The 456030-nt window shown below is 67.5% G+C and carries 424 protein-coding genes, 2 tRNA genes and 5 pseudogenes (1 of these 431 only partly in view); 213 read left to right on the top strand and 218 right to left on the bottom strand.

The features are described from left to right. Window positions 1-108: the start of a mechanosensitive ion channel domain-containing protein gene (locus B2G71_RS02110; protein WP_206049250.1), read on the bottom strand. 1167 nt of this gene lie to the left of the window's left edge; the window shows 108 of its 1275 coding nt (coding positions 1-108); its start codon is at window positions 106-108; the stop codon falls past the left edge of the window. Between the two features lie 159 nt (window positions 109-267). Here B2G71_RS02110 and otsB point away from each other — a divergent pair, with 159 nt between their 5' ends. From otsB to B2G71_RS24725, 7 genes are all read left to right on the top strand, one after another. Continuing rightward, window positions 268-1050 carry a trehalose-phosphatase gene (gene otsB / locus B2G71_RS02105; RefSeq protein WP_098104094.1) on the top strand — a complete coding sequence of 261 codons (783 nt, stop codon included), beginning with the start codon at window positions 268-270 and terminating at the stop codon, window positions 1048-1050. Continuing rightward, window positions 1050-2846, top strand: a complete 1797-nt coding sequence (locus B2G71_RS02100) for a glycoside hydrolase family 15 protein (protein WP_098104093.1) — start codon at window positions 1050-1052, stop codon at window positions 2844-2846. The genes otsB and B2G71_RS02100 overlap by 1 nt, the downstream gene beginning before the upstream one ends. 86 nt (window positions 2847-2932) lie before the next feature. After that, window positions 2933-4342 carry an alpha,alpha-trehalose-phosphate synthase (UDP-forming) gene (gene otsA, locus B2G71_RS02095; RefSeq protein WP_098104092.1) on the top strand — a complete coding sequence of 470 codons (1410 nt, stop codon included), beginning with the start codon at window positions 2933-2935 and terminating at the stop codon, window positions 4340-4342. Between the two features lie 173 nt (window positions 4343-4515). Further along, a complete protein-coding gene (locus B2G71_RS02090) occupies window positions 4516-4773 on the top strand; it encodes a hypothetical protein (RefSeq protein ID WP_098104091.1) in 258 nt (85 codons plus the stop codon). 77 nt (window positions 4774-4850) lie between these two features. After that, window positions 4851-5531, top strand: coding sequence for a peptidylprolyl isomerase (locus B2G71_RS02085; RefSeq protein ID WP_098104407.1), 681 nt, complete (start codon window positions 4851-4853; stop codon window positions 5529-5531). Between the two features lie 120 nt (window positions 5532-5651). After that, window positions 5652-6470 carry an alpha/beta hydrolase gene (locus tag B2G71_RS02080; RefSeq protein ID WP_240529962.1) on the top strand — a complete coding sequence of 273 codons (819 nt, stop codon included), beginning with the start codon at window positions 5652-5654 and terminating at the stop codon, window positions 6468-6470. A 58-nt stretch (window positions 6471-6528) separates the two neighbouring features. After that, window positions 6529-6657 carry a hypothetical protein gene (locus tag B2G71_RS24725; RefSeq protein WP_276306898.1) on the top strand — a complete coding sequence of 43 codons (129 nt, stop codon included), beginning with the start codon at window positions 6529-6531 and terminating at the stop codon, window positions 6655-6657. A gap of 131 nt (window positions 6658-6788) precedes the next feature. Here B2G71_RS24725 and B2G71_RS02075 read toward each other — a convergent pair whose 3' ends face one another. Together B2G71_RS02075 and B2G71_RS02070 are read right to left on the bottom strand one after the other, a co-directional pair. Next, window positions 6789-7568 (bottom strand): PspA/IM30 family protein, encoded by a 780-nt coding sequence (locus B2G71_RS02075; RefSeq protein ID WP_098104090.1) that lies wholly within the window; start codon window positions 7566-7568, stop codon window positions 6789-6791. Next, a complete protein-coding gene (locus B2G71_RS02070) occupies window positions 7565-8035 on the bottom strand; it encodes a DUF2170 family protein (protein ID WP_098104089.1) in 471 nt (156 codons plus the stop codon). Before B2G71_RS02070 ends, B2G71_RS02075 begins: the two co-directional genes overlap by 4 nt. 114 nt (window positions 8036-8149) lie before the next feature. Between B2G71_RS02070 and B2G71_RS02065 the strand changes: the two genes are divergently transcribed. The 5 genes from B2G71_RS02065 to B2G71_RS02045 are packed head-to-tail and all read left to right on the top strand — an operon-like array spanning window position 8150 to window position 12080. Beyond that, a complete protein-coding gene (locus B2G71_RS02065; RefSeq protein ID WP_098104088.1) occupies window positions 8150-9205 on the top strand; it encodes a potassium channel family protein in 1056 nt (351 codons plus the stop codon). Further along, the gene (locus tag B2G71_RS02060) at window positions 9202-9861 is read left to right on the top strand and encodes a DUF2491 family protein (protein WP_206049248.1); all 660 of its coding nucleotides are present in this window, start codon (window positions 9202-9204) and stop codon (window positions 9859-9861) included. Before B2G71_RS02065 ends, B2G71_RS02060 begins: the two co-directional genes overlap by 4 nt. Before the next feature lie 22 nt (window positions 9862-9883). Next, a complete protein-coding gene (locus B2G71_RS02055; RefSeq protein WP_098104087.1) occupies window positions 9884-10285 on the top strand; it encodes a DUF350 domain-containing protein in 402 nt (133 codons plus the stop codon). A gap of 13 nt (window positions 10286-10298) precedes the next feature. Next, window positions 10299-10907 carry a DUF1190 domain-containing protein gene (locus B2G71_RS02050; protein WP_098104086.1) on the top strand — a complete coding sequence of 203 codons (609 nt, stop codon included), beginning with the start codon at window positions 10299-10301 and terminating at the stop codon, window positions 10905-10907. 21 nt (window positions 10908-10928) lie between these two features. Continuing rightward, window positions 10929-12080 (top strand): glutathionylspermidine synthase family protein, encoded by a 1152-nt coding sequence (locus B2G71_RS02045; protein ID WP_098104085.1) that lies wholly within the window; start codon window positions 10929-10931, stop codon window positions 12078-12080. Window positions 12081-12138: 58 nt separating this feature from the next. On the opposite strand, the gene B2G71_RS02040 is transcribed toward B2G71_RS02045, so the two are convergent. Beyond that, window positions 12139-13623, bottom strand: a complete 1485-nt coding sequence (locus tag B2G71_RS02040) for an AMP-binding protein (RefSeq protein ID WP_098104084.1) — start codon at window positions 13621-13623, stop codon at window positions 12139-12141. Between the two features lie 80 nt (window positions 13624-13703). After that, a complete protein-coding gene (locus tag B2G71_RS02035) occupies window positions 13704-14594 on the bottom strand; it encodes an oxygenase MpaB family protein (protein WP_141521465.1) in 891 nt (296 codons plus the stop codon). Window positions 14595-14671: 77 nt separating this feature from the next. Here B2G71_RS02035 and B2G71_RS02030 point away from each other — a divergent pair, with 77 nt between their 5' ends. The 5 genes from B2G71_RS02030 (at window position 14672) to pnp (ending at window position 19759) form a co-directional block, all read left to right on the top strand. Further along, window positions 14672-15256: a thymidine kinase gene (locus B2G71_RS02030; RefSeq protein WP_098104082.1), complete on the top strand. Its 585-nt coding sequence runs from the start codon at window positions 14672-14674 to the stop codon at window positions 15254-15256. A 52-nt stretch (window positions 15257-15308) separates the two neighbouring features. Continuing rightward, on the top strand, window positions 15309-15995 hold the full coding sequence (locus B2G71_RS02025) for a site-2 protease family protein (RefSeq protein ID WP_098104081.1): 687 nt from the start codon (window positions 15309-15311) through the stop codon (window positions 15993-15995). A gap of 4 nt (window positions 15996-15999) precedes the next feature. Next, window positions 16000-16920 (top strand): tRNA pseudouridine(55) synthase TruB, encoded by a 921-nt coding sequence (truB, locus tag B2G71_RS02020; RefSeq protein WP_098104080.1) that lies wholly within the window; start codon window positions 16000-16002, stop codon window positions 16918-16920. Between the two features lie 7 nt (window positions 16921-16927). Continuing rightward, entirely contained in the window at window positions 16928-17197 is a 270-nt protein-coding gene (rpsO, locus tag B2G71_RS02015; protein ID WP_098104079.1) for a 30S ribosomal protein S15, read from the top strand. Window positions 17198-17461: 264 nt separating this feature from the next. Next, window positions 17462-19759 (top strand): polyribonucleotide nucleotidyltransferase, encoded by a 2298-nt coding sequence (pnp, locus tag B2G71_RS02010; protein ID WP_098104078.1) that lies wholly within the window; start codon window positions 17462-17464, stop codon window positions 19757-19759. Between the two features lie 110 nt (window positions 19760-19869). Here pnp and B2G71_RS02005 read toward each other — a convergent pair whose 3' ends face one another. The 14 genes from B2G71_RS02005 to pspF all read right to left on the bottom strand — a co-directional run bounded on the left by B2G71_RS02005 (window position 19870) and on the right by pspF (window position 33029). Beyond that, window positions 19870-21537: a GMC family oxidoreductase gene (locus tag B2G71_RS02005; protein ID WP_098104077.1), complete on the bottom strand. Its 1668-nt coding sequence runs from the start codon at window positions 21535-21537 to the stop codon at window positions 19870-19872. 358 nt (window positions 21538-21895) lie between these two features. Next, entirely contained in the window at window positions 21896-22297 is a 402-nt protein-coding gene (rbfA, locus tag B2G71_RS02000) for a 30S ribosome-binding factor RbfA (RefSeq protein ID WP_098104076.1), read from the bottom strand. Between the two features lie 620 nt (window positions 22298-22917). Then, window positions 22918-23337 (bottom strand): DUF1697 domain-containing protein, encoded by a 420-nt coding sequence (locus B2G71_RS01995; RefSeq protein ID WP_346426923.1) that lies wholly within the window; start codon window positions 23335-23337, stop codon window positions 22918-22920. A gap of 10 nt (window positions 23338-23347) precedes the next feature. Then, window positions 23348-23824, bottom strand: coding sequence for a hypothetical protein (locus tag B2G71_RS01990; RefSeq protein ID WP_141521464.1), 477 nt, complete (start codon window positions 23822-23824; stop codon window positions 23348-23350). A gap of 85 nt (window positions 23825-23909) precedes the next feature. Next, window positions 23910-26528 (bottom strand): translation initiation factor IF-2, encoded by a 2619-nt coding sequence (gene infB, locus B2G71_RS01985; protein WP_098104074.1) that lies wholly within the window; start codon window positions 26526-26528, stop codon window positions 23910-23912. A gap of 23 nt (window positions 26529-26551) precedes the next feature. Beyond that, window positions 26552-27283 (bottom strand): DUF448 domain-containing protein, encoded by a 732-nt coding sequence (locus tag B2G71_RS01980; protein WP_098104073.1) that lies wholly within the window; start codon window positions 27281-27283, stop codon window positions 26552-26554. Next, complete coding sequence (gene nusA / locus B2G71_RS01975) at window positions 27264-28922, bottom strand: transcription termination factor NusA (protein ID WP_098104072.1); 1659 nt, start codon at window positions 28920-28922, stop codon at window positions 27264-27266. The genes B2G71_RS01980 and nusA overlap by 20 nt, the downstream gene beginning before the upstream one ends. Window positions 28923-28924: 2 nt before the next feature. Further along, complete coding sequence (rimP, locus tag B2G71_RS01970) at window positions 28925-29485, bottom strand: ribosome maturation protein RimP (RefSeq protein WP_098104071.1); 561 nt, start codon at window positions 29483-29485, stop codon at window positions 28925-28927. Window positions 29486-29703: 218 nt separating this feature from the next. Beyond that, the gene (locus tag B2G71_RS01965; RefSeq protein ID WP_098104070.1) at window positions 29704-30093 is read right to left on the bottom strand and encodes a hypothetical protein; all 390 of its coding nucleotides are present in this window, start codon (window positions 30091-30093) and stop codon (window positions 29704-29706) included. Window position 30094: 1 nt separating this feature from the next. Next, window positions 30095-30454: a JAB domain-containing protein gene (locus tag B2G71_RS23985; RefSeq protein WP_276306900.1), complete on the bottom strand. Its 360-nt coding sequence runs from the start codon at window positions 30452-30454 to the stop codon at window positions 30095-30097. Window positions 30455-30459: 5 nt separating this feature from the next. Next, window positions 30460-30972, bottom strand: a complete 513-nt coding sequence (locus tag B2G71_RS23980) for a hypothetical protein (RefSeq protein WP_168176216.1) — start codon at window positions 30970-30972, stop codon at window positions 30460-30462. Between the two features lie 20 nt (window positions 30973-30992). Beyond that, window positions 30993-31313 carry a hypothetical protein gene (locus tag B2G71_RS01955; protein ID WP_240529961.1) on the bottom strand — a complete coding sequence of 107 codons (321 nt, stop codon included), beginning with the start codon at window positions 31311-31313 and terminating at the stop codon, window positions 30993-30995. A gap of 65 nt (window positions 31314-31378) precedes the next feature. Continuing rightward, complete coding sequence (locus B2G71_RS01950; protein WP_098104404.1) at window positions 31379-31855, bottom strand: helix-turn-helix transcriptional regulator; 477 nt, start codon at window positions 31853-31855, stop codon at window positions 31379-31381. A gap of 127 nt (window positions 31856-31982) precedes the next feature. Then, window positions 31983-33029 carry a phage shock protein operon transcriptional activator gene (pspF, locus tag B2G71_RS01945; protein WP_098104068.1) on the bottom strand — a complete coding sequence of 349 codons (1047 nt, stop codon included), beginning with the start codon at window positions 33027-33029 and terminating at the stop codon, window positions 31983-31985. Window positions 33030-33194: 165 nt separating this feature from the next. Between pspF and B2G71_RS01940 the strand changes: the two genes are divergently transcribed. From B2G71_RS01940 to B2G71_RS01910, 7 genes are all read left to right on the top strand, one after another. After that, window positions 33195-33374 carry a hypothetical protein gene (locus tag B2G71_RS01940; protein WP_098104067.1) on the top strand — a complete coding sequence of 60 codons (180 nt, stop codon included), beginning with the start codon at window positions 33195-33197 and terminating at the stop codon, window positions 33372-33374. Further along, the gene (pspA, locus tag B2G71_RS01935; protein ID WP_098104066.1) at window positions 33371-34270 is read left to right on the top strand and encodes a phage shock protein PspA; all 900 of its coding nucleotides are present in this window, start codon (window positions 33371-33373) and stop codon (window positions 34268-34270) included. The genes B2G71_RS01940 and pspA overlap by 4 nt, the downstream gene beginning before the upstream one ends. Window positions 34271-34377: 107 nt before the next feature. Continuing rightward, window positions 34378-34752 carry a PspC domain-containing protein gene (locus tag B2G71_RS01930; RefSeq protein WP_098104065.1) on the top strand — a complete coding sequence of 125 codons (375 nt, stop codon included), beginning with the start codon at window positions 34378-34380 and terminating at the stop codon, window positions 34750-34752. A 33-nt stretch (window positions 34753-34785) separates the two neighbouring features. Next, entirely contained in the window at window positions 34786-35073 is a 288-nt protein-coding gene (locus B2G71_RS01925) for a hypothetical protein (RefSeq protein WP_098104064.1), read from the top strand. A gap of 29 nt (window positions 35074-35102) precedes the next feature. Then, a complete protein-coding gene (locus B2G71_RS01920) occupies window positions 35103-35414 on the top strand; it encodes a hypothetical protein (protein ID WP_206049246.1) in 312 nt (103 codons plus the stop codon). A 10-nt stretch (window positions 35415-35424) separates the two neighbouring features. After that, window positions 35425-35745 carry a hypothetical protein gene (locus B2G71_RS01915; protein WP_098104062.1) on the top strand — a complete coding sequence of 107 codons (321 nt, stop codon included), beginning with the start codon at window positions 35425-35427 and terminating at the stop codon, window positions 35743-35745. Between the two features lies 1 nt (window position 35746). After that, the gene (locus tag B2G71_RS01910) at window positions 35747-35980 is read left to right on the top strand and encodes a hypothetical protein (RefSeq protein ID WP_098104061.1); all 234 of its coding nucleotides are present in this window, start codon (window positions 35747-35749) and stop codon (window positions 35978-35980) included. Between the two features lie 100 nt (window positions 35981-36080). Here the strand turns inward: B2G71_RS01910 and B2G71_RS01905 are convergent, their stop codons facing one another. Both B2G71_RS01905 and B2G71_RS01900 read right to left on the bottom strand, forming a co-directional pair. Continuing rightward, window positions 36081-36407: a hypothetical protein gene (locus B2G71_RS01905; RefSeq protein ID WP_098104060.1), complete on the bottom strand. Its 327-nt coding sequence runs from the start codon at window positions 36405-36407 to the stop codon at window positions 36081-36083. Between the two features lie 101 nt (window positions 36408-36508). Beyond that, on the bottom strand, window positions 36509-38566 hold the full coding sequence (locus B2G71_RS01900) for an NAD(+) synthase (RefSeq protein WP_098104403.1): 2058 nt from the start codon (window positions 38564-38566) through the stop codon (window positions 36509-36511). 94 nt (window positions 38567-38660) lie between these two features. Here B2G71_RS01900 and B2G71_RS01895 point away from each other — a divergent pair, with 94 nt between their 5' ends. Together B2G71_RS01895 and B2G71_RS01890 are read left to right on the top strand one after the other, a co-directional pair. Further along, window positions 38661-39071, top strand: coding sequence for a SufE family protein (locus tag B2G71_RS01895; protein ID WP_098104059.1), 411 nt, complete (start codon window positions 38661-38663; stop codon window positions 39069-39071). Beyond that, window positions 39058-39417 carry a YbaN family protein gene (locus B2G71_RS01890; RefSeq protein ID WP_098104058.1) on the top strand — a complete coding sequence of 120 codons (360 nt, stop codon included), beginning with the start codon at window positions 39058-39060 and terminating at the stop codon, window positions 39415-39417. The genes B2G71_RS01895 and B2G71_RS01890 overlap by 14 nt, the downstream gene beginning before the upstream one ends. Window positions 39418-39447: 30 nt before the next feature. Here the strand turns inward: B2G71_RS01890 and B2G71_RS01885 are convergent, their stop codons facing one another. Together B2G71_RS01885 and B2G71_RS01880 are read right to left on the bottom strand one after the other, a co-directional pair. Beyond that, window positions 39448-39966: a sterol desaturase family protein gene (locus tag B2G71_RS01885; protein WP_098104057.1), complete on the bottom strand. Its 519-nt coding sequence runs from the start codon at window positions 39964-39966 to the stop codon at window positions 39448-39450. Window positions 39967-40118: 152 nt separating this feature from the next. Then, complete coding sequence (locus B2G71_RS01880) at window positions 40119-40973, bottom strand: sterol desaturase family protein (protein ID WP_098104056.1); 855 nt, start codon at window positions 40971-40973, stop codon at window positions 40119-40121. Window positions 40974-41254: 281 nt separating this feature from the next. Here B2G71_RS01880 and B2G71_RS01875 point away from each other — a divergent pair, with 281 nt between their 5' ends. The 11 genes from B2G71_RS01875 to B2G71_RS01830 all read left to right on the top strand — a co-directional run bounded on the left by B2G71_RS01875 (window position 41255) and on the right by B2G71_RS01830 (window position 49300). Beyond that, window positions 41255-41644, top strand: a complete 390-nt coding sequence (locus B2G71_RS01875) for a hypothetical protein (RefSeq protein ID WP_098104055.1) — start codon at window positions 41255-41257, stop codon at window positions 41642-41644. 74 nt (window positions 41645-41718) lie between these two features. Continuing rightward, complete coding sequence (leuC, locus tag B2G71_RS01870) at window positions 41719-43149, top strand: 3-isopropylmalate dehydratase large subunit (protein WP_098104054.1); 1431 nt, start codon at window positions 41719-41721, stop codon at window positions 43147-43149. A 90-nt stretch (window positions 43150-43239) separates the two neighbouring features. Next, on the top strand, window positions 43240-43413 hold the full coding sequence (locus B2G71_RS23975; RefSeq protein ID WP_168176215.1) for a hypothetical protein: 174 nt from the start codon (window positions 43240-43242) through the stop codon (window positions 43411-43413). Further along, window positions 43413-44030 carry a 3-isopropylmalate dehydratase small subunit gene (gene leuD, locus B2G71_RS01865; protein WP_098104053.1) on the top strand — a complete coding sequence of 206 codons (618 nt, stop codon included), beginning with the start codon at window positions 43413-43415 and terminating at the stop codon, window positions 44028-44030. The genes B2G71_RS23975 and leuD overlap by 1 nt, the downstream gene beginning before the upstream one ends. Before the next feature lie 51 nt (window positions 44031-44081). Then, a complete protein-coding gene (locus B2G71_RS01860) occupies window positions 44082-44405 on the top strand; it encodes a DUF1476 domain-containing protein (protein WP_098104052.1) in 324 nt (107 codons plus the stop codon). Between the two features lie 12 nt (window positions 44406-44417). Then, entirely contained in the window at window positions 44418-44651 is a 234-nt protein-coding gene (locus B2G71_RS01855) for a BolA family transcriptional regulator (protein ID WP_098104051.1), read from the top strand. Window positions 44652-44709: 58 nt separating this feature from the next. After that, window positions 44710-45039 (top strand): Grx4 family monothiol glutaredoxin, encoded by a 330-nt coding sequence (gene grxD, locus B2G71_RS01850; protein WP_098104050.1) that lies wholly within the window; start codon window positions 44710-44712, stop codon window positions 45037-45039. A gap of 232 nt (window positions 45040-45271) precedes the next feature. Then, window positions 45272-46180, top strand: coding sequence for a site-specific integrase (locus tag B2G71_RS01845; protein ID WP_098104049.1), 909 nt, complete (start codon window positions 45272-45274; stop codon window positions 46178-46180). A 4-nt stretch (window positions 46181-46184) separates the two neighbouring features. Continuing rightward, window positions 46185-47378 carry an IS91 family transposase gene (locus tag B2G71_RS01840; protein WP_098104048.1) on the top strand — a complete coding sequence of 398 codons (1194 nt, stop codon included), beginning with the start codon at window positions 46185-46187 and terminating at the stop codon, window positions 47376-47378. A gap of 316 nt (window positions 47379-47694) precedes the next feature. After that, window positions 47695-48066, top strand: coding sequence for a hypothetical protein (locus tag B2G71_RS01835; RefSeq protein ID WP_141521462.1), 372 nt, complete (start codon window positions 47695-47697; stop codon window positions 48064-48066). A 442-nt stretch (window positions 48067-48508) separates the two neighbouring features. Then, window positions 48509-49300 (top strand): NUDIX domain-containing protein, encoded by a 792-nt coding sequence (locus B2G71_RS01830; RefSeq protein ID WP_098104046.1) that lies wholly within the window; start codon window positions 48509-48511, stop codon window positions 49298-49300. Between the two features lie 30 nt (window positions 49301-49330). Here B2G71_RS01830 and B2G71_RS01825 read toward each other — a convergent pair whose 3' ends face one another. Beyond that, complete coding sequence (locus B2G71_RS01825; RefSeq protein ID WP_240529960.1) at window positions 49331-49678, bottom strand: PilZ domain-containing protein; 348 nt, start codon at window positions 49676-49678, stop codon at window positions 49331-49333. A gap of 49 nt (window positions 49679-49727) precedes the next feature. Beyond that, on the bottom strand, window positions 49728-51794 hold the full coding sequence (locus B2G71_RS01820; protein WP_098104044.1) for a TonB-dependent receptor: 2067 nt from the start codon (window positions 51792-51794) through the stop codon (window positions 49728-49730). A 92-nt stretch (window positions 51795-51886) separates the two neighbouring features. Here B2G71_RS01820 and B2G71_RS01815 point away from each other — a divergent pair, with 92 nt between their 5' ends. From B2G71_RS01815 to B2G71_RS01805, 3 genes and pseudogenes are all read left to right on the top strand, one after another. Continuing rightward, on the top strand, window positions 51887-52435 hold the full coding sequence (locus B2G71_RS01815) for a hypothetical protein (RefSeq protein WP_240529959.1): 549 nt from the start codon (window positions 51887-51889) through the stop codon (window positions 52433-52435). Beyond that, window positions 52321-53400, top strand: a pseudogene (locus tag B2G71_RS24415) (cytochrome c peroxidase). Before B2G71_RS01815 ends, B2G71_RS24415 begins: the two are co-directional and overlap by 115 nt. Before the next feature lie 115 nt (window positions 53401-53515). Next, window positions 53516-53890, top strand: coding sequence for a LysR family transcriptional regulator (locus tag B2G71_RS01805; RefSeq protein ID WP_098104042.1), 375 nt, complete (start codon window positions 53516-53518; stop codon window positions 53888-53890). Here B2G71_RS01805 and fdhD read toward each other — a convergent pair. The 3 genes from fdhD to B2G71_RS01790 form a co-directional block, all read right to left on the bottom strand. Further along, on the bottom strand, window positions 53887-54630 hold the full coding sequence (gene fdhD / locus B2G71_RS01800; RefSeq protein WP_240529991.1) for a formate dehydrogenase accessory sulfurtransferase FdhD: 744 nt from the start codon (window positions 54628-54630) through the stop codon (window positions 53887-53889). The genes B2G71_RS01805 and fdhD overlap by 4 nt on opposite strands. Before the next feature lie 26 nt (window positions 54631-54656). Then, entirely contained in the window at window positions 54657-56951 is a 2295-nt protein-coding gene (locus tag B2G71_RS01795) for an FdhF/YdeP family oxidoreductase (RefSeq protein WP_098104040.1), read from the bottom strand. A 76-nt stretch (window positions 56952-57027) separates the two neighbouring features. Continuing rightward, the gene (locus B2G71_RS01790; RefSeq protein ID WP_098104039.1) at window positions 57028-58014 is read right to left on the bottom strand and encodes a bile acid:sodium symporter family protein; all 987 of its coding nucleotides are present in this window, start codon (window positions 58012-58014) and stop codon (window positions 57028-57030) included. A gap of 290 nt (window positions 58015-58304) precedes the next feature. On the opposite strand from B2G71_RS01790, the gene B2G71_RS01785 reads away from it, so the two are divergent. The 12 genes from B2G71_RS01785 (at window position 58305) to B2G71_RS01730 (ending at window position 72736) form a co-directional block, all read left to right on the top strand. Continuing rightward, window positions 58305-58937 carry a TetR/AcrR family transcriptional regulator gene (locus B2G71_RS01785; RefSeq protein ID WP_098104038.1) on the top strand — a complete coding sequence of 211 codons (633 nt, stop codon included), beginning with the start codon at window positions 58305-58307 and terminating at the stop codon, window positions 58935-58937. Between the two features lie 422 nt (window positions 58938-59359). Further along, on the top strand, window positions 59360-59773 hold the full coding sequence (locus B2G71_RS01780) for a hypothetical protein (protein WP_098104037.1): 414 nt from the start codon (window positions 59360-59362) through the stop codon (window positions 59771-59773). A gap of 32 nt (window positions 59774-59805) precedes the next feature. Next, window positions 59806-61044 carry an efflux RND transporter periplasmic adaptor subunit gene (locus tag B2G71_RS01775; RefSeq protein WP_098104036.1) on the top strand — a complete coding sequence of 413 codons (1239 nt, stop codon included), beginning with the start codon at window positions 59806-59808 and terminating at the stop codon, window positions 61042-61044. 42 nt (window positions 61045-61086) lie between these two features. Continuing rightward, window positions 61087-64281 carry a multidrug efflux RND transporter permease subunit gene (locus B2G71_RS01770; RefSeq protein WP_098104035.1) on the top strand — a complete coding sequence of 1065 codons (3195 nt, stop codon included), beginning with the start codon at window positions 61087-61089 and terminating at the stop codon, window positions 64279-64281. Window positions 64282-64292: 11 nt separating this feature from the next. Then, the gene (locus B2G71_RS01765; protein ID WP_098104402.1) at window positions 64293-65708 is read left to right on the top strand and encodes a TolC family protein; all 1416 of its coding nucleotides are present in this window, start codon (window positions 64293-64295) and stop codon (window positions 65706-65708) included. 131 nt (window positions 65709-65839) lie between these two features. Next, window positions 65840-66523: a Fe2+-dependent dioxygenase gene (locus B2G71_RS01760; RefSeq protein WP_098104034.1), complete on the top strand. Its 684-nt coding sequence runs from the start codon at window positions 65840-65842 to the stop codon at window positions 66521-66523. A gap of 87 nt (window positions 66524-66610) precedes the next feature. Next, window positions 66611-68800, top strand: a complete 2190-nt coding sequence (locus B2G71_RS01755) for a TonB-dependent siderophore receptor (protein WP_098104033.1) — start codon at window positions 66611-66613, stop codon at window positions 68798-68800. A gap of 181 nt (window positions 68801-68981) precedes the next feature. Continuing rightward, complete coding sequence (locus tag B2G71_RS24290; protein WP_098104032.1) at window positions 68982-69647, top strand: energy transducer TonB; 666 nt, start codon at window positions 68982-68984, stop codon at window positions 69645-69647. A gap of 44 nt (window positions 69648-69691) precedes the next feature. Further along, a complete protein-coding gene (locus B2G71_RS01745) occupies window positions 69692-70369 on the top strand; it encodes a PepSY-associated TM helix domain-containing protein (RefSeq protein WP_240529958.1) in 678 nt (225 codons plus the stop codon). Between the two features lie 8 nt (window positions 70370-70377). After that, complete coding sequence (locus B2G71_RS01740) at window positions 70378-70884, top strand: DUF2271 domain-containing protein (RefSeq protein WP_098104030.1); 507 nt, start codon at window positions 70378-70380, stop codon at window positions 70882-70884. A gap of 11 nt (window positions 70885-70895) precedes the next feature. Continuing rightward, a complete protein-coding gene (locus B2G71_RS01735) occupies window positions 70896-71723 on the top strand; it encodes a DUF4198 domain-containing protein (protein WP_240529957.1) in 828 nt (275 codons plus the stop codon). A 113-nt stretch (window positions 71724-71836) separates the two neighbouring features. Beyond that, window positions 71837-72736, top strand: a complete 900-nt coding sequence (locus B2G71_RS01730; protein WP_098104029.1) for an FAD:protein FMN transferase — start codon at window positions 71837-71839, stop codon at window positions 72734-72736. 112 nt (window positions 72737-72848) lie between these two features. Here B2G71_RS01730 and B2G71_RS01725 read toward each other — a convergent pair whose 3' ends face one another. From B2G71_RS01725 to B2G71_RS01710, 4 genes are read right to left on the bottom strand one after another with little or no spacing between them, the layout of a single operon-like run. Beyond that, on the bottom strand, window positions 72849-73568 hold the full coding sequence (locus B2G71_RS01725; protein ID WP_098104028.1) for an RES family NAD+ phosphorylase: 720 nt from the start codon (window positions 73566-73568) through the stop codon (window positions 72849-72851). After that, entirely contained in the window at window positions 73565-73990 is a 426-nt protein-coding gene (locus tag B2G71_RS01720) for an MbcA/ParS/Xre antitoxin family protein (protein WP_098104027.1), read from the bottom strand. The genes B2G71_RS01725 and B2G71_RS01720 overlap by 4 nt, the downstream gene beginning before the upstream one ends. A gap of 44 nt (window positions 73991-74034) precedes the next feature. Continuing rightward, window positions 74035-75225 (bottom strand): serine hydrolase domain-containing protein, encoded by a 1191-nt coding sequence (locus B2G71_RS01715; protein ID WP_240529956.1) that lies wholly within the window; start codon window positions 75223-75225, stop codon window positions 74035-74037. Next, the gene (locus B2G71_RS01710; RefSeq protein WP_098104025.1) at window positions 75218-76111 is read right to left on the bottom strand and encodes an N-acetylmuramic acid 6-phosphate etherase; all 894 of its coding nucleotides are present in this window, start codon (window positions 76109-76111) and stop codon (window positions 75218-75220) included. The genes B2G71_RS01715 and B2G71_RS01710 overlap by 8 nt, the downstream gene beginning before the upstream one ends. A gap of 74 nt (window positions 76112-76185) precedes the next feature. Here B2G71_RS01710 and B2G71_RS01705 point away from each other — a divergent pair, with 74 nt between their 5' ends. The 8 genes and pseudogenes from B2G71_RS01705 to B2G71_RS01670 all read left to right on the top strand — a co-directional run bounded on the left by B2G71_RS01705 (window position 76186) and on the right by B2G71_RS01670 (window position 85004). Continuing rightward, a complete protein-coding gene (locus tag B2G71_RS01705) occupies window positions 76186-77253 on the top strand; it encodes an SIS domain-containing protein (protein ID WP_240529955.1) in 1068 nt (355 codons plus the stop codon). Then, complete coding sequence (nagA, locus tag B2G71_RS01700) at window positions 77250-78395, top strand: N-acetylglucosamine-6-phosphate deacetylase (RefSeq protein WP_098104024.1); 1146 nt, start codon at window positions 77250-77252, stop codon at window positions 78393-78395. The genes B2G71_RS01705 and nagA overlap by 4 nt, the downstream gene beginning before the upstream one ends. 79 nt (window positions 78396-78474) lie before the next feature. After that, a pseudogene (locus tag B2G71_RS01695) lies at window positions 78475-78803 on the top strand (GIY-YIG nuclease family protein). 414 nt (window positions 78804-79217) lie between these two features. Then, window positions 79218-80129 (top strand): LysR substrate-binding domain-containing protein, encoded by a 912-nt coding sequence (locus B2G71_RS01690; protein ID WP_098104023.1) that lies wholly within the window; start codon window positions 79218-79220, stop codon window positions 80127-80129. 57 nt (window positions 80130-80186) lie between these two features. Beyond that, window positions 80187-81221, top strand: coding sequence for an N-acetyltransferase DgcN (dgcN, locus tag B2G71_RS01685; protein WP_098104022.1), 1035 nt, complete (start codon window positions 80187-80189; stop codon window positions 81219-81221). Next, on the top strand, window positions 81179-82162 hold the full coding sequence (gene dgcA, locus B2G71_RS01680; RefSeq protein WP_098104021.1) for an N-acetyl-D-Glu racemase DgcA: 984 nt from the start codon (window positions 81179-81181) through the stop codon (window positions 82160-82162). The genes dgcN and dgcA overlap by 43 nt, the downstream gene beginning before the upstream one ends. 29 nt (window positions 82163-82191) lie before the next feature. Further along, window positions 82192-83757: an amidohydrolase family protein gene (locus B2G71_RS01675; RefSeq protein WP_240529954.1), complete on the top strand. Its 1566-nt coding sequence runs from the start codon at window positions 82192-82194 to the stop codon at window positions 83755-83757. Then, window positions 83748-85004: a dicarboxylate/amino acid:cation symporter gene (locus B2G71_RS01670; protein WP_346426922.1), complete on the top strand. Its 1257-nt coding sequence runs from the start codon at window positions 83748-83750 to the stop codon at window positions 85002-85004. Before B2G71_RS01675 ends, B2G71_RS01670 begins: the two co-directional genes overlap by 10 nt. A 10-nt stretch (window positions 85005-85014) precedes the next feature. Here B2G71_RS01670 and B2G71_RS01665 read toward each other — a convergent pair whose 3' ends face one another. Continuing rightward, entirely contained in the window at window positions 85015-86865 is a 1851-nt protein-coding gene (locus B2G71_RS01665) for an amidohydrolase family protein (RefSeq protein WP_168176214.1), read from the bottom strand. Next, window positions 86862-88904 (bottom strand): prolyl oligopeptidase family serine peptidase, encoded by a 2043-nt coding sequence (locus tag B2G71_RS01660; RefSeq protein ID WP_098104020.1) that lies wholly within the window; start codon window positions 88902-88904, stop codon window positions 86862-86864. The genes B2G71_RS01665 and B2G71_RS01660 overlap by 4 nt, the downstream gene beginning before the upstream one ends. Window positions 88905-89042: 138 nt before the next feature. On the opposite strand from B2G71_RS01660, the gene dacB reads away from it, so the two are divergent. Beyond that, entirely contained in the window at window positions 89043-90521 is a 1479-nt protein-coding gene (gene dacB / locus B2G71_RS01655; RefSeq protein WP_098104019.1) for a D-alanyl-D-alanine carboxypeptidase/D-alanyl-D-alanine-endopeptidase, read from the top strand. A gap of 9 nt (window positions 90522-90530) precedes the next feature. Here dacB and B2G71_RS01650 read toward each other — a convergent pair whose 3' ends face one another. Together B2G71_RS01650 and B2G71_RS01645 are read right to left on the bottom strand one after the other, a co-directional pair. After that, window positions 90531-91550, bottom strand: coding sequence for a serine hydrolase (locus B2G71_RS01650; RefSeq protein ID WP_098104018.1), 1020 nt, complete (start codon window positions 91548-91550; stop codon window positions 90531-90533). After that, entirely contained in the window at window positions 91547-93091 is a 1545-nt protein-coding gene (locus B2G71_RS01645) for a permease (RefSeq protein WP_240529953.1), read from the bottom strand. The genes B2G71_RS01650 and B2G71_RS01645 overlap by 4 nt, the downstream gene beginning before the upstream one ends. A 211-nt stretch (window positions 93092-93302) precedes the next feature. Between B2G71_RS01645 and B2G71_RS01640 the strand changes: the two genes are divergently transcribed. Both B2G71_RS01640 and B2G71_RS01635 read left to right on the top strand, forming a co-directional pair. Then, complete coding sequence (locus B2G71_RS01640) at window positions 93303-96248, top strand: TonB-dependent receptor (protein ID WP_098104017.1); 2946 nt, start codon at window positions 93303-93305, stop codon at window positions 96246-96248. 60 nt (window positions 96249-96308) lie between these two features. Continuing rightward, on the top strand, window positions 96309-97175 hold the full coding sequence (locus B2G71_RS01635; protein WP_206049272.1) for a BadF/BadG/BcrA/BcrD ATPase family protein: 867 nt from the start codon (window positions 96309-96311) through the stop codon (window positions 97173-97175). A 26-nt stretch (window positions 97176-97201) separates the two neighbouring features. On the opposite strand, the gene B2G71_RS01630 is transcribed toward B2G71_RS01635, so the two are convergent. The 10 genes from B2G71_RS01630 to B2G71_RS01585 form a co-directional block, all read right to left on the bottom strand. Next, window positions 97202-98266: a phosphotransferase gene (locus tag B2G71_RS01630; protein WP_098104015.1), complete on the bottom strand. Its 1065-nt coding sequence runs from the start codon at window positions 98264-98266 to the stop codon at window positions 97202-97204. Then, window positions 98263-99477 carry an acyl-CoA dehydrogenase family protein gene (locus B2G71_RS01625; protein ID WP_240529952.1) on the bottom strand — a complete coding sequence of 405 codons (1215 nt, stop codon included), beginning with the start codon at window positions 99475-99477 and terminating at the stop codon, window positions 98263-98265. The genes B2G71_RS01630 and B2G71_RS01625 overlap by 4 nt, the downstream gene beginning before the upstream one ends. Further along, a complete protein-coding gene (locus tag B2G71_RS01620; RefSeq protein ID WP_098104014.1) occupies window positions 99474-100007 on the bottom strand; it encodes a VOC family protein in 534 nt (177 codons plus the stop codon). The genes B2G71_RS01625 and B2G71_RS01620 overlap by 4 nt, the downstream gene beginning before the upstream one ends. Then, the gene (locus tag B2G71_RS01615; protein ID WP_098104013.1) at window positions 100004-101440 is read right to left on the bottom strand and encodes a 2-oxo acid dehydrogenase subunit E2; all 1437 of its coding nucleotides are present in this window, start codon (window positions 101438-101440) and stop codon (window positions 100004-100006) included. Before B2G71_RS01615 ends, B2G71_RS01620 begins: the two co-directional genes overlap by 4 nt. 19 nt (window positions 101441-101459) lie before the next feature. After that, complete coding sequence (locus B2G71_RS01610) at window positions 101460-102470, bottom strand: alpha-ketoacid dehydrogenase subunit beta (RefSeq protein ID WP_098104012.1); 1011 nt, start codon at window positions 102468-102470, stop codon at window positions 101460-101462. A gap of 17 nt (window positions 102471-102487) precedes the next feature. Then, window positions 102488-103477 (bottom strand): thiamine pyrophosphate-dependent dehydrogenase E1 component subunit alpha, encoded by a 990-nt coding sequence (locus tag B2G71_RS01605; RefSeq protein WP_098104011.1) that lies wholly within the window; start codon window positions 103475-103477, stop codon window positions 102488-102490. A 49-nt stretch (window positions 103478-103526) separates the two neighbouring features. Further along, entirely contained in the window at window positions 103527-104735 is a 1209-nt protein-coding gene (locus tag B2G71_RS01600; protein WP_098104010.1) for an acyl-CoA dehydrogenase family protein, read from the bottom strand. Next, on the bottom strand, window positions 104736-105896 hold the full coding sequence (locus B2G71_RS01595) for a thiolase family protein (protein WP_098104009.1): 1161 nt from the start codon (window positions 105894-105896) through the stop codon (window positions 104736-104738). Next, window positions 105893-106288: an OB-fold domain-containing protein gene (locus tag B2G71_RS01590; RefSeq protein ID WP_098104008.1), complete on the bottom strand. Its 396-nt coding sequence runs from the start codon at window positions 106286-106288 to the stop codon at window positions 105893-105895. Before B2G71_RS01590 ends, B2G71_RS01595 begins: the two co-directional genes overlap by 4 nt. Window positions 106289-106480: 192 nt before the next feature. Beyond that, a complete protein-coding gene (locus tag B2G71_RS01585; protein WP_098104007.1) occupies window positions 106481-107248 on the bottom strand; it encodes a helix-turn-helix transcriptional regulator in 768 nt (255 codons plus the stop codon). Window positions 107249-107426: 178 nt separating this feature from the next. On the opposite strand from B2G71_RS01585, the gene B2G71_RS01580 reads away from it, so the two are divergent. Continuing rightward, complete coding sequence (locus tag B2G71_RS01580) at window positions 107427-108515, top strand: acyl-CoA dehydrogenase family protein (protein ID WP_240529951.1); 1089 nt, start codon at window positions 107427-107429, stop codon at window positions 108513-108515. A gap of 48 nt (window positions 108516-108563) precedes the next feature. Here B2G71_RS01580 and B2G71_RS01575 read toward each other — a convergent pair whose 3' ends face one another. Together B2G71_RS01575 and B2G71_RS01570 are read right to left on the bottom strand one after the other, a co-directional pair. Then, window positions 108564-109364 carry a ThuA domain-containing protein gene (locus tag B2G71_RS01575; protein WP_098104005.1) on the bottom strand — a complete coding sequence of 267 codons (801 nt, stop codon included), beginning with the start codon at window positions 109362-109364 and terminating at the stop codon, window positions 108564-108566. Next, the gene (locus tag B2G71_RS01570; RefSeq protein ID WP_098104004.1) at window positions 109361-110803 is read right to left on the bottom strand and encodes an aromatic ring-hydroxylating dioxygenase subunit alpha; all 1443 of its coding nucleotides are present in this window, start codon (window positions 110801-110803) and stop codon (window positions 109361-109363) included. Before B2G71_RS01570 ends, B2G71_RS01575 begins: the two co-directional genes overlap by 4 nt. 161 nt (window positions 110804-110964) lie before the next feature. Between B2G71_RS01570 and B2G71_RS01565 the strand changes: the two genes are divergently transcribed. From B2G71_RS01565 to B2G71_RS01555, 3 genes are read left to right on the top strand one after another with little or no spacing between them, the layout of a single operon-like run. Continuing rightward, window positions 110965-111741, top strand: coding sequence for an SDR family NAD(P)-dependent oxidoreductase (locus B2G71_RS01565; RefSeq protein WP_098104003.1), 777 nt, complete (start codon window positions 110965-110967; stop codon window positions 111739-111741). Beyond that, window positions 111738-112571, top strand: a complete 834-nt coding sequence (locus B2G71_RS01560) for a glucose 1-dehydrogenase (protein WP_098104002.1) — start codon at window positions 111738-111740, stop codon at window positions 112569-112571. Before B2G71_RS01565 ends, B2G71_RS01560 begins: the two co-directional genes overlap by 4 nt. A gap of 19 nt (window positions 112572-112590) precedes the next feature. Continuing rightward, window positions 112591-113370: an SDR family oxidoreductase gene (locus B2G71_RS01555; protein ID WP_098104001.1), complete on the top strand. Its 780-nt coding sequence runs from the start codon at window positions 112591-112593 to the stop codon at window positions 113368-113370. A gap of 7 nt (window positions 113371-113377) precedes the next feature. Here B2G71_RS01555 and B2G71_RS01550 read toward each other — a convergent pair whose 3' ends face one another. The 4 genes from B2G71_RS01550 to B2G71_RS01535 are packed head-to-tail and all read right to left on the bottom strand — an operon-like array spanning window position 113378 to window position 116255. Next, the gene (locus tag B2G71_RS01550; RefSeq protein WP_098104000.1) at window positions 113378-113797 is read right to left on the bottom strand and encodes a nuclear transport factor 2 family protein; all 420 of its coding nucleotides are present in this window, start codon (window positions 113795-113797) and stop codon (window positions 113378-113380) included. Window positions 113798-113813: 16 nt separating this feature from the next. Further along, on the bottom strand, window positions 113814-114362 hold the full coding sequence (locus B2G71_RS01545; protein WP_240529950.1) for a VOC family protein: 549 nt from the start codon (window positions 114360-114362) through the stop codon (window positions 113814-113816). A 7-nt stretch (window positions 114363-114369) separates the two neighbouring features. Next, window positions 114370-115692, bottom strand: a complete 1323-nt coding sequence (locus B2G71_RS01540) for an aromatic ring-hydroxylating dioxygenase subunit alpha (RefSeq protein WP_098103999.1) — start codon at window positions 115690-115692, stop codon at window positions 114370-114372. Next, on the bottom strand, window positions 115689-116255 hold the full coding sequence (locus tag B2G71_RS01535; RefSeq protein WP_098103998.1) for a nuclear transport factor 2 family protein: 567 nt from the start codon (window positions 116253-116255) through the stop codon (window positions 115689-115691). Before B2G71_RS01535 ends, B2G71_RS01540 begins: the two co-directional genes overlap by 4 nt. A gap of 291 nt (window positions 116256-116546) precedes the next feature. Between B2G71_RS01535 and B2G71_RS01530 the strand changes: the two genes are divergently transcribed. Both B2G71_RS01530 and B2G71_RS01525 read left to right on the top strand, forming a co-directional pair. Beyond that, complete coding sequence (locus B2G71_RS01530) at window positions 116547-117191, top strand: TetR/AcrR family transcriptional regulator (RefSeq protein ID WP_240529949.1); 645 nt, start codon at window positions 116547-116549, stop codon at window positions 117189-117191. Between the two features lie 114 nt (window positions 117192-117305). Beyond that, window positions 117306-117731, top strand: a complete 426-nt coding sequence (locus B2G71_RS01525) for a nuclear transport factor 2 family protein (protein ID WP_098103996.1) — start codon at window positions 117306-117308, stop codon at window positions 117729-117731. Window positions 117732-117762: 31 nt separating this feature from the next. On the opposite strand, the gene B2G71_RS01520 is transcribed toward B2G71_RS01525, so the two are convergent. Then, on the bottom strand, window positions 117763-118716 hold the full coding sequence (locus tag B2G71_RS01520) for a hypothetical protein (protein WP_098103995.1): 954 nt from the start codon (window positions 118714-118716) through the stop codon (window positions 117763-117765). 488 nt (window positions 118717-119204) lie between these two features. Beyond that, on the bottom strand, window positions 119205-120029 hold the full coding sequence (locus tag B2G71_RS01515; RefSeq protein WP_098103994.1) for a flagellin: 825 nt from the start codon (window positions 120027-120029) through the stop codon (window positions 119205-119207). Window positions 120030-120288: 259 nt separating this feature from the next. On the opposite strand from B2G71_RS01515, the gene B2G71_RS01510 reads away from it, so the two are divergent. The 19 genes from B2G71_RS01510 to B2G71_RS01420 all read left to right on the top strand — a co-directional run bounded on the left by B2G71_RS01510 (window position 120289) and on the right by B2G71_RS01420 (window position 136523). Continuing rightward, complete coding sequence (locus B2G71_RS01510) at window positions 120289-121557, top strand: sigma 54-interacting transcriptional regulator (RefSeq protein ID WP_098103993.1); 1269 nt, start codon at window positions 120289-120291, stop codon at window positions 121555-121557. Then, the gene (fliE, locus tag B2G71_RS01505; RefSeq protein WP_098103992.1) at window positions 121557-121946 is read left to right on the top strand and encodes a flagellar hook-basal body complex protein FliE; all 390 of its coding nucleotides are present in this window, start codon (window positions 121557-121559) and stop codon (window positions 121944-121946) included. The genes B2G71_RS01510 and fliE overlap by 1 nt, the downstream gene beginning before the upstream one ends. Before the next feature lie 3 nt (window positions 121947-121949). Beyond that, window positions 121950-123713, top strand: coding sequence for a flagellar basal-body MS-ring/collar protein FliF (gene fliF, locus B2G71_RS01500; RefSeq protein WP_098103991.1), 1764 nt, complete (start codon window positions 121950-121952; stop codon window positions 123711-123713). A 5-nt stretch (window positions 123714-123718) separates the two neighbouring features. Then, window positions 123719-124717, top strand: coding sequence for a FliG C-terminal domain-containing protein (locus B2G71_RS01495; RefSeq protein ID WP_240529990.1), 999 nt, complete (start codon window positions 123719-123721; stop codon window positions 124715-124717). Further along, window positions 124710-125396, top strand: coding sequence for a FliH/SctL family protein (locus B2G71_RS01490; protein WP_240529948.1), 687 nt, complete (start codon window positions 124710-124712; stop codon window positions 125394-125396). Before B2G71_RS01495 ends, B2G71_RS01490 begins: the two co-directional genes overlap by 8 nt. Before the next feature lie 5 nt (window positions 125397-125401). Then, window positions 125402-126721, top strand: a complete 1320-nt coding sequence (locus B2G71_RS01485; RefSeq protein WP_098103989.1) for a FliI/YscN family ATPase — start codon at window positions 125402-125404, stop codon at window positions 126719-126721. Further along, complete coding sequence (locus B2G71_RS01480; RefSeq protein ID WP_098103988.1) at window positions 126718-127134, top strand: hypothetical protein; 417 nt, start codon at window positions 126718-126720, stop codon at window positions 127132-127134. Before B2G71_RS01485 ends, B2G71_RS01480 begins: the two co-directional genes overlap by 4 nt. 212 nt (window positions 127135-127346) lie before the next feature. Beyond that, window positions 127347-128768, top strand: coding sequence for a hypothetical protein (locus B2G71_RS01475; protein WP_141521460.1), 1422 nt, complete (start codon window positions 127347-127349; stop codon window positions 128766-128768). Window positions 128769-128791: 23 nt separating this feature from the next. After that, window positions 128792-129370, top strand: coding sequence for a flagellar basal body-associated FliL family protein (locus tag B2G71_RS01470; protein ID WP_098103986.1), 579 nt, complete (start codon window positions 128792-128794; stop codon window positions 129368-129370). A gap of 203 nt (window positions 129371-129573) precedes the next feature. After that, complete coding sequence (locus tag B2G71_RS01465) at window positions 129574-130281, top strand: flagellar motor switch protein FliM (protein WP_240529947.1); 708 nt, start codon at window positions 129574-129576, stop codon at window positions 130279-130281. A gap of 13 nt (window positions 130282-130294) precedes the next feature. Next, window positions 130295-130663, top strand: a complete 369-nt coding sequence (fliN, locus tag B2G71_RS01460; protein ID WP_098103985.1) for a flagellar motor switch protein FliN — start codon at window positions 130295-130297, stop codon at window positions 130661-130663. A gap of 7 nt (window positions 130664-130670) precedes the next feature. Continuing rightward, window positions 130671-130943 carry a flagellar biosynthetic protein FliO gene (locus B2G71_RS01455; protein WP_098103984.1) on the top strand — a complete coding sequence of 91 codons (273 nt, stop codon included), beginning with the start codon at window positions 130671-130673 and terminating at the stop codon, window positions 130941-130943. Continuing rightward, window positions 130940-131728 (top strand): flagellar type III secretion system pore protein FliP, encoded by a 789-nt coding sequence (gene fliP, locus B2G71_RS01450; protein WP_098103983.1) that lies wholly within the window; start codon window positions 130940-130942, stop codon window positions 131726-131728. Before B2G71_RS01455 ends, fliP begins: the two co-directional genes overlap by 4 nt. Window positions 131729-131733: 5 nt before the next feature. Beyond that, on the top strand, window positions 131734-132006 hold the full coding sequence (locus B2G71_RS01445; RefSeq protein WP_098103982.1) for a flagellar biosynthetic protein FliQ: 273 nt from the start codon (window positions 131734-131736) through the stop codon (window positions 132004-132006). Next, a complete protein-coding gene (gene fliR, locus B2G71_RS01440) occupies window positions 132003-132785 on the top strand; it encodes a flagellar biosynthetic protein FliR (RefSeq protein WP_098103981.1) in 783 nt (260 codons plus the stop codon). Before B2G71_RS01445 ends, fliR begins: the two co-directional genes overlap by 4 nt. Further along, complete coding sequence (locus tag B2G71_RS01435) at window positions 132782-133915, top strand: flagellar type III secretion system protein FlhB (RefSeq protein WP_098103980.1); 1134 nt, start codon at window positions 132782-132784, stop codon at window positions 133913-133915. The genes fliR and B2G71_RS01435 overlap by 4 nt, the downstream gene beginning before the upstream one ends. A 41-nt stretch (window positions 133916-133956) precedes the next feature. After that, window positions 133957-135384 (top strand): flagellar filament capping protein FliD, encoded by a 1428-nt coding sequence (fliD, locus tag B2G71_RS01430; protein ID WP_098103979.1) that lies wholly within the window; start codon window positions 133957-133959, stop codon window positions 135382-135384. Window position 135385: 1 nt separating this feature from the next. After that, the gene (locus B2G71_RS01425; protein WP_098103978.1) at window positions 135386-135757 is read left to right on the top strand and encodes a flagellar protein FliS; all 372 of its coding nucleotides are present in this window, start codon (window positions 135386-135388) and stop codon (window positions 135755-135757) included. 163 nt (window positions 135758-135920) lie between these two features. After that, on the top strand, window positions 135921-136523 hold the full coding sequence (locus B2G71_RS01420; protein WP_098103977.1) for a LuxR C-terminal-related transcriptional regulator: 603 nt from the start codon (window positions 135921-135923) through the stop codon (window positions 136521-136523). 311 nt (window positions 136524-136834) lie between these two features. On the opposite strand, the gene B2G71_RS01415 is transcribed toward B2G71_RS01420, so the two are convergent. Next, window positions 136835-137272, bottom strand: a complete 438-nt coding sequence (locus tag B2G71_RS01415) for a hypothetical protein (protein WP_098103976.1) — start codon at window positions 137270-137272, stop codon at window positions 136835-136837. Window positions 137273-137491: 219 nt separating this feature from the next. Between B2G71_RS01415 and B2G71_RS01410 the strand changes: the two genes are divergently transcribed. Further along, the gene (locus B2G71_RS01410; protein ID WP_168176213.1) at window positions 137492-138070 is read left to right on the top strand and encodes a TetR/AcrR family transcriptional regulator; all 579 of its coding nucleotides are present in this window, start codon (window positions 137492-137494) and stop codon (window positions 138068-138070) included. A gap of 41 nt (window positions 138071-138111) precedes the next feature. On the opposite strand, the gene B2G71_RS01405 is transcribed toward B2G71_RS01410, so the two are convergent. After that, window positions 138112-139767 carry a hypothetical protein gene (locus B2G71_RS01405; protein WP_168176212.1) on the bottom strand — a complete coding sequence of 552 codons (1656 nt, stop codon included), beginning with the start codon at window positions 139765-139767 and terminating at the stop codon, window positions 138112-138114. Window positions 139768-140396: 629 nt separating this feature from the next. Between B2G71_RS01405 and B2G71_RS01400 the strand changes: the two genes are divergently transcribed. After that, window positions 140397-141470 (top strand): aldo/keto reductase, encoded by a 1074-nt coding sequence (locus B2G71_RS01400; protein ID WP_098104392.1) that lies wholly within the window; start codon window positions 140397-140399, stop codon window positions 141468-141470. A 262-nt stretch (window positions 141471-141732) separates the two neighbouring features. Then, window positions 141733-142470: a Crp/Fnr family transcriptional regulator gene (locus tag B2G71_RS01395; RefSeq protein ID WP_098103973.1), complete on the top strand. Its 738-nt coding sequence runs from the start codon at window positions 141733-141735 to the stop codon at window positions 142468-142470. A gap of 388 nt (window positions 142471-142858) precedes the next feature. Here B2G71_RS01395 and B2G71_RS01390 read toward each other — a convergent pair whose 3' ends face one another. The 4 genes from B2G71_RS01390 to B2G71_RS01375 form a co-directional block, all read right to left on the bottom strand. Then, on the bottom strand, window positions 142859-143668 hold the full coding sequence (locus tag B2G71_RS01390; protein WP_098103972.1) for an SDR family oxidoreductase: 810 nt from the start codon (window positions 143666-143668) through the stop codon (window positions 142859-142861). Window positions 143669-143694: 26 nt separating this feature from the next. After that, window positions 143695-144447, bottom strand: coding sequence for an SDR family NAD(P)-dependent oxidoreductase (locus B2G71_RS01385; protein WP_098103971.1), 753 nt, complete (start codon window positions 144445-144447; stop codon window positions 143695-143697). 273 nt (window positions 144448-144720) lie between these two features. Then, window positions 144721-145764 (bottom strand): tyrosine-protein phosphatase, encoded by a 1044-nt coding sequence (locus B2G71_RS01380; protein WP_098104391.1) that lies wholly within the window; start codon window positions 145762-145764, stop codon window positions 144721-144723. An 89-nt stretch (window positions 145765-145853) separates the two neighbouring features. Then, window positions 145854-147347, bottom strand: coding sequence for a sulfotransferase (locus B2G71_RS01375; protein WP_141521459.1), 1494 nt, complete (start codon window positions 147345-147347; stop codon window positions 145854-145856). Window positions 147348-147536: 189 nt separating this feature from the next. Here B2G71_RS01375 and B2G71_RS01370 point away from each other — a divergent pair, with 189 nt between their 5' ends. From B2G71_RS01370 to B2G71_RS01350, 5 genes are all read left to right on the top strand, one after another. Continuing rightward, a complete protein-coding gene (locus B2G71_RS01370; protein WP_098103969.1) occupies window positions 147537-149966 on the top strand; it encodes a TonB-dependent receptor in 2430 nt (809 codons plus the stop codon). A 163-nt stretch (window positions 149967-150129) separates the two neighbouring features. Beyond that, window positions 150130-150495, top strand: a complete 366-nt coding sequence (locus tag B2G71_RS01365) for a PilZ domain-containing protein (protein ID WP_098103968.1) — start codon at window positions 150130-150132, stop codon at window positions 150493-150495. 203 nt (window positions 150496-150698) lie between these two features. Continuing rightward, complete coding sequence (locus B2G71_RS01360; protein ID WP_141521458.1) at window positions 150699-151172, top strand: sigma factor-like helix-turn-helix DNA-binding protein; 474 nt, start codon at window positions 150699-150701, stop codon at window positions 151170-151172. 38 nt (window positions 151173-151210) lie between these two features. Then, complete coding sequence (locus B2G71_RS01355) at window positions 151211-151594, top strand: hypothetical protein (RefSeq protein ID WP_098103966.1); 384 nt, start codon at window positions 151211-151213, stop codon at window positions 151592-151594. Between the two features lie 34 nt (window positions 151595-151628). After that, window positions 151629-152093 (top strand): hypothetical protein, encoded by a 465-nt coding sequence (locus tag B2G71_RS01350; RefSeq protein WP_098103965.1) that lies wholly within the window; start codon window positions 151629-151631, stop codon window positions 152091-152093. Between the two features lie 268 nt (window positions 152094-152361). Here B2G71_RS01350 and B2G71_RS01345 read toward each other — a convergent pair. Continuing rightward, a tRNA-Arg gene (locus B2G71_RS01345) sits at window positions 152362-152438 on the bottom strand. 138 nt (window positions 152439-152576) lie between these two features. Here B2G71_RS01345 and B2G71_RS01340 point away from each other — a divergent pair. Then, window positions 152577-153365, top strand: a complete 789-nt coding sequence (locus tag B2G71_RS01340; RefSeq protein ID WP_098103964.1) for a queuosine precursor transporter — start codon at window positions 152577-152579, stop codon at window positions 153363-153365. Window positions 153366-153384: 19 nt separating this feature from the next. Further along, complete coding sequence (recF, locus tag B2G71_RS01335) at window positions 153385-154479, top strand: DNA replication/repair protein RecF (protein WP_098103963.1); 1095 nt, start codon at window positions 153385-153387, stop codon at window positions 154477-154479. A gap of 63 nt (window positions 154480-154542) precedes the next feature. On the opposite strand, the gene B2G71_RS01330 is transcribed toward recF, so the two are convergent. After that, window positions 154543-155283, bottom strand: a complete 741-nt coding sequence (locus B2G71_RS01330; RefSeq protein ID WP_098103962.1) for an arylesterase — start codon at window positions 155281-155283, stop codon at window positions 154543-154545. Window positions 155284-155323: 40 nt separating this feature from the next. Here B2G71_RS01330 and B2G71_RS01325 point away from each other — a divergent pair, with 40 nt between their 5' ends. Further along, window positions 155324-156067 carry an ABC transporter ATP-binding protein gene (locus tag B2G71_RS01325; protein WP_098103961.1) on the top strand — a complete coding sequence of 248 codons (744 nt, stop codon included), beginning with the start codon at window positions 155324-155326 and terminating at the stop codon, window positions 156065-156067. After that, window positions 156064-158601, top strand: coding sequence for an FtsX-like permease family protein (locus tag B2G71_RS01320; protein WP_098103960.1), 2538 nt, complete (start codon window positions 156064-156066; stop codon window positions 158599-158601). Before B2G71_RS01325 ends, B2G71_RS01320 begins: the two co-directional genes overlap by 4 nt. Window positions 158602-158654: 53 nt before the next feature. Here the strand turns inward: B2G71_RS01320 and B2G71_RS01315 are convergent, their stop codons facing one another. The 4 genes from B2G71_RS01315 to B2G71_RS01300 all read right to left on the bottom strand — a co-directional run bounded on the left by B2G71_RS01315 (window position 158655) and on the right by B2G71_RS01300 (window position 160633). Next, entirely contained in the window at window positions 158655-159224 is a 570-nt protein-coding gene (locus tag B2G71_RS01315; protein WP_168176211.1) for a hypothetical protein, read from the bottom strand. 25 nt (window positions 159225-159249) lie between these two features. Next, window positions 159250-159480, bottom strand: coding sequence for a hypothetical protein (locus B2G71_RS23965; protein ID WP_098103958.1), 231 nt, complete (start codon window positions 159478-159480; stop codon window positions 159250-159252). Window positions 159481-159637: 157 nt separating this feature from the next. Further along, entirely contained in the window at window positions 159638-160120 is a 483-nt protein-coding gene (locus B2G71_RS01305; RefSeq protein WP_098104390.1) for an RDD family protein, read from the bottom strand. Window positions 160121-160219: 99 nt separating this feature from the next. Continuing rightward, window positions 160220-160633 carry a DUF805 domain-containing protein gene (locus tag B2G71_RS01300; RefSeq protein WP_098103957.1) on the bottom strand — a complete coding sequence of 138 codons (414 nt, stop codon included), beginning with the start codon at window positions 160631-160633 and terminating at the stop codon, window positions 160220-160222. A 239-nt stretch (window positions 160634-160872) separates the two neighbouring features. Between B2G71_RS01300 and typA the strand changes: the two genes are divergently transcribed. The 4 genes from typA to glnA all read left to right on the top strand — a co-directional run bounded on the left by typA (window position 160873) and on the right by glnA (window position 165597). Next, on the top strand, window positions 160873-162705 hold the full coding sequence (typA, locus tag B2G71_RS01295; protein ID WP_098103956.1) for a translational GTPase TypA: 1833 nt from the start codon (window positions 160873-160875) through the stop codon (window positions 162703-162705). A 119-nt stretch (window positions 162706-162824) separates the two neighbouring features. Further along, a complete protein-coding gene (locus B2G71_RS01290; protein ID WP_098103955.1) occupies window positions 162825-163469 on the top strand; it encodes a YitT family protein in 645 nt (214 codons plus the stop codon). A 254-nt stretch (window positions 163470-163723) separates the two neighbouring features. Next, window positions 163724-164062 (top strand): P-II family nitrogen regulator, encoded by a 339-nt coding sequence (locus tag B2G71_RS01285; RefSeq protein ID WP_098103954.1) that lies wholly within the window; start codon window positions 163724-163726, stop codon window positions 164060-164062. A gap of 125 nt (window positions 164063-164187) precedes the next feature. Next, complete coding sequence (gene glnA / locus B2G71_RS01280) at window positions 164188-165597, top strand: type I glutamate--ammonia ligase (RefSeq protein ID WP_098103953.1); 1410 nt, start codon at window positions 164188-164190, stop codon at window positions 165595-165597. A gap of 313 nt (window positions 165598-165910) precedes the next feature. Here the strand turns inward: glnA and B2G71_RS01275 are convergent, their stop codons facing one another. Further along, window positions 165911-166768 carry an arginyltransferase gene (locus B2G71_RS01275; RefSeq protein WP_098103952.1) on the bottom strand — a complete coding sequence of 286 codons (858 nt, stop codon included), beginning with the start codon at window positions 166766-166768 and terminating at the stop codon, window positions 165911-165913. A gap of 308 nt (window positions 166769-167076) precedes the next feature. Continuing rightward, window positions 167077-168330, bottom strand: coding sequence for a threonine ammonia-lyase (locus B2G71_RS01270; RefSeq protein WP_098103951.1), 1254 nt, complete (start codon window positions 168328-168330; stop codon window positions 167077-167079). Window positions 168331-168433: 103 nt separating this feature from the next. Here B2G71_RS01270 and B2G71_RS01265 point away from each other — a divergent pair, with 103 nt between their 5' ends. Beyond that, window positions 168434-169330 (top strand): NAD(P)-dependent oxidoreductase, encoded by an 897-nt coding sequence (locus tag B2G71_RS01265; RefSeq protein WP_098103950.1) that lies wholly within the window; start codon window positions 168434-168436, stop codon window positions 169328-169330. Next, complete coding sequence (locus tag B2G71_RS01260; RefSeq protein WP_098103949.1) at window positions 169327-171060, top strand: amidohydrolase; 1734 nt, start codon at window positions 169327-169329, stop codon at window positions 171058-171060. Before B2G71_RS01265 ends, B2G71_RS01260 begins: the two co-directional genes overlap by 4 nt. A 95-nt stretch (window positions 171061-171155) precedes the next feature. Here B2G71_RS01260 and B2G71_RS01255 read toward each other — a convergent pair whose 3' ends face one another. The 5 genes from B2G71_RS01255 to B2G71_RS01235 form a co-directional block, all read right to left on the bottom strand. Continuing rightward, window positions 171156-172142, bottom strand: a complete 987-nt coding sequence (locus B2G71_RS01255; protein ID WP_098103948.1) for an AraC family transcriptional regulator — start codon at window positions 172140-172142, stop codon at window positions 171156-171158. A gap of 123 nt (window positions 172143-172265) precedes the next feature. Next, window positions 172266-174038 (bottom strand): NAD(P)/FAD-dependent oxidoreductase, encoded by a 1773-nt coding sequence (locus B2G71_RS01250; protein WP_098103947.1) that lies wholly within the window; start codon window positions 174036-174038, stop codon window positions 172266-172268. After that, a complete protein-coding gene (locus B2G71_RS01245) occupies window positions 174035-176077 on the bottom strand; it encodes a PQQ-dependent dehydrogenase, methanol/ethanol family (protein ID WP_276306897.1) in 2043 nt (680 codons plus the stop codon). The genes B2G71_RS01250 and B2G71_RS01245 overlap by 4 nt, the downstream gene beginning before the upstream one ends. A 104-nt stretch (window positions 176078-176181) precedes the next feature. Then, window positions 176182-176475: a putative quinol monooxygenase gene (locus tag B2G71_RS01240; protein ID WP_098103945.1), complete on the bottom strand. Its 294-nt coding sequence runs from the start codon at window positions 176473-176475 to the stop codon at window positions 176182-176184. After that, entirely contained in the window at window positions 176475-178817 is a 2343-nt protein-coding gene (locus tag B2G71_RS01235) for a TonB-dependent receptor (protein WP_098103944.1), read from the bottom strand. The genes B2G71_RS01240 and B2G71_RS01235 overlap by 1 nt, the downstream gene beginning before the upstream one ends. Window positions 178818-179185: 368 nt before the next feature. On the opposite strand from B2G71_RS01235, the gene B2G71_RS01230 reads away from it, so the two are divergent. Continuing rightward, the gene (locus B2G71_RS01230; RefSeq protein ID WP_098103943.1) at window positions 179186-181648 is read left to right on the top strand and encodes a PhoX family phosphatase; all 2463 of its coding nucleotides are present in this window, start codon (window positions 179186-179188) and stop codon (window positions 181646-181648) included. 78 nt (window positions 181649-181726) lie between these two features. Here B2G71_RS01230 and B2G71_RS01225 read toward each other — a convergent pair whose 3' ends face one another. From B2G71_RS01225 to B2G71_RS01205, 5 genes are all read right to left on the bottom strand, one after another. Further along, window positions 181727-182647, bottom strand: a complete 921-nt coding sequence (locus B2G71_RS01225) for an SDR family NAD(P)-dependent oxidoreductase (protein WP_098103942.1) — start codon at window positions 182645-182647, stop codon at window positions 181727-181729. A 60-nt stretch (window positions 182648-182707) separates the two neighbouring features. After that, window positions 182708-183922: a CaiB/BaiF CoA-transferase family protein gene (locus B2G71_RS01220; protein ID WP_098103941.1), complete on the bottom strand. Its 1215-nt coding sequence runs from the start codon at window positions 183920-183922 to the stop codon at window positions 182708-182710. A 5-nt stretch (window positions 183923-183927) separates the two neighbouring features. Further along, on the bottom strand, window positions 183928-184947 hold the full coding sequence (locus B2G71_RS01215; RefSeq protein ID WP_098103940.1) for an alpha/beta hydrolase: 1020 nt from the start codon (window positions 184945-184947) through the stop codon (window positions 183928-183930). 77 nt (window positions 184948-185024) lie between these two features. Then, window positions 185025-186167: a MaoC family dehydratase N-terminal domain-containing protein gene (locus B2G71_RS01210; RefSeq protein ID WP_098103939.1), complete on the bottom strand. Its 1143-nt coding sequence runs from the start codon at window positions 186165-186167 to the stop codon at window positions 185025-185027. 127 nt (window positions 186168-186294) lie between these two features. Then, window positions 186295-187884, bottom strand: coding sequence for an acyl-CoA synthetase (locus B2G71_RS01205; protein ID WP_098103938.1), 1590 nt, complete (start codon window positions 187882-187884; stop codon window positions 186295-186297). Between the two features lie 146 nt (window positions 187885-188030). Here B2G71_RS01205 and B2G71_RS01200 point away from each other — a divergent pair, with 146 nt between their 5' ends. Continuing rightward, window positions 188031-188810, top strand: a complete 780-nt coding sequence (locus tag B2G71_RS01200; RefSeq protein ID WP_098103937.1) for an IclR family transcriptional regulator C-terminal domain-containing protein — start codon at window positions 188031-188033, stop codon at window positions 188808-188810. A 7-nt stretch (window positions 188811-188817) separates the two neighbouring features. On the opposite strand, the gene B2G71_RS01195 is transcribed toward B2G71_RS01200, so the two are convergent. The 5 genes from B2G71_RS01195 to B2G71_RS01180 form a co-directional block, all read right to left on the bottom strand. Next, window positions 188818-189336 carry an SgcJ/EcaC family oxidoreductase gene (locus B2G71_RS01195; protein WP_098103936.1) on the bottom strand — a complete coding sequence of 173 codons (519 nt, stop codon included), beginning with the start codon at window positions 189334-189336 and terminating at the stop codon, window positions 188818-188820. Window positions 189337-189404: 68 nt separating this feature from the next. Next, window positions 189405-189857: a MaoC family dehydratase gene (locus B2G71_RS01190; RefSeq protein WP_098103935.1), complete on the bottom strand. Its 453-nt coding sequence runs from the start codon at window positions 189855-189857 to the stop codon at window positions 189405-189407. Continuing rightward, window positions 189857-191695: an acetyl/propionyl/methylcrotonyl-CoA carboxylase subunit alpha gene (locus B2G71_RS01185; protein ID WP_098103934.1), complete on the bottom strand. Its 1839-nt coding sequence runs from the start codon at window positions 191693-191695 to the stop codon at window positions 189857-189859. Before B2G71_RS01185 ends, B2G71_RS01190 begins: the two co-directional genes overlap by 1 nt. Continuing rightward, window positions 191692-192087 (bottom strand): hypothetical protein, encoded by a 396-nt coding sequence (locus tag B2G71_RS23610; RefSeq protein ID WP_141521457.1) that lies wholly within the window; start codon window positions 192085-192087, stop codon window positions 191692-191694. The genes B2G71_RS01185 and B2G71_RS23610 overlap by 4 nt, the downstream gene beginning before the upstream one ends. Window positions 192088-192089: 2 nt before the next feature. Then, window positions 192090-193691, bottom strand: coding sequence for a carboxyl transferase domain-containing protein (locus B2G71_RS01180; RefSeq protein WP_098103933.1), 1602 nt, complete (start codon window positions 193689-193691; stop codon window positions 192090-192092). Window positions 193692-193787: 96 nt separating this feature from the next. Here B2G71_RS01180 and B2G71_RS01175 point away from each other — a divergent pair, with 96 nt between their 5' ends. Further along, a complete protein-coding gene (locus B2G71_RS01175) occupies window positions 193788-194660 on the top strand; it encodes a LysR substrate-binding domain-containing protein (RefSeq protein WP_098103932.1) in 873 nt (290 codons plus the stop codon). Between the two features lie 32 nt (window positions 194661-194692). Further along, entirely contained in the window at window positions 194693-195454 is a 762-nt protein-coding gene (locus tag B2G71_RS01170; RefSeq protein WP_098103931.1) for an SDR family oxidoreductase, read from the top strand. Window positions 195455-195507: 53 nt separating this feature from the next. On the opposite strand, the gene B2G71_RS01165 is transcribed toward B2G71_RS01170, so the two are convergent. The 7 genes from B2G71_RS01165 to B2G71_RS01135 form a co-directional block, all read right to left on the bottom strand. Further along, complete coding sequence (locus tag B2G71_RS01165) at window positions 195508-196512, bottom strand: LLM class flavin-dependent oxidoreductase (RefSeq protein ID WP_098103930.1); 1005 nt, start codon at window positions 196510-196512, stop codon at window positions 195508-195510. Then, a complete protein-coding gene (locus B2G71_RS01160; RefSeq protein WP_098103929.1) occupies window positions 196509-197000 on the bottom strand; it encodes a nuclear transport factor 2 family protein in 492 nt (163 codons plus the stop codon). The genes B2G71_RS01165 and B2G71_RS01160 overlap by 4 nt, the downstream gene beginning before the upstream one ends. Continuing rightward, on the bottom strand, window positions 196997-197530 hold the full coding sequence (locus B2G71_RS01155; RefSeq protein ID WP_240529945.1) for a nuclear transport factor 2 family protein: 534 nt from the start codon (window positions 197528-197530) through the stop codon (window positions 196997-196999). Before B2G71_RS01155 ends, B2G71_RS01160 begins: the two co-directional genes overlap by 4 nt. Window positions 197531-197718: 188 nt before the next feature. Beyond that, window positions 197719-201195, bottom strand: coding sequence for an indolepyruvate ferredoxin oxidoreductase family protein (locus B2G71_RS01150; protein WP_098103928.1), 3477 nt, complete (start codon window positions 201193-201195; stop codon window positions 197719-197721). Between the two features lie 142 nt (window positions 201196-201337). Further along, window positions 201338-202111, bottom strand: coding sequence for a sulfite exporter TauE/SafE family protein (locus B2G71_RS01145; protein ID WP_098103927.1), 774 nt, complete (start codon window positions 202109-202111; stop codon window positions 201338-201340). 18 nt (window positions 202112-202129) lie between these two features. Beyond that, on the bottom strand, window positions 202130-203065 hold the full coding sequence (locus B2G71_RS01140; protein WP_098103926.1) for an MBL fold metallo-hydrolase: 936 nt from the start codon (window positions 203063-203065) through the stop codon (window positions 202130-202132). A 188-nt stretch (window positions 203066-203253) separates the two neighbouring features. Next, a complete protein-coding gene (locus tag B2G71_RS01135) occupies window positions 203254-203877 on the bottom strand; it encodes a spermidine synthase (RefSeq protein WP_098104388.1) in 624 nt (207 codons plus the stop codon). 421 nt (window positions 203878-204298) lie between these two features. On the opposite strand from B2G71_RS01135, the gene B2G71_RS01130 reads away from it, so the two are divergent. From B2G71_RS01130 to B2G71_RS01105, 6 genes are all read left to right on the top strand, one after another. Continuing rightward, the gene (locus B2G71_RS01130; protein WP_206049238.1) at window positions 204299-205582 is read left to right on the top strand and encodes a class I SAM-dependent methyltransferase; all 1284 of its coding nucleotides are present in this window, start codon (window positions 204299-204301) and stop codon (window positions 205580-205582) included. A gap of 64 nt (window positions 205583-205646) precedes the next feature. After that, window positions 205647-206639 (top strand): GDP-mannose 4,6-dehydratase, encoded by a 993-nt coding sequence (gene gmd, locus B2G71_RS01125; protein WP_098103925.1) that lies wholly within the window; start codon window positions 205647-205649, stop codon window positions 206637-206639. Window positions 206640-206694: 55 nt separating this feature from the next. Next, window positions 206695-207702, top strand: coding sequence for a GDP-mannose 4,6-dehydratase (locus B2G71_RS01120; protein ID WP_098103924.1), 1008 nt, complete (start codon window positions 206695-206697; stop codon window positions 207700-207702). Next, window positions 207699-208196: a tetratricopeptide repeat protein gene (locus tag B2G71_RS01115; protein ID WP_098103923.1), complete on the top strand. Its 498-nt coding sequence runs from the start codon at window positions 207699-207701 to the stop codon at window positions 208194-208196. The genes B2G71_RS01120 and B2G71_RS01115 overlap by 4 nt, the downstream gene beginning before the upstream one ends. A 1-nt stretch (window position 208197) precedes the next feature. Next, window positions 208198-210567: a glycosyltransferase gene (locus B2G71_RS01110; protein WP_098103922.1), complete on the top strand. Its 2370-nt coding sequence runs from the start codon at window positions 208198-208200 to the stop codon at window positions 210565-210567. Further along, complete coding sequence (locus tag B2G71_RS01105) at window positions 210560-212203, top strand: glycosyltransferase (RefSeq protein ID WP_098103921.1); 1644 nt, start codon at window positions 210560-210562, stop codon at window positions 212201-212203. Before B2G71_RS01110 ends, B2G71_RS01105 begins: the two co-directional genes overlap by 8 nt. A 28-nt stretch (window positions 212204-212231) precedes the next feature. Here the strand turns inward: B2G71_RS01105 and B2G71_RS01100 are convergent, their stop codons facing one another. From B2G71_RS01100 to B2G71_RS01090, 3 genes are all read right to left on the bottom strand, one after another. Then, window positions 212232-213575 (bottom strand): glycosyltransferase, encoded by a 1344-nt coding sequence (locus tag B2G71_RS01100; protein ID WP_098103920.1) that lies wholly within the window; start codon window positions 213573-213575, stop codon window positions 212232-212234. After that, window positions 213565-214800: a glycosyltransferase family 2 protein gene (locus B2G71_RS01095; protein WP_206049236.1), complete on the bottom strand. Its 1236-nt coding sequence runs from the start codon at window positions 214798-214800 to the stop codon at window positions 213565-213567. The genes B2G71_RS01100 and B2G71_RS01095 overlap by 11 nt, the downstream gene beginning before the upstream one ends. Window positions 214801-214935: 135 nt before the next feature. After that, entirely contained in the window at window positions 214936-216630 is a 1695-nt protein-coding gene (locus tag B2G71_RS01090) for a hypothetical protein (RefSeq protein ID WP_098103919.1), read from the bottom strand. A gap of 175 nt (window positions 216631-216805) precedes the next feature. Here B2G71_RS01090 and B2G71_RS01085 point away from each other — a divergent pair, with 175 nt between their 5' ends. Beyond that, on the top strand, window positions 216806-217918 hold the full coding sequence (locus B2G71_RS01085) for a glycosyltransferase (RefSeq protein ID WP_098103918.1): 1113 nt from the start codon (window positions 216806-216808) through the stop codon (window positions 217916-217918). Window positions 217919-217930: 12 nt separating this feature from the next. Here B2G71_RS01085 and B2G71_RS01080 read toward each other — a convergent pair whose 3' ends face one another. The 8 genes from B2G71_RS01080 to B2G71_RS01045 all read right to left on the bottom strand — a co-directional run bounded on the left by B2G71_RS01080 (window position 217931) and on the right by B2G71_RS01045 (window position 232370). Next, the gene (locus B2G71_RS01080; protein ID WP_098103917.1) at window positions 217931-219790 is read right to left on the bottom strand and encodes a ShlB/FhaC/HecB family hemolysin secretion/activation protein; all 1860 of its coding nucleotides are present in this window, start codon (window positions 219788-219790) and stop codon (window positions 217931-217933) included. Continuing rightward, window positions 219787-224214, bottom strand: coding sequence for a filamentous hemagglutinin N-terminal domain-containing protein (locus B2G71_RS01075; RefSeq protein ID WP_168176210.1), 4428 nt, complete (start codon window positions 224212-224214; stop codon window positions 219787-219789). Before B2G71_RS01075 ends, B2G71_RS01080 begins: the two co-directional genes overlap by 4 nt. Continuing rightward, the gene (locus B2G71_RS01070) at window positions 224214-226601 is read right to left on the bottom strand and encodes a CHAT domain-containing protein (protein ID WP_098103915.1); all 2388 of its coding nucleotides are present in this window, start codon (window positions 226599-226601) and stop codon (window positions 224214-224216) included. Before B2G71_RS01070 ends, B2G71_RS01075 begins: the two co-directional genes overlap by 1 nt. Window positions 226602-226912: 311 nt before the next feature. After that, window positions 226913-227404 (bottom strand): META domain-containing protein, encoded by a 492-nt coding sequence (locus B2G71_RS01065; protein ID WP_168176209.1) that lies wholly within the window; start codon window positions 227402-227404, stop codon window positions 226913-226915. 61 nt (window positions 227405-227465) lie between these two features. Then, window positions 227466-230273: a xanthine dehydrogenase family protein molybdopterin-binding subunit gene (locus B2G71_RS01060; RefSeq protein WP_098103913.1), complete on the bottom strand. Its 2808-nt coding sequence runs from the start codon at window positions 230271-230273 to the stop codon at window positions 227466-227468. Continuing rightward, window positions 230270-230785 carry a (2Fe-2S)-binding protein gene (locus B2G71_RS01055; RefSeq protein ID WP_098103912.1) on the bottom strand — a complete coding sequence of 172 codons (516 nt, stop codon included), beginning with the start codon at window positions 230783-230785 and terminating at the stop codon, window positions 230270-230272. The genes B2G71_RS01060 and B2G71_RS01055 overlap by 4 nt, the downstream gene beginning before the upstream one ends. After that, a complete protein-coding gene (locus tag B2G71_RS01050; protein WP_098103911.1) occupies window positions 230782-231651 on the bottom strand; it encodes a xanthine dehydrogenase family protein subunit M in 870 nt (289 codons plus the stop codon). Before B2G71_RS01050 ends, B2G71_RS01055 begins: the two co-directional genes overlap by 4 nt. Further along, window positions 231648-232370 (bottom strand): carbon monoxide dehydrogenase subunit G, encoded by a 723-nt coding sequence (locus tag B2G71_RS01045; RefSeq protein ID WP_240529944.1) that lies wholly within the window; start codon window positions 232368-232370, stop codon window positions 231648-231650. The genes B2G71_RS01050 and B2G71_RS01045 overlap by 4 nt, the downstream gene beginning before the upstream one ends. Before the next feature lie 279 nt (window positions 232371-232649). On the opposite strand from B2G71_RS01045, the gene B2G71_RS01040 reads away from it, so the two are divergent. Continuing rightward, entirely contained in the window at window positions 232650-233354 is a 705-nt protein-coding gene (locus B2G71_RS01040) for a Crp/Fnr family transcriptional regulator (protein ID WP_240529943.1), read from the top strand. A gap of 3 nt (window positions 233355-233357) precedes the next feature. Here B2G71_RS01040 and ligD read toward each other — a convergent pair whose 3' ends face one another. The 6 genes from ligD to lptB form a co-directional block, all read right to left on the bottom strand. Continuing rightward, on the bottom strand, window positions 233358-235910 hold the full coding sequence (gene ligD, locus B2G71_RS01035) for a DNA ligase D (protein WP_098103908.1): 2553 nt from the start codon (window positions 235908-235910) through the stop codon (window positions 233358-233360). Next, the gene (locus tag B2G71_RS01030) at window positions 235907-236392 is read right to left on the bottom strand and encodes an MgtC/SapB family protein (RefSeq protein WP_098103907.1); all 486 of its coding nucleotides are present in this window, start codon (window positions 236390-236392) and stop codon (window positions 235907-235909) included. Before B2G71_RS01030 ends, ligD begins: the two co-directional genes overlap by 4 nt. A 3-nt stretch (window positions 236393-236395) precedes the next feature. Further along, window positions 236396-237316, bottom strand: coding sequence for a Ku protein (locus B2G71_RS01025; protein ID WP_098103906.1), 921 nt, complete (start codon window positions 237314-237316; stop codon window positions 236396-236398). Between the two features lie 370 nt (window positions 237317-237686). Beyond that, on the bottom strand, window positions 237687-238361 hold the full coding sequence (locus B2G71_RS01020; protein WP_168176208.1) for an energy transducer TonB: 675 nt from the start codon (window positions 238359-238361) through the stop codon (window positions 237687-237689). Between the two features lie 160 nt (window positions 238362-238521). Further along, window positions 238522-240024, bottom strand: coding sequence for an RNA polymerase factor sigma-54 (gene rpoN, locus B2G71_RS01015; RefSeq protein WP_098103904.1), 1503 nt, complete (start codon window positions 240022-240024; stop codon window positions 238522-238524). 32 nt (window positions 240025-240056) lie between these two features. Then, window positions 240057-240857 (bottom strand): LPS export ABC transporter ATP-binding protein, encoded by an 801-nt coding sequence (gene lptB / locus B2G71_RS01010; protein ID WP_098103903.1) that lies wholly within the window; start codon window positions 240855-240857, stop codon window positions 240057-240059. A 285-nt stretch (window positions 240858-241142) separates the two neighbouring features. On the opposite strand from lptB, the gene B2G71_RS01005 reads away from it, so the two are divergent. The 3 genes from B2G71_RS01005 to B2G71_RS00995 all read left to right on the top strand — a co-directional run bounded on the left by B2G71_RS01005 (window position 241143) and on the right by B2G71_RS00995 (window position 243428). Further along, on the top strand, window positions 241143-241451 hold the full coding sequence (locus B2G71_RS01005; RefSeq protein ID WP_240529942.1) for a hypothetical protein: 309 nt from the start codon (window positions 241143-241145) through the stop codon (window positions 241449-241451). A 135-nt stretch (window positions 241452-241586) separates the two neighbouring features. Continuing rightward, entirely contained in the window at window positions 241587-242933 is a 1347-nt protein-coding gene (locus B2G71_RS01000; RefSeq protein WP_098103902.1) for a TldD/PmbA family protein, read from the top strand. A gap of 57 nt (window positions 242934-242990) precedes the next feature. Then, window positions 242991-243428 carry a hypothetical protein gene (locus tag B2G71_RS00995; RefSeq protein WP_141521455.1) on the top strand — a complete coding sequence of 146 codons (438 nt, stop codon included), beginning with the start codon at window positions 242991-242993 and terminating at the stop codon, window positions 243426-243428. A 21-nt stretch (window positions 243429-243449) separates the two neighbouring features. Here the strand turns inward: B2G71_RS00995 and ppa are convergent, their stop codons facing one another. Continuing rightward, window positions 243450-243989 (bottom strand): inorganic diphosphatase, encoded by a 540-nt coding sequence (gene ppa / locus B2G71_RS00990; RefSeq protein ID WP_098103900.1) that lies wholly within the window; start codon window positions 243987-243989, stop codon window positions 243450-243452. An 86-nt stretch (window positions 243990-244075) separates the two neighbouring features. Beyond that, on the bottom strand, window positions 244076-245992 hold the full coding sequence (locus tag B2G71_RS00985; RefSeq protein WP_098103899.1) for a M61 family metallopeptidase: 1917 nt from the start codon (window positions 245990-245992) through the stop codon (window positions 244076-244078). Between the two features lie 98 nt (window positions 245993-246090). On the opposite strand from B2G71_RS00985, the gene hisS reads away from it, so the two are divergent. The 6 genes from hisS to metK all read left to right on the top strand — a co-directional run bounded on the left by hisS (window position 246091) and on the right by metK (window position 253318). Continuing rightward, the gene (gene hisS, locus B2G71_RS00980) at window positions 246091-247338 is read left to right on the top strand and encodes a histidine--tRNA ligase (protein ID WP_240529941.1); all 1248 of its coding nucleotides are present in this window, start codon (window positions 246091-246093) and stop codon (window positions 247336-247338) included. Then, complete coding sequence (gene prfA / locus B2G71_RS00975) at window positions 247338-248408, top strand: peptide chain release factor 1 (protein ID WP_098103897.1); 1071 nt, start codon at window positions 247338-247340, stop codon at window positions 248406-248408. Before hisS ends, prfA begins: the two co-directional genes overlap by 1 nt. Continuing rightward, window positions 248401-249243: a peptide chain release factor N(5)-glutamine methyltransferase gene (gene prmC / locus B2G71_RS00970; protein WP_098103896.1), complete on the top strand. Its 843-nt coding sequence runs from the start codon at window positions 248401-248403 to the stop codon at window positions 249241-249243. Before prfA ends, prmC begins: the two co-directional genes overlap by 8 nt. Window positions 249244-249463: 220 nt before the next feature. Continuing rightward, window positions 249464-250279, top strand: a complete 816-nt coding sequence (locus B2G71_RS00965) for a DUF4167 domain-containing protein (RefSeq protein WP_346426921.1) — start codon at window positions 249464-249466, stop codon at window positions 250277-250279. Between the two features lie 88 nt (window positions 250280-250367). Beyond that, window positions 250368-252020: an apolipoprotein N-acyltransferase gene (gene lnt / locus B2G71_RS00960; RefSeq protein WP_098103894.1), complete on the top strand. Its 1653-nt coding sequence runs from the start codon at window positions 250368-250370 to the stop codon at window positions 252018-252020. 47 nt (window positions 252021-252067) lie between these two features. Further along, window positions 252068-253318 (top strand): methionine adenosyltransferase, encoded by a 1251-nt coding sequence (gene metK / locus B2G71_RS00955; protein ID WP_098103893.1) that lies wholly within the window; start codon window positions 252068-252070, stop codon window positions 253316-253318. Window positions 253319-253396: 78 nt separating this feature from the next. Here the strand turns inward: metK and B2G71_RS00950 are convergent, their stop codons facing one another. The 3 genes from B2G71_RS00950 to B2G71_RS00940 all read right to left on the bottom strand — a co-directional run bounded on the left by B2G71_RS00950 (window position 253397) and on the right by B2G71_RS00940 (window position 255404). Then, on the bottom strand, window positions 253397-253942 hold the full coding sequence (locus B2G71_RS00950; RefSeq protein ID WP_098103892.1) for a glutathione peroxidase: 546 nt from the start codon (window positions 253940-253942) through the stop codon (window positions 253397-253399). A gap of 107 nt (window positions 253943-254049) precedes the next feature. Next, the gene (locus tag B2G71_RS00945) at window positions 254050-254685 is read right to left on the bottom strand and encodes a CoA transferase subunit B (RefSeq protein ID WP_098103891.1); all 636 of its coding nucleotides are present in this window, start codon (window positions 254683-254685) and stop codon (window positions 254050-254052) included. Then, entirely contained in the window at window positions 254685-255404 is a 720-nt protein-coding gene (locus B2G71_RS00940) for a CoA transferase subunit A (protein WP_098103890.1), read from the bottom strand. The genes B2G71_RS00945 and B2G71_RS00940 overlap by 1 nt, the downstream gene beginning before the upstream one ends. A gap of 161 nt (window positions 255405-255565) precedes the next feature. On the opposite strand from B2G71_RS00940, the gene B2G71_RS00935 reads away from it, so the two are divergent. The 3 genes from B2G71_RS00935 to B2G71_RS00925 all read left to right on the top strand — a co-directional run bounded on the left by B2G71_RS00935 (window position 255566) and on the right by B2G71_RS00925 (window position 260891). Next, on the top strand, window positions 255566-256348 hold the full coding sequence (locus tag B2G71_RS00935) for a universal stress protein (RefSeq protein WP_098103889.1): 783 nt from the start codon (window positions 255566-255568) through the stop codon (window positions 256346-256348). A 461-nt stretch (window positions 256349-256809) separates the two neighbouring features. Continuing rightward, a complete protein-coding gene (locus tag B2G71_RS00930) occupies window positions 256810-259125 on the top strand; it encodes a CDC48 family AAA ATPase (RefSeq protein WP_098103888.1) in 2316 nt (771 codons plus the stop codon). Window positions 259126-259313: 188 nt separating this feature from the next. Next, complete coding sequence (locus B2G71_RS00925; protein ID WP_098103887.1) at window positions 259314-260891, top strand: ABC-F family ATP-binding cassette domain-containing protein; 1578 nt, start codon at window positions 259314-259316, stop codon at window positions 260889-260891. Between the two features lie 33 nt (window positions 260892-260924). Here the strand turns inward: B2G71_RS00925 and B2G71_RS00920 are convergent, their stop codons facing one another. Continuing rightward, entirely contained in the window at window positions 260925-262067 is a 1143-nt protein-coding gene (locus B2G71_RS00920) for a mechanosensitive ion channel domain-containing protein (RefSeq protein ID WP_098103886.1), read from the bottom strand. Window positions 262068-262133: 66 nt separating this feature from the next. Beyond that, a complete protein-coding gene (polA, locus tag B2G71_RS00915) occupies window positions 262134-264989 on the bottom strand; it encodes a DNA polymerase I (RefSeq protein WP_098103885.1) in 2856 nt (951 codons plus the stop codon). Between the two features lie 139 nt (window positions 264990-265128). Between polA and B2G71_RS00910 the strand changes: the two genes are divergently transcribed. Further along, the gene (locus tag B2G71_RS00910; RefSeq protein WP_240529999.1) at window positions 265129-265587 is read left to right on the top strand and encodes a hypothetical protein; all 459 of its coding nucleotides are present in this window, start codon (window positions 265129-265131) and stop codon (window positions 265585-265587) included. Window positions 265588-265696: 109 nt separating this feature from the next. Next, entirely contained in the window at window positions 265697-266059 is a 363-nt protein-coding gene (locus B2G71_RS00905; protein WP_098103884.1) for a nuclear transport factor 2 family protein, read from the top strand. Window positions 266060-266155: 96 nt separating this feature from the next. On the opposite strand, the gene B2G71_RS00900 is transcribed toward B2G71_RS00905, so the two are convergent. The 4 genes from B2G71_RS00900 to B2G71_RS00885 all read right to left on the bottom strand — a co-directional run bounded on the left by B2G71_RS00900 (window position 266156) and on the right by B2G71_RS00885 (window position 271169). Then, window positions 266156-267154 carry a serine hydrolase gene (locus tag B2G71_RS00900; RefSeq protein ID WP_098104383.1) on the bottom strand — a complete coding sequence of 333 codons (999 nt, stop codon included), beginning with the start codon at window positions 267152-267154 and terminating at the stop codon, window positions 266156-266158. A 373-nt stretch (window positions 267155-267527) separates the two neighbouring features. After that, the gene (groL, locus tag B2G71_RS00895; protein WP_098103883.1) at window positions 267528-269180 is read right to left on the bottom strand and encodes a chaperonin GroEL; all 1653 of its coding nucleotides are present in this window, start codon (window positions 269178-269180) and stop codon (window positions 267528-267530) included. Window positions 269181-269248: 68 nt separating this feature from the next. After that, window positions 269249-269554, bottom strand: a complete 306-nt coding sequence (gene groES / locus B2G71_RS00890) for a co-chaperone GroES (RefSeq protein ID WP_098103882.1) — start codon at window positions 269552-269554, stop codon at window positions 269249-269251. 187 nt (window positions 269555-269741) lie between these two features. After that, complete coding sequence (locus B2G71_RS00885; protein ID WP_098103881.1) at window positions 269742-271169, bottom strand: MATE family efflux transporter; 1428 nt, start codon at window positions 271167-271169, stop codon at window positions 269742-269744. A gap of 187 nt (window positions 271170-271356) precedes the next feature. Between B2G71_RS00885 and B2G71_RS00880 the strand changes: the two genes are divergently transcribed. Continuing rightward, window positions 271357-271923, top strand: coding sequence for a c-type cytochrome (locus B2G71_RS00880; protein ID WP_098103880.1), 567 nt, complete (start codon window positions 271357-271359; stop codon window positions 271921-271923). Beyond that, the gene (locus B2G71_RS00875) at window positions 271920-272348 is read left to right on the top strand and encodes a nuclear transport factor 2 family protein (protein WP_098103879.1); all 429 of its coding nucleotides are present in this window, start codon (window positions 271920-271922) and stop codon (window positions 272346-272348) included. Before B2G71_RS00880 ends, B2G71_RS00875 begins: the two co-directional genes overlap by 4 nt. Here B2G71_RS00875 and B2G71_RS00870 read toward each other — a convergent pair. From B2G71_RS00870 to B2G71_RS23960, 11 genes are all read right to left on the bottom strand, one after another. Continuing rightward, complete coding sequence (locus tag B2G71_RS00870; RefSeq protein WP_098103878.1) at window positions 272320-272790, bottom strand: CYTH domain-containing protein; 471 nt, start codon at window positions 272788-272790, stop codon at window positions 272320-272322. The two genes, B2G71_RS00875 and B2G71_RS00870, sit on opposite strands and share 29 nt — an antisense overlap. Before the next feature lie 6 nt (window positions 272791-272796). Continuing rightward, window positions 272797-273702: a CHAD domain-containing protein gene (locus tag B2G71_RS00865; RefSeq protein WP_098103877.1), complete on the bottom strand. Its 906-nt coding sequence runs from the start codon at window positions 273700-273702 to the stop codon at window positions 272797-272799. Window positions 273703-273775: 73 nt separating this feature from the next. Further along, window positions 273776-274546, bottom strand: a complete 771-nt coding sequence (locus tag B2G71_RS00860; protein ID WP_098103876.1) for a MerR family transcriptional regulator — start codon at window positions 274544-274546, stop codon at window positions 273776-273778. 128 nt (window positions 274547-274674) lie between these two features. Beyond that, a complete protein-coding gene (locus B2G71_RS00855; RefSeq protein ID WP_098103875.1) occupies window positions 274675-275262 on the bottom strand; it encodes a hypothetical protein in 588 nt (195 codons plus the stop codon). 68 nt (window positions 275263-275330) lie between these two features. After that, window positions 275331-276293, bottom strand: a complete 963-nt coding sequence (locus tag B2G71_RS00850; protein ID WP_098103874.1) for a bifunctional helix-turn-helix transcriptional regulator/GNAT family N-acetyltransferase — start codon at window positions 276291-276293, stop codon at window positions 275331-275333. Window positions 276294-276423: 130 nt separating this feature from the next. Next, the gene (rplL, locus tag B2G71_RS00845; protein WP_098103873.1) at window positions 276424-276804 is read right to left on the bottom strand and encodes a 50S ribosomal protein L7/L12; all 381 of its coding nucleotides are present in this window, start codon (window positions 276802-276804) and stop codon (window positions 276424-276426) included. A gap of 66 nt (window positions 276805-276870) precedes the next feature. Beyond that, the gene (gene rplJ / locus B2G71_RS00840; RefSeq protein WP_098103872.1) at window positions 276871-277386 is read right to left on the bottom strand and encodes a 50S ribosomal protein L10; all 516 of its coding nucleotides are present in this window, start codon (window positions 277384-277386) and stop codon (window positions 276871-276873) included. Window positions 277387-277677: 291 nt separating this feature from the next. Then, window positions 277678-278091, bottom strand: coding sequence for a hypothetical protein (locus B2G71_RS00835; protein WP_141521454.1), 414 nt, complete (start codon window positions 278089-278091; stop codon window positions 277678-277680). Beyond that, a complete protein-coding gene (locus B2G71_RS00830) occupies window positions 278088-278345 on the bottom strand; it encodes a helix-turn-helix transcriptional regulator (protein ID WP_098103870.1) in 258 nt (85 codons plus the stop codon). Before B2G71_RS00830 ends, B2G71_RS00835 begins: the two co-directional genes overlap by 4 nt. Continuing rightward, window positions 278345-278896, bottom strand: coding sequence for a DUF2975 domain-containing protein (locus tag B2G71_RS00825; protein ID WP_098103869.1), 552 nt, complete (start codon window positions 278894-278896; stop codon window positions 278345-278347). Before B2G71_RS00825 ends, B2G71_RS00830 begins: the two co-directional genes overlap by 1 nt. Window positions 278897-278921: 25 nt before the next feature. Beyond that, entirely contained in the window at window positions 278922-279083 is a 162-nt protein-coding gene (locus B2G71_RS23960; protein WP_168176207.1) for a hypothetical protein, read from the bottom strand. A gap of 282 nt (window positions 279084-279365) precedes the next feature. On the opposite strand from B2G71_RS23960, the gene B2G71_RS00820 reads away from it, so the two are divergent. Beyond that, complete coding sequence (locus B2G71_RS00820) at window positions 279366-280142, top strand: SDR family oxidoreductase (protein ID WP_098103868.1); 777 nt, start codon at window positions 279366-279368, stop codon at window positions 280140-280142. A gap of 121 nt (window positions 280143-280263) precedes the next feature. Here B2G71_RS00820 and B2G71_RS00815 read toward each other — a convergent pair whose 3' ends face one another. Continuing rightward, window positions 280264-281442, bottom strand: coding sequence for a hypothetical protein (locus B2G71_RS00815; RefSeq protein WP_098103867.1), 1179 nt, complete (start codon window positions 281440-281442; stop codon window positions 280264-280266). Between the two features lie 616 nt (window positions 281443-282058). Here B2G71_RS00815 and rpoB point away from each other — a divergent pair. Together rpoB and rpoC are read left to right on the top strand one after the other, a co-directional pair. Next, window positions 282059-286219 (top strand): DNA-directed RNA polymerase subunit beta, encoded by a 4161-nt coding sequence (rpoB, locus tag B2G71_RS00810; protein WP_098103866.1) that lies wholly within the window; start codon window positions 282059-282061, stop codon window positions 286217-286219. 77 nt (window positions 286220-286296) lie between these two features. Further along, window positions 286297-290583: a DNA-directed RNA polymerase subunit beta' gene (rpoC, locus tag B2G71_RS00805; protein ID WP_098103865.1), complete on the top strand. Its 4287-nt coding sequence runs from the start codon at window positions 286297-286299 to the stop codon at window positions 290581-290583. A gap of 118 nt (window positions 290584-290701) precedes the next feature. Here rpoC and B2G71_RS00800 read toward each other — a convergent pair whose 3' ends face one another. The 3 genes from B2G71_RS00800 to B2G71_RS00790 form a co-directional block, all read right to left on the bottom strand. Next, complete coding sequence (locus B2G71_RS00800; protein ID WP_098104382.1) at window positions 290702-291352, bottom strand: glutathione S-transferase family protein; 651 nt, start codon at window positions 291350-291352, stop codon at window positions 290702-290704. Between the two features lie 189 nt (window positions 291353-291541). Further along, window positions 291542-291751 (bottom strand): hypothetical protein, encoded by a 210-nt coding sequence (locus tag B2G71_RS00795; RefSeq protein ID WP_141521453.1) that lies wholly within the window; start codon window positions 291749-291751, stop codon window positions 291542-291544. Window positions 291752-291880: 129 nt separating this feature from the next. Next, a complete protein-coding gene (locus B2G71_RS00790; RefSeq protein WP_098103863.1) occupies window positions 291881-292846 on the bottom strand; it encodes a glutaminase in 966 nt (321 codons plus the stop codon). 68 nt (window positions 292847-292914) lie between these two features. Between B2G71_RS00790 and B2G71_RS00785 the strand changes: the two genes are divergently transcribed. Further along, a complete protein-coding gene (locus B2G71_RS00785) occupies window positions 292915-293445 on the top strand; it encodes a hypothetical protein (RefSeq protein ID WP_206049234.1) in 531 nt (176 codons plus the stop codon). On the opposite strand, the gene B2G71_RS00780 is transcribed toward B2G71_RS00785, so the two are convergent. Then, window positions 293363-294367 carry a hypothetical protein gene (locus B2G71_RS00780; RefSeq protein WP_098103862.1) on the bottom strand — a complete coding sequence of 335 codons (1005 nt, stop codon included), beginning with the start codon at window positions 294365-294367 and terminating at the stop codon, window positions 293363-293365. The two genes, B2G71_RS00785 and B2G71_RS00780, sit on opposite strands and share 83 nt — an antisense overlap. Before the next feature lie 95 nt (window positions 294368-294462). Here B2G71_RS00780 and B2G71_RS00775 point away from each other — a divergent pair, with 95 nt between their 5' ends. Then, entirely contained in the window at window positions 294463-294675 is a 213-nt protein-coding gene (locus B2G71_RS00775; protein ID WP_141521452.1) for a hypothetical protein, read from the top strand. 135 nt (window positions 294676-294810) lie between these two features. On the opposite strand, the gene B2G71_RS00770 is transcribed toward B2G71_RS00775, so the two are convergent. After that, window positions 294811-296250, bottom strand: a complete 1440-nt coding sequence (locus B2G71_RS00770) for a L,D-transpeptidase family protein (RefSeq protein ID WP_098104381.1) — start codon at window positions 296248-296250, stop codon at window positions 294811-294813. A 161-nt stretch (window positions 296251-296411) separates the two neighbouring features. Between B2G71_RS00770 and B2G71_RS00765 the strand changes: the two genes are divergently transcribed. The 3 genes from B2G71_RS00765 to B2G71_RS23955 all read left to right on the top strand — a co-directional run bounded on the left by B2G71_RS00765 (window position 296412) and on the right by B2G71_RS23955 (window position 301035). Further along, window positions 296412-297293, top strand: coding sequence for a DMT family transporter (locus tag B2G71_RS00765; protein WP_098103860.1), 882 nt, complete (start codon window positions 296412-296414; stop codon window positions 297291-297293). A gap of 166 nt (window positions 297294-297459) precedes the next feature. Further along, window positions 297460-300132, top strand: coding sequence for an aconitate hydratase AcnA (acnA, locus tag B2G71_RS00760; RefSeq protein ID WP_098103859.1), 2673 nt, complete (start codon window positions 297460-297462; stop codon window positions 300130-300132). Window positions 300133-300465: 333 nt separating this feature from the next. Further along, complete coding sequence (locus B2G71_RS23955) at window positions 300466-301035, top strand: hypothetical protein (RefSeq protein ID WP_168176206.1); 570 nt, start codon at window positions 300466-300468, stop codon at window positions 301033-301035. 495 nt (window positions 301036-301530) lie between these two features. On the opposite strand, the gene ruvB is transcribed toward B2G71_RS23955, so the two are convergent. From ruvB to B2G71_RS00720, 8 genes are all read right to left on the bottom strand, one after another. Further along, the gene (gene ruvB / locus B2G71_RS00750) at window positions 301531-302574 is read right to left on the bottom strand and encodes a Holliday junction branch migration DNA helicase RuvB (protein WP_098103857.1); all 1044 of its coding nucleotides are present in this window, start codon (window positions 302572-302574) and stop codon (window positions 301531-301533) included. Continuing rightward, window positions 302571-303089, bottom strand: coding sequence for a hypothetical protein (locus tag B2G71_RS23605; RefSeq protein WP_141521451.1), 519 nt, complete (start codon window positions 303087-303089; stop codon window positions 302571-302573). The genes ruvB and B2G71_RS23605 overlap by 4 nt, the downstream gene beginning before the upstream one ends. Next, a complete protein-coding gene (gene ruvA, locus B2G71_RS00745; RefSeq protein ID WP_098103856.1) occupies window positions 303086-303697 on the bottom strand; it encodes a Holliday junction branch migration protein RuvA in 612 nt (203 codons plus the stop codon). The genes B2G71_RS23605 and ruvA overlap by 4 nt, the downstream gene beginning before the upstream one ends. A gap of 154 nt (window positions 303698-303851) precedes the next feature. After that, the gene (locus B2G71_RS00740; RefSeq protein ID WP_098103855.1) at window positions 303852-304193 is read right to left on the bottom strand and encodes a hypothetical protein; all 342 of its coding nucleotides are present in this window, start codon (window positions 304191-304193) and stop codon (window positions 303852-303854) included. A gap of 81 nt (window positions 304194-304274) precedes the next feature. Then, window positions 304275-304745 (bottom strand): crossover junction endodeoxyribonuclease RuvC, encoded by a 471-nt coding sequence (gene ruvC / locus B2G71_RS00735; RefSeq protein WP_098103854.1) that lies wholly within the window; start codon window positions 304743-304745, stop codon window positions 304275-304277. A 157-nt stretch (window positions 304746-304902) separates the two neighbouring features. Then, window positions 304903-305646, bottom strand: coding sequence for a YebC/PmpR family DNA-binding transcriptional regulator (locus B2G71_RS00730; protein ID WP_098103853.1), 744 nt, complete (start codon window positions 305644-305646; stop codon window positions 304903-304905). A 60-nt stretch (window positions 305647-305706) separates the two neighbouring features. Continuing rightward, window positions 305707-306198, bottom strand: a complete 492-nt coding sequence (locus tag B2G71_RS00725) for an arsinothricin resistance N-acetyltransferase ArsN1 family B (RefSeq protein WP_098103852.1) — start codon at window positions 306196-306198, stop codon at window positions 305707-305709. Continuing rightward, window positions 306195-306512, bottom strand: a complete 318-nt coding sequence (locus B2G71_RS00720; RefSeq protein ID WP_098103851.1) for a heavy metal-binding domain-containing protein — start codon at window positions 306510-306512, stop codon at window positions 306195-306197. Before B2G71_RS00720 ends, B2G71_RS00725 begins: the two co-directional genes overlap by 4 nt. Window positions 306513-306600: 88 nt before the next feature. Here B2G71_RS00720 and B2G71_RS00715 point away from each other — a divergent pair, with 88 nt between their 5' ends. Next, complete coding sequence (locus tag B2G71_RS00715) at window positions 306601-307299, top strand: CPBP family glutamic-type intramembrane protease (protein ID WP_098103850.1); 699 nt, start codon at window positions 306601-306603, stop codon at window positions 307297-307299. 14 nt (window positions 307300-307313) lie between these two features. On the opposite strand, the gene B2G71_RS00710 is transcribed toward B2G71_RS00715, so the two are convergent. Together B2G71_RS00710 and B2G71_RS00705 are read right to left on the bottom strand one after the other, a co-directional pair. Further along, on the bottom strand, window positions 307314-307556 hold the full coding sequence (locus B2G71_RS00710) for a DUF2312 domain-containing protein (RefSeq protein ID WP_098103849.1): 243 nt from the start codon (window positions 307554-307556) through the stop codon (window positions 307314-307316). A gap of 174 nt (window positions 307557-307730) precedes the next feature. Further along, complete coding sequence (locus B2G71_RS00705; RefSeq protein WP_098103848.1) at window positions 307731-308042, bottom strand: DUF1244 domain-containing protein; 312 nt, start codon at window positions 308040-308042, stop codon at window positions 307731-307733. A gap of 76 nt (window positions 308043-308118) precedes the next feature. Between B2G71_RS00705 and pyk the strand changes: the two genes are divergently transcribed. After that, entirely contained in the window at window positions 308119-309603 is a 1485-nt protein-coding gene (gene pyk / locus B2G71_RS00700) for a pyruvate kinase (RefSeq protein WP_098103847.1), read from the top strand. Between the two features lie 33 nt (window positions 309604-309636). Here pyk and B2G71_RS00695 read toward each other — a convergent pair whose 3' ends face one another. Beyond that, the gene (locus B2G71_RS00695; RefSeq protein ID WP_098103846.1) at window positions 309637-310299 is read right to left on the bottom strand and encodes a YggS family pyridoxal phosphate-dependent enzyme; all 663 of its coding nucleotides are present in this window, start codon (window positions 310297-310299) and stop codon (window positions 309637-309639) included. Here B2G71_RS00695 and B2G71_RS00690 point away from each other — a divergent pair. Beyond that, the gene (locus B2G71_RS00690) at window positions 310298-310873 is read left to right on the top strand and encodes a thiamine phosphate synthase (RefSeq protein WP_098103845.1); all 576 of its coding nucleotides are present in this window, start codon (window positions 310298-310300) and stop codon (window positions 310871-310873) included. The two genes, B2G71_RS00695 and B2G71_RS00690, sit on opposite strands and share 2 nt — an antisense overlap. 83 nt (window positions 310874-310956) lie before the next feature. Beyond that, window positions 310957-313344 carry a DNA translocase FtsK gene (locus B2G71_RS00685; RefSeq protein ID WP_098103844.1) on the top strand — a complete coding sequence of 796 codons (2388 nt, stop codon included), beginning with the start codon at window positions 310957-310959 and terminating at the stop codon, window positions 313342-313344. Between the two features lie 14 nt (window positions 313345-313358). Here the strand turns inward: B2G71_RS00685 and B2G71_RS00680 are convergent, their stop codons facing one another. After that, on the bottom strand, window positions 313359-314933 hold the full coding sequence (locus B2G71_RS00680; protein ID WP_098103843.1) for an EAL domain-containing protein: 1575 nt from the start codon (window positions 314931-314933) through the stop codon (window positions 313359-313361). 191 nt (window positions 314934-315124) lie between these two features. Between B2G71_RS00680 and B2G71_RS00675 the strand changes: the two genes are divergently transcribed. Next, window positions 315125-316882: a cation:proton antiporter gene (locus B2G71_RS00675; protein ID WP_098103842.1), complete on the top strand. Its 1758-nt coding sequence runs from the start codon at window positions 315125-315127 to the stop codon at window positions 316880-316882. Between the two features lie 9 nt (window positions 316883-316891). On the opposite strand, the gene B2G71_RS00670 is transcribed toward B2G71_RS00675, so the two are convergent. Next, complete coding sequence (locus B2G71_RS00670) at window positions 316892-317350, bottom strand: Lrp/AsnC family transcriptional regulator (RefSeq protein ID WP_098103841.1); 459 nt, start codon at window positions 317348-317350, stop codon at window positions 316892-316894. Window positions 317351-317488: 138 nt separating this feature from the next. Between B2G71_RS00670 and ald the strand changes: the two genes are divergently transcribed. Together ald and B2G71_RS00660 are read left to right on the top strand one after the other, a co-directional pair. After that, window positions 317489-318604 carry an alanine dehydrogenase gene (ald, locus tag B2G71_RS00665; protein WP_098103840.1) on the top strand — a complete coding sequence of 372 codons (1116 nt, stop codon included), beginning with the start codon at window positions 317489-317491 and terminating at the stop codon, window positions 318602-318604. A 56-nt stretch (window positions 318605-318660) separates the two neighbouring features. Further along, entirely contained in the window at window positions 318661-320358 is a 1698-nt protein-coding gene (locus B2G71_RS00660; RefSeq protein ID WP_098103839.1) for a diguanylate cyclase, read from the top strand. A gap of 6 nt (window positions 320359-320364) precedes the next feature. Here the strand turns inward: B2G71_RS00660 and B2G71_RS00655 are convergent, their stop codons facing one another. Further along, window positions 320365-320763, bottom strand: coding sequence for an acyl-CoA thioesterase (locus tag B2G71_RS00655; protein ID WP_141521450.1), 399 nt, complete (start codon window positions 320761-320763; stop codon window positions 320365-320367). A 7-nt stretch (window positions 320764-320770) separates the two neighbouring features. After that, window positions 320771-322882 (bottom strand): S9 family peptidase, encoded by a 2112-nt coding sequence (locus B2G71_RS00650; RefSeq protein ID WP_098103838.1) that lies wholly within the window; start codon window positions 322880-322882, stop codon window positions 320771-320773. Window positions 322883-322941: 59 nt separating this feature from the next. Between B2G71_RS00650 and B2G71_RS00645 the strand changes: the two genes are divergently transcribed. From B2G71_RS00645 to B2G71_RS00625, 5 genes are all read left to right on the top strand, one after another. After that, a complete protein-coding gene (locus B2G71_RS00645) occupies window positions 322942-324762 on the top strand; it encodes an aminopeptidase P family protein (protein WP_098103837.1) in 1821 nt (606 codons plus the stop codon). A 141-nt stretch (window positions 324763-324903) separates the two neighbouring features. After that, window positions 324904-325305, top strand: coding sequence for a cupin (locus tag B2G71_RS00640; RefSeq protein WP_098104379.1), 402 nt, complete (start codon window positions 324904-324906; stop codon window positions 325303-325305). 201 nt (window positions 325306-325506) lie between these two features. Next, window positions 325507-326100: an EF-hand domain-containing protein gene (locus B2G71_RS00635; RefSeq protein WP_098103836.1), complete on the top strand. Its 594-nt coding sequence runs from the start codon at window positions 325507-325509 to the stop codon at window positions 326098-326100. A gap of 24 nt (window positions 326101-326124) precedes the next feature. Continuing rightward, a complete protein-coding gene (locus B2G71_RS00630) occupies window positions 326125-326856 on the top strand; it encodes a response regulator (protein ID WP_098103835.1) in 732 nt (243 codons plus the stop codon). Beyond that, the gene (locus B2G71_RS00625; protein ID WP_240529939.1) at window positions 326856-328274 is read left to right on the top strand and encodes an ATP-binding protein; all 1419 of its coding nucleotides are present in this window, start codon (window positions 326856-326858) and stop codon (window positions 328272-328274) included. The genes B2G71_RS00630 and B2G71_RS00625 overlap by 1 nt, the downstream gene beginning before the upstream one ends. Here B2G71_RS00625 and B2G71_RS00620 read toward each other — a convergent pair. Next, window positions 328267-330933, bottom strand: coding sequence for a M1 family metallopeptidase (locus tag B2G71_RS00620; RefSeq protein ID WP_098103834.1), 2667 nt, complete (start codon window positions 330931-330933; stop codon window positions 328267-328269). The genes B2G71_RS00625 and B2G71_RS00620 overlap by 8 nt on opposite strands. A gap of 3 nt (window positions 330934-330936) precedes the next feature. Next, window positions 330937-332535 (bottom strand): helicase HerA-like domain-containing protein, encoded by a 1599-nt coding sequence (locus tag B2G71_RS00615; RefSeq protein WP_098103833.1) that lies wholly within the window; start codon window positions 332533-332535, stop codon window positions 330937-330939. 124 nt (window positions 332536-332659) lie between these two features. On the opposite strand from B2G71_RS00615, the gene pabB reads away from it, so the two are divergent. Genes pabB through arfB form a run of 4 tightly spaced genes read left to right on the top strand, consistent with a single transcriptional unit; the run spans window position 332660 to window position 336681 of the window. Next, window positions 332660-334465, top strand: coding sequence for an aminodeoxychorismate synthase component I (gene pabB, locus B2G71_RS00610; RefSeq protein WP_098104377.1), 1806 nt, complete (start codon window positions 332660-332662; stop codon window positions 334463-334465). Further along, window positions 334462-335628 (top strand): pyridoxal phosphate-dependent aminotransferase, encoded by a 1167-nt coding sequence (locus tag B2G71_RS00605; RefSeq protein ID WP_098103832.1) that lies wholly within the window; start codon window positions 334462-334464, stop codon window positions 335626-335628. The genes pabB and B2G71_RS00605 overlap by 4 nt, the downstream gene beginning before the upstream one ends. Then, entirely contained in the window at window positions 335625-336281 is a 657-nt protein-coding gene (locus B2G71_RS00600) for an RNA pseudouridine synthase (RefSeq protein ID WP_098103831.1), read from the top strand. The genes B2G71_RS00605 and B2G71_RS00600 overlap by 4 nt, the downstream gene beginning before the upstream one ends. Further along, window positions 336274-336681: an alternative ribosome rescue aminoacyl-tRNA hydrolase ArfB gene (arfB, locus tag B2G71_RS00595; RefSeq protein WP_098103830.1), complete on the top strand. Its 408-nt coding sequence runs from the start codon at window positions 336274-336276 to the stop codon at window positions 336679-336681. The genes B2G71_RS00600 and arfB overlap by 8 nt, the downstream gene beginning before the upstream one ends. 18 nt (window positions 336682-336699) lie before the next feature. On the opposite strand, the gene B2G71_RS00590 is transcribed toward arfB, so the two are convergent. The 5 genes from B2G71_RS00590 to dksA form a co-directional block, all read right to left on the bottom strand. Beyond that, on the bottom strand, window positions 336700-336930 hold the full coding sequence (locus B2G71_RS00590) for a hypothetical protein (protein ID WP_168176199.1): 231 nt from the start codon (window positions 336928-336930) through the stop codon (window positions 336700-336702). Between the two features lie 40 nt (window positions 336931-336970). Next, window positions 336971-337360, bottom strand: coding sequence for a DUF4112 domain-containing protein (locus B2G71_RS00585; RefSeq protein ID WP_098103828.1), 390 nt, complete (start codon window positions 337358-337360; stop codon window positions 336971-336973). A gap of 76 nt (window positions 337361-337436) precedes the next feature. After that, the gene (locus tag B2G71_RS00580; RefSeq protein ID WP_098103827.1) at window positions 337437-338987 is read right to left on the bottom strand and encodes an ABC transporter substrate-binding protein; all 1551 of its coding nucleotides are present in this window, start codon (window positions 338985-338987) and stop codon (window positions 337437-337439) included. Window positions 338988-339053: 66 nt separating this feature from the next. Beyond that, on the bottom strand, window positions 339054-339419 hold the full coding sequence (locus B2G71_RS00575; protein ID WP_098103826.1) for a PilZ domain-containing protein: 366 nt from the start codon (window positions 339417-339419) through the stop codon (window positions 339054-339056). Between the two features lie 138 nt (window positions 339420-339557). Beyond that, entirely contained in the window at window positions 339558-340016 is a 459-nt protein-coding gene (dksA, locus tag B2G71_RS00570) for an RNA polymerase-binding protein DksA (RefSeq protein WP_098103825.1), read from the bottom strand. 288 nt (window positions 340017-340304) lie between these two features. Here dksA and B2G71_RS00565 point away from each other — a divergent pair, with 288 nt between their 5' ends. After that, entirely contained in the window at window positions 340305-340631 is a 327-nt protein-coding gene (locus B2G71_RS00565) for a sel1 repeat family protein (protein WP_098103824.1), read from the top strand. A 12-nt stretch (window positions 340632-340643) separates the two neighbouring features. Here the strand turns inward: B2G71_RS00565 and B2G71_RS00560 are convergent, their stop codons facing one another. Genes B2G71_RS00560 through B2G71_RS00540 form a run of 5 tightly spaced genes read right to left on the bottom strand, consistent with a single transcriptional unit; the run spans window position 340644 to window position 343875 of the window. Further along, window positions 340644-341783, bottom strand: coding sequence for a GNAT family N-acetyltransferase (locus tag B2G71_RS00560; protein ID WP_240529938.1), 1140 nt, complete (start codon window positions 341781-341783; stop codon window positions 340644-340646). Continuing rightward, on the bottom strand, window positions 341780-342493 hold the full coding sequence (locus B2G71_RS00555; protein ID WP_240529937.1) for a glycerophosphodiester phosphodiesterase family protein: 714 nt from the start codon (window positions 342491-342493) through the stop codon (window positions 341780-341782). Before B2G71_RS00555 ends, B2G71_RS00560 begins: the two co-directional genes overlap by 4 nt. Before the next feature lie 43 nt (window positions 342494-342536). Continuing rightward, window positions 342537-343001 carry a RidA family protein gene (locus tag B2G71_RS00550; protein ID WP_098103821.1) on the bottom strand — a complete coding sequence of 155 codons (465 nt, stop codon included), beginning with the start codon at window positions 342999-343001 and terminating at the stop codon, window positions 342537-342539. Continuing rightward, complete coding sequence (locus tag B2G71_RS00545) at window positions 342998-343645, bottom strand: hypothetical protein (protein WP_098103820.1); 648 nt, start codon at window positions 343643-343645, stop codon at window positions 342998-343000. Before B2G71_RS00545 ends, B2G71_RS00550 begins: the two co-directional genes overlap by 4 nt. Beyond that, complete coding sequence (locus tag B2G71_RS00540; protein WP_098104376.1) at window positions 343642-343875, bottom strand: DUF3572 family protein; 234 nt, start codon at window positions 343873-343875, stop codon at window positions 343642-343644. Before B2G71_RS00540 ends, B2G71_RS00545 begins: the two co-directional genes overlap by 4 nt. A gap of 103 nt (window positions 343876-343978) precedes the next feature. Here B2G71_RS00540 and B2G71_RS00535 point away from each other — a divergent pair, with 103 nt between their 5' ends. The 4 genes from B2G71_RS00535 (at window position 343979) to B2G71_RS00520 (ending at window position 346960) form a co-directional block, all read left to right on the top strand. Continuing rightward, window positions 343979-344353 (top strand): response regulator, encoded by a 375-nt coding sequence (locus tag B2G71_RS00535; protein ID WP_098104375.1) that lies wholly within the window; start codon window positions 343979-343981, stop codon window positions 344351-344353. 76 nt (window positions 344354-344429) lie between these two features. Next, window positions 344430-344669, top strand: coding sequence for an acyl carrier protein (locus B2G71_RS00530; RefSeq protein WP_098104374.1), 240 nt, complete (start codon window positions 344430-344432; stop codon window positions 344667-344669). A 10-nt stretch (window positions 344670-344679) separates the two neighbouring features. Next, window positions 344680-345930, top strand: a complete 1251-nt coding sequence (locus B2G71_RS00525) for an aminotransferase class I/II-fold pyridoxal phosphate-dependent enzyme (RefSeq protein WP_098103819.1) — start codon at window positions 344680-344682, stop codon at window positions 345928-345930. A 130-nt stretch (window positions 345931-346060) separates the two neighbouring features. After that, window positions 346061-346960 carry a sulfotransferase domain-containing protein gene (locus B2G71_RS00520; protein WP_098103818.1) on the top strand — a complete coding sequence of 300 codons (900 nt, stop codon included), beginning with the start codon at window positions 346061-346063 and terminating at the stop codon, window positions 346958-346960. 16 nt (window positions 346961-346976) lie between these two features. Here the strand turns inward: B2G71_RS00520 and B2G71_RS00515 are convergent, their stop codons facing one another. The 5 genes from B2G71_RS00515 to B2G71_RS00495 form a co-directional block, all read right to left on the bottom strand. Next, a complete protein-coding gene (locus B2G71_RS00515) occupies window positions 346977-347261 on the bottom strand; it encodes an usg protein (protein WP_098103817.1) in 285 nt (94 codons plus the stop codon). Window positions 347262-347378: 117 nt separating this feature from the next. Beyond that, on the bottom strand, window positions 347379-347918 hold the full coding sequence (locus B2G71_RS00510) for a nuclear transport factor 2 family protein (protein ID WP_168176205.1): 540 nt from the start codon (window positions 347916-347918) through the stop codon (window positions 347379-347381). Between the two features lie 5 nt (window positions 347919-347923). After that, window positions 347924-348790 (bottom strand): alpha/beta hydrolase, encoded by an 867-nt coding sequence (locus B2G71_RS00505; RefSeq protein ID WP_240529935.1) that lies wholly within the window; start codon window positions 348788-348790, stop codon window positions 347924-347926. A 37-nt stretch (window positions 348791-348827) separates the two neighbouring features. Then, complete coding sequence (locus B2G71_RS00500) at window positions 348828-349787, bottom strand: TauD/TfdA family dioxygenase (RefSeq protein ID WP_098103814.1); 960 nt, start codon at window positions 349785-349787, stop codon at window positions 348828-348830. A 75-nt stretch (window positions 349788-349862) separates the two neighbouring features. Then, on the bottom strand, window positions 349863-350501 hold the full coding sequence (locus B2G71_RS00495) for a YqaA family protein (RefSeq protein ID WP_098103813.1): 639 nt from the start codon (window positions 350499-350501) through the stop codon (window positions 349863-349865). A 206-nt stretch (window positions 350502-350707) separates the two neighbouring features. Here B2G71_RS00495 and B2G71_RS00490 point away from each other — a divergent pair, with 206 nt between their 5' ends. The 19 genes from B2G71_RS00490 (at window position 350708) to B2G71_RS00400 (ending at window position 366022) form a co-directional block, all read left to right on the top strand. Then, a complete protein-coding gene (locus tag B2G71_RS00490; RefSeq protein WP_240529934.1) occupies window positions 350708-351184 on the top strand; it encodes a hypothetical protein in 477 nt (158 codons plus the stop codon). Beyond that, entirely contained in the window at window positions 351171-352496 is a 1326-nt protein-coding gene (locus B2G71_RS00485; protein ID WP_098103811.1) for a terminase family protein, read from the top strand. Before B2G71_RS00490 ends, B2G71_RS00485 begins: the two co-directional genes overlap by 14 nt. 24 nt (window positions 352497-352520) lie before the next feature. After that, window positions 352521-353684, top strand: coding sequence for a phage portal protein (locus B2G71_RS00480; RefSeq protein ID WP_098103810.1), 1164 nt, complete (start codon window positions 352521-352523; stop codon window positions 353682-353684). Next, on the top strand, window positions 353681-353989 hold the full coding sequence (locus tag B2G71_RS00475) for a DUF6127 family protein (protein ID WP_098103809.1): 309 nt from the start codon (window positions 353681-353683) through the stop codon (window positions 353987-353989). Before B2G71_RS00480 ends, B2G71_RS00475 begins: the two co-directional genes overlap by 4 nt. Then, entirely contained in the window at window positions 353986-354390 is a 405-nt protein-coding gene (locus B2G71_RS00470) for an HK97 family phage prohead protease (protein WP_098103808.1), read from the top strand. The genes B2G71_RS00475 and B2G71_RS00470 overlap by 4 nt, the downstream gene beginning before the upstream one ends. 165 nt (window positions 354391-354555) lie before the next feature. Continuing rightward, window positions 354556-355695, top strand: a complete 1140-nt coding sequence (locus B2G71_RS00465) for a phage major capsid protein (RefSeq protein WP_098103807.1) — start codon at window positions 354556-354558, stop codon at window positions 355693-355695. A gap of 130 nt (window positions 355696-355825) precedes the next feature. Next, a complete protein-coding gene (locus B2G71_RS00460; RefSeq protein ID WP_098104373.1) occupies window positions 355826-356374 on the top strand; it encodes a hypothetical protein in 549 nt (182 codons plus the stop codon). Continuing rightward, the gene (locus B2G71_RS23950; protein WP_168176204.1) at window positions 356371-356541 is read left to right on the top strand and encodes a hypothetical protein; all 171 of its coding nucleotides are present in this window, start codon (window positions 356371-356373) and stop codon (window positions 356539-356541) included. The genes B2G71_RS00460 and B2G71_RS23950 overlap by 4 nt, the downstream gene beginning before the upstream one ends. A 4-nt stretch (window positions 356542-356545) precedes the next feature. Next, on the top strand, window positions 356546-356938 hold the full coding sequence (locus B2G71_RS00450; RefSeq protein ID WP_098103805.1) for a DUF3168 domain-containing protein: 393 nt from the start codon (window positions 356546-356548) through the stop codon (window positions 356936-356938). Window positions 356939-356963: 25 nt separating this feature from the next. Beyond that, window positions 356964-357371 (top strand): phage major tail protein, TP901-1 family, encoded by a 408-nt coding sequence (locus tag B2G71_RS00445; RefSeq protein ID WP_098103804.1) that lies wholly within the window; start codon window positions 356964-356966, stop codon window positions 357369-357371. After that, window positions 357368-357694, top strand: a complete 327-nt coding sequence (locus tag B2G71_RS00440) for a gene transfer agent family protein (protein ID WP_240529933.1) — start codon at window positions 357368-357370, stop codon at window positions 357692-357694. The genes B2G71_RS00445 and B2G71_RS00440 overlap by 4 nt, the downstream gene beginning before the upstream one ends. Then, a complete protein-coding gene (locus B2G71_RS00435; RefSeq protein ID WP_206049227.1) occupies window positions 357691-357903 on the top strand; it encodes a phage tail assembly chaperone in 213 nt (70 codons plus the stop codon). Before B2G71_RS00440 ends, B2G71_RS00435 begins: the two co-directional genes overlap by 4 nt. Continuing rightward, the gene (locus tag B2G71_RS00430; RefSeq protein ID WP_098103803.1) at window positions 357893-358453 is read left to right on the top strand and encodes a tail tape measure protein; all 561 of its coding nucleotides are present in this window, start codon (window positions 357893-357895) and stop codon (window positions 358451-358453) included. Before B2G71_RS00435 ends, B2G71_RS00430 begins: the two co-directional genes overlap by 11 nt. A gap of 14 nt (window positions 358454-358467) precedes the next feature. Continuing rightward, window positions 358468-360804, top strand: coding sequence for a DUF2460 domain-containing protein (locus B2G71_RS00425; RefSeq protein ID WP_098103802.1), 2337 nt, complete (start codon window positions 358468-358470; stop codon window positions 360802-360804). After that, window positions 360801-361622, top strand: coding sequence for a DUF2163 domain-containing protein (locus tag B2G71_RS00420; protein ID WP_098103801.1), 822 nt, complete (start codon window positions 360801-360803; stop codon window positions 361620-361622). Before B2G71_RS00425 ends, B2G71_RS00420 begins: the two co-directional genes overlap by 4 nt. Next, the gene (locus B2G71_RS00415; RefSeq protein ID WP_206049225.1) at window positions 361619-362017 is read left to right on the top strand and encodes a hypothetical protein; all 399 of its coding nucleotides are present in this window, start codon (window positions 361619-361621) and stop codon (window positions 362015-362017) included. The genes B2G71_RS00420 and B2G71_RS00415 overlap by 4 nt, the downstream gene beginning before the upstream one ends. 26 nt (window positions 362018-362043) lie before the next feature. After that, window positions 362044-364239: a phage tail protein gene (locus tag B2G71_RS00410; protein ID WP_098103800.1), complete on the top strand. Its 2196-nt coding sequence runs from the start codon at window positions 362044-362046 to the stop codon at window positions 364237-364239. A gap of 18 nt (window positions 364240-364257) precedes the next feature. After that, window positions 364258-364716 (top strand): DUF2793 domain-containing protein, encoded by a 459-nt coding sequence (locus B2G71_RS00405; RefSeq protein WP_206049222.1) that lies wholly within the window; start codon window positions 364258-364260, stop codon window positions 364714-364716. A gap of 190 nt (window positions 364717-364906) precedes the next feature. Further along, complete coding sequence (locus tag B2G71_RS00400; RefSeq protein ID WP_098103799.1) at window positions 364907-366022, top strand: OmpA family protein; 1116 nt, start codon at window positions 364907-364909, stop codon at window positions 366020-366022. A 106-nt stretch (window positions 366023-366128) separates the two neighbouring features. Here B2G71_RS00400 and queC read toward each other — a convergent pair whose 3' ends face one another. From queC to B2G71_RS24720, 6 genes are all read right to left on the bottom strand, one after another. After that, window positions 366129-366827 carry a 7-cyano-7-deazaguanine synthase QueC gene (queC, locus tag B2G71_RS00395; RefSeq protein ID WP_098103798.1) on the bottom strand — a complete coding sequence of 233 codons (699 nt, stop codon included), beginning with the start codon at window positions 366825-366827 and terminating at the stop codon, window positions 366129-366131. A gap of 39 nt (window positions 366828-366866) precedes the next feature. Further along, window positions 366867-367280, bottom strand: a complete 414-nt coding sequence (locus B2G71_RS00390; protein ID WP_168176203.1) for a hypothetical protein — start codon at window positions 367278-367280, stop codon at window positions 366867-366869. 108 nt (window positions 367281-367388) lie between these two features. Next, window positions 367389-368297, bottom strand: a complete 909-nt coding sequence (locus tag B2G71_RS00385; protein ID WP_098103797.1) for an Hsp33 family molecular chaperone HslO — start codon at window positions 368295-368297, stop codon at window positions 367389-367391. Beyond that, a complete protein-coding gene (gene argF / locus B2G71_RS00380; RefSeq protein WP_098103796.1) occupies window positions 368294-369220 on the bottom strand; it encodes an ornithine carbamoyltransferase in 927 nt (308 codons plus the stop codon). Before argF ends, B2G71_RS00385 begins: the two co-directional genes overlap by 4 nt. Then, on the bottom strand, window positions 369217-370407 hold the full coding sequence (locus tag B2G71_RS00375) for an aspartate aminotransferase family protein (protein WP_098103795.1): 1191 nt from the start codon (window positions 370405-370407) through the stop codon (window positions 369217-369219). Before B2G71_RS00375 ends, argF begins: the two co-directional genes overlap by 4 nt. A 136-nt stretch (window positions 370408-370543) precedes the next feature. Then, window positions 370544-371290: a cold-shock protein gene (locus tag B2G71_RS24720; protein WP_098103794.1), complete on the bottom strand. Its 747-nt coding sequence runs from the start codon at window positions 371288-371290 to the stop codon at window positions 370544-370546. 286 nt (window positions 371291-371576) lie between these two features. Here B2G71_RS24720 and B2G71_RS00365 point away from each other — a divergent pair, with 286 nt between their 5' ends. Further along, entirely contained in the window at window positions 371577-372008 is a 432-nt protein-coding gene (locus B2G71_RS00365) for a TIGR01244 family sulfur transferase (protein ID WP_098103793.1), read from the top strand. A 184-nt stretch (window positions 372009-372192) separates the two neighbouring features. On the opposite strand, the gene B2G71_RS00360 is transcribed toward B2G71_RS00365, so the two are convergent. The 6 genes from B2G71_RS00360 to B2G71_RS00335 form a co-directional block, all read right to left on the bottom strand. Beyond that, entirely contained in the window at window positions 372193-373530 is a 1338-nt protein-coding gene (locus tag B2G71_RS00360) for an ammonium transporter (RefSeq protein WP_098104367.1), read from the bottom strand. A gap of 17 nt (window positions 373531-373547) precedes the next feature. Then, window positions 373548-373886 carry a P-II family nitrogen regulator gene (locus B2G71_RS00355; protein WP_098103792.1) on the bottom strand — a complete coding sequence of 113 codons (339 nt, stop codon included), beginning with the start codon at window positions 373884-373886 and terminating at the stop codon, window positions 373548-373550. 152 nt (window positions 373887-374038) lie between these two features. Beyond that, entirely contained in the window at window positions 374039-374743 is a 705-nt protein-coding gene (locus tag B2G71_RS00350; RefSeq protein ID WP_098103791.1) for an endonuclease/exonuclease/phosphatase family protein, read from the bottom strand. Between the two features lie 40 nt (window positions 374744-374783). After that, a complete protein-coding gene (locus B2G71_RS00345; protein ID WP_098103790.1) occupies window positions 374784-376307 on the bottom strand; it encodes a peptide chain release factor 3 in 1524 nt (507 codons plus the stop codon). 131 nt (window positions 376308-376438) lie between these two features. Beyond that, window positions 376439-376903, bottom strand: a complete 465-nt coding sequence (locus tag B2G71_RS00340) for an MAPEG family protein (RefSeq protein ID WP_240529932.1) — start codon at window positions 376901-376903, stop codon at window positions 376439-376441. A 200-nt stretch (window positions 376904-377103) separates the two neighbouring features. Continuing rightward, the gene (locus tag B2G71_RS00335; RefSeq protein WP_098103789.1) at window positions 377104-377340 is read right to left on the bottom strand and encodes a hypothetical protein; all 237 of its coding nucleotides are present in this window, start codon (window positions 377338-377340) and stop codon (window positions 377104-377106) included. Window positions 377341-377471: 131 nt separating this feature from the next. Between B2G71_RS00335 and B2G71_RS00330 the strand changes: the two genes are divergently transcribed. From B2G71_RS00330 to B2G71_RS00300, 8 genes are all read left to right on the top strand, one after another. Beyond that, complete coding sequence (locus tag B2G71_RS00330) at window positions 377472-377807, top strand: hypothetical protein (RefSeq protein WP_098103788.1); 336 nt, start codon at window positions 377472-377474, stop codon at window positions 377805-377807. Window positions 377808-378182: 375 nt separating this feature from the next. Further along, window positions 378183-378449: a translation initiation factor IF-1 gene (infA, locus tag B2G71_RS00325; protein ID WP_098103787.1), complete on the top strand. Its 267-nt coding sequence runs from the start codon at window positions 378183-378185 to the stop codon at window positions 378447-378449. Between the two features lie 44 nt (window positions 378450-378493). Continuing rightward, window positions 378494-378646 (top strand): hypothetical protein, encoded by a 153-nt coding sequence (locus B2G71_RS23945; protein WP_168176202.1) that lies wholly within the window; start codon window positions 378494-378496, stop codon window positions 378644-378646. 270 nt (window positions 378647-378916) lie between these two features. After that, on the top strand, window positions 378917-381454 hold the full coding sequence (gene gyrB, locus B2G71_RS00320; protein ID WP_098103786.1) for a DNA topoisomerase (ATP-hydrolyzing) subunit B: 2538 nt from the start codon (window positions 378917-378919) through the stop codon (window positions 381452-381454). A gap of 10 nt (window positions 381455-381464) precedes the next feature. After that, window positions 381465-382985 (top strand): hypothetical protein, encoded by a 1521-nt coding sequence (locus tag B2G71_RS00315; protein ID WP_141521449.1) that lies wholly within the window; start codon window positions 381465-381467, stop codon window positions 382983-382985. Window positions 382986-383123: 138 nt separating this feature from the next. Then, window positions 383124-383525, top strand: coding sequence for a metallopeptidase family protein (locus B2G71_RS00310; RefSeq protein ID WP_098103784.1), 402 nt, complete (start codon window positions 383124-383126; stop codon window positions 383523-383525). 66 nt (window positions 383526-383591) lie between these two features. Then, window positions 383592-384257: a hypothetical protein gene (locus tag B2G71_RS00305; RefSeq protein ID WP_098103783.1), complete on the top strand. Its 666-nt coding sequence runs from the start codon at window positions 383592-383594 to the stop codon at window positions 384255-384257. 85 nt (window positions 384258-384342) lie between these two features. Next, the gene (locus B2G71_RS00300; RefSeq protein ID WP_098103782.1) at window positions 384343-386082 is read left to right on the top strand and encodes a bifunctional metallophosphatase/5'-nucleotidase; all 1740 of its coding nucleotides are present in this window, start codon (window positions 384343-384345) and stop codon (window positions 386080-386082) included. Window positions 386083-386103: 21 nt separating this feature from the next. On the opposite strand, the gene B2G71_RS00295 is transcribed toward B2G71_RS00300, so the two are convergent. The 4 genes from B2G71_RS00295 to gluQRS form a co-directional block, all read right to left on the bottom strand. Next, window positions 386104-386973: a 3-hydroxyacyl-CoA dehydrogenase NAD-binding domain-containing protein gene (locus B2G71_RS00295; RefSeq protein ID WP_098103781.1), complete on the bottom strand. Its 870-nt coding sequence runs from the start codon at window positions 386971-386973 to the stop codon at window positions 386104-386106. Window positions 386974-387037: 64 nt separating this feature from the next. After that, the gene (locus tag B2G71_RS00290) at window positions 387038-387610 is read right to left on the bottom strand and encodes a cob(I)yrinic acid a,c-diamide adenosyltransferase (RefSeq protein WP_098103780.1); all 573 of its coding nucleotides are present in this window, start codon (window positions 387608-387610) and stop codon (window positions 387038-387040) included. Between the two features lie 19 nt (window positions 387611-387629). Beyond that, window positions 387630-387860, bottom strand: coding sequence for an HIG1 domain-containing protein (locus tag B2G71_RS00285; RefSeq protein WP_098103779.1), 231 nt, complete (start codon window positions 387858-387860; stop codon window positions 387630-387632). A gap of 4 nt (window positions 387861-387864) precedes the next feature. Further along, the gene (gene gluQRS / locus B2G71_RS00280) at window positions 387865-388713 is read right to left on the bottom strand and encodes a tRNA glutamyl-Q(34) synthetase GluQRS (RefSeq protein ID WP_098103778.1); all 849 of its coding nucleotides are present in this window, start codon (window positions 388711-388713) and stop codon (window positions 387865-387867) included. Between the two features lie 174 nt (window positions 388714-388887). On the opposite strand from gluQRS, the gene B2G71_RS00275 reads away from it, so the two are divergent. The 3 genes from B2G71_RS00275 to B2G71_RS00265 all read left to right on the top strand — a co-directional run bounded on the left by B2G71_RS00275 (window position 388888) and on the right by B2G71_RS00265 (window position 392320). After that, a complete protein-coding gene (locus B2G71_RS00275; protein ID WP_098104365.1) occupies window positions 388888-389496 on the top strand; it encodes an HNH endonuclease in 609 nt (202 codons plus the stop codon). A 198-nt stretch (window positions 389497-389694) separates the two neighbouring features. After that, window positions 389695-390900, top strand: a complete 1206-nt coding sequence (locus B2G71_RS23940; protein WP_098103777.1) for a transferrin-binding protein-like solute binding protein — start codon at window positions 389695-389697, stop codon at window positions 390898-390900. A gap of 1 nt (window position 390901) precedes the next feature. Next, window positions 390902-392320: a porin family protein gene (locus B2G71_RS00265; RefSeq protein ID WP_098103776.1), complete on the top strand. Its 1419-nt coding sequence runs from the start codon at window positions 390902-390904 to the stop codon at window positions 392318-392320. Window positions 392321-392344: 24 nt separating this feature from the next. Here B2G71_RS00265 and B2G71_RS00260 read toward each other — a convergent pair whose 3' ends face one another. Further along, the gene (locus tag B2G71_RS00260) at window positions 392345-393457 is read right to left on the bottom strand and encodes a helix-turn-helix transcriptional regulator (RefSeq protein WP_098103775.1); all 1113 of its coding nucleotides are present in this window, start codon (window positions 393455-393457) and stop codon (window positions 392345-392347) included. A gap of 110 nt (window positions 393458-393567) precedes the next feature. On the opposite strand from B2G71_RS00260, the gene B2G71_RS00255 reads away from it, so the two are divergent. The 4 genes from B2G71_RS00255 to B2G71_RS00240 are packed head-to-tail and all read left to right on the top strand — an operon-like array spanning window position 393568 to window position 397903. Continuing rightward, entirely contained in the window at window positions 393568-394689 is a 1122-nt protein-coding gene (locus B2G71_RS00255; protein WP_098103774.1) for an LLM class flavin-dependent oxidoreductase, read from the top strand. A 2-nt stretch (window positions 394690-394691) separates the two neighbouring features. After that, on the top strand, window positions 394692-395858 hold the full coding sequence (locus B2G71_RS00250; RefSeq protein WP_098103773.1) for a sulfotransferase: 1167 nt from the start codon (window positions 394692-394694) through the stop codon (window positions 395856-395858). Next, window positions 395858-396667, top strand: a complete 810-nt coding sequence (locus tag B2G71_RS00245) for a TIM barrel protein (RefSeq protein WP_098103772.1) — start codon at window positions 395858-395860, stop codon at window positions 396665-396667. The genes B2G71_RS00250 and B2G71_RS00245 overlap by 1 nt, the downstream gene beginning before the upstream one ends. Before the next feature lie 3 nt (window positions 396668-396670). After that, entirely contained in the window at window positions 396671-397903 is a 1233-nt protein-coding gene (locus tag B2G71_RS00240; RefSeq protein WP_098103771.1) for a hypothetical protein, read from the top strand. Window positions 397904-398224: 321 nt separating this feature from the next. On the opposite strand, the gene B2G71_RS24715 is transcribed toward B2G71_RS00240, so the two are convergent. Next, entirely contained in the window at window positions 398225-398353 is a 129-nt protein-coding gene (locus tag B2G71_RS24715; RefSeq protein WP_276306893.1) for a hypothetical protein, read from the bottom strand. 132 nt (window positions 398354-398485) lie between these two features. Here B2G71_RS24715 and B2G71_RS00235 point away from each other — a divergent pair. Beyond that, window positions 398486-398561 (top strand) — tRNA-Thr (locus tag B2G71_RS00235). Window positions 398562-398926: 365 nt separating this feature from the next. On the opposite strand, the pseudogene B2G71_RS00230 reads toward B2G71_RS00235, so the two are convergent. After that, window positions 398927-399040, bottom strand: a pseudogene (locus B2G71_RS00230) (transposase); the annotation flags it as partial. Window positions 399041-399104: 64 nt separating this feature from the next. On the opposite strand from B2G71_RS00230, the pseudogene B2G71_RS24400 reads away from it, so the two are divergent. After that, window positions 399105-399361: pseudogene (locus B2G71_RS24400) on the top strand (strawberry notch C-terminal domain-containing protein); the annotation flags it as partial. A gap of 401 nt (window positions 399362-399762) precedes the next feature. On the opposite strand, the gene astD reads toward B2G71_RS24400, so the two are convergent. The 5 genes from astD to B2G71_RS00200 are packed head-to-tail and all read right to left on the bottom strand — an operon-like array spanning window position 399763 to window position 405829. Then, window positions 399763-401169, bottom strand: a complete 1407-nt coding sequence (gene astD, locus B2G71_RS00220) for a succinylglutamate-semialdehyde dehydrogenase (RefSeq protein WP_098103770.1) — start codon at window positions 401167-401169, stop codon at window positions 399763-399765. Between the two features lie 5 nt (window positions 401170-401174). Further along, window positions 401175-402179, bottom strand: a complete 1005-nt coding sequence (locus tag B2G71_RS00215) for an arginine N-succinyltransferase (RefSeq protein ID WP_098103769.1) — start codon at window positions 402177-402179, stop codon at window positions 401175-401177. Further along, window positions 402179-403375 carry an aspartate aminotransferase family protein gene (locus B2G71_RS00210; RefSeq protein ID WP_098103768.1) on the bottom strand — a complete coding sequence of 399 codons (1197 nt, stop codon included), beginning with the start codon at window positions 403373-403375 and terminating at the stop codon, window positions 402179-402181. Before B2G71_RS00210 ends, B2G71_RS00215 begins: the two co-directional genes overlap by 1 nt. Before the next feature lie 4 nt (window positions 403376-403379). Next, on the bottom strand, window positions 403380-404807 hold the full coding sequence (locus B2G71_RS00205) for an FAD-binding oxidoreductase (RefSeq protein WP_098103767.1): 1428 nt from the start codon (window positions 404805-404807) through the stop codon (window positions 403380-403382). After that, window positions 404804-405829 carry a DUF1338 family protein gene (locus tag B2G71_RS00200; protein ID WP_098103766.1) on the bottom strand — a complete coding sequence of 342 codons (1026 nt, stop codon included), beginning with the start codon at window positions 405827-405829 and terminating at the stop codon, window positions 404804-404806. Before B2G71_RS00200 ends, B2G71_RS00205 begins: the two co-directional genes overlap by 4 nt. A 95-nt stretch (window positions 405830-405924) precedes the next feature. Between B2G71_RS00200 and B2G71_RS00195 the strand changes: the two genes are divergently transcribed. Beyond that, the gene (locus B2G71_RS00195) at window positions 405925-406821 is read left to right on the top strand and encodes a LysR substrate-binding domain-containing protein (RefSeq protein ID WP_098103765.1); all 897 of its coding nucleotides are present in this window, start codon (window positions 405925-405927) and stop codon (window positions 406819-406821) included. Here B2G71_RS00195 and B2G71_RS00190 read toward each other — a convergent pair. From B2G71_RS00190 to B2G71_RS00170, 5 genes are all read right to left on the bottom strand, one after another. Next, complete coding sequence (locus B2G71_RS00190; protein WP_098103764.1) at window positions 406818-407633, bottom strand: creatininase family protein; 816 nt, start codon at window positions 407631-407633, stop codon at window positions 406818-406820. The two genes, B2G71_RS00195 and B2G71_RS00190, sit on opposite strands and share 4 nt — an antisense overlap. A 14-nt stretch (window positions 407634-407647) precedes the next feature. Continuing rightward, window positions 407648-408985: an MFS transporter gene (locus B2G71_RS00185; protein ID WP_141521448.1), complete on the bottom strand. Its 1338-nt coding sequence runs from the start codon at window positions 408983-408985 to the stop codon at window positions 407648-407650. Then, on the bottom strand, window positions 408972-409793 hold the full coding sequence (locus B2G71_RS00180; RefSeq protein WP_206049220.1) for a carbon-nitrogen hydrolase family protein: 822 nt from the start codon (window positions 409791-409793) through the stop codon (window positions 408972-408974). Before B2G71_RS00180 ends, B2G71_RS00185 begins: the two co-directional genes overlap by 14 nt. 150 nt (window positions 409794-409943) lie before the next feature. Next, on the bottom strand, window positions 409944-412283 hold the full coding sequence (locus B2G71_RS00175) for a TonB-dependent receptor (protein ID WP_098103762.1): 2340 nt from the start codon (window positions 412281-412283) through the stop codon (window positions 409944-409946). A 418-nt stretch (window positions 412284-412701) separates the two neighbouring features. After that, a complete protein-coding gene (locus B2G71_RS00170) occupies window positions 412702-413625 on the bottom strand; it encodes a polysaccharide deacetylase (RefSeq protein WP_240529931.1) in 924 nt (307 codons plus the stop codon). A gap of 115 nt (window positions 413626-413740) precedes the next feature. Between B2G71_RS00170 and B2G71_RS00165 the strand changes: the two genes are divergently transcribed. From B2G71_RS00165 to B2G71_RS00155, 3 genes are read left to right on the top strand one after another with little or no spacing between them, the layout of a single operon-like run. Beyond that, complete coding sequence (locus tag B2G71_RS00165) at window positions 413741-414514, top strand: SDR family oxidoreductase (protein ID WP_098104362.1); 774 nt, start codon at window positions 413741-413743, stop codon at window positions 414512-414514. Continuing rightward, the gene (locus tag B2G71_RS00160) at window positions 414504-415217 is read left to right on the top strand and encodes an SDR family oxidoreductase (RefSeq protein ID WP_098103761.1); all 714 of its coding nucleotides are present in this window, start codon (window positions 414504-414506) and stop codon (window positions 415215-415217) included. The genes B2G71_RS00165 and B2G71_RS00160 overlap by 11 nt, the downstream gene beginning before the upstream one ends. 3 nt (window positions 415218-415220) lie before the next feature. Further along, window positions 415221-417536, top strand: coding sequence for a penicillin acylase family protein (locus tag B2G71_RS00155; RefSeq protein WP_098103760.1), 2316 nt, complete (start codon window positions 415221-415223; stop codon window positions 417534-417536). Here the strand turns inward: B2G71_RS00155 and B2G71_RS00150 are convergent. Further along, window positions 417516-418229, bottom strand: a complete 714-nt coding sequence (locus tag B2G71_RS00150) for a 4-hydroxy-4-methyl-2-oxoglutarate aldolase (RefSeq protein WP_098104361.1) — start codon at window positions 418227-418229, stop codon at window positions 417516-417518. The two genes, B2G71_RS00155 and B2G71_RS00150, sit on opposite strands and share 21 nt — an antisense overlap. A gap of 409 nt (window positions 418230-418638) precedes the next feature. Here B2G71_RS00150 and B2G71_RS00145 point away from each other — a divergent pair, with 409 nt between their 5' ends. From B2G71_RS00145 to B2G71_RS00130, 4 genes are all read left to right on the top strand, one after another. Then, the gene (locus tag B2G71_RS00145; protein WP_098103759.1) at window positions 418639-419493 is read left to right on the top strand and encodes an N-formylglutamate amidohydrolase; all 855 of its coding nucleotides are present in this window, start codon (window positions 418639-418641) and stop codon (window positions 419491-419493) included. A gap of 113 nt (window positions 419494-419606) precedes the next feature. Further along, a complete protein-coding gene (locus B2G71_RS00140; RefSeq protein ID WP_098103758.1) occupies window positions 419607-420461 on the top strand; it encodes a MurR/RpiR family transcriptional regulator in 855 nt (284 codons plus the stop codon). Between the two features lie 141 nt (window positions 420462-420602). Further along, a complete protein-coding gene (locus B2G71_RS00135) occupies window positions 420603-421916 on the top strand; it encodes a glutamine synthetase family protein (RefSeq protein ID WP_098103757.1) in 1314 nt (437 codons plus the stop codon). Between the two features lie 25 nt (window positions 421917-421941). Further along, the gene (locus B2G71_RS00130; RefSeq protein WP_098103756.1) at window positions 421942-422613 is read left to right on the top strand and encodes an isochorismatase family cysteine hydrolase; all 672 of its coding nucleotides are present in this window, start codon (window positions 421942-421944) and stop codon (window positions 422611-422613) included. Between the two features lie 47 nt (window positions 422614-422660). On the opposite strand, the gene B2G71_RS00125 is transcribed toward B2G71_RS00130, so the two are convergent. The 3 genes from B2G71_RS00125 to B2G71_RS00115 all read right to left on the bottom strand — a co-directional run bounded on the left by B2G71_RS00125 (window position 422661) and on the right by B2G71_RS00115 (window position 427403). Beyond that, a complete protein-coding gene (locus tag B2G71_RS00125; RefSeq protein WP_098103755.1) occupies window positions 422661-423764 on the bottom strand; it encodes a hypothetical protein in 1104 nt (367 codons plus the stop codon). Window positions 423765-423870: 106 nt separating this feature from the next. Then, window positions 423871-424857, bottom strand: a complete 987-nt coding sequence (locus B2G71_RS00120) for an alpha/beta hydrolase (protein ID WP_098103754.1) — start codon at window positions 424855-424857, stop codon at window positions 423871-423873. Between the two features lie 71 nt (window positions 424858-424928). Continuing rightward, window positions 424929-427403, bottom strand: coding sequence for a TonB-dependent receptor (locus B2G71_RS00115; protein ID WP_168176201.1), 2475 nt, complete (start codon window positions 427401-427403; stop codon window positions 424929-424931). A 577-nt stretch (window positions 427404-427980) separates the two neighbouring features. On the opposite strand from B2G71_RS00115, the gene B2G71_RS00110 reads away from it, so the two are divergent. Further along, window positions 427981-428910: a LysR family transcriptional regulator gene (locus B2G71_RS00110; protein ID WP_098103752.1), complete on the top strand. Its 930-nt coding sequence runs from the start codon at window positions 427981-427983 to the stop codon at window positions 428908-428910. A gap of 52 nt (window positions 428911-428962) precedes the next feature. Here B2G71_RS00110 and B2G71_RS00105 read toward each other — a convergent pair whose 3' ends face one another. The 8 genes from B2G71_RS00105 to B2G71_RS00070 all read right to left on the bottom strand — a co-directional run bounded on the left by B2G71_RS00105 (window position 428963) and on the right by B2G71_RS00070 (window position 441057). Further along, window positions 428963-430591: an aspartate aminotransferase family protein gene (locus B2G71_RS00105; protein ID WP_206049218.1), complete on the bottom strand. Its 1629-nt coding sequence runs from the start codon at window positions 430589-430591 to the stop codon at window positions 428963-428965. Window positions 430592-430629: 38 nt separating this feature from the next. Continuing rightward, the gene (locus tag B2G71_RS00100) at window positions 430630-431817 is read right to left on the bottom strand and encodes a membrane dipeptidase (protein ID WP_098103750.1); all 1188 of its coding nucleotides are present in this window, start codon (window positions 431815-431817) and stop codon (window positions 430630-430632) included. Next, the gene (locus tag B2G71_RS00095; RefSeq protein WP_098103749.1) at window positions 431814-433406 is read right to left on the bottom strand and encodes a serine hydrolase; all 1593 of its coding nucleotides are present in this window, start codon (window positions 433404-433406) and stop codon (window positions 431814-431816) included. Before B2G71_RS00095 ends, B2G71_RS00100 begins: the two co-directional genes overlap by 4 nt. Next, window positions 433403-434530, bottom strand: a complete 1128-nt coding sequence (locus B2G71_RS00090) for a hypothetical protein (RefSeq protein ID WP_098103748.1) — start codon at window positions 434528-434530, stop codon at window positions 433403-433405. Before B2G71_RS00090 ends, B2G71_RS00095 begins: the two co-directional genes overlap by 4 nt. Continuing rightward, window positions 434527-435576 (bottom strand): DUF1611 domain-containing protein, encoded by a 1050-nt coding sequence (locus B2G71_RS00085; RefSeq protein WP_098103747.1) that lies wholly within the window; start codon window positions 435574-435576, stop codon window positions 434527-434529. The genes B2G71_RS00090 and B2G71_RS00085 overlap by 4 nt, the downstream gene beginning before the upstream one ends. A gap of 12 nt (window positions 435577-435588) precedes the next feature. Further along, window positions 435589-437790, bottom strand: coding sequence for a TonB-dependent receptor (locus B2G71_RS00080; RefSeq protein ID WP_168176200.1), 2202 nt, complete (start codon window positions 437788-437790; stop codon window positions 435589-435591). A 275-nt stretch (window positions 437791-438065) separates the two neighbouring features. Continuing rightward, a complete protein-coding gene (locus B2G71_RS00075; RefSeq protein ID WP_098103745.1) occupies window positions 438066-439067 on the bottom strand; it encodes a dipeptide epimerase in 1002 nt (333 codons plus the stop codon). 10 nt (window positions 439068-439077) lie between these two features. After that, window positions 439078-441057 carry a serine hydrolase domain-containing protein gene (locus B2G71_RS00070; RefSeq protein WP_098103744.1) on the bottom strand — a complete coding sequence of 660 codons (1980 nt, stop codon included), beginning with the start codon at window positions 441055-441057 and terminating at the stop codon, window positions 439078-439080. Between the two features lie 144 nt (window positions 441058-441201). Here B2G71_RS00070 and B2G71_RS00065 point away from each other — a divergent pair, with 144 nt between their 5' ends. The 3 genes from B2G71_RS00065 (at window position 441202) to B2G71_RS00055 (ending at window position 444039) form a co-directional block, all read left to right on the top strand. After that, window positions 441202-441831: an XRE family transcriptional regulator gene (locus tag B2G71_RS00065; protein ID WP_098103743.1), complete on the top strand. Its 630-nt coding sequence runs from the start codon at window positions 441202-441204 to the stop codon at window positions 441829-441831. 343 nt (window positions 441832-442174) lie between these two features. Next, window positions 442175-442780, top strand: coding sequence for an NAD(P)H-dependent oxidoreductase (locus tag B2G71_RS00060; protein ID WP_098103742.1), 606 nt, complete (start codon window positions 442175-442177; stop codon window positions 442778-442780). After that, window positions 442777-444039: an FAD-binding oxidoreductase gene (locus B2G71_RS00055; protein ID WP_098103741.1), complete on the top strand. Its 1263-nt coding sequence runs from the start codon at window positions 442777-442779 to the stop codon at window positions 444037-444039. The genes B2G71_RS00060 and B2G71_RS00055 overlap by 4 nt, the downstream gene beginning before the upstream one ends. Window positions 444040-444210: 171 nt before the next feature. Here the strand turns inward: B2G71_RS00055 and B2G71_RS00050 are convergent, their stop codons facing one another. The 3 genes and pseudogenes from B2G71_RS00050 to B2G71_RS24785 all read right to left on the bottom strand — a co-directional run. After that, complete coding sequence (locus B2G71_RS00050) at window positions 444211-445197, bottom strand: aldo/keto reductase (protein ID WP_098104360.1); 987 nt, start codon at window positions 445195-445197, stop codon at window positions 444211-444213. Window positions 445198-445277: 80 nt separating this feature from the next. Beyond that, the gene (locus B2G71_RS24790) at window positions 445278-445775 is read right to left on the bottom strand and encodes a hypothetical protein (RefSeq protein ID WP_346426925.1); all 498 of its coding nucleotides are present in this window, start codon (window positions 445773-445775) and stop codon (window positions 445278-445280) included. 100 nt (window positions 445776-445875) lie between these two features. Continuing rightward, window positions 445876-446214, bottom strand: a pseudogene (locus B2G71_RS24785) (SDR family NAD(P)-dependent oxidoreductase); the annotation flags it as partial. A 171-nt stretch (window positions 446215-446385) separates the two neighbouring features. On the opposite strand from B2G71_RS24785, the gene B2G71_RS00040 reads away from it, so the two are divergent. Next, entirely contained in the window at window positions 446386-447273 is an 888-nt protein-coding gene (locus B2G71_RS00040) for an AraC family transcriptional regulator (protein WP_098103740.1), read from the top strand. Window positions 447274-447325: 52 nt separating this feature from the next. Here B2G71_RS00040 and B2G71_RS00035 read toward each other — a convergent pair whose 3' ends face one another. The 7 genes from B2G71_RS00035 to B2G71_RS00005 all read right to left on the bottom strand — a co-directional run. Continuing rightward, on the bottom strand, window positions 447326-448558 hold the full coding sequence (locus B2G71_RS00035; RefSeq protein WP_098103739.1) for a TolC family protein: 1233 nt from the start codon (window positions 448556-448558) through the stop codon (window positions 447326-447328). After that, window positions 448555-448854 (bottom strand): DUF3240 family protein, encoded by a 300-nt coding sequence (locus B2G71_RS00030; protein WP_098103738.1) that lies wholly within the window; start codon window positions 448852-448854, stop codon window positions 448555-448557. The genes B2G71_RS00035 and B2G71_RS00030 overlap by 4 nt, the downstream gene beginning before the upstream one ends. Beyond that, window positions 448847-451930, bottom strand: a complete 3084-nt coding sequence (locus tag B2G71_RS00025) for a CusA/CzcA family heavy metal efflux RND transporter (RefSeq protein ID WP_098103737.1) — start codon at window positions 451928-451930, stop codon at window positions 448847-448849. Before B2G71_RS00025 ends, B2G71_RS00030 begins: the two co-directional genes overlap by 8 nt. Before the next feature lie 4 nt (window positions 451931-451934). After that, window positions 451935-452897 (bottom strand): efflux RND transporter periplasmic adaptor subunit, encoded by a 963-nt coding sequence (locus B2G71_RS00020; RefSeq protein WP_240529929.1) that lies wholly within the window; start codon window positions 452895-452897, stop codon window positions 451935-451937. Between the two features lie 205 nt (window positions 452898-453102). After that, window positions 453103-454119, bottom strand: a complete 1017-nt coding sequence (locus B2G71_RS00015) for a HAMP domain-containing sensor histidine kinase (protein WP_346426920.1) — start codon at window positions 454117-454119, stop codon at window positions 453103-453105. After that, complete coding sequence (locus B2G71_RS00010) at window positions 454119-454793, bottom strand: response regulator transcription factor (protein ID WP_098103734.1); 675 nt, start codon at window positions 454791-454793, stop codon at window positions 454119-454121. The genes B2G71_RS00015 and B2G71_RS00010 overlap by 1 nt, the downstream gene beginning before the upstream one ends. Window positions 454794-455056: 263 nt before the next feature. Continuing rightward, the coding region (locus B2G71_RS00005; protein ID WP_206049216.1) for an NAD(P)-dependent alcohol dehydrogenase at window positions 455057-456030 on the bottom strand (974 nt) is incomplete at its 5' end.

Below are 456030 nucleotides of genomic sequence, written 5' to 3'. Positions count from 1 at the left end.
CTTGGCCAGCCAGTTCGTCAGCCAGGCAAAAAGCAGCAAGCCGGCCAGGCCCGCCAGCGCCTCCGCCCAGGGATGCGCGGCCAGAAAATTGCCTATGGTGTCGAACACCGCGATCGGATCCTCCTCGTGCCTCGGTCGCGCGGGCTACATGCCGTCCGAACCCGGCCAAGGCAACCGGGTGCCTCGCTCGCCCGGCAAGGCCGCTCAGGCGCGAGCAGGAATTACGGGGTGGTTTCGCACCTGCGAATAGTGCAAGAGTGACCGCTCATGACAATTGACAGCGACGATTGCGAGACCTTGGCCCCGCACCTCCTGCCCGATCCCGCCCCCATCGCGAGCCGTGACGGCACCTCACTGTTTCTCGATTTCGACGGCACGCTCGTCGAGATCGCCGACCATCCCGACCGGATCGCCGTCGCGCCCGGGCTCGGCGCGATGCTCGAAGCGCTGTCGGAAAAGCTCGCCGGTCGCCTTGCGATCGTCAGCGGTCGCGCGCTCGCCGATCTCGATCGCCACCTCGGCCCGATCGCGGTCGCCATGGCCGGATCGCACGGCGGCGAATTCCGCGAGGCCGGTTCGTCGGTCGTCTCCGCGCTTGCCGAACCGCTGCCCGAACGCGTGCTGGCAGACCTGCGCGCGCTGGCCGAGGCGCAGGGCGGCCTGCTGGTCGAGGCCAAGCCGTTCAGCGCCGCGATCCACTATCGCAGCGATATCTCGGTGCGCGACGCGGTGCTCGACACGGCCGAGCGGATCGCGCGCACCGAGGGGCTCGGCCTCAAGCACGGCAAGATGGTGGTCGAACTGGTCATGCCCGGCTCGGACAAGGGCGCCGCGGTCGAGCGCTTCATGACGCTGGCCGAATTCGCCGGCACGCGGCCGATCTTCGCGGGCGACGACGTGACCGACGAGGACGCCTTCCGCGCGGTCATGCCCTTCGGCGGCGGCGGCGTTCTGGTCGGCCCGATGCGCGAGACGACCGCCGTCTGGCGTCTGGCCGACGTGGCCGCCGTCCACCGCTGGCTCAACGCCGCGCTTGAGGAAACGCCCTGATGAGTTCGCTGGAGTTGTGGCCGATCGGCAATTGCCAGGTGAGCGGACTGATCGACGACACTGGCTCGCTCGTCTGGGGCTGCGTCCCGCGCGTGGACGGCGACCCGACCTTCTGCGCGCTTCTGCGCGGCGAAGCGGGGCACGAACTGGGCACCTGGCGATTCGAGCTGGACGACCAGGTCTCGGCCACCCAGGAATACGTCCGCAACACGCCGATCCTGCGCACGCGGCTGGAGGACGGCTACGGCGGCAAGGTCGACGTCTTCAGCTTCTGCCCGCGCTTCGAGCGTTCGGGACGCATGTTCCGCCCGGTGTCCTACATCCGCATCGTGCGGCCCGTCTGCGGCTCGCCGCGGCTCAAGGTCCTGCTGACGCCGATGAACGGCTACGGCACCGCGCAGGCGCCGATCACGCACGGCACCAACCACATCCGCTATCTCAACGACCGCTCGGCGATGCGGCTGACCACCGACGCGCCGGTGGGCTATATCCTCGACGAGCGCCACTTCCGTGTCGAGAACCCGCTGCACTTCTACCTCGGCCCCGACGAACCGTTCTCGGGCAACGTCGGTCGCGAGGTCGAGACGATGCTCGAGCGGACCGAGAGCTACTGGCGCCACTGGGTGCGCGGCCTGGCGACGCCGATGGACTGGCAGGATGCGGTGATCCGCGCCGCGATCACGCTCAAGCTGTGCCAGCACGAGGAAACCGGCGCGATCGTCGCGGCGCTCACCACCTCGATCCCCGAACACGCGGTGAAGGACGGTGAGACCGGGCGCAACTGGGACTACCGCTACTGCTGGATCCGTGACGCCTATTACACGGTCCAGGCGCTCAACCGGCTGGGCGCGCTCGACGTGCTCGAGAAATACCTGTCGTACCTGCGCAACCTCGTCGACGACGCCGATGCGGGCGTGATCCAACCGCTCTACGCAGTGAGCGGCGCCAAGGAGATCATCGAGTGGGAGGCCGAGTGCCTGCCCGGCTACCGCAGCATGGGCCCGGTGCGCATCGGCAATGCCGCCTACTACCAGCTCCAGAACGACTGCTACGGCCAGATCATCATCCCGAACATCCAGGCCTTTTCCGACAAGCGCCTGCTGCGCATGGCCAACGAAGACGATTTCACCAGCCTCGAGAAGGTCGGCGAGATGGCCTGGAAGCTGCATGACCAACCAGATGCCGGTCTGTGGGAACTGCGCACCCGCGCCGCGGTGCACACTTATTCCAGCGTGATGTGCTGGGCCGCCTGCGACCGCCTCGCCAATGCCGCCGAACGTCTTGGCCTGACCGATCGGCAGACACTGTGGCGCCAGCGCGCCGATGCGATCTCCAGGAACATCGAAGAGGGCGCCTGGGATGCGGAAGGCGGCCACTACGCCGCCAGCTTCGGCGGCAGGGAACTCGACGCGAGCCTGCTGCAGATGGTCGAACTGCGTTACGTCAAACCCGACGATCCGCGTTTCCAGGCGACGCTTCAGGCAGTCGAGAAGGTCTTGCGGCGCGGCGAACACATGCTGCGCTATGCCAACGAAGACGACTTCGGCCTGCCCGAGACCGCGTTCAACATCTGCACGTTCTGGCTGATCGAGGCGCTGCACCTCGATGGACGCGACGAAGAAGCCAAGACGCTGTTCGAGGCGATGCTCGCCCATCGCACCAAGTCCGGCTTGCTGTCCGAAGACATGGACTTCGAAACCGGCGAGCTGTGGGGGAACTTTCCCCAGACCTATTCGCTTGTAGGAATAATAAACTGCGCCGGTCTCTTGTCGCGATCCTGGAGAGACTGGCGCTAGGTGCGTCCGGGCGCGGTCGACCCGTGGACGCTGCGGGCGAGGGCGGATCGCTTGCGAGGCGCACGTTCGCCGGCAGGGGAAATACGATGAGCAGATTGATTGTCATCTCGAACCGCGTTTCGGTTCCCAATCCCATGGGCGCGAAAGGCGCGCAGGGCGGACTGGCGGTCGCGCTCTCGGCGGCGCTGCGAGAATACGGCGGTATCTGGTTCGGCTGGTCGGGACAGGAGACCGACGAATTCACCGGCCATCTCGACGTCCAGCGCAACGCCGGCGTCACCACCGCGACGATCGATCTCGAAGCGCAGGACGTCGACGAATACTACAACGGTTATGCCAACCGGACGCTCTGGCCGCTGTTCCACTACCGCATCGACCTGACCGAGTACGACCGCAACTTTGGCGAGGGATACGAACGCGTGAACGCGCGCTTCGCCGACAACGTCGCCCCGCTGATCGAGCAGGACGACCTCGTGTGGATTCACGACTACCATCTGCTTCCGCTGGCTTCGCTGCTGCGGCAGAAGGGTCTGAAGAACCAGATCGGGCTGTTCCTCCACACGCCCTGGCCGCCGGCGCGGCTGCTGGTTACGCTGCCGTTCCACGAGCGGCTCGTGACCTCGATGCTCGCTTGCGACGTGATCGGGTTCCAGACCGAGGAGTGGCTCGAAAGCTTCCTCCACTACGTGCGCAAGGAACTCGAACTCCCGGTCTCGGACGACGGCTCGATCGAGTACGAGGGGCGCACCGTCTACGCCAGGGCCTTCCCGATCGGCATCGACTACGACGATTTCGTCGAGGGCGCGAACAGCCCCGAGGCGACGGCCGCCTACGAGAAGCTGCGCAAGTCCACCCGTGGGCGCAAGGTTCTGATCGGCGTCGACCGGCTCGACTATTCGAAGGGCCTGGGCGAACGGCTCGACAGCTTCGGGCGCTTTCTGACGGTCAATCCCGACATGGCCAAGGACGTGGTCATGCTCCAGATCGCGCCGCCTTCGCGTGGCGACGTGGCCAGCTACCAGCAGATCCGCGAGGACCTCGAGCGCAAGGCCGGTCATATCAACGGCGCGCATGCCGATGTCGCCTGGGTGCCGATCCGCTACGTCAACCGCGGCTATCCCCGCACCGAGCTTGCCGGCTTCTACCGCGCCGCCGACATCGGGCTGGTGACCCCTCTGCGCGACGGCATGAACCTGGTTGCCAAGGAATACGTCGCGGCCCAGAATCCCGACGATCCGGGGGTTCTTATCCTCTCACGCTTCGCCGGCGCCGCGCTCCAGCTTTCCGATGCGCTGCTGGTCAATCCGATGAGCGCGGACGAAGTGAGCGAGACGATCAAGCACGCGATCGACATGCCGCTGGCCGAGCGCAAGGAGCGCCACGCGGCGCTGCTGGCCTCGGTGCGCGACGAGCACGTCGGCAAGTGGACCGACGATTTCATCGCCGTGCTCGCCAATCCGGTCAGCGAGGATGCCGCGCCGCTCGAAGCGGAGTGAGGGTCACGCGGGGAACGCATCGACTGTCACAAATCCTTAGCCGTACGGAAACCCTATTAACATGAGTGGCGTATATGGAGTAACGCGGTGACGGGCCAAGGGCCTTCACCGGCCGGGAACGGCGAAAAAGAGCTATAACAGAAGGCCGAAGGGCGCAGGACGGAATCGAATCAATGCCCATCTACGGTGAATGCGTCGGCGCGTCCGCATCGGCGGCGGCCATGATCTCCCAACTTGGCGGCAGCAGTTGCGAGCTCTGGCTCGAAAGCGCCTCGGCGAATCTCGATCACGATTTCGCGCTGTGGATCGGCGCCATGGGCCCCTTTGCCGCGACCTGCATCAGCCGCGACTGCGACGGCCACTGCTCGGCGACCTTCAAGGAGCCGATCGACGATCGCATCGTCGAGCATTTCCGCGCCGAAGCCTGCTGATCGCCGCGCGGCAAAGCGGACAAGGCGTTCGCTTTGCCCTCTGGCGCTCACCGGCTCGCTTGCGCCAAGATGGCGCGATGATGAAACGATTCGCGCTTGTCGCTCCGCTGCTGCTAGCCGCGGCGCCGCCCGCCTCCAATTCTCCCGCTGCGCCTGACGCCGCATCGGCCGCCGCAGATGTCTACGTCGCGATCGAGACCACCGCCGGCACGATCACCCTCGACCTTGAGGAAACCCGCGCGCCGCTCACCACGGCGAACTTTCTCAAGTATGTCGATGCCGAGCGGTTCGACGGCACCGCGTTCTACCGCTCGATGCACCTCGACTGGGGCGAGCAGCCCAACGGCCTGATCCAGGGCGGGATCGCCGGAACCCCGACCCGCGCCTTCCCCCCGGTCGCGCATGAGCCGACCAGCGAGACCGGCGTGCTGCACAAGGCCGGCACGATCTCGCTCGCCCGCTTCGCGCCGGGCACCGGCACCGGCGATTTCAGCATCATGGTCTCGGACATGCCCGGCCTCGACGCCGATCCCGAGAGCGACGATCCGGAGACTCGCGCGGGCTTTGCCGCCTTCGGCCATGTCGTCGAAGGCATGGACGTGGTCCGCGCCATCTGGGACGCACCGCTCTCGGCCACCAAGGGCGAAGGCGCACTGAAGGGCCAGATGATCGAAAACCCGGTCAAGATCGTCTCGGCGCGGCGGGTCGAGGCGCCGGAGCCGGCCCCCGCCCGGAACGAGATGCCGGAAGCGCCCTAGAAGGGAGGACCTGTCTCCCCGGGTCAAGCCCGATCGCACGACTTCCGTCACCACGCCATATACCGAGGTTCAAGCACCATCCCTGCCAGGTCGGCACTGCCAAACAAGAGGAATTCCGGCTTGTCGCGCTTCCGGTTCATCGTGTCTCTGGTCTTGACGGTCGGCATTGCCGGGTCGGCCTGTGGTCAGGCGAGCAAGACTGACAGTTCGGATGCCAGGATCGAGGTTCCGAAAGTGGAACGCGAAGGCGTGTGGCAACCTGCCGCCGACGGGACGCAAGTGCCGCTCTGGCCCGCGAACGTCGCGCTCGCGAAACCCGACACCGGTGATCGACCGGAGGCGACCGGCAACGGCTCGCAGACCGTCGGAGGAAGGCAGTGGCACTGGGCCGGCTATGTCACCCGCCCGACGATGACGATCTATCGGCCCGGGGGACGAAACACGGGCGCTGCCATGCTGGTCCTGCCAGGCGGTGGCTTCACCGTCGTGGCCATGGATCTGGAAGGCACCGAAATCTGCGATTGGGTGGTCCGGCAGGGCATGACCTGCGCTGTCCTCAAGTATCGCGCACCGCAAGCCTGGCCAAAGCAGAACGGGCACAGCCGGCGACCGGAAGTGCTTCTTGCGTTGGAGGATGCACAGCGGGCGATGGGGTTGCTGAGGCACCGCGCTTCGACCTACGGCATCGATCCGCACAAGATCGGCGTGATCGGGTTTTCCGCCGGGGGGTATCTCGTGGCGAACATGAGCAACACGGAGGAGCGGACCTATCCGCTTGCCGACGCCGCCGACCGCGAGTCCACGCGGCCCGACTTCGCGGTGATCGTCTACACGGCCCGCCTCCTGGACCCGGACGCGGAGAGGAACAACCTGGTGCTCGCTCCGTGGGCGAAGATCAGCCCGAAGGCACCGCGCACTCTCATCATTCACGCGATGTGACGGAGTCGACGATATCCGGCACCCGCTCGCCTATGCGCTGGCCCTGAACGATGCGGGCGTGCCGGTCGACATGCGTGTCTATGCGAAGGGTGGGCATGCCTTCGGCATGCGTCCGACAGGCGATCCGGTCACGACGCAATGGCCCAGACAAGTCGAGCAATGGCTGCACGACATCGGCGTGCTGTGAACCCGGTACAGACGCCGGCGGAAGCATGAAACCGCAAGGCTGAGCGCCAGCGCTCCGCGAGCCCCGTCGTTCCCGGACCGGCAGGCACCATCGGCTGCCGCCCCGCGCCGGAGGCGAAGCCGGTCTCCCGCCTATTCCTTCGGCAGCGCCGTCTTCGAGCTGCTCAGTTCGGCGAGGATGTCGTCGGCCGGGCTCTTGCCCGGCGAGGGCAGCGCGGCGCTTGACTTCGAGGGACCGGCGATCTCGGCGAGGATCGAATCGGCGCTGCTGGTGCGGCCGCCGATGCCCGCCTCGAGAAGCTGGCGGTCGAGATCGGCGCCCGATTCCATCGCCGCCATTTCCTCGCCCGCCTCGAGCCGCGCGGCCATCTGCTCCTGGCGATCCTTGATCCGGTCAAGCGAGCCCATCGCGCTGCCGAGCCGCGAGTTGACCCCCGCGTGGCTGGACGCGATCGACTTCTGCGCCTTCTGCAGCGATTCGGTCGCCTTCACGCTCTCGACCTCGCGCTTCATCGCGGCGATGCGCTGCTCGGTCTCCTTCACCGTGCGCAGCATGATCGCCTGCTTCTGCTGCATCTGCGCGAGATCGGCCTCGTCGCGCTGCAGTTCGGCGCGGCTCGTCGCGACCCGCTCGGCCACGGCTCGCGCCAGGTCCTCGCGGCCCGCGTCCATCGCCCCGCGCGCGTTCTCGATGTCGCGCGCTTCCTTGGCCTTGGTCGCTTCGACGCGCTTTTCGATCCGCTTGGCGGTGGCCATCATCCCCGCAAGGTCGCCGCGCGCCTTGCGCAGCGCGTTTTCGGCATCGCGCAGTTCCTGATCGAGGATGCGCATCGCCTGGCTGTCGACGATCGCCTCGCCCGCCTCATTCGCGCCGCCGCGCACGGCGGTGAACAGCTTGCCCCACACGCTCATGCCGCTTCTCCCATCTTCGCGGCATCGCCGCCCGCAGCGATCCACTCGCCGACCCATTCGGCCGCATCGACCGCGTTCGCCGCGAGCACGGCGACTTCCTCGATCAGCACATGCGCCTCCGACAGCGACGAGAGCGAGCCGAACAGCTCGTACCATTCCTCGCTGCCGACGGTGGTGATGCCGAAGGTCGAGAGCGGGATCAGCTTGTGCACCGCGAGCAGCGTACGTTCGAACGCCTCGCGATTGGGAATCTCGGAGGCCGCGACGATATTCACGCCGCACAGGATCTGCTCGCCGGTCGCGACCATCAGCACATCGAGATCGCCGCGCTCCTTGAGCGTGATTCGCAGAACGTCACCCTCGATGGCGACATCGACGTCGCCCAGTTCCTCGGGATCGGAGGCGAAGAGTTCGGTCAGCTCCGCGAGCCCCCAGCCGCCCGTGGGGACGGGCCATTCCTCGGTCATTGTCGCTTGTCTCCCGCGGCCTTCACCGCTGCCCTTGCTGCCCATGCCGGGCCTTGTATAACCGCCCGTGGTTTTAGCCGCCCGTCACGGGCAGGCAAGGGGGCAAAGGGTTACGTGCCGATCTTTCGCGGCATCTGGCAACGCGTCTACACCGCGATCGCGACGCTCTCTTGGAGTGTGCTGACGATAGGCTTCGTCGGCCATGCACTGGTGAGCTGGCTGCTGCTCGACCTGGCGGGCGAGAGCGACCTCACCCGAGACGCGGTGACCTTTGCCTATTACTATATGACCACCGCGACGACGGTCGGCTACGGCGACTTGTCGCCGGGCGGACAGATGGGCAGGCTGGCGGACATCGTCTGGGTCTTGCCCGGCTCGATCGCGCTCTTTACCTCGGTGCTCGGAAAGGCAATCTCCGACATCGGCGGATACTGGAGGAAGCGGTTGCAGGGCATGGGCGACTTTTCGGAACGGCAGGGGCACACGCTCGTCGTCGGCTGGCAGGGCGCGCGCACTCGCGGCATGATCGAGGAGCTGGGTATCGAGCACAATCGCGGCGAGCGCATCGTGCTGGTCGCGAGCGGGCTCGCCGAGAACCCGATGCCCGATGTCATCGATTTCGTTCAGGCCGAGGAATTGTCCTACCTCGACGGCTACGCGCGCGCCGGGGCGGCGCGGGCCGCCTCGGTGATCGTGCGCGGCGATCATGACGACGAGACACTGGCGGCCACGCTCGCGGTGCGCGGCGCCGCGCCGCAGGCGCACATCGTCGCCTACTTCCAGAACGACAGCGCGGCTGACCTGATCCGGCGGCAGTTTCCCGAGATCGAGGTGATCACCTCGATCGCATCGGACATGCTGGTGCGCGCGGCGCGCGATCCCGGGTCCTCGCGCCTCGCCAACCTGATGTTCTCGAGCCGCAATCCCGACACCGCCTATTCGATGAAGGTTCCCCAGGGCACCGCCGCGATGCGCTATTTCGCGCTGTTCTGCGCGCTCAAGCAATATCACGACCTGACACTGGTCGGCATCGCGCGCGCCGACGGGGCCGACCTCAACTGCGCGCCGGACGAGCAAATCACCGGCGGCGACACGATCTTCTACATCGCCGACGCGCGCTGCGGCCCCGATTCCATCGCATGGGCGCGGCTGGCGGGAGAACCGGCATGATCCGTTCATGGTTCGGCGGCAGGAAACAGGACGCCCTGCCCGAGGAGCTGGGCCCGCTCGGCTGCGCGATCGGCGGCGCGCTGGTGATCGACACGCTCGGGCTCGAAGCCGCGCTCGCGGCGGGCGATCCGGCGATGGGCGCGCCCGAGGGCGGCAACTTCGTCGTCGTCGCGGTCGGCACCGCGCGGCTTGACGGCAATTCGCAGCTCACCCGCTACTACGACGACGAGGACCGCATCGTTCAGGTGATCGCCCCGCCGGGCGGCGGCTTCGAAGCGATCCAGGACGTCAGCATCTATCGGCCGTGGGACTCGGTGGTCCCCGCCAGCCGTTCGGAGTGGGAGCGCTGGATCGGCCACCGCGGCCTGGTCGGCGCGCCCGAATACGACGCCGACGGTTTGCTCTATTCGCGCTACTGGGGCGCGGGCGACGACCATGCCGACCTCGTCGAGTTCGTCGAGACGGTCTCCGACGGCGAGAGCAGCCGCGAGATCCAGCAGAAGTGCATGCTCTATGCGCGCCGCATCGGCTCTGTCGAGGAGATGCTGCTGCTCAACATCGAGCAGGACCTGGCCCACGCCGCACGCCGCGAAGGCGCCTCGATCGAATTCCTGATAGGATACGGCCTCGGCGCGGCCGACGTGCAACGCGTCTGAGACACCAAGGAGGGGTGAAGCGATGAACGGATACGTGGCCGGACTGCCGGCATTCCTGGCCTATTTCGGCAGCGGCGTGGTTATCCTCGTGGCCTTCGCGCTGATCTATTCGCTGGTGACGCCACAAAAGGAATTCCGCCTGATCGCCGAGGGCAACGTCGCCGCGACGACCGCCTATGTCGGCGCGCTCGTCGGCTTCAGCCTGCCGCTCGCCTCGGCGGCGGCCAACTCGGTGGCGATCGTCGACTTCGTGATCTGGGCGGTGATCGGCGCGGTGCTGCAGTTGATCGCCTTCGGCGTCGCCGCGATGGTGCAGAAGGGCCTGTCGAAGCGGATCGAGAGCGGCGAGATGGCGGCCGGCGTCTGGGCGGGCGGCGTCGCGCTCGTCACAGGCATGCTCAATGCCGCCTGCATGACCTATTGAGCGGGAGACTCGCATGAGCAACGCGAATCAAGGCGAGCGCAAGGCGCGCCGCTTCACCTCCGGCAAGCGCCAGAAGCTGGTGCTCGGCGGCATCGCGGCGGCGAGCGTCTCGCTGTCGGGCTGTTCCAGCAGCGAACCGGAATTCAGCGACGCGCGCTTCACCTCGGTGGCCGAATGCACCAAGGCAGGCTTCCCCGAGGATCTGTGCTCGCAGTCCTACACCGCTGCGATGGACGCGCAGCGCGAGAACGCGCCCAAGTTCGACACGCTGGCCGCCTGCCAGCAGGAATGGGGCGCGAACAACTGCACTCCGACCTATAACGCCAGCACCGGCGGCAACGTGTTCATGCCGCTGCTCGCCGGGTTCATGGTCGGACGGCTGATGCAGCGCGACTACTGGAACAACGGCTACGTCAACTACTACGGCGGCGGCTATTCCGGGACGCCGATCTACCGCAACCGCTCTGGCGGCACGGTCACCGTCGACCGGGGGTCGACGGGCGTCGCCAGAACAACGCCGGTCAACGTCAACACCAAGGCGGTCGCGTCGAGGGGCTTCGGCGGCATGGGCATGAGCCGCAGCGGCGGCGGTCGCAGCGGCGGCTTCAGCTTCGGCGGCTGAGCGCGCGGAGCACCGGCCCGCATGGACCGCATAACCCTGCCCGAGCGTCCCGACTGGCGCGAGAAGGCCCGCGCGGTCGGCTTCGGCTTCCACGAGATGTACGGCGAACCCTATTGGGTCGACGATGCCGCCTACACCTTCTCGCTCGCGGAGATCGAGGATGAGATCGAGGCGCCATCCGAAGCGCTTCACGAGCTGTGCATGGACCTCGTCGCCGAAGTCGCCGAGAGCCCCGCCCTGCTCTCGCGCATGGCGATCCCCGAGGCGCGCCACGCGTTGATCCGCGATTCCTGGCACGCGGGCGACCGCCATCTCTACGGCCGCTTCGACCTCGCCTACGACGGCCTCGGCCATGCCAAGCTGCTCGAATACAACGCCGATACGCCCACCTCGATCTTCGAGGCGGCGTTCTTCCAGTACAACTGGATGGTCGACCAGACCGAGCTCGGCGCGCTGCCGGAGGGATGCGACCAGTTCAACATGCTTCAGGAAAGTCTCGTCGAGGCCTTCGCCACCTTCCCGCCCGACCGCATCCTGCACTTCTCGTGCTGGATGGCGAACGACGAGGACCGGGGCACCTGCACCTACCTGATGGACTGCGCCGTGCAGGCCGGGCACGAAGTCGACATGCTCGACATCCAGGCGATCGGCGTCGATGCGCAAGGCCGCTTCGTCGACACGCACGAGCGCACGATCGACCGTTGCTTCAAGCTCTATCCCTGGGAAGACATGCTGCGCGAACCCTTCGCGCAGTACCTCAGACCCGGTGTCTTCATCGAGCCCGCTTGGAAATCCGTGCTGTCGAACAAGGCGATCCTGCCGCTGCTATGGGAACGCCACGAGGGCCATCCCAACCTGCTGCCCGCCTACTTCGCCAACGACCCGCGCGCCGAACGGCTCGCGGACGCGGTGATCAAGCCCGTGTTCTCGCGCGAGGGCGAGAACGTCGTGCTGCGCCGCCGGGGCGAGACCGTCGAGGAAAGCGAGGGCGACTACGGCGATGAGCCACGCGTCGCGCAGGCCTATGCCCCGCTGTTCGCGCGCGCCGGTATGCACGCCGTGCTCGGAAGCTGGATGATCGGCGACCGCGCCGCCGGGCTCGGCATGCGCGAGGACGGCTCGCGCATCACCCGCAACCTCTCGCGCTTCGTGCCCCACGTGATCGTGCCCTGACGAGCGCGGGCCAGTGACCGATGGCGCGACGGTCATGGGCAAGGCGGCAGGCGGCCCCTCAGCCTTCGGAGAAGAGCCCCGCGAACCGCTCGCGCAGCAGCTTCTTCTGGATCTTGCCCATGGTGTTGCGTGGCAGTTCGTCGAGCGTGAGGATAGTCTTGGGAACCTTGAAGGCAGCAAGATCGCGGCGCAGGTCCGCGCGCACCGCTTCGGCGTCGAAGGCCCCGGCGGGCTGGACCACCGCGACCACCGCCTCGCCGAAGTCGGGATGCGGCACGCCGATCACCGCCGCCTCGGCGACGTCGGCGCGATCGTCGAGCAGCGCCTCGACTTCGGCCGGATAGACGTTGAGGCCTCCCGAGATGATCAGGTCCTTCTCGCGCCCGACGAGCTGGATCGAGCCGTCCACGTCGATGAAGCCCATGTCGCCGGTGATGAAATAGCCGTCGGAGCGAAACTCGCTCGCGGTCTTCTCGGGCATCCGCCAGTATCCGGCGAAGACGTTGGGGCCCCTCACCTCGACGATGCCGACCTCGCCCTGCGGGAGGACCTTGCCCGTCCCGGACTCGGCGATGCGCACCTCCACGCCCGGAAGCGGCGGACCGACGAAGCCCGCGCGCCGCTCCCCCTCGTAGGGGTTCGAAGTAATCATGCCGGTTTCGGTCATGCCGTAGCGCTCGAGCACGCGGTGCCCGGTGCGCTGCTCGAAGGCGCGGTGAATGTCGGCCGAGAGCGGCGCCGAGCCCGAAACGAACAGCCGCATGTTCGACGCGGCCTCGCGAGTGAGACCGGGCTCGCCGAGCAGGCGGATATAGAACGTCGGCACGCCCATCAGGACGGTCGCTTCGGGCATGTGGGCGAGCACGGTCTCGGCATCGAACCGGGGCAGGAAGACCAGGCTCGCGCCCGAGAACAGCACGCAGTGCATCGCCACGAACAGGCCGTGGACGTGAAAGATCGGCAGCGCGTGGATCAGCCGGTCGTCCTCGGTGAAGCGCCACAGGTCGACCAGACTCTCGCCGTTCGAAACGAGGTTGGCATTGGTCAGCATTGCCCCCTTGGGCTTGCCGGTGGTGCCCGATGTGTAGAGGATCGCGGCAATGTCGTCGGGTTCGCGCGGCACCGGCGCGGCGGCGGCTTCGGGCAGGTCGGCGAAGAGCTGGTCGAGCGTGCGGATCGCGACGCCCTCGCCGCCGATCCGGGCGAAGAGATCCAGGCTTTCCGGGCGGCAGACCGCGAGCACCGGCGTCGCATCGCTCACGAAATAGGCAAGCTCGGCCTCGGTATAGTCGACGTTGAGCGGGAGGTAGACCGCGCCGAGGCGCACCACCGCGAAATAGAGCAGCAGCGTCTCGACCGACTTGCCGGTCTGCACCAGCACGCGCTCGCCCGGCGCGACGCCGAGTTCGGCCAGCCGCGTCGCCAGCCGCGCCGACTGCTCCTCGATCTCGCCATAGGTCCAGTGGCGCGCGCCGTCCTCGATGAAGACCTTGTCCGGCCAGGCGGCGAAGGTTCGGGCGAAGCGGGTATGAAGATCGCGCACGCGGCTGTTCTCCCAGATTGTCGGTGCGCGTCCGGGGTGGCGAGTACGGCGCGTGATTGCAAGGCCGGCCAGACCGAGACTCAGGCGGCGGGCTTCGCCTCGGACCCGGAATCGCCTTGGTGCGTACCCAGTTCGCCCACCGTCCAGCCGTCGGGGTAGGCGATCGCGACGAGCCGCTGCATGTCGTCGGGAGCGCCGTCGGGAACGGGATCGCGCCGTCCCATCGCGCGCAGCATGGCGTGCGCCGCCCAGCGCTCGGGCGCGGTGCGCGCGCGGTAGCCGCAGGCGACGAGCACGCGCGGCTCGAGCTGCCCCAGGAGCAGAACGCGGGCGCCAGGGCGCATCCAGCGGGGAAACAGACCGAGGAAGAAGCCCAGCGTCGCATCGGCGAGCCGCCTGTTCTGCGGTTCGAAGCGCGCCTGATCGTCGAGATAGCCGGCCCAGAACGCCTGCATCTGTGCGGTCGTTTCGGGCAGGCCGCGCCGCGACCCATAGGCGCGTGACTGCAGATCGTAATAGTTGCGCAAGGCCCGACGCTCGTGATCGGTGACATCGCGCCAGCCGAAGCGCTCGGAAAGTTCGAGCCCGCACAGCGCCTCGTCGCAGCCGACCGCGACGAAATCGTCCTCATGGATGTCGTAGCGCCGGTGCATCGCGTTGACCCGCTTGGCCGCATCGCGGCCCGGCCCCGGCGTGAAGCCATGCTCCATCACCTCGCGCGAGAGCAGGATCGTATCGATGATCCGCTTGGCGATGCGGTTTTCGATCTCGCCGGTTTGTGCGAGCACTCGCGAGATGCGCGGGCTGGCGAAAGTCATCATGAAGCCGTTGAAGCCCTGCGGCAGCATCACCGAGCGGAAATCGGCATAGAACAGTCCGATGATCTCGCGCGCGTCGGCGTCCGGATCGAGCGAGAGAATGCGGTCGCGCCGCGCATAGGGGTCAGACACGCCAAGCCAGGTCTTCGTCATCGCCCCTCTCCAGCGGCCGGCCTTGCGCCGGTTCGGCTTGCTCCCCGGCCCCGCTCCCGCCAAGACTGCGATACACGATGGCCAAGCTCTATTTCTATTATGCCAGCATGAACGCGGGCAAGTCGACCACGCTCTTGCAGGCGGACTTCAACTATCGCGAGCGCGGCATGGCGACGATGCTGTGGACGGCCGCGATCGACGGACGCGCCGAGAGTCATGCGATCAAGAGCCGCATCGGCCTGGGCGCCGATGCCCATCGCTACGATGCCGGGACCGACTTGTGGGACGCGGTGAGCCGGCGGCACGCGGACGAGCCGCTCGCCTGCGTGCTGATCGACGAGGCGCAGTTCCTCTCGTCCGGGCAGGTCTGGCAATGCGCCCGGCTCGCCGACGAGGCCGAGATCCCGGTGTTGTGCTATGGCCTGCGGACCGACTTTCGCGGCGCGCTGTTTCCCGGCTCGGCCACGCTGCTCGGCATCGCCGATTCGCTGGTGGAGCTCAAGGCCGTGTGCCACTGCGGCCGCAAGGCGACGATGAACTTGCGCGTCGACGCCGGCGGCGGCGCGGTGATCGAGGGCGCACAGACCGAAATCGGCGGGAACGAGCGCTATGTCGCCTTGTGCCGGAAGCATTTTCGCGAGGCGCTGGGCGACCCGCACTAGCCGTCCGCCGCGAACGCTGGCGCAACCTGCGGCCCGTGCCTATCTACGCGCCATGTCCGATACCGTGGTCCTGGCCCTCATCCTCATCCCCTGCCTGATCGTCGCCATCGTCTTTCACGAGGTGGCGCATGGCTGGGTCGCGAACCTGCTCGGCGATCCGACCGCCAAGGAGATGCGGCGGCTCAGCCTCAATCCGCTGCGCCATGTCGATCCCATCGGTACGGTGATCCTGCCCGGCGTGCTCGCGCTCTCGGGCGCACCCGTGTTCGGCTGGGCCAAGCCGGTGCCGGTGGTGCAGCGGCGGCTCAACAATCCGCGCTACGGGATGATGGCGGTCGCGGCCGCCGGGCCGGGCACGAACATCGTGCTCGCGACGATCGGGGCGATCCTGTTCGGCCTGTTCCTCGGCACGCTCACCGCGCCGCCGCAGGGCACCACCGAAATCGTCTTCGCGGCGTTCAACTATTTCATCGTCATCAACCTGTTCCTCGCGCTGTTCAACCTCCTGCCGATACCGCCGTTCGACGGCTCGCATATTGTCGAGGGACTGCTTCCGCCCGATCTTGCACGCTCCTACGCCAAGCTGCGCCCCTTCGGCTTTCCGCTGCTGTTCCTGGTGCTGCTGGTGATCCCCTGGCTGTTCCCGGGGCTCGGCATCGTCGAAAACGTGGTGGTGCCGCCGGTCGAGTGGGCGCGCGAGAAGTTCATGATGCTCGCCGTATTCGTCGCGGGCGGCTGAGGCGATGCCCCACGGCTGGATCATCCTCGACAAGCCGGTCGGGCTCGGCTCGACCCAGGCGGTCGCCGCGGTGAAGCGCAACTTGCGCGAGGCGGGATACGGCAAGAAGGCGAAAGTCGGCCACGGCGGCACGCTCGACCCGCTGGCGAGCGGTATCCTGCCGATCGCGATCGGCGAGGCGACCAAGCTCACCGGGCGGATGCTCGATGCCAGCAAGGCTTACGCATTCACGGTGCGGTTCGGCGAGCAGACCGACACGCTCGATGCCGAGGGCGCGGTGATCGAGACCAGCGACGTGCGCCCGACGCTCGCCGATATCGAAGCGGTCCTGCCGCGCTTCACCGGTCCGGTCGAGCAGGTGCCTCCCGCCTATTCGGCGCTCAAGGTCGACGGCCAGCGCGCCTATGACCTGGCACGCGCGGGCGAAGATGTGGCGTTGAAGACGAGAGCGGTGACGATCCACGCCCTCACGCTTCGTCCGGACGAAGCCGGCAGCAGCACCCCCCTCGAAGCGGCCACGCTCCTGGCGGATGTCAGCAAGGGCACCTATATCCGAAGTCTGGCGCGCGACATCGCGCATGCGCTGGGCACCTGCGGCACGGTAACGATGCTGCGCCGGACCCGCGCCGGTCCGTTCGACCTATCCCACGCGATTTCGCTGGACAAATTGAACGAAGTCGGTAAAGGCGCGCCGCTTGAACAGGTACTCTTGCCGCTGGAGGCGGGGCTGGACGACATCCCGGCCCTCGATCTCGACCCGGAGCAGGCAAGGGCGGTCCGCCAGGGCCGCGTTCTGACCGGGATGCCCCACGACGACGGGCTCCATTTCGCGCGATACGGCAAGGTTCCGGTAGCGCTCGTGGAAATTGCGGGCGGCGACGCCCGCGTCGTCAGGGGGTTCAATCTTTCCGATGTCGCGGAGTGAATGAACTATGTCGGTTACCGCCGAGAAGAAGCAGGAAATCATCCAGGACAACGCCCGTGGCAACACGGACACCGGGTCCCCCGAAGTGCAGGTCGCGATCCTCACCGAGCGTATCGTCAACCTCACCGAGCACTTCAAGACGCACCACAAGGACAACCACTCGCGCCGCGGCCTGCTGGCCATGGTCAACAAGCGCCGCTCGCTGCTCGACTATCTCAAGAAGAAGGATGTCGAGCGCTACAACGCACTGATCCAGAAGCTGGGTCTGCGCAAGTAACGCGAAGTGCTTCGGCCCGCCCAACGGCGGGCCGTTTCGCATTCGCGCCGTCCCGAACTTGTTTCGGGACCCGCCGGGCTTCAAAACCCGGCATTCGAATGGAGCCTCGCACAGCCGCGGGGCGGCAAGTGAAAAAGGGGTCAGGGATCGCAATTCGGCGGTCCGCGCCTCGGGGCGAGACGAAATGCCCCACACCGGACCGGGACGGTACACCCGGCAGTAAACCCCGCCGGCAATAGGGCCCGCGGGTTGAGGATAATCTACATGTTCGACGTGAAAACCGTATCGATGGAGTGGGGCGGGAAAACCCTCACTCTGGAGACCGGCCGTATTGCCCGTCAGGCCGACGGCGCCGTGCTGGCCACTTATGGCGAAACCGTGGTGCTGTGCGCCGTGACCGCCGCCAAGAGCGTGAAGGAAGGTCAGGACTTCTTCCCGCTGACCGTTCACTACCAGGAGAAGTTCTCCTCGGCCGGCCGCATCCCCGGCGGCTTCTTCAAGCGCGAACGCGGCGCGACCGAGAAGGAGACGCTCACCAGCCGTCTCATCGACCGCCCCGTGCGCCCGCTGTTCCCCGAAGGCTTCTACAACGAGATCAACTGCATCGCGCAGGTTCTCTCCTATGACGGCGAGACCGAGCCCGACATCGTCGCGATGATCGCCGCCTCGGCCGCGCTCACCATTTCGGGCGTGCCGTTCATGGGCCCGATCGGCGCCTGCCGCGTCGGCTTCGTCGACGGCGAGTACGTGCTCAATCCGAAGCAGGAAACCGCGCTTGCGGATGGCCGCCTCGACCTCGTCGTCGCCGCCACCGGCGAAGCGGTGATGATGGTCGAATCCGAAGCCAAGGAACTGAACGAGGAAGAAATGCTCGGCGCCGTCATGTTCGCGCATGACGAGTGCAAGCAGGTCGTCGACCTCATCATCGACCTTGCCGAAAAGGCCGCCAAGGAGCCCTGGGAAATCAGCGTGTCGGACGACACCGCCGACATCAAGGCCAGGCTCAAGGACGCCATTGGCGCCGATGTCGCCGCCGCCTACAAGCTGACCGACAAGTCGGAGCGCTCGAACGCGCTCAACGCGGCGCGCGCCAAGGCCAAGGAGGCCTTCGCCGACGCCGAGCCGCAGACCCAGATGGTCGCGATCAAGACCATGAAGAAGGTCGAGGCCGAGATCGTTCGGGGCGCCATCCTCAAGGACGGCCAGCGCATCGACGGCCGCAAGCTCGATCAGGTCCGCCCGATCGAAGCGATGGTCGGCTTCCTGCCCCGCACCCACGGTTCGGCGCTGTTCACGCGCGGCGAGACGCAGACGATCTGCACCACCACGCTGGGCACCAAGGATTCCGAGCAGATGATCGACGGCCTCGAGGGCCTGTCGTACTCGGCGTTCATGCTGCACTACAACTTCCCGCCCTACTCGGTCGGCGAAGTGGGCCGCTTCGGCGCGCCGGGCCGACGCGAGGTTGGCCACGGCAAGCTGGCGTGGCGCGCGCTGCACCCGGTGCTGCCCACCAAGGAAGACTTCCCCTACACCATCCGCGTGCTTTCGGACGTGACCGAGTCGAACGGCTCCTCGTCGATGGCGACGGTGTGCGGCGGCTGTCTGTCGATGATGGACGCGGGCGTTCCGATCGAGCGTCCGGTCTCGGGCATCGCCATGGGCCTGATCCTCGAAGGTGACGAGTTCGCCGTGCTTTCCGACATCCTGGGCGACGAGGACCACCTCGGCGACATGGACTTCAAGGTCGCGGGCACCGAGAACGGCATCACCACGATGCAGATGGACATCAAGATCGCCGGCATCACCAAGGAGATCATGGGCAAGGCGCTCGAGCAGGCCAAGGCCGGCCGCGCGCATATCCTGGGCGAAATGACCAAGGCGCTGGGTTCTGCCCGCACCGAGCTTTCGGCCCACGCTCCGCGCATCGAGACGATCCAGATCGACAAGTCGAAGATCCGCGACGTCATCGGCACCGGCGGCAAGGTCATCCGCGAGATCGTCGCCGAGACCGGCGCCAAGGTCGACATCGACGACGAGGGGATCATCAAGATCTCGTCTTCGGACCTCGATCAGATCGAGGCCGCGAAGAACTGGATCCTCGGCATTGTCGAGGAACCCGAAGTCGGCAAGGTCTACACCGGCAAGGTCGTCAACATCGTCGACTTCGGTGCTTTCGTGAACTTCATGGGCGGCAAGGACGGTCTCGTCCACGTCTCCGAGATGAAGAACGAGCGCGTCGAAAAGCCCACCGACGTCGTCTCCGAAGGCCAGGAAGTGAAGGTCAAGGTGCTCGAGATCGACAACCGCGGCAAGGTCCGCCTGTCGATGCGCGTCGTCGACCAGGAAACCGGCGAGGAACTCGAAGACACCCGCCCGCCGCGCGAACCGCGCGGTGATCGCGGCGGCGACCGCGGCGGACGCGGCGGCGGTCGGGATCGCGGCGGACGCGGCGGTGGCCGTGGCGGTCGTGATCGGGGCCCGCGCGGCGACCGTGGCGGCGACGACAACGGCGGTGGCGGCAATCCCGACCACATGCCGGCGTTCCTCAAGGAGGACTGATCCTCCGACGGAGCATCGGCGCCGAAACGAAAAAGCCGCGCGAGGATGCCTCGCGCGGCTTTTTTCATGTTTTCGTATCCGGCCTCTGTACTGGCCCAGACGGCGCGGCATCAGGCGTCGCAGGTCGCCGGTTCGGTCACGCGTCGGCGGACATCGGCGGGGTCGGACGCCCGCGCGGACGAAGTGACAGTCCCGCGCGCCTCGTCGATGATCCGGTCGGCCGTGCGCATGGCCAGCGCGATGATCGTGAGCGTGGGGTTGGCCCATCCCGAGGTCGGAAACAGCGAACTGCCCGCCACGTAGAGATTGTGCAGACCGTGCACCCGTGTCTGCGCGTCGGTAACGCCGTGGCGCGGATCGTCGGACATGCGGGTCGTGCCCATGTGATGATAGCCGCCCAGCGCGTGCGTGCTGATCAGCGGATCGGTGACCCACTGCCTGTCGGGATCGGAAAGCCACCCGGCGGGCTGCACGTCGCCAAGTCCGAGACGCCGCGTCTCGTCGCCTAGGACATCGACAAGGCCCCGGACGCTGTCGACGTCGAGCGCATTGGTCCGCCAGTCGAGCTTCACGCGCGGCACGCCCTGGCTGTCGAGTTCGTCCGAAAGGGTGACGCGGCTGTCCGGGTTGGGAGACTGTTCCGCGCGCACCAGCAGCGCCACATCGAGCTTGCCCATCCGGTTCAGCAACCATGGCCGCAAGGGATCGGCGATACCCTGCAACGCGTTCACGCCGCCCTTGGCCGCTCTCCACATACGCCGCCCCGAAACGGTGGGCTCGGCTTTGTGACGGATCATCTGATAGGCCGCCATCAGCGCGGGCTGGCGCGCGTCCGCCGGGCGTCGCCCCGCGACGGTCAGCGACGTGTTCAGCAGCCCGCGTCTCGCCTGCATCGGCTCGGCAAGAGCGATCGTCGCGGCCGCGAAGGTGCCGCCCGCCTTGCGCTTCTTGAAGGCGTTGAGCCAGAACCACGCGGATTTGCCGACGATCCGGCCGCCGCGCGCGTGCGGGTGCTCCATGAAGAACCGCCCGACCAAATCGTGCCGGTTTCCGAGCCCTGCCGGACTTGCGCGGCGCGAGGCGAGCAAGAGGCGCGGATTCTCGATCCCGCCGGCGGCCAGAACGTAGTGGCGCGCCCGCACCTCGACATCGCAGCCTCGCCCGCTTCGGACCGCCAGCCTCTCAACCCCGCGCTGCGCCTCGTCGGGGATGATCTCGCGTACCGTGGCGTGAGTGAGGATCGTGCAGCGGGGATGCTCGACCAGATCCCGGCTGCGCGCGAAGGAAAAGCGATCCGCCTTGCCGTCGAAACTCCAGATCGGCGTGGTCAGCGCCCGCTTGTCGAACTGGGGCAGGACCGAAGCCATCTCGGCTTGCGAAGGCCCTGTCTCCGGCAGATCGAGCGCGGCGCGCGCCTGCTTGTAGTAGGGCCTGAGATCGCCGGCGGTGATCGGCCATCCCGAATGCGGCACCCAGGGGCGGCGGATGAAGTCGATCGGGTCGAGTTCCACGGCGCGACCGCCCCAGATGGCGGTCGTTCCGCCGAAGAACCGCAACCGCGAATCCTCCAGTTCGTAGTAGTTTTGGCCGATGTTGTATCCGCGATTGAGTTCGGCGGTCGCCTTCTCGAAGTCCAGCCCTCCGCTCTCAAGGAGCACGACCGTGAGCCCGCCCGCCAGGAGTCGGCGAGCAAGCGTAATCCCGGCCGCTCCGGCTCCGATAATGGCGACGTCACCGTGGATGCGCGCCGGCGCGCTGTTGTTCAGGTCAATATGCATGAGCGCTCTCAGTCGTCATGAGCACTATCTCCATTCGGTCCCGCCGTGGCCGGCGAGACATTCCATAAATGAACGCAGCGCACGCGGCGTTCCCGCAACCGCCGCGACCGGGACAGTCGGCCCGTGTCGCGTCGCCGCGTCGGCGCAAGCCCGAACGGCGGGCCCGATCAGGCTTGGGGTTGCGCTACCAATTTAGGAATTGCCGCGAGCGGAAACGACCCATCACCTGCCATGGGTTGTAATTCCGCGAGCAAATACGGGTGACGCCGCCTCGACGAAGCCGCACGAAAAATCGACGAAGCCTCCGTCGTCGCGGCATGCCCGGAAGACCCGTCCTTCTCGCCGGGACCGACCGCTCTCAGTCCTCGCCTTCGCCCAGATCGCGCTTCACGCGCGGATCGGAAAGCAGGCGCTCGATCCGGTCGGCCTCCTCGAAGCTTTCGTCGGCCCGAAACCTGAGCTTGGCGGCGAACTTGAGCCCCAATCGCTTGGCCACCTCCCGCTGCAGGTAGGCGGTGTTCTGGCGCAGCGCGGTGAGCACCTCGTCCTGATGCGCGCCAAGCAGCGGTTTCACGTAGACCGTCGCCTGCCTGAGGTCGGGCGTCATGCGCACCTCGGTGACCGACACCGAATGCGCGCTCAGCGTGTCATCGTGAACCTGCTGGCGCGTGAGGATTTCCGACAGAACGTGGCGCACCCGTTCCCCCACCTTGAGCAGGCGGACCGAGTGCTGTTCGGGCGTGTATTGCTGTCGTGGCATCGTTCGATCCCATGTGGTCCGGCTGCGACAATTTGCAACATTTGATTGTGCGAGAAAGGGCTGGACATCGGCCGAGAATATATGCATAGATTGCATAGTAGTTCTGCATCGAAAGGAACAAGCCCCCCTTCGCCGAAGCGGCGAACGTGAACCGAGACACGAAAATTGCCGGAATGACGGGGCGGAGTACCTACCCCCCCTTGCTCCATTCGCCCCGTTCCGGCGCATTGCGCGGGCCAGTGCCAGGGCCCGGCCGCCATCAGACCAAGAACATGCCCCGGCGGCTCCCCTCCAGCCAGTGACCCCTGAAGGCTGGAGGGGCGCAATGCTTCTTCTTGCACGAGATAGGATCGGACCTCCCCAAGGCTCCGGTCCTGCGGCATCGGCCCGATCAGCGACCCGGCCCGTTCCTGCGGTTACAGTCCCCCTGGCTGGACCCGACAGGCGGGTATGGGCCGATGCCGCGTTTTCACCGTGCGGGGCGCGCCTGCTCCTTTGCGTCAGTCTTCCATCTTCGCCAGGATTCGCTCGAGCGAGCGCATGTTGCGTGCCGTCCCGCGGCAGCCCAGCCGCCGCGCCACGAACGCGGCCGTGAGCTTGCTCCTGGCGACTCCGTCCACTTAGTCGACGTGAAGCACACGCGCGCCCGCCGCGAGGCGTTCGCGGCCGCGCCCGGCCTGATCGGCGATCAGCGCCTCGAACCGCACCGCGCTCGGCTGGCACTCGAGGAAATAGGTGTGAACCAACTTGTCCTCGCCCTCGCCGCGAAACGGGTTATCCTCGATCGCGGCCCTGACCTCGGCTGCGGTTCGAACCGTGGCGAAGGTCTCGATGCCGAATCGATCCGCGATGATCCGCGCGATTTGCGCCTCGAGCTTGTCCTCGGTGGCTCCGGCATGGTCGAACAGCAGATTGCCGCTGGCGACGACCGTGGCGACGTGCGCGAAACCCTCGGCCTCCATCGCCGCTACCAGATCGGCCATCGCGAGCCGGTTGCCTCCGACATTGATCGAGCCGAGAAAGGCGACGTAACGCGTCATCGCCGGCACCTCATCGCCGGGCCTGCCGGCGGCAGTACTTGGCGCTCACCCGCGGATCGAGCCGGGCCAGTTCGGCGTTGTAGGCATGCACCCAGACCTCCTGCGCCCTGCCGCACTCGGTCAGGTCCGAAACGCCCGACGCGGCGCGCTCGCCTCGCGGTGCAAGGGCGAAGGACCGGTCGAACGGAAATGGCCGGTTGTCGGTGAAAGCGCCGCCCGCCGCGCAGCCGGAAATGCCCAGGGCGACCGCCGCGCCGGGAGCGACGGGGCGCGAGACGAAGAACGGCCGATCCTCGCCGCGCGCAAGGTCTTCGCGGGCGGCGCGGGCGGGATCGCGCGCGTCCACCGCGTCAAGGCAGGCCGCGATCCCCTGTGCCTCGCGATCCGCACGCGACCAGCTTGCCGACGACCAGACGAGCCCAACCGCCAGCAGCACCACGAAGATGCTAACGGCGATCATGGCGGGCAATGTGCGGGACGGGTTCATGGTTGCTGGCGATCATGCCACGCAAACGAAAGCGGCGGCAAGCCGAAGCCTGCCGCCACTTGTCCGCCAGCGATGAAACGCAGCGTTACCCGATCGTGCGTTCGCGCTCGGAGACCTCGAACACCTCGAGCTGGTCGCCCGCGCGGATGTCGTTGGTGTCGGCAAGCACGACGCCGCACTCGAGACCCGTACGCACTTCGTCGACGTCGTCCTTGAAGCGGCGCAACGAAGCGATCGTCGTCGCCGAAACGATGACGTCGTTGCGGGTAAGACGTGCGTGAAGGCCCTTGCGGATCGCGCCTTCGACCACGAGCAGACCCGCGGCCTTGTCCTTCTTGCCCGCCGGGAAGACCTGCTTGACCTCGGCACGGCCGACGACGGTCTCGACCCGCTCGGGGCCCCAGATGCCCGCCATCTGCTTGGCGATTTCCTCGGTCAGCTCGTAGATCACGTCGTAGTAGAGCATCGGCGTCTTGGTCTGCTCGATCTGCTGACGCGCCTTGGCGTTGGGACGCACGTTGAAGCCCACGATCGGCGCGTTCGAGGCCGAAGCCAGCGTCACGTCGGTCTCGGTGATCGCGCCCACGCCCGAGTGCAGGATGCGCACCTTGATCTCGTCGTTCGAGAGATTGTGCAGGGCATTGTTGATCGCCTCGATCGAGCCCTGGACGTCGGCCTTGATGACAACCGGGTACTCGATGACGTTCTGCTTGTCGGCAAGCGCCGAGAACATCGTGTCGAGGCTGGCCGGCGCCATTGCGGTGCGCTTGGCGGTCGCCTGCTCCTGACGATACTCGGAGACCTCGCGCGCGCGCTGCTCGTTCTCGACGACCGAGAGCAGGTCGCCCGCCATCGGCACGCCGCCCAGGCCCAGAACCTCGACCGGCATTGCCGGCCCGGCTTCCTTGACCTGGCGCCCCTTGTCGTCGTTCATCGCGCGCACGCGCCCGCTTTGCGTACCGACGACGAAGACGTCGCCGCGCTTGAGCGTGCCGCGCGTTACCAGCACGGTCGCGACCGGACCCTTGCCCTTGTCGAGCTTGGCCTCGATCACGGTCGCCTCGGCGTCGCGGTCGGGATTGGCCTTGAGTTCAAGGAACTCGGCCTGGAGCAGGATCTTCTCGATCAGCTCGTCGAGGCCCTTGCCGGTCTTGGCCGACACCTCGACGTCCTGGACGTCGCCCGACAGCTCCTCGACGATCACTTCGTGCTCGAGCAGGCGCTCGCGCACCTTCTTGACGTTCGCCTCGGGCTTGTCGACCTTGTTGATCGCCACGATCATCGGCACGCCCGCCGCCTTGGTGTGGTTAATCGCCTCGACCGTCTGCGGCATGATGCCGTCGTCGGCGGCCACCACCAGCACAACGATGTCGGTGACGTTGGCGCCGCGCGCGCGCATCGCGGTGAACGCGGCGTGGCCCGGCGTGTCGAGGAAGGTGACGAGGTCGCCGCCCTTGGTCTTGATCTGGTAGGCGCCCATGTGCTGGGTGATGCCGCCCGCCTCGCCGCGCACGACGTCGGTGCCGCGCAGCGCGTCGAGCAGGCTGGTCTTGCCGTGATCGACGTGGCCCATGATCGTAACCACCGGCGGACGCGGCTTGAGCGTCTCGTCCGCGTCGACATCACCCGAGGTGTCGATGTCGATGTCGCTCTCGGACACACGCGTGATGTTGTGGCCGAATTCCTCGACCAGCAGCTCGGCGGTATCCTGGTCGATCGTCTGGTTGACGGTAACCATCATGCCCAGGTTGAACAGCGCCTTCACCAGATCCGCGCCCTTCTCGGCCATGCGGTTTGCGAGTTCCTGGACGGTGATCGCCTCGGGCACGACCACGTCGCGCACCTGCTTCTCGCGCGGCTGCGAGCGGCCCGTGAAGTGCGCCCGCCGCTCCTTCTCGCGCGCACGCTTGAGCGCCGCGAGCGAACGTGCGCGCGCGCCTTCGTCGTCGTTGAGCGCACGCGTGACGGTAAGCTTGCCGTCGCGGCGGCGATCGCCGCCCTTGCGGTCGGCACCGCGGTTCGCGGAGGCCTTCTTGCCGCCGTCGGCGGGCTTCTTCGCCGTGACCGGCTCGGCCTTCTTGGGCTCGGGTCGGGCGACCGGCGTGAAGCGGCGCGGCGCGGGCGCCTCGGCATCATCGGCGGGCGCCGCCTCGGCGGCGGGCGAAGCCGGAGCGGGCGCTTCGGCGGGAGCCGGAGCGGGCGTGCCTGTAGCGGCCTCGGCGGCCTGCTTCTCGGCCGCGGCGGCGGCCTGCTCGGCCTTGGCGGCCTCTTCCTCGGCCCTGCGGTTCTCTTCGGCGCGGCGCTTTTCTTCCTCGAGCTCGCGCGCCTTAGCCTCATCCTCGCGGCGACGCGCTTCCTCGGTCAGGCGCAGGCGCTCTTCCTCGGCCTCGCGCTGCAGGCGGGCGACACGCTCCTGAGGCGTCTCGCCCGAGGGCGCGGCCTTCTTGGGCGCAGGCTTCTTCGGCGCGGGAGCCGGCGGCGGCGCGGACTTCTTCGCCTCGGGCGCGGGTTTCTCGGCCGCGGGCGCGGCCTCGGACGCGGCCTCGGCGCCGGGCTTGCCGATCAGCTTGCGGCGCTTGACCTCGACCACGACCTTGTTGGTCCGGCCGTGGCTGAAGGTCTGCTTGACCTCTCCCGCTTCCACCGAACGCTTAAGCCCAAGCGGCTTGCGGCCCAGGGTCGGTTTATTGTCGGTCTCGCTCATATGTCTCGTTCAGCCCTTCAATCTCAATTCGTCGTCGCGGACACGGCGGCAAGCGCCGGTTCGCCATCATCAAATTCGGCGGCCGGATCGGCCACCCCTTGGAATCGCAAGAGGCGCTGGAGCGACCGCTCGACCCTTTGGGCCGCCCTGCGGTCCGTCAGCGCCAGGTGGACGACGTTGTCGCGGCCCAATGCCACAGACAAAGCCGCCCGGTCCAGAGGCAAGACAGCGCCGCGAAGTCCGCTGCCCTCCGCATCGGTGCCGACCCGCCACGCCTGATCCAACTTGCGCGATCCGTCCTCGCCCGCATCAGCGGCATGGGCGAGCCAGGCGACGCGGCCCATCCGGGCCTGATCGGCGATCCGGTCGGAGCCCATCAGCAGATGGCCCGACTTCAGTTCGAGCCCGAGACGATCGGTCAGCGCCTTTCGCAGCGCCTGCTCGATACGGTCCGGCAAGTCGGCTGGTATGGTGAGCGGCGCACCTTTGTACGCGCGCGCCAATGCTCCCTTGAATTTGCCCTTCGCGAGCGCTTTTTCAAGGTCTTCGCGCGAAACCGCGAGCCAGGCGCCGCGGCCCGGCGCCTTGGCGTGGATGTCGGGCAGGACTTCGCAGGTCCCGTCCGGCATCTCCGGCGAGATCGCGAGCCGCACGAGATCCTCGCGCGCAGCGCTCCGGCCGGAGAGGATGCAGGTCCTCTCCGCGCCGCTTCCAGTGCTGTCGGAGCCTACTTGCTCATTGCGAGGATTCCGCATCGGCGGCCTCCTCGGTTTCGGCCGGGGTCTCGGCGCCCGTATCGGCTTCGGGAGCGGGCTCCTCGTCCTCGAACCAGTGCGCGCGAGCGGCCATGATGATCTCGTTGCCCTGCTCTTCGGTGAGACCGTACTCACCGAGCACGCCGCCCTTGTCCTCGTCGCGCGGACGGCGGCTCACGGTGCCGTCGCGGCGACGCTGCTCGGTGCGCTTCTTGGCGATGAGTTCGTCGGTGGCGAGGTCGGCGAGATCGTCGAGCGTCTTGATGCCGCCCTTGCCGAGCGTGACCAGCATCGCCTCGGTGAGATGCGGCAGCTCGGCCAGCGCATCCTCGACGCCGAGTTCGCGGCGTTGCTGGCGGCAGGCTTCCTCGCGGCGTTCGAGCGCTTCGTGCGCGCGGCTCTGCAGCTCTTCGGCAAGCTCCTCGTCGAAGCCCTCGATCGTGGCGAGCTCGGCCATGTCGACGTAGGCGACTTCCTCGAGCTCGGTGAAGCCCTCGGCGACAAGAAGCTGCGAGAGCGTTTCGTCGACGTCGAGCTCGTCCTCGAACATCTTCGAGCGCTCGGCGAATTCGCGCTGGCGCTTCTCGCTCGATTCCTGCTCGGTCATGATGTCGATCTGCGAGCCGGTAAGCTGGCTGGCGAGGCGCACGTTCTGGCCGCGACGACCGATCGCGAGGCTGAGCTGGTCGTCGGGCACGACCACCTCGATGCGATTCTCTTCCTCGTCGATGACGACCCGGCTGACGGTCGCGGGCTGGAGCGCGTTGACGACGAAGGTCGCGGTGTCCTCGCTCCAGGGGATGATGTCGATCTTCTCGCCCTGCAGTTCCTGCACGACCGCCTGGACACGGCTGCCCTTCATGCCGACGCAAGCGCCAACCGGGTCGATCGAGTGGTCGTGGCTGATCACGCCGATCTTGGCGCGCGAGCCGGGATCGCGGGCGGCGGCCTTGATCTCGATGATGCCATCGTAGATCTCGGGCACTTCCTGCGCGAAGAGCTTCTTCATGAACTCGGGGTGCGCGCGGGACAGAAAGATCTGCGGGCCGCGGTTCTGACGCTCGACCTTGAGGATGATCGCGCGCACGCGCTCGCCGACGCGGGCCGCCTCGCGCGGGATCTGCTGGTCGCGGCGGATCACGCCCTCGGCACGGCCGAGGTTGACGATCACGTGGCCGAACTCGACCGACTTGATCACGCCGGTGATGATCTCGCCGGCGCGGTCCTTGAATTCCTCGTACTGACGCTCACGCTCGGCATCGCGGACCTTCTGGAAGATCACCTGCTTGGCCGACTGCGCGTCGATGCGGCCGAGGTCGACCGGCGGCAGCGGATCGACGATGAAATCGCCGATATTGGCGCCCGGCTGAAGCTTCTCGGCCTGCTTGAGATCGACCTGCTTGAAGTAGTCCTCGACTTCCTCGACCACCTCGACGACGCGCCACAGGCGCAGGTCGCCGGTGCGCGGATCGAGCTTGGCGCGGATATCGTTCTCGGCGCCGTAGCGGTTGCGCGCCGACTTCTGGATCGCCTCTTCCATCGCCTCGATGACGATCGACTTGTCGATCATCTTCTCGGTCGCGACCGAGTTCGCGATCGCGAGCAGCTCGGCGCGGTTGGCGGAAATCGCACTGGCCATCGTTAGTCTTCCTGTTCCTCGAGGACGTCCTCGGCCCCCGTCATGTCAATGGGCTTGGTTGCGGCGATCAGCCGGTCGGTGAGGACCAGGCTGGCGGAATGAAGGTCCGAAAGCGGGAAGGTGACGCGGCCCGACTTGCGGTCCTCGATCGTCACCACGTCGCCCTCGATGCCGACGAGGTCGCCGCGCAACTGCTTGCGGTTGCCCTCGACCGGATTGACGAGATTGATCCTGGCTTCGTGCCCCGCCCAGTCGGCGAAGTCCTTCGCGCGAGTCAGCGGACGATCGATCCCCGGCGAGGAAACCTCGAGCCGGTAAGCGCCGTCGACGAGCACTTCGCCCGCTTCCTCGAGCGCGTCGAGCCGGTCGGAAATGCGGTGCGAGAGCTGGACGCAATCTTCGATCACGAGCTGGCCGGTCTCGGGCCGTTCGGCCATGACCTGCAGCGCGCGCTCGTCGTCGCCCGCCTCGCTCTTGCCGAAGACCTTCACGCGCACGAGCTCGAAGCCGAGCGCTTTCGCCTCGGGCTCGATCACTTGTGTCAGACGCGCGATATCGACCAAACCAATCTCCAGTTCCCTTGCCGACGGCGTCGCTTCGATACGCGGTTTCGGGCCGGCCCCACAGGGCGCCAGCACCTGACGTTGTTGCGACAATGTCGGGATGGAGCGCTAGATAGTCTCCCGCAGAGCGAAAGGCAAGCGAAACCCGGCGAGCCGCCGCGTTTTCCCCGCCCCGAACGCCGCGCCCTCATGATCGGGGGCGCGCGATCCGCGCCCGGTCAGCGCGCCCCCAGCGCGGCCGCCTGGGCCTCGTCGCGCGCCATGGTCGCGAAGTAGCGGCGAAAGCGCTTGCGCCCTTCCGCGCTCAGTTCGAGGCGCACTCCGCCTTCCTCCTGCGCGGGCAGGAGCACCGCGAGCCCCGCGCAGACCACCGGATCGAGCGCCTCGCGCAAGGCTCCCCGCTCGGGCACGAGCGGCAAGGCGTCGCGCCTGCGGCCAAGCCTTGCAAGAAATGCCTCGACCAGCAGTTCCCACGCCTCGCCGTCGAGACTCGCGCCGACGATCTCGCGGCGGCGCCGCGCCGATTTGCGCGCGGCCATCGCCAGATCGAACATGGCCCCGTCTCCGGCGGCCAAGCCGCCGCCGTTGGATTGCAGGGACGATCCCATATCATTTGTCTCCCGTATGTCGTGGCCGCGCGCGCAGCGCTCCGAGACGCCGCATGCTCACCGCATCGCGACCGGCGACGATCAGATGATCGCCCACCTCGAAGCCGACCGCCCCCGAAACGGCGACGATGGCGCGCGTGGCGCCGATATCCTGCGAACTGGGCAGCGCCCGGCCCGATGGGTGGTTGTGAACCAGAAGATAGCCGCGCGCGCGGGTGGCAAAGCCGCGCTCGACGAGCGCACGATGGCAACCGGCGAAAGCCCCGCCAAGGACGTTGAAAAGAACCTGGGTGCCGCAGCAGCGTCCTTGCCCGTCGTAGCAGATCTGAACGAGGATCTCGGTCGTCATCGGTCCGAGCAGGTCGACTAACGCCGCGACGTGGTCGAATTCGATCTGCCGGACCTGCCGCCTCTCGCGGGCCAGGTCTGCCAGGAAGGCACCGAGCCGCGCCTTGCGCGCCTCAGCCAGTTCACCAGCGTTCCGATCAGCAGGACCACGATCACCAGAAACGTCGGCGCGCTCTTCATCACCGCGTAGACCATCGGCTCGACGTCGATCTCGAAGTGCCGCGCGAAGTGGGCGCTTAAGCTTATGAGTTGAAGGGCTGCCGCCCATAGGGGCCAGATCCTCATGGCATGCACGGCGATCGCGGCGAAGCCCAGGAAGCCCACGCCATCAACCACGACCGAGACCATGTCGACCGCGATGTAGACCCGTGGAATGAACAGGATGCTCCCGAGCTGCAGGCAATCCATCGCCATGACGACGGCGGCACCACAGCGCTCGGGCGCGTCCCCCTTCCAGACCGCGAGTATCACGGAGAGGACGAGCAGAACGTGAAATGTCAGGATCTTGGTAGATCCCAGTTCGAATTCCACGCGCCCTCCTCTCTTCGTGATCAGGCCGCGCTGGTCACGTCTTCGGGACCGTAGAAGGCCTGTTGCGGACAGTTGGTGGGGATATCCTTCGTCCCCGCCAGGATCTTCGCGAGGTCGGCATGGACCCGGACGATGTCCGAGCGCGCTTCGACCAGGTTCTGCTGCATCGAGGCGATCCGCGCGATCGGGCGCTGGCCTTCGAGCATCGAGCGATCGTCGCTGACGCGCGCTCGCGAGATCTGGGCCATCAGGTCCGCCGCCTGGGCGAGGAGTTCGTCGAGGCCGGTTTCGACCGACTTGAGCTTGCGGACCACCCGCAGGGTCGAGATTTCAGATTCCATGTTCCGGTGTCTCCGGTTCGAAGCGGCGCGGTGCGCCGGTTGGTACACGAAGGCCTCGCTTGAAATCACATCAGCTCGTTCAGCGCATTGGCGATGGCCAGCGACGACACGATCGTCAGGACCAGCACCAGCGCCAGCAGGAGAATCGCCGTAACGCGACCCAGCCGACCGAACCGTGCATCGAGTGCCTCCAGGCCCGTCGGCCGATCACCCCAGCTTCCGTCGCGCAGGATCGGCGCGACATCGGAAAGCGTGAAGACCGGATCGACCGTCAGGTCCTGCCCGAACGGTTCCCCGAGTTCGTCGTCGGCGTTGAGACGTGAAAGTCCACATGGGGATTGTCCACATATCTCCAGCGCGGCGGCATAGACCCGCGCGGTCTGCTTGCGATCGCGCGTGCCCCATTTCTCGCGCACGCCTGCGATGCGCTGATCGACGGTATTGGGCGCGATCGCGAGCTCGCGCGCGATTTCCTTGGTGGTGCGATGGAGCAGAAGAAGATCGAGAACCTCGACCTGCTTGGCAGAAAGCCTTTCGATCATGTCATGCGCGATTAAGGGATCGAAAACGGGATCCGGTCTCATGTCAGCTCACAAATGCTGGGCCTGCTCGATTTCCACGGCCATGGTTGACCGGATATTTACCCCGTTCGCCATCGCGACGCCAGCTTCATGAAGGTGACACCGGCTCATCCAGAAGCGCGTGCTTCTTCAGACAATGACGCAGTTGGTCGTAGGTGAGGCCGAGTGCCTTGGCGGCGCGGCGCTGGTTCCAGCGATGGCGCGTCATCGCCTCCGACACGAGCGTGCGTTCGTAAGCCTCGACCGCGGCGCGCAGGTCGCGGCAGGGTTCGGTCGTCGCGGGCGAGGGATCGCGGCCTTCGGCCTCGTCCGGTCCGGCCGATTCGGCGGCACCGGCGGGCGGCGCCCCGGCATGCGGCTGCCAGGGGCTCTCGAACGGATCGAACACGACCTGTGCGATGGGATGGTAGGGATCGTCCCAGCGATAGACCGCGCGTTCGACGGCATTGCGCAATTCGCGCACGTTGCCCGGCCACGGATAGGCCTCGAGCGCGTCCATCGCCTCGCCGGTGAAACCCGGCCACTCGGTCCAGCCCAGTTCGGACGCCATGCGCCGCCCGTAGAAGTCGACGAGTTCGGACACGTCGCCTTCACGCGCGCGCAACGGCGGCAGCGTCACGACCTCGAAGCTCAGCCGGTCGAGCAGGTCGGCGCGGAAGCGACCTTGCTCGACCATCGCGGGCAAGTCGGCATTGGTCGCGCCAACGATGCGCACGTCGACCGAGATCGGCCGCGAGTTGCCGATGCGCGTGACTTCGCCGTACTCGACCGCGCGCAGCAGCCGTTCCTGCGCCGCCATCGACAGCGTCCCGATCTCGTCGAGAAACAGCGTGCCACGGTCGGCTTCCTCGAACCGCCCCGCGCGCGCGCGCGCGGCGCCGGTGAAGGCGCCCGCCTCGTGCCCGAACAGTTCGGCCTCGATCAGCGTTTCGGGCAGCGCCGCGCAATTGACGGTGACGAGCGCCTCGCCCCAGCGCGGGGACAAGCGATGGAGCCGCTGGGCGATCAGCTCCTTGCCCGTGCCGCGCTCGCCGATGACCAGCACCGGCCGCCCCATCGGCGCCGCATGGCTGGCCCGCTCGACCGCATCGAGGAAGGCGGTCGACTGGCCGATGAACTGAACGTCACGATCCATTCCCATCTATTAGTGAATTTCACCAAGATTTGGCAATTCCTATCGGCCCTGCATTGAAAGCTATCTTGCGAAACCGAGTAGCTTCGGGCTTTTCGCGGTTTGGCACACCCCTTGCTGAGTAGTTCGCACAAGCCAACGCAATCGCAAGCCAAGGGGAAATTCGCCATGTCACTTCGCAAGGACAGCATGTTCAGGACCAGCAATCTGCTCAGGAGCAAGCTCGACTGCGCGATCTTCGCGAGCCTGCTCGCGATGGGCGGTCTCAACCTTCTGGTCATGTCGGACCAGCTCGGCGCGCCCAAGGCCTATGCCGCCACGCCGTGTGAAAAGGTCCAGCTCGCATGAGCAGGCTCGACGCAGAGATCGAAGTTCTGCAAAGGGAACAGGTTCCCTTTGCCGGAGCGGCGACGGGCGATGCGGATCACGCCAACGACGATACGGTCCGTCCGGCTTCGTATCCGCGCTTCGCCGGTTCGGCCCGGTCCCGCTTTGGCTACAACGGCCCCACCTATACAAAAGGAACACCGAGGATGGGTATCTTCTCCCGCACGCGCGACATCATCGCCGCCAACTTCAACGACATGCTCGACAAGGCGGAAGACCCCGCGAAGATGATCCGCCTGATCATCCTCGAGATGGAAGAGACGCTCGTCGAGGTCCGCACCAGCAGCGCGCGCACCATCGCCGACCAGAAGGAGATGCGCCGCCACGTGACGCGCCTGCGCAAGCTCCAGGAAGACTGGGAGGAGAAGGCCGAACTCGCGCTCAGCAAGGGCCGCGAGGATCTCGCTCGCGCCGCGCTGCTCGAGAAGAAGAAGGCCGGCGACATGGCCGACCAGCTCGGCGAAGAGATCTCCGTGCTCGACGACGCGCTGCGCGCCTACGAGCAGGACATCGAGAAGCTGCAGAGCCGCCTGCGCGAGGCCCGCGCCCGCCAGAACTCGATCGCCGCGCGGCTGCAAAGCGCGGAGAACCGCGTCAAGCTGCGCTCGCTGCTTTCGAGCGAGCGGGTCGACGATGCAATGGTCCGGTTCGATCAGCTCGAACGCCGGGTCGACTACGCCGAAGGCCGCGCGGAGGCGATGAGCATGGGCGACGACCGCCGGCAGCCGACGCTGTCCGAGGAAATCGACGCGCTCGCCGCGGGCGACAAGATCGAGGACGATCTCGCCAAGCTCAAGCGGAAGATGGCCGGGCAGACCCCTGCTTCGGACGAAACCCCCAAGCCGGCCGCCGACTGAGCGCCGCCCGGCAGGCCGCGCAGCGCCCCGTGCGCGGTCAGCCGGAATGGGTTATATTCGCGGGGCAGGACGCGCGAGGAGCGCGTGAAGAGGGAAGGGAAACACACGTGGCACGCGGACAATTTTATCTCGACAAGGCCAATTCCAAGCTTTCGGGCGTCTGCTCGGGCATCGCCGACTACACCGGAGTCGACGCGGTCTGGGTGCGCGTGGCGGCAGTGCTGCTGACGATCTTCGTCTCGTTCATCACCATCCCGATCTATATCGCGACGGCCATGATCGCCGACAAGAAGCCCAGCTACCTCTACTCGGAAGCCGAGGAAGAGCGCCTGCTGCGCAAGATGCGCCGACGCAACGGCCGCAGCGCGACCTATTCCGACCTGTCGGACATCGACCGCCGGGTGAGCGACGTCGAGCGCTATTACGCGGCCAACACGAGCAGCAACTCGCGGCTCGCCGCCGAGATCGACAGCCTGCGCTGATCGGGCGAACGGGACTCTGCGAGGAACAAGACGATGCAAAACATTCTAGCCCTGCTCATCCCGCTCGCGCCCTTCCTGATGGTCTCGTTCATCGTGTGGACGAAACACCAGCGCAAGATGGCCGAACTGGGCGTGCAGCAGACCGCCGAAAAGGCCGCGCAATATGCCGCGAGCAACGCCGAACTCGAAGAGCGCATTCGCGTGCTCGAACGGATCGTGACCGACGGCAGCTATGACGTCGCGCTGCAGATCGAAGCGCTCAAGGACCAGAAGAAGGTCGAGGAACTGCGCGAGTCGGCGCGCGACCGCAAGATCAACTGAGGAACATCGAGACAATGGCCCTGGATGCTATGACAATCGACGCCCTGGCCCCCGCCGTGATCGTGGGCAGCGTGGTCTTCACCGCCGGGTGGATCTTCAACAACTGGCTGCGGATGCGCCACGGCTATCCGCTGGAAAACTCCTGGGGCAAATCGGTCTACCCGTCCTCCGACAAGGAAGCCCAGGCGCGGATCGGGCTGATAACCCAGGAGAACGCGCAATTGCGAGCCGAGGTCAGCGCGATGCGCGAGCGGCTCGAGACGGTCGAGCGAATCGTCACCGATCGCGGTTTCAACGTCGCACGCGAAATCGAAGCGCTGCGCACCGAGCGCGCCAACTAGGAGACGGGACATGAGTTTGGGAGGCCCCTACCTCGTCCTCGCCATCATCGCGCTGTGCTACGGCGGCTGGCTGATCAACAACTACATCCGCGCCCGCCACGGTTACGCGCTCGAGGACGAGTGGGGCGGCAAGACCGAACGCATCGAACGATCCGATCAGGCGCTCGCCGAACTGCGCGAGGAGAACAAGGCGCTGCGCAAGCGGCTCGACGCGATCGAGCAGCGCGCCGCCGCGCTCGAGACCATCGTCACCGACAGCGGCTATACCGTCGCCCGCGAGATCGACGCCTTGGGCGCAAAGCAGCCCGCCGGACAGGAGGCCGCGCAGTAACATGGGATTCTGGGACGCCCTCGTCGTCATCTTCCTGATCGCGGCCGTCGTGTGGCTGCGTGCGCAGAAGTACCGCAAGGTTGGCGGAAAAGCGCCATCGTCGATCGCCCGCGAACCGGAAATCGACCGCGAAGTGGAGGAGTTGCGCAAGCGGATCGCGGTGCTCGAACGCATCGCCACCGACGATCGCAACGAAGCCGAACTGGCGCGCAAGATCGAGTCGCTGCGCGACTAGGAGGCGAATGTCCGGCCTGCCGGCCCGGGTCGGGACGGCGCAAGACTACCCCCGCTCGCGCCGATCGCATGGAGCCGGGCCGCAGAGCCCGTCCGGCGTGTCAGTTGCCGTTGGCCTTGGCCATCGCGTCGTTGGTCTTCTCGAAGTTGCCGACGGCATCCTTGCCCAGCGCGATCGGATTGAGATCCTTGTCGCCCAGGAAATTCTCTGCCGCGTATTCGCCGGCCGTGTTCGCGTAGCTGCCGATCTTGGCGGTCAGCGATTCGCCCTCATGATGCGCCGACGCCTGAACCGGCGCGTCCTTCGACCAGGGGCTGGACGGCCCCTCGTCTTCCTGCCCGTTACCCGACAAGGCATATGCCCCGAGGCCAATGACAGCGATCATGAGCACCTTGTGGCGCACGACCAACTGGGCGATCTTGAACATCAGCAGTCTCCCTGTTGCAGTGCCGATTAGGTACCTCGACGGGGTAACGAACCTGTTAACTGCCAAATTTTACGGCATTTGCCGGTCGGATGCGCTGCGGATCAGGGCAGTCCGCGCGCCAGTTCGTCCAGCCATACGGCCGCGCTGGCATCGCTCGGCGCACGCCAGTCGCCGCGCGGACTGAGCGCGCCGCCGGAGGACACTTTCGGACCATTGGGTATCGCCGAACGCTTGAACTGGCTGAACGCGAAGAAGCGCCGCAGGAACTTTTCGAGCCATTGGGCGATGGTGTCGAGCGGATAGGCGTTCTTCAGCTCTTCCGGAAAGCCTTCGGGCCAGGCCCCCTCGCTCGCGTCGCGCCAGGCGTGCCACGCGAGGAAGGCGACTTTCGAGGGGCGCTGCCCGAAGCGCATGACGTGATGCAGGAAGAAGTCGTTAAGCTCGTAAGGCCCGATCATGTCCTCGGTCGACTGGATCGCCCCGTCGTCGCCCGCGGGCACCAGTTCGGGCGAGATCTCGGTGCCCAGGATCGCGAGCAGGACCGCGTCGGTTTCCGCATCGAACTGCGCGGTCGTGGTCGTCCAGCGGATGAGGTACTGGATCAGCGTCTTGGGCACGCCCGCGTTGACCGCGTAGTGGCTCATCTGGTCGCCGACACCGTACGTGCACCAGCCGAGCGCGAGTTCGGACAAGTCGCCGGTGCCGATCACGAAGCCGTTGTGCCGACCGGCAAGACGGAACAGGTAGTCGGTCCTCAGGCCCGCCTGCACGTTCTCGAACGTGGTATCGTAGACATTCTCCCCGCCGGCGTAGGGATGACCGATGTCCTCGAGCATCTTCGTGGCGGCGGGCCGGATGTCGATTTCCTCGGCCGCGATGCCGAGCGCCTCCATCAGCTTCCACGCGTTCGACTTGGTGTGCTCGCTCGTCGCGAAGCCGGGCATGGTATAGCCGCGGATCGTGGCGCGCGGCAGGCCGAGCCGGTCGCAGCACTTGGCCGCGACGATCAGCGCGTGAGTCGAATCGAGCCCGCCCGACACGCCGATCACCAGCGACTTCGCCTGCGTCGCCTCGAGCCGCCGCATCAGCCCGTCGACCTGGATGTTGAACGCCTCGTAGCAGTCGGCATCGAGCCGTTCGCGCCGGTTGGGCACGAAGGGAAAGCGGCGGACCGGGCGCGCAAGGCCGATGTCGTGGCAGGCCGGGCGATGCGTGAAGGCCACGGTGCGGAAGCGCGCCTCGGGCCGCCCCGCCCCGATCGCGGCGTCGTTGAAGGTGGGCAAGCGCAGGCGGTCGTTGACGATCCGCTCGCAATCGACATCGGCGAAGCAGAGCTGCGGGTCGAGCGAGAAGCGCTCGCTTTCGGCGAGCAGGTCGCCCAGTTCGTAGATCATCCCCTGCCCGTCCCAGGCGAGGTCTGTGGTGCTCTCGCCATGTCCGCTCGCGGCGTAGACATAGGCCGCCGCCGCGCGCGCCGACTGCGAGCGGCACAAGAGGTGGCGCTCGTCCGACTTGCCGATGACGATGTTCGAGGCCGAAAGGTTGCACAGCACCGTCGCCCCCGCGAGCGCGCCCAGGCTGGAAGGCGGCGTCACCGCCCACACGTCCTCGCAAATCTCGGCGAAGAAGCGGAAATGCCTGAGCTGGCGCGAGGCGAAGAGCAGGTCGGTGCCGAAAGGGACGTCCTCGCCGTTGATCGCGATCGATTGCCCGGCGATCCCCAGCCCCGGCGCGAACCAGCGTTTCTCGTAGAACTCGCGGTAGTTGGGCAGGTAGGACTTGGGCACCGCGCCGAGCAGAACGCCGTTCGCGATGACCACCGCGCAATTGTAGAGCCGCCCCTGATGATGCAGCGCCGCGCCGACCAGCAGCACCGGGCTCAGGCTCTCGCTCGCCGCGGCGATGTCGCCGAGCGCCGCCTCGACCGCCTCGATCATCGCCGCCTGCAAGTGCAGGTCGTCGATCGCGTAGCCCGAAAGGCACAGTTCGGGCAGGACCAGCAGATCGACCTGCGCGGCGTGCGCGCGCCGCGCCTCGGCAAGGATCGCATCCCGATTGTGCGCCACGTCCGCGGGCCGCACATGCGGAGTGGAGGTGGCGACGCGCACGAAGCCGTGGCGGTGCATCGAATAGAACGGGTGGTCGCTGGGTCTGCTCATCACGGGTCCGATTCCCTACAGGATGGAAACGCCATGGCAATTCCCCTTGCCCGCTGCACTTGCCTGGCGCGGCCGCGCGCCTACATGCTCAGCCATGCGCAGCCTGGACGATATCCGCGAAGAGTACGAATTTCTGGACGGCGACGAACGCTACCGTCTGCTGATCGAGCTGGGACGCGAACTCGATCCGATGCCCGACGCGCTCAAGACCGACGCCACCAAGGTGCGCGGCTGTTCGGCCAGCGTCTGGGTCTATCCCACCAATGCCGACGACGGCACGCTGCACTTCCTGGCCGACAGCAATGCCGCGATCACCAAGGGGATCGTCGCGCTGGTGCTTTCGGCGGTGCAGGACCGGCCCGCCGGCGAAGTCGCCGCGACCGACATCGCCGCCAGGCTCGAGCCCTTCGATCTGAGAAACCAGCTCTCTTCGAACAGGACTCAGGGCGTGCCCAACATGATCGCGCTGATCCGCGAGACCGCGGCGCGATATGCGACACCTTAGCCGCCACGGCTGGCACGCGCTCGGCTGGTTCTTCGTCGCGCTCGGCGTTATCGGCGCCTTCCTGCCGATCATGCCGACGGTCGTGTTCCTGCTCCTTGCCGCATGGTGCTTTTCCAAGAGCCATCCGCATCTCGCCGAGCGGCTCTATGCCCATCCCAGATACGGTCACCATTTGCGCCATTGGCGCGACCGACGCGCGATCAGCCGCAAGGGCAAGGTCTCCGCGATCGCGGCGATGAGCGTGAGCGTGCCCTTCACCGCGCTGGTCCTCGGCCCGCTTTTCGCGCTGATCCCGCTGGCGGTTCTGGCGACGGTGGGCCCGTGGATCTGGACGAGGGCGGAGTAGCGGCCGGGCGACCGGCCGGCGCCGCGCCGCCTAGTCCTCGACCGCCTCGCGCAGCACCGCGACGCCCGCCTGGCGCTGCGCGCGCAACTCGCGCTTGAGCGCGGCGGGATCGCGCGCGACGACGAAGCCGAAGCTGACGCCGCCCTCCTTGCCGATCGTCGCATGGTGGAGCTTGTGCGCCTGGACCAGCCGCTTGGCGTAGCCGCGCTTGGGTACCCACTTGAAATAGCGCTGGTGGACCAGACCGTCGTGGATAAGCGTATAGATCACGCCGTAAACGAGGATGCCGAGGCCGATCCAGGTCGCGGGCGCCCAAGCGCCCTCGCCCATGACGAGCGGCGAGCCCAGCGCGAACATCGAGATGCTCATCGCCGCGCCGACGAGCGCATAGAGATCGTTCTTTTCCAGGATCTTGTCATGCGGTTCGTGGTGGTCGCGGTGCCAGCCCCAGCCGAACCCGTGCATGACGTACTTGTGGCTCGACCAGGCGACGAACTCCATCGCGGCGGCGGTGGCAAGCACGATCAGCAGGGCTGAGATCACGGACATGGCTTGCCCTTACTCGCTTGACGCCCGCTTGTCAGCGGCGTCCTTCGCGGCCCTGCCCGACGCGTCGGGACAATCGATCAGCGAGCCGCGGGCATCCATCCGTCGAGCAAGTCGCGCGAGCGCCGCCCCCTGGCGCTCGCGCGAGCATCCGATCAGACCGCCGCGCTCGCGCTGTCAGTATCGGCTGCCTCGGCTTTCGCCTTTTCGCGCAGCGCGGCGCGGCGGGCGTTGAGGCGATCGAGCGCGGGATAGCTGTTACCCATGTCGAGCGTTCCGAACAGCCAGTCGTAGAGCAGCGTGATCGTGGCGAAATTTCCTCCGGTGAACTTCGCGTGGTGATAGTGATGCGCGACCGACATCGTGTTCAGGTACTTGAACGGGAAACGGTCGGCGCTCCAGCGGTCGTGGTTGTGCAGGTTGATCTGGTTGAACGCGACCCAGGTGACGACCAGCGTCACGACGTGGAACTTGCCCATGATCGCCGCGAGCACCGCGATCGAGACCGCATAGAGCCCGAGGCCGATCGCGACCTCCAGCGGGTGGATATAGCTCGAATCGCCGCGGCAGGGGTTGTGCTGACGGTGGTGCACCGCGTGCATCCACATCAGCGGCCCGCCGCCGATCAGCCCGCCGTCGTGAAACAGGAAGCGGTGCGTCAGGTAATAGAAGAAGTCGTAGAACATGAGGATGACGAAGCAGTCGAGCAGCACTTGCCACCAGGGCTGCGGATCGATCGTCAGGCAGAACGGCAGGATGCCGCCGAAGATCACCGCAATGAAGACGATCCCCCACTTGCGGTTCCACGCCTGATTCTTCGCGTAATTGGGCTTCGCCATCTTTTCCGCGTAAACCTGGGCATTGGTATTGCCCGCCGCACGGATCGTCGGGACGGCGCGCGCCAGCAGCTTGAGCAGGCCGACGGTCGCAAGAATGCCCAGCCCCGCCGCGAGCGAGAGCTGCCATTCGTAGTTGGCCATTACCCAGTCCGAGAAAGTCGAGATCGTCATCGCAATCCAGTCCTCACCATGTTTTGGCCTGGCACCCCGGCGAATCACAGCGGGCCAGACGGTCCCCAGTTTGTAGCGGGAACAGTGTTCTCACGCAAGATTCCCCGGTGCCGCGCCGCGTTTCTTGCCACGAAGCCGCCCGGGCGAAGGTTCGAGCTGCGACACATTCGTACAATCGAGTGCCGATTTGCGACCGGTCGTATCTCTGTTGTTCATTTTAAGCGGTATATTTCTGAATATGCGGACCGAGACAGCCGCCACAGTAAAAAAGGAATGCCGCCATGAAGACTTTCGCCAGCATCACCCGGATCGCCGCTCCCGCCCTGCTCGCCGCGCTCGGTGTCGCCGCGTCGAGCCCGGTCTTCGCGCACGACGCCTATTCCGCGCAGCGCCATGACGCCCGTCACGTGACGCCCGGCCGCGCCGGTTCGGTCCGCTCGGACATCTATGCGCTCGACCGCAGGATCGATCTCGCCGCGCAGCATCGCACGATCTCCTCGCGCGAAGCACGCGGCCTGAGGAACCAGTCGGCGCAGATCAAGCAGCTCTATGCCCGATACGCCCGCAACGGCCTGACCGCTTACGAAACGCGCGCGCTCAAGGCTCGCATCGATCGCCTCGAAGTGGCGCTGCGCGCCGAACGCCGGGATCACGACCGCCGCCGCGGCTGAGGTGATCCCGCTGCCATCGCCCCCGCGCGTCCCGCTTGAATTGCGGGGCGCGCGGGCCTAATCGCGCTGGCACCATGACCACAAAGCCGCGCACGCTCTACCAGAAGATCTGGGACGCCCACGTTGTCGACACACGCGATGACGGCACCAGCCTCATCTACATAGACCGCCATCTCGTCCATGAGGTGACGAGCCCGCAGGCCTTCGAGGGCCTTCGCGCGGCCGGACGCACGGTGCGCCGCCCCGACCTTACGATTGCGGTTCCCGACCATAATCTGCCGACCACCGCGCGCAAGGACGCGGCGGGCAACGTGCTGCCGATCGACGATCCCGAAAGCGCCAACCAGCTCGCGACGCTGAAGGCCAACGCGCCCGAGTTCGGCATCCGCTACATCGACGCGACCGACCGCGAACAGGGCATCGTCCACGTCGTCGGTCCCGAACAGGGCTTCTCGCTGCCCGGCGCGACGATCGTTTGCGGCGACTCGCACACCGCCTGCCATGGCGGCATCGGCGCGCTCGCCTTCGGAATCGGCACCACCGAGGTCGAACACGTGCTGGCGACGCAGACACTGCTGCTCAAGCAGTCGAAGACGATGGAAGTGCGCGTCGAGGGCAAGCTGGGCGCGGGCGTCACGCCCAAGGACGTGATTCTCCACGTGATCGGCGTGATCGGCACCGCCGGCGGCACCGGCCATGTCATCGAGTATCGCGGCAACGTCTTCGAGGAGATGAGCGTCGAGGGCCGGCTGACGGTGTGCAACATGTCGATCGAGGGCGGCGCGCGCGCGGGCCTGATCGCGCCCGACGAGACCACCTTCGCCTACCTGAAGGGCCGTCCCTATTCGCCCACCGGCGCGGACTGGGACAAGGCCGTCGCCTGGTGGAAGGGCCTCGCGGCCGATCCGGGCGCGACGTACGACAAGTCGGTCTCGATCCGTGCCGAGGACATCCAGCCCACCGTCACCTGGGGCACCAGCCCCGAGGACACCTCCGCGATCGGCGGCGTGGTCCCCGCGCCCGAATCCTTCGCCGATGCGTCCAAGCGTGACGCGGTGACCCACAGCCTCGACTACATGGGGCTCACGCCGGGCACAAAGCTGACCGACGTCGAAGTGCAGAACGTCTTCATCGGATCGTGCACCAACAGCCGCATCGAGGACATCCGCGCCGCGGCCGAAGTGCTCAAGGGCCGCAAGAAGGCCGACAACGTCAAGTGGGCGATCGTCGTGCCCGGCTCGGGCCTCGTCAAGGAACAGGCCGAGGCCGAGGGGCTCGACAGGATAATCATCGAGGCCGGGCTCGAATGGCGCGAGCCGGGCTGCTCGGCGTGCCTCGCGATGAACCCCGACAAGGTCCCGCCGGGCGAGCGCTGCGCCTCGACCAGCAACCGCAACTTCACCGGCCGCCAGGGTCCGGGCAGCCGCACGCACCTGATGAGCCCCGCCATGGCCGCCGCCGCCGCGGTCACGGGCAAGCTCACCGACGTGCGCGAGCTGGTGTAATGGAAATGCGGCGGCGCAAAGGCATTCTGAGCCTGCGATACCGCGCATCGAGGCTTGCGTCGCACGGGCGACCGACGCATAGGCGCTGCCATGGCTGATGACTCCGAGAAGACCGACATCGTAACCCGCGCGGCCGTCGCGGCCGGCGCCGCGATTGGTTCCGCCGCGATCGCGGCCGCGCTCCTCTACGTCCGGAAGCGGCGCGACAAGGACAAGCCGACCGCGCCGCCGCCGCATCCGGAAGACGCCCCCGAGACCGACTGATGCAGCCGGTCAATGCCATTGCCGGCCGTGCGATCCCGTTCGGTCGCAAGAACGTCGACACCGACGTCATCATCCCCGCGCACTGGCTCAAGACGGTCACGCGCGAAGGGCTGGGCAAAGGTGCGTTCGAGACGGTCAAGAAAGAGCCGGGCAACGTCTTCACCGATCCCGAGTACGCAGGCGCGCCGATCCTGATCGCGGGCGACAACTTCGGCTGCGGATCGAGCCGCGAACATGCCGCCTGGGCACTGCTCGACATGGGCGTGACTTGCGTGATCGCGCCGAGCTTTTCGGACATCTTCTCGGGCAATGCCTTCAAGAACGGCATCCTCACCGTGGCCCTGCCGCAAGAGGCGATCGATCGCCTCATGGAAGTGGCCGGGACCGATCCGATCGACGTCGATCTCGAGAGCCAGACGGTGACGACCCGGTTTCAGGATCGATTTGCATTCGACATCGACCCGTTTCGCAAGCATTGTCTGCTCGAGGGCCTCGACGAGGTCGGACTGACGCTGGCGCAGGGCGACGCCATCGCGGGCTACGAGGCGAAAGCAAGGGACACGCTCCCGTTCCTCGCGCGCACGCCCGCGACGGCGGCATGGCGCGAAATTCGTTGAACGCGGCGGATCGCCGCCCTATCGCGATCCACGACACGTTGAGGGAAACCGATGACCACTTTCAATGACCGCGATCGCGGCGAGGAAGCCAAGTACGCGCACGACGAAGAGATGATGTTCCGCATCCAGGCGCGCCGCAATCGTCTGCTGGGCGAATGGGCCGCGGGCGAGATGAAGCTCTCGCCGGCCGAGGCTGACGCCTACGCCAAGGCCGTCGTCCAGGCCGACTTCGAGGAAGCGGGCGACGAGGACGTCATCCGCAAGCTGCTGGGCGATCTCACCTCCGCCGGCGTCGATATCGACGAGGCCCGCGTGCGCTCCGCGCTCGAGGAAAAGCAGGTCGAAGCGCGCCGCCAGCTCATGGGCGAGGCCTGAGGCGGCGCTGTCATGGCAATGCCGGCAAAGGAAATCGCGGATCTGATCCGCGCCGCGCTTCCCGACGCGGTCGTGACGATGACCGACCTCGCGGGCGACAACGACCACTGGAAGGCGCACGTGATCTCGTCCGCCTTCGTCGGCAAGTCGCGCGTGGCCCAGCACAAGATGGTCTACGATGCGCTCGGCGAGCGGATGGGCGGCGAACTCCACGCCTTGCAACTGACGACCGCGGTTCCCAACTGACCTGCAGCAGTTCTCAATCCGGCAATCGCCGGAACCCGCGTTCAGAGGTTTTTCGCACATGACCGACGTCAACCAGCGCATCGGCGAAATTGTAAACGGAAACGACATCGTGCTTTTCATGAAGGGCACGCCGCTGTTTCCCCAATGCGGTTTCTCCAGTCGCGCCATCGCCATTCTCGAGCACCTGGGCGTCGCCTACGAGAGCGTCGACGTGTTGCAGGACCAGGACATCCGGCAGGGCATCAAGGCCTTTTCGGAATGGCCGACGATCCCGCAACTCTATGTAAAAGGCGAATTCGTCGGCGGCAGCGACATCATGATGGAGATGTTCGAGGCCGGCGAACTGCAGCAGCTCATGACCGACCAGGGCGTCGCCCGCGCGGACTGAAGCGCGCACTTTCCGGGCCGCTTGGACAAAATCCAGCTTGCGTTCCCGTGACCGCTTTTCAGAACTTCGAACCGGAAGCGGACCTTCCGGACACGACAACGAGTACGAACCCGCTAGCGCGGTAACGGCGCCTAGATCTGATGTTGCGATGATCATGCGAGTTCAGCGCTTCGGTTGAGCAAGGCCCGGTACGGGCAGACGCTTCGGACTCCTTCAACCGAGGAGTCGAACGATGACCAATACCACTTCCCACGATACCACCCCGTCGCTGCGCGAGCGCTTCGTCGAAGACATGAACCTGCATCGGCTGTCGCGGGCGACACAGCGCAACTACCTGCGCGACGTGTCGCGGTTCGCAGGCTGGCTGGGCCGCCCGCCCGACCAGGCTACGGATGAGGATCTGCGGCGCTACCAGATCGAGCAGCGCGAGACGGGCCTCGGGGCGCCGGCGATGAACACGGCCGTCTCGGCGTTGCGGTTCTTCTACACGCGCACGCTCGACCGGCAGGACCTGACCCGCAAGCTCCATCGGGTGAAGCATCCCCGCGCACTACCCACGGTGCTCAGCCGCGAGGAGGTAACGCGGCTGCTGGACGCGACGACCAGCATCAAGCACCAGGCGATCCTCTCGGTCGCCTACGGAGCCGGCCTTCGCGCGTCAGAGGTTACCAGGCTCAAGGTCCGTGACATCGACAGCGAGCGCATGCTGCTGCGGGTTGAGTGTGGCAAGGGCGGCAGGCACCGCAACGCCATGCTGGCGCAGGATCTGCTGGTGCTCCTGCGCGAGTGGTGGAAGATCGGCCGCCAGTTAGGCGTGATGCACCCTGACGGTTGGCTGTTCCCGGGCCAGCACTACCTCAAGCCGATCTGCTACCGGCAGGTCCACCGCATCGCCGCCGAAGCCGCGCGTATGGCGGGCATCACCAAGCGGGTCGGACCGCACACGCTGCGCCATAGCTTCGCCACCCATCTGCTCGAAGACGGCGTCGACGTGCGGATCATCCAGGTCCTGCTCGGCCACGCCCAACTGACCACCACGACGCTCTACACGCGGGTCGCGACCCGCACGGTGCGCAACGTGGTCAGCCCGCTCGACCGGCTCGGCATGCTCCCGGGGGCGCAGGCGGCACCCGACGGCTGAGGCGGTGCGCACCTCGCTTGAGGTCGCCGACATCTTCCGCGCTGCTGGTCCTGGCTACCGGGCCGCCCATGCCGGGCACCTGAGCCTCATGCAGCTCAAGGTGATGACGGCGATCGAGAACTGCCGCACCGCTGCGTTGGGCGGTCACGTCGAGTCCTGCCAGGACTGCGGGCACTGGCGGATCGCCTACAACTCCTGCCGAAACCGGCACTGCCCTAAGTGCCAGGGCGCGGCGGCGCGCACCTGGCTGGCCGAGCGGGAGGCCGATCTGCTCCCGGTCGGCTACTTCCACGTCGTGTTCACGGTGCCTGCCGAGGTCGCCGACATCGCCTGGCAGAACAAGGCGGCGGTCTATGATCTGCTGTTCCGGGCGGCGTCGGAGACGATGCTGACCATCGCCGCCGATCCCAAGCACCTCGGCGCGCGGATCGGGATCACGGCCGTGCTCCACACCTGGGGCTCAGCGATGACGCACCATCCGCACGTGCATATGATCGTACCGGGCGGTGGCATCGCATCCGACGGTGCGCGCTGGATATCGTCGCGGCTGGCGTTCTTCCTGCCGGTGCGCGTGCTCGGCGCGCTGTTCCGCCGGATCTTCATCACCCGCCTGATCCAGCTGCACGACGACGGCCGGCTCACGTTCCTCGGCGGGGCGGCGCACTTGGCCGAGCGACGCGCGTTCCTCCGGCACCTGGCCCCAGTCCGGAAGAAGCGCTGGGTGGTCTACGCCAAGCCGCCGTTCGCCGGGCCGCAGGCCGTCCTCGCCTATCTATCCCGCTATACGCACCGGGTCGCCATATCGAACCGCCGGCTGATCGCGTTCGACAACCACGGCGTTACGTTCGGCTACAAGGACTATCGTCGCGATGGGCCCGAGCGCCAGCGCGTCATGACGCTCGCCGCCGACGAGTTTATCCGGCGGTTCCTGCTCCACGTCCTGCCGCGCGGCTTCCATCGCATCCGGCACTATGGCCTGCTTGCTGCCTCCAGCCGCAAGGCCAATATCGGGCTCGCGCGAAGGCTGCTGAACTTCGCGCCGGAGCCCGATGAGCCCAGCGCCGACGACCCACTCGATCAGCGCCCGCCATGCCCATGCTGCGGCGGGCATATGGTCGTCATCGAGACCTTCGAACGCTGGCAACAGCCGAGGGCTCCGCCTGAGAAGCTAGTCCTCATCCGGAAGATCGCGCCATGACCCGGCATGGCCTGCGCTACCACTATCCCGCGATGTTCGTGCGGCCAGGGCGAAGCCTGCCTCACACGCGCGCGCCAGCAGCAACTGCCCATCAAAACATGCGCCTGCACCTCGATCGACCATCAGGATCTGGCCTCTCGCTGGCCCGCAGCAAACCGAACGACCCCGCCAAGCTGGTAACTATCCGATCGCCAAGCTGAGCCGGAATCCCAAAACCCCATAGACATCGCTTGCGTCTCCGCGGGTCGTACACGTCCGGGTTTAGTACGCCTGCCGGCGCCCGAAACCCTTCGACATTGCGGACATAAAGCGCAACATGCACAATCAAGGTATGAGCCGGAAGAAACCGAGGTCGCCCCAAGAGAAGAAGGCGCTGAGTTACCTCAACGACCGACGCAACACATATGGCGAGAACGACAAGGCATCGCGCAAAGCTATTCCCGCTCGGAAAGCAGGCGAAAACCGGAAGGTTCGCCGCAAGGCCCGCCAGTCCGTGGGAGTGATTGACCTAGTGGATGAGGTGACGGCGGACGTGGTCGAAAGCTCGCTCCGGCACGACTTGGAGCGCGTGGGAGGCTGGAAGAAGTCTCCAGACGCTCCGCTTTCCGAATTTATCGAACTACAGGCGCGCCATCGCTCGTGGCGTGTTTTGCCGCCCAACCGAACGTCGTCCCAAGAGCGTCACTGAGGGTCCGCTTACCACGACTTTCCTTCCGTTGAGACTACCTTCAGGACCCACCGATAGCAGACGCTCGTTCAGCCAGGAACTTGGTCAGCGGAATAGGTATATACCCTTATAAATCGGTTGAAGCTTGTTGCACCCGGCGCAGTCGCGCTGGCGTGGGCTTCGGCGGCCTGCCGCTCGTTCCGGATTTTGTAGGGAAAACCTCGGGGAGGCGGGGCCGGGAGACTAGACCGGCCCCGCCTCTTTCGAGACTGCATTTGGGGGTACGAGACCAGCATTGCATGCTCCGTGCCAGTTTACCAGATCGCCGCAAAATGGCGATTCCGCGCAGAGCCGTCCGGGCGCATCCGCAAAGAGTTGTAAACCCTGCCGACAAACCCGGCCTGTCGACGATACGGGCGACTCCGCCCTTGCCTTGGCGGGGCCTGCGCGCAAGAGCGATGGCATGAGTGTCTATCCTCCCGACGGTCCCATGCCCGCCAACGGCCCCAAGGTCGTCCCGGCCGCGACCGTCGTCGTGTTCCGCAAGGCGGCCGCGGCCGGCCCGCCCGAATTGCTGATGGTGCAGCGCGCTAAGGAACTGCGCTTCGCAGGCGGCGCCGCCGTCTTTCCCGGCGGACGCGTCGATCCCGAGGATCGCGCGCTGGCCGCCAGGCTCATGCCCGCAGAGGAGCCGGAAATCGGCGCCGGACGCATTGCCGCCATTCGCGAGACGCTTGAGGAAACCGGCCTCATGATCGCCACTCGCGATCGGGTCACCGCGGATCAGGCCGCAGCGGGGCGCGCCATGCTCGAACGCGAAGGCGCCCTCGCCCCCGTGCTCGAACGGTTCGGCTGGCAGCTCGATCCCTTCCGGCTGCAGTTCTACGCGCATTGGTGCCCGCCGCGCGACCGGGCCTTCGACACGCGCTTCTTCGTCACCGATCTCGGCACCGGCGCGGTCGATGTGGCGGTCGACGCGACCGAGAACACGCGCCTGTTCTGGGCAAGCGCGAGCCGCGCGCTCGAACTTGCCGACACTGGCGAGATCAGCGTGATTTTCCCGACCCGGCGCAATCTCGAGCGGCTGGCGCAGTACTCCTGCTATGCCGACGCGCTCGCCGATATCGCCCGCCACCCTGTGCGCCGCATCCACGCCAGTCCGGCCGAGCGTGACGGCGAAGCGTGGCTGATGATTCCGGAAGGCCACGGCTATCCGGTTCGCGGCCAGTCGCTCGCTTCGGCGAAACGCGGGTAGCGGAAGAAGGCCGGCGGCGCCGCACCCTGTTCAGACGTTGTTGAAACGTATCGCCGCCTGCACCGCATGGCGCTGTGCGAGGTGTTCGAGCACCGGGGCATAGATCGGGTGATCGAACTGAACCCCCGCCTTGTCGCCCGCGATCCAGCGCACGATTCCGGTCAGCCCTTCTAGGCCCTCGGGACGGATGACGACGCGCGTGCCAACGCGGAAGAACAGGCTATTGGTGCGCACGCAGCAACCGTTGACCGAGATGTCCGAGATCAGCCCGGCGTCGCGCAGCCCGTTCTGCGTACGGCATTGCGCCGTCATCTCGACGGGCTTGCGATCCGCTTCGCGTGTGATGAACAGGCGTTCCATGGCGCGGGATTGTGCCATGCGAAAGGTTAACCGACCGTTAGGCCTCGCCCACCGCCCCCATTGAAGCTCAGGTCTTCACCCGCAGGCTGAAGAAAAGCGTGCGGCCCGGTTCGGGGTAGCCGTCCACCGTCGCGTAGTTCGCGTCGAACAGGTTGCGCCCGCCAATGCCGAACGTCACCCAGTCGGTGACATCGAAATCGGCGCGCAGGTTGGCGAGAACGTGACCGCCGATCTTGTAATAGCGGGTCCCGGCCGTGTTGACCGTCCAGCGGCTGGAGGCGGCCTCGACGTTGGGGATCAGGTGAAAGGCAGCGATCGGCGACCATTTCGCCCAGATGAAGCCAGAATGCTCGGGCACGCCGGTCGGCCGGAACGCGTCGTTCGAGGGATCATCGAGGCTGCGATGGACCCAAGCGTAATTACCGCCCACGCTCAGGCTGCGGGACACATCGGCGGTGAAGGAGAGTTCCGCGCCGTAGTAGTCTCCGTTGCCCAGATTGCGACTCTGCGAGACCGCGTTGTCGGTGCAGGCCCCCCTCGCGTCGCAAGTCGTGTAGAGGAACGGAAACGAGATGATTGCGTCGCTCAACCGCGCATACCAGCCCGACGCTTCGACGCGCAGGCGACCGAAGTCGCGGGCCGCGCCGAGTTCGAACTGCGTGGCGCGCTCGGCATTGAGACCGGGGTTCGAGACGGCGCCGCCAAAGCGCGTGCTGAACCGCTCGAAGATCGTGGGGAACCGCGCGCGCGACGAGATCGAGGCCCGCAGCGTGGTCGCGGGGTCGGGCGTCCAGACGAGTTGGCCCAGCGCATTGAACGCCCCGCCGTTGCGGCGCTCGAATTCGATGAAGGCACCCTCGGTGAAGTCTTCGGCGCGGCGTAGCTGCCGCCAGTCGTAGCTTGCGCCCGCGATGAATTGGAGCGCGGGGGTCAGCGTCAGGGCGTTCTCGATCGCAGCGCTGAACGTTTCCTCGATGTCGGTCTGCCAGGGCTCGACGAAGTTCGTCGGCGCATAACTTTCCTGGTACTCGCGGTGGCGGTCGTTGCGATAGTGCATGGCGATGCTCAGCCGCTCGGCGCTCGTCGGCCGCAGGTCGAGCTGCGCCGAGCCCCCGTAGGCGCGGTCGCTGTAGGCGCTGGTGAACGCATAGGGGCGCGTCTGCGTGGTGAGCGACTTGTCATCATAGCTGACCAGCGCGTTCTCGAACGTGTTGTAGTAGGCGCGCAGCTTGAGGTCGGCGATCGGCGCGATCCGCGTGGTCGAGAGGAAATAGACGTTCTGCAGGTCCCACCAGGGCCAGGTCCAATAGCGCAGTCCGCTCGTATCGCTGACGTGGATCGGCGCCAGCTTCTCACCCTCCTGCTTTACGACGCTGATCGCATATTCGTCGGTGGCATTGGGCGTGAAGCCGATCTTGGCGCTCGCGCGCCAGTCCTCGGTGCGGCTGAGGTCGCGTTCGCCGCGATCCTCGTTGGCGGTCGCGTCGAAGCGGTTCGAGAGGTCCCAGTGATCGGTGAAATTGCGCGCGAAGCTCGCCTGCGCGTACCAATTCTCGTGCCGTGTGCCGAGCGAGGCGAAGGCGGTATAGCCCGCGTAGTCGACGTCGTTGTCGAGGTTGAGGCTCACCCGCGCCTCGGCGTCGAGCGCCTTGGTGGGCTTGCGCGTCACCAGGTTGATCGCGCCGCCCATGGCACCCGGGCCGTCGAGCACCGAAGCATAGCCCTTGGCCACCTGAATCTCGGCGATGTCGGGCGTGAGAAAGCGACCATAATCGAGCCGTCCGTCGGCGGGCAGGTAGACGCGGATACCGTCGATCGAGAGCGGCACCTGATAGCGGTCGAAGCCCCGCACGAAGATCAGCCGCTCGTTGCGCGCATTGCCCGATGTGCCTGCGGTGACGCCCGGAATGAGCCGGGCAGCATCGTCGAGCGAGTCCCGCCCGAACTCGTAGATCGCCTCGGCGTCGACCGTATTGCTCGCAAGATCGGGCTCGGCTTGCCGCGTTGCAACAACGACGATCCGGCCAAGTTCGAACCGGCCCGTCTCGTCCCCGGCGGCATCGGCGGCCCATGCGGGGCAGCTTGCCAGCGACGCGGACAAAGCGACTGCGGCCGCGGAAACGCGGTAATTCATGCTTTCCCTCCATGAACTCGAGTGCCGGAATGGCCTGGCATCTATCTATATTTCACGGTATATAGATCAGGGTTCAACAGGAGGCGCAAGCCATGATTCGACTGGCCACGATGTTTTTGTTCGCACTCGCAGCAGGGACGCCCGCTCTCGCCGAACCGGCCGCGCCCGCTTCGCCTTCCATGCAGCCCGATGCCGCCTGCCCGGCGAGTCCCGCCGCGCTGTCTGGCGAGTTCGCCGGATGGTCGCGGAAGCATGCGCCCGTCACGGCGGCCGTTTCCCGGGCCGCCGCCGATACAGCCAGCCTCGTGCCGGGCACGGCCTATGCCGCAACCTTACGGCGGACGCCCGCCGTCACCTATGCGCTGCGCCCCGCCAGGCCGGGCGGCTCGGTCAGCTTCGGCGGACTGTTCGCCTTCACCGTGGCAGAGCCGGGAACCTATCGCGTCGCGCAGGACGGTCGCGCCTGGGTCGACGTGATCGAGGACGGCGCTTTCGTCGCTTCCAGCGCGCACGGCCATGGCCCCGAATGCTCGGGCATCGCCAAGATCGTCGACTACGACCTGCGATCCGGTCCACACCTGCTGCAAGTCTCCGCGGCGGGCGAGCGCGAGATGACGCTGCTCATCAGCCGCGCGCCGTGAGGCCGCTGCTGGCGCTGGCGCTGGCCTTCGCGGCCTTAGGCATCACCGCCGCAACGCGGGACGCCCAGCGCCGGGCCATCGCCCCCGAACAAGTTGCCGCCGCGCGGATCGAACTCGGCCGCCGTCTGTTCCACGACGCCGATCTCTCGATCAACGGCACGCTCTCGTGCGCGTCGTGCCATGGTCCGGCGCAGGGTTTCGTCGACAATGTGCGGACGCATCCGGGTGCGCACGGCGAGCCTGGCCTGCGCAACGTGCCGAGCCTGCTCAACGTCGCCGCGCTGGCACCGCTCACCTAGGCGAACCGCGACCTCTCGACGCTCGAGGCGCAGGCGATGGTGCCGATGACCGGACGCGACCCGATCGAGATGGGCATGGACGGCGCCGAGCCCGAACTGATCCGCCGGCTTTCGGCGAGCCCGTGCTACCGCGCGCTGTTCGATGCCGCCTTCCCGGGGCGGAGTGATTCGCCGATCGGCTTCGCCACGGTGAGCCGCGCGCTGGCCGCATTCGAGCGCACCATCGTCAGCTATGACAGCGCCTGGGACCGTGCCCACGCCGGAGAGGCCCCGCTTTCCGCAGCCGCCGCGCGCGGCGAGGCGCTGTTCGCCGGCGGCGCGGGATGCGCATCTTGCCACGCCGGACGCGATTTCACCGACCGCGCCTTTCACCGCCTGCCCGGCTGGAGCGCCGATGCCGAGGATCAGGGGCTCGCACGCGAGACGGGCCGCGCCGCCGATGCCGGGCTGTTCCGCACGCCGCCGCTGCGCAACGTCGCCGCGACCGCGCCCTACCTGCACGACGGCAGCGCGGCCACTTTCGACGAGGTTCTCGCCTATCACGGCGCCGCCCTCGCCCCGCCGGACCGGCGCGCGATCGCGGCCTTCCTCGCCAGCCTGAGCGATACGAGCCTCGACGACGATCCGCGTTTCGCGCTCCCCGATCCGGAATGCCCCGTGCCCTGAATTGCTCCGAAATCGCCCGATGAGGTGATACCCGATACTGGCAAGCCGGGTCCAAACCGCATACCAACTCCTTTGCGCGCGCGCCGCGACCGCGCGCCAAAAGGAAGGTTGGAGGATGACCAGACCCACCGGGCCCTGCAAGATCAAGGTCCAGATCTACTGCGGCGAGGAGATCGCCATGGGCCCGGGCAAGGCCGACCTACTCGAAGCGATCGAGCGCGAGGGATCGATTTCGGGGGCCGGGCGCGCGCTGGGGATGAGCTATCGGCGGACCTGGCTGCTGGTCGATGCCATGAACCGCTGCTGGGACATGCCGCTGGTGGAAACGGCGATGGGCGGCAAGGGCGGGGCGCGCGTCACCGAATTCGGACGCGGCATCCTGCAATGGTATCGCGCGCTGCAAGGCGATCTCAAGACCGCGAGCGCGGGCGAGCCGCTGGCTGCGCTCACGTCCGCGCTGCGCGACGCGCCGCTTCCGAGCCAGCACTAGGCACGCAGGAGGCTGTCACTCCGGGCCAGCACATAGAGAGGCAGGTTGGCTTGACGCGCGCGGTCGAGCGCCAGCGTGGTCGGCGCCGAGATCGTGACCATCGCCGGACAGCCGGACAGCGCGGCTTTCTCGACCAGCTCGAACGAGCACCGCGACGAGAGCAGCGCGAAGCCGCCGTCCCAGCCGAGCCCCTGCCGCAGCATCGCGCCGATCAGCTTGTCGAAGGCATTGTGCCGGCCGACATCCTCGCGCACGAGCCGGATGGCGCCGTCCGCCGCGCAGAGCGCCGCCGCGTGGACCGCGCCGGTCTCACGGTTGAGCGGCTGGTGCTCGCGCAGCGTGGCGAGAGCGGCGAAGATTGCGCCTTCCTCGGGCCGCGCGGCATCGGGCAGGCGCGGCAGGGGGCGCATCGCCTGTTCGAGGTTCTCGATCCCGCAAAGCCCGCACGAGGATTCGGACGTGCGATGGCGAACGCGGTCATGGATGCGCGCGGCCGCCTCGTCCTCCAGCCCGATCCGCACGATCACGCCCTGCTCGGCATGGTGGATGGCGACGTATTCGACTTGCCCGGCGGTCTCGATCAGGCGCTCGCTTCGCGCGAAGCCGTAGGCGAGATCCTCCAGGTCGTCGGCGCTGGCCATGAGCACGGCATAGCCGATGCCGTTCAGCTCGATCGCGACCGGGACCTCCCGCGCGATCGCGCGCGCCTGCGCGTGCGCCTTGCCCGTGGCCTCGATCAGGTCGAAGGTGTGGAGGTCGGAAGCGCTCACCGGGAGGCGGGCCGCAGCGTGACGTGGACGGACTTGTAAGACGGCGTGCCGCTCAGTTCGTCGTGATCGTCGAGCGGGACGAGGCAATTGGCCTCGGGATAGTAGGCCGCCAGCGATCCGCGCGCGATGGCATGGGCGACGAGGGTGAAGCCCTCAAGCACCCGGCCGGGACCCGCGTCGACATCCACCTTGTCGCCATGACGCAGGCCGAGATCGGCCAGATCCTCGGCATTGGCGAAGATCACGTCGCGGCGCCCCGAAATCCCGCGATAGCGGTCGTTCATGCCGTAGATCGTGGTGTTGTACTGATCATGGCTGCGCACGGTCGTGAGGATCAGCGTCCCGGCATCGCCCGTGGCGCCGCTCAGCGGATGGGCGATGAAATGCGCCTTGCCCGAAGGCGTGTTCCATTGCCGCTGCGACGCGCCGACGGTGAGGCGGAAGCCGCCCTTGCGGCGCGCGCGGACATTGAAGTCGCGAAAGTCGGGAAACACCGCCTCGATCGCATCGCGGATGCGGTCGTAGTCGGCGACGAGCCAGTCCCAGTCGATCGGCGTGTCGGGCAGCGCCGCCCTGGCCATGCCCGCGACGATCGCCGGCTCGGACCTGAGATCGTCCGCGGCGGGCTTGAGCGAGCCGCGCGAGGCGTGGACCATCGACATCGAATCCTCGACCGTGACCCACTGTTCCCCCTCGGCCTGGACGTCGCGTTCGGTCCGTCCGAGGCAGGGCAGGACGATCGTCTCTTTCGCGAGCAGCAGGCAGGTGCGGTTGAACTTGGTCAGGACGTTGACCGAGAGATCGAGCCCGCGAAAGGCCTCGAAGCAGGCCTCCGGATCGGGCATCGCCATCGCGAGATTGCCGCCCAGCGAGATGCACGCGCGCGAACGCTTCTCGCGCATCGCGACGAGCGCCTCGACCGCGGCATGGCCATGCGCGCGCGGGCTGGTGATGCCGAAGCGCTCGTCGAGCCGCGCCAGCATCGCCTCGCCCGGAATCTCGGTGATGCCGACGGTGCGGTCGCCCTGCACATTCGAATGGCCGCGAAGCGGGCAGATGCCCGCGCCGGGCTTGCCGATGTTACCGCGCAGCAGCAGCAGGTTGGCGATCTGCTGCACGTTCTGGGTGCCGTTGGCATGCTGGGTGATGCCCATGCCATAGCACACGATCACATTTTGCGCGCTCCAGTAGGTGCGCGCCATGCTCTCGATCGCCGCGCGCTCGAGGCCGGAGCGGCGCACGATCTCGTCCCAGGCGATCGCCTCGACATCGGCGCGCAGCTCGTCGATCCCGAGCGTATGCTCGGCGATGAACGCGCGGTCGAGCAGGCCCTCGCCGCCGCTGGCGAGGTCGGCCGCGTCGGCCTCGAACAGCGCCTTCATGATGCCCTTGAGCATCGCGCTGTCGCCGCCGACGCGGACCTGATGATAGGCCGAGGCGAGCTGGGTGGCGCGCGGCGAGAGCATTTCGGCGGGATGCTGCGGCGACTTGAACCGCTCCAGCCCGCGCTCCTTCATCGGATTGGCGACGACGATCGGCGTGCCGCGCCTCGCCGCCGCCGCCAGCGTATCGAGCATCCGGGGATGGTTGGTTCCCGGATTGTGGCCGATGCAGAAGATCGCGTCGCACGCGTCGAAATCGTCCAGCGTCACCGTGCCCTTGCCGATGCCGATCGACTGGGGCAGGCCGACGCTCGTCGCCTCGTGGCACATGTTCGAGCAGTCGGGGAAATTGTTCGTGCCATAGGCACGCGCCATGAGCTGGTAGAGGAACGCCGCCTCGTTGGAGGCGCGGCCCGAGCAATAGAACTCGCACTTGTTGGGATCGTCGAGCGCGCGCAGGCCCGCGCCGATCCGCGCGAACGCCTCGTCCCACGAAACCGCGACGAAGCGGTCGCTCGCCTCGTCATAGCGCAGCGGATGGGTGAGCCGGCCCGCGTCCTCGAGCGCATGGTCGCTCCACTCCCACAGCTCGGCGACGGAATGGCGGGCGAAGAAATCGGGGTCGGCGCGCTTGGCCGTGGCCTCCCAGGTCACCGCCTTGGCGCCGTTCTCGCAGAACTCGAACGAGGAGGTGTGCTTGGGATCCGGCCAGGCGCAGCCGGGACAGTCGAAGCCCGTCGGCTGGTTCACCTTGAGCAGCGCGCGCGTATCGGTGGACGCGCCCATCTGGTCGCGCACCGCGAGCGCCACGGCCTTGAGCGCGCCCCAGCCGCCCGCCGGTCCGTCGTAGGACTCGACCCCCGCGATATCGGGTTGCGTCGCGGATTGCTGGTCGTGGGACTCGTCCATCTCTGCTCTCGTGGCTTTGCGGAGCGAATTTAAGCGGTTATTTCCTCCGCACAACCGCGAGAGCCCGGCAAGGACGCTAGGTCGTCGCCTCCGCCTCGACGGCCGATCGCGCCGCGTAGCGGTTTGCCAGCACGGTGCAGACCATGAGCTGGATCTGGTGAAAGAGCATCAGCGGCAGGACCAGCAGCCCCAGTTGCGGGCCGGAAACGAGCACCGTCGCCATCGGCAGGCCGCTCGCGAGCGACTTCTTGGACCCGCAGAACTGCAGCACGATCACGTCTTCAATGGGAAGCCGCATGACCTTTTCCGCGACCATGCGGGTCAGCACGAGGACCACGGCCAGCAGCGCGCCGAGAATCGCGACAAGCAGGGCGAGGTCGGCGATGTCGACGTTCGACCAGATATGATCCGCCATCCCATTGGAGAATGCGACGTAGATGATCAGCAGGATCGAACCCCTGTCGGCGAGGCCGAGCACGCGCTTGTTCGCCTGAATCCAGCTCCCGATAACGGGCCGCAGCATCTGCCCTACCAGAAACGGCGCGAGAAGTTGCAGCGCGATGTCGCGAAAGACGTCGAAGGAAACCGCGACGCCGCTGATGTTGAGCAGCCAGCCCGCGAGGATCGGACTCACGAACACGCCCAGGATGTTCGAGGCCGAGGCCGCGCAGAGCGCCGCCGGCACATTGCCGCGCGCGATCGAAGTGAAGGCGATCGACGACTGCACCGTCGAGGGCATCAGGCACAGGAAGAGGATTCCCGAAACGAGCGTCTCGGGAAGCACCGCCGGCGCCACTTGCGCGATCAACACGCCCAGGACCGGGAACAGCGCGAAAGTGCAGACGAGGACGGCGATCTGCAGGCGCCATTGCATGATCCCGTCGAGCGCGGCCCGGGGCGAAAGGCGCGAGCCGTAGAGAAAGAAAAGGAAGACGATGCCGGCATCGGCCGCCGCACCCGCGACACGCGCGCCGGTGCCCACGGCGGGGCACACCGCTGCAAGGCCGACGGTCAGCAGCATCAGCGCGATGTAGGGATCGATCGAACGCAGGATACGGGTCATGGCCGATGCCGTTCCGCGTTCGCATCGCAATTGTAAATCCGGTTTAGCGATTTTCAGGTTGATCGCGAAACGACATTGCCGCTGCTCGAACGGCTCTGGCCGCGCAGCGGGCTGCGAGGCCTCGCCTCGCCCGCATGATCCGGACCCACGATTCCGCCTTGGGCACATGCGACGGTGACGCTGACGGCAAGATCGGGCCCCATGCCGCCCCCCTCGGGGGATTTGCCGCCTGACGGACAGCGGCACGATCAACTGGACGTTCATTTGCGAGGAATTATATACTGACCGTTATGTCCCCGTCCTCTCCATCCGTCACCGCCTGTGCCGCATCCCCCTCGCGCGGCCGTCCGCGCGAATTCGATCCCGATGAAGCGCTTGCACGGGCGTTGCGCGTGTTCTGGCAGCGCGGCTACGAAGGCGCCTCGATGGCCGAGCTGACCGAGGCGATGGGGATCGCCAAGCCCAGCCTCTATGCCTGCTTCGGCAACAAGGAAGCGCTGTTCCGCAAGGCGCTCGACCTCTACGAGCGCGAGAAGCTGTGCTACGTCAAGACCGCGCTCGATGCCCCGACCGCGCGCGGCGTTGCCGAAAAGCTGCTCACCGGCGCGCTCGCCACGCATTGCGGCGAGACCGATCCACAAGGCTGCCTCGGCGTGATCAGCGCCGTTACCTGCGGAGCGGAGGCGGAGACGATCCGCGCCGAAGTGATCGCGCGCCGTGCCTCGTCGGAACGCGCGATCGTCGCCCGCTTCGAGCGCGCGCGTGACGAGGGCGACTTGTCCGAGCACGTCGATCCCGAGGCGCTCGCGAGCTACCTGACCACGGTGATGCAGGGCCTTTCCGTCAAGGCCGGGAGCGGTGCCGGGCGCGAGGCGCTCGAGCGGATCGTCGCGACGACTCTCGCCTGCTGGCCCTCGGCCTGAGCCCGCAGCGCGGGCGGCGCGCTTCGAAAAAAATCTGCATTCATTCGCGGTTCACCTCTTGAAAAGGGGCGCCGAGCGCTAATTTACCGGGCGGTACACAAAAGCGCTTGACCAGATTGGCGGCGTGAAATATATACCGATCAGTACATAAAAGGACCGGCCAGTGCCGCAGTTATGGAGGTCCCCCATGTGTAGTCCCGTGAAGGGCCGGTCCTGACCGGCTGACCGCGCTTTGGCCCGGTGACTGCCGGGCCGGCAGGTCCATTCGAAAAAACAGGCATGCTCGCGCGAGACGGATCGTCTCGGCGTTCGCATCCGCACACCCACTCGCCCGGCGCGGCTCGCGCCGGCGTCCCCCGGCGCGCGATCCCCGCCCCCCCAAGCCCGTGCGCCGGGGGCTTTTCTTTCAGGAAGGACACCCGATGGCTTTCATCGACTTCAGGCCCGTCGAAAGCGCCGAGACAACCATGAGTCCCGAAATCGCCGCGATCCTTCCGGGGATCGGCGCGCAATCGCCGGCCGAGCCGATCAGCGCCTACGAATGGCGGATCGTCGAGCTTGCCCGCGGCGACGATCTCGCCTCGCTACGCCCGCAGCGCAAGCGCGGCCGGCTGGCGCGGCTGCTGTTCGGTCCGCAGCCCCCCTCGCCGGTGCTCGCCAACGAGCGGCTCGAGGCGCTGCGCCGCCTGGCGGTGCGCGCCTGGCACGAGGGCTATCGGCTGCCCGCGTCGGCGATCAAGGACGCGATCGCCGCGGGCTTCAGCGAGCATCAGGCGGGCAACGTGATCGACAGAATTGTCGATCTGCGCATCGCCGGGCGCGGGGTGACCGCATGAACCGCCCCCTCGATTCACGGGAAATATCGGCCATGGAGGACGCGACGCACGCGCAAGCCCCGCGGCATCGGCGAAGCCGCTGGCTCGCTGCCGCCGGTCTTGCTCTCGTCCTTGCGGGCGGTGCGACCTGGACGCTGCTCGATCGCGGGCCGCCCGCGAATGCCGCGATGCCGCCCGCCACCGTCGAGGCCGCAACTCCGCTGGTCCGCGAAGTCACGCTCTGGGACGATTACGTCGGACGCTTCGCGCCGAGCCAGTCGGTCGAAGTCCGCCCGCGCGTCTCGGGGGCGATCACCGCGATCCACTTCCGCGACGGCGACTTCGTCCGCAAGGGCCAGCCGCTGTTCACCGTGGACCCGCGCCCCTATCGCGCCGCGCTCGCCGAAGCACGGGCCGACGTCGCATCGGCGAGCAGCGCATTGGCGCTCGCCCGCGCCGACTACGCCCGCGTCGAGGGCCTCACCGGCGACGAGGCGATCGCCGCGAGCGAGATCGACGCCCTGCGCGCCAAGGTGCGTGCTTCGTCTGCCGCGCTGGCGGCGGCCCAGGCGCGCGTGCGCAGCCGTGCGCTCGACGTCGAGTTCACCACCGTGCGCGCGCCGATCTCGGGCCGCGTCTCGGACCGGCGCGTCGATGCCGGCAATCTCGTCTCGGGCGAAGGCGGGGCCGAAGCGAGCCTGCTCACGACGATCAATGCGGTCGACCCGATCTATTTCGACTTCGACGCCTCCGAAGCGCTCTTCCTCAAGACGCAGCGTGACCGCGCCGCGGATCGCGCGCCGAGCGATGTCGAGGTGCGCCTGCAGGACGAAGCCGACTACCGCTGGCACGGCAAGCTCGACTTCACCGACAACGGGCTCGATCCGCGCTCGGGCACGATCCGCGTGCGCGCCAGCTTCGCCAATCCGGACGGGTTCCTCACCCCCGGCATGTTCGGCAACATGCGGCTGGCGAGCGGCGGCACGACCCACGCGATGCTCGTGCCCGATGCGGCGGTGCAGTCCGACCAGGCCCGCAAGGTCGTCCTCGTCGTTGCCGGCGACGGCTCGGTCTCGGCCAAGCCGGTCGAGCCCGGGCCGCTGGTCGATGGCCTGCGCGTGATCCGATCCGGGTTGGAACGCGGCGACAGGGTGGTGATCTCGAACTTCGCTGCGGCGGCGCCCGGCAGCAAGGTCAAGACCCGTCCGGGCAAGATCGCCCCCGCCCCCGTTTCCCAAGCCTCCGCCGACCCCGACGTGCCGAGCGCGGCGCAGGCCACGATCGCACGCTGACGCGCCGCGCCCGCGACATCCCCTCCGAAGGGACATCCTAGAATGCGTTTTTCCCGGTTCTTCATCGACCGGCCGATCTTCGCCGGCGTGATCGCGGTGATCATCACGGTGGTCGGCACGCTGGCCTATTTCGGTCTTCCCGTCAGCCAATATCCCGACGTCGTCCCGCCCACGGTGACGGTGACCGCGCAGTATCCCGGCGCATCCGCCGAGACCGTGGCCGATACCGTCGCCGCGCCGATCGAGCAGGAAATCAACGGCGTCGACGACATGCTCTACATGAGCTCGCAGTCGACCGGCGACGGCAAGGTGACGATCACCGTCACCTTCAAGATCGGCACCGACCTCGATGCCGCGCAGGTGCTCGTGCAGAACCGCGTCGCCGTCGCCACGCCGCGCCTGCCCGAAGAGGTGCAGCGCTTCGGCGTCGTCACCCGCAAGTCGTCGCCCGACTTCCTCATGGTCGTGAACCTGCAGTCGCCCGACGGCACCTTCGACCGTGAATACCTGTCGAACTACGCGCTCACCCAGGTCCAGGACCGGCTGGCGCGGCTCGACGGGGTCGGCGACGTGCGGCTGTTCGGATCGCGCGACTACGGCATGCGGATCTGGATCGATCCGGGCCGGGCCGCCGCGCTCGACCTCACCGCCGGCGAAATCCTGAGCGCCTTGCGCGCGCAGAACGTGCAGGTGTCCGCCGGTGCGCTCGGCGCGCCTCCGGTCGCGACCGGCAGGGCCTTCCAGGTCGGCGTCGAGCTGCAGGGACGCCTCGCCGATCCCGAGCAGTTCCGCGACATCGTCATCCGCTCCGATGCCGACGGACGCCAGGTGCGCCTGCGCGACGTCGCGCGGGTCGAGCTCGGCGCGCAAGACTACACCATCAATACCTATCTCTCGGGCGAGCCCACGGTGGTCATCGCGGTGCTGCAACGGCCCGGCTCGAACGCGCTCGAAGCGGCCGAGGCCGTCCGTGCCGAGATGGATTCGCTCGCCGCCAAGTTTCCCAAGGGCCTCGAATATTCGGTGATCTACAACCCCACCGAGTTCATCGGCCAGTCGATCGACGCGGTCTATCACACGCTGATCGAGGCGATGGTGCTGGTCGTCCTCGTCATCCTCGTGTTCCTGCAGAACTGGCGCGCGGCGGTGATCCCGATCCTCGCGATCCCGGTCTCGCTGGTCGGCACCGCGGTGGTGCTGGCCATGGCGGGCTACTCGCTCAACAACCTCTCGCTGTTCGGACTGGTGCTGGCGATCGGCATCGTCGTCGACGACGCGATCGTCGTGGTCGAAAACGTCGAGCGCTACATCGAAGAGGGCCTCTCTCCGATCGAGGCGGCGCGGACCTCGATGGACGAAGTCTCCGGCGCGCTCGTCGCGATCGTGCTGGTGCTCTGCGCGGTGTTCGTGCCGACGATGTTCCTCACCGGCATCTCGGGCGCGTTCTACCAGCAGTTCGCGGTGACGATCTCGACCGCGACGGTGATCTCGCTGCTGCTTTCGCTGACGCTCTCGCCCGCGCTGGCGGCGATCCTGCTGCGCGAGCGCGAGCGCGCCGCGCCGGACGCACCGCGCTGGCGGCACGTCGCGCAGAGCGCGGCGGACCGGTTCAACCGCGGTTTCGAGCGGCTGTCGGAACGCTATTCCGCCCTCACCCGCCGTCTCGTGCGCAAGCCGCGCCGGGTCATGCTGACTTATGGCGGGCTGATCGCGGCCACCGTCGGCCTGTTCTGGGCGACGCCGACCGGGTTCGTCCCGCAGCAGGACCAGGGCTACTTCCTTGCCGCCGCGTTCCTGCCGCCCGGGTCCTCGCTCGAGCGCACCGACGAGGTGACGCGCGACATCGCCAAACGCGTGCTGCCGATCAAGGGCATTCGCGGCGCGGTGATGTTCGCGGGCTTCCACGGCCCCTCGCGCACCGCCTCTCCCGACGCCGCCGCGATCTATTTCCCCTTCGACAGCTTCGCCGAACGGCAGAAGATCGGCGCCGACTACGACACGATCCTCGCCCAGGCGCAGAAGGCGCTCGCCGGCTACGACAAGGCACAGGTCGTGCTGCTGCCGCCGCCGACGATCAACGGCATCGTGCCCGCCGGCGGCTATCGCATGATCGTCGAGGACCGCGAAGGTCGCGGCTACGGCCCGCTCGCTGCCGCCACCGGCAAGCTCGTGGGACAGGCCAACCAGACCGAGGGGCTGACGCAGGTCTACACCCTGTTCAACATGGCGACGCCGCGCGTCTTCGCGGATGTCGACCGCCGCAAGGCCGACCTGCTCGGCGTGCCGCCGCAGCGCGTGTTCGAGGCGCTGCAGGTCTACCTCGGCTCGGCCTTCGTTAACGACTTCAACCTGCTCGGTCGCACCTATCGCGTCACCGCGCAGGCCGACGCGGCGCATCGCGGCTCGATCGCCGACATCGCCAACCTCAAGACGCGCTCGGACTCGGGCGCGATGGTGCCGCTCGGCTCGGTCGCGACCTTCGAGAACAAGACCGGCCCCTACCGCGTGGTCCGCTACAACCTGCTGCCCGCGATCGAGGTCGACGGCAATACGCCGCCGGGATACTCCTCGGGCCAGTCGCTGGCGACGATGGAGAAGCTCGCCGACGAAGTCCTCCCGGCGGGCTATGCCCACGAGTGGACGGGCATCGCCTTCCAGCAGCAGAGCGCGGGCAATACCGCCGCAATCGTGTTCGGCATGGCGGTGCTGTTCGTCTTCCTGGTGCTCGCCGCGCAGTACGAAAGCCTGACGCTGCCGCTCGCGATCATCCTGATCGTGCCGATGTGCCTGTTCGCCGCAATGATCGGGGTGAACCTGCGGGGGATGGACAACAACATCCTCACCCAGATCGGGCTGGTCGTGCTGATCGCGCTGGCCGCGAAGAATGCGATCCTGGTGGTCGAATTCGCCAAGCAGGCGGAGGAAGAACGCGGGATGTCGACAATCGATGCGGCGGTCCACGCGGCGCGGACCCGCCTGCGCCCGATCCTGATGACGAGTTTCGCGTTCATCCTCGGCGCGGTTCCGCTGGTGATCGCCGAAGGCGCGGGCGCCGAGCTGCGCCAGGCGCTGGGCACGGCGATGTTCTTCGGCATGACCGGCGTCACCGGCTTCGGACTGCTGTTCACGCCCACCTTCTACGTCGTGTGCCGCAAGCTCGCCGACCGGCTGCGCCGCGCCCGGACGCGTCGCACCGGCTCCGGCGACACCGATCCGGCGATGCTGCCGGCCGAATAGGAAGCATGATCATGTTCCATCGCAACACCCTCACGGCGCTGCTGGCAAGCGTGAGCCTGACGGCCTGCGCCGCCGGTCCCGACTACGTCGCCCCGACCCCGCCCCCGATGGCTGCGCAGGAATTCATCGGCGCGGCGGATTCCCCGGCGGTCACGACCGCCGAACCGCAGGGCGACTGGTGGCGGCTCTACGACGATCCGATGCTCGATGCGCTGGTGCGTGACGCGCTCGCCGCCAACACCGACGTGCGCGTCGCGGTCGCGCGGATCGAACGGGCGCGGGCCTCGCTGCGCGGCGCGGCGTCCGATCGTCTTCCCTCGACCGCGCTCGAAGGCACCGCCACCTACGGCCGCACCGCGCGGTCGCAAGCGCTGCCCGGCGTCGATCGCGAGCGCCGCGCGGTCGATGCGGGCATGGCGATCGGCTATGAGCTCGACCTGTTCGGCCGCGTGTCGCGCGGAGTCGAGGCGGCGCGCGGCGACTGGCAGGCGGCGCGCGAGGATGCCGACGCGGTGCGCGTCGCGGTCGTCGCCGACACCGTGCGCGCCTACGTCGACGCCGCCGCGAGCGCCGAACGCATCGCTGTCGCCACCCGCACCGTCGACCTGCTGGAGCGCTCGCTGCGGATCACCGGCGCGCGCGAGGAACGCGGGCTTGCCGACCGGCTCGACCTCATCCGCCTGACCCAGTTGCGCGACGAGCAGGCCGCCGCGATCCCGGCGCTCGCCGCCGACCGCGACGCGGCGCTGTTCCGCCTCGCGACGCTGACCGGACGCGCGCCGGCGGCCCTGCCCGCCGAGGCCGGCGCGCGCACCAGACCGCCGGACCTCGCCCAGCCGATCCCGGTCGGGGACGGCCGCGCCCTGCTCGCCCGCCGACCGGACGTGCGCGCCGCCGAGCGCCGCCTCGCCGCCAGCACCGCGCGGATCGGCGTCGCGACCGCCGACCTCTATCCGCGCATCAGCTTCGGCGCATCGGCGGGAACGAGCACGGTGGGCGCGACCGACCTGTTCGGCGCGGGCGCGCTGCGCTGGCTGGTAGGGCCGCTCGTCTCGTGGGCCTTCCCCAACCAGGAGGCGATCCGGGCGCGCATCGGCGAGGCCCGGGCCGACGCGGACGCCGATCTCGCGCGGTTCGACGCTTCCGTGCTGCGGGCGCTCGAAGAGACCGAGACGGCGCTGTCCGCCTATCGCAACGCGCTGCTGCGCCGCGCCTCGCTCCAGTCCGCGCGCGACGCCGCGGACCGCGCCGCGCGGGCAAGCCTTGCCAGGCAGCGGGTGGGGCGGGTAGACTTCCTCACGGTGCTCGACGCGCAGCGCACGCTCGCCGATGCCGAGTTCGCGCTGGCCGAGGCGGACCGCAGCGTCGCCTTCGCGCAAGTCGACCTGTTCCGCGCGCTCGGCGGCCAGTGGACGCAGCAATCCTGAGACGAGAGCTTTTTTGCACCTCGCGGGACAAGTGTTTTTGATAATGCCTCGCATTGACAGAAACCGCATCCGGTCCTAGCGCCTGAGCCGGTCGGGTTGAGGACGACCGCCAAACTGGGGGCAAATCTGTCATGATGCTCAAGATCGAAGGCGTGCTCTCCGCGCAGGACCTGGCCCGCTGCCGCGAGATCATCGATGCGGCCGAATGGGTCGACGGCAACGAGACCTCGGGCCATCAGTCGCGCCTCGCGAAAAGGAACCTGCAACTCGCGCATGGCGGCACGGCGGAACGACAGGCCGGCGACCTGATCGCCGAGGCGCTCGCCCGCACCCCGCAGTTCGTCGCGGCCGCCCTGCCGCTGAAGGTCTTTCCGCCGCTGTTCAACCGCTATTCGGGGGGACAGGAGTTCGGTGCGCACGTCGACAACGCGATCCGCGGCGTCCAGGGAACGCAGCAGCGCGTGCGCAGCGACTTGTCGTGCACCGTGTTCCTTGCCGAGCCGGACACCTACGACGGCGGCGAACTCGTCGTCGAGGACCTCTTCGGCGAGCACCGCGTCAAGCTCGCGGCGGGGGACCTCGTGCTCTATCCGGCCTCGAGTGTCCACCGGGTCACGCCCGTGACGCGCGGCGAACGAGTCGGCTGCTTCTTCTGGCTGCAGAGCATGGTGCGCGACCACGGCCAGCGCGAAAAGCTCTACCGACTCGACTGCGCGATCCAGACGCTTTCGGCCGAACGCGGCGGGGCTGATCCGGTCGTGATCGACCTGACCAGCCTCTACCATAATCTCCTGCGCGACTGGGCCGACACCTGACCTTCTAATTGCGATGCGCTCGCAATAGGTCTTGACGGACTGCGATTGACTCGCAATAGCACTCCTCAGACATATGAGGGGAAATCAATGAAACGTGTCTTCGCAACCGGCGGTGCCGCCGGATTTCTGGCTGTGGGCTGCGTCGGGTTCATCGCGGTGGCAGCCCAGCCGGTCATGGCCCAGACGAAAGACGGCGAGCCGACGCGCCTCGAAGGCATGACCGTGACCGACAGCGCCGTGGAGGATTCCTATCGCGCTGAGCAGACCTCGCCCAAGGCGACGGCTCCGCTCGTCGATACCCCGCGCATCATCACGGTCGTTTCGGAAGCCGTGATCCGCGACAGCGCCTCGTTCACGCTCGAGGATGCGCTGCGCACCGTTCCCGGCATCACCCTCGGCGCGGGCGAAGGCGGCACGGCGTCGGCGGATATTCCGCTGATCCGCGGTATCGATTCGACCGGCAGTGTGTTCGTCGATGGCCTGCGCGACATCGGCTCGCAGACCCGTGAGATCTTCGCGCTCGAACAGATCGAGGTGACCAAGGGCCCGAACTCGGCGTTCGGCGGCCGCGGCACAGCGGGCGGCAGCATCAACCTCGTCTCCAAGGTCGCGCGCGCCGGCGTGTTCGCCGAGGGGCAGGTCACCGCCGGCACCAGCGACCTGGTGCGCGTGACCGCCGACGCCAATGTCCAGCTCAACGACAAGCTCGCCGTGCGCATCGTCGGCATGTATCACGACTCCGACGTACCGGGCCGCGACGCGGTCTTCGATGACCGCTGGGGCGTGCTGCCCTCGATCACCTGGGGCGTGGGCTCGCCGATCTCGGCAACGCTCTCGTACTATCACTACGAAACCGACGCGATGCCCGACTACGGCATTCCGCTGACCTCGCGCGACCAGCTCGCGGGCGGCGTGCGCGAGCCGGCCGACGTCGATCGCGACAACTTCTACGGCCTGCTCGCCCGCGATTTCCAGAAGACCAAGACCGACTCGGTCACATTCGAATTCAACGGCGACCTGGGCGGCGGACTCTATCTGTCGAACACCACCCGCTACAACTACAACACCAACGCCTATATCGTGACCAACCCGGACGACAGCGCCGGCAATGTCGCGAACGGGTTCGTCTGGCGCAACATCAAGAGCCGCAACTCGTGGAACAAGGGCCTGGCGAGCAACACCAACCTCGCCACCAACTTCGACACGGGCTCGATCGAACACGCGCTTTCGTTCGGCTTCGAAATGGCCGTGGCGGACAGTTCCAACGCGGGCTATTCGGTCGCGACAGGTAACCGCTCATGCGCCGACGAGGACTTCGCGAACTACAACTGCACCTCGCTCGACAATCCCGACCCGTCAGACCCGTGGAACGGCACGATCGAGCGCAGCACCAGCCCGTCCACCGCATCGGCCGAGGAATACAGCTTCTACCTGTTCGACACGGTCACGATCCTGCCGCAGCTCCTGCTGAACGGCGGAATCCGCTGGACCGATTTCTCGGCCAAGGCCGCAGGGTGCGGCCGTGGCGGCTGCTACGATGCGGAGAACTCGGGCGACTTCTTCACCTGGCAGGCGGGCGTCGTGTTCAAGCCAAGCGAGACGACCAGCATCTATGCCTCCTACGCCGATTCGAAGAATCCTCCGGGCACGACGGTTGGCGAAGGCAGCGACAATCTCGGTTCGGCCAACGAGACGCGCGAGCCGCAGTCGTTCGAGAACTGGGAAGTTGGCGCCAAGGCCGAACTCATGGAAGGCAACCTCCTGCTTTCGGCCGCGGCCTTCCGGATCAAGCGCAACAACATCATCCAGACCGACGGCGACGTCATCACCGACATCTTCGACGCGGCGCGCCTGCAGGGCTTCGAGCTCGGCGTGACGGGCCAGGCCGGGCCGGTCTCGATCACCGCCGGCTATACCTACGTCGACAGCGAGTTGCGCGCGAACGACAATTCCGAGATCGTGGGCAACGTCCTGCCGCAGACGCCCAAGCACAACTTCTCGGCGACGGTGCGGTGGCAGGCGACCCCGCAGCTCGCGGTGGGCGGCGGTGCCTACGGCGCCTCGAAGCGCTACGCCGATGCGGGCAACTCGATCAGCGCTGACGGCTATGCCCGCTTCGACGCCTTCGCCGAGTATAAGTTCACCCATGCGATATCGGCACGGCTCAACGTTCAGAACATCGCCGACGAGCGCTACATCGTCAAAATCCGCAATCCGCACTTCGCAGTACCCGCCGCGGGGCGGCAAGCGCTCCTGACGATCAGCGCAATGTATTGAGAAATTAATGCAAACGACTTGCATTAGCCTTGATTCCGGGAAACATTGGCGCATGGGCACAGCGACATTGCGACTCACGACGCCGTTTGGCGGGACTCAGGGCACAAGGCCGCGTTTCCCCGAAACGCAGCCGCAACTGGTAACGAGCGACGCGTCGTTTGACGAGTCGCTCGATCCGGAGATGTGGACGGGGGCGGAGCGGGCCGGCTATCAGCCGTCTCGCTTCAGCCTTCGCTCGCTGACGGCGGTCACCGCGCTTCATGTCGCGGCGCTCGCGGTCCTGCTCAGCACCGGGATCGTCGGTCAGGCCAAGCCCGAGAAAGAGCGACTGGCGGTATTCGACGTCGCTCCGCCGGCCAGCCAGCCGCAACCCCCGCCCGAGCCCGTCAGCGAGCCGGTCGAAGCCGCGCCCGTCGCCGCGCCACGGCCGCGCATTCAACTGCCCGTCGCGGCGCCGCGCATCGCCGCGGCGCCTTCGACCTCGACCGTTGTCAGCCTGGCGCCGCCTCAGGCGAGCGGGCCGTCGGCCCCGGCGATCGACGCGCCGCCGGCCCCGCCCGCGCCGATCACGCCGCCCGATTTCAACGCCGCCCAGCTCAACAATCCGGGACCGCGCTATCCCTTTCAGTCGCGCCGCAACCACGAGGAAGGCACGGTCCTGCTCAAGGTCATGGTGACCCCATCCGGCGGCGCCGGCGAAGTGCGACTACACGAATCGAGCGGGTTCAGGGAGCTCGATCAGGCCGCGATCAAGGCGGTCAAGCACTGGCGATTCGTGCCCGCGCAGCAAGCGGGCAAGGCGATCGCCGCCTGGGTCATCGTCCCCATTTCGTTCGCGATCGGCTGAACGCGATGACATCGGGTGAAGCCGCCTTGCGGTCGAGAAAAGACGTGAACGACGGGGCGGGCACGCCGCAGGCGCGAGAAGTCCCGCGCAAGAAGCGGCGCACGCGCGGTTTCTGGGTCCGCCAGCTTCATAGCTGGCACTGGATCAGCTCGGCGATCGCGATGGTTGGCCTGCTGCTGTTCACCGTGACCGGCTTCACGCTCAACCACGCCGCCGACATTTCCGCCGAACCGGTCGTGCGTGACGGTACGGCGACGCTTTCGGCCACGAGCCTCGCCGCGCTCAACGCGCCTGCCGGCGAGACCGGCACGCAGGACGAAGCGGCCCGGCCGATTCCCGACGATGTGCGCGCCGAGCTTTCCGAAACGACCGGTCTCTCGGTGCGCGCCGACGACGCCGAGTGGGACGATGCCGAGGTCTACCTCGCATTGCCCCGGCCCGGCGGCGACGCCTGGCTCGCCATCGACCGCGCCGACGGAGCGATCACCTGGGAGACCACCGATCGCGGCTGGATCGCCTATCTCAACGACCTTCACAAGGGGCGCGACACCGGTGCGGTGTGGCGCTGGTTCATAGACATCTTCGCGCTCGGCTCGCTCGTCTTCATCGGCACCGGCTTCGTGCTGATGTACCTGCACAGCCGCAACCGCCCGGCCACCTGGCCGGTCACCGGGCTCGGCCTTCTCGTGCCCGTGCTCCTCGCCCTGCTTTTCATCCATTGAGGTTTTCCATGCGCAAGACGTCCTTCATCGCAATGACCGGCGCGGCCGCCGTCTCGTCTCCGGCGCTCGCCGATTCGATGGCGATCGACATCACCATCCCGCAACTGAAGGTCGCCGAGTACCACCGCCCCTATGTCGCGGTCTGGCTCGAACCGGCGAGCGGCGGCGCAATCCGCACGCTCGCGGTCTGGTACGACCACGACATGCGCGGCGGCGAAGGCGCCAAGTGGCTCAGCGACATGCGCACCTGGTGGCGAAAGGGTGGGCGCAGCGCCAAGCTCGACGGCGTGACCGGCGCGACCAAGGCGCCCGGCCCGCAGAAACTCACCGTGCCGGCCAGCGCGCTGCGCGGGCTCGCGGCGGGCGATTACAAGCTCTCGATCGAGGCCGCGCGCGAGGTCGGCGGGCGCGAAGTCGTCAGCGTTCCGGTCACGCTCGGCAGCAAGTCCGCCACGACCAAGCGCACCGCCGGCAAGAGCGAACTCGGCGCCGTCGCCGTATCCATCAAACCGTGAAAGGACATCCCGTGAACGCGAAATCCCGTCTGGTCCTCGCCGCCCTCGCCCCGGTTCTGGCGCTCGCCACGGCCGTCCCGGCATCGGCGCATCGCATGTGGCTGCTGCCTTCCAAGACGGTGCTGTCGGGCGATGACGCCTGGATCACGGTCGACGCCGCCGTCTCGAACGACCTGTTCGAGGCGAACCACCGTCCGCTCGATCCCGAGCAGGTCGAGGTCGAGATGCCCGACGGCAGCAAGGGCGCCATCGCCAACCCGATGCGGGGCGAACTGCGCGGCACCTTCGACGTGCATCTCACCAGCCAGGGCACCTACCGCATCGGCATGGAGCGCGCCGGGATCTTCGGCGGATACATGCTCAATGGCGAGCGTAAGCGCCTGCCGCGCGGCGCCGCCGCAGGCGACATCGCCAAGCTCATTCCCGAAGGCGCGACCGACGTGAACCTTGCCGAAACGATCATGCGCAACGAGGTCTTCGTGACGCTCGGCACGCCGACCGAAGAAGTCTTCAAGCCCTCGGGCAAGGGCCTCGAGATGGTCCCGGTGACGCACCCTGACGACCTCGTCGCCAACGAACCGGGCGTGTTCCGCTTCCTGATCGACGGCGAGCCGGCGGCCGGTCTCAAGCTCACAGTCATCAAGGGCGGCGGCCGCTGGCTCAATACGCCGATCGAGATCTCCGCGACCACGGACGCCAAGGGCGAAGCGACGATCGCCTGGCAGGATGCCGGCTTCTACTGGCTCGAAGCCGAGGCCGAGGACGACAAGGCCGCGCTGCCCAATGCCGGCAAGCGCCGTCTGGGCTACATCACCACGCTCGAGGTGCTCGCGCCCTGAGTCCGAGCGAGGCCATCGACGACACGATCCGCATCGCCATCCCGCCGGCGAACGGCGACACGCGGCGATTCCTGCCTCCGAAGGGGCGTGTCACCGGCTTCGGCGGCGCGACGATGGGAACGACCTGGCGAGTCGATCTCGTCGTCGCGAACGAAAGCGCGCCTGCCGCGCTCGAAGCGCGATGCGCACAGGTGCTCGATCGCATCGTCGCCGAGATGAGCCAGTGGGAGCAGACCTCGCACCTGTCGCGCTTCAACCGCTTGCGCGGCGGCCAGTGGCTCGACCTGCCGCGCGGCTTCGCCGCGGTGGTCGGCGAAGCGCTCGCGATCGCGGAGATGACCGGAGGGGCGTTCGATCCTACGGTCGGGCGCGCGTCGCAGATGTGGGGATTCGGCTCCGAAGCGGTCACGCGGGCGCCGAGCGAGGGCGCGATCGCCGACGCGGCGAAGGCCGCGGGCTGGCAGCGGCTCGCTTTCGACCGCGCGATGAAGCGGCTGCGCCAGCCCGGCGGCGTGGCGCTCGACTTGTGCGCCATCGCCAAGGGCTACGGCGTCGATTGCCTCGCCGCCGTGCTCGAAGGCGCGGGGATCACGTCGTACCTCGCCGAGATCGGCGGCGAGTTGCGCGCGGCGGGGGTCAAGCCCGACATGCAGCCCTGGTGGGTCGCGATCGAAGAGGATGAGAGCGCCAACCTCGCGCCGCTACGCCTCGCTCTGTCCGGCTGGGCGGTCGCGACGAGCGGCAATAGCCGGCGCTTTCACGATTTCGGCACGCTCCGGCTGGGCCACACGATCGATCCGGGGAGCGGCGTCCCGATGCTGCGCGGCGCGGAGAGCGTGACGGTGGTGGCCGAGAGCGCGATGCGCGCCGATGCGCTGGCTACCGCGCTGATGGTGATGGGCGAGGATGCCGCGCAATTCGCCCGCGAGCATGATCTGATCGCGCGCGTGGTGACGAAGCGGGGCACCGGCTTCGCCGAGCACCTGTCGCCGCGTTTCGCCGCGATGCTCTGACACGCGCACGTCGGCCGGTTGCGGAGCGTGCCGCGGAGATACGAAGCCTTGCGAGTGGACGGCGCCTGAGCCCGGAATTGCTCGCCAAGCCGTGATTCGACGCGACGATCGCTCAACGCGCCTCGACGACGCGCAGTACCGTGCCCGAACCGGCCTCGCGCACCAAGTCGACCTGCTCGCCGTTCCAGTGATAGTCGAGATGTCGCCCCTGCACCGGCCGCGACCCGCCGTCGGGATAGAAGAGCGCGACGCACTCGCCCTCGACGTGGCGGACGCTGGGATAGACCAGTCCATCCGAGCCCTCGCGCCTCAATCGCCTCGCAAGGTCCTGCGATCGCGCATAGCTGCCGGGATCGAGCAATGGATCGGCCGCGCGGTCACGGGCGCGCAAATCGTGAAGAGCCGCTTCGACGTCCAGCACGATCTCGCGGAACTGCGAGGTCCAGCCCGGAGGCTCGGCGGTGCGGGCCATGAAGCGGGCATGGTGATGGATCGTTTCGAACAGCGCGGTCTCGAACGCTTTCGCCGCATAGAGAACGCCGAAGCCGCCATCGGAAAACCGGCTCGGCCGCTCGGGACTGACATGGGTGAAGGGCGACATGAGATAAGAGGCGCCCGCGCCGCCCACGCGCCGCGCCAACGGCACCAGATCGAGGTTGCCGATCGTCTCCATAAGGCGCGGATTGGTCTTCTGCTCCGCCGAGATCAGCAGCGGCCAGTCGGCCGGGTCGGCAATGTCCTCGAACAGGTCGATCGGCGGCCAGGCGCTGCGGATGATGCGCACCGCGCCTGGCCACGCGACCAGCGAGACCGGGTACTGCGCGCCAGTCACCAGCCGCCGCGTTCGGCATCGAGATAGCGGCGCACGCGCATCAAGTCGGTGAGTTCGCCGCCCAGCATGATCTCGAGCGCGCTGCGGCCTGCGAAGGCGTCATTGGCCGCGCGAATCCAGCCGTAACCGCGTTGGCGTTCTGAAAAGATGATCCGCAGGGCCTTGTGGATGCCCATCAGGTTCGAGAGTCGCGCCGCACCGTCTCGCGAGACCCGCCCTGCGCCCGCCGCTTTCCAGCGGCGATAGGTTCGCAGCGGCAGGTCGAGCAATCTGGCGGCCTGCTCGTCGGTCAGCTCCCACTTGCCGAACAGGTTCACCGCCGCCCTGAACATCGCGGCGGCTTCTTCCTGCGTAACCGGCTCGGGCGCGAAGGCCCTGGCGCCGATGTCGATGGGTTCGAGATCGAGCCTTCGGTTTTCCATATGGCATTAGATATTCATTATCAGGCCATTTGGCAATGGTCGTGTCAGGGGCGCGGCGAACTGGCCAGTTCTTCCTCAATGGCGGTGAACGCCGAGTGCCCGCCCACGTCGGCGTCGAGCACGTCGGTCGCGAAATAGGCTAGGCCAGTGCCAGTCTCGCGCGAATACCACAGGCCCGACTTGAGGCCGTAGGCATCGCCGGCATGGCCGAAGCGGGTGCGACCGTCGCCGAAGGGATCGTCGCGGCAACCCTCGCGCGGCGTCGCGAGGATCATCATGGCAAGACCGTAACGGCAATGAAACCCGTCTCCGGTGTCGCCGTTGGCGCCGTCGAAGCTCCATTCGGGCGTCTCGAGCAGCGCGACCGAGGCGGGCTCGAGCACGCGCGTTTCGCCCAGCTTGCCCCTTGCCAGCAGCATCTGCCCGATCCGGGCCAGGTCCCGCGCGGAAATGCGCAGGCCGCCCTGCGGCGAGAAGATCGCGCCGTTCGTGCCCGGCCGCCACGTCGCAAGCTCGCACGTCCCGTCGCGCGCCGGCGTGACCGGGCAGGCCGGGCGCTGGCCGTGATCATCGTCCTTCACCGGCTCGCGCTCGCGATAAAGCACCACGCCGCGCGCGACCGCCGCGTCCGAGCACGTCACCCAGTTGAAGCAGCCGTCGATCCCCAGCGGGGCGAGCACCAGCCGCGCGACGATCCGGTCGAACCGCTCGCCGGTGGCGCGCTCCATGACCGCGGCGATCACGGGGAAATTGAAGTTGGTATAATGGAACCAGGTGCCCGGCGCATGCTCGGCGTCCCAGGCGGCCGGGTCCGCGAGCACGGTCGCCATGTCGGCATCGAGCGGCAGCACGTAGTCGATGGTATCGGTCAGGCTCGAGCGGTGCGAAAGCAGCAACCGCAGCGTGATCGGAACATCGGGAAAGGCCGGGTTGCGTAACCGCCAACCGAGCGTGGCGGAGACATCGGCATCGAGATCGAGCCGGCCCTGCTCGACCAGCCGCATCACCGCGATCGCGGTGACAAGCTTCGAGATCGAGGCCACGCGCACCGGATCGTCGAGCGTAAGCGCGCGGCCCGTCGCGAGATCGGCGGTGCCCTCTACATTCGCGCCGGTGATCCCGTTCGCATCGAACGTCACGCGCGCCGTGGCGACCGGGCGCTGGGGCTCCGCATGCGCAGCACCGGCGAATGCCACGGCAAGTGCCAGCATCAAGGCCGGGAGGCGCCTAGCCATTGGCCTTGTCCAGCGCTTCGAGCGCACCGCGAAGCTGGCCGCCGTGCGCCTCCAGCAGGCTCGCCGCCTCCGCCGGGGCGAGGCCGCGCGCCACGAGAACCGCGCGGCGGATGTCGTTGCCGCTCGCCGCGAGCGCCGCTTCGGCCGACACCGCGTCTACTCCGGCGAAGCGCGCGACCATGGCGTTTGCCCGCACGCGCAGCTTGGCGTTGGTCGGGCGCATCGCCACCATGCGGCCTTCGTAGACCCGCCCGAGCGCGAGCATCGTCGCGGTCGAGAAGAGGTTGAGCGCCGCCTTCTGCGCGGTGCCGGCCTTCATTCGCGTCGAGCCCGCCAGCACTTCCGCACCGGTGTCGAGCAGCACCGCATGATCGCCAAGCGCGAGCAAGGGTGCACCGGAGTTGTTGGCCATGGCGACGGTAAGCGCGCCGGCCTCCCGCGCCGCTTCGAGCGCGGCGCAGGTGAACGGCGTGCGGCCGCTGGCGGCGACACCTATGACCACATCGCTTGGCCCGACGTCGGCCCCGGCGATCGCCGCACGCGCCGCCTCGCGGTCGTCCTCCGCCCCCTCGACCGCGCCGGTCACGGCCTTGTCGCCCCCGGCCATGAGGAACACGAGCCGGTCTTCGGGCCAGTCGAAAGTGGGAGTGAGTTCGACGCCGTCCTGGATCGCGATCCGCCCCGAGGTGCCAGCGCCGACATAGACCAGCCGCCCGCCCGCCCGCAGCCGGGAGGCGGCGGCGGCGGCGGCCTCGGCGAGCACGCCGCTGGCGCTGGCCAGCGCGGCGACGGCCGCCATCTGCCCTTCCCACATCGCCTGCACCGCCTGGTCGAGCGGCCAGCGGTCGAGGTCCCGGTAGCGCTCGTCTGCCGCTTCGGTCGTCATGACCCGGGCATAGCAACCGATTACCCAGGCGAATACCGCACAAACACAACGCACCTTTGTACCCAAGGTTATGGATGGTATCGCCCTCGACCATGGACGCGAGCGTAAGCAGGACGAGCCAGATGCGGCGCGAGGCGGCCGAGGCGGCGGAGCGGGCCGCACGCCAGGTGCGCGACAATCGCGACACGGTGCGCGCGGCGGTCGAGCGCCTGCGCGCTGCGCGCCCGCCGTTCGCGGCAACACTCGCGCGCGGCAGCTCCGACCATGCCGCGAGTTTCGCCAAGTTCCTGTTCGAGACGCGCCTTGGCCTGCCGACGCTGAGCCATGCGCCTTCGACCGGCGCGCTCTATCACGCGACCTCGCCTGCGTTCGCCGGCGTGCCGTTGGTGGCGATCTCGCAGTCGGGCCGAAGCCCGGACCTGCTCAGCGCCGCCGAGGACGCGCGGAGCAAGGGGGCGGTGCTCGTGGCGCTGGTCAACGACACCGCATCACCGTTGGCCGGGATGGCGGACGTGCTCATCCCGCTCGGCGCCGGTCCGGAAACCAGCGTGGCGGCGACCAAGAGCTTCGTCGCTTCGCTGGTCGCGCTGACGCAGATCGCGGCGGAATGGAGCGACGACGACACCCTGCGCGGCGCGCTCGACGGTATCGAGGACGTGCTGGACGCGGCGTGGCGGCAGGACTGGTCGCAAGCCCTCGCCCCGCTCACCGAAGCGCCGCGCCTGTTCGTGCTGGGACGCGGACCGACGCTGCCGATCGCGGGCGAGGCGGCGCTCAAGTTCAAGGAAGTCGCGGGCATCCACGCCGAAGCCTTCAGCAGCGCCGAAGTGGCGCACGGGCCGATGACGCTGGTCGGCCCCGGCGATCCTGTGCTGATCTTCGCGCCGCGCGATGTCGCCCGGACCGGACTATCCGAGCGCATCGCCGACTTCACGGGCCGCGGCGCGGTCATCATCGCCAATGGCCTTGCCGAGGATGTCGGCGGGGCTTCGATCGTGCTGCCGGGATGCGATGCCCATCCGGTGATCGCCCCGATCGCCCAGATCCTGAGCTTCTATCGCCTCGTCGAGGCGCTGGCGCTGGCGCGCGGTCGCGATCCGGACCATCCGCCGCATCTGCGCAAGGTCACGCGCACGCTATGATCGGCCTATCGGGCGCGCGCATCGTCACGCCAACAGGCGTGGTCGAAGACCGGGTCCTCATGCTCGATGGGGACAGGATCGCGGGCCTCCTGCCGGAACCGCCGCCCGGCGAATGCGAAATGCATGACCTGCGCGGCGGGTGGCTGCTGCCCGGTTTCATCGACACGCAAGTCAACGGCGGCGGCGACGTGCTGCTCAACGATCGCCCCACGCTCGACGGCGTGCGCACCATCGCCGCCGCGCATCGCCGCTTCGGCACCACCGGCCTGCTGCCGACGCTGGTGAGCGGCGACCTCGCGCTGATCGCGGCGACGCTCGAAGCGATCGACGCCGCGATCGCGGCGGGCGTGCCCGGCGTGCTCGGCGCGCACATCGAGGGCCCGTTCATCGCGCTCGCCAAGCGCGGCATTCATCCCGCCGCGAGCCTGCGTCCGCTCGACGAGGAGGCGCTCGACCTGCTGTGCCGCCCCCGGCGCGGCGCGCGGGTGGTGACGCTCGCGCCCGAACTCGCGCCGCCCGGCGCGATCGCGCGGCTGCGCGCGGCAGGGGTGATCGTGGCCGCCGGGCACTCGATGGCCGACTACGAGACCTCACGCGCCGCTATCGCCGAGGGGCTTTGCGGCTTCACCCACCTGTTCAACGCGATGACGCCGCTTACCAGCCGCGAGCCGGGCATGGTCGGCGCCGCGCTCGACGACCGCAGGACGATCTTCGGGCTCATCGCCGATGGCGAACACGTCCATCCGGCAAGCCTGCGCGCCGCGATACGTGCGCGCGGCGAGGACGGCGCGATGCTCGTCACCGACGCCATGCCTCCCGTCGGCGGCAGCGCCCAGAGCTTCGACCTCGGCGAGGCCCATGTCATGGTGCGCGGTGGCCGGCTGGTCGACGCGACGGGCACGCTCGGCGGTTCGCTCCTCACCATGGCGCAGGCCCTGCGCAACGCGCGCGACCTGATCGGCCTGCCAATCGAGACCGCCTCGCGCCTGGCAAGCGGAAACCCGGCGCGCTTCCTCGACATGGACGGCCAGCGCGGCGCGATCGCGCCGGGCCTCGCCGCCGATCTCGTCCACCTCGACGAAAACCTGCGCGTCACCGCGACATGGATCGCCGGCGCGCGCAACGACATGGGGGAAGTCTGACCGTCCGCTCCGGAGCATGCGCAGTCAGAAGCGGCCTTTCCGGACACGACGACATTGCGGTCGCATTCCCCCACGCGTCATGCCAGCGAAAGCTGGCATCGCTCTCGGAGTTGCGCCACCGTGGTTCGATGGGCGGCTGGACCTATATCCTGACCAACAAGCCACGCGGCGTGCTGTACGTGGGGCTCACCGCGAACCTGGCTGTGCGCATGGCGCAGCATCGCGCTGGGTCCGGTTCCTCTATATGGACTGAAGCGACTGGTCTTGGTCGAGTGCCATGAGGAAATCGCCATGGTCATTACGCGAGAGAAGGCTCTCAAGGCTTGGAAGCGCGACTGGAAAATCAAGCTTATCGAGCAAGCGAACCCTGGCTGGGAGGACTTGTTCGATCACCTCGCTCAACCGTGAGCGATCCCAGCTTTCGCTGGGATGACGGATGAGGCTCAATGTCCGCTCCCACGACTTTCGCGACGTTCCAGACTCGCAAAGCGTTCGCCGAAAGCGGACAGTTGGTAGAACTGATGCCAACCACGCTCAGCCTGATCTCGTCGAAGGCTCCGCGTTGAGACCTTCGACAAGCTCAGGCTGAGCGGGCGAGGTGCTTGCCGCTCGTGCGCCTCCCACGACTTTCGCGCCATTGGCAGCCTTCCCTACGCCCGCCGGGAGCGGCCGTCACCGAAAAGCAGGCGCATGCGGAGTTGCCTCGCTCTCCGCGCCGGCGTTGGATATTGCGTCGGCGGGTTTCAGTTCGACCTAGGCACGACGCGCGCTTGAGCCTATGGCTGGCGATCCGCCCATTCATCAAGGCTATGTCCCCGACGCATGAACCTGCGGCACATCGAGATTTTTCACGCGGTCTACACCAACGGGTCGGTCAGCGCCGCCGCCCGGACGCTCAACGTGTCGCAGCCCTCGGTGTCGAAAGTGCTGCGCCACGCCGAATCGCTGCTGGGCTTCAAACTGTTCGAGCGGGCCAACGGCCGCCTGATTCCGACCGAGGACGCGCACACGCTGTTTTCCGACGTCGCCGAGATCCAGGACCGTGTCTACGCGCTGCGCGAGGCGAGCCGCAATCTCAAGCGCGGCACCGGCTCGATCCTGCGCGTCTCCTCGCTGCCGTCGATCGCGCTCGAGGCTCTGCCCGCGACCGTCACGCAATTCCTGCGCAGCCACGAGAACGTGAAGTTCGACCTCCAGACCGTTCACCACGAGGACCTGCTGCGCAAGCTCTACGAGCGCGAGACCGATATCGCGGTCGCCTACGAGGTGCCGCGCGCCGCACCGCTCGGCCATCACTGGATCGGCGCGGGCGAACTGGTCGTGCTCTATCGCGAGGAAGACCTGCCCGACGCACCGCCGCGCATCGATCTCGAACAGCTCGTCGGCAAGCCCTTCATCAGCCTCGCCGCGAGCGGCCCCATCGGCACGCTGTTCACCGCCGAGGTGCAGCGCATCGGGGTGGAGCTTGACGAAGTGGTCTCGGCGCGCACCTTCCACATCGCCACCGCGCTGGTGCGCAAGGGGGTGGGCATGACCGTGGTCGACAGCTTCACCGCGCGTGCCTCGCTGGTGCCCGGCCTGTCGATGCGGCCGATGCGCTCGCGCCTCACGTTCGACGTCCATGCGATGTACCTGCTCAACCGCCCGCCCACCGCGCTCGCGACGGACTTCATCAAGGCCCTGGCGCGCACGATCGAGGCGCAGTCGCGGCCGATCCATAGCGGCGGGTTATAGCGCGCCGAGCGTTCAATATGGTAATCATCGCGCCATACGCGACTAGCGTGGTGCACGATGATCCCGAGCCCCTATTTCCTCTACCTTGGCAGCAGCGACGACAGCGTCGGCATCAAGACCTCGCGCGGCCTCGCCGAATTCCGCCGCGCCGACTGCGTCGGCGAGTTCCGCCACGACGCCTCGCCCCTCACGCTCGGCCTGCCGCGCCTGACGATGGCCGAAGCCGCGGCGGCGGGCGCACGCACGCTGGTGCTCGGCATCGCCAAGGCCGGCGGCGCGATCGGCGAGGAGATGATCGCCGATGCCGCCGAGGCGCTGCGCAACGGCATGAACGTCGCGGCCGGCCTGCACCGCCGCCTGCGCGACATACCCGAACTGGCCGCGCTGGCGAGGGAAGGCGGGCTGCAGCTTTTCGACGTGCGCGAGCCGCCCGCCGATTTGCCCATCGGCACCGGCTATGCCCGCCCGGGCAATCGCCTGCTGACGGTTGGAACCGATTGCTCGGTCGGCAAGATGTACGCCTCGCTGGCGCTGACGCAGGCGCTGCGCGAACGCGGCGTCGCGGCGGACTTCCGCGCGACCGGGCAGACCGGCATCCTCATCGCCGGAGCCGGCGTGCCGGTCGATGCCGTGGTCGCCGATTTCATCTCGGGCGCGATCGAGGCGCTGACGCCAGCCCGCGACGACGAGGGCTGGGACGTCATCGAGGGCCAGGGCTCGCTGTTCCATCCCTCCTTCGCCGGCGTTTCGACCGGGCTGCTCCACGGCGCGCAGGCGAGCGCGCTGCTGCTCTGCCACGATCCCGCGCGCGAGACGATGCGCGGCCTTGCCGGACGGTCGCTGCCCGAACTCGGGCAATGCCTCGAGGCCAACCTGCGCGTCGCGCGGCTCACCAGCCCGGACGTGCGCGCGGTCGGCGTCTGCCTCAACACCTCCACGCTCGACGAGAGCGCCGGGCTTGCCATCTGCGCCGAAGTCTCGGCGACGCTCGGCCTGCCGTGTACCGACCCGATGCGCTTCGGGCTCGATACGATCGTCGACGAATTGCTATGCCCCGCCAACTTCACGCCCGCCACGACAGCTTCGCTCTAAGTCGCCCTTTCCGGATCGCACGCGGAGTAAAGACCGCGGCCGAGGTCGTGACCGTCACGCTCGCGCAGGGCGGCCTTGTCGGACGCGGCGAAGCGGTGCCCTATGCCCGCTACGGCGAGAGCATCGAGAGCGCGCTGGCGCAGATCGAGGCGGTGCGCGCAGCGATCGAGGCCGGGGCGGATCGCGCCGCTCTCGCCGCGCTCCTGCCGGCCGGCGCGGCGCGCAACGCGCTCGACTGCGCGCTGTGGGACCTTGAAGCGAAAGTCGACGGCATCGGCGTGAGCGCGCGGCTCGGCGAGCCCGCGCCGACGCCGATTGCAACCGCGCTCACCATCGTCATCGACACGCCCGAAGCGATGGCCGCCGCGGCGCGCGACGTGGCCGATGCGCCGCTGCTCAAGATTAAGGTCGACGCCAACGCCCCGGCGGATGCGATCCGCGCCGTTCGCGGCGCCGCGCCGGAGGCGGCCCTGATCGTCGATCCCAACGAGAGCTGGGACGAGGCCATGGTCCGCGCCATGGCGGGCGTGCTCGAGGAATGCGGCGTGGCGCTGCTCGAACAGCCGGTTCCGGCCGAGGCCGACGCCTGGCTGGCGGGCTACGCCTCGCCGGTGCCGATCTGCGCCGACGAGGCCGTCCATGTCGCCGCCGATCTCGATGTCGTCGCGGCGCGCTACGACGCGGTCAACGTCAAGCTCGACAAGGCGGGCGGGCTCACCGAAGGCCTCGCGCTGGCGCACGCCGCGCGCGAACGCGGGCTCGGTCTGATGACCGGCTGCATGGTCTGTTCCTCGCTCGGCATCGCGCCCGCGCTGCACGTCGCGCGGCTGTCCGACTGGGTCGACCTTGACGGGCCCTACTGGCTCCGGGAGGATCGCCAGGGCGGCGTGCGCTTCGAGGGCGGCTATGTTCTGCCGCAGCAAGAGGGGTTCTGGGGGTGATACGAGGGCCGAGTTTCAGGGTTTCCGCCTTGCGCGGCTGCGCGCTCGCGGCGCTTCTCGCGGCGACCGGCGCCTGCGTTTCCGCGCCCCCGCCGCCCGGCGGCGCCGACCTCGTGATTCGCGGCGGCACGATCTACCCCGGCGGGGGCGAAGCGTTCACCGGCGACGTCGCGATCGCAGGCGACCGCATCCTCGCGGTGGGGCCGGACCTCGCGATCGAGGCCCCGCGCGAGATCGATGCGCGCGGGATGATCGTCGCGCCCGGCTTCGTCGATCCGCACACCCACATGGAAGCCGCGCTCACGTCGGACGACGCGCAGGCGCGGCTCGTGCCCGCCTTCCTGCTGCAAGGCGTGACCACCGCCTTCATCGGCAACGACGGCGGCGGCCCGATCGAGGCTGGCCAACTTCTCGCCGGCGCCGAGACGAAGCCCACTGGCATCAATTTCGCCGTCTTCACCGGCTTCGGCACGATCCGCGCCAGAGTGATCGGCATGGACCGGCGCGCGCCCACCGAGACCGAACTCGCCAAGGAGCGCGGGCTCGTCCACGAGGCGATGTGCCAGGGCGCGATCGGCCTCTCGACCGGTCTGTTCTACGCCCCGCAGAGCTTTTCGAAGACCGAGGAAGTGATTGCCCTCGCCGCCGAGGCGGGGCGCATGGGCGGGCATTACGACACCCACATGCGCGACGAGGCCAACTACAACATCGGCCTGCTCGCGGCGGTCGGCGAAACCCTGCGCATCGGCCGCGAGGCGCCGATCCCGGTGCATATCTCGCATATCAAGGCGCTCGGCGTCGACGTTCAGGGCATGGCCCCGCAAGTCATCGCCGCGATCGAGAAGGTGCGCGCCGAGGGCGTCGATGCCACCGCCAGCCAGTATCCCTGGTCGGCGAGCGGGACGAGCCTCGTCGCCTCGCTGGTGCCGCTCTGGGCGCAGGACGGCGGGCGCAAGGCGTTGCTCGCGCGCTTCGACGATGCCGGTCTTGCCGAGCGGCTCCATGCCGAAATGGCCGAGAACATGCGGCGGCGCGGCGGCGCGTCCAAGCTGCTGATCGTCGAGGGCCGCTATCGCGACCGCTATCTCGATGCCGTGGCGAAGGAACTGGGCCTCGATCCGGTCGACGCCGCCATCGCCGTGATCCGCGAGGCGGACCCGGCGACGATCTCGTTCAACATGTCCGAGGACGACATCAAGGCGTTCATGCGCCAGCCCTGGGTCATGACCGATTCCGACGCCTCGACCGCGCATCCGCGCGTCTACGGCAGCTTCGCGCGAAAATACGCGAAGTACACGAAGGACGAACACGTCCTCACCACGCGCGAATTCATCGACCGCAGCTCGGCGACGACGGCGGACTGGTTCGGCCTTGCCGATCGCGGCCACCTGCGGCCTGGGGCCTTCGCCGACGTCGTGGTGTTCGATCCCGAAACCTACGCGGCGCGCGCGACCTACCAGCAGCCCGAACTGACCGCGACGGGCGTGCGCACCGTGCTCGTCAACGGCCGCATCGCGGTCGACGGCGGCAAGCTGACCGGCGCCGCCGCGGGCCGGGCCCTGCCGCATCGTCCGCCCGAAGGATCGTGCCCCTGACGATGCTGCGCCGCTGGTTCGCGATACCCTTGTGGAAGCGCGTGCTGGCCGCGCTGGTGCTCGGGCTCGCCTTCGCGATCGTCGCGCCCTCGGCGACGCCCTGGGTGCAGTTCATGGGCGACCTGTTCGTCCGCGCGATCCGCATGCTGGTCGCGCCGATCGTGCTGGTGACGATCGCCTCGGGAATCACCACGCTCGCCGATCCCCGGCGGCTGGGCAGCGTCGGCGGACGCGCGGTCGGGCTCTTCGCGCTGACCACCGCGATCGCGGTGGCGGTGGGCATGCTCGTCGCGGTGCTCGTCCGGCCGGGCGAGGGTGTTCCGCTCGGCAGCGCCGCGCCGTATGCGCTGGGCGAGCCGGTGACGCCTTACGACCAGCTCATCGGCATCATCCCGCTCAACATCGTCGACGCGCTCGCCCGGGGCGACATGCTGGCGCTGATCTTCGTCGCGATCCTTGTCGGCGTCGCGACGGTGCTGGCGGGCGAGGCGGGCAAGCCCTTCGCGAGCTTGCTGCAATCGACTTCGGCGGTGCTGCTGCGCATGGTCGGCATCGTCATGGAGGCGACCCCCTTCGGCGTCTTCGCGCTGATCGCCAACGCCGTGGCGCAAAACGGCATGGCGGTCTTCGTCAACGTCGCCTGGCTGGCGCTGGCGGTGGTGCTCGGCTCGGCGATCCAGATCCTCCTCACGCATACGCTGATCCTCAGGCTGCTGGCGCGCGTGCCCGTGGGCCGCTTCCTGTTCGAGATCACCGATGCGCTCGCGGTCGCCTTTTCCACCGCATCGAGCGGCGCGACGCTGCCGGTGGCGATGCGCATCGCCGAGAACAACCTCGGCGTCGGCCGCTCGATTGCCTCGACCGTGCTGCCGCTCGGCGCGAGTATCGGCAAGGATGGCACCGCTATGTACGTCGGCCTGCTTTCGATGTTCGCGCTTCAGGCATTCGGCACGCCGCTGACACCGACGATCTACGCGCTTGTGCTGCTCACCGGCGCGCTTGCCGCCTTCGGCACCGCGCCGGTGCCCTCCGCCTCGCTGTTCATGCTCGCCGCAGTGCTTTCGGCGGCGGGCGTCAGCCCCGAGCAGACCGCGCTGGTGGTCGGCTTCGTGCTGCCCTTCGACCGGCTGCTCGACATGACCCGCACCGTGCCGAGCGCGGTCGCCAACCTGACCGTGACGACCACCGTCGCGCGCTGGGAAGGCGAACTCGACGACGCCGTGCTGCGCGCCCCGCCGGTCGAGTGAACGGCACGGCTCAGTAGAAGCGCACGGCGCCCAGTTCGAGCCAGGCCCGGCCGCCCGGTTCGGCCGAGAGTTCGATCGCCAGCGCGCGCAGTGCCTTGAGATCGAGCGCCTGCGCCTCGCCCCTACTCTCGAATTCCGCGAAGGGGATGCGCACGGTGCGCATCGTCTCTCCGGCCTCGATCTCGCTCGCGAACCAGTCGCGCTTGCGCAGGCCATAGCTTTCGAGTTCGACGCGATAGGTGCCCGCGCCGCGCAGGGCGATCTCGATGCCGGTAAACCTGCTGGCGTCCGCGACGTCGATCGTCCCGCGCGTGAACGGCAGCACCCATTGCGCGAACGGCCGGGGAGCGGCGCCCATCCGCGCCACGAGAAAGCGATGCCGCGCCTCGCCACCGGGCGAGACCGCGATCAGTTCGCTATGGTCGACACCCGGATCGGTGCTTTCGACCGGCAGCGTATCGAGATCGGTGCGCCCATCGGCGCGCGTGCTACTGTCGATCGGGCCGCGCATCGCGCGCACCGGCATCGGCGTCGGCGCCGCTGCCTCGGCGAGTTGGCGCAACGCCGCGAGCGGCGCCTCGCGTCCGCCGACCCAGACGCGCGAGACCTTCCACAAGTCGGCGATGTCGCGGTCGGGCTTGCCGTCGATCAACACCAGATCGGCGCGCTTGCCCGGCTGAATCGTGCCGTGGTCCGCGTCCTGGCCGATGATCGCCGCGCTGGTCCGCGTTGCCGCGACGAGCGCCTCGGCGGGGGTGAAGCCGAGCTTCGTCAGCCACCAGATCTCGCGCACGGTGGCCGGGCCGTGGTAGACGCCGCCGATCCCGGCATCGGTGCCGATGCCGACCGCAATTCCCGCCTTCTTCAGCCTACGGATGTTCTCGCGCATGATCGCCCAGCGCTTGGCATCGTAGGCCGCGACGGGCTCGGCCGGCCCGGCGCGCGCCTCGACTTCGCGAGCGCGCTCATCGGGCGTGAACTGCGCCCATTCGCCCGGAGCAAAGGCGCGCGTCTGCTGCGGCTCGTAAACCACCAGCGTCGCGACATAGGCGGTGCCGTGCTCGCGCATCAGGCCGATCAGTTCATCGTCGATGAGCGCATCGCCGACACCGTGGCCGACCGCGTTGACCCCCGCCGCCGCCGCGACCTTCGCGCCCTCGAGCGTCACCGTGTGAGTGATTACCGGCTTGCCCGCGGCATGCGCGTCCGCGACGATCGCGGCCAGCGTCGCTTCGTTCATCGAGTTGAGATCCGCGTCGCGACCATAGCGCCAGCCGTCGGCGAAGACCTTGATGAGATCGGGATCGTAGGACAGCGCCAGCGGCGTCGCGAGATGCGCGGCGCGCTCGGTAGCGACTTGCAGCGTGAAGAAGTTGCCCCAGCCGTATTCGGTGCCGTGGCCGCCCGGAACGCCGAAGCGCACCGCTTCTTCGAGATGCGGCGCCCAGAGCCCGCCAGGCTGCGTCACCAGCGCGCGGATCGGCGCGATCATCTCGCCCGAGACCGAGAAGTCGTCGACCGTGGTCACACCGCTCAGCAGGTATCCGGCGTAGGCCTTGCCGAGATCCTCGGGCGCGTCGTAGGCGGGCGAACGCAAGTGCGTGTGCAGGTCGTGAAGGCCGGGGATCAGCGTCTTGCCGCTGCCGTCGATCCGCTCGGCGCGGTCGGGCGCGGCGAGATCCGGCCCGACCGCGACGATCCGGTCGCCATCGACCAGCACGTCGGTCACCCGGGCCGCCGCGCCGGTGCCGTCGAACACCCGCGCACCTGTGATCAGCGTCGCGCCCTGCGCCCAGGCCGAAGGGACCGCGAAAAGGCTGGCGGCAATCCCCAGCACCAGCGTCGACAAGATCCGCTTCACGGCGTGGCCTCCGGGTTCATCAGTTTGCGGTCGAGGAAATCGACCGTGGCGCGATAGCTCGCCAGCCAATCGGCATGACGGAAGAATTCGTGGCGCTCGTCGGGAAAGACCAGTTCCTCGAAAGGCACCTGCCGCGCGGCAAGTTCGCGCGCGAGCAGCAATGACTGGCCGAAGTCGACGTTGCGGTCGTCGTCGCCGTGAATCAGCAGCACGGGCGAGCGCCAGGAATCGAGCGCTCCGAACGGCGAGCTTTGCCATTGCAGGTCGCGTGCCTTTGCCTGCGCCTCCGGGGAGAGGCTGTCGGACGGGTCGCGCAGCATGGTGTGAACGCCGTGGAAATCGACGCCTGCCGCGAACAGCTCGCTGTCGCGCGCGAGTGCCAGCGCCGAGAGGTAGCCGCCCCAGCTCCCGCCCCAGATGCCGATGCGCCGGGGATCGACGTCGCCGCGCGCCGCCAGCCAGCGGCCGCCAGCCAGTACGTCGCGGTATTCGCTCGCTCCGTCGCGCCCGGTCTCGGGCGCCTCGCGGAAGGCGCGGCCGTAGCCGGTCCCGCTGCGGTAGTTGACCGAGAGCACGGTGTAGCCCTTCGCCGCGAGGTGCTGGTTGAGGACATAGGCGTTCGAGTAATAGCCCATCGGGTGAAAGCCTGTGAGCATCTGGCGACGCGGCCCGCCGTGGACGAAGACCAGCGCGGGATGCGGCCCCGGCCCGGCGCCCGCGAAGAGCTGGCCGTGGACGGTCACCCCGTCGCCTGCCCGGAAGGTCACCGGCTCGGGCATCGCCGCGCCTTCAAGTTCGGCGACGGGCCCCATCGGTCCGACGTTGGCGAGAATGACATGCGCCGGCCGCGTGGGGCCCGTCGCGATATAGGCCATCGCGTCCCCGGCAAGCACCGGAAAGCTCTCGCTGCCCTGCGAGGCGCCCGCTGCCCGGATCATCGGCCCGCCCGCGACGGGCGCGCTCCAGATGACGTGGCGGTCGGTCTCATCGACGTTGGCGACGACGATCACGCCCTTGCCGTCACGCGTCGGCAGGAAGGTCTCCACCTCGAAGCGCCCCGGCGTCAGCAGCCGCGGCGTGCCGCCCGCCCTGGCGTCGAGCGCATAGACGTGGAGCCAGCCGTCGCGCTCGGACGGGAAGATCAGCTTGCCTTGCGCGGTCCAGTACAAGTTGCGCTGGCGCGTGCCGTAGTAGCTGCCGCCCTCGCCTGCGGGCGCGCGCCAGAGCACGCGGGCCGAACCGCTGGAAAGATCGGCGACGACGATCGACCAGTAGGACGCACTCCCGTCATCGCCCCCGGCGGGCGGACTGACGAAGCGAATGAAGGCGACTTGCGCGCCGTCGGGCGAGAACACGGGCTCGACCGAATAGGACAGCCCGGCTCCGAGATAGCGCAAATGCCGCGCGCCGATCTCGAACAGGCCGACAAAGGCATGATCGCCGCGATCGTTCTGGAACAGCAGCCGCTTGCCGTCGGGCGAGAATTGCAGGCGGCTTATCGTGCCGTCGACGTTTGCGACCTTCCTCGCTTCGCGTCCCGCGCGCCAGAGCCAGATCTCGCCCTTGCGCGTGAAGGCGAGCGTCCCGTCAGGCCCGAAGACCGGCGCGTGCCCCTCGCCGATAACGTGCGGCGCGCCGCCGGGAACGGCCATGACGAGCACTTCCTGCCGAGGCGGCTCGGCCAGATGGCCGGGGTTGGGGATGGTGCCGTCGGGAAACTCGGCGTCGCCGCCGCGCGTGAAGGCGAGCCTGCGTCCATCGCGGCTCCAGGCGAGTTCGTAGAGTTCCATGCCGTCGTCGGCGGTATAGCGGGTCGCCTGCCGCGCGGGCAGGTCCGGCCCGCCGACATGGATATTGCGCACGCCCCCCGCGTTGACCACCCAGGCGAAACGCTCCGCCTCCTCGGCCCCGACGAGCCCGGAAGACACCGGCATCGCCAGCGCCTCGGCGAGATCCCCGACATCGGCGGCGCGGGCGGGAACGAGCGCGAGCAGCAGCGCCAGCCACAGCGCCGCGACGGCTTTGGGAAAAGTGGTCATCGCCGCCAAGTCTGGCGGGGCGAGATCGTGGCGGCAAGGGCGCAGCCATGACGGCATGCCCTAGGGTTATGCCGGGGGGAAGGCTCAATATGCGTCGCCGGGGCTTGCCGCGCGGGTCCGCCGCCTTACCATCGCGCGATGCACCGCCGCGCCTCCCATGCCGTCCTGCTGCGCCTCGGCGCGGCTCTCGCGATCCTCGTCCAGCCGCTGCCGGCGCTGGCCGATGCACTGCACGATCGGGTCGCGGCGATTCTCGCCGAAGCCGGGCCGGGCACGCGCTGGGGACTGGTGGTCGCCGACGAGAGCGGGCGCGAGGTTCTTGCCATCGATCCCGAGGGGCGCTTCATGCCCGCCTCGAACACCAAGATCGTCACCACCGCCGCCGCCTACTGGACGACGGGCGGCACGCTCGAGCTGCCCGACGGCGGCGGCGGGGCAAGCGTCCGCCTCGTCCCCGGCGCGAAGCGCAAGGCGCCCGACGTCGTTCTTGCCGGTTTCGGCGACGCGCGGATGTCCTCCGCGCCCGATTGCGTGCGCGACTGCCTTGCGACACTGGCCGACGCGATCGCCGCCGGAAGCCGGCGCGTGGGCCGTGTCATCGGCGACGACCGCGCCTTTCCCGACCAGCGCTGGAGCCCAGGGATGAGCTGGAACAACATTCCCACCCGCTCGGGCACCGGGATTTCGGCGCTCAGCGTGGACGACAACGAGATTCGCGCCGTCGTCACGCCGGGCCCCGAAGGCGCACCGCCGCTGGTGGCGCTCCCTGCCTATTACGAGGTCCGCAACCTCGCACGCACCGTTGCGGGCAGCGAGGAACGCATCGGCTACGACCGCATGCCCGGCAGCCCGACGCTGATCGTCACCGGCACGATCGGCACGGGCGCCGCGCCCGAAACGCTGCGGCTGGGGGTCGACGATCCGGCGCACTACGCCGCATGGCTGCTGACCGGGATGCTGCGCGCGCGCGGGGTCACCGTCGAGCACATGCCCGAAGCCATGCACCGCCCGTTGTTGCCCGAAGACGATCCCGAACAGCGCGGCGAGGCCGCGCCCCCGGGTCCGGCGCCGCAAGCCGCGCTCGCGAAGCTCGATCCGCCGCCGCTCCGCGAGGACGTGGTCACGATCAACAAGCTCAGTCAGAACCTCCACGCCGAACTGCTGTTGCGCCGCCTCGCGCGCATTCGCGGAGGCGGATCGATCGCGGACGGCCAAGCGCTGGTGCGCGGCATGTTCGCGGCGGCGGGCGTGCCCGAAGCGGGGATAAGCCTGTCGGACGGTTCGGGCATGTCGAGCTACAACCGCGTCACCCCGCGCGCGATGGTGCGGCTGCTCGACTGGATCGCGCGGCAGACCTGGGGGGACGAGTGGCGGGCGTCGCTGCCCGTCGGCGGCACCGACGGCACGCTGGGCCGGCGCTTCGCCGGAACGTCGCTGTTCGGCGAGATCACCGCCAAGACCGGCTCGCTCAACGCGACCAACGCACTGGCCGGATACTTCACCGCGAAGAGCGGGCGGACCTACACCTTCGCAGCCTATGCCAACGACGTGCCCGACGATGTCGCCGCGACCGCGTTCATGGACCGCGCCCTGGTCGCTTTCGCCGAGGGAAACTGAGCCTCGAGCCTACTGCGCCGCGTCCCACGCGCCGATCAGCGCATCACCGGTCGCGGGACGCAGCGCGAAGATGCCGCTGTCGGCGTGGCGTGTGGGATGGACGCGGTTGGTGAGCAGGGTCCAGGCCAGCCCGCGCGCGAAGTCGATCCACAGGCCGGTGCCGGTGAAGCCGGTGTGGCCGATGGTCTCGTCCGAGCACGCCGCGCCGCCCGGCCAGCCCGCGAAGCGCCGCTCCCAGCCGCACGTACGGTCGCCCTCGCAGCGCTCGCGGATCGCGGCGAGCGTGGCGGGCGAGGCACCACTGCCGTCGAGCAGGCCGCGCGCGAAGCCGAGCACACCGGCGACCGTGCCGAAAAGCCCCGCGTGGCCGGTCGCACCGCCCATCGCGAAGCAGTTCTCGTCGTGGACCTCGCCCTTCATCACCCGCCCGCGCCACATGCAGCGCTCGGTGGCGACGGCGGGGCCCGGCGGCGGGCCGTAGCCCAGCCCGGCACCGAGCGGCCAGTCGGACAAGGGCCGGCCCGTCACCCGCTCGACCGCGATGCCCAGATAGAGGAAATTGATGTCCGAATAGACCGGCGGGCCATGCTTCCATTGGCGCTGGAGCACGAAGGCGCGCAGCCGTTCGGGATCGTCGCCATACGTGTAGATCGGCTCGACCGCGGGCAGGAACGTGCGGTGCGCGAGGCAGTCGCGAAAGGTCAGCGCGCGCTCGGGCGCGGCGGCGATGTCGTACTGGCGCAAGTCGGGGATCGCGTCGGTGAGCGGACGATCGAGGTCGATCCGGCCCTGCTCCGCGAGGGTGAGCACCATTGTCGTCGTGGCGATCACCTTGGAGACCGAGGCGAGGTCGAACCAGTGCCCGGGCGTCAGAACCTCGGGCTCGGGCTCGAGCGCGGCCATGCCGGCGCAGCGCACCGCCTGCCGGCCGTCCGCGGTGACGATGCCGAGCACCGCGCCGGGAATGCGGCCGGCCTCGACCGAGGCGGCGGCGGGCGCGAATGCCGCGTCGGCGACCGCCTCGATCACGGTGCGTCTTCCTCGGGAGGCATGTCGGACTTGCGCGGCACGGCGCGCACGATCACCGGCAGGAACAGCACCGCGGCCAGGCTCATCGCGCCCGACATGATGAAGAAGCCATCGTAGCCGATGACCTTCTGGATCGCCCCCGAAGCGCCGGCGAGCAGGCGTGGCAGGAGGAATGCGAAGCCAGAAAGGAAGGCGTATTGCGCGCCGGGATAGCGCGGATTGACCAGCAGCGAGAGGTAGACGACGAAGACCGCGCCGGCGAGCCCATGCCCGAACTGGTCGATGCCCGCGGCGACGTAAAGCACCCAGGATTCGCGCGGCGCCCACCACAGCCAGGTGAAGACCCAGTTGCCCACCGCCGAGGCCACCGCGCCGATCGCCAGCGCCCAGCCCATTCGCCAGCGTCCCGCCATCCAGCCGCCGATCGCCACGCCCGCCATGCTGCAGGTGAGCGCGACCACGCCGTCAGCCATGGAGATTTCCTCCAGGCTATACCCCGCCGCGTTCCACAAGGGGTGCGAGAGCGTCAGCGTCAGCACGTCGCCCATGCGGTAGAACGAGACGAACACCAGCACCGGCAAGGCCGCGAAGCCGTAGCGCCAGAAAATATCTACGTAAGGACCGATGGCGGCCGAACGGCGCGCGGGCGCGTCCGGCCCCATGCGGCGGATACGCGGCAAGGCGGCCGCGAGCAGCACGAATGGCAGCAGGCAGATCGCCAACACAACAGGCGTCACGTCGCTGTCGGCACCGACTCCGGCCGCCCCCGCCAGTTCGAGCGCGATGCCGCCGACGACCGCGGCCGCGATCGTGGTCGCGGAAAGGATCGCGAGGCTCGCGACGATCCCCGTGCCGAGCGCCGCGCCGCGCGAACCGACCGCATCCGGATCGGGCCGCATCATCGCGAGGATCGGGAAGGGCAGAAAAGCGGCGATCGCGATCACCAGATAGGCCCAGGTCCAGCCCGCCTTGGCCGCGACGTAGACCGCGCCGCTGCCCGCCGCGACCATCGCGCTGCGGTAGCCCCACAGGTTCGCGGCCACCACCGGACCCTGCTCCGCCTGGGTCGGCGCCAGCTCGATGCGCCAGCCGTCGGCGGCGATTTCCAGCGTCGTCGTCCAGAACGCGAGCAGCACCGCGAAGAGCGCGGTCAGCGGCAGGCTCTCGTCGCTCGAGGTCATTGCCATCGACAGCATCGAGGTGAAGATTCCGAGCTGCGAGAGCATGATCCAGCCACGCCGCTTGCCCCAGAAGCGGCCGAAACCGGGCACTTCGAAGCGTTCGAGCACGGGCGCCCAGGCGAACTTGAAGGTCGGCAGCAGCGCCACCCAGGCGAAGAAACCGATTACCGCGATGTCGACGCCATGGCGCGCGAGCCGAAGCGTGAGCACCGCATTGAACATGTAGAACGGCAACCCGGCGGAAAAGCCGAGCAGCAAGTAAAGGCCAAGCAATCGCCAGTTTCGCGGCCGGACCGCCTGCGCAGCCGCCATTTCGTTTGTTTTCAGCTCTGTATCGAGAGCCCCCGCTTCGATCGCCATGTCTTGTTTCCAGCCGCCCCACCGCGTGCTGACGCTCGGCTTTCGGAGGGCTTGCTGTCAAGCATGGCCAAATCGCCCGGCGTAAGACACAAGTCATTGATAATCAGTGATAATGCCAATCGGTTATAGGTGGGTAAAGGGTTAGTATGACGCGATGCAGGACAATGCGTCACAATTGTCATCAGGGCTTAGAAACATGGGGGTTTAGAAAATGGGCTGTTTTGTCATCACCAGGGCGGCGCTGACGTGCTCGACCGCACTGCTCGGGATCGCCGCGCTTCCCGGCGCGGCCTGGGCGCAGGAGCAATCGACCAGGCCGGCCGCCACGCCGACCGGTGCCGAGACGCCCGAAAGCGGCGCCACCACGCTGAGCGATCCGGAGCGCCGGAGCGCTTCGTCCGAGCGCGAGATCCTCGTCACCGGCTCGCGCATCAAGCAGGACCCGAACGACAGCGCCCTGCCCCTGCAGATCGTCACCAACGTCGAACTACAGCGCAACGCCATCTCGAGCCCCGAACAGCTCCTCGCGTTCCTGCCGAACAACGGCTCGGGCGCGGACAATCTCGCCAGCAACTCCGACGTCGTCGATTCCACGCGGCGCGGCAACAATGGCACCTCGTTCGCCAACCTTCGCGGCCAGGGACCGGGCGGCACGCTGATCCTGCTCAACGGCCGCCGCGTCTCGGCGCACGGCCTCACCGGCGCCGCGGTCGACGTGAACCAGATCCCCTTCACCGCGCTTGACCGCGTCGAAGTGCTCAAGGACGGCGCCTCGGCGATCTACGGCACCGACGCGGTCGGCGGCGTGATCAACTTCATCACCCGCAAGGACTTCACCGGGATCGGCGCGAGCGCCTTCACCGACATCACCGACGAAGGCGATTCGCCGGTCTACCGCCTCTCGGCGATCGCCGGCGTCGGCGACCTCGACGAGCAGGGCTTCAACGTCATGGCGACGGTCGGCTACACTTATCGCGGCGCCTTGCAGGCGCGGCAGCGCGACTTCGTCAACACCTTCCAGAAGGACCGGGGCCTCGGCGTGGACACGCGCGGCACTCCGTTCGCCACGATCGTCCCCTTCGGCGGCAGCGCCTTCCCCAACGGCGCGGCGATGCCGATCATCCCGGGTACCGCCGATCAGCGCGCGACCGGCGGCGTCAACATCCTGCGCCTGCCCGGACAGCCGGGCTGCGACACGTTCGACCTGATGGGCGACTACGACACCGACGTCTGGGGTGCGCCCTCGAACGGCCTCGCCTGCACCTTCGACACCGGCCGCAACGTCTACCTGCAGCAGCAGATCGAGACGATCACCTACTACGGCCGCGCGGTGAAGCGCCTGGGCGAGCATGAACTGGCCTTCGAGATCTCGGGCTCATCGGCGAAATCGGACAAGCGTTTCTCGCAGATCCAGATCACGCCGAGTTCCTCGCGCAACTACTCCTTCTCGCTCGTCGAGGGCGTGAACGACGCCAAGTACGCGCGGATCTACAATACCCTGGTCAACGCCTTCCCGGAACTGGAGGAGACCATCCCCTACGGCGCCGGCTTCTCCTATCGCTGGCGCTGCCTCGAATGCGGCGAGCGCCAGCTCAAGACCAAGAACGACACGCTGCGCGCGGTGCTCGACATGAGCGGCCCGCTGTTCGGCGACTGGGACTACCAGGTCGGCGCGATGTACGCGCAGAGCAAGGGCCGTTCGAAGGTCGGAGAGGGCTACTACTACCAGGACGCGCTCGTCGCCGCGCTCAACAGCGGCTACGTCGATCCGTTCCTGTTCCCGGGCGAGGAGCAGTCCGCCGAAGGCCTCGCCGCGCTGGCGGCCGCCTCGGCCAACGGCGTCACGCTCTACAGCGGCAAGTACTCGGTCAAGGAAGCCGATGCCTCGGTCTCCGGCTCGTTGTTCGAGCTTCCCGCCGGCACCGTGAAGATCGCCGCAGGCATCAACTATCGCCGCGAGGAATACGAGTTCACCGGCGATACCCGCACCGATCCGCAGACGATCTTCGCCGCGCCGTTCGACAACGGCAACGCGCTCGACGGTGTGCACCGCGACATCAAGGCGGCCTACGCCGAACTGCTCGTACCGATCATCGAGGGCATGGAGCTGACCGCCGCGGGCCGCATCGACGACTATTCGGGCTTCGGCACCACCACGAACCCGAAGATCTCGCTCAAGTACCGGCCGTTCGAGCCGATCCTGCTGCGCGGGTCGTTCAACACCGCCTTCCGCGTGCCGACCTTCAACCAGATCTTCAACCCGTCGACTTCGGCGACCTACACCGGCGCGGACTACGCCGATCCGTCGAAGTGCCCGGGCGGCGTCGTCAACGCCGAGGCGGGTTGCCCGGCACTCTCGACCGCCAATGGCCAGACCTTCGAGGTGATCACCGGCGGCCGTCTCGATCTCGGGCCCGAAACCGCCGACGAATACAGCGCCGGCGTGGTCTTCATGCCGACGCGTAACATCTCCGTCTCGGCCGACTGGTGGCTGATCAAGCGCAAGAACACGATCCAGACGCTGCCCTTGCAGTACCTGTTCCAGTTCTACGATCTGTTCAAGGACCAGTTCATCTACGAGAACGGCCAGCTGGTCGCGGTCGACAACACTTACGTCAACACCGGCGGAACCACCACCGAGGGCATCGACTTCACCGTGCGCGGCGTCTTCCCGGTCGGACCGGGACAGATCGGCGTCGGCCTCGACGGCACCTGGCTGCTCAAGAAGGAAGAGAAGGTCGCGGCCGGTTCGGACACGATCGACCAGCTCGGCGTCTATTCGCTCGCGGCAGACCTCGGCCTCAAGTGGAAGCACAACGCCTACGTCAGCTACGGAACCGAGGACTGGATCGTCACGCTCACGCAGATCTTCCGCTCGGGCTACGACAACCAGGTGCTGCCGGGTGTCGAGGCGGGAACCTTCGACCCGTGCTGCGACATCACGAAGGTGAAGGACTACATCTACTACAACCTTTCGGTCAGCTACACCGGCATCGAGGGTGTGAAGTTCACCGCCGGCGTGACCAACCTGTTCGACAAGGACCCGCCCTTTGCGATCTCGTACGACAGCAACTACGGCAGCGGCAGCTCGTGGGAACCGCGCGTCGCCGATCCGCGCGGACGGGCCTTCAACATGCTCGCCGAATTCAAGTTCTGATCCCGTGGTACCTCGCGGCCCCGCTGTCGGCTCCCCGGCCGGCAGCGGGGTTTTGCCGTGATGCGCCGGTACCTCGGCATCGACGCGGGCGGCAGCAATTGCCGGGCCCGGTTGACTGACGAGACCGGCGCGATCCTCGGCACCGGGCTTTCCGGCCCGGCCAACGCCCGCGTCGGCCTCGACCAACTTTTCGCCACGCTATCGCAAGCCGCCGACCAGGCGATCGCGCAGGCCGGGCTTTCGCCCGCGCAAGTGGGCGAGATCCACGCCGGCATGGGCATCGCCGGGATCTCGCGGCCCGGCATGCCCGAACAGCTCGAGACGCTGCGCTTCCCCTTCGCTTCGGTCGCTTACGAGACCGACGCGGCGATCGCCAATATCGGCGCGCACAGCGGCGCCGACGGCGCGACGCTGATCCTGGGCACGGGCAGCGTCGCATTCGTGCAAGTCGCGGACCGGCGCTTCACCATCGGTGGATACGGTTTTCCCATTTCGGACGAGGGCAGCGGCGCCGCGCTGGGCCTGAGCGCGATGCGCCACGCCTTGCGCGCGCTCGACGGGCGGACTCAGCGCACGCGGCTGTCGACTGCCGTGACCGAGCGGTTCGGCCACGACCCCGCCGAGGCGATCGCCTGGATGGATGACGCCGCCCCCGGCGACTACGCCGCCTTCGCGCCCATGGTGATGGACCATGCCGAGGACGGCGACCCGATCGCCCGCTCGATCGTCGAGGACGCGGCGGGGCACGTCGAGCGCTTCGTCGAGACGATCTTCGAACGCGGCGCGCCGCGCTGCGTTCTCGTCGGCGGTCTGTCGCACCGCATGCGCGACTGGCTGCGCGCGCGGACCATCGCGCGGCTGTCAGAGCCGCTCGGCGACGCGCTAGACGGCGCGCTGCAACTCGCGGGTCTGCCGGTCCCGGCCTGAGCGTGCGGTCGGGCCGGGCGTCCGGCTCAGGCCCTCTCGGCCTGCCGCCAGGCCAGCGCCATGAGTTCGGGAACCATTTCGGCGCGTTCTTTCGCCTGAGCGCTGGCGGCGGTGCCGCGGATCACGCGGCCCTTGATGCCATGGAAGATCGCGGCGAGGCGGAAGAAGTTGAACGCCATGTAATAGCCGTAGTCCGGCATGCCGGGCAGGCCGCGCCGGCGGCAATAGGCCGCGAGGTAGTCATCCTCGCTCGGGATGCCGAGCGCGGCGATATCCGCGCCGCCCAGCCCCGCGACGATGTGCGGCGGCATGCGGTACATCATCGCATGATAGGCGAAGTCGGCGCCCGGATGGCCGAGCGTCGAAAGCTCCCAGTCGAGCACCGCCAGAACGCGCGGCCCGTGGGGCGCGAAGATCATGTTGTCGATGCGGAAGTCGCCATGGATCACGCTCGCCTGGCCATCGTCCTCGGGCATCTCCGCCTCGAGCCAGTCGATCAGCCGGTCCATGTTGGCGTCACGCCCCGCCGCCTCGTCCTCGCGGTACTGCCGCGACCAGCGCCCGACCTGCCGCGCGAAGTAATTGCCCGGCTTGCCGTAGTCGCCCAGCCCGATCGCCTCCGGATCGAACGCGTGAAGCTGCGCGATCGTGGCATTCATCGCATCGAAGATCGCCGCGCGCTCGGCATTCGGGACGCCGGGCACGGTCGCGTCCCAGAAGATCCGGCCCTCGACCATCTCCATCACGTAGAACCATGTGCCGATCACCGCCTCGTCGGTGCACAGACCATGCACTTTCGCGACCGGGAAGCCCACGCCGTGCAGCGCGGTCAGCACCCGCGCCTCGCGATCGACCGCGTGCGCGCCCTTGAGCAGATCGCCCGGCGGCTTGCGGCGCAGCACATAGCGCGCGCCCGGCGTCGTCAGCTTGTAGGTCGGATTCGACTGGCCACCCTTGAACTGTTCGACCGTGAGCGGCCCGGCATAGCCCTCAACATTGCCGCGCAGCCAGCCTTCGAGCGCGGCCTCGTCGAAGCCGAAGCCCGCGCGCACCGCCGTGGTGCCGGTGTTGACGTCGGCGCCCGTGCTCATTCGCCGGCTTGCGCCTCGCGCCAGCCGCGCTTGATCTTCTTGGCGAGCGACCATTTGTGAACTTCGGTCGGGCCGTCGTAGATGCGGAACGCGCGCACTTCGCGGAATACCTGCTCGACCACCGTCCGGTCGGTCACGCCGGTGCCGCCCATCACCTGCACGCAGTTGTCCGCGATCGTCATCAGCGCCTCGCTGACCGAAACCTTGGCCATCGAGCTTTCGACCGTGCCCAGCGATCCGGTGTCGAGCACCGCGGCGCACCAGTCGATCATCAGCTCGCACTGCTCGATCAGGATCTTGTTCTGCGCCAGCATGAAGCCGACGCCCTCGTGGTCGATCAGCACCTTGCCGAAGGCCTCGCGGCGGCAGGCGTAGTCGGTGGCGATCTCCTGCGCGCGGATGCAGGCGCCCAGCCAGCGCATGCAGTGCGACAGCCGCGCGGGCGAGAGGCGCACCTGCGCGTACTTGAAGCCCTCGCCCGGCTGGCCGAGCATCTGGTCCGCCGGAATGCGCAGGTCGTTGATGGTGAGCGTCGCGTGGCCGCCGGGCATCGAGTTGTCGATCGTGTTGGGAATCTCGTCGATGCGGATCGCCGGATCGGGCAGGTCGACGAGGAACATGCAGGCGCCGCCCTTGGTCTCTTCCTCGGCCGAGGCGGCCATGACGATGCCGACTTTCGCCCCCTGCGCGCCGGTGATGAAGGTCTTGCGGCCGCTGACGATCCAGTGATTGCCGTCCTTGCGACAAGTGGTCTTCATCATCGAGGGGTCCGAGCCCGCCCCGCCCCAGTCGGCGGGCTCGGTCATGAAGAACGCCGAACGCGCCTCGCCCGAGATCAGCGGCGCGAGGAAGCGCGCCTTCAGCTCCGGCGAACCGACGTGGCCGATGAGGTACATGTTGCCCTCGTCGGGCGCGAACGTGTTGCACGCCAGCGGTCCGAGCGGGGAGAGGCCCGACTTGATCAGCACATAGGCGGTCTCGCGCTGGGAGAGATGCGTGCCGTCCTCGCGGATGTGAGGCGTGAGCACGCCCGCCTCGCGCGCTTTCGCACGCATCTCGTTGACGAGCTCGTCGGTCGGCGCGCCGTGATGATCGCGCCGCGCGTCCTTCTCGTAGGGCACGATCACATCGCGTACGAAGGCCTCGACCTTCGCGCCCATCGCGTGGGCATGGTCCGAGATCGCCCCGGGATTGGTCTGAAGCACGGTCATTGAAGCACTCTCACCGGATCGGAGCCGGCCCAATCGGCGGCCGCGTCCTTCATCATCTGGAACAGCCCTTCCGAGCCCGCCATCGGCTGGAGGTATTCGATCACGAAACCCGGGCCCTGGCCGGGATCGACGTAGATCACTGCGCCGTCCTCGCCCACCTTGCCCTCGACGATGACCTCGGCGCCGGCCTCGGCACAGGCCTTGCGCGCGACCGCGATGTCGTCGACGAAGACGCAGACGTGATGCAGCCGGTCGCGTACGGCATATTCGCCGACGTAGAGCGAGGGTTCGGTGCTGTCGGTCCTGATCAGCTCGATCTGGATGTCACCCCAGTAGCCGATCGCCATCGAGAACACCGCATCGGTCGGCTCGCCCTTGTACTTCATCTCGCCAAGCCGGACGTCGTTGAGCACGAAGAAGGGGCCGACGCCGACCGTCTCGGTCCAGTACTTGAGCGCCGCGTCGAAATCGCTCGGATAGTACGCGAGCTGGATCACCTCGCCGAGCGCCCTGAGCGGTCCCACGGTCATGCGAACATCCCTTCGGGGTTCTCGATCAGGTCCTTGAGCGTGGCGAGGAATTGCGCGCCCGCCGCGCCATCGATGGCGCGGTGATCGACCGAGAGGGTGAAGGAAATCCGCGTCTCGAAGGCGATCCCGCCCTCGGTCTCGACCGGCACCCGCGCCGCCGTGCCCACCGCGAGGATCGCGCCCTGCGGCGGATTGATGATCGCATCGAAGTTCTCGATACCGAACATGCCGAGGTTGGAGACCGAGAAGGTGCCGCCTTCCATATCCTCCATCGAGAGGCCCTTGCCTTGCGCCTTATCGATCAGGCGGCGGGTTTCCGCCGCGAGCTGGTCGATCCGCATGCGATTCGCCTGGCGCACCACAGGCGTGACGAGGCCCTTGGGGCTCGCCACGGCGATCGAGACGTCGGCTTGGGGGAAGCGGTGAATCTCCTGGCCGTGGACCTGGACGTTGACCTCGGGATGCCGCGTCAGAGCCATGGCCGAGGCCTTGACCAGCCAGTCGTTCACGCTCGCCTTGCAGCCGAGCACGAGGTTGGCGGTCTTGCGCATCTCGAGCAGCGCGTCGACCCGGGCGGAAGTGCGCAGATAGAAGTGGGGAATCTCCTGCTTGGCCGCGCTCAGCCGCTGCGCCACCACCTTGCGGACGCGGTCGAAGGGTATGACCTCGGGGCGATTCTCGCCCGGGCGGAACTCGGGCATGCCGACCCCCGCGCCGCCGCCCGGCTCGGGCATCAGCGCTATCACGTCGGCCTTCGAAATGCGCCCGCGCGCGCCGGTTCCCGTCACGCCGGCAAGAGCAATGCCGTTCATCGCCGCGATCCGCCGCGCGAGCGGCGAGGCGAGCACCGCGAGATCGTCTTCCTCGACCGCGAGCGTGCCGCGGAGACGCGGCGAGGCGGGACCGCGCAACGCCCTGACCACGTCCTGGTGGGTGATCCGGCCGTTGCGGCCCGATCCCTCGATCGCAGCGATGTCGACGCCCTCCTCCTCGGCGAGCCGTAGCGCCTCTGGGCTGATCGGGCGGTTGGTGTCGATCTTGATGCGTCGCTTCTCGACCTCGGCGGGCGCGGCGATCGTGGGTTCGGGCTCCGGCTCCTTCTTCGCCTTGCCCGCGCCTTGCGCGAGACCGCCCTCGGCGGGCTTGAAACCCTCGACGAAGGCCGCGATGTCGGCGTCGGAATGGCTGCCGTCGTCGAACACCGCGAGCAGCGCGCCGACCGGTTCGGCGTCCTCGCCACCGGCAACCACGATCCTGCGCACGGTGGCGTCGTATTCGGCTTCGACCTCGTTGGTGATCTTGGCGGTCTCGATCAGGCACAGCGTATCGCCGCGCTTGAAGCTGTCGCCTTCCTTCACCATCCACTCGGCGATGGTGCCCTCGGTCATCTCGATACCCCACTTGGGCATCGTGAAGGCGCGGATGCGGCTCATGCCCCGTCCCTCCTCATCATCAGTATGCAAGCGTCTTGCGCACGGCGGCGGCGACCTTGACCGGGCTCGGCAGGTAGGCGCCTTCGAGTTCGCGCGCGAACGGCACGGGCGTGTGCGGCGCGGTGACCATCTCGACCGGCGCCTTGAGGCTGGCGAAGGCCTTGCCGGCGACGAGCGCGGCGATATCGGTGGCGAGATTGCAGCGCGGCGGCGCCTCGTCGACGATGACGAGGCGGCCCGTCACCTCGACCGAATCGAGGATCGCTTCCTCGTCGAGCGGCGAGGTCGTGCGCAAGTCGATCACGTCGCAACCGATGCCGTCATGCGCGAGGTCGTCGGCGGCGGTCTCGGCATAGCCGACCATCATGCCCGAGGCGACGATCGTCACGTCCTCGCCGGCGCGCGCCAGCCGCGCATGGCCGAACGGGATGCAGTAGTCCGGATCGTCGGGCACCTCGCCGCTCATCGCGTAGAGGAACTTGTGCTCGAGGAAGACCACCGGATCATCGTCGCGGATCGCCTGGCGCAAGAGGCCGCAGGCGTCGGCGGGCGTCGCTGGCATGACGACCTTGAGGCCGGGCATGTTGGTGACGAACTGGCTGATCATCTGGCTGTGCTGCGCGGCGGCGTTGTAGCCGGCGCCGGCCGGCATGCGGATCACCGCCGGGCAGATCGACTTGCCGCCGAACATGTAGCGGAACTTGGCGATCTGGTTCCAGAGCTGGTCCATGCATACGCCGAGGAAGTCGGCGAACATGATCTCGGCGACGGGGCGCTTGCCCGCGAGCGCGAGGCCGCCCGCCGCCCCCATGATCGCGCTTTCCGAGATCGGCGTGTCGATCACCCGGTCGGGCCCGAAAGCCTCGTACAAGCCGACCGAGGTCGACCAGATGCCGCCGATCGCCTCGGGACCGCCCGCCGTGCCCATGCCGCCCACGACGTCCTCGCCGAGAACGACGACACGCTCGTCGCGCTGCATTTCCTGGAAGATCGTGTTGCGAATGGCGTCGCGGTACATCAGTTTTGCCATGGTCTCGCTCCCGCCGTTCAGTAGCTGATGTAGACGTTTTCGAGGACGTTCTCGGCCGTGGGCCGAGGCGCCTTACGCGATTCCTCGACCGCCTTCTCGATCGCGGCGAGCGCATTGGCGTCGATCGCGTCGAGGTCCGCGTCCTCGAGCAGTTTCGCGCCGGTCACGCTGGCGCGGAAGATCTTGATGCAGTCGCGCTCGGCGCGCAGGCGATCGAGTTCGCCCTTGCCGCGATAGCGCTGCGGATCGCCCTCGAAGTGGCCGAAGAAGCGCTCGGTGTCGAACTCGACCGCGGCCGGGCCGTTGCCCGGCGTGCGCACGAATTCGAGCACTTCGCGCATGCAGTCGTAGACCGAGAAGAAGTCGACGCCGCTGGCGCGCCAGACCTTCATCCCGAAGGCCTCGGCGCGGCTGGCGATGTCGTTGCTGGTGCCGACCGCGTAGGCATCGCCGGTGTGCTCGGAATAGTGGTTGTTCTCGAAGACGAAGATCGCCGGCGCCTTGGTGACGACCGCGAGGTTCATCGCCTCGAATGTCGTGCCCTGGTTGCAGGCGCCGTCGCCCGAAAAGGCGATCGAGACCGCAAGGCGGCCGTTCTCATCGGGCCCGTCGATCTTGTTGGAGAGCGCCGCGCCCACCGCAATCGGCGCGCCTGCTCCGACGATGCCGTTGGCGCCGAGCATGCCCTTGTCGATGTCGGCGATGTGCATCGAGCCGCCCTTGCCGTTGCAAAGGCCCTCCTGGCTGCCCCAGATCTCCTTCATCATGCCCTCGACGTCGCAGCCCTTGGCGAGGCAGTGGCCGTGACCGCGATGGGTCGAGACGATCTTGTCGCGCTCGCTCAGGTGCTCGCACACGCCGACGGCGACCGCCTCCTGCCCGCAGTAGAGGTGGGTGAAGCCGGCGATCTCACCGGTCTGGATCTCTTCGTGGAGCCGCTCCTCGAACTCGCGGATGAGCTTCATCTGGCGGTAGGCGCGGGTCAGCGCCTCGCGGTTGAGCTGCATTGGCGGACTCTCTCCCTTTGATGGTATGGCCTGGTTCGCCGGCGGCCCGTCACAGACCGAGGACCGACTTGGCGATGATCGTCTTTTGGACCTCGTTGGTCCCGCCGAAAATGGTCCAGGCCCGGCTGTTGAGATAGCGCGCCGCGGCGACTTGCGCGCTCTTGGAATGAACCGGCTCGGGGGCATCGGGGCCGTAGAGCGGGCGCACCGTCTCGAGTTGGAGACCGGCGGGACCCAGCAGGTCGATCGCGAGCAGGTCGATGTCCTGGCGCAGGTTCGAAGCGAGCAGCTTGGTCAGCGAGGTTTGCGGGCCGGGCTTCTTGCCCTTGGCGATATCGGAGATGATCTTGAGCTCGATCATCTCCAACGCCTCGAGCGAAAGCCGCGCGGCTGCGATCCGCCGGCGCCAGTCGGTCTGGTCCGAAAGCCTGCCCCCGGCGCCGTCGCCCTGTTCGCGCGCGGCGCCGATGATCTGGTCGAGGTCATAGCGCAGCCGGGGCGCGTGACACGAACCGCCGCGCTCGTTCTCGAGCAGGAACTTGGCGATGGTCCAGCCCTGTCCTTCCTCGCCGACGAGGTTCTCGGCGGGGACGACGACATCTTCGAGGAACACCTGGTTGACCTCGTGATCGCCCGCCGTGGTCAGGATCGGGCGGACCGAGACTCCGGGCGACGCGAGGTCGATCAGCAGGAACGAGATGCCCGCCTGCTTCTTGACCTCGGTGTTGGTGCGCACCAGCGTGAACATCATGTTCGCGTGGTGGGCGTGCGTGGTCCAGATCTTCGAGCCGTTGACGACGTAGCCCTGATCGGTGCGCACGGCGCGTGTCTTGAGACCGGCGAGGTCGGACCCGGCGCCCGGCTCGGAAAAGCCCTGGCACCAGTAATCCTCGCCCGAGAGGATGCGCGGCAGATAGTGGGCCTTCTGTTCGGGACTGCCGAAGGTCCAGAGCACCGGTGCGAGCAGCTTGAGGCCAAGCACGGTGAGATTGGGCGCGCCGGCCGCGGCGCATTCCTTCTCGAACAGGTAGCGCTGCACCGGCGTCCAGCCCGTACCGCCGTGCTCCTTCGGCCACTGGTAGCCGAGCCAGCCCTTCTCGTTGAGCACCGCGTTCCACGCCTGACCGATGTCGGGCTCGACGAAGACCGAGGGCGTCGCCGCCGCGCCGTCCTTCACCGCCTGCGGCAGATGCTCGCGCAGGAAGGCGCGAACCTCTTCGCGGAAGGCGGCGTCCGCGGGGGATAGATCGATATCCATCTAGCGCTCCAGTATCGTAACGGCGGAAACGCCGGGTGCGCCGTAGACGTGGCTGTAGGCGGTCCTGGGATCGCCGGGAACCTGCCGCTCGCCGCCATGCCCGCGTAGCTGGACGACGTTCTCGTAGACCTGCCTGAGGCCCGACGCGCCGATCGGCTCGCCGCAGGCAAGACAGCCGCCGTCTGTGTTGACCGGCAGCGCGCCGCCGATCTCGGTGCGCCCCTCGATCAGCCACTGCTCCTGCTCGCCGTGGGCACAAAAGCCGTTCTCGGCCATGTGCATGATCTCCGCGCCCGCCTCGGTGTCCTGAAGCTGCGCCACGTCGATGTCTCCCGGCCCCATTCCGGCCATCGCGAAGGCATCGGCGGAGGCGATCCGCGTGGCGGTGCCGCGCGGGCCGCTGTCGTCGGCGACGACGTCGATCGAGGGCGCGAAAACCTCGAACGAGTGCGGCGGACGCGTGCGCATGGTCGCGGCCTTCAGCCGGATCATCGGCTTGCCGAGTTCGCGCGCCTTCTTCTCGCTCGCCAGCACCAGCGCCACGCCGCCCTCTGCGGGCGAGCAGAACATGTACTTCGTATAGGGATCGCTCACCAGCGGCGCCTCGAGGATCTCCTCCAGCGAGACCGGAGTGCGCCGCCAGGCGTGGGGCGCCTTCGCCCCGTTGCGGAACGCCTTTTCGGCGACGCGGCCGAGCGCCTCCTGTGAAATGCCGAACTGCGCCATGTAGCGCATGATCTTCGCGGCGAAGAACTGGGTGGTGACCATGAAGCCCGCCTCGCCGTACCAGTCGGGCAGGTTGTATTCGCTCGGCAGCGCGTTGAAGGCGCCGCGCGGATGCTTATCGAAGCCGACCGCGACGCCGATGTCGAACTGCCCCGACGCAATCGCCATCTGCGCGCTGAACAGCGCCGAGCCGCCCGCCGCGCAGCCGTTGCGCACGTTGATGAACTGAACGCCGGTCAGCCCCAGGCGATCGACCATGGTATCGGGATTGCCCGCCGCATCGGAGGCGCCGTAGGCGAACTGGACCTGCGGCCATTCGATGCCGGCATCGGCCAGCGCCTCGCGCACCGCGAAGACGCCCTGGTCGAGCCCCGAGAGCTCCTCGGTGCGGCCGAACTTGTGAATGCCGACGCCGACGATGCACACGCCGCTCATGCCGTTGCTCCCGCCGGAACGAACGCGGGGATCATGACGCTGTCCGCCGCCGCCGGATCGAGCGGCGCGGGGGCGAAACGCAGCGGCATGCCGATCTTCACCTCGTCGAACGCGACGGCGTCAAGCCGCGCCTCGACGATCACTTCTCCGGCAAGTTCGACATAGGCGACGATCCACGGCGCGAAGGCATCCGGGCCGGCGTAGGGCGGCGACTTCGGACGGAAGCGCTGCACGGTATAGGACCACAGCGTCCCCTCGCTCGCGAGCGCGACCGGCTCGTGGCTTTCGCCCGGCGGACACGGGAACACGATCCGGCCGGTCTCCCGGTTGCGGCCGCCCACCAGCCGTGCTGGCGTCTCGTCGGTAAAAAGGCCTTCGGCAATCGCGCGCATCGTACTCCCATCCCGGTATTCGACTCCGGTCATGAGGGTTCTTAGGCGCAGGCGGACCGCCTTTTTGACTCGCTAAAACGCTAGGGTAGCCATTGCGATGGGCGGAAAAACATCGCCCGCCGGGCTTCTCGCGCGGCCCAACGGCCAAGCCTGCAGGGACGCCTGAAGGCAGCGTACCCGCTCGCGGCGACCTCAGAGCGAGATATAGCCCAGTTGCGCGGCCTTGAAGACCGTCTGGCTGCGGTTGACCGCGTTGAGCTTGGTCGCCGCATTGTGGATGTGAAAGCGCACCGTGGCGCGGCTGCGCGACATGATCATGCTGATCTCGAGGTCGGTCTTGCCGATCGCGGCCCAGCGCAGGCACTCGACCTCGCGCTTCGACAGCCGCGAGGCCGAGGGCAGCGCCTGCGCAGACCCCATGATCTGCACATAGGTGACGATGAACGTGCGCGCGTAGATTCCGAAGGCGTCGGAATACTTGTAGAAATCCTCTTCGAGGTCGGTCTTGGTCTTGTCGAGCGGATTGAAGCTGACCGCGCCGATCTGGCCGAACGGCAAGTGCACCGGCACCGCGATCGCCGCGCGGGTCATGGCCCGCTGCTCGAAATTGGTGATGTCGATCGATTCGAGATAGGCATTGGCCTCGCGCGTGCGGAAACCCTCCGCATTGGCCCAGAAAGGTTGCCCTTCGAAGCGGCAGGCCGTGGTCAGCGGGGAATCGAGCGCGATGCGCGAATTGCGCCACCAGACGCGGTCGTCGTCCCCCCAGCCGAAAACCTCGGTCGCGAGCATGTTGCCTTCGGCGTCGACGGGGGTGCGCTTGTCGGCGATGTCGTGCGCGGGCGCCGCGCGCATGCCGCAGTCCATGGCGATCTGGTGCAGGGCTTGCGCCGCCCGGCGGATCGTGTCCGGCGAAGACACCCGAACCGCATCGATCTTATCTTGAGACAGTAGTGACATCTATCCTCTCGCGAACATCCTTAGCCCGCGAACGGGGGCGGCACAATCACCGGACGTCCCGATATCGGCGTTTTCGCCCTAGCCTTTTGCGTAGAAGAGCTTGCCCGCCCCGCAGTGCTAGAGGCGATCCAAAGAGCGGGAGTGGGCTGTGAATTTCGATCTTAGCGAAGATGAAGAGATGCTTAAGGCCTTGACCGAGCGCTTCGTCACCGATCACTACGATCACGACAGTCGGCGGGCATTCCTGTCCGAGCCCAACGGCTTTTCCGGAACGAATTGGGCCCTGCTGGGCGAACTCGGCCTGATCGCGGCACCGTTTCCGGAGGACATGGGCGGCCTTGGCCTCGATGCCACGGGCATTGCCACAGTATTCGAAGCGCTCGGCCGCGGGCTCGTGGTCGAGCCGCTCGCCGAAGCGGTCGTGCTTGCCGGACGGCTGTTCGCGATGACAGCGTCGGACGCGCTGCGCGACGAATGGCTCGACGCGCTGATCTCCGGCGAGCGGCGCCTGGCGCTCGCGCATGCCGAAGCGGGCGCGCGCGACGGATCGATCTGGGTCGAGACCGCCGCCGAGGCGCGGGGCGACGGTTTCGCGCTCAACGGCGCCAAGCCCTTTTCCATCGCGGGCGGCGGTGCCGACGGCTACATCGTTACCGCCCGGCTTTCGGGTGCTCCGGGCGATGCAGACGGCATCGCGCTGTTCCTCGTTGGCGCCGATGCCCCCGGACTTGCCGCCCGCGACTGGACCGCCGCCGACGGCAGCCGTGCCACTGCCCTGACGCTGGAGAACGTGGCCCTGGGTGCCGAGGCAAGGCTCTCAGGCGGTCTGGACGCGATCGCGCGGGCCGACGAACTCGCCGGGCTCGCACGCAGCGCCGAGGCGCTCGGCATCATGCAGCGCCTGTTCGACGACACGCTCGACTACTTGCGCACGCGCGACCAGTTCGGTGCGCCGCTCGGCAGCTTCCAGGCGATCCAGCACCGTATGGCCGAGCAGTACATCGCGATCGAGCAAAGCCGCGCACTGATCGACTACGCGCTCGTCTCTTGGGGCTCCGCCGACTTCGCCAGGACGGTGCAAGGCGCACGCGCCTTCATCGCCGACGCCTCGCTCAAGCTCGGCCACGAGATGATCCAGTTCCACGGTGGAATGGGCGTGACCGACGAACTCGCGATCGGCAGCGGCCACAAGCGGTTGCTCGTGCTCTCGCGCTGGCCCGAGAGCCCGCTCGCCTCGCTCGACCGCTACGCGGCCGCGCTCAACTGAGCGAGAAGGCTCCACTCCAGATTTCGACGCAGGTCGATACCGCGCGAGCTACGGCGCCTCGCGGTCCTTGATCCAGCCGATCCCGCGACGCAGTAGATCGTAGAACACGGGCAGCTCCCAGGCGCAGCGGTCGAGCGTCGGCCACCACTCGGCCATCGGCTGCAGGTCGTAGTGCCCGCGGCAATGGCCGAGCGTGTTGTAGAGCACCGCACCCTTGCCGCGCCGCTTGATGTACAACACCGGGTGGATGCCGGGCGCATCGGCAGCTTCGGCGAAGCCCGTGCCTTCCTCGGTACACTCGGTCTCGAGCAGCACGTGCAGATCGCCGTGCGTTTCGAGGTGATAGAGTTCATCGGTCGTCTCGAACGGCTCGACCCCCGCGACCAGCGCGTGGCCCGGATCGGCGACGGTCACCGTATAAGGCGCGATCGGCGGATGCGAGATGAACTGGCTGCCCAGCACCTCCATCATCAGCGGCGCGTCGCGCAGGGCGTGGAACAGACCGTCGTCCATCAGCTTGAGGATCGAGTTCGTCCCGTGCAGCGCATACCAGCGCCCGCCGGCCTCGACCCAGTCGCGCAGGGCCTCCTGCGCCGCGCGCGAGGGCATGACGTTGCAGGTGTAGCTGATGAGGATGTCGGCGGCGCCGATCGCGTCGAGATTCTCGAAGTCCTCGAACACGCGGGTGCGCACGCTCGGGTCCTCGGCGAGCAGCTTGAGCAGTTCCAGCCGCGCGAAATCGATGTCGTGCCATTCGCCCCCGGCGATCAGCACGCAATCGATGCGCGGCGGGTGATCCGCCTCGCTCGCCTGCGCGAGCGGGTCTGGCCCGTGGTCGATCGCGCTCATTTCCCGGCCGAGCCGCCCAGTTCCCCGTTGATGTACTTCATCATCGTGTCCTGGAACTGGCGAATGCGGATTTCCTGGTAGTTGCCGAGGTTGACGTCGCCGGTCTTGGAGACGTGGAGCCCCTGCTGGACGTAGGGCAGGTTGTCCATGTCCTGCTCGAACACGTCGCCCAGCCCGCCAAGTTCGGGGGCCTCGGTCCACTTCTGGTCGAGCCGCAGGAACTTGCGCGGCGCTGCGCGCGGGATCGGCTCGCCTTTCTTGACCCGGGCGAGGATGCGCACGTCCATCACGCAGGTGTCGGGCGTGCTGCCCGGGAACCAGCTATAGACGATATTGGGCATGAAGCCGCCCCAGGGCCCGAAATTGGGAAAGACGTTGTAGACCAGCGCGTCGAGCACTTCGGCGTCGGTCGCGTCCGAATGGTCGTAGCCGGTCTGCTGGGTATAGACCTCGCGCATCCGGTTGCCGAGCGCCTCGCGCGCCTTCTGGCCTTCGGGCACCTCGATCGCCATCGGGTCGGCACCGGGGTCATAGTTGTCGGAGGAACGGCCGTTGTACTTGATGAACTCGTCGACGATCCACTGTTCGCCCTGGCCGCCGCCGCTTGCCACGATGTGCGGGCTCATCACCCCGAACGGCACGAGGTTGACGTTCACGTTGTCGCCGAAGGTCCAGTAGGCCGCGTTCGAATCGCCCGTGAAGGGCAGGAGCTGCGGGTGGGTGACGATCGTGTGCCAGGCCTCCATGAAGGCCTCCATCGTCACTTTCCAGTTCGCCGGCACTTCCTTGGCGACGTGCATCACCGTGGCGCATTCCTCATGCCGCCAGCGCTTGAAGTGTTCGGGCAGCGGCGCGAGGTATTCCTCGAGGCTCGGCCCGCCGCTCTCCTCGCGGATGAAAACGTAGCCCGCCCAGCGGCCGACCTCGGCCTGCGGCAGGTCCATCGAGCCCGGCTTGAGGTGCGGGAAGTCCCAGGCGCAGGGCATCTTGTTGAAAGACGCGTCCTTGTTCCATGAGAAGGCGTGGAAGGGGCAGGTGAAGGTGTCGGCGTTGCCGTCCTCGGTGCGCAGCTTGCGGCCGCGGTGCAGGCAGACATTGTGGAAGGCGCGGATCGAGCCGTCGTCCTGGCGGCTGAGGATGAACGAGCGCCCGGCATTCTCGTATACGACGTAGTCGCCCGCCTCGGGCAGTTCCTCCTCGCGCGCCGCGAACTGCCAGACATAGGGCCACATCCGCTCACGCTCGAGCGCGGCGAATTCCTCGCTCGTATAGCGCTCGGCAGGGATCGGTTCGGAGCCGCGATAGCTATAGCTCTCCTCGCGCAGGAACTGCGGCGGCGGCACCGAGTCCAGGTCCATCAGCTCGGCCCAGCTAATACCCTCCGAGCGGTCTTCGCCCAGCCGGGCGCCTTCGATGATGTCGGGATCGCGATCGGCCATGGTCGTCAGGTATCCTCTCGTTGCTTAGGGACGCACTCCCCGGTTTGCTTGGGTTCTGGCGCGTGGCGGTGCGTGAGTCACCTTGCCGAAATCATAGGTTGCGTCACGGGCCGATTGCGCCGAACCGGTATCCAAGAACCAGATGGGAGATTGCCGTGGGCATGCGGCTTGAAGGCAAGGTGGCGCTCGTCACCGGAGGAACCTCGGGCATCGGCGCGGGAACGGTCGGTCGGCTTGCCGCCGAAGGCGCGCGGGTCGTCTTCACCGGCTCGAACGCCGCCGCGGCCGAGCAGGTCTGCGCCGCGACCGGCGCCCGCTTTCACAAGCACGACGTGACCGATGCCGCCGCCTGGCCGGAATTGACCGACATGATCCTCGCAGACTTCGGCCGGCTCGACATCGCCTTCGCCAATGCCGGGACCGAAAGCGGAGACGCCAGCGTCGAGGACATCACGATGGACGGCTGGAACAAGGTCGTCGGCGTGAACCAGACGGGCGCGATGCTGACCGTCCAGCACGCGATCCGCGCGATGAAGCGCAACGCGCAAGGTCCGACCGGCGCGATCGTGGTCAATTCCTCGATGAACGCGCACCGCGCGATGGGCAATTTCGTCGCCTATTCGGTCACCAAGGCGGCGGTCGTGGCGCTGGTGAAGTCGGCGGCGGTGCACTGCGGCAACCAGGGCTACGCGATCCGCGTCAACGCGATCCTGCCCGGCGTCGTCGAGACCGCGATGATCCGCAACATCATCGAAGGCTCGGGCGATCCCGCCGCCACGCGCGCCGCCTACGAGGGCATGAGCCCGCTGAAGCGCATGGCGAGCGTCGAGGAAGTGGCCGCGCTCGTCGCCTGGCTCGGCAGCGACGAATCGCGCTTCGTCTCGGGCAGCGAATACGTCATCGACGGCGCGACCACCGCAGGGATGATGGGCGTATGAGCGCGCTCGATCCGACCGGGCTCGGCGCACAGCGGCTCCCGGGCCGGGTCGCGCTGGTGACGGGCGGCCTGCGCGGCATCGGCCTCGCCTGCGTCGAGCGGTTTCTCGCCGAAGGCGCCGAAGTCGTTCTAACCGACCTCGAAGACCCCGGCACCGACTACGCGACCGAAACGCTCGACCGGCTGGGGCAAGCGGCAAGCTACGTGCAGGCCAACGTGACCAGCGAGGATGACTGGCAGGCGGTACGCGACGCGGTCGCGGAGCGACACGGCAGGCTCCATGTGCTCGTCAACAATGCCGGGATCGATCTCACCGGCGCGGTTGCCTCGCTCTCGATGGAGGGTTGGCGCAAGATCATGGCAATCAACGTCGACGGCGTGTTCCTGGGCGTGCGCACCTTCGTGCCGCTGATGGAGCAGAGCGGCGCCGAGGTGCGCGGCGGCGCCTCGATCATCAACGTCAGCTCGATCATGGGCCTCGTCGGCATGAGCGAGGTCGCCGGATACAACGCCAGCAAGGGCGCGGTGCGGATGTTCACGAAGTCGATCGCGCTCGAATTCGCAGAAAAGCGCATGCCGATCCGGGCCAATTCGCTGCACCCCGGCTTCGTCGTAACGCCGCTGCTCCAGGCCGGCTTCCAGCGCTGGGTCGACAGCGGCGTCGCCGACAAGCCGCAGGACCTCGTCGACATGGGCTCGCAAAAGACGCCGATCGGCCGCCTCGCCGATCCTTCCGAACTCGCCGGCGCGGCCTTCTTCCTCGCCAGTTCGGACAGTTCCTACATGACCGGCGCCGAACTGGTCATCGACGGCGGCTGGACCGCCCAATGAACCACGAAGGGACTCCGAAATGAGCATCGCCCTGCCAGAGGTCGTCGCCGTCGTCACCGGGGCGGCGGGCGGCATCGGCCGCGAGATCGTCAAGGGCATGAAAGCGGCGGGCGCGAGCGTCGTCGCCACCGATCTCGCCGAAAACGCCGAGATCGAGGGCGCCGACCACTACCTCAGGCACGACGTCACCAGTGAGGCCGACTGGCGCGCGGTGGCAAAGCTGGTCGGCGAGAAGCATGGACGGCTCGACGCGCTGGTCAACAATGCCGGCTTCTCGATCGTCACCCGGTTCGAGGACACACCGCTCGAGCAGTTCCACAAGGTCAACGCCGTCAACGTCGACAGCGCGATCATCGGCTGCCAGGTCATGCTCGACCTGCTCAAGGCCGGCGGCAAGGCGCGTAAGACGGGCGCCTCGGTGATCAACTTCTCGAGCGTTGGCGGGATCAACGGCGCCGCGTTCAATGCCGCCTACTGCACCAGCAAGGCGGCGATCCGCATGCTGTCCAAGTGCCTGGGCGCCGAATTCGCGGCGCTGGGCTACAACATCCGGGTCAACTCGGTGCATCCGGGCGGGATCGACACGCCGATGTTGAGCTCGATCATGCAGCGCTACGTCGAACTCGGCGCGGCGCCCTCGGTCGAGGCCTCGATCGCGGCGATGAACATCGCCCATCCCATCGGCCGCCTCGGCAAGGCCGAGGAAATGGCCGGCGGCGTGGTGTTCCTCGCCTCTGAGGCCTCGAGCTTCATGACCTGCGACGAACTGGTGATGGACGGCGGCTTCACGCAAGTCTGAGCACGCATCAGCCTTCGGGCGGGATCAGGAAATCCATGGTGTAGCGCGTCGCCTTCCAGCCTGTATCGGTGCGCACCACGTCGAAGTAGTAGCGGCCGTGGACGGTAATCCCGCCGCCCGCCTTGTACTTGCCCATGCCGATCACGTAGGCGCGGATCGAGGCGGTATCGCCGGTATAGGCGGTGATCGCGAAATTGGTGAGATAGTGCGCGTGCGCCGACATCGCCGCGAAGGTGTCCTCGAAGAACGTGCGGATCTCGCCGGTCCCGTTGAGGCTGGGGAAGCCGATCCCGGATAGATCGAACACGGCGTCCTCGACGAAGACATCGCAGATGCCGTCGAGATCGTGCAGGCTGTCGACGGCGTGGGCATAGGCGATCAGCAGGTCCTGGATCGCCAGGCGATCCTCGACGGGGCATTGGGTCATGGCGGATGTCCTTGGTTCAGGCCGCGGGAAAGGCAGTCCGGATCGGATCGGTCTCGCCGTCCCAACCCTCGGCCGCGGCGGCGATGCGTTCGAAAAAGTCGGTCTGGAGCGGGTTCGCCTCGATCAGCTCGACCATGCAGCCGATCGCCGGGCTGGTGTCGATATAGCTGAAGCGATAGCCGCCGAACGTGCCGTCCACCGCCGCGACGAAGCCGCGCCCGACATAGCCTCCATAGGTCGCGTCGTAGTCGTCGGTGTAGATCGCGAGGTGGTGGAAGCCGCCCTCGCCCCTGGCGATGGTGTCGCGATAGGCCGAGGGGCCGTCGCTGTGCTGCTGCACCAGTTCGATCTGGACGCCGCCCGACTGGGCGATCGCCACCGAGAAGTCGAGCCCGGAGGACTTCGTCCCCCGGTAGCCGAACTCCTCGAGCACGACGTGCGGCACTTCGAGGAACGGCCCGATCCCGGTTGTGCGGACCCAGTTCATGCAGGCCGCGTGAAGGTCCTCGACCATGAAGGCGATCTGCATGACATGCTTGCCCGGAACGCCGGGAATCGGAACCATCGCGCGCTTACTCGACCGCGCCGACCATGTCGTTGAGCAACTCGTGGAAGCGCTGCACCCGCTTTTCCTGCTCGGGCAGGATGAAGCCCTTGAAGCCGCGCGAGTTCAACCCCTGCTGCTGGCTGGTGCCGATCGAGAGGTCCTGATCGGCCACGAAACCGAGCGAAACGCCGTCGCCGTAGACCGAGTGGCGCGCGATGGCATCATGTTCGAGCGGCACTTCGCCGACCGGGGTGACGACCTTGTCCATGCCTTCGACCGGCGGATAGAGGCACCAGTGCTGGAACACGCACTTCTCCGGATCGGTGGGATGCGGCTCGGTACGCAGCACCTGAAGCTGCTCGGGGCTCATCGTCAGGGTGAGGTTCGGAAACAGCGTGCAGTGGAAATAGTCGACGAGCTGCTGGTCGGTCATGTTCTCGTAGTTGGTGAAGCCCCGGCCGGGACCGAGCCGGCGCTTGGCTTCCACGATCGCCTCGCGCAGATCGCCAGTGCGGCCCTTGTACTCGGCCGGGTCGATCTCCCAGGCACGCGCGACATCGTCGAGCGGGGCGGGGACCTCGGTGGTGTGATAGTCGACCCGCGTGGTGGCCTGGTGGCCCTTCATCCACATCGAGTTGTGGCCCGAGGGGTACATCTCGAACAGCGTGTCGGGCAGGCCGTCGTTGATGAAGGTCGCCAGCTCGGGGTGGATCGTGGGCAAGTGATACGATTCGTTGAAGTTGTCGCGGATGATCTTCCAGTTGAACTCGCAATCGGCCGACAGGTTGAGCACGCGCACCCAGTTGTCGATGCCGTAGCCCGCGAGACGCTCGGGGAACGGCGCGAGCCATTCGTGGAGCGGCGCGACATCATCGTCCATGCACCAGAACACGAAGGGCCCCCAGGTCTCGCAGCGCACTTCGGTGAGGTGCACCTTGCCGCAAGGATTGCCGCCCGCGAAGTCGTCGGGGTCCTGCACTTGCGCCAGCGTGCCGTCGAGATCGAAAGTCCAGTTATGATAGCCGCACACGATGCGCGGCACGCTGGTCACGTCGCCAAGCACGAGGCGGTTGCCGCGGTGCGGGCAGGCATTGAAGAAGGCGCGGATCGTTCCGTCCTCCTGCTTGACCATGATCACCGATTCCTTGCCGAAGTTGTGGCGAATGATGTCGCCTTCCTCCTCGAGGTCGGCGAGCACGCCGCCCAGGTGCCAGACCTTGGGCCAGAGCTTGTCGTTCTCGGCTTCCATCCACGCCTTCGAGATATAGCGGTCGGCGGTGATCGTGTCGCCGCGCACCGGCGGATCGAATTCCTCCGAATAGCGCGAGAGCTTGTTCTGGATGTTCATGGTCGTTCTCCTGCGATCGGGATGCGGTTGCGGTTCTCGCTCGGGTCCGCCCCCCGGCGGCCTCCGCGCGGCGCATCCGGATTGGCTGCGAAAAAGTCGATAGTGCCGGGATCGTCCCTGACCCAGTCGGTCACGAGCGTGCGCGCGGCGATCCGCCATTCGCCGTCCCGGCAAGCGTAGGCGTCGAGATAGCGCCCGGCGATGAACAGGTCGCGCCAGCCCTCGGCCTCGTTGCCGGTGCGGTGCCATGCCTGGAAATAGCATTCGCCCGAGGCGCGCCCGTCCGCCGGATCGACTTCGAGCGAGACTTGCCCGAGCATATGGTGCGTCGCGTCCATGCCGGCGAGCAGGTCCTGCGAGAACGCGACGAATTCCTCCACGCCGCCCACCATCAACCCGCAGTCGATCGTCGCATCGGGGTGAAAGGCGCTGCGCTGGAGATCGGGATCGAGCCGGTCGAGCCCGCGCATGTAGCGCTGAACGGCCGCGTTGATGTCGCGGCGCGCGGCAAGATCGCGCACCTGCGCGACGAGATCGCCTTCGAGAGTGAGGTCGGTCGCCATGGCGCTAGTCCGCCGTCCGCCGCGGCACGGCGGGGCAAACGCATATCCGAATTGAGGCTCCATCCATGCCATCACCTCTCCGTGGGCGCCGCATCGTATCGCGCGGCTCTGTTTTCCCGTGAAATCGTCTCAATACCGACTCACCTGCCGGTTTTTATGCTATGCCCGCCGCGCACGGCCCACCTGCGACTTTTGCTAGTCTGCCTGACGGCTGCTGGTGGCCGACGATCGGGCCATCGAACCTGGGACGGGGGAACAGTGCAAGCCGAGACTGCTCAGATACGGGACCGCGTGCTCAACGCCCTCCTGCCAAGCACCGCACAGGCCGAGGCGGGAAACTGGCAGCAGCGCAAGAGCGCCCGGATGCGCGAGCGGCTAGTGTCCGCCGCCGTCGATTGCCTTGTCGACGCGGGCTATGTCGGTCTCACCACCGCCGCCGTGGCGCAGCGCGCGCAGGTCTCGCGCGGGGCGATGCACCATCACTTCGCGACGCGCATGGAGCTGGTTGCCTCGGTGGTCGAACACGTGGTCTACCACCGCATGCGCTCGTTCCTCGCCGACTACTTCGCAGCGGTCGAGCAGCGCCGCGACGAGCCGTTGATCGAACTGGCCTGCGCAGCGCACTGGCGCTCGGTGCGCACGCGCGAATATGCCGCCTGGGTTGAATTCGCCGTCGCCGCGCGGACAGACGCGGAGCTTGCCGAGGTGTTCGATCCGGCGGCCCGGCGTTACGACGCGGCGTGGACCAGCGAAATGATCGAGGCCTTCCCCCAGTGGCAGGACCACTGGGACCTGCTCAAGCTCGCCCATGACTTCATCGGCACGATTCATCTCGGGATGCTGCTCCACACCCCGGTTTTCGCCGACGAGGCCCGGATGGAGCGCCTCCAGCGGTTCGCCGCCAAGACGATGCAGGAGCTCTACGAGACGCGCTGATTGCGAGACGCACTGCGGGCGGCGCCGTCCAAGAGAGCCGATGTTCCATTTTCGCCGCTTGCGCGAGACGGTTTCGGACAGCACCCTCGGAAAAACTACGCGAGGGAGAGAGACATGGCCTTCAGTGGACCGATCGAAGACCGGCTTGCCATTCGCGAGCTCTACGACACCTATGGCGACGCGAGCTGGCGCGGCGACGGCGATCAGTGGCTCGCGTGCTTCGCCGAGGACGGACGCTGGCGCAGTCACCTGTTCGACGTCCAGGGCCACGAAGCCTTGCGGGCGACCTGGGACGGGCTGTGGAAGGACTGGACCGACGTCGCTTTCGTCGGCCTTGTCGGCGCGATCGCGGTCGAAGGCGATTCGGCAGTCTGTCGCAGCTATGCTCGCGAGATCGTGCGCACCAAGGCCGGGGGGACGTTCAAGCTCGCCGGGCGCTACGACGACACCTTGCGCAAGGAAGGCGGCGCCTGGAAATTCGCGCTGCGCGACTACACGCTCACGATCGACGAGTTTCCGCCCGAAATGACGCCCGGCTGAAAGCGGAGGCCCGCCGCCCGACCGCAGCCGATCAGTTCCGCGAGGCCAGCCGCGCGAAGGCCTTGCGCACCGCGAGCAGGAAGGCGACGACCGGCGAGCGCTCCGACAGCGGCTTCACCGGCTGCACCGCGATGTCGCGACGCAACGCGCTGCGCGCCGGTTCGGCGCCGCGCGGGAGGCGCGAGAAGACCGCTTCGGGCGCGGCCTCGGCAAGCACGCGCGATTCGGGCGCGAAGGGCACTTCCTCGAACTTCTGACGGCGCGGCTGGCGCGACTCCTGGGCGCCTTGCACGGTGACAGGCTCCCGAGAAGGCGGGGTCCCGCGCGCGGCCTCGGGCGCCGGGGCGCCGTCGGCAGGTGCCGCGCGGCGCTGCTCGGGCCGGGTGAGGGACGTAGCCGGAAGGCGGGCAATTGGCTCGGCCGGGAGGCGCGCGATCGGTGCGCGTGAGCGATCGCTTCGCGCGGGCGAAGGCGCCGGGGGCGAATCGGCAACCGGCGCGACCGCGCGCGGCGAGGCGCGATCGGGCGCGTTCGGAGGCGTATCCGGAGACAGGCCCGAGGTCTCGTCGTCGACCGTTTCGGCCGGACGGACGGCACCGACCGGCGAAGGTCCGGCGTCTTGGGGCACGACCGACAGCGTCGGCGGCGTCATCTCGGCCCATGCCCGCCAATCCTCGGGCCCCGTTTCATCGACCCTCGAATCGGCGCCGTTGGCGACAGGGCTCAGGCCGGTGGTCGGGACGAGCCGCGCGTTGGCACGTTCGGGATCGGCGAAATCCTGCGCCGCGGTGGTTTCCATCTGGCGATAGGCCTTGGCGGCCTCTTCGGGATCGAGCAGCAGCACCGGCCGCTTCTTCTTGCCGGATCGGCCGCCCATGGTGAGCAGGCTGGTGCATTGCGCGAGGCCGGTGACGGCTTCGGCCTCAGTCTCGCTTTCCTCGACCGGCTCGGGCAGGACCCAGGACGGGTGCAGGTCTTCGGCCAAGGCGCGATTTCTGGTGTTGGCAATGCCCATGAGTCGGCACTTTGCCAGCACTTGGTGGGGATCACGTTACGTTGCGTGGTTAAACCGGCCTTAACGTTGTTTTCCGCCAGACTTCGCGCTCGAAACAACCGATTTATACTTTCGTTAGCCGAATGCCGGCGAGATTTGCGCCCACCAGAGGAAGTCAGTCACGCCTGGCTTATGGTTACGGTTTAAATACAAGTATAAAACCGTAAATTCTGTCGCCGATGCGTCAAGTCCGGAGAACGGAGTTCTCTGAGTTCCCTTGTCTAACTTTGGTTAGATTTAGGCTGGCGAGCCCTTGTAAAGGCCCGTGGTCACGACGGTAACTATATCGCGCACTTTCCGGACGGCGATTGCGACGGTGCCGTCTCCCGCCCGCGGCGAACGAAGAGGGGCCCGGCGGCTGGGGAAGCACCGCCGGGCCCGGTGCCTGCGCGCGGCAGGCGGGGGTCGTCTTGCTCTTTTTAACGCAGCAGCGAGAGCACGTTCTGCTGGCTCTGGTTGGCCTGGGCGATCATCGCGGTCGAGGCCTGCGACAGGATCTGGGCCTTAGCCATCGAGGTCGTCTCCGACGAGTAGTCGGCGTCTTCGATCCGCGAACGCGCGTCCGACAGGTTGGTGACGTTGTTGGTCAGGTTGTTGACCGCCGATTCGAGGCGGTTCTGGCCGGCACCGAGCGAGGCGCGCGTGGCGTTGACGTCGGCGAGCGCGAGGTCGACGTTGTCGATCGTCGTGCTGGCGAGCGCGGCGGTGGTCACGTCGAGCGCGGTGGCGTCCATGTTGGTGCCATCGATCGCGGTCGAGGTCAGCGTGATCGTCTCACCCGAGTTGGCGCCGGTCTGGATGTCGAAGGTGACGTCCGTGCCCGCGGTGGTCGAGAACAGCGCGTTGCCGTTGAACTTCGTGTCGGTGAGGACGTCGCTGATCTGCTCGGTCAGCGCGGTGACTTCGGACTGCATCGCGGTGCGGTCGGAAGCCTGGTAGGTGCCCGACGAGGACTGCACAGCCAGTTCGCGAACACGCTGCATCATGTTCGAGACTTCCGAGAGCGCGCCTTCCGCCGTCTGAGCGAGCGAGATGCCGTCGTTGGCGTTGCGGATGCCCTGGCTCATGCCCTTGACCTGCGCGGTCATGGTGGTGGCGATGGCGAGGCCGGCCGCGTCGTCCTTGGCGGAGTTGATGCGCTTGCCGGTCGACAGGCGCTCCATCGCGGTGCCGAGCATCTTGTTCGCCGTATTCGACGCATTCGACGCCTTGATGGCACTGATGTTGGTATTGATAACAGACATTTGCAAACTCCCGTAGGGTGTCCCGATCTACCGGGCCAGCTAGCCGGACCATCCGACCGAGCTGCCAGGCCCAAGAGCGGCCGCAACCGGCAAAGTTTAAGCCCGAACCGGCAAAACCCTGCCGCCCGGTTTGCCGGTTGGTCCTCGAAAAGGCGCAAAACTAGGGATGGTTACTAGGACTTAAATTTCCGAACGATTGGACGTTCCGCGCGCAAATAGAGCCCGACAAGGAATGGTTAATTCTTGGGGGTCTCGAAAAATGTCCGAACTTGCCATCGCGGAGATGGTTTCCCGCCGTCACGGCCCACTCGCGCAGCGCGTCGCGAGCATCGCGAACTCGCTTTTCGACTGCGCCGCGATCGATCTGCGCGATTCGCAGGACGACCGTCAGGGCACGCCGCGCTCGCGGGCCATCGTGCTCGAGCGCGGTTCGACGAGCGCCATTCTCAAGGAAGGCAAGCTGCGCACGCGGGTGACCTACGCAGACCCGGTCGGTGAGAAATCGCTGGCGATGGCGATCGCGGCCATGGCGGGACCGGACGAGCCGATCGCCGCCGACCCCGAGAGCCTCTCGGTGATGGCGCTCGCCGAGCGCATCGCCAAAAGTGACATCCCGGTTCTGATCAACGGTCCGACCGGCACCGGCAAGGAAGTGCTCAGCCGCTTCATCCATGCGCGCAGCTCGCGCCGCGACGGCCCCTTCGTCGCGGTCAACTGCGCGGCGATGCCCGAATCGATGCTCGAGGCCATGCTGTTCGGCCACCGCAAGGGCTCCTTCACCGGCGCGACCGCCGAAAGCGAAGGCTTCATGCGCGCCGCCGACGGCGGCACGCTGTTGCTCGACGAGATCGCCGAGATGCCGCTGCCGCTCCAGGCCAAGCTGCTGCGCGCGCTGCAGGAGCAGGAAGTCGTGCCGATCGGCGCGACCCAGCCGATCAAGATCGACGTGCGGGTGATCGCCTGCGCCAACCGCGACCTGCCGCTCGAAGTCGCCGAAGGCCGCTTCCGCGCCGACCTTTACTATCGCCTCAATGTCTTCCCGCTCACGTTGCGTCCCTTGCGCGAGCGCCCCGACGACATCGCTCCGCTCGCGTTCGCCATGGCGCTGCGCCACTCGGCAGAGACCGGCGCGGTGCCCTGCTTCAGCGAAGCCGCGCTGGCGATGCTCAAGCTGCACCAGTGGCCGGGCAACGTGCGCGAGCTGGAAAACGTCGTGCGGCGCGCGCTGCTGCTCGCCTGCGGCAACGCGGCGATCACGCCCGAATCGATCGTGTTCGACACGCCCGCCCGCCTCGTCAGCGCCACCGGCGAAGCCGAGGACGCGCCGGCGACGGGCAAACGCAAGCTCTCGAGCGTGGTCCAGCTTTCCGAAGCGCGCTTCATCATGGAAACGCTCGACGCCTGCGGCGGCAGCCGCGTGGCCGCCGCGCGCGAACTCGGCATCTCCGAACGCACGCTGCGCTATCGCCTCGCCTCCTTCCGTGAGGCCGGCATCGAGATCGGCCGTCGCGCCGCGGGCGCACGGTAATGAGCGGAATTTCGGGCATCGGCGGCGGTGGCGCGGGCAACGTCCAGCAGATCATCGCGCTGCGCCAGCAGATCATAGAGCGAAATCGGCTCCTGCAGGACCTCCACGGGCCACAGGCGGCCGGTCAGGCGGCTCCGGCAGCGGGCGCGGTTTCGCCGCAGAATCCCGCACAGGGCTTTGCCGATACGCTCGAAAACGCGTTGCAGGGCGTCAATTCCGTCCAGGCCAAGGCCGAAGCGATCGGCGATGCCTACCAGAAGGGCGAAGTGACCGACGTCGCCAAGGTGATGCTCGCGCGCCAGGAAGCCGGGATCGCCTTCGAAGCGACGCTGCAAGTGCGCAACAAGCTCCTGAACGCTTACCAGGACATCATGAGGATGGGGGTCTAACACATGGCCGATCTCGTTCCCGCGACGGGCCTTGCCACGGCCGCCGACGGTGGAGCCGGGCCCGCGTCGCTACTGGCACCGCTCACCAATCCGGCCGGCGGCAGCCCGCTGGTGCGGCTCGGCGCCTTCACCGCGCAGCCCGCGGTCAAGCGCATGGCGCCCTGGTTCATCGGCGTCGCCGCGCTGGGCGGCGCGCTGCTCGCATGGCAGACGGTCTCGCCCTCGCCGCAGCGCGTGCTCTACGCGCAGCTCGCCGATTCGGAACGCGCCGGGGTCGCCGCCGCGCTCGACCAGGCGGCGATCGACTATACGATCGACAACACCACCGGCGCGCTCACCGTCGCGGAGGGCGACTATTATCGCGCGCGGATGCTGGTCGCCTCCGACGGCGCGCTCGCGACGCCCGAAAGCGGCGACGCGATGCTCGATTCGCTGCCGATGGGCGCGAGCCGCAACCTCGAGGGCGAACGCCTGCGTTCCGCGCGCGAGCGCGACCTCGAGCTGACGATCCGCGAGATCGATGGCGTCGAGGCCGTGCGCGTCCACCTTGCCGAGGCCGAGAAATCGGTCTTCGTGCGCGAGAACACGCCGCCCACCGCCTCGGTGATGGTGCGTCTCGCGCGCGGACGGCAATTGTCGGCCAGCCAGGTCGCCGCCGTGGTCAATCTCGTCGCCGCCTCGGTGCCGGGGCTCTCCCCCGACGCGGTGCGCGTCGCCGACCAGCACGGCCGTCTGCTGTCCGATGCCGCGAGCGGCGTCGACACCGACCGGCTCGATCTCCAGGCGCGGATGGAGGAAAAGCTGCGCCGGCAAGTGAACACGCTGCTCACGCCGATGCTCGGCGAAGGCAATTTCACCAGCGAGGTCCAGGTCGAGCTCGACATGGATGAAGTGACTTCCGCGCGCGAGAGCTACGACAAGGACGGCGTCGTGCGCACCGAGACCGAGGCGCAGTCGCAGTCGACCGGTCCGGGTCCGGCGGTCGGCGTCCCCGGCGTGCTGGCGAACACCCCGCCGCCGCAGACCCAGGCCCAGCCCGCCCCGCCGCAGGGCACGCAGCCGCCGCAAGGCCAGCAGCCGCCGCAGAACGGCGAATCGCGCTCCAGCCGCACGTACGAGCTGGGCCGGCAGGTCTCGGTCTCGAACCAGACGCCGGGTGGCGTGCGCCGCCTCTCGGTCGCGGTCGCGCTGTCGAAGGACGCGATGAAGGGCGCCAAGCCGCAGGACCTCAAGGAGCTGGAGGCGCTCGTCGGCGCCGCAGTCGGCATGGACGCGCAGCGCGGAGACCAGGTCAAGGTGATGATGCGCGGTTTCGAGCCCGTCTCGAACGAGCCCATCCCGTTCTACGAGACCTCGTGGTTCGCTATGCTCGTGCGCAACGGCGCTGCGGTGCTCGCGGTTCTGCTGGTGCTGCTGCTCGGCGTGCGCCCGCTGGTCAAGGCCCTGCGCGGCGACAAGCCCGCGGCGAAGGACAAGAAAGACAAGAAGGGCCGCAAGGCAAAAGGCGCCGAAAACGACGACGAAGATGAAGTCGACGTCGCGCAGAGCGAGAGCGCCGGCGAAGACGGCGGCAGCAGGCCGGCCGGCGACGCGGAGGCTCCGGCAGATGCCGAAACCGAGCCGCAGGCGACGCGCGCGCAGCTCCTGACTCACCAGGTCGGTCGCGCGCAGCAACTCATGACCGAAAGGCCCGAAGCCTCGGTCCATGCGCTGCGCCAGATGCTGAACCAGCAGCCCGATGAGGCCGAGAAGGAGAAGGCCGCGTGACCGATATGAAACTGTTCGACCCGGCCGAGCAGGCGGCGATCATGGTCATGGTCCTCGAAGACGATCAGGCCGCTCGCATCCTTGCCGAGCTCGAACCCGGCGAACTGCGCCTGCTTGGCGAGAAGATGTGCGCACTCGGCGAGATCGGCCCCGAGGTCATCGCGGGCGCCATCGCCGGCTTCGTCGAGAAGACCGAGAACCTCGGGCTGCAGGCGCACGACCGGATCGGCCAGGTCCATTCGAAGATGGCGCGCGCGGTGGGTGACGTGAAGGCCGAGAACCTGATGCGCCGCATCCTGCCCGAGCCGCCCAGGTCCTCGCCGATCGAACTCGCCCGCTGGCTTACCCCCGAGGCGCTGGTGCCGCTGGTCAAGGGCGAACATCCCCAGGCGCTCGCGGTGCTGCTGGTCCAGCTCGATCCCGAAGTCGCGGCGGCGGTGCTCCACGCCCTGCCCGAAAGCGAGCAGTCGCAGATCGTCCATCGCATCGCCACGCTCGGCCCGGTGTCGCAGGGTGCGATCGCCATGCTCGAGGATCTGCTGACCCGCAGGATCTCCGAACAGCACGGACAGACGCCCTTCGAGATGGGCGGTGCGCGCGAAGCGGCGGGGATCATCAACGGGGTCGGCAAGGTCCTCGAGAAGCGGGTCATTTCCGAGATCGGAAAGATGGACAAGGCGCTCGCCAAGAGGATCGAGGACGAGATGTTCAAGTTCGAGCACCTCTTCGTGCTCGACCCCCAGGCGATGGGCGCGCTGCTGCGCGAAATCGACAACGATACCCTGATCGACTCGCTCAAGGGCATCGCCGAGGACGAGCGCAACGTCTTCTTCCGCGCGATGTCGAGCCGCGCCGCCGACGGCGTGAAGGACGAGATCGCGGCGCGCGGGCGCGTCAAGCTCGCCGACGTGGTCGAGGCGCAGAAGCGCGTCGTCGCCGCCGCGCGCCGTCTGGCCGCCGAGGGTACGATCGTGTTCGGCTCGGGGGATGACGACTATGTCTGACATGAGCTTGTTCAAGCCCATGCTCCAGCCCGGCGCCCGGCCGGAAGAGGCCGCCGCGAACGGCTGGCTCTCCGCCCTCGCGAAGCACGGCGGCTTCCGCAGCGATGCCCGCTTCGACGATGCGCCCGAGGTCGTCGAGGAGGAACCCGAGATTCCCGAACTCGACGAAGCGCCCGAAGAAGCCGCCGGGGCCGACGAGGCCGCATCGCCCGATCCGGTCGCGATGGCTTTCACCGAAGGGTTTTCCGCCGGCGTCGACCAGGCCCGGGCCGAAGCGCACAGCAAGGCCGAGGAGGATGCCGTCGCGCGCGAGGCGCTGACCTTGTCGTTCGAGCGCATCGACCGCCAGCTCGAGGAAGAGCTGCGCATGCGCCTGCGCGAGACCGTCGCCGCCTTGTGCGAACAGGCGATCGCGCCGCTCGCGCTCGACATGAACATGCTCGTGTGCCGCGTGGAGAAGGCCGCCTCGATGCTCGCGCGCGCCGATGACGAGCGCGTGATCCGGCTCCATCCAGAAGACCTCGAACTGGTCTCGACGCGCCTTGCGAAGCACTGGACGATCGAACCCGATCCCACGCTCGATCGCGGCGCGATCCGTGTCGAGGGCACCAACGGCGGCATCGAGGACGGCCCCGCCACCTGGCGTCGGGCGATCGCCGAAGCGCTCCACAAGGTCTGACCGGCATGCTCAGGCTCTGGGAACCGCTTCTCGCCGATCTCGCCGCCGAGCCGGTCGATCTCGCGCCGCACCGTTACGGCAAGGTCGCCGCTTGCGACGGCGGCATGCTCGAAGTGAGCGGCCTGTCGGTGCCGGTCGGCGCGATCTGCCGGATCGGGCACGGGCTCTCCACGCTCGCGGCCGAAGTGATCGGCTTTCGCAACGGCCGCACGCTGATGATGCTGCTCGGCGATTCGGTGCTGCTGCGCCCCGGCGCGCGAGTCTGGCCCGAGGGGCGGCCCGGCATGGTGCCGGTGGGCGAGGCCTTCCTCGGCCGCGCAGTCGACGGCGAGGGCCTGCCGATCGACGGCGGCCCGCCGATCCACGCGCGCGGCGAATGGCCCTCGGGCGGGGTGCGCGCATCCGCGCTCGACCGCAGCCCGGTGCGGCAGCGCTTCGATACCGGCGTGCGCGCGCTCAACGCGCTCACCACTTTCGGCGTGGGCCAGCGCATCGGCGTGATGGCCGGATCGGGCGTCGGCAAGTCGGTGCTGATGGACATGATCGCGCGTGGCGCGAGCGCCGATATCATCGTCGTCGGCCTGATCGGCGAACGCGCGCGCGAGGTCTCCGACTTCGTCGAGCGCCACATGAGCGAGGAAAAGCGCGACAGGACCGTGATCGTCGCGGTTCCCGCCGACCATGCTCCGAACCTGCGGCTGCGCGGCGCGATGCTGGCGACGGCGATGGCCGAGCACTTCCGCGCCGCCGGCAAGCGCGTCCTCCTGATCCTCGACAGCCTGACCCGCGTCGCCCACGCCGCGCGCGAGATCGGCCTGCTGCTCGGCGAGCCCGGCGCGGCGCGCGGCTATCCGCCCTCGGCACTGGCGACGATCACCAAGCTGGTCGAGCGCGCCGGAAATTCGGCCGCCAGCGGCGGCTCGATCACCGGGCTCTACACCGTGCTCGCGGACGGCGACAACCAGGACGACCCGGTGGTCGACACCGCGCGCTCGATCCTCGACGGGCACGTCGTGCTCTCGCGCGAACTCGCGCAGCGCGGCCAGTATCCCGCGATCGACATCGGCGCCTCGCTGAGCCGGGTGATGAACGACATCGTCCCGCCCGCGCACCAGAAGCTCGCGCGCGCCTTTCGCGCGCTGACCGCGAGCTACGAAGCGAACCGGGACCTCGTGCTGATGGGGGCCTATCGCGCCGGCGCCGACGTCCAGCTCGACAAGGCGATCGCCATGCACGACCAACTCACCGCCTTCCTGCGGCAGGAGGCGGACGAACTCGTCGATCTCGACGCAAGCGCCGCCCAGCTTTCCGCGCTGCTGGGATGAAGCAGCGTCTCACGCGCCTCCGGCGGCTCGAGAAGCTGCGCGAGATCGCGAAGCAGGCCGCCGCGCTCGAAGCCGCCGAGGCCGAAAGCACGCTCAAGCAGTTGCAGGCGCTGAGCGAGCGCACGCGCAGCATGGCCGCCGACTACGCTTCGCGGCGCGAAGTCGCCGACGGGGCGAGCCTCGTGCACCTCGGCCGCTTCGTCAGCGGCTTGCACGCGATCTCGCGCAACACCGACAACGATGCCATGCGCGCGCGCTCGGTCGCCGATGCCCGGCTGGAGCAGCTTGCGCAGAGCGAGCGTCGCCGCGCCGCGATCCAGGAGCGCGCCGACCTTCAGGCGCGAATGATCGCCAAGGCCGCGCAAAACCCTGCCCTCGGCAGTCGCCGGACGATTGGCACGGAGCTTGAATAGACTCGCGCACAGGTAACGCGAGGTTTCGAACGACAATGCAAGCGATCCAGTCCCAGTCCACGGCCGCCGGGCTTCCGACACTGGCCGGACAGGCAACGACGCCCGCCGGCGATCCGGCGCAAGGGCTTGCTTTTCTTGATGTTCTTTCCACTCTCGCGCAACCTGCCGGTGCCGCTCGGGCCGCTGCCGCGCCCGCTCCGGCGATGTCGAGCGTGGCCCTCGCCCCCGAAGCGGCGGCGCAAGCCGGCAGCCCGGACGGCAAAGTCTTGCCGGATGCCGCTGCCGCGCTTGCCGCCCTGCCGGAATTGCCGCACGCCGAGTCCGCGAAGCTCACGGCGGTCGACCTCGCCCAGTCGCTGACCCGGATCGTCGGCAAGCACAGCGACGCGAACGCGGATGCAGCCGAGCACGAGGAACCGGCGACACCGCAGCCGGACGATGCCGTTTCGGCGGACGAGCCCGTCAGCGACGCGCCGCAGATCGCATCGCTTGCGGCGATCGCGCCTGCCCTGGCGAACACGCCGGTCGGCCCCGGGACGGTCGCTGCCGGGTCGACCACCGGAACCGCGTCCGCCCCGGCGGCGGTTCCGCTCGTGCGCATCGCCGTTCCAGGCAAGGGTCCGGCGGCGACCGCCGCGCCCTCCGCTTCGCTCGATCCGATGACGCTGGCCGCCGCGCAGCAGGCGCTGACGCCGCCGGCCACGGATCCGGCGGCCACCCAGACCATCGCCGCGCAGTCCGCGCCCGCCGCTTCGCTCCAGCCGTCCAGCAGTCCTGCGCAGCCGACTCAGCCTGCGGCCAAGGACCCGCTCGTTCCGGCGGCGGTGGCGCTCGCCGCACGCGTCGCCCCGCCCGCGCAACCGGCCGGCGCCGCCCGGCGAGCCGAGCCCACGGTCCCCGCCGCACCTGCCGTAGCGGTCGAGCCGGCAGCGCAGGCACCGCAGGCCGGCGATGCGCCCGGCCCGCGCACCACGCCCGCCGCGACGGCCGATACGCCGCGCCGGCCTGGCGAGACGGACAGCGCCGCCCCCGCCCGCATCGAGCTTCCGACCATGCCCGCCACCGTCGCCTTCGCCGCGCCGCCGCGCGTCGCCAGCGGGGTCGACCCCTCGGTCGTCAGCACCACGGCGAGCACCGACCTGGCGGGTCCGCAGGACTTCGAAACGCTCGTCGGCCGTCTCGCCGAAGCGCGTGAGGCCGCCAGCCCGGGTCTGGTCAAGACGGCCATCAATCACGCCGAGTTCGGCCAGGTCTCGCTACAATTCCGCGCCGACGACGCGAGAGTCTCGGTGACCGTCGCGGGCACCGACCCGGCGCTCGCGCCCGCGGTGCTCGCCGCCGCCAGCGCCGCGCAGGCGGCGGGCGACAACGCCGCCTCGGGCCGCGAGACCGCCGGACAGAACGCCCAGCAGCAGGCGCAGCAGCAACAGCAGCAGTCGCCGCAGCAGGGCCAGAACCAGCAGGCGTCGATGCAGTTCGCCTCGGGCGAACCCGCAGCCGACCAGCGCGCGCGCCAGAGCCAGGCCGAACGCCAGCAGCCAGCGGCGGCGGACACGTCCGCCGATCGCTCCGACGAAACTCCGACCGGCGCGCAAGGCAATGCGCGCCCGGGCCGCCCGGGCATCTACGCCTGAATTGAATCGAACGAGGTAGAACGATGAGTGACAAGGAAGCCCCGCCGAAAAAGGCCAAGGGCAAAGGAATGATGATGATCGTGATCGGCGCGGTGGTGCTGCTCGCGGTCGGCGGCGGCGGCGTCTTCGGCCTGGTGCAGGCCGGGGTCATCGGCGGCGGTCATGCCGAGAAGGAGGACGACAAGCCCAAGCTGATCCGCAAGGGCGAGGAAGATCCCTATGCCGTCAAGGGCGAAGGCGAGGAAGAAGGCGGCGAGGAAGTCTACGGCGAGGGCGGCAGCGAATACCGCACCGCCTACTACACCTTCGGCGACGAGTTCACCTCGAACCTCAAGGATTCGGACGCGCTGATCCAGATCGGGCTTGCCGCTTCGACGCGCCGCGACGGCCGCGTGCTGATGTGGCTCAAGCAGCACGAACTGGCGATCCGTTCGGCGCTGCTGACCGTGCTCGCGGATACTCCCGAGAACGACGTCTACACGGTCGAAGGCAAGGATCGTCTGCAAAAGCGCCTCACCGCCGCGATCAACCACGTCCTGACCGAGCACGAAGGCTTCGGCGGCATCGACGCGGTCTATTTCCGCACCTTCATCATCCAGTAGGTCCACCGTGGCGACACGTCCCCCTTCCCCCGCCGCACGAGGCGCGGCCAAGCACTGCCCCGAATTGGTCGGCGGCGGCCCGACGCCGGGCGAACTCGGCCCGGCGCTCGGTACGCTGGCCGAACGTCTGGCACCGGCGCTGGCCTCGGGCCTCGGGCCTCGCCCGGCTCGCGGGCGGCGAGCCGCCCAAGATCAGCAAGGGCATGCCGCGCGACTGCACGATGGCGACGATCGCCGCCGAGGCCGCCGCGCTCGCCTCGCACGGGGTGCTCGCCATCGGCGGCGACGAAGCGGCGCAGATGCTGGTAACGTTCGACGCGGCGCCGGTCTTCCGGCTGGTCGATCGCGCGTTCGGAGGCACTGGCCAGACCCCCGCCGCACTGCCGACGAGCTTTCCGCTCTCGGCCGAGCTGCTGATCGCGCGGCTCGAGGAGACCGTCGGCGCGGCGCTGTCGCAGACGCTCGGCGGCGACGTTCCCGTCCGGCCCGTCAAGCGCAGCACCAAGCTCGCCCGGCTCGGCCTGTGGGACGACAAGGAGGCGATGATGCAGCTCGTCCTCGTGGTCGAGGAAGACGGCTGCGAGCCGTGGATGCTCTCGCTCGCGTTTCCGCACGATGCGCTCGCGCGCGCGCTTTCGGGCCGGGTCCAGCCGGCCCTCGTCGCCACCGCCGGCGCGCCCGCCGATCCGCGCAGCGAGCCCTTCGCCTCGCTTCCGGTGACGCTGACCGCCGTGCTCGTCGACATGAAGATCGGTTTTTCCAAGCTCGTCGATCTCAAGCCCGGCGACGTGATCCCGGTTCCGGTGGCGCGCACCGTGCCGCTGCGTGCCGGCGGGCGCACGATCGCGGCGGGCAGCGTCGGCGAACTCGACGACCGCGTCGCGGTCCGTCTCACTCAAGCTTTCCAGTAGAAAGGAAACGACCATGAGCCTGCATCCCCGCGGCTTCGAATTTCTGCGCGACATCGAGGTTCGCCTCTCGGTCGAGCTCGGCCGCACCGACATGCGGCTGAAGGACGTGCTCTCGCTCGGCGAGGACAGCATCATCGTGCTCGACAAGCTCACCGACGAACTGCTCGACGTGCTGGTCAACGGCAAGGTCGTCGCGCGCGGCGAGGTCGTGGCGCAGAACGGCCGTTTCGGCCTGCGCATCGTCGAGATGCTCGATCCGGGCGAGGAGCGCGCCTCGACCGCCGCCGCGCCGCTCGCCGCCCCGGAACCCGAAGCCACGCCCGAGGTCGAGGCTGAGATCGACGAGATCGCCGCCATCCTCGACGCGGCGAACAAGGCCTGATCCACCGATGACGTGGTACATCATCAAGCTGCTGGTCCTGCTGCCGCTGATCGCGGCGCTGGCCTGGGGTTCGCTCAGGCTCATGCAGAAGATGCAGACGCGCGGCGCCAACGGTTCGACCGCGCGGAGCGTGCGCGTGGTGGAAACGACGATGCTCTCGCCCACGCTCAAACTCGCGGTGATCGAGTTCCACGGGCGCGAGATCCTTGTTTCCGCCTCGCGCAACGGGCTGACGCGGCTCGCCGAAGCGCCCGCGCGCACCAAGGAGATCGAGGCGTGAAACGGCTGATCGCGACCGTCGCGGCGATACCTGCGCTGCTGCTGCCGGCGGTGGCCTGGGCGCAGGCACAGGTCCCGCCAGCGCCCGCCGGTGCGCCCGCCGCGATCCCGGGCGCGCTCGACCGCGCGTTCTCCTCGCTCAGCCCGGGCGAGGGTCCGGGTCTGAGCCTGTCGCTCCAGCTTTTGCTGGTCATGGGTCTGCTCACGATCCTGCCCAGCCTGATCCTGATGATGACCAGCTTCACCCGCATCCTCGTCGTCCTGGCGATCCTGCGGCAGGCGCTGGGGCTGCAACAGTCGCCGCCCAACCAGGTGCTGATCGGCCTTTCGCTGTTCCTTTCGCTGTTCGTCATGGCGCCCACGCTCGAGCAGGTGAACGCGCGCGCGATCGTGCCCTATTCGAACGGCACGATGAACGCCGAGCAGGCGATCGCCAATGCCGGGCAGGAATTCCACAAGTTCATGGTGCGCCAGACGCGCGAACGCGACCTGACGATGTTCGCGCAGATGGCGAACGCGCCGAGGTTCCGCTCGGGCGAGGAGATCCCCTTCTCGATCCTGCTGCCCGCCTTCGTCACCAGCGAGCTAAAGACCGCGTTCCAGATCGGCTTCATGCTGTTCCTGCCGTTCCTCGTGATCGACCTCGTCGTCTCTTCCGTGCTGATGAGCCTGGGCATGATGATGATGAGCCCGATGATCGTCTCGCTCCCGTTCAAATTGCTGCTTTTCGTTCTCGTCGACGGCTGGGCGCTGCTGATGGGCTCGCTCGCTGCGAGCTTCGGGTAGATCCCATGGAAGACATTACCGACCTGCTCTCGCTCGCCGACCGGATGCTGTGGACGACCGCGCTGGTCGCCGCGCCGATCCTGCTCGCCTCGCTCGCGGTGGGTCTCGCCGTCGGCGTGATCCAGGCGGCGACCTCGGTCAACGAGCAGACGCTGACTTTTGTGCCCAAGCTCGCCGTGACCGCGCTGGTCCTCGTGCTGTTCGGCAGCTCGATGATGGCGCTCGTGGGCGATTTCACCCAGCAGATCTTCGCCCAGATCGCCGTGATCTCGAAGTGAACCAGCTCGATTTCGGTTTTGGTGCACTCGAGGCCGAGTTCTGGCGCCTCGTCTTCGTGATGACGCGGATCGGCGCCGCCGTCGTCGCCGCGCCGCTGTTCGGCACCGCCGCGGTGCCGCCGCAGGTGCGGGTGATGGTCGCCGGCGCGATCGCGGTGATGGTCTGCGCCTGGACCCCGGTCGCCGCGCCCGCCAACCTGTTCTCGGTGCAGGGGCTGGTGATCGTCGCGGGCGAAGTGCTGGTCGGCCTGCCGATGGGCTTCGTGCTGCAGCTCGCCTTCACCGCGCCCGTCATCGCCGCCGAGATCATCGGCGGCGGCATGGGGATGAGCATGGCGACCGCGGTCGATCCCAATTCGGGGACGCAGTCGCCCGCGCTCGGCCAGTACTTCGCGGTGGTGGTGACGCTGATGTTCCTCGCGCTCGGCGCGCACTTGCAGTGGCTGGCTCTGGTGGTCGAAAGCTACCGCGTGTTCCCGCCGGGCGCGACCTGGCTGGGCGCCGAGAAGTTCGCGCAGGTTCCCGCCTTCGCCTCGACGACGTTCGCCACGGCGGTGATGATCGCGCTGCCCGTCTCGCTGATCCTGCTGGTGGTGCAGATGGTGACGGGCATCGTCAGCCGCTCGGCCCCCGCGCTCAATCTCTTCGCGCTCGGCCTGCCGGCGGGCGTACTCGCCGGCATCGCCGCGCTGATCGTCTCGGCGCCCGTCCTCACCGACCAGGTGAGCGAGCTGATCGCGGCCGGAGTCGGCGCCGCTTCGGACCTGCTCGCGCCATGAGCGAGACATCCGGCGAAAAGACCCATGCGCCAACACCCAAGCGCAAGCAGGATGCCGCCAAGAAGGGCGACGTCCTGCGCTCGCGCGAACTGGCCACCGCAGGTGCGACGCTGGTTGGCGCGACCTGGCTGCTGATCGCCGGACCCTGGCTGTTCACGCTGCTGCGCGAGAGCTTGCGTTCGGCCTTCTCGTTCGACCGGGGCGTGGTCGAGAGCTTCCAGCCGGGCGACATGCTGGTGGCCGCGCTGCTCGTGGTGCTGCCGCCGGTCGCGGTGCTCGGCTTCGCGGTGATCGGCGTGTCGCTGGTCTCGCAGCTCGGTTTCGGCGACGGCCGCTGGGTGGGCGGCAACCTCGCTTTCAAGGGCAACCGGATGAATCCGGCGAGCGGGCTCAAGCGGATGTTCGGCCCCAACGGCTGGATCGAGATGGGCAAGGGCCTGCTCAAGGTGACGCTGCTCGGCACGATCGCCACGGTCTGGGCGAGCATCCAGGTGCCGCAGATGGTCAAGCTGGGCCGCGGCGACCTGGCGGGCCAGCTCGCGGCGGGTTGGGACGCGGTGATTGTGCTGTTCTTCGCGCTCTCCGCGGGACTCTTCCTGATCGCCTTCGTCGATCTGCCGGTGCAGTGGATTCGCCGCCTCGGCCGCCTCAAGATGTCGCACCAGGAACTGCGCGACGAGCACAAGGATTCCGAAGGCTCGCCCGAGAAGAAGGCGGCGGTGCGCGAGCGCCAGCGCAAGATCGCGATGGGCGGGCTCGTCCCGGCGATGCAGGAAGCGCAGTTCGTGATCACCAACCCGACGCACTTCTCGGTCGCGCTGGCCTACGATCCCGCCAAGGCGCCAGCGCCGATCGTCGTCGCCAAGGGACGGGGCGAGAAGGCGCTGGCGATGCGCGAACTGGCGCGCGAATATGCGCTGCCGACGCTCGAATATCCCGCGCTGGCGCGTTCGGTGTTCTACACCACGCGCGAAAAGCAGATGATCCGCGAGGAACTCTACGTCGCGGTCGCCTCGATCCTCGCCTTCGTGCTCGCGCTGAAGCGCGGCGAGACGCCCGCCGCCCCGCAAGTGCAGGTGCCCGTCACGCTGCGCTTCGACGCCGACGGACAGATCGAAACCGGCGCCTGATCCGCCCTTAAGAGCCCCGCCACGGAACCGTTCTCAAAGTCATGGTCACCACCAGCTCGACAACCACCAGTTCGCTCGTCACCGCGCTCGGCGGTGGCAGCGGCATCGACATGCTCTCGCTGGCGAACGACCTGGCGACCGCGCAGTTCGCGGCGCGCAACGACCGGCTCGTGGCGAAGTCCGAAACGCTCGACGCGCGGATTTCGGCGGCCTCGAACATCAAGTCGATGCTCTACGGCCTCTCCAGCTCGCTTGGCGACCGGGTGCGCGTCGGCGATCTCTCGGCGCAGCCGAGCGTGGCCAATGCCTCGGTCGCGAGCGCCGGTCTCACCGGCACGCGCCAGCCCAAGGGCAGCTATTCGCTCGAAGTGACCCAGCTCGCCAAGGCGCAGACGCTGGCGCTACCCGCCTATCCGGCGGCCACCGATACGGTCGGCTCGGGCACGCTGACGCTGCGCTTCGGCACAATCGCGAGCGGCGGTTTCACCGAGGATACCAGCCATGCGGCGGTCGGCATCACCGTGGCGGCCGGCGCCACGCTGGCCGATGTCGCGAGCGCGATCAACGGCGCAAACGCGGGCGTTTCGGCCTACGTCGCGCAGACCGTGGACGGCGCGCAGCTCGTGCTCAAGGGCAAGGACGGCGCCGCCAACGGCTTCATTCTCGAAGCGAGCGAGGACGTGGCCGATCCCGGGCTTGCTAATCTGGCCTGGAACCCTTCCTCGACGACAGGACAACTGCTTTCCACCGCCGTCAACTCGGCCTTCAAGGTCGACGGGCTGGAGATGACCGGCACCTCGAACACCGTTTCCGAAGCGATCCCCGGCGTGAAACTCAATCTCACCGCGACCAACATCGGTTCGCCGACGACGGTGAGCTTCTCCGATCCCTCCTCGGTCATCACCGAGGCCATGAGCGACCTTACCGCCGCGCTCAACGAGATCATGGGCGAGCTCAACACCGCGACTGATCCGCTCGGCGGCGAACTGCGCACCGATCCCGGCGCGCGCGCGCTCAAGCGCGCGATGTCGCAGCTTGCCGGCAGCGTGGTCATGCCCAACGCCACCGGCGCGGCGCGCACGCTCGCCGACCTGGGCATCTCGACGCAGCGCGACGGGACCTACACACTCGACAAGGCGCGCCTTGCCGACACCATCGCCAAGGACCCGGAAGGCGTCGCGGCGATGTTCACCAACGGGCTCTACGGTGTTTACGCGACGGTCGACAAGATCTACCGCAGCGCCTCGAGCACCACCAATACCAACTCGCTCGGCGGGTCGATCAGCCGCTACACCAAGCAGTTGCAGCAGGTCGCCACCGACCAGACCGAACTCGCCGAGAAACAGGAAACGCTGCGCGCCAACCTCGCCTCGCGCTTCACCACCTCCGAAGTCCGCATCGGCCAATCGAAGTCGACGCTGACCTTCCTCCAGAACCAGATCGCGATCTGGAACAAGTCGGACAACTGACATGCTCGCCAAGCTCTCCCCGCACGAAGCCTACCGCCGCGTCGACTTCGACGCACGCGTGTGCGGCGCCAACGCCGCCGAACTCGTCCATCTGTGCTACGAGCACCTGGTGGGCTCGCTCGGGACCGCGATTCACGCGCACGAGACCGGCGACAACGCGCTGAAGAGCCGTTCGCTCACCCGCGCGCTGACCTCGATCACCGCGCTTCAACTCGGCGTCTCGGGCGAGCAGGGCATTGCCGAGGCCCTGCGCCAGCTTTACGAGAGCGCGCGGCGCGAAGTGCTCGACAGCGCCATCACGTTCAAGCCCGATCGCATCGCCAACGTGCGACGCGATTTCGAGGAAATCGGGCAGGCGCTGCGCGTGGGCTAAATCCCTTCTGCAACCGAAACGGCTCGGGAAAAGCCGCCAGAATCCGCGCTTTTGCGCCATCCCACTCAAGTGAACGATCGAAAACGGACGAGGTGTCGCGCGCGATCCGGGCATTTCCCTGCGACAAAGCCCCTAGGTAAAAAACCTTTGGGAAGGTACGTCCATGGATCCCGTCTCGAACATCATCCTGATCGACAGCGAAATGCGGCGCCGCGCCGCGATCAGCCACGCATTGTCCGCCAGCAGCATCCACGTCGAACCGTTCGAAAACATTTCCGAGATCAGCGCGGCCTGGCTGCGATCGGGCGTCATCCTGCTGCATGACACCGAAGGATCGGTCTCCGATCTGGTCGAGCGCATGGCCGAGCACGGCGAATGGTTTCCGGTTATCGCCTTCAGCGAGGAGCCCACGACCCATCGTGTGGTCGAGGCGGTGCTCCAGGGCGCGATCGACTACATTGCCTGGCCGATGGACGCCGAAACGCTCGCCACGACGCTCGCCCAGGCGGCGAACCGGGCAGAGACCTTCGGCAATGCCAAACTGCGCGAAGTGATGGCCCGCGCGCGCGTCGAGGGGCTGACCCGGCGTGAGCGTGAAGTGCTGAGCGGCGTCGCCAGCGGCCTGTCGAACCGTCTCATCGGCGAGAAACTCTCGATCAGCCCGCGCACGGTCGAGATCCACCGCGCGAACATGCTCAACAAGCTCGGCGCGCGGCACACCTCCGAAGCGATCCGCATCGCCATCGAAGCCTCGATGGTAAGCTGACAGGTGGCGCGGGCCGGCCGGCAGGTGGTTGAGACGACCTTCCGGGCGATCCAGTGGTAAACCGGTAGGACACGCTTACGCCGGCTTCAGCCGGGAGCGGCTATTCGATGTCTGTCGGTGCCGAGCCCGCGCCCGGTACCGACACCGCTCGAACCGTCCCGCGCTCGCGGCTTCCAGCCCCTCCTCCCAACCGGGCAGGCCGGCTCGACGGCTTTCTGGCGACCGGCGCCCTATTCTCCTCCCGCAAAGGATCGCGCGCCGGTCGCCCCCTTTTTCCGAACGAGGCCGGCAGCCCCGCGGGGCGCGGTCTGTCAGTGGACGCGCCCGCTCGGGTGCGCCGGGGCCAGCGAACGACTGTCGCCGCCGCCCTCGGCGAGGAGGGCCGCGGCATAGGCACCGATTAGTGCGAGCGCGGGGGTGGCGCCTTCGGCGACGACCTCTTCCGATCCCTCGACCACGACGATCGTCGCGAGGCAGGTTCCGCCTCCTCCCCTCGACAGCATGAACGAGACGCCCTCTCCCATCAGCGAGATCGCCGCATCGACCGGCGCGCCGTTCGAAAGAAGCCGGTCGATCGATCCGGCCGCGGCCCAGGCCTGACTGCCGCCCTGCCCACGGTTCTCGGCAAGAAACAGGGACGCGGCTTCCGCCATGCGCTCGCCCTCATCATCGACCGTGCTGCGAACGCAATCGTCGAGGAAGCCTTTCAGCCTCGCGGTCCAGAGATCATCAGCCTTGCGTGCCATCATTGCGGGTTTTGCCCTATCTGTTCGGTTGCGGCCCAGGGTCGTCGCACGTCGACACAACAGCGCGCGCGTCCTGTCAATCCGGACAGTTATCGGGATTTCTCATGATGTCCTGACTTGCGACAAGCCACAGCGAAACTACAACAAATGACCACTGGACGCGTCGATCATGCGACACTGATCTTGCCAGGAATTCCGGATTCGGCAAAAGCGAGCGCGACTATGATTGACGAAGAGACCGTTCGCAGGCGTGATGCCGATGCGACCAAGGCCCGGATCCTTTCGGTGGCCCAGGTCGTTTTCTCGGAACTGGGCTATTCCCATGCCGGCATCCGCGAGATCGCGACGCGCGCGGGAACGAGTTCCACCCTCGTTCTGCGCTACTATGGTTCGAAGGCCGGGCTGTTCCGCGCGGCGCTGGAGGCCTCGATGCCCGTCGCCGCCGCCATCGCCGGCAAGCGCGAGACCTTCGGCGCGGACCTCGCGCGCGCGCTGCTCGATCCGGAGAATGCGATCCGCCCGCCACTGATGATCGCGCTCGCTTCAGGCGATCCCGAAGCCGCCGCGATCGCCGCCAGCGTGTTCGAGGAAAAAAGCGTCCGCGGGCTCGCCAACTGGTTGGGCGGCGAGGAAGCGCGCGCACGCGCGCTCCAGATCGCGATGATTTCCACCGGGCTCGTGTTCTATCTGCGGCAACTGCCGATCGACCCGTTCTCCGACATCGAGCTGGACGGCGTTACCGCCTGGTTCGAGAAGGTCGTGCAGGATCTGGTCGATAGTGCGGGGCACGGCGCCGGCTGAACCGGCCCGCGCCGCGCAAGGAACCGCCGCGACGACGAGGCTCAGGGTGCCGGCTCGAGACCATCGCCGCGCACCATCGCCGCGCACTCCGCGCGTTCGTCCGCACCGTCGCCAAGCGCCTGATAACGTATGATCCGCTCGCCCGCCGGGAGCCAGCGCAGCTCGCGCTCGTCCGCGCCGTCGGAGAAGACCGCGGCAAAGGGCTGCCTCGCATCGCCCCAGTTGATCACGGTGCGCCGGACGTAGCCCATCCCCGGCCTGACCCCGGCGCGCCATGCCGGTCCATCGCGGCGAACCGTCGCGACGCGGTCTTCGCCGTCCAGCGTAAAGCCGCGATCGTAGACCGGACGCTCGGCGCGAGCGAGCCGGCCACAAGGCGCGAACAGATCAGCCGGCAGGATCGCCCGCGCGGCCTGCACGCGAGCCGCCTCGACCCGCCCGGGGCCCGCCAGCCGCGACAGCGCCGCGATCGCGCTCTCGTCAGGCCGCAGCTCTCCCGACAGGCCGCGCAGCAACGCAAGCAGCGAACTGCCGCGCCCCCTCAAATCGCGGTCGAGCAGCCACGCGACCACCTGGCCGCGATCGTACTGCATCTGCATCGCGTCGGGATCGGTCCAGAATTTATCGGTCAGCTCGGCATCGGACAAGTCGCGGGCGCTTGAGGCGGCATAGCGGAACAGCACCTCGTTGACCGCCGCGCGCCATTGCGCGGGCGTCCACAGCCCGGCGCGGACCATCGCGCGCGCGCTGAACCAGTCGTCGAAGCCTTCGCTGAACCAATAGTCGGCGGCGGTGTCATCGTGAGTCGGCCAAGCCCCGCCGAACCAGCGGTGCGCGTATTCGTGCGCGAGGAGGCGGGTGAAACGCGCGGCGGGTACGTTCGCGGTCGAACTCAGCGCGAAACCCGATGTCCGCCCGGTTCCGCCGAAGCTGACCGCGCCCCTCTCCGCGCCGGTCAAGGGCACGAGCGTCACCAGGAAGTCGCGCGGCGTTTGCACGAGCATCGCGTTCTCGCTGGCGACCAGCCCTTCGAGCCAGTCCAGCAACGCTTCGTCGGCAAAATCCCATGTGCCGACCGCGGCGAGCCGCAGGCGATGTCCGCCCCGATCGGCCTCATGGAGCCGCAGCGCCGTTCCGCCCACGAAAATTCCGTGCGCGACGTCGTCGGCAGTGAGCATCGCGGCGAGTTCGAGGTCGCTGGCAAGCGTCCAGCCCTCGGGCACGGCGCCCCAGGCGAAACGCGCCGGGGCGTCTCCGCGTCCCGAAGGCATGGCGAAGACGCCTTCGCCATGAAGCTGGAACCATTCGCCCTCGATTACCGGCCGCGCCTTTTCATAGTCGCGCGCGTCAGGCGCACCGGCCTGTCCATCATCGACCCGGTAAGTGAGGGTCACGCGCGCGCCGGGAGCGTGGCGCACGGCAAGGTGTTCCGGGTCCTCGGTGCTCGGCGGAACGAGTTCGCCGCCGCGCCCGCGAAAGTCCGACAGGCTGCGCCAGAGCGCATCGCTTCCCGCCCACCGGGAGGGCAGATCGACGCGCGTCTCGCCGTCCTGATCGCCATCGAAGCCGACCGCGATCCGGATCGCGGGTCCTTGCGCGTCGGAGACCGGGCTGACCGTATAGTCGATCGGTTCGCAATGGGCCGACGTCGCGGCCCAGAAGGCCGCGAGCGTGGCGAGCACGGTTCCGCACTTCATCCGCGATGCCCTCAAGCCGATGATCCCACGGCGAGCCTTAGCAAAGTTCCGGCACCTGTCGATGGGGCGCGGAAGGGGACAAGACGCCCGCCGAGAAGATGGAAAAAGGGGCCTGCCGAACGACAAGCCCCTTTTAGTGTCGGAATCCTCGAGACCGGGACCCCGATCCTCCCCAACCTGGCGCGTCGCGAGGCATCGTGCCTGGCGACGGTGATCTCTGTCGGGACGTTCCGGCGGCCGACCTGCCGCGCGAGACATCCCGCGAAGCCGCCCGCGTGATGCACCCGTGCGGCAAATCGTCCCGAACAGTGATCAGGTTCGGGCTTTCGCGGCGGACCCTAGCGCAACAATGTGCGCAGCGCCAAGCATTTAGAGCTTCCAGGCCAAAGAAATTGCGCTTTCATCATTCGATATCTTCCACGGGGCGATCGCGCTGCGGCCAAGCGGGGGCTCCGCGAACCCGCGATATAGGTCCTCCGCCATGCTCGGGGCAGCCGCGACGGGCTCGGAACGCGGACTTGTCCTCACGCGCAGGATCGCCCCGGCCCATGGCCATGCGCGGCGCGGCGCGCAACAATGGCTCCGCACGACGACCCGAAGCGGTCGCACCAGGCGGGGATGCAACGAACATGGCGACACAACTCGATCACTACCGGCTGCTCGGCCGCTCCGGCCTGCGCGTCTCGCCGCTGGCGCTGGGCACGATGACGTTCGGCGTGGGCGAAGGCGCCTGGGGATCGAGCGAGGACGAAGCGCGCCAGATCGTCGATATGTTCATCGAGCGCGGCGGCAACTTCATCGACACCGCAGACTTCTACGGCGGCATGGGCGGCTCGGAGGAGTGGCTCGGCAAGCTGGTGAAGGGCCGGCGCGAGCCGCTGGTGATCTCGACCAAGTATTCGCTCACCACACGCCCGGGCGATCCCAACGCCGCGGGCAACCACCGCAAGAACATGGTCCGCTCGGTGGAGGATTCGCTGCGGCGCATGCAGACCGACTACATCGATCTGCTCTATCTCCACATGTGGGACTTCCGCACGCCGCCAGAGGAAATCCTGCGCGCCTTCGATGACCTCGTACGCGCGGGCAAGGTGCTCTACGCTGGCCTTTCGGACGTGCCGGCCTGGCAGGCGAGCCGGATGCAGGCAATCGCGGACCTGCGCGGCTGGACGCCGTTCTGCGCGCTGCAGATCCAGTACAGCCTGATCGAGCGCACGGTCGAGCGCGAGATGATCCCGATGGCGCGCGAGATGGGCATGGGCGTCTCGCCATGGGCACCTCTCGGACAAGGCGTGCTGACCGGCAAGTACACGCGCGCGGACCTGCCCGCGAACGGGGCGGACGCCGCTGGCGACGTCTCCTCGCGCAAGGCGATCAATGCCATGACCGGCAAGCTGACCACCGGTAATCTCGATGTCGCCGATGTCGTGAGCGAAGCGGCGAGCGAGATCGGCTGCACCCCCGCGCAGCTCGCGCTTGCCTGGACGCTGGTGAACCCCGCGGTCGTCTCGCCGGTGGTCGGCGTGCGCACGCCCAAACAGCTCGCGGACAATCTCGGCGCGCTCGACGTGACGATCCCGGCAGAGCTGCTCGCCCGACTCGACAAGGTCAGCGCGGTGCCCAAGGTCTTCCCGATGGACGTGCTCACCGGCCCGGCGGAAGGCATGATGTTCGGCGGAGTGACAGTCGAGACCCGCAACTGAGGCGGCATCCCGCTTCATCAGCCACCGCGGACGGCCTCGCCGACGTGCCGGGAGAGGACTCGCGAGCGCGTCTCTTCCTGGTTGCCGCTTGCATTCGCATACCGCGCGCCGCACAAAAACGCGCGGAAAGGGCCGATCGCCTCCGTCTTGAACTCTGCCGCGTCGACACGCGCCGCGGCTTGGGTCACTATGGCGGCGATCTGCGGATGGAACCGTTGCTCACGGGGGCAGCCGACCGCGGCTGAAGGGCAGGAGGCGTTCGATGTCAGGTACCGCTAATCTCGATTCGCTGGTCGAGCTGTTGCCCGTGCCGCTGGGCGAATCGCTGCTGCCGCACGCCCGGCTCGTTTCGCTGCGGCCCGGCCAGATCGTGATCGGGCACCAGGACTACTCGAACGAGGTCTTCATCGTGCTCGAAGGCACGCTTCGGGTCGAACTCGTTTCGCGCAACGGCCGCGAGATCATTCTCGACGATCTCGCCGTCGGCGACCTGTTCGGCGAGTTCTCGGCGCTCGACGACCAGCCACGCTCGGCGACCGTCACCGCGACCAGCAAGGCGACGCTCGCGCGCGTTCCCGGAGCGGCCTTCAAGGAACTCGCGCTCTCGACGCCCGAGAGCGCGCAGTGGCTGACGCTCAATCTGGTGAAGATGGTCCGTACGATGACCGAGCGGGTGTTCGAACTCAACGCGCTCGCGGTCCGCAGCCGGCTCCATTGTGAACTGCTGCGGCTCGCGCTCGATGCCGGGATTTCCGAAAATTCCTCGGTGATCGCGCCGTCGCCGACCCACGTCGAACTTGCGAACCGGATCGGTACGCACCGCGAGGCGGTGACCCGCGAGTTGCAGTACCTCCAGAAGCAGGACATCACCGCAAGCGAAGGCCGCAAGCTCACTGTGGTCGATTGCGCGCGCCTGGCCGAAATCGTCCGCGCGGCGGCGGGCGACGTCGAACTCATCCAGCGGGCCAACCAGGCGGGAATCGGACGCGGCGTCGCCTGATCCGAAGCGATGTGGGAAATCTCACATCGCCCGTGTGTCCTTGACCACTGCGCCGACCGCCCCAGCGAGGCACAACGCGGGTGTCCGGCGAGCCAACCCCGCGAGCGAACCGGACACGGACCGGGACGGGCAACCGTTCGGGGGTGGCTTCTGACGGACGTCAGTTGCTCATCCCGGTCCGGCATCACTCGCAACGCCTTCAAAGGCGGCGGCCCGAGCCCAAGGCTCTGACATCAGTCACATGGGCCGCCGCCTTTCTTTTCCCTCGACATAGCCCGCCGTGCTGATCGCCATCGCGAAGCGGCCGCGATCCAGCACGCACGCCGACGTCACCGCCCGCACTCCGGCAGGCGGAGCATACCGGCTCGCCCGGCGCCGTGAAACCCGCTCAGGTCTCGCCTTTGTTGACGCTGGCGATGCCGGGGCGCTCGGCGCCCATGCCCGAAAAGCCGATGCAATAGCCGCCGTCGACCGGCAGGATCACGCCGGTGACGTAGGCCGCTTCGTCGCTGGCGAGATAGAGCGCGGCCTGGGCGATATCGCGCGCGAGGCCCCAGCGGCCCATCGGAATGCCCGCCAGCACCGGGTAGTCGGCGGGCGGTTCGGGATGTTGCTGCGAAGCCTCGACCAGCCCGGTCCACATCGTGCCGGGCGCGACCGCGTTGATGCGGATGTTCCTGTCCGAGTAATCGAGCGCGGCGGTCTTGGTGAGTTGGTTCACCCCCGCCTTGGCCGCACCGTAGACGGCGTGGTGCTTCCAGCCGACCACGCCCGAGGCGCTCGTGGTGTTGACGATCGCGCCGCCGCCGGTCCGCAGCATCGAGGCGATGGCGTACTTCATGCCGAGAAACGCGCCCTTGATGTTGGTCGCGTGAACGCGGTCCCAGGTCTCCACCGACTGCTCGTGCAGCGGCGCCATCGGTCCGCCGAAACCGGCGTTGTTGCACAGCACGTCGAGCTTGCCGAAGCTAGCCTCTGCTGCCGCGATCATCGCCGCGACATCGTCCTCCGACGAGACGTCGCAGTGGACCGCGAGGGCATCGCCCGCGAGCGACGCGGCCACCTCGTTCTGCTTGCCCGATATGTCTGCGAGGACGAGCTTGGCGCCCTCGGCATGGAACAGTTCGGCCATCGCCTTGCCCATTCCCGATCCCGCGCCGGTAATGACGGCGACTTTGCCTTCGAGCCTTCCGGCCATCGCGTGTTCTCCCTTGTCTCGCCCGGTCAGGCGCTGGTGTCGATCGTCGGACGAATCGAGATTTCCGAGATGTTGGCGCGCCGCGGCATGGCCAGGATGAAGACGATCGCGTCGCCGATGTCGCCGGGTTTGACCGCGCCTTCCTTGCCGACATGCTGCTGGATCGCGCTGCGCCAGTTCGGGTCCTTGATGTTGTCACCCACCTCGGTCTCGGTCGCACCGGGCATGAGCGTGCACACGCGCACGTTGCGGTCGCCAAGCTCCTGACGCATCGCATCTGTGAAGAAGTTCACCGCGTGCTTGCTCGCCGAATAGGCATTGGTCATCGGGCCGCCCTTGCGCCCCGCCAGCGAGGATATCGTGATGATGTCGCCGCCGCCCTGCGCGAGCATATGCGGCACGGCTTCGGCGCAAGTGTATACCGTTCCCATGAGATTGATGTCCATGACCTGGCGATAGAGGTCGGTATCGCAGTTCTCGACGCCGCCCGCCTGCATCACGCCGGCCGAATTGACGAGGATGTCGATGCGGCCGAAGTGCGCGACCGTCCGCTTCACCGCCGCGCGCGCTTCGTCCTCGACCGCCATGTCGCCCGGGATGGCGAGCGCGCCGCCGCCGATGGCCTCAATCCGCTCGACCATCCCGGCCAATCGCTCCGCGCGGCGCGCCGACATGGCGACGCTGGCGCCGGCTTGCGCGAGGCACAGCGCGGTGGCTTCGCCGATCCCCGAACTGGCGCCGGTAACCAGCGCAACCTTCCCCTCGAGTGGTTTCGACATGGCGTTGTATCCCTCTTGCCCGTGGCTTGCCCTTCGACCGGGGCGGCGCTCAAAACGTATACATTTGCTGGCCGGATGCGCCTGACAAGTCAAGAGCCGTGGGCTGGCGCCATTTGGTTTCCGTACACGATCGGCCGAGCCGGCGCCCAAGCGATCGGTCGCCGCGTCGCGATGCGGCCTCTGGTGTCGTCACAGGGACGACGCTTCTTCAGGCTCGCAGCCTTGGCATCGGGAGCGGAGCGGTCGCGCGCCGCCAGGACTTGCGCGTGCTTCTCAGTCGAGCATCGCCGCGCGCAAGGTCGCGATGTCCGCGTCATCGAAGCCGAGGACGGTCTGCATATAGCCTTCCGAGGACCCGTATGTCTCGTCGACATAGGCGAAGAACTGCGCCAGGTGCGATTGTCCGCCCGGTGTGTAGAGCGGCGCCGCGCTCTTGCGCTCGCCCGCCTTGGCCAGCATCGCGGCCATCGTGTTGCCGGGAAAGTCCGCCGGATCGATCTTGGGAAACTCCCACTCGGGCCGGCGCAGTTCGGTCGAGAGGTGATAGTCGGCAAGGATCGTCTTCCGGTCGACGCCGAGCATGTCGTAAAGCAGCGCCGTGGCGACGCCGGTGCGGTCCTGCCCGGCCGAGCAATGGTAGATCACGGCCCCCTCGCCCGCCATGATCCGGCGATAGAGCGCGCGATACTGCGGCGCGAGCGTCACTTCCATGCCCTTGTAGATGTTCTCGCCGCCCCCGGCGCGCAGGCCCTCCATGAGCTTGGCCATGCGGTAGTCGTTGGCGAGGAACAGCGCCCCGGTCTCGTCGTCGATCGTGTCGGGCGTGATCTCGCGTTCGTCGAGCGAGCGCAGGTCGACCACCGAATCGATGCCGAGTTCCTGGATCGCGCGCTTGTCCGCCTCGCTCAGCAGCGGCATCGCCGCCGATCGAAAGGCGCGGCCCCAGCGCACCTCGCGGCCGTCCCCGGTCATGTAGCCGCCGATGTCACGAAAGTTGCTCCCCTGCGCGAGCGGCAGCACCCGCTCGGCGACCACCGCGGTCTCGCCGCTGTCGCCTTGCAGGATGACATAGCGACGATGCTCGGCGGGCAGAGCGAGTTCGAGCGGCTCAGCCCCGGTCCAGCGCGCCGCGCGTTCGTCGCCCGCATCGAGGCTGGCGTCGGTGCTGAGCCAGACGGTGACGGGCTCCGCCTCCTCACGCGCGAGGCTGACGTGCCCGGCATCGAGCCGCGTCACCGTGGCGACCTCCTTTGCGCCGACGGATGGCGCGAGCGCGAGGCCAAGCACGACGAAGAGGCTGCTGGCGATGCGGCGCATGACGATCTTTCCCGGTTCGATGCTTCTGTCCTCAAATGCCATCGCTTGCTGACAGGACTATGGCAACGCCGCGACCGCCGCCCAAGTGCTCAATCGCCTGGCGGCGGGTCGATGCCGAAGCGCGCCAGCGCCTCTACCGCTCGGCGCGAGCCCTGTTCGTAGCGCCGCCAGCGTGCCACGGCGCCTGAATAGACGGGCTGACGCACCTGCACTGAGCTCGCCGTCGCGACCGGCGCCGCGTTCTCGTGGAAGGCGAGGCAGGCCGGGTCCCAATCGAGCCCGGCGAACGCGACGAGCGCCCGCGCCTCGCTCTCGAAATCGGCGACGATGTCCTCGTAGCGCTGCGTCCGGAAGCGATCGCCGGGCAGCGCGGCGGCATAGAGATCCGCCAGCTTCTCGAAACCGGCGACGAAGTGCGCGGTATCCTCGAAATCATAGGCATAGGAATAATACGTGAAGCCCGTCGCGAAGAGTTGGCGGTAATTGCTGAACAGCGCGTCGTGCGGCGCGCGGCGCAGGCAGATCACCCGCGCGCCCGGCAAGGCCTTGAGGATCAGCGGCACGAAGAACAGGTTGAACGGCATCTTGTCGATCACGCGGCGGCATTCCCCGCCCGCCACCGCGCGCGCGCGCGCGATGTAGTCCGCCGCGATGCCCGACACGTCCGCCGAAGCGCCCGCCGCGATCGTCGCCGGATCGAGCACCAATGGTCCGGGCGTTGCCGTGCACCGCTTGAGCAGCACCGCGAAGTCCGACAATTCGCCCGCGGACGCGACCTGCGGATGCGCCGAGAGAATGCGCTCGGCCAGCGTGGTGCCGCTGCGGGGAAGGCCGAGGATGAACAGCGGCGTCTCGTCGCCCGCCGGGGCCTCGCGCGGGGCGGCGGCAACGGCCTGCGCGGCGGCGGCGAAGAGTGCATCGGTAGCGGCGCGATCGTGCGCGACCGTTCCGCGCTGCCCGGCCTTGGCGCGATCGAGCCACGCGAGCGACTCGTCCCAGCGCCCCAGGTCTTCGAGCACTTTCGCGATCGCATGTCCGAAGGCGAGCCTGTCTTCGCCGGCGGTCGCCGCGGCGAAACCGCGTTCGAGTGCGGGCAGCAGCGCATCGCCCGATTGCCGGTCGAGCCCCACGAGCGAAAGCCAGCCCTGGGCATGGCCGGGATGCGCGGCGACGAGTGCCTCGAACCCTGCGCGCGCGCCGTCGAGATCTCCGGCAAACTGACGCGCGATAGCGAGATTGTAGGCGGTCTGCGGATCAGCGGGCGCCGCGCTCGCGGCCCGCTCGAACAAGGGCACCGCCTCGGCGTGGAGACCAGTGCGCGAGAACAGAACGCCGAGATCGCCGGCGACCGCGGGATGCTCGACCCCGGCCTCTGCCGCGGCGCGCGCGTGCCGGCGTGCCGTCTCGGTGTCGCTGCGCTTGAGGGCCATGCGCCCCTCGAGCACATGGCGCCAACCCTCCGCGCCACCGAGCCCGGCGGCGATGCCGAGCAGTTCGCGCGCCTTTTCGAAGTTGTCGTGCTCCAGCGCGATCGCGGCCATCACCAGCACCATGCGCGGGTCGGGGCTCGGATTTCCGCGCAAATGCGTTTGTGCGCTAGCGAAGGCTTCGCGTTGGCGACCCTCGTAAAGTTGCAGAATTGCTACAGCGGGATTCAAAAAACTGCCATTCTCTTGGCCTCGCGCTTCCAATCGCCGCCCCCTTCGGCATGCTGCACTGCGGCACACTTCTTCTGGGATACCCGTAGTCTACACTTATAGGGGTTTCATTCCATGCAATTCAAAACAACGCTCCGCATCGGCCTTCTGGCAGGCTCGATGCTGGCACCGGTCGTGGCTCATGCGCAAGAGACCGGCGCCGACGACTACGACGAGGACGCGATCGTCGTCACCGCGACGCGGCGCGTCTCGACCGTCCAGGACGTGCCGATCAACATCGCCGCCGTCACCGCGACACAGCTCGAGGAAACCCGCGCGCAGGACCTGGGCGAAATCAGCCGAACCGTACCGGGGGTTTACATCGTCGATACCGGGCAGCGCGCCGGCAACACGATCGTCTTTCGCGGCCTCAACGCCGATCCGCTCAGTTCGAACGACGGCGACAACTCGGGCGGCGGCACGGTCGCGATCTACTTCGGCGAGATCCCGCTCTATGCCGACTTCCGCGCCAACGACATGGAACGCGTCGAGTTCCTGATCGGTCCGCAGGGGACGCTCTACGGCGCGGGCACGCTGGGCGGCGCGATCCGCTACATTCCCAAGCGGCCGCAGTTCGACGCGATCGGCGGTGAAGTGCGTGCCGATCTCTACAACTACAAGCACGGCAGCGGCGTGAGCACCGACACGGGCATGACGCTCAACATTCCGCTCACCGAGACGCTCGCCTTCCGCGGCTCGCTCGACTACCTCAACGACCGGGGTTTCATCGACCAGCCCTATGCGCTCTCAATCAACCAGATCGGGCTCGTCAATCCGAACGATTTCTCGGGCGGCACGCAGTTTACGCCGCTCAAGGACGTCAACACGGTCGACACGATCTCGGCCCGCGCGGCGCTGCGCTGGATGCCGGTCGAGGCGGTCGACCTCAATCTCACCTATTACTATCAGGACCAGCGCACCGACGGCCGGCAGTTCTCGGGCTATCGCCTCGGCCAGGCCGCGCTGCTCGACAGCAATGGCAATACCACCAGCTTCCCGGCGCCGCTCGGCAAGTACGACAGCGCGCTGCGCGTCTCCGAGCCGAACCGGCGCGAGAACCAGCTCGTCGCGCTCGAGGCCTATGTCGACCTCGACTTCGCCGAGCTGACCAGCGCGACCGGCTATTCGAAGTTCAAGGATGACGGCAACCGCGACCAGACCGACCTGCTGATCACGCTCGAATACAGCTACGAGGCCTTCCCGAACTTTGCCTCGCGCACGCTCGAGCAGGGCAAGGAAGAGACCTGGACGCAGGAACTTCGCCTCGTCAGCTCGACCCCCGGCCCGTTGAGCTGGATCATCGGCGGCTTCTACAACAAGCAGAAGACCAATGGCTTCTCCAAGGAGTTCACGCCTTACCTCGACGAGTACTACGGCACCGTCTACCCGGAGAACCTAGAGTACTTCTCGGTCTCGCGCACCAAGCTCGAGGAAATGGCGGCCTACGGCGAGCTCAGCTACCAGATCACGCCGCAGTGGCAGATTACCGCGGGCGGCCGCTATTACGACTACACCTACAAGACCGAGCAGGCGGTCGACCTGCCGCTGCTCGAAGTCGCCTTCGGCGATCGCGAACCCGGCGTGATCGTGCTCGACTTCGAGAACACCGAACAGAAGGACGATGGCTTCCTGTGGAAGCTCAACACCTCGTACGAGGTCACGCCCGACGCGCTCGTCTACGCGACGGTGAGCAAGGGTTATCGCATCGGCTCGAGCAACGGCCTCGCGCTGTGCGAGGATACTGGCGAATTCCAGAGCGTTTGCGCTCAGCCCGACGAACTCGAATACACGCCGGACGAGACCACCAACTACGAGATCGGCTTCAAGACCCAGTGGCTCAACCGGCGGATCACCTTCAACGGCGCGGTCTACTGGATCGAGTGGTCCGATCCGCAACTCTCCTCGGCGACGGTGATCGGATCGCAGCCGATCACCAAGAACGGCAACGGCGCGCGCTCGCGCGGCGTCGAGCTCTCGGGAGACTGGCGGATCACGCCCGAACTGACGATTCGCGGCAACTACGCCTATGTCGATGCCGAACTCACCGCCGATTCGCCCAGCCTTATCGCCTACAGCGAAGGCCCGGGCTTTCCCTCGCTGTTCGAAGACGGCCTCAAGGGCGACCGCCTGCCGGGCAGCGCGAAGCATTCCGGCAATGTCTTCGTCGACTACAAGCGCGAGATCGGACCCGACACGACGGTTGGCTTCTCCTACAAGCTCCATGTCCAGTCGAACGTGCTCTCGCGCGCGGGCGGACGGCAGGGGCTGACGCTGCCCGGCTATTCTACGCACGGCGCGGCGCTGACCTTCGGCTACAAGGGCTTCGCCACCCAGCTCTATGTCGACAACATTTTCGACAAGTTCGCCGAAGCGGGCGTGCGCTCGTCTCCGCCCTTCGCGCAGGCGGTGTTCAACGAGAACGGCGATCCGGTCTACGTGCGCAGCTTCGGCACGTTCCCGATCGCCCCGCGAGTCATCGGCCTGCGATCGACACTGAGCTTCTGACGGGGGCGATCAGGGCTCGGCGCATCGCACGGGCGGTCGGGGCCATCCCCGGCCGCCCGTATCGCGTGCCGACGAGTTGACACCGACGGGGCAAGGGTGTTCGATTCGTCCAGCAGCGCGCCGGCGGCCCGCCGGTTCGAACGACGAGGTTTGGAAAGAAGTGATGCCACAGGCGTCCGACGGCACGAGGTCTCGCGGCGAAGGCCCGTTTCTTGCGCCTCCGGCGATTCCGACGAGGGTCGAGAAGCCCTCCGGCGAAGAGCCCGTCGGACGGTTCAGCGCCTATTGCCGCGCGCGCAGCACTCGTGTCCTGATCGAGGTGCTCGACATCTCGACCACCGGCTGCCTGCTCGACCTGAGAACCTGGGGCCTGCGCGCGGGAGAACGCATCCTGATCCGCCTGCCCGGTCTGGCCTACCTTTCCGCGGTGATCGTCTGGGTCGAGGACGGGCGCGGGGGAATCACTTTCGACCAGCCTCTGCACGAAGCGGTTCTGCGCCACCTCATGGAAAATTCCTCCTCGGGCTAAGTGACTGAGCAATCGGCGGCCTCCGCGCCGACGGAGCCAGCCTTGCCTTTGGTTCTAAAGGATTTTCCGATCTTGGCGCGCCGCCAGGAAAGCGCGCTGGTTGTTTAACCTTCGATAGCACTCTGTGTGTATGGGCCATATTGAGTTGCGACGGGGCTAGGCCCTATCGTCGCTCATCCTGAAACCCTTAGGTCACGAGAGACATGAGCGAATCGCCTATTGATCGGTTGACCGAGAGGCAACGGCAGCTCCTCGATTTGGTCAACAAGGAGGTCTCCAAGTCGAAGGAGATTGCCAAGGAGACCGGTCTGGCGCCCGGTTCCGTCGACACTCTGCTGCAGAATGCCGCCAAGACGCTCGGTGAGCGCGACCGCAAGGCCGCGGCGCGGCGCTACGCCGAGCTTGTCGAAAATTCTCAAGATTCGTCTCAATTGAGATCAGGCGACTTTGAAAGCCCCGTAAATTCGGGTGTCTCTGAGGGTGCAGGCGCCATCGGGCAAGTGGCCGGGAAGATCGCTGAGTTCTTTCGCGGACCGCCGCTCGGGGGCAGCGAGCAGCGCCTGAGCTGGGAACAGATCGCATGGCAGATCCTCCGGGTCGCGGTGATCGGCATGGTCTCGATCTGGCTGTTGGTGCTGTTCGTCCTGGGGTTCTTCCGGACGTTCGGAGGAGCCTGAACAGCAATCGGGCCGTTGCCCCCCGAAAGGAGACACCGATGTACAAGCTCAAGGAATCGTCCATCCACGTCGTCGGCGCCGACTGCCGCGCGGCCGTCGATGACTTCGACGCCGCTTACGCGACGAGCCTGCGCCTCGCGGCCGACACCGTAGAGGGTCTGCGCCATTCCGGACTTCCGTCCAGCCATTCGCAGCGTCTCTACCGCACCTTTTCCGAGAGCTTCAATCACCTCCTGGCGGGCCGCAAGAGCCTTGTCGCGGCGATCGGCCAGCTCCAGGTGATCCACAAGCGCAGCGACCAGGCCGAAACCAGCGGCGGCTGCCCGGTTCCCTGGGAAGACGTCTTCTTCACCACTGCGCAGGAGCAGGAGGAGATCGACCAGATGCGGCCCTCGCGCGCCAACGATCGCCTGACCTCCTAAGGCCTCAAGCAGCGCAATCCGGCGGACGGCCAGCATGGAAATGATGATCCTGTACCTGGCCGCCTGCCTCGCCTGCTGGAGCTATGCGCTGCGCTACGGCGGTATCGCCGCGCGCAAGGCCTTCGCGCTGTTTCTGGTGATGACGGCCGGCACGATCCTCGCCACCGCCGACGTTCGGGAGTTCAGCGCCGGGCTCTCGTTCTGGTCGGGCTTCAACGGACTGCTGTTCGCTTCGGACCTCGTGTATTTCCTCGGGCTGTGCTGGGTGGCCACGACCTCGCAGCGCTACTGGCCGATCTGGTCGTCCGGGTTCGCGCTGCTTTGTGTGCTCACCCACTTCGGGCCGCTCGTCGATCCCTTTGCCGACGAGCGCGTCTACCGGGGGCTGGAGACGTTCTGGCAACTGCCGATCCTGGTGACGATGGTCGTCGGAATCTGGAAGGACAAGGCCGCCGGCATCGAGGGCAACCCGGGGCTGCGCACTTTGTCGGAGAGTTAGAAACGGAGATATCCGGGGGAGAAAACCGCCCCCTTGAACACATGGTATTCGGCAGCCCCGCGGCAATTGCCCCGTGGTTCGGGCTCCCCGTTCCCGGGCTGTCGGATTGCGATCGCGGAGCGACCGCGTTCGCGGCGCCGCCTTCGTTCGTCGTCAGCGACGGCGAAGCGACGGACGCCACGCCTGCGGCACGTTCGACAAGCTCGACCGGACCGGGTCGATGGTCCTGCTGTCGGACGTGCCGCCCCAAGCGTCGACCGAGCGGCTATGGCGCGCCCGGCAGGGTTCGAACCTGCGACCCCAAGCTTAGAAGGCTCGTGCTCTATCCAGCTGAGCTACGGGCGCGCGCGAGGGCTTCCATAGCGTGGTTGCGGCGCGCGGCAAACCGGCATGGCAGGCACAATCCCCGCTCCGCGCGCATTGACGGGCCTTGGCCCGATCGACCGCTTTGCACGCGCGGCCGGGCGCGCTAGGCATTCGCGGATGAGCGACGCGCACCTTTCCCGCATCGACGGACGCTCCGGCGCGCGCCGGCATTTCCGCTATTTCGACTACGTGATGGTCGGCTTCGTGGCGATCCTGCTGCTCTCGAACCTGATCGGCGCGGCCAAGCTGACCACCGTGTGGGGCTTCACCTTCGGCGCGGGCATCCTGTTCTTCCCGGTCAGCTACGTGATCGGCGACGTGCTCACCGAGGTCTACGGCTATGCCAACGCGCGCCGCTGCGTGTGGGCAGGCTTCTTCGCGCTGATCTTCATGGCCTTCATGAGCTTCGTCGTCGTCGCCATGCCGCCCTCGGCCGACTGGGGCTGCGCCGCGAGCGCCGATCCGATCTACGAGCGCGTGGTCGCCGCCAGCGACGCGGGGACGGTGTGCCAGTCGACCTACGTATCGGTCTTCGGCAGCACCTGGCGAATCGTGCTCGCCTCGCTGCTGGCTTTCTGGGCGGGCGAATTCGTCAACTCCTACGTGCTCGCCAAGATGAAGGTCTGGACTCGCGGCAAGTACATGTGGACCCGCACCATCGGCTCGACCGTGTTCGGGCAGGCGATGGACAGCGCGATCTTCTATCCCGTAGCCTTCCTCGGCGTGTGGGAGACGCAGTCGGTCGTGCTGGTCATGGTCACCAACTGGGCGATGAAGGTCGCCTGGGAAGCGATCCTGACGCCTGTGACCTACGCCGTCGTCGGTTTTCTCAAGCAGCGTGAAGGCGTCGACGTCTACGACGACAATCTCGACTTCTCGCCCTTCGCCAAGACCGACGCGGTCTGAGGAGCGGCGCGGCCCGCCGATGGCGCTAGACCGGATCCTCCTGTCCCGTTTCCGCAACCACCGCGAGACCTTCGTCGAGGGAACGGGCAAGTTCAACCTGCTGGTGGGTGAGAACGGCGCGGGCAAGACCAACGTGCTCGAGGCGATTTCGCTGCTCGCGCCGGGCCGGGGCCTGCGCCGCGCCGCGCTCGCCGATATGCCCGCGCAATCGGGAGACGGCGGCTTCGCGGTGAGCGCCTCGCTCGCGGCCGGCCCGGGGGAGCCCGTCCAGCTCGGCACCGCCATGGCGGCCGAGCGACCCGGCCGGCGGCTGGTGCAGGTCAACGGCGCCGAGGCTCCCGCGATCCGGCTCGGCGAATGGCTCTCGATCGGCTGGCTCACCCCGGCGATGGACCGGCTGTTCGTAGAGGGCGCGGGCGCGCGGCGGCGCTTCCTCGACAGGCTGGTGCTGGCGCTCGAACCCGCCCACGCCAGCCAGGCGGCGCGGCTCGAGAACGCGCTGCGCGAGCGCAACCGGCTGCTCTCGGCGGACCAGGCGCCCGACCCGCGCTGGCTCGACGCGATCGAGTCGCAGATCGCCGAGACCGGCGCGATCGTGGCGCAGGCGCGCGCGGCGCTGCTGGAGAGGCTGTCCGGCGAACTCGCGCTCCAGCCCGAAGCGCCGTTCGCGCGCCCTGCCCTCGCCTACCGCCCCGGCGGCCCGATCGAGGCCGGCGCGCTGACGGCGGCGCTGCGCGAAGGACGCCCGCGTGACCTCGCCGCGGGCCGCACGCTCACCGGCCCGCACCGCGACGAGATCGCGGTGACCATGGCCGGCAAGGACCAGCCCGCCGCCGAGTGCTCGACCGGCGAGCAGAAGGCGATGCTGATCGCGATCGTGCTCGCCCATTCGGCGCTGCTCGAACATGCCGGAGAAGCGCGCCCGCGCATCCTCCTGCTCGACGAAGTCGCCGCGCATCTCGACCCCCTCCGCCGTGAGGCGCTGTTCGACCGCCTGCGCGAAGGGCGCGGGCAGGTCTGGCTCACCGGCACAGAACCCGCGCCCTTCGCGGCGATCATGGACGAAGCGGCGGTGTGGCACGTGCGCGAGGGCGGCGTGACGCGGGCGAAGTAGCGGCAAAGGCGGCGAGTGCCGCGACCGAACGAGCGTGTCGCAACGAAGGCATGCCGGTCCGCCTCAATTTTCTGCCTGCCCCGCCCCCTTCGCGTCCGGCAGCGCGTCGGCCACGTCGTCGATGGTCGCGGCCACCATTTCCTCGATGCCGAGGCGCGTGGGGTGGACGTGGTCGTCCTGCATCATCTCGGGCTTGTCGATCACCGGCTGGAGGAAGAACGGCACCAGCTCGGCATCGTACGCCTGCGCCAGCGAGGGGTAGATCGGGTTGAACCTCGCCGCGTAGTCCTTGCCGAGGTTGGGCGCGGCGAGCATGCCGAGCAGCACCACCTTGATCCCGCGCTCCCGAAAGGTCGCGAGGATCTTCTCAAGATTGGCGCGAGTCTCGGCCGGCGGCAGGCCGCGCAACATGTCGTTGCCGCCAAGGCTGACGATGGCGAGATCGGGCTTGGTCTTCTGGCTGTCGAGCGCGAAGGCGAGGCGTTGCAGCCCCGCCGCCGTCGTGTCACCCGAGACCGCCGCGTCGGACATGCGCGCGTTGATCCCTTTCGCGCGCAGCGCCGCCTCGAGCCGGGCGGGATAGCCTTCGCCGTCCTCGAGGCCGTAGCCCGCGAGCAGCGAATCGCCGAAGGCGAGGATGTGCCGCTCGGGGCCCATCACCGGTAATTCCTCGCGCGCCGCGTCGCCCGACCCGGACGCTGCCTCGCTTACGCCCGGCGCCCCGGGATCGTTCGCCGGCTCCTGCCCGCAAGCGGCGAGGCCGGTGGCGACGAGCGCGGCGAGCGCAAGACGGGGAAATTTCATGGCTTCGGTCTCCTTGCCCGCGCGGGCCTCGCACCCCCATATGGGGGCCGTGACAAGTTCTGCACGCGCCCTCGCCCCAGACGCTGCCGCCGCGACGGCTCCTGCTCCCACCATCGCCGCCCGCGACCTGAGGCTCACACTGGGCGAGGGCCGTGGCGCGGTCGAGATACTGCGCGGGATCGACCTCACCGTGCCGCGGGGTCAGACACTTGCGCTGCTCGGCCCCTCTGGCTCGGGCAAGAGTTCGCTGATGTCGGTGCTTTCGGGGCTGGAACGCGCGTCCTCGGGCACGCTCGAAGTCGCCGGGGCGGATTTCGCCGCGCTCGACGAGGACGAGCTGGCCCTCGCCCGGCGCGGGCGTATCGGCATTGTCCTTCAGGCCTTCCACTTGCTGCCGACGATGACCGCGCTGGAAAACGTCGCCACCCCGCTCGAACTGGCGGGCATGGCCGACGCTCGTGCGCGGGCCGAGGCGGAGCTGGCCGCGGTCGGGCTCGGCCATCGCCTCGCGCACTATCCGGCGCAGCTATCGGGCGGCGAGCAGCAGCGCGTCGCCATCGCCCGGGCCATCGCCCCGCGCCCCTCGCTGATCTTCGCCGACGAGCCGACTGGCAACCTCGACCATGCCACCGGCGAGACGATCGTCGACCTGTTGTTCGCCCGCCGCGCCGAGACGGGGGCGACGCTGGTGATCATCACCCATGACCCCGCGCTGGCCGAGCGCTGCGAGCGCGTCGTGACGCTGGCCGACGGCGTAATCACGAGCGACACTCTTCCGGCATGAACGGGTCCGGCACGAGCGCCGCCCTGCCCTGGCGCACCGCCTGGGCCATCGCGCGACGCGATCTCTCCGCCCGCTTCAAGGGCCTGCGGCTGCTGCTCGTATGCCTGTTTCTCGGTGTCGGCGCGATCGCCGCGACCGGCACGCTGACCGGCTCGATCGAACGCGAGTTGGCCGGGCGTGGCCGCGAAATTCTCGGCGGCGACCTCGAAGTGCGCGTGTGGCAACGCGGGCTTTCGCGCGAAGAGATGGCCGAGCTCACGCGCCTCGGCGAAGTGTCAGACGGCCTGCGCATGCAGGCGATCGCGCAGAACGGCGACCTTACCGCGCCGATCGCGCTCAAGGCGGTCGATGCACGCTGGCCGCTCTACGGCGCGCTGCTGCTCAAGGACGGCCGCCGCGTCGGCGCGCCGCCGCCCGGCACGATCTACTTGTCCGAAGGCACCGCGGCGCGGCTCGACGTGGCGCCGGGCGGCACGGTCACCGTCGGCGGCGAGACGCTGACGGTCGGCGGGATCATCGGTACCGAGCCCGAACTGCTCGGCGAGGGCTTCAGCCTCGGCGACGTCGCCATCACGGGGCTCGACCTGCCACGCCGCGCGGGACTGACCGCGCCGGGCGCGATGTACCGCACCAAGACGCGGGTGAAGCTGCCTGCATCGGCCGACCCCGAAGCCATCGCCGACGATATCGAGCAGCGGTTCCCCGATGCCGGGTTCGAGTTCCGCACGCGCGACAACGCCGCGCCGAGCACGCAGCGCTTCGTCGACCGCATGGGCGAGTTCCTCGTGCTCGTCGGCCTCGCCGCGCTGGTGATCGCCGGGATCGGCATCGGCGGCGGCGTGTCCTCCTATCTCGAAGCGCGGCGCGGCAGCATCGCCACGCTCAAGGTGCTGGGCGCGACGAGCGCGGACATCGCGCGGATCTACCTGCTGCAAGTCGCGGCAGCGGCGGTCGCGGGCAGCCTGGCGGGCCTAGCGGCAGGGGTGCTGGTGACGCCGCTGCTGGCGATGGCGCTCGGCACGCTGCTGCCGGTCGATACCGGGCTGATCGTCGCGCCCGGCGCGCTGGCGACGGCGGCGGCCTATGGCCTGCTCGTCGCGCTCGTCTTCGCCGCGCCGCCGCTGGTGCGCGCACGCAGCTTTCCGGCCATGGCGCTGATGCGCGCGCGGGTTTCGCCGCTGGCGACCTCATGGCGCGCGCTGGCGCTGCCGGTCGGACTGGGGCTCGGCGCGATCGTCGCGCTGGCCATGGCGAACGCGGCGCAGCCCCTGGTGACGGCGATGTTCCTCGCGGGCGCCGCCGGCATGCTGGTGCTCCTGGCCGGGCTCGGATGGACGATCCGCAAGCTCGCTGAGCGCCTGCCGCGCCCCGCCGACCCGCTGCTGCGCGCGGGGCTGGCGAACCTCCACCGACCGGGCGCGCGGACCGGCGGGCTCGTCACCGCGCTCGGCTTCGGCATCTCCGCCTTCGTCCTGATCGCCGCGGTGCAGACCAGTCTGGAGGGCAACATCCGCGCGCGCGTGCCGCAGCGGGCGCCCGACTACTTCGTGCTCGACGTGCCCAAGGACCGCGCCGGAGAGTTCCGCGCGACCGTCGCGCGGCTGGCGCCGGGCGCCGACCTGCGGCTGGTGCCGAGCCTGCGCGGCCGCATCCTCGCCTTCGGGCCCGAAGGCCGCATGACCCGCACGGCCGACCTCGAGGACATCCCCGAGGGTGGCTGGCCGCTGCAGGGCGAACGCGGGCTGACCTACTCGGACGCGGTTCCCGAGGGCAACGTGGTGACGGCGGGCAAGTGGTGGCCGAAAGGCTACACCGGCGAGCCCCTCGTTTCGATCGACGAGGACTTCGCCGAGGCGGTGGGCCTCGAGGTCGGCGACATGCTGACGATCGGCGTGCTTGGCGTCGAACGCTCCGCGCGGATCGCGGCGCTGCGACGGGTCGACTGGGATTCGATGGGCTTCAACTTCGTGCTGGTCTTCTCGCCCAACGCGCTGGAAGACGCGCCGCACAACCTTGCCGCGACGATCGACCTGCCCGAGGGCACGACGAGCCCGACGCTCCTGCGCGACCTCGTCCGCGCGTTCCCGTCAAGCTCGGTGATCGAGACCGGCGGCATCCTCGGCGAAGCGCGCGACCTGCTCGGCCAGATGTCGGCGGCGATCATGGCCGCCGCGTCGGTCGCGGTGCTCGCCGGGATCGCCGTGCTGATCGGCGCGATTGCCGCGACCCGGGCGAGCCGCTCCTACGACAACACGATCCTGCGCGTGCTCGGCGCGAGCCGCCGCCAGCTCCTGCTCATCCAGCTCGCCGAATACGGCTTCGTCGCGCTCGTGCTCTCGGGCGTGGCGCTGGTGCTCGGCTGCGCGATGGCCTGGGCGGTGATCGTCCAGCTCTTCGAATTCGACTGGCTGCCCGGCTGGGGCACGATCCTCGCCGTGCTCGGCACGGGCGTGGCGCTGGTGCTCGCCTTCGCGCTGGGCGGATCGCTCCCGCTGCTGCGCGTGCGCCCCGCGCAGGCGCTGCGAGAGCTTTAGGCGCCAGGGGTCGGCCCGCGCCGACGGCAAGCAAGCGAGAGCAACTAGCGCCCCTAACCGCTCTCGCTGAGCGAGATTTCGAGCAGCGTATCGTTGTCTCCGGGCCGGATGTCGATCTTGCTGTCTTCATACCCGTTGCCGGAGAAATAAACGAGATTGTCGGCCCGGTATCCCTCCCCGTCACGCACCTCGAAACCGGCTTCGCGCAAGTCTGCGGAAAGGCTGTCATAGAGGCCGTCGCCCGGCTCCTGCGTGACGCCCCGAAGCAGGTGCGTTCGCGTTCCCAAAGACCTTTCTTCCAAGGGAACGAAATCGCCGGGGAGCGAAATCTCCGCAGGCATCCAGCCCGGCATGCCGATCGGCGTGACTTCCTGCCCGTCGATGTAGCCGTAATCGGCCAGATCGTAGGTCCTGCCGTCCGAACCCGCGACGGGTTCGGCGGCCGGCAAGCTGTCGCCCTGCCCGGTCGCCGTGTCCGGGCTTTCGCCGCATCCGGCGACCAGCGCCAGACCAAGACTTGCGGCTGCAAACTGACTGAACTTCATTTCTCTTCTCCCGCTTGGGTTTGAAGGATGGTGAGGTGCAAAACGGCTTGCGATTCGATCGACGGTAAACACGCCCACGACCGCGTTCAGCCGGCCTTGGCCGCTAGCGCGATCGGACGGCCTCCACGCGCACGATTGCAGAGCACACTTCGCGCACGCACACCGGCAGGCACGGTCCGCTCTTGCAGGCGCCGGTCACGCCCTGCCGCGCCTCCGGCGCAATCTTGTGGGCAAGCGGATCGCCTGGCGGTTCAATCGGCGCGGCCCGGGCTGACAGCGCGAAGGGAGGCGCCGCGAACGCGATCGTCCTCAAGCTGAAGGATCGCCATGTCATTCGATCTCCCATCTTGCAGCGGCCCGCATGCTCAAGCGTCCGGCGGCGCGCGTCAATCCCCCCCAAGGGGCGCCGCAATGCCGGGCTCATCGGATCTGCATGAAGGTCTGCGGCATGCCTGGGCAGACGGCGACTTTCGTCTTGCGAGCGCTTGCGTTCACTCGAAGACCGAGGCGCTCGTCGTCGTGGCGGCGGTCGCGCCCGCCTTGTAGACCAGCGTGCCCGCGAGCATGTCGTGCAGGCCCTGCTTGCGCCGGGTCCAGCCGATCATGAAGTAGCCGATCAGCAGGATCAGCGCCGAAAGGATCTTGGCGAAATAGCGCCCGGTCGCCCGGCCGAAACCGATCCGGTTGCCGTCGAGATCGGTGACCACCATGCCCAGCGCCTTCTTGCCGAGCGTGCCCTGGAGCGAGGAGCATTCGAGCAGCGCGAAATAGAGCCAGGTGCCGATGAAGCTGACGCTGACGTAGCCGATCAGCGAGGCGCCCATCACATAGCCGCCCCACTCGGTTCCGAAGCCCATGGGCATCATCATGCCGAGCCCCAGCACCGAGCCCAGCGCCGACATCGCGACGTTGAGGATGATCGAATCGATCACGTAAGCGACGAACCTCAGCCAGAAACCGCCGAAGGGCTGCATGCGATTGCCTCCATTGCACCGGGCGACCAGCATGCACCGAAACGCGCCCGGAGCAAGGCCCCGGGCGCGTGGTTTGCTTTGCGGGCAAGGAAAAGGCGCTTACGCGAAGGCGCTGGCGTTCGCCGGGTCCTTGGGATCGGGTCCGAAGCGGTTTGGCCCGCGCGTGCCCTCAAGGCACATGAAGACCAGCACGACGATCCCGCCGATGTAGGGAATGAAGTTGAGCAGGACGAACCAGCCCGACTTGTCCTGATCGTGGAAGCGCCGCACCTGCACCGCGATTGCCGGGATGATGCTCGCCAGCGCGAAGAGGCCGACCAGCAGCGCGCCGATGTAGAAACCGGCGCCCGGCGTCGCCCCGTATTCGCTGAACGACATACCGCCGGCCATCATAATCGTGAAGCCGACCGCGTAGACGATCGCGAACAACAGCGCGAACATCCAGTATTCCTTGCGCCGCGAACGACCTTCGAAGTCGAAGTAGCGCTTGTAGGGCATCAACATCCATTCCATTGGGCTTCCCCCTCTCGTCTCACCTTCAAGGATGAGCGGGATCATACGCCTCGCGGCATTGACGCCAAAATGGATTCATTGTGATTTAGGCCACGGTCATGATGTGGGGTTGCAGCCATTTGGCTGCCTGGCGGGAGTCTGCTTGCCGCCGACGCCTGCTTCGGCTAAGGGCGCTCCCGATTGTGCGGCGCAGCGACGGCGCGCCGCCCCCGCATCCTCGAACCACAGGCTTCTTTCGCATGTCCGCCCCGCTTCCCCTGCGCAATATCGCGATCATCGCGCACGTCGATCACGGCAAGACCACGCTCGTCGACCAACTCTTCCGCCAGTCCGGCACCTTCCGCGACAACCAGCGCGTCGAGGAACGGGCGATGGATTCCAACGATCTCGAGAAAGAGCGCGGCATCACGATCCTCGCCAAACCGACCTCGATCGAGTGGAACGGCTACCGCATCAACATCGTCGACACCCCCGGCCACGCCGACTTCGGCGCGGAGGTGGAGCGCATCCTCTCGATGGTCGACGGCGTGATCCTGCTGGTCGACAGCTCGGAAGGCGCGATGCCGCAGACCAAGTTCGTCACCGGCAAGGCGCTCGGCCTCGGCCTGAAGCCGATCGTCGTCGTCAACAAGATCGACCGGCCCGACGGCCGCGCCGACGAAGTGCTCAACGAGGTCTTCGACCTTTTCGTCAGCCTCGACGCCAACGACGAGCAACTCGACTTCCCGACGCTCTACGCCTCGGGCCGCAACGGCTATGCCAGCGAGGACATCGAGGCGCGCGACGGCACGCTCGAGCCGCTGTTCAAGCTGATCGTCGATCACGTGCCGGCCCCCGACCTCGACGTCGAGGCCCCGTTCAGCTTCCTCGCGACGCTGCTCGACCGCGACAACTTCATGGGCCGCGTGCTCACCGGCCGCGTCCAGTCGGGCACGGTCAAGGTCAACGACCCGATCCGCGCGATCGACCGCGACGGCAAGGTGATCGAGACCGGCCGCGCCTCCAAGCTGCTGACCTTCCGCGGCCTCGAGCGCGTTCCGGTCGACGAGGCCCGCGCCGGCGACATCATCGCGCTCGCCGGCCTTGAGAAGGCCACCGTCGCCAACACCATCGCCGATCCGCAGGTCACCGACCCGATCGCCGCGCAGCCGATCGACCCGCCGACGCTGGCGATGCGCTTTTCGGTCAACGACAGCCCGCTCGCGGGCCGCGAGGGCGACAAGGTGACCAGCCGCCTGATCCGCGACCGCCTGATGCGCGAGGCCGAGACCAACGTCGCCATCCGCGTCACCGAAAGCGCCGACAAGGACAGCTTCGAGGTCGCCGGCCGAGGCGAACTCCAGCTCGGCGTGGTCATCGAGACGATGCGCCGCGAGGGTTTCGAGCTTGGCATCAGCCGCCCGCGCGTGCTGTTCAAGACCGACGAGGACGGCCAGCGCACCGAGCCCTACGAGACCGTCGTGATCGACGTCGATGACGAGTATTCGGGCACGGTCGTCGAGAAGATGCAGCGCCGCAAGGCCGAGATGACCGACATGCGTCCCTCGGGCTCGGGCAAGACCCGCATCACCTTCTCGGCCCCCTCGCGCGGGCTGATCGGCTACCACGGCGAGTTCCTTTCGGACACGCGCGGCACCGGCATCATGAATCGCCTGTTCGAGAAGTACGGCCCCTACAAGGGCGCGATCGAAGGCCGCCTCAACGGCGTGCTGATATCGAACGGCACCGGCGAGGCGGTGGGCTACGCGCTCAACAGCCTCGAGGATCGCGGCATCCTGTTCGTGAAGCCGCAGGAGAAGATCTACGAGGGCATGATCATCGGCGAGAACGCCAAACCCGACGATCTCGAGGTCAACCCGATGAAGTCGAAGCAGCTCACGAACTTCCGTTCGACCGGCAAGGACGACGCCATCCGCCTCACTCCGCCCAAGATCATGACGCTCGAACAGGCGATCGCCTATATCGACGACGACGAGATGGTCGAGGTCACGCCCAAGTCGATCCGTCTCCGCAAGGCGATCCTCGACCCGCACGAGCGCAAGAAGGCCAACCGCAAGAAGGACGCGGCCTGATCCTGCCGCGTCCCGGCTTCGTGACGAGACCGGGACGGCGAGACAGGTCGGAACGAAAAGACAGAATTGCCATTGGGGGGAGCGGCATGCCGGCGACAGCACCGGAGGACGCACCCCGCATGCACGGCACGAACGAACCCGCCTCGATACCGCAAGCGGCCCCGCCGGCCGGACAGCGCCATGGCCCGTTCGAGGACGCCTATGCGATCTTCGTCGGCACCGTGCTGCTCTCGCTCGGGCTCGTTTTGCTCAAGGCCGCGGGGCTCGCGACGGGCGGTGTCGCCGGGCTCGCGCTGACGCTCGCCTACCTGCTGGGCTGGCCGGTCGGGCTGTTTTACGTCGTGCTCACCGTGCCGCTGCTCGCGCTGACGGTGCGCACGATGCGCTGGGCCTTCATCCTCAAGACGCTGCTCGTCTCGCTCGGGCTCTTCGCGATGACGCTCGTCGCGCCGTACGGCGTGCGCCTCGAATGGGTTCATCCCGCCTTCGCCGCGATCGTCGGCGGCAGCACGATCGGCATGGGCGCGCTGGCGCTCGCCCGCCACGGGGCGGGGACCGGCGGATCGGGCGCGATCGTCCTGTGGCTCTACCGCAAGCACGGGTGGAACGCCGGGCGCACGCAGATGGTGTTCGACGCGAGCGTGCTGCTGATCTCGCTCGCCGCGATCGATATCGCGCGGTTCGGGTGGTCGCTGCTCGGAGTCGCGGCGACGGCCGGCATCCTGTGGGTGTGGCACCGTCCGGGGCGCTACACCGGCTATTGAAACCGGGCGCGATCGCCCGCTGCCCAACAAACGGGCAGCGCTTGCCTAAGGATTAACCATTGAACCCGTCTGGGGCGCTGCCGAAATGTCACAGGACGCGCAAATGGCATGCCGAATCGTGCGATTGGGGCCTTTTCGCAAGTGCACACTTGCCCTATCCCTTGGTTACCAACGCTGGCACGATTCTTGATCGAATTGGCCCGGATCAACGCAACATGCGACACCGCCAAGGTGCAGGGGGATAGAATAACAGCGTGAAAAAGATCGAAGCGATCATCAAGCCGTTCAAGCTCGACGAAGTGAAGGAGGCGCTGCACGAAGTGGGCGTGTCCGGCATCACCGTAACCGAAGCCAAGGGATTCGGACGCCAGAAGGGGCATACCGAACTGTATCGCGGCGCCGAATACGTTGTCGATTTCCTGCCGAAGGTGAAACTCGAGGTGGTCGTTTCCGATGCGCTCGCGGAGCGCGTCGTCGAAGCGATCGCAGAGTCCGCCCAGACCGGGCGCATCGGCGACGGCAAGATCTTCGTCATGCCCGTCGAAAGCGCCGTGCGCATCCGCACCGGCGAGCGTGACGACGCCGCACTATGAATCGACGCCGGCGCAATCCGGCAACCCGTCGCCGTCCGTCAGGGGGGCCGGCGCAGCGACGGGTAATGCCCATTCACCCCTAACCTCTTTCGGGATCGGAAGAGCCAAAACGGAGAACCACATCCATGGCTAGTGCAAAAGATATCCTCAAGCAGATCAAGGACGAGGAGATCGAGTGGGTCGATCTGCGCTTCACCGACCCCAAGGGCAAGTGGCAGCACCTCACCATGTGCGCCGGCGTGCTCGGCGAGGATGAACTCGAGGACGGCCTGATGTTCGACGGCTCGTCGATCGAGGGCTGGAAGGCCATCAACGAATCGGACATGATCCTCAAGCCCGACCTCGACGCGGTCTACATCGACCCGTTCAGCGCGACGCCGATGATGATCGTGTTCTGCGATATCGTCGAGCCCTCGAACGGCGAACTCTACGCCCGTGATCCGCGCTCGACCGCCAAGCGCGCCGAGGCCTACGTCAAGTCGGCCGGTTTCGGCGACACCGTCTACGTCGGCCCCGAGGCCGAGTTCTTCATGTTCGACGACGTCAAGTTCTACGACGAATACTCGGGCAACGGCTTCAAGCTCGACGACGTCGAGCTGCCCGAGAACTCGAACAAGGAATACGACACCGGCAACCTGGGCCACCGTCCGCGCGCCAAGGGCGGCTACTTCCCCGTCGCCCCGGTCGACAGCTGCATGGACATCCGCGGCGAGATGGTCTCGACCATGCTCGAAATGGGCCTGCCCTGCGACAAGCACCACCACGAGGTGGCCGCCGCGCAGCACGAGCTTGGCCTGACCTTCGGCACGCTCGTCACGACCGCCGACCGCATGCAAATCTACAAGTACGTCGTGCAGATGGTCGCGCAGGCCTACGGCAAGACCGCGACCTTCATGCCCAAGCCGATCATGACCGACAACGGCTCGGGCATGCACACGCACATGTCGATCTGGAACGAGGGCAGGCCGACCTTCGCCGGCAACGGTTATGCCGGGCTTTCGGACAACTGCCTCTACTTCATCGGCGGTGTCATCAAGCACGCCAAGGCGCTGAACGCCTTCACCAACCCGACCACCAACAGCTACAAGCGTCTGGTCCCGGGCTATGAGGCGCCGGTCCTGCTCGCCTACTCGGCGCGCAACCGTTCGGCCTCGTGCCGCATCCCCTACGGCTCGGGCGAGAAGTCGAAGCGCGTCGAGTTCCGCTTCCCCGATGCGATGGCCAACCCCTACCTGTGCTACGCGGCGCTGCTCATGGCGGGCCTCGACGGGATCAAGAACAAGCTCCACCCGGGCGAAGCCATGGACAAGAACCTCTACGATCTGCCGCCGGCCGAGCTCGCCGAAGTGCCGACCGTGTGCGGTTCGCTCCGCGAGGCGCTCGAATCGCTGCAGGCCGACCATGCCTTCCTGCTCGAAGGCGGCGTCTTCACCGAGGACCAGATCGAGGCCTACCTCGAACTCAAGTGGCCCGACGTGTTCCGCTGGGAAACGACCCCCGCGGCCTGCGAATTCGACATGTACTACAGCGCCTGATCCGCGCGGACCCGCAAGGGCTCCCTAGATCACCGAGGGGGGCGTCCGGAGCGATCCGGGCGCCCTTTCTCTTCCGCGCCGGCCTCGTCGCCATCGGGCGAGCGCGGCGGTCAGTCCAGTGCGGTGGTTCGCATTGCCAAGCCTGCCCGCGCGAAAGCCGAATCGCCTGGCCCCGCCTGCTTTCATCGGATTGGCGCGCAAAGCGTCCTGCCGCGCTTGGGCCTGCCGCCGTCCCGTCACTACCAGCCCGAAACCGACAGCCTCGAAGCCGATGGCGGGAAGATCGGTCGGGAAAACGACCGCCGGAACAAGCCTATTCCGGCAGGCGGAATCCGTCGGCGATGGCGGGCGCGCCATCCTTGTAGGCGCCTTCGCCGATCGAGCCCGGTTCGTTGCGCGCGGCGACGGCGGCGGAGATATGCGAGTCCTGCTCCTGAGCGCTCATGCGCTCCCAGCCCGCGCGGCCGAGCTTTTCGAGCGGCCGGTAGCGCACCTTGTAGGCCATGCGCGCGGCGCCCTGCACCCAGTAGCCGAGGTAGACGTACGGCAGGCCGTTCTCGTTGGCCCGGCGGATGTGATCGAGGATGATGTAGTTGCCCAGGCCCGACCGGCTCTGGTGATGCGGATCGTAGAAGCTGTAGATCATCGACAGCCCGTCGCCCTGCCTGTCGGTCAGGCAGGCGCCGACGAGGCGTCCCGGCGTGACGCCGTCATGCGAAGGTTCGCGATATTCGATCACGTAGCTGGTCACCGGCGTGTGCTCGACCATGTCGGCGAAGTCGATCTCGTCCATGTTGGTCATCCCCCCTTCGGGGTGACGCACCGAGAGATAGCGCTGCAACAGATCGAACTGCTCGCTGGTCGACCAAGGGCGGCACAGCGTCGCGATCAGATCGCCATTGCGCTTGAGGTCGCGCTTCTGCGTCGAGGACGGCTTGAACTCTTCGGCGACGACGCGCACCGAAACGCAGGCCGAACAATCGAGGCACGACGGACGGTAGGCGACCGTCTGGCTGCGGCGAAAGCCGATACGGCCAAGCGCGTCATTGAGCGAATCCGCGTGCGGCCCCTTCAGTTCGGTGAAGACCTTGCGCTCGCTTTTGCCGGGAAGGTAGGGACACGGAGCCGGGCTCGTAACGAAAAATCGGGGAAAGCGAACGGGTGCCGTCACGAGGGGCGCCTCTTCCTTCTTCTGTTGGCACGGGTTGCCGGTTTGCGAGGCCGATTATGCCTGCCGAGGCCCGGTGTTGAAAGGGTTTTAACCAACTTCTTCCGTTTGCAACCGGTAAATTTTCACAGGCGATACCCCCAGGATCGGTCAATTGTCCCGACTTGGGGCGCGGCGCCGGAGCTTGTTTAAGCCGAGAGCGCCACACCGGATCCAAGCGTCCCGCGCGCTCGTCAGGGGCCGCGTGCCCTTGCGCGCCCACGCCGGTCCGCACCACGAGGCGCGGCCGCCCGCGCCATTCGAAAGCCGCGTCAGCCGGCTTCGGCTTGCGTCACCGTGTAGCCCTCGCGCCGCAGCGCTGCAATCAGCGCCTCGAGCTGTTCGCGGTCGCGCGCCTCGCACTCGATCTCGGTGAGCAGGCCCTTGGCCGGCAGATTGGTGAAGATGCGGTGGTGGAAGACTTCGATGATGTTGACGTTGTGGTCCTGGAACACGCGCGCCACCTTGTAGAGCGCGCCGGCACGATCCTGCAGGCCGATCTTGAGCCGCGCGAGGCGGCCCTGCCGCGCGAGATCGCGCAGCAGGACATTGGCGAGCAGACGCGTGTCGATGTTGCCGCCGCCCAGCACCACCCCGATCTTGCGCCCGGCGAACATCGCCCGATTGGCGCGGATCGCGGCGAGACCCGTCGCGCCTGCGCCCTCGACCAGCGTCTTCTCGATCTGCAGGAGCAGCGCCAGCGCGCTCTCGATCTCGGGCTCGCTGACGAGCAGCAGGTTGTCGAGCAGCGTGCGCAGCGTCACCGAGGTGAAGTGCCCCGGCTGCACCACCGCGATGCCCTCGGCAAGCGTGTCACCGCCGACCGGCAGGCTGGTGCCCTTGAGCAGGTTGTACATCGAGGGATAGAGCTGCGCCTCGACGCCGATCAGCCGGATGTCGGGCCTGATGTCGCGCGCGATCACGCCCATCCCCGAGGCGAGGCCGCCGCCGCCGATCGGCAGCACCAGCGTATCGAGTTCGGGCGCGTCCTCGAGCATCTCGAGCGCGACCGTGCCCTGCCCCGCGGCGATGTTGGGATCATCGAACGGGTGGACGAAAGTGAGGTCGAGTTCCTTTTCCAGCTTGCGCGCGTGCGCCGCCGCCTCGTCGAAGTTCTCGCCCTCGAGCACGACCTTGCCGCCCACGCTCTCGGTCTGCATCACCTTCACCGTCGGCGTCGTGCGCGGCATGACGATCGTGACCGGGATGCCGAGACGCGTGCCGTGATACGAGAGGCCCTGCGAATGGTTGCCCGCCGAGGCCGCGATCACTCCACGCGACTGCTGTTCCTCGGAAAGCTGGAGCAGCGCGTTGAGCGCGCCGCGCTCCTTGTAAGCGGCGGTGAACTGCAGGTTCTCGAACTTGAGCCAGATATCCGCGCCGGTGATCGTGCTCAACGTCTGCGAATGCAGCGTCGGCGTGCGCACCACCGCGCCCGCAATTCGCGCCGCCGCCGCGCGCACCATGTCGGCGGTGAGCGCAGGCGAGGCGGCCTGCGCGACGGGCGTGGTTGCTGGCTGGTCCATGGGCGTGAGCGCCTAACGGAATACGCGGTGAATTGAAAGCGGGCTTGCCCTTGCCCGCCAAGTCCTGTTTCTTCCAGCGCGATTTCGGGTAGAGGCTTGCCAGATGAGCGAGAAACGCAAGGTATCCTTCATCGGCCTCGGCGTGATGGGCGGCGAGATCGCCCGCCACATCGGCGCGGCGGGCCACGAACTCACCATCTACAACCGCACCCAGGCGCGAGCCGAAGCCTGGATGGAGGCCAATCCCGGCCTCGCGGTGGCCGTCGCGCAGACTCCCGCCGATGCCGCCGCCGAAGCCGAATTCGTGATGACCTGCGTCGGCAATGACGACGATCTCGCCGATGTCGTGCTCGGCCCCAACGGCGCGTTCAAGACGCTGAAGCCCGGCGGCGTCTTCGTCGATCACACCACCGTTTCGGCGCGGATCGCGCGCCAGATCACGGTCGAGGCGCGCGACCTCAAGATCCATTGCGTCGATGCGCCGATGACCGGATCGCAGATCGGCGCGCAGAACGGCACGCTCACGCTGATGTGCGGCGGCCGCGCCAAGGCGATCGAGGCGGCGCGACCGGTGATGGAGGCCTATTCGCGCAAGATCGTCCACGTCGGCAAGGCGGGAGCGGGACAGACCGCCAAGATGGCATGCCAGATCTGCATCGCCGGAAACGTCGCCGCGCTGGCCGAAGCGGTCCGCTTCGCCCAGGCCGAGCACCTCGACATGGCCAAGGTCTACGACGCGATCTCGGGCGGCGCGGCGCAGTCGTGGCAGATGGACAACCGCTGGCAGTCAATGGACGAAGACCGCTTCGACTTCGGTTTCGCGATCGACTGGATGCGCAAGGACCTCGGCCTCGCGCTCGACGAGGGGCGGGGCCTGGGAGTCTCGCTTCCGGTCGCGGCGCTGATCGACCAGTTCTTCGCCGAGATCCAGCACATGGGCGGCGGGCGTCTCGATACGAGCGCGATCATCAAGCGGCTGCCGAAGAAGGGATCACGGTGAAGCTCTTTCCCGCGCTCGTCGCAGCGCTCGCACTCTCGCTGACGGTCCAGCCCGCCGCGGCGCGCAAGAAGAAGGAGGAGCTGCCGCCGCCCACCGGCACGCTGATCGAGAACGTCTCGGGCGTGACCCCCGACGGCAAGGGCGGGATCGCGCGTTTCGCCGCGCTGCTGATCGACGACGAGGGCCGCATCGCCGAAGTCTTCGACGAGGACGACGACTTGCCCGAACGCGTCGCCTACAAGCTCGATGGCGAGGGCCGGGTCATGGTGCCCGGCATGATCGACGCGCACGCGCACGTCATGGCGACGGGCCTTCGCCAAATGACGCTCGACCTGTCGATGGCGAAATCACTCGACGAGGCGCTGGCGCGGATCGCCGCCTATGCCGCCGCGCATCCCGACGCGCCGTGGATTCTGGGCGGCGGCTGGAACCAGGTCCAGTGGGGGCTCGACCGCTTCCCGACCGCCGCCGAACTCGATCGCGCGACCGGAAACCGGCCCGCCTACCTCGAACGCGTCGACGGGCATGCCGGCTGGGTCAACGGCCCGGCGCTGGCGGCGGCAGGCGTGACCGCCGCCACGCCCGACCCGGAGGGCGGCCGCATCGAACGCCTGCCCGGCGGCAAGGAGCCGGCGGGCGTGCTGGTCGACGAGGCCAAGGCGCTGGTCGCCGGCAAGGTGCCGCCGCCGCGCGCCTCGGACCGCGACACCGCCTTCGCCGAAGCCCAGCTCGTGTTCCTCGGGAACGGCGTCACCGCGCTTGCGGACATGGGCACCACGATCGAGGACTGGCAGGCCTTTCGCCGCGCCGCCGACCTCGGCAACCTGCGCGTCCGCATCGTCTCCTACGCCGCCGGGACCGAGGCGATGGCGCTGATCGGCGGGCCCGGCCCCTCGCCCTGGCTCTACGACGACCGGCTCAGGCTCGCGGGCGTAAAGCTCTGGCTCGACGGTGCGCTCGGCTCACGCGGGGCCTGGCTCAAGGCGCCATATGCCGATGCGCCCGAGACCACCGGCCTGCCGATGATGACCGAGACCCAGCTCGGCAACCTGATGAGCCGCGCGGCGATCGACAGGTTCCAGGTCGCGGTCCACGCGATCGGCGACAAGGCCAACGCGACCGTGCTCTCGGCGATCGACGAGCTTTCGAACACCTACAAGGGCGACCGGCGCTGGCGGATCGAACATGCGCAGATCGTCGATCCCGCCGATATTCCGCGCTTCGGCCTCCACGGCGCGATCGCCTCGATGCAGCCGCAGCACGAAGCCTCCGACCGGACCATGGCCGAAGCGCGGCTCGGACCGGGGCGGCTCGCGGGGGCCTACGCCTGGAAGTCGCTCAAGGCCGCTGGCGCGACGCTGGCGTTCGGCTCGGACGTGCCGGTCGAGCCCGCCGAGCCGTTTCTCGGGCTCTCGGTCGCGATCTCGCGCCAGGGTGCCGATGACCAGCCGCCTGGGGGCTGGCAATCGCAGGAAGCGCTGAGCTTCGGCGAGGCCTTCGCCGCCTACACCACCGGCGCGGCCTACGCGATGTTCGCCGAGGATCGCCTGGGCCGCCTCGCCAGGGGCATGCGCGCCGATTTCCTCTTCGTCGACCGCGATCCGTCCACCGCGACGCCCGCCGAACTGCGCGAGACCAAGGTCCTCGAGACGTGGATCAACGGCGTGCGCGCGTGGAAAGCGGATAGGCCCCCCGCCGTGGCAGGACCGTCCGCGCCCGAGACGAGATAGACTCCGCAAGGACGCCCGAGACCCTTCGCCCGCTCCAGACAAATCAAGGGGCGTCGCGATCTGGCGCGGTGACGTTTTGCACGATTTTCCGTGTCCTATTGATCGGCCAGCCATTCGCCGATGGATTGCCCGGTCCATTCCCGGAAGGCGCGGCGGAAATTGCCGACATCGTAGAAGCCCAGGGTGTGGGCGATCGCCTTCAGGTTGGGCGAGTCCTCGCGCAACAGCACGAAGGCGTGACGCTGGCGAAAGCGCTTCACGACCTGCTGGAAGGTCAATCCCTCGTCGCTGAGGTGCCGCTGCAGCGACCGGCGGCTCATCCGCAGGGCGGCGGCGATATCGTCGAGCGTCGGCAGGTTGCCGGCGGACTCGCGAAGCAGGTCCTCCATGCGCTCGTTGAGCGAGCGGGTATGCGTGAGATCGCTGAGATACTGGTCGCATTGCTGGTGGAAGATGGCCTGGACGAACTCGTCGCTCGCCGGGATCGGCCGGTCGAGGTCGCTGCGCCGCCCATGGTACACCGTCGCTCTTTGCGAAAACCGGACGTCCGGCGCGCGAAACAGGCCGTAGGCGTCGGGATCGGGGCCCTCCGGGAATCCGAAATCGATCCTGAGGCTCGTCGCGGGTTCGTTGGTCAGTTCCTTTATCACCGGTTCGACCGCCGCGACCGCGGCTTCCAGGCAATAGCGCCGGGCGGGCATCGACATCGCAAGCCGGGTTTCGAACACCATCTGCCATTCGTCGCCCTTCTCGATGATCCGGGTGGCGAGCGGATCGCCGGCGATGAGGCAATAGCGGCTCCAGTGGTGGAATGCCTCGCGCAGGGTCGGCATGCTCATCGTGCCGAAGCCGACGACCCCGTAGCTGCGCACTTGCGAGCCGTAGGCGCTGGTGATCGCGAAGCCGGGAGGCGTGCGCCGGGCGAGGTGCTCGAACAGGTTGGCGATCGTCGGCAGATCGAAAGGCTTGAGCGCGTGAATGTCGTCCCAGGAGACGCCGGTCCCTTCCAGGATTTCGTCGGGGCTCAGCCCGGCATCTTGCGCGAGCATCAGATAGGTGCGCAGCTTCGATGGCTTGAACACCGTCTCTTCCCTGCCTCCCGTAAGCGTAGCGTTGTTCTGCGCTTACCTCAGCAAGGCGGTGGTGGTCATGTCAATCGCGCCGCTATCCGTGCGTGAGAGTTTTTGCGCCGCACCCCCGGCGCGTCAGGTCCAGTCGAGACCCGGGAAGCCGCCGGCATCGCGCCAGTCTCGCAAGTGCTCGATATAGGCCATCGGACCGCCCGCGTAGAAATCGTTGAGCGCTGCCTTGCGCTCGCGGCGGCCCTCGTAGCTGTAGTAGCCCGGCGTGCAGCTTTCGAGGAAGGCGCGTCTGGCCTTCGCGCCTTCGACGATCGTTTCCACCCAGGCGGTCTCGGCCGCAAGGCTGGGCTCGACGCGGGTCGCGCCGCGCTCACGCGTCTCGGCGATGATCTGCGCGATCGTCTGGGTCTGCTCATCGGCGGTGTGGACGTAGTTCACAGCCGCCCCCGCCTGCGCGATCGCCATCATGAAGAAGTTCGGAAATCCATGCGTCTGCATGCCGTGGAGCGTCAGCGGCCCGTCGGCCCAGCGGTCCGACAGATCGACGCCCCCGTCGCCGACGATCTCCAGCCCCGCTTCCTCGCAGTAGTCGACGAGGAAATCGAAGCCGGTGGCCAGCACCAGACAATCGAGCGGATACTCGGTGCCCGCGACGACCGCGCCCGCCGGGGTGAAGCGCTCCACGCCCTTGCCCTGCGTATCGACGAGCGTGACGTTGGGCCGGTTGAAGCTCTCCAGATATTCGTCGTGGAAGCAGGGGCGCTTGCAGAAGTAGTGGAACCACGGCTTGAGCGCCTCGGCCGTCTCCGGATCGCGGACGGTGGCCGCGACACGCTGGCGCACGCCTTCTGCCTTGCGCATCTCCGCGCGGCGGATGGCCTCGACGTCGGCGACCGGCTCGCCGTTCTCGAGGCGCGGCATGACGGAGCGGATGATGTCGGTCCAGCTATCGCCGACCAGATCGACCGGGGCATAGCCGCCGCCGGTGAGCGTGGTGAAATTGTCGCGCCGCTGGCGCTGCCAGCCGGGCTCGAGTCCGGCGAAATCGTCGTCGGTGAGCGGGCGGTTGGCACGCACTTCGACCGAGGCGGGCGTGCGCTGGAACACGTAGAGGTGCTTGGCCCAGGCGGCGAGATGGGGGATCACCTGGACGCCGGTCGAGCCCGTGCCGATGATGCCGACGACCTTGTCGGCAAGGCCGGTGAGGCCGCCGCTCTCGTCTCCGCCGGTATAGGCGTAGTCCCAGCGGCTGGTGTGGAAGGCATGGCCGGCGAAGGTCTCGATGCCGGGTATCCTCGGCAGCTTGGGATTGCTCAGCAGCCCGGTGCAGGAGATGACGAAACGCGCGGCGATCCGGTCGCCGCGATCGGTCTCGACGATCCAGCGCGCGCGCCCGGCATCCCAGCGCAGCTTCCGCGCAAGGGTCTGGAACAGCGCGGCGCGGCGCAGGTCATAGCGCTCCGCGATCCTGCCGCAGTAGGCCTGGATCTCCGACCCGCGCGGATAGCGCTCGGTCGGGACGTGGCCCAGTTCCTCCAGCATCGGCAGGTAGACCGTCGATTCGACGTCGCAGGCCGCCCCGGGATAGCGATTCCAGTACCAGGTGCCGCCGAAGTCGGCGCCCTTCTCGATGATCCGGATGGCATCGACGCCCTGTTCGCGCAGCCGCGCGCCAGCCAGCAGGCCGGCGAAGCCGCCACCGATGATCAGGACCTCGCCATCCTCCTCGATCGGCGCGCGCTTGAAATCGGGATCGGCGTGGGGATCGCGCGCCAGCGCCGCAAAGCGCTTTCCCAGGGGCTCGTATTGCGCCATGCCGTCGCTGCGCAGACGCTTGTCGCGCTCCTGCGCATAGCGCCGCTCGAGTTCGTCGAGATCGATGTCGGTATCGCTCATGGCTTGGCGGCCTTGCTCTGCGGCGCGGGCTGCGCCAGCCGCGCGCGGTGCGAAACGTAGGCGCGGATATCCTCGATCTGCTCTTCGCTCAGCCACTTGCTGAAACTGATCATCCCTCTCTCCTCCAGGACGCCATCGACCAGGACGGCGCGCCAGGCGTCGCGGCTCGCGAGCGCGCCGGAACGGCGCAGGTCGGGCAATACGCCGGTCGAGGCCGCGCCCGAACCGTGGCAGCGATAGCATTGCTGGGTGTAGAGCAGCCGCCCGGCATCGATCTGCGCCGTCGTGAAGCTTTCGTCGGTGATCGTCAGGTCCGATGGCTCGCCGGGCTCGAATTGCGGCAGCGTGCCGGTGCCGTCGAGCTTGAACACCAGGACGCGTCCGTTGGGCCGGGCGCGCGGCTTTTCCGCGCCCTCGCCGAGGCCGAAACCACCGCCGTATCCCGCCAGGACCGCGACATACTGGGTGCCGTCGAGCCGATAGCTGATGGGCCCCGCGATGATGCCGTCATTCGCCTCGAAGCTCCAGAGCAGCTTGCCGTTTCCGGCGTCGCGCGCCTCGAACCGGCCGACGCCCGTCCCCTCGAACACCAGACCGCCTGCCGTGGCGAGCACACCGCCGTTCTGCAGCGTGGGATGCGCGACGGACCAGACCTCCTTCTGCCGCACCGGGTCCCAGGCGACCAGCCGGCCCTCGAAGCCCTCGGCGCCCTTGCGCGCGACTTCCGGGTCGTCGGGCGCCTCGAGGTTGCGATCGTCGATCCCCTTGTTCCACAGGCCCGGCGTGTACTTGAAGTTGGGATCGTTCCCGTAGACCATCTTAGAGTGGTAGACCGGAAAGTAGACGAGGCCGGTCTTCGGGCTGAAAGCCATCGGATGCCAGCTATGGCCGCCCAGCGCGTTGGGATACATCAGGAAGGGCGCCGAGCGATAGCGCGCCGCCGGGTTCATGATCGGGCGTCCGGTCTTCATGTCGACGCCCCGGGCCCAGTTCATCGGCACGAAGTTCTTGGCCGAGATCAGTTTGCCCGTCTCCCGGTCGATCACGTAGAAGAAACCGTTCTTGGGCGCCTGCATCAACACCTTGCGATCGACTCCGTCGATCTTCAGCGTCGCGAGGATGATCGGCTGCGAAGCGGTGAAGTCCCAGCTTTCGCCCGGCGTTTCCTGATAGTGCCACTTGTAGGCGCCGGTGTCCGGATCGAGCGCCACGATCGAGGACAGGAACAGATTGTCGCCCTTGCCGTCCGATCGGACCTGCCGGTTCCACGGGCTGCCGTTGCCGACGCCGATGTAGAGCTGCTTGAGTTCGGGATCGTAGACGATCGCGTCCCACACCGTTCCGCCGCCGCCGTACTCGTACCAGCGGCCCGCCCATGTCGGCAGCGCCTTGTCCTTGAGGACGGCATCGGACGCGGCGCCGTCGGGCTTGGCGTCGGGATCGCCGGGGACGGTGTAGAAACGCCACACCTGCTGGCCCGTCTTCGCCGCATAGGCGGTGACGTAACCGCGCACTCCGTATTCCGCGCCGGCGTTCCCGATCACCACCTTGTCGCCGAACACGCGCGGTGCGCCGCTGATCGTGTAGGGCTTGGCGGGATCGGTCGTCTGGACCGACCAGACCTCTTTGCCGGTCTTGGCGTCGAGCGCGATCAGCCGTCCGTCGAGCGCGCCGAGGAAGACCTTGCCACCCGCCACGGCGACTCCGCGCGAAATGACGTCGCAACAGGCATCGAAGCCCTTGCGTCCGGCGATCTTGGGGTCGAAGTGCCACAGCTCCTCGCCCGTCCTGGCGTCGATGGCGTAGACGTGCGACCAGGCCGCGGCGACGTACATGACGCCGTCGACAACGATCGGCGTCGCTTCCTGTCCCCGGCTCGAATCGAGTTCGAACGACCAGGCGAGCCCGAGCCTGTCGACGGTCTGCGTGTTGATCTGGTCGAGATCGGCGAACCGCTGCTCGAGATCGGTGCCACCATGCACCGGCCATTCTGCGGGGCCGTTGCCGGCGCCCCGGGCCGAACAGCCCGCGAGAAGCATGGCGACGAATGCGCAAAAAAGAACACCGCGGGGCCGCATGGCCCTCTTCCGATTCTCAGACAAGATCATCTCCTCGCAAGACCGCCGTTGCGGCCCCACAGTGTTCAGGTCAGGGTTTCGAAGGCGCGGACTTCGGCCGGTTCGGCCAGGAGATCATCCGCCGCGGCCAGGAATTGCGCGACGTGCGGCTCGGCCATGTGCGCGTCGAAGCCCGCCTGATCGGTCCAGCGCTCGTACACCATGAACAGCGCCTCATCCTCGGCGGAACGGTGCAGTTCGCCCCCGGCGCAGCCCGCCTCCTGATGCGTGGCGGCAAGCAACGTGCGCAGGGCGGCTTCGAGATCGTCGATCCTGCCGGGCCTGGCGCGCAGCAGCACGATGTTGGCGAGCTGCGCCATCAGAAGTCGACCCGCACCGCCACGCCGTAGGTGCGCGGCTGGCCGAAGCCGGCGGACTCCACCGAGAAGTTCTGCGCGCCGGCCGAACCGCCGGTATAATAGAGCTTGTCGGTCAGGTTCTTGACGAAGAGGCTGGCCTTCAACGGGCTGTCGAACATATCGTCCCAGTCGAGCCGCATGTTGATCAGCGTATAGGCCGGCAGCTTCGTGCCCGGCTGGATCGTGCCGCCCAGGTTCGAGAAGTAGAACGAGGACTGGTGATAGAGATCGACGTGGTAGTTCAGTTCGCCCGCGTCGCCGCCCAGCGGCAGGACCGCATCGGCCGAGAGCGTGCCCGCGAATTCGGGCACGTCGCCGAACGGTCCGTAGAGCACCGGGTTGCCGAACAGGCGGGACTCGTTGTCGGTGAACTTGGCGTCGGTGTAGGTGATCGATCCCGCCACCGTCAGCCAGTCGGCCGGTCGCAGGCTGGCATCGGTCTCGATGCCGCGAATGCGAGTCTTGGGCACGTTGATCGTCGCCGACGACGCCGTTCCGGCGATGACCACGTAAGCGGTCTTCTGGATGTCGGCGATCCAGGCGTTGTAGACGGCCAGGTTCGCACGCACCGGCATGTCACCCGCGCGGCCTTCGAACTTCAGGCCGGCTTCCACGTCGCGAACCCGCTCGGGCAGGAAGAAGTTGCCGCCCGGGTCGTTGGCCGCGGTGAGCGGCGTCGGTGTCGGCGGGTTGAAGGGGTTGAAGCCGCCGCGCCGCCACGAGCCGCGCGAGGAAAGATAGACCATGAGGTCGGGCGTCGCATGGTAATCGAGCGTGGCGGTCCAGCTCGGATCGCTCTGCTTCACGCTCTGCCGCTGGCCGGGGCCGAAGATCGACTGGTCGAGCTGGACCAGCGTGATCTTCTCCCAGGTGTAGCGGCCGCCGACGGTGAGGTTTAGCCGGTCGGTCAGCTCGTAGGTCGCTTGCCCGAAAACCGCCGTCGACTTGTTGCCGGTCGCCGCGTTGTAAGCGACGGAGACGTTGGCGGCGCCGAGCCACAGCGGCGAGAAATAGTCCTCCTTGGCATCGATGTAGAATGCGCCGAGCAGCCAGGTCAGGCGCCCATCGCCGGTCTTGCCCTGAAGCTGCAACTCGTTCGAATAGGTCTTGGTCGCGCTGGTCTCGACCGGCAGATCGGCGCCGGTCAGAACCGCATCGGGCGAATACTGCTGGATGAAGGGATAGGGCGAATAGTCCGTGTCGTAGTTGATCTGGTTCTTGGAGAACGAGTAGCCGAAGATATTCTTCAGCGAGATGTCGTCGGTGAGCTCGATCTCGGTCTTGTTGACGACCATCTCGCTGCGCGCGCGGTGATCGAAATCGGCGTTCTGGTTGACGACGTAGTCACCCTGCGAGCGCTGGAATTCGGGCAGCGACTGGAAGCCCCCGGCATAGACGAAACCGTTGGGATAGTTGGCGAAGATCCGCCCTTCCAGCAGGTCCGAGAAGAACGGCTGGTTGTCCGGCGAATAAGTGCACGAATTGAACCCCGAGGGATCACCGCAGGGGATCGTGTAGTAGGCGGTGTTGGGCGCGTTGGTGCCGGTGGTCTTGCTGACCTGCACCATCGTCACATTGCGGATGTTCTCTGTCGGCTCGATCGCCAGCGTCGCGCGGCCCGACCGCTCATGCTTGTCGCCGAGCATCTCATCGTCGTAGAGATTGCGGACGAACGCGCCACCTGACGTGACCGTTCCGGCAACACGCAGGAGCAGCTTGTCGTCGCTGATCGGCAAGTTGATGGCCGCCTCGCCGATCAGACGATCGAAGTTGCCGTACTGCACCGAGGCGTAACCGCCGAAGTAGTCGTCCGGCTCGCGCGTCTGGAACAGCACCGCGCCGCCAGTCGAGTTGCGTCCGAACAGCGTGCCCTGCGGGCCCTTCACCGCCTGCACGTTCTCGAGGTCGTAGAACGGCGTCGACGAGATGACGGGGAACGGCACCTCGTTGATGTACGGCTGAACGCCCGGCGGCGAGCCCGAATAGGCATCCACCGACTCGCCCCGGATCACGTAGTTGAGCTGGTTGTTGTTGTTGCCCGAGCGGACGATCAGGCCCGGAATCGCGGTCTGCAGATCGGCCTCGGTGTGGATTCCACGCGCCTCCAGGTCGCTTGCGCTCAGCGCCGAAACGGCCACGGGCACGTCCTGCACGCTTTCGGTCCGCCGGCGCGCCGTGACCAGGATTTCATCGAACTGGCCCGCTGTCGCCGAAACGTCCGCCGACGTTTCCTGCGCCCAGACCGATGGCGCGCAAAGCGCCGCAAGAGCACCCGTGGTGCTCAGTAGAACGCGATAAGTCATTCTCCGCCCCCATTTGCCGGAACGGCCGACCGGAAAATGACCCGGCGCCGTTCACAGGTTTATTGGCGCCTTTTGCAGATCGTCACGCGCCTTCCGCAACCGCTTCACCATGCAACTCGTGCCAAAACTGGCGCAAGATGCGCCCTGCGCGCCGTCTCGGGCCGCCCGAGGCAAATCCGGGAAGCCGTGGATGGTTCGCCGCAGCATTGCGCGCGGCTCTTGCGTTACCGCTCAGCGCGCCGGCTCGGCCGGTCTCCGGGCCGCAATCGGTGCTCCTGCCACAAAACTGCCGCCAAACCTCCCCGCAACCGTCATCACCGCCGCATAGGGAACGGCCCACAAGCTAATTCAGCCGGGGGTGTGTTCCAATGAGCGAGTTGAAATCCGAAGCCGTCTACAGCGACGGCGACGTCGACACGAATGATATCGGCAACCGTCATCTGACCAGCATCGTCAACGAACGCTATTCGCGCCGCCAGACGCTGTTCGGCGGCGCGGCCGCGACCGCGATCGCGCTGTTCGGCACCTCGATGCTCTCGGCCTGCGGCGACGACAACGATCCGCCGGTGGTCAGCGCCGGCGAGAACGCCACAACGAGTTCCGGCCGCGTGGTCACGCTCAGCGGCACCGCCACCGACGACGACGCGGTCAGCTCGGTCGGCTGGACCCAGACCGGCGGTCCGGACGTCGAGCTTTCGGGCGCGGACGGCGCCACCGCCACGTTCCTCGCGCCCAGCGTCGAAGCCTCAACCGACCTGACCTTCGAATTCACCGCCACCGATTCGGACGGCGATGCCGTTTCGGCGACGACCACCGTCACGGTCGCGCCTGCCGCGCTTGGCTTCGATGCCGTGGCCAAGAACAAGGCCGATATCGTCACCGTACCCGCGGGCTACTCGGTCACCGTCATGACGCGCCTCGGCGACCCGATCTTCGCGGGCGTGCCCGCCTATGCCAACGACGGCACCGACACCAACTTTGCCCAGCGCATCGGCGACCACGGCGACGCGCTGCACTTCTTCGGGCTGAGCGAGGCGGGCGCCCGCGACGACAGCAGCTCGACCCGCGGCCTGCTCGCGCAGAACCACGAGAATCTCAACGTCCAGTACCTCCACCCCAACGGCCCCACCGCGGCGCCGCGCCCGGCCTCCGAGGCGATCAAGGAAATCGAGGCGCACGGCGTCAGCGTCACCGAATATGTCGACGGCGGCGAGCGCGACTGGTCGTTCGTGCAGGACAGCGCCTTCAACCGGCGCATCACCCCCAACACGCCGGTCGCGTTCAACGGCCCGGTCAGCGGCACCACCTTCCTCCAGACGGTGGCGTTCCCGGCGGGAACGAGCGGCACCGGCACGATCAACAACTGCGCCAACGGCGTCACGCCCTGGGGCACGCTGCTCACCTGCGAGGAAAACTGGGCCGGTTACTTCCGGCGCGACAACTCGGGCGACGCCACCGACAACGCCAACCGCAGCGAGCGCGAGCTGACGGCGCTGCGCCGCTACGGCGTGACCAGCGGCACCGGCAACTATGCCTGGTCGAGCGCCGGCAACGATCCGGTCTTCCGCCGCTGGGATGCGCGCGCCACCGGCGCTTCGGCGCTTGAGGACTATCGCAACGAGCCCAACAAGTTCGGCTGGGTGCTCGAGATCAATCCCTACGATCCCGCCTCGACTCCGCGCAAGCGCACCGCGCTCGGCCGCTTCGGCCATGAGGGCGCATGGCTCGGCCGCGCCATCGAGGGCCAGAAGATCGTCGTCTATCTCGGCGACGACGCGCGCCGCGAATACCTTTACAAATACGTCTCGAACGCGAGCTGGGACCCGGCCGACGCGCAATCGAACGATCCGCTCGGCGTCGGCAACAAGTACCTCGACAACGGCACGTTCTACGTGGCGCGGTTCGATGCCGACGGGACGGGCGAATGGCTGCCGCTGGTCTTCGGCCAGATTCCGAACCGCCCGGCCGTGGGCGACACGCCCGAGTACGTCTTCGCCAGCCAGGCCGACATCCTCGTCAACGGCCGCCTCGCCGCCGACGCGGCCGGCGCGACACCGATGGATCGTCCCGAGTGGACCGCGGTCAACCCGTCGAACGGCGAAGTCTACCTGACGCTGACCAACAACAACGCCTCGAACCGTCCGCTGAACGGCACCGACGCGGCCAACCCGCGCCACTACGGCGATCCCAAGCTCGACGGCAGTTCCAGCTTCGGCAACCCCAACGGCCACATCATCCGCCTGCGCGAGGACGGAGACAGCAATTCGGCGACCGGGTTTGCCTGGGACATCTTCCTGTTCGGCGCCGATTCGGCCGATGCGGACCCGGCCAACGTGAACCTCTCCGGCCTCGATGCCACCAACGACTTCTCGAGCCCGGACGGCCTGTGGTTCTCGCGTTCGTCGAACGCGGCGGGGGCCGCCTCGCCGCTGCTGTGGATCCAGACCGACGACGGTGCCTTCACCGACCGCACCAACAACCAGATGCTGGCGGCGCTCCCGGGCACCGTGGGCGACGGCGGCACGAAGACGATCACCAACAAGGCCTCGGACGGCGCGACGGCCACCCAGGCGACCATCGTCGGCGCGCCCGCCGGCGCGGCCAACCTGCGCCGCTTCCTTACCGGCCCGCTCGAATGCGAGATCACCGGCGTCGACACCACGCCCGACGGCCGCACGATCTTCGTCGGCATCCAGCACCCGGGCGAGGACGGCGAAGCCGCCGCGCCTTCGAGCAACTGGCCCCAGAGCCAGGGCGGCACCGCCTCGGGCCGCCCGCGCTCGGCGGTCGTGGCGATCACCAAGGACGACGGCGGCCTCATCGGGCTTTGACCGGATCGAAAAGACGACGGGGCCGCTCCGCCGGGCGGCCCCGATCCTTGCGCGGTTCGGGCCGGCAGGCCCGAACGCTCAGTCCGCTCCGGCCCTGGCGATCATCCCGAAGCCGTACATGAGATGGTCGAGCTGCCCGTCGGGCACGGGCGGAAAGGCGAGTTGCTCTCCGCCAGAGCGGATCATGTCGATCTGTCCGGCCACGTCCTCGAGACTCCAGTCGGGGCGATAGACGCCCGCGTTCTCCGCGATCCACGCACGCGCGAGGCGCCCGCCCATCGCCGCGTACATCTCGCCGGTCGCGGTGCTGCTCTCGTGGCACAGGTAAGCCACCATCGGCGCGACCTGCTCGGGCGTCATCGGCGGAAACTTGCTGGTATCGATGCCCTCGGACATACGGGTCACCGCCGCCGGAACGATCAGGTTCGAACGCACGTCGTCGTTCTGCCCCTCGATCGCGGCGGTGTTGGAAAGCCCCATCATCCCGGCCTTGCAGATCGAATAATTGACGTTGTCCGACTTGCCGTAGAGCCCGTTGATCGAGCTGGTGAGAACGATCCGGCCATAGCGCTGCGCCATCATCAGCGGGAAGCACTCGCGCACCATGTTGAAGGCCCCGCGCAAGTGCACGTCGAGCACCGCGTCAAAGTCCTCGTAGCTCAGCTCGGTCAGCCTGCCGCGCCGCACGTTGCCCGCCGAATGGATCAGAATATCGACGCGGCCGAAGGCCTCGTGCGCGGCCCCGACGATCGCCCTGGCGCCCTCGGGCGTCGCGACGCTGTCGGTACTGGCGAGCGCCTCGCCGCCCAGCGCCTTGATCTCGGCGACGAGCGCATCGGCCGGGCCCTCGTCGGTCGGATCGCCCGCCATCGAGACGCCGGGATCGTTGACCACGATCTTCGCCCCCCGGCGCGCCAGCAACAGCGCATGGGCGCGGCCGAGCCCGCGTCCGCCGCCGGTGATGACGGCCACTCGTCCGTCGAAGCGCAGTTCATCCATCGCGTTCGCTCTCCCTCGCGTTTTGACAGGCCATGCCGTCCCGCCCGGCGCCGCGCAAGCTCAGGCGACGACGCCTGCCCGGCGCAATTCGTCGATCCGTTCGGCGCTGAGGCCTAGCACGTCTTCGAGGATCGAGGCGGTATCCTGCCCGAGCACGGGCGGCGCGGTCGGCAAGGGCTGCGGCTCGTCGAAGCGGATCGAGCGGTTGACGATCGGGATCGTGCCGAGCGCGGCATGCTCGACTTCGACCACCATCTCGCGCTCCCTGGCTTGCGGCTGCGACAATGCCTCGGTCACGCCGAGGATCGGCGCATGCGGAACCTGGTGCGTGGTGAAGATCGCGACGAGTTCGTCGACAGTGCGAGTCTCGGTAAAGGCCGAGACGATCGCGTTGACCTCTTCGCGTGCGTCGCGCCGCTTTTCGAGCGTGTCGTAGCGCGCATCGCCGGTCAGTTCGGGTCGCTCGATCGAGGCGCAGATCCGGCTCCAGAAGCCGGGCGTCAGGCACGCGATCACGATCGACCCGTCGCGCGCCGGAAAGATGCCGTAAGGCACGAGGTTCGGGTGCTGCGAGCCGACCCGCTGCGGATCGCTGCCGGTGAAGAAGGCGAGCTGCGCGATATAACCGAGCATGCCCATCAGCCCGTCCATCAGGCTGACGTCGATATACCGCCCCTTGCCGGTACGCTCGCGCTCGTAGAGCGCCGAGATGATCCCGATCGGCCCGTTGATCCCGCCGACCAGATCGCCGAGCGGAATGCCCAGCTTGGTCGGCAAGCCGTCACGTTCGCCGTTCATCGACAGCGCGCCGCTCATCGCCTGCAGGACGATGTCGAAGCTCGGCCGGTCCTTGAGCGGCCCGGTCTGGCCGTAGCCCGAGATCGCGCAGTAGATCAGCCGCGGATTGATCGCGTGCATGACCTCCCAGCCGAGCCCGAGCCGGTCCATAACTCCGGGGCGGTAGTTCTCGACGAGGATGTCGCACTTGGCCGCGAGATCCTTGACCAGCGCGATCCCCTCGGACGACTTCAGGTCGACGACGATGGACTTCTTGCCGCGATTGACCGCGAGGTAATAGTGGCTCTCGCCCTCACGCATCGGCGGAAAGGTGCGCGTCTCGTCACCCGTGCCGGGCGGCTCGATCTTGATGACCTCCGCGCCCAGGTCGGCCAGCGCGAGGCTTGCGGCAGGCCCGGCGAGCACGCGCGTGAAGTCTAGCACGCGCACGCCGGCGAGCGGACCAGCCCAGTTCGATGTCGTCGCAGCCTCAGTCATGACGGTCAGGTGAGATTCTCGCGAAAGAAGGAAAGGATCTGCTCCACCGCATCGCGCCCTTCGGGCAGGTCGAGCCGGTAATGGTGGCAATGGCCCATGCCCTCGCCGACGATCAGCGTCGAGCGCACGCCCGCCTTGAGGAGCTGCGAATTCGTATAGATCGCCGGGCTGAGATCGACCGCGCGGGTGCCGGTGATGACAAGCGTCGGCGGGAAGGCTTCGAGCACGTCGAGATGATAAGCCGGCCAGGCGACGGGATCGCGCGGATCGACGCCGTCGAAGTAGCCCCGGGTGATGTCCTCGATCGGTGAGCCGTCGGGCGGCGGCGGCGCGAAGGAGCCGTCGACATAGCCCGCGATGTAGGCCGATTCCCCCGCGTGAAACGGCGCGCCGCCCGCACCGAATATTCCGACCGCGCCGGCCTGGGGCAATCCGTGCCGGGGCAGCCAGCCCGCCACTTGCGCGCTGAGCACGCCGCCCGCCGATCCGCCGTAGATGCCGATCCGGCCCGGCGCATAATCGTCGAGCAGCGCGCGGTAGACCGCCACGACATCCTCGATCGCCGCCGGATGGCGATGCTCTGGCGCCATGCGGTAGTTGACCGAGATCACACGATAGCTGCCCAGCGCCGATATGGGCACCGATTCGAGCAGCGCGCTCCCGTCCCAACCGATGACGAAGGCGCCGCCATGCAGGTTGACGAGCACCCGGTCGGGATCGTGGCCGCCGCCCGCCGGGGTCACGTCGATCACCTCGACGCCCGCGATCTCGGCATGCGACACCTCCACCGCGAAAGCCTTGCGCAAATGTTCGACCTGCGGTGCGACGTAGGCGTTGATCGCCTCGCGGTGCGCCGTGACATCGCCCTCGGCAAGCGACACCGAAAAGGGCGGCGCTTCGGCCAGCGCGCGCTGCGCGGCCGCCGCCTCCTCGCTGACGAGCGGCGAGACCGGCAGATCGAAGGCGGGCACCGCCACGGTGCCGTCGGGCCTGAAGGTCGGCGTCTTTGCGCTCGTGACGTTCAAGATCTCTCTCCCGATTGCCGCGCCCGGTTCGGCGCGGAGCCGCCGCCGAGCCTATGCCCGGCGGCGGCCGCTCGCAATCAGGCCTTGCTCGGCAGTTCGGCGACCGAGGTGCCGAAAGCGGAAAGCTCGCCGCGATGCGTCGTCGCCTTCTGCTCGACCTCGACGTACTTCTTGCCGTTCTCCTCGAACTTCCTGGTCACTTCCCCGGTCAGGACCATGGCATCGCCGTCCGGGTTGTGGCGGCGGATCTGGCAATCCGACTTGTGCAGGAAGCCGTCGTCGCCGATCCAGTTGGTCATGTGGTGGGTGAGCCACGAGCAGCGCTCCGGACCGTAGTCGTAGGCGCCCGGCGCGCCGACCTCGAGCGCGAAGGCTTCGTCCCAGTGCACGCGCTCGGGGCAGTCGGGCACGTTGAAGCGGTTGCGGATACCGAGGCCGGGGTGCGCCTTCTGCATCTTGTAGGCGAGCTTGTTGGCGCGGATGTAAAGGCCGCCCCAGCCCTGCGCGTAGCAGATGAAGCCGGTGACGGTCATCGGGCCCTTCATCATCGGCGAGAGCTTGTCGCCGACGTTCACGTCCTCCCAGTAGCGGGGGGTGGCGCCGCGCACTTCCTCGTTGTCGTAGATGTCGTAGAACTCGTCGAGCTGCTCCTGGGTGTAGGGCTCGACGCGGCCGCGCGCCTCGGTGTACTTCGTACCCTTTTCGCGCGCCTCGTCACGGTCGGTGCGGAACACCCAGGAATCGGCGCCGGCAACGTGGTCGCCTTCCTGGTTGTAGAAGTCGACGTGATAGATCTGCTGGAACGAGCGGCCCGCGAACTTGGTCTGGTGCTCGACGAGATCCTTCAGATAGGCCTCGGCGCGGATCGTGTCGTTGCGGAGGACCGGCTTGTGCCAGGTCCAGTCGGCACCCGCCCACATCGCGTGAACGCCCGACAGGCCGCCGCAATAGCCCGAGACGATGCGGCTGGTGGTGAACAGGAACGAAGGCAGCGCGACGATCGAGCCGTACTTCGTCTTTTCCGCGTATTCCGGGTCACACCACAGCGGATTGTCGTCACCGATGCCGTGCGCATAGTGGCGGATCGCATCACGCGTCGCTTCGTAGTTCCAGGGCTCGACCGTGTTCTCGATCTTGACCCCGATGCGCTTGCGCAGGTCGTCGAGACCTTCTTCGGTGATCTTGGGGAACTTTGTCTTCGGGGCGTCTGCTTCTGCCATTGTCTCTCACTCCTGAAATTGCATTCGTATGAAAATTCGTCATCCCCGCGAAGGCGGGGGCCAGTCGCAACCGTCGCGGCTCAGCCTGGAATCCCGCCTTCGCGGGAATGACGAGGAAGCGTGTGCGTCACGTCGCGGCTTCCCTCGCCCGCTCCGCCTCGAGGTCGCGCAGCTTCTTGCGGTGGACCTTGCCGGCGGGGTTCTTGGGCAGTTCGTCGACGAACTCGACGAGCCGCGGAAATTCATGCTGCGCGAGCCGTTCGCGGGTGAACTCCTGCAACTCGCGCACGAATTCGTCGCTGCCCTCGCGATTGGCGACGACGAAGGCCTTGACCACTTGCCCGCGCTTCTCGTCGGGAACGCCGATCACGCCGCATTCGAGCACGTTGTCATGGCGCAGCATGGTGTTCTCGATCTCGACCGCCGACATCGTCCAGCCCGCCGAGATGATCACGTCGTCGGCGCGACCGCAGTGGTAGAAATAGCCATCCTCGTCGGTCTTCGCGCGGTCCTTGGTGGTCATCCACCCGGGTTCCTGTCCCTTCTGGGCGCGCCACAGCATCAGCTCGCCGATCTCGCCGGGATCGCAGACCGTGCCGTCAGGACGGTGCACCTCGAGCTTCTGACCCGGAACCGCCTTGCCCAGCGAGCCGGGCTTGACGGTGAAATCCTTCGCGCCGGGATAGTTCACCAGCACGACGCCGATCTCGGTGGTGCCGTACATCGAGCAGGCCGGCACCTTGAAGTATTCGTCGATCCATTCGAGCGTCGCCGGATCGATCGGCTCGCCAGTGTAGCTCAGCTTCTCGAAGTGGAAGGTGAAATCGGCGCCCTTCCCGGAGTTCTTCATCATCCGGTAGTGCGTCGCCGCCGCGCTCATGTTGGTGATGCGATAGTCGTCGAGCGCCTTCATCAGCCGCACCGGATCGAACCGGCCCGCGAAGGTGCCGGTGGTCACGCCCATCGCCAGCGGCGCGAGCGTGCCGTGCCACAAACCATGGCCCCAGGCAGGCGATGACGGACAGAAGAACTCGTCGCCCGGACGGATGCCGGTGCCGTAGAGCGCGGCGAACATCAGCGTGACGAGCGTGCGGTGCGAGTGCTTGACCGCCTCCGGAAGCTCGCGCGTGGTGCCGCTGGTGTACTGGAAAACGGCCATGTCATTGGCCTTGGTCTTGGGCTCGTAAGTGGCGGGGAAGGCCTCCAGGCTTGCCAGCAACGCGTCGTCGGCGACGATCACGCGCGGCTTGCCGGCGACCGCGACCGAGCGCGCGAGGTCCGCCTTCTCGGCATTCGTGATCAGGATCGACGGGTTGCAGTCGCCCACGCGCAGCCTCAGCGCGTCGGGCCCGAACAGCGTGAACAGCGGCACCGAGATCGCGCCGGTCTGCATCGCCCCGAACAGGCACACGTAGAAAGGCAGCGAGGGCTCGAGCATGAAGGCGATGCGATCGCCCGGCTGCACGCCCTCGGCATCGAGCCAGTGCGCGAAGCGCGCCGCGCCCGCGGAAATCGTATCGAAGCTGAGGATCTCGTCGGCGCCGTCGGCATGCGCGATCCGCACCGCCGGCCGGCCCGAGCCATCGGCATGGCGGGTGATGCACTCGTGCGCGATGTTGAGGTGCTCGCGATCCCCGTCGAACAGATCCCATAACCCCGCGGAAGAGGCATGGGCCTGCGCATCCGCATAGCTGGTGAATTCGGTCAGTTTCGGCATCTGCCCTTCCCGTCCCGGAGCGAGCCGCGCGCGACTCGCTCTTGCGCGTTGATTTCGTTGCAGGCCCTTTTGCACATCGGCGTTGACATTGCAAATGTTGAACAATATTCAATATATTGAATGACTCTCCGATTGTGAGGCAGTTGATGGCGACCGACGATCTTCCCGAAACGGTCAGGGCCAGCAAGGCGCCCGCGATCGCGCGCGCCGCCGCGGTGCTGCGGCTGCTCGGCAAGCGCGGCACCGCGATGGGCGTCCAGGCGATCGCCCGCGAACTCGATATGGTTCCGAGCACCTGCCTTTACGTGCTACGCGCGCTGGTGATCGAGGAACTGGTCGCCTTCGACCCCGATACGAAGCGCTACGCGCTCGATGCCGGGGTGCTCACGCTCGCGCGGCACTGGCTGCGGCGCGACAAGTTCCACGATCTCGCGCAGCCCGTGCTCGACCGGCTGAGCGGGGAGTACGGTCTCACCACGCTCGCCGTGAAGCTCATGGGGCTCGGTCACATCATCGTCGTGGCCATGTCGCAGTCAAGCCAGAGCTTCCAGCTTTCGACCCAGGTCGGCAGCCGCTTTCCCGCGCTGGTCTCGGCCACGGGGCGCTGCATCGCCGCGTTCGGCAACTACTCCGATGCCGAGCTGCGCCCGCGCTTCGACGTGCTGCGCTGGGACGAGCCGCCGAGCTGGGAGGAATGGCGCCGCCAGGTCGACCAGGCACGCGAGGAAGGTATCGCCATCGATGCCGGACACTACATCGCGGGAGTGACGGTCGCCGCTGCGCCGGTCTGGACCAAGTCGGCGAGGCCGAGCCACGCGCTCGTCGCGATCGGCATCGGCAGCGCGCTGCGCGGCGAGGCGCTGCCCCGGCTCAAGCACGCCCTGCGCGATTCGGCGCGCAGCTTGTCGGACCAGCTATCGGGCTGACAGCGCCCTACGGCGCGGCCGAGCCCGCGAACAGGAAATCTGTGCGCACCGTGGTCGGATCGTCGGGTCCGGGAAAGCCCGGCGGCGCACCGTATTCGCGAACCTCGTAGAACTTGCGCGAAAGGTCCGCCGGCCCGATGTAGTGCAGGTTCCAGTGCCGGAACGCGAAGCGCAGAGCGCCCGCTTCCTCAACGAAGCGCTCGTAGTAGATGCCCAGCGTCGAAGCCGTTGCGCCGTCAGCGAACTTGTTCTGCTCGGTCACGTAGGTCCGGCTCGTGATCACGCCGTCGACGATATCGACGATCGGCGTCCGGAACGTCATCAGCACCCGGTCGATCTGCAGCATGAACCGCGCGAAGGTCTCGCGGATCTCCTCGCGGCCCTTGAGGTGCATGCCCGCGACCTTCCACTCGCCGTCCCGCGTGAACAGCGCCGCGAAGCTATCCGCGTCCTTGCGCCAGAGCGCATCGGCGTAGCGCGCCTGCAACTGGCGGATGGCGAATTCCGCCGCCATGAGATCGTTCATCGGTCCTCTCCCTCCCGACTGTCATCGCGGCCACACTGGTATGCGCGTGGCGGCCAAGGCAAGCGCGATCAGGCAGGCTTCTTTTTCAGCAGCACCGTGCGCAGCATCGATAGCGCGACCTCGCCGCGCTGATTGGTCAACTCGTGCTTGAACACGACGATGCCCTGTGTCGGACGCGACTTGCTTTCGCGCATCTCGATCACTTCGCTGTGGCAGGTCAGCGTGTCGCCGAGGAAGGTCGGCTTGGGGGTGATCACCTTGTCGAAGCCGAGATTGGCGACGAGCGTGCCCACCGTCGTGTCCGCGATCGAGAGCCCCACCGCGAGGCTGAAGGTGAAGGTCGAATTGACCAGGATCTGGCCGAACTCGCTCGCCTTCGCGGTCTCGGCATCGAGATGCAGCGGCTGCATGTTGTGCGTCATCGCGCTGAACATGAGGTTGTCGGTCTCGGTGACGGTACGGCTCGGCTGGTGGGTCAGCTTGTCGCCGACCTGCCATTCGTCGAAAAAGCGTCCGGGCATTATTCGCTCTCCTCGATCCGCGCGAGCAGCGCTTCGACCTGCACCTGCTGACCGGCCTTGGCGTTTAGTTCGGCCACGATCCCGTCGAACGGCGCGGTCAGCGTGTGTTCCATCTTCATCGCCTCGAGCGTGAGCAGCTTCTGGCCCGCCTTGACCTCCTCGCCCGCCTCGACCTCGACGGCGATGACCTTGCCCGGCATCGGCGCGAGGATCGAGCCCGAGCCGCCCGCCGCGCCGTGCGCCGCATCCTTGCGCCAGGGTTCGAGCAGCCAGGCCTGACCCTGCTCGGTGACCAGCACCGAACTCGCCGGTTCGGCGCTGCCGCCCGCGAGCGCGATCTCGCGCGTCTCGCCCTCGAGCAGGAACCACGCCGATCGCACGGGCGCCGCATTGAGCCGGAAGGCGGGCATGTCGTAGAGCGGCACCAGCGAGGTGGCCGCTGCTTCGAGCACGGTCTCGGACGGTTCGGGTTCCTCGGCCATCGCCTCGCCGTCGCGGCCGATCAGCCCGGTATCGACCGTGCCCGCGACGAAGTCGGGATGGTCGAGCGCCCGCACCAGGAACGAGGCATTGGTCCGCACCGGCCAGACCGCGCTGTCCGACAGCATGTCGGCCAGCCGCTCTCGCGCTTCCTCGCGAGTCTCGCCGTGGGCGATGACCTTGGCGATCATCGGATCGTAGAACGGCGAGACCTCGGCGCCCTCGGTCACGCCGGTGTCGATGCGCCCGCCCTCGCTCTCGCCGAACTGCAGCAGTTCGAGCGTGCCGATCGAGGGCAGGAAGCCCTTGGCCGGGTCTTCGGCATAGAGCCGCGCTTCCATCGCCCAGCCTTCGATGCCGAGGTCTTCCTGCGCCATCGGGATCGGCTCGCCGCTGGCGACGCGAAGCTGCCACTCGACCAGATCGACCCCGGTGATCTCCTCGGTCACGGGATGCTCGACCTGCAGGCGCGTGTTCATCTCCATGAACCAGATGCGGTCGGCGCGAAGCCCTTCGGAGCCGTCGGCGATGAACTCGATCGTGCCCGCGCCGACATAGTCAACCGCCTTGGCCGCGCGCACCGCCGCCGCGCAAAGCTCGGCGCGCGTCGCCGCGTCCATGCCCGGCGCGGGCGCTTCCTCGATCACCTTCTGGTGGCGGCGCTGCAGCGAGCAGTCGCGCTCGAACAAGTGGACGACGTTGCCGTGGCTGTCGCCGAAGACCTGCACCTCGATGTGGCGCGGCGAGAGGATGTACTTCTCGATCAGCACATGGTCGTTACCGAAGCTCGCCGCCGCTTCGCGCTTGCACGAGGCGAGCGCATCGGCGAAGTCGTCCGCCTCCTCGACCAGCCGCATGCCCTTGCCGCCGCCGCCCGCGACCGCCTTGATCAGCACCGGATAGCCGATCTTGTCGGCCTCCTCGGCGAGCGTCGAGACAGACTGGTCCGCGCCCATGTAGCCCGGCGTCACCGGCACGCCCGCCTTGGCCATCAGCGTTTTCGCGGCGTCCTTGAGGCCCATCGCGGTGATCGAGGCCGGGTTCGGCCCGACCCAGACCAGCCCCGCGTCAATCACCGCCTGCGCGAACTCGGCGTTCTCGGACAGGAACCCGTAGCCCGGATGGATCGCCTCGGCCCCGGTCTGCTTGGCGGCGGCGAGGATCTTCTCGCCCACGAGGTAGCTCTCGCGCGTCGGCGAAGGGCCGATGTGCACTGCCTCGTCGGCCTCGCGCACGTGCAGCGCCGAGACATCGGCGTCGGAATAGACCGCGACGGTACGAATGCCCATGCGCCGCGCGGTGCGGATGACGCGGCAGGCGATCTCGCCGCGATTGGCGATGAGGAGGGACTGGATCATGACACCTTCCAACACTTGGTGGCAAGAAATGGCCTCGTATATCCAGCCGGATCTCGGATCACTTGAGATTCGGCATCCCAAACCACCCAATGACTTCTTTCTGAATTTCGCCTGATTGACCCTCTCGTTCCAAGCGTGAAGCCATCAACAATTGCATTTCCAGATACACGTGTAATCGGGTTTTCCAAGTTTAATGCGAATTTTTTACTGACCATAAATCCTCTAATTCTGAGGAAATCAAACATTGGTTCATAATCAATGCCACTGCTTTCATCGTACAAGCCCTCGATACCTGCAACTATTTTCTTTGCAGCATGATATGTAAGTCCGGAGAACATGGCGATGCACGCAATACCACACCCAAACTCATCTTCTTGATATACTGTTCGCATATTTACATCCGGAACACCCCGAAGCGGGGTGCCTCCGGTATCGGCGCTTCGAGACAGGCGGCGAGCGCGAGGCCCAGCACGTCGCGGGTCTGCGCCGGGTCGATCACGCCGTCGTCCCACAGCCGCGCGGTGGCGTAGTAGGGGTTGCCCTCGTCCTCGTATTTCTGGCGGATCGGTGCCTTGAACGCCTCGGCCTCGCGCTCGTCCCACTTGTCGGCGTCGCGGTGGACGGTGGCGAGCACGCTCGCGGCCTGCTCGCCGCCCATCACCGAGATCCGCGCGTTGGGCCAGGTGAACAGGAAGCGCGGGGCATAGGCGCGCCCGCACATGCCGTAGTTGCCCGCGCCGAAGCTGCCGCCGATCAGCACGGTGATCTTGGGCACCGTGGCCGTCGCCACCGCCGTCACCAGCTTGGCGCCGTGCTTGGCGATGCCCTCGGCCTCGTACTTGCCGCCGACCATGAACCCGGAAATGTTCTGCAGGAACAGCAGCGGGATGCGGCGCTGGCAGGCCAGTTCGATGAAGTGTGCGCCCTTCTGCGCGGATTCGGAGAACAGCACGCCATTGTTGGCGAGGATCGCCACGGGCTGGCCGTGGATATGCGCGAAACCGCAGACCAGCGTATTGCCGTAGAGTGCCTTGAACTCGTGAAACTCGCTGCCGTCGACGATCCGTGCGATCACCTCGTGCACGTCATAGGGCGCGCGCACGTCTTCCGGGATGATCGAATAGAGCTCTTCCGGGTCGTACCTGGGCGGGCGACTCTCGCGCAGGTCGAGCCCGGGATCGTGACGCGGACCAAGATGGCTGACGATGTCGCGCACGATGGTGAGCGCGTGCGGATCGTCCTCCGCGAGATGGTCGGTCACGCCGGACTTGCGGCTGTGCAGTTCGCCGCCGCCCAGGTCTTCGGCGGAGATCACTTCGCCGGTCGCGGCCTGGACCAGCGGCGGCCCGGCGAGGAAGATCGTGCCCTGCTCCTTCACGATCACCGTCTCGTCCGACATGGCGGGCACATAGGCGCCGCCCGCGGTGCAGCTTCCCATGACGCAGGCGACCTGAGGAATGCCCTTGGCGCTCATGTTCGCCTGGTTGAAGAAGATCCGCCCGAAGTGATCGCGGTCGGGAAAGACCTCGGCCTGGTGCGGCAGGTTCGCGCCGCCGCTGTCGACGAGGTAGATGCACGGCAGGTTGTTCTCGGCCGCGATCTCCTGCGCGCGCACGTGCTTCTTGACGGTCATCGGGTAATAGGTTCCGCCCTTCACCGTCGCGTCGTTGCACACGATCATGCAGGGCCGGCCCGAGACTTCGCCGATCGCGGTGATGAGGCCCGCGCCGGGAATGTCCTCGCCGTAAAGGCCGTTCGCGGCGAGCTGGCCCAGTTCGAGCAGCGGCGAGCCGGGATCGACCAGCCGCTCGACCCGCTCGCGCGGCAGCAGCTTGCCCCGGCTGACGTGGCGCTCGCGCGACTTGGCGGGACCGCCGAGCGCGGCTTCGGCAACACGCTGGCGCAGTTCTTCGGCGAGCGCGCGGTTGTGCGCCGCGCGGGCCTGCGCCTCGGGGCTGTCTGGCTGGATACTGGTCTGGAGCACGGGCGCGCTCATGCCTCTTCCTCTCCGCTGGATTTGTCGCGTCTATCTAGACAGCCGCATACGCGAGGGGAAATTGAAAGTTTCGGCGGTTAGCCATAGACCACGCCTATGATCGACCAGTACCTGCTGCGCTATTTCCTCGCCGTGGCCGAGACCGGCACGTTCAGCCGCGCCGCCGTGCGGGTGAGCGTGACCCAGCCCACGCTCTCGGCCGGGATCGCCAAGCTGGAGCGCGAACTGGGCGCGCGGCTGTTCGACCGCACGCGGCAGGGCGTGGCGCTGACGCCCGCGGGAAGCCGCTTCCTGGTGCGCGCGCGGCGCATCGCCGCCGAATACGAGCATGCGCTGGTCGAGCTGGGCGAAGTGACCGACCCCACCCTGCTGCGGATCGGGGTGCTCGGCACGATCCCCTCGGCGCTGGTCGAACGGCTGCTCGCCGCGCATCGCGCGCTCGGCTCGGGCGAGGCGCTCGAAATGATCGACGGCTCCGAGCGCGACATCGCCGAGCGGCTCGAACGCGGGCGGCTCGACCTCGCCTGGACGGTGATCCGGCCACATCAGGCGCGCTTCGCCCCCGAGGAACTGGCGCGCGAACGCTACATGATGGTGCTGCCCGCCGACCACCCGCTCGCGGGCGAGGAGGCGGTCATGGCCGAGCAGCTCGCGCGTGACCGCATGGCGCTGCGCCGCCATTGCGAGGCGCTGCCCGAGATCAACCGCTTCTTCGTCGCGCGCGGGGTGCGGCCACGCTTCGTGCTCAAGACCACCAGCGACGAGCGCGTGCTCGCGGTGGTGCGAAGCGGCGCAGGGGTAGGGATGATGCCCGAGTGCTTCGCCGGGCCGGGCCTCGCCATGGTGCCCGTGCGCGACTTCGATCTCGAACGCAGCCTCGGCCTGCTCCACGCGAGCGAGGCGCATATCGCCCAGGCGCTCTCGAGCCCCTTCGTCGCGCTTGTCCGGGAGCATTACCAGGCGGCATGATCGCTGCCCTGGAGAGGGTGAGGAGAGAAGCGATGCAGGCAAGCGCGAACATGGGCGGCAAGGTGGCGTTGGTGACGGGAGCGGCGGCCGGCCTTGGCGCGGCAAGCGCGCTCAAGCTGGCCGGCGCTGGCGCGGACCTCGCGCTGGTCGACCGTGACGCGGAGGGTCTGGCGCGCACCGCCGAGGCCGTGCGGGCCATGGGGCGCGCCGCGCTCGAACTGCCGCTCGATCTGGCGGACCGGCCGAACTGCGCGCAAGCGGTGGAACGCGCGCTCGGCGAGTTCGGGCGGCTCGATGCGCTGTGCAACGTCGCCGGGGTGATGAAGCCGGGGCGAACCCCGGACTACGACGAAGCGGCCTGGGACCTGACGATGAAGGTCAACCTCGAAGCCCCGTTCTTCCTGATCCGCGCCGCGCTGCCCGCGCTGCTCGAAGCCGAAGGCGCGGTGGTCAACGTCACGAGCTGCGCGGCCTTCAAGGGACAGGCCTACTTCGCCGCCTATTGCGCCACGAAGGCCGCGCTCACCAACATGACGAAGGCGCTGGCGATGGAGTTCGCCAAAGAGCCCATCCGGATCAACGCCGTCGCGCCGGGCGGGATGATGACCGGCATGGTCGCGGGCATGGCCGCGCTCGAGGGATGCGACCAGGACCTGATCGGCCGCATCGGCAGCGCGCGAGGGATGAACGAGATCGAGGATGTCGCCGATTGCGTCGCCTTCCTCGCCAGCCCCGCGGCGCGCGGCTACCACGGCGCCTGCATCAGCATCGACGCGGGCACGACGGCGGGATAGCGCAAGACCCGGCATGGTCCTGCGCCTTCCCGCACCTGCGGATCACCGCAAGGCTAGGCCGCCACCGCCTCACGCAAGCGCGGCAGCGTGGCTTCGAGCAGCTTGAGGCTCTTCCAGCCCTCCTCTGGCGAGAGACCGCCGAGCAGGGGCTGAAGGCCGACGTTGGCGCCCGGCGGCGCGGTGGCGACGCGCTCGACGAGCTGGTCGGGCGTCCAGGCGGCGAACAGCCCCGCCTGCTTGAGAATCGCCGGATCGTCGAGGCCCTTGAAGGGCGAGTTCGAGGCGTCGCCCTCCTGCTCGGCCCACTTGGCGTACTCGCTGACGACATGCACCGCGTGCGGCGCGATCGCCTCCCAGCCGGCTTCCGGGTCCTCGCACAAGTGGATCGCGAGCGGCATGCCGGGCTGCGGATCGTAATGCGCGCGCGGCGTGTGGCCGAGGCGCTCGCATTCGGCGAGGTATAGCTCGGTGAGACCCGGCTTCATCGGCCCGAAGCCGACGCCGAAGCGCGCCGCGCGCTTCGCCGAGGCGGGAACGCCGCCACCGACCATGATGATGTTCTCGGGCTCCTGCACCGGCAGCGGGCGCACGTAGATCGGCCGCCCTTCGAACTCGAATTTCTCGCCCTTGAGCGCCCGCAGGATGATCTCGAGCCCCGCGTCCATCAGCTTCGCGCGGTCCTTGAGCGACTTGCCGAACATTTCGAACTCGAACGGCACGTAGCCCGCGCCGAAGATCACGCTCAGCCGCCCGTTCGACATGTTGTCGACCACCGCGATGTGCTCGGCCAGCTCGACCGGATCGTGCAGCGGCAGGATCACCGCGCCGAGCATGAAGCGGATGCGCTTGGTGACCGCGGCCATGCCCCCCGCCAGCGTGAAGGGCTGCGGCAGGTAGCCGTCATCGGAGCCGTGATGCTGCATCAGGTTGATGGCATCGAGGCCGATCCGGTCGGCGAAGGCGGCCATCTCGATCGCGGCGCCGTAAAGCTCGTGCGTCGGCGTCGCCCAGTCGGGCGAACGCATGTCGAAGGAGACGGTGATACGGTTGTCGCTCATGAGATTTCCTTCAGGACCGAGTAGGATGGGTCGGAATTGTCGCGCGCCGCGCGATCGTGCTGCGCCATCGGTGTGACGACGCCCTGGCTGTCGAAATCGATCACGCATTCGCGCGCGTCGATCGCCCAGTCGCCGTCGCGCTTCGACCAGGTGTCGACGTAGCGGGCCCAGAACTGGCGCTGGACGACCTTGTCCTCAATCCGCTCGCGCAGGGTGGCGAAGACGTAGGATTCGCTGCCAGCGCGGTCTCCGTCGATCTCGATGATCGCGTTCGTCACCTGGTGCGAGTGGTGCAGAAAGTCGCGGTGGCGCTTGCAGATGTAGTCGATCCAGCCGTGGCCCGTTCCCTTGTAGGCCGCGCCGAAATCAGTCGTGCTGTCCTCGTGGAACACGGCATAGCCCTGCGCCACGTCGAGCCGGTCGACGGCGCGGCAGTAGCGGTGCATCTTGTCCATGATTGCCAGTCTGTCGGCGGTGTCGTCGGTCATCGTGTCTCCATCTCGTTGTGCTCGGGCCTGCCGCCCGCGAGCACGCGGTACGACGGATCGGAGCGGTCGCGCGCGGCGGGCAGCCCGTGGCCCGGCATCGGCCGGACCTCGCGGATCTCCTGATGGTCGAAAACGACGACGCGGTGAAGCAGGCCCCAGCGATCCCCGCGCTTCTGCCAGCGGTCGCAATAGCGCGCCCGAACGCCGATCTGATGGTGAGCGCCCTCGCGCATGAGCCGCAGACTGGCATTGACATAGGCTTCGCTGCCCGCGTCCTCGCCGTCGAGCCGGATGAGGATGTTCGAGACCAGATGCGAATGGCTCACGAGGCCGAGGTGATCCTGGCAGATCCGGTCTATCACGTCGCGGCCCGGCCCCTGGTAGTAGCCGGCCCCGTAGTCGGCATAGCCGTCCTCGTGCCAGATCGACCGGCCGAGCGGCACGTCGAGCCGGTCGACGGCGCGGCAATAGGCATGGATCAGTTCGGTGATCGCCTGCTTGTCCGCGAGATCGGCGAGGGAATCGCTCACGACCGGGTCCCCTTGCATGCGCGCGCCGTCGGCGCCCGTGATCCGCATCGCCTCGCAAATTCCCGCTGGTTCATGTCCTCTCCCGCTGGCAGGCGGCCTTCGGCGCGCGCTCGTGCGATCCCCGCACGGTGCGGCAATCGTTGGTCACGGGCAACGCCGCGCGAAATTTACCGCCCGGGCGGAATGGCTCAGGCGGGCTCGGGCTCGCGCCGGCCGGGCGCGGCGGCGGCGAGTCCCGGGCGAAGCTCTTCCACGCGGGCACGGAACGCCTCGACACCGGCTTCCTTGACCGGGCCGTAGCCCGCAACGAGATCGACCGAGCCGGCCATCTCCGCCGCGACGTCCAGCGTCGCGGGCGTCACCGTCGCCGCGATCTCGCGCACCAGATCGCGGTATTCGCCGATCAGCGCGCGCTCGAGCTTGCGGTCCGCCTGCCAGCCGAAGGGATCGAACGCAGTGCCGCGCAGTGTCTTGAGCTTGGCCAGCATCCGGAAGGCCGGGAAGATCCACGGCCCGAACGCGACCTTCTTCGGCCGGCCGGTCTTGGCGTCGATCTTGCGGCTGATCAGCGGCGAGCCGAGATGGAGGTGCAGCTTGGGATCGCCCGCGAAGGTCTCGGCAAAGCGCGCGCGGAAAGCCGGTTCGGAGTAGAGCCGGGCAACCTCGTATTCGTCCTTGTAGGCCATGAGCTTGCCGAGCCCGCGCGCCACCTCGACCATCAGCGGCTCGCGCGCTTCGATGCCGCGCGCGGCGAGCGTCGCCTCGGTCTCGGCGAGGAAGGCGCGGTAGTCGTCGGCCCAGGCCTCGTTCTGCCAGGCGCGCAGGCGCTCGCACTGGCGCTCGACTTCCGCCGCGTAGCCGCGCGGCGCCGTATCGGCGTGCGCGGGCTCGTGGGCGAGATCGAACAGCGCGTCGGGATCGACCGCCGCGAGCCGCCCAAGCGCCAGCGCCGACAGGTTCGCCTTCGCCGCCACGCCGTTGAGCCGGATCGCCTCCTCGATCGAGGCGAGCGAGACCGGCAACAGCCCCTTCTGGGCCGCGAAGCCGACCATCATCAGGTTGGTGAAGATCGAATCGCCCAGCAGCCGCGTCGCCAGCGATCCGGCGCGGAGCGAGGCCACGTTCGCCGGGTCGACGCGCTTGCCGATCGCCGCGAGAAAGCGCGTCGCGGTCAGGTCGAGATTGCGGTTGCGCTGGAATTCGCCGGTCGGGACGACGTCCTCGTTGGCCAGCACCTGCGTATCGGGCCGGGCGAGCGCGAGCACGTCGGGACCCGATCCGACGATCAGGTCGCAGGCAACGATCACGTCAGCTTGCCCGGTGCCGAGCCGCGCCGAGGGGATCGCGGCGGCGTCCGGGCCGATGCGCAAGTGGCTGGTAACCGCGCCGCCCTTCTGCGCCATGCCGGTCTGGTCGAGCACCTTGGCGGCCTTGCCTTCGAGGTGCGCGGCCATGGCCAGGATCGCGCCGACCGTGAGCACTCCGGTGCCGCCGATGCCGGTGACGAGCATCGCGCAAGGCCCCGCAGAGACATCGCGAACCTCGGGCTCGGGCAGCGCGGCGAGCCTGTCGGCAATCGCCGCGTCGTCGAAGCTGCGCTTCACCAGCGTGCCGCCCGTCACTTCAACGAAGCTCGGGCAATAGCCCTTCACGCAGGAATAGTCCTTGTTGCAGGTGGACTGGTCGATCGCGCGCTTGCGGCCGAACTCGGTCTCGACCGGCACCACAGAAAGGCAGTTCGACTGCACCGAGCAGTCACCGCAACCCTCGCACACCGCCGTATTGATGAAGAAGCGCTTGTCGGGATCGGGATAGGCGCCCTTCTTGCGGCGGCGGCGCTTCTCGTTGGCGCAGGTCTGTTCGTAGACGATCGCGCTGGTGCCCGTCAGCTCGCGCAATTCGCGCTGCACCTTGTCGAGTTCGTCGCGATGGAGCACGCGGGTTCCGGTCGGAAGGTCGCTCTGGCGAAAGCGCGAAGGGTCCTCGCTCACCAGCACCACCGGAGACACGCCTTCGGTCACCAGTTCGCGCACGATCTGCTCGGGCGTCATGGCGCCCTCGGCGGGCTGGCCGCCGGTCATCGCCACGGCATCGTTGTAGAGGATCTTGAAGGTCACGCGGCTCTTGGCCGCCACCGCCGCGCGGATCGTCAGCAGGCCCGAATGGGTGTACGTCCCGTCGCCCAGGTTCTGGAACATGTGCGGGGTTTCGACGAAGCTCTGCGCGCCGATCCAGGGCATGCCTTCCTGCCCCATCGAAACGGTCTGCATCGTGTGCCGCTCGGGCATGTAGTGCGCGAGGCCGTGGCAGCCGGTCGCGCCCATCGCGGCGCTGCCCTCGGGCACGAGCGTCGAGGTGTTGTGCGGACAGCCCGAACAGAAATAGGCGGGCCGGATCGCGGTGAGCGCCAGCGCCTTGGCGCCGCCCTCGAGATCGCGCAGCGCCGCGTCGCGCGCCGCAACCGCGTCGCTCAGCATGCCCAGTGCGGAGAGCCGCGAGACCAGCGCGCGCCGCACCGCACCGGGATCGAGCACGCCGATCTCGGAGAGCAGCTTGCCGCCGCCGGGCGCGGTCTTGCCCGAAATCGCCGGGGCATCGGCGGTTCCGTAAAACAGCCGGGCGAGCTGCTCCTCGATGAAGGCGCGCTTTTCCTCGACGACGAGCACTTCGTCGCTGCCGCCGATCGCCTCGCGCGCGAACGCGGGGTCGAGCGGCCAGACCAGCCCGAGCTTGACCACGCGCAGCCCCATCGCCCGGCGCTCGGCCTCGTCCAGGCCAAGGTCGGCGAGCGTCTGGCAGACGTCGAGCCAGGCCTTGCCGGCGGTGACGATCGTAAGGCGGCGCGCGGGCGCCTCGTGGCTGACCCGATCGAGCCCGTTCGCCCTCGCGAACGGCGCGACCAGCGGCAGGCGCTGCTCGATCACCGCCTGCTCCTGCGCCAGCGCGGACATCGCGAGCCGCAGGTTGGGCGAGGCGGCGCCCGCTGCCCGCTCGGGCACCGCGATCGGGAACGTGTGGCCCGGCAGCGTCACCGTCGTCGTGAGGTCGAGCGTGTCGGTCACCGCCTTCATGCCGACATAGAGGCCGGTGGCGCGGCTCATCGCCCAGCCGATCTCGCCCATCGAGAGGATCTCGTCGGTCGTCGCCGGATAGAGCACCGGCACCATGGCCGTGACCAGCACGTGCTCGGACTGGTGCGCGGTGAGCGAGGACTTGGCCGCGTGATCGTCCCCGCACAGCAGCAGCGCGCCGCCCCTGGCATGCGTGCCCTCGAAATTCGCCGCCTTGATCGCCTCGCCTGCGCGCTCGACGCCCACGCCCTTGGCGTACCACAGCGCGAAAACCCCATCGACGCGCGCCTTGCCGTACCAGTCGAGCTGCTGGGTGCCGCGCACCGACGTCGCCGCGAGTTCCTCGTTGAGGCCCGGCTCGAACCGGATGTCGTGCGCCTTGAGCAGCTTTTCCGAAGCCCAGAGCTGCGCGTCGAGCGTGGTGATCGGAGAGCCGCGATAGCCGGTGACGTAGCCGGCGGTGTTCAGACCCGCCGCCTTGTCGCGCCGCGCCTGATCGAGCAGCAGGCGGACCACGCCCTGCAGCGCGGAGAGCATGACCTGCCCTTCGCCCAGTGTGTACTTGTCCTCGAGCGTGACGACCGATTTGGTCACTTCTTCCCCGACTTGTGGCGTGTTTCCCGAGGCTTCACAGATGGCCGGGGCAGACGCAAGCGCGCGCGGACGCAAGCGCAGCAGCGGTCAAGTCCACTTGCAGCCGGGAGGACCTTGGCGCCGCGATCGGGGCCGATCGACGCTACAGCGCGGCCCCGCTTCGCCAGAGCATATAGGCGGCGACGGCGAAGATCAGGCCCGCGAACACGATTTTCAGTTTCCCGCCGTCCGACAGGCGCCTCGCCAACGCGGTTCCGAGGACTCCGCCCGCCGCGCCGCCGAGCACGAGGACCAGCGCCAGCACCCAGTCGATGAGGCCCGAGAAGGCATAGTTCGCTGCGGTGGTGAGACCGAAGGCGGTCACAGCGATCAGGCTGGTGCCGACCGCGTTGATCATCGCCATGTCGGTCGCCGCCATGAGGCCCGGCACGATCAGGAAGCCGCCGCCGATACCAAAAAAGCCGCTGAACGCGCCGGTCCCGAAGCCGAAGGTGATGACCCGCGGCGCGTTCGCGCGGTCGCACCGGACGGCGGGATCGCCCTCGGCCTTGCGGCTGCGCAGCATGAGCACGCCGACGACGATCATGACGACGGCGAACAGGAACAGCAGCTTGTGCCCGTCGACCGCCTTGCCCAGCGTCGAGCCGCCCAGCGCGCCCACGATTCCGGCGAGCGCGTAGATCAGGCCGCAGCGCCATTTGACCGTGTGCTCGCGCGCATGCTGGATCAGGCCGGAGGCGGCATTGACCGCGACCGCGAGCGCGCTCGTCCCGATCGCGACATGCGGACTGGGCACCCCGACGAGATAGACCATCAGCGACACCGCGAGTATCGACCCGCCGCCACCGACGAGGCCGAGCGTGAAACCGACCAGTCCGCCCGAAAGCAGTCCCAGCGCGATATGGAGCAGGTCCATGGTGGCGGCGCGTTCGGCTCAGACCGTGTTGAGCGGAATCTTGAGGTAGCGCACACCGTTGCCCTCGGGCTCGGGGAGCCGGCCGCCGCGCATGTTCACCTGGACGCTCGGCAGGATCAGGTTGGGGAGCGACAAGCCGCTGTCGCGCGCGGTGCGCATCGCGACGAAATCGTCCTCGCCGATACCGTCCCTGACGTGGACGTTCGCGTCGCGCTGCGCGCCGACGGTGGTCTCCCAGGCGTATTCGTCGCGCCCCGGCGCCTTGTAGTCGTGGCACAGGAACAGCCGCGTCTCGCGCGGGAGCGAGAGCAGGCGGCGGATCGAGCGGAAGAGTTGCCGCGCGTCGCCGCCGGGAAAGTCGGCACGGGCGGTGCCGTAGTCGGGCATGAACATCGTATCGCCGACGAAGGCCGCGTCGCCCACGACGAAGGCCATGTCGGCCGGGGTGTGCCCCGGCACGTGCAGCGCGATCGCCTCGAGCCCGCCGATGCGGAACGTCTCGCCGTCCTCGAACAGATGATCGAATTGCGATCCGTCGCGCGCGAACCGGCTCCCGGCATTGAAGAGCTTGCCGAAGACCTCCTGCACGCGCACGATCTCGGCGCCGATCGCGAGCGTTCCGCCGAGCCTTTCCTGAAGATAGGGTGCGGCGGAGAGATGATCGGCATGCGCGTGCGTCTCGATCAGCCACGTCGCCTTCAGATCATTCGATTCGATGTGCGCGATGATGCGATCCGCCGAGCGGTGCGAGGTCCGCCCCGCCGCCGCATCGTAGTCCAGCACCGAATCGATGATCGCGGCCTCGCGCGTCGCCGGATCATGGACGACGTAGCTTACGGTGTTCGTCGCCTCGTCGAAGAACGCCGCGATCGCGGGGCGCTTGGAACTGTCGCCCAGCGCGCGGTCGATCCGGTCGGCGGCGGCGTCGCGGGCGTGGTCGGTCCGGGTCTCCATGACACACCTTTATATTAGAATAATCTAATTTACCCGGTATGTATGTACTGGCGTTCGCAGGGTCAACCGCCCGACCCGCGCAAAGGCCTCCAACGGGACGGTCAGGAGCGCCGCCCGCAGCGCCGCTGAGACTTCGCCCTTTTTTGATGATCGCGGCCGCGAGGTGATTCTGGCGTCGCGAACTCCGCCTACGCGGGCTTGCGCGCGAACCAGATGACGTGGCGGAAGCCCTTGCCGCCGGGCCGCGCCCGCACGACCTCGCTCACCGTTTCGAAGCCAGCGTCCTCGAGCCGCGCGGTGAACTCAGGATCAGGCCAGGCCGACCAGACCGCGAGAATCCCCCCCGGCGTGAGCGCGCGCATCGCGGCCTGCAGCCCCTCGCGCGAATAGAGCCGGTCGTTGCGCCAGCGCGTGAGGCCCTCGGGCCCGTTGTCGACATCGAGCAGGATCGCATCGTAGCCGCATCGCGCCGCCTGGATCAGCCGCGCGACGTCCTCGTCGACGATCATCACCCGCGGATCGTCGAGGCAACCGGCGGTGAACTTCGCCATCGGCCCGAGCGCCCATTCGATGATCTCGGGCACGATCTCGGCGACGAACACCTCGTCGTCGGCGCCCAGCACCGAGAGCGCGGCGCGCAGCGTATAGCCCATGCCGTAGCCGCCGATCAGCCAGTGCTGCGCGGGCCGGTCGCGCAGCTTCTCGAAGGTCATCGTCGCCAGCGCCTCTTCGGAGGCGCTGGCGAGCGTGCTCATCAGCTCGTTGTCCTCGAGCAGGATGGTGAAGGCCTCGCCGTGCTGCACCAGTCGCATCTCGACGCCGTCGGGAATGTGGGCCACGCCCACGAGAACGTCACCTTCGATGTCAGCCACTCCCGAAAACGCGCAAATGGCCGGCGGCCACGGCGAGGCATGCTAAGTGGAAGACGGCCTCGGTGCGCGGCGGATGGCGCAAAACGGAGCGGCAATCAAGGCGTCATTGCGGGTATGCCGCAGCGGATGCGAAATCACCCGCGCGCGCCGCGCTGTCAGGGGCCGACGTCTCGCGAGAAAAGCGGCAATCCGCACCGAAACGGATCGAGCGAGGGCATCGGGTCGAAGTCAAAGAATTGCCCGCAAAGCTAGAATGTTCATCCGGCGAGGCGTTCAGGCCACTGCTATATGTCGATAATCGAAACGAACATGGGATGGCTACATATAGCGCTTTTTCGGACCTGCCCGGATAAGCAAGATCATGCGGATTGATCATGAAGCCCAGCGCGCGGACGTGCTGCCAACTCCGATGTCACGATACAAGGAGACGACACATTGCCGCGTCGGCGGCAAGAGCGATCTCGTCCCGATTCTCGATCTGGGCGAACAGGTTCTGACCGGCGTCTTTCCCCGGCCGGGCGAGACCGTGACCAAGGGCCCGCTCGAACTCGCCTGGTCCCCCTCGAGCGGACTGCTGCAATTGCGCCATTCGTACGATCCCGATGAGATGTACGGCGAAAACTACGGCTATCGCTCGGGCCTCAACCAGTCGATGGTCGATCACTTGTCGCGCAAGGTGCAGTGCCTCGAACGCCTGGTGTCGCCGGGGCCGGGCGATGTAGTGGTCGACATCGGATCGAACGACTGCACGACGCTGAAGGCTTACAGGACGTCCGGGCTCGAGCGGATCGGCATCGATCCGACGGGAGAGAAATTCAGCGCCTACTATCCGGCCGATGTGCGCCTCGTCGCGGATTTCTTCTCGGCGGACGTCTTTCGCGCCGTCACCGGCAAGCGAGCCAGGATCGTCACCTCGATCGCGATGTTCTACGACCTCGACGATCCGATCGCCTTCGCCCGGGAGATCGCCGGAATCCTCGCCGACGACGGCGTCTGGCACTTCGAGCAAAGCTACATGCCCTCGATGCTGCGACTCAATTCCTACGACACCATCTGCCACGAGCATCTCGAATATTACTCGCTGGGCGTCGTGCGCACGATCCTTGACGCCGCGGGCCTCAAGATCCTCGACGTCAGCATGAACAGCGTCAACGGCGGCAGCTTCGCGGTCACCGCGACCCATGCCGACAACCGCAGCCTGGGTGCCAACGAGCCGGTCGTGAACTGGCTGCTCGAGCAGGAGAACCGCATGGGGCTCGATCAGCCGCGCTGCTATCGCGAGTTCGCCGAGCGGGCTCACCAGCACCGGCGCAATCTCACCGACCTCGTGCGCTCGCTGGTCGCCAGCGGCCGTACGGTACTGGGCTACGGCGCCTCGACCAAGGGCAATGTCGTCCTCCAGTTCTGCGGCTTCACCCCCGATGACATTCCGGCGATCGCCGAAGTGAACCCGGACAAGTTCGGCCGGGTCACGCCCGGAACGCAGATCCCGATCATCTCCGAGGCCGAGGCCCGGGCGCGCGATCCCGACTACTTCCTGGTCCTGCCGTGGCATTTCCGCGACGGCATTCTCGCCCGCGAGCGCGAGTACCTCGAACGCGGCGGCAAGTTCATTTTCCCGTTCCCCGAGATCGAAATCATATGACCGTCCCCTCCGCCCCCGCTCACGCGATCAGGCGGCCCGGCCGGCCGGAACCGGAGGCGACATCGTGGCAAAGCGCGCGCTGATCACCGGCCTCACCGGGCAGGACGGCGCCTATCTCGCCCATTTCCTGCTCGGCAAGGGCTACGAAGTCTTCGGACTGGTGCGGCGATCCTCGCATCGCGGCATCGACGATCACCGGCTGCGCTGGATCGGGATCGAGGACCGGGTTCAAGTGATCGACGGCGACCTCGCCGACTTGTCCAGCCTGATGCGCGCGGTCGAGACGGTGCAGCCCGACGAATTCTACAATCTCGCCGCGCAGTCGTTCGTGACCTCATCGTGGCGCCAGCCGATCCTCACCGCCAACGCCACCGCCATCGGCGTGGTCAACGCGCTGGAGGCGCTGCGCACGATCCGGCCGGCCGCACGCTTCTACCAGGCCTCGTCCTCCGAGATGTACGGGCTGATCCAGGAGCCCTGCCAGTCGGAGAAGACCCCGTTCTATCCGCGCAGCCCCTATGCCGTGGCGAAGCTCTACGGCCACTGGATCACGGTGAACTACCGCGAGAGTTTCGGCCTCCACGCCTCTTCGGGAATCCTGTTCAATCACGAGAGCCCGCTGCGCGGCACCGAGTTCGTCACCCGCAAGGTCACCAGCGCCGTCGCGGCGATCAAGTGCGGGCTGGCTGAAAAGCTCAGCCTGGGCAACATCGACGCGCGGCGCGACTGGGGCCATGCCCGCGACTACGTCCGCGCGATGTGGCTCATGCTGCAACAGACCGAGGCCGACGACTACGTGATCGCGACCGGCCGCACGACGACGGTGCGCGAGATGTGCCGCATCGCCTTCGAGCACGTCGGCCTCGACATGGACCGACATCTCGTGATCGACCCGGCGCTCTATCGTCCCGCCGAAGTCGACGTGCTGCTCGGCGATTCGAGCAAGGCGCGCAAGATGCTCGACTGGGCGCCGCTGATCACGCTCGAGGAGATGATCGCCGAAATGGTCGAAGCGGACATCGCCCGGCTCGAAGCACCCCAGCTAGAAAAAGCATGACCGCCTCCTCGTCCATCACACGGCGCTCCGGGAAGGGGCCGGAGGGGCGCGCGCGGTGACGGGCTTCGCGCGGGTCCTGCTGACCGGCGGCACCGGCTTTGCCGGGGGCCGTCTCGCCCGGCTGCTGGAGCCCGCGCTGCCGGACGCGCAACTGTTCGCGATCGCCAAGGACGCGGCCGACGGCGACGCGACGCCGGCCCTCGCGAACGAGCGCTGGCGCGTGTTCGACTGCGACTTGCGCGATGGCCCCGCGCTCGATCGCGTGGTCGCGGATTGCCGCCCGGACCTCGTCCTGCATCTCGCCGCGCAATCCTCGGTCGAGCGCGGCCACGCCGAGGCCGAGGCGACCTGGGCGATCAACCACGCCTGCACCCTTTCGCTCGCCGAAGCCGTCGCCCGGCACGCCCGCGAGGCGACCTTCCTGTTCGTCTCCTCCGCCGAAGTCTATGGAGACACGTTCCGCTCGAGCGTCGCCGACGAAACTTCGGCCACGCTCCCCGAGGGCCCCTACGGCGAGGCCAAGGCCGCCGCCGAGACGGACTTGCGCAAGATCGTTCCGCCGAGCGGCCAGCTCATCGTCGCGCGCCCGTTCAATCACACCGGCGCCGGCCAGCAGACCGATTTCGTGCTGCCCAGGATCGCCAGCCAGGTCGCGCGGATCGAGCAGGGCGACAGCGCCGCGGTGCTTCAGATGGGCAACGTCGGCGCCTCGCGCGATTTCCTCAACGTCGAAGACGTCTGCGCCGCCTATCTCCGGCTCATCGGGGCCGCGCACCGTCTGGCCCGGGGCGGCGAGGCCGGAGCGGACAACACCTTCAACATCGCGTCGGGCCGGTCGTGGCGGATCATGGATCTCATCACGATGTTCCGCGATCGGTCGACGTGCCGCTTTCGCACCCAGATCGATCCCGCCGCGCTGCGTTCTGGCGAGATCGCCGAGATTCGCGGCAGCGCCGAAAAACTCCGCAAGTTCTGCGGCTGGAGTCCGACGATCCCGATCGAGCAGACGATCGAGGAACTGCTCGACTACTGGCGCGGCGTCCATTGCCGGGAAACGACGTGAGCGAGCCCGGCCCGTTCGCGGTACGGCTGGCGCGGCTGGCCTTCGCGCGCGGGGACCGGGCCCGCGACGAACGGCGCGATCACGCGGCGGCGGCGCGCTTCTATCGCCTGGGGCTCTGGCTCGACCCGACGCAACCGGCCTACTGGATTCAGCTCGGGCACATGCGCAAGGAGACCGGACAGCTCGACGCCGCCGAACGCGCCTATCGTTCGGCGCTCGCGCTGACTCCCGACGATCCCGACCTCCATCTCTCGTTCGGCCACCTCGCGACGGTTCGCGGCGCCGAGGCCGAGGCGAGGGAGCACTATTCCCGCGCGCTCCTTCTGGGCAGCGACGATCCGCTCGTCGCCACCGGCGCCCACCAGCGCATTCTCGCCGCGCTCGCCCGGATGGGGCCCGAAGGCGAGAAGGAAGCTCGTTTCCAGGCCCTGCGCGAGCGAACCAAGCCGGACGATTCGTTCGCCCGGCTCGTCGAGACCGCCGCGAGCCTGTGAGATGACCGCGCAGCGCATCTTCTGGCTCGGCTCGCACAAGGTCCTCAACACGACCGAACTGCCGCTGCTGCGGGCCATGGGCTACGAGGTCTTCAATCCGCCCTATCTTTCCGACGTCTTCGACCAGTCGATCCACCGCGAACCCGATCTCAACCAGCCGACCACGCTGCCGCGCGAGATCTTCGCCGAACTCATGGCGTTCAACTTCTTCTATGCCGCGTTCACGCCGCGCATAACCGAGATCGTCAATGCCTTCTTCGACGCGGTGGTCGTGACGATCAGCGAGCACTGGCTCAAATCGATGCTCGACAGCTACGAAGGACGGATCATCTACCGGACGTACGGGCAGCACTTCGTCCTGTCCGAAGTGCTGTGCCAGATGGGGCTCTGGCCGAAGATCGTCGAGCGTGATGACTTCGCGATCGTGCCCTTCGCCGCCGAATCGATCGAGAACGAGCAGCAGTGGTTTCGCGACCGCTGCACCGAGATCGTGCCCTATCAGATCCCCGACGAGGTTTTCGCCCATTCGCGCCAGTGGGGTCGCTCGGCGCATCTGCGCGAGGAAATCGCCACCAGCATTCCGAACATCGAAAATCCGTACTACGCGCATGCCTATTCGGCCTTCGCGGCCGAATTTCCGCACCGCGTCTTCCGCATTTACGGTCCGCAGCGCAGCATTCCGGCCGACGGACGGATCGTCGGCGCGCTGAGCCGCCACACCTTTCTCGACCGCCTCGCCACGGCGAAGGGCTATTTCTACAACTACCGCGATCGGGTCTGCTACCTGCCGCCGATCGAGTTCATGGAAATCGGCGGCCCGGTGCTGTTCCGCCCCGGCTCGCTGCTCGCGCGGTTCTTCGACGACCAAGCTCCGGGACAATGCGCCGACCGGCTCGAAGCCGAACTGAAGATGCGCCGCCTGCTCGACGGCGACCGCGCCTTCGTCGATGACGTGCTCGCGGCGCAGGAGCCCGTGCGGCGGCGCTACGACCGCGCGCATGTCGTTCCCAGGTTCCGCGAGGCATTCTCTCGCCTGCTGTCACCCGAGGGCCCGGCCGAACCCGCCTGTGAGACGACGGCGCGCGCACCATCGCGGCAAGCGGCCGCCGCCGCCGGAGCGGACACCGCCCGGCTTCTGGAAAGCCTCGACGCGCGGACGCCGCGTGTGTTCATCCTGCTCCACGTCGACGGGCTGTTCGGCTACGTCAACGGACGCGCCTATGCCTTCGAGGGCATTCCCCGCGTCGTGGATCTGATGGTGCGCGCCTTGTGCGACGAGGGCGACGCGCATGTCTGTGTGACCGCGACGCGCGCTTCGCAGCCCGTCGTTCAGGACTTCTTCGCCGATGCGATCGCCGCCGGGCGGCTCTCGATCCTCGCGCTCGAGACCGAAGATGCGCCCCAGGAAGCGGACATGATGCTGGCGCGCCTGGCGCTGGTCGAGGCGATCAACGCCGACTTGCGCGCCACCGACCGGCTGATCGTGCCGCACTACTACCTCTTCCCCGAAGCGCTGCTCGCGACGTGCGAGACGATCATCTACCTGCCCGACTACTTCCCCCACCTGATGCCCGACCAGGTCTTCGACGTGAGCGCGGACAAGGATCGCGAGAACCTGCGGATCGGCCAGGCGATCGCGAAGCGATCGCGCGCGATCCTGACCAACTCGCAGTTCACGCGCGGGTATCTGCCCGACGCCGGCTTCCTATCGCGCCAAGAGGACGACAAGGTCGTGGTCGCGCCGCTGCCGCTGATGGGCAAGCAGCGCGTCGGCGACGTCACTCCGATGGGGCGCGAGATGTTGCGCGAGAGCCTGGGCGGCCGCCCGTTCCTGTTCTATCCGACCGCCAATCGCCCGAACAAGCAGTTCCGCTTCCTGCTTCAGGTCTTCGAGCGCATGCGCGCGCACCGCCCCGACCTGACGCTCGTGCTCACCGGCAGTCTGCATTCGGTTCCGGGCGTCCACGAATTCGCGGTCGAACTGGGCGTGCTGAGTCATATCACCTTCCTCTCGCGGATCGACGAGAGCGCGATGCGCTATCTTTACGAGCGAGCCCGCGCGCTGATCCTGACCTCGACGCTCGAAGGGAATTTCCCGCCGCAAGTGCTCGAAGCGATGGAATACGGCGCGCCGGTGGTGGCGACGCGCCTGCCCACGATCGTCGAGATCTGCGGCAAGGACAGCGACAAACTGCTGCTTTGCGCCCCGCTCGACATCGAGGACTTCGTCGCCAAGCTCGAGTTCGCGATCTCGCAGCGCGACGAGGTGCTTCGCCGCCAGCGCGCGCTCCATGCGATTCTCGCCCGGCGCAACTCGCTAGGGCAATTCCGCGAATCGCTGCTGGGCGCACTGGGACTGGCCCATGCCTGAGGCAAAGAGGCCGCGCGCGCCCGAACGCTGGCAGCGCCCGCGCCGCCTGGGCCTGTTCCTCGGCGCGGGTCTCGACCATTCCCGGGCGGGACGTGACGGCGCGGGCATGCTCGCGCATTTCGAGAGTTTGGACTGCGAGGGCCACGTCTTCACCGACGGCTCGGATGGTCCGGAGAAAAGCCGGACCTGGCACCATGCCGACGCGCCGCTGCTGCTCAGCCGAAGCGACGATCTCGCCGTGCTCCACTTCGACCGCAGGACCTCGCCCGCCGCGCTTTCCGCGTTCCGCAGGCTCAACTGCATCAAGCTCGTGCGCTATCATGGCGTGGTTCCGCCGGACAGGCTGGGGATGTTCAGCCTCAAGGCGTCGCGCGCGGCCGGGCACGCGCGCAGGACCTTGCGCATTCTTGCCGAAATCGATGTCGCGCTGTTCCTGTGCGCCGCGCCCGAACAGGTCCGCGATCTGGTCGAGATCGGCATCGACGCGCGCGAGATCGCGACGGTGCCATGCTTCCACCAGTTCGACGCGCTGAGCGCGGCGGCGCCGGACCCGGGCGCGCGGATCTCGCTCGATCGCGGCGCGATGAACGTGCTCGCGGTCGGGACGGTCGAGCCGAGCAAGAACTACGAGGCGCTGATCCGCGCCTTCTCTCGGCTTGTCGACAAGGCCCGCGTGCCGCTCGCCCTCAATATCATCGGCCGCCATCCGCCCGAGCATTCCGACTATCTCGGCCGGCTTCTCGGGCTCGCCGGAGAACTGGGCCATGCCGAACGGATCTTTTTCCATCCCCGCCTCTCGACCGAGGCCCTCGCCACCGTCTTTCGAGAGTGCGACCTGTTCTGGTCGATGCGAACTTACGAGACACAGTCCTCGTCGCTGATCGAGAGCATGGGCTTCGGCCTGCCCGCGCTCGCCGGTGCTGCGCGCGTCGAGGCAAGAATGCCGGGCACCGCATCGCCCGATCGCGGCACGGGTCCCGCCGGCTCGAACCCGGTCAACGCCGCGCGCGCGGCGGCCGCGATCCTGCTCGACGAACAGGCCCGCCGCGAAGCCGCGCGCGCGGTACGAACGCGGTTTCGCGCCGAATTCTCGACGACCGCGATCGCCGCGAAGCTGGCCGACGCCCTGGCCGATGCCGGGATCGGCCCGGCCAGGGCGCCCGACGAGAAAGCCGAGGAAAGCCGCGCGGGGCGCCCGCCGGCCGCTCTCGAATCCGATGCCTGCGCCTGTTCCGGCTGCACGGCCGAGGCAGTCGAATGGCTCGATCTTCCCGACCTGCCCGAACTGATCCACGCCGCGCGCGACCGCTGCGCAACCGCGCGCGCGCGGGTCCGCTGGCCGCTCGACGCGCAACGCGACCTGCTCAACTGGGCCGCGCGCCGGGGCGTGAGCGAAAGCGCCGAGATCGCGGCCTATTTCGCCCGTTTCGACGTGCGACGCGCCATGGCCAGGCTCACCGTCCCGGCCGAGGCAGGCCACCTCGACGGCGCCATGCGCCTGTTGTGGACGGTCGACCGGGATGCGGGCGCGTTTTACGATCTCACCACCCACGCCTCGGTGGCAGCCTATCTCGCATGGTTCGAGCGGCAGGGCATCGCGCTGACGCGCGCCGGCGACACGGGCGGAAATCGGTAGCGGGGCCTGACCGCGCGGCCCCGCCCGCTCAGTCGGCGCGATGCGAGACCAGCGCGCGATGCGGGTCACGCGCGGCGGGGGGGCTTGGCAGGACAAGGCAGCGGCAACGCAGCATGGCCGAGACGAACAGCGCCGTCATGCGCAGCATCGCTCCGCCGACCCGGCGCGGCCGCGCCGCCGATGATCCGAACATCGCGTCGATCAGCATGGCCCGCGCCCGCGCGCCTTCGGGCACGGGGCGCAGATCGAGCCCCGCCTTGCCGAGAGTGCCGAGATAGACGTCGCATCGCCCGCTCTCCACGCCGCACGCGGATCGCGCCGCCTCGCACAGTCGCGGCTCGATCGCCGCGCGGTCCGCCGCCGGCCCGGGCGCAGCGAGAACCACGAGCCGCCGTGGGCGTCGCATCGCCTCGCGATTGTCACCGCGCACGAACAGCCCCTCGATCTGGCCGAGCCCGTAGGCGAGGTGGGTCGCGCCGAACAGCGCGGCGACACGCGGCCACAGTCCGGGCCTGCCGCCACGCAGCGCGACCCAACCTGCGTAGGCGGCGATCGCCGGCACATAGACCGGCAAGGCTAGCAATGTCAGCGGCGGCAGCAGGAACAGCGGCGACATCGCGTTGGGATGGCGGCGCAGCAGCCAGGTCCGGCCCCGTCCGTAAGCGCGCATGTTGCGCGTCCACGCGCGCAGGTCGGCGCGCTGGCGATGGATCACGGTGGCCTCCGGCTCGACCCGCAGCACGAAGCCGAGGTTGCGCAGCCGGATCGAAAGATCGACGTCCTCGCCCATGCGCGCGAAACGCGGATCGAAGCCGCCGACGATCTCGAGCGCGTCGCGGCGGATCAACACGTTGAGCCCCGGCAGATGCGCGACGAAGGCGCCCTCGCGCGGCACCTTGCCCTGCACCGAACCGCGCGAGCCGACAAAGGTATCGAGCATCAGCGCCAGCGCCGCATAGTGCGGCGAGGTTTCCGCCGGCGGCACGTTGCCGCCTCCGGTCGCGGCGGCCCCCGTCCGTTCGGCCGCGCGCACCAGGCTGGTGAGCCAGTGAGGCGGCGCAATGCAGTCCGCGTCGAGAAAGGCGACGAACTCGCCCCTGCCCGCCCGCCAGCCGATGTCGCGGTTGCGGCTGATCGAGCGCGTGGGGCTGGAAATCACGCGCAGCGAAGGCAGCGCCTGCCTGGCGAGAGCGACGGTGGCGTCGGTCGAACCGTCATCGACCAGGATCGTCTCGAACGCGCCGAAGTCCTGCACGGAGAGCGAAGCCATGCAGGCCCCGATCCGCTGCGCCTCGTTGCGCGCCACGACGACGACGGTGACTCGCGGCTCGCCCGCCCTCGTCAATTCGTCCGTCGCACCTTCATCGGCCATTGGGGTTTCTCAGGCTGTCCAGCAGCAGCTTCAGCACGAAGCTGGACAGTACCATCGTCACTCCGCCGACGCACAGGGTGGTCGTCACGAAAACGAGGTGAATCGATTGCTCCATCCCGCCGCCGACGAGGGCCCAGCGGAACGCGAGGTAGGCGTCGGCTGTGAAACCGGTGACGGCGCAAGCGGTCCCGGTCGCGAGCAGCCACTCGAGCGGCCTTCCCACCGACAGCCAGGCCACGAAACGGCTCGTCTCGACCGGATGATAGATCGCGATCGCCACTTTCGCGAGCGCTCCCAGCAGGATCGCGGTCAGACCGATCAGCGTCGCGGTGGTCGAAAGCGCGACGAAGTGGATGCCGAAATACTGCCCGCCAATCGTGATCGGCCCGCCCGCCAACGCCGCGAGACCGACGATGCCGAGCGCCAGCAGGGCAAGGCCCGGCGCGAGGTAGAGCATGTCGGGCGCGTGTGCGATCAGCAGCCGCAGGTGCCGCCAGCCATCGCGGAACGAGCGCAAGTGCGGCGGGCGGCCGCGCTTGTCGGGATAGAGCCGGGTCGGCACTTCGCCGATCCTGAGCCCCGCCCGATGCGCGTTGATCACCATTTCGGAGGCGAATTCCATGCCCGGCGAGCGCGCGCCGATCCGTTCGAAGGCCTCGCGGGTGAAGCCGCGCATGCCGCAATGGAAGTCGCCGATCGACGAGCGGTGGAGCACGCGCCCCACGGTCGAGAGTACGGGATTGCCCAAATAGCGGTGCAGCGGCGGCATCGCCCCGGGCTCGATCCCCCCGGCGAAGCGATTGCCCATCACCAGATCCGCCCCGGCTTCGAGCGCGTCGACGAAGCGGCCGATCTCGGACCAGTCGTAGGAATCGTCGGCATCGGCCATGACCAGATACTTGCCGCGCGCCGCGTTCGCGGCCGCCTGGATCGCCGCGCCGTAGCCGCGCACCGGCTGGTGCACGACCCGCGCCCCCATCGAGCGCGCGATCTCGATCGAGCGGTCGGTCGAACCGTTGTCGCCGACCACGACTTCGCCGTGAATGCCCTCCGCCTTGAAGGCGTTTAGCGCCTTGGCGATGCAGATGCCGAGCGACATTTCCTCGTTGAGGCAGGGAATGATCGCCGAGACCAGCGGCGTCGTGGGATCGGGCTGCTGCGCTTCGATCGCGGCGACGTCGCCCGCGAGTCCGATTTCAGTCTGGCGAACCGCGATCCCCGACAACGTCTCGTTCCTCCGCAAGTCGCGGGGGGATCGCGTTGCGATGCGGACCCGCTTGCTACGCAGTCCACCTAGGGTTGTTCTGGTTAACAAACGGTTCCGACGCCATCCCGCAGACAGCCCGCGCGAAAGTCCGGATCAGTCGTAAACGCCGGTGAACAGGTCCGCATCGTCGGGCCGGTCGGAAAAGAGACCGCGATAGTCGCCGACCGGGACCAGCAACGCCGCTTCGCCGCCCGCGACCAGTCCGATCGTCTTCGCGCCCTTGGCGAGCGTCACCGGCGCGGTCACGACCTTGCCGTCAACCGAGACTTGCCCCGCGAGCGGCTGCCCGTCTTTGGCGTAGAGCCCGTAGATGCCCGGCGCCACGACCTCGAAGCGCGTCGTGCGCCCGCGCTCGAGATGCGTGCCCAGCAGCAGGATATTGGGCGAGACCCGGACATAGCGCCGCGCGGTGAGGTCGCCGATCAGGTCGCGAAGCGCGTCGATGCGGTACGAGGCGATGATCAACTTGGGCGGCGCCGCGTCGAGCCCGCGGTAGACGTCGGAGCGACGGCCCTCGGCCAGCGTGCGCATCAGGAAGCCGCGATCGAGCCAGAGCACCGAGGATTCGTGCCGAGCGGGCAGCATGCCCGTTCCGTCGAAATAGCGCTCATCGGGGGCCAGCATAGCCTCGGCGCGCGCGACGAGATCGAGCTGACCGCGATTGCCGAAGCGTAAATAGGCGATGTTGGCGATGAAGCTGACGGCAATCGCGGCGACCAGCGCGAACCAGATCCAGCGGCGCGAGCGCGAGCCCGGTGCGGGCGCGTCGAGCGCGGCGGGGGCCCACAGGGCGAGGAACGGGATCGCCATGATGAAGACATAGGGCCAGGGCTGGTTGTGCGCGAAGACGAGCCCGGTGATGACCGCCGCGAAGACGAGCGCGATGCGCTGGGGCGGCGTGATCGTCAGGAACCGGCGCGCGGCAAGCACCATCCCGGCAAGGCACAGCAGATAGAGCACCCAGTTGCGCAGCAGCGTCTGCAGCACGTATTCGCGAAGGCCCGTGTAGGGATCGCCGCCCGCGATCGCGACGCTGGCCGGGCCGAAGATCAGGTTGTGGAGGATCGGCAGCGGATCGCGGCCGCCGAACAGCAGGCCATAGCCCGCGAGCACCAGCGCCCAGCCTGCAACCAGCAGCGCGCCGCGCATCGCCGTGAGACCGAGGCGGCGTGCGGCCAGCGCATCGACGACGAGACCGAGCCCCAGCGCGAGGTTGAAATAGACGCCCTTCTGCGTCGCCACGAACGCCAGCCCGCTGGCGATGCCGGCGGCCACGAGCCGCAAGGGCCGGTCCGCGCCCGCGCGCAGCACGATCAGCAGCGCCGCGGTCGCGAAGAACAGCGACAAGGGCTCGGCCCGCGTGCGGAAGATGCGCTCCTCGAAGTTCGAGAAGCCGAGCAGGATCAGCAGCACGAGCAGCGCGCGCACCCTGTCCTGCCCGAGCGCGCGGGCGCAGGCATAGAGCATCGCGATCGTGCCGCAGCCCAGGATCGCGGTCTGGAGCCGCCCGATCAGCACCGTCGAGACCGAATTCCACCCGAGCTGATGCGCGATCTCGTAGAACAGCGCATAGCCGACCGCCTTGGCCGGCCAGATCGTGTCGAAGGTCTCGCCGAACAGGAACTTGGATTGTCCGAGCTGCCAGAACTCGTCCATCACCAGCTGCGTGTGCCAGGCAAAGACGAACACGAAGGCGATCTTGAGCGCGATCGCCGCGATCAGCAGGCGGCGCGCGCGGGGCTGGTGCGCGGGCGTCGGACCGGCGCCGAAGATCGGGCCAGTCACCATTGTCTGCGTCCGTGTGCCATGCGCGATCCCCCCTGCGCCAAGCGACCGCCGACAAGCGTCGGCGGGCATGTCCCGATCTGCGCGAATTGCGCGAATGGCGAAAGACGCGCATGAAAGCCATGCACAATCGCGCGCGCCGCGCAGCATCCGCCCGAAGCCCCGATAGAGCGCAGGTATGAAGATCCTATTCGTCGCGGCCGAACCGCATCTTGCCGGCCATGGCGGCGCCGTCACCTACACCGGCTCGATCCGGAGGCTGTTCGCGACGCTCGAGGGCGCGCAGGTGGAGACGTTGGCGCTGCCCCTGCCCTGGCGACGCCTGCCGCCGGCATTGCGGCGGGCGCGCGCCATGCTCGCGGCGCTGCTAAGCGGCACGCCGAGCAAGTCGCGCTACTTCCTCGACCGCCGCGCGCGGCGCGTCTACCGCGCCACGCTACGCCGCTTGCGGCCCGATATCGTCGTGATCAACAGCGCCGATCTTCTCCCGCTCATCGAAGACAAGGATGAGGCGGGCGCGGCGCGCTACGTGCTCGTCTCGCACAATGTCGAGACCGAGATCATCCGGGGCCAGATCGCGGCAACGGCGCTTCCCGCGCCGCTCAAGCGCCTGCTCGCGCGCGACGTCGCGGCAACGCAGGCCGCGGAAGCGGCGGGCGCGCGGCGGATGGCGCTCATCGTATGCATCTCGCACGACGATGCGTGCTGGTATCGCGAGCATGCGCCCGGCGTGCCGGTAATCGCCGTGCCCGGCGCTTTCGACGGATCGCCCTGGCAGGGGCCCCGCCCGGCGCTCGACGGCCCGTTGCGCCTCGCGATGCTGGCGAACATGGACTGGTGGCCCAACCTCGAAGGGGCGGGCTGGCTCGTCAACGTCCTGCTGCCCCGGCTCGAAGGCGTCGAAGTGCATCTCTACGGGCCCGGCTCTGAGCGGTACGCCGGACGCCATCCCATGCTGCACGCGCACGGCTACGTCGAGAGCCTCGATACGATCTGGCGCGACACGCACATCATGGCCTGCCCGATCTTTTCGGGCTCTGGGGTCAATGTGAAGCTGGTCGAGGCGCTGTTCCACCGTGTGCCGGTGCTCGCGACGCCGCATGCCCGGCGCGGCCTGCCCCCGCTGGACGATCCGGCGCTGATGGTGCTCGATCCGCAAGACTGGGCCGCGTTCCTCGCCTCGCCGCATGCGCGCGCGCTCGCCGAAACCCGCGTCGCCGAGGTGACCGCGCAACTTTTCGCGGCGCGGAGCCACCGCGCCGCGATCGCCGCGCACCTCGGCCTCGGCTGAGACGTCCGCCCCTCAGAACCGCAGCGGGCGGAACACCACCGCGAAGTGCACGCCCCTGTCCTGCAAGTCGCGCTCGCCCGCGATGCTCACGTCCTTGAGCGCGTAGCCGTAAGTCACGCTCGCCGAGAGAGCCGGGCTCGGCTGCCAAGCGAGCGAGACGCCGACGCTGCCGATCGTGTCGGGGCTCGGATCGGGGCCCTTGCGGTTGTCGACATAGGCCGCGTCGGCAAAGATGGAAGCGGTGAACCGGCCCCAGTTGAACTGGTTCGAGGGCGCGCCGAACTGGAGCGGATGCGCCAGTTCGAGCGTGCCGTTGACCCCGGTATCGGCAAGCAGCAGCGTCTCGCGATAGCCGCGCACGGTCTGCGCGCCGCCGACCGAATAGCGCTCGCCCGAATAGAGGATGCCGTCGGCCCACTGCGCGCCGAGCCGCGCGCGCAGTTCGAGCCCGCTCCCGGTAAGCCGCTTGGCGAGGCTGCCCGCGCCGCGAACGACGCGAAAGTCGCGATCGGGCGAGAGCACGCCGGCGATCCTCGGCCGCGTTCCGTCGAGGCCCTGGGTCAGCGTGAACGAGAGCGCGATCACGGTATCGACGCCTCGCTCTATATAGTCGGCGGTGAGCCTCAGCGCGGTGTACTGCGCCTTGCCGTTGACCGAGCCGGGGCTGAACGAGAAGGGCTCGCCAAGCAGGTAGGTCTTCGATTCGCGGTGCGCGAGCCGCAGCCCGACCTCGAGCGAACGCGCCGGGCGCCACTGCCCGGCGACGGCGTCGGGCAGCAGCGGCGTGCGCATCAGGTAAGCCGACAGCCCGCCCTCGATCGACCAGTCGGTCGCCTCGATATCGAGTGGCTTGAGCTGCGCGTCGACCACCGCCGCATCGTTGTAGCTGCCGCGCAGCAGCAGCTTCGCGGCGGTTCCGACGGGCGCTTCGTAAGCGCCCACGACATCGCCGCGATCGCCGGTCAGCCCGGCTTCGGCGCTGATCAGGTCGCCGCCCGCGAAGAGGTTGCGGATCGAGCCGCCCGCCGCGTAGCGCTCACCCCCGATCGAGGGCGAGCGGTTGTTGATCGCCGAGAGATAGAGATCATAGCGATCCTGCGGCGTGACCGTGAGCTTGAGCAGCGCCTCGCCCGGGCGGTCGCCGGGCAGGAGGTTCGCATCGACCGTGCCGATCGCCGGATCGCTGGTGAGCAGGCGGAAGTCGCGCTCCACGTCGATCGCGTTGATCGGCACTGCCCGCGCCGATGGCATCCGTGCCCGCACGTAGTCCGCGCCGAGCCCCGCGCTGCGATCCTCGGCAAAGCGCACGACGACGGTCTCGTCGCCCTCGCCGAGCAGCCGCCCGGCGACGAGCCGCAGGTTGAGCGTGCCGCCGTCGCGCGGCGGTGCGCCGGTGAGCAGCAGTCCCGAGTTGATGTAGCCGTTGGCGACGTAGGCCCGGTTCATGAGCTGGACCAGCGCGACGACGCGGTCGAGCGGCACTTCGGCGCCGATCAACCCGTTGCGCGCGAACTGCGCCTCGACCCACTCGGGACCGAGCACCTCGGCGGGCTCGAGCGTGAGCCCGCTCGCTTCGTCGTGCGCCGGGCTCCAGCCGTTGCGCGCGTAGGGAACCGCGTCGCCCGGTGCCTCGACCGCGACGGCGGAGAAGCGCACGGTGCCACTCGCGCCCGGCATCGCCGGGGGCGCCTCGGATACGAGCGGAACGTCCCGCGGCTCGGCGAAGTCGGGCATGCTCTGCGCGGCATCGCGGCCCGTGCGGTCGCGCAGGTTGGACGAGGCGGCATCCTGCGCCGCGACCGGCAGGGCCATGGCGCCGAGCAGGACGACGGGGGCGAGCCTTCCGCTGACGGTGATCGCGGCGCGGCTCATCCGCAGGTCCTCCCGAGCGCGACGAGGCTGAGCGGCGGGGTCCCGTCGGGTTCGGGCGGAACCGGATCGGGCGCATCGATCCGGGGCAGTGCGTAGGGCCCCGTCACGCGGCTGGTGAAGCGGCTGGTCGCGCCGGTCGAGCGCGCCGCCGCGCATTGCCCGCTGAGCACGGAAGCGGCGTCGAGGAAATCGGCCGAAGGCGTCTCGATCCCGGCGCTGAGATCGCGGATCTGGCTGTCGACGAACAGCGAGCCGTCGACCGAAAGCTCATTGATGCGGTCGGCCGAGCGGATGTAGTAATCCGAGATGATGCTCACGTCGGCGCTGTCGACCTGGCCCAGCGCGAGAATGCGACCCCCGTCGGACAGGACGAGGAAGGGCGCCTCGATCTGGATCGTGCCGCCCGATTCGTTACCCGTGATCGCGCTGGTGGTGATCGTGCTCGGATCATCGCCGCGTACGATCAGCTTGCCGTCCGGCGGAAGGAAGATGCCGATGTTGCCGGCGGTGCTGAAGAACGAATTGGTCGAGATTTCCGAGGCGTTCTCAAGCGTCAGGTTGCCGATTTGGAACAGGAGCTGCCCGCCCGGACCGGAGCCGCGCGCGGTCGAGCCGATCTGCGCGTTGTTGAGCACCACGTCGTCCGCGGTGACAGAGACCAGCCCCGCGGGCGCCGCGCCGAGCGAACTCGTGTCGATCAGCGCGCCCGGGCCGAGATAGATCGAGCCCCCCTGAAGGAAGACGAGGCCCGAGGGAAAGTCGAACTCGGCGTCCGGGTCGGGCGGGACGAAGCGGTCGATCGAGGTCGACGTGATCCGGGTGCGGCTGTCCACCGGGACATCGTCCGGAACGGTACCGGTCACATCGCCGTTGAGCCTGATCGAATCCGCGACGACATAGACGAAGCCCGGCGCGCCCGTGGAACGCGATAGCGCGGACGAGGATATCGAGGCGCCGCGGTCCATCGCGAAGTCGGTGGCGACGATCTGCACGAAGCCGGCGTCGCCCGAACCGAAGGTCGAGGTCTCGATCACGCTGCCATTGTCGAGCGTGACGGTCTGGCCGAGAATGCTGATGAACCCGGAGTCGCCCGAACTGCGCGCCGAGGTGCTGATCACCGAATTATCGAGCGTCAGCACCAGCGTATTTCCGGCGTCTTCGTCGAAATTCGGGTCGCCCATGAGGATGAAGCCGGCATCGCCCTGGGTAAAGGTGTCCGAGGTGACGAACGAATCGACCAGTTCGATGGTATTCGCCGCGATGAACAGCGCGCCGGCGTTGCCCGCGGCCAGCGTATCCGAGCTGATCACCGAACCTCCGGCCAGCGACAGGGTGTCGGCCGAAATCGTCACCACGCCGCCGTTGCCGACATCGAAAGTGTCCGAGCTGATCCGCGAGCCGAACATCTCGATGCTGCCCGCGAGTACGTTGATCGCGCCGGCATCCTGAAGATAAGCGGTGTTCGTCACGATCGCGGAGCGGTCGAGCACGATCTCGTCGGCCTGGATCGTGATGAAGCCCACGCCGCCCACGCTCGAACCGTCGCCCTCGTCGAAGCGGACCTCGGCGCTGATCGCCGCCTGCTCGAGTGCGAGGCGCTGCGCGAAGACGGTGACGATCCCGGCATCGCCGCCCCCCAGCGAATCGCTGCTGATAAAGGCGAGCACGTTAGCGTTGCCGGTCAGCTCGATCTCGCCCATGTCGATGCCGATAAAGCCAGCTCCACCCGGACCGAAGGCGTCCGAACCGATATAGGTCTCGATGTCGAGCGCGGTGAGCGTGAGCGTTTGCCCGAAGACCTGGACACTGCCGGCGAAGCCCTCTCCGGACGTGTTCGAGGTGATGCGCGAATCGGTGAGCGCGACGTCGGTCACCGCGATGCTGACACTGCCGGCGTCGCCGGTGCCGCTGGTGTCGGTGGTGATCGTCGAATTGCTCAGGAGCGTGAGGCTCTCGCCATCGATGGCGATGTTGCCGCCCCGGCCGCTCGAATTGCGCGTATTGGTCGAGCGGATCGCGGAGCCGCCGGCCAGCGTCAGTTCGCCGACGTCGATCGCGATGTCGCCCGCGTCGCCGTCACCGTTGGTGCCGGTGCTGATTACCGCCCGGTCGTCGAGAAGGAGCCCATTGCCGGTGATCGTCACGGTGCCCGCATTGCCCTCGGGCCCAAGCGCGTCAGAGCTGACGAACGCCCGGGACGCGATGCGCGTCAGGCCAACGTCGAGCCGCACGTCGCCGCCGCTGCCGGTTCCGAGGCTGTCGGAGCTGATGTAGGTCTGCGCGTTCTCGGCGCCCACGACCTCGAGCGTACCGGCGGAAATCGAGACGTTGCCGCCGTTGCCGCTGCCGCGGCTGTCCGAACTGACGTAGGTTTGTCCGGCATCGGGAGCGCCGATCAGCGCCATCACGCCCGCCGTGATCGTCACGCCTCCGGCATCGCCCGCCCCGTCGGAGTCCGACGAAATATAAGTGAAGCTGTCCGGCGCGCCGACGATGGCGAGGCCGTTGACGTCGATCTCGACGCCGCCGCCCGAACCATTGCCGAAGGCGCTCGAGGTGATCGAGGTGTCGCCGCGCTCGACTCCGACGAGCACCAGGGTATCAGCCGAAATCCTGACGCGCCCGCCCGCGCCGAGGCCTTCGCTATCGGAGCTGATGAAGGTGAACGTGTCGGGCGAGCCGGTGATGACGATATCGCCCGCGTTGATCGTGACGTCGCCCGCGTTGCCCTGCCCGACGGCGCCCGAGGTGATGAAGGTCGAGCCCGCCGCGCCTCCGGTGAGCGTGAGCGCGCCGGCGACGTTGATCGTGACGCCGCCGGCATCGCCGTCGCCCAGCGCGTCCGAGCTGATGTAGGTCCCGGCGCCCCGGTCCGACCCGGTGATCGCGAGCGAATCGGCATTGATCAGCACGCTGCCCGCCATGCCTTCGCCCGCGCTGTCCGAGCTGATGTTCGACCCGTCGCTCAGCGACAGGCCGGCCGCGGCGATCTCGACGTTGCCCGCGCGCCCGGCGCTGCCGACGCGCGCGCTCGATCCGATCGTGGAATTGACGAGACTGACGTCGCCGGTCGCGAGAATCTCGACGAAGCCCGCGGGCCCCTCGGCGAAGGCATCCGATCCGATCACCGAATCGACGAGATCGACGTCGCCCGAGAAGCTCGAGATAAAACCCGCGTCGCCGGTGCCGAAGCTGTCGGATCGCACGCTCGTGTTGAAGAGCGAGAGCCGGTCCGAGGCGTCGAGGAAAATGAAGCCCGCGTTGCCGTCGCCAAGCGCATTTGCCGATATCTCGGTGGAATCGAGGACGATACGCTGCGCGCTGACGAGAACGCCGCCGCCTTCGCCCGGCTCGCTCTGTCCGCCGGTCTGTTCGCCGGTGAAGGTCGTCGCGTCAGAGATCAGCGAGCTTGACGTGATCCGCGCCTCGTTGCCGGCATAGAGCGCGATCAGCCCCGGCAGCGCGGCATTGCCGGTCTCGGACGAGAGCACCGAATTGAAGATGTCGATGTCGATCGCGTCGACGAAGATCGACGAGAACTGGTCGAGGCTGCCCTGGGTGCGGAAATCGGAAACGTCGAACACCGAGGAGGTCATCACGAAGCTCTCGGCCGCCGCGTCGATCGTCGAGAAGCCCTCCGCCTCGACGCGGACCAGCGTGTTGTCGACGAGAATCGTGCCCGCGCGCAGCTTGACGATCTGCGCGCCGATCGTGGCCGATGACAGCGCCACGGTGCCGCTGCCGATCGCGCCCGCCGCGAGGCCGTCGTCGATAGCGACGTCGATCGCTCCCTCGCCGATGCCGCGCAGCGTCAGGAACTGCGCCGTCACGCTGCCGCTGACCGAGACGTCCGCCGCCGCGAGCTGGGCATCGCCGAGCGACCAGTCGACGCCCTCGGCCACGATCGCGCCCTGTCCGCCGAGGAACCCGAAGGCCTCTGGCGCGGCGCTGGAGAAGGTCGAGCCGTCGGGCGTCGTGGTGCTGAACACGGTGCCGTCGGCGAAGGTCAGCGCCTGCGCGGTCGAGACGGTGAAGGCGTTGGGTACTTCGATCGCGCTGCCCGGGCCGAACAGCACGCCCGAGGGATTGACGAACCAGAAGTCCGCGTTCGGCATGTCGGCCATGCGCAAGGTGCCGTCGATGTCCGAGGGTTCGCCGCCGGTCACGCGGTTGATGACATGCGCGATGCTCGCCGCATCGGGTGCGCTGCGCACCCATTGCGCGATATCGCCGGTGCTGAGGTCGAACTGCGCGAAGCTGTGGAACAGGTTGTTGCCGGACACGGTGCCCGCGTCGATCGTCGTTACCGCGCCGGCGGCACTGACCACCGTGGCGGTCGAGCCGTCGGTGGTGATCACGGTCTGCGCGGATGCGGGCGCGGCAGTGGCGAGCATTGTCGCCAGCGCGATAAGCGAGCACCGCATCAGCGCCATCCTCCCAGCAGCGTGAAGGCGCCCCATATCCCGGGGTCGGCGTTGTCGGTGCCCGAGCCGATCAGCGAGAGCTGCGCGGCCCGCAACGCGGCGGCGCGCGGCATGCCCGCGCGCAAGTTGGCGTAGAAGGCCTTCATCAGTTCCACCGTGCCGACGTCGTTGACTTGCCAGAGCGAAGCGACCGCGCTCACCGCGCCCGCCTGCACGGCGGTGCCCGCGAGCCCCATCGAGGCCTGGTCGTCGCCCACCGCGGTCTCGCAGGCGCTGAGCACGAGGATCGCGAGATCGTCACCGCGCGAGCGGTTCGCCTCGATCATCGCGCGCAAGTCCGAGATCAGGATCGCGCCGTCGCCCGCGACGATGAACGAGCGCTCCGAGCGGCCGTTGAACGCGGCGTGGGTGGCGAGGTGGAGAATGTCGACGCGGCCCGAACGCAGCGCGCCGGCCAGTTCGTCGCGCGCGAAGTTCTCGAGCAGACGGCCGCGCTGGACCGCCTCGCGCTCCTCGCCGCCGACTGCAACCGTCGCCTCGGTGATGGTGCCGGCGAGTTCGGGGAAGAACCCTGCCCGCAGCTCGACATCCTTGGCGACCGCGGCCGCGACCACGCGTGGATCGGACCGGATCGCGTCGCCCGGCTGGGCATAGGCGAGCGCGGGTGCGACGGTCAGGCCGGTGCGCTGGATCAGGAACTTGCCCTGGGGATCGCGCAGCGCCGCGAAGGGCAGCAGCCGCAGCGGCCCGTCGGGAATGATGATCAGCGTCGAATCGGGCCCGAGCCGCGAGGCGATCGGCTCGATCAGCAGCGACCAGAGTTCGCGCGAGACCGGCGCCCAGTCGTTGTCGTACGAGGTGCCGAGCGAATAGGTCATGCGGTTGACGAGGTTGGTCACTTCCTCGCGCCCGACCTGCCGGTCGAGTTCGATCCGCTCGTAGCGCCCGCTCTGCTTCGTCGCGACGAGCAGTTCGACGCGGTCGCCAAGCAGGATCGGATAGAGCAGCACCTCGTTCTCGGCGAGTTGCGCGGGCTCGATCGGGATGCGCGGCGGCACGCAGTCGCGCCCGAAGGTGCTCTGGATCTCGGCTTGTCGGAAGCTCTCGACGATGCGCTGCACCGAGGCGATCTGCACCGGCTCGTCGCCGCCCCGCACCCGTCCGAGCTGCGAGACCACGGCGGCGCGGAACACCGGTTCCATGCGCAGCTTGAACATCGATTCCTCGGTCACCGGATCGTAGGCGGGCAGCAGCGGCCGGATCGTTTCGATCGCGTTGTAGGCCGCCATCACGTGCTGGTCGCGTCGCTCGGGCTCGAAGCTCGCGAGCAGCAGGTGCCAGTCGGCCAGCCGCAGCGGCTGCGGGCTGGCGCTCTCGTACCAGATCGCCTCGCGCATCAGCCCCGCCGCGGCCGGCATGTCGCCGCGCGCGGCCGCCAGCCGACCTTGCAGCGCCCGCAACCGCGCCTTCTCGGTGGGGTCCTCTCCCACCATCGGCGCGAGCTGGCCGAGCGCACGGGCGATGCCCGCAAGATCGGGGCTCTGCGCGTCGAGCGCGGCCTCGACCAGCCGCGCGAGCAAGTCGCGGCGCAGCGCCGCTTCGCCGATCAGCGGCGCGGTATCGAAGCCGCGCGAGGTCGCTTCGGCGGCGCTTTCGCGCAGATAGCCCGTCGACTGCGGCGAGCGATCGGCCTCACGCAAGGCGTTGCGCGCGACCTGGAGCAGTGCGAGCGAAGCGATGTCCCAGCTCTTGCTCGCCTCGGCCCGATTGATCGAGCAATCGAGCGAAAGCCGCGTCGAAGCCCAGCCCGAATCGCTGTCGAAAGCCGGGCTGAACACGTCCGCGCAGGGATCGGGCCGGGCAAGGCCGGTAAGCCCCTGAAGATCCTGCGCCATCTCGGGGACCACGCCTTGCGCCCGCGCCGAGCGGGTGCCCGGATCGGCGGAGGTCTGCGTCACCGACAGCGCGAGCCGATAGGCGATACGGCCGGCGAGCGCATCGTCCTCCACCCGCGTGGCGGCGCCGAGCGCGGTTCTGAAATAGCTGGCCGCGCGCTGGTCGCTGCCGAGCACGGCGACGCGCATCGCCTCGCCCGCCGCCGAGCAATAGCGCGCCAGCGCAAGGCTCGCGGCCGGAGTGGCCTGCGCCGCGTCCGCCTCGCCGTCCTGCACGTCGAGAAGTTCGGAAAGCCCCGAACTGGTCAGTTGCCCGCGCGTCTGCGCCAGTGCGGCCTCGGCCCGGGTCGCGGCGGCCTCGAGCCCTGACGGCGCCACCGGCGCGCTGGCGCGGGGCGTGCTGCAGATGTCCTGGGGCGTGGCCGCGTGCACGGCCGTGGCGGCGAAAGGCGCCGCCGCCGCGCAGGCAAGTAAACGGTACACGTGCTGCATGACATCTCCCTCACTAACGAGCGAGGCACGCCGCTTTACCGGGAAATGGCCACCCTTTTCGCGCACGCTCCCCGCATTCGGCCCAAGGCGCCCGCAGGCGACAGGTCGAATCGGTCAATTAGGAAAGGCCCCCGCATTTGCCCCTCGATGCCGAACTTATCGTCATCGATGATCGGGTCAATCACGGAGTCGCCACAACGATAATTAGTTGCGTGGACTTGGTCTGGTCAGAGATTCGTCATGAGCAGGTCTTCGCAAGGCGGCGCATTTTGATGGCGACATCGACACCGTAACGGCGCGACCCCGCTCGCCTACTCGTCGGGAAGCGGGGCAAACGCGAAAATGCCGCCGTCCATCTTCAACGCGAGGTAGAGCTTGCCGTCGCGCATGGTGTAGCTCGCGACGTCGGGCAACGCGGCGGCGACCATCTCGCCGAGCGAGGGCTCGAGGCAGAAGGCGCGGGTCGTCGCCAGCGGCGTGATCGCGAGCGATCCGCCGGCGGCGCCGGTCATCTGCGCCTGCCAGCTTCCGGAACCGCGGTTGCAGTCGAGCTTGGCCGCGAATGCGCCGTCTTCGGCAAACGTGATCGAGACGGTATGGTCGGGCGCGGGCCGCTTCGTGCCCTGCGCATCGTCCGCCGATTCGAAGGCGACGAGTTGCCAGCTCGTGCCGGCGAGCGAAGGCGCGAGCGTCTGCTCGGTGTCGTCATCCGAGGCCGATGACGCCTTGCCGCCCATCGCCGAACACCCCGCGAGCGCAAGCGCCAGCACGCCCGCCGTCAACCCTGTCCGTCGCATCCGCATCACCGCCTCCATCCCTCCTGCCCGAAGGCCACCCGAGGCGGATGCCGTCAATGCGCTTGCGTCAGATGCGCGTTCCCTTGAGCTTGGCCGAGCCCATCATGCCGAGCTTGGCCTTGCCGGTCAGCGTGTCGCCGTCGAGGACGATGTCGTACTTGAGCGTCATCTTGATCGGCTTCTCGACGTGGAGATCGAACTTCAGCCGGTTGTCGGCAAAGGTGCCGGTAAAGTCCTGCGAGCCTTCCGGACTGCTGAGATACCCCGATAGCGCGCTGCCCTCGGTCTCGAAATGCGCGGTCATTTCCTGCTGCGGGCCCATCGGCGGCTTCATCACGACGTGCCAGTCACCGTCGGGCGAGGCGGGAGCGGCGGGTTCGGCCGGAGCGGCGGGTGCCGCCTCGGGCACGGGCGCGGCGGCGCCGCCCGGCATCATCGCCCGGTCCGGGCTCGGCAAGTCGGACTTCACCACCGAACCGGGCGCGGGCGCGACCGGGGCCTTCGCCGCGGCGCGTTCGGCCGCATACTTCGCCGCGGTGCCCGAAACGTCGCGCCCCTCGATCACGTCGAGGATCTTGGCGGGGGTGAACGGCAGGTTCACCTCGATCTCGCCGAAGGGGCTGAGAGCGTCGGCGATCGCGTTCACCAGCGTCGGCGGCCCCACGATCGCGCCGCCCTCGCCCACGCCGCGCATGCCGCCCGTCGTCTGCGAGGGCGTGTTGGCGTGGAGGTATTCAAAGTCCGGGATGTCGCTGATGGCGGGCATCAGATAGTCCTTGAAGGTCGCGGCCAGCGGATTGCCGCGCGCGTCGTAGGGCATGTCCTCGAGCAGGACCTGCCCGATCGCCTGCGCCAGACCGCCCGCGATCTGGCCTTCGACCACGCCCGGATTGATCACCGTGCCGCAGTCTTCCGAGCTGATCCAGCGCAGGATCTTCACGAACCCGGTCTCGGCGTCGATATCGACCACGCAGGCGTGCGCCGCGCTGGTCATCGTGATCGGCGGCGGCTGGTAGCGGTACTGCGCCTCGAGCCCGGTGCCGAGCCCTTCGGGCAGGCGGTCGGGCTCGCCATAGGCGATCTCGGCCAGCTCCTTCAGGGACTTCGCCATTTCCGGCGCGCCCTCGATATGCGCGACGCCGTCCTCGATCCGCACCGCCTCGGGGCTGGCGTTGCACAAGTGCGCGGCAAGAACCTTGACCTTGTCCGCCAGCATTTCCGAGGTGGTCCAGGCCGCCCCGCCCGCGATCACGCCCTGGCGGCTGCCTGCCGCGCCGGGGCCGAACCCGCCGAACGCAGAATCGCCTTCGAAGACCGTGACGTCCTCGTACTTCACGCCGAGCCGGTCGGCGATGACCTGCGCCATCGTCGTCGCGGTGCCGTGGCCCTGCGAGTGGGTGGAAAGCGAGGCCGTCACCTTGCCGGTCGGCTCGATCCGCACCGTGGCCAGTTCGCCCGTCATCGGCGCCATCTGCCCCGCCGAGCCGGTCGGCTCGATATAGGTGGCAAGCCCGAGGCCGAGATAGCGCCCCGCCTCGCGCGCCGCCGCCTGCTCCTTGCGGAACGCGGCCACGTCGAAATTCGCGAGCAGCTTTTCGAGGCATTCACCCGGCGTGATGTCCTCGATCGGGATGCCCATGTTCGAGACCGTGGGCTGGTCCTTGAGGTAGACGAGATTGCGCCGCCGGATTTCCTCGGGAGCGATGCCGATCTGTCGCGCGGCGTCGTCGAGCAGCGTCTCGCGAATCAGCGATTCCATCGCCCAGGGGCCGCGATAGCCGCCCAGACCCATGGTGTTGGTGTACCAGCCGCGCGTGATGAAGCCGTATTTCGGCAGCTTGTAGGCGGGCCACATGAACATGTGCACCGCGATGTTGCAGTCCTCGCCCATCGGCCAGGCGCCGTTGTTCGAGGCATAGTCCGCATGTGCTGCGACAAGGTGGCCTTCCGCGTCGAAACCCGCGGTCAGCGTGATTTCCTGCTCGCGCGCATGGCTCGAGGCGGTGAGCGATTCGAAGCGATCCTCGATCCACTTGAGCGGCCGGCCGAACAGCCGCGCGGCAACGATCACCGCGATTTCCTCGCGCCAGGGGAAGTTCTTGAGGCCGAAGCCACCACCCACGTCCTTGGCGATGACGCGGATCGCCGTCTCGGGCAGTCCGAGCGCGAGCGAGGTGTAACGCGCCACGAGATGCGGGCTCTGGCAGCCGATCCAGATCGTCATTTCTTCGGCGCCGTCACCCGTCGCGACGCAGCCGCGCGTCTCCATCGGCGACTGCGCGATGCGCTGGTGGATGATCGTCTTGGTGACCTTGTGCGCGGCCCCGTCGAGCGCGGCCTGCAGCTCCTCGTCGATCTCCTCCTCGCCCATCTCCTGCGAGATGTTGCTTTCCATGCCGGGATGGACCAGCGGCCCCGTCCGCGCGTCGGCCAGCGTGACGACGGGCGTCTCCTCGTCGATCTCGATCTCTAGCACGGCGGCGGCGTCCTCGGCGATCGCGCGGCTGTCGGCGATGACCATCGCCACCGGATCGCCGACGCAGGCGACGCGGCCGTCGGCGAGGATCGTCACCGGGCATTCGACCGGCCCGAAGAAGAAGTTCATCACGTTGAGGGGAATTCCGGCGAAATCCTCCTGCGTGTAGATCGCATGGACGCCGGGGATGTCGAGCGCGGCGGCCTTGTCGATCGAAACGATCCGCCCGCGCGCGACCGGCGAACGCGCGTAGGCGACGTGGAGCATGCCGGGCAGACGGATATCGTCGACGAACTGGCCGCGTCCGGTCAGCAGGCGCCCGTCCTCTTTGCGCGGGGTGCGTTCGCCGACGTAGCGGTGGGCGCTCGGGCCATGAGAGCCGGGAACATGGACGTTCATGCCTGTTCTCCCGCATGATCGGCGCTCGCAGGCGCTTCGCCCGCAAGCTGGCGGATCGCGCGGCGAATGCCCTGGTAGCCGGTGCAGCGGCAGATATGCCCGCTCATCGCCAGCTCCATCTGCTCGACCGTGGGCCGGGTGTCGCCGTCGTAGAGCGTCGCCAGCGTGATCGCGACGCCGGGCGTGCAAAAGCCGCATTGCAATGCGAAGTTGTCGCGCATCGCCTGCTGCACCGGATGGAACGTGCCGTCCGCCCCGGCCAGCCCTTCGACCGTCACGATCTCGGCGCCGTCGGCCTGCACCGCGAGCATCAGGCACGAGCGCACGGCCTTGCCGTCCAGCCGCACCGTGCAGGCACCGCACACGCCGTGCTCGCAAGCCAGGTGGGTGCCGGTATAGCCGAGTGCCTCGCGCAGGAATTCGCCCAGGCTGGTGCGCGCCTCGACCGTGGCCGCGTGGCGGCGGCCGTTGACGGTGACTTCGATGTCGAGCTTGTTCCTGGGCTCGCTCATGCGGCCTCCTTCAATGCGAGTGCCTCGCGCAGCGTCCCGGCGACGATGCGCCGGCCGACGGTGCGGCGGTATTCGGCGCTGGCGTGGTGATCGTCGAACGGCGCGCAGTCGGCCACGGCGAGGTCGGCCACGGCCCGGGGGTCGAGCGCGTCGAGGGTCGCGCCGACGAGGGCAGCCTCGGCCTGGCGCGCCTTGACCGGCGTCGGCCCCATGCCGAACAGGCCGAGCCCGGCGCGCGCGATCGTGCCGCCGCGCAGTTCCAGCGCGCCGACCATGCCGACCAGCGCGAAATCGCCGGGCCGCTGCGCCACCTCGCGAAACAGCACGACGTGGCCCGCCGCCCAGTCGGGATAGACGATCCCGGTGACCAGTTCGTCGGGCTCCAGCACGGTCATGTAGGGCCCGAGGTAGAATTCGTCTGCCGGGACGGTGCGTGTCCCACTAGCCGAGGTGATTTCGATGCGCGCGCCGAGCGCGACCGCGGTCGCGGGCATTTCCGCCGCCGGTTCGCCCAGCGCGACCGAGCCGCCCACGGTGCCGCGGTTGCGCGTCTGGTAATGGCCGACGTGGCGCAGCGCCGCCGTGAAGGCGGGCAGGTGCTCGGCAAGCGTGGGATCGGCAAGGGCATCGGCCTGGCGCGTCGCGGGTCCCACCCAGATGCCGCCATCGGTGCGCCGCACGCCCTTCATCGCCTCGATGCGGGTGATGTCGACGAGGATGAAGGGCTGGCTCATGCGCAGGTTGAGCAGCGGCACCAGCGTCTGCCCCCCGGCGATGACGGTGGCGCCGCCCCCTGCCTCGGCAAGCACGGCGCAGGCTTCCTCGACGCTGCGCGGCGCCACATAGTCGAACGGGGCGGGCTTCACGGGCGGCCTCCGCGCCGTCCCGCCTCGAAGGCGGCGGCCGCGACCACCACGGCAAGTACCATGACCATCATGACGATGCTGCCCTGCACCTCGGCGTTGCCGAGCACGTAGCCGGCGAGGATCGAGACGACGATCGCCGCGATCCAGCCCCACAAGCCGACGATCGCCGAAGCGGATCGGACCGGCGCGGCGGTCGCGGGGGCAGGCACGGTTGCGGCGGGCGCGGTTCGGGCCTCCGGGGCCGCCGGCGCAGCGCTCCCACTCGTTTCCCGCGCGGGGGCCTCCCCCCCGCCGACCACCTCGCCGAATTTGGCGAAGAACTTGGCCGCGAGGTTCCTGGCCGTCGCGTCGATGATCGGACCGCCGAGCTGCGCCATCCGCCCGCCGACCTCGGCGTCGACCTCGTAGGCGACCAGCGTGCCGCCCGGCGCATCGGCCAGGCGGACTTTCGCGCCGCCCTTGGCGCTGCCGGCGATGCCGCCATTGCCCGAGCCGGTGATCGTGTAGCCGTTGGGCGGATCGAGGTCGGAGAGCGCGACATTGCCTTTGAAGCGCGCGCCGATCGGCCCGATCTTCACTTCAGCGACCGCGACGAAGCGGTTGTCGCCGTCACGCTCGAGGCTCTGGCAGCCGGGAATGCATTGGCGCAGCACGTCCGGGTCGTTGAGCGCCGCCCAGACGCGATCGCGTGGCGCGGCAATCGTCTGCTCGCCGGTCATCTGCATATTGCTGGCCTCTCCCGCCTATGATCCACCGTCACTCTTAAGGCTCCGCATCCGCCGCGCAAGTGCGGGAACGGCTCGCGATCCAAACTTTGCGCCTCGACGATTTTCTCGAGAACAAAGCCATGTTTCGCGCGTTGCCCCGGCAGGGAGACATGCAAGGTTGCGGTCGAGCCTGCGGAAACTTAACATATATCAATCCGGCGGATTAGGTGACAAGTGAGCGAGCCAGAAGGCCACATGCGACTGTTTCTCAAGGGTCGCTTGAGGCACGTCATGTCCGAACGCGAGAGCGCGTTGCTCGATTCCCTGGTCGAGCGCGTCGAACGCGTCCCAGACGGAACGTGCATTCTCGAACGCGGTGTCGTCGCGAGGCAGAGCACGATGCTGATCGACGGCTTCATCTCCCGGGTGATCAACGATTCGGGCAATCGCAACATTGTCGGCTTGCAGGTCCCCGGCGACTTCGTCGATCTGCACGCCTTCGCGCTCAAGCGGCTCGACCATGACATCGTGACCGTTGGGCCGAGCCTCGTCGCCTACGTTCCGCATGCGAAACTGGCCGAGATCGTCGCTCAGGAGCCGCACCTTACGCGATTGCTGTGGTTCTCGACCCTCCTCGACGCGGCCATCCACCGCGAATGGATCGTCAAGCTCGAGCAGTTGCGCGCCGGGGAGCGGCTCGCGCATATCGTCGCCGAGCTGTGGCACCGGCTCAACTTCGTCGGACTCGCCGATCCGCACGGCTTCAACATGCCGCTGCTGCAAACGCATCTCGCCAATGCCTGCGGCACGACCGCGGTCCACATCAACCGCGTGATCAAGTCGCTGCGGCAAAAGGAACTGCTCGAACTCAACCGTGGCCGGGTCACGATTCCCGATCGCGCCGCGCTCGAAGCCTACGCGCATTTTCGGCCGGACTATCTCTACGGCGAGGGCTCGCTGTTCCTCGATTTCGAAACCGACAGCACCAATCCTTGAACCTCAGACCTCGGGCAGCATCTGTTCGGCAAATCCCCAGCCGGCGAGAGCCTTGTCCTTCGCGCGCGCGACCAGCTCGTCGGCATCGGCGATGGTGAAGTTACCGGCGCGATCGAAGCCGTCGAGTTCGCTCCAGCCGACCGGCGCCGCGACCGGCGCGCCTTCGCGGGCGCGCGCCGAATACGGCACCACCGCCGTCGCGCCGCGCTGGTTGCGCAGCCAGTCGATGAAGATCCGGCCCTTGCGCTTGGCCTTGCTCATCGTCGCGACGAAGCGATCGGGTTCGGCCATGGCGAGCGCCTCGGAAAAGCGCTTGGCGAAGTCCTTGTGCGCGTCCCACGAATGCCCCGGCGCAAGCGGCGCGATGACATGCACGCCCTTGCCGCCCGACAGCATCGCAAAGCTCGTCAGCCCGATCTCGGACAAGCGTTTGCGGATGTCTTTCGCGGCCTGCTTGACGTCGGCGAAATCGAGGCCCTCGTCGGGATCGAGGTCGAAGATGAGGCGATCGGGCTGCTCGACCGCATCGGCACGCGCGGCCCAGGCGTGGAACTCGATCGTGCCCATCTGCACGCACTGGACGAGGCCCCGGGCGTTCTCGACGTAGAGATAGTCCTCGCTCGAGCCATCCTTCTCGCGGATCGGCACATGCTTGACGCCGTCGCCGAAACCGCCGCTGTCGTGCTTCTGGAAAAAGCATTTCTTCGCCCGGCCCTGCGGACAGCGAACCAGGCTGATGGGCCGATCCGCGGCGAACGGCAGCATAAGCGTGGCGATCGCGGCGTAGTAGTCGGCGAGCTCGCCCTTGGTCTGGCCGCTTTCGGGAAAGACCACCCGATCGCGGTTGCTGATCTCCACTTGCGGCGCGGCGCGCGGCGGCTTCGCCTTCCTTTCGGGCGCAACGCCCTTGGCCGGCTTGTCCGCGCGCAGACCGAGGAAGCTGCCGTGCCGAACGCGGCCCTCGGCGGTGAACTCGGCAAAGGCGATCTCCGCGACCAGCCTGGGGGTCACCCAGCTCGCCCCGCGCGCCTCGCTCTTCGGGACGTCGAGCGGGGCGGTCTTGCGCGCCAGCCGCGCCATCCTTGCGGCGAGATCATCGAGCGTATCGGCATCGAAGCCGGTGCCGACCTTGCCCTTGTAGACGAGATCCCCGCCCTCTTCCTGCGCCAGCAGCAGCGAGGCAAAGGGCCGCGCCTTGGCGCTCGACCTCGACCAGCCGACGATCACGAATTCCTGCCGGTCGGTGCACTTCACCTTGAGCCAGGCCTTGGTCCGCCGGCCGCGATAGGGCGCGTCGGCCTTCTTGCAGATGATCCCTTCCTGCCCGGCATCGCACATCGCCTTGAGCAGCTTCTCGCCGGCGCCGATCACGTGCTGCGCCACGCGCACCGGCGGCTCCGCACCACCGAGCAGCGCCTCGAGCCGCTCCTTGCGCTCGATATTGCTCCGCCCCGTCAGATCGGTGCCGTCGATTTCGAGCAGATCGAAGGCGTGCAGTTCCAGCTTGTCCTGCACCCCCTGCGCACCGTGGCCGCGCTTCAATACTTCTTGCAGCGCCGAGAAGCTCGGATTGCCGTCCTGGCCATAGGCGACGATCTCGCCGTCGATCAGGCACGGCGGCAAATCGAGCGCGGCGATCGCCTCGACCAGCGGCGTGAACTTGTCGCTCCAGTCGTGGCCGTTGCGGGTATAGACGACGACCTTGTCGCCCGCCGCCGCGATCAGCGCACGGTAGCCGTCGAACTTGATCTCGTGGATCCAATCGTTGCCGGTCGGCACCGCGTCGACCAGCGTCGCCAGTTGCGGCGAGCGGAACCGGGGCGGCTTGGCGGAGGCGCCGGCCTTGCGGCGTGGCGTCTTCGCCGCGCTTTTCCGGCCCGATCGGGCCTTGTCCGCGTTGTGCTCTGCCGCCTTTTCCATCTGCGCGGCAAAGGCTTTGCCCTTCTTGTCCGCCAGCGAGTACTCGCCCGACTTGTCGGCGGCGATCTCGGCCATGGCGCGGCCCGTGAGCACGCTGGTCAGTTCCTGCTCGACGAGCTTGTCGCCCTCCTGCGCGTATTCGTCCTTCACCTTGCGCAGCAGCCAGTTCTCGCGCTTTTCGCCCGGGCGCGGCTTCATCCGCACCAGCAGCCACTCGCCCTTCATCCGCTCGCCGTTGAGCGTGAAGTGCAAGTGCCCGTCCTCAAGGTCCCTGGCGCTCTTGCCCGCGATCGGCGCCCAGGTGCCTGTGTCCCACAGCATCACCGTGCCGCCGCCGTACTCGCCCTTGGGGATGCCGCCCTCGAACTCGGCATAGGCCATCGGGTGGTCCTCGGTGCGCACCGCGAGGCGCTTGTCGTCGGGGTCGGGGCTCGGCCCCTTGGTCACCGCCCAGGACTTGAGCACGCCATCGACTTCGAGGCGGAAGTCATAGTGCAGCCGCGTGGCATCGTGCTTCTGCACGACGAACAGGTTTCCCTTTTTCGACGTCGCGCGCTTTCCGGCGGGCTCCTTCGTCTTCTTGAAGTCGCGCTTGCGATTGTATTCCGAGAGAGAATCGGCGGTCTTGGCGCTCATCGCTCACCATCCTTGCCGCCGATGCGGCGATCCTTGCCCCATTTGCCCTCGACGAAATAGAGCAGCGTGAGCAGCAGCAGGCCGATCACCGCGCTCACCACGACCAGCGGCCATTGGCCCGCCCCGCAGGCGATGCCGATCACCGCCGTCAGCCACAGGTGCGCGGCGGTGGTGAGGTTGTGCAGCTTGCCGCGCGCGAAGACGATCAGGCCCGCGCCGAGGATGCCGACGAAAGTGCCGGTCGCCTCGAACACGCGCAGCGGGTCCATCCGGCTGCCGTCGAGCTGTAGATACAGGGCGATGATCGAGACCGTCATCGCCGCGCCGGCGACGCAGACCAGCCCGTGCGTGCGCAGCCCGGCGGCATGGCCCTTGATTTCGCGGTCGAGCCCCAGCAGCAGGCCGAGCACGGCCGCGACACCGAGACGGAGAAGCACCTCGGCATCGATCGAGTGAATTGGGGTCGGAGCGTTGAGCAGCACGCGTCAGGCCGACTTGCGCGAGCGGCTCGAACGCGACGTCTTGCTTCCCGACGCCTTGGACCGCGTGGACTTCGTCGTGCCCGACTTCTTGGTGGCCGTCTTTCGGGCGGGCGCCTTCTTCGCCGAAGCCTTGGCATCCGGATCGACGGACTCCTTGAGCGCTGCCATCAGGTCGATCACGTTCGAGCCGCCCGTGGACGAAGGCTCCTCGATGTCTTCCAGGACCTTCTTGCCCCTGGCCTTGGCCTTCTTCTCGACCAGCGCCTTGAGCGCCTCGACGTAGCGGTCCTCAAACTCGCCCGCATCGAAGGGCGCGGTCTTCTTGTCGATCAGCGTTGTCGCCAGATCGAGCAGTTCGGCATCGGGCGTGTCGTCGGGAATGTCCTTGAAGTAGCTCTGCGCGCGGCGGACCTCGTCGGCGTAGCGCAGCGTTTCGAGGACGATGCCCTTGCCGCAAGGCTTGAGGCTGACGAGCACCTCGCGCCCGCGGACCGACATCTGGCCGAGCGCGACCTTCTTCGCCTTGCGCAGCGCTTCGCGCAGGACGACATAGGCCTCGTCGGCGAGATCATCGGCGGGCACGACGTAATAGGGCTTCTCGAAATAGAAGACGTCGATTTCACCCTGGTCAACGAACTGGACGAGTTCGAGCGTCTTGCGGCTCTCGATCTTCACCGCGTCGATCTCGTCCTCGTCGAGCAGGACGTAGTTGCCTTTCGAGAGCTCATAGCCCTTGACGATCTCGTCGCGGTCGACCGGGCCCACGCCCCGCACCACCTTTTCATAGGATATCGGCTTGCCGGACGGCTCGTGGATCTGGCGGAAGCTGATCGACGCCCCCGACTTGGTGGCGGAATAGATCTCCACGGGAATCGAAACCAGCGCCAGACGGATCTGGCCCTGCCAGTAGGCGCGCGCTGCCATGATGAACTTCCTTTCCGGGACTCCATAGCTCACAAGGAGCCATGGAGTTCCCGGAAAGGCCGGTTCCGGGGATCGCCATTGAGGCGCAATCGCACGATCCCGGTCCGGGGGTTCAGCCGCCTCCACCGTTTTCGGCGCGAGGCGGTCGTGGGGCCGCTTCACCCAACAGACGCACGAGGCCTTCGTTGTGATTGCACATCGAAAGCCCGAAAAGCGCCAGGCCATGTATCGCCGATGTCGAGGAACCGGGCATCATGCGGCCGGATGCCGGCTTGCTCGGATTTGACGTCGATCGCTCCATGGCTTCGTCCTCCATTTGATCGGTTCAGGCGACAGAGCCGGGGACTCTCGGCTCCGCCGCCGTTCGGTGTCAGTCCTCGGGAATGACCCAGGTCACATTGCTTGCATACGTACCGGCGACCTTCGCGCCGGTCTCGTCGCGCGCCGGCTCGAACCGGGCCCGCGCGGCGACGTACTTGCATGTCGCCGCGTCGAGCGCCGGTGAGCCGCTGGGTGCGGTCACGCGGCAACCCTCCACTTTGCCGTTGGCTCCGATGGTGAGTTCGAAGCGCACCGTGCCCTGCTCGCCCCGGCGGAGTGCGGACGAGGGATAGTCGTTGGTCGAAATCCAGCCCGCGGTGTCGTTCCTCGGCCGGGCCGCCTTGGGCGAAAACTTCGGCGAGGCCGATACGGTCGGCTGCGGCAGTTCGATGAGCGGCCCTTTGTCGGGGATCGGGCCGGGCAGAGGAAGCTCCAACGGCGCGTCGAAGACGACCGGGCCCCGGCTTTCCACCAACTGGGGCGTCTTGGGCGCGACCAGACGCGAATCGGTGCTGGCCTCCTGCTTGGGCGTTACTTGCGGTTCGGGGGGCGGAGGCGGCGGTTCGATCGGAATGTTGCGGCCGGTAAGACCGGGCACGACAACTTCGATGTAACTGGCCGCCAGACCCGTCACCAGGCCGTAGAGCGCAAGTCCGTGAATAGCAGCGACCGTCGCGATCACTCCTACCCGTCGGCTACCCGCTCCGCTGTTCGCGTAAGACATGGGCATCCTCTCCATTGGCCGACCATCTCTTTCTGCGATTCATCGCAGCGGTGGCTCGACTTATGGAAAGCGTACCAGAATGAAGTCACATGAAAACAGTTTTTTACTAAGCAAAACAAGTGTTTCGACTAAGCGCGCTTACTATGACCGTGCTTAGTACTTACCGCACCGCAGCAATCGCCTTCTGGCGACGGCGCTGTACCGAACTTCCCAGGCCGATCGCTTCGCGGTACTTTGCGACCGTGCGCCGCGCGAGATCGTAACCGCGCTGCTTGAGCAGGTCGACGAGCGCGTCGTCGGACAGGATCGCCTTGGGGTCCTCGGCGTCGATGAGCTGCCGGATCGCGGCCTTGACAGCTTCGGCCGAGGCCGCCCCCTCGCCGCCCGCGGCGGCGACGCCCGACGTGAAGAAGTACTTCAACTCGAACGTTCCGCGCGCGCATTGCAGATACTTGTTCGAGGTCACGCGACTGACCGTCGATTCGTGCATGCCGATCGCCTCGGCGACGGTGCGCAGCGTCAACGGCCGCAGCGCCGAGACGCCCTCCCTGAAGAAACCCTGCTGCTGCTTCACCAGCTCAGTCGCGACCTTGAGGATCGTGCGCTGGCGCTGGTCGAGCGCCTTGATCAGCCAGTTCGCGTCGGCGAGCTTTTCCGACAGCCAGCCGCGCGCGGCCTTGTCCTCGCACGAGGATTTGAGCTCGACGTAGTAGCTGCGGTTGACCACCAGCCTGGGCAAGGTCGCCTGGTTCAGCGCGATCTGCCAGGTGCCGTCGTCCTTTGTGGTGATCAACACGTCGGGCGCGACCGCCGCGCTCGGCTCGCCGCCGAATTGCAAGCCCGGCTTGGGATCGTAGCCGCGCAGTTCGGCGAGCATGTCGGCGAAGTCCTCGTCGTCGACCTGGCACAGTCGCTTGAGCCGGGCGACGTCGCCGCGTGCCAAGAGGTCGAGATTCTCGATCAGGCGCGCCATGCACGGATCGTAGCGGTCCGCCTCCCTCGCCTGGAGCGCGATGCACTCGGCGAGATCGCGCGCGCCGACGCCGGTCGGTTCGAGCGCGTGGACGATCGCGAGCGCGGCGGCCACCTCGTCGACCTCGAGCCCGAGATCGCCGGCTATCTCGGCGACCGGCACCGGCAGGTAACCCGCCTCGTCGAGCAGGCCGACGATGTAGCGCGCGATCGCCGCGCTGCGCGGATCGGGCGCGATCGGCCCGATCTGGGCTTCGAGATGCTCCGCGAGCGAGATCGCGCCGCTGCCGCGTTCGCCGATGTCGGGTCCGTCCTCGCCGGCGACCCCGATGCGGATCTCGCTGCCCCAGCTTCCCAGGTCACCGTCGCCGGTGTCACGGTCGCGGTCCAGCGCCGCCCCGTCGATGTCGAGCGGCCGGTCCTCGGCGCCGCGCCCTTCGCCCAGAAGCTGGTCGACGGGCGACTTCTCCAGGCTCGTGCGGCGCGCGTCCTCGGGAAGGTCGTCGCCCGCGCCCGCCTCGCCGCCGCCGCCACCGCCGACATCGAGCAGCGGGTTGGCGTCGAGCGCCTCGCCGATGAACGTTTCGATCTCGAGATTGGAAAGCGCCAGCAGCTTGATCGCCTGCTGGAGCTGCGGCGTCATGACCAGCGATTGGGTCTGCCTCAGATCCAGACGAGGACTAAGCGCCATATCTCCTCAACACTGCTGCGATGCCGCGCGCCTCACAACGTGAAGCCCTCGCCCAGATAGAGGCGGCGGACGTTCTCGTCGGCAACGAGCGCGGCCGGGCTGCCCGCGAAGAGAACCTGCCCACCGTAGATGATGCAGGCGCGATCGACGATGTCGAGCGTCTCGCGGACGTTGTGATCGGTGATCAGCACGCCGATGCCGCGCGTCTTGAGATCCTTCACCAGATCGCGGATGTCCGAGATCGAAAGCGGATCGATACCCGCGAACGGCTCGTCGAGCAGCATGATCGAGGGCTTGGCGGCCAGCGCCCGGGCGATCTCGCAGCGCCGCCGCTCGCCGCCGGACAGCGCCATGGCCGGGCTCGAGCGGAGCCGCGTGAGGCCGAACTCGTCGAGCAGCGTCTCGAGTTCCTGCTCGCGCACCGCCTTGTCGGGCTCCATCAGTTCGAGCACCGCGCCGATGTTCTGCTCGACGGTCATGCCGCGAAAGATCGAGGTTTCCTGCGGCAGGTAGCCGAGGCCGAGAATCGCGCGCCGGTACATCGGCAGGCGGGTGACATCGATTCCGTCCATCAGGATGCGGCCCGAATCGGGTCGCACGAGCCCCATGATCGAATAGAAGCATGTGGTCTTGCCCGCGCCGTTGGGGCCGAGCAGCCCGAGCACCTCGCCCTTGGCCACCGAAAGCGAGATATCCGTCAGCACCGCGCGCTTGTCGTAGCTCTTGGCGATCGACACGACTTCCAGGCCGCCGCGCTCCGCGAGCGACGCGCTGTCGACCGCCTCGCTCGGCTCGGCGTGAGTCGCTTGCGTCTCTTCGATCTTGTTGCTCATCTCGCCTCTCGCTTTAGGAAGCCGCGAAGACGACGGCAACCCGAGCGGGCCGCAAATTTTGCTATATGGCAAGGTTCGTGCATGCTGATGTCATGACATTGCGAGTCGCGGCCACGCTGTTGCAAAAATGGTAACCACGCTTGAAGTTGCCGCAATTTGATGCATAACCGTCACACTCAGAGCCACCTTGAGAGGTTTCGGATGGACAAAACGAGCAGCAGCGCGCTCAACGCCCGCCATGAGGGTGCCCAGGTGGGGGCAAGGCCCGTGGACTGGCGCCGGCGCATGAGCGACCACATCGCCTATGCCCTGCTCGTTTACACCGCTTTGCAGATTTTCGTGACGATCGGCGCGCTCAAGACCGAGGGCGGCTCGCTGCTGCCCTATCTCGCGCTGGTCATCCTCGTCGTCGCCATCATTCCGGCGTGTCGCCGCTTCGAGTCGCGCTGGAACCGGCTCGACGACAGCCAGGCCCACGATGCCTCGCTCGAACGCTATTACAAGCGCGACCGGATGGCGCTCTGGCTGCTCGCGATCGGCCTGCCATTCGCGCTGACCGGCCTGTTCAGGGGCCTCGCCCTCTTTTTCGCCTGAGCCCTTTCCAGAACGTCCGACAAGCGCGTTCGGAGCCCGGCGCCTCCCTCGCGACGATTGCGAACGGCCCTCGCGGTGACTAGGTACGCCGCTTTCGCACGCCCTTTCGCGTGCGGCCAGGAGGACCACTACGCCATGCTCGACCCCGATAGCGCAGCCGATCGCGCCGTCGACCTCGTGGCGCGGGCGCGCCGCGCCGGCGCCGATACGGCCGACGCGGTCTACCTCGCCAACGCCTCGCAAAGCATCCAGGTCCGACTCGGCAACCTCGAGGATGCCGAGCGCTCCGAGAGCGAACACATCGCGCTGCGCGTCTTCTGCGGCAAGCGCTCGGCCAGCATCGGCTCGTCGGACCTCAGCGGCGCGGCGCTCGACGAGCTTGCCGCGCGCGCCGTCGACATGGCCCGCGCCGCGCCCGAGGACGCCTATGCCGGACTCGCGCCCGAAGAGCTGCTGACGCGGGGCGCGCTGCCCGAACTGGAACTCACCGATCCGACCGAGCCCAGCCCGCAGGATCTGCGCGCCGTCGCCCTCGAAGCCGAAGACGCCGGTCGCGCGGTGGCGGGCGTGACCAATTCCGAGGGCGCAGGCGTGAGCGCGACCAGATCGGTCTTCGCGCTGGCGACGAGCCACGGCTTCGCGCGCGGCTTCGCCTCGTCGAGCCACAGCATAAGCGCGGTGATGGTCGCGGGCGACGGCGGCGCCAAGCAGCGCGACTATGCCTGGCGGCAGGCGCGCTATCGCGAGGACCTCATCGGCCCGGCCGAGATCGGTACGCTCGCCGGCACGCGCGCGACGGGCAAGGTCGATCCCGGGCGGATGCGCAGCGGGCAGATGCCGGTGGTGCTCTCGCCGCGCGTCGGCGGGACCCTGATCGGCCATTTCCTCGGCGCGATCTCGGGTAACGCGGTCGCACGGCGCGCCAGCTTCCTGCTCGACAAGCGCGGAGAGCGGGTGTTCGCGCCCGACATCACCATTTTCGACGATCCGCATCGCGTGCGCGGCCTGCGCTCGCGCGCCTTCGACGGCGAGGGTCTCGCGACGAGCCCGCGCGCGCTGGTCGACCAGGGGCGCCTCGCCGGATGGCTGATGGACAGCGCGGCGGCGCGCCAGCTTGGCCTCGAGCCCACCGGCCACGCCTCGCGCGGCGGCGGCGGCGCGCCGGGCGTGGCGGCGGGCAACGTCCACATCAGCGCCGGCGAGCCGACCCCGGCCGAACTCATGGCCGACATCGCCGAAGGGGTCTACGTGACCGAGCTGTTCGGACAGGGCGTCAACGCCGTTACCGGCGACTACAGCCGCGGCGCCTCCGGCTTCCGGATCGTCAACGGCGAGATCGCCGGGCCCGTCGCGGAGTTCACGGTCGCCGGCAACCTGCTGGCGATGTTCGCCAGACTGCGCACCGCGAGCGATCTCGAATGGTTCCGCCCGATCAACGTGCCGACCATGCGTATCGACGGCATGACCATCGCCGGCGGTTGAACGGCGGCCTCGATTGCGACACCATCGACAGCGCGGAAACGATCGGCGGAGGCGCGAATGAGGCTGGCGGCACGAATGCTCGCGCTCGGGTGCGCGCCCTTTGCCATCCATGCCCCGGCCGCCCTCGCCGCCGATCCGGCGGACGAGGCGGCGCTGGACCGAATGTCCGATGCAATCTTCGAACGGCTGAAGGCCGGCGACGCTGACGGAATGGTCGACGTTTCGCTCGGCAGATCACCGCTGATGGCCGGCAAGGAGGCCGAGCGGCAGAATCTCTCTGCGCAGATCGAGACGACAACGCGCATCTACGGGCCGGTCCGGAGCGTCGAGAAAGTCGAGCAGGCCGGTTACGGCAACCTGGTGGTGAAACGCTATTATGTCGCCCAGCACGACAAGTATGTCACGCGCTGGGAACTTGTCTTCGTCAAGCTGCCCGGAGGCTGGGCCGTCTCGCAGCTTTCGTTCGACGACCGGGCGCCGTCCTGGATGGACTGAGGCGCCCGTCCGCCCGGGCCGCTAGGCCGCCTTGGCGTCCTTGGCGCGCTCGATCGCTTCCTTGATCACCTGACGGGCCTCGTCGGCGCCGCCCCAGGTGCCGACACGCACCCACTTTTCCTTCTCGAGGTCCTTGTAGTGGGTGAAGAAGTGCTCGATCTGCTTGAACACGATCTCGGGCAGATCGTCCTTTTCGGCGACGTTCGTGTAGTACGGAAACGTCGAATCGACGGGCACGCAGACCAGCTTCTCGTCGCCGCCGTGCTCGTCCTCGAGGTTGAGAACCGCGATCGGACGCGCGCGCACGACGCAGCCCGGGATGAACGGCGATCGCGCCACGACCAGCGCGTCGAGCGGGTCGCCGTCGGGCGAAAGCGTATGCGGCACGAAGCCGTAGTTCGCCGGATAGCGCATCGGCGTGTGCAGGATACGGTCCACGAAAAGCGCGCCCGAGGCCTTGTCGAATTCGTACTTCACCGGCTCGCCGCCCAGCGGGACCTCGATGATGACGTTGAGGCTTTCGGGCGGGTTATCGCCAATCGGAACCATGTCGATGCGCATCTTTGACCTCTTTCGTGTGGCGTGTTGATCGTCGCCGGCGCGGGACCTAGCGTCCCGCATGCTGCGCTGCAACGGACTTTGTGCGATCAGCGCGCCGCGCGGCGCGGCGCGAGCAGGCGGTCGAGCCCGGCCGCGCCCGAAACGGCCTTCTCCAGCCAGGGCCAGCGCAGCCCGTCGTGATAGTCGACCGCCACGTTCAGCACGCGGTCCCCGCGCTGCACGATGAGCGTAAGCGGCTGCGTGCGCCCCTTGGCCGCTGCGATCGCGGCCTTCATCGTATCGTGGCTGTAGGCGAGCGTGTCGACCGCGAGGATCTTCGCCCCGCTCACGACGCCGGCCTTGAACGCCGGGCCGTCCCAGCGGACCGAATTGACGGTGCCGTCCTTGCCGAGATCGAGCCCGAGCGAGTGCCACAGCGACAGCGTCTGGCGATAGTCCATCTGCGCCTTCTCGTAGGGATTGGGCCTGTCGCGATAGGCGATGCGGTAACCGCCCCGCTCCAGTCCCGCGTAAGGAGCGGACCGCCCGGTTCCGTCGATCCGTTCGGCGAGGAACGCCGCCCAGTCGTAGGAATAGACCTTGCCCAGCGTCGCGACGACGTCGTCGTAGGTGTAGCGCAGCGTCGGGCCCGTGCCCTCGCGGTAGGAAAAAAACGCCCTGGCGAAATCGTCGAGGCTCTTGCGGCCGCCCGTGCCCTCGCGAATGATCTGGTCGGCTTCCAGCCAGATCATCGCGCCTTCCCAGTAATAGTCCTCGCCGCGCGCCAGCGAGGCATAGGGCTTGGGCTTGCGCGCCGCGACGATCGGGTCGTAGGTCGTGTCCTCGACCGACCGCCAGTCGCGTCCCGGCGACGCGGCGAGCGCGGCGGCGCGCTGCGCGATGTTGCCGAGCACGACGTCCTTCGACTGCGTGCCCGCGCGCGCCGCCAGCACCAGCCCCCAGAACTGGGTCTGTCCCTCGTAGACCCACAGCAGGCTGTCCACCATCGGCGTGCGGTAATCGGGCGTCCAGAGCCCGGCCGGGCGGCGGTACTTGCCGTTCCAGCTATGCACGAACTCGTGGCTGAGGACGTTGCGGTCCCAGTCGAAATCGTCCCACTGCGCGAAATTGTTGGGTTCGAGCTGGTTCTCGCTCGAACGCAAGTGCTCGAGACCGATGCCGCCGATCCGGTCGCTCAGCGCGACGAGGAACTCGTAGTGGTCGAAGGCGGGCTTGCCGAACAGCAGCAGCGTCTCGTCGACCAGCGCGGAGAGCTTGGCCTGGTCCTCGGCGCGCAGCGCGAGCTGGCCGGGCGAATCGGCGACCGCGCTCAGCGTCACCGACGGGTCGAGGCTCCAGCTCCGGAAATTGGCGCCCGCGAAGATCGGCGAATCGACCAGCCGCTCGTAGTCGGTCTCGGCCCAGGTGAAGCGGTCGCCCGACTTGCGCTCGCCCTCCAGCGAGACCGCCGGCGTCCAGCCGGACGGCAGCGTCACCTGCGGCTTCACCCTGATCCGTCCTACGTAGTGACCCGCCGGATAGAGGCTCATCTTCTCCCACTGCAGGTTGAGCATCTGCCGGGTCATGGTGACGCGCCCCTCGTCCGACTGCAGCGGCGAAGTGTGAACGAAGCGCGCGACGACCTCGCGCGCGCCCTCGGGAATATCGACGTGGAAGGCGTAGACTTCGACCGGATCGCGCCGCCAGGCGACGGGCTTGCCGCCGACGGTGAAGCGCAAGTCGACGAGTTCGGCGATCGGTCCGCGCGGGGCGTGATTGCCGGGCAGCCACTGCGGGAACAGCAGCGTCAACCGCTCGGTGCCGGGCGCGACCGGGATCGTCTCGGTCACGCGGTACAGACCGCGCTCCACGTCGCTCGCATCGATGTCGAGCGCGATCGTCCCGCCCGGATAAGGCGTGTCGGCGGCAGCGGGAATCTCGGCGGACATGCCGGACGGTGCGGCGCCGGCGGGAAGGGTAAGCGCGGCCAGGGCAAGGCTCGCGGCGACGGTCAAGGCTTTCATCGGGTCCTATTGGCCGCTGATCGGCCGCGCCGCAACCGCACCACGGGGCGATTGCGCGGACTTTTCCCGGCGCGGCAATGCCGCTAAGCGGCGCAGCCATGGAAACACCGCAAGCCATTCGCGGCACGCAAGACATCTTCGGCGCCGAGGCCGAGGCCTTCGCGCACGTCGTCGAAACCTTCGAGCGCGTGCGCAAGCTCTACCGCTTCCGCCGCGTCGAAATGCCCGTCTTCGAGAAGACCGAGGTCTTCAGCCGCTCGATCGGCGAGACCACCGACGTCGTCTCCAAGGAGATGTACTCGTTCGAGGATCGCGGCGGCGAATCGTTGACGCTGCGGCCCGAATTCACCGCGGGGATCGCGCGCGCCTATCTCACCAACGGCTGGCAGCAGCACGCGCCGCTCAAGGTCGCGACGCACGGGCCGCTGTTCCGCTACGAGCGGCCGCAGAAGGGCCGCTATCGCCAGTTCCACCAGATCGACGCGGAGATCATCGGCGCGGCCGAGCCCGCCGCCGATGCCGAGCTGCTGATCATGGCCGACCAGTTGCTCAAGGAACTGGGCATCACCGATGGCGTGACGCTCCAGCTCAACACGCTGGGCGACGCGGCGAGCCGCGATGCCTGGCGCGCGGCGCTGGTCGAATACTTTCGCGCGCACAAGGGCTCGCTGTCCGAAGATTCGCAGGACCGGCTCGAGCGCAACCCGCTGCGGATTCTCGATTCGAAGGACCCGCGCGACAAGGCCTTCGTCGCCGACGCGCCCAGGATCGACGATTTCCTCTCCGGCGAGGCGCAGGACTTCTTCGGCAAGGTCACCACGGGCCTCGATGCGGCGGGCGTGGCGTGGACGCGCGCGCCCTCGCTGGTGCGCGGGCTCGACTACTACCGCCACACCGCCTTCGAATTCGTGACCGACCGGCTCGGCGCGCAAGGCACCGTGCTGGGCGGCGGGCGCTACGACGGACTGATGGAGTCGCTCGGCGGCCCGCACACGCCGGCGGTCGGCTGGGCAGCGGGGATCGAGCGGCTGGCGATGCTGGTCGTCGATGCCGGCGAGATCGCGCCCGAGTCTCCCGACCTCGCGATCGTCCCCCTCGGCGCCGCAGCAGAAACCGCGTGCCTTGGCTTGGCGGCGACGCTGCGCCGCTCGGGTCTCAGCGTCGAGATAGGCTTTCGCGGGAACATGAAGAAACGCATGAGCCGCGCCAATGACAGTGGCGCGCGCTTCGCATTGATCGTGGGCGACGACGAACTCGCGGCGGGTGAGGCCATGGTCAAGGATCTGGCCACCGGCGATCAGGAGCGCCTGCCGCTTCACGCCATTCCAGCGCGGATCGGAGCCTGATGGCGGTAAGCGACGAACGCCTCGCTCAGATCGCGCATCGGTTCGCCGAACTGGAAGCGCGGCTGGCTTCGGGCACGCTCGAGGGCGACGCCTTCGTGGCCGCGAGCCGCGACTATGCCGAACTGGAGCCGGTGGCGCGGGTCGCCGCGCATCTCGCCTCGCTGCGCGGCGAGATCGCGAGCCTGAGCACGCTCGAGGACCCCGATCCCGAAATGCGCGCGCTCGCCGAGGACGAACTGCGCGCGCTCAAGGAAGAGGTGCCCGAGGCCGAGCGCAAGCTGGCGCTCGCGATGCTGCCGCGCGATGCCGCCGACCAGCGCCCCGCGATGCTCGAAATCCGCGCGGGCACCGGCGGCGACGAGGCCGCGCTCTTCGCTGCCGACCTCTACCGCATGTACGAACGCTATGCCGCCGAGCAGGGCTGGCGGATCGAGCCGATCAGCGTCAACGCCAACGACATCGGCGGCTTCAAGGAAATCGTCGCCAACATTGCCGGCCAGGGCGTGTTCGCCAAGCTCAAGTTCGAGAGCGGCGTGCACCGCGTCCAGCGCGTGCCCGTCACCGAAAGCGGCGGGCGCATCCACACCTCGGCGGCGACCGTGGCGGTGCTGCCCGAACCCACCGAGGTCGACGTGCAGATCGAGGACAAGGACCTCAAGATCGACATCTATCGCGCGAGCGGCGCGGGTGGACAGCACGTCAACACCACCGATTCGGCGGTGCGCATCACCCACTTGCCCACCGACATCGTCGTCACTTGCCAGGACGAGCGCAGCCAGCACAAGAACAAGGCCAAGGCGATGCAGGTGCTGCGCGCGCGGCTCTACGAGAAGATGCGCGACGAGGCCCAGGGCGCCGAGGCCGAGGCGAGAAAGGCGATGGTCGGATCGGGCGACCGTTCGGAACGCATCCGCACCTACAACTTCCCGCAGGGCCGCGTCACCGATCACCGCATCAACCTGACGCTGCACCGCTTGCCCGAAGTGCTCGAAGGACCGGGGCTGGGCGAACTGATCGACGCGCTGATCGCCGAGGACGAAGCCAAGCGCCTCGCCGCGATGGATGCCTGACACGATCGCCGCGGCGATCACCGCCGCCGTCGCCGCGCTCGGCCCCGAAGCCTCGACCGCACGGCTCGACGCCGAACTGCTGATGGCGGGCGCGCTGGGCGTCTCGCGCTCGGACCTGCTGCTGCGGCACATGCGCGATCCCGCGCCCGAGGGCTTCGCGGGGCTGCTCGAACGGCGCATGGCGCACGAGCCGGTCGCCTACATCCTCGGCACCGCCGAGTTCTACGGCCTGACGCTCGAGGTCACACCCGACGTGCTGATACCGCGCGGCGACACCGAAACGCTGATCGAGGCCGCGCGCGAGGCGCTCACCGCGCGGCCGCCGCGCCGCGTGCTCGATTGCGGGACCGGCTCGGGCGCGCTGCTGCTCGCCGCGCTCTCGCTCTGGCCGCAGGCGCAAGGCATCGGCATCGACCGCAGCGAGGCCGCGCTCGCGGTGGCCGCGCGCAATGCCGACGCGCTCGGCCTCGCGCCCCGCGCCGACTTGCGCCGCGCGGACTGGGGCGCGCCCGGCTGGGCCAAGGGCCTGGGCAGGTTCGACCTGATCCTCGCCAATCCGCCTTATGTCGAGGACGATGCCCCGCTCGAACGCGTGGTGCGCGATCATGAGCCGGCGGGCGCGCTTTTCGCTGGGGCCGAGGGGCTCGATGCCTATCGCGTGCTGGTGCCGCAGTTCCCCCGCCTGCTCGCACCCGAAGGAGTCGCGATGGTCGAAATCGGCGCGCGGCAAGCCGATCCGGTCGCGGCGATCGCGCATGCCGCCGGGCTCGCGACTCGGCTCCACCGCGACCTCGCGAACCGCCCCCGCGCTGTGGAAATGTCGGTTTCCCGGTAAATTTTCGCTTGGCAATGCCGTACTGAATGCCTAAGTCTTGTCTAGAGCCTAGGCGTGGACGGAATTTTCCCAGGCAATCGGCTCTACTCCAGCATTTGCAAAGCGGCGCGGCGGGAGAGCTGCACGCGGCAAGTGAGGGTGGCACGGCTCTCGTACGCGAACCGTGGATAAGCGACATACGGTCGCCGGCCAAGCCATTGGCCGCTGCCAAGGGGCTTTTTTGAGGAAATTATCCTTGAACAACAATCGTGGGAATAACCGCCGGCGTGGCCGCGGGAATAATCGGCAACAGAACAACCAGCAGCTCAATCGTATCGATAGCCGGGCGCGTGGCAATGCGCCCCAGTTGCTCGAGAAGTACAAGAAGCTGGCACACGACTCGCACCTGAACGGGGATCGCGTGCAGGAGGAGTATTACCTCCAGTTCGCCGATCATTACTTCCGCGTGATGGCCGATCAGCGCCAGCGTCAGGAAGAATCGCGCCAGAACCGCCGCGATGATCGCTCAAACGACTACAACGACGACGACAGCGACGACAGCGGCAGCAACTACGGCGATGACCGCCAGCAGCACGGCAACCATTCGGGCAATCGCCAGCAGTCGCAGCCCCAGTCCCAGCCGCAGCAGGACCGTCAGTCCGAAACCGGCGAGGGCGGCTCCGAAGGCGAGCGCTCGGTCTACGAACCGGTCGAAAACCCCTTCGTGCGCAATTCGCGCGGCCCCGCCAAGTCTGCGCGCAAGCCGCGTCGCAAGAATGACGAGGGCGAAGGCGAAGACAAGGCGGACACAGCCGAGGCGAAAGCCGGCGACGCCGAAGCCGAGGCACCGGCAAAGCCGAAGACCCGCTCGCGCCGCAAGCCGGCGGCCGACAAGAGTTCCGACGAGACTCCGGGGATCGACGCGGCGGCCCTGCCCCCCTCGATCGGCAAGGACGGCGAGACCGCCGAGGAGGCGCCCGCCAAGCCGAAGCGCCGGACCCGCCGCACCGCCAAGCCTTCGGGCGATTCGGGCGAGGCCCTCGAAGCGGTGAACTGATCCGCGATCCGCCGGGGGCGGCCCCGGCGGCCGCACGTCACCGCAGGACGCTTGCCTTGCGCCGGGCGGCGCTCCACAAGCCGCGCGCATGATCCGTTCTCGTCAGGCGGCAGAGGCCGTCTTCCGCTATCGGCGCAGCGGCGCGATCGTCGCCGGCGCGCTCACGGCCTGCGGTTTCCAGCCGCTGGCGCTCTGGCCGCTGGCCCTGCTCGGGCTCGCCTGGCTCGCCGAAGCCGCCGCGCGCTCGCGCAGTATCGGGAGCGCCTTCGCGGTCGGCTGGTTCTTCGGCCTCGGCCATTTCACCATCGGCAACAACTGGATCGCGACCGCCTTCACTTACCAGGCGGAAATGCCGCAATGGCTCGGCAGCATCGCGGTCATCCTGCTCTCGCTCTACCTCGCGATCTTTCCCGCGCTGGCGACCGCCGCGGCCTGGGCCTTCGTACGCTACCTGCGCGCAAGGCGCGGCAGCGACGACGAGCGGACCGAGCCCGCGGCCCTGCCCTATTTCGGCCTCGTCTTCGCCGCGTGCTGGATCGTCACCGAGTGGACGCGCGCCTGGCTCTTCACCGGTTTCGCGTGGAACCCGCTCGCGGTCATGCTGGTGGGCCCTTACGATTCGCAGGGCCTTGCCCTGCTCGCGCCCTGGCTCGGCACTTACGCGCTGTCCGGCCTTGTCGTCGGCCTTGCCTGCCTGCTGCGCCGGGCGATGCATTTCCTCATCGGCGGCTCCGCGCGCGAGCGGCTCGCGGCGGGGCTCTCTCTCGCCGTGGCGGCAGGGGCGCTCGGCACGGTGATGCTCGCGCCCGCCGCCTATCTGGCCCCGCGCGAGGGCGCGATCCGCTTCACCCTGATCCAGCCCGATCTGCGGCAGGAAACGCTCGACGACCCGCGCAATTTCGAGCGCCACTTCATCAAGATGGCGCGGCTCACGGTGCAGAAGGACCGTGCCGACCGGCGGGTCGTGTTCTGGCCCGAATCGGGCCTCGCCGACTACTTGCGCGACGGTTATCCGCCGTTCCTCTACCGGTTGATGACCTACGACGCCGATCCCGTCGCCGCGCGCGAGCGCATCGGCCGCGTGATCGGTCCCTACAGTCTGCTGCTCACCGGCGCGGTCGACATCGTCATCAAGGATGGCGAGGACATCGCCGCGCGCAACTCGGTGACGGCGATCGACTGGCGCGGCAGCATCCTCGCCGGATATTCCAAGGCGCATCTAGTGCCCTTCGGCGAATATCTTCCGCTGCGCTACCTGCTCGAACCGCTCGGGCTGACGCGGCTTGTCGCCGGAACGCTCGACTTCTGGCCCGGACCGGGACCGCGAACCTACAACTTCGGCGCCTGGGGCAAGGCCGGAATCCAGATCTGCTACGAAATCGTGTTCTCGGGCGAGGTGGTCGATCCGGCAAGCCGGCCCGACTACATCTTCAATCCCTCCAACGACGGCTGGTTCGGCGCCTGGGGTCCGCCGCAGCATCTCGCCCAAGCGCGGCTGCGTGCGATCGAGGAGGGCCTGCCCATCCTGCGCTCGACCACGACCGGGATCAGCGCGGTGATCGACGCCGACGGCATCGTGCGCGGCTACATTCCGCGCCACACCGCCAACCGGATCGACGGCAAGATCCCCCCTGCGCACCCGCCGACGCCGTTTGCCCGCTTCGGCAATCTCATTCCTCTGCTGATCGCCGCTGCACTGCTTTTGGGATGTGCTGTTGCGTTGCGACGCGCAACGCGATAGACGCTCCGCCAAGCACATAAAGAAATCTTTATATGAATGGTGAGCCAATGCGCAGCGAATATGTCTTTACCTCCGAAAGTGTCTCGGAAGGCCATCCCGACAAGGTTTCCGACCAGATCTCGGACGCCATCGTCGATCTGTTCCTGTCGAAGGACCCGGAAGCGCGTGTCGCCTGCGAGACCCTGACGACCACCGACCGCGTCGTCCTCGCGGGGGAAGTGCGCGGCAAGGGCATGATCGATTCGAAAGGCAACTGGGAGCCCGGCGCCTTCGAGGAGATCCAGAAGACGGTTCGCAACGTGGTCAAGACGATCGGCTACGAGCAGAAGGGCTTCCACTGGCAGAACCTGCACTTCGAAAACCACCTGCACCCGCAGAGCGCGGACATCGCGCAGGGCGTCGATTCGGCCGGCAACAAGGATGAAGGCGCAGGCGACCAGGGCATCATGTTCGGCTACGCCAGCGACGAGACCGTCGACCTGATGCCGGCGACGCTGGATTACAGCCACAAGATCCTGCACCAGATGGCGGCGGACCGCCACTCGGGCAAGGCGCCGTTCCTCGAGCCCGACGCCAAGAGCCAGGTCACGCTGCGCTATCGCGACGGCAAGCCGGTCGCCGCGACCGCGATCGTGGTCTCGACCCAGCACGCCAAGGACTATTGCGAGCCCTGGGAGAAGGACGGCGAATCGGGCGGTGATGCCGCCAAGTACGCCGAACTGCGCGACTACGTGAAGGGCGTGATCGCCCAGGTCATCCCGGCCGAGCTGCTCTCGGACGAGACCGTCTATCACATCAACCCGACCGGCAAGTTCGAGATCGGCGGCCCCGATGGCGACGCCGGCCTGACCGGCCGCAAGATCATCGTCGACACTTACGGCGGCGCGGCGCCGCACGGCGGCGGCGCGTTCTCGGGCAAGGACCCGACCAAGGTCGACCGCTCGGCCGCCTACGTCACCCGCTACCTCGCCAAGAACGTCGTCGCGGCGGGCCTGGCCAAGCTCTGCACGATCCAGGTGTCCTACGCGATCGGCGTGTCCGAGCCGCTCTCGCTCTACGTTGACACGAGCAGCACCGGCACCGTCGACGACGAGAAGATCGAGGCGGCGATCTGGGCCGTCGCCAAGGCCAAGCTGGGCGGCCTGACGCCGCGCGGCATTCGCACCGGCCTTGGCCTCAACAAGCCGATCTACCAGCCGAGCGCCGCCTACGGCCACTTCGGCCGGCTTGCCGAGGGCGACCTGTTTCCCTGGGAGCGCACAGACCTGGTGGACGATCTCAAGGCAGCGATCGGCTGAGGCGACGCGATACGCGAAAACGAAAAAGGGGCGCCGGTTCGAACCGGCGCCCCTTTTTCGTTGCGAGCCTGGCCCGGACTACTTGGCCAGTTCGCTCTCGATCGCGGAGACGAGCGCCGGATCGTCGGGCGCGGTGCCCGGCGCGAAGCGCGCGGCGACCGTGCCGTCCTTGGCGATCAGGAACTTCTCGAAGTTCCACAGCACCTCGGGATCGTCGTTCGGCGTCATGCCGTAGCCGCGAAACCTCTCCTTCATGCCCTCGACGTCGCCCTGCTTGGTGGGGATCGCGCCGGTCAGTTCGGCATAGAGCGGCTGCTTGTCCGCGCCCGAGACCGGGGCCTTGGCAAAGAGCGGAAACGAGACGCCGTAGTTCGCCTGGCAGAACTCGACGATCTCCTCGTGCGTGCCGGGTTCCTGGCCGCCGAAGTCGTTGGCGGGAAAGCCGAGCACTTCGAAGCCCTTGTCCTTGTAGGCCTGGTAGAGCTTCTCGAGCCCCTCGTACTGCGGCGTGAGGCCGCATTTCGAGGCGACGTTCACCACCAGCAGGACCTTGCCCTGATGCCGGGCGAGGCTGTCGGTGGCGCCGTCGATGCGGGTCAGCGGAATTGCGCCGATGTCGGCCATTGGATCGTCTCCCGTTGCGAGTCTGTCCTGCCGGTTATGCGGCGCGGCCCGGGGGGCCGCAAGCCGCCGCTTCGGTTCCGTCGGCACCGAAGCGACGCGCCCGCGCGTCACGCCAGATAGTGCGCCGTCGTCTTGGCCGCGACTTCCTCGGCGGTCACCTCGGGCGCCAGTTCGACCAGCCGGAACGGCGAATCGTGGTCCGGGCGCTGGAACACGCACAGATCGGTCACGATCATGTCGATCACGTTCTTGCCGGTCAGCGGCAGCGTGCATTCGGGAATGAACTTGGGATCGCCGCTCTTGCTGGTGTGCTCCATGACGACGATGATCTTCTTGACGCCGGCGACGAGATCCATCGCGCCGCCCATGCCCTTGATCATCTTGCCGGGGATCATCCAGTTGGCGATGTCGCCGTTCTCGGCCACTTCCATCGCGCCGAGCACGGCGACGTCGATATGGCCGCCGCGGATCATGCCGAAGCTCTGCGCCGAATCGAAGTAGGCCGAACGCGGCAGTTCGCTGATCGTCTGCTTGCCCGCGTTGATCAGGTCAGGATCGACGTCCTCGGGATAGGGGAACGGACCGATGCCGAGCATGCCGTTCTCCGACTGGAGCGTGACGGTGATGTCCTCCGGCACGTAGTTCGCCACCAGCGTGGGAATGCCGATGCCGAGGTTCACGTAGAAGCCGTCTTCGAGTTCCTTGGCCGCGCGCGCGGCCATCTGATTCCGGTCCCAGGGCATTATGCGGCCTCCCTCTCGCGCGTGGTCGTGAATTCGATCTTCTTGTCGTAGGGCGCGCCCACGATGATCCGCTGGACGTAGACGCCCGGCAGGTGAATGCAGTCGGGATCGAGCGAACCGGTGGGCACCACTTCCTCGACCTCGACCACGCAGACCTTGCCGCAGGTGGCGGCCGGCACGTTGAAGTTGCGCGCGGTCTTGCGGAACACGACGTTACCGGTCTCGTCCGCCTTCCACGCCTTCACGAGGCTGAGATCGGCGAAGATGCCTTCCTCGAGAATGTATTCCTCCGGGCCGTTGCGGCCCTCGAACACCTTCACTTCCTTGCCCTCGGCGACCTGGGTGCCGACGCCGGTCTTGGTATAGAACCCGGGAATGCCCGCACCGCCGGCGCGCATGCGCTCGGCAAGCGTGCCCTGGGGGCAGAACTCGACTTCAAGCTCGCCCGCGAGGAACTGGCGCTCGAACTCCTTGTTCTCGCCGACGTAGCTCGAGATCATCTTCTTGACCTGCTTGGTGCGCAGCAGCTTGCCGATCCCCTCGTTGTCGATCCCGGCGTTGTTCGAGGCGAAGGTGAGGTCCTTGACGCCGCTGTCGCGCACCGCGTCGAGCAGCCGCTCGGGGATGCCGCAGAGACCGAATCCGCCCGCGGCGACGAGCAATCCATCGCGCAACAGGCCGTCCAGCGCAGCGGCGGCGTCCGGATAAATCTTGTTCATTCAGGTCCTCTCCTCGGCCAAAGACTATGCTGCTTTGCAACAGCGGATGCCGGATAGCGCAATGCGGGGCTTACGGTCCAGTTCACAAATCCGGCGGAATTGACGAGTGTCATGGACCCTGCCGCCCTGTTCGCTATGAATGTTCAAAAAGGAGAGCAGCTATGAAATCGATCCTCTTCAGTGCCGAAGCCGGAGCCGGGTTCGACGCCCGCCTGGAGACCGCGCTCAACCTCGCCCGCGCGACGAGCGGCCATGTGACCGCGCTCGTCAACATGGCGATGACCGCGAACATCGTGATGGACCCGCTGGGCAGCAGCTATGTCGTTTCCGAAGTCATCGACCGGGCGCGCGACGAGCGCGATACCCAGGCCAAGGCGGTCGAGACGCGCCTGGCGCGCGAGGACGTGGCGTACGACGTCGTTTGCACCGAAGGCGATCTGGTCACTTCGCTGGCGGACGCGGCCCGCTTTGCCGATGTCGTCGTGGTCTCCGGGGGAAGCGAGATCGCCGGCGATCTCGCGCTCACGGCGCGCACTCCGGTGCTGATGATCGCCGATGACGCGCCGCTATCCTTCCCTCTCGCCAAGGCCTGCATCGGCTGGGACGGCGGCGAGGAAGCAGCCTTCGCGCTGCGTTGCGCGCTGCCGATCCTGACGCTGTGCGATTCGGTGGAGATGGTCACCATCACCGAGAAGACCGGTGGCTTCCCCGCGACCGACGCCCTGCGCTATCTCTCTCGCCACGGCATTCATGCCGAACTCGAGGAACTGGCCCGGCGGGGTTCGACCGAGGAAACGCTCGAAGTCGCGGTGGCAAAGAGCGGCGCGCAACTGCTTGTCATGGGCGCGTACGGCAAGAGCCGCATGCGTGAGTTCCTGTTCGGCGGCGTCACCGCCTATTTCCTCGGAAAGGAAGGCGATCTCGCGCTGTTGATGGCACACTGAGTTTCTTCGAAGCGGCTCGCGGCGCCGATCCGGACAGCCGGATCGGGCCGCGCCTTGGTGCACTGCAGCGCAATTATGCCGATTCTTGCACAGACCGCGCGCCGCCGGTCACGTTTCGCCTTGGGCAACGAACCGGGCCTTTCAATTTTTCTCGTTTAAAAATCATATACTTAGATAAAAACCTGAATCGATTGTCAATTTTACACGGGTCTATGAGCATTTCGCACTTGCACAAAAATCGGGCTTGAGTCATACAGAAACTGCCTTTCAGGCATCCTCTCCCAAAACTTCCAGGGCCCGGTCGGCAACGACCGGGCCGCTTTTTTTCGCGGTGCGGGGAGCGCGTCCGCGTTGCGATGCCGACAGCGGGTCCATCCCCCCTTTGAAATCCTCCGGCCCAGTACCTAGCTTCGCAGGTGCCAACCGCGTCCCCGCAGGGGCAGGTAACGGGAAGGAAGCGCATGGCTGACGCCGCCACCGACATCGAAACACGTTCCATCAAGCTGCAGGTCGCAGCGGCCCGACAGGAAGAAAGCGGCCGCGGCATCGCGCGCCTTTCGCGCGCCTCGATGTCCGCATTGGGCGCGCTCGAGGGCGACACGCTCGAGATCACGGGCAAGCAGATGACCGTGGCCCGAGCCATGCTCGCCTATCCCGAGGACGAGGAACTCCAGGTCATCCGCCTCGATGGCCTCCAGCGCGGCAACGCCGAGGTCGGCTCGGGCGAACACGTCAAGGTGCGCAAGGCCGAATCGCGCCCCGCGCAACGCGTCGTCTTCGCGCCCGCGCACCGCCAGATGCGCCTCCAGGGGCCGACCATCGCGCTCAAGCGCAATTTCGCCGGGCGGCCGATGGTCCAGGGCGATCTCGTCGCCACCACCGGCCAGCAGCAGGTCGCCGACATCCCGCCGCAGCTCCGGCGCATGTTCAACGCACCCGCCTACGCGCTCACCCAGATCCGCCTCAACGTCGTCTCGACCACCCCCAAGGGCATCGTCCATATCGACGAGAACACCGAGGTCGAGCTGCGCGAGGTCTTCGAGGAAGCGCTGGGGCCGCGCGGCGACATCAACTACGACGACGTCGGCGGCATGTCCGAGACCATCAAGGCGCTGCGCGAGATGGTCGAACTGCCGCTGCGCTATCCCGAGCTGTTCACGCGCCTCGGCGTCGATCCGCCCAAGGGCGTGCTGCTCCACGGCCCGCCGGGAACCGGCAAGACGCGGCTGGCGCAGGCCGTCGCCAACGAAAGCGACGCCAACTTCCTGCTGATCAACGGGCCCGAGATCATGGGTTCGGGCTATGGCGAGAGCGAGAAGGCGCTGCGCGAGGTCTTCGACGAGGCGGCCAAGTCGAGCCCGGCCATCATCTTCATCGACGAGATCGATTCGATCGCGCCCAAGCGCGACCAGGTCCATGGCGAGGCCGAAAAGCGGCTCGTTGCCCAGCTCCTCACGCTGATGGACGGCCTCAACAGCCGCGCCAACGTCGTCGTCATCGCCGCCACCAACCGGCCCGACGCCATTGACGAGGCGCTGCGCCGTCCCGGCCGCTTCGACCGCGAGATCATCGTCGGCGTGCCCGACGAGAGCGGCCGGCGCGAGATCTTCGCGATCCACACGCGCGGCATGCCGCTCGGCCCCGACGTCGATCTCAAGGAACTGGCACGCACGACCCATGGCTTCGTCGGCGCGGACATCGCCGCGCTCGCGCGCGAGGCGGCGATCGAGGCGGTGCGCCGGATCATGCCGCAGATCGACTTCGAGGAACGCACGATTCCGCCCGAGGTCCTCGAAAGCCTCTCGGTCGAACGCAACGATTTCGTCGAGGCGCTCAAGCGCGTGCAGCCTTCGGCGATGCGCGAGGTCATGGTGCAGATGCCGAGCATCGGCTGGGCCGACATCGGCGGGCTCGACGACGCGCAGATGAAGCTCAAGGAAGGCATCGAGCTGCCGCTCAAGAACCCGGAGAGCTTCCACAAGCTGGGCATTCGGCCCGCCAAGGGCTTCCTGCTCTACGGACCCCCAGGCACCGGCAAGACGCTGCTCGCCAAGGCCGTCGCCAAGGAGGCCGAGGCGAACTTCATCTCGATCAAGTCGTCCGATCTGCTGTCGAAGTGGTACGGCGAGAGCGAGCAGCAGATCGCGCGCCTGTTCGCCCGCGCCCGGCAAGTCGCGCCCTGCGTGATCTTCATCGACGAGATCGACAGCCTCGTGCCCGCGCGCGGCTCGGGCGGGTCGATGGGCGAGCCGCAAGTCACCGCGCGCGTGGTCAACACGCTGCTTACCGAGATGGACGGCATGGAGGAACTGCAGTCGGTGGTGCTGGTGGGTGCGACCAATCGCCCGGCACTGCTCGATCCCGCACTGCTGCGCCCAGGCCGCTTCGACGAGTTGGTCTACGTCGGCACGCCCGACGAGAAGGGCCGCGAGCACATCCTGGGCATCCATACGGGCAAGATGCCGCTGGCCGACGACGTCTCGCTCGCGGACATCGCCGCGCGCACCGAGCGCTTCACCGGGGCCGATCTGGAAGACGTGGTCCGCCGCGCCGGCCTGATCGCGATCCGCAAGCGCGGTGCCGAGGTTGCCAACGTCTCGCGCGAGGACTTCGAGGAAGCGCTCGAGGACAGCCGCGCGACGGTGACGCCCGAGATGGAGGCCGAATACGCCAAGATGAAGGGCGAGCTGAAAAAGCGCGCCATGGCGGTCGAGCCGATCGGCTTCATCGCGCCCGGCATGGTCGAATCGACGCGCGACAAGAAGCACGGCGACTGATCCGGCGCCGGTCGGACCACCGGCGCCAAGCGAGGGGCCCGCGAAGCCGCGATACTTCGCGGGCCTTGTCGCGCCCGCCCGAAAACCGTATGGGGCAAGAACCCCGTCCCTAAGAGGCCTGTAGCAGAGTCCGATGAACACCTGAGCACATAGCAACCCTTTCGTTCACGCTATCTGCCGGTGTTCCCATGACATTGTTGACTCTCGACCGCGTCGCCTGCGCCGCGCCCGACGGTACCTTGCTGTTCTCCGATCTGACGGTCTCGCTCGGCCGCGAGCGGCTGGGCCTCGTCGGCCGCAACGGCTCGGGCAAGTCCACGCTGCTGCGCGCGATCGCTGGCGAGCATCCGCTCGCCGCGGGCTCGATCGCCGGCAACGCCCGCATCGCGATGCTGCGGCAACTGCCCCGCGCGCGGGATGCGACGGTCGCCGATGCCCTCGGCGTGGCGGAAGATCTCGCACGGCTCGACCGCATCGAGGCTGGTGCACCGCGCGACGACGATCTCGACCGCGCCGACTGGACGCTCGCGTCCCGCCTCGATGCCGCGTCCGCCTCCGCCGGGCTCGCCGCGATCGATCCGGCGCGCCCGCTCGCGACGCTGAGCGGCGGCGAGCGCACGCGCATGATGCTGGCGGGGATGCTGCTCGAGGACCCCGAAGTGCTCCTGCTCGACGAGCCGACCAACAATCTCGATGCCGCGGGCCGCGAGGCGGTCGCTGCACTCCTCGCCGGATGGAACGGCGCCGCCGTCGTCGCGAGCCATGACCGCGCGCTGCTCTCCGACATGGATGCGATCGTCGAACTGACCCGCGTCGGCGTGCACCGCGTCGGCGGCGGCTGGGAGGCCTTTGCCGAACGGCGCGAGGCCGAGCGCGAGCGCGCCGCCAGGGCGCTCGACCGGGGTGAGCAGGCGCTGGCGCGCGCGCGGCGCGAAAAACAGCGCGAGACCGAAAAGCAGGCACACCGCGAAGCCAAGGGCCGCCGCGTCGCCGCCAGCCGCAGCGAGCCAAAGATCCTGCTCGGCGCAAGGAAGCGGCGGGCCGAGGCCACCGCCGGGCGCATCGAGACGAAGGGCGGCGAAAGCGTCGCCCGCGCCGAGGAGGATCTGGCGGACGCGCGCGGTCGCGTCGAAGTGCTCGATCCGATCCGCATCGCCCTGCCGCCGAGCGGCTTGTCCGCCAACCGGGTGCTGGTCGAGGCGCGCGCGATCACTTGCGAGCGCGGCGCACGGCGCTTGTTCGGCCCGATCGACGTAACCGTGCGCGGCCCCGCGCGGATCGCGATTGCCGGCCCCAACGGGTCGGGAAAGACGAGCCTTGTGCGCATCCTCGTCGGCGAGGAAGCGCCGACTTCGGGAGACGTGCGCCGCGAGCCGGGCCGGATCGCGCTGCTCGATCAGGAGCTCGCGCTGCTCGGCTCAGGCGGCACCGTGCTCGAAAGCCTGCGCCGCCTCGCGCCCGAACTCGACGCCAACCAGGCCCGCGCCGCGCTGGCGGCCTACGGCTTCCGCAATGCCTGGGCCGAGCGCGAGGTGGCCTCGCTCTCGGGCGGCGAGCGCGTGCGGCTGGCGCTGGCGGGCCTGTTCTCGCGCGCCGAGCCGCCGCAACTGCTGGTGCTCGACGAGCCCAGCAACCACCTCGACGTCGCCGCGCTCGAAATGCTCGAGGCGGCGCTGCGCGGCTACGACGGCGCGATCGTGTGTGTCAGCCACGACGCGGGCTTCATCGCGTCGCTCGCGCCGACCGAGACGATCGTGCTGGGCTGAGGCGCGCGCGCCTTGGCGGAGCGCGGACTTCTCCTATGCCCCCGCCGCGTTGCCGCCGTTGCGGGCCGCAGGGAGGATTTCGGCCATCTCGGGTGCCGGGCTCAGCTCGACCGGCGCGACCGGCAGGATGCGGTTGCGCACGATCGCGTCGGGCCGGGTCTCGCGGATCCAGCCGATCAGCGCCTCGCGCACGTCGCAGCGCAAGTCGAACAGCGTGGGCGAATCCTTCGCGGTCATCAGGAAGCGGATCTCGACCGCGTCGCGCGTCAGCTCAGTGACCTGCATGTGCTTGACCCGCCCGTCCCAGCGCGCGTTGTCTTCCACCAATTCATAGAACTTCTCGCGGATCGGCTCGAGCTCGGTCATCGGATCGACATAGAACATCACGGTGCCGAGCAGTTGCGAACTGGTCTTGGTCCAGTTCTGGAAGATCTCCTCGAGGAACTTGCTGGTCGGCACGACGAGGCGCCGCTCGTCCCAGACCTTGACCACCACGTAGGTCGTGCGGATTTCCTCGATCCAGCCCCACTCGCCGCCTATGATCACCGCGTCGCCGATGGTGATCGGCTCGGTCAGCGCCATCTGGAACCCGGCGATCAGCGACTTGAGCGCGGGCTGCGCCGCCGCGCCGACGGCGAGACCGGCGAGCCCCGCCGAGGCCATCAGCGTCACGCCGACATCGCGCACGCCCGGAATCGAGAGCAGCATCAGCCCGATCGTGATGAAGACGATGAGAAACGTCAGGATGCGGTTGAAGATCGAGAGCCGGGTCCGGCGACGGCGCGCGGCGCGGTTGTCCGCGACCGAGATGTCGCTGCGCAGGATCATCGCCTCGATGAAGGCGTGAAGGATCGCCACCGCCATCCAGCCGACCAGCAGCGGGATCGCGAGCCCCGCGATCCGCTCCCAGAAATCCTCGAGCATCGGCGTTTCCGATGCCGCGATGACGATTCCGAGCGCATAGAGCGCCCAGCGCGAGGGCGCCGCGAGCTTGCGCACGACGAGGTTGTCGGCCTTGCTTTCGGACCCCTTGGCGAGCCGCGTCAGCAGCTTGAACAGCACCCAGTGGATCAGCTGGGCGGCCGCGATCGCGATCGCGGCCATGACCACCGCCGATACCGCGTGCCGCAGCCAGAGCGGCGTGTCGCCGAGAAGAGCATGGATGAACTCAACCATCGGGCCTAGCTTATGCCGCAACGCAGCATTTTCAACCCGGGGGAATTGCCCGGTCGCGTCCCGGTGTCAGTGCGCCGCGCCCCAGCTCGCGCCGTGCCCGATCTCGACTCCCAGCGGCACGTCGAGCCTGACCGCCGGCAGCGCCGCTTCGGCCATGACCCGCTCGATCACCGGCGAAGCGGCGGCGACGTCGCTTTCGGGCAGCTCGAACACCAGTTCGTCGTGGACCTGGAGCAGCATCCGCACCGCGCCCAGCCCCGCCTCGTCGAGCGCCGGGCCCATGCGGACCATGGCGCGCTTGATGATGTCGGCGCTGGTGCCCTGGATCGGGGCGTTGATCGCGGCGCGCTCGCTCCCCTGCCGCTCGGCCTGGTTCTTCGATGTGATTCGCGGAAACCAGGTCTTGCGGCCGAACAGCGTCTCAGAATAGCCCTGCGTGCGCACGGTCTCGAGCGTCTCGTGGATGTAGCGCTGAATGCCGGGGAAGCGCTCGAAGTAGCGGTCGATCATCGCCTGCGCCTCGTCCGGTTCGGTGCCGAGCCGCCCGGCCAGCCCCCAGCGCGAGATGCCGTAGAGAATCGCGAAATTGATCGTCTTGGCGCGCCCGCGCGTGTCGCGGTCGACCGTGCCGAACATCTCCATCGCGGTGCGCGCGTGGATGTCCTCGCCGTTGGCGAAGGCCTCCTTGAGCGAGGGGACGTCGGCCATGTGCGCCGCGAGCCGCAGCTCGATCTGCGAATAGTCGGCCGCGAGCAGGACGTTGCCCGGCTCGGCGACGAAGCAGTCGCGAATCTGGCGGCCGATCTCGGTGCGGATCGGGATGTTCTGCAGGTTCGGATCGGTCGAGGACAGCCGCCCGGTCTGCGCGCCGACGAGCGAGTAGCTGGTGTGGACGCGGCCCGTGTCCGGATTGATCGCGGCCTGCAACGCTTCGGTATAGGTCGAGCGCAGCTTGGTGAGCTGACGCCATTCGAGCACCTTGGTGGCGACTTCGGCGCCCTCGCCCGCGAGCTTTTCGAGCACGTTCTGGTCGGTCGAGTACTGGCCCGACTTGCCCTTGCGCCCGCCCTTGTAACCCATCTTGTCGAACAGGATCTCGCCGAGCTGCTTGGGGCTGCCGATGGTGAAGTCCTGCCCGCACAGACCGAATATCTCACATTCGAGCGCCGAGACGGCCTCGGCGAACTGGCTCGACAGGTGCGCCAGCTTGTCGCGGTCGACCTTGATGCCATGCCGCTCCATCCGCGCGACGACGGGAATCAGCGGCCGGTCGACCCGTTCATAGATGCGGGTGCCGCCCTCGAACGAGAGCCGGGGCTTGAGCACCTGGTGCAGCCGCCAGGTCGCGTCCGCATCCTCGGCGGCATACTGGGTCGCGCGATCGAGCGGCACTTCGCCGAAGGGGATCGCCTTCTTGCCGGTGCCGCAGATCTCCTTGAAGGTCAGCGTGGTATGCGACAAGTGCCGCTGCGACAGCTCGTCCATGCCGTGGCCGCCGCCGATGCCCTCGATCTGCCGGCCCGAATCGAGACAGAACGAGACGATCATCGTGTCGTCGATCGGAGCCACCGCGATACCGTGCCGGGCGAGCACGTTGAGGTCGTACTTGATGTTCTGCCCAACCTTGAGCACCGCGTCGCTTTCCAGCAGCGGCTTGAGCCGGGCGAGCGCTTCCTCGCGCGGCACCTGCTCGGGCTTCTCGGCGAACATGTCGCTGCCGCCGTGGCCGAGAGGAATGTAGCAGGCGTCGTTGGGGCCGAGAGCCAGCGAAATCCCGGCGAGATCGGCGCGCATGGCATCGAGCGCCGAGGTCTCGGTGTCGACCGCGACGACCCGCGCCGCCGCCGCGCGCGCGATCCATTCGTCGAGTTCGGCGAGCGTGGTGACGCACTTGTAGGCGTCGCGGTCGACCGCCGGCATCTCGGGAAGCGGCTGGCGCGAAGCCCCCTCGGCGGGGCCGGCGCCCGCCGTCACGGGCTTGGAGGGATTGAGCCGCGTGGTCGGTTCGGGGCTGCCGCTCCCCGCATGGAGGCGCTTGAGAAGGCTGGTGAAACCGTGCTTTTCGAGGAAGGCGGCGAGCGGTTCGACGGGGATCGCGTCGAGCTTGAAGTCCTCCATCGCGATCGGCAGCGCACAGTCTTCCTTGAGCGTGACCAGCACCTTGGAAAGCCGCGCCATGTCGGCCTGCTCGATCAGCCGCTCCTGGAGTTTGGACTTCTTCATGTCCGGCGCGGCGGCGAGCGCCGATTCGAGGTCGCCATAGTCCTGGATCAGCTTGGTCGCGGTCTTGGGGCCGACGCCGTAGACGCCGGGAATATTGTCCACCGAATCGCCCATCAGCGCGAGCACGTCGCCGACCTTCTCAGGCGGGACACCGAATTTCTCCACGACCTCGGGCACGTCGATGCGCGCGTTCTTCATCGTGTCGAGCATGTCGATGCAGCCGCCCTCGTGCCCGTCGACGGGATCGGCGCATCGGCCCACGAGCTGCATCAGGTCCTTGTCAGAGGATACGATGGTCACGTCCCAGCCGCGCCGGGTCGCCTCGCGCGCATAGCTGGCGATGAGGTCGTCCGCCTCGAACCCCTCCTCCTCGATGCAGGCGAGACTGAAGGCGCGAGTCGCGTCGCGGATCAGCGGAAACTGGGGGACGAGATCCTCGGGCGGCGGCGGGCGGTTGGCCTTGTACTCGTCGTAGATCTCGTTGCGGAACGAGGTTGAGGACTTGTCGAGGATCACCGCGAGATGCGTCGGCCCGTCGGCCTTGTTGAGATCCTCCGCGAGCTTCCAAAGCATCGTCGTATAGCCGTAGACCGCGCCTACGGGCGTCCCTTCCGGATCGGTCAGCGGCGGCAGGCGGTGATAGGCGCGAAAGATGTAGGCCGACCCGTCGACCAGATAGAGATGCTGCTTGGGCTCCATGGACGATCCCTAGCAGCGCTTGCCGGGATCGTCAGTCCCCATCGTCGTCCTTCGGGCCCGGCGGGAGGCCATCAAACGAAAGTAGGCATTCGCCGCATTTGGACACATCCTCGCCACAGTTCAGGTGTATCGCTTCAGTATGGGCCGGATTCCGGTCCGGACGGCGGTTGAACGCGACAAAGCCTTGCGCCTGTACGGCAAGACGTTTATTTCACGCGGCGAAGTCTATCCCAGAAGTAGGCTTTCGGCGCGGCGTAAGCCGTGCTCCGTTCACTCGCTGTTCAAGGAATACAACCACATGCGCAAGATCGTTCTCGCTGCTGCCGCCACCATCGGCGCGCTCACGCTCGCCGCTTGCTCGGAAACCACCGAAGACGCCGCTGAAGTCACCGCTTCTTCGGCCGCCGACGACGCTTCGGCCATGATGACCGACGCCGCCGACGCCATGGGTGACGCCGCCGCCGATGCCTCGGAAGCCGCCGCCGACATGGGCGATGCCGCTGCCGATGCCGGCGCCGAAGCCGCCGACGCCGCTCAGGATACGGCCGATGCCGCTGCCGACGCCGCCGCCGACGCGGAAGCCGAGATGAAGCAGTAAGCTTCGATCTGCTCGCAGACACGCGAAGGGCGTCCCGGCGGCTGGTCGGGGCGCCCTTTTCGTTTGTCGGCCAGCAATCGCAGCGACGCCCGCCAGGGGAGGGTCAACCATGACACCAAAGCAAGTCGTCGAAACCTGGGTCACGCGATTCAACGCGGGCGATGCCGAGGGCCTCGCCGCCCTCTACGCCGAGAACGCCGTGAACCATCAGGTGACGCAGGACCCGGTCGAGAGCCGCGAAGCGATCCGCGCCATGTTCACGCGAGAACTGGCCGAGGCGGACATGACCTGCATCCCCGAAGCGATCCACGAAGCGGGCGAGGTCGCGGCGCTCGAATGGCGCGACCCCAACGGCTTGCGCGGTTGCGGCTTCTTCACCGTGCGCGAAGGCCAGATCGTCTTTCAGCGCGGCTATTGGGACAAGCTGTCCTTCCTCAAGCTGCACGGGCTGCCGCTGGAATCGCTGGAATAACCCACGCTTGCGGACCGGTGTCCGCCGTCTGGAAACGCAGCCGATGCGGTCGCGCAAAGGCCTCGTATGGTCAGGAGCGCCGCGACGCGAGCGGCGTCAGCGCGCGGCGGTGCGGGTATAGCCGCCGAACTTGCCGTCCTCGTAGCCGTCATACAGCGCGCGCGCGATACTGGCGATGCGGGCCTCGCGCTTGAGGCGGGTGCCCTGGCCGGTCACGTAGATCGCGACGGCGAAGGCGCGGCCGTCGGGCGTCTCGATGATGCCCACATCGCTCGAGGTGTTGAACAGCGAGCCGGTCTTGTGCGCGACGCGCGCCTCGGTCGGCAGGTTGGCGACAATCCGGCGGCGGCCGGTGAGGCAGCGGCCCATCGTGTCGAGGATGAGCTGGCGGCTGCTGTCCGACAGCCACTTGCCCTCGTGCAGTCCGGCGAGAAGCTGGACCATGGCCATCGGCGTGGCGCTGTCGCGCGAATCGATGACTTCGGCCGGGTTGATCGCGCCGTCGTCGCGCACCAGCGTGGCGATGTCGCGGTCGATCTGCCAGTCGGTGATACCGGCCCGATGCACCCAGGCGTTGACCGCGGCCGGCCCGCCGACGACACGCAGCAGCGCATCGGTGGCGTAGTTGTTGCTGCGCGTGAGCATCAGCTCGATCAACTTGCCGGCGGTATAGTATTCGCCCGCGCGCACCGGGGCGACGGCGCTGGAAAACGGCTCGGAACGCACCGGCATCATCATCGGGAATTCGCTGGTCAGGCTCCAGCGGCCCTTCTCGACGCCTTCGAGGAAGGTCGCGGCGATCGCGATCTTGCTGGTGCTGGCCATCGGGAAACGCTGGTCGCCGAGCACGTCAATCACGCGGCCGGTCGACAAGTCCATCGCGGCGACGCCGATGCGCCCCTGCGAGGCTTCGGCGAGGCTGGCGATGCGCGCTTCGAAAGCGGTGTCGTAAACGCGCGGTCCGCGTAGTTCGGTGCCGAAAGTCCGGTCGAACGCGGCTTCGACGTTGCCGTCGGCCGCGAGCGCGCCCGGGACCGGTGCAAGCGCCGCGGCGCCGAACGTGAGTGCGCCAACAATGCGAGAGAAAACGGTCATTTTTCCTGCGAGTGCCATGCAGGCTCCACCTTATTGAGGCCATCTTGGGAAATGCTTAACCGGCGAACAGTCGGATCACGCAGAGGATCGACGAACTTTCGCGGGTCGTGGCAGATCGCCTGCGATGGCGCACGATTAATCCCTGTAAAAACAGTACGCAAAAAGGCGACGGGAAACAATCCTGCGCGCCTTTGAAAGATCGACGGGCAGGCACGGCTCGTCGATCCCACGCCACATTCTGCCGGAAGAGCGGGAACTTATCCCGCGCGCACCCCGCCAGGCGCGTCCGAAAGACGCGCGGCGCGCAAACGAAAATGGGCCGGGGATTCGCATCCCCGGCCCACATCCGTTTGATCGGATTGGACGAGTCGGCTCAGAAGCCGCCCATGCCGCCCATTCCGCCCATGCCGCCCATGTCGGGCATCGCCGGCATCGCGGCCTTGTCTTCCGGCTTCTCGCTGATCGCCGCTTCGGTGGTGATCAGCAGGCCGGCGACCGAAGCCGCGTCCTGCAGCGCGGTGCGAACGACCTTGGTCGGGTCGATCACGCCGGCGGCGACGAGGTTCTCGTACGTGTCGGTCGCGGCGTTGAAGCCCTGCGATTCGTCGGTGCCCTCGATGAGCTTGCCGGCGACGACGGCGCCGTCGAAGCCCGCGTTCTCGGCGATCTGGCGAATCGGCGACTGAAGCGCGCGGCGCACGATGTCGATGCCGCGGGTCTGGTCCTCGTTCTCGCCGGTCAGGCCTTCGAGCGCCTTGGTGGCATAGAGCAGCGCGGTGCCGCCGCCCGGGACGATGCCTTCCTCAACCGCGGCGCGGGTCGCGTGCAGCGCGTCGTCGACGCGATCCTTGCGCTCCTTCACCTCGACTTCGGTTGCACCGCCGACCTTGATCACGGCCACGCCGCCGGCGAGCTTGGCGAGACGCTCCTGGAGCTTCTCGCGGTCGTAGTCGCTGGTGGTGACTTCGATCTGCGAGCGGATCTGCTCGACGCGGGCCTTGATGTCCTCGGCCGAGCCGGCGCCGTCGACGATCGTCGTGTTGTCCTTGTCGATCGTGACCTTCTTGGCTTCGCCCAGCATGCCGAGCGTGACGTTCTCGAGCTTGATGCCGAGGTCCTCGGAGACCATCTCGCCCTGGGTCAGGGTGGCGATGTCGCCGAGCATGGCCTTGCGGCGATCACCGAAGCCGGGCGCCTTGACGGCCGCGACCTTCAGGCCACCGCGCAGCTTGTTGACGACGAGCGTGGCCAGGGCCTCGCCCTCGATATCCTCGGCGATGATGAGCAGCGGACGGCCCGACTGCACCACGGCCTCGAGGATCGGCAGCATCGACTGCAGGTTCGAGAGCTTCTTCTCGTGGATGAGAATGTAGGGGTTCTCGAGTTCGACCGTCATCTTGTCCGGGTTGGTGACGAAGTAGGGCGAGAGATAGCCACGGTCGAACTGCATGCCTTCGACGACGTCGAGTTCGAATTCGAGACCCTTGGCCTCCTCGACGGTGATGACGCCTTCCTTGCCGACCTTGTCCATGGCCTCGGCGATCTTCTCGCCGACTTCCTTGTCGCCATTGGCCGAGATCACGCCGACCTGGGCGATCTCGGACGAGCCCGAGACGTCCTTCGAGCGGGCCTTGAGGTTCTCGACGACCTTGACGACGGCCTGGTCGATGCCGCGCTTGAGGTCCATCGGGTTCATGCCGGCCGAAACCGACTTCATGCCCTCGCGCACGATCGACTGGGCGAGCACGGTGGCGGTGGTGGTGCCGTCACCAGCCGCGTCGTTGGCCTTGCTGGCCACTTCGCGGATCATCTGCGCGCCCATGTTCTCGAACTTGTCCTTGAGTTCGATTTCCTTGGCGACGGTCACGCCGTCCTTGGTGATGCGCGGAGCGCCGAAGCTCTTCTCGATCACGACGTTGCGGCCCTTGGGGCCGAGCGTCACCTTCACTGCGTTCGCGAGCGTGTCGACGCCGCGAAGGATGCCCTCGCGCGCATCGCGCGAGAATTTGACGTCCTTGGCTGCCATTGTTCAATTCCTCTTCAAAGGGTTCTTGTTCCGGAAAGTCTTTCGATGTGGGGTTGCGATCCGGCCGGTCAGGCCGTGGCCATCGCCCCTTCGATCACGCCGAGAATGTCGCTTTCCTTCATGATCAGCAGATCTTCACCGTCGACCTTGACTTCGGTGCCCGACCACTTGCCGAACAGCACGCGGTCACCCACCTTGACGTCGAGCGGAGTCACCTTGCCGTCGTCCGAACGGGCGCCGGTGCCGACGGCCACGATCTCGCCCTCGGCGGGCTTTTCCTTGGCGCTGTCGGGGATGATGATGCCGCCGGCCGTCTTTTCCTCGGCCTCGACGCGGCGCACGAGAACACGGTCGTGCAGCGGACGGAAACTCATGGGATTCTCCCTCATCCAATGGTCACAAAACTGGATTGGCACTCCAGGATAGAGAGTGCCAACGGCGCGCATATGTGCACGTCGCACATGGCCGTCAACACCCCCGCGCGAAGAAATTTCGATTGGACGGCGCGGGTCCGGGACAGGCCGAGCCGCGCTGGCCGGCTCCGCGCGCCACGGCGCGCTGCTAGTGCACGATCGGTGGCACCGGACCGTGCGGTGCCCGGTCGAACAGGCCGAGCCGCTCGCGCCGGTGCCAGCGGCTGACCAGCAGCAGCGCGGCGGCGACGAGACCGAAGGCAAGCCCGATCCACACGCCCAGTCCGTGCAGGCCGGTCGCGAAGCCGAGCACCATGGCGGTCCCGCAACCGGGGACCCAGTAGGCGAAGATCGCGATGACCATCGGGACGCGCGTATCCTGCAGGCCGCGCAGCACGCCCGCCGCGACCGACTGGACGCCGTCGAACAACTGGAATCCGGCCGCGACCGCAAGATAGCGCAGCGCGAAGGCGACCAAGACCGCGTTCGCCGGGTCCGAGGGGTCGATGTATAGCGAGAGCAACATTTCGGGCACGAGCAGCATGGCGAGCGCGGTCGTCGCCATGAAGCCGGTGCCGATGGCAAGCGCGACCCACCCCGCCCGGGCGACGCCGGCACGGTCGCGCGCGCCGAAGAAGTAGCCCACCCGGATCGTCGCCGCCTGGCTCACGCCGAAGGGCACCTGGAAAGCCAGCGCGGCGAGTTGCAGCGCGACGGTATGCGCCGCGAGCTGGGTCGCGCCGAAGCGGCCCATCATGAACGCCGCCGCGCCGAAGATGCCGCCCTCGGCGACGACGGTCAGCGCGATCGGCGTACCCACGCGCGCGAGCTGCGCCAGCCGGTCCGCGTCGATGCGCCACCAGTTACCGAGGATGCGGTAGCGCCGCATGCGCGGATCGAGCGCGATCGCGGCGAAATAGGCGGCAAGGATCGCGAGCGAAGTCAGCAGCGTGGCGATCGCCGCGCCGCGCAGGCCGAGCGCGGGAACACCGAAATTGCCGAAAATCAGCGCGTAGTTGCCCAGCGCGTTGACGCCAATCCCGCCCGCGGTGATCACGGTCGCGACGACGGGCCGGCCGAGCGCCGAGACGAAGGTGCGCAGCACGCTCGCCGCGACCATCGGGATCGTCGAAAGCAGCAGCAGGCTCATGTATTCGCGCGCCATCGCGGCGATCGCCGGGTCCTGCCCGGTGGCCCGCATGAGCTGGCCTGCGAGCAGGCACAGACCCATGCCCGCAGCGCCCGAGAGCACGGCGAGCCACAACGCCATGCGCATGACCCGGCGCACCGCGCGCAAGGCGGGCGCCCGCGCGCCGAGCTCCGCCGCCATCAGCGGCGCCGCCGCTCCGGTCAGGCCGATCAGCCCCCAGGTGACGAGCCCGAAATAGGCGACGCTCAGCGACGAGGCAGCGAGCTGCTCGGGGCCGAGCCGCGCGATGAAGATCACGTCGATCGCATAAGTCAGCATCTGGAGCAGGTTCGCCAGCGCCAGCGGCCAGGACAGCCGCAGCGTTGCGGCGAATTCGCCGCGCCAGGGCCGCTCCGGCGGCAGGTCGAGGAAAGCGACGTCGCTCATCGCCAGCGCGCCTAGTCGAGCGTGACGCTTGCAGCCACACGCGAGTCGCACCGGCGCGGGCATTTGCCCGGACTTGCGGCAAGGATGCCACAGCCGCGCGCCCGCCGCCGCGCCCAAGTCCGCGTCGGGCGGACTTGACCTTGGTCGAACCGCCGATAGGAGTTCCGCCAGCGGAGGTGCGTCGAATATGCGAATCGCGAGAATCCTGCCGGCCCTGGCGCCGGTCCTGCTGACTGCGGCCTGCGGCGATTCGCCCCCGTCGCAAGCCCCTGAGGCGAGCGAAACTCCTGCCGCGCCGGAGTTGGCCGAAGGCGGAGGGACGGCCAGCGAGGCTGCGGCCCCCGTCTCGAGCGAAACCGCCGCCGCGACGGCCGAGACGCAAGCCGCCACCGAGGCGGCGCAGGACGCCGCTGCGCCGGTCGCGGACGCGGCATCCACCACGCCCGCCGCTGCGGCCGCGTCCGCGAAGCCGCCGGTGGCCTTCGCGCAGTGCCGCGCGTGCCACGCGGTTGAGCCGGGCAAGAACGGGATCGGACCCACGCTCCATGGCATCGTCGGCAGCACCGCGGGCGACGTGCCCGGGTATGCCTTCAGCACGCCGCTCAAGAATTCGGGGATCGTGTGGACCCGCGAAAAGCTCGACCAGTGGCTGTCGGGGCCGATGAAGATGGTGCCCGGCACCAAGATGGTGATCTCCGTGCCCAACGAGGCCAAGCGCAAGGAGATCATCGACTACCTCGAAACGCTCAAATGACCGCCGCCCGCGCCGAGGACGTCGTCGCGATCCAGCAGCGGCTCGCGGCCGCGACCCAGGCGGGCGACGCCCGCAAGGCCGAGGCCTATGCCGCCTGCTTCACGCCGGACGGCGTGCTCGAACTGGCCGAGGTCCACCGGGGCCGCGCGGCGATCATCGCCTGGATGACTGCGCCTTCGCCTTTCGCCGCCCCGCAGGACGGCTCGCCCGGCTACATCAGCCACCACCTGACGACCTGCAAGATCGATTTCGTCGACGAAGAGACCGCCAGCGCGCGCACCTACTGGATGGTCACCAGCGCCTCGGGTCTCGATCACAACGGTTACTACGCCGACCGGCTGAGCAGGATCGAGGGCGAATGGCTGATCGCGCACCGGCGGCCGCGCACGCTGTGGATCAGTCCGGTGAGCGTGATCCGCCGCTAGCGAGCGCGGAGTTGTAGTAACGCGGATCGCCGGTCACTTCCTCGCCCAGCCACTCGGGCCGCGCGAAAGGCGTATCGGGGTCGGGAAGTTCGAGTTCGGCGAGCACCAGGCCCTCGTTCGCGCCGGCGAAGACGTCGATCTCCCAGACGAGCCCCTCGCCCGCCGGAACACGGTGGCGGCGCTTCTCGATCGCCCCGCCCGTGGCGAGCTCGAACAACGCGCAGGCATCCTCGAGCGGAATCTCGTATTCGAATTCCGACCGCGCCACCCCCGATTCCCCAGCCTTGACCGTCAGCTTCGCGCTGGTCTCGTCAACGATGCGCACGCGCACGCTGGCGGGGCCTTTCGCAAGATAGGCCTGCCGCAGCGCGCTGCCCGCGTCGGCCTTGTCTCGCCAGGCGGGGCTGGCGACGAGAAACTTGCGCTCGATCTCGGTGGCCACGGCGAGTCAGACCGCCTTCAGACGCGGCGCCTTCCAGGCGTGCCACAGCGTTTCGCAATGCGCGCGCAGCGCATCGGGGTCCTGCGCGAAGAGCCGGTCGATCAGCGGGCGGGCCTCGCTCTCGAGACGCGAGCGCCGGCCGCGCGCGAGGCCGATCGCCGTCTCGACATCGCGCGGCGAGCCATAGCGGTCGGGCTCGGCGGCAAGGCGCGTCTCGAACACGGCGAGGTCGTGGTGATCGCCCAGCGTGTCCGCGATCGCCTTGGCCGTCCGCGCGCGCACGCCCATGAACTCGGGCCACATGCCGACGAGCAGGCGCGTGTGAAACCAGTGGTACTTTGTACGCTTGCGCAGCTCGTGAAAATCCTCGGCCCTGCCCCCTTCGATCGCCGCGGCAGCCGCCTTGCATCCCTTCTTGTAGGTCTTGGCGAGCCCGGCCCCGACGGCCTCCCAGCCGTCCGCGGAGAGCGACCAGTCCTGCGTCCCCGCGCGGGCCACCTCCAGTTCGGCGCGGGCCTGTTCGAGCGCCTCGCCGATGTCCTCGCGCGCGGCCTCCTTGTAGTCGAGCGTGAAGCGGCGGCGGATCGAGCCGAGCGCGCGCCGGTCGACCCGGCCGTGGAAGTGATGCATCAGGGCGTCGTAGGTGTCTTGCATCACCTTGGCGTCGCGCGCGTGCGAGATGTGTCCGGCAATGTCGCGGAACGCGGCGTTCCGCGCGCTGTAGCCGTCGAAGGCCGGGCGCACGAGACGCACCAGCCCGCGCAGTTTCTTGCAGCGCTTGCGCACGTCGTGCACTGCCTCTGCCGTGCCGGTCTCGGCGATAGAGCGCAACGCACGATCGATCTGCTCGCACGCGATCCTGCGCAAGGCGTCCTCGATGGACTTGTCCTTGCGTTTCAGTCTGTATGCCATGTGAGAGCCCTTAGCCCGACACGAGTGCGGACCAAGGGCTAGCACATATTGTCATGGATTCGTAATATTGCGCTCAGGCGGAATGGCGCGCCTTTCCGGCCGCCCGGACGAACTGCCAGACCTCGTGGTCGAAGCCGGGGCTCGGCGCGCCCTCGGTCGAGTTGGGAATGTCGTCGTACATCCGCGTCACGCTTTCGCGCATCGCGGGGGTCGCGACCGCCGCGAACGGCTGAAGCAGCGCGTTCCATGCGTCGAGCAGCGCCTTCGCCTCGGCGCTTGCCGGATCGAGCGGCAACGCCGCCTTCACTTTCGCGCCGAGATCGGCCCAGGCCTTGCCGTAGCTCGCCTCGTCAAAGCCATCCGGAATTCGCGGACGCGCCGCGGCGAAATCGGCTTTCGCCTGCTCTGTCATGTAAGGTTCGCTCAGTGCGGCCCAGTCCTGCTTGTGCGTCATGATCGTGTCTCCGTGGCGGATCAGCGAGCAGAGGGTCGCGGCATCGAGGGGCTCGCCGCCCTCGATGCGGGACAAGGCGGAGCGCAGCGCGGCGGCGGCGCTTTCGAGGTCGCGGCGGCGGGCGTCGAGCGCGGCCAGTTGAACCTCGAGGATCGGGGCGATCGCGACGGACTTGCCCGAAAGCAGCCGCGCGATGTCGGACAAGGTGAAGCCCGCCCGCTTGAGCGCGACGATGCGGTGCAAACGTTCAAGATCGTCACGCGAATAGAGACGCCGGCCCGAGCCGGTGCGCAGCGGCGCGACCAGCCCGCGGCCTTCGTAGAAGCGCAGCGCGCGCGGTGTCAGCCCGGTGCGGCGGGCGACTTCGTCGATGGTGAGCGAATCGGTCATGACGTCCTGCTAGCGCCTGACGTTACGTTACCTGCAAGCCCCGGCAGCCACAGAAACGTGAAAGGGCGGCCCCACGGACGCGGGGCCGCCCCTCTCCAGCTACGCAAGGGGACTGGTTTGCGTGGAGATCAGGTCTTGGTGCCGGGGGCCGGAGCCCGCGCGGGCGCTTCGGCGCTGGCCTTGACAACCGGCGAGCGCGGAGCGGCCTCGCAGCTTCCCGAACTGGCCTGTTGCAGCATCGGCTGGCCCTGCGCGTCCTTGGCGCCGTCAGACGACCACGACACGGTGCGGGTGCAGCCGCTGGCGTCGGTCGTGCTCGAAACGTAGGAGAGATGCGCGCCCGCGGGAATGTCGCCTGCCAGCACCATGCCCGGCTGGCCCGAGGCGAGCGCCTGCTGCTGCTCCAGCGCGGCCTGCTGCATCATCGCGGCCTGGCGCATCATCGCATCCATACGCATGTCCATGAGCGCCGAGATCCGCTGCATTTCGGCGAAGGCGGCTGGAACCCGAAGCGCGGCAGGCGCGGCGTCGCGCGCGGCGGCGGGCCGCAGCACCACGCGCGGAGCGACATCGCCGGTGTACCGGACTTCGACGGCGCCGCCGTCGGGCAGCGCGACCTGCATGGTCTCGAGTTCCTCGGTCGCGGCATGGGCCGCACCGACTCCGACTGCCGCCACGCCTGCGGCGGCCAGAAGCAACTTCGGAGAAATTCGCATTGGGTAACTCCCTCGTGACTCGTCCCTGTTGCGCCGACAAAGCTGCCGCAGCGAAACTGAACCGCGGATTACTGGCGAGGGGGCGTGTCGGGCACGAAGCGCATGGCGACGTCGCAGCGCTCATAGCGGGCGCCGTAGCGCTCCATGATCTGCGCGTCGTGGCGGAAGCCCAGCTTTTCGTAGAGGTGGATCGCCGCCTCGCAGCGCGCATTTGTAAGCAAGTAGAGCGGATCGGCGCCAAGGGCCTGCGCGCGCGCGATCGCCGCCTCGAGCAGGAACTCGCCCGCCTTGAGTCCGCGCGCGGCTTCAAGGACGCCCATCTTGGTCAGCTCGAAGGCGTTGTCGCCCCCGGCGCGCAGCGCGCAGGTTCCGACAATGCCCAGGCCCTCGGCGGCGACGAACAGGATCGCGCCGCCCGGATCGAGAATGGTTTCGCGCGGGCGCTCGATCACGTCCCGGTCGGCACCTTCCATCGTGAACATCGCCTCGATCCACTCGCGGTTGATGTCGTGGAACGCGGCGGCAAGATCTTCGCGATATTCGACGATGGCAAGCTTCGGGCGGTCTTCGCGCACGCGCGCCAGCAGCGAGCGCTCGGCCATGGCCGCCTCGAGCGCGGCGAGCCGGTCGAGCAGCGGCCCGGCATCACCGCCGCACAAGGCGTCGACCGCGCGGCTGACCGGCGGCCAGACGCGGGCGCGAACCTTCGCCATCGCCGCCTCTCCCGCGGGCGTCAGCGCCACCAGCCGCGCGCGCGCATCCTCGCCGTCCCTGGTCTCGACGAGCCCGCTCGCCTGGAGCTGATTGAGCCCGCGCGTCACACCCGGCTGGCTCGCGCCGAGCGCCTCGGCGAGCCGCCCGACCGTCATCGCCTCGCGGTCGAGCGCGGCGAGCAGCGGCATGTGCGAGGGCTGGGCGTCGATGCCGGCCTCGGCGATTACCTGCGCGGCGTCGGCCTGAAGCCGCTCGGCCAGTCTGCGAAGGCGGGCGCCGAGAAAGACCCCGCCCAGTTCCGCGACCACGTCGGGCATGGCGAATCTCCATAACACGTTATATATAACGCTATGAATTCACACCGACGCGCCGTCAATCGCCAAACGAAAAGGGCGGCCCCAGCGGAGCCGCCCTTCCCTGTCTTTGTCGGCAGAACCGAAAAGAAGATTACTTGAGCTCGACGGTGCCGCCGGCTTCCTCGATCTTCTTCTTGATTTCCTCGGCCTCGGCCTTGTTCACGCCTTCCTTGACGGCCTTGGGCGCGCCCTCGACGAGAGCCTTGGCTTCGGCGAGGCCCAGGCCGGTGATGGCGCGGACTTCCTTGATGACCTGGATCTTCTTGCCACCGTCGCCGGTGAGGACGACGTCGAACTCGTCCTTCTCTTCAGCGGCGGCTTCGCCACCGGCGCCACCGGCGGCGGGGCCGGCAACCGCGACGGCGGCAGCGGCAGAAACGCCCCACGCTTCTTCAAGCGCCTTGGCGAGGTCGGCCGCCTCGAGGACGGTCAGCTGCGACAGTTCTTCAACAAGCTTGGCAATATCGGCCATGGTACTTCACTCCTAGATTTGTTGGCCCGGCAAATTGCGCCGGGTGAAATCGTCTTTCGAAACGTCTCAGGCAGCGTCCTTCGCGGCGTAGGCGCCGAAGACGCGCGCCAGCTTGGCCGCCGGGGCGGTCGAGAGCTGGGCGATCTTGGTCGCCGGAGCCTGGACGAGGCCGACAAGCTTCGCGCGCAGTTCGTCGAGCGAGGGCATCGAGGCGAGAGCCTTGACGCCATCGGCGTTCAGAACCTGCGAACCCATCGAGCCGCCGACGATTTCGATCTTGTCGGTCGTCTTGGCGAAATCGACGACGGCCTTCGCGGCGGCGACGGGATCGACCGAAGTCGCAAGGGCCGTCGGGCCGGTCAGGAACTCGTCGATACCCGAATAGTCGGTATCCGCGATGGCAAGCTTGGCGAGACGGTTCTTCGCAACCTTGTAAGTCGCACCGGCTTCGCGGACCTTGTTGCGCAGGTCGGTGGACTGGGCCACCGTCATGCCGAGGTTGCGGGTGACGACCACCACGCCGACCCCGTTGAAGACCGCATTGAGCTGGGCGACCGATTCGGCTTTCTGCGAACGATCCATGCCTTACTCCTTCACAATGGCCGCGCGGGATGTTGGGCGTCCCTCGCGACCGGCTACGTATGTCCGCGATGCGCGAGGCACCGCGGGCGAGTCCGTCGAAGGGGAAGGAGTTCGCGTGTCGGAACGCGAAAAAGGCACCGCGCCTTGATGGAGCGTGGGCCGGAATGAATTCCTGTTCCCCGTCTAGGCCGGAAATTAAGAGGGCAAGCCCTCACCAGCTGTCTCGGACGGATGATCGGCGGAACGAGTCCCGCCGGTCGGAGCGCGCATCTACAGCGATGCGCCGAAAAGTCAAGCTGCGGGCGGGGCCGAACGCACGTAACGGCGCCAGACGTAGTCCCACGGCACAAAGAGCAGGACCGGCACGGCGAAAGCACAGGCAAACAGCGTCTCGGGCGTTCCCTCGCGCACCGAGCCCGCCATGAGTTGGGGGATCGCGACGTGCATCAGCCAGATCGCCTTCCAGAGCAGTTCGAACAGCAGCAAGGGCAACATCGCCAGCGGCCGCCAGAGGCCGGCGAGGCTCAGCAGCGAAAGCGCCGCGAGCATGGCATTGAGCGCGCCTTCGTCGAGCGTGAACTCGGTGCCGGACACGAGCAGGACCGGCCAGCGCACCAACGCCAGACCGCCGCCCACCAGCAGGTAGGCGACGCGCAGCAGCACCAGTCTGACGGGGCCCGGCGCGACCGGGTCCACTGTCGTCATTCCACGTCTTCCTCGACCGCGGCTTCGGGCACGTAGACGATCAGGTCGCCCGGCTGGCATTCCAGCTCCCGGCAGATCGCCTCGAGCGTCGAGAAGCGGATCGCCTTGGCCTTGCCGGTCTTGAGGATCGAGAGATTGGCCAGCGTGATGCCAATGCGCTCGGCCAGCTCGGTCAGGGTCATGCGACGCTCGTAAAGCACGTCGTCCAGCTTCACCATGATGCTACCTCCTCCTTCGGTGTTGTCGTCGGCCATCACACGGTTCCTTCAAGGTCGGCGCGCATCTCGGAGCCCTTGCGGAAGACGCGGGCCAGGATGAAGAGGATCAGCATGAGCAGCAGGCCGTTGGCGTCGAGGCCGCTATCGATCGTGAAGTGATCGTCGGCGTCGCGGATCGGCTCGGTGATGTTGTAGATGTACATCCCGATGCCGCCCATCGGGAAGGTCACCACCTGCACCGCCAGCGTCAGCCAGGCCATGCGCGTGAGCCGCGAGGCATTCTCGGGCACGAAGGGGTCGCCCTCGCCCACCGTATCGACGATGCGCTTGAGCAACTGGAAGATGCGAAAGAGCATCCCCAGCATCGCGGCCACCAGCAGAAGCAGCAGCGAAAGCGCGATGAGAGCCTCGGACATCGGGAAGCCGGGGGCTTCCTTGGCGACTTCGGCCGAGACGAGATCCTGGAAGATCCACAGGCAGGGCGCCGCGACGAGGCAGGCGACCACTCCCAGCGCCATAACCGCCATGAGGAAGTAGAGAACGCCCTTGGCGATGGCCAGCAGGGGGTCGCGCGTTATCGAAGTCATCTCGTTCTCCTCGCGTGCCGGAAACTCACATCACCACCGGCTGGGTCTGGCCGGCGATGATGGTGATGTGGACGGGCTCGGCGGACGCGGCCTTGGCCGGGGTCGAGATCGTCGGGAGCCAGAAGGACGCCATCACGGCGAAAGCCATGACGATGGCGAGCGGGCGGTTGTTGGTCGTGTTGGTCATTGTTCGTTCTCCGATATGGTCGATATCGATATTCAATAAGCGTGATTCGGCTTATTGTCAATCGATAAATATCGAAAAACGATAATTTTCTATCTGTTTTTCGAGATGCGCCATAGTGCAAAACAGTAAGCCGGCGCCGAATTTCCCGGCAAATCAGGCATTTGCCGCAAGCTCTGGCGCCCCGCGCGACCTCGCGCCCCGCCTTCGCATGGAACCACCAGCCGCCTCCGTTCGCTCGTGGGAGACGACGGCAGGCGCCGTCACAGCGAATCAGGAGTTCCCATGAAGATCGATCTCTCGGGCAGGACCGCCCTCGTCACCGGGTCCACCGCAGGCATCGGCCTCGCCGCAGCGAAAGGCCTCGCCGCGGCAGGCGCGAACGTCATCGTCAACGGCCGCAAGCAGGACACGGCAAAGGCCGCCGCAGCCGAAGTCGGCCACGGCGCGCGCGGGATCGCCGCCGACGTTGGCACCGCGCAGGGCTGTGCCGCGCTCGTCGAGGCGGCGGGCAGGCTCGACGTGCTCGTCAACAATGCCGGGATCTATCAGGGCGCGGAGTTCTTCGAGACCGAGGACGATATCTGGGAGCGCCACTGGCAGATCAACGTAATGAGCGCGGTGCGCCTCTCGCGCGCCTTCGCGCCGGCCATGGTCGAGAACGGCTGGGGCCGGATCGTGATGCTGGGCTCGGAGAGCGCGTTCAACATTCCCGCCGACATGATCCACTACGGCGTCAGCAAGGCCGCCGACGTCGCCTTCGCGCGCGGTCTCGCAAAGCGTCTCGCGGGGACTGGCGTCACCGTCAATTCGGTGCTGCCCGGTCCGACCCGGTCGGAAGGCTTCCTCTCGATGGCCCGCGACAAGGCCGAGCAGGAAGGCAAGTCGGTGGAGCAGGCGGGGATCGACTTCGTCGCCGCGAACCGCCCCACCTCGATCATCCGCAGACCCGCCGAGCCGGGGGAAGTGGCGAGCATGATCGTCTACGCCTGCTCGCCCGAGGCCAGCGCGACCACGGGGGCGTCGCTGCGCGTCGACGGCGGCGTCGTCGACAGCCTCTGAGCGCGGCGCATCCGCGCCGCGAGAAGGCGCCCGCCAAGAGAAAGTGGGCGCCAAGAAAAATGGGCGGCCCGCGAAGGGGCCGCCCAGGCAGCCTGCCCGAAGGCAAGCGAGATTGACGCGTTCAAGCCGGGACCATGGAGGGATTGACAGGGGTGGAGGGCTTGGTCGTCGGCCGGTAGGTGCGCCAATCGAAACGGTTGTCGGGATGGTGCCGCTGCATGTGCTCGCGGTGCTGGAGGATCACCCGGGCGCGCCGGCGGCGGGCCTTGGGTGAACGGAACGGGTTGGCCTCGTCGGGCTCGGCCGCCACCATCGAGCGCAGCAACTCCTGACGGGCCTCGCCGGTGGGCAGCGGGCCATCGGGATCGACGCGCACCCGGGCGGGCGGCGCCGTGCGCGCAACCGGGGTCTCGCGCTCGAGGACCGGCGCCTCGGTCACGCCCGCCGCGGCGAACTGGTTCGCTACCTCGGGACGCCCGGTCGTGTAGGCGGCATCGCCGCGCGACGCCGGAGCCGGGGCTGCGGGCTCGAGCGCGGCGGCGGCGGGACGCGGGGCCGGATCGGGCGTGCGCGCGGGGATCGTCGCCGGCTTTGCATGCACGACATGGCTGCTGCGACGGCGCGAGCGCATCGCCATCATCCCGGCGCCGCCGATGCCCAGCAGCGCGAGCAGGCCCGCGATCGCCGCGGCGGGCATGCCGTCGCCGTCCTCGGCGGGCTCGGCCGCGGGAGCGAGTTCGGGCGAGGCATCCGCGATCGGCGCGGCCACGCGCTGCGTCGCGTCGATCGGCGCGGCGCCATCGCCGGCAAACTCGTCGATCGGCGGAATCGCGCCCGCGGCGGAGTCATTCTGCGCTTCGCGCACGGGTGCCGGGTCGGCGGACCCAGGGGCCGAAGCCGAGGCTGCATTCGCGGCAGGCTCACCGTCGGGGCGCGGGCTCTCCGCCCGGATCGACTCGCTGGGAGTCGGCACAGACGGAGCCGCCGAGGAACGCGGGGTCTGCGCCGGCCCGCTCACGTCGGGCAGGACGATCGTCGGCTGGCCGGGCCGCACCGGCGACTGCATCTCGGAAGAAGGAGCGGTCGTGGTGGCCGTCGGGGCCGCAGGCGTCGTCGTCGACGGCAGCACCACCGTGGGCGTGCCGGGGGCCGGGGCCGATTCAGAAGGCGGCGTTACCGCCTCGGGCAAGTCGAGCGACGGCGCGGCTTCCTGGGCGGCGGCGGGGGTTGAACCGAGCGCGAGAACGGCAGCGACGGCCGCTGTGGCGCAGAGCGAACGGGTGGGGGCAAGGTGCGTCATGTCCTCAAGAATGCGCCGCGAGAGATAAAGTTACAGCCCCAAAACCGCGCTTTCGGTCCAGTCGAACCAAATAGAACGACGAACTGCCAACTACTGTCCTAGGTGAGTATTCTTCGCTTCAGTTCATCGCGAATTCGGCACGGTCGAATGACTGCTCGATCCCGCATCTATTCATGCAGCGTTCAGCGAATTACCAAGTTATCGTTCGTTCAGCGCGCTGGGGGCTCTGCGGTCCCACTCGCGGAGGGGCGAGTCGGAACGAAGACGGCCGATCCCGCTCCGGGTCGAGTCCTGTATGAAGGCCATATTATAGTATGAAGGCCATATATAGATGTCAGGCGCCTGTTTGACAGACCGCCGCCGTCATCCTATATCGCCGACCAGCTCGACGCTTCGAGCAAGGCGGGCCCGTTGCGCGGGGGCCGGTCCAGGAAGGAAGCGGCGGGTTCTCCATCTGACGCATAAGGCTGCGGGCCGCACGGCACCCGAAGGGTGCGTCGTGTGTGCCATGTGGCCTTTTCGGCGTCTGGACGGAAGATCGTCACGCGTGACGAACACATGGCAGGCCGGCTTCGTACCCGGCCCCAACGAGAAGCGAAGAGGCACGACACCCCTTATGGCGACCAAGCCCCTCGATACCGGCCGCACGGCCAAGAAGCGTATCCGCAAGATCTTCGGCGACATCCACGAAGTCGTCCAGATGCCCAACCTCATCGAGGTCCAGCGCGAAAGCTACGAGCAGTTCCTGCGCTCCGATCCGTCGGTGGGCTACGTCTCCGGTCTCGAAAAGACGCTGCGCTCGGTCTTCCCGATCCGCGATTTCGCGGGCACCAGCGAGCTCGACTTCGTGCACTACGAACTCGAGGACCCCAAGTACGACACGACCGAGTGCCGCCAGCGCGGCATCACCTACGCCGCGCCGATGAAGGTGACGCTGCGCCTGATCGTGTTCGAGGTCGACGCCGAGACCGACACCCGCTCCGTCCTCGATATCAAGGAGCAGGACGTCTACATGGGCGACATGCCGTTGATGACCGACAACGGCACCTTCATCGTCAACGGCACCGAGCGCGTGATCGTCTCGCAGATGCACCGCTCGCCGGGCGTGCTGTTCGACCATGACCGCGGCAAGACCCACTCCTCGGGCAAGTTCCTCTTCGCCGCCCGCGTGATTCCCTACCGTGGCTCGTGGCTCGACTTCGAGTTCGACGCCAAGGACATCGTCAACGTGCGTATCGACCGCAAGCGCAAGCTGCCGGTCACCGCGCTGCTCTACGCCCTGGGCCTCGATAGCGAGCAGATCCTCGACTACTTCTACGACACCGTCGTGTGGAAGCGCGGCGAAGGCGGCTGGCGCCTGCCCTTCGTGCCCGAGCAGTGGCGCGGCGCGAAGCCCGCGTTCGACATCGTCGACGCCAAGTCCGGCGAAGTCATCTTCCCCGCCGGCCAGAAGATCAGCCCGCGTGCCGCCAACAAGGCACAGAAGGACGGCTTGGAAGAACTCCTCATTCCGACCGACGAGATCTTCGGCCACTATGCCGCGCAAGACCTGATCGACGAATCGACCGGCCGCATCTGGATCGAGGCGGGCGACGAAGTCACCCCCGAGAACCTCGACGCGCTCGACCAGGCGGGCATCGACCAGCTCGAACTGCTCGACATCGACGACGTCAACACCGGCCCGTGGATCCGCAACACGATGAAGGCCGACAAGGCCGAGAACCGCGACATGGGTCTCGAGGCGATCTACAAGGTCATGCGCCCGGGCGAACCGCCGACGAAGGAAACCGCCGAAGCGCTGTTCGACGGCCTGTTCTTCGACGGCGACCGCTACGACCTCTCGGCCGTCGGCCGCGTCAAGCTCAACATGCGGCTCGGCCTCGATGCCGAGGACACCGTCACCACGCTGCGCACCGAGGACATCCTCGCCGTGGTCAAGGAACTGGTGAACCTCAAGGACGGCAAGGGCGAGATCGACGACATCGACAATCTCGGCAACCGCCGCGTGCGTTCGGTCGGCGAGCTGCTCGAAAACCAGTACCGCGTCGGCCTGCTGCGCATGGAACGCGCGGTGAAGGAGCGCATGAGCTCTGTCGACGTCTCCACCGTGATGCCGAACGACCTCATCAACGCCAAGCCCGCCGTGGCCGCGGTGCGTGAGTTCTTCGGCTCCAGCCAGCTCTCGCAGTTCATGGACCAGACCAACCCGCTGTCCGAAGTCACCCACAAGCGCCGCGTCTCGGCACTCGGGCCGGGCGGCCTCACCCGTGAACGCGCGGGCTTCGAGGTTCGCGACGTCCACCCGACGCACTATGGCCGCATCTGCCCGATCGAGACGCCCGAAGGCCCGAACATCGGCCTGATCAACTCGCTCTCGACCTTCGCGCGGGTGAACAAGTACGGCTTCATCGAGACGCCGTACCGCAAGGTGATCGACGGCAAGGTGACCGGCGAGGTGACCTACCTCTCGGCGATGGAAGAGCAGAAGAACACCGTCGCGCAGGCCTCGGCCGACCTCAACCCCGACGGTTCGTTCGTCGAGGAGCTGGTCTCGACCCGCGAGGCCGGCGAATTCGTGCTCGCCCCGCGCGAGAACGTGACGCTGATGGACGTTTCGCCCAAGCAGCTCGTCTCGGTCGCCGCGTCGCTGATCCCGTTCCTCGAAAACGACGACGCCAACCGCGCGCTGATGGGCTCGAACATGCAGCGCCAGGCGGTGCCGCTGGTCAAGGCAGAGGCGCCGTTCGTGGGCACCGGCATGGAAGAGACCGTCGCGCGCGATTCGGGCGCGGCGATCGCCGCGCTGCGCGGCGGCGTGATCGACCAGGTCGACGCCACGCGTATCGTCATCCGCGCCAGCGGTGACATCGAACCCGGCAAGTCGGGCGTAGACATCTACACGCTGCAGAAGTTCCAGCGCTCGAACCAGAACACCTGCATCAACCAGCGTCCGCTGGTGAAGGTGGGCGACATGGTCAAGGCCGGCGACATCATCGCCGACGGCCCCTCGACCGACCTCGGCGAACTGGCGCTGGGCCGCAACAGCCTCGTCGCGTTCATGCCGTGGAACGGCTACAACTACGAGGACTCGATCCTGATCTCCGAGCGGATCGTGAAGGACGACGTCTTCACCTCGATCCACATCGAGGAGTTCGAGGTCATGGCCCGCGACACCAAGCTGGGTCCCGAGGACATCACCCGCGACATCCCGAACGTCGGCGAGGAAGCGCTGCGCAACCTCGACGAGGCGGGCATCGTCTACATCGGCGCCGAAGTGCACCCGGGCGACATCCTCGTCGGCAAGATCACGCCGAAGGGCGAAAGCCCGATGACGCCGGAGGAAAAGCTCCTGCGCGCGATCTTCGGCGAGAAGGCGAGCGACGTGCGCGACACCTCGCTGCGGCTGCCGCCGGGCGTCTCGGGCACGATCGTCGAAGTGCGCGTGTTCAACCGCCACGGCATCGAGATCGACGACCGTACCCGCGCGATCCAGAACGAGGAAATCGAACGCCTCGCCAAGGACCGCGAGGACGAACGGGGCATTCTCAACCGCGCCACCTACAACCGTCTGCGCGAGATGCTGATCGGGCAAGTTGCGGCGGCGGCGCCCAAGGGCGTCAAGAAGGGCGGCGAGATCACCGAGGAGACCCTCGGCGAAGTCGAGAAGCACGAGTGGTGGAAGTTCGCGGTCGCCGACGACCACGTCCAGTCGCAGCTCGAGGCGGTCAAGACCCAGTACGACGAGACGGTCAAGGCGATCCAGGAGAAGTTCGAGGACCGCAAGGAGAAGCTCGAGCGCGGTGACGAACTCGCTCCGGGCGTGCTCAAGATGGTCAAGGTCTTCGTCGCGGTGAAGCGCAAGCTGCAGCCGGGCGACAAGATGGCCGGCCGCCACGGCAACAAGGGCGTCATCAGCCGGATTCTTCCGGTCGAGGACATGCCCTTCCTCGCCGACGGCACCCCGGTCGACCTCGTGCTCAACCCGCTGGGCGTGCCGTCGCGCATGAACGTCGGGCAGATCTTCGAGACCCACCTCGGCTGGGCCGCGCGCGGCCTCGGCCAGCAGGTGAAGCAAGCCCTCGAGGACTGGCGCCACGCCAACCCCGATCCCGAAGTCGGCGCCCCGCCCGAAGCGGTGCGCGAGCGGCTCAAGACGGTCTACGGCGAGCACTACCTCGAGGACATCGAGGCGCGCGACACCGCCTCGATCCTCGAGTTGGCCGGCAATCTCGTCACGGGCGTGCCGATGGGCACTCCGGTGTTCGACGGCGCGGTCGAGCAGGACGTCGCGGACATGCTGGAACTCGCCGGGCTCGACCGGTCGGGCCAGTCGGACCTGTTCGACGGGCGCACCGGCGACCGCTTCGACCGCAAGGTGACCGTGGGCATTATCTACATGCTCAAGCTGCACCACTTGGTCGACGACAAGATCCACGCGCGCTCGATCGGCCCCTACTCGCTCGTCACCCAGCAGCCGCTGGGCGGCAAGGCGCAGTTCGGCGGCCAGCGCTTCGGCGAGATGGAGGTCTGGGCGCTCCAGGCCTACGGCGCGGCGTACACCTTGCAGGAAATGCTGACGGTGAAGTCCGACGACGTGGTCGGCCGCACCAAGGTCTACGAAGCGATCGTCAAGGGCGACGACACCTTCGAGGCCGGCATTCCCGAGAGCTTCAACGTGCTCGTCAAGGAAATGCGCTCGCTGGGCCTCAACGTCGAACTCTCCTCGCTCACCGACGGCGAGGAAGACGGAGACGAGATCGCCGAGGCGGCGGAATAACGGGACGCGCGGGCGGTCCGGCCGGGCCGCCCGTTCCCGCCGCCCCGCGACATTCACCCTTCATGGGAATTTGAACTATGAATGACCTGACCAAGTTCACCAACCAGATGGCGAAGCCCGAAACCTTCGACCAGATCCAGATCGGCCTCGCCAGCCCCGAGCGTATCCGCTCGTGGTCGTTCGGCGAGATCAAGAAGCCGGAAACGATCAACTACCGCACGTTCAAGCCCGAGCGTGACGGCCTGTTCTGCGCGCGCATCTTCGGCCCGGTGAAGGACTACGAGTGCCTTTGCGGCAAGTACAAGCGCATGAAGTACAAGGGCGTCGTGTGCGAGAAGTGCGGCGTCGAGGTCACCGTCACCAAGGTCCGCCGCGAGCGCATGGGCCACATCGAGCTGGCCGCGCCGGTCGCGCACATCTGGTTCCTCAAGTCGCTGCCCTCGCGCATCGGCCTGCTGCTCGACATGCAGCTCAAGCAGCTTGAGCGCGTGCTCTACTTCGAAAGCTACGTCGTCATCGAGCCCGGCCTCACGCCGCTCGAGAAGTATCAGCTCCTCACCGAGGACGAGATGCTCGACGCGCAGGACGAGTACGGCGAGGACGCCTTCTCGGCCGGCATCGGCGCCGAGGCGGTGAAGATCATGCTCATGGAGCTCGATCTCGAGCAGGAACGCGCCGATCTTCTCCAGGAACTCGAGACGACCAAGTCGGAACTCAAGCCCAAGAAGATCATCAAGCGCCTCAAGGTGGTCGAGAGCTTCATCGAATCGGGCAACCGCCCCGAATGGATGATCCTCGAAGTCGTCCCGGTCATTCCGCCCGAACTGCGCCCGCTGGTGCCGCTCGACGGCGGCCGCTTCGCGACCTCGGACCTCAACGACCTTTACCGTCGCGTCATCAACCGCAACAACCGCCTCAAGCGCCTGATCGAGCTGCGCGCGCCCGACATCATCGTGCGCAACGAAAAGCGCATGCTGCAGGAAGCGGTCGACGCGCTGTTCGACAACGGCCGCCGCGGCCGCGTCATCACCGGCGCCAACAAGCGTCCGCTCAAGTCGCTGTCCGACATGCTCAAGGGCAAGCAGGGCCGCTTCCGCCAGAACCTGCTCGGCAAGCGCGTCGACTATTCGGGCCGCTCGGTCATCGTGACGGGTCCGGAACTCAAGCTGCACCAGTGCGGCCTGCCCAAGAAGATGGCGCTCGAGCTGTTCAAGCCGTTCATCTACGCCCGGCTCGACGCCAAGGGCCTGTCGATGACGCTCAAGCAGGCGAAGAAGTGGGTCGAGAAGGAACGCAAGGAAGTCTGGGACATCCTCGACGAAGTCATTCGCGAGCACCCCGTCCTGCTGAACCGCGCGCCGACGCTCCACCGCCTCGGCATCCAGGCCTTCGAGCCGGTGCTGATCGAGGGCAAGGCGATCCAGCTTCACCCGCTGGTCTGCTCGGCCTTCAACGCCGACTTCGACGGTGACCAGATGGCCGTCCACGTGCCGCTTTCGCTGGAAGCCCAGCTCGAAGCGCGCGTGCTGATGATGTCGACCAACAACATCCTCTCGCCCGCCAACGGCAAGCCGATCATCGTGCCCTCGCAGGACATGGTGCTTGGCCTCTACTACCTCTCGATGGACTCCGAGGGCGAGCCCGGCGAAGGCATGATGCTGGCCGACATGGCCGAAGTGCACCAGGCGCTCGAAGTGGGGGCGGTGACGCTCCACTCGAAGGTGACGACCCGCGTCCCGCAGACCGACGAGCAGGGCAACCAGTACCTCAAGCGGATCGAGACGACCCCGGGCCGCATGCTCATTGGCGAATGCCTGCCCAAGAGCCACAAGGTGCCCTTCGAGATCATCAACCGCCTTCTCACCAAGAAGGACATCGGTGACGTGATCGACGAGGTCTATCGCCACACCGGCCAGAAGGACACGGTGCTATTCGCCGACGCGATCATGTCGCTGGGCTTCCGCCACGCGTTCAAGGCGGGCATCTCGTTCGGCAAGGACGACATGATCATCCCCGACTCGAAGGAAGCGCTGGTCAACGAGACCAAGGAACTGGTCGCCGACTACGAGCAGCAGTACCAGGACGGCCTGATCACCCAGCAGGAAAAGTACAACAAGGTGATCGACGCCTGGAGCCGCTGCGGCGACCAGGTCGCGAACGCGATGATGGAAGAGATCAAGGCCCAGCCGAAGGACCCCGAGACCGGACGCCTCGCCCCGATCAACTCGATCTACATGATGAGCCACTCCGGTGCGCGTGGTTCGCCGGCGCAGATGAAGCAGCTCGCCGGCATGCGCGGCCTGATGGCCAAGCCTTCGGGCGAGATCATCGAAACGCCGATCATCTCGAACTTCAAGGAAGGCCTGACCGTCCTTGAATACTTCAACTCGACCCACGGCGCCCGCAAGGGCCTCGCGGACACCGCGCTCAAGACCGCGAACTCGGGCTACCTGACCCGCCGTCTCGTCGACGTGTCGCAGGACTGCGTCGTCGTCATCGAGGACTGCGGCACCGAGCGGGCGCTCGAAATGCGCGCGATCGTGCAGGGCGGCTCGGTGATCGCCTCGCTCGCCGAACGTATCCTGGGCCGCACCATGGCCGAGGACGTCGTCGACAAGGAAGGCAACATCGTCGTCGCCAACGGCACCCTGCTCGACGAGCCGGCGGTCAAGGCGATCGAGGATGCGGGCGTCCAGGCGGCGCGCATCCGCTCGCCGCTGGTCTGCGAGGCCGAGCAGGGCGTGTGCGCCAAGTGCTACGGTCGTGACCTCGCGCGCGGTACGCCGGTTAACATCGGCGAGGCCGTGGGCGTCATCGCGGCGCAGTCGATCGGCGAGCCGGGTACGCAGCTCACCATGCGCACCTTCCACATCGGCGGCGCGGCGCAGGTCAACGAGACCAGCCACCTCGAATCGATCTGCGAAGGCACGGTGCAGTACCGCGACATCCCGACGATCGTCGACAAGCGCGGCCGCCGGCTCTCGCTGGCCCGCAACGGCGAGATCGTCGAGATCGACACCGAGGGCCGCGAGCGCGCCATGCACCGCGTCCCCTACGGTACCGTGCTGCTTCACGAGAACGGCGCGGCGATCAAGGAAGGCGAACGCCTGGCCGAGTGGGACCCGTTCACGCTGCCGATCATCACCGAGACGAGCGGTACGGTGAAGTACCAGGACCTCATCGACGGCAAGACGCTGACCGAGCAGACCGACGACGCCACCGGCATGACCAGCCGCGTCGTCACCGAGAACCGCTCGACCAGCCGGTCGAAGAAGGAGGACCTGCGTCCGCGCATCACCCTGCTCGACGAGAGTTCGGGCGAGGCGGCGCGCTACATGCTCGCTCCGGGCGCGACGATCTCGGTCGAGGACGGCCAGACGGTGGAAGCCGGCGACATTCTCGCCCGCGCCAGCCGCGAAGCCGCCAAGACCCGCGACATCACCGGCGGTCTGCCGCGCGTCGCCGAGCTGTTCGAGGCGCGCAAGCCCAAGGACAACGCGATCATCGCCAAGGTCTCGGGCCGCATCGAGTTCGTCCGCGACTACAAGGCCAAGCGCAAGATCGCGATCGTTCCCGAGGAAGGCGATCCGGTGGAATACCTGATCCCCAAGTCCAAGGTGATCGACGTCCAGGAAGGCGACTGGGTCAAGAAGGGCGACAACCTGATTTCGGGCTCGCCCGATCCGCACGACATTCTCGAGGTCCTCGGTGTCGAGGCGCTCGCGGAATACCTCGTGTCGGAGATTCAGGAAGTCTACCGGCTGCAGGGCGTGAAGATCAACGACAAGCACATCGAGGTGATCGTTCGCCAGATGCTGCAGAAGGTCGAGATCACCGACGGCGGCGACACCACGCTGCTCGCCGGCGAACAGGTCGATTACGAGGAAATGAACGAATACAACGCGAAGCTGGCGCCGAACCAAAAGCCGGCGGAAGGCAAGCCGATCCTGCTCGGCATCACCAAGGCTTCGCTGCAGACGCGTTCGTTCATCTCGGCGGCCTCGTTCCAGGAGACCACCCGCGTGCTCACGCAGGCGGCGGTCGAGGGCAAGCGCGACTCGCTGATCGGCCTCAAGGAGAACGTGATCGTGGGTCGTCTGATTCCGGCGGGCACGGGCGCGGGCATGAACCGCGTGCGCGTCGCGGCCTCCAGCCGCGATGCCGCGCTGCGCGCGCAGTACCGCAAGCTGCAGGAATCGCTGATCGCGCCGGACACGGCCGAGCACGAGCATGACGCCGAACTCAAGCGCGATCCGCTCGACGATCTGGGTGACGACGCGCTGGCGGCGGTCGAGGGCACGACCCACGGCACCGACGCCGACGCGGGCGAGTATCTCAACAAGGACGCCGCCGAAGGCGAATAAGCCTCACGCGACTTTCGCAAACCCGAAAGGCCCCGCCGGAGCGATCCGGCGGGGCCTTTTTCGTCGCGGGCCGAGTCTTGTGTGATGAACGCGCGAATGGCGCTCGCGCGCTCCGCGCTCACTCGCCCGAGGACGACTTGAACAACTCGAGCTGCGCCGCGAAGGCGCGCTGAAACGCGGGCCGCGCCTCGCCGCGTGCGACATAGGCGGCGATGCGGGGCTCGTCGGCGAGCAGGTCGCTCTCGCCAAGGCGTCGCAGGACGCCGACCATCATGAGATCGCCCGCGCTGAAGTCCTTCTCGAGCCAGTCGGACGAACCGAGGTGCGTGGCGAGGTCCGCCAACCGCTTGCGGATGCGCGCGTCGACCAGCGCGAGGCGCGGTGCGAACCACTCCTCGTCCTCTTCGGTCAGAATCAGCATCGAGCGCTCGACGATCACCGGCTCGATCGTGCTGAGCGCGGCGAACATCCACATCTTCGCGCGAGACCGGGCGTCGGCGTCCCCGGGCAGCAGGCCGGCATGGCGCTCGGCGATGTGGAGCACGATCGCGCCCGATTCGAACAGGACCAGCCCTTCCTGTTCATAAGCCGGGATCTGGCCAAAGGGATTGCGCGCGAGATGCACTCTCCCGCGCATCTCGGCGAAGGTCACGCAGCGTACGCCGTAGCGCAGGCCGACCTCCTCGAGCGCCCAGCGGACCTGCATGTCGCGCGCCAGGCCCCGCCCCCTGTCGGGCGATTGCGCGAAAACGGTGACGATCGGTTCCATGGCATGCTCCGTTCGGGCGCGAACGGCGCCGCGCTCTATCGAGAGCATCCGCGATCGCTTCGCGGACATCCATATCCCAGGCGGCTAGGCCTGCGCCAGCCGGGCGGCCCGGGATTCGACGCCGCGATCCTTCCCGCCGAAGAAAGGGGTGCGGGGACCTGCCCGGGCCGCCTCCGTCTGGCAGCGAAATCAGTCCTGAATCTCGAAGTTGCCGAGATTCTTGCCGCGGGGCTTCTTCTGGAAGTCCTGAATCTCGAAATTGCCGAGCCGGGCATCGTGCGGCTTGGAAGCCTTGAAATCCTGAATTTCGAAATTCCCCAGGCCGCCCTGGACCTGATCGAGGTCGGTGTCCGAGATTTGGGTCGCCTTGGCGTCGCTGGTGGCCTTCTTTTCGGTCATGTCAATCTCCATCATGGTTCGTGCGAACGGCGCTCGTGTCAGCGGCGCCGTCGATGGTGGTTAGAAGAGCCTCGCGCGCCGGGGATGTGGCAATTCCCACGCCACGGCGGGGCAATTGTGTGACTTATCTCACCCTCGCGACGCGCCGGTCCGAAGCGGGCCGCCGCCCGCCTCGAACACCGACCAGCCGGTGTGCCGCACGAGCCGCTCGAGCGCGCGGCGGCCGAGCAGCGAGTTGCCCTTGCTGTCGAGCCCCGGCGACCAGACCGCGATCGAAGCCGAGCCCGGCGCGATCGCGAGGATACCGCCGCCCACGCCCGACTTGCCCGGAAGGCCCACGCTGAAGGCGAAATCGCCCGAGGCATCGTAGTGTCCGCAGGTCAGCATCAGCGCGAGGATGCGCCGCGCGCGCTGCGCGGTGACGACCGAGCGGCCCGTCGCGGGATTGACCCCACCCGCCATGAGGTAGCGCCCGGCGAGCGCGAGCTGGCGGCAATCCATCGCCAGCGCGCACTGGTGGAAATAGGTGCCGAGCACCTTCTCGACCGGCTGATGGACATTGCCGAAGGCGCGCATGTAGTTTGCCAGCGCGACGTTGCGAAAGCCCGTCGCCTCCTCGCCGCGCGCGACTTCGTGGTCGATCACGATCGTGGCGTCGCCGACGAGTTGGCGCACGAAGCGCAGGAATTCGGCGATCGCCTCGCGCGGTTCATGGCGCGCCAGCAAGACGTCGGCGACGACGATCGCGCCCGCGTTGATGAACGGATTGCGCGGGATGCCGTGCTCGGTCTCGAGCTGGACGATCGAGTTGAACGCGGTGCCCGAGGGCTCGCGCCCGACGCGGCGCCACAATGCGTCGCCGACCATGCCGAGCGCCATCGTCAGGCTGAACACCTTGGCGATCGACTGGACCGAAAAGCGCGTCGCATGATCGCCGGCCACATATTCGCGCCCCTCAGCGTCGACCACGGCCATGCCGAAGCGGGCCGGATCGACTTTCGCCAGGTCGGGAATGTAGTCGGCGATACGTCCGCGCTCGGTCGCGGCCGCCATCTCGGCGACGATCTCCTCGACGATGTGCTGCAAGTCGGCCACGATGTCTCCCCCGCGCCTCAGTGCGCCCTCTCGCAGCGCGGCGCCATCGGAAAATGGGCTATGGCGAAATGACTTGCCGCGCGTCCCGGCTTGGCCGAACCTCGCTGGCGATGCCCCGCCTGTCGCCCTTCGCCGCCCTGCTGCTGCTCTCGCTGCCCGCCTGCGCGGGTTCCACGCCGCCGCGGCGCGAGCCCGCTCCCGCCGCGAGCCCCGCCTATCCGGGCGAAGCCACGCGGGTCCTCAGCGAGCGCGACGCCGCGAGGCTGCGCAACAACAAGGGCCTCACCCTGCAGTGGATCGACTGGAATACGCGCGGCAGCGCGGTGGTGACGCCCGGCCCCTTGTGGACGCTGCGCGGCGCGCAGGCCCAAGCGGGCGGCAAGGGGCGCCTGTTCCTCGACGGCGTCATCCTCGAGATCGGCGAGGGCTATTTCACCTTCCGCGGCACGATCCGGATCAGCGACACGCCCGATCCGGGGCGGAAATGCGAGGCCGACAAGACCTGGCACTTCGCGGTCACGCAGAACCGAAGCTATTACCGCCTGCGCGAATTCGAGTGGTGCGATTATCTGACGGACTACGTGGACCTGTATTTCTGAGCCCGTCCGCGCCCATCTGCGCGATCGCGGCGAGGCTGGCGCGGCGATAGGCGCCGCGCGCGTAGCGGAACGATCCGACGAAATGCAGGAAGCCGGTATCGTCGTGCCAGGGCTCGCCCCAGTAATTGACGTAGCGCGACGAGGGCAGGATGACCGGATCGGGCTCGTTGGCCAGGTGGAAGTTCGAGGCGATCTGCTCGGTTCCCCAGATCGTCACGTCGTCGGGTCCCACGAGCGAGGACAGAAGCTCGAGGAAATGCGCCGCGCGCGCGCGGCCCTCGCCGCCCGCCGCGAAGCCGGCGAAGCCTGAACAGCCGCGCAGATAGCGCCAGTCGCCGCCGGCCTCGGCGAGCCGCGATTCGAACCGCGTCTGCACGTGCCCTTCCTCGGGGCCTTGCGGATAGAGCCTGCGCGCGAACTCGGCGAGCGGCAGCGCGCCGACCTCGCCGTCGGTGCCGCCCAGGAACGCGAACGATCGGTTCGCCTCGATCGCCGCGATCACTTCGGGGACCGGGCCGAGCGTGACGGTGTCGCTGTCGAGCTGGATCCAGTATTCGCCGCTGCGGTGATCGAGGATCGTCAGGAACCGCTCCCAGGTCCCGCCGACCGGGAAGGCGCCGGTATCGACCGAGGCGATGGCGATGATCTCGGGCTTGCCGCAGTGATGATCGAGCAGCGCCTTGTCGCCGCCGGTGAGCGTGCCGTCGTCGAGGATCACGACGCGGCCGCGCCGCACCTGCTGCCACAGCGATTTCACCGCGACGATGTAGGGCAGCAGGACCTTGGTACCCATCATCGAGAACAGCACCACGCCGTCGTCGGCGGGCACGATCGGCGGCGCCGCGAGCACGCCGCGGATCGCGCGATTATGGAGCGCGGCGGCGATCGGCGTGCGCCAGCGATAGGGAAGCAGGTCGGTCAACACGGGCGAGCCCTAGCAAGAGGCCCGATAAGGCGCGGTTAACGCCGATGATGCCGCGAAGCTCGACGGACGCCTGACTCTTGCCGATGGGCGACATGGCTTCGCGCATCAAAGTAGATCATATGCGCTTCATCATTACAGACAAAGAAAAGATCATTGCTATGACCCGTTCGATTTCCAAAGTGACTAGCGCCGCTCTTGCGTCGGTGCTTGCGATGTCCGCCTTCGTCGTCACGACGAGCACACCCCCCGCTCCGGCTCAGCTCGTGCTGGCCGCGTCCGCGACGGCGGCGGCAAAGGCCGGCTGATCTTCCCCCGCGACAGACCCGGCCGGCACGATCGGCCCGCCTGCCCTCCCCCGGGCAAGCGGGCCGGTTTCGTTTGCGGGCGGCAAGCGCGGGCCCGTGCCGCAAGCTCAACAAGAATCCGACGGACGCCCGCTCCTAGAGCGGATTATCCAGCTCGATGATTTCCTCGTTGCTGGTGCGCTGGCTCGTCTTTTCCTCGCGCGGCGCCTGGAAGCTGGCGAGGACCGGCTTGTCGCGGCCGTAGATGTCGTCGAACGTCTGCAATTCGCCGTCGATCGACGAGGCGATGGTGAAGTAGGTGAGGTAAACCGGGAACGTCCGCGTCATCTCCACCTTGGTGTACTTGCGCGAATCGGAAATCTCGCGGACTTCCTGCGGGGTCTTCTGCGCGCCGAGGATCGCCATGGTCATGCCCAGCTCGACCGCGCGCTCGGTGCGGATGCAGCCGTGGCTGAAAGCGCGCACGTCGCGGTTGAAGTACTGCTTCGAGGGCGTGTCGTGGAGATAGATCGCGTGCGGATTGGGCATGTCGATCTTCATTAGGCCCAGCGAGTTGTTCTCGCCGGGTTGCTGGACGACCGAAACATAACCGTTCGCGCCCTTGGTTGCCTTGTAGCCGTTGGCGCGCGCCCAGCCGGGATTGTTGAGCACTTTGGCGCCCAGCCCCTCGCCCTTGACGATCGACTGCGGCACCGTCCAGGTCGGGTTGAACACGACCGCGGTCACCGTTTCGGCGAGCTGCGGCGTCGCGGTGCGCCCCGGCTTGCCGACGACCGTCTTGTACGTACGGATGATCTTGTTGTTGACCGTGAGCCGCAACTGGAACTCGGGCACGTTGGTCAGCAGGTAGGCCGAGCCGAGATCGCGCTTGAGCCAGCGCCAGCGGTCCATGTTGGCGCGAATGAGGTTGCGCCGCGCCTTGTCGGCCACGGGCGTGAGCGCCAGTTCCTGCTTGAGCAAGGCGTAGTCGGGCACGGTCGGCGCGAGCTTTTCGACAATCCCGCCGACGTCATGCATCGAGAGCGCCTCGGCCATGATCGCCTCGGTCGGCATCTCGTCCTGGTCGGGATCGACCGCGAACCACTGCTCGCGCGAGGTCATCGGTGTGCGGCCGTCGCGCAGGTCCTCGACCAGCCAGGCGAACGAGCGGCTGGCGACGCGGTCGAGCGCGTCACCCGGCCCGGCCGCGATCGCGGCGCGCAGACCCTCGGGATTGTAGTCGGCCGGAATCAGCCCCTCGGACCCGATCCCCTCGATCGTTTCGAGCAGCGTGACGGCCTCGGCGCGCGGCCAGACCATCACCGGCTCGCGAACCGGCACCGGCTGCACGACCGGCTCGGACATCGTCGTCGGCGTGCCGGGCAGCGGCGCCGGCGCCGCTTGAGGGGCGCTGCGCGCGGGCGCCCGGGCCGGAGACCGGGCAGGCTCGGCGGGCGTATCGAGATCCTCTTCCTCCCACTGGTCGACCGAGCCCGGCTCGATCGACTGGGCGGAGGCGAACGGCCCGGCGACGAGCGCGCAGGCCAGCGTGGTGGTCGAAATGAGCCGCAGACCTGCGGCAAGACCCTGTTTCATGATCGCGACCGATCGTCCTTCCATTTGCGCGAAGCGGCGCCCGGCCATCCGGACCCCGCTCGCTGATAGCCCCCGGCACCGCGCATCATCAAGGGTCGCGCCTTAGCCTGCGATGAATCGCTTGCCTGATTCCTGTGGGCACGCGAGAGACTGGGGCGGTCATGCAGGATCGCGGCGTCACCGTTCCCATCATCTCGGTCATTCTCGGCATCGCGGCGTTCTCCGCGATGGACGTCGCGATGAAGAGCGCCGCGATCGCGGCCGGAGTCTTTTCCGCCGTGGTCCTGCGCAACCTTTCCGGCGCGGCTCTGGCGCTGCCGCTGTGGCTCGCCTGGCGGCGCCGGGCGCTGCGCGGGAAGGTGTTGCGCCTCCACCTGATCCGCGCGGCGGTGGTCGCCGCGATGGCGCCGCTGTTCTTCTTCGGCATCGTGCGCATTCCGCTCGCCGAAGCGATCGCGATCTCGTTCATCGCCCCGCTGATCGCGCTCTACCTCGCCAGCCTGCTGCTCGGCGAGCGCATCCGCCCGGGCGCCATCCTCGCCAGCCTGCTCGGCCTCGTCGGCGTGGCGATCATCGCCGCGGGGCGGATCGGTCGGGGGGCATGGAACGAGGACGCCGCGCTCGGCACCGCCTCGATCCTGTGCTCGGCCGTCTTCTACGCGCTCAACCTCGTGATCCAGCGGCGGCAGGCGCAAGTCGCCGGGCCGCTCGAGATCGCATTCTTCCAGAACCTGCTCGTCGGGCTCATCATCCTGCCGGCCGCGCCCTGGCTGTTCGCCTGGCCCGACCCGGCTGCGCTGCGCACGATCCTGCTCGGCGCGGTTCTCGCCACGGTCGCGCTGCTGCTGCTCTCGTGGGGCTACGCGCGCGCCGAGGCGCAGGTCCTGTTGCCGATCGAGTACACCGGCTTCCTTTGGGCAGCGCTGTTCGGCTGGCTCGCGTTCGACGAAAAGGTCGCGCCCGGCACGCTCGCGGGCGCGGTGCTGATCGTCGCGGGCTGCATGATCGCGGGCCGCCGCCATACCGAACAGACCAGCGCCTGACCGCTTTTGCCTGCCGCATCGCACCATCGTCCGGGGTCGCGCCCCTTGACCTTGGCCCGGCGAGCGCGCATCGCCAACCGCGACGAATCCGCCTTGCCGCGGTGCAACACGCCGAGTTGGGCATGCACCGCAGGACAGGCATCAGCACGAAGGGGAACAGGCCCAAATGACCCAGGTCGGACAGGACACGCTCGGCACGCGCAGCACGATTACCGTCGGCGGCAAGGACTACGCGTACTATTCATTCAAGAAAGCGGCCGAGAAGATCGGCGACGTCAGCCGCCTGCCCTTCTCGATGAAGGTCCTGCTCGAGAACCTGCTGCGCTTCGAGGACGGCGGCTTCACCGTCTCGACCGATCACGTCAAGGCGATCGCCGACTGGCAGAAGAACCCGGTCACCGGGCAGGAGATCCAGTACCGCCCGGCGCGGGTGCTGCTTCAGGACTTCACCGGCGTGCCCTGCGTCGTCGATCTCGCGGCGATGCGCGACGCGATCGCCTCGCTCGGCGGCGAGACCAGCAAGATCAACCCGCAGGTCCCGGTCAACCTCGTGATCGACCACTCGGTCATGGTCGACGAGTTCGGCCATCCCAAGGCCTTCGAGGAAAACGTCGAGATCGAGTACCAGCGCAACATGGAGCGCTATGACTTCCTCAAGTGGGGCTCCAAGTCGCTCGACAACTTCTACGCCGTGCCCCCGGGCACCGGCATCTGCCACCAGGTCAACCTCGAGAACATCGCCAAGACCGTGTGGTCGAGCCAGGCCCCGGACGGCGCGATGGTCGCCTATCCCGACACCTGCGTCGGCACCGACAGCCACACCACCATGGTCAACGGCCTCGGCGTGCTCGGCTGGGGCGTGGGCGGAATCGAGGCCGAGGCGGCGATGCTCGGCCAGCCCGTCTCGATGCTGATCCCCGAAGTGGTCGGCTTCAAGTTCACCGGCGAGCTCAAGGAAGGCGTCACCGCCACCGACCTCGTGCTCACCTGCACCTCGATGCTGCGCAAGCACGGCGTCGTCGGCCGCTTCGTCGAGTACTACGGGCCGGGTCTGGCCGCGCTCAGCCTCGCCGACCGCGCCACGCTCGCCAACATGGCGCCCGAGTACGGCGCGACCTGCGGCTTCTTCGGCGTCGACGAGAAGACGATCGAATACCTGCGCCTCACCGGCCGCGAGGAAGAGCAGATCGCGCTGGTCGAGGCCTATGCCAAGGAGCAGGGCTTCTGGATGGAGCCGGGCGCGCCCGACCCGATCTTCACATCGACGCTCGAGCTCGACCTTTCGACCGTCGTGCCCTCGCTCGCCGGCCCCAAGCGCCCGCAGGACTGGGTCGCGCTGCCCGACGTCGACGACGTGTTCAACAAGGACATGGCCGAGGTCTACAAGCAGGAAGCCAAGCGCGTGCCCGTGGAAGGCAAGGACTTCGACGTGGGTGACGGCGACGTCATGATCGCCGCGATCACGAGCTGCACCAACACCTCGAACCCCAGCGTGCTCGTCGCCGCCGGCCTCGTCGCCAAGAAGGCCGACGAACTGGGCCTCAAACCCAAGCCCTGGGTGAAGACCAGTCTCGCGCCGGGTTCGCAGGTCGTCACCGACTACCTCGAGAAGGCCGGACTCCAGTCGCACCTCGATGCCATCGGCTTCAACCTCGTCGGCTATGGCTGCACCACCTGCATCGGCAACTCGGGCCCGCTCGCCGAGCCGATCAGCAAGGCAATCAACGAGAACGGCCTCGTCGCCAGTGCGGTGATCTCGGGCAACCGCAACTTCGAGGGCCGCGTCAGCCCCGACGTGCGCGCCAACTTCCTCGCCTCGCCGCCGCTGGTCGTCGCCTATGCGCTCAAGGGCACCGTGGTCGACGACTTCCTGACGACGCCGATCGGCACCAGCAAGGACGGCGCCGACGTGTTCCTCAAGGACATCTGGCCGACCAACCAGGAAGTCAGCGCGACGATGAACGCCTGCGTCGACCGCGAGATGTTCAAGGCCCGTTATGCCGACGTCTACAAGGGCGACAAGCACTGGCAGGCGATCGACGTCACCGGCTCGGAAACCTATCCTTGGCGCGCCGGCTCGACCTACGTCGCCAACCCGCCCTACTTCGAGGGCATGGAGATGACCCCGGCGCCGGTCAGCGACATCATCGAGGCCAAGCCGCTGCTGATCCTGGGCGATTCGGTCACCACCGACCACATCAGCCCGGCCGGCTCGATCAAGGCCGACAGCCCGGCGGGCAAGTGGCTGATGGAACACCAAGTCGCCAAGGCCGACTTCAACTCGTACGGCTCGCGCCGCGGCCATCACGACGTGATGATGCGCGGCACTTTCGCCAACATCCGCATCCGCAACGAGATGGTCCCGGGCATCGAAGGCGGCATCTCGCGCTATGGCGAGGAAGTCATGCCGGTCTACGACGTGGCGATGAAGTACAAGGAAGAAGGCACGCCGCTGGTCGTCGTCGCGGGCAAGGAATACGGCACGGGCTCCTCGCGCGACTGGGCCGCGAAGGGCACCAACCTGCTGGGCGTGCGCGCGGTGATCGTCGAGAGCTTCGAGCGCATCCACCGCTCGAACCTGGTCGGTATGGGCGTGCTGCCGCTGCAGTTCAAGGACGGTCAGACCCGCGAAACGCTGGGCCTGACCGGTGACGATGCCTTCACCATCAAGGGCGTCGCCGATCTCAAGCCGCAGCAGGACGTGGAAGTCGAGGTCACCCGCAAGGATGGATCGACCTTCACCTTCACCGCGCTGTGCCGCATCGATACCGCCAACGAAGTCGAATACTTCATGAACGGCGGCATCCTGCAATACGTCCTGCGCAAACTCGCCGCCTGACAGGCGCGGCGCCGGACGCCGGAACCGAAGGGCTCCGTCCGCGAGGACGGGGCCTTTTCCCGTTGTCGCAAAGCCATCGCGCCGATCCGGAAGCAAGGCGAGCGGGACCGGCCCAATAAAAAAGGGCGACGCTGCGCGCCGCCCTCGTCCCCGGTTCCGGCGGGAACTGGTGAGCCTCAACCGTCCTTGCGGCGGCTCAGCTTGCCGCGTCCCACGACCGCTGCCGCGGCCGCGCCGAAGAGGATCAGCATCGGCGGCGCAGGCACGTCGTGCGGGTTGTCCGGGTTGTCCGGATCGTCCGGGTCATGCGGGCCGTGAGGCGGCTTGTGCGGCTTGCCTCCGCTCGAAGACGAACTCGATGACGTCGACGTGGACGTCGAACTCGAAGTGGACGTCGAAGACGAGGTCGACGTCGAACTGGAGGTCGACGAAGAGGTCGAACTGCTCGTGCTCGTCGAGACGTCGCCCGACGAACTCGACGTGGTCGTCGAGGTGATGCCGCCGGTCGAGGTCGAAGTGGACGAGCCGCCGGTGGACGTCGAGGTCGAGGAACCGCCCGTCGAGCTTGATGTGGACGACCCGCCGGATGACGTGGACGTCGCCCCCGATGAGGTCGAGGTCGAACTGCCGGTGCTCGAATTGTCGATATCGATGTCGACATTGACGCCGCTGGAGGTCGAGGTGGTGCCGTCCGAGGTCGTGCCGCTCGACCCGCTGGTCGAGGTGGAGGTGGAACCCGTTGTGGTCGAGGAAATCACGACGCTGCCACTGCCCCCGCCGCCGCCGCCGAAGAAGCCGCCGAAGAAACCGCCGCCGAAGCCGCCGAGCGCGCCGCCGCCGATCACGACCGGCACACCGCCGCCGCCGCCGCTCACCACCTGGGGCGGCGCGGGCGGGATGTAGGGCGGCGGCATCGGCACCATCGCCATCTGCTGCTGGTCGCAGCAAGTCCGCTTGATGACCTTGCGCACCCGACGCGTCTCGCGCGGCGCTTCGGCCCGGCGCACGGCGCGGCGCGGCTTCGCTTCCTGAACCTTGGCCTGCTTGACCTGCTTGATCTTGCGATACTGGCCTGCCTTTGCGGGAGTCTCGGCGACGTGAACCGCTCCGCCGCCGACGATGGCGCATCCCGCCGCGCAGGCAGACAATTTGGCTAGGGCCGTCCGAACAGACATAAGCGATACTCTCTCGTTATCCAGCACGGCGAACGACCGCCGACCGGCACGTCCCCCCGAGACATCTGCCAACAGAAACGCAGAGAGAGGTTAAGGCGACAACGCCGTTAACCGTGATTCAACCGTCCCGAAGTGAGATTTTCGGTTAATTTTCCGTCGGCCGGCCCAGTCTGTCCCGAAACGGGACTGCGCCGACTGCAGAGTTAATGCCGACCGAGCTTAATCATTCGATATCCTGCTCGTCGCCGGAATCGAACAGTGGACCCGCGCCACCCGACGGCGGCGTGATTCCCAGGTGCCGCCAGCCGCGCTCGTTAAGGCAGCGACCGCGCGCGGTTCGCGCCAGCAATCCGAGCTGGATGAGGTAGGGTTCGATCACTTCCTCGATCGTATCGCGCGGCTCCGAAAGGCCCGCGGCGAGCGTTTCGACGCCGACCGGCCCGCCTTTGTAGATCTCGGCGATCATCCGCAGGTAGCGCCGGTCCTGCGCATCGAGCCCGAGCGCGTCGACTTCCAGCCGCGTGAGCGAATCGTCGGCGATCGCCCGCGTCACCACTTGCGAGCCCGCGACATGCGCGAAGTCGCGCACCCGGCGCAGCAACCGCCCGGCGACGCGCGGCGTCCCGCGCGAACGGCGCGCGATCTCGATCGCCCCGCCCTCGTCGATACCGATGCCGAGAAGCTGCGCGCCGCGCGTGACGACGTGCTGCAGCTCGGGCACGGTGTAGAAGTTCAATCGCACCGGAATGCCGAAGCGATCGCGCAGCGGGGTGGTCAGCAGGCCCTGCCGCGTGGTCGCGCCGACCAGCGTGAAGGGCGGCAGGTCGATCCGCACCGAGCGCGCCGACGGCCCCTCGCCGATGATGAGGTCGAGCGCCCGGTCCTCCATCGCCGGATAGAGCACTTCCTCGACCACCGGATTGAGCCGGTGGATCTCGTCGATGAACAGGACGTCGCCTTCCTCGAGGTTGGTGAGGAGCGCCGCGAGATCGCCCGACTTGGCGATCACCGGCCCGCTGGTGGCGCGAAAGCCCACGCCCAGCTCGCGCGCGACGATCTGCGCCAGCGTCGTCTTGCCGAGGCCGGGCGGGCCGAAGAACAGCACATGGTCCATCGCCTCGCCGCGCGACCTGGCGCTTTCGATGAAGACGCGAAGATTGTCCTTGGCCGCCGCCTGCCCGACGAAATCGGTGAGCGTCTTGGGCCGCAGCGCCGCGTCGGCATCCTCGGGCTGACGTGCGGAGGCGAGGAGGGGATTATCGGTCATTGGACTGGGGGGCTGCCGCCACGGATTTTCGATAAAATGCTCATGCACTTATCGGCCAACTCGCAAAGACTCTCCACGTCCTTTTGTAGATGCTCGACCGGCAAATACACGTCATAGAGCTGATTGTGTCGATGGCCTTTCGGGTCGCGCTGCCACTTCAAAAATCTGACTGCGCAAGTTCCATCCGTTCCAACATGAAATTCGGAGTAGCCATGAGCAATCACATTCCTGTCTTCCACTGACTTTTTGAATGCTGAAAGTAGCGGCCCCAAATCACCTTCAAATGGGGCTAAGGGACCGGAGGCCGCAAGAATTTTCTCTACACGATCAATCCTCTGGGAAACGCCGAACGGAAAAGTTCGATCAAGATGGTCATAGTGGTGGGAAGCAAGGCTCACACTGATGAGTTCTCCCAACATAAATTCGATTTGAGCAAAGCAGTGGATGAACCAACCTCTCAGGTGAAGCACTCGATCCACTTCAGGATGGTATTGCTCAAGTTCCGCGTTGTTCACCCCGCCGCCCTCTTCAATGCCACGCGAACCAGCGCATCGAGGCCCGCATCCTCGCCCAGCTCGTCGGCGGCGCGGGCGACGGCCGCGGTGGCAACGGCAGGCTTGAAGCCGAGGTTCTGCAGCGCCGAGACGGCATCGGCGCTGGCCGAGGCGGCGGGCGCGGCGGCGGCGCCCGGGCCCGGCACCGTGCCCGGCGCGGCGGGAAGGCCGCCCGCCTTGTCCTTCAACTCGTTGACGATGCGCCCGGCGAGCTTGGGGCCGACACCGTTCGCCCGTGCCACCATCGCGGCATCGCCGTTGGCGCAGGCCCGCTGCAATTCCTCGGTGGTGAGCGCCGAGAGGATCGCCAGCGCGACTTTCGAGCCGACCCCCTGCACGGCGGTGAGCAGCCGGAACCAGTCGCGCTCCGAGGCGCTGGCGAAACCGACCAGCCGCATGTCGTTTTCCGAGACCTGCAGGTCGGTGAACACGGTCGCCCTGTCGCCGCGCGCGCCCATGGCCTCGAGCGTGCGTACCGAACAGTGAACGAGATAGCCGACGCCCGCGACATCGATCACCGCCCAGTCGGGGCCGAAATCATCGAGCAGGCCGGTAAGCTTCGCGATCATGCTTTGTTCCTGCCGCAGCGCGCGCGGCGGGACAAGCCCCGCAATGCGGCAATCCCCCGCGCGCTGCGGTCCGTTGCATGGCTGGAACCGGGAGCACGTAACAAGGCCCGGCTCCTCCCCTTTCGCAAGGGGGGCCGGGCCTTCTCTCCCTAACTCAAAGCCCCGGGACGGGAATGTCGGCGGCGATGCTGCAGGCAAGCGCGCTCGCGCCGACCTGCAGCGCGATCTCGGGATCGCGCACCGATCCGGCGACGCGGATCAGATCGCCGAACGTGAGGCGGCTGCTGGCGTTGTAGTAGCGCGCGGCGTCGGTCAGCCGGTCGACCTGGCGGACACTCAGCTTGCCGCGCAGGAATTCGGCGGCGCAATCGGCCTTGACCGGGCTGAGGCCATAGCGCTGCAACGCATCGGAGATCTGGTACCGGCTGGCGGTACAGGCCGAAAGCGCAAGCCCCGCGACCGCGGCGCTCGCTACCAGTCTCAGGCGTCGCGTCACTCGGCAATCCCCTCGCTGTTCCGCTGTCCCAACGCGGCAGCGGCCGATTGGTTTCCCGATTTTCGCTCCACGCTCAGAAAGTTAGCCCCGCGCGCCGTGGACGTGCGCGATCGCCACCGCAAGCGCGTCGGCGGCGTCGGCGCCCGCCAGCCTGACGCCGGGCAGCAGCACCTTGAGCATCGCCTGGACCTGCGCTTTCTCCGCGCCGCCGGTCCCGACGATCGCCTTCTTGACCAGCCGCGTCGCATATTCGCTCACCGGCAGCCCGGCGCGGGCAAGCGCGAGCAGGCACACCCCGCGCGCCTGACCGAGCTTGAGCGTCGATTGCGCATTGGTGTTGACGAAGACTTCCTCGACCGCGCCCTGATCGGGCCGATGCGCAAGGATCACGTCGGTCAACTCGCGCTCGAGGTGGACGAGCCGCTCGGGCAGCGGCGCCCTGGGATCGGTGCGCACCTGCCCGTTGGCGACGTGCGACAGCCGGCTGCCCGACTTGGCGACGATCCCCCAACCGGTGCACGACAGCGAGGGATCGATGCCGATCACGAGCATGCAAGGTCCTCTCCGGCAGGGCGCGCGCACCGCGCCGGGGCGGCGGGGCGGACGGACCGCCGGCATGGCCGGGAATCGAGCGAACGAGCGAGGCGCCGTGCGAGCCTCGCCGCCATGCGGCGCATGGTTCCCCTCCCCATACCGGGGAGGACCCGGATCACCCCAGCTTCTCCATGACCTCGTCGGAGACGTCGTAGTTGCCCCAGACGGTCTGGACGTCGTCGTCGTCGTCTAGCGTGTCGATCAGCTTGAACAGCGTGCCGGCATCGCCTTCGGCGACTTCGACGGTGAGGTTGGGCCGCCACGCCAGCTTGACGCTTTCGGCCTCGCCCAAGGCTTTCTCGAGTTCGCCCGCGACTTCGTGGAGCGCGTCCATCTGGGTCCAGATCGAATGGCCGTCGGCGCTCGATTCGACATCGTCGGCGCCCGCCTCGATCGCCGCTTCGAGCACCTTTTCCTCGTCGCCGACGCTCGCGGGATACTCGATCAGGCCGAGCCGTTCGAAGCCGTGGGACACCGCGCCCGAGGCGCCGAGGTTGCCGCCGTTCTTGCTGAACGCGGTACGCACGTTGGTCGCGGTGCGGTTGCGGTTGTCGGTGAGCGCCTCGACGATGATCGCGACGCCGCCCGGGCCGTAGCCCTCGTAGCGCACTTCCTCGTAGTTCTCGGCGTCGCCACCGGTCGCCTTGTCGATCGCGCGCTGGATGTTGTCCTTGGGCATCGACTGCGCCTTGGCCGCGTTGACCGCGAGACGCAGGCGCGGGTTCATGTCCGGATCGGGCATGCCCATCTTCGCCGCGACGGTGATTTCGCGCGAAAGCTTGGAAAACATCGCGGAGCGCTTTTTGTCCTGCGCGCCCTTGCGATGCATGATGTTCTTGAATTTGGAATGGCCTGCCATGGTTCGCCTGGTCTTGTGCTGTTCTTGGAAAGTCGCGCGCCCTTACAACAAGCGGAGCGATCAGAGCAACCGCTGCCACCAGCCGACGTCGCGCCAGCCGCCCATCTTCCAGCCGACTTCGCGGTAGATGCCGACGGGCGTGAAGCCCATGGCCTCGTGCAGGCCGATGCTGCCGGGGTTGGGCAGAGCGATCCCGGCAAAGGCCGCGTGCAGGCCCCGGGCGGCGATCTCGGGCAGCAACCGGGCATAAAGCGCGCGGCCGACGCCCCGGCGAGCAAAGGCGGGATCGACATAGACCGCGACATCGCACGAAGTGGCGTAGGCGGCGCGCTCGCGGTGCGGCGAGGCATAGGCATAGCCGGCGAGCGCGCCTGCGACCTCCGCGACGAGCCACGCGTGACTCGCCCCGTGACGAGCGATGCGCGCGGCCATTTCCGCCGCGTCGGGCGGGTCGATCTCGAAGCTCACCCAGCCCTCGGTGACGAACGGCGCGTAGATAGCCGCGCAAGCCGGCGCGTCATCCACGCGTGCCGCCCGGATCGCAGGCTTCACACGACCACCGCCGTACCCGACGCGCTGACCATCAGCATCGAGCCGTTCTGGCCGAGCACTTCGTAGTCGAGATCGACTCCGATCACGGCGTTGCCGCCCGCCTTGGCGGCGTGCGCCTCCATCTCGGCGAGCGCTTCCTTGCGCGCGCGCTGGAGCACGTCCTCGTACTTGCCCGAGCGGCCGCCGACGATGTCGGTGATCGAGGCGAACAGGTCGCGGAAAAGGTTCGCGCCGACGATCACTTCGCCGGTGACGATGCCGCAATAGTCGCGGACGGGCTTGCCCTCGACGGACGGTGTGGTGGTGACGATCATGCGCGGTCCTCCGGTTGCTTTCGCCCGATCCTAGCGCGGGCGCGAGGCGAAAACCATTTGGCCACCATCGCCTGATAGATACGCGGCGATGATCACGGCTATGCCAATCGTCCTGCGCGCGTTCCTCGCCTTTCTGCGCCGCCCGCGCCTGCTCGAACCTTCGGGCCTGCGCGCGCCCGGCGCGCGCGCCGACTGGCTGGCGCTGCTGGCGCTGCACCTGGGCGTGCTGCTGCTCGTGGTCATGCCGGTCTACGCGCTGTGGATGAAGGCCTTCGGCCTGCCCGCGCCCGATTCGTTCGGCCAGGTCGATCCTGTGATCCTGCCGTGGATCGTCGTGATCGCAGCGCCGATCGCCGAGGAAGCGCTGTTCCGGGGCTGGCAGACGGGGAGGCCGCGCGCGCTCTGGCTGCTGGGCTGCGCGGCACTGGCGGCGCTGGCGGTGCTCGCCAACGTCATGGGCGCGAGCGCGGTGCTCGCGGGCGCAGTGCTCCTCGCAGCGATGGTCGCGGCGCCAATCGGCTGGGTCGCGCTGCGCCGCCGCGAGGCCCCGCGCTGGTTCGTCGCGGCGTTTCCCGCGATCTTCTACCTGGTCGTCGCCGCCTTCGCGGTGGTGCACGTGCTCAACTACCCCAGCGCGACGCTGCTCGGCCTGCCGCTGGTGCTGCCGCAACTATGGGGCGCCCTGGTGCTGGGCTATATCCGCCAGCGCATCGGCCTCGTCGCGGCGATGCTCGACCACGCCGTCGCCAACGCGGCGGTCCTGGCGCTGGCGATGCTGGGGAGCTGAGCGATTCAGAGCCTTCAGCCCAGGCCGAGCGCGGCCTTGTAGGTATCGAGCACCATTTCCATCTCGCGCCGGTCGTCGGGCTCCATTTTGCGCAGGCGGACGATCTGGCGCATGATCTTGACATCGTAGCCCACGGCCTTGGCTTCGCCGTAGACGTCGCGGATGTCGTCGGCGATGCCCTTCTTTTCTTCCTCGAGGCGTTCGACCCGCTCGATCAGCAGGCGCAGGCGGTCGTCGGTCGGCTCGGCATCGGCCATGATGGTGGGCACTCCGGATAGCAAAAGGAACTGATGGCCGGCGCTGTTAGCCGCGCCGCGCGATTCGGGCAAAGCGCGAGGCTGTGGATAGCGGGGAGTGTTTTTCGGGCGCGCGCCACAGCCGCCGACACCGCGCCGGGCGATTTTCGTCGGTTCTCGAAACCGCGGCCCCGCCTAGTGCGTCCCGCCGTTCTTCTTCAGGCTCTCTTCCATCCGCGCCATCTGCTCGGGCGTCGCCTCGGACTGGTATTTCGCCTTCCACTCGTCGAACGGCATGCCGTGGATCACCGCGCGGGCGTCCATCTTGTCGCCCTCATAGCCCGCGTCGCGTATCCAGTCGGCGAGACAGTTGCGGCAGAAGCCGGCGAGGCCCATCAGGTCGATGTTCTGCGCATCGTGGCGGGTCTGGAGATGGCGCACGAGCCGGCGGAAGGCGGCTGCGGCGACCTGGTCGTCGATCGTGTCGATGGTGGCGTTATCGGTCATTTTCGTCCCGTTCGTTCTTGGTTTCATCCCTGCTTTGCCATAGGAGGCGGCGAACTCCCAGGACAAGGCTACTCTCTTGGCAAGCAACGATCCGCGCTCGCCGCATCATCGCGGCATCAAACGCAAGCGCAAGGTGAAGATCCTGGCGACGCTCGGCCCGGCCAGCAATTCGCGCGAGGTCATCGCCAAGCTGATCCGAGCCGGGGCGGATGCCTTCCGCGTCAACATGAGCCACGGCGAGCACGAGACTCATGCCGAAGCGATCGCGACCGTCCGCGCGGTGGAGAAGGAACTGGCCCGCCCGGTCGCGATCCTGTGCGACCTGCAGGGCCCGAAGCTGCGTGTCGGCAAGTTCGAGGGCGGACAGGCGTTCATCCGCCACGGCGCCCATTTCACGCTCGACCGCAATCCAGAGCCGGGTGACGACACACGCGTCGAACTGCCGCATCCTGAACTGTTCGGCATTCTCGAGAAAGGCCAGCGCCTGCTGATCGACGACGGCAAACTGCGGCTCAAGGTGATCCGCGCCGAGCCCGACTCGCTGCTGTGCACCGCCGAAGTCGGCGGCGCGATCTCCGACCGCAAGGGCGTGAACGTGCCCGACACGCTCGTCCCCGTGCCCGCGCTGACAGAGAAGGACCGGCGCGATCTCGCCTTCGCCATCCGCGAAGGGGCCGACTGGATCGGCCTTTCGTTCGTGCAGCGGCCCGAGGACGTCGCCGAGGCGCGGCGGCTGATGGGCGGCTACGGGTCGCTCATGGCCAAGATCGAAAAGCCCTCCGCGGTCAGCAGCCTTGACGAGATCATAGAGCTTTCCGACGGCATCATGGTCGCGCGCGGCGACCTCGGCGTCGAACTCAATCCCGAGGAAGTCCCCCCGTTGCAGAAGCGCATCATCGAGCGCGTGCGCAATGCCGGAAAGCCAGTGGTGGTGGCTACGCAGATGCTCGAATCGATGATCGAGCGGCCGACCCCGACGCGCGCCGAAGTGTCCGACGTCGCCAACGCGGTCTACGACGGCGCCGATGCGGTGATGCTCTCGGCCGAGACGGCCGCCGGCGACTGGCCGGTCGAAGCGGTGACGATCATGGACCGCATCGCCGCGCAGGTCGAAACCGACGAAACCTATGGCGAGCGCATCCATCTCGCCCAGACCCCGCCCGACGCGACCACGGCGGACGCGCTCTCGCAGGCTTGCGCGAGCATTGCCGACACGCTGCCGATCGAGGGGATCATCATCTTCACCGGCTCGGGCATCACCGCAAGGCGCGTTGCGCGAGAGCGGCCCTCCGCGCCGATGCTGGTGCTCACGCCCTCGACCACGACCGCACGGCGCGCCGCGCTGCTGTGGGGCGCGCATGCGGTGCTCACCCGCGACATCGGCTCGTTCGAGGAGATGATCGCCAAGGGCAAGCGCATGGCGTTGCGCCACGGCTTCGGCGGCGCCGGCTCGCGCCTGATCGCGCTGGCGGGCGTGCCGTTCGGCGTGCCCGGATCGACCAACCTGCTCCATGTCGTCACGCTTTCGGGCAACGAACTGGAGCGTCACCGCGGCGACTGACCGAAGCGGAGGCCGCGCCGCCCGGAGTTTTCCTTACTCGCGCGCGCCGAACAGCGCGCTGCCGACGCGGACATGCGTCGCGCCGAGCATGACGGCGGTCTCGAAATCGTTGCTCATCCCCATCGATAACCGGTCGAGGCCGTTGTCGGCGGCGATCTTGGCGAGGAGCGCGAAATAGGGCGCGGGCTCTAGGTCGAGCGGGGGCACGCACATCAGCCCGATCACCGGGAGCGCCGCGCCGCGCGCCTCGGCGAGCAGCGCAGGGACCTCGGCGATAGCGCAGCCGCCCTTCTGTTCCTCTTCGCCGATGTTCACTTGCACGAAGCACGGCACTTGCCGCCCGGCCTTGTCCATCGCCTTGGCCAGCGCCTTGACCAGCGAGGTGCGGTCGAGCGAATGGATGCAATCGAACAGCGCGACCGCGTCGTCCGCCTTGTTTGACTGGAGCTGGCCGACGAGGTGGACGCTGCACTCGGGTGTCGCTTCGAGCAATTCCGGCCACTTGACCTGGGCTTCCTGGACGCGGTTCTCGCCGAAGACGCGCTGCCCTTGCGCGATCAGCGGCGTGATCGCCTCGGCCGGATGGGTCTTCGAGATCGCGATCAGTTCGACCGAGGCGGGATCGCGGCCCGCGATTCTCGCGGCCTTGGCGATGCGCGCATAAACGTCCTCGAGCGGGGTGAGTGGCTCATCCATGGCGCGGTGCTATAGCGTCTTGGTGCCGATCCGCCACCCGCCTCCGTCCGCCTCCATGCCCGACATCTGGCTCGTCAGCGACCCGCGCATCGACGAGAGCCTGGCGCGCGCTCTCGCCCGGCTGCCGCGCGGCTCCGGGCTGATCTTCCGCCACTATGTGCTGCCCGCCAGGGCGCGATGCGCCCGCTTCCGCGTGCTCGCCGGGATCGCACGCCGCCACGGCCACCGCGCGGTGTGGAGCGGCACGGCGCGCGAGGCCCGGCGCATGGGTGCCGACGGGGTTTACGGCGATCCGCGTCGGCTCGCTACGGGACCGCGCCTGCTGCGGCTCGCAACCGCGCACTCGCTGCGCGAGATCGGTCGCGCCAACCGCCATCGCGCCGATGCCGTGCTGCTCTCGCCGGTCTTCGCGACGCGCTCGCATCCCGGCGCAAAGACGCTCGGCGCGGCGCGGTTTCGCCTGCTCGCGGCGCGCTCGCGGCCCCCGGTGATCGCGCTCGGCGGCATGAATGGCGCTCGCGCACGCCGCCTTGGTTGGACGAAATGGGCGGCTATTCAAGCATTTAGCGATTAACGCACAAAGACTTTCCGCCCGGATTCTTGACGCCGAGTCCACCCCGCGCGCATTGTCCACAAGTTCAAAGAGGGAACGAGACGATGGCAACACGGCCCATGTCCGGCGGCAGGCGCGTCGCCAAGCCCGATTGGCGCGCGGTCGTGCGCCGCGCCTTGCGGCGGGCCGCCGAGCTCAGCGGCGCGATCGTGCTGTTCGCGGCGATGATCTTCCTGGCGCTCGCCATCATCAGCTATCACCAGACCGATCCCTCGGCCTCGACGGCGGCGGGCGGCGAGGCGCAGAACTGGATGGGCCCCGCGGGGGCCTGGATCGCGGACATCGCCCTCCTCGGCTTCGGCCCGGTATGCGTGCTGTTCCTGCCGATGCTCTACGTCTTCGCGCGCAAGCTGTGGCGGCTGGTCGAGGAGGAAGACGGCGCGCTCGAACCCAGCGACCAGAAGTGGTGGCGGCCGGTCGGCGTGCTGCTGTTCGCGATGCTGTTGCTGGCGACGATGATGGCGATGGTCTTCACCGAACCGGGCGGCGTGCTGCCCGCCTCGATGGGCGGCATCTTCGGCCTGCTCGGCGCGCGCGGGGTCGAGGCGCTGGTCGCGCTGCTTCCCCTTGCCGCGCAGGAGTGGACGCTGCTCGGCGTCAAGATCGCCTGTCTGGTGATCGGCGTGGCGCTGGTAGGGCGCGTCTTCGCGATCGACTGGGGCCTGCTGCTGACTCTGCCCGGACGGCTCGGCCGCGTGCCTGCGCTGCCCTCGGCCGCGAACCTCCCATTCGTCGGGTCCAAGGACAGCGGGCACGCGGACAAGGGCGCGGAGCCCGCCCGCGCCGCGCCGCGCGCCGCCGCCGCTCCGGCGATGCCCGTCGGCGACGCGGCGCGCCGGCCGCCAGAAATCGTCGATCCCAGCCGCCCGGCCAAGCCCGCGCAACTCGGCACCGGCAGCCGCCAGAAGGATCTGTTCGACCAGTACCAGCTTCCCTCGCTCGAGCTGCTCGCCGAACCGCGCGAGGGCAGCGAGAAGAAGATCGACAAGCTCAGCCTCGAGCGCAACGCGCGCCTGCTCGAAACCGTGCTTGACGACTTCAACGTCAAGGGCGAGATCAGCGCGGTGCGCACCGGCCCGGTGGTCACGATGTACGAACTCGAACCCGCGCCCGGCATCAAGGCCAGCCGCGTGATCGGCCTCGCCGACGACATCGCCCGCAACATGAGCGCCATCTCCGCGCGCGTTTCCTCGATTCCCGGGCGCACGGTGATGGGCATCGAACTGCCCAATGCCGACCGCCAGACCGTCAACTTCCGCGAGATGGTCGGTTCGGAGAACTTCGCGCATCACAAGGGCATGCTGCCGATCATCCTGGGCAAGGACATCGCCGGCGAGCCGGTGGTCGCCGATCTCGCGACGATGCCGCACCTGCTCGTCGCGGGCACCACCGGCTCGGGCAAGTCGGTGGGCCTCAACTGCATCCTGCTCTCGCTGCTCTACCGGATGACGCCCGCCGAGTGCCGGCTGATCCTGGTCGATCCCAAGGTGCTCGAACTCAAGAGCTACGACGACATCCCGCACCTGCTTTCGCCCGTCGTCACCGAGCCGCCCAAGGCGGTGCGCGCGCTCAAGTGGGCGGTCGAGGAGATGGAGCGCCGCTACCGGATGATGAGCGAGATCTCGGTGCGCAACCTCGCCAGCTTCAACGAGAAGGTGCGCAGCCACGCCGCCAAGGGCAAGCCGCTGGGCCGCCGCATCCAGATCGGCTTCGATCCCGAGACGGGCGAGGAGCTGTTCGAGGAAAACCAGCTCGACTACGAAGTGCTGCCGCAAATCGTGCTGATCGTCGACGAACTCGCTGACCTCATGGTCACCGTCGGCAAGGAGATCGAGGTGCTGATCCAGCGCCTCTCGCAGAAGAGCCGCGCGGCGGGCATCCACCTGATCATGGCGACGCAGCGCCCGTCGGTCGACGTCATCACCGGCGTCATCAAGGCGAACCTGCCCACGCGCATCAGCTTCGCCGTCACCAGCCGCATCGACAGCCGCACGATCCTGGGCGAACAGGGCGCCGAGCAGCTCCTGGGCAAGGGCGACATGCTCTACAAGCCCAACACCGACCCGATCAAGCGCGTCCACGGCCCGTTCGTGTCGGACGAGGAAGTCGAGAGGGTGGCGGAATTCTGGCGCGCGCAGGGCAAGCCCGAATACGTCGATGCCGTCACCGAGGAGCCCGAGGACGGCGGCTTCGGCTTCGAGGACATCGACGCCGCTTCGGACAACCCCGAAGAGCGCAAGTACCGCCAGGTCTGCCAGCTCGTGTTCGAAAACCAGAAGGTATCGGTCTCGTGGCTCCAGCGCCAGATGGGCGTCGGCTACAACACCGCGGCGAAGTGGGTCGAACGCATGGAAGGCGACGGCTTCGTCGGCCCGGCCAACCATGTCGGCCGCCGCGACATCTACCGTGACGAGAACGGTAACCCGCTCTAGCAGCGCGATCTATTTCAGGCGGCCCGTTCCGACTTGTCGCCCTTCTGGTCCATGCCGGCCTTCGCGGCGGGTTTGCCGTAGAGGTAACCCTGGCCGATATCACAGCCATAGCCGATCACGCTTTGCGCGTTCTCGGCCGTGTCGATGCCTTCCACGGTCACCTGCATGCCCAGATTGTGCGCCAACGAGGTGATCGTGCGAACGATCGTCTGCGACGATTCGTTGATGTAGACGTCATGGACGAAGGATCGATCGATCTTGAGCTTGTCGAACTCCAGCTCGCTCAGATGCCGCAACGAGGAGTAGCCGGTTCCGAAGTCGTCCAGCGCGACGCGGATGCCCTGGCTCTTGAACTGCTGGATGACGTTGCGAGCCATCTCGACATCGGTCACCAGCGAGTTCTCGGTGATCTCGATTTCCAGCCGTCCCGGGGCGATGCCCGCTCCGGCCAGGATTTTCAGTACCCGTTCCACCAGCCATTCGTCGCCGAACTGGACCGGCGACAGGTTCATCGCGAACGTCAGCTCCGGCGACCACTTGCGCACGTCGGCCGCGGCCTGTTCGAGCAGGCTGTAGAACATGTCGTCGATCAGGCCGATGTCCTCGGCGATGCCGATAAAGTCGTCTGGCATGCGCAGTTCGCCGTCATCGAGCCGCCAGCGGGCCAAGACCTCGTACCCGATGATCCGCCCGTCCTCCAGACAGACCAGCGGCTGATAATGCGGCTCGATCCTCTCCGCGCGGATCGCATCGCGCAGGTCGGCTTCCATGCTGGCGCGTCGAATCGCGGCCATCTCCATTCCCGCCTCGAAGAAACGGACGCAGTTGCTTTTGCGGACCTTGCACTTGTACATCGCCGCGTCCGCCTGGGACATAGCCGCGTCGGCGCTGACGTCCGAGGAATCGACATAGGTCACGCCGATGCTGGCGCCGATCGTGACCGAACCGTGCTCCAGTTCGAAGGGCGCGTCGAAGCATGCGGATATGTCCTCGGCGCGCGCGATCAAGGCCTCGCCCTGCGGCGCGTCCCTGAGCAGGATGACGAATTCGTCGCCGCCCAGCCGGCTGACCACGGCACTGTCGCCGACATGCGCCTTTAGCCTGTCGGCAATTCCGATCAGAAGGGCATCTCCGACCTGATGCCCTTGCAGATCGTTGATCGCCTTGAACCGGTTAAGGTCGATCAGCAACAGCGCCAGCGGCGCCTCGTCCGCCTGATCGATCGCTTGCTCGATGGCGTGGGTAATGTTGCGCCGATTCGGCAGACCCGTGAGGGGATCATGCATGGCCATGGCCTGGGCCTGCTCTTCCGCCTCGATACGACAACTGAGTTCCCGGTATGCCTCGCGCAGGCGGCGGACGGAGAAGATGGTCATTGCAATGGGCAGGACCATCATCCCGGTCAAGATTTCATCAAGTTCCCAGCTTTCATGAGTGCTCGAAAAATCAACGACATACTCGAAGGCCTCGATGGAAATGAAATAGGCCAACAGGGCGGTGAATCCGCCGAATACCATCAGCGCGTCACGCCAGATGGTGCGCTTTAGGCGCGCGCTGCTGCTCTTGCTGGGTGAACTCGTACTTTTCATGCTAACCTAGCATAGAAAAGAGAGTTTTAAGTAGTTGCTAACAATGCGATCTGGGACTTGGCTTGCAATGGCCCCGTCCGCGAGGCGCACACCCGACAAGAAAAGACGCTCGCTTGCCGCATCTTCCTTCCGCGCTCCGCCAGGCCTAGATTGCGCCGCGTGTCGATCTCCCGATTCCCCGCCCGCCCCTGATGGAAGACCACGCCCAATCGTTCCTGCTGCGCGATGGCTTCTTCCTGCTCGGCGCGGCGCTGCTGTTCGTGCTGATCTTCCGCCGCTTCGGGCTGGGAGCGACGCTGGGCTACCTGGCGGCGGGCGCGATCACCGGGCCCTACGTGCTCGGGCTCGTCGGCGATGCCGAGGGCAAGATCGGAATCGCCGAGCTGGGCATCACGCTGCTGCTGTTCATCGTCGGCCTCGAACTGGCGCCGCGGCGGCTGTGGCGCATGCGTCACGAGATCTTCGGGCTCGGGCTGCTGCAGGTGACCTTGTGCGGGCTCGCCATCTCGGCGGTGATCTGGTCGGCGACCGGCTTTTCGCTCACCGCCTCGCTCGCGCTGGGGCTGCCGCTCGGTCTGTCCTCGACCGCGCAGGTCCTGCCGATGCTCCAGAGCGCGGGCCGGCTGCATACCCCCTTCGGCGAGCGCGCCTTTTCGGTGCTGCTGTTCCAGGACCTGTCGATCATCCCGCTGATCACGATCATCGCCGCGATGAGCCGCAATCCCGCCGCCGCCGAGGGACCGCCAGGCTGGCTGCTCGCGATCTACACGGTCGCCGCGATCGGCAGCCTGATCGCGGCGGGCCGCTTCTTGATCCGACCGCTGTTCGGCCTCATCGGCAATCTCGGCGAGCGCGAAATGTTCGTCTTCGCCGCATTGTTCACGGTGATCGCCTCGGCCGCGCTGATGCAGTGGCTCGGCCTTTCGACCGCGCTCGGGGCCTTCATCGCCGGGGTCATGCTGGCGGACACGCCCTATCGCCACGAGCTCGAGGCCGATGTCGAGCCGTTCCGTTCGATCCTGCTCGGGCTGTTCTTCATCACCGTGGGCATGATGCTCGACTTGTCCGCGATCGCGGAGCGGCCGCTGTTCGTCGTCAGCATGGCGCTCGCGCTGATCGTGACCAAGATGGCGGTGATCTTCGTGCTGGCCCGCGCCTTCAAGATGGACTGGCGCCAGTCGCTCGCGCTCGGCCTGCTGCTCAGCCAGGGCGGCGAATTCGGCTTCGTGCTCTTCGCCCAGGCGAGCAAGGCCATGCTGATCGACCCGGAGGTCGCCAGCCTGTTCGGCGCGATCGTGACGCTCTCGATGATCACCACGCCGTTCCTGATGATGGCCACGAGCCGGATCCGCGCCTATCCCGCGCGTACCGAAGCCCGCGAGGAACCGCGAGCCGACGGCGCGAGCGCGCTGGTCGTGGGCTATGGCCGCTTCGGACAGACCGTGGCGCAGATGATGCTCGCCTCGGGCATCGAGGTGACGCTGATCGACACCGATGTCGAGATGATCGACCTCGCCGCCAATTTCGGCGCCAAGGTCTATTTCGGCGACGGCACCCGGATCGACATGCTGCGCCAGGCCGGCGGCGCCGAGGCCGAGGTGATCGCCTTCTGTATCGACGGCGACCAGTTGACCGAGGATTTCCTGTTCGCGGTCCACAAGACCTTCCCCAAGGCGCAGCTCTATGTCCGCACCTTCGATCGCCGTTCGCTGCTTCGGCTCAAGGGCGCGCCGGTGGAAACGATCGTGCGCGAGGTGCTCGAATCCGCCGTGAGCATGGGCCGCGCCGCGCTCGGCGGACTCGGCCTGTCGATGGAGGATATCGACAAGGCGGAAAGCGACTATCGCAACAACGACAAGGAGCGGCTGATGATCCAGCACAAGGAAGGGGACCTCACCGCCGCGCGCGACCGGATCTTCACTCGCCCGGAGCGCGGCGAGGCGAATTGACCGGCCACGCTAGCGAGGCAGCGGATAGCCGGCGAAGCGTTTGATCCGGCGCAGCGAAAAGCTCGACCGCATCGACGAGACGCCGGGCAGGCGCGCGAGGCAATCGCGATGGATCGCGTCATACTGATCGAGATCGGCCGCGGCCACGCGCAGCAGGTAGTCGGCGGCGCCCGACATCAGGTGGCATTCGAGGATGTCGTCGAAATCGGCGACCGCGCGTTCGAAGCGGTCCATCGCCTCGCGGCTCTGGCTGGTGAGCGAGATCTCGACGAAGACCTCGACCGCAAGGCCGATCGCGCGCGGTTCGAGCCGGGCGCCGTAGCCGGCGATGACCCCCTGCTCCTCGAGCGCCTTGACGCGGCGATGGCACGCGGAGGCCGATAGCCCCACCGCTTCGGCGAGCTGCGCGATCGAGAGCGCCGAATCGGCCTGAAGCGCCTGAAGTAAGGCGGCGTCGGCACGCTGCATGGGAAATTCTCCCTATTATCCGAGGGTGATCGACAAATATCGCCAATCGCACGGCCCGCAACCGACAAATTTGGTGAAACATTGCATCCGATCGCGGGTATCTTCCTCGCCCAGGGCAACTCACCTCGGAGATCGGCAATGCGCGTTGGAACCGTCCGCGAAATCAAGAACCACGAATATCGCGTCGGGCTCACGCCCGAGAGCGCTTGCGAGCTCACGGCGAACGGACACGAAGTCTGGGTCGAAAGCGGCGCCGGGCTCGGCATCGGCGCGAGCGACGCCGAATACGAGGCGCAGGGCGCGAAGATCGTCGCCGATGCCGCCACGATCTTCGCCGAGTGCGAGATGGTGGTGAAGGTCAAGGAACCGCAGGCGGTCGAGCGCGCGATGCTGCGCGAGGGTCAGATCCTCTACACCTATCTCCACCTCGCGCCCGATCCGGAGCAGACCGCCGACCTCGTCAAGTCGGGCGTGACCGCAATAGCCTACGAGACCGTCACCGGTCCGGGCAATTCGCTGCCACTGCTCAAGCCGATGAGCCAGGTCGCTGGCCGGATGTCGATCCAGGCCGGTGCGACGGCGCTGCAGAAGGCCCATGGCGGACGCGGCGTGCTGCTCGGCGGCGTCCCCGGCGTCATGCCCGGCAAGGTGGCCGTGATCGGCGGCGGCGTGGTCGGCTTCAACGCCGCGCAGATGGCGGTCGGCCTCGGTGCCGACGTGACCATCCTCGACCGCAATCCCGACGTGCTCGAAAAGCTCGGCATCCACTTCGAGAGCCGCGCCAAGACCCGCTTTTCGAGCAAGGCCAACCTCGCCGAGAGCGTCGCCGACGCCGACCTCGTGATCGGCGCGGTGCTGATCCCGGGCGCCGCCGCGCCCAAGCTCGTCACGCACGCGATGCTGGGCACGATGAAGCCCGGCGCGGTGCTCGTCGACGTCGCCATCGACCAGGGCGGCTGCTTCGAGACCAGCCACGCGACGACCCACGCCGACCCGACCTTCGTGATCGACGGGATCGTCCACTACTGCGTCGCCAACATGCCCGGCGCGGTGGCGCGCACGAGCACTTATGCGCTCAACAACGTCACGCTGCCGCACGCCCTCGCCATCGCCGGCAAGGGCTGGAAGCAGGCGCTGCGCGACGATGCGCACCTCGCAGGGGGGCTCAACGTCCATGCAGGGCACGTCACCTACGAGGCGGTGGCCCAGCAACTGGGCTACGAATACGTAACGGTCGACAGTATAATTTCTTAATTTTCCCGACGAGGCGTTAACCGCATCTTGAAGCTCACGGGTGCACGGCGGCTTTCATGGCTGCCGGCATCCTGCGCAAATTGCTGTTCCTCGTGCTGATTGCCGTCGCTGCGACCGGCGCCAGCGCCAGGGCGGCGCCGACAGCCTCGGTGACGCGGACTTGCCACACCGAAGTCGCGGCCGGCACCGACTATGCGACGGCGGCGGCGCTGCCGGGGTTGTGGACCTGCGGCGCGGGGGACTGGTCGATCGCCAGGCCGCGTGCCTTCGTGCGCTTCGACCTGAGCGGCGCCACGCGCGGCGAGCCCCTCGAACTCAGCACGCGGCTGACTCGCTTCGACCACATGAAGCTGATCGCGATCGGCACCGACGGGGCGGTCGCGATGCGAGACTTCGGACCGAACGATCTCAATTTCGCCACCACCGGCTGGAAAATGCGCGCCGCGCTGCCCGATCCCGGATCGCCGCTCACAAGGGTAGTCATGCGCGTCGACGGCGCCCGGCACGTCGGACTGCTGTCCGACGCGCGCATCGGCCCGGAAAGCGCGTCCGCCACTGTCGCGCGGAGCGAACTTCTGCTCGCGTGGCTGTGCGGTCTGCTCAGCGTCCCGCTGATCTTCAACTTCGCCTTCTACCGCGTGCTGCGCCAGTCCTTCGTGCTGTGGCACGCCAGCGCGGTTCTGTTCATGCTGGTCCATACGGTAACCGCCAGCGGCCTGATCAATCGCTTCGTCACCTTCTCGATGATGCAGATCAGCGTCCTTTCGGCCTTTTCCTGGGGGCTCGGCATAGCCTGCGCCGCGATCTTCCTGATCGGGCTGATCGAGCCGGGCAAGCTCAGCCGGCGCAATATCTGGTCGCTGCGCGCGATCGTCCCCTGGGTGCTCGTCTGGACCACGTTCTACCTGTTCGCCGACGGAGCGCTGCGCGGCCTCGCCACACCGCTCTACAATGCCTCGTTCTTTCCGGTGATCGTCGCCTTCGTCTGGGCCATGGCGACCGCCGCGCGGCGGGGCAGCCGCGCGGTCCGCTTCCAGATTCTCGCCTGGACACCGCTGCTACTGGCCTGCGTCGTCAGGCTCGTCACTTCGGTCGAACTGTTCGGCCTCGCCCCGCAGGGCATGATGGTCGCGCAGCACGTGGCGATCGGGCTGGAGATCGTCATAACCTCGCTCGGCGTCGCCGATCGCTTCCTGATCATCAAGCGTCAGCGCGACAACGCGATCGCGCATACCAAGATCCTCGCGGGCCTCGCCGAGCGCGACCCTTTGACCGGGCTCTACAACCGCCGGGCGATCGAGGCGCGCTTCTCCGAACTGATCGCCGACGGCTTCCGGACCATGGCGGTGATCGATCTCGACCAGTTCAAGGCGGTCAACGACACCTACGGCCATACCGTCGGCGACAGCGTGCTGCAGACCGTGGCCGTGGCGCTGATGCCCGAATCCGATACGATCGCGGTGCGCATGGGCGGCGAGGAATTCCTGCTGCTGCTGCGCGGACGCAATGCCGCCGATCGGGCGGAACGCAGGCGCCAGGCGATCCCCTCGCGCGTCGCCAGCGAAATGCCGGGGCTCGAGCAGCTTGTCACCGCGAGCATGGGGCTGGTCGAATATGCCGCCGACACCGCCGCGGACTTCGCGGAAATTTACCGGCGATGCGACGAGCTGCTCTACAACGCGAAGGACGACGGCCGGAACCGTACGCGCAAAGCCAGAATCGGAAAGCCCACCCCGCGTTCCGCCGCGGCCTGATCCCGCTCAGTCAGCGGCCAGGAACGGCGCGGCGACCTCGGGCGGAATGCGCATGAGCCGTCCCGATGCGACATCCAGCATCGCCCAGGTCGTGCGCGCCGAAACGATGACCTTGCCCGCCGCGTCGCGGAAGTCCACTCGCCGGTCGAACCGCGCTCCGTGGGGAGGATCGGGAACGAAGGTCTCGGCGGTGACGCTCTCGCCCTCGCGGATGTTGCCGCGGTAATCGATCTCGTGGCGGGTCACGAGCCAGACGTAGCGATCGACATGCGCGCGCGGCGCGATCGCTTCCCAGTGAGCGACCGCGATCTCCTCCATCCACTGCACCCAGACCGCGTTGTTGACGTGGCCCATGCGGTCGATGTGCCCGGGCGCGGCGGTGAAGACGAGCGAGAAGCGCGTCACGCGAGACTCACCGGGCGAAGGGCACGCCGAGCTGCCAGAGGATGAAAGCGAACTCCTCGGCGGTCTCCTTGAGCGATTCGAACCGGCCCGACTTGCCGCCGTGGCCCGCGCCCATGTTTGTCTTGAGGATCAGCTCGTTGTCGTCGGTCTTGAGCTCGCGCAGCCTGGCGACCCACTTGGCGGGCTCCCAGTACGTCACGCGCGGGTCGTTGAGCCCTGCGGTCACCATCAGCGGCGGATAGGCCTGCGCGCGCACGTTGTCGTAGGGGCTGTAGCTGCGGATCAGCGCGAAGGCTTCGGCATCCTCGATCGGGTTGCCCCATTCGGGCCATTCGCCCGGCGTGAGCGGCAAAGTGGCGTCGAGCATGGTCGCGAGCACATCGACGAACGGCACGTGCGCGACGACCGCCCCGAACAGTTCGGGATCGGAATTGACCACCGCGCCCATCAGCTCGCCGCCCGCCGAACCTCCCGCGATGGCGATCTTGCCCTCGCTGGTGTCGCCGCGCGCGACGAGTGCGCGGGCGACGTCGACGAAGTCGTTGAAGGTGTTGGTGCGCTTGTCGAGCTTGCCCGCCTTGTACCAGGCCCGGCCCATGTCGTCGCCGCCGCGGATGTGAGCGATGGCATAGGCGAAGCCGCGATCGACGAGGCTCAGCCGCGTGGTCGAGAAGCCCGGATCGATCGAGATGCCGTAGGCGCCGTAACCGTAGAGGTAGAGCGGGCCGCCCGGCTTGCGGTCCTTGCGCATCATCACGCTGACCGGAATCGCGGTGCCGTCACGCGCGGTGACCTCGAGCCGCTCGGTCACGTAGAGCGAGGCGTCGTAGCCCGAGGGAATCTCCTGGACCTTGAGCGTTTCCAGCGTGCGCGCGGCGACGTCGTAGTCGTAGACCGTCGCCGGGCTCACCATCGACTGATACGAGACGCGCAGCGTATCCATCGCGAACTCGGGGTTGTCGCCGAGCCCGGCGCTGTAGCTCGCCTCGGGAAATTCGATCGGCTCGATCCAGCCGGGCTCGTCATAATAGCGCACCTCGATGCGATCGAGCCCGCGCACCCGACCCTCGACGACGTAGAAATCGCGGAACAGGTCGAAGCCGGTGAGGTAAAAGTCGTCCGAGCCCTCGATCAGCGTGGTCCAATCGCCGGGCCGGTCGAGCGGCGCGGTGGCGAGCCGGAAGTTCTCGTGCGTGTCGTTGGCGTGGACGAAGACCATCGGGGCGCGGCCTTCGCCGTCCCAAATGTCGACGTCGTACTCGACCCCCTTCTTCCGCGCGCGCACCACGACCGGCTCGGCCAGCGGATCGCTTGCGGGGACCATGCGGATCTCGCTGGTCTCATGGTCGCTGCTGCCGATCAGCAGCCAGGTCTCGTTGGCCGAAAGCGAGGAGCCGACGCGGAATCCCTCGTCGTCCTCGTGATAGAGTTCGACGTCGTCCGTCAGCGGCTTGCCGAGCCAGTGCAGCCGCGCGTTGTCGGTGCGCCACTGCTCGTTCGCGAGCGAGTAGACGAGCGCCTTGTCCCCGGCGACCCAGACCAGCGACGAAAGCGTGCCCGGGATCTCGTCGGCGAGCAGTTCGCCGGTCCCGAGATCCTTGATCCGGACGGTGTAGCGCTCCGAACCGTTGTCGTCATAGGAATAGGCGAGCAGCTTGCCCGACCTGCTCACCGAGATCGCGCCGAGGCTGAAATAGTCCCGGTCGCCGGCGAGCGCCACTTCGTCGAGGATCAGCTCGTCGGCGCTGCCGTCGTCGGGCGCGCCAACCGGGCGGCGCCACCACTTCTTGTATTCGGCGCCTTCCTCGAACTCGATCCAGTAGAGCCAGTCTCCGTCCTTCTGTGGCACCGACTTGTCGGCCTCCTTGATCCGCGCGCGCATCTCGCGGAACAGGGCCTCGATCGTTTCGGCCTGGGGCGCCATGCGCGACTCGAACCAGGCGTTCTCCGCCTCGAGATGCGCGAGGACTTTCGCGTCCTCGACCTGCGGATAGCCGGGATCGCGCAGCCAGGCGTAGTCGTCCTCGATGGTCACACCATGATGCGTCGTGCTGTGCGGAATTTTCGCGGCCCTGGGCGGCGCGCTGCGGGTCTGGGTGGAACTTGCCATGCCTCGCATCTATGTTGCGTACTTCAGACCCGCAAGCCAGACGCACATTTGCCAGGGACAGACACGCCATGCTGATGAACACGCACGAAGCCCGCCTCGACGCCTTGCGCAAGCAGCTGGCCCGACAGGGACTCGACGGTTTCGTCGTCCCGATCTCGGACGAGCACATGAGCGAATATGTCGGCGACTATGCGCAGCGGCTCGAATGGCTGACCGGATTCGGCGGCTCGGCGGGGAGCGCGGTGGTGCTGACCGACCCCTCGCTGTCGCCCTCGGCGGCGATCTTCGTCGACGGGCGCTATACCATCCAGGTGCGCGACCAGGTCGACGGTCGTCTCTACGCCTACGAGAGCGTGCCGCAGACAAACGTGTCCCGCTGGCTCTCGGCCCATGCGCCCAAAGGCGCGCGAATCGGCTACGACGCCTGGCTGCATGGCAAGGGCTGGGTCGAGGCAACGGCCAAGGCGATGGCCGAGCGCGGCGGCGAATTGGTCGCGGTGGAGACCAACCCGATCGACGCGATCTGGGATGACCAGCCCGCTCCCTCGCCCGCGCCTGCCCTGGTCCACGCCGACGAGTTCGCGGGCGTTTCGAGCCAGGCCAAGCGCGAGGCCGTCTCCGAGTGGCTCGGCGAGCGCGGGCTCGACGCGGCGGTGATCTCCGCGCTCGATTCGATCGCCTGGCTGCTCAACATTCGCGGCAGCGACGTGAACCGCACGCCCGTCGCGCTGTCGTTCGTGCTCGCCCATGCCGACGGCACCGCCGACCTGTTCATCGCCGAGGAAAAGGTCACGCCCGCGCTGCGCCAGCACCTCGGCAATGCCGTGCGCATCCAGCCGCGCGAGGCTTTCGTCCCCGCGCTCGAGGGGCTCTCGGGCAAGCGCGTCGCGGTCGATCCCGAACGCGCGGTGAGCGCGATCTTCGCCGCGCTCAAGGACGCGGGCGCGGCGATCGTCGAGGAGCGCGACCCGACGGTGCTGCCCAAGGCGATCAAGAACCCGGTCGAGCAGCAGGGCCAGCGCGACGCGCAGGCGCGCGACGGCGCCGCCGTCAGCCGCTTCCTGCGCTGGGTCGTGAGCGAGGCGCCGAAGGGCGGCATCGACGAGATCATCGCCGCCGACCGGCTCCAGGCGCAGCGCGAAGCCTGCGGCGACTTGCGCGACCTCTCGTTCGACACGATCTCCGCGACTGGCCCCAACGGCGCACTGTGCCACTACAAGGTGAGCGAGGACACCAACCGCGCGATCGAGCCGAACAGCGTCTATCTCGTCGATTCGGGCGGGCAGTATCCGGCGGGCACGACCGACATCACCCGCACCGTCTGGATCGGGCCCGACGCACCGCCCGCCGAAGTGAAGGACCGCTTCACCCGCGTGCTCAAGGGGCACATCGCGATCGCCACGGCGGTCTTCCCGCGCGGCACCAACGGCAGCCAGCTCGACGTGCTTGCTCGCCAGTTCCTCTGGGCGGCCGGGCTCGACTACGCGCACGGCACCGGCCACGGCGTCGGCAGCTTCCTGTCGGTCCACGAAGGGCCGCAGCGCATCGCCAAGGCCTCGGGCGGGCAGCCCGGCACCGACCAGGAACTGCTGCCCGGCATGATCCTCTCGGATGAACCCGGCTACTACAAGGCCGGCGAATACGGCATCCGCATCGAGAACCTGGTGCTCGTCGAGCCGCGCGAGATCGCGGGCGCCGAGAGTGACTTCTTCGGCTTCGAGACGCTGACCTTCGTGCCGATCTGCCGCGATCTCGTCGAGCCCGCGCTGCTCTCGGACCAGGAAATCGCCTGGTGGAACGCCTATCACGACCGCGTGCGCGATGTGATCGGCCCGCAGCTTGACGGTGCGGATCGCGAATGGCTCGATGCACAATGCGAGCCACTCTAGGGGGATCGGAAAGGGAGATACGATGTCTGTAGCGCCGGTAGCGGTCCGGACCCACGACCGCGCGCAGGCGGCCCGGTCCTGCGATGCGATCAGAATGGCGCACGGCGGCCCGTGGAACGCGATCCGCCTGCCGGCGGCGCCATGACGCATTCCGCGCGCGCGCTCGAACGGTTTCCGATCCATCTCGGTCTCGGCGCCAAGGCGATACCGCAGCCCGAGTTCACCGGGGCAGACTGGTACCAGGATTACGCCGCGCGCGTCGCGGACGACAGCGCCGAGGGTCGGCTGGTCTCGCTGCACAGTTTCACCAGCGACTGGCCGAGCTGGGAAAGCCATCCTCTGGGCGAGGAAGTGGTGATATGCCTCGCAGGAGAGATCACGCTCATCCAGGAACTGGACGAGGGCCGCTTCCATTCCGAGGCGCTCGGCCCGGGCGAGTACCTCGTAAATCCGGCGGGCGTCTGGCACACCGCCGACGTCCCCGTCAGCGCCACGGTGCTGTTCATCACTCCGGGAGCGGGCACGCAGAACCGCGCGCGTTGAATTTGCGCTGCGATGAACGGGTCCGTCAAAGTGAGACAATTCGCGACAAAGTAGCGGGCAACCGGCATAAGTGCGCGACAACAAGGGACTAGAACCAGGCTCAGAAAGTCGCGGGGCATTCCCCTCCCTTCCCCCACCCCGCGGCTTTCACTGGCAAATTCCCCCTCCCCTCACCAGGGGTCGCAACCGGAGAGAGATGAGATGAAGATACTGACTATCGGCGCCGCCGCGATCGCGCTGGCCACGGCCGGAACCGCCATGGCCGCGCAGGACAATGCGCGCCCGGCCCCCGGCCGTGACCGCACCGTCACCCAGGCCGAAGCCGTCGCCCAGGCCGACGCGATGTTCACCCGCATGGACGTGAACAAGGACGGCAAGCTCGACCAGAGCGACCGCGCGGCGGCCATGCAGCAGCGCAAGGAAAAGATGTTCGCCGGACTCGACAGCGACGGCAACGGATCGATCTCGCGCGAAGAATTCATGTCGCAAGACCACTCGGGCCGTCACGGCAAGGGCATGAAGCGCGGCGACGGTCCGTCCGCCAAGATGATGGGCCAGGGCCGCGGTCTTCGCGGCGGCATGGGCCGTCACGGCGGCATGATGATGGGCAAGATGGCCGACGCCGACAACGACGGCGCCGTCACCAAGGCCGAGTTCGACGCCGCCGTCGCCAAGCACTTCGCGATGATGGACGGCAACGGCGACGGCAAGGTCACGCCGGAAGAGCGCAAGGCCGCGCGCGACGCGATGCGCGCCAAGTGGAAGCAGAATCGCACGGGCGGGTCTTCGAACTGATCCGCCACTGCCCGAGGACCCACGATGAACGAGCCCGCTTCGCCCAGGCTGCTGCTTATCGATGACGAGGCCTCGCTGCGCGAACCCCTGGCCGAGTATCTCTCGCGCCAGGGGTTCGTCGTGACCGAGGCAGCCAGCGCGGCGGATGCGCGCAGCCGCTTGCGCGAGGAACGCCCCGCTCTCGTGCTGCTCGACATCATGATGCCCGGCGAGGACGGCCTCTCGCTGTGCCGCCATCTCGTCGAGAGCCGCGACATTCCGGTGATCTTCATCACCGCCAGGGGCGAGGCGACCGATCGCATCATCGGACTCGAGATCGGCGCCGACGACTATGTCGTCAAACCGTTCGAACCGCGCGAGCTGGTCGCGCGCATCCGCAGCGTGCTGCGCCGCGCCGGCCGCGCCGCGCCGCATTCGGGCGAGGACGAGGTGTTCGAATTCGAAGGCTGGCAGCTCGATCCGCTCAAGCGGCGCCTGACCGACCCCGAAGGCGCCGTCGTCGCCATCTCGTCGGTGGAATTCCGCCTGCTCATGGCCTTTCTCGAACATCCCCGGCAAGTGCTCGACCGCGATCGCCTGCTCGACATGGTCCAGGGACGCGAGGCGCATCTGTTCGATCGTGCCGTCGACAACCAGGTCAGCCGGCTACGCCGCAAGGTCGAGGCCGACAGCCGCAATCCGCAGCTCATCCAGACCGTGTGGGGCGGCGGCTACATGCTCGCGGCCGACGTGCGCCGCCTCACCCGGGAAGACTAGTGCGTATTTTCCGGCCGCGCAGCCTGATGGGGCAGATGCTGCTCGCGGTCGCGGGCGCGCTGCTGCTCGTCCAGGGGCTGGGCGCCGTGCTCGTCTATCGTGCGCAAAGCGCCCGCTTCGAGGGCGCGATGGTCAACGCGGCGGCCTTCAAGCTGGCGATGGTGTCGCGCGATTCCAGGACGCGCGGATGGCACCGCGGCGCGCCCGGCCCGATGACCGGCCATCGGGGCCGCGGCATTCCGGTGCTCTATACGCGGGAATCCCCAGTGCGGGCTGGCGAAGTGCGCGACGCGGAACTCGAAGAGGATATCGCCGCCATCCTGCGCGACCAGGGCATCGTCGCCCGCGATATCGTCGTCACGCACCGGCGCGTCGGCGATGATGCGGCCGCCCTGCGCCACGAGCAGAGACGCGCCGAGCGCTTCGAGACCATACCCAATCCTCCGCCCGATCGCTTCGGCGACCACCTGCTGCTGGTCAGCATACGCACGGGCGAGGGCGCGCCGTGGATGACTGCGCGGGTGCGCACGCCGCGCATCGAGGCCGAACTGGTGGTGCCGCTGCTGCTGCAGACGCTGACCATCTACCTCGTACTGATGGGCGCGATCGCGCTGATCCTGCGGCGCATCACGCGGCCGCTGGCGACGCTGACCCGGCGCGTCGAGACCTTCGCGGCGACGCAGGATCTCGCCGGGCAGGTCCCGCCCGCCGGGCCCGACGACATGCGCCGGCTGATCGTGGCGCACAATGCAATGGAAGCGCGCATCGTCGCGCTGCTCGACGAGAAGGACGTCATGCTCGGCGCGATCGGCCACGATCTCAAGACCCCGCTCGCCGCGCTACGGGTACGGATCGAATCGGTCGAGGATTCGCACGAGCGCGAACGCATGGCGCGCACCATCGAGGACATCGTGCGCACGCTCGATGACATCCTCTCGCTCGCACGCGTCGGGCGTCCGAGCGATCCGCTCGAACGCTCGGAACTTTCCGCCTTCGTCGCTTCGATCGTCGAGGACTACGAGGACATGGGCGAGCCGGTCGAACTGGGCGAGGCCGAGCGCATCGTGCTCGAACTGCGGCCGACCTGGCTGCGCCGTGCCTTGCGCAACCTGATCGGCAACGCCCTGCGCTACGGCAGGACCGCGCGGGTGAGCCTGCGGCGCGAAGTGGGCAAGGCGGTGATCGAGGTGGAAGACGACGGTCCCGGCATTTCCGAGGATCGCATCGAGGCGATGATGGAGCCGTTCGCGCGTGGCGATCCCTCGCGCAACACCGAAACCGGCGGCGCGGGTCTCGGACTGGCGCTGGCCCGCGCCATCGCCGAGCAGCACGGCGGCGCGCTGACGCTCGCCAACCGCATCGCCGCCGACGGCGGCGTCGCCGGACTGCGTGCGCGGATCGAACTGCCGCTCACTTGAGGTCACGAAACTCCTCGGAGATCACCGCTCCGAGTTCGCGGTCGAGCGCGCCGCAATTGCGCACCCGCTCGATCGAGCGTTCGAGTTCGGTCGCGCCCGAAGTCAGTGCGAAACGCGGTCGCATCTCTTCGGCGATCCGCTCGGCCCAGTCGCGCGAGCAGAAATGCCCCAGCGCGCGCGGCAGCCGCGAAGCGTAGTAGACCCCGCTCGAGCCTTCGAGCAGCGCGTCGAGATGGCGCAGGATCCACGCGTAGCCGAGTTCGCGCGTCGCGCTGCGCGCCATGACGCCCTCGACGATCTCCTGCCGCTCGCTTTCGCGCAGTCGCGGGTCCTTGAGATCGAGCAGCCAGGCGGACACGTCCTTGTCGCCGGTGCGCGACGCCGCCGCGAGCGCTTCGGGGCGAAACACCGGATCGTCGGAAGCGAGCGCTTTTTCGACGAGTTCGCGCGCCGCCGCCTCGCCGTTGAAATAGAGATGGAGGTCGAGCCCGTGGTCGAGCCAGGTCTCGTCGAGCGCGCGCTTGTCTCCGGCGAGATAAGCGGTGACCGCCGCCATCAGATTGTCGCGCAGGCGTCCGCCGCCCGGCGTGCCGAGCAGCGCCGCGACCACTTGCACCCGCCGCTGCGAGCGCTCGGCCGGTTCGCCCGCATAGGCGCCCGCGCTCGGGTCGAAGCCGTAGCGCTTGAGCAGCGGGAGGTAGAGCCTCTGGCGGAAGCGCCGCCAGCCCCACCGCCCGGTCGCGTCGACGAGGCCCATCGTGACCAGCGAACTCATCGCCTTGTCGGGCGCGTCGGCGGCATAGCTGTCGGGATGGTCGCGCAGTTTGCGCGCCAGCAGCGCCAGTTCCCCGATCGTGCCGCGACCGGCGAGAATCGAGGCCTTGAGCGAATCGACCAGCGCCAGCGCCTCGCCCCCGCTAAGGTCGGCCGCGTGCCGGATCAGCGCCTTCCAGTTCCGCTCCGCCAGTTCGAAGCGGTAATAGCCCGCCCCCCGCGCATTGGGGACGATCGGACCGTTGCCGTCGAGTTCGAACTGGTCATTGCGCGAGATGAGCATGCGGCACAGCCTTGCCTGCGCGCGCCGCGCGCACATCGGTATCGTCCACAGGTCGTCGCGCGGTTCGACGCCATAGGGCACGTAGCGCTGCTGCGACAGGCGGAAGCGATCACCCTCGCGGCGGAAGACGAGCAGCGGAACGCCTTGCTGACCCAGAAAGCTCCGCGCGGCCCCGACGATCCTGGGGTCGTCGGCTTCCTCGGCGATCGCCGCGAAGAGCTGGTCGCTCGTGGCCGACCCATAGCGGTGCCGGTCGATGTAGCGCCGCACGCCCGCGCGGAACTGGCCCGGGCCAAGGTAGTTCGATACCATCGCCACGATCTGGCCACCCTTGCCGTACGTGATCGGATCGAAGGCGGCATCGATGCCCTCGTCGGTCTCTATCGCCTCGCGAACCGGCCTGCCACTGAGCAGCGCGTCGGTGTCCATCGCCTTGAAGCCCTCGACCAGCGCGGCTGATCGAAGGTTGAGGTCCGGCCGCCAGGCGTCGCCGATGTGGTAGCCCATGGCGTTGGCGAAGCTCTCGCTCAGCCAGAGGTCGTCCCACCAGGCGGGCGTCACGAGATTGCCGAACCACTGGTGCGCCAGCTCGTGCGCGACGACACGCGCGAATTCGCGCTGCTGGGCTACCGAAGCATCGTCGTCGAGCACGATGAGGTCGTCGCGATAGAGGATCGCGCCGTCGTTCTCCATCGCACCGGGCAGCATCGGCGATGTCACCTGGTCGAGCTTGGCAAGCGGGATCGGTTCGTTGAAATAGTCCTCGAGCAGCGCGATCATCCGCGCCGAATTGTCGAGCGCGAATTGCAGGTGGCCGGCATTCTGCGGCGTCGAGACGATGCGCATGGGCAGCGGCCGGGGCCGCTGCGGGCTCGGCGGCGCCTCGCCCTCGAGCACCACGAAGGGTCCGGTCATCACCGCGACGAGATAGCTGGGAAGCGGCTTGGTGGTGGCGAAACGGTGAACGTCGAGCCCGGCCTCGCGTGTTCGCGAGAGTTCGGCGCCGTTGCTGACCGCGACCAGTCCGGGCGGCGTGCGCACGACCGTCGTATAAGGCGTCTTGAAGCGCGGCTCGTCGAAGGCGGGAAAGGCGGTGCGCGCATCAATCGACTGGAACTGCGTCCAGCTATACCACGCGCCGTCGACTTTCCCCCGGAACATCCCCGAAGGCCCGTCGGCGAAGTCGGCGGCAAAGGCGATCTCCAGCGTCGCGCGGCCGACGGGCACGGTCCGGTCCAGTTCGACGCGGGCGAGGCCCGACGCGCTGACCTGGCGCCAGCGCGCCTTGATCGGGCCGCTCGCGGTGCGCAGCAGGACGCTCGCAACGCGCAGGTTGCGGCCGTGCAGATCGATGTGGTCGACCGGCACCCTGAGATCGACGTCGATCTCGACTTCGCCGGAAAATTCGAACTGCGCCGGATCGACCGTAAGATCGAGGCGCACCGCGAGCGGCGTGACCTCGTCGCCCAGCTTGGCGGCGAGCGGCGGCAGCGCGGGCGGGCGAAGGCCGTGGACTTCGATCGGCTGCGCATCGCTTCCCCACGCCGGAACCGTCGCAACGATCCCCAGCGCGGCAAGAATTAGAAGGCGCCACAACGTCATTCGCTAGCGCATCAACCCGCCGATGAGGTTTCGCGCGAAGCGGCCGATGCCGGGAATACCGATCGCCTTTTCGAGCGTCGAGCCGAGCGTTCCGGCGGCGGCGCTGGCGGCGGTCGCCTTTGGATTGGCGCGACTGGTCCGGCCCTGGAGCTTGCCCGCCAGGATCGAGCCCGCGCTCGCGGCGGCCGCGCCGACGGCGGCCTTGGCCATCCTGCCGCCGATCCCGTCCCACAGGCTGGTGTGGCGGCGCTCGCGCTTGGCGACTTCCTCACGGCCTTTCTCTTCCACCTCCGCGGCGGTCGCGGCGGCGTCGGCGGCCTTGGCGGCGAGCACTTCCTCCGCGCTCTCGCGATCGACCCGCGTATCGTACTTGCCGTCGAACGGGCTGACCGACTGGACGATCGCGCGTTCCTTGGGCGTAACCGGGCCGAGGCGCGAGCGCGGCGGCGCGATCAGCGTGCGCTGCACGACCGAGGGCGCGCCGTCACCGTCGAGCGTGGAGACGAGCGCCTCGCCGACCTTGAGTTCGGTGATCGCCGCCTCCACGTCGAGTTCGGGGTTGATCCGGAAGGTCTCGGCCGCCGCCTTGATCGCCTTCTTGTCGCGCGGCGTGAAGGCACGCAGCGCGTGCTGCACCCGGTTGCCGAGCTGACCGGCGACGTCCTCGGGCACGTCGATCGGGTTCTGCGTCACGAAGAACACGCCAACGCCCTTCGAGCGGATCAGCCGGACGACCTGCTCGATCTTGTCCTGCAAGGCCTTGGGCGCATCGTCGAACAGCAGGTGCGCCTCGTCGAAGAAGAACACCAGCCGCGGCTTCTCCGGATCACCGACCTCGGGCAACGACTCGAACAGTTCGGCAAGAAGCCAGAGCAGGAACGTCGCGTAGAGCTTGGGGCTGCGCATCAGCTTGTCGGCGGCGAGCACGTTGATATAGCCGCGCCCCTGCTCGTCGCAGCGGATGAAATCGTCGATCTCGAGCGCGGGCTCGCCGAAGAACATCGCCGCGCCCTGGCTGTCGAGCGAGAGGAGCTGGCGCTGGATCGCGCCGACGCTGGCCTTCGAGACGTTACCGTACTTCGCGGTCAGCTCGCTCGCGTTCTCGGCGGTGAAGGCCAGCATCGATTGCAGGTCTTCGAGGTCGAGCAGCAGCAGCCCCTGCTCGTCGGCGAAGCGAAAGACGATGTTGAGCACGCCTTCCTGGGTATCGTTGAGGTCGAGCAGGCGCGCCAGCAACAGCGGACCCATTTCCGAGATCGTGGTGCGGATCGGATGACCCTGCTCGCCGAACAGGTCCCAGAAGATCGCCGGATTGTCGGAATAGCCATAGTCGGCAAGCCCGATCTCGCGAGCGCGTTCCTCCAGCTTGCCGGCGTTCTTGAATTGCGGGCTGCCCGCCATGGAAATGCCCGAGAGGTCACCCTTGACGTCGGCCATGAACACCGGGACGCCGGCGGCGGAGAACTGCTCGGCGATGGTTTGCAGCGACACCGTCTTGCCGGTGCCGGTGGCGCCCGCGATCAGGCCATGGCGGTTGGCGCGCTCGAGCCGCAAGACCTGGCGCGCGCCATCGCCGCCCAGGCCCAGGTAAATCTCTCCCATGTTCCGCTCCCGCCTGTATCAGAACCCATTGATAGGTAATGCCTGCCCACGACGCGAGAGCCTTTTTGCCAGCGGCGGCGCGGAGCGCTAGGGGGTGGCTCCCGCCACGCGGAACCGCCTGAAGATGTCCGAACCGTTCCTCCTCCTCGATGACGCCCGCGAACAGGGCGCGGCCGATGCGCGCTTCTATCGCGCGCCGGTCGAGACCGTGGTCGCGCGCACCGTCTCGGAAGTGAGGCCGGCGCTCGAGCGGATGCGGGCGCTGCGCCGGCAGGGCTACGATCTGGCGGGCTACCTTGCCTATGAAGCCGGGCTCGCACTCGAACCGCGGCTCGCTCCGTGCCTGGCGAAGCACGCGCCCGTTCCCTGGCCATTGCTATGGTTCGGGGCTTTCTCCGGCTACGAGACGATCGCTCCTGTCGATGTGCCCGGACGGCTCGGCCAGCTCGCGACCGGCGGCACGCCCTCGATCGGGCCGCTCGAGCCGAGGGTCTCCATGGGCCGCTATGCCGAGGATTTCGCGCGGCTGCGCGAGGCAATCGCGGCCGGAGACATCTATCAGGCGAACCTCACCTTCCCGCTCGCGGGCCGATTCCACGGCGATCCCGTGGCGCTCTACGCCGCGATCCGCGGTGCCGCCGCCGCCGGCTACGGCGGACTGGTCCATGACGGCGTCCAATGGCTCGCGAGCTTCTCGCCCGAATTGTTCTTCTCGCTCAGCGACCGGCAGGTGCGCACGCGGCCTATGAAGGGCACGCGTCCGCGCGGCGGTGATGCCGATGCGGATGCCCGGCTCCGCGCGAACCTTGCGGCATCGGCCAAGGACCGCGCCGAAAACCTGATGATCGTTGATCTCATGCGCAACGACCTCGCTCGGGTCGCGGTGCCCGGCAGCGTGCGGGTGGAGGCTCCCTTCGCTGTCGAAAGCTATCCCACGGTGCACCAGATGGTCTCGACCGTGCGCGCCGAGCTGCGCCCCGGTCTCGACGCGCTCGACCTCATCGAAGCCCTCTTTCCCTGCGGCTCGATCACCGGTGCGCCGAAAATTCGTGCGATGGAACTGATCGCGGAAACGGAACATTATCCTCGCGGCCCTTATTGCGGGGCCATCGGCCGGATCGATGCCACTGGCGATGCCGCCTTCAATGTGGCAATCCGGACGTTGTGCCTGACCGGCGCCGGAGACGGCGAAGGCCAGGCGGTACTAGGGGTCGGCTCCGCGATCGTCGCGGATTCGGAGGCACTCGCCGAGTGGCGTGAGTGCCTGGTCAAAGGGGGTTTCGTGCGACAGTCGGGGCAAGGATCGCCTGCCGCTTTCGACTTGATCGAGACAATGCGCTTCACGCCCGAGGAGGGCATCGCACTGCTCGAACTGCATCTCGAACGGATCAGACAAAGCGCCGAGGAACTGGGCTTCAGCTTCGACCGGCACGCGGTGCGCAACGCCATCCAGGCGCTGTGCTTCGATTCGGAGAAACCCTCGCGCCTGCGGCTCGTCGCGGCGCGCAGCGGTGCCTACAGCCTCGAGCTAGCCGACATGCCCGCGCCGCTGCCCGAAACGATGACCGTCGCGGTGCTGCGCCTGCCGCTCGATGCGGGCGACTGGCGGCTGCGTCACAAGACCAGCGATCGCGGCTTCTACGAGGCGGGGCTCGAAGCGGCGCACGCCGCCGGAGCCGACGAGGCCATCCTGCTGCGCGACGACGGTCTCGTCACCGAGGGCTGCTTCACCACGATCTTCCTCGAGCGCGACGGCGTGCTGCTGACCCCGCCGGCCCGGCTCGGGCTGCTGCCCGGCGTGCTGCGGCGCTCGCTGCTCGACAGTGGCCGCGCGCGCGAAGCCGAACTCACGCTCGACGATCTCGCCGGCGGCTTCCTGGTCGGCAATGCCCTGCGCGGCCTCAGGCCCGCGAAGCTGCTTGCGCCATGATCACGTCCCCCGCCCTCGACCGCATTTCACCCTCGCAGACCACGGCGATGACCGACCGCGCCACGCGGCTGCGCGAAGACGGGGTCGACGTGATCTCGCTTTCGGTGGGCGAGCCCGATTTCGCGACGCCGCCGCACGTCATCCAAGCGGCCAAGACGGCGCTCGACGAAGGCCAGACCAAGTACACTCCGGTGGGCGGCACCTCGCGGATGAAACAGGCCGCCGCACTGCACTTCGCCCGTGACCTCGGGATCGAAGCTCCGACCGCCAACATCACCGTCAGTGCGGGCGGCAAGCAGGCGATCTTCCACGCCATCATGGCAACCGTGGGCGAAGGCGACGAGGTGATCGTCCCCGCGCCGTGGTGGGTGAGCTATCCCGAGATCGTCAAGTTCGCGGGCGCCAGCCCGATCCCGCTGCGCACCTCGGCGAAGAACGGCTTCCGTTTCAGCGCGGGCGAACTCGAGGCGCAGATCGGACCGCGCACGCGCTGGCTCATGCTCAACAGCCCCGGCAATCCGACCGGCGCGGTCTATCCGCGCGAGATGCTGCTCGCGATCGGCGAGGTGCTGCGTCGCCACCCGCGCGTGCTGATTTTGAGCGACGACATCTATTCGCCGCTGATCTACACCGGCGCGCCGCATGCCGCCTTCGCGGCGCTGTGCCCCGACCTCGCCGAGCGCGTGCTGACCGTCTCCGGCGTCTCCAAGAGCCACGCGATGACCGGCTTCCGCATCGGTGTCGCGGCGGGTCCGGCGTGGCTGATCCAGGCGATGGAAAAGCTCCAGTCGCACGCCTCGGGCAATCCCTGCTCGATCAGCCAGGCAGCCGCGATCGCCGCCTTCGAAGGCACGCAGGACTTCCTTCGCGAATGGCGAGAGCGCTTCCGCGCGCGCCGCGATCTGGTGGTCGAGGCGATCAACGCGGTGCCCGGCCTTTCGACTCCCGTGCCCGATGGCGCGTTCTACTGCATGGTAGACGCCGCGCCGCTGATGACGCGATTCAAGGACGACGCCGCGCTGGCGATGCACCTGCTCGACCACGGCGTCGCCATCGTCCCGGCTTCCGCGTTCGGCGGGCGCGACGGCTTCCGCATCAGCTTCGCCGCCGACGATGCGCGCCTGCGCGAAGCCTGCGCACGCATCGCGAAGGCGCTGTCGTGACCACGCCGGCGATCCTGTTCGAGGACGGAGAGGCGCTGGTGATCGACAAGCCTGCGGGCCTGCCGCTCGATCCGCCGCGCAGCGGAGGGCCGAGCCTCGCCGACCATCTCGACGCGCTGCGGCTCGGCTTCCAGCGCGAGCCCGCCCCGGTCCATCGGCTCGACCGCGACACCTCGGGCTGCCTCCTGCTCGCGCGCAATCCCAAGGCGCTCAAGCGCTTTTCGCGCGCCTTCGAAGAGCGGCTGGTGACCAAGCGCTATCTCGGGATCGTCGCCGGGGAAGTCACCGAGGATGAAGGCTCGATCCTGCTCTCGCTGAGCAAGGTGAGCACCGCGAAGGACGGCTGGCGGATGATCGCGGCGCGGCGCGGCAAGCCGGCGGTGACGCACTGGCGGCGGCTGACCACGCGCAATGGCCTGACCCTGGTCGAGTTCCGGCCCGAGACTGGCCGCACGCACCAGATCCGCGTCCACGCCGCGCAGGGCCTGGGCTTCGCGCTGCTCGGCGATCCGGTCTATGGCGACGGCAAGGGCGCGGACCGCACGATGCTGCACGCGGCCGCGCTGGGCGTTCCGCGCGAAGGCAAGCCCGCTATCGAGGCGGTGAGCCCGCTGCCGGCGGATTTCGCGGCGCTGGGATTCAGCGATGAATGATGCGATCGAACGCGCGCTCGCAGCCGCGAGCGAGAGTTTCATCGCCGCTTCGGGCCCGGGCGGGCAGAACGTCAACAAGGTCGCGACCGCGGTCCAGCTTCGCGTCGACGTCTTCGCGCTGCGGCTGGCGCCGCCGGTGTTCCAGCGCTTCAAGCAACTAGCCGGAAACCGCATGACCGCCAGCGGCGAACTGGTGCTCACCGCGCGCAAGTTCCGCACCCAGGACGCCAACCGCGCCGACGCGCGCGACCGGCTCGTCGAACTTATCGAAGCGGCGCATCAATTGCCCGAAAAGCGCAAGAAAAGCCGCCTCAACCGCGTCGGCAAGACTCAACGGCTCAAGGGCAAGAAGCTGCGCGGCGCGGTCAAGGCCGGGCGCGGCAAGGTGCGGCCGGACTAACCCGCCGCCGGGTCCGGTTCAGGGCGATTCGCTCGGCGGAGACTGTTCCGGCCCTTGTGGCGCGTCTTCCTGCCGCCGGGCATTCGGGATCAGCGCCTCGGGCGGGGGACGGCGCTTGTCGAGCATGGCCGCCGCCTCGTCGAGCGCGCGCGCCTCACCGACCGTGACGCCGCCCGGGCCGGGAGCGTTGTCCGCCTTGCCGCAGGCCGCGAGCGCCATCGTCGCAAACAGAAGCCACGCCATCCTCATGACGCGCATCTCTAGCGCCGGTCTCGACGCGGCGAAAGCGTCAGACGTCGATAACCCGCGTCTCTGGGTGATGCTTGTCGAGATGCTTGCGGATGATTTTCAGGTTCCGGCTGTTCGAGCGGAACACGAAGTCGAACAGATCGCCGGCCAGCGGCACCGCGCCGAGCGCCGTGTCGACGCCGACATTGGTCACCATCCGCGCGAGCTGGAACTTCGACATGCCCAGATTGCGCGCTTCCCAGACGAGATAGAGGCCCAGCGCGGCCGAGACGAGGTCGCCCGCGACCGGCACCAGCCCGAGGATCGCATCGAGCCCGACCGGCATGCGCGTGCCGGGAATCACCGCCGCGCGTTCGAGAATCGCCTCGAGCGCCTCGATGCGTCGCCGGATCGAAGCCGGATCGGTCCCCATCGGAAAGTCGACCGGCATCCGCCGGGTCGTGCCGTGCTCTGCTGCCAAGCCTTTGTCCTCCGCCAAGAAACTCCGTCGCGCGGAGCCGCAGGCTCTATCTGGGGAGCATCGCGAGCGGCATCAAGGGATGCCAGCCCCACGGGTTGGTAGCGAAGCCGTCGACGTCGCCCCGCACCAGCGACCAGCGAATCGGCGGGCCGAAGGGAATGAACACGTTCGCCGCGGTCAGTTCGGCCTCGGCTTCGGCGAGCAGCGCCGTACGATCCGCCTCGTCGGTCGCATCGGCCGCCTCGCCGACCCGCGCATCCGCTTCCTTGCTGCACAAGCCCTGCTTGTTCACGCAGGCGAGACGGTTGAGGAACCAGCTCGCGCGCGGATAGCGCGCGACCGAATCGACGAGCCGCAAGTCGCCGTCCTCCTCGGGACCCGCGCGCTCCGCGGTGATGCCGATCGTCGCGAGATCGCCGGCGATTCCGCGAAACAGGATGTCGGCTCCGGGTCCGTCGGGCAACCAGACCGAGAGGCGCAGGCCGGGCCCGGCCGACGCGTCCGTCGGGGGCTTGCCGGCGGCGGACGCGGCCTCGCCTTCGTCTTCCGTCTCGTCACCGCGCGTCGCGCGCCACAGCGCCACGCGCGCGGCCGCGACACGGCGCCGGTCCTCAAGCGACTGCTCGGGCCAGCGCTCGCCGATCGTGCCGATGTCGCCTTCGAGCCCCGGCGCCACGATCCGTGTCGAAGGCGCCCAGCCGCCGAGCCCGAAAGGCGCGATCAGGGCCGAGCGATCGAGTGCCAGCGCCAGCGCCTCGCGATTGACCGCCTCGGCGAGGAACCCCTCGTCGTTCATAACCTGCAGCCCGAAGAGCCCGGTCACCGGATCGAGCTGGATCGTGCCGCGCAGGATCCCGACCGAACTGGTGCGCGGGAAATCCTCGATCCGGCCGCCGAGCACCAGATCGGCCTCGCCGTCGTTGAAGGCCTTGATCGCCGCATCGCCGGGCAGCGCGCTCATGACCACGGCACGGGTGCGCGTCTCCCAGTCCTCGATCTCCGGCAGGCCGAGCACGGACGGCGCGATCGGGACGAAGATCGCGCGATCGCCCTCCGGCGTCATCGTCATCGGGCCGCCGCTCTCGCCATCGTAGCGCAAGCCGAGCTCGGGCTGCGCGAGCAATTGCAGGAGGTTCGGCATCGGATGCGCGAGGCGGATCTCGATGACCCGTCCCGCGCGCACCACCACTTCCTCGATCGGCGCGACATCAAGGCCGAGCGGAGTGCCGCGCACTTTCTTGAGCGCGGCATCGAAAGCGGTCTTGGCGGATCGCGCGGTGAGTTCCCCGGCGTCACCCAGCCAGTCGCCGTCGCGCAGCCGGAAGATGTAGCTCTGACCGTCATCGGTGACGATCCAGCGGTCGGCAAGCGCGGGCACGACTCGCCCTTGCTCGTCGAAGGAGACGAGGCCCTCGTTCGTCGAGGCCGTGGCGAGACTGCCGGCGGTGGAGAGCCGGGCCCCGGTCTGGAACGGGTCCTCGGGCGACCCGATGACGACGAGATCGAGCTGCGAGGAATCGGTTCGGCCGCAAGCGGCAAGCGTCGCGGCGCACGCCGCGACCAGTGCACCTCGCGCCAGGGAGCGGACTACGGCCATGACCGAGGATCTAGTCGATTTTCGCGCGCGCGGAAAATGGATTTGGACGAACTCGCGTCGGCCGCATCAGATCTTGCGGACGGCAGTGCCTTCGCTGACCGGCGCGCCCGACCGCCGCAGATACGAGGGCCGCTCGTCATCGGCGGCTCGCACCGGTTCGCGCGCCAGCTTGGGGTCGATCTCGTCGCGAAAGGCGATGCCGAAGCGGTTGCTCTGGACCCAGGCGATCGTTCCTTCGACCCAGCCGATATTGCGAATGTTGACCTCGACGACCGCGCCGCGCACGACCCTCGCCTGGCCTTCGCCCATCATCCCGCCGGCCGAAAGGTTGCGCATCTTGATGCGATGTTCGCCCTCGCCCCCGTCGATCCGCAGGTCCGCCATGAGAAACAGGCTGTCGCGAGCGATTTGCCTATTGTCATTTGCGTCCATCAGTCTCGTTCCGGTGTCCTGGCAGTCCTCGAGGAAAAGCGGGCCGAGGCTCAGAATCTCTGGCTCGGCACGGCAAGGTTAGCCGAAAGCTGGCTAACGAAGTCTTAAGGGGCGGCCCCGGGGCGGAGCCCGGTCGCATCAATCGTCGCGGGAGATCTTTTCGCGACGCTCGTGCGCTTCCTGCGCTTCGACCGTCATCGTCGCGATCGGGCGGGCGACGAGCCGGCCGAGGCCGATCGGCTCGCCGGTCACTTCGCAATAGCCGTACTCGCCTTCCTCGATGCGGCGCAGCGCCGAATCGATCTTGGCGATAAGCTTGCGCTGCCGGTCGCGCGTGCGCAGCTCGATGCCCCAGTCGGTCTCGCTCGAGGCACGATCGTTAAGATCGGGCTCGCGGATTGGGCCGTCCTGCAACTGGGCAAGCGTTCCTGCGGAAGCGTCGAGAATCGAACGCTTCCAGGCCATGAGCAGCTTGCGGAAATAATCCAGCTGCGCCTCGCACATGTAGGATTCGTCGTCCGCGGGGAAATAGTCCCCCGCTATCGAGCGCCTCGCCTTGGCGAGCACATCAATTTCGTCAGCTAGGGCCGTGGCCATGCAAAGAACTCCGCACCATAGAGTCCCCGGATCGCAATTCGCCCTGCGGCCCCGGGCGATCCCGGTGGCACCCCTGCGAACCGTGGTTCGCCGCGCCTATAAATCCATGTACTTATTGAAACAAGCCGGATGCGATCAGTTTGCACAAAAAGCTTCGCTTGCGCTTGGCAAACGCCCGTCTCTGCAGAGTCTCGCATTCGTGGTTAACCGGTTGTTAGCCAACGGGAGGCACCATGGTTGCATCGGCCGAGCAACGGGACGCTCGCCGCCGCACAGGGGGTTTGGATTATGGAAGTGATTTCGATCAACCAGGCCGATCGGGAGGCCAATCTCAACAACGAAGACCTGCTCGTGGCGTCCTGCCTCGCGGCCGCGGCCCAGGGCGACGACACCGCCTATTTCGATCTCGGCGTCGCCTATTCGACCGGCAGCCACGGCGTCGACACCGACCTCGTCGAGGCGCACAAGTGGTTCAACCTCGCTGCCGTCGCCGGCCACGACGAGGCAGCGACCTGTCGCGCCGAGATTTCCGACGAGATGACCGCGCGCGAAATCGCCGAGGCCCAGCGCCGCGCGCGCGAATGGCTCTCCGCCTCGACTCGCCGCGCCGCCTGAGGCGCGCGCACTCTACCCATCCTTGCGGAAGGGCGTGCGCGAGCCCAGCCAGAGCTGGTTCTGCGCGATCCCTTCGCGCTCGCGGCGCAGGAAATCGGCGACCGCCTCGCGAAATCCGTCATGCGCGATGTAATGTGCCGAAACGGTCCGCGCCGGCTCGTATCCCCGCGCCAGCTTGTGGCCGCCCTGCGCCCCGGCCTCGACGCGTTCGAGTCCCAGCGCGATCGCCGCGTCGATCGCCTGATAGTAGCACAGCTCGAAGTGCAGGAAGGGCTTGTCGACCACGGCGCCCCAGTAGCGGCCGTATAGCGCCGAGCCACCGATGAAATTGAGCGCCCCGGCGATCGGTTCGCCCTCGTCGAACGCGAGGATGAGCAGGATCTTCTCGGCCATGCGTTCGCCCAGCAGAGTGAACGCCTCGCGCGTGAGGTAGGGCTGACCCCATTTGCGCATCCCGGTGTCCTGATAGAACCGCCAGAACGCGTCCCAGTGCTTTGGGCGAATCTCGTCCCCGCGCAGCGCACGGATCTCGACCCCCTCCTGCGCCTTTGCCCGCTCCTTGCGGATATCCTTGCGCTTGCGCGACGAGAGCGCGGCCAGGAAAGCGTCGAAGTCCGCATAGCCGCGATTCTCCCAGTGGAACTGGATGTCGTCGCGAAGCAGCCAGCCGGCCTGTTCGAAAGCGGGCACCTGCGCGGGCTCGATGAAGGTCGCGTGTGCCGAGGACAGGCCGCTCTGGTCACAGATCGATTCGGCGGCGCGCAGCAGCGGCAGCACCAGCGCTTCGTCGCGCGTCAGGATGCGCGGTCCCGTCGCCGGCGTGAACGGCACCGAAATCTGCAGCTTGGGGTAATAGTCGCCCCCGGCGCGCATCCAGGCATCGGCCCAGGCGTGGTCGAAGACATATTCGCCCTGGCTGTGCTCCTTGACGTAGGCGGGAAGCGCACCGGCGAGCGTGCCGTCCTCCGCCTCGATCAGCACCGGCGCCGGAATCCAGCCGCTGCGTCCGCCGACGCTTCGCGAATCCTCGAGCGCGGTGAGGAATGCGTGGCTGACGAACGGGTTGTCTCCGTCGCTGAGTGCGTCCCAGTCCGCGGCTGCGACGTCGCCGACGCCGTTCGCGACGCGCGCAACGAATTCCCCTCCGCTCACGCCGCCGCCCCGCCGAACCCGTCGCCCTCGGCGATGGCGGCATCGGCATGGGCCCGGGCGCGCTCGAGATGCTGCGGGGTGCGGACGGTCCAGGTCAGTACGCATAGCCCGCGCCGCCGCTGCGCCGCGGCGAAGCGGCTGGGCAGGTCGCGGATATCGTAGGCGAGAAAATCGGGCCGTCCGTGCCACAGCGCGAACTGGCGGCGCAGATGGCCCGGCAGCGCCTTGTCCTCGTCCTCGGTGACCACCAGCCCGCGCACCGTGTGCGGCGAATGGCGGTAGAACCAGCGCGCCACGCGCGGGTCGAAGCTCATCACCGCATGCGGACCGGTATAGCCCTCGAGCACGCGCCGCACCGAAAGGCACAGCGCCGCGATCCTTTCCTCACGGCTCGCCTTGAGTTCGATCAGAATCGGTGTCCGCCCGCCGATCAGAGTCAGGACCTCGCGCAAGGAGGGAATCGTCTCGCCGCTCCCGGAGAACCGGATCGCGCCGAGCGCCTTCGAATCGCGCGCCGCGACGAGTCCGGTCTCGTCGGTAAGGCGTGCTAGGTCGGCGTCGTGGAACACCATCGCCCGCCCGTCCGACGCGCGCCGCACGTCGCACTCGATGCCGTAGCCCCGCGCGAGCGCGTCCTCGAAAGCGCCGAGCGAATTCTCCACGCGACCCGCGCCGTGAAGCCCGCGGTGCGCGTAGTCCTGGCCGGCCATCCAAGCAACCTTGTGCGGATCGGGGGCCGGCGCGACCCAGCGATCAAGCAGGCTTAAGGGAAACAATCGCATCGACCTCCACCGCGGCGCCGAGCGGCAGCGCCGCCACCCCCACCGCGCTGCGGGCATGGCGGCCCGCGTCGCCGAAAACCGCGAGCATCAGTTCCGAAGCGCCGTTGATGACCTTGGGCTGATCGGTGAACGCGGCGGTCGAGTTCACGAAGCCGCCGAGCTTGACCACCTGCTCGATGCGGTCGAGCGAACCGAGCGCGGCCTTGAGCTGCGCCAGGATCATCACGCCGCAGGCCTGCGCCGCGACCAGACCCTGGTCGAGCGACACGTCCTCGCCGAGCCGCCCGGTGACGAGTTCGCCCTCGACGAACGGCAACTGGCCCGAAACGTGCGCCAGGCCGCCGGCGACCATGACCGGCACATAGGCGGCCACCGGCGCGGCGGGTTCGGGCAGGACCAGACCCAGGTCCGCCAGTCTCGCATCGATCGTGCTCATTTCTCTTCCTGTTCCTTGTCGTCGTCTCGGTTCAATCGCCCGATCAGCCACGGGAGCGCGTCGCTCCAGTCGTCGATCCGGGCATGGGCGTGGCCCGCCTCGTGCGCGCAGGCGATGTGCGGAGCCAGCAGCGGTTCGGCGCACAAGTGCAGGCGGTCGACGTGCGGCGCCGCTTCGGACACCGAATCGTGATGCTGCGCCAGATCGTCGATGAACACCGCGCGGCTGGGCCGGTATTCGTCGAGAATCGCCTTGAGCGCCGGACCCTTGGGCCCCTGGTTCGTGTAGACGCGCAGGTCGATGCCGTGATCGCGCAACTGGCGCGTGCGCGCCTCCTGACGAAAGTCCATGAGATTGGTCAGAACCACGATGTCGGCATGATCGCCAAGCGCCGCGATCGCCTCGACCGCGCCGGTGACCGGCGTTTGGCGGTGCATCTGCCCGTCGAAGAAGGTGTTGAGCAGGCGCCAGATGTCTTCGGGCGCGACCGGCTCGCCGCTTTCGGCATAGCGCATCGCCTGCACGAATTCGCCGTTGCCCATGGTGAAGGTGACGCCTTCTTCCTCGCCCAGCCAATCGCGGAAGTGCGAGACCATGTAGAGCAGGACCTCGTCGCAATCGGTGATCACCAGCGGGCGGCTCATGATGCCAGCGCTCCGCGCGCGCGGACCAGCTCCGCCGGATCGCGGCCCATCGCCTCGGCCGCCGCGACCAGATCGGGCTCGTGCGCGCAGAGGAACTCGAGCACCGCCGCGAGCGTCGCCGGCTCGCCGAGCGAAGCGCGCAGCGAATCGGGCGTGAGCCCGGTCAGCCCGAGGAAACGCTCGGACCTCGGGACGTCGCCGAGCACCCAGACCAGCGCGTCGAGCGCCAGGGCCTGAGGGTCGAGGGCGGGGGATGGCTCTCGCTTGAGAATTGTCAGCCTCTTGCATCTGCCATAGGACGGGCAGGACCCAAAGATGGTGTCCGGAAACCGAATGGCAAAGCGAATCCTCGTTGTCGAGGACAACGAACTCAACAGGCGCCTGTTCTGCGACGTGCTCAAGAGCCAGGGCTACGCGGTCGAACCCGTGGCCGACGGGCTCGAGGCGCTCGATCGCGCGCGCACCTTCGTACCCAACCTCATCATCATGGACATCCAGCTACCCAACGTCTCGGGTCTCGACCTGATCGAGGCGGCCAAGCGCGACAGCGCGCTGCGCTCGATCCCCGTGCTCGCGGTCACCGCCTATGCCGGCAAGGGCGACGAGGAACGCATCCGCGACGCGGGTGCGGACAACTACCTCGCCAAGCCGGTTTCGATCGGTCCCTTCATGGCGGCCGTCAAGGGCCTGATCGAGCCCGCGGCTTGACTTGCCGCCGCTACGCCGCTTTTGCGCCCCAATTCCCGGCCACAGAGCCGACATGCAGATTCCGGAGCCAATGACCATGGACCGCGCCGCCACCTCGGCCCGTATCGCCGGCCTGATCGAGCCCTTCAACAAGAAGGGCGTCGAGATCATCGACGAGACCCGCTTCACCGACGATCTCGAGTTCGACAGTCTCACCGTGATGGACTTCGTCGCCGCGATCGAGGACGAGTTCGACATCATCATCAGCATGAACCAGCAGGCCGAGATCGAAACCTACGGCCAGCTCGTCGACGCCGTCATCAAGCTCAAGGGCTGACGCAACCGCAATGACACAAGCCGTGAACCAGCCCGACCAGCCGCCGCAGCGCGAAGGCGGCGAGCCCGACCTCTTCTCGAAGTTCGACGATCTCATCGCGATGCGCGCCGGCCTTCTCGCCTCGGGCGTCGAGGACCCGTTCGGGCTCGTGATGGAGCGCGTGCTCTCGCCCACCGTGGCGGTATGCAACGGGCGCGAGACGATCCTGCTGGGCACCTACAACTACATGGGCATGACCTTCGACCCCGACGTGATCGAGGCGGGCAAGCTGGCGCTCAACGATTTCGGCTCGGGCACGACCGGAAGCCGCGTGCTCAACGGCACTTACGCCGGACACAAGGCGGTCGAGGAAGCACTATGCGACTTCTACGGCACGCGCCACGCGATGGTGTTCTCGACCGGCTATCAGGCGAACCTCGGCATCATCTCGACGATCGCCGCGAAGGGCGACTACATCGTCCTCGACATCGACAGTCACGCCTCGATCTGGGACGGCTGCCGCATGGGCGACGCCGAGGTCGTGCCGTTCAAGCACAACGACCTCGAGGCGATGGAGAAACGCCTGCGGCGCATCCCGGAAGGGGCGGGCAAGCTGGTCGTGCTCGAGGGCGTCTACTCGATGCTCGGCGACATCGCCCCGCTCAAGGAGATGATCGCTGTCGCCAGGAAATACGGCGCGATGGTGCTCGTCGACGAGGCGCACTCGATGGGCTTCATCGGCGAGAACGGCCGCGGCGTCGCCGAGGACCAGGGCTGCCTCGACGACGTCGATTTCGTGATCGGCACCTTCTCGAAGTCGGTCGGCACGGTCGGCGGCTTCTGCGTCTCGAACCACCCGAAGTTCGAGATCCTGCGCCTCGTCTGCCGTCCCTACGTCTTCACCGCCAGCCTGCCGCCAAGCGTGGTGGCGACCGCCGCCACATCGATCCGCAAGCTGATGCACGCGGGCAACAAGCGCGCGCATCTCCGGGAAAATTCGCGCCGCCTGCATGGCGAGCTGAAAGCCGCGGGCTTCCAGCTCGGTACCGAAGAGCCGCAAAGCGCGATCATCTCGGTGATCATGCCCGATCTCGAAAGGGGCGCGGCGATGTGGGAAGCGCTGCTCCACGAAGGGCTCTACGTGAACCTTGCAAGGCCGCCGGCGACGCCCGCGAACATGACCTTGCTGCGCTGCTCGCTTTGCGCCGAGCACACCGGCGAGCAGGTCGGTCAGATCGTCGGGATGTTCAAGAACGCGGGCAAGGCCACCGGGATCATCTGAAGGGCCACCCGGCCGCGCAACGAAGTCACATCGTGCTTGTGGCATTGATCACGACGAAGTCCTCGCGCGCCTGACATAGAGGCGCCATCGCGCACGCCAAAGTGGCGGCGCATGTGAGGACCCCGAAGAAATGACCACCCTGGCTTCCTGCTTCCCTGTAAAGACGCGCGACCTGCACAGCCACCATTTCGACTCGACGATCTGGGACGACTTCAAGTTCCGGCCCGACGACGTCATCATCGCGACTTACGCCAAGTCCGGCACGACCTGGACGCAGCAGATCGTCGGCCAGCTCCTGCATGGCCCCGACCCGCGGCTTCGCACCGCCGATCTCTCGCCATGGGTCGACCTCAGAGTGCCGCCCAAGCACATCAAGCTACCCGAGATCGAAGCCCAGCAAGGCCGGCGCTTCCTAAAGACGCACCTGCCGGTCGACGCGCTGCGCTTCTCGCGCGAGGCGCGCTACATCTACATCGGCCGCGATGGCCGCGACGTCGTGTGGAGCCTGCATAACCACCACGCCAACGCCAATGCGCTTTTCTACGAGGCGCTGAACGACACCCCCGGTCGCGTCGGCCCGCCGATCGAGCCGCCCCCCGCTGACGTGCGGCGCTACTTTCTCGACTGGTTCGAGCGCGACGGCTTCCCGTTCTGGTCGTTCTGGGAGAACATTCGCAGCTGGTGGGCAATCCGGGAACTGCCCCATGTCAAGCTGATCCACTTCGCTGACCTCAAGCGCGACCTGGCGGGCACCATGCGCGAGATCGCCCATTTCCTCGACGCCGACGTCGATCCCGCCGACTGGCCCGAAATCGAAAAGCTCTGCAGCTTCGAGTGGATGAAAGCCAACGCCGAGACCGCCGCGCCGCTCGGCGGCGCGTTCTGGGAGGGCGGAGCGGCCACCTTCATCAACAAGGGCACCAACGGCCGCTGGCAGTCGGTCCTCACCGATCAGGACTGCGCCGCCTTCGAAGCGCGCGCCATTGCCGAACTCGGCGAGGAATGCGCGGCCTGGATGATGCGGCGCTGACCCCGCATGCGGCGCGTCAGTGGATCGAGATGACCCCGTCCACGGCGCGCCACTCGCTGGGCCCGATCAGGCGCTGGTGCGCGACGCGGACCGAGTGCAGCGGCCCGTGAATCTCGCGAGTCCAGTAGTCGAGAAAGTCCTTGAGCACGGGAAAGCGCGGCGCGACGTCGTATTGCTGGAAAGCGAAGAGCTGCAGGAGCTTGGGATGGTCTGGCAGATGGTAGTGGATCTCGACGGTCGAGAGCCCGTAGCCCTCGAGTTGCTTGAGGAAATCCTGACTAGCTTCGGTCTGACCGCCCATAGCCCTCCTTGGCACCGCGCTGTTTGTTGCAGTGCAGCGATCCAAAGATGCCATATCACGGGTTACTGTCAAGTGACCGTAATCCCCGGGAGATTCCGGAGCGCGGGCAGCAAGAGCCTACCGGGGACGGCGCGGAACGGGCGGCCGGTGATAGCTCACGTCATTGCGGTCGCGCGTGGCCTGGCTGGGCTCGTCCTCGGTGTAATGCGGCGGCATCTGCGCCGCCGGGCCGAATGTCGCGAGTTCGTATTGCGCATCGATCACGCAGACCCGGTTGGCGATGCGCCATTCGGCGCCGCGCTTCCGGAAGTGATCGACGTAGCGGCCGTTCGACATGAGGTGCGGCCCCTGCGCCGCCTTGCCGAGAAACACGAAATAGGTCTCGCAATAGGCATCCTCGCCCTGCAGGTCGCAGGTGTGGTTCATCAGACCGTGCGAAGTCGTCTCGAAGGCAAGCGTGGTGCCGTCGGCCCAGGCGATGAAATCGTCGGGCGTGCCGACGAAGGCGCCATGATCCTCGATCGCATCGTCCCAGTAGCACGAGCGCACCAGCGGATTGTCGAGCCGGTCGAGCCCGCGCGCATAGCGCTGCATCACTTGCCAGATCGCATCGCGATCAAGCAGTTCGGCGAGCCTTGCTTCCATCGCGGCGTCCATCGGCATCAGTCCTTGAGGAAATCGATCAGCATCGGCGCAAGCAGCGGCCAGCGTTCGAAACGGCCCCGGCGATTGGCGGTATCGACCGGGAAGGTCGAAACGTAGTTCCATTCCTGGTCGTCCCAGGGCGGCTCGACGAAAGTGGAATTGGGCAGCAGTTCGTTGACCCATTCGGACGTGCGGCGGGTATGCGCCATGTCCCACTTGCCCGAACGGAAGACGAGGATCGGCATCGTCAGCTTCGCGAAATCCGCAGGAGCCATGCCCGGCACGGGTGTCTCGTCCGAATAGGCGAAAGCCTTGCCCCAGGCCTGCATCGTCTCGATGTATTGCTCCGGGTCCTGCGCCAGCAGGATGTCGCGGATCCTGGGATTGCGCGCGGTCTGGTCGGCCCAGCTCGGCAGCGCCGCCACAGCCTCCATCCCGCCCTTCGAGGCCGCCGCGATCTGGTCGCCGCAATAGAACCAGGCGAGCCCGGCAAGGCCGACCGGCCCGCCGCTGATCCACCAGATCGCCATCCGGCGCACGTTCTCCGGTATCCGCGCGGCGGCCATCAGAGTGATGCGCGAGCCGGCCGAGCCGCCGACGAGCGTGACGTCCTCGAGCCCCAGCGCCTCGACAAGTCCGACCAGCGCCTCGCAATTCATCACCGATTCGCTTGGCGCGGTGAAGGCGATGTCGGACGCGCCGCAACCGGGACGGTCCCACAGCAGCACGCGGAAACCCGCCTCGGCGAGCTTCTCGCCCAGCTCGGGGACGCCCGCCGTGTCGCGCGGATAGCGACCGCCCGGCGTCAGCACCAGCGGCGGGGCGCCTTCATCGCCCAGGAACTCGTAGTCGAGCGTCAGCCCTCCGACATCGATCTTCGCCAATTGTCTCTCCCGATCCGGTTTTATCCTGCGGCGCGCGTCACGCCATGGCGTCGGCCTGCGCCATTTCCGCCGGCTTGGTCTCCCAACGGCCGAGGCCATAGTCGCCCGCGATGGTGGTGCGGTACATCAGCCGCTCCTGCTCGGGATCGTTGCCCGAAACGCAGTGGAGCATGCGCGTGTTGTCCCAGATCACCATGTCGTCGGGCCGCCACTTGTGATGATACGAACACGAGGCGCCCAACGCGTTGATCTGCTGGCAGACGTCCTCCAGCAACGCATCGCCCGCCGCGTTCTCCTCGCCGACGATGCCCTGGGCCATGTAGTTCGAGACGTGGAGCACCTTCTCGCCGGTCGGACGCGTCCAGACCGCGGGATGGATCGCGCGCGACATGCCCGCGACCTGCTCGCGGAACGCATCGGAGATCGGCTTGGGCTCGACCATGCGATACTGCTCGGGACGCCCGAAAGTAAGCTCGTCGTACTGCGTCTCGAGCTTGTAGATCACATCCTTGCCCTCGATGCGCTTACGCAAATCCTCGGGGAACTGCTCGTAAAGCGCGATCCCGTCCATGAACCCGGTAATCCCCCCATCCTCGACTCGCTCGACCGAGCGCAGCACGCCAGCGCGGTTGAGTTCGTCGTTGTAGCAGTGGTCGAAATGCCAGGGCAGCCAGTGCGAGACCTGCTTGCCGTCAACCTCGACAATACCACGCCCGCGCTGGCTGCGGATCTCGATCACGCCGGGCATGCGATCCGAATCGACGCGCCCCACCGATTTGACCGGATGTTCCTTGAGCGGGCCGAAGCAATTGCTGATCGCGAGCTGCATCTCGTCGCTCTGCTCGACCCCCTCGAACACGATCATGCCGTGCTCGACGAACAGCGCGTCGATCTCGCAGCGAGTGGTCTCCTCTTCGAGCGCCTGCAGCGTGAGGCCGGTGATGCGAATGCCAAATGGCAGATTCTCGGCAAGGGGCCGGATGGCGAATGCGGACAAGGTGGCTCTCCTGAAGACCTGACTTCTGACGATCCCGCCTCGCCTAGGAGATGGCGCGCGCGCGCGTAAACCGGCTCAGGCCGGAACTGCCGCCACAGCCTGTTCACATTTCTCATTGCTCTGCTTGGCGTCTCCGCCGGCCAGGGCGATCACGACGAAGCCGCCGACGAGCAGCACGGCGAACAGCGCGGTCAGCTTGCCGAGGTGCTTGTCGATCATCGCCTTGATCGGCGCCCCGAAGAGCTGGAACAGCACGCCCACCGACATGAAGGTGAGGCCCCGGCCAACGAGGCTGGCAAGAACGAACGGGATCAGCGCCATCTCGATGAAGCCGGCGGTGATCGTAAGCAGCTTGAACGGAACCGGCGTCGCGCCAGCGATCAGGATCACCTCGACGTCGTATTCGCGCAGATAGCAGGCGGCCTTGGGAAAGCTCTCGCTGAGCCCCAGCACCTGGATGAGCGTGGCGCCGACCGAGGCGTAGAGGAAGTAGCCGATCGCATAGCCGAACAGCCCGCCCAGGACCGAAGCGAACGTCGCGATCAGCGCGAAGCGGACGCCTTTCTTGGGTTCGGCCAGGCACATCAGCCCCAGCAGCGGGTGCGGCGGAATCGGGAAAAAACTCGATTCGATGAAGGCGATGGCGGCGAGCCACCACTCCGCCTTGGGGTGCGCGGCCTTGGCCATGGTCCAGTCGTAAAGGCGGCGCAACATGGCGAGATCCCGATCAATCCTTGAACCGCGTGCTTAGAACGGGCCCGCGAAACCGGCAAGCAGCGAAGCCGATAACCTATTTGGTTATTTTTTGTTGACACCGTCACGCTGTTATGGCACAAAAAGGGAACATCGCGAAGGACCGAGTCGCCCCGGCGCTCTCCTCGCGATCTCCTCGAAATTGTCGAACCGGAGCAAGCCTCTCGATGGCGGACAAGTCGACGTGCGGCGCGCAAGACCCTGCGCCGACCGCACGCAAGCACCAGTCATGGCGCAAGCCCTTCCTCGCCGAGCTTGCGAACTCGTCGAACGTCAAGGCCTCGGCGAAGAAGGCCGGGATCTCGCCGACGACAGTCTACGAAGCCCGCCGCAGCGATCCCGAGTTCCACCGCGAATGGCAGGAAGCGCTGTTCGAGGGCTACGAACACCTCGAAATGAACTTGCTCGAGCGGCTGCGGACCGGCGAGATGAAGCCCGCGACCGGCGCCAAGCGCGGCGTGCGGACCTACGACAACGCCACCGCCTTCCGGCTGCTGGTGCTGCACCGCGAAAGCGCGGCCAGGCAGCGGGCCCAGCGCGACAACCAGAACGCCGACGCAATCCTCGCCTCGATCGACGCGAAGATCGACAAGATGCGCGAACGCGCCCAGCGGGCGGCCCGGGGGCTCGATGACAAGGAGTGAGCGGCTCGCCTTCCTCCTGAAGCTGGAGCCCGCGGACCGCAAGCGCGAGCTGGCAACCTTGTCCGAAGCCGAGCAGGCGGAGCTTGAAACGCACTGGCGGCTGTGGGCACGGGTGCAGCAGTTGCCGCCGCCGGGCGACTGGCGGACCTGGCTGATCATGGCCGGTCGCGGCTTCGGCAAGACCCGCGCGGGCGCGGAATGGGTCCGGCATGTCGCCGAAGCCGATCCGCGAGCCCGCATCGCGCTCGTCGGTAGCGCGCTTGGTGAAGTCCGCGCGGTGATGATCGAGGGCGAGAGCGGAATTCTGCAAGTAAGCCCGCCCGGGCGGCGCCCCGCGTTCGAACCTTCGCTGCGGCGGTTGAGCTGGCCGAACGGGGCGCGCGCCTGGCTCTACTCCGCCGGAGAACCCGAAACGCTGCGCGGACCGCAGCACAGCCACGCCTGGTGCGACGAGATCGCGAAGTGGGAGAACGCGGGCAACCGGGCGGAAATGGCCTGGGACAATCTCCTGCTCGGGCTCAGGCTGGGAGAGCGGCCGCGAGTCGTCGCGACGACGACGCCGCGCGCGGTGCCGCTCCTCCGGCGCCTGCTTGCCGCGCCTACTGAAGAGGTCGCCGTGACGCGCGGCGGAACGAAGGACAATGCCGACAACCTGCCCGCGCACTTCATCGCCGACGTGCGCGGCAGCCTCGCCGGCTCGCTCATGGCGCGCCAGGAACTTGACGGCGAACTTCTCGAAGACGTGCCGGGGGCGCTGTGGACCCGGGGCATGCTCGAAACCGGGCGCGTGCGCGAGGCTCCGCCCGCCGTGCGCGTCGCGATCGGGGTCGACCCGCCCGCGTCGAGCGGTGGCGATGCCTGCGGTATCGTGGCCTGCGCGCTCGCGGGCGACGGGATTGCCTACGTCCTCGCCGACGCCTCGGTGGAGAACGCCAGTCCCGAACGCTGGGCGCGCGCGGTCGCCGCCGCGGCAAACGCCTGGTCGGCCGATCGCGTCGTCGTCGAGGCCAACCAGGGCGGCGACATGGTGGCGAGCGTCCTGCGCGCTGCCGAAGTGTCGCTGCCGCTGCGGCTGGTCCACGCCAGTCGCGGCAAGTCGGCGCGGGCCGAACCGGTCGCCGCGCTCTACGAGACCGGGCGCGCGCGCCATGCCGGGACGTTCCCGCTGCTCGAGGACCAGCTCTGCGGGTTGATCGCGGGTGGCGGCTACCAGGGTCCGGGCCGCTCGCCCGACCGCGCCGATGCGCTCGTCTGGGCGCTGACCGAACTGATGCTTCATCGGACCTCGGCACCACGCGTGTCGATGGCCTGATCCTCGGAACCGAAAGGAATATCGATGTCGTTCATCGACCGGCTCGTCGCCGCGTTCAAGGGCGAGACCGCGCGCGTGCCTCTGGCGCGCGGCGCAGCTTCGCCTTGGTTCTTCGCCGAAGGCCCGGGCGGCCGGGCGCCGTTCGAGTACAGTGGCGCGGTCCGCCGCGCCTATCTCGAAAACCCGGTCGCCCAGAGAGCGGTACGGCTTGTCGCCGAGGGCATATCCGAGGCGCCGCTGCTGCCCACGGACCCGGCGCTGCTCGCGCTCATCCGGGAAACGAGCGCGGGCCAGGCGCTGCTCGAAACGCTGGCCGCGCATCTGCTTCTGCACGGCAATGCCTATGTCCAGGTGCTCAAGGATGCGCGAGGCAAGCCAGTCGAACTCTTCGCCTTGCGGCCGGAGCGCGTCAGCGTCATCGCCGGAACCGACGGCTGGCCAAGCGCCTACGGCTATGCCGTGGCGGGTCGGCAACTCACGATCCCGGTGCTCGACGAGGATGCCTCGCCCAACCTGATCCACGTCCGGCATTTCCATCCGGTCGACGATCACTATGGCGCGGGCTGCCTCGCCGCCGCCGACGAAGCGGTGGCGATCCACAACGCGGCGGCCGAATGGAATCGCCAGCTCCTCGAGAACGCCGCCCGGCCCTCGGGCGCGCTCGTCTATGACGCCGACGACGGCGCGACGCTGACGCCCGACCAGTTCGATCGTCTCAAGGACGAGCTGACTCGCGCCTTCGCCGGTTCGGGCAACGCCGGGCGGCCGATGCTGCTCGAAGGCGGGCTCAAGTGGCAGGCCATGGCGATGTCGCCTGCCGACATGGACTTCGCCGAACTGAAGGCCGCCGCGGCGCGCGACATCGCGCTTGCCTTCGGCGTGCCGCCGATGTTGCTCGGATTGCCCGGCGATTCGACTTACGCCAATTATCGCGAGGCCAACCGCGCGCTCTGGCGGCTCACCCTTCTGCCGCTTTCGGCCAAGATACTCGCCGCGTTGTGCGAGGGGCTTTCGCCCTGGTTCCCCGAGGCGAATCTGGCGATCGATCTCGATCGCGTGCCGGCGCTCGCCGAAGACCGCGAACGGCTCTGGGCGCAAGTCAGCGGCGCCAATTTCCTCGATGACGACGAGAAGCGGGCCATGCTCGGCCTGCCTGATCGGGACCGGCGCGAGGGGAACAAACCATGAATAAAACGGACATGCTCGCCGACCTCCTTGCACAAGCAACGGGAGAAGGGTGCGAACTCGTGACCCTGCGCGCGATCGCCGAGGAAGCGAGCGAGATCGGAGCGCAGCGCATGCTCGCGCACATCGGCCTCGACGACGAGACCGCGGAGGACGACCTCAGCGAGCTTCGCGAACTGCTGCGCGCCTGGCGCGATGCCAAGGCGAGCGCGCGCGCGGCGGTGGTCGAGTGGATCGTGCGCGGACTGCTCGCGCTGCTGCTGCTCGGCCTGGCGGTCCGCTTCGGCGCCTCGGGAATGACGCAATGACGCGCACGGCGCTGCGCTTCGCGGGCTACGCCGCGCTCTTCGACCTGCGCGACGGCGGTAACGACGTGATCCGCCCCGGCGCCTTCGCCCGCTCGCTGGCCGAGCGCCGCGATCCGCTTCCGCTGTGCTGGCAGCATCAAGCCGAACTCAGGATCGGCTGGATCGAGCGCATTGCCGAAGACGGGCGCGGGCTGCGGGTCATCGCATCGCTCGACAACCCGGACGGCACGGCCGCGCTCTCGTTGCAGCGCGGACACGTCACCGGGCTGAGCTTCGGCTACCGGACCCGCGACGCACGCATGACGCCGACCGGTCGCGAGCTGCTCGCGGTCGATCTGTTCGAGGTCAGCCTCGTCACCCACCCGATGCAGCACGGCGCGCGGGTTCACTTCGTTTCGTAGTCTTCCCCGACGGGGAGGGGAGCCGTGCGCGAGCACGGCGAAGGGACGCCAAGGTCCGGCACGTCCCTGTTTTCGCTCAACCCGACCGCCCGCGTCCCCAACCTCCTTCGGGCGGCCCCCTCCCCGAGCCGGGGAGGAATTCAACACTGGAAAGGTGAATGCCTCATGGAATCCCAAACCCCGGCCGAGATGCTCGACGCCTCGTTCGATCTCATCGCTCGCCAGGATGCCACCGAACAGGCCGTCGAGGCGCTGCGGGCGGACGTCGATGACGTGAAGACCCGGCTCGAACGCGTCAGCCGCGCGGCCGCCCGGCCCGTGATCGGCGGCACGGCGGCTTCGGCGAGCCCCGAAGTGAAGGGCTTCGTCGACGGCTACCTGCGCATGGGCCGCGAGACCGAGCTGAAATCGGTCTCCGGCGCGCTGCCCGCCGACGGCGGCTACGCGGTGCCGCAGGAAATCGACGCGATGATCTCGACGCTGCTCAAGAACATCAGCCCGATCCGCTCGATCGCCCAGGTCGTGCAGACCGGTTCGGCGGGCTACCGCAAGCTGGTGACGACCGGCGGGACCGCCTCGGGCTGGGTCAGCGAAGTCGCGGGCCGACCGGGCACCGGCACCCCGAGCTTCACCGAGATCGCGCCGCCGTCGGGCGAACTCTACGCCAATCCGGCCGCCAGCCAGGCCATGCTCGATGACGCCGCCTTCGACATTCAGTCCTGGCTCGCCGACGAGATCGCAATGGAGTTCGCCCGAGCCGAAGGCGCGGCCTTCATCACCGGCACCGGCACCAATCAGCCCAAGGGCTTCCTCTCCGCCCTGAACAGCGCCGCCGCCGACGCCAGCCGCGCCTTCGGCACGCTCCAGTATCTCGGCTCGGGCAATGCCACCGGCTTCGGCACCTCGCCCGAAACCAAGCTGATCGACCTCGTCCACTCGCTCAGGGCGGGCCACCGCCAGGGCGCGAACTGGGTGATGAATTCGGCGACGCTCGCCCAGATCCGCAAGTTCAAGGCGACCGACGGCTCGTTCCTCTGGCAGCCCGGCCTCGTCGAAGGCCAGCCCGATCGCCTGCTGGGCTATCCGGTGGTCGAGGCCGAGGACATGCCCGACATCGCCGCCAACCAGTTCCCGATCGCCTTCGGCAACTTCCGCGCCGGCTACCTGATCGCCGAGCGCAGCGCGACCGCAATCCTGCGCGATCCGTTCACCAACAAGCCCTTCGTCCACTTCTATGCGACCAAGCGAATCGGCGGGCAAGTCACCGATTCCGACGCGATCAAGCTGCTCAAGATCGCGGCCTGACGACCCCGCTTCGAAATCCGCAGCGGTGCCTCCTCCCGCCGCGGCATCGCGTCCGGCCGGTCCGGTTCCCCCCTTTTCCGGACCGGCCGGGCGTCTTTATCCCGCCTTCCCTCTCATCTCGGAGATGCCCATGCGACGGGTCATCCTTTCCGCGCCCGTGCTGCCATCCTCGGCGCTCGCCGAGCTCAAGCAATGGCTCGGCATCACCACGACGCACGACGATGCGCCGCTCGCCGCCCTGCTTGCGGCCGCGCTCGAGACATTCGAAGCCTTTGCGGGCCAGCTCCCGCTCGAGGCCACCTGCGAGGAGATCCTTCCCGCATCCGCTGCCTGGCAAGCGCTGGCGACGCGGCCGGTGCAAGCGATCACAATGATCGAGGCGGTCTTTGACGACGGGACGCGATCCTCCCTCGCGCCAGACGCCTATGCCATCGAACTCTGCGCCGACGGGACCGGCCGCGTGCGGCTCGCCTCCTCCACCACGCCGGGACGCATCGCCGTGCGCTTCGACGCGGGCCTCGCGGCCGACTGGGACGCGCTTCCCGACGGACTGCGCCATGGCCTCGTCCGGCTTGCCGCGCACCAGCACCGCGAGCGCGAGAGCGCGGGGGCCGGCGCGCTGCCGCCGGCATCGGTCGCGGCGCTGTGGCGGCCCTGGCGCCGGCTGCGCCTCGCATGATCCGGGCCGATGCCGACAAGGCCTTCGACGCTCTCGCCCGAAGGCTCGCCGCCAAGGCGCGGCGGCTGGCCGAAGCACAGACCGCCGAACGTCTCGCCAGCCGTAAGGGCGACCCGGCGCGCTGGCGCCGCGCGCGTCTGCTCTGGCCCCTCTTCGCGAAAGGATAGAAGTATGGAAGTGCCCCTGCGCGCCGCCCTGCTCGACTGGCTCTCGACCGACGCCGGGCTCGCGGCCGACCTCAACGCCGTGGTCGAGGAGGCACCCGCGCGCACCAGCCCGCCCTGGCTCGCCGTCGCCGCGAGCGCCGCCACCGACTGGGGCTGCAAGACCGCTCCGGGACAGGAAGTGCGCGTCGCGCTCGAACTGCACTGCCGTGGCGACCGCCCCGATGCGGCAGGCGACCTCGTCGCGCGGATCATGGCGCGTGTCGAGAGCCTGCCGCGCGCCCAGACCGGCTTCGCGGTCGTCATCAAGCGCTTCCTGCGCTCGCGCGCCGAACAGCGGGGCGAGAGTAGCCGCGCGATCCTCATCGAATACGCCTTCCGCCTGCTGGCGGACCAGTGACGCAACCCATGCAAGGAGCAATGCGATGACCGCCCAGACCGGCAGTGCCTTCCTGTTGAAGATTTCCGATGGCGGCACGCCAGCCAGCTATCAGACCGTCGCCGGGCTGCGCACCACGCAGATGTCCGTCACCGGCGACACCGTGGTCGTGACCAGCAAGGATAGCGGCGGCTGGCGTGAGCTGCTGTCGGGCGCCGGGGTCCGTTCGGTCTCGGTCAGCGCGGCCGGGATCTTCCTCGGCAGCGCCGCCGAGACGAAAGTGCGCACCAATGCGATGGCCGGCACGCTCGACGACTACGAACTGAGCTTCGAGGATGGCGAGAAGCTGCGCGGCAAGTTCCTCGTCCAGCGGCTCGACTACGCCGGTGACTACAACGGCGAGCGCAACTACACGCTCCAGCTCGAAAGCTCGGGCGAGGTCGTTCCCGCGTGAGCGAGGCCGATACCCGCCCCGCCAATCCGCTGCGCGGCGAGGCCAGCCTGCTCGTCGCGGGCAGGGCCTGCCGCCTGCGCCCGACCTTCTCGGCGCTCGTCGCCGCCGAGGAGGATCTCGGCCCGCTGCTGGCGCTGGTCGAACGCGCCGGTGCCGGTCAGCTCCGCCTTTCCGAGATCGCCAGCCTGTTTTGGTACTGCCTCGACGATCGCGGCGCGGCGCCGCGCGAGGCGGTCGGCGAGGCGGTGATGCAGCTCGGACTCGCCGGTTGTGCCGCGCCGCTGCGCACCCTGCTGCAACAGATCCTGCGGGGAAGCGGATGACGGCGGGCACGGGCGCGCGCTTGGGCGACGGCATGCCCGGCCTGAGCGGGCTCGCCGCACGCCTGCTCGGCTGGCGCCCCGACACCTTCTGGAACGCCACCCCGGCCGAACTCGCCGCCGCGCTCGGCATCGGCATGGACCCGGCGTCCCCGGGCGCGATCGACCGCGCGACCCTGCAACGCCTGATGGAACACGATCATGACCGATGACATCGATAGCCTGCTCGTCGAAGTTCGCGCGGGCACGGAAGGCTTTACCCGTGACATCGAGCAAATGCGCTCCAGCCTCGATACGAACCTGATCGACCGCTTCTCGCGCGCCGGCTCGGTGCTCGAACGCGGACTGCTCGGCGCGATCCGGCGCGGGAGCCTCGGCTTCGACGACCTCAAGCGCGCCGGGCTGAGCGCCATGGACGCCATTGCCGCGCAGTCGGTGCGTTCGCTGTTCGCCTCGGCGGGTGGCGGCCAGGCCGGTCTCGGCACCCTGCTCGGCGGCGTCACTTCCGCCCTGCTCGGACTTCCCGGTCGCGCCACGGGCGGCAATGTCGCCCCGGGGCGCGGCTATGTCGTCGGCGAGCGCGGGCCGGAAGTCTTCGTGCCCACCAGCGCGGGCCGGGTCGAGCCCTCCTCCGCACCGGCTCGCGAAGTGCGCGTCGCGATCAACGTCGCGGCGCCGCGCGGAGCAAGTGTGCCGCGCTCGCTCGAACGATCGTCGCGGCAAGTCGCCAGCACCATCCGCCGCGCCCTCGCGCAGGGCTGAGAGGACACGTCACCATGGCATTCTGGCTCGCCGCCAAGCGCGAGGGACAGGTCTTCGACCACGTCCGCCGCTTCGATCCGCGCTTCTGGACGGTCAACTTCCCGCGTCCGATGGTGGCTTCGGTCGTAACCCAGGGCCCGGCCGCGATGCGCATCGAGGCGATGTTCCTGCGCAAGGCCGACCTCGCCGGACTCATCTGGGACAGCACCGACCGCTACGACCATCCGCTGCTCGCCTACGAGACGCGCAAGGATTATACCCAGACCACGCTCAGCTTCCGCTGGCAGTCCTCGGGGATCATCCCGCTCGACGGGATCAACGGCCCGACCCTGACCATCGAGGGCCGCGATCCGCAAGGGGTCCCGCGCACCTGGTATGTCCGCCTCTGGAACTACGCCGAGGGCACGCCGGAGGATGCGCGGATCGTCCTGCCGTTCTCGCAGCTCCAGGGCGGCTTCACGCTTCCCGAGCAGGCCGACCCGGTCTGGCCGGGCGACGTCGACCGCATGTTTATCTCGCTGGTGGCCCCCGGCTACGAGCCGGGGGTCGACGAACCCCTCGAAGTCGCGGTCGAGGGGTGGATCGAACTGGCGGAGATCGACTGCCAGGGCCGTAACGCGCTGCTCGAGATCGGCGACGTCATGATCCCGCCGCACGGACTCGCGGTCGCGACCGGCTTCGACGACAACGGCGTGGTCACGCCGGCGCGGCTGGTGCGCAACATCCGCCAGCTCGGCTATCGCGGCAGCGTCGTCCACTATGTCGGGATGAGCCACTATTTCAGGCTTGAGCACCGCGACGAGGCCTATCTGGCGGCAAAGACCGGTGACGTGCTCAACGCCGCCACGCGACAATGGCACGAGGCCTTTTTCGCCGAGTGCGGCGACAACGGGCTGCGCCCGATCGCATCGTTGTCCTACGAGCTTCTCGCCCAGAACTGCCCGCCCGAATGGATGCAGCGCGATTGGCTCGGACAGCCCGCCATGACCGGCTGGGATCCGCCGTCCTCGCTTCTCTCTCCCGCCAATGCGGAAGCCATGGCCTGGCTGCGCGAGGCCGCGCGCGCTTTCGTCGGCGCGATGCTGGCGGCGGGCGTGCCGGTGCGCTTCCAGGTCGGCGAGCCGTGGTGGTGGATCTTCGTCGACGGCCGCATCTGCCTCTACGACAGCGAGGCGCGCACGGCCTTCGGTGGCGACCCGCCCGAGATCGCCGACATGCGTGCACCGCTCGAGGAAGATCAGCTCGCGCTGCTCGACGCGGCGGGAACGCTGCTGGCGCAAACGACCGCGGCACTGGTCGCGGCCGCGCGCGATGAGGCGGGCAGTGCTTCGTTCGAGTCGCTGCTGCTCGTGTTTCCGCCGACGCTGCTCGATGCGGAGATGCCCGAAGCGCGCCGCGCCGATCTTCCGGTCGCGTGGGCCCATCCCGCCTTCGACCGGCTCCAGGTGGAGGATTACGACTGGCTCACTGCCGGAGCCGACGCCGACCGCGCGCGCGGCTACACGGTGATCAACGATCGCCTCGGCTATCCCCCGTCCGAACAGGATTACTTCGCCGGCTTCGTGCTCCTCGCAAGCCAAGGCGACAAATGGTTGCGGATCGACGCGGGCATTGACGAGGCCCGCGCCCGCAATCCGCACGAGATCGTGGTCTGGGCCGTGCCGCAGGTGATCCGCGACGGCTACGTGCGCCTTCCCGAGAACGAGGACGAACAAGACATGCAGGCATTCGACGACGTCCGGTATCCGCTGGCGCTGGGCCGCGACGCGACCGTCATCCCCGAGTTCTCGACCAGCGTCATGGTCACCGCCTCGGGCTTCGAACGGCGCAGCAGCCTGTGGACCAACGCGCGCCTGCGCTTCGATGTGGGGCCGGGCATCCGCTCGGAGGCAGAGCTCGGCGAACTCATCGCCTTCTTCCGCGCCCGACGCGGCCCGGCCCGAGGATTTCGCCTGCGCGACCCCTCGGACTTCAGCTCCAACGGCATGGTCGGCACACCCTCCGCGCTCGACCAGTTCCTCGGAACCGGCGACGGCACCCGCTCGCGCTTCGCCCTGATCAAGCACTACGGAAGCGGCGAGGCGGTGCAGGTGCGCAGGATTACCCGGCCGATCTTCGAGACGCTGCTCGTCAGCATCGACGGCGCCCTCGCCGTCGGCTCCTGGGCGCTCGACGAGGGCGGCGTGATCGCCTTCGACGCGCCGCCGCCCGAAGGGGCCGAAGTCCGCGCCGGGTTCCTCTTCGACGTGCCGGTGCGCTTTGCCGAGGATCAGCTCGAGATATCAGGCGCCGCTTTCGCCGCCGGTGAGGCGCCAAGCGTTCCGGTTGTCGAAGTGCGGGAAGCGGCATGACCCGGACCTGGTTCGCGAGTGAGCTGGAGACGGTCGCCACGTTCTGGCAAGTGCTGCGGCGCGACGGCTTGGCCTTCGGACTGACCACGCACGACGCCGATCTCTGGTTCGACGGTATGCTCCACCGCTCGTCACCCGGCATGGTGCCCGCGGCAATCCGCCGCTCGGGCGACCTCGAGCCCGACAGCGCGGAAGTGCGCGGCGCGCTGTCGCACGATTCGATCGCGCCCGCCGATCTCGCCGCGGGCCGGTTCGACGGAGCCCTCATCCGCATCGGTCTCGTCGACTGGGAGTCGCTCGAGCGCACCATTCTCTATTCGGGCACGATCGGCGAGGTCGCGGAGGAAGACGGCAGCTTTTCCGCAGAGCTCGTCTCGCGCAAGGTCGAGCTGCGGCGCGACACCACGCCGCGCACCAGCCCGACGTGCCGCGCCTTGTTCTGCGCTCCGGGCTGCAATCTCGATCCGGTGCGCTTTACCCTGGACCGCACCGTCCTCTCGTTCGACGCCGCGGAGAATGCGGTCGAGGTCTCTGACATCGAGCCGGCGGACTATCTCGGCGGGACGCTGCGCTGGCTCGACGGTCCGCACGTCGGGCAGACCTCGCGGATAGCGCGCCTGACCGCGGGCGGCGGGCTCGTGCTTGCCGAGCCGGTCGACACCGAGGTCCCTCCTGGCTTGCGGGTACGCCTGCGCGAAGGCTGCGACCACACCATCGCGACGTGCGGCGACCGCTTCGGCAACGCCGTAAATTTCCAGGGCGAACCATTCCTGCCGGGCAACGACCTGCTCGTGCGCTACCCGTCGCCGCAGGCGTGAGCGGCCAGGCGCTGGCGATCGCGGCGCGATCCTTCGTCGGGACGCCGTTTCGCCTTCATGGCCGCGACCCGGCGATCGGCCTCGACTGCGTCGGCCTGCTCGACGCCGCGCTTCGCGCGATCGGCGCGACGCCGAAGCTGCCGAGCCGCTATGCCCTGCGCACGCTGCGCATCGACGGGCTCGATGAGATGGCAAGATCGTCCGGCTTCGCGCCATGCCAAGGTCCGGCCGCAGCGGGCGATGTCGTCATCGTCCGCCCGTGGTGCTGCCAGCATCACCTCATGATCGCCGATCCGGCCGTCGCATTCGTCCATGCCCATGCCGGGCTGCGGCGGATCGTCGTGGGCCCTGTTCCCGTCGAATGGCCGATCGCGGCGCGTTTCCGGCTCACCTGACACTTCTTGTTTTCCGAGGACCAACAATGGCTACTCTCTTACTTGGCGCCGTCGGCACTGTCCTCGGCGGCCCGATCGGCGGCGCGATCGGCGCCCTCGCAGGGCGTCAGGTCGACAATCTCGTCTTCGGATCGTCGCGCGTCAAAGGCCCGCGGCTCAAGGATCTCGAAGTCACGACCTCGAGCTACGGATCGGCGATTCCGCGCCACTTCGGCCGGATGCGCGTACCCGGCACGATCATCTGGGCAACCGATCTCGTCGAGCATGCCGACACCAGCGGCAGCAAGCAGGGCCCTTCGATCACTACCTATACCTACAGCATCAGCATGGCGGTCGCGCTCTCGAGCCGTCCGATCCAGGCAATTGGACGGATCTGGGCCGACGGCAAGCTGCTTCGCGGAGAAGACGGCCTGCTCAAGGTCGGGGGCGCGATGCGCGTTCACGACGGCCACGCCGATCAGGCCCCCGACCCGCTGATCCTCTCCGCCGAGGGGGCCCAGCGTTGCGCCGCCCATCGCGGGCTGGCCTACGTCGTGTTCGAAGATCTCGATCTCGCCGAATTCTACAACCGCATCCCTTCGCTGACCTTCGAGGTCGTCGCGGACGATGCGTTCGATCTCGCCGGCGCGATGTCCGAGATCGTCGCGGGATCGGACGTCACGATCGACGAAACCGCGATCGCCGGCTGGACCTGCGAAACCTCGGCCGCCGATACGCTGGAGCTGCTCACTCCGCTCTGGCCGCTCGATGTCGATACCGGCGGCGGCCGGATCGTAATCCGCGCGGTGGACGACGCGCAGACCGTGCTGTCGTTGCCCGAACCGGCGATCCCGGTCGACGATGGCGAATTCGGCGCGCGCAGCGGATTCGTGCGGCGCCGGGCGAGTTCCGAAGCCGTGCTTCCCGAGGCACTGCGCTATTACGATCTCGATCGCGACTACCTGCCCGGCGTCCAGCGCGCCGCCGTCCGGACGCGACCCGGCAACCCGGTTACGCTCGACTTGCCGGCAGCGATGGAAGCAGGCGCGGCCAAGGCGATCATCGAGCGAACCGGTCATCGCATCGACTGGTCACGGGACCGGATAACCTGGCGGATCGCCGAACTCATGCCCGAGGTCGGCCCGGGGCGCGCCGTCAGCCTCCCCGGCGTGCCCGGCACTTGGCGGATCGAATCATGGGAATGGCGCGAAGGCGGAGTTGAACTGTCGCTCTCGCGCCGCGTTCCGCTTGCCGCGAGCGACGCCCTCGCGGGCCCCGCCGATCCGGGCCGGGCGACGGTCCAGCCCGATCTCCCGCCAGGCGAGACGCGCCTTGCCGCCTTCGAGTTGCCCTTCGACGGGAGCGGCTCCGCCGACACGCCGCAAACCTTCGCCGCCGTATCCTCTCCGGCGCGCCACTGGTCCGGCGCGGCGCTCTACGCCGAGGAAGGCGACGGCGAACTTCGCCCCCTCGGCCCGAGCGGCCGAACGCGCAGCGTGATCGGAACCAGCGAGACCGTGCTCAGGCCCGCCGCTCCCACCGTCTTCGATCGGGGCTCCTCGCTGCTGGTGCGACTTGTCGCCCCCGATCTGCAACTGACCTCGGCGAGCTTGCGCGACCTATCGCTCGGCGCGAACCTCGCGCTCGCCGGGTCCGAGATTATCCAATTCGCCCGCGCCGAATCCCTGGGTGAAGGACTCTGGCGCCTCTCCGGCTTTCTGCGCGGCCGGGCCGGGACCGAGGCGGCGATCCTCTCGCACGATGTCGGCGAAGGCTTCGTGCTGCTCGACCGTCGGCCGCGCGTGCTCGATGCGACGGTCTTGGGCACGCGCCCCGACATCCGTGTGGTCGCGGTCGGTATCGCCGACCCGGAGCCCGTCATCGCTCCGGTATTGCTACGGGGCATCGCCCGGCGGCCTCTGTCGCCCGTTCACGGCCGCGCCACCCTCCTCGAAGACGGCCGGCTGCGGCTCGAATGGACGCGCCGCGCCCGTGGCGCCTGGACTTGGCAAGACAGTCTCGACGTCCCACTGCGCGAAGAACTGGAAAGCTACGCGGTCAGCTTCGGCCCGCCGGAAAGTCCGGCGGCGAGCTGGACGGTCGGCGAAAACCGGCTCGAGATCAACGCGGCCCGGCTCGCCGACCTCGCCGCCCTGGCGCCGGGCGGCGGCTTCGAGGTCCGCCAGATCGGGACCGGCGCGCTGTCCCTACCCCTCTCGCTCGGCCCGCTGCCGGCGACCTGACCAAACGGAGCAGATGCAATGACCGATCCCATCACATTCGACAGCACGACCGATCGCCTCGGCCTTCCTCTTCTGTTCGTCGGCCAGGCGCAGAAGGAATTCTACGTCAACGAGGCCCATGCCCTACTGGACATCCTCGTCCACGGAGCGATCGAAGGGGCGGCCGCCGATCCACCCGCCACGGCGGCCGATGGCGAAGCCTGGCTGGTGACGGCACCCGCAAGTGGCGCGTGGACTGGCCAGGAGGACTCCCTCGCGTGCCGCCTGGGCGGCGGCTGGCGCTTCATTTCCCCGCAGGACGGAATGCGCCTGCTCGACCGCTCGACCGGCGGCGAAATTCGCTATCTCGGAAACTGGAGAAAAGCGGCCGATGTGGTGGAACCAATCGGCGGCTCGACAGTTGACAGTGAGGCCCGTGCCGTGATCACAAATCTGATCGCGGCGCTTAGGGTCATGGGTCTTTTGCCCGCAGCGTAGTGCGATAAGGCGTTCGGGGGTCTGAATTGTGCCAATTAAGAAGCGTTTTGGCGTTATTAAGGGACAGCAAGCCACCGAAAACGCGACATCTTTGCAACACTGCTCGGCATTGGCCGCTTGCACGGCCATTGCAGAGGGGCTAGACAGCCATGCACTCGGTGGCTCCATATCTCTCAATAGGGGAAACGTAATGCGGAAACTCGTCATAGGGATGGCGTTGGCTTCGACCGCTATCGCCACGCCCGCTTTGGCGCGCGACGATAGCTGGTATCTCGAACTCGATTTTGGCCCGATGATCGTCGAGGACACCGAATTCGACTTCGGTGGCGTAAAGAATGCTGCGACGCTCGATTCGGACTACGGTGTCGATGGCGGTGCCGCGCTCGGCTACGACTTCGGTGCCTTCCGGCTCGAAGCCGAAGCGAGCTATCGCACTGCGGACAATGACGACCTGACCGTCGTGGCTCCGGGCGTCCCCGGCCTTGCCACGACCCAGCTCCTCACCGGCAACTACAGCAACATCCGCGGCGACGCGAACGTCCTGTCGTTCATGGTGAACGGCCTGCTCGACTTCGGTCCCGACGACGGCATCCAGGGCTTTATCGGCGGTGGCGCCGGTGTCAGCCGCGTCGATTACAAGGCTTCGCTCTCGAGCGCCGGTCCGGGCTTCCTGGACGACACCGACAGCGGCTTTGCCTGGCAGGTTCTCGCCGGCGTTCGTGCGCCGCTGACCGACCACTGGGACGTCGGCATCAAGTATCGCTTCCACAATGTCGACAACATCAAGCTCGTCGACAGCGCTGGCCGCGAAGTAGAAGGCCGCTGGCGGTCGCACTCGGCGATGGGTTCGTTGACCTATAACTTCGGTGGCGCGGAAGCTCCGCCGCCGCCTCCCCCGCCGCCGCCGCCGCCGCCTCCCCCGCCGCCCCCCCCGCCGCCGCCGCCCGAGGTGGTCTGCAACAAGGGCCCGTACATCGTGTTCTTCGAGTGGGACAAGTCCGACGTCACGCCGGAAGCTGCCACCATCCTCGACAGCGCGATCAGCGCCTACGGCAGCTGCGACAATGTTCCGATCATGCTGGCCGGTTACACCGACCGTTCGGGCACCGTGCAGTACAACATGGGCCTGTCGGAGCGCCGCAACGCTTCGGTGCGCAGCTACCTCACCGCTCGCGGCATCCCCGATGGTGCCATCTCGAGCCAGGCCTTTGGCGAATCGAACCCGCGTGTTCCGACCGCCGACGGCGTGCGCGAACTGCAGAACCGTCGCGTCGAGATCACTTACGGTCCGGGCTCGGGCATGTAAGCGAGACCTCGAAGGTCGAAAAAGTTTGGGGCCGGAGAAATCCGGCCCCTTTCTTTTTGCGCATCCGAATAGAGAAGCCACCGGCGCAACGCCGCCGCTGCGGCAGTCAGTTTGCGTAGATCGTGGGATCGACCAGACCGGCCTCCGCGAAGCCCGCCTTGCGCAACCGGCAACTGTCGCAAAGCCCGCAGGCACGGCCATCATCCGTCGGGTCGTAACAGGACCAACTGATCCCGGCATCGAGGCCGAGGCGGTCCGCCTCGCGCGCGATGTCCGCCTTGCTCAAGTACTGCAATGGCGCGTGGACGGTGATGGCATGGCCTTCGCTCCCGGCCTTCGTGGCGACCCGCGCCAGCTCCTGGAAACCGGAGACGAATTCGGGGCGACAGTCGGGATAGCCCGAATAGTCGAGCGCATTCACCCCGATGAAAAGATCGCGCGCGCCGAGCGCTTCCGCCCAGGCGAGCGTCAAGGAGAGGAACACAAGATTGCGGGCGGGCACATAGGTCACCGGAATGTCGGCGCCAATGCCGTCCTTCGGCACCGCCATGTCGTCGGTCAGCGCGGAACCGCCGAACTGGCGCAAATCGAGCGGAAGCACGATATGCCGGGAGGCACCGAGCCGCTCCGCGATGGCCCCCGCCGCCCTGATTTCGCGGCGATGCCTCTGGTTGTAGTCGATCGTCAGCGCATTGACCGAATAGCCCGCCTCCTTGGCAAGGGCAGCGACCACCATCGAATCGAGCCCGCCTGATAACAGGACGACGGCTTGCGGGCGGGCGGACATCTCTTCTTCGTCAGTCATCGGTATTGCTTAGGGCCTTGCGGGCAGCACTGACAACGCTCAGCCCGCACAGGGTCCAATCCGTCGTGCTTCCGCCGCGAAGGCGAAGGGCAGCCCCCCATCGATCCCCTGGCTGTCGATCTGCGCGAGGCTGGGGTTCTCGAGGCGAATGTGCGTGCGTCCGTAGCCCTTGCCCTTGCAGGTGTACTGGACCGTCACCTCGCCAGGCTTGTCGTTGACGACAACCCGGGCGCAGGCGAGATCGTGATGCCGCAACTGAATCAGACTACGCGGGTTGCCGAGGCAGACGCGACGCGTGGGCTCCTCCCCGCCCCGGACCCGGACTTCCCAGAGGCCCTTGGCCATCTGATCGAGCATCGACAGCGAAGGTGCCTGCGCATCGACCGGCGCGGCCAGGATCGGCAGGACCAGCGCCCCGGCAACAAGGCCTGAAGCGGTTCTCGATCGGCGCATCTGGTTCAAAATCCTTCCGTCTCGCGGCACTGCACGAAACCCATATGGTGCCTGATAGCAGAAACGCCAACTACGTCCAAGCGAGCCCTCGGCGCGGTCAGCCGTTGATCACGCTTCGATACGGAAGGTCTTGCTGCAAAATTCGCATTCCACCGGTATGCGTCCGTCGGGATCGCGCATTTCGGCGCGGTCGCTCTCGCTGAAGCTGGTGAGGACCTGCTGGTAGTGCTCCGGACTGCAGCGGCAGCCCCGGCTCAGAGTCGCGAGCGGTTCGATCCGCACCTCGCGTTCCTCATGGTAGACGCGCCAAACGAGCGCCTCCAGCGTTAGCGCGGGATCGACCAGCTCGGCGTGGCGCACGCTCGCGGCCATGATCGCGGCGTGATCCCAATCCGCCTTGTCGCCCGCCACATGCAGTCGCTCGCGGCCCTCCTCGCCATCGGGAAGATGCTGCACCAGCATGCCGCCGGCCACGCAGCGGTCGCCCTCCGCGCGAATGGCGACCCGCAGCAGCGTCGGGATTTGCTCGGACCGCTCGAAATAGGCCTCGCACGCCCCGGCGAGCGTCTCGCCCTCGAGCGGAACGATACCCTGATAGCGCTCGCCGCTTGCCGCCAGATCGAAGGTGATGGCAAGGTAGCCCGTGCCGAAGATCGCCTCGAGCGACGGGTTGGCGCCAAGCTCCTGCAACATGTCCGGATCGTGCCGCGAGTAGCCGCGCACCTGTCCGTCGCGATAGTCGCACACGAGCAGATCGACCGCGCCCCCCTCCGCCTGGATCTGGAAGGTGAGCTGGCTGTCCGCCTCCTTCAGCAGCGACCCCATGAGCGTGGCCAGCACCAGCGCTTCGGCGAGCAGGTTCTTCACCGGCTGCGGATAGTCATGCGCCGACAGGATCAGATCGAGCACCGGGCCGAGCCGCACCAGCCGGCCGCGGACGTCGCGATCCGGGACGGAGAACGCGAGAACCTGGTCGAACCCGGTCTCGGGGCTCTCGATCAGATAGTCGTCGCTCACAGGCGGCCGAGAGCCCAGAGCAGGACCGATTTCTGCGCATGGATGCGGTTTTCCGCTTCGTCCCAGATCGCCGACTGCGGGCCGTCGATCACTTCGGACGTCACTTCCTCCTCGCGGTGCGCGGGCAGACAGTGCAGGAAAACGGCCTTGGGATCGGCTTTCGCCATGAGCACGCCGTCGACCTGGTAGGGCTGCATGGCGGCAATGTGGACATCTCCGCCCGGCTGTCCCATCGAGACCCAGGTGTCAGTCACCACGACTTGCGCGCCGCGCACGGCTTCCTCGGGGTCCTGCGTGAGGACGACTTCCCCGCCGGCACGGCGCGCGGCGGCGACGAAGTCCGCATCGGGCTCGTAGCCGAGCGGTCCGGCAATGCGGAGCGTGAACTTCATCAGCCCGGCCGCCTCGATCAGCGAGTTAGCCACATTATTGCCATCGCCGAGCCAGGCCACTTGCAGTCCGGGCAAGGCAAAACCGCGTTCGACCACTGTCAGCAGGTCAGCGACAATCTGGCACGGATGCGACAGATCCGTAAGGCCGTTGATCACTGGAACGTCGGCGTACCGGGCCAGTTCCTCGATCTTGGCGTGGTCGTCGGTGCGAATCATGATCGCGTCGACCATGCGGCTGAGGACGCGGGCGGTGTCCGCCACGGTTTCGCCGCGGCCGAGCTGCATGCTTCCGGCTTCCATGATGATGCTCGAGCCGCCGAGCTGGCGAATCGCCATGTCGAACGACACGCGCGTGCGCGTGGAGTTCTTCTCGAAGATCATCGCGAGCGTATGCCCGGCGAGCGGCGCATCGGCGTCCGGCTTGCCCTTGGGCTGGCCGATGCGCCCGGCCTTGCGGTCGATCGCATCATTGAGCATCGCCGCCAGGGCGTCGCCGCCCGCGTCGGACAATCCCAGGAAGTGCCGGGTCATGCCGGCTGCACCACGTCGTAACTGGCAGCAGCCGCCGACAGCTTGTCCATGAACTCGTCGATATGCGTTTCATCGATGACCAGCGGCGGGAGGACACGCACGACGCCGTCGCCCGCCGACGCCGTCAGCAGCCCGTGATTGTCGCGCATGTGCCCCACGAAAGGCCGCGGCTCGACCTTGAGCTTGATGCCGATGAACAGCCCGCGGCCCCGCACGCTTTCGAACAGTTCGGGATAGTTGCCGATGAACTGCTCTATGCGCGCGCGCAGGCGATCGCCCTTGGTGCGCACATCGGCAAGAAACGCCTCGTCGGCGACGACGTCGAGCACGGCTTCGGCCGCGGCCATGGCAAGCGGATTGCCGCCGTAGGTGGAGCCGTGCGTCCCCGCCGTCATGCCGCGCGCCGCCTTTTCGGTGGCAAGACATGCCCCGAGCGGGAAGCCGCCGCCGATGCCCTTGGCGGTGGCCATAATGTCGGGCTCGATGCCGAACTGCTCGTAGGCATAGAGCGTGCCCGCGCGGCCGACGCCGCTTTGCACTTCATCGAGGACCAGCATGAGATCGTGCTTGTCGCACAGCGCGCGCAGGCCGCGCAGAAACGCCTCGTCGGCGATGCGGATACCGCCTTCGCCCTGGATCGGCTCGACCAGGAAACCCGCCGTGTTCGGACCAATCGCCGCTTCCGCGCCCGCGAGATCGTTGAAGTCGACGTACTTGAAGCCGGGCAGAAGCGGCATGAAGCCTTTGTGCATCTTGTCCTGGCTCGAGGCGCTGATCGTCGCCATCGTGCGGCCGTGGAACGCGTTGTTGAAGGTAATCAGCTCGTAGCGGCTCGTGTCGCCTGCGTGCTGGTGATAGGCGCGCGCGGTCTTGATCGCGCATTCGACCGCCTCGGCCCCCGAATTGGTGAAGAAAACGGTGTCGGCGAAGGTCAGGTCGACCAGCCTTTGGGCGAGGTGCTCGCCTTGCGGGCTGCCGTAAAGATTCGAGACGTGCATGAGCGTCTCGGCCTGCTTCTGGATCGCGCCGATCAGTCCGGCATGGCTGTGGCCGAGCGCGTTCACCGCGATGCCGCTGGCGAAGTCGAGGAAGCGGCGCCCATCCTCGCTGATGAGGTGGCAGTGTTCGCCGCGGACCGGACGGACATCGCAGCGCGGATAGACTGGCATGAGCGGCGTAATCGACATGGCATGGACCTCATCTTCCCGGATGCGGGATTCGCAAACGACAAATGGCGGCCCACCGGACCGCCATTTGCGCGCATTTAGACCTTTGCCTCTCGCTGGTCAAACCAGCGAAGTGGCACGGTATCGAACGACCAACCTAGCGCGGCACGAGGTTGACCGCCGAATACTTGCCTCGTCGATCGACTTCGATATCGAACTCGACGCGATCGCCTTCGTTGAGACCGGACAGGCCGGACCGTTCGACCGCGCTGATGTGAACGAAGGCATCGGGCTGCCCGTCGTCCCGCGTGATGAACCCGAAGCCCTTCATCGAGTTGAAGAACTTGACCGTTCCCGTGGCCTTCTCGCCGGTAAGCTGGCGCTGCGGCGTATCGCGCTTCTGTACCGGGATGACGTCACCCACGACCTGAAGATCGCTGGCCGACACCTTGCCGCCGCGATCGACGAGCGTGAACTCGAGCTGCTGACCTTCGGCGAGCCCTTCGAGACCAGCCCGCTCCACGGCGCTGATGTGAACGAAGACGTCTTCGCCGCCTTCCTCGCGCTGAATGAAGCCGAAGCCCTTGTTCTGGTTGAAGAACTTGACGGTTCCCTTGCCCTGTCCGACGACCTGGGCAGGCATCCCGCCGCGGCCTCCGCCGCCGCCTCCGCCGCCGAAGCCGCCACGGCCTCCACCGCCGCCGCCGAAGCCGCCGCGCGGGCCGCCTCCGCCGCCACCGAACCGATCATCCTGGAAGCGGTCTCCACCGGGGCGATCACCGCCACCGAATCTGTCACCACCGCCGAAACGATCCTGTCCCCCATAGAACGGATCGAATTCATCTTCCCCGAAACGATCCCTCTTGTCGCGTCCCCTTCCGCGACGACCTCTATCAAAACCCATTTCTAAGAACGTACCTTCGCTTCGCCCCACAAGCGGTCGCCAGGCAGCGTGGACGAAGCGCGCCAAGCGTCAGTGCGAGCAGCCGTCAGCGTATGCGGCCCTCTCCTGCAACTCCCGGACATACACGTTTTCTGGTGGATTGGCGAATATAAATAACACGGCGCCCGAAAGCCGCGCGAACTTGTCTCGGCACGGACATTGCGCGTATCGCGCAATCGCCGAGGGTCGAAGCGGCGCTCGCGCATGATCAATCGCCCTTTCGGCCAAGCAGCGGGAGTCTCCATCCATGTTCCACCGCCTAGAAGATAGTTTTCTCGCCAGTCCGCAGATCGGTACAAGCGACGTGGCCGAAGCAAAACAGCTCGGCATTACGCTGATCGTCAACAATCGGCCCGAAGGGGAAGCCGACGATCAGACGCCTGGCGCCGAGATCGAAGCCGCCGCGCACGCCGCCGGTATCGGCTATGTCGCGATACCCGTCACACACGCCGGGTTCAGCCAGGGCCAGGTCGAGGCGATGGCGAGCACGCTCGACAAGGCGACCGGCCCCGTTCTCGCCTATTGCCGGTCGGGCACCCGTTCGACGCTGCTATGGGCGCTGGCCCAGGCGAAGGCGGGACGCGATCCCAATGCCCTTGCCTCGAAGGCCGCATCGGCCGGCTACGACGTCTCGCCGGTTCGGCCGCTGATGGACATGCTCGCCGCCGAGCGCGGCTAGAACTTGGCGGGCCAACCCGCACCCACGGCCCGGAGAGGGCGAGGCATCATTCGCTCCGACAAAAAAAGGGGCCGGAGCGGCTGGCTCCGGCCCTTTCCAGTTTGTGTTCGCAGGAGGAACACCGGATGGCGGGGTGGGTAGGAGGAGAGGAGGAAGTACCCGCCCCCCGCCAAACTCTTGAGACTTAGTTGTAGGCGCGTTCTCCGTGCTCGCCGATGTCGAGACCTTCGAGCTCGACTTCGGGCGACGCGCGCAGGCCGGTCAGACCGCGGGTGATGATGCCGGCAATACCCGTGCCGACAGCCGCCCAGACGATCGCGATGACAACGGCGATGATCTGCGTCACGACCTGAGCCCCCATAACGAAGTCGTCGCCGCCCGGGCCACCGAGCGCCGGCGAGTAGACGATGCCGGTGCCGATGGCGCCGACGACACCGCCCACGCCGTGGATGCCGAATGCGTCAAGCGAGTCGTCGTAGCCCATCGAGGTCTTGATCTTCGCAACGAAGAAATAGCAGACCACCGAGGCGACGATGCCCAGCACGATCGCGCCGAACGGGCCGGAATTGCCCGCGGCCGGCGTCACCGCGACGAGGCCGGCGATCACGCCCGAGCAGAAGCCCAGTGCCGAGCCCTTGTGGCCGGACAGACGCTCGACGACCATCCAGGTCAGCGCGGCCGCGGCGGTGGCGACGAAGGTGTTGATCATCGCGAGACCGGCGGTGCCGTCCGCTTCGAGCTCCGAACCGGCGTTGAAGCCGAACCAGCCCACCCACAGCAGGCCGGTGCCGACCATGGTCAGCGTCAGCGAGTGCGGCGGCATCGGCTCGCTGGGATAACCCTGGCGCTTGCCGAGCAGGAAGGCGAGGACAAGACCCGAGACGCCCGCGTTGATGTGAACGACGGTACCGCCCGCGAAATCGAGCGCTCCCATGTCGAACAGAAGACCGCCGCCGGCCCAGACCATGTGCGCGATCGGGAAGTAGACGATCGTGAGCCAGATCGGGACGAACAGCATCACCGCACTGAACTTCATGCGCTCGGCCGTTGCACCCAGGATAAGGGCGGCGGTGATCGCGGCGAAGGTCATCTGGAAGGACACGAAGACGTATTCGGAGATGACTTCATCCGAGAAGGTCGCGGCGGTCGAATCCGACGTGACCGACGAGAGGAAGAAGCTGCCGCCGCTGAGGAACTTGCCAATGAGGCCTTCCGAAGTGGTCGGGCCGAAAGCCAGCGAATAGCCCCACATCACCCAGATGAGCATCGCCAGCGCGGCGGTCGCGCCGATCTGCGTCATCATCGAGAGCATGTTCTTGGATCGCGTCAGGCCGCCGTAGAACAGGGCCAGTCCGGGCAGGATCATCAGCATGACGAGCACGGTGGAGGTCATCATCCACGCGTTGTTGCCCGGATTCGCGACGGGCGCCGCTGCCTCGGCTGCCTCCTGCGCGAAAGCGGTGGTGGCGGCAAACAGCGACGCGCCAAGCGCGCCGGCGCCGCAAAGGATCTTGCGGTTCATCATATCGGTCCCCCTGATCAGAGCGCGGTATCGCCGGCTTCGCCGGTGCGAATGCGGACGGCAGCGGCGAGGTCGAGAACGAAGATCTTTCCGTCACCGATCGCCTCGGTACTGGCGACCTGCTGGATCGTTTCCACGATCTTGCCGGCGAGATCGTCGGTCGCGGCGACCTCGATCTTCACTTTCGGAAGCATGTTCGTGGAGTATTCCGCCCCACGATAGATTTCCGTCTGCCCCTTCTGCCTGCCGAAGCCCTTCACTTCGGTGACGGTCATCCCCGCGACACCGATCGAACCAAGCGCTTCACGCACCTCGTCGAGCTTGAAAGGCTTGATGATGGCTATGATGAATTTCATGCCTATCCCCTGTTTGCCACCGGCATTCGAGCGCCGGCCCGAATAGGCGAAGCAAGAGGCATGCCATGCGGCAAAGTCTCGGGATATCAGAGGATAACGCAAATACTATGAACGGCGCGTTCATAGTTGCCGCCCGATTCGCGGGCAGTTGCCTAAATTTTGGGCAACGTCAGCGTCGCGCGGACGGGCAGATGGTCCGATCCTTTCGCTGATAAGGCGCTGTGATGCACAGTTGTTCCCACCAGTTGCCATTCGCGCGAAATTATTATGCGATCGAGCTGCGCGACGGGCCGGCGCGACGGGAAACTGCGCCCCGGCGAAAGCACCCGCCAATGCGCGCCGAACTCACGAAAGCACCCGCCCCGCGACGCCCATTCGTTGAGATCGCCCATCAGCACGGTCGGGCAATGCTCGTCGCAGGCGCCGACATGATCGAGCACGCTGCGGATCTGGTGGCGCCGGCGCAGGCCCGACAAATCGAGATGCATGCCCACCACCCTGACCACGCGTCCGCCCACCGCGAGATCAGCGCGAACCGCGCCGCGCGGCTCGAGCACCGGCAGCGGCACCGGCGCGGCCGCGACGATATCGATGTTGCGCCGGACCAGCAGGGCGTTGCCGTGCCAGCCCAGGCTGTCGGGCTTGAGCGACATCGCCACCGGCTCGTAGGGTGTGCGCTCGTGGATCGCCTCGAGCGGCAGCACGCTCATCCGGCGGCCGAAACGCCGGTCGGCCTCCTGCAGCGCGACCACGTCAGCGTCGATCTCAGAGAGGATCGCGAGGATGCGGTCCGAATCGCGCCGCCGGTCGACGCCCACGGCCTTGTGAATGTTGTAGCTGGCGAAGGTCAGTTCCACGGTATTACTCTAACCTCTCACCGAGCCGCCCGGTTCCGGCTCAACGCTCCTTGGTCGCGCTGAACGCGAGATCGGGGTTGCGCTCCTGCTGATAGCCGACGTCCCAGGCGGACTTCGCCATGAATACGGGGTCGCCGTCTCGGTCCTTGGCGAGGTTCACCTTGTTGAACTCGGCAAACTCGCGCAGCGCCTTGTCCTCGCCGCTGATCCAGCGGGCGGTGTCGAACGGCGAGGCCTCGAGCATCGCCTCGACCTTGTATTCGGCCTCGAGCCGCGAGACGAGCACGTCGAGCTGGAGATGGCCGACCACGCCGACGATCCACTGCGCGCCGATCTCGGGATAGAACACCTGGATCACGCCCTCTTCCGACAAGTCGTCGAGCGCCTTCCTGAGCTGCTTGGTCTTGGTCGGGTCCTTGAGCGCGACGCGGCGCAGGATCTCGGGCGCGAAGTTGGGCAACCCGGTGAAGCGCACGTCGTTCTTCTCGGACAGCGTATCGCCGACGCGCAGCGTGCCATGGTTGGGGATGCCGATGATGTCGCCCGGTTCGGCAGTGTCGGCGATCTCGCGGTCCTGCGCGAAGAACAGGATCGGCGAGTGAACCGCGATCGGCTTGCCGAGCCCGGAGGGCGTAAGCTTCATACCCCGGCTGAACGTCCCCGAGACGAGGCGCATGAAAGCGATCCGGTCGCGGTGCTGCGGGTCCATGTTCGCCTGGACCTTGAAGATGAAGCCCGTCACATCCTTGCGATCGGGCGTCACTTGCCCCCCGTCGCTGGGTTGCGGGCGCGGCGGCGGCGCGTGGTTTGCGATCGCCTCGATCAGTTCGACCACGCCGAAGTTCTTGAGCGCCGAGCCGAAGTACACCGGCGTCAGGTCGCCAGCGCGGTAGGCGTCGAGATCGAACCCGGGATAGCCCGCCTGCGCCAGCTCGACTTCCTCGGCGACCTCCTCGGGCAGATCGGCGTTGTCGTCGACCTTGCCGCGGAATTCCTTGCTATCGCCCTCGGGCCGGCTGACCTTGCCGTTGCCGAGATCGAGGATGCCCTTGAACAGCCCACCCATGCCCACCGGCCACGACATCGGAGCAACATCGAGCGCGAGCATGTCGGCGACTTCGTCGAGCAGGTCGAAGCAGGCGCGGCCCTCGCGATCGACCTTGTTGATGAAGGTGATGATCGGCACCGAGCGCAGGCGGCAGACCTCGAACAGCTTGCGCGTCTGCGGCTCGATGCCCTTGGCCGCGTCGATCACCATGATCGCCGAATCGACCGCGGTGAGCGTGCGGTAGGTGTCTTCGGAAAAGTCCTCGTGGCCGGGCGTGTCGAGGAGGTTGAAGGTGATGCCTTCCCGTTCGAAGGTCATGACCGAACTCGTCACCGAGATGCCGCGCTGCTGCTCGATCTTCATCCAGTCCGACCGCGCCCGACGCGCCTGGCCGCGCGCCTTGACCTGGCCAGCGAGATGGATCGCGCCGCCTTGCAGCAGCAGCTTTTCGGTCAGCGTGGTCTTGCCCGCGTCCGGGTGCGAGATGATGGCGAAAGTGCGCCGCGAATTGCTCATCGCGCGCCCTTAGCGGAGTCTTGGGCGCAGGCAAACCGGGGGATTCGATCGGGCTCGTCGTTCGCAGTCCTGGCCGCCGCGGGTTCGACATCCTTCGAAACCCTGCGCAACCTCCAAGGCACCTCGCTTCCTCACAAGATCCTGAAGATCGAGATCGCCACGTTGATCCACAGCGCCATGCACAGCACGATCCCGAGCACGAATGCCAGGCCCCGGTGCGCGGGGTTGTTGTGGGTCATGTGAACGAGGCTCTGCGCCCAGCGCGCGATGGCGAAACCCCAGGCGAACGCGAGCGTCCAGCCGCCGACCGCGCCCAGCGCGAAGGCGGTGATGCAGGCGGCGTAGAACAGCGTCGGAAACTCGAACAGGTTGTCCCAGTGCCGCGCCGCCGCACGGGCGGGCGCGGGTTCGGGCTCGCCGAGATGCGCCTTGTAGTACTCCGGATCGAAATCGCCCTTCATCACCGCCGCGCGCGCCGCGCCCATCCTGAGGAACGCGACGAAGGTCAGCAGCACCAGCGCGAGCACCGGCAGGAAAATCGCGGCCTGGTTGGTCATCGGCATCTTGGTCTCTCCCGTCTTGCCCGCGACGAGCATGCCTGAACCGCGCGGTCAGGCAAGAGGGTGACGCACTTGACGGTGTCCAAGCGACAAACGCCTCCGGTCCGCCGGGAGAGGCGGAAAAAAGGCGGCGATCCCGGTAAGTATGCTTGGCCCATCGGGCGAACATCGCGCATCGCCGCGCTGTAGGACAGCGCGCGGATCGGCCCGTCCGGCGAGCCAGGGCGCGTCGCGCCCTATTGCGGGTTGGGCGCGCCCTCTTCGGGCGGGACGTTGGTCATCGGCGTATCGGGCAGATCGACGGGCACGTCGGAGGGATTGACGTCGTTGACGATGATGTCGCCGCCGCTCTGGTCGACGACGTCGGCCTCATAGCCCTTTTCCTCGCTGCCGCCGCACGCGGCGAGCCCGGCAAGGCCCGCGGTTAGAACCAGCGCCCCCGCGGCGCGACGAAAGCTGTGGGTGATCGGCATGCGTTCTCTCCTCAGGCGCGTTCTGTCCGTCGCAGGGGTGATAGCGGAGGCCGCCGCCGCCGCGCAAGCATGCGCTCGCCTGTCCGCGCGGCGCGTGGTATCATCGCGCGCCGCAGCAGGGAGACGAACGCATGCCGTCCGAGCCGCAACCCTTCTCGTTCCAGCTCGCCCCCGACCAGCTCTGGCAGGCGATCAACCCGTGGACCTGGAACCTCGACCAGCCGACCTTCGGTCTGATCAACGTCACTCTGGGCGAAACCCGCCACCCCGAAGTCGAGCGGGCGGTGCTCAGCGAAGTCGGCAGCTACGGCCGCCAGCTCGGCCGCATCGGCGATGCGCTCGAAGTGCTGATCGACCACTTCGACGAGACCGGCCTCACCCGGAAGGAGCGCGATGCACTGGCGATCCTCAAAGGCGACCTGGCCGAAATCCGCAAGGTGAAGGCGCGGGAAATGATGCCGGGATAAGCCTTGCGCACGGTTCCGCAGGATCTGGGCTGCCGCCCCCGAAAGGCAGCATGGCCTGCCCGCGGCGGGGCGCCCGTTGTTGATGACGGAAGCGGCAAGTGCGGACCAATCACGAGGCGCGATGACGTAAACTGCGCGCGCGAATCGGCCGCACCGGCGCAAGCCCCCGACCGGGGCGACGCGCACCGCGCCACATTCGGCAATTGAAATTTTCGTCCATGTTGCTATATCGAAGTTGCCTAGCGTCGCAGGCGATGGACTATGACTGCCGCAATCGTACTTCACGGTAAGTGCGGCTCCGCTTCCATTCACGTCACTTGGCTCCGCACCGGGATACGCCCGTGCGGATGATTTTTCGTATGCAAGGGATATGGTTTGGCGAAGGAAGAGCTCATCACGATGGAGGGGTTGATCGACGAGATCCTGCCCGACGGGCGTTTTGCCGTCACACTCGACAATGAGCATCGCATCATTGCCTACACGGCCGGAAAAATGCGCCGTTACCGTATTCGTTCGGTCGTTGGCGACCGCGTACACGTGGAGATGACGCCTTACGATCTGAGCAAGGGCCGGATCGTCTTCCGCGAACGAACGCCGGGTCAAGGACCTGGCGGTCCTCGCAAGCGCGGCTTCAGGCGCTGACTCCATTGAAAAAGGCGGCGGGCAACACCCGCCGGATAGAGATAATGAACAACGAGATCGCGCGCGACCCATCGCGCGCCACACTACCGCCGCGCCTTGGCGCGGTGCATTGGCGGACGGCAAAGGAGCCTTTGCCCGCTGCCGCCATGATCCCGACTCTCGAACTGCGGCGCCTCGTCGCGGCGATGGTCGACTGACTCACACACCAGCTCGGCGTCCACGGCCTCGGGCCGCGGACGCCCGCGCGCCGAGCAAGGCGCAACCGGATGCGGCTCCGAAGCGGCTCTTCAGCCCGCCGCCACCTGCCATGCACGCCCACGCTTCGCGGGATTTCCACGGCCAGAACCGCCCATCGCGGACAACGGCCGAAAAAGCCCCTCTCGGCGTCTGTCCGCGTGCTGTGGAAAAGGGCCCGGCGAAGAGCGGTTTTGCTTGGGTTTACGCCGCCGTGACCCTATATCCTCGCCATGGCTAGCACTCCCGAAAACGGCAAGAACGGCAACTCCTACGGCGCGGAATCGATCAAGGTCCTCAAGGGCCTCGACGCGGTGCGCAAGCGCCCCGGCATGTACATCGGCGATACCGACGACGGTTCGGGCCTGCACCACATGGTCTTCGAGGTGTCCGACAACGCCATCGACGAGGCCTTGGCCGGCCATTGCGACCTCGTGCTGATAGAGCTTCACGCCGACGGCTCGGTCGCGGTGGAGGACAACGGACGCGGCATTCCGGTGGACATTCACAAGGAGGAAGGCGTTTCGGCCGCCGAGGTCATCATGACCCAGCTCCACGCGGGCGGGAAGTTCGAGAATACCTCGGACGACAACGCCTACAAGGTCTCGGGCGGCCTCCACGGCGTCGGTGTCTCGGTGGTGAACGCGCTTTCCGAATGGCTCGAACTGACCGTCTGGCGCGACGGCAAGGAGCACTGGATGCGCTTCGAGCACGGCGACGCGGTGGCGCCGCTGGTGGTCAAGGGCGATGCGCCCAGGGTCGATCGCAACCCTGACGAGAACGGCTTCAAGAAAGGCACTCGCGTTACCTTCAAGGCGAGCGAGGAGACCTTCAAGAACGTCACCGAGTTCGATTTCGACAAGTTGGAACACCGCTACCGCGAACTCGCCTTCCTCAACTCGGGCGTGCGCATCCTGCTGCGCGACCGGCGGCACGAGGAAATCGAGGAGCACGACCTGTTCTACGAGGGCGGAATCGCCGCCTTCGTCCAGTATCTCGACCGCAACAAGCAGGCGATGATGCCCGAACCGATCGCGATCTCCGCAGACAAGGACGGGATCGGCATCGAGGTCGCGCTCGAATGGAACGATTCGTATTACGAAAACGTCCTGTGCTTCACCAACAACATCCCGCAGCGCGACGGCGGCACCCACCTCGCCGCCTTCCGCGCCGCGCTCACCCGCACTCTCAACGGCTATGCCGAGCGCTCGGGCATGCTCAAGCGCGAGAAGGTCTCGCTTTCGGGCGACGACATGCGCGAGGGGCTCACAGCGATCGTCTCGGTCAAGCTGCCCGATCCCAAGTTCTCGTCGCAGACCAAGGACAAGCTGGTCAGCTCCGAGGTCCGCCAGCCGCTCGAAGCGCTGATGGGCGACAAGATGAGCGAATGGCTCGAGGAAAATCCGGCGATCGCCAAGACCATCGTCCAGAAGATCATCGATGCCGCCGCCGCGCGCGAAGCGGCGCGCAAGGCCCGCGAACTCACGCGGCGCAAGGGGGTGATGGACATCGCCTCGCTGCCCGGCAAGCTCGCCGACTGCCAGGAGCGCGACCCTTCCAAGTGCGAACTGTTCCTCGTCGAGGGTGACAGCGCGGGCGGCTCGGCCAAGTCGGGCCGCGACCGCAAGGTGCAGGCGATCCTGCCCTTGAAGGGCAAGATCCTCAACGTCGAGCGCGCGCGCTTTGACCGGATCATCTCGTCCAAGGAGGTCGGCACGCTGATCCAGGCCATGGGCACCGGCATCCGCGACGACTTCAACATCGAGAAGCTGCGCTATCACAAGATCGTGATCATGACCGACGCCGACGTCGACGGCGCGCATATCCGCACGCTGCTGCTCACCTTCTTCCACCGGCAGATGCCCGAGATCATCCGCAACGGCCACTTGTTCATCGCCCAGCCGCCGCTGTTCAAGGTCAGCAAGGGCCGCTCGGAGGTCTACCTGAAGGACCAGGCCGCGCTCGACCGCTACCTCGTCGAGGCGGGCACCTCGGGCCGCGTGCTCGAGGCGCCGGGCGGCGCGCGCGGCGGCACCGAGCTTGCGGCGCTGGTCGAGCACGCGCTGCGCGTCCGCTCGCTGCTGGGCTTCGTGCCGCGCCGCTATGACAGCGCGGTGATCGAGGCGATGGCGCTTGCCGGCGCGCTCGCTCCCGACCTCACCGACGAGACCCGGGCGGCGGCGATGACCCAGGCCGCCGAATGGCTCCAGCGGGGCGATCCCGAGGCCCGCTGGACCGGCCATGTGCTCGAGGACGGCTCGGTGCGGGTCGACCGCGTGTGGCGCGGCGTGACCGACGCCTATCCGGTCGAGGCGAATTTCCTGACCAGCGCCGAAGCGCGCAAGCTCGCCCGCCTCGCGGCCGAGCACGTCGACGTCTATTCGGGCGCGGCGCGCTTCGTGCGCGCGGGCGCCGAGACGCAGGAGCCCGACGAGATCGAGGGCGAAGGCGAGGAAGCGGCCGAGGCCGCGGTCACCCGCCCCGCTTCGGGCGAAGGTCTGATCACGCGCCCGACCCAGCTTCTCGAAGCCGTGCTCGCCGCAGGCCGCAAGGGCCTCTCGGTCTCGCGCTACAAGGGGCTGGGCGAGATGAACGCCGACCAGCTCTGGGAAACCACGCTCGATCCCGAGAACCGCATCCTGCTGCAGGTCAAGGTCGAGGACGCCGACGTGACCGACGAGATCTTCACCCGCCTGATGGGCGACATCGTCGAACCGCGCCGCGACTTCATCCAGGAAAACGCGCTCAACGTGGCCAACCTGGACGTCTAGAGAACATGCCATGAAATCACCCCTCGTTCGCAACGGCATGGCGCTTCTTGCGATATTGGGGAGTTTCACACTCGGCATTCCCGAGAGCCTGTCACGCGAGCCGATCGAACAGCACGCGGCCCGGGCCTTCGAAGAAGCGCAGGCGCTCAACGCTGCGGGAGACCAGGCCGGCGTATTCCGAGCCCTCGAAGCTGTCGCGCAGCGCAAGGACTTCGCCAGCCTGCCCCGCGCGCAGCAGGCAGACGTGCTGTTCCTCTGTGCCTACGCCAAGTCCGAGTTGCAGGATTATCCCGTGGCGCTCCAATACGCGCGTCGCGCCACGCAAGCGGTACCGGGGGATGCGGACTACTGGTTTCTGCGGCTGACCCTGGAGCAAAGGACCGCTGACGTTCCCGCCATGGTCTCTGCGCTCGAGGACATGGCACGCGCCGTGCCCGACCAGTTCTCGGACCTGAGCATCGACTGGGTGTTCATCGCGCGCAATCACTTCAAGGACCTCGCGCAAAAAGGGCAGGACCGTCCCGCCTACCTCCGCTTCCTCAGGCTTTTCACTGGCCCCGCCTTCGCCCCGACCGTTCCCGAGCCCGCCATCGACCGGATGCGGCTCGATCTTGCCAACGAACTCGCAAAGGATGGCGCGCAGGAAGAAGCGCGCGCGCTGGTCAGCCAGTTGCAGCTCTCCGGCACCCTGCTCAGTGCATCCTTCGATCCCCGGCTGGACCAGTTCGTCAGTCCCGATTTCGACCTTCGCGCCGCCAAGGAACGCGATCTCGTCGCCCTGAGGCAGGTTTCCGACGCACGACCCGATCGCCTCGCTTCGGCGCTCGATATCGTGTTGGTGCAACTGGATCTGGGAGACGTGGAAGGCGCGCAGGCCACGCTCGAATCGGTCCGACCCGAAGGAGTCCTCGCCAACCATTTCTCGGATCTCGAACGTCAGCATATCTGGTGGTGGGACACGCTGGCGCAGAGCTACGCCATGCAAAATCGCTACGATGATGCGGTCGCGGCGTTCCGCAAGGCGATCGCGCTGGGCGAACTGGGCGAAGGCAACGTTAGCCAGAAGCTCAATCTCGCTGCCCTCCAGGTGCGCTACGGACGCGCGCAGGACGCGCTGGAGACGCTCGACACGCTTTCTCCCGATGAGGGAAGCGAATACGGCGCGCTGGTCTATCATCTGGTGCACGGCTGCGCCGTCCATCAACTCGGTGAACCGGCGTCGCTGGCCGAAGACCTCGCCTTCATGAGCGCGCACGAAGCCGATCATCCCGGATTCCTCACGAACCTCTTGCTGTGCAGCGGCGACCGCGACGGAGCCGCGCAAGTCATGATCCGTCGGCTGAGAAACGCCGATCAGCGCGGCGACGCGCTCGAAGCACTAATGATCTACGATCCGCCGATCGGCGGAGAGCCGCGCAACCCGATCCAGCAGGGTCTCGCGGCGCTCGGCGCGCGTGCCGACGCGCAGGAAGCGGCGGGCGGCCCCGAGGCCATTCGCCGTGTCCACCTGCAGTCGAGCCCACTGATCTAGTGGGCGCGCCCTCAGGCCGGCGCCCGTTCGCGGCATTCGGCGAGAAATCGCCAGATCGCGGAAAATGACCACCGAGCCCTCGTCCGCCGAAAAGGCGAAGCGCTTGGACGAACGGCGGTGCATCTTCATATAGGCGGCATGACCCAGAATTTTGGCAAGGCCCCATCGGCGCGGCATATCGAAGCGATGGCTCGCACGGCCTTCGCGCGCATACCAGAGCCCTTTGCCGGCCATCTCGCGGGCATCCGCGTCGTGGTCGAGGAGTTCGCCGACGACGAGACGCTCGATGCGCTCGGCATCGCCGACGCCTGGGAGCTGACCGGCCTCTATCACGGACGGCCGATGGACGAGGAATCGGTCTGGACCTCGGGCGAGATGCCGCCGGTGATCACGCTGTTCCGCCAGCCGCTGCTCGCCGAATGGTGCGAGACCGGAGTCGATTTCGAGGCGCTCGTCACCCATGTCGTGATTCACGAGGTCGGCCACCACTTCGGCCTCTCGGACGACGACATGCATGCGCTGGAAGAACAGGCGCGCTGATTTTGGCTTCCGGGCCGCGCGCATCGCGGCCTATGATCGCGCGACCCCCTCGAGGAGCCCGTGACGATGTCCATCCGCAAGCTGATCGCCCTGCCGCTCGCTCTGATGGGAGCGCAGGCTGCGCTCGCGCAGACCGACGATCCGATGTGTCGCAACGGGCTGTTCCCCAGCGAGCCGCCCTTCGCGCTGGCGCGGATCGGCGGCAAGGAACGCGCCTATTTCCAGAGCGACATGGACGGCTGCCCCTGGAAGGGCGACGCCTGCCGTGCGCGCGCCTACGTCGTGCCGGGCGACGTGGTTATCATCAACCGCACGCGCGACGGCTTTGCCTGCGCCTTCTATCCGTCCAGCGGCGGCGGCACCGCCGGGTGGATCGACAGCCGCCGCGTCGAGCTGCTGCCCGCGCCGGCCAGTCCGCCGCTCGCCGCCTGGCTCGGCACATGGTCGAGCGAGGGCAATCCGACCGTGCGCTTCGAGCGCAAGCTGGACACGCTGCATGTCAGCGGCGAGGCCTTCTGGCCCAGCCCCGCGCCGACCAGCGATTATCCCAGCATCCACATCGGCGAGATCGCAGGCGAGGTGCAGGTGTCCGGCCGACTGGGACATTACGCGGACGACGCCATGTGCGAAGTGCGCTTCACCCTGCTGGGCGACTACCTCATCGCGGGCGACAACCGCCAGTGCGGCGGCGTCAACGTAAGCTTTTCGGCGGTCTATCGGCGCGAGGGGTAAAGGCCGCGCAATCGCCGCCGGAAACCGCACAAGGCACTGCGGCAGGTCTTGCTGTCGTCATACGGGAGGGCGATAGGCGATTGCCATGAAGCGCCATCTCGTTCTTGTTCTCGCCGCCCTCGCCAGCGCCTGCGCCGCGCCGCAGGCCGCGCGGCAGTCGCTCGCCCCCGTCGAAGTCGGCATCATCGCCATCAACGACTTCCACGGTGCGCTCGAGCCGCCGAAAGCGGCGGTGGGCATGCCCGACGGCAAGGGCGGCAAGCTCGTGGTTCCGGCCGGCGGCGTGGCCTGGCTCGCCTCGGCGATCGACGCCATCAAGGCCCGGCACCCCAACAATATCGTCGTCGCGGCGGGCGACCTGACCAGCGCCTCGCAGCTCGCGTCCTCACTCTATCTCGACGAGCCGGCGGTCGGCGTGATGAACCGCGTCGGCCTTGCGTTCAACGCGGTCGGCAACCACGAATTCGATCGCGGCCGCGAGGAACTGCTGCGCTTGCAGAACGGCGGTTGCGAGAAGTTCGCCCCGCGCGATCCCTGCCAGCTCGAACGGTTCGCGGGCGCTGACTTCAAGTACCTTTCGGCCAGCACCTTCAAGGAAGACGGCTCGACGCTGTTCCCCGCGACCGGGCTCAGGAGCTTCGGCGAGGGCGGGCGCAAGGTGACGGTGGGCTTCATCGGCCTGGCGCTCAGCGGCGTGCCCGATCTGGTCAACGCGGAAGGCATCAGGGGCCTGACCTTCGGCGACGAGGCCGCGGCGATCAACGCCGCCGTGCCGAAGCTCAAGGCGGCGGGCGCGGACGCGGTGGTCGTGCTGATCCACCAGGGCGGGCGCACCAAGGGCGAACCCGATCCCGAAGGCTGCGCGCAGTTCGCGGGCGACATCGATCCGATCCTGCGCCGCCTCGATCCCGGAGTCGACGTCGTCGTGTCGGGCCATACCCACTGGTCCTACGTCTGCGACTACGGCACGATCGATCCGGCGCACCCGATTCTGCTGACCAGCGCGGGCGTCTACGGCGAACTCGTCACCGACATCACGCTGACGATCGACCCGACGTCCGACCGGGTGATCGCCAGACGGGCGCACAACGTGATCGTGCAGTCGCCGGGTTATTCGGGCGGACGCGGCGTGGTCGAAAACACCGATGCGGTGCCACGTTTCGAACCGCGCGCCGACGTCGCCGCCTACGTCAAGCGTTACGTCGATGCCGCCAGCGCCTTCGCCGACCGGCCGGTCGGGCGCATCTCGGGCAGCGCCGAGAAACCCGACGGCCTGTCGAGCAACACCGGCGGCGTGCTCGGCAACCTGATCGCGGACGGGCAGCTCGCGGCGACGAAAGCGGCCGGCGCACAGATCGCGGTGACCAATCCCTTCGGCATCCGCGCGCCGCTGGTCCCCGCCGACGACGGCTCGGTCACTTTCGGGCAGCTCTACGCGGTGCAACCGTTCAACAACCAGTTGGTCACGCTCACGCTCACCGGCGCGCAACTGCTGGCGGCCTTCGAGGACGGGCTGGACGACAGCGGCGCGCAGCAGGTGCTCTCCCCCTCGCGCGGGGTCAAGCTGGTCTACGATCTCTCGCGGCCCGAACGCGGCCGCGTCGTCTCGCTCACGCTCGACGGCAAGCCGGTCGATCCGGCCGCGCGCTATCGCGTCACCATGGCGAAGTTCCTCGCCGACGGCGGCGACGGCTACGAGACCTTCACCAAGGGCACCGACCGCAATCTGGGCGCGCTCGACATCGATGCGTTCCAGGCGTGGATCGCGGGCGCCGACATCCGCCAGGTCCCCGCCGAGGAACGCACCACAGCGACGGCGCGCTGAGGGGATTGCCGCCAGCAGGCCTTACCGCGTCGGGACCGGCTTCTCGCCCGAGTAGTCGTAAAAGCCGCGGCCCGACTTCTTGCCGTACCAGCCGGCCTCGACGTACTTCTGGAGCAGCGGCGCGGGGCGGTACTTGGGATCGCCGGTGGTCGAGTGGAACACCTTCATGATCTCGTAGAGCGTATCGAGCCCAACGAAGTCGGCGAGGGTGAGCGGGCCCATCGGGTGGTTGAGGCCGATGCGGCAGCCCGCGTCGATATCCTCGACCGAACCGATCCCGGCGCCGAGCACGAAGATCGCCTCGTTGAGCATCGGGCACAGGATGCGGTTGACCACGAAGCCGGGCTCGTCGCCCGCGAGAACGACGGTCTTGCCCAGCTTCTCGCCGAAGGCCTTCATCCGCTCGATCGTCTCCTCCGAGGTGGCGAGGCCCGGGATCACTTCGACAAGGCCCATGACCGGAACCGGGTTGAAGAAGTGCAGTCCGCAAAAGCGCGCCGGATCGGGCGAGCTCGCCGCCATGCGCGTGATCGGGATCGAGCTGGTGTTCGAGGCCATCATCGCATCGGTCCCGAGCACTTCGCCGGCCTTCTTGAAGATCTGGTGCTTGATGTCCTCGCGCTCGGTCGCGGCCTCGATGATGAGATCGGCGCCGGCGAACTCGCCATAGTCGCCGACCGGCTTGATCCGGCCGAGCGTGGCGTCGGCGTCGGCCTGTTCGACCTTGCCCTTGGCGACGAGCTTGCCGAGACCCTTCTCGATGCCCGCCTTGCCCTTTTCGGCCACGGCGAGTTCGACGTCGCAGAGCAGGACTTCCATGCCCTTTCCCGCCACGGTCTGGGCAATGCCCGAACCCATGATGCCTGCACCGATGATCGCGACTTTCTGCACCTTGCGTCCTCCTCGAAACTTGGGAATCGGGCGCTGCCTAGCCGCTCCGGCGGATCATGGGAACCTAGCGATTGCTCCCGGGCACCCAGAGCACGTCGCCGCCGGTCGTGGCATTGGCGGCGCGCGCGGCGACGAACAGGAAGTCGCTCAGCCGGTTGATATATGCCAGCGCGGCCGGATTGACGGCGTCTTCACCGGCCAGCGCGGCCATGGCCCGCTCCGCGCGGCGCGTTGCCGCCCGCGCGACATGGAGCCGCGCCGCGGTCTCGCTGCCGCCGGGCAGGATGAAGCTCCTGAGCGGTTCGAGCGTCTCGTTGAGGCCGTCTATGGCCGTCTCGATCCAGTCGACTTGCCCATCGACGATACGCAGCACCATGTCCGAAGGGGTGAAATCCTCGCCGGGCGTCGCGAGGTCCGCGCCGAGATCGAACAGGTCGTTCTGGATGCGCAGCAGCGAGGCGACCAGCGGCTCGCCCTTGGGGACGATCACCAGCGCAAGGCCGATCGCGCTGTTCGCCTCGTCCACCGCGCCGATCGCGTCCATCCGCGCGGCGTGCTTGGGCAGGCGCGAGCCGTCGACGAGCCCGGTGGTGCCGTCGTCGCCGGTGCGGGTGTAGATCTTGTTGAGGCGAACCAAGGTTTGCGGCTCTTGACCCTCAGCGCGACATCGCGAGCAGCAGCGCGACGACCAGAACCGCCGCCGCCTGATACTTGATGCGCGCGAACATCATCCGGTTCTGCATGAGCTGCATCTCGGTGGCCCCCGTGCCCGGATCGCGCTCCAAATCCTCGCGCGTGCTCTGCAGGAAGGCCGCGATGCCCCGCACGAGGCTGACGACGACCATGATCATGAGGGCGATGATGAGGGGGACGAGAACGTAGGACATGCGCTCAATGTAAACCTTGTGACAGCGAAATACCAGCGGGGAGGTCGCCCGCCCTGAGCGCGTCGGCCAGCGCGCGTCCGTCCCCGCCGGCGCGGCGGCGATCGGCGAGCCCGAAGGCCCCGGCGCCCGACCCGCGCCGCTTGGCGAGCTTGCGCCCGTCGGCCTCGACGAGCAGCGGGTGATGATGCCAGACCGGCACCGGCAGGCCGAGCAGCGCCTGCAGCAGCCGATGCACGTGGCTCGCCGCGAACAGGTCCATCCCGCGCGTCACCAGCGTGACACCGTCGGCGGCGTCGTCGAGCGTCGCGGCAAGATGATAGCTGGCGGGCAGCTCCTTGCGCAGCAGCACGACATCGCCAAATCGCTCGGGGCGCGCCGCTTGCGGTCCGGCGATCTCGTCGGTCCATTCGAGCGGGCCCGCACGCTCGATCGCCTTTGCCATGTCGAGCCGCCAGGCCGCGCCTGCGGGATCGACGTGGCGCCCGCGGCAGGTGCCCGGATAGATCGGTCCGTCGGGCCCCGCATGCGTCGACGCGGCGGCGATCTCGGCGCGGGTGCAGCGGCACGGATAGAGCAGCCCGGCGGCCTTGAGCCCGTCTCCGGCTTCGCGGTAGGCGTCGAGCCGGCTCGACTGGAACACCGGCGGCGCGTCCCAGGCGAGACCGAGCCAGGCGAGATCGGCGAGGTGTTCGTCGATCCATTCGCGGCGGCTGCGTTCGCCGTCGATATCCTCGATCCGCAGCAGGAACTGCCCGCCGCGTGTCCGCGCGAGGTCGTGCGCCCGGATCGCCGCGTAGGCATGGCCGAGATGCAGCGGACCGTTGGGACTAGGGGCGAAGCGCGTGCGGATCATCGCCTCGGGCCTAGGCCGGGCGGCCCCTCGCTGCAAACGCGCAGGCTTACCTGTGGATTTTGCCCGGGCAGACCACGATTGCCGGGGCTGGTGACTTGACGGGGTGTCGCCGAGGTGCTGATTAACCGCCATGCGCTGCCATCAAACCGCAATGACGGCCTGCAATTGGAGGCCATGCTCAAGTCGGAGCTGATAGAGCGCGCGGCCCGATTCCGCAGCGCCTCGGAGGACCCCTCCAGAAATCTTGCCGATTGCCCTGCCCTCGTTCTCAACGCCGACTACACGCCGCTTTCGTACTACCCGCTCAGCCTCTGGCCCTGGCAGACCGCGATCAAGGCGGTGGTGCTCGAACGCGTCGACATCCTCGAAAGCTACGCCCGCGCCGTCCACAGCCCGAGTTGGACGATGCAGATCCCCTCGGTGATCGCGCTCAGGCAGTATGTCAGGCCGTCCGAGTTTCCCGCGTTCACCCGCTTCAACGTCTTCCTGCGCGACCGCTTCAGTTGCCAGTACTGCGGATCGCAGCAGCACCTCACTTTCGACCACGTCGTGCCGCGCCGCCTCGGCGGACGCACGAGCTGGGAAAACATCCTCACCGCCTGCGCCCCGTGCAACATGAAGAAGGGCGGGCGCACGCCGCAGCAGGCGAAGATGCCGCCGATCGTCCAGCCGATCCGGCCGACCAACTGGCAGCTCCAGGAACGCGGCCGCGCGTTCCCGCCCAACTATCTGCACGAGACCTGGCGCGACTGGCTCTACTGGGACGTCGAACTCGAGGCCTGAGCCGGGTTTCGCGCGGGCGGCGCATGCGCTCGCAAGCTCGTTTCGCGCACTCACCGCCGCGGTGACGCGCTTGCGGCACCGGCCCTGACAGGGCCTCGAACGCGGCCCGCCGACATGCCGAACCGGCGGTAACTTTACCCGTCGTTAACCTCGTTCCTCTAGGTCCCGTTTCGCAAATTCGGATCGGGGACTTTATCCATGCGCAAGTATCTGGTGTTGAGTGCGACGTGTTTCCTGGGCGCTTGCGGCGGAGCCGGAGCCGACGTCGTCAGCGCGCCGACGCCTGGCAACGGATCGCAGTCGCACAGCTTCGCCAATCCGACCGAAGCCAAGACCTATCAGGGCATCGGCGGGACGCACACCTACAGCTACAACGTGCAGGATCGCGATTGCTGCCGCGGCCAGTCGGGCCAGCTCTACCAGGGCAACGCGACCACGGCGCGCAATTCGTCGATCTCGATCTCCTACGATCCGCGCGACGCCATCTACACCTTGTCGATCACCGACAACCTTTCGGGTGCCAATGTCGAATCGCGCTATCAGGATCCGGCGCAGCGCACCGATTTCGACGGCGCCCGGCAGCCGCAGTTCGGCACGCCCCGGCTCGCGAACCCGAACGTCACGTATCTCGAGGCGGGAAGCTCCTCGGGCGGCGCGTCGCTCGGCACCACCGACACGCCGCCTTTCGGCATACCCGAAGCCTCGGCCTCGGCGACCACGCTCTTCGTTCTCAAACCGGGCAGCGAGACCCAGTACGTGACTTATGCCGGCTATGTCCGCAATGACGTGACCTGGACCGAAGAGACCGAGACTCTCGCCGACGAGACCGAGAATACCTACACGCTCGAGAGCCTCAACCTCCAGCGCGGCGCCTTCGCCTTCGGCGAGCTGACCAATACCGCGAACGTACCCAAGAGCGGCGGCGCGACCTACGAAGGCTCGATGCTGGCGACGATGGTGTTCAACCCGACGCTCGACGGCCAGAGCCAGATCGGCTCGGCGATCCTGCCGAGCTATTTCCAGTGGGTCGAAGGCACCGCGAACCTCGCGGTCGATTTCGGCGCCGACACGGTCGGACTGACGCTGGCCGGCACCGCCTTCCCGACGCAGGACGACGGCGTCTCGGGCTTCTCGGGCGAGGGTGTCATCGCCGGCGGCGCGACGTTCAGCGCGACGGGCGCGGGCACGATCAACCTCGCCAACTTCGGCGGCTTCAAAGGCGAGTTCTCGCAAGCCGGCTTCGTCAATCCCGACGGCACCCGCTACGACGTGAACATCGCCGGATCGAGCCTCGACGGCGCGTTCTACGGTCCGGCGGCCGAGGAAGTGGGCGGCGGCTTCCGCATCGTCGGCGGCACGCCCGACGAGCGGATCGACATTCTCGGCGCCTTCATCGGCAAGTAGCATGACCGATCGATCGCCGCGTCTCGCCATCGCCTGCGCGGCGGCGGGCGTGGCCCTGCTCGCCGGCGGCGCGCGTGCCGAGGAGGCGCCCGCCTCGGGCGGACCGCAGGCCGCGACCCGTCTCGCCGCGCTCGCGCCGACTTCGTGCGCGGACGGACGCTGCAGCGTCCGGCTCGAACCCGGGCAGATGCTCGCGCTCGCCGAAAAGCTGGTGCTCGCGCGCAAGTACGACGAGGCGCGCCCGCTGGTTGCGGCGCTGCGCGACGCGCCCGGCATGGATATCCCCTACGGCTTTCTCGATGGGCTGATGCACCTCGGCGAAGGCGACACCAAGGGCGCGGTCAAGCGTTTCCGCCGGGTCCTCGAGAACCATCCCGAACAGACCCGCGTGCGGCTCGAACTCGCGCGCGCGCTGATGGCGATGCGCGACTACGACGGCGCCGAATATCACCTGCGCCTCGCCGCGCAGGACGAAAGCCTGCCCGAGGACATCGCCCGGATCATCGGCGACGCGCGCAACGTGATCCGCTCGAACCGCCGCCTGCGCTTCGGCTTCGACTTCGGTTTCGCGCCCGACAGCAACATCAACTCGGCCACCGCCGCCGAGACGATCGACGTCAACTTCGGTTCGACCCGGCTGCCGCTCCGGCTCGACGACGCGGCGCGCGAACGCTCGGGCGTGGGCGTGACCGCGAGCGGCTATGCCAGCCTGCGCCTGCCCACCGCCGAGCGCATGTCGCTGGTCTTCGACACCAACCTGTCGATGATCAACTACGACGGCGCCGACTTCGACGACTATACCGCGCAAGTCGCGGGCGGGCCCGAGTTCCGGCTCGGCGAGGGTCGCAACCTGACGCTCCAGGCCGTCGCGCTGAATCGTTGGTACGGCGGCGAGACCGCCGCGCGCCAGTTCGGCGCGCGCGCCACCTTGCAGCAGGAGATCGGGCTAGACCGCCGCGTCGCGCTGCAAGTGGACGCGCGGCACAACGTCTCGCGGATCAATTCGGGCTACGACGGCTGGCAGCTCGGCGCGAACCTCACTTACGAGCAGGTCATCGCCAAGTCGGCGATCGTCTCGGCCAGCCTGATCGGGCGGCGCGAGATGGACGACTTCGATGCCTATTCGAACAAGACCCTGGGCGTGAGCGGCGGCATCGGCGGCGAACTTCCGCTGGGGATCAATGCCGGCCTTTCCGGCGCCGCGACCTGGTCGAAGTTCGACGAGGCGCAGCCCTTCTTCTCGTTCGAGCGCCGCGAGGACTGGCGCATCCAGGGCCGCGCCTACGTGGGCCTCAGGCAAGTGCGGGTCGCCGGCTTCTCGCCCTCGATGGAGTACAACTACATCAGGGTCGATTCGAACTACGACCTCTACGCCAGCGATCGCCATCGCGTGCAGTTCAAGCTGGCGCGCTATTTCTGAGCAGCCGGGCGCGGCCCCACGCTCTCAGGCGATCGCGAGAACGCTGCGATGGATGAAGCGGACAAGGTCCGCCTGTCCGCGCGCGCCGGTCTTGGCGTAGATCCGCTTCGAATAGGTCCGCGCCGATTCGACGGTCAGGCCGAGTTCGCCCGCCGACTCCGCGATCGACATGCCGCGGCTGAGCGCGAGCGCCAGGCGCGCCTCGCTCGGCGCGAGATCGAACAGTTGCGCAAGCTGCTCACAGCGATCCGCCGAGGACCAGTTGTCGGCGTGGACATAGGCCACCAGCGCCGGCGCCGCGCGGGTCGTGCCCATGCGGTGCGCCGAGGCGACGAGCAGCAGGTCGAGCCAGGGCTCACGGCTGAGGACGATGGCGTGCGGGCGCGCCTGCGGATTGCCGAGCAGCGCGCTCACCGCCGCGCCGATCTCCTGCCGCAAGGCGGGATCGCGCGAGGTCAGGCGGCCGTCGCGCCCGCGCGCGAGCCGTTCGCCGCGCCCCAGCATCGCCGCGCCGTTGATGTCGCTGTCGAGCACGCGCCCCTCACCGTCCAGCGTCACCCAGCCGAAGCTCATCCGCCGCACCGCCTCGGTCGCGACGGCGGCGGTCATGCGCGCACGCTCTAGCGCGACGGCGACCCGCGAGGCGGCGCGCAGATGCGGCATGAGGGCGGCGAGCAGGCCGTCGACCTCGGGCGCGAGATCGCCCGCGGCGCGCGTGAGCGTGACCCAGCCGCTCGCCCCGCCCGGCTCGGCGAAGCGCACCATGCGCATATGGTTCATGCCCGAAGGCACCAGCAGCTTGCCCAGGAACTCCATGTGCGCGGGATCGTCGAACTGGAGCAGTTCGGGCAGCGCGTAGACGCGGCCCTCGACCATCTCGTGATAGGGCATCGGATCGAGCGCGTAGAGCGTGTCGCGGTAGTCCTGCGAGACGCCGGGCGGCGAGGGCCGGCCCGAATAGAGATGGATCACCCGCGCCTCGGGCGTCCCGCTCGGCAGCGGGCGGAACACGATGCTGCAATAGTCCGCGCCGGCGCGTTCGCGCAGCCGGTCGAGAAAGGTCGTCCAGGGCGGGTCCTCGACCATCCCCGAGACGAGCGGCTCCAGCAGCCAGTCGGCATCCTCGCGAGCAAGCATCCTCTATCCCCAAATGGGAATTTTCTTGCCCGCGTGCCTATCCCACAAGTCGGCCCCAGACAATCGCGCGGCGCACAGGCATCGCTCCGGCGCGAAGGGAGAGAGCGACGATGACCAAGGCCCAGCCAGCCGCCTTTCTGCGTACCACGCTGCCGCTCGGCATCGACATGGTCGGCGAATTCGATTCGGGACGTTACCATTCGATCTGGCTGCCCGACCACTATGTGAGCTTCTGGCCCGATTCGATCTGGACGCCCGAGTTCACCGACCTCGCGATCCATTCGCCGAGCCCGCACCGCCACCTCGACGGCCTCGCGGTGGCCTCGGCGACGGCGGTGCTCACGAAGAACACACCGATCGCGACGACGGTGGTGGACACGATCCGCCGCCACCCGGTCATGCTCGCGCAGACCGCGCTCACCATCGACCACTTGTCGAAGGGCCGCTTCATTCTCGGCCTCGGCGCGGGCGAGCTGGAAAACACCGTGCCCTACGGCTTCAGCTTCGAAAAGCCGGTCGGGCGCTTCGAGGAAGCGATCAAGGTCATCAAGCTGCTGTGGCACTCGGACGGGCTCGTCGATTTCGAGGGCAAGTTCTATCGGCTGGAGCACGCCCGGCTCGACACCGAGCTCTACGACGGCAAGGCGCCCGAGATCTGGACCGGCTGCGTCGGTCCGCGCATGCTCGGCATCACCGGGCGCGAGGCCGACGGCTGGTGGCCGGCGGGCACCTATACGCCCGAGGACTTCGCAGCCAAGCTCAAGGTGATCCTCGACGCCGGCGACGCGGTGGGCCGCGACATGAGCCACTTCACCCCCGCGCTCACCCAGATCTGCCTGATCGGCGACGAGGGCGAGACCGCCGAGATGCTCGAGCAGCCGATGGTCAAGTCGATCATCCTGATGCAGACCGCCGAGGACTTGCGCCAGTTCGGCCACGAGCACCCGATGGGGCCCGAATGGCGCGGTATCCACGACCTCAACCCGGCGGTGCTGACGCGCGAGCGGATGATCGAGTTCTGCGATCAGCTCGACACCCAGGCGATCCGCGACATCTTCCCAGTCGGCACGCCCAGGCAGGTGGCGGCGAAGATCAAGGGCTTCATCGACGCGGGCGTGAAGGTTTACAAGCTGATGGAATACGGCGCGATGGGCGGCGCGCGGTTCTCGGCAAGCTCGGCGGCCAAGGTGCGCGAGACCGAGGACGAGATCCAGAAGCTGCTGGAGGCCTGAGCATGGCGGATCTCGACGCGCAGGCGCTGCTCGGTAGCGCGACGGCCGAAACCGGCCTCGCCGACTGGGGCGACGAGGGCTTTCCCGAACGCTTCGCGCTCGCCGTGGCGCACATCGACACGATCCCGATGGACGAGGCCGGGCGGCGGGCAGCGGCGGACAACATCCACTGGCTGCTCACCGACCGGCTCCGCTTCTTCCAGGACCGCAAGGACTATCCGCTCGCCGACGAAGTGATCGACCGCCCGCTCTTCGCCACCGGCGAGCCGCGATCGGGCACCACGCTGATGCACGCGCTGATGAGCGTCGATCCCGATGCGCGTGCGCTGCGCTTCTGGGAGGTGATGCACCCTTCGCCGCCTCCGGGCACCGTCGACATCCCCGACCCGCGCCGCGCGCTTGCCGACGCGGAGTGGCGCGAGATCAACACCAAGATGTGGAAGTGGCTGCACTGCCACCCCTACAACGACATGCTCGGCGAGGGCTTGCCCGAGGACGAGCGCACCTGGGCCTTCGATTTCCGGGTGATGACCCCCACCGCCTGGTGGCGCGTGCCGATGCAGAACCTCTCGTTCGGCCTGCCCACCGATCCGGTCGCGCAATACCGCATCCACAAGGCCATGCTGCAGGCGTTCCAGTATGGCCGCGAAAAGAAATACTGGGTGCTCAAGGGCTTTCACACGACGCGGCTCGAAGCCTTCTTCGAGGCCTATCCCGATGCCAGCCTCGTTTGGCTGCACCGCGACCCGGTGATGGTCGCGGCCAGTTCGACGATGATGATGCGCGACATCATGGAAGGCATCGTCGGCGAGATCGACCTCGTCAAAGAGGCAAAGATGCATCTCGAACGCGTGCGCTGGTCGATCGGCAACACGATGAGCAATCCGCTGACCGACGATCCGCGCATCCATCACGTGCGCTACCGCGATTTCGTTTCCGACCCGATCGGCACGCTGCGCGGCTATTACGCCTTCGCCGGCCGCGACTTCGGCGAGCGGCAGGAAACGGCAATGCGCGGCTATCTCGCCGAAAACAAGGGCGATCGCCACGGCAAGTTCCACTACTCGACCAGGGTCCTGACCGACGCGGGCTATGACCTAGACGAACTGAACGAGGAATTTCGCCCCTTCCGCGAGCGCTTCGACGTTCCGATCGAAAAGCGCGACTGATGCATCCGCGCGTGTGCCTCCACCAGGTCGCCTTCATGGGGGAACCATCGCGCGCCTTCATCGACGTATGCCGCGAGGCAGGGATCGCGGCGATGACGCTGGTCAATCCGCACCTGCTGGGTGAAGGCGTGCTTGCCGAAATGCAGGAGGCTCTCGCCCCCGGCGGCCCGCGTCCGATAACGCTCAACCATCCCTTCGCGCGCTTTCCCGACATCGAGCATGATACCGGCGAGGCGGCGCAGCGCCTGTGTGAGGCGATCGAGGCCGCCGCGACGCTCGGCGCCACGCAGCTCTACATCGTCAGCGGCGGACGCGGTTCGCTCGACTGGGAGGCCGCCGCCGAGCGGCTCGCCGCGCTGATCGCGCCGTGTCGCGCCCTCGCCGAAGCGCGCGGAGTGCGCCTGCTGGTCGAGAACGCGAACTGTCTCAACGCGGACATCCACATCGCCCATACTATCGACGACACGATCCGCCTCGCCGAGATCGCGGGCATCGGCGTGTGCCTCGATCTGGGCGCGGGATGGTTCGAAGGCGGCCTTCGGGAGAAATTCGCGCGCGCCATGCCGCTCACCCGCCTGGTGCAGGTGAGCGACTACGTCGCCGGCGATCGCTGCACGCCCTGCCGTGCGGTGCCGGGCGACGGCATGGTCCCGCTCGAACGCCAGATCGGCTGGCTGCTCGAGGCTGGCTACCAGGGCGTGTTCGACCTCGAGCTGACCGGACCGCGGATCGCCGAGGAAGGCCCGCGCGAGGCCTGCCTGCGCGCCGCCGAAAACCTGTCCGCAATCCTCGAACGACTGGGAGCCTGACCGATGGCCTATGGCGACGGAACCGCCGACGAAGACCTCAAGGCCGCGTGGGAGCATTTCTGCGACGAACTGAAACGCGCGGGCACTTACGCCTTCAAGGACGCCAATCCCGCCGCCGACATCCACCGGGCCGACGGCTTCCGCTTCCTCACGCAGAACCTCGGGCAGGCCTTCGACCTCGCGCTCGAGACGCGCGACCCGGCCTTCCCGCAGATCCACTATTTCACCACGCCGACGATGAAGCTGGGCGGCGACGTGTCGGACTTCACCTATCGGCAGGCATGGATCTCGGGCGAGCACGTCTACCGCATCACCGGCAAGCGCGGCACCGCGCGCTGGTTCAACCTGACGGTGCAAGGCCCCAAGCCCGACCGCATTCCCGGCACCGACTGGCCGCCGCTGCACGAACCCTTCGGCGACGTGCCCGAGTGCAACATTCTGGGCTCGCGGCTCGAAACCGATGCCGAGGGGAACTTCGAACTGATCGTCGGCGGCGAGGAGCGGGCCGGAAACTGGCTGCCGACCACGCCCGGCAGCCGCAAGCTGTTCATCCGCGAAGCCTTCGACGCCTGGGGCGAGACGCCCACCACGCTCACCATCGAGCGCGTCGGCATGGCCGAGCCGCGCCCCATGGCGAGCCCGGCGCAGATGATCGAGGCGATGGACTGGGCCGGCCGCTTCGTCACGGGGCTGATGGAGCAGTGGCCCGAACATTCTTGGATGACCTCGGGCGGCGTATGCGATCCCGAACGGCGCAACGAATTCCCCGGCGCCTCGGCCAATACCGCCGACGACGCCAAGCGCGGGCGGATGGCGGCGCACATGGTCTGGCGGCTCGCCGCCGACGAGGCGCTGATCGTCGAGATGCCAGCGCACGACGGCTTCTGGATCTTCGGCATGGGCGGGCCGTTCGCCGGCTCGATGGATTTTCTCCACCGGCCGACGAGCTACACCCCCGCGCGCACCAGGGTCGACGGCGACGGGATGATCCGGCTGGTGCTCGCGCACGACGATCCCGGCGTGCACAACTGGTTAGACACGCAGCGTTTCTCGGACGGCAACCTGACCTACCGCAACCTGATGAGCCAGAATGCCGCGACGATCACCACCAGGCTGGTGAAACGCGCCGAGCTTATGGCGCACTTGCCCGGCGACACCGCCATGGTGACGCCGCAGGAGCGCGCGGCGATGCTGCGCGAACGCTACCGCGCGGTCAAGCTGCGCTTCGGGATCTGACGATCAGCGCGGAACGCGGCGAGAGTGAGACTCGCCGTCGGCCTCGACCACAAGGCCGTCGAGAGAATCGCCCGCGACCGCGGGACACAGGACCAGCGGCCCGGGCGCGGCGGCGGGTGTCGCGAGGCGGACCAGCTCGACACCTCGCGCGATTCGGCAGCCGGTCACGCAGAGAGGGGGCGCCGAGCGCGCGCGAGCGCTGTCCGGAGCGTGCCGTCGCCTCGCGGGGCGCGGCGCAGACCGCTTCGATCGGCCGCATCGCGAACGGCGCGAGCGCATCGACGACGCGCGCCTCGGGTGGCGCCGCGACGGCGCCGCTTATCAGCGCATCGGGGGAGGCGCGGGCAGGCGCTCCGGCGTCTCCAGCGCGGCCATGCCTTCCACGCGCCAGCCGTCGCTCGCAAGCGGCACGGTCACCGCCGCCACCGTCGCTTCGTCCCTATCCAGCACGAGAATGCACCGCGCATGCGATCCCACTCCCCGGCCGGACGGACCCGCCGACGCCCCGCCGCGAATCCCCCTTGCACGACCCGCCCACCCCCGGTAAATGCCGCCCCCTGCCGAGGGCCAGTCCCCAAGCACGCCGCAGTAGCTCAGCTGGTAGAGCACGACATTCGTAATGTTGGGGTCGGGGGTTCGAGTCCCTTCTGCGGCACCACTACTTTCCCTAGGAAAATCGTTGGCTTATGGGCGAAAGTGCGTTCGCTCGATGGTTGGTTTTTTGCCTGCTGGAAGGACTTCGACCCAGGGGTGACCCACGCGCGGCTGGAAGGGCGTTGGCATTATCGTTGCGGTTCATCGGGTTGAAGGAGCATTGGCTCGATCGGGGATCCGCACTCTGTCTAGGAAACGCTGGGCCTTGTGTCTGGAGCGGCTGGTGGCGGAAATAGGTTAGCCTTTGGGTCGAGCTTGGGTCGTGGAGCACCCTGGAATCGCTCGACGGTGGCCGCCATTAGAGGAATGACTAGCAACGGCAGAAAGTGGGCCGTTTCCGGACTGTCCGGTTTCGGCACCCGCGGTGCAAAAGGTCGCTGAGCTGATCCCGTGGCGGCGACACACTTCCGCCGTTGCCATCCCGGCCTCCTGCTCCTTCAAAACAGCGATGATCTGCTCCTCGCGGAACCTGCTCCGCTTCATCCGTCCGTCTCCTTGTCAGGGCTGGACTCTGCTTATGTCTGGAGGAAATCTAGGGGCTATTCAGTGCCGCTCGGCGCTCGCGGCCCGCGACGCCATGATCGAGCATGTGTGCGCTCCCTCCGATCGCAACCGCACTCGACGCCCTCATCGAGCGGTTCGGCACCGATCAGGTCGCCGAAGTGACCGGGCGCATCCGGCGCCTCGTGATCGGCCCCGACGGATCGCAAAAGCCGCAATCGCGAGACCGGCGCATTCATGGACGGGGACAAGCGCATCCTCGTCTTGTCCGACGCCGGTGGAACCGGAGGAGGGAGTCTCCATCTTTCTAATCTATTGATTAACTTAGTTTTTTATAAACCATAACGCGACAAATACCCCGAGCGATACCCTACGACGGGATTTCTGCAATCCGTGCGATCTTCTTCATCGTGTCGGGGGCCTACGTCGGATATCTCAGCGATCATCTGGCTTCGCCCTCGCGCGAACGCGGATGCGCTCATCGCATCGCGCCGCAGCACTACGCCTGCACCTTTCCCGGCGGGCTCGTTTTTCCGCAAGAGTTCGCTGAGCAATCCGGTGATCAGCAGAGCCATCGAGGTCGCGCAGGAACAATTCGCATCGGGCGCCCCTGGCCCGGGATCTGTTCATGAGCGAATCCGGAACGGCGCATTGACCTGCCCGGTTCCTGACTGATCGCTTGGGGCAGCGCTCGCCGGACGTCTTCACGGCCCCATACCCGGGATGGGCAGCGCCTCGACCGTCGCCGCTTCGAAACTCGCTGCGGGAAAAGCGCAATAATCCGCAGCATAATAGGCGCTCGGACGATGATTGCCCGATTCGCCCAAGCCTCCGAAGGGCATTGCGGAGGACGCGCCAGTCGTCGGCCGGTTCCAGTTGACCACGCCCGCGCGTATCTCGGTCGAAAAGCGCTGCCACAGCGTCTCGTCCTGCGAGAGCAGGCCCGCCGAAAGGCCGAATGCCGTGGCATTCGCCACCTGAATCGCCGCGTCGAAATCGGGCACGCGCACGACCTGCAGGACGGGCGCGAATATCTCGGCATCGGGCATGGCGACACCCGTAACGTCGAGCAGGGCTGCCGACATGAACGCGTCGTTGCGCCCTGCGGGCACATGCGCGGGCAGCAGCGTGCGCGCGCCCGCTTCGACGAGTGCCGCCAGCGCACGGCGCGCGGTCGCGGCGGCGCGGGCGGAAACGAGCGGCCCCATGAAGGCCTCGCCCGCGTCATCCCATGCGCCGATCGGCAACGCGGCCGCCCGGGCCTCCACGGCCGACAGTATACGGTCGCCCTGGGCGCCTTCGGGAAGGATCAGCCGCCGCGCGCAGGAGCAGCGCTGGCCGGTCGTGAGGAAGGCCGAATGGATGACATGCGATGCCACCGCCTCGGGCGCGCCGTCCCAGGCGATCAGCGGATTGTTTCCACCCAGTTCCAGCGCCAGGATCACCTTGGGCCGGTCGACCAAGGCGTGTCGGAAATGACGCCCGGCCGCCGCCGAGCCGGTAAAGAGCAACCCGTCGATGTCGCCGCCGATCAACGCCGCGCCGGTTTCCCGCGCGCCCTGCACGAGCTGCAGCACACCGGGAGGAAGGCCCGCGTCGGACCAGAGTCCAGCCATCAGCGCCCCGATCGCCGGCGTTTCCTCCGATGGCTTGAAGATCACCGTATTGCCCGCGAGCAGCGCCGGGACGATGTGCCCGTTGGGCAAATGCGCCGGGAAATTGTAGGGGCCAAGTACGGCCATCACGCCGTGGGGGCGATGGCGCAGAACCGCACGCCCGAACGGCATGTCCTGCTCGCGAAAACCGGCGCGTTCCGCCTGGGCGGCGATCGATATCTCGACCTTGCCGATCATCGCGGCGACTTCGCCCCGGCTGTCCCAGAGCAGCTTGCCCGTCTCGCGCGAGATCAGCCGCGCCACCTCGTCCGCCTGCTCCTTCAGCAGCGCCGCGTAGCGGCGGGCAATGGCCACCCTTTCGGCCAGCGGCGTGCGCGACCAGCCCGCGAAGGATTGCCGCGCGTGTGCCACCGCCGCCTCGCAGCCGCCGACGTCGTCGTGCGGACCTTCCCAAAGCAACGCGCCATCGGCGGGATCGATCGAACGCAGCATCATGTTACTCACTCACTCACCGTCACGACATCGCCTTCGGATACGCCCAGCAAGCGCGCCGCCTCGGCCGGCAGGACGAGCATCGCTTCCATGACTTGCGCCATTGCCCGCACCACGCGGAAGTCGCGCAGCGATCCGGGCGTCACCAGAAGCGGCCGCGCCTCGGCCGGTTCACCGATGCGCACCGGCAGCCGCCGGGCATTGCGGATCGTGGCGATACTGTCACGCGCGCAGGTCATGGTCGGGCCGCCGTCGAATATGTCGACCAGTCCCGAACGGGAGAAACCTTCCTTTTCGAGCATGCGCAGCGCGGGTTCGCCATGGCGGTGCACTTTTCCGATCGCGTCGCGCGCGCCGCCATTCACCAGTTCCAGATAAATGGGATGATGCGGCGCCAGGTCGATGATGAACTGACCGTCGGTCAGCGTGATCATCCGGTCCGCGTCCTCGAACGACAGGCGGAAGAACTTGCTGGCGATCCCGTCCCAGAAAGGGCTGTTGTCCTGATCATCGAACCAGCCGCGCAGCTCCGCCATGATCGTCGGCGCGAACCGGTCCGGGGCGGACGCGATCAGCAGGTAGCGTGAACGAGCGAGCAGGCTGCCCGCCCCGTTGCGGCGTCTGTCCGGGCGCAGGAACAGCGTTCCCACTTCCGAGCACGCTCCGCATTCGTTGACCAGCAGCAGCACCTGATGATCAAAGCGCGTGCCGACCGCGTTCGAATGCTGCGAGAGCGTCACCATGCGGAAGGAAAAGTGCGGACGGTCCTTGCCGACGCTGCCCTTGACGGCGGCGACCCCGTCGACCAGCCCGGTCTCGGAGTCTTCCAGGAACAAGATGTAGCGGGCGCTCTGCGGATCGGCCTCGCGCTCGAAACTGCGCTGCGACAGCGCCAGCGCGTCGACCAGCGTCGGCCGGTCTTCAGGCAGGCTGGTGAACCCCCTTCCCGAGAGATTGGCGAATTCCAGCAATGTCTCGATATCGGCCGGTCCGGCGGGTCGGACGAACAGCATCAGGCGTCCTGGCTCAGCGACGCACGCGTCGCGGCGAAGGCGGCTTCGAGACGCGACAGCGCTTCGTCCGCTTCCGCGTGCGTCATGTTGAGCGGCGGCAGCATCCGCACGCAGTTCTCCCCGCCGCCCGCGACCAGTAGGCCATGATCGCGCGCGGTCGCCATCATTTCGCGATTGTTGGGGATTAGCTTGATGCCGATGAGCAGCCCCTTGCCGCGCACGTCCGCCACGATGTCCGGGAACCGCGCGGCAATCGCGGCCAGCCCTTCCATGAGATGCGCCGACAGGGCGGTGACATTGGCGAGCGTGTCCGCCTTGGCGATCTCGTCGAACGCCGCGATCCCGACCGCCATGGCAAGCGGATTTCCGCCGAAAGTCGAGCCGTGCGCGCCCACGGTCATCCCCTTGGCCGCTTCGGCGGTGGCGAGACAGGCACCGATCGGAAAGCCGCCGCCCAACGCCTTCGCCACGGCCATGATATCGGGCACCAGTCCGTCGAACCACTGGTGCGCGAACAGGCGGCCGGTGCGGCCCATGCCCGACTGCACCTCGTCGAAGATCAGCAGGACGCCGGTTTCGTCGCAGAGCGAGCGAAGGCGGCGCAGCCACGCCTCGTCCAGCGCCCGCGCCCCGCCTTCACCCTGCACCGGCTCCACGATCACCGCCGCCGCGCCGGGCTTGCGGACGGCCTGCTCGATCGCGTCGCGATCATCGACGTCGAGCTGGACGTAGCCCGGCAGCCGCGGGCCGAAGCCCTCGAGATAGGCCGGATTGCCCGACGCATTCACCGCCGCGTAGGTTCGGCCGTGAAAGGAGCCCGAGAAACCGATCACGTCGATCCGTTCGGGCTCGCCGTTAGCGGCATGATAGCGCCGCGCGGTCTTCAGCGCGCATTCGACGGCTTCGGACCCCGAATTGCCGAAGAAAACCGTATCGGCGAAGGTCGCCCCGGTGAGACGCCGAGCCAGTTCCTCCTGCCCGGGAATCCGGAAGATATTGGAAACGTGCCAGAGCTTCGTCGCCTGCTCGGCAAGCGCCGAGACCAGAACGGGATTGGCATGGCCGAGGCTGTTGGTCGCGATACCGGCGACGCAATCGAGAAAGACGCGGCCGTCGCGCGCATGGAGCCATACGCCCTCGCCGCGTTCCACTTCCACCGGCGCGCGGCTGTAAACCGCCATGAGTTCGCTTGACATAGTCCTATCCGTTTCCCGTCATTCCAAAATCCACCCGGCCCATGCGCCGCGGCGCCACGACATGCTGCACCGCTCCCGCGAGCCGGCGCAGCGGCTCTGGAACGAAGCGAGCGTAAAAGGACATGTTGCGCGGGCCGATGCCGTGCTCGGCGCTGAAGCTGCCGCCGAAATCCCGAACCACCATGTCGAAGATCAGCGCGCGCGCGCGATCGGCGCGCTCGGGATCGACCGGCCCGTCGCGCTTCGGCCAGACCAGATTATAGTGCAGGCCGCCATCGCCGATATGGCCGAAGTCGTGCGGAACGAAGCCCGGCGCCTCGCGTGCGAGCGCCGCTCGCGCCATCGAGCGGAAGCGCATGAGATCGCCGCGCTTCAATGCGATGTCGCAGGCGACCACCGCGCCGCTCGCGCGCAGCCCTTCTGGCAATGCGTGGCGGATCGCCCAGAGATCGTCGCGACGGTCGATCGCGGCATCGGCGACGACGGCGTTCTCCCCTTCCATGAAGGGCGCCAGCACGGCGGCGAGTCCCTCTTCGAGCATCGCCTCGGTAAAGGCGCTGCCGCCCGACAATTCGATCAGCAGCGCGTAGCAAGGCAGCGTTTCGAACGGCCGGCGCAGCGACGGCACATGCGCGAAGGCCGCCGCAAGCGCGGCGGCGCTCATCCCTTCGAAGGCCGAAAGCGCGCTTCCGAACGCCGCTTCGCAGGCCTGCAGCAGCGGCAGCGCGGCGTCGGCTTCGCGCAGCGCGATCAGCGCGGAAAGGCGCGTGGCGGGCAGCGGCTGAAGCGACACGGTCGCCCGCATCACGATGCCCATCGACCCGCCGCTGCCGACGAGCAGATGCTTGAGATCGATACCCGTGTTGTTCTTTCGCAGCGGCGCGCCGAGAGTCAGCAATTCGCCGTCCTCGCTGGCGCGCACCATGTCGAGCGCCAGCAGGTTGGCGCGCATGTCGCAATAGCGCAGCAGCCGCGAGCCGCCGGTATTTGTCGCTATCATGCCGCCGATCATGGGATCGGCGCCAAGGTCGATCGGCAGGAACAATCCATATTCCGCCGCGACGGCGTTGAGCGCGGACAGGCGCACGCCCGCGTCCACGGTCGCGGTGCGGTTGGCCGGGTCTATCTCGATGTGACGCGACAGGCGATCCAGGCTGACGACCAGATCCGCTTCCGTGTCGGTGGGGAGGCCGCCCCCCACCAAACCGGTGCGAGCACCCTGCACGACGACGCGCAGGGCACGCGCCATCGCCAGTCGCATGATCGCGCAGACCTGCTGCGCGCTTGCCGGTCGCAGCGCGGCCATGGGAAGTCCGCCTTCCGCGCCGCGCCCGTCGGCGCGACAGGCCGCCAGATCGTCGGGGTGCGTCAGCACATGACGCGCGCCGACGATCTCCGCCAGCGCGCCCAGCAGTCCCGGTTCCGCCGTCATGCGGCCCGGGTCATCGCGAAAATGCCGGTGGCATTGGCACTGTCGAAGGACAGGTCGAGCTTCCCCGTCTCCGGATCGACATCGCGGCTGATGAATTCGTAGAACGATCCCGGCACGATCTGCCTGCGCGTCTCGCCCTCGCCGACGTCGAATTCCCGCTCGACCATATCGGCGCGGAACGCCGTCTGCCGAACCCGCCCGTTGGCCGAATATTCGACGCGCTCCTTGATCGGCCGGCCAAGCGCCTTCTGCTCCTCCGACAGACTGGCGACGTCGGCGACACGGTCGGTGGCGTGATTGAAGGCGTTGCCCTCGGTGGCGATCCACGCGGCCTCGGCCGAGGAGCGCTTCAGGATCTCGTAATCGCCGAGCGCGGGGCGATCATGCTGTCGGCCAAAGGCGCCCAGAATGACGGGCATCGCACCGGCCGCCGACGCGAAGTCCACCGGCTCGCCGGCGGCGAAGCGGGCCAGAAGATCGCGCGCGGCGGCGTCGAGCGGATCGCGCGAGGTGCCGAACACCCGCGCCGCCGCCTCGGCGAACGCTCCGTCGAACAGGTCGACATGCAATTCGCTGACGAAGAATTGCGGGATCGTCTCGGGAAACTCGCGATGGCTGTAGGCATGGCCGGTCATGCTGAGGCGCGGCAGCGGATATTGCGCCGCTTCCTCATAGCCGAGCGGCTCGAGGATGCGCCGGAAGGCGAGTTCGCCGCGCGGCAAGCCCCCCGTATCGCCTTCGGGCAGGGCTATCGTGCGAAGCGCGCCATGGTCGAAGCAGACCGTACCGCCCGCCGCCACGGTGCTCGCGACATAGGCCGCGCCGCTCGGCACCCGATCGAGCACATCGGCGAACAGCAGCACGTTCATCGCCGCCGCGAAGGCGGCACGGCTGATGGTGTTCCCCGCATCGGCGCCATCCGGCATCATCGGCGCGAGCGCGGCAAACAGCTTGTCCGCTCCGGCATCCCCGGCGACCGAGCGGACCAGTGCCCGCACATGCCCTTCATTCCTATAACTCATCTGGACAATCCTCATCATAGCGAGTTAACTGCCAGATAGCGCGTGACGGCGCGGATTCTAAATGCATTAACGTCATATAATCATGAGGCAATGGAATGAACGAGACGCGCCATCTCCTGCCGCCGATGGCGGCGCTCAACAGCTTCGTCGCGGCGGCGCGCCATGGGAGCTTCTCGCGGGCCGGTCAGCAGATCGGGTTGACCCAGAGCGCGGTCAGCCGGCAGGTGGCGATCCTGGAAGACTGGTTGCAGACCAGCCTGTTCGACCGGAACGGACGTCGCGTCTCGCTGAACGCGGCGGGAGCGGCCTATGCCGAGCAAATCCGGATCGCGCTCGACCGCATCCGGTCCGCGACGCAGCAAACAATGCGTCAGGCGGACAAGCGGGAACTCAGCATCGCGACCCTGCCCAGCTTCGGGATGCGCTGGCTCGCGCCGCGCCTGCCAGACCTGACCGCGCGCCATCCCGACATGACGGTGAATTTCGCCGCGCGGTCGTTTCCCTTCGATCTGCGCGACGAGGGGTTCGACGCGGCGATCCACTTCGGGCCGCCCGACTGGCCGCATGCCTCGCACCTTTTCCTCTTCCGCGAGAAAATGGTGGCGGTGTGCGCGCCCGACTGGTTGCGCAGGCACAATGTCCGCGAACCGGAGGACCTGATCGGAAAGCCGCTGCTGTTTCAAGCCTCGCGCCTCACCGCCTGGAACCGCTGGTTCGCATCCTGCGGACATTCCGAACTGCCGCCGGTCAAGGGGCCGGTCTTCGAGCATTTCCTGATGCTTGCCCAGGCCGCGGCGGGCGGAGTCGGCGCGGCGCTGATCCCGCGCTTCCTGATCGCGCCGGAGTTGGAGGCGAAGATGCTGGTCATACCGTTCGAACATGTCCTGCAGGATGAAAATGCCTATTATCTGGTTCGCCGAAGCGACTGGGAGTCCAACCCGGCGCTGGTCGATTTCAGCGACTGGATCGCGACGCAGACGAGCAGCGGCTAGGTTTTCTCGGTGAGGAGCCGGGCGAGTTCGACCACCGTCTCGACCAGCCGGTCGGTGATCGCCGCGCCGGTCCGCGCGTCGCATCGCCTGGGATCGCCCCCGCTCGTGCCTTCGTTGTAGATCTCGGCATAGTCGGTCCACAACGTCACCTCGACATCCTTGACCCGCACCCGGCCGAGATTGACCGAGGGCAGGCCCAGTATCGGATCGGCATGGATCGGCCGCGGGTCGGGCATCAGCGAGCGGTCGATCAGCTCGGGCATGAGGTGCAGTCCCACGCTGCCCAGCGGATCGGCGCCATGGCCGGCGCGGCTCGCCGCTTCCTCGGGGCCGAGAATATCGGGCAGCATCGCGAAGGCGGCTTCCCACAGATAGAGGCTGGGAACGGCGATCCCGCGCGACCGGCGAACCTCGCGGATCGTGTTCAGGATCGGCGCGACGTTGCCGCTATGGCCGTTCAGCATGACGATGCGCGTCAGGCCGTTATCCAGCAGCGAGCCGACGATGTCGCCCAGCACCGCTTCCATCGTCGCGGGCGAGAGCACGGCGCCGCCGAGCGCGGTGCGGAAATAGTCGTCGCCGCCGTAGGGCATGACCGGCATGACGAAGCAGGGCGTGCCGCGTTGCTGCGCGTGCGTTGCGGCGAGCTGCGCGATTCGCTCAGGCAGCAGATAGTCGCCCATGGGAAAGTGCGGGCCCTGATCCTCGTGACTGCCCATCGGCAGCAGGATCACGGGATTGTCCTTCAGGAGTTCGCGAACCCTGCCACCGGGCAAGTGGCTGATGCGGACTTCGGGGGAAGGTGCGGCCATGGCGTTTCTTTTCTTCACGAGGCGAGCGCCGGCCGCCGCGCGCGACCGGCAACGAGGAGCAGGAGGATCGCGCCCAATAGCGACAGACTGCTGACGATGACGACCGCGTGGCGCAGACCGCCCGGACTGTCGGGGCGCAGGGACGAGATGAAGCCGACCGCCGTCGGCCCTACCACCTGGCCGAATATGTTGACCGCCAGCACGTAGACCGACGACATCTGCCCGCGCACCGCCGGGGGGCTGGATAGCTGGACATAGGCGGGGATGATGCCGATCGGCGTCGCCATCACGAAATGCAGCGCGGCAGCGACGACAAGCAGCATCCGAGCGTCGGACGCGAGCCCGAACAGCGCCACCAGCGCTAGCGAAAGCAAGGCGACCACGAGGCTCAGCACCAGATAGGGCTGCGCGATCCTGGTTCGCGCCATCAGATCGACGCTGGTGCCGCCGACGACCAGTCCGGCGATGCTGGCGATCACCACCAGCGTGCCATAGGAGCTGCCGACCTCCACCGCCGACCATTGGAACTCGCGCATCAGGATGGCGGGCATCCAGCTGAGCAGCGCATAGGTGACGAGAATGACTGCCGCGACGCCGGTGAAGGTGGCGAAATAGAACAGCCAGTCCGCCCGAAAGGCGGCGAGCAGGCTGGTCGCCGGCGCCTCGCCCGGCGCGTTCACGATGGGCGGACGGCGTTCTTCCTTCATCGCCGCGATCAGAAGAAGCACCGGGATACAGGGGAGCGCGAGCGCCAGGAAGGTCTGCTGCCACGGCGCGAGGCCGCCGATCAGCGGAAGCGGCGCGCCCTGATGGGCGAGGAAGAAGTCGTAGGCGATCCCAGCCACGAACATGGCGAAGCCGGCACCGAGCATACCGCCCATCTGATAGACGCTCATCGCGCGGCCAAGCTGATGCTTGGGGAAACGGTCATGGATAATGCCATAGGCGCAAGGCGCGAGCGCGGCCTCGCCCACGCCCACGAACATGCGCGCGGCGGCGAATTGCAGCGCGTTGGCGGCAATGCCGCTGGCCGCCGTGGCCATGCCCCAGACGGCTATTCCGACGCTGATCGTCGCCTTGCGCGACCATCTGTCGGCAAGCCACCCCATGGGCAGGCTCAAGGTCGCATAGAACAGGCCGAACGCGACGCCGGTCAGCAGCCCCAACTGCGCGTCGGTGAGCGCCATATCGGCCTTGATCGGCTCCAGCAGCAGCGAGAGCGCAAACCGATCCACCATCGAAACCAGCGACGTGACGAGCAGCAGCAAGACGACCAGCCAGTCGAACAGTCCGCCGCGGCCGATCCCCTCGTCCGACCCTTTCATCGGCGGGTCGGTTTCATTTAAGGACATGATGCTTGCCCACGGGCAGCATCGCCCGGATCGCGGCGAGACGGTGCGTATCGATATCGACCGTGATCGCGCCTTCGCGGTTGCCGGCCTGCGCAACGACGACGCCCCAGGGATCGATGGCCATCGTATGGCCGAAACTGGTCCGCGTTCCCTGGTCGTAGGAGCCGATCTGCGCGGGCGCCACGACATAGCACTGGGTTTCGATGGCCCGCGCACGCAGCAGCACTTCCCAATGGTCGATGCCGGTCTGCTGCGCGAAGGCGGAAGGTATCAGGAGCACCTGGGCGCCCTTGCGCTCCAGCGCGCGGAACAGTTCGCCGAACCGGAGATCGTAGCATATGGCGAGGCCGAAGCGGATGCCGTCGATATCGACGGTCACCACCTCGTCGCCGCGCTCCACCATCTCCGATTCGAGGATTTGGGTTCCGTCCGGCAGCGTCACGTCGAAGCGATGCATCTTGCGATAGCGCCCGATGATCGCGCCGGACCGGTCGAAGACGAGCGAACAATTGTAAAAGCGGCCCTCGGCCTTCTCCATCAGGCTGCCGAGGTGAATGTTCACCGCATGGCGACGCGCCAGGGAGGAAATCCACGCGCAGGCCGGGCCGACGCCTTCCGCCTCGGCCCGGGCCCGCAGCAGGTCCGCGCTGGAGGAGATGTAGGAGGAATACTCGGGAAACACGATAAGATCGGGACGAGCGCCGGCCATGAGCTGCTCGACCTGCTGCGCCATCTTGTCGAGATTCGCCGCCACGTCCGGCTGACTGTTTATCTGAACTGCTGCCACCCGCATTGCGCTGCCCGTCATATCGCCTCGACGCCCGCCGGAACGGCGCGGGAAAACGCAATGCCGGCAAGAGCGATCAGCTTCATTATAGTCCAGCGGCCCTTCCGTGGAACGCGGTGCCGCATTCGGGACAGGCCGGCTGCCGCATCGTCGCCGGCCTGCCCGTTCGCATCAATATTTAAACGTCACGGACGCGCCGACACGCCGCGGCGCCGCTACCCGATTGTGCACGAAGCCGCCCAGGGGCTGGACATTGAACGAATTGAACCGCGAGAGGACGATGTAGTTGTCGGTCAGATTCTGGGCAAACGCCTTGAGCGTCCAGTTCCCCTTGATCCAAGACACGCTGGCATCGAGCCGGTTCCAGCCGGGGACGGGGATGATCGGATCGACCGATGTCGACGCGGACCCGACATAGGTGCTGTCGACATGACGGAAGTTGGCGTCGAAAAGGATATCCGAGTCCGCAAGCGGCAGATTATACTGGGCTCCGATCGTATAGGTCCATTTCGGGGTGCTCGGAAAGGCCTGTCCCGACCGGTCATAGACGTCGTCGGCATTCACGACACCGTCGCCATTGCGGTCGTTGCCGGGCAGGACGGAATAGTTGTCGAACTCCGAGTCGACCAAGGCGACGTTGCCATTGATGCTGAAGCGCTGCGTCGGGCGGAGCTGTCCCGTCAGCTCGAAGCCCTTGGTATGGCTGCTGGAGGCATTGGTGATGGTGGTCGTGGGGAAGTCCGATCCTTCTAGGAAGATGACCGCCGAGAGCTGCTGGTCCTTGATCTTCACATAGAACACGTCCGCATCGAACTGGAGCAATCCGCCAAACAGGCGCCCCTTTACGCCGATTTCATAGTTCGTCGTCTTTTCGGGGTCGATCGGCACGACGTCGCTTGGGCGCACCGGCGCGGTCTGGAAACTTCCCGCCTTGTACCCCTTGGCGACGCTCGCATAGACTGAAACGTCAGGCGTCACCTTGTAGAGCAACGAAGCCTGCGGCGAGAAGTTGTCCCAGCTTCCGCTCCGGTGAACCGGGGTCACGAAATCGTCCCAGCCATAGTCCAGGCTGGTGAGGTAGGGATAGACGCCATTGTCGGGAAATTCGAAGCGTTCGAGCGCGGTCACCTTCGCCTTTTCCCACGAATAGCGCGCGCCCACCGACAGTTCGAGCTGGTCCGTGATATCATAGGAGACCTGCCCGAAACCGGCGACGCCCTTGCGGCGAATATCGGTTAGCTGCTGGTTCCAGAGCCCGTCATAGCCGGACTGGATACCATCCTCCGCGTCCATGTCGGCGAAGATATAGAAGCGATCGGTAAACGACTTGTCGCGAAAGCCGTAGAGACCCGCGAGCCATTGCAGCGGGCCGCTCCCGTTCGATGCCAGGCGCAGCTCCACCGAGGCGCTCGACTGGATGCGATCATAGTCCTCGTAGTTGCCGATGCGGTCGGTGGTGCCGTCGAAATCGTGCGGCGCGGAGCTCTTGGCCTTCTGATAGCCGGCGATCATCGTCAGCGTCGCACCGGTAAAGCTCTTTTCCAGCGTCAGCGCCGTCCCGTAGGACTTGCTGGTATTCTGGAATGCCTGATCCCCGTCGATCGTATAGCAATGACAGTCGACCATCGGGCCGGGCGCCTGATCCTGCCCCTTCCACTGCGAGATATTGGCGCTGAGGACCGCTTCGAAGCTGTCGTCGAGCACGTAGCGCAGCTTGGCGCGCGCCGTGACCTGCCGCTCGCCGTCCGCGGCCTTGTAGCTGGTATACTTGCTATTGAATTCCTGGGCCAGATCGCGGTCGGGGAAGAAGGGATTCGGCGTGATCACGTTGGCGCCATTCTGATCGAAGAAGGTGTCGGAGTGGCGAACCAGAACCGACACGCCCCCGGACAGCTTGCCATCGATGATCGGGCCGCTGAGCGACGCGGTCGCCTGCGCGGTGTCGAAGTTGTCGTAGAGAAGCTGGACCCGTGCGTGCATGTCCGTCAGCGAGGGCTTTTTCGTAACGATATTGACGGCGCCGCCTTCGGTATTGCGCCCGAAGAGCGCGCCCTGCGGACCTTTCAGAATCTCGATCCGCTCGATGTCCAGCAACTCGTTGTCGAAATCGAGCGCGGGCGAGTACACGCCGTCGACGAAGGTGGCGACAGAGGGCTCGAGCGGCGAATTTGTGCCGACGCCGCGAATGATGAGCTGGCGATAGTCGCGGCTGGGAGACAGGAAGTTTCCGCCCACATACAGTCCGGGCGTCATGCCGAGCGTGCTTTCGACATTGGTGGCGTTGATCCGCTCCAGCTCCGCCGAGGAATACACGGTCACCGCGACGGGCACGTCCTTCAGGGATTCGTCACGCTTACGAGCCGTGACCGTGATCTCCTCACCCATCCCCGCCATTTCCGCGTCCGGAGCCTGCTGCGCCGCCGCCTGCTGGCCGGTCGCAAGCGCCCCCAGCGCGACGGTGGCGGCCAGGGACGCGCGCGCCCCGGGCGAGAGGAGAGCCTTGGTAAACATGTCGAAACCCCTTTTCTGCCTGCCCTGTGTCTTCTTATGGCATAAACGTTACATATATGCCGGATACAATCAATATGAAATTTGTGTGAGGTATTTTGAAACGCGATGCACCCATGCCGCTGAATTTACGCCATTTGTCGGGATAGCCCGCAATTGACGATGTAATTTTTATTACATAAGCGCGCACGTTGGGGCGGCAGCACGGATTCGGCGGAAACTGAGTCGATCACCGCCGCGCAGGCGAGGCAGCGCGTGAAAACTCGCCGTCGCGAGCCTCCCGTCGTTCGTGGCTTCGGGAAGGCGGCCGAAAGATGCCTCGGCGGCGGGCGATACCGACCACCCTTCCCCTCCGGGCCAAATGCCCGGCAGGCGGGCTAGAAGCTCCGGCGAGGCGGCGACGTGGCGAGGCCGGCCTCGCCTAGGCGGTCTGCCGGCGAGATGCGCCTTCCTGCCGGGGCAGGGTCTCGATCGCGCCGCTGCCGGCCCGCAGGGGATTGGCCTCCCGCCACTCGGCGAGCGGATTGGCGGTCCGCCATTTGTCCGCGTAGGCGGCGAGCGAACTGAACCGCACGCCGTCGCGCCGGGAAAATCGTTCTATCAGCCGCTCCAGCATCGCGATGCGGTGCCCGCGCCCGATGAATTCGGGATGCATGGTCAGGGTGAAAATGCCTTGCGGGCAATGCTCGTGGGCGTAGGCGAAGTCCCCTTCCCAGATCTCCTCGACCGCCGAGGGCGGCGAATAGCCACGGTTGATCCCGGGTATGGTTTCGAAGGCGGGATAGTCGTCCAGCCCCCAGCTCACGGGCAGTTCCACCAGCGGCGTGAGAGCGCCGAACCGGTAGGGCTCGTCGCTCGAAAATTCGTCTCCCGCCCTCAGATAGTAGGGATTGAAGTCGTCGCCCATGCAGCTCGAATCGTAGAGAAAGCAATATTCGTTGAGCAGAGGCACCGTGTTGGGACTGAAATCCCATGCCGGCGAGCGATAGCCGACCGGACGGACCCCGATCCGCTCCATCGCCGCAAGCCCCCGCTCGAGCACGATGCGCTCTCCCTCGCGTTCGAAGTCCGCCGGATTTTCGTGAACCCAGCCGTGATGACCGATCTCATGGCCTGCGTCGGCGATTTCGCGAATGAGGTCCGGATAGGCGCAGATCGTATGCCCGGGCACGAAGAAGCTCGCCTGGAGGTCATGGCGGCGCAGCAACTGCAGCACCCGCCTCGTCCCGGTAATGGTGAACTCGCCACGCGAAATCATGCTCGGGTTGCGCGTCTTGAGCGTGCCGATCCATGCAGACATGCCGTCCACGTCGAATGTGAGGCAGCAACTCAGTCTGGGCAGCATCAACGGGCTCTCCATGGGAACTTCCGGCGAAACCGTGTCAGGAAGCACCAATTGTCGGTGACTGTCAATATTTTTCCATGTTGACCCAATTGTGCTATTGCGTATCATGAATTACATGACGTCTCCTTCGCCGCTCTCCGCCCACGGCCGGTTCGCCGGCCAACTCGCCATCGTCACCGGCGCCGCCAGCGGTCTCGGCCGCGCCAGCGCCCTCAGACTGGCCGAGGAAGGGGCAAACGTCCTCGCGGTCGATCGCAATGCCGATGCACTCGCCGAACTCGACCTGCCTTCGCTTTGCGTCGATCTGTCGGAAACAGGCGCGCCCGACGCGGTCGTGCAGCGAGTTCGCGAAATGGGGACGAGCGCCGATATCCTCGTCAACAATGCCGGGCTCGGCGATCTCAAGACGCTCGAGGAAACCGATGACGCGCTGATGGACCTGACGCTGACCGTCAATCTGCGCTCGGTGCTTCGCCTTACCCGATCCATGCTTCCGCTGCTCACCACGCCCGGGGCGCGGATCGTCAACACTTCGTCCATTTTCGGCGAGATCGGCTTCCCGCGATCCACGGTCTACGCGGTCAGCAAGGCGGCGCTTTCGCAATTCACGCGCCAGCTTGCCGCCGATCTGGGCCCGCGCGGAATCCGCGTGAACGGCGTCGCGCCCGGTGTGATAGAGACCCCCAGCAACAGCCACTTCATCCACAATGATCCGTGGTATCGCCGCCACATGGTCGACACGGTCCCCGCCGGCAGAGTGGGGCAGCCGCCCGAAATCGCCTCGGTCGTCGCCTTTCTCTGTTCCGACGACGCCTCCTACGTCGCGGGGCACACCATCGTGGTGGATGGCGGCTGGCTCGTCACCAAACTGGTCGGCCATGGCGAATAGCCTGGCGGGTCGTGTCGCGATCGTGACCGGCGCGGCGGGCGGGATCGGACGCGCGATCGTGACCCGCCTGCGCGCGGCGGGCGCCGCCGTTCTGGCCACCGACATAAAGGAGCTCGGCGACGACGCGCCGGGCGTCTTTCGCCACGACATCGCCAGCGAGGATAGCTGGGCGGCGCTCCGCGCGCATGTCGATCAACGCCACGGCGGCTGCGACCTGCTGGTGAACAATGCGGCGCATTTCGACCCGCAGCCACTCGAACGCACCAGTCTCGCCTCCTTCGAGCGGCATTTCGCCGTCAATCAGAAGGGTCTGTTCCTGGCATTGAAGGCGGCGCCCGCCCTGTTCGCGGGCAGACAGGGCGGGGCGATCGTGAATATCGGCTCGGTCGCGGGGCTGAGCGGCGGCGAGGGCGCGTTCGCCTATACCGCGTCGAAGTGGGCCATGCGGGGCATGTCGCGCAGCGCCGCCCGGGAATTATCCCCGCTGGGCATCAGGGTGAACACCATTCTGCCCGGCCTGATCGACACGCCCATGGCCGCGGTCAATCCGCCCGAGCGCACCGAGGCGATCCGCGGCATGATCCCGCAGCGCAGGATCGGCGCGCCGCAGGACGTGGCCGAAGCGGTCTGCTGGCTGGCTGGCGATGCCGCCGCCTACGTCACCGGCGCCGAGCTGACCGTCGATGGCGGCATCGCGGCCTGACCGATGGAAACAGCCTATGCCGTTTCCGGACTTCATCGCTGCGTCACCATCACCGTCGACCGCTGGGGAATCGCGCACATCGCGGCGCAGAACCGCGACGATCTCTTCTTCGCGCAGGGCTATAACGCGGCAAGGGACCGGCTGTGGCAGATCGACCTGTGGCGCAAGCGCGGGCTCGGCCTGTTATCCGCCGAACTGGGGCCGGGCTACGTCGAGCAGGATCGCGCCAACCGGCTGTTCCTCTATCGCGGATCGATGCGGGACGAATGGGCCGCTTATGGCGAGGGGGCGCATGCGATCGCGCGGGCCTTTGCCGCCGGGATCAACGCCTATATCGACCAGGTGGCGGATGAGCCGGCGCTGCTGCCGCCCGAATTTCCCTTCCTCGCCATGCAGCCGCAGAAATGGGCGGCCGAGGATGTCGTCCGCATCCGGACCCATGGCCTCATCCGCAATCTTCGCTCGAAGCTGCTGCGCGCGCACATGCTCGCGCGCGGGCTCGATGCGGTCGACGCCCTGCGCCAGAAGCGCACGCCAAAAACGCCGGTGCGCCTCGATCCCGGATTCCCGATCGAGGACGTTCCGCTTGCCGCGCTGGACCTGCACGCGCTCGCCACCGCGCCGGTAACCTTCGAAAAGGCACGGCTGAACGCCCGGATCGACGAGATCGGCCGATGGCGCACGCCGGCGAGCGCGGGCGGAGCGGAAGGATCGAACAACTGGGCCATCGGCGGCGCCCATACAAGCACCGGCCGGCCGATTCTCGCGAGCGACCCCCATCGCGCCCATGCCGTGCCGTCGCTGCGCTATCTGGTTCATCTCACCGCCCCGGGCATCGACGTCATCGGCGCCGGGGAGCCGGCGCAGCCGGGAATCGTGATCGGCCATAACGGGCATCTGGCATTCGGCCTGACGATCTTCACGGGCCTCGATCAGGAAGAACTCTACTGTTATCCGGCCGAGGGCGAAAGCGGCTATCGGCACGGCGGCGAGACCCGGAACATCACCCGGATCCGCGAGGAGATCGCGGTTGCCGGGCACGGGTCCGTGCCGGTCGATCTGGAATTCACCCATCATGGGCCGATCCTTCATCGCGGCGGTGGCGGCCCCACGCTCGTTGCCGTGCGCTCGGTGTGGTCCGAACCCGGCTCCGCCCCCTATTTCCACGCGACGCGGTTGATCGGCACACGGGATATCGCGGGCTTCCGGCGGGAGCTCGACGGCTGGAGCACGCCGCCCGTCAACTTCGTCTGCGCCGACATCGCGGGCGATATCGCATGGTCGCCCGCCGGTCGCGCGCCGATCCGCAAGGGATTCGACGGCTTGCTGCCGCTGGCCGGCGCGCCGGAGAACGAATGGGGCGGCTTTACAGCGCTTTCGGCACGGTACGGCCGCACCAATCCCGAATGCGGTTTCATCGCGACCGCCAACGAGGCCAATGTCGGGGATGACGGCGAAGCGCCCGTGGGGTTCGAATGGACCGAACCTTCGCGCGCTCTCAGAATAGACGCCCTGCTCGCCGGGCGGACGGACCACGACATCGCCGCGAGCTGCGCGTTTCAAAACGATCAGACGAGTCTCGTCGCGGTCCGCATGCGCGCGCTGATCGCACAGCATACCCGGCGCGGCGCCGGAGCGGATCGGGCACTCGATCTGTTGCGCGACTGGCCAGGAACCATGTCCGCCGACAGCGCCGCCGCCGCGCTGTTCGAAATCTGGTGGACGCGTCATCTGCTTCCCGCGCTCCTGCTGCAAGTCAGCGAAGACCCCTCGCTGTTCACCTGCGTTTCCCCGCTCGATCCCGCAGCGGCGCTCGATCTGCTCGAGACGCCGGAGCGCGGGCCATGGTGCGACGCCAACTTCGCGCGGACGCTTGCGGATGCCTGGACGGAGGCGTCCGAACGGATGGGCGACGATCCGGCGCGCTGGGCCTGGGGCCGATTGCATGGGATCGCCTTCGCGCACCCGCTGGCCGGCCTCGGCTTCATGCCTGAGCGCAAGGCGCGCCGCTTCGGCGTGGGCGGAACCGATTCGACAATCGCGGCCGCGGGATATGGCGCCGACGGGTTTTCAGTCACCACCGGCGCGTCGGTCAGAATGGTGATCGATGTCGGCAACTGGGATGAATCGCGATGGATCAACACGCCCGGCCAGTCAGGCGATCCGCGAAGCAGCCATTTCGACGATCTGGAACGGCCATGGGCGGATGGCGCCTATGTTCCCATGCTTTACCGACAGGACGCCGTGGACGCCGCCGCCGAGCGGCGTTTCACGCTGACGCCCGTCCCCGATGCCGGGTTATCGCGGTCCACCCGATAGAGCGGCCTTCTCTCGCGCCGCCGCCCGCAACGCCTCTTCCACGCGCGCCGTCGCACCCGAAAGTTCCGGCAGCGAGTCCCCGCGCGCGAGGCCCGCTTCCACCGCCTTCCCCTGCTCCTGGAAGGCCAGCGCCCGCCGCGCTTCGCTTTCCGCCTCGTCCGGCGGGAGAACGAGAACGCCCGAACTGTCGCACAGCACGGCATCGCCGGGCTGGACGACGGCTCCCCCCACCGAGATCGGACGGTTCAACCGGCCGCCCAGACCATATTGCCGGGTCGTGACCGCGGAAACGCCGCGACACCAGACCGGCAGATCGCTTTGCGCGATCTCGGCCTCATCGGTGCAGGCACCGTCGATCACGGCGGCCACCCCGCCTGCGGCCTTGAACGCGCAGGTCACGCCGCCGCCCCAGCAGGCATGCCGCCTGTCGCCCAGCCGGTCGATGAGCAGGATGTCGCCGGGCCGTATCCGATCCATCGCATAGTGCAGCAAGGTGGAACATGGCCCCGGCAAGGCGAGCGTCACCGCCGTGCCCGCGACGCGCTTGCGGGGCAGGATCGGCCGGATGGCGGGAGCGCAAAAGCCCCACAACCGCCAGTGGCCGATGGTCGCGGTTTCGCAGCGGGTCAGCAAGCCGAGGATTTCGGGACTTATCGCCTCCGGTTCCGGTCCGATGTCGTAATTCGGTATCATTGCATCTTCCTGCTTTCCGACGATCCGCAGCGCATTCCCGTCCCCCTGTCCGATCGGGATAGGGCCATCCCGCTCGATCCCCGGAGAGAAATGGAACATTTCCCACATATCGGCATCACTGCGGCCTGGCAGCGGCCTATCTCGGCGCGGATGCGCGCCGATAGCCATACCGATTCATTATGCTCATGCATATGATACATTTTTAAATGGTTACATATGGACATAATGATTTTTTTGTTACATTCGTGAGCCCCATGAGCCCGACAGGCGAATCGCGACGTGCATCCGCTCGGTGCTCCCCCGAACCGCTTCGAATTCGGGGCGATGCCGAAGATATGGAATAGTGGAGTTAGGGCGGAGTGTACAAGTTCCAGAGAGTCGTTCGACAAGAGATGGAGTTGCCGCGCCCATGACCGCGACGACCAATACGCTCTTGCTTTCTCCAGAAGACCCGCCCCCCTATCAACTTCATGACGGAACCGATCTGCGCTGGCTCGTCGTCTGCGATCACGCGGGACACGAGATCCCGCAGGCGCTCGGCGATCTCGGGCTCGCGGCCGCGGACCGGTTCGATCACATCGGCTGGGACATCGGGGCGTGCGAAATCGCGCGCCATGTCGCACGCCGGCTCAACGCGCCGTTCGTGGAGGGCGTCTATTCGCGGCTGGTGATAGACTGCAATCGCTATCCCGACGCCCCGGACGCGATGCCCGAAACGACCGATCGGCGGGCGGTTCCGGGCAATCGGCAGTTGAGCGCGCAGGCGCGCAGGCAGCGGATCTCAGAGATATTCGAAGCCTATCACGGAGCGATCGCTTCCCGGCTGGACTACGCGCTCGAGGCGGGCGTCGTCCCGACGCTGCTCTCCATCCACACCTGCACTTCGGCGCTCGGCGACGCGGCCCGTCCCTGGGAAGTCGGAATCGGATGGACCCGCGATCCGCGGATCGCCGTGCCCCTGCTGGAAGCCTTGCGCTCGCGCGGCGACATCATCGTCGGCGATAACGAGCCCTACGGGCTGGACCTGGGGCTCGACTTCACCACGCCAGAGCATGCCCTGGCGCGGGGACTTCCTCATGTTCAGATCGAATTTCGTCAGGATCTGGTCGCGACCGTGCCCGATTGTCGCGAGTGGGCCGACCGGTTCGTGGACTGCCTGCTTTCCATCGCGGACCGCCCGGAGCTTCACCGTCTCGAACAGTATCTCAAGGGCGACGACGGCGTCAAAGGCTTCCCGGCCTGGCTTGCAGGGCAAGGCCGGTGACGCCCGCAATGTCCGACCCGACCCGGCTAACGGCCCGCGGGAATCAAAGATGTTGAAACAAACGCTTCATTTTAGGCATATGCGGCCCAAGAATAGAAAAAGGGACCCGGGCCTTGAATTTCGCAGACCGAATAAAGAAGCATTCGCCGCAATTCACGCCCGCCGAGCATCGCATCGCGGACGTGCTCTTCTCCAGCAATCTCCTGGGCGGACTCGATACCGTGGCGAAGCTGGCCGAGCGCGCGCGGGTGAGCGGCCCGACGGTCCTCAGATTCGCGTCGAAGCTGGGTTTCGACAGCTTTCCCGACATGCAGGGCTTCTTGCGCGACGATATCCAGAACCGTCTCGCCTCGCCCTTGGACCTTTACGGCCGGCAGTCGAGCCAGACGGGGAAGAATACGCTGTGCACGGAGGCCGCCGATATCTTTTCGGATGGCATCAAGCGCACGCTCGAGCGGATCGACACGCAGACGCTGGAGAAAGTCGCGGATCTCCTGTCGGACAGTTCGCACGCCGTCTACCTGGTGGGCGGGCGGTTCACGCACCATCTCGCCGAAATACTCTGGGGGCATCTGCACCAGTTGCGACCCCGCGCCTATATCCTGCGCACGGGCGTGGTCTCGCCCCGGGATCATCTCGTGGATATCGGCCGGCGCGACGTCCTCGTCGTGTTCGACATGCGGCGCTATCAGGAAGATATCGTGGAATTGGCGGAATTCGCCAAGTTGCGCAGGGCGACCGTCATCCTCGTCACGGACCCCCTGCTTTCTCCGATCGCGCGAGTCGCCAATCAGGTGCTGACCTGCGATCTCGATGCGCCCTCGCCTTACGATTCGCTCGTGCCGATGATGGCCGTTCTCGAGCTTCTCGTGGCCGCGGTAACGACGGCCGCCGGAGAAAAGGGGCGTCAGCGCATCGTGGAAATAGAGCAGTTGCGTCATTTCGGCGAGACCAATTCGGCAAGCTGACTGGCGAAACCAAGGTCCGTTCCCCGCTTCTGAAACGCCCGACGGCCGCCTCGATCGGCGCGGCGCGGAGACGAACAGCGGGCCTTGAACGCCGCCCTCGTCCAGGCAACGCAATGCAAATCTACGGAGTTCGCGCGACCCATGGCTGAAGATTATCTGCTCACGCAATACGCCGTAACCGACCTCGCCGCGATCACCCGGGGACGCGGCGCCTGGGGAACCGAGGACGAGGGGCTCAAGAGCAGCGTCGGCTGGGTTCCGATCAACCAGGTCATTTCGCCGTTCGACGGAATCCCCGCATCGAACCCCTGGGGATCGCACGGCGATTGCCGCCTCCGCCCCGATTCGGACAGTCTGGTCGACGTCGCGCTCGAGGGCGGCCCCCGTCTGCGCTTCGCACTATGCGACATCACCGATCTCGCCGGAGACGAGGCCGGGGTCTGCGCGCGCTCCTTTCTGCGCAGGATGATCGAAGCGCTCGGCGCACGGGGTTTGCGGATCATGGCGTCCTTCGAACAGGAGTTCTGGCTGCGGTTGCCGGGCGCCCCCACGGCCACCCCCGGATTCTCGCTGCAGCGCGCGATCGGCCACGAACCTTTCGGATCGTCGCTGATGGCCCTGCTCGAACGGGCCGCGATCTCGCCCGAAATGCTTTTGGCGGAATTCGCGCCCGAGCAGTTCGAGCTGACGCTCGCCCCCGCCTTCGGCCTTGCCGCCGCGGATCGCGCCGTTGTGTCGCGCGAACTGACGCGCGCGGCGGCGCGCCATGCCGGCGGCCACGCTTCGTTCGCGCCCACCCGCGCGCCCGGCGGCATCGGCAGCGGCGTGCATGTCCACCTGTCGCTGTGGGACATGGACGGAAAGCCGGTCCTGCACGATCCCGACGGCCCGGGTGGGCTCAGCGCGATCGGCCAGGCGTTCAGCGCCGGTGTCGTCCGGCACATGGCCGCGCTCTGCGCGCTGACCGCGTCCTCGGTGATATCCTACGAGCGTCTGCAGCCCCATCGCTGGAGTTCGGCCTATACCTGCATGGGAGACCGCAACCGCGAGGCCGCGCTTCGCATATGCCCGATCGTTTCGACCAGCGCGACGCCGCCCGCCAGCCAGTTCAACGTCGAATATCGCGCGGCGGACGCCACGGCCAACCCCTATCTCGTGCTGGGCGGTCTGATCGCGGCCGGGCTGAACGGTATCGCGGAGAACCTGGACGCGCCGCCGCTGATCAATACCGACCCGTCCGAAATGGCGCAGGCCGATCTCGATGCGCTGGGGATCAAGCGCCTGCCCCAGTCGCTGGACGAAGCATTGGATCGGCTCGAAGCGGACGACGTGCTGTGCAGCGCGCTTGGTGCCCCCCTGGTTGAGGCCTATCTCCTCGCCAAGCGACACGAGGCGCGGGAGTGCGCCGAGATGACGCTGGATTCCACCTACGCCGCATACGCCGAAATCTACTGACCGACATCCACCGAGCAGCGCAACGATGAACCCGCTTCGAGACACCCCGCTCACCGATCCTGCGAAGACGGCGCTGCTCGTCGTCGACGTCCAGTATGAAGTCGCCGCGTTCGGTTATGGCGACTTCGCCGGGGTCACACGGGAGACGCTGCCGGAAAACAGGCGCTACTATATGGATCGGATCGAGAAGGCGCTTTTGCCCAATATCCGATCCCTTCAGGACAATTTGCGGCGCGTTGGATCGGAAATACTGTTCACCACGGTTGAAAACCTGACCGACGACGGCCGCGATCGCAGTCTGGATTACAAGATATCGGGGATCAATGTTCGAAAAGGATCGCGCGAAGCGCAGGTTCTGGACGAAATAGGCCCCGAACGCGACGAAATGCGCTTCGCCAAGTCCACCTCAAGCGTATTCAATTCCACGAACATCGAATATGTGCTGCGCAATCTGGGGATAGAGAGGCTGATAATCGTCGGCCTGCTGACCGACCAATGTGTCATTTCGGCGGTTCGCGACGCCTGTGACCTCGGATTCCTCGTGGTCGTTCCCGAGGATTGCTGCGCCACCTACACCCCGGAGCGCCACCAATGGGCGCTCGAACTGACCCAGGGATATTGCAGGCTGACCGACACGGCATCCCTGCTCGAGGAAATAGGCCGCATGTCGACAGACGCGCCGCGAACCGAGGCCTGACCTCTCGGCGTCCGCAGGGTTGCAGCCGCCGGCTCCCCGCGACACCGCTAAGGGCTGGCATATTGCCGGTCTGGAGCCTTCAGGATCCGGATCGTTCCAATAGTCAGGAGCGGAACGACGTAGATCAACGCGAACAGGATCGAAAGATAGGCGTAGGCCTGCGCGATCAGATCCACCAGGCCCACGGATGCCAGCGCCGTGCTCGACACCAGCGCGGCGCCCGCGAGCACGGCATGGCCGCGCTTGTTCATCGGGGCGCCCGTGCGCTGCTGCATCCATGTATCGATGCGCTCTATCGCGCCGTGCAGCACGCCCACTCCCGTCTGCGCGATCATGATGAACAGCACCAGCACGTAGGCGTCGAGGAACTCCGGCGAGGTCAGTGCTTCGATCATGAAGTAGGTGGGCAGCGCCTCGCCAAGCACCTGCGGATAGCCGACCAGAAAGGTAAGGTGAAAGCACACCGCGGGTGCCATGCCCACGAGTCCCGCGATCAGGCCCGCCGTCATCGTCTCGGCCCGGGTCTGCAGATGCGATCCGCAGAACAACAAGAGGGGGATGAAGCCCGTGTTGGTTATCGCGTATTTCAGGCCGTCACCGAATGCACCGGGGAACGAGGACCCGCAATCAAAGGCGCGCTCAAGGCCGGCTCCGTGCGAACCGAGGACAATGGCCAGCAGGACCGCGAGGATCGCAGCAAGTGCGGCCACGCTGTAGACCATCGAGCGCTCGACCATCTCGCGGCCTCCGTAATTGAGCGCGACGACCAGCAACAGCAGGATCACTCCGCCGGCCAGCGAGGGCAGGCCGAAACGCGAATTGAGCACCGCGCCCGAAGATGACGCGCAGATCGCCAGCGCGGTGATGACGGTAAGCGTGATGACGACTTCATAGACCACCCAGCCGCGCCCCAGCAGCAGCCTGAAGAAGCCGCGATACTCGTAGGTGCGATAGAGCCGCGCGAGTTCGAAGCTGAGCGCGAGGCAGATCGCATAGACCGCGGCGATGACCGCCATCGACACGAAGCCTCCGGCCGGGCCGTGCCGGGTCATGAACTGGACGACCTCGCGTCCCGAACCGAAGGCTCCGCCGAATAGGACCGACAGGAATACCGCCGACGGGGTCAGCGCGACGCGGATCAGCCACGGCATGGCGCAAGCCCGGCGGGTCGGGGCGCAAGATGGAAAACGCGAACGCCGGGGCGGCGCGCCTTGTCCATCTCCTCGCCCCGTGTCGGCTGCCTGAAGCGACGCGATTTCATCGAACCGAAACGTCGAGCGGTTCGACCGGGTCGGGTTCGAGCCAGCCCAGGCCTTGCAGGAAGCCGTCGGTGCGGCGGCTCGTGTCCTCGGCCCAGCGTTCGGTGTTCAAGCCGAGCGAGGGCTCGTCGAGCGCGATCCAGATCTCGGTGAATCCGTGCGGCGCGCCGCCATAGAGCACCAGTTCGCACTGGGCTTCCAGCGCCCTGGCGCGATCGCAGAATTCGATCGTCGGATCGAGAATGGCTGGGATGTCGTTCTTGCCCTGGAATATGATCGTGGGGGGCAGGTTCCGATCGAGGTGGTGCAAGGGCGACATCGCCGGGCCCTGCTCGGCATCGGTCTTGCCCTGGTTCGCGGCGATCCGTGCGACCGCTTCGGGCGAGCCGGAGTCGAGCCCGGGATTGTAGAGCACGAGCGCGTTGGGCTTCGGGTCGATCCGACGATCATCGGCGGGATCGTCGAAACCGGGGACGAGAGCGGCCGCTGCGACCAGGAACGCCCCGGCGGAGCTTCCGACCGCCGCGATCCGCGCGGGATCGATGTTGAGTTCCTCGGCATGGCCGCGCACCCAGCGCATCGCTGATTTGGCATCCCCGACCTCTTCGCCGATCGTCGAGCCCGGCTCGCGGCACTTCACGCGATAGTCGACGAGAACCGTGACCAGTCCACGCAAGGCAAGGTGCGTGGCCTGCGTCTGGAAGCGGCGAATGTCGCCGAAGATGAAGCCGCCCCCGTAGAAGAACACCACCGCAGGCGATTTCACCGCCGGGTCGCGCCCAGCCGAGGCGAAGACGTGGAGGCGAAGTTCGGTATTACCGACCGTCTTGTAGACGTAGGGCTTGGCCCCGTTGATGTGCAGCGGTTGTGGGTCGGTCGCCTCGCCGGGGGCGCACATGTCCTTCGCGAAACTCGGCGTGGGCATGGAGCAGGCAAGCAAGGCGGCAAGGACACCGGCAAGATGGCGTGGTCTGGCGAGTTTCATGATCGTGGCCTCAATTTTCGGGGATGGACTGTTGAAATGCGTGCGGCTTGCGGGCGACGTCGGCCCCCAGCCTAGAAGGAGAAGTCGAGCCTGGCATACCAGTAGCCGCCGTCGATGCCATAAGGGCCGAAGGTGAGCGGCGCGTTCACCACCGCGCCCCCATCGGTGAGACCGCCGGGCACCAGTTCGACCACATTGGGCTTTTTGTCGAAGAGGTTCTGCGCGCCGGCCGAGATCTGGACCTGCGCGTTCAATTCGTAACCGATTTCCAGGTCGGTAATGGCGGCGCCGTCGACCACGGCCCGATTGAGCAGGCCGTTGTTCAGGTAGGCGACCGACTTGGTATAGAACGTCTCGCGGGCCGTGACGGAGAAACCTCCCAGGCTCCAGTTGACTCCCGTGATCAGCTTGAGCTTCGGCGTCACGGTGGTCAGAAAGCTGTCCGACTGGCCATCGGCGATGGAGGCACCGTAGGCCTGAAGGGGGGCGGGCGTCTGGGTCGGCTTGGTGATCTTGGTATCGGTGTAGGCGCCCGAAAGAGTGAAGTTCGCGCGCCCCATGCCTTGAAAATCGGCGGCGTAGCTTGCGGTGAAGTCGACGCCGCGCGTCCGAGTCGTCGGGCCGTTGATGAAGGACGACACGGCAACGAGGGGAACCGAACTGTCCACGCCGAAGCCGCTGGCCACGATCGCCTGCCAGACGAGGTCGTCCGCGTCGAATCCCACGCTCTTGGTGAGGATGTTCGCGGTCCCGACGATGCGGTCGCGCAGTTCGATCTGATAGGCATCGGCCGTGACCGTGAGACTGGGCAAGGGCCGCAGGACCAGGCCCGCCGAATAGCTGGTCGACTTCTCGGGCTCGAGCGGTTCGATACCCAGCAAGCCGGCGGCGGCCGAATTGGCGGCAAGCCTCACGTTCGCGGATAGCGGCCCAACGCCGACCTGCGTGTAATAGGCCTCGGCCAGGGTAGGAGCGCGGAACCCCGTCGATGCCGTCCCGCGAATGGCAATCGCGGGGGTAAAATCGTACCGCCCGGTCAGCTTCCAGTTGGTGGTCTTCCCGAAATCGGAGAAGACCTCGTGCCGGACCGCCCCGTCCAGCTTCAGCCCGTCGACCGGCGTCAGCGCCAGGTCGGCATAGAAAGCGCGGCTGTGGCGCGCATGGCCGTCGGCGGCCTCCGGTCCGAAGCCGGGGAATGCCGAGGCGCCCGTCTTGTAGTAGGATGCCGGCTCGCCCTGTTCGATCTCGTAGGTGTTGCGGCGATATTCGCCGCCGAAGGCGAGCGTGGCGAAGCTCCCGAAATCGTGCGAGATGTCCAAGTTGCTGGTCCATTCGCTTGCACTGAACGCCCCGTCGTAGAAGTCGCGCTGGCGCGAGCCCGTCTCGACGAACAGATCGGCATTGACCGAGCGCTTGGTGTAGGCCCTGACCCGGTCATGGCCATTGGTCGTGCTGATGTCCCAGCGCCACGCCGAAATCTCGCCGCGCAACCCGCCGGTTATCGCCGAATCCCGTTCGCGGAACGCCAGGATCGGCACGAATCCGTTGCGCGCGAAGATGGCCGACGGATCGCTCGCCGCGATCGCGTTGTAGGTCGCGATGTCCACGCCGCCGGCATAGATCCCGCTTCCGGTGGAGACGACCGCGTTCGGCGTGCGGTAATAGGCCCGCGACTCGGCGTTGCGATAGCCGGTGGAACCGAAGCCATAGAACTCGATGGCGTCGGTCAGTTCGTAGGCCGCATTGAACGACCCTACGCCGAAGCGTGACCGGGCCCGCCCATAGGCGGGCGTCACGTTGGGATAATCCTCGGCCGCGAGGATGTCGGCGAGATACGCTCCGGTATAGCCGGCGGGCGGGTTACCGTCGAAGCCGGCCGCGCGCAGATCCTGGTCGCCGCGGCGCGTGCCGTCGCTCTTGCGGTAGAAGGCGGTCATGTTGAGATAGCCGCGCGAGTTGCTCCAGCCGTAATTGAGCCCGCCCGAATAGATCAGGCCGCCGCGCGAGTAGTTCTTGCCGCCGGTGACGGAAAGGCTGCCGCCCTCCTTCTGCTTCAGAATGATGTTGATGACACCCGCGACCGCGTCGGAGCCATACTGTGCCGCCGCACCGTCCTCGAGCACTTCGATGTGGTCGATCGAGATGGCGGGGATGTAGTCGAGATCGGGAGCCGCGCCGCCCTGCGACGGGCTCGACCCGACTTGCAGGTTCGCACTGCCGTGGCGCCGCTTGCCGTTCACGAGGATCAGCGTGTGGTTCGGGTTCAGCCCGCGAAGTGAGGAACTCAGCGTGAGCTGAGCGGCATCGGAGCCGAAGGACGCGGTCCGAAAGGAGGGCACGAGTTGCGCCAGAACCTGATTGAGATTCGGTTGGCCAACGTGGGACATCATCTCGTCGCTGACAAGCTTGATCGGAGCCGCGCTCTCTGCCGCGGTGATGCCCGATTGCCGAGTTCCCGTGACGATGATCGCGGAAGCCTCGTCGTTGACGCTGCCCTGCGCAGAGGAATCCTGCGCCGAGGCGGCGGTTTGGCTGAGAGAGTACACTGCTATTGCACAAGCAGAGGCCACCGGATACTTCATGATACCCCCCTATAGTTAGTTTACGCCTCTCCCCCGTCGGATCATTATAATTTCTATATATTTTCGCGCATCGCTTTCTTTTCTCGGCGCAATTGATTGTGCGCCGGAAAGCTTCTGCCCGCCAACTTAACTTAAGGCAGGCAGTACTAATTGTGTTCTCTAAGACGTGATACGTCTCGGTTATTAATGAGGATGATAGAGAGCAAAGCCCGATCGATAAGTTCAAAGAACTCGCCCTAATCGACGAGTTCGATTCACCAGTTCGGCTCGGCGCCTTGCCGTCGGCCGGCTTGGGCCAGGCCACGACAGGCTCTGAAAATTCCATATTTTCAACGCGATGCGCTTTGTCAGCCGCCCCGAGTCCGCCCAGCCTCAACGCGAGGAGGCTTCCGGCCATCGGGTACTTGCGGCGCGACCGGCGGCCGCGCGACCTACTCCGTTGGCAAGCAAGCAAAACTTTCGGTTCCATCCGCGGTTTGATGGCTTATCCCTGCGCGAGCAAAGGAACGCTGCATGACAGGAGCGATGACAGAGACGGCAAATGGCTGATCGGGTGCTGCCATTGAGGGGCATCTCGGTGTTCGAGGCGGCTGCCCGCGCCTCGAGTTTCCAGTCCGCCGCAGAGGAACTCAATCTCACCCCGTCTGCCGTCAGCCACCAGATCCGCCTGCTGGAGGACATTCTTGGCGTACGGCTGTTCGATCGTGTCGGCCGGGGCGTGACCCTGACTCCGGAAGGCGCGGAATATGCCCGTGCCGTGCGGCAGAGCATCCGCCGCCTGCGCGCCGCGACGAGCGACATCCGGGCGCGGGGCAAGGCGGGCGCGCATATCGAGGTGGTCAGGATAGAGATGCCTCCCTCCTTCGCCCATTGCTGGCTCTTGCCGCGCCTGCATGGCCTGCTGGCCGCGCTGCCCGAGGTGGACATCCGGGTGAATGCGCAAGGCAGCCACCTGCAGGGCGATCGCATCCCGCTCCAGCTTTCGGCGGATGCGCCCGCCGACCTGCAGATCGTTTATGGAGACAGGGACATCTGGGAGGACAGGGCGCAGCTTCTCCTGTCAGAAGTCTTCCAGCCCTATTGCGCGCCGGCGGTGCTGCAACGCCATGGCATCGACGCACCCGAAAAGCTGCCGATGCGGATGCTTGTCAGCACGGCCCAGAACGTCGTGACATGGGATGAATGGCTTCAGTTGCAGGGCATCGAGACCGATCATGGTCCGCTGGGCGCCATCCAGATGGACCCGTCGCACCTGGCGATCGGCGCGGCGGCCAACGGGGTGGGCATCGTCCTGGAAAGCAGCGTGCTGGTCGACCAGCAAGTGGCGGACGGGACGCTCGTCGCGCCCTTTCCCCAGCTCAGCCGTCCCGGCGTGAGCTACTGGGTCTATACGCCCTCGGGTTCGCGCCCGCGCGCCTGCGTCGAGGCAATCCGCGATTGGTTCGTGGCCGCGGCCGGTCCGGCGATATGACCGGACAAGGTCCAAAGCCGCGCTGCGGCATCGGCGCCATCCACCGTACCGCTCACGGCTCGCCGTGCCGCCCGACCCGAACCGGGCCGGCGGCCAGATGGGAGTCGACGGCGGCGGAAATCGCGGTGTCGAGCACCTCCAGCGCGAAATCGATCTCGTCCTCGGTCGAGGTGATCGGCGGTGCAAGCCGCATCACGCCCGCCGAGTAGGCTCCGGTGATGTTGGCTGAAACGCCGAGCTCGAGCGCGACCTCGGTCACCTTCGAGGTGATGGCCGTCGCGCTTTGCCCCGCGTAGGGCACGAATTCGATCCCGAGCAACAAGCCGCGGCCGCGCACGTCGCCAATGCACGGGTGTTTCTGCATGAGCGTCTGCAACCCCCTCAGCAAGCGGCTGCTCAACATCCTGGCATTGTCGATCAGCCGGTCGCGCCGGATGACCTCCAGCACCTTGAGCGCGACCGCCGCGGGCAGCGGATCGTTGACATGGGTCGTCACGAACATGAAGCCTCGCTCCTGCGCGATCTGCGCGATCGCATCGCTCGTCGAGAGCGAGGACATGGCCATGCCCGCTCCCAGTGTCTTGGACAGGAGCACGATGTCGGGGACGACGCCGTCGCGTTCGAAAGCGAACATCTCGCCGGTCCGGCCCAGACTGGTCTGCGCCTCGTCGACGATGAGCAACATGCCCCGTCGCTCGCAATGCCCCTTGAGCGCCTTGAGATAGCCCGTCGGAAGATCGATGATGCCGCCCGTGCTGAGCACCGGCTCCGCGATGAACGCCGCGAGATTGCCGGTCGACTGGCGGTCCAGGAGATTGAAGCTGTCATCCAGCTCCTGTTCCCAGGTCACGCCCGGGAAGCGAGGGTGGAAGGCGTTGGGGGCGGGAATGGCGAACGCGCCGGGCATCAACGGCCCATGGCCGCGCCGCCCGATCGAATAGGTGGCGGACGCGGCGGCCCCGGTGGACCCGTGGTACGACTGGGCGAAGGCCACGACCTCCCACTTGCCGGTCACGACTTTGGCGAGCCTGATGGCCGCCTCGACCGATTCTCCGCCCGTGGACAGGAACATCGAGCGCGGAAGCTCCGGCAGCAGTTCCGCAAGCGCCGCCGCCAGTTCCACCACCGGCCGTGAGATCATCATGCTGAACAAGTGATCCAGCCGCCCCGCCGCCTGATGCAAGGCCTCGACCAGGTCGGGATGAGCGTGGCCCAGGACCGAACTCATCTGGCCCGACGTGAAGTCGAGCACCTTGCGGCCCGAGGCATCATAGAGCCACGAACCCTCCGCGCGTTCTGGAACGAACGAAGTGAAATCGCCGCCGAGGCCCATGTAGCGGAGCAGATTTCGATCCGCCGTCTTCCAAAGGGAGACCGTTGCCTCTTGCGCGGGGCCGTTCATCGCTGGGAGTGCTCCTTCCGATACCTTACGTCGAAGATGCGCGACGTTTGCGTTCGCGGAAGGATTAGCGCGCCGATGCTGAGGTCGATAAGCGCAAATACTTCGCTCTGACTGGTGAGCAAATTTGTCCGGTCCAAAGAAGCCGGCCGTTATGCACAGTGCCATGGACCAGGAAGCGCACGACTTCGCGCCTCCGACCGGGCGGCGCGTGCCACAAGGTCGGTCCTTGGAACTCGGCGTTACGATGACCCGCGCCCTGGCAAGGCGCGCAAGGCCCATCAACGTGCGCCCGAGGCGCCTATCCGGGGCGAGCCGGCCTACTCTCCCGGGTTCGCCTGCGCCGCTTCGACGATCCGCAGGATGTTGCCGCCCCACATCTTGGCGAGGTCCGCTTCGCTGTAGCCGGCTTCGAGCAGCCGCTGCGTCACCTGCGGCAACGCCGAGATGTCGTCGAAGCCGGGAAAGCCGCCGCCGCCGTCCCAGTCGCCGCCGAAACAGGTGTGATCGACGCCAGCGACCGCGATGACATGGAGCACCTGCTGCATGTACCGTTCGAAATCGACGCTCCACATTGGTTCGGTCTCGTCAAGCGCACGCCATTGGCGGGCCAGATCGGCCTGCTCGGCGGGCGTCATCGTATCCATGTGCTCATAGGCTTCGAACAGCTTCGCGCGCTCGGGGCCCAGGTGCATCTCGGACAGGTAGATGGTGCTGACGCAGATCGCGCCGCCCTTCGCCGCCAGCGCGCGGATGCGATCGTCGTCGAGGTTGCGCGGCTGATCGCTGGCCCAGCGCGCGCTCGAATGCGACAGCAGGATCGGGGCGGTCGACAGGGCGAGCATCTGGTCGAACGTCTCGTCCGAAGAATGGCTCGCGTCGATGACGATGCCCAGCCGATTGGCCTCCTTCACCCACTCGCGGCCGAGCGGGCTGAGGCCATGCCATCTGGGCTTATCGGTCGCGCTGTCGGCGAACTGGTTGTTGGCGCCGTGGACCGGTCCCATCAGCCGCACGCCGCGATCGTGAAACTCCCGCATCAGAGCCAGATCCTCGCCGAGCGGATAGCTGTTCTCCATGCTCTTGAAGGCGATGAGCTTGCCCGCCGTGGCCGCCGCGCGGGCCTCTCCGGCCGTCGTCACCCGCGCGATCCGCTTGGGATAGCGTGCGAGCGTGGTGTCGATCAGATCGGAGCGCTTGCGCGCGAAAGCGAGCGCGTCGGCATAGCCTTGCGGCGTCAGCGGCCCCTGATCGGTGTAGATGGCGAAGAATCCGCCATCGAGATCGCCCTCTTCCATCCGCTCCATATCGACCTGCACCAGGTCCGTCGCCGGATCGTGGTGCGCGGCGAAATCCCATCCCGGCCGCTGGAAATGAAGCGGCGTATCGAGATGCGTGTCGAGGACGATCAACCGGTCGTGCAGCGATTTCGCCTGTTCCAGCGTCGGTATCGGCGTGGTCGCGCATCCGGCGAGCAGCAGCGCGGTGAAGGGGATCAGGCGTTTCATTTCGCAGTCTCCACGGGCCGCAGATCGAGATCGCGGTAGTCATAGCTGAAATCGGCGATCGGACTTTCGACGCGCGTCTTCACGCGATCGACCGAGCCGTCGTCGTTGAGCTGGAAGGTCACGATCGCGTTTTCGATGTCGGTGTCGCTGAAGCGGGTGACGAAGCTGTCATACTGGTAATGCTCCAGCCGCCCGGCCATGTCCGGCGTCGTGGTGAAGTCGATCGTCAGCCGGTCGCCGTCGCGGCCGATTTTGACATCGCCATACCAGGGATCGCGATAGGTGCCGACATAGCGCTCGAGCGGCAGCGAGGGGCCTACCTTGGCCGCCTCGGAATGCGAAGCGGCGAGCGCTTCCTTGCCGCCCGCGACCATCGCGTTCATGAACTCGTCGAACCGGCCGAACCAGTCCTCGGGCGCGCGGCCGGTGTAGTGGTCGAGCAGCTCGTACATCAGGCCGCGGCGCAGCTCCGATTCCTCGGAATTGACGACGATCGCGAAACCGACATCCTGATCGGGCAGCAGCACGACCATCGTGATCGACCCGTAGACGCCGCCGCCATGCTCGATCACCTTGACGCCGTGATAGTCCTCGACCGTCCAGCCGAGCGCATAGCTGTTGTAGCTCGGCAGCGCGGCGTCGATCGGCGCGGGCCAGGCGGCGAGCGGCATCGGCGTCACCGGCGTCCACATCTCCTTCGCGGCCGCTTCGCTGAAAAGGCGCCCGCCCTCGGGCAGCGCGCCGTGGCCGAGCTGGATCTGCAGCCAGCGGGCGAGCTCGGTCGCGCTCAGCGCGAGACCGCCGGCGGGCGCGGCGTTGGCGCTGATGAAGACCTTGCGTTCGTCGAGCGCGGTGATCGGGCCGTCGCCCCGGATCACGCCGCTCACCCGCGCATGGGGATGCGCGCGATTGGGATCGGCGAGCCGGGCTTCGTTGGTCGCCGTGGCGCGGTCCATGCCCGCCGGGCGCAGCAATTCGTCGGTGATGAAATCTTCCCAGCGCTTGCCGGTGACCTCCTCGATCAACTGCCCGGCGGCGGTGTAGAGGATATTGTCATAGGCATAGCCCGAGCGGAAACTCGTCGCCGGCTTCATGTAGCGCAGCCGCTCCACCGTTTCCTTGCGCGAAAGCGAGGCGCGCGGCACGAACAGCAGGTCGCCCTGGCCGAGGCCGAGACCGCTGCGATGGGTGAGCAGGTCGCGCACCGTCATCTCGTTGGAAACCCAGGGATCGTACATGCGGAACCACGGGATATGGTCGATCACCTTGTCGTCCCAGCCGAGCTGGCCGCGATCGACCAGCAGCGCGAGCGCGGCGACGGTGAACGCCTTGCCCGACGAGCCGATCTGGAACAGCGTATCGGCGTCGACCGGCGCCGGCTTGCCGATCTCGCGCACGCCCCAGCCGCGCACCAACGCCGGTTCGCCGTGCTCGACAATGGCGATGGCGATGCCCGGCGATCCGCTGCGCTGGCGCAATTGCTCGACATGCGCGGCGAAGCCCGCGGGCGGATCTGCCAGCGCGGTGCCGGGCAGCGCGGCGAGCAGCAACGCGGGCAGCGCGACGGCGCGGCGAAGGGTCTGGATCATGCGGTTGCCTCTTCCGAAGGGTGTGCCGGGGCCCGCAACAGGCGTGCTGCTCCGAGAGTGAGTACCGGCAGGACGAAGATGATGAGGAACAATAGGGCAAGCAGCCGATAGCCGCCGGCGATCAGCGCGACGAGGCCGACGCGGTCGGCGACGAACATGCAGCCGACCAGCAAGGCTCCGCCGAGAAGCGCGCGCGGACCGGCGCCGAAACGGCGCCCGCGCGCCTCGAACAGGCCCGCGACGCGCTCGTTGATCGAATGGACCGCGCCGACCCCGCTTTCGAGCAGCGCGATGAAGATCATGCCCTGGAACGCCCAGTGAAAGACGGGGGCGTTGAGGCGGCCGAGCAGGAAGTCCGACGGCAGCGTCTCCTCGCCGATGCCGGGATAGAAGCCGACCATGCAGATGAAGAAGAGGATCGCGGGCAGCATTGCCAGCGGACCGGCGAGCGCACCGGCGATCAGCGCGTCACGCCGGCTGGTGAGGTGACGCAGCACAGGCAGGATGACGACGGCGCCGACGATATTGTAGCTGGCATAAGTGATCCCGCCGGTGATCCAGCCATCACTCGGCGCGGGCGTTTCGAACCCGGCGAGAATGCGATCGCCGAAGCTCGAAAGCGAGAGGAGCAGGAACGCGGCATAGACGCCGTAGAGCGTGATCGACGCGAATTTGAACAATCGCTCGACCGTCGCCTCGCCGAACGAGGTCACGAACAGGATCGCGACGGCGAGCAACACGGCACCGACGAGGCTCGGCCAGCCGAACATCGCTTGTCCGATCGCCCCGGCCGTGGCGCCGAACACCGCGAGCACGAGAACGATGAAGACGAGATAGGCGAACTCGAACAGGCGCCAGCCGGGGCCGAGCAGCCGCAAGAAGAAGGCGCGATAGTCATAGGCATGCGTCATCTGGGCAAAGGCGAAGGTGACTGCCGCGATCAGGCTCCACATCGCCATCGCCAGGACCATGCCCGCAAGCCCGCCCCTCGGGCCCGACCCCATGAAATATTCGGCGAGCTCGCGTCCGGTGGCATAGCCGCCACCGATGATGAACGCCTTCAGCGCGAAGCCGGGCAGCAGGAAACGCTGGAACCAGCTTGCCCCTGCCACCCGCTCGCTCATGCCGGCCCCAGGCAGGCGTCGACCAGCGCGTCGAATGCCGCGCCGCCGCGGATCGGATCGGCCACGGGCAAGCCCAGCCGCCCGGCCTCCGCGGCGATATGCGCGTGCGCGTCGGCCTCCGCCATTTCGCTGGTGTTGAGCGCGACACCGCCGCACCGGATCGCCGGATTGACCCGGCGGCCAAGCCGTAGCGTGAGGTCGATCACCTCCTCGACGCTTGGCAACGGATAGTCTTCGAGCCCGACGACATGCGATCGCAGGGGGCTGTGGCAGACCACGAACACATCGGGCTGACTGCCATGCAGCAGCCCCAACGACACCGGCGAATAGGCCGGATGGAACAGCGATCCCTGTCCCTCGATGACATCCCAATGCGCCGGATCAGCGTCGGGCGAGAGGATTTCGGCCGCGCCCGCCTCGAAATCGGCGACGACCGCGTCCATCGGAATGCCCGAGCCCGCGATCATGATCCCGGTCTGGCCGCTCGCGCGGAAATCGACCTCGATTCCGCGAGCCGCGAACGCGCGCCAAAGCGAAAGCGCGGTATACTTCTTGCCCAGCGCGCAATCGGTGCCGACGGTCAGCAGCCGCATGCCGCTGCGCTTGCGTCCCGTCGCGACGGGAATTCCCGGCGGCGGCGTGCGGATGTCGATCAGCCGGCGGCCGTGCCTGCGTGCCGCGTCGGTGAGCGCGGGCACGTCGGCGAGGCGGGCATGAAGTCCGCTCACCAGATCGAGCCCGGCCTCGAGCGCCTCGACCAGCGCCGGAACCCAATCGGCGTTGATCACGCCGCCCTGATTGGCGACGCCGATCACCACGGACCTGGCGCCGGCGCCATAGGCCTCGCGCGGGGCCATGTTTGGCAGCCCGGTCGTGACCTCGCACCCTTCGACGCCATATTCGCCGATGCACAGCTCGCCCGCCCAGTCGCGCAGACCGAAGGCGGTCTTGGCGAATTCCGGATTGCGCGTATCGCCGAGGAAGAGAAGATAAGGACGCGGCAGCAACAGGGGCTCCGCGGCCCGGGCTTGGAACGGTGCGTTCATGATGATCCGCTTTTAAAAGGTGAAGTCGGCGGCGAGGCCGACGGTGCGCGGCTGCAGCGGCGTGATCGCCAGATAGGATGGAACGTTGAGGCCGTCGGCCGTCAGCGATCGCGACAATTCGCCCTTGTCGTTGAACAGGTTGCGGACATAGGCGCGCAGCGTCCAATGCCCGTCGAAGGTCACGCCGGCATTGGCTTCGACCGAGGTATAGGGCTTGGCCTTCGCGACCAGCGGATCGCTCTCCACCAGCGAGAAGCGGCTGCTGGAATGATGGACGCCGATCCCGAGCGCGAGCGTGTCGCCGCTGCCGATGTCGGCCGTGTAATCGACTCGCGCCGACCCGCTGAACTTGGGGACATTGGGCAGGCGATCGCCGTCCAAGCCGCTGATCTCGGGAACGTCCTCGGTCAGCGTCGCGTCGGTATAGGCGGCGTTGAAGCCGAAGCGGAGTCCGGCCATCGGCGTGACCGTCATCGCGCCCTCGACTCCCTTGCTCGTCGCTGTTCCGCCATTGGCGAGCCCGCTGATCCCGCCAAAGGCGCGCGTGACCTGGATGTCCTCCCAGTCCATGTAGAAGCCGGCGATGTCGAGCGTGACCATGCCCTGGGCCAGCACGCCCTTGAACCCCACTTCGTAGTTGGTGACCTTGTCCGAATCGACGCTGGGTGGAACGCCCTCCACGATCACGTTCGGCCCGCCGGGACGATAGCCGGTGGCGACACGGGCATAGAACATCGCATCGTCGCCGAGGAAGACCTGCGGGCTGACGCTGAACGTCACCACGTCCTCGCTCGACGTGCCGGGATCATCGGCGGGGGGCACGATCGCGCCAGAGCTGATCTGGCGGAAGTCCTGTTCGTTGCGCGCCCAGCGCAGGCCGCCCGTGATCGCGAACATCTCGTTGAAATGCACGGTGGCATTGCCGAAAACGGCATATTCCTCGTACGTCGCGGGCAGCGAGACGACCGCGAGCGGATCGAGCGGCGCGATCAGGTTGCCGGCCATGTCGTATGCGTGGACGATCTGGTCCTGCGTGCTGTCCTCATGCGTGTAGAAGCCGCCGACGAGCCATTCGAACGATCCGCCGCCCGACGAGGCGAGGCGGATTTCCTCGGTCCATTTCTTGAGCGACACCGAATTGGGATAGGGCGTGATGCCCGGCTCGATCGCGCCGCCGGTCAGCAGCGGGAAAAGCGTGCCGAAGACCAGGCTGGCGTCGCGCGTCTGATCGATGTCGCGCCGGCTGTACGTTGTCGTCGAGGTGAGCGAGGCGCCGCCGAAGTCGTAGTCGAGCGATGCCGCATAGTAATCGAGGCTCGATACGAAAGGTTCGGCGACATAGTTGTTGTACGACCGGCCATTGCCCAGCCGGGCGCCGGTCAGATCGGCCGCGATCTGGCCGTTGCTGTCGGCATCGGTGCTTTGCCAGATGCCGCTCAGCATGATCGTCAGGCTGTCGGTCGGCTCGTAGAGCAGGCTCGCGCGGCCGCCGCGCTGTTCATAGCGGTTCTGGTCGGAAAGATCGGGATTGTTGACGCTGTCGACCCAGCCGGGCGACGTGCGCCATGCGAAGCTGCCGGTGACGCCCAGTTTCCCGGTCGCCAGCGGCGCGTTGAACATGACCTGTCCCGCCCAGCCCGGATCGCCCGCGCCGTCGATCGCGAAGACCTCCGCCCCGCCGCGCACGCCGAATTGGTCGAGGCTCGGCTTGACGGTGACATACTTGACGAGTCCGCCGATCGAACTGGCGCCGTAAAGCGTCCCCTGCGGACCGCGCAGCACTTCGACGCGCGCAATGTCATAGGGCAGCAGATCGAGCGACATTTCGGTCGCCCGCGCATAGAGGCTGCTCGACCCGACCGGCGCATCGTCGATGTAGAAGCCGACCGCCGCTGCGCTGGTCGTCGCCGAGATGCCGCGCAGCGTCACCGTCGCGAGTCCCGGCGTGCCGCCGCTGTTGACTTCCATGCCCGGCACGAACGACGCATAGTCCGTCAGCGACGACGCGCCCCGAAGCTGCAGCGCCTCACCCTCGATCACGCTGATCGACAGCGGAACGTCGAGCAGGCTTTCCTCGCGCTTCTGTGCGGTGACGACGATTTCCTGATTCTGATTGATCGCGCGCGGCGCGTTGGCCGCGTCCTGCGCCACTGCCGGCATGGCGGTGCCGATCAGCGGCAACGCGGTCCAGGCGAGTAACCGATGCTTCTTCATTGCGCGTGTCCCCATGTCTTGCCAGCGGATATCGCCCGCACCTTGCGCACGAACCCGGCCGCCCCCTTTGCCTTCGCGAAGTCTCGCCTTCGGTCCGCCGGTCGTCACCCGCGCCCGAACGGTGGGCAAAAGGCTTCGATCCCGGAGATGCGATGCTTCTCGAGCCGCCTCAGGACCTCTGCCCCATGGCGCCGACTCTCCCGCAACACTTATCTCAGATAGGAGATTATTGTCCTAATCAGAGAACTGTCAACCCCGTTAGAAAATTGAGCGGCTCAACGCGGAAACCCCCATATTTGGGAGGGGCAGTGAATGTTTCCGGCCTGATAGCGAACGCCCGGATCGCGATCGCGGGCGAGAAACGTCGGCCCGTCGAGGTCGACCACCTTGCAGAGCTGGCCGAGCAGATAGGAAGGCGCCATAGCCAGGCTCGACCCCATCATGTTGCCGACCATCACGTCGAGCCCCAGTTCGCGGGCGCGCCGGGCGATCGCGATTCCCTCGGTCAGCCCTCCGCACTTGTCGAGCTTGATATTGACCATGTCGAACCGGCCGACGAGCGCGTCGGTCTCGGCGAGCGAGAGCGCGCTTTCGTCGGCAGCGACGGGAATGGCGCGCTCGATGCCGTCCAGGCCCGCCTCCGCGCCGCGCGCAAGCGGCTGTTCGAGCAGCGCGACGCCATGGCGCTCGAGCGTCGCGAACAACGCCGGCAGCGCGCCGGCGGAATACCCCTGATTGGCATCGACACCGATCCAGCAATCGGGCCGGGCGGCACGCACCGCCTCCACGCGCGCGGCATCGAGCGCCGCTTCGCCGGTCAGCTTGAGCTTGAGCGTCGTCGCATCGGCCAGCGCCGCCGCCGCATCGGCCATGCGCCCGGGCTCGTCCGCGCCGATGGTCAGCGTGGTGCGCAAGGGTTTCGGTTCGGGCAACCCGGCGAGTTGCCACACCGGCCGGCCGCTCTGCTGCGCCTCCAGATCCCAAAGCGCGCAATCGAGCGCGTTGCGTCCGCCGCAGGGCGGCAGCAATTTCTGCAGAGCGCTGCGGTCGGCACCCGCTTCGATGGCCTCGCGCGCCCGTTCGATCGCCCCGGTCATCGCGGCGACGTCGTCCTTCAGATAATAGGCTCCGGCAGCCTCGCCCCGCCCGCGATCCGCGCCTTGTGAGATCTCGGCCACCACCACCGCGGTTTCGGTGAAGACATGGCCGGTGATCCGGAAAGGCTGCGCATAGGGGAAATGCTCCACACGGACTTCGAGCGTCCTTCGCTTGGTCATCGGCCCGGCCTCAATACCGCGTGCCGAAGTCGATCAGGTGATAGGCGAAGCCGACATAGAGCAGCAGCAAGGCCGAGAGCACGAGCAGCACGCTCCACAGCCTGGCGCCCCACTTGCGGCCACCGGTCCACACCGTCCAGCCATACCAGCCCGCCAGTCCGACGAGACCGAGCAACGCGATCGGCGTCAGGATCTGGAGCAGGTACAGCGCCCAGTCATAAGTGCCGCCCAGTGCGTTGAGATCCGACATCATCGCCGTCACCAGCGCTATCCAGCCGAGCATCGCTGCGAGTGCGAGCCAGGCGAAGCCGCGGCTGAGGCGATAGGAAAGGCGCGCGGGCCCTTCCAGCGTCAGCGCGACGCCGTAACGCCGCCGCGCGACCGCCGCCCAGGGCCAGGCGATCGCGGTAATCGCCACGATCCCGAGCGCCAGCATCAACGCGGGGAGCAGCCATGCCGCGTTATACTGCCAGGGCGCGCGCATGAGCACGGTGAAGGGCGAGAACATGTCCGTGCTGAAGCGTGTGACCTTGCCGCCGTTCACTTCGGCAGCGAGGCGCTCGCCCGTCGAGCGATCGAGCCAGACGAAGGGTTCGACCTCCTCCCAGTCGCGCGGCTGATCCGCGAGGCTCGGCACACCGGGAATCACCAGCTTGCCGTCGCCATCGACGCTCACCGTCGTCTGGCCGAGCAGATCGAGGATGCTCAGGAAGTTGCGCACCGGGCCGCGGCTGCTCGAGTAATTGCCCGCCATCATCGCCGCATGTTCGCGCGCGGTGGCCTCGTCGACCTGACCCCTGGGCTCGGGCCCGGGCAGATAGCGATCGGCGAACTGGTGGAACAGCGCCCCGCGCACCGCGAGCGAGCTGCCCGGCGTGCCCTGACTGTTCATCGAGAAGAAGATGCCGATCTTCTCTTCGGGAAACAGCCATAGATAGGAATGGAAATTGTCGGTATCGCCGCCATGGGCGATGGCACGATGCCCGTTGACCCACTGTTCGTAGAAACCCAGCGCCATCGTGTCGAGGTGATCGATCCCCGGCGCACGGTAATCGTGCATCATCGCGGCTGTCCGCGGCGACATCAGCGGGCCGCCGCCGTTGAGGTGGGCGATCATGAACTTCGCCATGTCCGCACCGGTCGAGGCCAGGCTGCCGGCCGGCGCGGGATAGACGATTTCGTAGGGCTTGGCAGGCTTGGTCGCCAGTTCATACCCCTTGGACATCATCGGCGCGAGCGTTCGGGGCAGCGGCTGGCGGAAGCTGGAGTCCGCCATGCCGAGCGGCGCGAAGATCTTCTGCTCGACATAGTCGTCGAACGGCATTCCCGACCGTCGCTGGACGATGTAGCCCGCAAGCGCCGTGGCATAGTTGGAATAGGCCGGCGTCGTGCCGGGCGCGAAGACCCGCTCGGGACGACCCTCGCGGACATAGTCGTCGAGCGACATGACCGTGGCGGGATCATCGCCGATCAAGTGGCGCAGGCTTTCCTCGAAGCCTGCCGTGTGCGTCATGATCTGGCGCATCGTGATCGGCTTGCCGTCGTAGGACGGAATCTCGAAATCGAGATAGGCGTTCACATCGGCGTCGAGATCGATCTTGCCCTGCTCCACCAGTTGCATAACGGCGGTCCAGGTGAACAGCTTCGACACCGATCCGGGACGGAACAGGGTCGATTGGGGCGAAACCGGCTTGCGCTTGGCGACATCGGCGTAGCCGTAGCCGCGCTCGAACAGCACTTCGTTGCCACGCACGACCGTCACGACGGCGCCCGCGATGTCACCGCGTGCCAGCGCGTAGGGTACCAGCCCGTCGAGCCAGGCGGAAAGGTCGTCCGCCGTCAGCGCATGCCCGCCCCCGGGGGTAGGCGCAGCTGCCACCGCGGCGCTCGATTCGGTTTCAACTTTCGGCTGCGGCGCGGGCCCCTGCGCCACCAGCGGCGCGAACGCCAGCAAAGCCGCGAGACCCAGAAACTTTCGCACTAGTCGCATCGCCAATCCCCTGTATCGACTTGTCGCAGTTGCGCTCGATGGCAGTTGGGCCTAACCTGATCTGACACAGGATTAGCCTGATGAGGACATAATGATCCTATTTGGAAAATTGTCAAACTGGCTTTCACGGCGGGAGCGGGAAGAATGAGCAGCGATCAGCCGACGCTGGGCGCGGTGCTCCGTGGAATCCGCGCCGAACGCGGTTGGACGCTCAAGGAAATGAGCGCGCAGAGCGGCATTCCCGTCTCGACTCTGTCGAAAGTCGAGCATGATCGGCTGACGCTGACTTATGACAAGCTCCAGCAGCTCAGCCGCCGCCTCAATATGCGCATGTCGGATCTGTTCGCCGAGGATCGGCAGGCGGACCCGCCCCCGGTCACCGCGCGGCGCAGCATCGGCAGCCTCGACAAGGCGTTCCGCGTCGAGACGGACAATTATGACTATCACTATCTGTGCACGGATCTGCGCAGGAAGCGCATGATTCCGATCCTAACCCGCATCCGCGCGCGCAGCACCGAGGAATTCGGCGACCTGGTGCGCCATCATGGCGAGGAGCTGATCTACGTGATCGAAGGACGTATCGTGGCGCACACCGAATTCTACGACAGCGTCGAACTGGGGCCGGGCGAATCGATCTATATCGATTCCACCATGGGCCACGCCTATCTCGTCGCGCCGGGATGCGAGGAGGCGCTGGTGCTGGGCGTGTGCTCGAGCGCCGACGAGGGGCTGATGGATTCGCTGATGAGCCTGCACGGCGAGGTCGCCGCCTGATCTGCCGGCGATCCGGGCTTCGGCGGGACGAAGCGGGGGCCGCCGCACCGCCATACCCTTAGAACCGCGCGGCACGCTCTGGTCCGAGCGAGGCCGGAGGCCGCAATGTACATTGCCTGGCCTCGAGCAGGTGGAAGGCGTTGCCGCAAACGAGCAGGTTGACCTCTGGCCTCGTCCCGACCGGACGCCATTTCGTCACAGGTTGACCGGAAGGGCCGGAACAAATCGCCTGCGCCGGATTCCTATATAGACCCGTAGCGCGGAATGAACCGGCTGATCGGCGCCGGATTTCTTGCGATCACAAGCTTGGCTTGAGAACTCGACACGAAAGGCAATGCAGACAATGGTGAAGGCCCTCGCGCTCAATTGCACGCTCAAGACGGACCCTTCGAGTAGTTCATCGACCGACGCCATGCTGGCGGTAATCGCGAACGCGTTCCGCCAGCGTAATGTCGAGGTCACCGACCCCGTCCGCGTGGCGGCGCTGAACATCAAGCCGGGTGTCACCTCCGATGAAGGCGATGGCGATGACTGGCCGGCTTTGCGAACCCAGATCCTGGAGCACGACATCCTGATTCTGGGCGGGCCGATCTGGATGGGCCAGATCAGCAGCATCGCCAAGCGCGTGCTCGAACGCATGGACGCGTTCCTTTCCGAGACCGACGAGCAAGGACGGATGCCCAGCTACGGCAAAGTCGCCGTCGCCGCGATCGTCGGGAACGAAGACGGCGCGCATTTCTCCTGCGCGCAGATATTCCAGGCGCTCAACGACGTCGGCTGGACTATTCCCGCCGTCGGCGCCTGTTATTGGGTCGGCGAGGCCATGGGATCGACCGACTTCAAGGATCTTGACGGTACTCCCAAGATAGTGACGCAGACCGCGAAGATGATGGCTGGCAATGCCGCGCATCTGGCGGGGCTGCTCACCAAAAACAATTATCCCGGATGAAGCCGGCGTCGGATCGGCGGACCGACAAGCCTGCTTCGCTTGCGCTCACCGAAGCGCACGATCTGCGAACCGGAAGCGTGCCATGGCGCGAGGCGGAATGGCATGTTCCGCACTGTAACCCCTTTCCTTCCGCGCGCGTCGATGTCGCGATCCTGGGATGCGGGATCGTCGGTTCCGTCCTCGCCGAACGTCTGATCGATGAAGGAAAGCAGATCGCGATGTTCGACCGGCGTCCGCCCGGCTCCGGCAGCACGGCTGCCTCCACCGCCCAGGTCATGTGGGCAATGGACGTGCCGATGATCCATCTCGCGCGGACCATCGGCGAGGCGAATGCCGCCCGGCGATGGCGGCGTGTCTACCAATCCGTCCGGACGCTCGGCAAGCGGATCGATTCTCTCGGTTTGGCCGAAGCGCGCAGCGAATGCCCGACCGTCTACCTCGCGAGCAATGTGCTCGACGAAGCCGGGCTGGCGGAAGAAGCACGGATGCACCGCCGGCATGGTCTGCCGTCCGAATTCCTGGCAGCGGAGGATGTCGCGCGGCGCTTCGGGATCGCGCCGCGGGCAGCGATCGTTTCGCAAGGCGGGTTCGATATCGAACCGGTCCGCGTTTGCCACGCAATGCTGGACCGCGTGCAGAAGGCAGGCGCGAGCCTGACCTGGCCTGTCGATGTCGTGGCGCTGCATCCCGTCGATGACGGGATCATTGTCGAGGTTGGCGACGGACGACGGTGCCATGCAGGCGACGTCATTCTGGCGACCGGCTATGAGCGACCGGCGCTATTCCTGCCGCCGGCCTTCCGCCTGCACGCGACCTTCGCAATCGCGACGCCGGCGGGGACCGCCCCGCTCTGGCGCGAAGGCGCGATGATCTGGGAGGCGGCCGACCCCTATCTCTACGTTCGCACCGACCGGCTGGGCCGGATCATAGCGGGCGGCGAGGATATCGATCTTGCCGAGGGAGGGGGCCGCGACGGTCTGATCGGCGCAAAGGCCGGACGAATCGCCGCGAAACTGGAGGCCTTGCTGGGCACCGGCCCCATCACTGTCGAGCGAAAATGGGCGGCAACCTTCGGGTCATCGCCTGACGGCCTGCCCGCCATCGGACCAGCAACCGGCATGCCGCATCTCTGGCTTGCCGCCGCGTTCGGCGGCAACGGCATCGCCTTCGCGAGCCTGGGGGCCGATATACTGACGCGGGAACTCAACGGCAGCGAGGACGCCGACCGTGACGGCTTCAGCCCCTACCGTTTTCAGTGAAGCAGAAGCGCGTGCCTGGGCAGCGACGATGGCTTGCTGAGCCGACGAAGCCACCGTCGAGCGGCCGTCAGCCGCCCGCTGGAACGCACCTCGTTCATTTCGAAGGGCGTGGCAGGAGGCGGCGGACGAAACGATCGCGGCTTGCGGGCGCGGCGCAACAAGCGATTGCGCCTACAGGTTGAGGCTTGCCATTTGCGGGATGGCATAGCGCGTTCCCTCGGCCGCGCCGGGCGGCAGGATCGCGTCGATCCGTGCAAGGTCGTCCTTGATCAGGGTCACATCCAGCGCGCCGAGATTGTCCTTGAGATAGGTGCGCCGCTTCGTCCCTGGGATCGGCACGATGTCTTCGCCCTGCGCCAGCACCCAGGCGAGCGCAAGTTGCGCGGGGGTGCAGCGCTTGGCCGCGGCCATCGTCTCGATCTCGCTCACGAGCGCGAGGTTCTTCGCGAAAGCCTCGCCCTGGAAGCGCGGCGAACTGCGGCGATAGTCGTCGGCGGGAATATCCTCGGGCGACTTGAACTGACCTGTCAGGAAGCCGCGGCCCAGCGGGCTGTAGGGCACGAAGCCGATGCCGAGCTCGCGCACCGTTGGCAGGATCTCCGCTTCCGGATCGCGGCTCCACAGCGAATATTCGGTCTGCAGCGCGCTGATCGGATGTGTGGCATGCGCGCGCCGGATGGTGTCCGGAGCGGCTTCAGACAGGCCGAGATACCGGACCTTGCCCGCCTGGACGAGTTGCGCCATCGCGCCGACCGTCTCCTCGATCGGCACCTCGGGATCGACGCGGTGCTGATAATAGAGGTCGATCACCTCGATCCCGAGCCGCTTCAGGCTCGCGTCGCAGGCCTGGCAAACATAGTCGGGCCGACCGTTGACGCCCTTGAAACTGCCGTCCTCGCCACGGACGTTCCCGAACTTGGTGGCGACGACCACCCGGTCACGCCGCTCGCGCACCACACGGCCGACCAGCTCTTCGTTGGCGCCGACGCCGTACATGTCCGCCGTGTCGAGGAAGGTCAGCCCGCTATCGAGTGCAAGATTGAGCGTGGCAATCGATTCCGCCTCGTCGCGGCCGGCGTAGAATTCGGACATACCCATGCATCCGAGCCCGAGTGCCGATACTTCGAGCCCCTGGGACCCAAGTTTGCGCATTTTCATCATGTCGTTCCTCTTTCGGTGCGGCAGTGTGTCGATGCTGCCGTCTGAGTGCTGTTCACGTGGAGATTTCGCGGTGCAGTTCAGAACTGCTCGCCGACCATTTCCTCGCTCTTCGCCCACAGGTCTCGGGCTCGGTCGGGGTCAACCGCGTAGGGCCGCACGCCCGGCAGAACGCCTTGGCCGGGGGACACATCGGCGACGTGGCAGTCCTCGCAATAGCGTCCGCCGACCGCGTCCGCCTGTGCGACCACGCCTGTCCAGACCGAGGTCGCCGCGCCCTGTGGGATGGTTTTCCACTTGAAGGACGGGCCTTCCCCCGCCGCGTCCATTTGCTGAACAAGCGCGTCCATCTCTTCCTGCGACATGTGCCGGCCCAGCTCGGTGTTGATGCCGCCGGGATGGACGGAGGTCGCGCGGACGCCACGGTCGCGATGGCGCCGGTCGAACTCGACCGCGAACAGCGCGTTCGCGGTCTTGGCCCGGCCATAGGCGACCCAGCGGTCGTACGGCGTCCGCTCGAAATTGGGATCGTCGAGATCGACATCGGCAATGCCGTGCCCGGCAGAGGAAAGGCTCACCACTCGTCCGCCGTCGCGCAGCAGCGAGGCGATGCGATTGACGAACGAAGTGGCCGAGGTGGTTGGTGCCGAACTGGGTCTCGAAACCGTCGGCGGTCCTGCCCTGCGGCGCGGCCATCACGCCCGCGTTGGCGATGATCAGGTCAAAGGCTCGGCCGTCCGCCACCAGGGCGTCGGCACAAGCGCGCACGCTGGCAAGATCCGCCAGGTCGAGCTCCACCAGCTCGAACGCGCCCTGCACCACGCCATCCGTCGCACGCCGTGCCTTGTCGAGATCGCGCGCGGCGCCGACCACCGCCGCGCCGTGCGCCGCCAGCGCTCGTGCCGTCTCGACACCCAGGCCAGCCGAAACACCGGTCACCAGCACGCGCTTGCCGGTCAGGTCCACGCCGTCGAGCACTTCATCCGTCGTGGTTTCCGCGCCAAACTGTTCCGTCATATTCGTCTCCATTCCGTGAAATGCTGATGCAGCCGTTGATACGCGATGTGGTCGGCCATGCGCCGGCACGCGCGCCCGATCCTCGCGAATTCTTGCCTGATCGTCTCAAACGATGCTCGGATCGGCACGAGGCTCTTGCGATTGAACAGTCGGTGATCGAGAGCATCGCGCATGCAGGAACGACTCCGTTTGCTTCGCGAACGCGCCGTACGACACGCGCGTGCGGATCGCACCTCGGCGCTTCCCCGTGTCCAGATCCACGTGCAGCAAGCCGCCAGCATGCCCACGCTAACTCTCTACCAGCCGATCCTGGTGGTCGTGCTCCAAGGTGCCAAGGAAGTGATGATCGGCGACCGCCGGCTTCGCTACGACACCGCAAGCTACTTCGTCGGCTCGATCGACCTGCCTGCGGCCGGCTGCGTCATCGATGGCAGTGAGGACAAGCCTTACATCGCCGTATCGCTGACGCTCGATCTCGATTGCCTGACCGGTCTGCTTGGCGACGAACCCGACGTGTCCGGCTCCCAGACCTCTGGCTTTGCGGTCAGCGCCATGACGCCGGAACTGCTCGACGCCTGGTCCCGCATGCTGGCGCTCATCGACACGCCGGGCGACATCGCCGCCCTGGCGCCGCTGATCGAGCGCGAGATGCTCTATCGGGTGTTGCATGGCCCGCAAGGCGGACTGCTGCGGCAGGCGGCGCGCCAAGGCAGCCGTCTCAGCCAAGTGCGCCAGGCTATCGGCTGGCTGCGCGAGCATTTCGACCAGCCGGTGCGGGTCGATGCGCTGGCCGCTATCGCCGGCATGAGCGTCGCCTCCTTTCATCGCCATTTCCGCGCCGCGACCGCGATGACGCCGCTGCAGTACCAGAAGGCCTTGCGCCTGCAGGAGGCAAGACGCCTGCTTGTCGCCGATCACGACGCGGCGCGCGTCGCATTCGCGGTTGGTTACGAAAGCGCGTCGCAGTTCAGCCGCGAATATTCGCGCATGTTCGGGCTTCCTCCGGCTCGCGATGCAGGACGGCTTCGCCATCTCGCCGCGGTCGAGTCGCTCGCCTAGCTGCGCGGCGCGCGATCTTCGGCAGGTCGGGATCGGGGCGTCGCTTCAGGCTTCAGCCCTCCTCGGGGGCCCATACCGTGTGCGAATCGATGCGTATCTTGAGGATCGCGCGCAGCGCCTGGCCGCGGGCGAGAATCTCGGCGCGGCGGGCCTCGATCTCCTGGCGGCGGACATAGAGCATGTCGGCCATGTCGATTGCTCCGAGCCGATAGCCACTGTCGGATCGCCGCGAAGCGGAGGAGGCGGCCGCGACCGCGCGAACCGCTGATTGCCATGCGGTCATGCGTGCACCCACGGCGACGGCATCGCCCCGCGCGGTTTCCTCCACTTCGCGGCGGACACGCGCCTCATCGAACCGCGCGGCACCGGCCTGTGCCCGCGCCTGGTCGGCGGCGGAGCGGCGATATCCGCCGCCAAGCGGAAGCGAGAAGACCAGCCCCGCGCCGCGTTCGGCGCCGCTGCGCTCGCTGAACAGCCGCACGCCGACCGAGGGATCAGCGATGCGGTCGCGCTCGGTGCGCATCGCGACCGCATCGAGCCGCTCGGCATCGCGTGCCGCGGCGCCGATCTCGTGGCTGCGGGCGATCACCAGTTCGCGCAGCGCGTCGATGCTTTCCGGCGGCAGTTCGGGTACGGCCATCGGCGGGGCCTGCGGGGGCAGCGGCAGGCCGGGAAAGGCACTCGCGAGCGCGACGCGCGCCTGCGCCTCGGCCGCGCGCGAATCCGCCAGCCGCGTTTCGGCGAGCGCGAGTGCGGATGCGACCTGGTCGACATCGAGCCACGACGCGTCGCGGACATCGGCCCTGTCGCGGATCGCGCCCAACTCGCTGCCGTAATTGGCGACCGCCTCTGTATCCAGCCGCACCAGCGCACTTGCGACCAGCCAGTCATGCCAGCGGTTGGAGAGCATCAGCGCGGCCTGATGGCGCGCATCCTCCCGCACATTTTCGGCGACTTCGATGCCGAGTTCGCCGGTGCGCCGGTCGAGCCGCGCCTTGCCGGGCAGGCGGAAGGCGCGGCTTACGGTGCCGTCGAATTCGTCGAACCCGCCTTCGCGATCGACGCTGCGGCGCAGATAGCTGCCGCTCACCGTCACTTCATGGGGGCCGCGGCGGAGCATCCCGGCTTCTGCGCGCGCCGCCTCGACACGCTGTGCGGCAGCCTCCACCGAAGGGTGGCTGTCGAGCGCTTCGGCAATGGCCGGTTCGGGCGGCAGATCGGCGCGCTGCGCCAGGGCAGGCGCGGCGGTGCACAGCAGCGCGGCGAGAACAAGGGGGTGTTTCATTCGATTCTCCCGCTGGCGAGCGCCGCGACGGCATGCCAGCGCATCGGCAGGCGACGCCGCGCGGTGCGCGCCGCATCGAGCGCCGCATCAACCCGGTCCTGCGGGACAAGCAGTTGCAACAGGCTACGGCGCAATTCGCCCGACACCTGCTCGGCGGTGTCGGCATCGCCGAAGTCATGGCCGTGCACGGCTTCGCCGATTTCGTGCACGGCAACGCCGGTCGCGTCGCGCAGCGCGCGGGCGATCATGGTGGCGTCGGACGGCGCGCAGTGAATGGTGAGCAGCACGTCAGCCATCGACCAGTTCCTCCTCACGCTCTTCGCGGCCTTCACCGAAGCGTTCGTAGAGGATCGGCAGCAGGATAAGCGTCAGCAGCGTCGAGGTGATCAGTCCGCCGATCACCACCACCGCGAGCGGTCGTTGGATTTCCGATCCCGGCCCGGTGGCAAAAAGCAACGGCACCAGCCCGAACGCCGTGATCGTCGCGGTCATCATCACCGGACGCAGCCGCCGCTCGGCGCCGAGCCGCACGGTTTCGGCAAGCGGCACGCCTTCGGCGCGCAGTTGCCGGAAATAAGCGACCAGCACGAGCCCGTTGAGCACCGCGATGCCGAGCAAAGCGATGAAACCCACGGAAGCAGGCACCGAGAGATATTCCCCGGAGAACCAGAGCGCGACGATGCCGCCGACCATCGCGAAGGGAATGTTGGCGAGGATCAGGATCGATGCGCGCAGCGAGCGCAAGGTCGCGAACAGCACGAAGAAGATCAGCAGCAGTGCAACCGGGATCACCAGCATCAGCCGCGCCGAGGCGCGCTGCTGGTTCTCGAACTGACCGCCCCAGACGAGCCGGTATCCGGCGGGCAGCGTCACCTTCGCCGCCACCGCCGCTTGCGCCTCGTCGACATAGCCGACCAGATCGCGCCCGGAGACGAAGGCTTGCACCAGCGCATAGCGCGAGCCGTTTTCGTGATCGAGCTTCACCGGACCTTCGACGCGCTCGATTTGCGCCATGTCACTGGCGCGCGCCGTCACGCCGGCGGGGGTGCGCACCATCACATCGGTAAAGCGCACCGGATCGCTGCGCAGCGCTTCGTCGCCACGAATGACGATCGGCACGCGCTTCTGTCCTTCGGCGACGATGCCGGCATGGACGCCCTCGACCTGCGACCTCATCGCATCCTGCAGCATGTCGACCGGCATGCCGTAGCGCCCGGCGGCGGCACGATCGATGCGGAGCTGGAGATAATCGACCTGATCGTTGGCGACGGTCATCACTTCCGCCGCACCCGGCACGCCCTGCAGCACGCCCTGGATCTGTCCGGCGAGATCGGCGAGCGTAACGGTGTCCGGCCCGAAAATCTTGACCGCCAGATCGCCCCGCGCGCCGGTGAGCATTTCCGAAACGCGCATCTCGATCGGCTGGGTGATGGTCGGTTCGATGCCCGGCACGTTCTCCATCGCGGCGCGCATGTCGGCGATGATCAGATCCTTGTCGCCGCGCCATTCCTCGCGCGGCTTGAGCTTCACGAAGTTGTCGGCTTCGTTGAGGCCCATCGGATCGAGCCCCAGTTCGTCCGAACCCACGCGGGTAATCATGCTTTCGATTTCGGGGACCTTCGCCATCACCGCGCGCTGAACGGCGAGGTCGCCCGCGACCGAGTGATCGAGGCCGATCGTCGGCAGCTTGGTCGTCTGCAGGATCACCGATCCTTCGTCCATCGTCGGCATGAACGTCTTGCCGACACCGCCGTAGGCGAGCACCGCGAGCACCAGCCCGAGGAAGGACAGGCCGTAGACGAGCGGCTTGCGCGCAAAGGCGCCATGGAGCAGCGCGCGATAGCGCGGCGCCATTTGCCGCATGATCCAAGGATCGCCATGATGCCCGCGCAGGCCGAAGGACGAGAGCACCGGCACGAGCGTGAGCGCGAGCAGCAGCGATCCGGCGAGCGCGAAGACGATGGTCAGCGCCACCGGCGCGAACAGCTTGCCTTCGAGCCCTTGCAACGAGAGCAGCGGCAGGAACACCAGCGCGATGATGACGATCCCTGCCGACACCGGCACGATCACGTCGCTGGTCGCGCGAAACACCTTGTTGAGGCGCGGATGGCTGCCCTCCGCCTCATGGCTCAGCCGCTCGACGATATTCTCGACCACCACCACCGCGCCGTCGACCAGCATCCCGATCGCGATGGCGAGCCCGCCGAGACTCATCAGATTGGCCGAGAGCCCCATTCCCTTCATGAAGAGGAAGGTGATCAGCGCCGCCATCGGCAGCGTGACCGCGACGATCGCCGCCGCGCGCCAGTCGCCGAGGAAGAGGATCAGCAGGATCACTACCAGCACGGTGGCTTCGAGCAGCGCTTCCTCGACGGTGCCGACGGCGCGGGTGATGAGGTCGGAGCGGTCGTAGAAGACCGACAGGGTCGTGCCCCGAGGCAGCGTCTTTTCGAGTTCGGCGATGCGCTCGCGCACGCCCTCGACCACCTTGCGCGCATCGGCGCCGCGCAGTGCGATCACCAGCCCCTCCACCGCCTCGCCCTTGCCGTCCTTGGTCACGGCGCCGTAGCGGGTCAGGCTGCCGGTGGTGACGGTGGCGAGATCGCCGACGCGGACGATCCCTGCGGGACGGCTGGCGACGACCACCGAGTCGAGGTCACCGGTCGACCGGATCGCGCCGACCGCACGGACGATCAGCGCCTCCTCGCCCGTGGAAAGGCGTCCAGCGCCGTCGTTGCGATTGCCGCTTTCGATCGCGTCGCGCAGATCGGAAATGCTGACACCGGCCTGCGCCATCGCGGCGAAATCGGGACGGACTTCGAAGGTCCGCACCGCGCCGCCCAGCGCATTGACGTCCGCCACGCCGGGCACGGTGCGCAGCGCCGGACGGATCGTCCAGTCGAGCAACGTGCGCTTTTCCTGCAGGCTGAGCGGCCCTTCGATGGTGAACATATGGACTTCGGACAGCGGCGTGGAGATCGGCGCGAGCCCGCCCGCGACCGATGCCGGCAAGTCGCCTGTCACGCCCGACAGGCGCTCTGCGACTTGCTGGCGCGCCCAGTAGATGTCTGTACCTTCGTTGAAATCGATGGTGATGTCGGCGATCGCATATTTCGCCGTCGAGCGCAGGATCGCCTGATCGGGCAGCCCCAGCATTTCCATCTCGATCGGCGTGATGACGCGCGTTTCGACTTCCTCTGGCGTCATGCCCGGCGCCTTCAGGATGATCTTGACCTGGGTAGGCGCGATATCGGGATAGGCATCGACCGGCAGGGTGGAAAAGGCCCAGGCGCCGAGCCCGGCGACGACCGCCGCCAGCGCCAGTACGAGCAGGCGGTATGAGAGCGCGGCGGCGACGAGCGAACGCAGCATCGGCTTACTGCGCGAGCACGAGCGCCTTGATCTCGCTCGTTCCGCGTTTCACCACCTGATCGCCCGGATTCAGTCCCGAAAGCACCAGCGCCATGTCGTCGGCGCTGCCCTCGCCGAGCTGTACTCTGCGTATCGCGACACCGTCGCGCGTGCGCACGAACACCGTGTCCGCGCCGTTGAGTGGCGTGACCGCCGAAGCGGGCACCGTCACCGCGCCCGACGGCGCCGGGCCGAGCACGGTCACCGTCACGGTGCCGCCCGAAATCACGCCCGGCCCGGCGGGCATGCGCGCCTTGAGCAGCAGCGAACGGGTTTCCGGATCGATCGTGGTGCCGACCGAGGATACCGTGCCGGTCACGTCGCCCAGCCGCACCTGCATGCCGGGATGGACGCGTCCGGCGAGCCGCTCGGGCAGTTGCGCATTGACTTCATAGGCACCCGCCGCGTCGATCACGAACGGAGCGCCGCCGCCGTCCAGCCGGTCGCCGGTGGTCGCGCTAACGCTGGTGACGCGCCCCGCTATCGGGGCGAGCAGCCGATAGCCGCCATCACTGCCCGAAGCGCCCGCCAGCGCCAGGATGCGGCGCTTCTCGGCAACATCCGCCTCGGCTTCGCGCAGTGAAGCGCGTGCTTCCTCGGCGCGCGCTCCGGCGATCACGCCGGCGTCGCTGAGCTGGTCGAGCCGCTGCGCTGTGGAGCGCGCTATGCCGAGCCGAGCCCGGGCGCGAACCAGGTCGGAATGGAGCGACAGGATTTCGGGGCTGCGGACGATAGCGAGCGGCTGGCCTTTGCGGACGGCGGCACCTTCGACGACATAGCTGTGCTCGATCACGCCGCCGAACAGCGCCGTCACCGCGACGCGGGCGTTGGCGGGCGGTTCGACCGTGCCGTTCAGCGTTGCGACCGGCGCCTGTTCGGCTGCCTTGGCAGCGGCCCATTCGAGCCCGATCGCACGCGCCTGATCCACCGGGAGTTCAAGCGTTTCGGGCAAGGCTGCTGGCTCGGCAGTCGCCGATTCCGCGGGCGGCGGGCTCACATCAGGGCTTGCGAGAAACCACCACCCCCCGGCGGCAATGGCCGCGACAAGGGTTGCACCGCCGATCCAACGAGTTCGCTGCTGAGCCATGCCGGATGCCTAGGCCGGCCAAGCTGACGACCGCCTGACGGTCCGGCTATTTCGTATCCGGGGCGAATTGCAGCCGCACCACCCTGTGCTCCGGTTCGGCCGTGACGCTGCCGCCATGCGCGGCCATGATCCGCGCGACGATCGCCAGTCCCAGCCCGGCACCGTCCACACTGGCATGATCGCCGCGACGGTGACGGCGGACAAGCTGGTCGAGCTGCTCCCGGCTCAGCCCCTCGCCTTCGTCGCACACCGCGATCGTCGCGTCCGGCCCGACGCGCAGCGTCACCGTGCCGCCAGCCGGTGTTACGCGCAGCGCATTCTCGATCAGGTTGCGCAGCGCGGCGGCGAGGGCCTCGCGCCGGCCCCGCACGCACTGCGCGGCCTTGCCTTCGACGGCGATCAACCGATCCTGAGAGACCGCGAGCGGCGCAAGCCGCCCGGCGACGTCGGCGGCGAGTTCGGCGAGATCGATCGGCGTTTGCGGCATCTGCGCCGCATTGTCCGCATCGATCTGGGCGAGCAGCATCAACTGGTCGACCAGCCGCCGCATATGGGCGATGTCACGCCGCAGCGGCGCGGCGGTGTCAGGATCGAGCCGGTCCATTTCGAGCGCGAGCAGCGTCAGCGGCGTGCGCAGTTCATGCGCGACGTCGGCGGCGAACGCCTCCTGATCGCCTGCCGCCCGGTCGAGCCGGGCGAGCAGCGCATTGACCGAATCCGCGAAGGGAACGGCTTCGAGCGGCAATTGCCCGGTTTCGATGCGAAAGCCGCGCGCCATTTCGGGAGCGGCATCGACTCGTTCGGCGGCATCGGCCAACGGCGCCAGCGACCGCCGGATCACCCAGCGCGCGGCGAGCGTCATCGGCACGATCAGCACCAGCACCGGCATCAGCACATGTTCCGACAATTCGTGGATCACGCGCGGCAGCGCCTCACGGTCGAAGAAGGTCGAGAAGGTCATGCCATATTCGATTGCGACGAAGAGGAAGAGCAGCAGCGTCCCGACGAGCCCGACAAGGGCAAGCCCCTGGGTGAGCTGGCGGGAAATGGAGGAGCGCCGCATCAGGCCGGGTCCTGTAGCAGATATCCCACTCCGCGCACCGTATGCAGCATGTCGGCCGCACCGCCCTCCGCCAGTCTGCGGCGCAGGCGCGACACCACTGCCTCGACCGCGTTGGGAGTTACCGTCTCGTCGAAACTGTAGAGCGCGTCCTCGATCGCCTCGCGGCGCACCACCGTGCCCGCGCGGCGCATCAGCAGCTCGAGCAGATTGGCCTCGCGCCGCGACAGTTCCAGCGCGTTGCCGGCGACCGCCGCCATGCGACTGCCCGGGTCGAAGCTCAATGCACCGACTTCGAGTATGGCGGGCGCGCGCGGTCCGGGGCGGCGCAGCAATGCACGGACCCGCGCGGCGAGTTCGTCCAGGTCGAAGGGTTTGACGACGTAGTCATCGCCACCGGCATCGAGCCCGGCAACGCGATCTTCCAGCGCATCGCGCGCGGTCAGGATCAGCGCGGGCGGCAGATCGCGCCTGCGCCGTTCGGCGCGCAGCCATTCCAGCCCGTCGCCATCGGGCATGCCGAGATCGAGGATCAGCAAGTCGAACAACGCCACGTCGAGCGAATCCGATGCCAGCGCCAGCGTTTGCGCGATATCGCAGGAAAGCCCGCGCCGCTGCAGCCCCTCCGCCGTCAGCCGGGCGAGCCGCGCATTATCCTCGATGATCAGCACTCGCATGCGAATGATCCGGGCTTTCCCTCTCAAGAAGGCGAACCTGCTGCATTAGGATGACCGAACGCTGACACAAGCCGCATTCCGAGATCGCGGCGCGAACGCAGCAGGTGCCTCCTGCCGCGTGAAGAAGTCGTGGAGGTGCGAAGAATCGGCTGTCCTCCCGGCGCCGACACCGTCAATCCGCCCGGAGACGTACAACGCAGCCCCGATCTGCGTATCAGGAGGCGCATCCACGATCGGTCGCGCCGCAGCCGATCGGGCAACCATCAAATATCGATGCAGACTTTTCCGAAAAGCTCACCGGCTTGCTGATAGCGGAACGCCTCCGCAAGCGAGGCGATTGGAAACGTCCGGTCGACGACCGGCCGGATGCCCGAGGTTTCAATGGCGGCCACCATCTCCATCTGGTCGCGCCGGCTCCCGACGGTGACTGCCTGCAGACGCAGTCGCTTGGCCTGCACGATCGCGAAAGGCATGGTGTCGACGTCAAACCCCGCAACCGCGCCGACGATCGCGATGTGCGCCCCGGTTCGGGCTGCAATCGTTGACTGCGGCATGGTGTTGGGGCCGCCCACCTCGACAATGTGATCGGCGCCCACACCGCCGGTTAGTTCGAGAATGGCCTTCCCCCAGTCTTCGACCTCGCGATAGTTTATCGTCTCGTCAGCCCCCATCGCTTTCAGACGATCGAGCTTGGACGACGTCGAGGAGAGCGCGATGACGCGAGCGCCCGCGGCCTTCGCGAACTGGACGGCGAACAGGGAAACGCCGCCGGAGCCGATGGTGACGACGCTCGCGCCCGGCTTGACCCGACCGTCGGTGATCAGCGCACGCCAGGCCGTGACCCCCGCGCAAGGCAGAGTGGCCGCCTCGGAGTGCGAAAGCCCGCGCGGCGCGCGCGTGAAGTGCGTTGCGGGCCTGGTCGCGAATTCGCAGGCGAAGCCGTCGGCAGGCCCGCCCGGAGAATTGTCCAACTGCGACTTCTCGATATGGCCGTCGAGCCACTTGGGGTGGAACGTGCTGATGACATGATCGCCGACCGCGAAAGCATCCACGCCTGCCCCCGTCTCGACGACTTCGCAGGACGCGTCGGACAGCGGGACGATGCCGTCGAACGTCGGGAAGAAACCGTTCACGACAAGGCCGTCGCGAAAGTTGAGCGAGTCGTCCGTGAACAATGCGATTTTGGCTCTGGGACGGCGCAGGGCCATTCGCGGCGGGCTGTGGCGAGCTGTTGTGG

It is taken from the genome of Novosphingobium sp. PC22D, from assembly GCF_002556635.1.
Taxonomy (GTDB): Bacteria; Pseudomonadota; Alphaproteobacteria; order Sphingomonadales; family Sphingomonadaceae; genus Novosphingobium.
Note: the sequence above shows the minus strand (reverse complement) of the source record. Positions and strands in the feature narration are given on the sequence as shown.

Coding starts and splice junctions, on each gene's coding strand:
- otsB (WP_098104094.1), top strand. CDS start 268: ATGACAATTGACAGCGACGATTGCGAGACCTTGGCCCCGCACCTCCTG.
- B2G71_RS02100 (WP_098104093.1), top strand. CDS start 1,050: ATGAGTTCGCTGGAGTTGTGGCCGATCGGCAATTGCCAGGTGAGCGGA.
- otsA (WP_098104092.1), top strand. CDS start 2,933: ATGAGCAGATTGATTGTCATCTCGAACCGCGTTTCGGTTCCCAATCCC.
- B2G71_RS02090 (WP_098104091.1), top strand. CDS start 4,516: ATGCCCATCTACGGTGAATGCGTCGGCGCGTCCGCATCGGCGGCGGCC.
- B2G71_RS02085 (WP_098104407.1), top strand. CDS start 4,851: ATGATGAAACGATTCGCGCTTGTCGCTCCGCTGCTGCTAGCCGCGGCG.
- B2G71_RS02075 (WP_098104090.1), bottom strand. CDS start 7,568: ATGAGCGTGTGGGGCAAGCTGTTCACCGCCGTGCGCGGCGGCGCGAAT.
- B2G71_RS02070 (WP_098104089.1), bottom strand. CDS start 8,035: ATGACCGAGGAATGGCCCGTCCCCACGGGCGGCTGGGGGCTCGCGGAG.
- B2G71_RS02060 (WP_206049248.1), top strand. CDS start 9,202: ATGATCCGTTCATGGTTCGGCGGCAGGAAACAGGACGCCCTGCCCGAG.
- B2G71_RS02055 (WP_098104087.1), top strand. CDS start 9,884: ATGAACGGATACGTGGCCGGACTGCCGGCATTCCTGGCCTATTTCGGC.
- B2G71_RS02050 (WP_098104086.1), top strand. CDS start 10,299: ATGAGCAACGCGAATCAAGGCGAGCGCAAGGCGCGCCGCTTCACCTCC.
- B2G71_RS02045 (WP_098104085.1), top strand. CDS start 10,929: ATGGACCGCATAACCCTGCCCGAGCGTCCCGACTGGCGCGAGAAGGCC.
- B2G71_RS02035 (WP_141521465.1), bottom strand. CDS start 14,594: ATGACGAAGACCTGGCTTGGCGTGTCTGACCCCTATGCGCGGCGCGAC.
- B2G71_RS02030 (WP_098104082.1), top strand. CDS start 14,672: ATGGCCAAGCTCTATTTCTATTATGCCAGCATGAACGCGGGCAAGTCG.
- B2G71_RS02025 (WP_098104081.1), top strand. CDS start 15,309: ATGTCCGATACCGTGGTCCTGGCCCTCATCCTCATCCCCTGCCTGATC.
- truB (WP_098104080.1), top strand. CDS start 16,000: ATGCCCCACGGCTGGATCATCCTCGACAAGCCGGTCGGGCTCGGCTCG.
- rpsO (WP_098104079.1), top strand. CDS start 16,928: ATGTCGGTTACCGCCGAGAAGAAGCAGGAAATCATCCAGGACAACGCC.
- pnp (WP_098104078.1), top strand. CDS start 17,462: ATGTTCGACGTGAAAACCGTATCGATGGAGTGGGGCGGGAAAACCCTC.
- B2G71_RS02005 (WP_098104077.1), bottom strand. CDS start 21,537: ATGCATATTGACCTGAACAACAGCGCGCCGGCGCGCATCCACGGTGAC.
- rbfA (WP_098104076.1), bottom strand. CDS start 22,297: ATGCCACGACAGCAATACACGCCCGAACAGCACTCGGTCCGCCTGCTC.
- B2G71_RS01995 (WP_346426923.1), bottom strand. CDS start 23,337: ATGACGCGTTACGTCGCCTTTCTCGGCTCGATCAATGTCGGAGGCAAC.
- B2G71_RS01990 (WP_141521464.1), bottom strand. CDS start 23,824: ATGAACCCGTCCCGCACATTGCCCGCCATGATCGCCGTTAGCATCTTC.
- infB (WP_098104074.1), bottom strand. CDS start 26,528: ATGAGCGAGACCGACAATAAACCGACCCTGGGCCGCAAGCCGCTTGGG.
- B2G71_RS01980 (WP_098104073.1), bottom strand. CDS start 27,283: ATGCGGAATCCTCGCAATGAGCAAGTAGGCTCCGACAGCACTGGAAGC.
- nusA (WP_098104072.1), bottom strand. CDS start 28,922: ATGGCCAGTGCGATTTCCGCCAACCGCGCCGAGCTGCTCGCGATCGCG.
- B2G71_RS01965 (WP_098104070.1), bottom strand. CDS start 30,093: ATGGGATCGTCCCTGCAATCCAACGGCGGCGGCTTGGCCGCCGGAGAC.
- B2G71_RS01955 (WP_240529961.1), bottom strand. CDS start 31,313: ATGGAATCTGAAATCTCGACCCTGCGGGTGGTCCGCAAGCTCAAGTCG.
- B2G71_RS01950 (WP_098104404.1), bottom strand. CDS start 31,855: ATGATCGAAAGGCTTTCTGCCAAGCAGGTCGAGGTTCTCGATCTTCTT.
- pspF (WP_098104068.1), bottom strand. CDS start 33,029: ATGGATCGTGACGTTCAGTTCATCGGCCAGTCGACCGCCTTCCTCGAT.
- B2G71_RS01940 (WP_098104067.1), top strand. CDS start 33,195: ATGTCACTTCGCAAGGACAGCATGTTCAGGACCAGCAATCTGCTCAGG.
- pspA (WP_098104066.1), top strand. CDS start 33,371: ATGAGCAGGCTCGACGCAGAGATCGAAGTTCTGCAAAGGGAACAGGTT.
- B2G71_RS01925 (WP_098104064.1), top strand. CDS start 34,786: ATGCAAAACATTCTAGCCCTGCTCATCCCGCTCGCGCCCTTCCTGATG.
- B2G71_RS01920 (WP_206049246.1), top strand. CDS start 35,103: ATGACAATCGACGCCCTGGCCCCCGCCGTGATCGTGGGCAGCGTGGTC.
- B2G71_RS01915 (WP_098104062.1), top strand. CDS start 35,425: ATGAGTTTGGGAGGCCCCTACCTCGTCCTCGCCATCATCGCGCTGTGC.
- B2G71_RS01910 (WP_098104061.1), top strand. CDS start 35,747: ATGGGATTCTGGGACGCCCTCGTCGTCATCTTCCTGATCGCGGCCGTC.
- B2G71_RS01905 (WP_098104060.1), bottom strand. CDS start 36,407: ATGTTCAAGATCGCCCAGTTGGTCGTGCGCCACAAGGTGCTCATGATC.
- B2G71_RS01900 (WP_098104403.1), bottom strand. CDS start 38,566: ATGAGCAGACCCAGCGACCACCCGTTCTATTCGATGCACCGCCACGGC.
- B2G71_RS01895 (WP_098104059.1), top strand. CDS start 38,661: ATGCGCAGCCTGGACGATATCCGCGAAGAGTACGAATTTCTGGACGGC.
- B2G71_RS01890 (WP_098104058.1), top strand. CDS start 39,058: ATGCGACACCTTAGCCGCCACGGCTGGCACGCGCTCGGCTGGTTCTTC.
- B2G71_RS01885 (WP_098104057.1), bottom strand. CDS start 39,966: ATGTCCGTGATCTCAGCCCTGCTGATCGTGCTTGCCACCGCCGCCGCG.
- B2G71_RS01880 (WP_098104056.1), bottom strand. CDS start 40,973: ATGACGATCTCGACTTTCTCGGACTGGGTAATGGCCAACTACGAATGG.
- B2G71_RS01875 (WP_098104055.1), top strand. CDS start 41,255: ATGAAGACTTTCGCCAGCATCACCCGGATCGCCGCTCCCGCCCTGCTC.
- leuC (WP_098104054.1), top strand. CDS start 41,719: ATGACCACAAAGCCGCGCACGCTCTACCAGAAGATCTGGGACGCCCAC.
- B2G71_RS23975 (WP_168176215.1), top strand. CDS start 43,240: ATGGCTGATGACTCCGAGAAGACCGACATCGTAACCCGCGCGGCCGTC.
- leuD (WP_098104053.1), top strand. CDS start 43,413: ATGCAGCCGGTCAATGCCATTGCCGGCCGTGCGATCCCGTTCGGTCGC.
- B2G71_RS01860 (WP_098104052.1), top strand. CDS start 44,082: ATGACCACTTTCAATGACCGCGATCGCGGCGAGGAAGCCAAGTACGCG.
- B2G71_RS01855 (WP_098104051.1), top strand. CDS start 44,418: ATGGCAATGCCGGCAAAGGAAATCGCGGATCTGATCCGCGCCGCGCTT.
- grxD (WP_098104050.1), top strand. CDS start 44,710: ATGACCGACGTCAACCAGCGCATCGGCGAAATTGTAAACGGAAACGAC.
- B2G71_RS01845 (WP_098104049.1), top strand. CDS start 45,272: ATGACCAATACCACTTCCCACGATACCACCCCGTCGCTGCGCGAGCGC.
- B2G71_RS01835 (WP_141521462.1), top strand. CDS start 47,695: ATGCACAATCAAGGTATGAGCCGGAAGAAACCGAGGTCGCCCCAAGAG.
- B2G71_RS01830 (WP_098104046.1), top strand. CDS start 48,509: ATGAGTGTCTATCCTCCCGACGGTCCCATGCCCGCCAACGGCCCCAAG.
- B2G71_RS01825 (WP_240529960.1), bottom strand. CDS start 49,678: ATGGCACAATCCCGCGCCATGGAACGCCTGTTCATCACACGCGAAGCG.
- B2G71_RS01820 (WP_098104044.1), bottom strand. CDS start 51,794: ATGAATTACCGCGTTTCCGCGGCCGCAGTCGCTTTGTCCGCGTCGCTG.
- B2G71_RS01815 (WP_240529959.1), top strand. CDS start 51,887: ATGATTCGACTGGCCACGATGTTTTTGTTCGCACTCGCAGCAGGGACG.
- B2G71_RS01805 (WP_098104042.1), top strand. CDS start 53,516: ATGACCAGACCCACCGGGCCCTGCAAGATCAAGGTCCAGATCTACTGC.
- B2G71_RS01795 (WP_098104040.1), bottom strand. CDS start 56,951: ATGGACGAGTCCCACGACCAGCAATCCGCGACGCAACCCGATATCGCG.
- B2G71_RS01790 (WP_098104039.1), bottom strand. CDS start 58,014: ATGACCCGTATCCTGCGTTCGATCGATCCCTACATCGCGCTGATGCTG.
- B2G71_RS01785 (WP_098104038.1), top strand. CDS start 58,305: ATGTCCCCGTCCTCTCCATCCGTCACCGCCTGTGCCGCATCCCCCTCG.
- B2G71_RS01780 (WP_098104037.1), top strand. CDS start 59,360: ATGGCTTTCATCGACTTCAGGCCCGTCGAAAGCGCCGAGACAACCATG.
- B2G71_RS01775 (WP_098104036.1), top strand. CDS start 59,806: ATGGAGGACGCGACGCACGCGCAAGCCCCGCGGCATCGGCGAAGCCGC.
- B2G71_RS01770 (WP_098104035.1), top strand. CDS start 61,087: ATGCGTTTTTCCCGGTTCTTCATCGACCGGCCGATCTTCGCCGGCGTG.
- B2G71_RS01765 (WP_098104402.1), top strand. CDS start 64,293: ATGTTCCATCGCAACACCCTCACGGCGCTGCTGGCAAGCGTGAGCCTG.
- B2G71_RS01760 (WP_098104034.1), top strand. CDS start 65,840: ATGATGCTCAAGATCGAAGGCGTGCTCTCCGCGCAGGACCTGGCCCGC.
- B2G71_RS01755 (WP_098104033.1), top strand. CDS start 66,611: ATGAAACGTGTCTTCGCAACCGGCGGTGCCGCCGGATTTCTGGCTGTG.
- B2G71_RS24290 (WP_098104032.1), top strand. CDS start 68,982: ATGTGGACGGGGGCGGAGCGGGCCGGCTATCAGCCGTCTCGCTTCAGC.
- B2G71_RS01740 (WP_098104030.1), top strand. CDS start 70,378: ATGCGCAAGACGTCCTTCATCGCAATGACCGGCGCGGCCGCCGTCTCG.
- B2G71_RS01730 (WP_098104029.1), top strand. CDS start 71,837: ATGGGAACGACCTGGCGAGTCGATCTCGTCGTCGCGAACGAAAGCGCG.
- B2G71_RS01720 (WP_098104027.1), bottom strand. CDS start 73,990: ATGGAAAACCGAAGGCTCGATCTCGAACCCATCGACATCGGCGCCAGG.
- B2G71_RS01715 (WP_240529956.1), bottom strand. CDS start 75,225: ATGGCTAGGCGCCTCCCGGCCTTGATGCTGGCACTTGCCGTGGCATTC.
- B2G71_RS01710 (WP_098104025.1), bottom strand. CDS start 76,111: ATGACGACCGAAGCGGCAGACGAGCGCTACCGGGACCTCGACCGCTGG.
- B2G71_RS01705 (WP_240529955.1), top strand. CDS start 76,186: ATGGTATCGCCCTCGACCATGGACGCGAGCGTAAGCAGGACGAGCCAG.
- nagA (WP_098104024.1), top strand. CDS start 77,250: ATGATCGGCCTATCGGGCGCGCGCATCGTCACGCCAACAGGCGTGGTC.
- B2G71_RS01690 (WP_098104023.1), top strand. CDS start 79,218: ATGAACCTGCGGCACATCGAGATTTTTCACGCGGTCTACACCAACGGG.
- dgcN (WP_098104022.1), top strand. CDS start 80,187: ATGATCCCGAGCCCCTATTTCCTCTACCTTGGCAGCAGCGACGACAGC.
- dgcA (WP_098104021.1), top strand. CDS start 81,179: ATGCCCCGCCAACTTCACGCCCGCCACGACAGCTTCGCTCTAAGTCGC.
- B2G71_RS01660 (WP_098104020.1), bottom strand. CDS start 88,904: ATGACCACTTTTCCCAAAGCCGTCGCGGCGCTGTGGCTGGCGCTGCTG.
- dacB (WP_098104019.1), top strand. CDS start 89,043: ATGCACCGCCGCGCCTCCCATGCCGTCCTGCTGCGCCTCGGCGCGGCT.
- B2G71_RS01645 (WP_240529953.1), bottom strand. CDS start 93,091: ATGGCGATCGAAGCGGGGGCTCTCGATACAGAGCTGAAAACAAACGAA.
- B2G71_RS01640 (WP_098104017.1), top strand. CDS start 93,303: ATGGGCTGTTTTGTCATCACCAGGGCGGCGCTGACGTGCTCGACCGCA.
- B2G71_RS01635 (WP_206049272.1), top strand. CDS start 96,309: ATGCGCCGGTACCTCGGCATCGACGCGGGCGGCAGCAATTGCCGGGCC.
- B2G71_RS01630 (WP_098104015.1), bottom strand. CDS start 98,266: ATGAGCACGGGCGCCGACGTCAACACCGGCACCACGGCGGTGCGCGCG.
- B2G71_RS01625 (WP_240529952.1), bottom strand. CDS start 99,477: ATGACCGTGCTTCAGACCAATCCCGGGGCGATCTCGGACCATGCCCAC.
- B2G71_RS01620 (WP_098104014.1), bottom strand. CDS start 100,007: ATGACCGTGGGACCGCTCAGGGCGCTCGGCGAGGTGATCCAGCTCGCG.
- B2G71_RS01615 (WP_098104013.1), bottom strand. CDS start 101,440: ATGAGCCGCATCCGCGCCTTCACGATGCCCAAGTGGGGTATCGAGATG.
- B2G71_RS01610 (WP_098104012.1), bottom strand. CDS start 102,470: ATGGCAAAACTGATGTACCGCGACGCCATTCGCAACACGATCTTCCAG.
- B2G71_RS01605 (WP_098104011.1), bottom strand. CDS start 103,477: ATGCAGCTCAACCGCGAGGCGCTGACCCGCGCCTACCGCCAGATGAAG.
- B2G71_RS01600 (WP_098104010.1), bottom strand. CDS start 104,735: ATGGATATCGATCTATCCCCCGCGGACGCCGCCTTCCGCGAAGAGGTT.
- B2G71_RS01595 (WP_098104009.1), bottom strand. CDS start 105,896: ATGAGCGGCGTGTGCATCGTCGGCGTCGGCATTCACAAGTTCGGCCGC.
- B2G71_RS01590 (WP_098104008.1), bottom strand. CDS start 106,288: ATGCGCGCGATTGCCGAAGGCCTTTTTACCGACGAGACGCCAGCACGG.
- B2G71_RS01585 (WP_098104007.1), bottom strand. CDS start 107,248: ATGTCACTACTGTCTCAAGATAAGATCGATGCGGTTCGGGTGTCTTCG.
- B2G71_RS01580 (WP_240529951.1), top strand. CDS start 107,427: ATGCTTAAGGCCTTGACCGAGCGCTTCGTCACCGATCACTACGATCAC.
- B2G71_RS01575 (WP_098104005.1), bottom strand. CDS start 109,364: ATGAGCGCGATCGACCACGGGCCAGACCCGCTCGCGCAGGCGAGCGAG.
- B2G71_RS01570 (WP_098104004.1), bottom strand. CDS start 110,803: ATGGCCGATCGCGATCCCGACATCATCGAAGGCGCCCGGCTGGGCGAA.
- B2G71_RS01565 (WP_098104003.1), top strand. CDS start 110,965: ATGCGGCTTGAAGGCAAGGTGGCGCTCGTCACCGGAGGAACCTCGGGC.
- B2G71_RS01560 (WP_098104002.1), top strand. CDS start 111,738: ATGAGCGCGCTCGATCCGACCGGGCTCGGCGCACAGCGGCTCCCGGGC.
- B2G71_RS01555 (WP_098104001.1), top strand. CDS start 112,591: ATGAGCATCGCCCTGCCAGAGGTCGTCGCCGTCGTCACCGGGGCGGCG.
- B2G71_RS01550 (WP_098104000.1), bottom strand. CDS start 113,797: ATGACCCAATGCCCCGTCGAGGATCGCCTGGCGATCCAGGACCTGCTG.
- B2G71_RS01545 (WP_240529950.1), bottom strand. CDS start 114,362: ATGGTTCCGATTCCCGGCGTTCCGGGCAAGCATGTCATGCAGATCGCC.
- B2G71_RS01540 (WP_098103999.1), bottom strand. CDS start 115,692: ATGAACATCCAGAACAAGCTCTCGCGCTATTCGGAGGAATTCGATCCG.
- B2G71_RS01535 (WP_098103998.1), bottom strand. CDS start 116,255: ATGGCGACCGACCTCACTCTCGAAGGCGATCTCGTCGCGCAGGTGCGC.
- B2G71_RS01525 (WP_098103996.1), top strand. CDS start 117,306: ATGGCCTTCAGTGGACCGATCGAAGACCGGCTTGCCATTCGCGAGCTC.
- B2G71_RS01515 (WP_098103994.1), bottom strand. CDS start 120,029: ATGTCTGTTATCAATACCAACATCAGTGCCATCAAGGCGTCGAATGCG.
- B2G71_RS01510 (WP_098103993.1), top strand. CDS start 120,289: ATGTCCGAACTTGCCATCGCGGAGATGGTTTCCCGCCGTCACGGCCCA.
- fliE (WP_098103992.1), top strand. CDS start 121,557: ATGAGCGGAATTTCGGGCATCGGCGGCGGTGGCGCGGGCAACGTCCAG.
- fliF (WP_098103991.1), top strand. CDS start 121,950: ATGGCCGATCTCGTTCCCGCGACGGGCCTTGCCACGGCCGCCGACGGT.
- B2G71_RS01495 (WP_240529990.1), top strand. CDS start 123,719: ATGAAACTGTTCGACCCGGCCGAGCAGGCGGCGATCATGGTCATGGTC.
- B2G71_RS01490 (WP_240529948.1), top strand. CDS start 124,710: ATGTCTGACATGAGCTTGTTCAAGCCCATGCTCCAGCCCGGCGCCCGG.
- B2G71_RS01485 (WP_098103989.1), top strand. CDS start 125,402: ATGCTCAGGCTCTGGGAACCGCTTCTCGCCGATCTCGCCGCCGAGCCG.
- B2G71_RS01480 (WP_098103988.1), top strand. CDS start 126,718: ATGAAGCAGCGTCTCACGCGCCTCCGGCGGCTCGAGAAGCTGCGCGAG.
- B2G71_RS01470 (WP_098103986.1), top strand. CDS start 128,792: ATGAGTGACAAGGAAGCCCCGCCGAAAAAGGCCAAGGGCAAAGGAATG.
- B2G71_RS01465 (WP_240529947.1), top strand. CDS start 129,574: ATGCCGCGCGACTGCACGATGGCGACGATCGCCGCCGAGGCCGCCGCG.
- fliN (WP_098103985.1), top strand. CDS start 130,295: ATGAGCCTGCATCCCCGCGGCTTCGAATTTCTGCGCGACATCGAGGTT.
- B2G71_RS01455 (WP_098103984.1), top strand. CDS start 130,671: ATGACGTGGTACATCATCAAGCTGCTGGTCCTGCTGCCGCTGATCGCG.
- B2G71_RS01445 (WP_098103982.1), top strand. CDS start 131,734: ATGGAAGACATTACCGACCTGCTCTCGCTCGCCGACCGGATGCTGTGG.
- B2G71_RS01435 (WP_098103980.1), top strand. CDS start 132,782: ATGAGCGAGACATCCGGCGAAAAGACCCATGCGCCAACACCCAAGCGC.
- fliD (WP_098103979.1), top strand. CDS start 133,957: ATGGTCACCACCAGCTCGACAACCACCAGTTCGCTCGTCACCGCGCTC.
- B2G71_RS01425 (WP_098103978.1), top strand. CDS start 135,386: ATGCTCGCCAAGCTCTCCCCGCACGAAGCCTACCGCCGCGTCGACTTC.
- B2G71_RS01420 (WP_098103977.1), top strand. CDS start 135,921: ATGGATCCCGTCTCGAACATCATCCTGATCGACAGCGAAATGCGGCGC.
- B2G71_RS01415 (WP_098103976.1), bottom strand. CDS start 137,272: ATGATGGCACGCAAGGCTGATGATCTCTGGACCGCGAGGCTGAAAGGC.
- B2G71_RS01410 (WP_168176213.1), top strand. CDS start 137,492: ATGATTGACGAAGAGACCGTTCGCAGGCGTGATGCCGATGCGACCAAG.
- B2G71_RS01405 (WP_168176212.1), bottom strand. CDS start 139,767: ATGAAGTGCGGAACCGTGCTCGCCACGCTCGCGGCCTTCTGGGCCGCG.
- B2G71_RS01400 (WP_098104392.1), top strand. CDS start 140,397: ATGGCGACACAACTCGATCACTACCGGCTGCTCGGCCGCTCCGGCCTG.
- B2G71_RS01395 (WP_098103973.1), top strand. CDS start 141,733: ATGTCAGGTACCGCTAATCTCGATTCGCTGGTCGAGCTGTTGCCCGTG.
- B2G71_RS01390 (WP_098103972.1), bottom strand. CDS start 143,668: ATGGCCGGAAGGCTCGAAGGCAAAGTCGCCGTCATTACCGGCGCGGGA.
- B2G71_RS01385 (WP_098103971.1), bottom strand. CDS start 144,447: ATGTCGAAACCACTCGAGGGGAAGGTTGCGCTGGTTACCGGCGCCAGT.
- B2G71_RS01380 (WP_098104391.1), bottom strand. CDS start 145,764: ATGCGCCGCATCGCCAGCAGCCTCTTCGTCGTGCTTGGCCTCGCGCTC.
- B2G71_RS01370 (WP_098103969.1), top strand. CDS start 147,537: ATGCAATTCAAAACAACGCTCCGCATCGGCCTTCTGGCAGGCTCGATG.
- B2G71_RS01365 (WP_098103968.1), top strand. CDS start 150,130: ATGCCACAGGCGTCCGACGGCACGAGGTCTCGCGGCGAAGGCCCGTTT.
- B2G71_RS01360 (WP_141521458.1), top strand. CDS start 150,699: ATGAGCGAATCGCCTATTGATCGGTTGACCGAGAGGCAACGGCAGCTC.
- B2G71_RS01355 (WP_098103966.1), top strand. CDS start 151,211: ATGTACAAGCTCAAGGAATCGTCCATCCACGTCGTCGGCGCCGACTGC.
- B2G71_RS01350 (WP_098103965.1), top strand. CDS start 151,629: ATGGAAATGATGATCCTGTACCTGGCCGCCTGCCTCGCCTGCTGGAGC.
- B2G71_RS01340 (WP_098103964.1), top strand. CDS start 152,577: ATGAGCGACGCGCACCTTTCCCGCATCGACGGACGCTCCGGCGCGCGC.
- recF (WP_098103963.1), top strand. CDS start 153,385: ATGGCGCTAGACCGGATCCTCCTGTCCCGTTTCCGCAACCACCGCGAG.
- B2G71_RS01330 (WP_098103962.1), bottom strand. CDS start 155,283: ATGAAATTTCCCCGTCTTGCGCTCGCCGCGCTCGTCGCCACCGGCCTC.
- B2G71_RS01325 (WP_098103961.1), top strand. CDS start 155,324: ATGGGGGCCGTGACAAGTTCTGCACGCGCCCTCGCCCCAGACGCTGCC.
- B2G71_RS01320 (WP_098103960.1), top strand. CDS start 156,064: ATGAACGGGTCCGGCACGAGCGCCGCCCTGCCCTGGCGCACCGCCTGG.
- B2G71_RS23965 (WP_098103958.1), bottom strand. CDS start 159,480: ATGACATGGCGATCCTTCAGCTTGAGGACGATCGCGTTCGCGGCGCCT.
- B2G71_RS01305 (WP_098104390.1), bottom strand. CDS start 160,120: ATGCAGCCCTTCGGCGGTTTCTGGCTGAGGTTCGTCGCTTACGTGATC.
- B2G71_RS01300 (WP_098103957.1), bottom strand. CDS start 160,633: ATGGAATGGATGTTGATGCCCTACAAGCGCTACTTCGACTTCGAAGGT.
- typA (WP_098103956.1), top strand. CDS start 160,873: ATGTCCGCCCCGCTTCCCCTGCGCAATATCGCGATCATCGCGCACGTC.
- B2G71_RS01290 (WP_098103955.1), top strand. CDS start 162,825: ATGCACGGCACGAACGAACCCGCCTCGATACCGCAAGCGGCCCCGCCG.
- glnA (WP_098103953.1), top strand. CDS start 164,188: ATGGCTAGTGCAAAAGATATCCTCAAGCAGATCAAGGACGAGGAGATC.
- B2G71_RS01270 (WP_098103951.1), bottom strand. CDS start 168,330: ATGGACCAGCCAGCAACCACGCCCGTCGCGCAGGCCGCCTCGCCTGCG.
- B2G71_RS01265 (WP_098103950.1), top strand. CDS start 168,434: ATGAGCGAGAAACGCAAGGTATCCTTCATCGGCCTCGGCGTGATGGGC.
- B2G71_RS01250 (WP_098103947.1), bottom strand. CDS start 174,038: ATGAGCGATACCGACATCGATCTCGACGAACTCGAGCGGCGCTATGCG.
- B2G71_RS01245 (WP_276306897.1), bottom strand. CDS start 176,077: ATGCTTCTCGCGGGCTGTTCGGCCCGGGGCGCCGGCAACGGCCCCGCA.
- B2G71_RS01240 (WP_098103945.1), bottom strand. CDS start 176,475: ATGGCGCAGCTCGCCAACATCGTGCTGCTGCGCGCCAGGCCCGGCAGG.
- B2G71_RS01235 (WP_098103944.1), bottom strand. CDS start 178,817: ATGACTTATCGCGTTCTACTGAGCACCACGGGTGCTCTTGCGGCGCTT.
- B2G71_RS01230 (WP_098103943.1), top strand. CDS start 179,186: ATGAGCGAGTTGAAATCCGAAGCCGTCTACAGCGACGGCGACGTCGAC.
- B2G71_RS01225 (WP_098103942.1), bottom strand. CDS start 182,647: ATGGATGAACTGCGCTTCGACGGACGAGTGGCCGTCATCACCGGCGGC.
- B2G71_RS01220 (WP_098103941.1), bottom strand. CDS start 183,922: ATGACTGAGGCTGCGACGACATCGAACTGGGCTGGTCCGCTCGCCGGC.
- B2G71_RS01210 (WP_098103939.1), bottom strand. CDS start 186,167: ATGGCAGAAGCAGACGCCCCGAAGACAAAGTTCCCCAAGATCACCGAA.
- B2G71_RS01205 (WP_098103938.1), bottom strand. CDS start 187,884: ATGCCGAAACTGACCGAATTCACCAGCTATGCGGATGCGCAGGCCCAT.
- B2G71_RS01200 (WP_098103937.1), top strand. CDS start 188,031: ATGGCGACCGACGATCTTCCCGAAACGGTCAGGGCCAGCAAGGCGCCC.
- B2G71_RS01195 (WP_098103936.1), bottom strand. CDS start 189,336: ATGAACGATCTCATGGCGGCGGAATTCGCCATCCGCCAGTTGCAGGCG.
- B2G71_RS01190 (WP_098103935.1), bottom strand. CDS start 189,857: ATGCCCGGACGCTTTTTCGACGAATGGCAGGTCGGCGACAAGCTGACC.
- B2G71_RS01185 (WP_098103934.1), bottom strand. CDS start 191,695: ATGATCCAGTCCCTCCTCATCGCCAATCGCGGCGAGATCGCCTGCCGC.
- B2G71_RS23610 (WP_141521457.1), bottom strand. CDS start 192,087: ATGCGAACAGTATATCAAGAAGATGAGTTTGGGTGTGGTATTGCGTGC.
- B2G71_RS01180 (WP_098103933.1), bottom strand. CDS start 193,691: ATGAGCGCGCCCGTGCTCCAGACCAGTATCCAGCCAGACAGCCCCGAG.
- B2G71_RS01175 (WP_098103932.1), top strand. CDS start 193,788: ATGATCGACCAGTACCTGCTGCGCTATTTCCTCGCCGTGGCCGAGACC.
- B2G71_RS01170 (WP_098103931.1), top strand. CDS start 194,693: ATGCAGGCAAGCGCGAACATGGGCGGCAAGGTGGCGTTGGTGACGGGA.
- B2G71_RS01165 (WP_098103930.1), bottom strand. CDS start 196,512: ATGAGCGACAACCGTATCACCGTCTCCTTCGACATGCGTTCGCCCGAC.
- B2G71_RS01160 (WP_098103929.1), bottom strand. CDS start 197,000: ATGACCGACGACACCGCCGACAGACTGGCAATCATGGACAAGATGCAC.
- B2G71_RS01145 (WP_098103927.1), bottom strand. CDS start 202,111: ATGGACCTGCTCCATATCGCGCTGGGACTGCTTTCGGGCGGACTGGTC.
- B2G71_RS01140 (WP_098103926.1), bottom strand. CDS start 203,065: ATGGAGACCCGGACCGACCACGCCCGCGACGCCGCCGCCGACCGGATC.
- B2G71_RS01135 (WP_098104388.1), bottom strand. CDS start 203,877: ATGCGACTGGTGCAGCACGGCGAGGCCTTCACCATCCTGCTCGAGGAC.
- B2G71_RS01130 (WP_206049238.1), top strand. CDS start 204,299: ATGCGGATTGATCATGAAGCCCAGCGCGCGGACGTGCTGCCAACTCCG.
- B2G71_RS01110 (WP_098103922.1), top strand. CDS start 208,198: ATGACCGCGCAGCGCATCTTCTGGCTCGGCTCGCACAAGGTCCTCAAC.
- B2G71_RS01105 (WP_098103921.1), top strand. CDS start 210,560: ATGCCTGAGGCAAAGAGGCCGCGCGCGCCCGAACGCTGGCAGCGCCCG.
- B2G71_RS01100 (WP_098103920.1), bottom strand. CDS start 213,575: ATGGCCGATGAAGGTGCGACGGACGAATTGACGAGGGCGGGCGAGCCG.
- B2G71_RS01090 (WP_098103919.1), bottom strand. CDS start 216,630: ATGGTGACTGGCCCGATCTTCGGCGCCGGTCCGACGCCCGCGCACCAG.
- B2G71_RS01085 (WP_098103918.1), top strand. CDS start 216,806: ATGAAGATCCTATTCGTCGCGGCCGAACCGCATCTTGCCGGCCATGGC.
- B2G71_RS01080 (WP_098103917.1), bottom strand. CDS start 219,790: ATGAGCCGCGCCGCGATCACCGTCAGCGGAAGGCTCGCCCCCGTCGTC.
- B2G71_RS01075 (WP_168176210.1), bottom strand. CDS start 224,214: ATGCGGTGCTCGCTTATCGCGCTGGCGACAATGCTCGCCACTGCCGCG.
- B2G71_RS01070 (WP_098103915.1), bottom strand. CDS start 226,601: ATGCAGCACGTGTACCGTTTACTTGCCTGCGCGGCGGCGGCGCCTTTC.
- B2G71_RS01065 (WP_168176209.1), bottom strand. CDS start 227,404: ATGCGGATGCGACGGACAGGGTTGACGGCGGGCGTGCTGGCGCTTGCG.
- B2G71_RS01060 (WP_098103913.1), bottom strand. CDS start 230,273: ATGAACGTCCATGTTCCCGGCTCTCATGGCCCGAGCGCCCACCGCTAC.
- B2G71_RS01055 (WP_098103912.1), bottom strand. CDS start 230,785: ATGAGCGAGCCCAGGAACAAGCTCGACATCGAAGTCACCGTCAACGGC.
- B2G71_RS01045 (WP_240529944.1), bottom strand. CDS start 232,370: ATGACCGGCGAGCAGACGATTGCCGCGCCACGCGATCGCGTCTGGGCG.
- B2G71_RS01040 (WP_240529943.1), top strand. CDS start 232,650: ATGTCCGAACGCGAGAGCGCGTTGCTCGATTCCCTGGTCGAGCGCGTC.
- ligD (WP_098103908.1), bottom strand. CDS start 235,910: ATGAGCGCCAAGACCGCCGATTCTCTCTCGGAATACAATCGCAAGCGC.
- B2G71_RS01025 (WP_098103906.1), bottom strand. CDS start 237,316: ATGGCAGCGCGCGCCTACTGGCAGGGCCAGATCCGTCTGGCGCTGGTT.
- B2G71_RS01020 (WP_168176208.1), bottom strand. CDS start 238,361: ATGTCTTACGCGAACAGCGGAGCGGGTAGCCGACGGGTAGGAGTGATC.
- rpoN (WP_098103904.1), bottom strand. CDS start 240,024: ATGGCGCTTAGTCCTCGTCTGGATCTGAGGCAGACCCAATCGCTGGTC.
- lptB (WP_098103903.1), bottom strand. CDS start 240,857: ATGAGCAACAAGATCGAAGAGACGCAAGCGACTCACGCCGAGCCGAGC.
- B2G71_RS01005 (WP_240529942.1), top strand. CDS start 241,143: ATGAGCGACCACATCGCCTATGCCCTGCTCGTTTACACCGCTTTGCAG.
- B2G71_RS01000 (WP_098103902.1), top strand. CDS start 241,587: ATGCTCGACCCCGATAGCGCAGCCGATCGCGCCGTCGACCTCGTGGCG.
- B2G71_RS00995 (WP_141521455.1), top strand. CDS start 242,991: ATGAGGCTGGCGGCACGAATGCTCGCGCTCGGGTGCGCGCCCTTTGCC.
- ppa (WP_098103900.1), bottom strand. CDS start 243,989: ATGCGCATCGACATGGTTCCGATTGGCGATAACCCGCCCGAAAGCCTC.
- B2G71_RS00985 (WP_098103899.1), bottom strand. CDS start 245,992: ATGAAAGCCTTGACCGTCGCCGCGAGCCTTGCCCTGGCCGCGCTTACC.
- hisS (WP_240529941.1), top strand. CDS start 246,091: ATGGAAACACCGCAAGCCATTCGCGGCACGCAAGACATCTTCGGCGCC.
- prfA (WP_098103897.1), top strand. CDS start 247,338: ATGGCGGTAAGCGACGAACGCCTCGCTCAGATCGCGCATCGGTTCGCC.
- prmC (WP_098103896.1), top strand. CDS start 248,401: ATGCCTGACACGATCGCCGCGGCGATCACCGCCGCCGTCGCCGCGCTC.
- lnt (WP_098103894.1), top strand. CDS start 250,368: ATGATCCGTTCTCGTCAGGCGGCAGAGGCCGTCTTCCGCTATCGGCGC.
- metK (WP_098103893.1), top strand. CDS start 252,068: ATGCGCAGCGAATATGTCTTTACCTCCGAAAGTGTCTCGGAAGGCCAT.
- B2G71_RS00950 (WP_098103892.1), bottom strand. CDS start 253,942: ATGGCCGACATCGGCGCAATTCCGCTGACCCGCATCGACGGCGCCACC.
- B2G71_RS00945 (WP_098103891.1), bottom strand. CDS start 254,685: ATGCCCTGGGACCGGAATCAGATGGCCGCGCGCGCGGCCAAGGAACTC.
- B2G71_RS00940 (WP_098103890.1), bottom strand. CDS start 255,404: ATGAACAAGATTTATCCGGACGCCGCCGCTGCGCTGGACGGCCTGTTG.
- B2G71_RS00935 (WP_098103889.1), top strand. CDS start 255,566: ATGAAATCGATCCTCTTCAGTGCCGAAGCCGGAGCCGGGTTCGACGCC.
- B2G71_RS00930 (WP_098103888.1), top strand. CDS start 256,810: ATGGCTGACGCCGCCACCGACATCGAAACACGTTCCATCAAGCTGCAG.
- B2G71_RS00925 (WP_098103887.1), top strand. CDS start 259,314: ATGACATTGTTGACTCTCGACCGCGTCGCCTGCGCCGCGCCCGACGGT.
- B2G71_RS00920 (WP_098103886.1), bottom strand. CDS start 262,067: ATGGTTGAGTTCATCCATGCTCTTCTCGGCGACACGCCGCTCTGGCTG.
- polA (WP_098103885.1), bottom strand. CDS start 264,989: ATGGAGCCCAAGCAGCATCTCTATCTGGTCGACGGGTCGGCCTACATC.
- B2G71_RS00910 (WP_240529999.1), top strand. CDS start 265,129: ATGGGCCGGATTCCGGTCCGGACGGCGGTTGAACGCGACAAAGCCTTG.
- B2G71_RS00905 (WP_098103884.1), top strand. CDS start 265,697: ATGACACCAAAGCAAGTCGTCGAAACCTGGGTCACGCGATTCAACGCG.
- B2G71_RS00900 (WP_098104383.1), bottom strand. CDS start 267,154: ATGACCGTTTTCTCTCGCATTGTTGGCGCACTCACGTTCGGCGCCGCG.
- groL (WP_098103883.1), bottom strand. CDS start 269,180: ATGGCAGCCAAGGACGTCAAATTCTCGCGCGATGCGCGCGAGGGCATC.
- groES (WP_098103882.1), bottom strand. CDS start 269,554: ATGAGTTTCCGTCCGCTGCACGACCGTGTTCTCGTGCGCCGCGTCGAG.
- B2G71_RS00885 (WP_098103881.1), bottom strand. CDS start 271,169: ATGAGCGACGTCGCTTTCCTCGACCTGCCGCCGGAGCGGCCCTGGCGC.
- B2G71_RS00880 (WP_098103880.1), top strand. CDS start 271,357: ATGCGAATCGCGAGAATCCTGCCGGCCCTGGCGCCGGTCCTGCTGACT.
- B2G71_RS00875 (WP_098103879.1), top strand. CDS start 271,920: ATGACCGCCGCCCGCGCCGAGGACGTCGTCGCGATCCAGCAGCGGCTC.
- B2G71_RS00865 (WP_098103877.1), bottom strand. CDS start 273,702: ATGGCATACAGACTGAAACGCAAGGACAAGTCCATCGAGGACGCCTTG.
- B2G71_RS00860 (WP_098103876.1), bottom strand. CDS start 274,546: ATGACCGATTCGCTCACCATCGACGAAGTCGCCCGCCGCACCGGGCTG.
- B2G71_RS00855 (WP_098103875.1), bottom strand. CDS start 275,262: ATGCGAATTTCTCCGAAGTTGCTTCTGGCCGCCGCAGGCGTGGCGGCA.
- B2G71_RS00850 (WP_098103874.1), bottom strand. CDS start 276,293: ATGCCCGACGTGGTCGCGGAACTGGGCGGGGTCTTTCTCGGCGCCCGC.
- rplL (WP_098103873.1), bottom strand. CDS start 276,804: ATGGCCGATATTGCCAAGCTTGTTGAAGAACTGTCGCAGCTGACCGTC.
- rplJ (WP_098103872.1), bottom strand. CDS start 277,386: ATGGATCGTTCGCAGAAAGCCGAATCGGTCGCCCAGCTCAATGCGGTC.
- B2G71_RS00835 (WP_141521454.1), bottom strand. CDS start 278,091: ATGACGACAGTGGACCCGGTCGCGCCGGGCCCCGTCAGACTGGTGCTG.
- B2G71_RS00830 (WP_098103870.1), bottom strand. CDS start 278,345: ATGGCCGACGACAACACCGAAGGAGGAGGTAGCATCATGGTGAAGCTG.
- B2G71_RS00825 (WP_098103869.1), bottom strand. CDS start 278,896: ATGACTTCGATAACGCGCGACCCCCTGCTGGCCATCGCCAAGGGCGTT.
- B2G71_RS23960 (WP_168176207.1), bottom strand. CDS start 279,083: ATGACCAACACGACCAACAACCGCCCGCTCGCCATCGTCATGGCTTTC.
- B2G71_RS00820 (WP_098103868.1), top strand. CDS start 279,366: ATGAAGATCGATCTCTCGGGCAGGACCGCCCTCGTCACCGGGTCCACC.
- B2G71_RS00815 (WP_098103867.1), bottom strand. CDS start 281,442: ATGACGCACCTTGCCCCCACCCGTTCGCTCTGCGCCACAGCGGCCGTC.
- rpoB (WP_098103866.1), top strand. CDS start 282,059: ATGGCGACCAAGCCCCTCGATACCGGCCGCACGGCCAAGAAGCGTATC.
- rpoC (WP_098103865.1), top strand. CDS start 286,297: ATGAATGACCTGACCAAGTTCACCAACCAGATGGCGAAGCCCGAAACC.
- B2G71_RS00800 (WP_098104382.1), bottom strand. CDS start 291,352: ATGGAACCGATCGTCACCGTTTTCGCGCAATCGCCCGACAGGGGGCGG.
- B2G71_RS00795 (WP_141521453.1), bottom strand. CDS start 291,751: ATGACCGAAAAGAAGGCCACCAGCGACGCCAAGGCGACCCAAATCTCG.
- B2G71_RS00785 (WP_206049234.1), top strand. CDS start 292,915: ATGACTTGCCGCGCGTCCCGGCTTGGCCGAACCTCGCTGGCGATGCCC.
- B2G71_RS00775 (WP_141521452.1), top strand. CDS start 294,463: ATGGCTTCGCGCATCAAAGTAGATCATATGCGCTTCATCATTACAGAC.
- B2G71_RS00770 (WP_098104381.1), bottom strand. CDS start 296,250: ATGAAACAGGGTCTTGCCGCAGGTCTGCGGCTCATTTCGACCACCACG.
- B2G71_RS00765 (WP_098103860.1), top strand. CDS start 296,412: ATGCAGGATCGCGGCGTCACCGTTCCCATCATCTCGGTCATTCTCGGC.
- acnA (WP_098103859.1), top strand. CDS start 297,460: ATGACCCAGGTCGGACAGGACACGCTCGGCACGCGCAGCACGATTACC.
- ruvB (WP_098103857.1), bottom strand. CDS start 302,574: ATGACCGATAATCCCCTCCTCGCCTCCGCACGTCAGCCCGAGGATGCC.
- ruvA (WP_098103856.1), bottom strand. CDS start 303,697: ATGATCGCGAAGCTTACCGGCCTGCTCGATGATTTCGGCCCCGACTGG.
- ruvC (WP_098103854.1), bottom strand. CDS start 304,745: ATGCTCGTGATCGGCATCGATCCCTCGCTGTCGTGCACCGGTTGGGGG.
- B2G71_RS00730 (WP_098103853.1), bottom strand. CDS start 305,646: ATGGCAGGCCATTCCAAATTCAAGAACATCATGCATCGCAAGGGCGCG.
- B2G71_RS00720 (WP_098103851.1), bottom strand. CDS start 306,512: ATGATCGTCACCACCACACCGTCCGTCGAGGGCAAGCCCGTCCGCGAC.
- B2G71_RS00715 (WP_098103850.1), top strand. CDS start 306,601: ATGATCACGGCTATGCCAATCGTCCTGCGCGCGTTCCTCGCCTTTCTG.
- B2G71_RS00710 (WP_098103849.1), bottom strand. CDS start 307,556: ATGGCCGATGCCGAGCCGACCGACGACCGCCTGCGCCTGCTGATCGAG.
- B2G71_RS00705 (WP_098103848.1), bottom strand. CDS start 308,042: ATGACCGATAACGCCACCATCGACACGATCGACGACCAGGTCGCCGCA.
- B2G71_RS00690 (WP_098103845.1), top strand. CDS start 310,298: ATGGCGCGGTGCTATAGCGTCTTGGTGCCGATCCGCCACCCGCCTCCG.
- B2G71_RS00695 (WP_098103846.1), bottom strand. CDS start 310,299: ATGGATGAGCCACTCACCCCGCTCGAGGACGTTTATGCGCGCATCGCC.
- B2G71_RS00685 (WP_098103844.1), top strand. CDS start 310,957: ATGGCAACACGGCCCATGTCCGGCGGCAGGCGCGTCGCCAAGCCCGAT.
- B2G71_RS00680 (WP_098103843.1), bottom strand. CDS start 314,933: ATGAAAAGTACGAGTTCACCCAGCAAGAGCAGCAGCGCGCGCCTAAAG.
- B2G71_RS00675 (WP_098103842.1), top strand. CDS start 315,125: ATGGAAGACCACGCCCAATCGTTCCTGCTGCGCGATGGCTTCTTCCTG.
- B2G71_RS00670 (WP_098103841.1), bottom strand. CDS start 317,350: ATGCAGCGTGCCGACGCCGCCTTACTTCAGGCGCTTCAGGCCGATTCG.
- ald (WP_098103840.1), top strand. CDS start 317,489: ATGCGCGTTGGAACCGTCCGCGAAATCAAGAACCACGAATATCGCGTC.
- B2G71_RS00660 (WP_098103839.1), top strand. CDS start 318,661: ATGGCTGCCGGCATCCTGCGCAAATTGCTGTTCCTCGTGCTGATTGCC.
- B2G71_RS00650 (WP_098103838.1), bottom strand. CDS start 322,882: ATGCGAGGCATGGCAAGTTCCACCCAGACCCGCAGCGCGCCGCCCAGG.
- B2G71_RS00645 (WP_098103837.1), top strand. CDS start 322,942: ATGCTGATGAACACGCACGAAGCCCGCCTCGACGCCTTGCGCAAGCAG.
- B2G71_RS00640 (WP_098104379.1), top strand. CDS start 324,904: ATGACGCATTCCGCGCGCGCGCTCGAACGGTTTCCGATCCATCTCGGT.
- B2G71_RS00635 (WP_098103836.1), top strand. CDS start 325,507: ATGAAGATACTGACTATCGGCGCCGCCGCGATCGCGCTGGCCACGGCC.
- B2G71_RS00630 (WP_098103835.1), top strand. CDS start 326,125: ATGAACGAGCCCGCTTCGCCCAGGCTGCTGCTTATCGATGACGAGGCC.
- B2G71_RS00620 (WP_098103834.1), bottom strand. CDS start 330,933: ATGACGTTGTGGCGCCTTCTAATTCTTGCCGCGCTGGGGATCGTTGCG.
- B2G71_RS00615 (WP_098103833.1), bottom strand. CDS start 332,535: ATGGGAGAGATTTACCTGGGCCTGGGCGGCGATGGCGCGCGCCAGGTC.
- pabB (WP_098104377.1), top strand. CDS start 332,660: ATGTCCGAACCGTTCCTCCTCCTCGATGACGCCCGCGAACAGGGCGCG.
- B2G71_RS00605 (WP_098103832.1), top strand. CDS start 334,462: ATGATCACGTCCCCCGCCCTCGACCGCATTTCACCCTCGCAGACCACG.
- arfB (WP_098103830.1), top strand. CDS start 336,274: ATGAATGATGCGATCGAACGCGCGCTCGCAGCCGCGAGCGAGAGTTTC.
- B2G71_RS00590 (WP_168176199.1), bottom strand. CDS start 336,930: ATGAGGATGGCGTGGCTTCTGTTTGCGACGATGGCGCTCGCGGCCTGC.
- B2G71_RS00585 (WP_098103828.1), bottom strand. CDS start 337,360: ATGCCGGTCGACTTTCCGATGGGGACCGATCCGGCTTCGATCCGGCGA.
- B2G71_RS00580 (WP_098103827.1), bottom strand. CDS start 338,987: ATGGCCGTAGTCCGCTCCCTGGCGCGAGGTGCACTGGTCGCGGCGTGC.
- B2G71_RS00575 (WP_098103826.1), bottom strand. CDS start 339,419: ATGGACGCAAATGACAATAGGCAAATCGCTCGCGACAGCCTGTTTCTC.
- dksA (WP_098103825.1), bottom strand. CDS start 340,016: ATGGCCACGGCCCTAGCTGACGAAATTGATGTGCTCGCCAAGGCGAGG.
- B2G71_RS00565 (WP_098103824.1), top strand. CDS start 340,305: ATGGAAGTGATTTCGATCAACCAGGCCGATCGGGAGGCCAATCTCAAC.
- B2G71_RS00555 (WP_240529937.1), bottom strand. CDS start 342,493: ATGGCCGGCCAGGACTACGCGCACCGCGGGCTTCACGGCGCGGGTCGC.
- B2G71_RS00550 (WP_098103821.1), bottom strand. CDS start 343,001: ATGAGCACGATCGATGCGAGACTGGCGGACCTGGGTCTGGTCCTGCCC.
- B2G71_RS00545 (WP_098103820.1), bottom strand. CDS start 343,645: ATGAGCCGCCCGCTGGTGATCACCGATTGCGACGAGGTCCTGCTCTAC.
- B2G71_RS00535 (WP_098104375.1), top strand. CDS start 343,979: ATGGCAAAGCGAATCCTCGTTGTCGAGGACAACGAACTCAACAGGCGC.
- B2G71_RS00530 (WP_098104374.1), top strand. CDS start 344,430: ATGGACCGCGCCGCCACCTCGGCCCGTATCGCCGGCCTGATCGAGCCC.
- B2G71_RS00525 (WP_098103819.1), top strand. CDS start 344,680: ATGACACAAGCCGTGAACCAGCCCGACCAGCCGCCGCAGCGCGAAGGC.
- B2G71_RS00520 (WP_098103818.1), top strand. CDS start 346,061: ATGACCACCCTGGCTTCCTGCTTCCCTGTAAAGACGCGCGACCTGCAC.
- B2G71_RS00515 (WP_098103817.1), bottom strand. CDS start 347,261: ATGGGCGGTCAGACCGAAGCTAGTCAGGATTTCCTCAAGCAACTCGAG.
- B2G71_RS00510 (WP_168176205.1), bottom strand. CDS start 347,918: ATGGACGCCGCGATGGAAGCAAGGCTCGCCGAACTGCTTGATCGCGAT.
- B2G71_RS00495 (WP_098103813.1), bottom strand. CDS start 350,501: ATGTTGCGCCGCCTTTACGACTGGACCATGGCCAAGGCCGCGCACCCC.
- B2G71_RS00490 (WP_240529934.1), top strand. CDS start 350,708: ATGGCGGACAAGTCGACGTGCGGCGCGCAAGACCCTGCGCCGACCGCA.
- B2G71_RS00485 (WP_098103811.1), top strand. CDS start 351,171: ATGACAAGGAGTGAGCGGCTCGCCTTCCTCCTGAAGCTGGAGCCCGCG.
- B2G71_RS00480 (WP_098103810.1), top strand. CDS start 352,521: ATGTCGTTCATCGACCGGCTCGTCGCCGCGTTCAAGGGCGAGACCGCG.
- B2G71_RS00475 (WP_098103809.1), top strand. CDS start 353,681: ATGAATAAAACGGACATGCTCGCCGACCTCCTTGCACAAGCAACGGGA.
- B2G71_RS00470 (WP_098103808.1), top strand. CDS start 353,986: ATGACGCGCACGGCGCTGCGCTTCGCGGGCTACGCCGCGCTCTTCGAC.
- B2G71_RS00465 (WP_098103807.1), top strand. CDS start 354,556: ATGGAATCCCAAACCCCGGCCGAGATGCTCGACGCCTCGTTCGATCTC.
- B2G71_RS00460 (WP_098104373.1), top strand. CDS start 355,826: ATGCGACGGGTCATCCTTTCCGCGCCCGTGCTGCCATCCTCGGCGCTC.
- B2G71_RS23950 (WP_168176204.1), top strand. CDS start 356,371: ATGATCCGGGCCGATGCCGACAAGGCCTTCGACGCTCTCGCCCGAAGG.
- B2G71_RS00450 (WP_098103805.1), top strand. CDS start 356,546: ATGGAAGTGCCCCTGCGCGCCGCCCTGCTCGACTGGCTCTCGACCGAC.
- B2G71_RS00445 (WP_098103804.1), top strand. CDS start 356,964: ATGACCGCCCAGACCGGCAGTGCCTTCCTGTTGAAGATTTCCGATGGC.
- B2G71_RS00435 (WP_206049227.1), top strand. CDS start 357,691: ATGACGGCGGGCACGGGCGCGCGCTTGGGCGACGGCATGCCCGGCCTG.
- B2G71_RS00430 (WP_098103803.1), top strand. CDS start 357,893: ATGACCGATGACATCGATAGCCTGCTCGTCGAAGTTCGCGCGGGCACG.
- B2G71_RS00425 (WP_098103802.1), top strand. CDS start 358,468: ATGGCATTCTGGCTCGCCGCCAAGCGCGAGGGACAGGTCTTCGACCAC.
- B2G71_RS00420 (WP_098103801.1), top strand. CDS start 360,801: ATGACCCGGACCTGGTTCGCGAGTGAGCTGGAGACGGTCGCCACGTTC.
- B2G71_RS00410 (WP_098103800.1), top strand. CDS start 362,044: ATGGCTACTCTCTTACTTGGCGCCGTCGGCACTGTCCTCGGCGGCCCG.
- B2G71_RS00405 (WP_206049222.1), top strand. CDS start 364,258: ATGACCGATCCCATCACATTCGACAGCACGACCGATCGCCTCGGCCTT.
- B2G71_RS00400 (WP_098103799.1), top strand. CDS start 364,907: ATGCGGAAACTCGTCATAGGGATGGCGTTGGCTTCGACCGCTATCGCC.
- queC (WP_098103798.1), bottom strand. CDS start 366,827: ATGACTGACGAAGAAGAGATGTCCGCCCGCCCGCAAGCCGTCGTCCTG.
- B2G71_RS00390 (WP_168176203.1), bottom strand. CDS start 367,280: ATGCGCCGATCGAGAACCGCTTCAGGCCTTGTTGCCGGGGCGCTGGTC.
- argF (WP_098103796.1), bottom strand. CDS start 369,220: ATGACCCGGCACTTCCTGGGATTGTCCGACGCGGGCGGCGACGCCCTG.
- B2G71_RS00375 (WP_098103795.1), bottom strand. CDS start 370,407: ATGTCGATTACGCCGCTCATGCCAGTCTATCCGCGCTGCGATGTCCGT.
- B2G71_RS24720 (WP_098103794.1), bottom strand. CDS start 371,290: ATGGGTTTTGATAGAGGTCGTCGCGGAAGGGGACGCGACAAGAGGGAT.
- B2G71_RS00365 (WP_098103793.1), top strand. CDS start 371,577: ATGTTCCACCGCCTAGAAGATAGTTTTCTCGCCAGTCCGCAGATCGGT.
- B2G71_RS00360 (WP_098104367.1), bottom strand. CDS start 373,530: ATGAACCGCAAGATCCTTTGCGGCGCCGGCGCGCTTGGCGCGTCGCTG.
- B2G71_RS00355 (WP_098103792.1), bottom strand. CDS start 373,886: ATGAAATTCATCATAGCCATCATCAAGCCTTTCAAGCTCGACGAGGTG.
- B2G71_RS00345 (WP_098103790.1), bottom strand. CDS start 376,307: ATGAGCAATTCGCGGCGCACTTTCGCCATCATCTCGCACCCGGACGCG.
- B2G71_RS00340 (WP_240529932.1), bottom strand. CDS start 376,903: ATGCTCGTCGCGGGCAAGACGGGAGAGACCAAGATGCCGATGACCAAC.
- B2G71_RS00335 (WP_098103789.1), bottom strand. CDS start 377,340: ATGCCGATCACCCACAGCTTTCGTCGCGCCGCGGGGGCGCTGGTTCTA.
- B2G71_RS00330 (WP_098103788.1), top strand. CDS start 377,472: ATGCCGTCCGAGCCGCAACCCTTCTCGTTCCAGCTCGCCCCCGACCAG.
- B2G71_RS23945 (WP_168176202.1), top strand. CDS start 378,494: ATGAACAACGAGATCGCGCGCGACCCATCGCGCGCCACACTACCGCCG.
- gyrB (WP_098103786.1), top strand. CDS start 378,917: ATGGCTAGCACTCCCGAAAACGGCAAGAACGGCAACTCCTACGGCGCG.
- B2G71_RS00315 (WP_141521449.1), top strand. CDS start 381,465: ATGAAATCACCCCTCGTTCGCAACGGCATGGCGCTTCTTGCGATATTG.
- B2G71_RS00310 (WP_098103784.1), top strand. CDS start 383,124: ATGACCCAGAATTTTGGCAAGGCCCCATCGGCGCGGCATATCGAAGCG.
- B2G71_RS00305 (WP_098103783.1), top strand. CDS start 383,592: ATGTCCATCCGCAAGCTGATCGCCCTGCCGCTCGCTCTGATGGGAGCG.
- B2G71_RS00300 (WP_098103782.1), top strand. CDS start 384,343: ATGAAGCGCCATCTCGTTCTTGTTCTCGCCGCCCTCGCCAGCGCCTGC.
- B2G71_RS00285 (WP_098103779.1), bottom strand. CDS start 387,860: ATGTCCTACGTTCTCGTCCCCCTCATCATCGCCCTCATGATCATGGTC.
- gluQRS (WP_098103778.1), bottom strand. CDS start 388,713: ATGATCCGCACGCGCTTCGCCCCTAGTCCCAACGGTCCGCTGCATCTC.
- B2G71_RS00275 (WP_098104365.1), top strand. CDS start 388,888: ATGCTCAAGTCGGAGCTGATAGAGCGCGCGGCCCGATTCCGCAGCGCC.
- B2G71_RS23940 (WP_098103777.1), top strand. CDS start 389,695: ATGCGCAAGTATCTGGTGTTGAGTGCGACGTGTTTCCTGGGCGCTTGC.
- B2G71_RS00265 (WP_098103776.1), top strand. CDS start 390,902: ATGACCGATCGATCGCCGCGTCTCGCCATCGCCTGCGCGGCGGCGGGC.
- B2G71_RS00260 (WP_098103775.1), bottom strand. CDS start 393,457: ATGCTTGCTCGCGAGGATGCCGACTGGCTGCTGGAGCCGCTCGTCTCG.
- B2G71_RS00255 (WP_098103774.1), top strand. CDS start 393,568: ATGACCAAGGCCCAGCCAGCCGCCTTTCTGCGTACCACGCTGCCGCTC.
- B2G71_RS00250 (WP_098103773.1), top strand. CDS start 394,692: ATGGCGGATCTCGACGCGCAGGCGCTGCTCGGTAGCGCGACGGCCGAA.
- B2G71_RS00245 (WP_098103772.1), top strand. CDS start 395,858: ATGCATCCGCGCGTGTGCCTCCACCAGGTCGCCTTCATGGGGGAACCA.
- B2G71_RS00240 (WP_098103771.1), top strand. CDS start 396,671: ATGGCCTATGGCGACGGAACCGCCGACGAAGACCTCAAGGCCGCGTGG.
- astD (WP_098103770.1), bottom strand. CDS start 401,169: ATGATGCTGCGTTCGATCGATCCCGCCGATGGCGCGTTGCTTTGGGAA.
- B2G71_RS00215 (WP_098103769.1), bottom strand. CDS start 402,179: ATGCTGTTCGTCCGACCCGCCGGACCGGCCGATATCGAGACATTGCTG.
- B2G71_RS00210 (WP_098103768.1), bottom strand. CDS start 403,375: ATGTCAAGCGAACTCATGGCGGTTTACAGCCGCGCGCCGGTGGAAGTG.
- B2G71_RS00205 (WP_098103767.1), bottom strand. CDS start 404,807: ATGACGGCGGAACCGGGACTGCTGGGCGCGCTGGCGGAGATCGTCGGC.
- B2G71_RS00200 (WP_098103766.1), bottom strand. CDS start 405,829: ATGAGTTATAGGAATGAAGGGCATGTGCGGGCACTGGTCCGCTCGGTC.
- B2G71_RS00195 (WP_098103765.1), top strand. CDS start 405,925: ATGAACGAGACGCGCCATCTCCTGCCGCCGATGGCGGCGCTCAACAGC.
- B2G71_RS00190 (WP_098103764.1), bottom strand. CDS start 407,633: ATGGCCGCACCTTCCCCCGAAGTCCGCATCAGCCACTTGCCCGGTGGC.
- B2G71_RS00185 (WP_141521448.1), bottom strand. CDS start 408,985: ATGTCCTTAAATGAAACCGACCCGCCGATGAAAGGGTCGGACGAGGGG.
- B2G71_RS00180 (WP_206049220.1), bottom strand. CDS start 409,793: ATGACGGGCAGCGCAATGCGGGTGGCAGCAGTTCAGATAAACAGTCAG.
- B2G71_RS00175 (WP_098103762.1), bottom strand. CDS start 412,283: ATGTTTACCAAGGCTCTCCTCTCGCCCGGGGCGCGCGCGTCCCTGGCC.
- B2G71_RS00170 (WP_240529931.1), bottom strand. CDS start 413,625: ATGCTGCCCAGACTGAGTTGCTGCCTCACATTCGACGTGGACGGCATG.
- B2G71_RS00165 (WP_098104362.1), top strand. CDS start 413,741: ATGACGTCTCCTTCGCCGCTCTCCGCCCACGGCCGGTTCGCCGGCCAA.
- B2G71_RS00160 (WP_098103761.1), top strand. CDS start 414,504: ATGGCGAATAGCCTGGCGGGTCGTGTCGCGATCGTGACCGGCGCGGCG.
- B2G71_RS00155 (WP_098103760.1), top strand. CDS start 415,221: ATGGAAACAGCCTATGCCGTTTCCGGACTTCATCGCTGCGTCACCATC.
- B2G71_RS00150 (WP_098104361.1), bottom strand. CDS start 418,229: ATGATACCGAATTACGACATCGGACCGGAACCGGAGGCGATAAGTCCC.
- B2G71_RS00145 (WP_098103759.1), top strand. CDS start 418,639: ATGACCGCGACGACCAATACGCTCTTGCTTTCTCCAGAAGACCCGCCC.
- B2G71_RS00135 (WP_098103757.1), top strand. CDS start 420,603: ATGGCTGAAGATTATCTGCTCACGCAATACGCCGTAACCGACCTCGCC.
- B2G71_RS00130 (WP_098103756.1), top strand. CDS start 421,942: ATGAACCCGCTTCGAGACACCCCGCTCACCGATCCTGCGAAGACGGCG.
- B2G71_RS00125 (WP_098103755.1), bottom strand. CDS start 423,764: ATGCCGTGGCTGATCCGCGTCGCGCTGACCCCGTCGGCGGTATTCCTG.
- B2G71_RS00120 (WP_098103754.1), bottom strand. CDS start 424,857: ATGAAACTCGCCAGACCACGCCATCTTGCCGGTGTCCTTGCCGCCTTG.
- B2G71_RS00110 (WP_098103752.1), top strand. CDS start 427,981: ATGGCTGATCGGGTGCTGCCATTGAGGGGCATCTCGGTGTTCGAGGCG.
- B2G71_RS00105 (WP_206049218.1), bottom strand. CDS start 430,591: ATGGGCCTTGCGCGCCTTGCCAGGGCGCGGGTCATCGTAACGCCGAGT.
- B2G71_RS00100 (WP_098103750.1), bottom strand. CDS start 431,817: ATGAAACGCCTGATCCCCTTCACCGCGCTGCTGCTCGCCGGATGCGCG.
- B2G71_RS00095 (WP_098103749.1), bottom strand. CDS start 433,406: ATGATCCAGACCCTTCGCCGCGCCGTCGCGCTGCCCGCGTTGCTGCTC.
- B2G71_RS00090 (WP_098103748.1), bottom strand. CDS start 434,530: ATGAGCGAGCGGGTGGCAGGGGCAAGCTGGTTCCAGCGTTTCCTGCTG.
- B2G71_RS00085 (WP_098103747.1), bottom strand. CDS start 435,576: ATGAACGCACCGTTCCAAGCCCGGGCCGCGGAGCCCCTGTTGCTGCCG.
- B2G71_RS00080 (WP_168176200.1), bottom strand. CDS start 437,790: ATGAAGAAGCATCGGTTACTCGCCTGGACCGCGTTGCCGCTGATCGGC.
- B2G71_RS00075 (WP_098103745.1), bottom strand. CDS start 439,067: ATGACCAAGCGAAGGACGCTCGAAGTCCGTGTGGAGCATTTCCCCTAT.
- B2G71_RS00070 (WP_098103744.1), bottom strand. CDS start 441,057: ATGCGACTAGTGCGAAAGTTTCTGGGTCTCGCGGCTTTGCTGGCGTTC.
- B2G71_RS00065 (WP_098103743.1), top strand. CDS start 441,202: ATGAGCAGCGATCAGCCGACGCTGGGCGCGGTGCTCCGTGGAATCCGC.
- B2G71_RS00060 (WP_098103742.1), top strand. CDS start 442,175: ATGGTGAAGGCCCTCGCGCTCAATTGCACGCTCAAGACGGACCCTTCG.
- B2G71_RS00055 (WP_098103741.1), top strand. CDS start 442,777: ATGAAGCCGGCGTCGGATCGGCGGACCGACAAGCCTGCTTCGCTTGCG.
- B2G71_RS00050 (WP_098104360.1), bottom strand. CDS start 445,197: ATGAAAATGCGCAAACTTGGGTCCCAGGGGCTCGAAGTATCGGCACTC.
- B2G71_RS00040 (WP_098103740.1), top strand. CDS start 446,386: ATGCAGGAACGACTCCGTTTGCTTCGCGAACGCGCCGTACGACACGCG.
- B2G71_RS00035 (WP_098103739.1), bottom strand. CDS start 448,558: ATGAAACACCCCCTTGTTCTCGCCGCGCTGCTGTGCACCGCCGCGCCT.
- B2G71_RS00030 (WP_098103738.1), bottom strand. CDS start 448,854: ATGGCTGACGTGCTGCTCACCATTCACTGCGCGCCGTCCGACGCCACC.
- B2G71_RS00025 (WP_098103737.1), bottom strand. CDS start 451,930: ATGCTGCGTTCGCTCGTCGCCGCCGCGCTCTCATACCGCCTGCTCGTA.
- B2G71_RS00015 (WP_346426920.1), bottom strand. CDS start 454,119: ATGCGGCGCTCCTCCATTTCCCGCCAGCTCACCCAGGGGCTTGCCCTT.
- B2G71_RS00010 (WP_098103734.1), bottom strand. CDS start 454,793: ATGCGAGTGCTGATCATCGAGGATAATGCGCGGCTCGCCCGGCTGACG.